The organism is Nitrosococcus halophilus Nc 4 (assembly GCF_000024725.1).
In the GTDB taxonomy this organism is placed as follows: domain Bacteria; phylum Pseudomonadota; class Gammaproteobacteria; order Nitrosococcales; family Nitrosococcaceae; genus Nitrosococcus; species Nitrosococcus halophilus.
In genome coordinates this window covers 3,347,233-3,808,605 of the sequence record NC_013960.1, presented here as the reverse complement: position 1 = coordinate 3,808,605, position 461,373 = coordinate 3,347,233, and the positions used below count along the sequence as shown (strand labels likewise).

Genomic DNA, 461,373 nt, shown 5'->3' with positions numbered 1-461,373 from the left:
ATGGAGCAGTCGGATTGCATTCTGGTGGTGGGGGCCAATGCCCAAAAAGAGCAACCTTTGTTTGGGTTGCGCTTTCGTAAAGCAGCGCTCCAGGGCGCGGCGCTGATGTTTATTAACCCCGTGGATTATCCGGTGCGGTTCCCCGTCGCGGAGAAGGCGATTGTCGGCCCCGAGGGCATGGTTCGTGCCCTCGCAGGGATCGCTAAGAGCTTGGCGGAGAATCGAGGCGAGTCCTTAGCGGCCGGGTGGGCTTCTTTATTGGCCGATATTCAGCCCACCGAAACGGAGCGGGCAATGGCCGATCAGCTGGTTAATGCCTTGCGTGGACGGATTTTCCTAGGGGGGTTGGCGGAAGGGCATCCTGACTTTTCCGTGTTGCGCGCCTTGGCGGGTTTGGTCTGTGAGCTGGGCGGGTGCCAATTAGGATTTCTCCCCTCTGGGGGCAATGGGGTAGGGGCAGCTTTGGCCGGTGCTCTTCCCCATCGGGGACCCGGTGGGGGTCGTGTGCCGGTGCGAGGGCTCCATGGGCAGGCCATGCTGGAAGGGGATCTCCGCGGTTTTCTACTGTTGGCCGTTGAGCCTGAATTGGACTGCGCCAATCCCCTGTTGGCCCAGAAGGCCCTGGGGAGTGCGGACTTTGTGGTTTCCTTAACGGCCTTCCGCAGCCCCGCCATGCTGGAGTACGCCGATGTGTTATTGCCCATCGGGACCTTTGTCGAGACCTCGGGAGCTTATGTCAATGCGGAGGGACGCTGGCAGAATTTTTCTGGAGCAGTGAGCCCACCGGGAGAGGCGCGCCCCGCTTGGAAAGTGTTGCGAGTCCTGGCTAACGTTTTGCAAATTCCAGGATTTGATTACCTTTCCTCTGAAGAGATCCATGATGAGCTGCGTGGTCAAGTGGAGAATGCCATCAAGCCCCAGGGGATAAGTCCATGGCGGCCTGAATCCCTTGACTTCGGGCGAGTAAAGGGTAATGGTGAGTTAGTGCGGATCGCGGAAGTGGCTATTTATGGCACGGACGGGTTGGTTCGGCGCAGCCAAGCATTGCAGGAAAGTCCGGATGGCCAGGCTGCTCGGCGAGCTTATATGAATAGTGCCGACGCTTCTCGACTAGGTTTGAGTGGCGCTAAGCGGGTTCGAGTTAGCCAAGGGGGTGGGCAAGTCACTGTGCCCCTGGTGATTGATGATTCCGTGGCAGAGGGATGTCTGCGCTTAGCCGCCGGTTTTGAAGAGGCCGCCGCTTTGGGGGCGCCCTTTGCGCCTATTAAGGTCTCCGGGACGGAGTAGGGGTATGATGGACACTGTGTTTTCAATTCTCATGAAAATCACGGTTATCGTGACGCCGTTGATACTAGCGGTCGCCTGGTTGACTTTTGCCGAGCGGAAAATCATTGGCTATATGCAAGTTCGGGTGGGACCGAATCGCGTTGGTCCCCGCGGTTGGCTGCAGCCTATTGCGGATACCGTTAAGCTCCTTCTTAAAGAAATTATTATTCCGGCAAGCGCCAATCGGTTTCTATTTTTGTTGGCGCCGGTACTGGCTATTGCCCCTGCCCTTGCCGTTTGGGCGGTGATCCCCTTTGATGCCCATCTGGTGCTGGCGGATATCAATGCTGGCCTGCTTTATATTCTCGCCATTGGCTCCATGAGCGTGTATGGCGTGGTCTTGGCGGGCTGGGCTTCTAATTCTAAGTATGCTTTTCTGGGAGCCATGCGTTCTGCGGCCCAAGTCGTGTCTTATGAGATCGCCATGGGCTTTGCCTTGGTGGGGGTGCTGATTGCCGGTGGCAGCCTTAATCTTGGCGAGATTGTCCAGGCCCAGGAAGGCGGTTTGTGGCACTGGTTCTGGCTACCTTTATTCCCCTTGCTCCTTGTTTATTTTATTTCCGGGGTAGCCGAGACCAACCGGGCTCCTTTCGATGTGGCCGAGGGGGAATCGGAGATCGTCGCCGGCTTCCATGTGGAATATTCCGGCATGGCTTTTGCTCTATTTTTCCTCGCTGAATACATCGAGATGATCCTGATATCGGCGCTCGCCTCTTTGATGTTTTTAGGTGGATGGCTGTCCCCCTTTCAGGGAACCCCGCTGGAAGCCGCCTTTGAATGGGTTCCCGGTATTGTTTGGTTCCTCATCAAGACGGCGATATTCTTATTCTTTTATCTTTGGATGCGGGCCACTTTCCCTCGTTACCGATACGATCAAATCATGCGCCTCGGTTGGAAGGTATTTATTCCTATTACTATCGTTTGGTTGCTGGTGGTAGGAGGTGCGCGGGTTGCTCAGTTAGGCCCCTGGTTTGCGTAAAGAGTTATCATTATGAATACCCTGCGTTCGTACTTTAAAAGTTTTCTACTTTGGGAATTGTTGCTTGGTCTTAAGTTGACGGGGCGTTATTTATTCGCAAAAAAGGTAACGGTCCAATTCCCGGAGGAACGGACGCCTCAATCGCCCCGATTTCGTGGTCTTCATGCCTTGCGTCGTTATCCCAATGGTGAAGAGCGTTGTATCGCTTGCAAACTATGTGAAGCGGTTTGCCCCGCTTTGGCCATCACGATTGATTCCGAGCAGCGGGAAGATGGGACTCGGCGTACAACCCTCTATGATATTGATCTTTTCAAGTGTATTTACTGCGGTTTTTGCGAGGAATCTTGCCCAGTTGACTCTATTGTGGAGACTCGGATTCTTGATTTTCATTTTGAGGAGCGGGGGGAGCACATCCTCCATAAAGAGCAATTATTGGCGCTCGGTGACAAGTACGAAGCCCAGATTGCCGCCGATAGGGCCGCTGATGCTCCCTACCGTTAACCTAGTGTAGAGTCCCAATACCCATGGAAAAGATTCTATTCTACAGTTTCGCCGCCATTTTGCTGTTTGCGGCGACCATGGTGATTACTGTCCGCAACCCTGTGCGAGCAGCATTGTTTTTAGTCTTGGCTTTTTTTACTAGTGCCGCTATTTGGCTTCTACTGGAAGCCGAGTTTCTAGCCATTGTCCTGGTGCTGGTTTATATCGGCGCGGTCATGGTGTTGTTCTTGTTCGTGGTCATGATGTTGGACATCAATCTTGCCCCCCTGCGGGAGGGGTTCGCCCGCTACTTGCCCGTAGGATTCCTGGTGGCAGCGCTGATTGCCCTTGAAATGATGGCGGTGCTCGGGGCAGAAAATTTTGGCCTTGAACAGTTCACTTCACCTCCCCCCCAGGGGCCTGATTACAGCAATACGAAAGAGTTAGGTAATCTGCTTTATACCGTTTACGTTTACCCCTTCGAATTGGCCTCGGTCATCCTCTTGGTGGCGATTGTTGCGGCTATTGCGCTAACCTTGCGGCGTCGCACCAGCAAGGCTCAGGACCCGGTACAGCAGATACGGGTACGGCGTCAAGATCGGGTTAGATTGGTCAAGATGGCTGCCGAGAAGACCCAAAAAACAAATTAAACCAAAAATGATTGCATTATCAGATTTTTTGATCCTAGGGGCATTATTGTTTTGCCTCTCTGTCGCGGGGATTTTTCTCAATCGGAAAAATATCATCATTATTTTGATGTCCATTGAGCTCATGCTGCTGGCGGTTAACATGAACTTTGTGGCCTTCTCTCATTTTTTAGAAGATATGGCAGGTCAAGTTTTTGTCTTTTTCATACTGACAGTCGCTGCGGCGGAGAGCGCCATTGGTTTGGCGATTCTGGTGGTCTTATTCCGGAATCGGCAAACCATTAATGTGGGTGATTTGGATAACTTGAAGGGCTAAGCGTGATGGAAGCCCAAACTCTTGGAATTGTGCTTGCGCCTTTAATCGGCAGTGTCATTGCCGGTTTATTTGGGAAAAAAATTGGGCGCCGTTGGTCCCATCGGGTCACGATTGCCGGTGTGGCGATTGCGTTCCTGTTATCCCTGATGGTGTTTAAGCAGGTGGTTGTGGATGGGGTCACCTATAATGAGGCCGTCTACACCTGGGCCGCCATTGGCGATCTGCGCTTGGAAATTGGCTTCCTGATTGATCGCCTAAGCGCCTTGATGATGGTGGTGGTGACTTTTGTCTCCTTAATGGTGCACATCTATACCATCGGCTACATGGCGGATGATCCGGGCTACCAGCGCTTTTTTAGCTATATCGCCCTGTTCACCTTTTCCATGCTCATGCTGGTCATGGCGAACAATTTCCTCCAGCTCTTTTTTGGATGGGAAGCGGTGGGGTTGGTGTCCTATCTGTTGATAGGTTTTTGGTATAAGCGGGAATCCGCCATTTACGCCAACCTTAAAGCCTTTTTGGTGAACCGGGTGGGGGATTTTGGCTTCCTGCTGGGGATTGCCTGCGTACTGATGTATACGGGCAGCTTGGCTTACACGGAAGTATTCGCAGCGGTTCCTACGCTGGCGGAAGCAACCATTTCCCTGTGGCCGGATGCCGCTTGGTCGGTGCTTACCGTGATAGGCATTTTGCTGTTCATTGGCGCCATGGGGAAGTCGGCGCAGGTCCCCTTGCATGTTTGGCTGCCCGACTCCATGGAAGGTCCTACCCCCATTTCGGCGCTTATCCATGCGGCGACCATGGTGACCGCCGGTATTTTTATGGTTGCCCGGATGTCGCCGATCTATGAAATGTCCGAGACCGCATTGAGTGTGATTCTCGTCATTGGGGCCGTTACCGCCTTCTTCATGGGGCTGATAGGCATTGTTCAGAATGACATCAAGCGGGTAATCGCCTACTCCACTTTGTCCCAGCTAGGGTATATGACGGTCGCCCTGGGGGTTTCCGCCTACGCAGCGGGGATGTTTCATCTCATGACTCACGCCTTTTTTAAGGCGTTGCTCTTCTTGGGGGCCGGTTCAGTCATTATCGCCATGCACCACGAGCAGGATATGCGCAAAATGGGGGGGCTAAAAAAATATATGCCCATTACCTATTGGACCTCCCTGTTGGGAGCGTTGGCGCTGATCGGTTTTCCGGGGTTTTCTGGATTTTTCTCCAAGGACTCCATTATTGAAGCCGTCCATGCTTCCGAACTTCCGGGGGCTGGTTTTGCTTACGTGATGGTGCTTTCCGGTGTATTCGTCACCGCCTTTTATACCTTCCGGATGCTGTTTCTCACCTTCCACGGCAAGGAACGGATGGACCACCATACCCAAGAACACTTAAAAGAATCCCCGGCCGTGGTGACCGTTCCCCTGATATTGCTGGCCATACCTTCGGTGGTGGCGGGCCTCTATATCGAGCCGATCTTGTTTGGCGGCTTTTTTGGTGAGGCGGTCGTGGTCTCACCAACCCACGATGTGCTGGCGGCGGTAGGGGCTGAGTTTCATGGGGCAATGGCTTTTGCCCTCCATGGATTTCAGGGCACTCCCTTTGCCCTAGCCATGGCTGGCGTGGTGGCGGCTTGGTATTTGTATCTCGTTCGCCCCCAGTTGCCGGAGCAATTGGGGGCGCGCTTGGGCCTGATTTATTGGGCCTTAAACAATAAATATGGTTTTGATCGCTTTAATGAAGTTGTCTTTGCAGGTGGAGCGCGTTGTACGGGCCGGGTGCTTTCCCAGTTTGGGGACCGGGTCTTGATTGACGGCTTCATCGTCAATGGAACGGCGCGAATGGTGGGGGCTATTGCCAAGCTGGTGCGTTATGTGCAGTCCGGTTACCTATTCCATTATGCCTTTGTCATGATTTTAGGACTGCTTCTTTTTATCGGCGGCTTTGTTATTTACGGGGGCTAGGGAATGTTTTCTGGATTGCCACTTCTCTCCCTGGTTATCTGGATGCCCATTCTAGGAGGCCTCCTAGTATTGGCCATGGGTAACCGAGTAGACCGTGTTCGTTGGCTGGCACTGTTGGTTTCGGGATTGAGCTTTGTGGTGAGCTGGTCGTTATACACCGGCTTTGACACCACCACGGCCGCCATGCAGTTTCAAGAGAAGGCTGCTTGGATTGAAATCTTCAAGGTGTATTACCATCTAGGGGTGGATGGTATCTCCATGCCGCTCATCATTCTCACCACTTTTTCCACGGTGTTGGTAGTGATAGCCGGTTGGCAGGTTATCCAGCACAAGCTGGGGCAATATATGGCCGCCTTCCTGATTATGGAAGGGTTGATGAACGGCGTTTTTGCGGCCCTGGATGCGGTGTTGTTTTATGTCTTTTTTGAGGGGATGTTGATTCCCCTGTTTTTGATTATCGGAATTTGGGGGGGGCCAAATCGGATCTATGCGACCCTTAAGTTCTTTCTGTATACTTTTTTAGGCTCTGTTTTTCTCCTGCTGGCGCTGCTCTATTTGCGCAGCATTACCGATGGGTTTTCCATATTGGAATTCCATCAGGCACCCCTGGGGATGCAGGCCCAAGTCGCGCTATTCTTGGCTTTTTTGCTCGCCTTCGCGGTGAAGGTGCCCATGTGGCCGGTCCATACTTGGTTACCCGATGCCCACGTGGAAGCACCCACGGGAGGATCGGTGATCTTGGCCGCGATTACTTTGAAAATAGGCGCCTACGGCTTTATGCGGTTTAGCTTGCCGATTGCCCCGGATGCCAGCCTGGCGTTGAATTGGCTCATTATTACCCTATCCCTCATTGCGGTGGTGTATATCGGTTTAGTGGCGATGGTGCAGGAAGACCTCAAGAAACTCATCGCCTACTCCAGTATCGCCCATATGGGGTTTGTGACTTTGGGACTTTTCATTGCCTTTGTCATTTTTGCCCGGGGCGTCGAAGGCGAGGGAGCCGTCATGGGTCTAGAGGGGGCGTTGGTGCAGATGATCTCCCATGGCCTTGTTTCTGCGGCGATGTTTTTGTGTGTTGGGGTTTTATATGACCGGATGCATACCCGAATGATTAAGGATTATGGCGGTGTGGTGAATACCATGCCGGTCTTTGCCTCCTTTATGGTGTTATTTTCCATGGCCAATGCCGGGTTGCCGGGGACTTCCGGTTTTGTCGGTGAGTTTTTGGTTATCTTGGGTGCTTTTCAGGCAGATTTTTGGTACGCCTTTTTGGCGTCGATGACACTGATTCTGGGCGCCGCCTATAGCCTGTGGATGGTGAAGCGGGTGGTCTTCGGCGAGGTCGCCAACGATAATGTGGCGGCTTTGAAGGACCTTAACTCACGGGAATTTCTGGTGTTGGGATCTTTGGCCGCAGCGGTGTTGTTGCTTGGCGTGTGGCCCCAGCCCCTGCTGGAAGTGATGCATGCTTCCATAGAACATCTGCTGTCCCAGATGGCGGCATCAAAATTGGTCTAAATAGTGGGCTGTGATTTTCGCTTCCCCTTGTATTTGAAAGAATTGACACGATGAATTTCGATATACCGGGTTTTCTGCCTGCGTTACCAGAGATATTTGTCCTTATCATGGGCTGCCTACTTTTGTTGGCCGTTGCTTATAGCGGCCAGCAAAGCGGCAGAGTCTCCTATGGACTGACTCAATTAACGCTCATCATCGTTGCGTTACTGACCTTTTATTACGCGGATTTTTCCTCCAAAAGCATCACCTTCAGTGGTAGCTACATCAAGGATCCCCTGAGCGATACCTTAAAGCTATTTATTTATTTAATTGTTTTCGCGGTATTTCTCTATTCCCGCAGCTACCTACGGGCGAGAGACCTGGATAAGGGCGAATACTATGTGTTGGGCCTTTTTGGGATGCTGGGAATGATGGTGCTTGCCTCGGCCCACCACTTTTTGGTCCTTTATTTAGGGTTGGAGCTGCTGTCCCTCAGTCAGTACGCCATGGTGGCTTTGCGCCGGGATAATAGTTGGGCCACCGAAGCGGCCATGAAATATTTTGTGTTGGGTGCTTTGGCATCGGGTATGTTGCTCTACGGCATGTCCATGATCTACGGCGCCACCGGCGATCTCCATGTTGCCGCCGTGGCAGAGGCCATCCGGGAAGGTGGCGGCAGCAGCCAAGTGTTGGTGTTTGGGGTTGTTTTCATCGTGGTCGGTCTAGCGTTTAAATTTGGCGCCGTACCTTTCCACATGTGGTTGCCGGATGTTTATCATGGAGCCCCTACGGCGGTGACCCTGTACATTGGCACGGCCCCCAAAATTGCGGCCTTTGCCATGTTCATGCGCCTATTGGTGGAAGCCCTGGGCGGGGTGCAAGCCCACTGGCAGGATATGCTGATCATTCTTGCCGTGCTTTCCATGGCCCTGGGTAACATTGTCGCCATTGCCCAAACCAACCTCAAACGCATGCTGGCTTATTCCACCATCTCCCATGTGGGTTTTCTCCTCCTAGGTATTTTGGCGGGGACGGGTGAGGGCTATGCTTCAGCCATGTTCTATGTCCTCGTCTATGCTTTAATGAGTCTGGGAGGATTTGGCATGATTATTCTACTCTCCCGGGCGGGTTTTGAAGCGGATCAGCTAGAGGATTTCAAAGGGTTGAACGAGCGAAGCCCCTGGTTTGCCTTCATGATGCTTATTTTGATGTTTTCCATGGCGGGTGTTCCGCCTACCGTTGGATTTTATGCTAAATGGGCGGTGATCATGGCCATTGTCAATGAGGGCTTGATTTGGCTGGCGGTGGCGGCGGTGCTATTTTCCGTGATTGGGGCTTTCTACTATCTTCGGGTCATCAAGTTCATGTACTTCGATAGTCCTACGGAAACCGCTTCCCTGGATGGCGGGGCCGGCCTGCGTTGGGGCATGAGCGCCAATGGCCTGGCCATATTGGGGTTGGGTGTTTTCCCCGGCGCTTTAATGGGGCTATGCATGGCGGTGCTAGGCTGAAAAAATGAAAGGGATAGTGATGACGGCAGCGGGCGGACCGGAGGTCTTGCAATGGCAAGAATTGCCGAAGCCCGCCATCCAGCGGCCCGATGAGGTTCTGGTTCGCCTCAAAGGGGCAGGAATTAATCCCGTGGATACCAAGCTGCGTACCCGCGGCACTTTCTACCCAGACCGCTCTCCCACCATCCTCGGCTGTGATGGGGCGGGAATTGTGGAAGCTGTGGGGGCGGAAGTGAAAAATTTCAAAGAAGGCGATGAGGTTTTTTTCTGCTTTGGGGGCATTGGCGGTCCTGAGGGAAATTATGCGGAATATGTGACGGTAAGCTACCGTTCCATCGCCAAAAAACCAAAATCCCTGTCCTTCCCCGAAGCGGCGGCTGCCCCATTGGTATTAATTACCGCCTGGGAGGCCCTCCACGATCGCGCCCGCATCCAGCCGGAGCATAGGGTGCTGGTTCATGGTGGCGCGGGAGGCGTAGGCCATGTGGCTATTCAGTTGGCCAAACGTGCCGGTGCTCGGGTTTGCACCACTGTGAGTTCCGAAGAGAAAGGGGAATTTGTCCGCGCTCTGGGAGCAGACCATGTCATCAACTATCGCGAAACGGATTTTGTTGAGGCCGTCATGGAATGGACCGAGGGCAAAGGGGTCGAGGTGGCATTTGATACAGTGGGCGCAGGAACCTTTGAAAAGAGCTGCGAGGCGGTGGCCATCTACGGGGATTTGGTCACCATTTTACAGCCGAGCGCCGATATGAATTGGGGTACGGCGCGAACCCGCAATCTTCGTTTTAGCTTGGAATTGATGCTGACTCCCATGCATCTCGGTCTCACCTCTGCCTTGGAACATCAAGCGGATATCTTGCGCTGTTGTGCCGAATTGTTTGATTCCGAGCGCCTAAGCATCCACCTTCGGCAGACCTTTCCCTTAGGGGAGGCAGCGGCTGCCCACCGTTTGCTGGAGCAAGGAGGGATGATGGGCAAATTAGCCCTTGAGGTGGGTTAACTTGCCCCTTTAGGTGGATCCCCGTTGGGCTTGGGGTCAGTGTTGACCAGACCGTCGGCGGCAGGGATGCCGACGTCGAGCTTCCAGGGACGGATTGACAGCGTGTCTGGTCACGCCTGCCCCAAGCGCCTTAGTCTCATTTAAACGGGAAATGTATAGTTTAGGGATGGGCATGGCGCTGCCGATCCTGTTCAAGCAAGGCCAGAAGTGTGCTCATATCCTCGGGCAGGGGGGCTTCCCAGCTCATTGCCTGCTTCCTTTCCGGATGAAGCAAACCCAAGCGGGCGGCATGCAGGGCTTGACGCTTGAAATGACGCAAGGCAGTGCTCAGTTCTTCTCCGCTCTCCCTAGGAATATGCAGACGCTTCCCATAGGTGGGGTCCCCCAGTAGGGGATAGCCAATATGGGCCAAATGGACTCGGATTTGATGGGTCCGGCCCGTTTCCAGGCGGCATGAAACATCCGTATGGGCCCGGAAGCGAGCCCGTACCCGATAGTGAGTGATGGCGGGTTTCCCCGTGGAGACTACCGCCATTCGTTTGCGGTCCACCGGGTGGCGATGGATAGGCGCTTCGATGATCCCTCCTCCGGTCATGACCCCGACGGCAATAGCGCGGTATTGACGAGTGACCCGGCGTGCATGTAATTGCTGGACCAGCCCATGATGGGCGGTTAGGGTCCGGGCGACCACCAGCAGGCCGCTGGTATCTTTATCCAGGCGATGGACAATCCCCGCCCGCGGGATTTCTGCAAGCTCCGGGGCATGATTTAATAGGGCATTGACGAGGGTGCCGTCGCGATTACCCGCGGCCGGATGCACCACCAGGCCGGCAGGCTTGTTGACCACGATGATCGCTTCATCCTCATAAACAATCTCCAGGGGCAGGGGCTGGGCCTGCCAAACCACCGCCGTCTCCATTTCAGCCATGAGTACCACCCATTCCCCCCCGCGAACCGTATCTCGGGGACGCGCCGGGGCATCATTCACCTTGACCTGCCCCTGTTTGATCCATTGTTGGAGACGGCTACGGGAATAGGCGGGGAAAACGCAGGCCAGGGCCTGGTCTAAGCGTTTCCCCGCCAATTCGGGGGGAAGCGTCGTGTTCAGTTCTATGGTTTCCTGCACGGGATTTTAGGGGCTCTATTTGGACTTACGGGGTTTTAGGCGGATTTTACCATTTAGGAGATATAGGGGTGATGAAAGAGGACGGGTGGCAGTTCACGAAGCCTTCTGAGTAGCCTATAGTTGAGAAAATGACTCGGAATTTATGGGGAATTTTCCTATGCCAAATCCATCAGTAAAAAACCACTTACAGGGGGAGACCAGCCCCTATTTGTTGCAACATGCGGACAACCCCGTGGACTGGTATCCCTGGAGCGAAGAGGCGCTGGCACGGGCTCACCGTGAGAATAAACCCATTGTGCTTTCCATTGGCTATTCTGCTTGCCATTGGTGCCACGTCATGGCTCATGAGTCTTTTGAAAGCCCTGAAATCGCCGCAGCGATGAATGAGCATTTTATCAATATCAAGGTTGACCGGGAGGAACGGCCGGATCTGGATCAGATTTATCAACTGGCCCAGCAAATGCTGACCGGCCGCCCCGGTGGTTGGCCCCTGACCATGTTCCTGGAACCGGAGAATCAAGTTCCCTTTTTCGGCGGCACCTATTTTCCCCCTGAAGGACGACATGGTTTGCCCGGCTTTAAGGACTTGCTGGAGCGGATAGCCGAGTTTTTTCATGCCCACCGGGAGGAAATCCAATCCCAGAATAGCCGCTTGCTGGCCGCCTTTGAGGAGCTGGATACGCGCACTTCAGCGGTAGAGCCTGAAATGCTGGGACCGGCGCCCCTGAAGGCCGCCCAGCAGCAATTGGCCCAGTCCTTCGATCCCCGTTATGGCGGTTTTAAGGGGGCCCCCAAATTTCCCAATCCAAGCAGCATCGAGCGCTGTCTGCGCGATGTCCGGGGGGAACACTTGTCGGCGGAGGCGCGGCAAAAGGCCCTCGACTTGGCTCGACTCACCCTTGAGCAAATGGCCCAGGGGGGAATCTACGATCAATTGGGAGGCGGATTCTGCCGCTATGCCGTGGATAGCCAGTGGCGAATCCCTCATTTTGAGAAAATGTTGTACGACAATGGCCAATTGCTGGCCCTCTATGCCGACGCCTATGAGCTCTGGGGTAGTGAACGCTGCCGGCGGGTCTTGGAGGAGACGGGCCACTGGGCCATCCGGGAAATGCAGTCCCCTGAGGGGGGGTATTATTCCTCCCTGGATGCGGATTCCGAGGGCCGGGAGGGAAAGTTCTATGTCTGGACCCGGGAGCAGGTGCAAGCCCTCTTGGAGGAGGATGAGTACCCGCTAGTGGCCCGTTATTTTGGCCTTGATCAACCGGCGAATTTTGAAGGCCATTGGCATTTATATGGGGCGATAACCCCCGAGGCGCTAGCCCAGGAGCTGAATTTATCGCCCCGGATTCTGGAAGAGACGCTGGCCACCGCCAAGCAAAAGTTGTTTGCCGCCCGGGAAGAGCGCATCCGCCCAGGGCGGGACGATAAAATCCTGACTTCTTGGAATGGCCTGATGATCAAGGGAATGGCCGCCGCCGGGCAGGCACTGGCGGAGCCCGCGTTCATCGCCTCCGCCGAGCGGGCCTTGGATTTCGTGCGTGGGCATCTATGGCGGGAGGGTCGCCTGCTGGTGAGTTACAAGGATGGGCGGGTCCAGCACCCAGGCTACCTAGACGATTATGCCTTTCTCCTGGATGCCCTGTTGGCATTGCTCCAAGCCCGCTGGCGCGAGGGGGATTTGGCCTTTGCGGTTGAACTTGCCGAGGCGGCATTGGCACATTTTGAGGATCCGGCCCAAGGGGGATTTTATTTCACCGCCGATGATCACGAAACCCTCATCCACCGTCCCGTGCCCTTGATGGATAACGCCACCCCGGCGGGAAATGGGGTGCTGGCCTGGAGTTTACAAAGGTTGGGGCATTTGCTGGGGGAAATGCGCTATTTGAAGGCGGCAGAGCGCACCCTAAAGGCCAGCTGGGCCAGCATTCAGCATACCCCCCATGCCCATTGCAGCTTGCTCAAGACCCTGGAGGAATGGCTCTATCCCCCCCAAATGGTCATTTTGCGGGGCCCTGAGGAAAATTTGGGATCCTGGCGGGCCATCGCCACCGGGGAGTATGCGCCCCGGCGGGTGAGCCTGGCGATTCCCAAGGGAGCCCGGGATTTATGGGGACAATTGGAGGAATATCGCCCCGAGGGGGACAGGGTGACCGCTTATGTGTGTAGCGGCCACACTTGCTCGCCACCCCTGACCCAGCAGGAGGCTTTTAAGGCTCATTTGGCGGATCAAGGCCGATAGCCGAAGTTTTCCTCGAAACGATCCCAAAATTCCGTGAGTTCGAAGCGATGGTTCTGGGTGCCATGATGCTCGATTTTAATGGCGCCCATGAGGGAGGCAATGCGGCCCGTCATCTCCCAGTCCATTTGCTGGGAAAGGCCGTAGAGCAAGCCGGCCCGGTAGGCATCCCCGCAACCGGTGGGATCGGCCAGGGTCTTGGCTTTGGCGGCGGGAATGTGGAGGCATTGCCCCTGGGTATGGATGGCGGAGCCTTCCGCCCCCCGGGTAATGATCAAGGCCTCGACCCGCTCGGCCAGTTGCTCGGTGGAAAGCCCGGTCCGCTCCTGAAACAACTGGGCTTCGTAATCATTGAGGGTAATCCAGGTGGCCTGCTCAGTGAATGTGAGCAACTCCTCCCCGGTGAACATGGGCAGCCCTTGTCCCGGATCGAAGATAAAGGGGATTCCGGCCTCCTGGAATTGTCGCCCATGCTCAATCATCCCCTCCCGGCCATCGGGAGCGACGATTCCCATCTTGACCCCTTCCGCGTCCTGAACTCGATTCTCATGGGCGAAGTTCATCGCCCCTGGGTGAAAAGCGGTGATCTGGTTATCGTCCATATCCGTGGTGATGAAAGCCTGGGCGGTGTAGGTATCCTCAATCAGGCGTACATGCCGACGGGAAATACCCTCCTGGTCCAGCCATTTTTGGTAAGGGCCAAAGTCGCCGCCTACCGTCCCCATGGGCAAAGGGTCGCCTTGGAGTAAGTTTAAATTATAGGCAATATTGCCGGCGCAACCGCCAAACTCCCGCCGTAACTCCGGCACCAGAAAGGAGACATTGAGGATATGGACCTTATCGGGGAGAATGTGGTTTTTAAATCGGTCATGGAACACCATGATGGTGTCGTAGGCAAAAGAACCGCAAATTAAAGCTGTCATTTTTTTCCCTTCGGAATTAAACATGGATGTTTAATGACCCCCCAGCGAGAGTGCGCAGCTTGCGGAGCATCGAGCGTGAGGGTCAGCATGACTTGCGTTTCGCCATGAATTGGCGCTATGATTTTCTTGCTCTCGGAGCCTAGGGTGGGGAGCACCCGAAGTGAAAGCGCGAGGAGCGGTAAAGACCCCAAGACCAAGGTCACCCCTTCGTCGAGGACCGCGAGGAACCGCGAATTCTCCAGATTGATGAAGTTTTGTAGGAGCAAAATTGAAATCAGTCATGGCGAAACTCCAACTTGATGGTTTTGCTTGGGTTGAATTGACCTGGTTGAGTCTCTGTGGGTCCAGTCTCCTCGTGCTGAGGCTGGTTGAGCCAACCAACTAGCTCGACAAGTCCATGGATGGACGCGAAGAGCTAGTTAGGCGACGACTCAACTATAGGAGAATGGAAAACCACACGAAAGCCGCCAAAGCCAGGCTGGTGAAGACGGCGGCGGAACCTAAATCCTTGGCCCGCCCCGAAAGGGTATGGTGCTCGTAGCCGACCCGGTCCACTGCTGCCTCCACCGCGGTGTTGAGCAATTCGACAATCAGCACCAATAATAAACTGCCCACCAGCAGGGCCCGTTCTATTCCGGTTTCACCGAGCCACAGGCCTAGGGGTCCTCCCACCAGCAATAGGAGCAATTCCTGGCGAAAGGCGGTTTCGCTAAGGGCTGCCCGAAAGCCTTTGAAAGAGTAGCCCGCCGCCAAAAACAAATGGCGGAGGCCTTCATCTTTCGGATGTATTTGCTTAGTCATGGGGGGGCCGGTTTCCAGACCAGATCCAGCTCCCGCGCGGCCCTGACTTCATCCAGGCGGCGTACCGGCAACTTGCGGGGGGCCTCCTTGAGCTGCTCCGGATCCTCTTGGGCCTCTTTGGCAATCTGCGCCATGGCCGCCACGAAAGCATCGAGGGTTTGCTTGCTTTCGGTCTCCGCCGGTTCGATGAGCAGGCATTCCGGGACCAAGAGGGGGAAATAAATGGTGGGGGCGTGAAACCCCAAATCCAGCAGGCGCTTGGCGAAATCCGTGGCGGTCACTCCCTGTTCCTTGGCTTGGCGTTTGAGGGTCACCACGAATTCATGGCCGGCGCGACGCTCCGGGTAAGCCAGATCGAAACCGGCTTCGGCCATGCGTTTGGCCAGGTAATTGGCGTTGAGGGCGGAGAAATCCGCGACCCGCTTCATCCCTTCCAGGCCCAGCAAGCGCACATAAATATAGGCCCGCAGCAGGACGCCCGCGTTACCCATCCAAGCGGAGAGGGGACCGATGGTTTGGGGGCAGTCTTCTTCGGTCAGCCAATGGAAGCTGCCATCCTCGCCTCGCTCCACCCGGGGAACGGGGAGGAAAGGCAACAGTTTATCGCCTACCCCAACGGGGCCGGCGCCCGGGCCGCCACTGCCATGGGGGGTGGCGAAGGTTTTATGGAGATTAAGATGGATGACATCGAACCCCATATCTCCCGGCTTGACCTTGCCGAGGATGGCGTTCAGATTGGCCCCATCATAGTAAAGCAGCCCCCCCGCCTCATGGACGCTCTCGGCAACCGCTTCAATGTTGCGGTCGAATATCCCCAGGGTAGAGGGGTTGGTGAGCATGATGCCCGCCGTTTGAGGGCCCAAGGCGCTGCGCAGGGCCTCCAGATCCACGTCTCCCTCCGGATTGGTGGGGATTTCCCGCACCCGGAAACCGCACATGGTGGCGGTGGCGGGGTTGGTCCCGTGGGCGGCATCGGGGACCAGCATCTCACGCCGTTCGTGGTCGCCCCGGGCCTGGTGGTAGGCGCGGATCATGGCGACCCCGCTAAACTCCCCTTGGGCCCCCGCCATGGGCGCCAGGCTCATGGTCTGCATCCCCGTCATCTTGGCGAGGATTGTTTGCAGCTCATAGAGGCAGGCCAGAAAGCCTTGGCTCATGGCTTCCGGCGTCGCCGGGTGCCGCTCCAGGAAACCCGGTAGGCTGGCCAGGGTGTGGCAGGCCCGGGGGTTATATTTCATGGTGCAGGAGCCGAGGGGATAAAAATGGGTGTCGATGGAAAAGTTTTTCTGGGACAAGCGGGTGTAGTGGCGCACCACATCCAATTCGGAGACCTCGGGCAATGCCGGGGGCTGCTGCCGCAGAAATTGCGCCGGTAAATCGGTGGGGACAGCCGCCTTGGGGGCTTGGGTGCGAGGATGACGACCGGGACGTGAGGATTCAAAAATCAGCATGGCCAATGAATATTCTAAAGTTACGGTTAAAAAATAGACATTCTCTTGCCGGAGCAAGAACGATAGAAGCAATTATGCCAGTCTTGGCGAGGAGACTCTAGCCGGAACCCCTGGCGGATTTGATGACCAAAAGACCCTGCGGCGGCATCCGCCGCCCTGGGGGGGGGATATTCCAGGGGCCATCATCCCCTCCCGCCTCGAATGTTTTCCGGCAGGACTCGCCGCGCCTATTTTTATTCGTGGCGACAAGCACCTAGCCGTTACGGACCCAGCTTGTTCTCTCTAGAGGCATCCAAAAGGTTAAAGTTTTACCCCATCATTGCCGTTTTAGTGTTTGATTTTTACAGCGGTGTGGATAAAAACGATATTGAATTTCGCATTCGTGGGATTGCTTGTCTATAATTTTTACACCTTACCCCTTTAGGTGGGCATTAGCTTTTAGAGTAAAAAATGTTATTTTCTTTGCTGCTCATTGTTTTTAAGTGAAAAATGTCGTTGACACGCTACCATGTCACTGCTACGTTACGTTCTAAATCAAAGCACCGCAATGTTATCGCTCATAAGAGGGATCAGTAAGGGTTGATTACCGTGATGTTCATTGTCCGCTTCGCAGGAAATACCGGGGTGGGCGGCTGTGCGCAATCACCCAATACGGCTGGTTGCCGCCGAAATTTTTCTGACGTGATATTCGCTTAATCGTTATCATTTGTAATTGTAATATGGAAAAGACAATAAACTCTTTCGCAAGGGGGATTCAGCATGAAATTATTTAATCTCAAACGCTCGGCCCTGGCTGTTACGGCAGCGGTCGGCGGTGCCCTGCTGGCGCCACAGGCCGGAGCAGTGAACATCGCCACCGACGGGATCGGGGAAGTGGCCATCGCGCCCTATTACACGGTCCGGGACGGCTGGCTGACCACCGTCAACCTGATCAACACCCAGAACGTGCCCATCATCGTCAAGGTCCGTATTCACGAAGGGCGCAACAGCCGCGACGTGTTGGACTTCAACGTGGCCTTGTCCAGTTTCGACGTATTCACCGGGGTGCTCAAGGAAGCCTCCGACGGCAGTGGTCCGGTGTTCGTGGCCACGGATCAAGAAAATGCCGACGGCCTCAAGACCTGTACCATTCCTAGCGCCGTTGGCGGCGGGGCGGAAATTCCCCTGAGCCCCCTGGCTTTCGGTCCGGCGGGAACCCGCAACGACGACGGGGGCCCCACGGGCTCCACCCCGACCCTGGCCAATCCCACCGGGTTGACGCCGGAAGCCGCCGAGCGGATGCGGGAAGGTTATGTGGAGTTCATCGTCATGGGCCATGCCGATATGGGGACGGCTCAGGATCCCAGTACATTCCCGTTGCCCCTGGATCCCATCGAGGACGTCATCGAAAGCCATGACTGCGCTACCCTTGAGACCGCCTTTAGTCGCGCCAATATCCTTGCCACGGCGCGGCAGTTCGGCGAACCCATTAATGCCCTCAAGTTCAACTTCACCCTGCTCAATCCCTCCCGGGGGGTCGAGGCCGGCAACACCGCCACCACCTGGGCCAATTTCTATAATCCGGGCGCATCCGCTGTCGATGCGATCATCGATCCTGCCGACAACGTGGGTTGTACCATCACCCGGGGCGACGAGCGTTCACAAATTGACAACTGGGTGCCAGACGCTAGCGATGCCGGTGCCAGTTGCCGGAATCTCATCACCGCCCAGGTCGCCTTCGACTTCCTGGAGCCGAGCCTGAATGACGCCTTTCCCCAGACCGCCAACTGGTGGGACGATGGCCTGAATCTGCCCATCATGGCCATGCCGCTGAACACCACTAATGCGCATCCGCCTGAGAACTTGCGTGGGGTGGATGCCCTGAGTTTGACCATCCAGCGTTCCGGGATCGTCAACGAGTGGTCCAACAATCCGGCCCTGGGGGTGACCACGGACTGGATTGTGACCCTGCCCACCAAGGGCTTCTACGTGGACGGTTCGGAAACGCTCACCCAAGGGAGTGCTAACGATGGTGTGACCAAGTTCGGCAACCAGGGTCCGGGGGTGCAGTCGGCGATCATTCCCAGCGGGGTTGTGGATACCGCTAATACCCATAACCGCCCGGAGACGATCCTGGGCGTAGGCGACGACATCCCCTACGCTCCGTTTGCCAACGCCTTTGGGCAGACCATTGAGACCGATCGCACCAGCGCGACCGCCTGTAACGAGGTGCAGACCGCGGTCTTCGACCGGGCCGAGCAGCGCACCTTCGAGGAGGATGCCGAGGAGGTGGTAGTCTCCCCCGCGCCGCCGCCGGTGGTTGAATCCCAGCAGCTCTGCTACGAGACCAACGTGATTACCTTCAACGGCCAGAGCGCGCTGGATTCCATCTATCCCCTCCTGGACACCGACGGCCTGCCCACCACCGTGAGCACCGCCACCTTGCCGGCGCCGGGCAACACCGCCGGTTGGATGCGGCTGGATCTGGTCCCCACCAACCCGCAATTGTCGGGGCAGGGTGATCAGGGGGGGCTGCCCTCCAATGTCGCTGACCATCGGGGCCTGCCGGTGACCGGCTTCATGCTCAAGCAGCGGACTTTCGGCGACGTGACCCGCAACTTCGCCAGTTCCACCGATCACGCTTACCTGCGGGACAACGACAATTTGGTGTTGCAGAACTAAACGGCGGGATGACTCTCCGCTCGCGGGCGGAGAGTCATGGCTTCTGCCATGAACCAACAGGCGCCGGCCACCCCGGCGCCTTTTTTGATCGCACTACCATGAGGGACACAGGTTAAACGGCATGCAGATTTTAGCGTGGGTCGGATATGGGCTTTTGTTTTTGATGACGGTAGGGGCTTCGGCGGTTGCCGCCGAGACGCCCGAAGCGGTGAGCGTTTCGCCGCAATTGCGCTTGACGGCGGAAGATTATCGCCGCCATTTGAGCGGTGTTGAAGCCAAGCAGTGGCAAGGCCTGACTGGGGATCGGGAACGGCTGCGGGATCTGGCCCTGGATTTCCATTCTAATTGGGTGCTTGCCGCCGAGGCCGAGGACCTGGGTTTGGCGGAGGATCCCAAGGTGGCGGCCCAGCTTCGGGCCGTGCGCCGCCAGGTGCTGGCGAGGGCGTTGATGAAGAAGGTCGCCGGGGAGGCGGCCGTGCCCTCCGATAGGGATTTGAAGGCCCTGGCCCGGGAGCGTTATAGTCTGCACAAGGATAAGCTGCGCACCGCCGAAAAGCGCCGGGTGGCCCACATTCTGCTGGCCGAGCCGGCAGACTGTCCCTGCGATGAGCGGCCACCGGCGCGGGAGCGGGCTGCGGCGCTTCGCCGGGAGTTGCTCGCCGGCGGGGATTTCGGGGCGGCGGCGCGGGAGCGCAGCCGGGACAAAGGGACGGCCCCAGACGGCGGGGAACTGCCCGGCTGGATCAAACGGGACGGCAGGTTGGTCAAACCCTTCGAGGATGCCGCCTTCGCCTTAACCAAGCCCGGCGATATCAGCAAGCCGGTGGAGACTCCCTTTGGCGTGCATCTGATCAAACTGTTGGAGGTGAAGCCGTCGCGGCAGCTCAGCTTCGAGGAAGTTAAGGGGAAGCTGATGCGGCAAGTGCGCGCCGAAGTGCGGGCCAGCGCCATGGAGCAAAAGCGCAGTCAGTCCTATCCCGATCCGAGGAAAATCAATTACGAGGTGCTGGAGCAAGTGGTCAACGAATTACAGCCAAAAGGGAAGTGAGGCCATGGGGGAGCGAGTTGGGTATCATTTTCAAGGGTGGGGCGCAAGCCGGATATTCGGCGGCTTATGCCTGCTGGCGGTGCTGTGGATCAGCGGCTGCGCCCACCCAGGTGGGGTCCGTACCGAGGAGGAAGCTTTACGCGCTCGGATCCATGCCCGCTGGGAGGCGATTCAGGCCCTGGATTTCGAGCGGGTCTATGAGTTTGCCACGCCGGCTTATCGCCGCACCCATAGCCTTGAGCATTTCCAGAATCAATACGCCGCCCAGGTTCGCCGCAAGGGCATCGAGATCCGGGATATCCGCTTTGACCCGGATGACCCTGCCCTGGCCAAGGTCGGGTTATTGCTGGAGTTTGAGAGTTCAGGCGTGCTTGGCCCCATGATCGAGGGGGTGAGCCGGGTGGAGGAAACCTGGATGAAGGTGGACGGGCAATGGTGGTATGTGGAGCCCCGCTGATCCGGATGCCGGGGAGCTCCTTCGGGGGCGTGACGGGAAAATTTTAAAAGGGAGAGGAAGGTGCAGAAAACCTTTGTGCGGATAACCGCGGGCGCCATTGTGTTGCTGCTGTGGGCCGGGTTGGGGGGATGCGCCGGTTCTTCCACGCGCGCCCAGGATCTGGCGGCGGAGGAAGCCTTGCTCCGGCAGCGGGTGCTGGCGCGCTGGGAGGTGATCTTGGCCGGCGATTACGAGGCGGCCCGAGAATTCTTCGCGCCAACCCAGCGCGGCAACTGGAGCGTGAAGCGGCTGCGGAACCATTATGAGGTGTTGGCGCCTCGAAAAGAGGTCAAGGTTCGCCAAGTCATCTTTGCCTTTGAGGATCCATCGCGGGCCACCGTGGTGGTGCAGCAGCATTTCGACACCGCCGGGACCGTCACCGGCCTCAACGCCGCCGAGCCCGTCGGCACCTGGGACGAGCTGTGGGAGAAACAGGATGGCCAGTGGTGGTTCGTCCAGACCCGGTGAACAACCGCTATCTGGGGTGAATAAATATTACGATCTGGGCAGGACCCTCGCTCAGGTGAAGGCGGGCCGGCATCGCGGCCTGGTCGGTGGGCTGTGGGAGGAGATCGGCCGCCTGCAACGGGACTTTCTCTTGCAGCAGGGCCTGAAGCCGGAAATGCGCCTTTTGGATATGGGCTGTGGTTGTTTTCGAGGCGGCGTACACCTGATCGAATATCTCCAGCCGGGCCACTATTATGGTATCGACATTTCCCAGGAATTGATGGATGCGGGCTACCAGAAAGAATTAGTGCCCCAGGGGTTGGACAATAAGCTGCCGAAGGAAAATCTGTTCTGCGACGACGGCTTCCGTGCTGCCCACTTTGGGGTGCATTTCGATATGGCGTTGGCCCAGTCCTTGTTCACCCATTTGCCGATGAATCATATCCGGCTGTGTCTGACGCGGCTGGCCGAGGCTATGAAGCCTGGCGGTACCTTCTACGCGACTGCCTTCATCTGCCCAGAAGGCAGCGACTGGGCGGATGCCTTTACCCATCCCCAGGGCAAATTTACGACTTACCCCGCCGACGATCCGTACCATTACCGGCTCGCAGATTTCAGCTACTGTATCGACGGGTTGCCATGGCGTTTCGAGTTCATCGGCGACTGGGGACATCCCCGCGGCCAGTCCATGTTGATGTTTACCCGCACGGCGTAGCGCCATGAGTCCATCGAAGGCAGTCGTGGTGTTGGGAATGCATCGCAGCGGCACCAGTTGCCTGGCCGGCTGCCTGGAAGAAGCGGGGCTGTATCTGGGGCCGGTGAATACCAAGGCGCCCCACAACGCCCGCGGCAACCGGGAAAACCGGGCCATTATGGATCTTAACGACGAAGTGCTCCGGGCCAATGGCGGCGCCTGGGATAGGCCTCCGGCGGCAGTGCGCTGGGATGAATCTCAAAGGCGGCGCCGCGATGGGATTATCGCCGCCTATCCTACCCACGATATTTGGGGCTTCAAGGAACCGCGCACCTTGTTGACCCTGGAGGGGTGGTTGGAAGCCCTGCCGATGCCCAGTTGCGTGGGCACCTTCCGCCATCCGACCGCAGTGGCCGAGTCCTTGCTCCAGCGCAACAAGTTTGCCCCGGAGAAGGCTTACGCTTTGTGGCTGGCCTATAATCGGCGACTGCTCGCCTATTGGGAACGCTTTCGTTTTCCCATTATTTGTTTCGATTGGGAGCCCCCGCAATACGCCGAGCGGCTGGCCAAGATCGCTGGGAAGCTAGGACTTGCCGACCCCCCTCGGGGATCGTCCTTCTTCACCTCCGCTTTACGGCGCCATCATGGGCGGATGGAGAGGGAACTGCCCGCTGAGGTGCGGGCCCTGTATGAGACTCTGTGGGAGATAGCTTCATGAGCGCCTCGCCGACCGGGAAAACAGTGCGGCCGCGCCTGTCCATTATCGGGGTTTTCTATAATATGGCGCGTGAGGCGCCGCGTACCCTCTATTCCCTATCGGCAGGTTATCAGCGAGGGGTCAGTGAAGGGGATTACGAGGTGATCGCCGTGGATAACGGCTCAAACCCTCCCCTGGATAGGGCGGTAAGTGAAAGTTTGGGGGGGAATTTCCGCCATATCCGCATTGACGATGGGCCGCCGTCCCCGGCAGCGGCCATTAATCGGGGCGTGGCCGCCTCTCTGTCGCCGACGGTGGGCATTCTCATCGACGGCGCGCGCATGAGTACGCCGGGAGTGGTGCAGATGGCGTTGGCGTGTCTGGATCGCTTCGATCGTCCGGTGGTGGGGACGGTGGGCTTCCACCTGGGGCCCGATATCCAGACCCGTTCACCGGCCCAGGGGTACTGCCAGGCCGAGGAAGACGCCCTGCTGGAGCGCAGCGGATGGCGCCGGAACGGCTACCGGCTGTTTGATATCAGCGCTTTGGGAGGTTCCAGCCGGGGCGCCTGGTTGGGGAGGCTTGCGGAAAGCAATCTGTTGTTCCTGCCACGGGCGATGTTCGATGAATTGGAGGGCTACGACGAGCGCTTCGATCTGCCGGGCGGGGGGCTGGTCAATCTGGATTTTTATCGCCGCGCCAGTGATCTGAAGGGCTCGACCCTCATCACCTTGCTGGGCGAGGCGACCTTCCACCAGATTCATGGCGGCACCATGGCCAATCGGCCGGCGGCGCAAATTCCCGATGAAATGGCCCGCTACCGGGAGCAGTATCGGCGGATACGGGGCGAGGATTTTCGCCAATCTTCTCGGCTGCCCTTGTTGGTGGGCTATCCCCGGCGGGAAGCCATGCCCTGGATTCGTCGGGCCAGCGCGACCCTATTGAATGATTGGGAATACGAGGCGGCCCGTTCCAAAGCCGGTGGGCAAGCCTCCCAGCCGGTATCGGCGCCCCCGTCCCCGGAGTTGAAGCCGGGCGACGAAAACTATCGCGCCTATGTGGGCCGGGTGGAGCACTATGATCTGATTTCAGCCTTGCAGTTCAGCCTCCTGGGCCTGCTGGGGTTGCGGGAATCCCATTATTTGCTGGATGTGGGTTGCGGCTCCCTCCGTGGCGGGCGGTTGTTCATTCCCTATCTCCAACCCTCGCGCTATTTTGGCATTGAGCCGAACCGCTGGTTGGTGGAGGAGGGCATCAACCAGGAGATCGGCCGGGATCTGGTGGCGCTCAAGCGACCGCAATTCGCCTACAACGACGATTTCGATCTGGGGGTTTTCCATACCGATTTCGATTTCATCCTGGCCCAGTCCATTTTCAGTCATACCGGCCCCCCTCTATTGCGCCAGTGCCTTCGTTCAGCGGGCCGCGTCCTCAAGCAGGACGGTCTGCTGGTCGCCACCTTCGTGGAGCGGGAGGAGGATTTGATAGTGGGTGACGAGTGGGTTTATCCGGGGCTCAATCATTTTAGTTGGTCGACGATCGTGGCCGCTTGTTCCGAAGCCGGTTTGTGTTGCCGCAAGTTGGATTGGCCCCATACCTTGCAGACCTGGTTCGTGGCGGCAAAGGATGTCCAGCGTATCGAGGCCATCGCCGCCTTGGGGGTGGACACGGTCCCGGACGAGGTGATCCTGACCGGCCATCGTTTTGCCATGCGCAAGGCCGGCCGTCCGCCGAATTTTTACCGCAACCAGCGGCGCGGTAAGTAAGTCTCTCGGCAAATCCTACGGAAGGAGGTTGGCATTGTTGGGATTCTTCCGAAAGCCGGTAGACCTGTCTTTTATTGTCATCACCTACAATATGGACAGGGAACTGCCCAGGACTTTGCAGTCCCTGAGCCGGCGCTATCAGCTTGGCGCCGACGGCGTCAATTACGAAGTGGTGGTGGTCGACAACGGCTCCCGTCCTCCCTTCGGGAGGGAGCGGGTGGAGGCCCACGGCGACAATTTTCGCTATCTATACTTGGAAAATGCGCCCCCCTCACCCGCCTATGGGTTAAATCAGGGGGTGAAGAACTCCCGGGGCGCTATTGTCTGCTTGATGATTGACGGGGCCAGAATTGCTTCCCCCGGCCTGGTGCGCTGGGCTTCCGGGGCTTTCCGGATATTTGACGATCCCACCGTCTCGGTGCTGGGATGGCATTTGGGGCCTCAATTGCAAAACTACTCCGTCGCCGAAGGATATAATCAGGGCAAGGAGGATGCCTTATTGGCGGGAATCGGTTTTCCCCAGGAGGGTTACCGATTGTTCGAGATTGCCGTGCTCGCCGCTTCTTGCCAAGACGGATGGTTCTTGCCCATGGGGGAAAGCAACGCCATCTTTCTGCGCAGGGAAAGCTTTTGGAATCTCGGCGGCTATGATGAGCGGTTTGATTTGGCGGGAGGGGGGCTGGTCAATCTGGATTTTTATCGCCGGGCGGTGCTGCGGGATAAGGCGGAGTTGGTGACTCTGCTCGGTGAAGGAGTCTTTCATCAGATCCATGGGGGCATTGCCACCAATTCCGGAGAAGCCCAATGGCAGCAGAACATCCAATCCTGGCGCGCCCAGTATAAAGAATTGCGGGGGGTGGATTTCGCGCCGCCTAAAAAGAGACCTATTTATCTGGGCACCCTGCCGACGGCAGTTTTGCCCTCATTGGAGGAATCCGCACGGAAAGCGGCGGCAAACCCTGCCGCGTGGGAGTAAAGTTAATCCCGGCATGCTTGCGATGAAGGCGCTAGACAGTGGGTTTTCAGTCCGGCGGAGGATGCCAGCCCTTGAAAAGACAGCGCCCAGCGTGTGCGCCGTCGTTCTCAACTGGAACCGGCCCGACCATACCCTGGAATGTTTAGACTCCCTGCTGCCCTTGATCCAGAAGCGTCAACTGGCCCTGGTGGTCTGTGACAACGCCTCTTCGGATGATTCCATCGACCGGATTAGAGCCTGGGCCGGGCGCCATTTCCACCTCCAAACCGACTCTCTAGCGCGGCTGTTGGGGGATAGCGAACCCTCCTCGGAGTGGGATTTTCTGCTGGTGCAAACCGGCGCCAACCGGGGCTATTCAGGGGGCAACAACGTGGGCATCCGCTGCGCCCTGGGGCGAGAACAGTGCGAGTTCGTTTGGATTCTCAACAATGACGTCCTGGTCCACCCCCATGCCCTGGACGCATTGTTGGCGTGCGCCCAGCAGAATTCCCATGTGGGAGTCTTTGGCAGTACAATAGTGGATTACTATCGCCGCGACCGGGTGCAAATGGCCGGGGGGTGCCGTTATCAGCCCCTGACCACCCTCATGAATCCCGTTGGGGGCGGCCGGAGCTTAAACGAGGTGCTGGCCGGGGAGGCGGATGTCCCTTTGGATTATATCGGTGGGGCCGCCCTGTTCTGCCGCGCCGAGATGTTGAGAAAGGTCGGTTTATTCGACGAGCGTTTTTTCCTTTATTACGAGGAAACGGACTTGGCCCGCAGGGCCCGCGCTAGAGGGTACGCTCTCCGTTGGTGTCAACAGAGCCTGGTTTACCATAAGGGCGGGGTAAGCACTGGCGGGAGGTCATCGGTCAACCGGAAAGAGTCATGGCGGAGCAACTATTATGAAAACCTGAGCACGCTTCTGTATACGAGAAAACACCACCCGAAGCTTCTGCCCATGGCGGCCACATTGCGTTTTTTGGGCAAATCCCTGGTTTATCTTCTGCGCCGGCGTTTACGGCTATTTTCCGCATTGATGACGGCCTATCGGGATGCGTTGACAGGTCGGCAAACCGTCGTCCCCACAACCCTCCCCGAACCCACCCTATTGGCGAGCGGGTCGGTGTTGCGGCGTCTACCTGGCAGGAAAAGGGTCGAGCCAATGGACGGGGCCTGCTATAGCGTACCGAGACCTGAAGAACGCGGTCGGTTTCGTGTGGCTAAGAGACTGTTGGAAAACCTCCATAGGTAGCGGTGGCGGGTTTCGCTTCGTTCCTTTTACGGCTCTACGCTAGAACCTACCGACAAGGACAAAGAAATAGCGACGAGGAACAATCTAGATTCGATTTTTAGCCGCCAATGCACGCGAATAAACGCTTATAAAACATTGCCTGGGATGATTTTCTGACGGGCCAACGCTTGCCTGTTTTTAAACTATTGAAATATTGGCGTTCATAGGCGTTAATTCGCGGCTAAATATTTTATTTTAGGAGCATTAACAAGCAGCGATGGGTTTCGCTACGCGCCTCCACCCCTTCTTGAGCGGGAGTTTTGTAAGGTGTGCAGATTAGCTTCAGGTTGCAGTAGGGGTAGAGCGCAACGAAAACCCTTATTTCCTTTTGGCTTATGTGTGAACTGAAATTGTAAATCGAATCGAAAAAAAGATGCTTGGAATCACCGTCCTTCAGCCACGTTATCGAGAACTCGTCTTGTTTAAGGCCTTCACTGGGCTGCGAGCCGAAGCGTCGCGCACTTACCTTAGCTTTCTCTGGTGGGTCCTCGAGCCCCTCCTTTCCATGTCGGTATATTACGTCGTTTTCGGTTTGCTCATTCAGCGCGGCACGGAAGACTTCGTGGCTTTCCTATTGGTGGGCTTGGTGGTTTGGCAGTGGTTTGCCGGTTCGATCAAACATGGCATGAACGCCATCCATGGTAATGGCCGGCTGATGACCCAGGTGGATCTGCCCAAGGAAATCTTTCCCACCATCGAAATGGTGATGGACTTGGTGAAGTTCGGGTTCGTCTTTGTCCTGTTGCTTATTTTTCTCTGGCTCTACGGATTTGATATCAGCCCCAGCTATCTGGCGCTACCCTGCGTCATATTGGTGCAGTTGCTGCTGCTCACGACCTTCACTTATCTGACGGCGGCCATTGTTCCCTTCGTGCCGGACCTTAAGTTTCTCATCGATGCCCTGCTGCAATTGGTTTTTTTTCTTTCCGGTATTTTTTACGCCGGGGCTTCCATCCCTGAGCAGTATCAAACCTATTTTTACCTCAATCCCGTGGCCAACCTCATCGAAGCCTACCGGGACATCCTCATGGACGGCGTCTGGCCGGATTGGGCCGCCCTCTTTAAAGTGGGCTTATTCGCCCTGGCGGGCGTCTACGGCGCCCAGCTTTTGATCCAGCGTTTCAGTCATCTCTACCCCAGGATCGTCGAAGCATGAGGCCATTGAAGGTGGCAGACGGGGTGGTGCTCTCGGTCAGGGGCGTCGGCGTCACCTACCGCCGCAGGACCGGGTTTCTAAGACAAAACCGATTCGAGGCCCTGCGTGATGTCTCTTTCGACCTGTATCAAGGGGAATCCCTGGGGGTAATCGGCAGCAATGGGGCAGGAAAAAGCACCCTGTTGAAGGTGCTTGGCGGCATCATCCGCCCGGATAAGGGGAAAATTATCAATCCTGGGCATTCCGTGGCCCTATTGTCATTGAGGCTGGGTTTCGATCCCAATCTCAGTGGGCGCGACAACGCCATCGTCAGCGGTTTGCTGTTGGGATTCCGGCGCAAGCAGGTGGAGGAGAAGCTGGGCGAGATTATCGCCTTCGCGGAACTGGAGTCATTTATTGATTATCCTTTGCATACTTATTCCGCCGGCATGCGGGCCCGCCTCGGATTTTCGGTGGCCTTCCACCTGGAGCCGGATATTCTGCTCATCGACGAAGTGTTGGGGGTCGGCGATGCCGATTTCCAGCGCAAGTCCCGGGCCGAGATAGAGCGCAAGATTGCATCGGACAAAACCATCGTTTTGGTCTCCCACAGCGTGGCGGCTATTCGCAAGCTATGCAACCGGGCCGTTTGGGTCGAGCAGGGGAAGACCCGGATGGAAGGAGAAGTCAACGAGGTGGTGGCTGCCTATGAGGCGTTTGTGCAGGAAAAAAACAGCCAGTAGGGTGGGGGATGTTGGGGATTGCCGAGGATTTGTACACTATTCTGAAGAACGAGATTAATAAGTACCTATGCATAAAATATGAGGTGTTTAGGGGCGGGCCGGTGGTGTTCCGCAAACCCGTTTTTCCTCCCTGAAAAAAGGCTTTGCGGGGATTTCCCTGTCCCCCGGCTCCACACCAGCGGCTCGCTCCGGGAATACTTCAAAATTTTTACTGAGATACTTAAATAGCTTTGCAAAGACGGGAAAGCCATGGATCACTTGATGGGCGATGAGGTTGTTTATTTTCTACATATACCCAAGACGGCGGGAACGAGTTTTCAATACTACTTGGCCCAGTATTTTCCTGGGGGCAAAATTTGTCCGGCCCAGGTCCAAGCAGAGCTTTTGCAGATTCCCGCCCATGAACTGCAAGAATACAGACTATTCGCCGGACATTTCTGGGGCCTTCAACAACTTCTTGATCAACGCCTTGCATTAATTACCATGCTCCGAGAGCCGTTGGCCCGGGCGATATCCAACTAGAGGTGATTCTCGTTGTTCGAGGTCGCCTAGAAGTAAAGGACGTTGCAGGAAGACTGGCTCCAGGTATTGGCCCCGGGCGACCGGTCATCCATGCACCGATTGCCGACTGGGTTGTTCCAAAGGTCATTCCCTTCGATGGTGCTGTCATCCGGCTCGCGACCGGAACTGCCGATAAGCACGATGCCGTAGTCGCTATTTTTGATCGTATTGTTCTTCACAGTCATGTCAACGGATTTATTGGAACTGCCGTCCGAGCAAATACGGATCGCGGTTTCTTCGTTGTCGGATTCGATGTAGCAATCCGGATGCGAATCATACGCAGGCTGGTTGAACTCGCCTCCCGCGTTGTCCACCGTGTTGTTCAACACATTGAAATACCGGTTTCCGAACAGCATCATCCCGGCAATTCCCTTTGTATTCTTGATAAAGTTCCCTGTGATCGCTCCGTAATCCACCTTGGCGACGTCGATCGGCGTCCCTTGGAGGTTTTGGAAGCTGTTGTCCCGAATCGCGACGTTCCATGAGGCAAGGCCACCCCAGCCAGCGGCATATATACCCGCCCCTACGCCGAACCAATTGGGATTGTCACTGTCCGGGCAATAGCCGCCGATGTAGGCGAAATTGCTGTTCTTGACCGAGTTTCCATTCCCCCCTAGCTGCACACCGACGCATACAAGGTTCCGGAAAATTACGTTGTTGACGACGTTGTTATGGTTACTTGTCCCTTTAAGAATTGTGATGCCGCCTGCTAGTCCGTCACGCATCGTGCCGTTGCTGAGGTATGCATCCCCATTGATCTTCAGATTTTCGATTTTTACATTCGAGCTGTCGACTTTCAACAGCCTGCGGAAGCAACTGCTGCTCGATGGATAGTAAGGGCAGTGCATGCTCTCGTTTGCCTTGAGGACTGTGTTGCTACCATTTCCTCGCACATACAGAAAGCCGTGGGACGTGTTCTGCATAAGTTGTGTTCCGCTGAAAACATGCGTCCCGTCCGCAATCTGAACACATGGGTTGTTGTCAACAAAAGTACTCAGCGGACCGCTCTGTGAGGGGCCCCAGTAGGTGGCCCAGGGAATCGACTCGCCGCAATCGGACCAGGAGAGGGTACTGCGCGTTGCTCCTACGTCGTGGTCGGCCATCCCAAGTCGCAGTCTGCGAAGATAAAGCTTACAATACTTAGAATTATAGATCGCCATCTCATGGGAGCCTCCTCATTCCTATATATCGTTCTGTAAATTGATATCCGGATATTATTCAGCCGCATATTGCGCTTCCGGTAATTGAAAAAAAGAGCAGATACGCTCTGTCTGGCGCTGTAACGAGTTTAAGGCCGCTTCAAGACGTTTTTTGAGATCGGTTTTGTTTTTGACCGGTTGTTTTCCCAGGTGGTTATTTTTAAGCTCATTCCACGCCGGTTCATCGGGATTGAGTTCGGGCGCTTTCTTGGGCAAGAAGAACACCCGCAGCTGGGGACGATGAGCGCGAACGAAATTACGGACCTGTGGGGACTGATGAAAGGTGGCCCGGTCCACCAGCAATATCAACGGTTTCCGGACTATGCCCCTGGACTCGGATCGAGGTGCACCGCACGGCGACGAAAATGCTCCATCACCTCATCGGGAATCTTGCGTCCGTCCTTCAGCCCTTTATCTTTCATGGCGTGCCTCCGGGGTTAGGTGTCTTAGGCTATTATTTGAGGATTATTTATAAAAAATTAGATAATTTATGTCTGTTTATCAAATAGCTAATCGATATATGAATGATATCAGTAGCGCTTGAATAGAAAAAGTCACCCAGAGCGGATTTTTTCGTGGGATATGGGGTAGGCCAGCCTGGAGTTCTTCTCTTCATAGCCTAGGCCTCCACAACCGAAGAACCTGTGAAGTTAGTAATAGTTGGGTCGCCGTGACGTAGGTTCTTAAAAAGTCGGGGCGGGTGAATGCGGGGAGGTGCCGGAGAAGGGTGTAGATTTTGCCATGGCGCGATCGAAATTGAGTGAGGGTGCGCGAAAGCGAGGGAAAAATGCCGGGTAGCTGTGAAGGGGGATCGACAGCCGGAGCGCGCGAGCGATCGTGGGGGGCGATGGCGAAGTTGCCGCCGGTGCCGGAGATTTGTGATTCACAGCGCACGCTGCTGGTCGTGTTGCTTCTGGAAGTGATCGCCGCCCAGCGCGAACTGATCCATCAGCAGCAGGATATCGAAGCACTCAAAGAGGAAGTGGCACGGTTCAAGAAGTACAAAGGCAAGCCCAAACTTCGCCCCTCGGCGTTGGAGGGGAAAAAGAGCAACCGCAAACGGAAGAAGAGGCACAAGGGTGGCGGCACTCCCAAGCCTCCACCTATGAGCGACTTTTACCCGTGATTCATATCGGTTATTCTTACTATCCGTTCCGTCCTACTCTGCCGGCATGCGGGCCCGCCTCGGATTTTCGGTGGCCTTCCACCTGGAGCCGGATATTCTGCTCATCGACGAAGTGTTGGGGGTCGGCGATGCCGATTTCCAGCGCAAATCCTGGGCCGAGATAGAGCGCAAGATTGCCTCGGATAAAACCATCGTTTTGGTCTCCCACAGCGCGGCGGCTATTCGCAAGCTATGCAACCGGGCCGTTTGGGTGGAGCAGGGGACGACCCGAATGGAAGGAGAAGTCAACGAGGTGGTGGCTGCCTATGAGGCATTTTACCGCACAAAATTATCTGGCGTGGCCTCGAAATAGGAAAGACAGAGACGAGAAAACTGGATTGCTTAGAATCTATAGGGACTAAAAATGAGAACAATTTGCCGAAGAAAAATTACACAATAATACTATGTTCAATCTTAACGAGAAAGCCAATAGGCACCATCACTGCGCAAATTGAGGGCGAGAAAATGGAATGGTTTTTTCATATTGGCCCAAATAAAACAGGAACGACAACAATTCAGTTTGCTCTGCATGAAGCGAGGACTGCGTTATTGTCTAACAACAATTGTTTGTATCCTGAAAAAGGTATACTACATGCGGCGCATCATATGCTTAATTTTTCATTAAACAAGGAGATAAATGGTCGTGCGCCCTATGCGGAGGCTCTGGGAGTAAAGGACATTCCTGCCTTCGACGAGTTGGTGGACGATATCAGACGAGAGGCGATGGAGCACGGAGCGAAAAAAATTATAGTGTCGTCTGAGACGATGTGGACATGGAATATTAAACGAATTAGGCGACTTGAAAACGTACTTAAAGGAGACAAGGCCGTAACAGTAATTGTAGCGAAGCCACATCTAGAGCGTGAGTTATCTATGTGGCAAGAAGAAGTTAAACATGGATTCGTCGGCACGCCTACTTCTTACCTGAAGAATTACGGAGACTCGGCTAGGTTAAAAGAGGCTCTGGTCTTGACGGAAAGAGCGCGTTGGTGGCGAGAAGCAGGATTCAATATCTTGCCATTATGCCTGCAACCAAGATTAGGAAAAATGCCGCTATGGGATTATTTTTTAAGCAATACTGTAGGGGCAACAATAGGTGGGTCACCAACGAAAGAATATCGTAACGTTTCCTTGAGCTATCTTACGATAACTTCTATTAGAAATGCTATGGCGCTTTTCTTAGATAAAAATATCAAGGGGGCGCAGCTTGGCAGGAATGAAAAGATGCAACCGCTCCGATTAGCATTTGATATTGTTGATAAAGTGAAAGAACAGACCAAGGGCACTGATAGATTGACTTTACCAGCATACTCAGACTTTCTTGTCGATAAGGAAGCGATGCCGCTCGCTGTTAGTTACTTCGAAAGATACGTTAATGATATTACAAGCTTGTTTAGGTTGTCTGGAAGATCTGTGGATTTCGATAGGCTAATCGAAGGGTCTCAACCATTGGGAGTTTTTCAGAATTTGATTGATGAAAATCGAGAGGAATATGAATCTCAACGCGAGTTAGCTAAATATTTTGCTCAAAAGATTGTAAATCACATTTAGAATCTATCTGACTATATTGAGTTATAACTGAATATGGTTTTTGAGCGGGAATTGATGGAAAGAGGCAGCGCACCCTGCTGAAATCGGTTTTGCGAAAGACTAATAAACATCAGAGGAGATACGTCACCCATGAGCGAAGATGGTGTGAACAGTGGCGGTATTCACCTGAAAGTTGATTTGATTGAATAAGGAGCGGCCATCAGTTGGGTTGAGGTGATATGACGATCCTTGAGGAAAGGGAAAGACGTTTGATCTTTGTGCTGGGGATGCATCGGTCTGGCACAAGCCTTCTGGCTAAGGCCGTAGAGGTTTCGGGGGCCGATTTGGGGGAGAGGTTAATGCCCCCGGCCTTCGATAACCCGAAGGGGTTCTGGGAAGATAGGGATGCGTTTGAAATCAATACCGCTTTATTAGAGAACTTGGATTTACGCTGGGATATTCCTACCACCTTTCCCTTTATCGACTTTACCAGGAGCGATCTTGCCCCCCTGCGAGCTCGGGTAGCCGCCCTGTTGGCGGAAAAAGCGTCGGCAAGCCGGATCGCTGCCGTAAAAGACCCACGGCTAAGCCTGGTCTTACCCTTTTGGCTCGCCGCGGCAAAGCAAGCAGGTATCCAAACGTGTTTTGTGGTTTCTGTTCGGAATCCAATCGATGTGGCCAATTCACTGAATGTGCGTAATGGGTTCGAACAACGAAAAGGTCTGATTTTATGGATTAACCACTATTATTTGATTTTGCGCTATTTGCAAGCGCAGTCAACCGATCCTTTGTTTATCGACTATCTGGGTTTGTTACGGGAGCCACACGGGGAGCTGACGCGGTTAATTCGATTTATCGAAAAAAATAATGATGAAAGTTTAAGTCATGGACAGATCGATTGGTTTGTGGAGCAATTCGTTGATACCAAATTATGCCATTCAGCCTCAACAATGGAAGATGTCCGCCAGGAAAACGAGAATATACCTGGCCTATTGGATTTATATGAAGGCCTTACTCAGTTCGCAGCTTCTGGATGGTCAAGGGAACGGGCTAGGAGTTTGCTGGATAAGATTGATCCGCTCGCCTTGGAGGCAAGAAATTACCGTTGCCAATTACGCTATTTCAAAAAAGAACTCAATGAAGAGGTAGAAAAAAAAGCTCAAGAACTAGAAGGGCAGAAACAGGCTGAGCTGCAATGGTTTAAGCAACAGTTGGAGCGCAAAGATCAGGAGCTCAATGAACTGACTTTGCGCATGGTGAATGAAACCACCGCTCTGATGAGGCAAAAGGATGAGGAAGTCAAAACTCTCCAGGTGGCAAAGGAAGAAGAAATCAATGCCATTCGCACAGCCAAGGAGCGGGAATTAAAAGCGCTCATTGCGGTTCAACAAGAAATAGATGGGCACTTTCAAGGTGCAATGAGGCAGATAGAGGATATAAAAACTTCCTTGAGTTATCGCTTAGGAATGGGAATCACCTGGCCAGTCAGAAAAGTTTACGATAGGTTGTTCGATCCTTTTGCCAAGCATCCGGGTAATCTGCACCTGATGTTGCAGGTTACTTTGTTGGCTATTCGTCATCCGCGCAAGAGCCTGAAATTGCTGAACCGGGAACGAATCCGCAATGCCTATGTCACTTTCGTTAAAAAGCCAACCACGGCCAAGGGTGTAGTCAATTATTACAGCCGGATGCTACAGGGTTCCCCCTTGGTGGGCTATGAAGGAGCGATCCAGGAATTTGAAGATCCCGATTATTTTCTGATAAATGATTTAGAAAATAAAAGGAAAGTCAGTATCATTATCGTTAATTACAACGGGCAGCATCATTTACAGGATCTCCTGGTCTCGCTTCAAGGGCAAAGTTACCCGGATTTCGAAATTATATTGGTCGACAATGGATCTTCCGATGGCTCCATTGATTACCTTAGAGACCATTTCCCGACAGTGAAAATCGTAGCATTGGCGGAAAATACGGGTTTTGCGGAAGGTAATAATATCGGGGCTGAAGTTTCCAGCGGGCGGTATTTATGCCTAGTCAATAATGACATGGCAGCGGATAGAGATTGGCTGAAAGGATTGGTGGCCTGCATAGAACACTCTCCGAAAATCGGGGCTGTCGGTCCCAAAATATTATTTTGGAAAAAATTCGCCCCGATAGAACTTAAAGCCTCGGCAAATGTGGATATCTGGATGGACATTTCGGCTCTAGAGGAATCGGCCCCCGTCTATAAAAAGTGGTTTTTTTCCCAAGGTTGGGAGCAAGAACAGAACTTGGGCGGTAAACGATGTATCCGCTTCAAGCAAAGAGCAAAGCTTCAGTTCCCTATCTGCGAAGGGCAAACGTCAGTGAAGCTTCGATTAAAAAGCGAAGTAGATGCTGAAACCACCCTCAAGATTTCTTCTTCCGCCCTCCATGAGGCGGCCACTTGTTTGGTAAATGGGCAGCAGTGGTCTGAAGTGGCGTTAGAGTTCAAAGGTCGAACGGAGAGCCCTGCCCTTCGCTACCTCATTAATAATGCGGCTTCCGAGGCGGATGAGTGGGGAGAAGTCAGGGACCGAGGATTCGGCGAACCCGACGAAGGGCAGTTCGACAGCAAGGAGGCGGTAACGGCCCTTTGCGGTGGCGCCATGTTAATTCGGCGTGAAGCGCTGAGAGGAAAACCTATATTTGCCGGGGACTTCTTTGCCTATTTTGAAGACACGGAGCTTTCGTTGCGCCTCAGGGAGGCGGGCTATGGTTTGGCCTATTGCCCAGAAAGCGTTATTTATCATAAGCATGCCTCGAGCAGCAAAGAAAACTCCGTATTTTTTAGATATTATGTCAATAGAAACAGAATTTTATTTCTTGCCTCCCACTACCCGGAAGATCTCTGGAAAAGCCAGTGGCAGGAAACAAAAGCGGAGCTTGATCACCTCCATTCCTATTACCAGAACCCCTCATGCACCCCGGAAGAGCAGGAATTTGCGAGGAAAATACCGCAAATTTTCACTGATTGGGAACGATTGCTGCCGATGATTGCAGAAGGCGGCTTTTTAAAACGAAAAAATAGATTTTATAAAATCGCGGTTTACAATAATTTCTGGAATACCCTCGGTGGTGGCGAGCATCATGCTTGTGTCATCGCCCAGACTCTACAAAGGCTGGGTCCAGTGGAGCTGATTTCGGAGAATGATTTTAGTATTGCCACTCTTGAGAGGCAGTTCGGTATAGAACTTAAGTTTTGCCGGAAACGGATAGTCAGTCCCGAATATTTACATTACCATCCTGAGGCCACCTCCCAATACGATATTTTTGTCAATTCCGCCTTTGGTTCCGATTTAAAATGTGCAAGCCGTTTTTCCTATTACATCGTGAGTTTTCCCTATCGGCTTGATGATAGGCCGGATGAAGCCAAAGACTTTCTAGCCACCTATAATGGCTTTCTAGCAAATTCAAATTATACCGCCCACTGGGTGAAACAGTGGTGGGGGGTTGACAGTGAGCTGTTATATCCATCAGTCGCTATTCCAAATACCGATTTGACCCTCATTCAGAAAGAAAAAAGAATTCTTAATGTCGGCCGTTTTTTTAAAGAAGGCCATAACAAGAAGCAACTAGAGATGGTCAAGGTGTTCAAATGGATGAAGGATAACAATATTTTGGATGATGAATGGCGGCTAACTTTTGTCGGTCAAGTTCATCACGACCAAATAGAATATCTGGACGCGGTGCGGCAAGAAGCAGAAGGCTATCCCGTAGATTTTCATGTTGATTTGCCATTGGACGATTTGAAATATTTCTATATGAAATCCGCCATTTACTGGCATGCAACCGGATTGAATGAGGATATCAGTAAGCGGCCGGACTTGTATGAGCATTTCGGGATAACCACCGTGGAAGCGATGTCCTATGGGTGCGTCCCCATCGTGATAAATGCCGCTGGGCAGAAAGAAATCGTGGAACACGGCCGCAATGGGTTCGTGTTTGGTAATGAAAAAGAATTAATGGAGCATACTCAATATTGTGGGAATCTGTTTCTGACGAACAAAGCCCAATACGATCATTTATCTTATTCAGCGCGCCAACGGTCTTATCGGTTCAGTCGTGAAGCAGCAGGGGAAGCGTTTTTAAAAATATTGGAAACGGATGGATGCGAAGTAGCTGTTGAGTTTATGTTGTACTAGTTATTTCATTCTTTGATTGCAAACGGGAGGTACGGGAAACTCTCGCCTATGTTCAGGAGTTAATGGATTGCCGCGGGCCAAAGGAATAATCCTCTACGACTTCTTGCAGGTGCCAGGGGGGGCTGAACGGGTGACCCTGCTGTTGGCGCGGGCATTTCCAGAGTTTGACCTTTGTGTCGGTGCCCGTAACCATGGGGTGATTCCTGATGGGGAGATGGTGGGTTTGAAATGCATAGAGCTGGGAAGTATAGCCCGGTCTCCAGCCTGGCGCGCCCTGAAAACCATGAGGCTTTTCCGTTCTCGTACGGCATTTTTATCCCGTTATGAAGTGGTGCTGTACAGTGGTGTCTATGCGCCTGTAGCGGTGCATCACCATAAAGGGCGTAATATTCTCTATTGCCATACCAGTCCCTTGCGGTTCGCCTATGATCTTAAGGATTATTATCTTGGGCAATGTCCATGGTGGCAGAAACCGGCGTTTCAGGCCTTGATTGCTTATAGCAAACTTCGATATGAAGCGGCAATTGCCCAGATGGATTTGGTGATTGCCAATTCGGAGTGCGTTGCCCGCAAGTATCGGCACTATTTGGGGCAGGAGACGATAGTCATTTATCCCCCCTGCGAGATAGAACGATTCCGATGGCAAGGACAGGGCAATTATTACCTTTCGCTTGCTCGGCTTGAACCCCATAAGCGGGTTGATATCATTATCCAGGCATTTTTGCAGATGCCGGACAAGCGCTTGGTGGTGGTATCCGAGGGGAGTGATTTACCTCGCCTTAGGCATATGGCCGAGGGGGCCCGCAATATTCATTTTGTGGGTTGGCCGGGACAGGATCAGTTATCCGCCTTGCTGGGCAATGCCATTGCGACTCTTTACATTCCGAAAGATGAAGACTTTGGCATGTCCCCCGTGGAATCCATGGCGGCAGGTAAACCCGTGATAGGTGTGGCAGAAGGGGGGTTATTGGAAACCATCATTGATGGCGAAACAGGGCTATTGATGCCTCCCAATCCGACGCCCATGGAGATTATCTCTGCCGTCCAAACCCTTACTCCGAAGCGGGCATTGGAGATGCGAGAAGCCTGTGAAAGGCAAGCACGGAGATTTAATAAGGAAATATTTTTGGAGAAAATGGGAGCGGTATTGAAATATTAAAGGGTCCATCCAGACTTATTCTCTGGCCGGCGTAAGCGAAGCGTTGCCAGTGGACTTAGAACCTTATGGACGGTATCCTGGGATGTTGGTATTATTTTCCCAAACCCCCTTCCGAGTATCTTACCGGTCCCATCAGAAGATCCCGTACATAAATCTTCTTTTTGCCGTGTGAGGGAGTGGCTGAGAATAGGAAGGAGTCAGCCTGACGGAATGGTTGCTTTACATTGGTTCCACTCTCAGCCAGAATCGCCTGCGGTGTGTTTAAGGCACCCAAAAGTAACAAAATTTATAAGGATTTACGTTTAATAATTTTGTTCATTTAAGATTGTGGAGGAAGAAAGAATGCTGAAAAAAGTTCTGCTAGCGGCAGCTGGTACTGTTATGTTTTGTTCTTCGGTTTCGGTTTGGGCTGGTGATGCCGAAGCTGGCAAGGCACTCTATGCGCAAAAAGGATGCGCGGCTTGCCACGGACCGCAAGGCCAGAGCACTAACCCGGCCATGTTTCCGGTATTGGCAGGTAAGGATGCCAATTACATCTCTGAGCAACTTCATGCTTTCAAGAGTGGTGATCGGAAGGGTCAAGGACCTGGCGCCATCATGAACCAAGTTTCAGCGGCTATGAGCGATAGCGATATCGAAAACTTGGCAGCCTTTGTGGAGAGCCTTAAGTAAGTTCGGCTTTCCTGAAGCAAGGGGAAAAACGCCAGCTTTTGCTGGCGTTTTTTTTGTCAACGAGGCCAATTGCTGCTGCTAAGAATCTATGAAAATCTCATAGGTTTGTTCGCGCCGTCTCTGCCATTGCCAGGCTTTAAAACCGTGGTCTTATATAGCTCTTGCGCGTATTTAACGTCTCGTCGTAGCCTGTCATGACGGTGCTTAAGCGCACGTAGGCACGATAACGCGAGGATTTAGTGAACTCTGTGGTTTTAATTCCGGCGTACAATGAAGCAGCGACGATTGGCAGCATCGTGGGGGCAGTAAAGAGGCATTTGGCCTGCGAAGTGGTGGTGGTTGACGATGCGAGCACTGATAAAACAGCCGGGATTGCCCGTTCTGCTGGTGCTACCGTCCTCTCCCTTAGTTGCAATTTAGGGGCTTGGGGGGCGACCCAAGCAGGTATCCGCTATGCCCTAAAAGCCGGTTACAAGCAGGTGCTAACTATGGATGCTGATGGCCAGCACCTCCCGGAGGCCTTTCCTTCCCTGTTTATAGCCCTAGACTCGGGGGAGGCGGATGTGGTGATTGGCGCCTGCACTGGGCGGGGCAGCCATGCTCGGCGGCTTGCCTGGACTTATTTTCGGAAGTTGACGGGGTTGGGGATTGAGGATTTGACCTCCGGTTTCCGTGCCTATAATGAGGCCGCCATGGCCGTGCTCGCTTCTTCCGAGGCAACATTGCTTGATTATCAGGATGTGGGGGTGTTGTTGCTATTACGCCGTGCTGGGCTACGTATCAAGGAGGTTCCGGTCTCCATGCGTGAGCGGGATTATGGTGGCTCACGGGTATTTCCTTCCTGGTTGATCGTTGGAAAATATATGCTGCAAACGAGCATCTTATGCCTAGCTAAGGTAGGGATGAACGGGAAGCGGCGGCAGGCATACAGCGATGATTGATTACCAATGGACATCCACCTTTATTGGGGTCTTGATTGCGGGTTTAATTCTCTTCCTGGTGCGCCGTGATCATTTACATGGCCCCTATGCTGTTTGGTGGTTGGTTGTCGCTACTACGGTAGTGGTGCTGGGGGTTTTTCCGGGGTTGTTCGATAAGGTGGCCCCTTTTTTTGGTGTCGCTTATCCCCCTATTTTGGCGGTGGTGTTGGGGATGGGGTTGTTGCTGCTTAAGGTCCTAACCATGGACTTGGAACGTTCCCGGCAGGAGCGCAGACTGCGTCGGCTGGTTCAGCGTCTAGCGATACTTGAGGCGGATTTGGAAAAAGCCCAGCGAACCCGACAAGCCCACGAAGAGGACGGGGGGAAGGTGCTTTCTAGTCGGCCGGAATAAGGTTTGGAGCTGTTTCCGGCGGAATTTTTGCCGGAGTGCAAGGTTAGTTCTTAGTGCCTTTTGTGTATTGGTGGTAAAGAATCCAGATTTTTGCCGGAAACGCTGACGCTTATTCCGGCCTACTGGGGTTCGCCTCTCTTAGCAGGTAGGCCGGAATAAGGCCTAGGGCCGTTTCCGGCATAGTTTTGCTGAAGTAATACCAGAATATAAAACAAAAGGATCGGAGCCAAGTGAAGCAGTATCCGGTTGATGCTGGTGTAATATTCGGCCCAAGCAGCATTGCTGGTCAGGAAAAAAGTAACGAAGACCACAATCAAGCCACTGCCGATAAAAGTGAAGTCAACAAAGAGTTGGCGATGGGTGAGGATGCGGATGGCAGAGAGGGCCAATACCCCGATGACCAGGTACCAGAGAAGATTCCAGCTCCCCATCACGAATAGATTCTGATAGAACGGTTCCCAGACCGGAGACAGCGCCAGCTCAAAGCGGCCTAGGGAAGGAATTTGAATCAGATCAGGAGTGATTTCGAGTTCTCCAATACGGATTCCTCCAGCCATATACCAAGCAACCATGCCTGCCAATCCTCCCGCGCCTGTAAATAGCATTGCCCTAAAGGAGAGGTGGACAATAAGGAGGGGAGGGAGAAACGTGAGTATCCAGATAAGTCCTTCCCGTTTAAGCAGAGGGCAGGCTAGGACAAGCAGCAGCGCCAGCCAGCCTTGCCGGGAATCGCCGGTGCGCAGCCACTGTAAAAAAGCCATCCCGGCCAGGGAATAGGTGGTTGCGAGCCACAGATCCCCATAGCCAGCAAGGGCGATATGGGTATTGAGCAGAGGGAGAGACAGTAGTAAGTAGGCGCCAAGAAGGCTAGCCAGCGGTGTTAGACGCCAGTAGCGGAGCTGTCCGTAGAAAGCCAGCCCCAGGGCGCCGGCGCAGAGTAGCCAGGGCAGGCTAATTAACGAATCATCCCATCGCTCCAGGGCCAGGCTGATCCAGAGTTGGATAAGGGAGACGGTTTTGGGATAGTGCCAGGCCGGAATGGTATAGATTTCGTTGCTGGGGTTGTGGAGCCAGGTGGCGCTGTCAACGAAAGCCACCAGTTCCTTTAGCGCAAACCAGACCTGGGCCCGAGGCGCCCAAGTGGTCCAGGCGTCCCAGGGGTAGAGGGGACGCCAAAGAATTTCTAGGCCTAAACTGGCGAAGCGGATGGCTAGAAGGGCAATAAGTAGCGCAAAAAGTCCTTTTTGCCAGGGACTCTGAGAACGGGTGATGCTGGGAGCCGTGTGTCCTCCCTCCTTCCAAGGAAGGTGGCGTCCCATCCAAAATCCCAACAGGGTCAAGCATAAGAGTAAGCCTGCGAGAGGCCAAAAAGCTTGCTTTAGCCCCACCGCATCCCAGAGGCGCATTACCAATGTGGTGAAGAGAATGCCCAATAAATAAGCGTAGCCAAGCACCAGGGGCCCCGTGCCCCTTGCTGTCTGGCGCCACCCCAGGCGTAACCAAGCGATACCAAGTAGCCAGGGGAGAAAAAGCGCGGTAAAAAGCTGGAGAGGGATCATGGGGGGCAATCACTCGATCATATGGCGTAATGAAAGGGCTATTTTAAACCGTGAAAAAAACTTGTGAGCGCTTTCATGGGTTCTTTCTGCTCAAAGAGGCGTTTTTGCCGGGTGAGAATTTGTCCGCGCAAGGTCTCGTTTGCCGCTTTGTTCCGGCCATATTGGAGGGCTTGGGTGACATAGCCTTCCCTATCAAGGGCAATCAGCTCGGGTAGCTCCAGCAAAGTCAGCATGGCCGCGCTTTGCCGCCCCCGCATATAGGCACTGGGGAGGGTCATGATGGGCAGTCCGGTGCTCAAGGCATCCAGCGCGGTGTTTCCTCCCGACCAGTGGGGCGGGTCGAGCATGAGATCGCAGCAGCGATTGATTTGCAAGTAGCGCGAACGTGTCATGACGGGTAGCAATAGCAGTTGGCGTTTTGGGTCTGCGCCCGCCTGGGCTAAGGCGGCCCGGAGACGGCTGAGCAATTTGTCGGTGACCCGACGATCCTGGCCGGCAAATAATATCAGCACTCCCTGGGTGTCTTCAGCCAACACTCGGGCCACAAGGGCATCGGTATCCGGGTGGATCTTAAAGGGTGACTGGGGTAGTAGGTAGAGGGTGCGGTTTTCTGGCAGGCCCAGCTCTCCCCGGCTTGCCGCCGGTGGCTGGGGAGGCGCAGGATAACTCGTCCCTAGTCCAGGCAGGAGGGCGAGTCGTTCCCGGTAGTGGTTCCGCCCTTCGGGGGGTTCCATGGGAGCACAGGAAAAATAGACATCCATTGTCGGCAAGCCGCTGGTGATAGGATGGCCCCAGGCGCAGCCCTGGAAGGGGGCTAACCGGAGGGCTGCCAGCACCAACACCCGGGCATCCATGCCAAGCTCCGGATAGATGAGGGCGTCTAATTGGTCTTCGGCTATTTGGGTCGCGCAGGAAGCGAGATCCCGGTTCAAATAGCAAAATTTGCTGGCTGAATTGGCAATCGTCTGGGTGTGATGATCCCGGTGGGGGCCTAATTGATAGACCCTCACCTCAAATCCCCCTTGGCGCAAGGCCCCAGGCCAGCGGCCAAAGTAATGACCCACGGTGCAGTTCCGGAAAGAACTTGAAACAAAGCCGATGCGGCGTGGTCTCAATCTTCCCGGTTCAATTTGAGGAGGGCTATCTTGGGCACGGCTAGCCCAGTGGTGCAACCAGTCACCGTAATCCCGTTGCAGGGATAGGTCGTCAAGACCTTGATAGGCTAGTAAAAAGTTGGACCAGAGCAAATCCTCCAGAAGCGGGGGAGTGGTCGGTTGCCAGTTTTTTAAGGTCTCAAGGCTTTTCGCAAAGCGGTCACGCACCCTTGCCAAATGGCGGGCATCCTCATAGACAACCGGCAGGGTGAGGGTCGCCCCCAGTTTTGCCGGCCACGAATTGGGATGGGTCGCCAGCACCTTTTGATACACGATGACGGCCTTGTGAGCTTCGCCGGCTCTTGCCAGTGTTCGTGCGAAATCCAAAGACTGCTTCTCATTGGCGCGATTTTGCTTAAGCCAGCGGCGCAGCCATTGGGCTGCTTGCCAATTTTCTCCATGGCGGCGAGCCAAGCTCATGATCCGGGAGGCCAAGGCGCTGGGGTCCATGCTGCGAGAGCGTTGTCGTTCTAGCAGCGCCCATGCGGGATCGGGCTGATGGCAAAGCAGCCATTGCTCGGCGACACCGATGGCGAGTTCATCAGGCAAGGGGAGATTTGATAGGATACGGAGCAGGCCAAGTCCTGCCGGATATTGGTGATTCGCCAGTAGTGCCCGCGCCAACAACAAGTGGGCTTCATGATCACGGAGATCTAAGAGGGCTGCTTGGCGGGCGCTGACCACCGCGGCCTGGCTCTCCCCTAGCTGGAGCTGGGTGAGCGCCAAATTACGCCAAGCGAGTGTATTATGGGAATTGAGTTCTAGGGCGCGCTGAAAATGGGTCAGGGCGGATGGCAGTGCTGCTGTCTCGAACAAGCGGGAGCCACAATTACTGTGGGCCGTGCTCAGGGTAGTCAATAGTTGCTTTTTAGGGCCGACAACCTTGAGGAGGCGTTCTAACCATTGGACCGCCCCGTTGAAGTCCCTATTTTGCAAGGCGGCGTTGCCCAGGCCGAGCAGAGCATCGGGATGGTTGGGATGCTTGGCTAGAATTTGGGTATAGAGTTGAGCGCTTTCGTGGAAGCGGTTTCTTGCTTGCAACCTACGAGCTCGTGCTAGCCGTTCCTCTATGCCCATGATCTTGAGTTATACCCCTGTGCCAAACTGGAATTTTCTATATTAATCTAATTCACCTAGATAAAGGCGGTATGCTGAGCCCCGTTACCCAAATTTGCCCGCGGATTACTCCGGTATTTCTCTGTCTTTCCCCTATTGGAATTTTAATATGGCGTCTCTAAGATTGGGCCTACCGCAATATGAATCAGGAAGTAAAGCCCCCCATTCCTGCCAGGGGTTTACGCTGGTGGAGTTGCTGATTGCCATGACCTTGGTGGGCATGATGTTGGTGATTCTATTTAGTGGCTTGCGCCTTTCAACCCGCAGTTGGGAAGCTGCCGAGCAAAAGTTAGCGGTAGTCGAGAAACAGAGAGTCATTGAGGGGTTATTTCGGCGCCAAATTCGAGAGCAAAAATTGCTTTTTTTTAATGATCCCGAACAGGGTCAGGTGATGACTTTTGCAGGCACTTCGGAGGGCATGCAATTTGTGGCGCCCCTGTTAACCCGCTTGGGCCTTGGCGGTTTGTATTGGATTACTTTTGAAGTGGTGAAAGAGGGGGGGGAGTCCCACTTGGTGATGAATTGGTGGCCTTATCGGCCCGAGGGACTGGAAGAGGAGGGCCGGGAACGGGAAGTATTACTGGAGGCCGTGGAAGAAATCGCCTTTTCTTATTTCGGTAAGGAAGCGGTTGGGGAAGCGCCAGAGTGGCATGAGCGCTGGGAGGATCCCCAGCGGCCGCCGCAATTAGTCCGCCTGCAAGTCCGCACCCAGGAAGCTGAATGGCCTGAACTGATCGCCGGTATTCAGTCCAGTCCGCAAGATGGTCGGGGAGGGGGCGCTGGTCGGCGCCTTCGAGTTGATTTTGGTCCTGCTCCCGCAATGCAATAGGGGAGTCCGTCTGTGTCCTTTGCTGAACGAGGGATTGCGCTAGTGGTGGTGTTATGGACTGTCACCTTGCTAGCGGTCATTGCCGGTAACTTTGCTTACACTTTGCGCATTGAGTCCACGCTTGCGGCTAACCTAGTCGGGCGAGCGAAGGCTCGGGCTTTGGCAGAGGCGGGTGTCGTTTATGCCGCCCTTGACCTTTTGCGCCCTCTGCAAATGCGCCGTTTTTCTCCGGATGGTATCCCTTATCGGTGGAAATTCGGAGGTGAGACGGTGAGGGTTTCGGTTCGGGATGTCGGCGGTTTGATTGACTTGAATACCGCCAGCCGGGAACTTTTAGGCGGGTTGTTGGGGGCCGCGGGTGTGGCTGAAGAGGAACGGGATCCCTTGTTGGACGCCATTGAGGATTGGCGTGACCCGGATGATGTGCCTCGCTTACAAGGGGCAGAGGATGAGGACTACCTGGCCGCGGGATTACCCTATGGTGCTAAGGACGGTCCTTTTGAGGATATTACGGAGTTGCAGCAGGTTTTAGGCGTTTCCCTGGAGCTATATCAGCGCATTGAGGAATTTTTAACCCTATATTCGGAGCAATCCGGGATTGATCCTGCCGTCGCGCCAAGGGGGGTTCTTCTGGCAATCCCTGGGATCGATTTTGAGTTGATTGAAATTTATCTTGAAGAGCGAAGAGTAAGACGGGCATTGGGGGAAGCGCCGCCGCCATTACCTCCGGTTGGAGGGGGATATCTGGCCCAGGCTGGAGGTTTGGCGTATAGTGTGCGCGCTGAGGCTAAAACAGAAGGAGGCGGGGCGGCCATGATAGAGGCCGTGATATCTCCCGGCTCTAGCACGAGCGGTTCCCTCCCTTATTCGGTGCTCGAATGGAGAGAAAGCCTGTAAGTATCCCTCGACTGATGTTAACATCGGCCTGAGATGGTTGGCGATCTTGCTGGGCATATTCAAGGCTCAAAGCCGACACCCCTGTCTATGGAAGTATGATGGCATCTGAGGCCACGGTAAGGCTTTGCCGTATAAATACTTGTGATCCCTATTCCACCTTAGTTACCGGGCAGGTTCGCCGGGCAAAAGGGAGTTTTCATGATTAGCCTTGGAAGTTGTTGGAAAACCTTGCTTGCAGCGAAGGTTAGCCCAAGCTTGAAAGAGGGTCCCACCATTAAGGCCCTAAATTTTGGTGGCTAGGGTGCTCACACGCCTTAATCCAGCCGACTCGAAAGGGGTTTTCCAACAGTTTCTTAATTTTCAATGAGTGCTAACGCGACGAAACGCCAATCCAGGCGCCAGGGAATGGGGGCTCAAGCCCTTTCTAAGAATTTATTATCGTCCCTCAATATCAGTGGTTTTTTGAGCTGGTGGCGAGAAGGGCTGCTCTGTTGCCTTCCTGGGGGAGTGCGGCAGTTATTTTGGCGCGAAACCACGAGACTAGTGTTGGAGCCACAAGGAAATGGGGTACGAGTCCATCGGGAGCGAGGCGAATCGAGGGAAGAACTTGGCTTTTTTAGTGGCGTAGAGTGGGGGGATGAATCCCTTGTAGGGAAGGATAAGGTGCTGGTATTTCGCCTACCGCCGGAGCAAACGCTCTCAAAGCCCATCACCCTTCCTCTGGCGGCTGAAGAGAATTTACGCCAGGTACTGGCCTTTGAAATGGAGCGCCATACACCCTTTGCAACCAACCAGGTCTACTACGATTTTGAGGTGATAAAACGCAGCTTAGAGACCCGCCATCTTACCGTCAGGTTGGTGGTGGTTCCCCGGCGCATCCTCGACGAATGGTTGGAACGGTTGTCCCACTGGGCACTACAGCCGACTATGGTGGATGTCGCCGGCGTCGGTACGGGACGCATTAATCTGCTACCGGAAGAAAAGCGCCCCTCTCGATCTAGGGCCCTGCCACGAATTAACATGGCGCTTAGCCTACTGTTTATGGTTTGCGCGGGAGCGGCGATCCTGTTTCCCCTGTGGCAAGAAAGGACGGTGGTGATCGACTTGATGTCAAAGGTGTCCGCTGCTCAGCAAAAAGCAGAGGCGGTCATTACGATTCGCCAACGGTTGGAGGAAGCGATTGAGGCTTCAGAATTCTTGGTTAAGGAGAAGGAGCAGTATCCTTCAGCGGTTGAGTTCTTATACGAACTAACTCGGATTCTACCGGATGGGATCTGGCTTCAACAGCTTGATTTTACCAGGGGCAAAATTGAAGTTCGGGGGGAAGCGACCGAGGCATCGGCCTTGATCTCTATTTTAGAAGCGTCTCCCTATTTTCAAAATGTTCAATTTCGCTCCCCGGTGACGACCAATGCTAGAACTGGCCGGGACCGGTTCCATATTACCGCGCAGCTTCCAAAGTTGGAGTCGTTGCCCCTATGAACCTGCAATTGTCGAAGAAGTGGCATTGCGCGACCGCGGTGGGTTTATTACTGTTTGTCCTGCTGATGGCTTATTTTGTCCTGGTCCAGCCTGTCATTGCCAAGCATAGGTTTTATCAAGAAAATATCGCTTCCATGCAGCAGCGGCTCCAGAAGTACAACCAGATTATCGCTAGTCGGACAGCATTGGAGGCTGAGCTCAATCGATTGCGTCGGGAACAGGCCGCAAACGCTTATTATTTGGAGCAACAGTCCGCCCCGTTAGCGGCTACGGAGTTGCGGAAGAGAGTTAAAACAGTGGTGGAATCCAGCGATGGCGTTCTGGTGAGTACTCAAAGTTTGCCATTGGTTGAGAACGAGCCCTTTCCCCGGGTGGGGATCAGCGTGCGAATGACCGGCGATACGGAAGTTTTACAAAAGGTTTTATATGATTTGGAATCGCGGCGGCCCTTGTTGTTCGTGGATGATCTGCAAGTACGCAGCCGTCAGATCCGGCGGCGTAGCCGGCATGATCGTCGTACCATCATCGAAGAAACCCAGTTGACGATTAGCTTTGAGCTTTACGGATATATGCGGGGGAGCGGTGCATTTAGCGGAGCCTAACCATAAGGCGCTGGCGATTTTGTTGGCGGGTTTATGCCTCGTGGTGTTGGCGGTCATTGCTTTGGAGATGCGATATCCGCCTCGCTTTGAGCAGGAGGAGAACGACGCCAATTCAAGTACTCATCCTTCAAATTTGATCCCGGAGCGAGAGCCGATAGGAGATGTCGCCCTTCTCCCTTTAGATAATTATGAAGAAACTGTGGCCCGCCCGCTCTTTCGGCCCAGTCGCCGTCCCCCCGACCCGGAAGAAAGCGAATCCGAGGCGCAACAAGCGGCTGAACAATCCCAACAGCCGCAAGTTTCCGTTAAGGACTTGTTTGTCCTCAACGGGGTCGTTGTGACTGAGAAAAAAACGGTCGCTCTTTTGCAGGACATTAAAAACAATAAGAGTTTGCGGGTCAGCAAGGGAGAAAAATTAGAAGGGTGGCAAATCGTTCGGATCTTTCCTGATAGTGTTCTGTTTAATAATAATGGTCATTCAGAAGCATTAGAATTGGTTCGAAATTTTGAGCCAATGACGCAGAAGTTATCCCAAAGGAGGCGGGCGGCGCGCCAAGCTCAACGAAGAAGGCGGCATTGACGGCACATTGGGTGGTCGCGGACTAGAAAAATAAATGGCCAATGCAAAATTGGTTCTTACTTAGGGGTATTTAGTTGCGAGAAAAGAAAAAAAATGGGCGGCGCTTACCGGTTTGGTTGGGCATTTTAGGGGTTTTCTTCCTAGGCTCTTGTGGGACCCAACCCACGGCTCCCACTAGCGGTAAGGCGCACGCACCTATGGTTTCTTCCTCTGGCAAGGATAAGCAAAAGGAGGAAAGCTTGCCATCTGGTCTTGAAACCGCCCAAGCCACTGAACTCGAAGTCGCGCCAGTTCCTGAAGAAAAAGACGCGATGGAGAGTACTGAACTCTATCCTGGCAGTGATCATTTTATCAATCGTAAGGTGGCGAGTAAGCCGCGAACCTTTGAAATGCTGGAAGGCGAAATTCTGCTGAATTTTGAGAATACCAATATCCGTGAAGTGGTGAAAACGATACTGGGCGATATTCTGGAGGAGAATTACGTCATTGATAAAGCCGTTCAGGGAACGGTGACTGCCCAGACCGGCCGCCCCCTGCCCAAGGACGCTTTAATGCCTACCCTCGAAGCCCTGTTGCGGATGAACAATGCGGCTCTGGTTCGAGCCGAAGGGCTGAATAAGGTGGTGCCCCTCAATCAGGCTGTTCAAGGAAATCTGTCTCCGCGCTTAAGAAGCGCAGGGTCCGCCTCCGGCTATGGTGTGCGTATTGTGCCCCTGCGCTATATTGGGGTCACGGAGATGCAACAAATTCTTGAGCCTTTCGTCCCTAAAGGAGCAATTCTGCGTGTCGATCCAGCTCGGAATCTGCTTATTTTGGCCGGTACGGGCCAAGAATTAGCCCAGTGGCAAGAGACCATTGATATTTTTGATGTGAATTGGCTGGAAGGGATGTCGGTGGGGTTATACAAATTGGAATACACGGATGCCGAGTTGGTAGTGACTGAATTAAATGAGGTGTTGGGACCCGAGGCGGCCACACCGCTAGCGGGAATGTTCCGTTTTGTCCCCATTGAACGCCTTAATGCGGTTTTGGCCATTACCTCCCAGTCTAAATATCTGGAAGAAGCTCAAACTTGGATAGAGCGCCTAGACCGGGGCGAAGACGAGGAGGTCGAACGTCTTTATGTCTATCCAGTTCAAAATGGCAAGGCAGAGCATTTGGCAGGACTGCTGCAAGAAGCTTTTGGACAAGGGGGGGGGCGCAGAGCCACCTCCTCGGCGCGGGTAGCACCGGGAAGAGAGGCAGTGGAGCTTGGAACATCTCGAGGAGGGAGCCTCGGCTCATCACGGACGGGAGGCTTTGGCTCGTCGCGGACGGGGGGATTTGGATCATCCCAGCTAGGAGGGTTCAGGGCGTCCCAGGTGTTGGAGTCCAGCGCACCCCAGGAGCAGGATCTCAGAGTATCCCAGGCTCAGGCTGAAGCGAAAGAGGGGGATAAAAAGTCGAAGGCGTCCAGCCCGGCAGGCATTGAGCTTAGTCGTGCTGATGATGATGCTGACGAGAAGGAAGTACGTATCATTGCCGATGTGGAAAATAATGCATTACTGATTTCCGCCACCTCCCGCGACTACGACAAGATCCTTTCCGCTCTCCGCCAGTTGGATATTCCTCCCCGTCAGGTGCTGGTGGAGGCCACCATTGCCGAGGTACAGTTGACCGACAATCTCCAGTATGGATTGCAGTGGTTTTTTCGAAACGAGGTGGGCGAGTTCACGGGTACCGGCGCCGTCAATTTCAGCACCGATGTGGGTGATAATGGTTTCCTCCAGGGCGTTGAGGGTCTATTAGGGGGGGGAGGATTTACCTACGCCCTGACGGATGATAGCATCGTCCGTGCCTTGCTGCGCACATTGGCCTCTGACAGCAAGCTCAATGTTCTTTCTTCTCCTCAGTTGTTGGCGCTTGACAATCAGACTGCGGCGATCCGGGTGGGGGATCAGGTTCCGATACTCACCGGTCAAACAGCAGGGCTAGCGGGGACCGGCAATACTTTGACTTCACAGGTTCAGTTCCGGGATACCGGGGTATTGTTGACGGTGACTCCGCGAGTGAACGCCGGCGGTCGGGTGACCTTGGAAATCAGACAGGAAGTCACCGATGTGGGCGATCCAGTAACCGTAGGGTCGGATATCCAAAATTTCACTTTCTTGCAGCGCACCTTTGAGAGCGTGGTCACGGTGCAAAGCGGTGAAACCATTGTTTTAGGGGGGCTGATTCGGGATCGGGATAGTTTCACTGACAGTGGAGTTCCATTTCTTTATAAATTGCCTTTCATCGGTCCCCTCTTTGGCTCTACTACGAGAGACAAGCAGCGCACTGAATTGATCGTTCTCATGACCCCCCGGGTAGTGCGTGACCAGCACGAAGCCCGCCTAGTCACAGAGGAATTTCGCCAGAAGCTTAGGAATGCGTCGGATGTTGCGGAGGAGATGGGAGGGATTGCCCCCCAAAAGGTAAACGAAGAAGAAATATCCCCTTCGACCAAGGGCAATCACTTGTAGTGAGAAATATAGTCGGCATGAAATATGCATAAAAATTAATAAATTGGGTGATTTTGTTGCTTTCATGCAACATATTGTCTTTTTTGTTTCATTTTGACAAAAAAGACATACAATTGAGTATTGAAGTTGCTTGCTAGCGGAGTTATTCTCTGCTAAATAAAGTTAGCTTTTAGGATAAAAAGTAACTTCTAACTCTTTGTATTTAAATCAGCGCTAAGTTAGGAAATTGAAAAACAGAAGACTTAAAATAATAGGGAGGCTTCTTATCCTTGCAGAGTCTATTATTTTTCGCTGATACGTTTCTTCCAACGTATTCAAGAATTCTTTTGGTTGTGCCAATTATCGGGCTATTGTTTGGATTAAGTGGTTGTAGTTCTCCTCCTCCCGAAGAGGAGGTGGGGCGCCGGGCCCTAGAGCGGTGGCAAGCCCTAATCCAGGGAGATTTCAATCGGGCCTATGAGTACTTGAGTCCTGGCTATCGCGCTGTGAACTCTTTTGAGCTTTACCGGGCTCGTATCGGTAAAGCGGTTCAGTGGAAAGAGGCTACTTTGAAGAATGTTTCCTGTGCCGATAAAGCATGCAAGGTGACCGTCAACATCCGCTATCGCTATGTAGGTCCAAGGGTGGAGAGTTACGAAGGGGAAAGCCCCGTTAAGGAAAAGTGGACCCAGGTAGAGGGGGAGTGGTGGTTTCTTCCAAAAGATTAAGTGAATTTATGGGGTCTTATTGATTTTATAGGGAGAGATTATTAAAGAATCAATTGCCTTAGGCGAATTATTAAGCTAACTTCTTAAGTTCCGTTTAGGTCCTGTTCGGTGGTTCGTGACACTCAAAGAAAAGGAGAATGTGATGAAAAAAACGAAATTGGCCACGGCCGTTTCGCTGGCACTCGCTGGTTCTGCCGGCGTACTGAATACTGCCCATGCAGTAAATGTGAATCCTGATGGGTTAGGGGAAGTGCTGCTCTATCCCTACTATACAGTGAGAAACGGCCAAAATACCTTGATATCATTGGTGAACACTAGGGATGAGGTCAAGGCCGTTAAAGTGCGCTTTTTGGAGGGTAAGAATACTAGGGAGGTTCTGGATTTTAACCTTTACCTTTCCCCTTTTGATGTGTGGACAGGTGCGGTGGTCCGTACCGACGCAGGTGCCAGGCTGATAACAAACGATAACTCCTGTACCGTGCCTACAATTTCGGAAGATGGAGAGGATTTCCGGAACTTCACATATGTGGGAAACCAAGCCGATGGAGAGGATACTTCCCTGAACCGGACCCGAGAGGGACATCTGGAAATTATTGAAATGGGGGTGGTTACAGACACAAATCCTGGCGATCCCACCGCTTTTAATCCAGCTACCGCAGCAACTCATGTGAGCGATGTGCCGGCAGATTGTTCTGTGCTTGAGCAGGCCTGGTCGGGTGGTGTGTGGGCAACAAATCCTAGTACTAATATCGTTTCGAGCCCTGGGGGGCTATTTGGCCATGGTCTTATCATCAATGTGGCGCAAGGTGCTGCCTACAGCTACCAGGCTACTGCATTGGATAATTTCTTTATCGTTCCTTTCCATACCGATCCGGGTACATTAATCCCCTCTCTTGAAGATGCGGATACATTGAGCGATGTATTTATATCCCAGCAGGGTACCCCCGCGGTAGTCAATTCGCTCTGGTCAAGAGGGTTAGATTCTGCTAGTTCGGTGCTGATGCACAATTCTGTCATGAACCACTTTGTGACCGATCCGGATATAAATGCGGCAACCGATTGGGTCATTACTTTCCCCACCAAGCGGTTCCATATCTCTGTTAAAGACCTGGATACTGGTTCAGCACCAGCACCTACTCCTCCATTTACTGAAAACTTCATGGAGGGAGGAGCCTGTGAGCCAGTGGGACTTGCCATTTGGAACCGGGAGGAGAGACCCCAGACAGGGGGGTTAGACTTCTCGCCGCAGCCGCCCGGAGGAAATGCATTGTGCTGGGAGACCAATGTCATTAGCTTTAACGATAAGGATGTGTTGGGTTCTGAACTGGGTTTAAATGTCGATACCTCATCGGTGGGTAATGACGGCTGGATGCGGCTCACGTTTACCGATCCAGACCATCAGTTGGTAAGCGAAGAGGGTAATGTGTTTATCGGTTTGCCCGTCATTGGCTTTGCAGTCCAAGAATATGTGAATGGCGTTAGTAATGAGGTACTCACTAACTACGGCGGATTATTTGAGCATGCCTTTAGTCGGCAAATTTCGGGAGTTCAAACTCAGTAACTTAGATTACCGCTTTCCATTTCTGTTTTAATCGATGAGCGGACGGCCTGGTGGGGGCGTCCGCTCTTTTTTTGGGCTAGTTTGATAAATTGGGATGGTGTTATCGATTTGTGCCCAAAAGCTAGCACTACTATGGCCGATAACGTGGTTTATGTGAGGCAACTTCCCGGCCTAATGCCTCAATTTGGATATTAGGTTTAAAGCTAAAAGGTGAGATATTTCTTCCTTAGAGGAAGTTTCTCCTATTATATTTAATTGGATTAGTAAAGTATTTCTCTTAGCATGGAGAGAATTAGATGAGAAGTCGATATTTTTTAGCTTTAGCGGCCTTGATAACGGCCCAAAACAGCAGTGGAGTTATGATATTTGTAGATGGTAAGCCGCTTACAGATTTCAGTAAAATTGAAATCATAGCGGACGACACTGCACCTCCTCCAGGGAATCCTCCTCCCCCCCCACCTCAGTCAGAAGACCCTATAGATCCTCCTCCCATCGGGGATGGCTGCCCTCTCCCGAATGGGTTGACGGTGATGGAGGAAGCTCTACCTACTGTTATAACCCCTTACACGATCAGGCAGAATGAAGCCGTCGCTTTGTTCTTTAACCGGCAGAGTGTTGGATTTGATATGAGACAATTACAGTTTGCGGAAAGCACCAAGGGCGCTAGCCCCCTCAAATTAGTCGTGGTCAGCAGCTGCCCAGGAAATTTTGATGTTACACCCGGCTGTTCTAAAGAGGCCTTGAATGGTCGAATCCTAGTGGACTTTACTGGGAACCGTTCGGAGGATCCGCGGTTTTGTACCTTGGATCCTGACCAGACCTATTGGCTTAATATCCGGCATTTCGATATGAGAACAGCCCAAGATACGTGCCCGGATGATACTGACTGTGCATTTTTTGTACGGCCGTAATATATAATCAGCATAAAACGCAAGTTAGGAGTACTCCTAACTTGCATTTTATTCGTCTCGGAATGGTAGCTCCGACTTTCCGACCCCCTATTTTTAAGTTACTCATTTTTCGGTCTTTTTGAATCCTGGCTTTAAACTGGCAAGAATTTTAATTTAGTATTTTCCGTAAGTTACGGAGGGGGGTCGGAAAGTCGGGTAGCTCACTGAGCATTTTGAATAAAAACTGTCCGAAGTTCCGAAGTATTGATCAGAAAAGTTTTAGGAAAATTTTATCCCCGCCCCGTTTTATTTGAAACCTGTCCCCTCTAAGGGGCAGTTTTTTTTGGTTTTAGCATGGATATGTTCGTACGATTAATGGTATCGTCTTATACCAATTTAGTTAAAGAATGCAATTTATTGAGGCTTCAAGTAATTGTTTAGACTGAATCTATAGAATGCAAAATTACATGAAATTGGTATTACTATTCCCGCCTTTTAAGAGCAGCAAGCTCGAAGGTAAAATAAGTAGCAATAAGCAACTAAATTTAATAGATTTGACGGTGACTTACCCCACTAGCACGGATTTCTGGCCTTTCTCCATGCCGGAGCCAGGAATTAATTGATACGAAGATATAAAATAACTCAATGGTGGAAGCTTATGCGCTATTTTTTACTAGGTTCAAGGTTTTTAGAGTTAACTTTGTTCCTGGGGCTACTAGCAGTAGCCGCTCCAGGAGCAGCCGCTAATTCGGGGGAGAAAGTGCTGATTCAGCAGGGGGAGATCACCGTTACCCAGGCAGATTTTGATGCGGAATTGGCCGAGATACCCGCACAGCACCATGCTGGTATCCTTGCCAGCGGCAAGCGCATCCACCAATTGCTGGACAAACTCTTCGTTTATCGGGTGCTGGCCCAAGAGACCCGAGAACTGGGTTTGGACAAAGATCCCTTGTTGCGACAACAGATAGCGCTGGCAGTGGAAGAAAAGCTAGGGAAGGCGCGTCTTAAACATCTGCGGGAGCAGGCTTTGGCGGCCAGTCCAGACTTTGAAGCTCTGGCTCGGGAACGTTATCAAGCCAATCAAGAGCAGTATCAATTGCCGGAACAGGTCAAGGTCTCCCATATCCTCATCAAAGCCGAAGAGCGTTCCGAGGAAGAAGCCAGACAGTTGGCAGAAAAAGTGCGCAAACTGGCTCTTGCAGAAGAAAAGCCCTTTGCAGAACTGGCGGTTGAGTACTCGGAAGATCCTTCCGTGGAACGAAACCAAGGGGATCTGGGATTTATTGCCAGGGGCAAAACCGTCAAACCCTTTGAAGAAGCCGCCTTTGCCCTGAAACAGCCAGGGAACATTAGCCCGGTGGTAAAAAGCCGGTTTGGATTTCATATCATCCGCCTAGAGGAGCGGCAACCTGCCCAGGTGCAGCCCTTTGATCAGGTTAAGGAAAAACTGGTTCAGGAAGCAAAAGAAACCTATCTGAATAAGGTGGTGCAAACCCATCTTAACCAGATTCGAAATGCCGAAGGCATCCAGATGAATCGGGAAGCCTTGCAGAATTTGAAGCAGGAGTCTCCTGGACAGCGGAACCCAGAGGCCAGGTCTGCGGTAAACTCTGGGGATTGATCTTTCAGTTTGCTTTCTCCCTGGGTCCCGGGGTTGTTCAAGGCTATTGAAAATTAGGGTAGGGGCGGCTTTAGCCGCGATTTGCTCCCGGACGTTTTTGGCGGCTAAAAGCCGCCCCTACACGTTGTGCATTGAACGTAGGGCGGATAAGCGCAGCGCATCCGTCGAAACCCTGGCTCTAACCAGAGATGTGGTCTAATACCCATCCCAATTAATAACATTTTTTATTGACCCCCTCATCCTAACCTTCTCCCTCCAGGGGAGAAGGAATAGAGAAGAGCGTTAATTTTTGGGATTAGTATAAGTTCTCGGTGGAGTGAATTGATGTGCTCCATGGCAGAGTCTCGTACAAAGGCTTGTTTGGCGACAAACCTCCATGCTATCTCCTGCAACCCCTCAATTCACTCCCTATTTATCTGTTTATTCAAATCAATCCTCGAAATTGTCCTGTACTTAGGGCTAAGCCCTAAAAAAGCTGATCCAGCCGCCGCGCGCCGTGAACGACACGAACCAGTTCAATGCCTTGGTCAATCTCACGGTAAAGGAGCAGGTAGTTGCTTATGGGCAGGTAACGAAGCTCAGGCGCAATATCGGGACGGGCCGCACCCAGGCGAGGATGCTCGGCAAGCAAGCGGCATTTCGCGTCAATCTCATCCAGCAGCCGCTCGGCGGCCGCCACATTCTCCTGAGCGATATACATCCAGACCTCAATGAGGTCTTCTTCCGCCTGCGCCGTACGCTTGAAAACCGGCATGCGTCCCTCGAAACAAAAGGGTTATTGCGCTTCCTGGTCTTTTTCATACCGGCAGCGCCCCTCGGCTTTGATCGCCTCGATACTCTCGAAGCGGCCAGGGCCGCTGCTCAGCCCTTCCTGCCAGAGACGGCGAATCTCTTCCATTTCCTGATGCTGCAAGAGACGCTTGCGTTTCCAATCCCGCAGCGCCTCGCGCACGACTTCGCTGCTGCTGGCGTACTCGCCGGTTTCCACCGCCTCACGAACGGCCCCCGCCATCTCCGGGGTTAGCGCAATACTGAGTTTTTCAACATTCGGCATAATGAATTCCTCCTTGCTCTAAGGTAGCAATTATTCCTACCAATGTCCAATGCAAGTGGATGGCCGAAACAAGCCGCAATCATTTGCCCGTTTCCTGGGCTTCGCAATTGAATTGACCGGCTTGTGACCGTGCTGATCAGGGCGTTGAGGTCCAGGTTACCGTCAAACCGGGTGTTGCTGGTAATCCGGTTCCTATACGTGGTGGGGAGTTTAGCAAGCCGCTCATAAAAGCCTAGGATAATCGCTGAAAACCTAGCCTTATTCACACCGTCAACACCGACGCCGCTAGAGCGGTCTTACTCGACTCTGGTGTGCGTTTAACGTCTGGCTTGAGCGTGTCCCGACGGTACTGATTTAAATTGATCGCGGCATTGAGATCGCGGTCTATGGTCAATCCGCAATCACACGCCAACGCTCTATCTGCCAGCGTGATGTCATGAATTTGGCCGCAACCTGAGCACATCTTGCTGGAGGGGAAAAACCTATCCACCAGTTCAACCCTACAGCCGCGAAGGTAGGCTTTGTATTCGATAAACCGCCGCAACATGCCGAATCCTGCATCGGCGATTGACCGGGCTAATTTACGGTTTCGAACCATGCCTTTTACGTTGAGATCTTCTAGGGCAATCCGCTCATAGCTGGCCGTCAGCTGATGGCTCAGCTCATGGAGCACGGCTCTCCTTTGGTGGACTATCCGGTGGTGGAGCTTGGCTAACCGCTGCTTGGCTATCGCTCGACGGTGGCTGCCTTTCTGCTTCCTGGATAGGTTTTTACTCAATCGCTTGAGCTTCTTAAGACTCCTCTTTAATTTGTTATTGGCTGGGAAAACTTGACCGTCCGAGGTCACGGCCAGTGATTTAACACCGAAATCAACGCCCACAGAAGGCGCTCTGTTTTGGCTATAGTCTTTGTAGTCTTCCGTGTCCACCAAGATAGAGGCGAAGTATTTTCCCGCTCGCTTGCTGATAGTCACTTGCTTAGGCGTTCCCTCAAAGCGCAACCGCTGGCGCATTGGGATAAGAGTGCTCAGCTTTTCGATTCTCAGCTTGCGGCCCCTGACCTCAAATTTAGTCCGCTCACGTAGGGCAAAACTATCATTCACGTCCTTTTTCTTGAAACTAGGAAAACCGGGCTTCTCTCCCTTCTTCACCCGACTAAAAAAGTGCTTGAAGGCATGCTCTAGGTCATCAATGGCGTTGCGCGTCACTCGGCTTGAAATTTCCTCATACCAAGGGTGTTCGGGCCGGATAACCTGGATATAGTGCTGATAGGCAGACGATTTGCTCCATTTATTTTCAGGCTTGGAGAAATGCTCCAGCAATTTATTATAGCAATGGCGCTTAGACCCGCACGCCTTATCTAAGTACGTGGCCTGGCTCACGGTGGGCCTTAACTCAATCTTGTGCGCTAGGAGCATGTTGGTAAGATAATGTCCGTCAAAAATAATCAGTTTATACGCCTATCATAAACCAAAATGAAGCGCACAAGCATTTGTAATCCTGAAGAACTCATAAATTGGCTCAAAGCCATATCGCAAGGGTGGACGCTTGCGGCAATGGTTAGGGAAGCGTTCATCTTTTTCCTTGAGCACCATGAGAAAAAATTAAATTTTGGCAGGTTTTCATAGATTACAGCTAACTGTTACCTACCCTTTTAACCGTTAATCGTGCGCTCAACACTGCGCTTGCTACCTATATAGTTTGACCTTTAATACCTGGTTTAATAAACGAAAGTGTTTATCTATCGAATAAACCTTGCAGTTATTCTTCTTGGCATTTTGAGCAATAATCAAATCAGGAATCCCTACCCCATTTGCACCACTTCTCAAACACTTTACTTGATACTCTACAATTTCCGGCCAGTTTATTTTCAAAGGAATTCGCTTTACTTCATAAAGCAATTCAATTACTTTTTCCTGTTTCTTTATCTTTAGGTAGGGGACTAACTCAGCTAAGATTATATCGTTTGTGATAAGAAGGTTTTCATCTATCAGGGAGTCCATGCTGGAAGAGCTATCACTACCCCGAAAATAATCAACCCATATTGGTGTATCTACCAAAATTTCCACTACGGGCGATCTCGGAGTTCACTGAGATCAATATCCAAGTCAATTTTCCCTTTATATTTCTTCAGTTCTGAAATTTTTGATTTTCTTATCAATTCTTCCAAAGCCAGCACAATAACCCCAGTTTTGGTGTCAATATGGGTGACCTTCATTGCTTCGTTCAGTAAATTCTCGGGTAGATCAAGGGTAGTTCGCATGCTTGCTTCCTTAAATTATGCATATAATATTAAAATAATAGCATCTCCCTGCAAGCGGCTAAGTGCAACACAAAACTCCAAAAAATGCAGCGTCGCTTTCTATTAACCCCCTCATCCTAACCTTCTGAAGGAAGGGAAAGAGCATTACCTTCTCCTGCCAGGGGAGAAGGGATGGAAAAAGCGTTAATTTTGGGATTAGTCTAATAGCGAGAAACTCGCAACGAGGAATAACCATGAGAGAAGTTGTCATTTATCCTGGAGAGGGTGGTTATTGGGTTACGGGATGCCCCAACCTCCCAGGGCGCGTCTCCCAGGGCAAGGATCGCGAAACAGCGATTCAAAACATCAAGGAAGCCATCGAAGGCTATATTCTAGCCCTTGAAGAAGATAGCTTGCCTGTTCCAGAGGAACGCTTTGAAACCCTAGTCATCGCAGTATGAGCCAGTTGCCGGTGATTTCCGGACGGCAACGGGTGAAAGCTTTGGAAAGGATCGGCTTCGTAGTCAAGCGCCAGCATGGCAGTCATATCATTCTGTGCCGGGATGATCCATTCACTCATGTGTTTTGGTTGTGAAAAATTCAGTCTAGGAACGGAAGGGGTGTCATTAGGCGTGTTAGTATGGCAACATCGTGCCCTTTTCCGGCGCTTTCTGGTGCGCGAGATTAAGGGACGCTATCTTGGTAGTTTCAGCGGCTATTTCTGGGTGTTACTTCAACCGTTGGCCCAGCTTGCCATCTATTCGCTGGTATTTACCACCATTTTTCGGGTACGTTTTCCAGAGTTGGAGCAGCACAGCTTTGTGGTGTTTGTGGCCATCGCCCTATGGCCCTGGCTGGCCTTTCATGAGGGAATCCTGCGGGCGACGGTGGCCATTACCAATAATGCCGGGCTGATTAGAAAAATTGCCTTGCCCTATGAGTTATTGGTGTATACGGCAGTAGGGGGCAGTTATGCGGTTCATGGAGTCGGCTTTTTGCTGGTGCTGGGGGTGCTTACGATTCTTGGCGCTGAGTTGTCCCTCAGTGCTTTACCCCTGGTATTGCTGCTGTTAGGTCTTCTCTTGTTGTTCACTATAGGTGTGGCCCTGATCCTGTCGGTTCTGCAAGTGTTTCTGAAAGATATTGAGCATGTGCTGGCGCCCGTGTTCATGCTTTTATTTTATGCTTCGCCGATTTTGTATCCCCTCTCGTTAGTGCCAGAGCCCTTCCGTACGTTAATTTTGGCCAATCCCCTGAGTTATTTTTTCGACCGTTTGCGGGCCTTGCTGATGTTTGGGGAGTGGAGTCCCTCGGGGGCCGATGTTCTGGCTGTGTTGGGCAGTGTGTTGGTCTTTGTGGCGGGGCTTCGATTATTCCGGCGTTGCGCTGGACGGTTTGAAGAGTTTTTATGATAGTGGGCATTGATGGGTTTCGCTGTGCTCTACCCATCCTACATTTTTTATCCTCCTGTCCCGTAGGGTGTACAGAGCGCCACGATGGGTACCGCCAAGATAGGAGGGGATAAAAATAAAATCATGACCACAGAACCTCTAGTGCGGCTTGACCAGGTTAGCAAGATTTATCCCAAGCTGACTTCCTCCCAGGATCGGCTCCGTGCGCTCTGGGGGGTGTTGAAGGGGCAGGAGGGGTATTCAGGTTACCCTGTGCTCCAAGATATTTCATTGGAGGTTTACCGGGGGGAAACCCTGGGGATCATCGGGGAGAATGGGGCTGGAAAATCCACTTTGCTCAAGCATGTGGCGGGGGTCGTCAAGCCCTCTGCTGGCAAGGTGCAGGTTTCAGGCCGGATTGGGGCTTTGTTAGAGCTGGGAGCGGGCTTTCACCCAGAGTACACCGGACGGGAGAACCTCCAGCTTTCCGGGGCCTTGATGGGTATGAGCGACGCTGAACTCCTGGATAAGCTTGGGGGGATTATCGAATTTGCGGATATCGGTTCTTATATTGATGAACCTATCAAACATTACTCCTCCGGCATGGTGGTGCGGCTTGGATTTGCATTGATTACTGCGCTGCAGCCTGATTTGCTCATTACCGATGAAGTGCTGGCCGTTGGCGATGAATCGTTTCAGAAAAAATGCATTCGCTGGATGGAAGGTTATCTAGGAAACGGCGGGACTTTGCTATTGTGCTCCCATAGCATGTTCCATGTCCAAAAGCTTTGCCAAAAGGCCTGTTGGATCAAAGAAGGACGCATGGTTTCCTATGGTGAAGCCTTTCAGGTCACCCAAGAATATCTGGCCTATCATGAACAAAAATCTCGCCAGGAAGCTCAGCCCCAGGCCCCCTTGTCTTCCGCTGCCTACCAGGTGAAAGCTTTATGGTTGGGGGACAATGAGAATAATGAACTTCCCCTGGTTTCCATGGGGCAAGATTTTAAAATCAGCGGTGAATTGTATTCGCCTGATGATAGAGTCCCGACGGTAGCCGTGGGAATTATCCGGGCCAATGGCACCGAAGTGTATGGGTTTACCTCCGATATCGATGGTTTTGCGCTGAACCGGCGAGAATCTAAGCGTTTTGTATTCGCCCTGACGTTTCCCCGTCTTTCTCTCCTGCCTGGCAGATATAAGCTGTGCGCCCATGCCATGGATCCAGAAGGAATACGGTTATTTGATGTGGTGGAAAGGGAATTCCAGGTCGTTGGCAGAAGCCGGGAACTAGGAGTGTGCCGCCTAGAGCATCAATGGCACGGGGGCTTGCCCTAGAGAAAAGCTATTATGGCGAGGGGGGCGCGGCTGTTTATTCGGCTACGGCAGGAATTTAAGGATCTGCTTGAATTGGTGCTATTTCCGGGGATAGCAATTTTTCTCCCTTGGCCCTGGTGTTTCCGCTTTTACCGCTATCTGAGTCAATATTCATGGCTTTATGGGGAGCGGACGGCGCAAGCCTTAGCCGCAGCACAAAGCATTATTCCCGTGGAGGACCCTGTTCGTTGGTGCGCCGCTTACCGCTTAATTCAGCTGGTGGATCACGGGGATCTCTACCTCTCCCTTTTTCGCTCCGATCGCTGGATGAGAAAGTACCTGGAGCTGACTGGGCCGGGTTGGCCTGGAAATACCCCCTTTCTGGCTATTACCTTCCATTGGGGGACCGGATTGTGGTCTTTGCGTCATCTGCGCAGTCAAGGGATGGCGGCAGCCTTTTTATCTGTCCGCCTAGATAGAAACACTTTTGCTCGCCGGCTAGTGGCTTATTACTATTCACGGTTACGAATTCGGGAAGTGGAAAGGGTGGGGTCAGCCCCGGTGATTTATAAAGGAGGCAGCGTGCCTCGCCTGCTTGAAGCCCTTCGCCAGGGAAAATCCGTGGTGGCGCTGATTGATGTTCCTCCTGGCGAAGGGAATAACTGTTTGCCAATACCGCTATTTCAACGCCAGGCCTGGTGGCCCAGTGGGTTGGTCCGGCTAGCGGTGAGCGAGGGTATCCCCGTGGTGGCCTTCACGGTCTCCTTGGATCATGAGACCGGGCGGCGGTATTTGAAGGTTGCCGGTCCGTTGCCTGCCCGGGATCAGCGTCAACTGATGGAAGCTTTGGCAGGCTGTTTCTCCGAGGCCATTGCACGGGACCCTCCTGCTTGGCATTTTTGGTGGTTGGTGCAAGGTTTTTTCAAACAATAAAATGCCTTGGCACTAGAAGCTGTTGAAAAACCTTGCCTTTAGCGAAGGGGGCAAGCTTGAAAGGTGATCCCACCATTAAATGGTTAAATTTTGGTGGGTATGGCGCTAACACGCCTTAACCCCTTACTTAAATAAGGGAGGTTCTAGGAATCGGCGCAGAGTATATTGAGCTCGTTCATAGAGGCGGGCGGTATAATTGCGCCTGGGTTTTACAAATACCCCAACCGTATCCCCCCAGGGCGCACTGTCGGGTTCGGGGTGAGGTTCCCAGTCTGTGCGAACCTCAATCAGTTCTAAGGCGCCGTACTTGGCTAGGGCGGCAAAGCCATCGGGGTAGAAACGCCAACAGTCCACTGGATAGCGGTGTTCGGGACCTCGGGAGGGGGCGATCAGAAAGATCGTCCCGCCGGGCTTGAGCACCCGCACCATTTCTAGCCAAGTTAGCCAAAAGAACTCGATGTGCTCGAAAGCCTGCCCGGAAATAATGAGATCCATATTGTAGGTGGAGATAGGAAAGCGATAGGGGGAGGAGAGCACAATATCCACATTGGGGCCTGGGGAGAGATCCATTCCTCTATAGTGCCAGTTCGGGTGCTTGAAGAGGGGACGGTAACTCCCATTGACGTCATAGCTGCCCAAGTCAAGAATATTGAGGGAGTCGCGGTGACTGAAATAAACCTCGACGAGGTGGGACATGTGTTGGTAAGAACTAGCGTGCATGGTGAATTAATAGTTGTGGATTGTAGTACCCATCCCAATCGATAACGTTTTTTATTATCCCCCTCATCCTCACCTTCTCCCGCCGGGGGAAATGGAGCGGAAAAGAGCGTTACCTTCTCCCGTTGGGGGAAATGGGGCGGAAAAGAGCATTACCTTCTCCTGCAAGGAGAGAAGGGAAAAAAGAACACTAATTTTTTGGGATAAGGCTAAGTACGCCTAAAAATTTCATCATTATGGACCAGTTTTTCTCAGAAAGTCATCTCTATGCCCGGGAGTTAGATCCCCAGGGAGACGATTCCCTGGCTAAAATTGCCCGCCTTATCCGTCCCCATACTCAGGTATTGGATTTAGGCACCGGCCCTGGAGTTTTGGGGAAATATTTATCCACGGCATTAAATTGCATTGTGGATGGCGTGGAGTTCAGTCCTGAACAAGCCCAGCTTGCCGAACCTTTTTATCGGGATTTGCGGATAGCCGACCTGGAGAAAGTTCAGCTAAGGACGCTTTTTCCTAACCGATTCGCCGGGAGCGAATCGGGACATCCGGAAAATATCCAGAAGGGGGGTGAGCATTACCGTTACGATTATATCGTCTGCGCCGATGTCCTTGAACATTTAAAGAATCCAGGGGCGGTGGTTTCCCAACTGCCCCCCTTATTGAGACCCAATGGCCGGATCTTGCTCTCCATTCCTAATATTGCCCATGCAGGGGTGATTGCTGAACTACTGGCGGGAGAGTTTCGCTATCGTCCCGAGGGATTGCTGGATGTGACCCATTTGCGGTTTTTTACTCGCAAATCCCTATTGGAATTTCTCAATCGCCATGATTTGGCTCCCCTTTCGGTAGAGGCGATACCCTGCGATATGAGGGCGAGTGAATTTCGAGGCTATTATTTAGAGGCCTTGCCCCCCGCTATTTATCGTTTATTGAAAGCCTACCCTGATGCTTTAACCTATCAATTTATCGTTGAGGCCATACCGGGAAAACAGGCCACCCAAAAACCAGAAGCCCCCCCTACTACCCCCGGGTTCCATTTTGCTTGCCAACTCTACTGGCGTTTTGGAAAGGCTGAATATCATCAGGAAAATAGCTGTTGTACCCTGGGTTGTATTGGCGCCGAGCGCCAGGTGATCCGTTTTTCCATTCCTCCTTTGGCTGAAGTTCCCACCGGGATGCGGCTCAATCCCGCCGATCGCCCCGGTTTCATGCGAATTTACCAAATAGACCTTTACGATAAGGAAAATCGCAGCATTTGGCGATGGAACGGTGATAGGGCCCCTTTGCCGGTGAATAAAATACACCAGATGGAATTTTCCAGTGGGTGGGCCACCGCCTTGGGGGTCAATGCTTTATTAATGGGCAAAAATCCTTATTTTGAATTGCCCCTGGAGGCCGAGACCTTAGGGGCGCTGCAAGGAGGGGGCGTTTTGGAGATCCAAGCCTCCTGGCCCCTGTCCGCTGATTTCATGGCATTGGCGCCACGCCTGGGGCAGAAAGATCGAGAAATACAAGAGCGAGATCGATTATTGGGGGAAAAGGATCGATTCCTTGCCTATCACGGGCGTCAGTTGCAAGAAAAAGATCGACTGCTTGCAATCAACGCTCAAGATCTGCAAGCGCTTCATGAACAAGTCGAGCAGCAGCAGCGGGAACTCACCGCCTATGAACAGCAGTTGGCCGAAGCTAATGCTCTGACCCGCTACTTAGAAACTCGGCTTGCTTATCAAGAAAGTTTTCGCGGCTGGGTGCGCCGACCTTTCCGGCCGTTGAAGCGTTGGTATCTAAACCGCCCAAAAATCGAAAAGGCCGATTCCCCATCCATTGATATTGTAATTCCTATTTATAATGCTTATGAGCCTCTGCGCGCCTGTCTAGAGAGCATACGCCGCTGCACCGATGACCCCTATCGACTGGTGCTCATTGATGATGCTTCCACAGATAGTCGCATTCAGACTTTGTTTGAGGAGCTTAGGACGGGGGGAGAAGAGAATATTGTGCTGCTGCAAAATGAGCACAACCAGGGATTCGTCGCCACCGCCAATCGGGGAATGTCCATCGGCAGAAATGATGTGGTGCTGTTAAATTCCGATACCTTGGTGACTCAACATTGGCTCGGAAAACTCAAGCGCTGTGCTGCTTCGGACCCGAAAATAGGCACCATTACCCCTTTCTCCAATAATGGGGAGATCTGTTCTTTTCCTGATTTTTGCCGGGAAAACCCCTTCCCAGAAAATCCAGAATTGATCAATCGGGCCATGGATCGGGCCGGGATAACCGTCTATCCGGAGCTTCCTACCGGGGTGGGGTTTTGCCTGTATATACGCCGGGCGCTCATCAATAGGGTGGGGTTATTTGATGTGGATGCTTTTGGCAAGGGCTACGGGGAGGAAAATGATTTATGCCTGCGTGCTGTAGAAGCGGGCTTTCGGAATGTGCTCTGTAGCGATGCCTATGTGGCCCATGTGGGCGGAGGCTCCTTTGGCCAAGAAAAAAAGGTCATCGCGGAAAAGCAAATGGCGGCGCTGCTGAATAAGCACCCCACCTACTTGGAACAGGTCAATGGTTTTATCAAACAGGACCCGCTCCAGCCGATTCGGCAATTGATTGAAATCCAGCTCCAGCTTCTTTCTGCCCCTGGAATGCCGGGAATCCTGCATGTTATGCATGGCCATGGGGGACCTGCGGTGTTGCGGGGCCGTGGCGGCGGGATAGGGGCTTATATCAGAAATCTGGCGACATTAGTTGCAGGTGAATTTCGACACTATGTGCTAATCGCCTTAGAGCAGGAATGGGTGGTCAAAGGGCTTCTTCCTGGAGAGGAAGAGCAAAATTATCGTTTCCAGCGCCGGGATGGTGAAACCTGGACGGATTTTTTGGAGGCGATTTGTGGGTGGTTGGAGATTAAATTGTGCCACATTCATCACCTGGCCGGTTGCCGCGATGGATTGCTGGAGGCCTTTGCGGGAACGGTGATTCCCTATGGTTTTAGTGTCCATGATTTCTTTTTGGCATGTCCCACGATTAATCTTTTGGATGGCAGTGGCCATTATTGTGATGCCACGACCGATTTGGAACTGTGTCGTCAATGTCTTGGGGCGCAGGGGGCTTTTGCCCATATCGATATAGAAGAATGGCGCTGGAGGCATCGAAATTTTTTATCCAAAGCCGCTTTTGTGTTTGCCCCGTCGGCTTGGGTCAAGCATACCCTTAACCGCTATTTTCCTAGGGTGCCTGTTACCGTGATTCCTAACGTCCCCCATCTAGATCTTCCCAAGCTAAGAGGGGGTCATCTTCAGGGTTTCTTGCTGCCGAAGGATGGCATCAAGTCGATTGGCGTGTTGGGCGCCATTGGGCCGGTGAAAGGGGCCAGAAAGCTGGAGCGGTTGGTGGAAAAAACCCGGGAGCGAAAATTGCCGTTGCGCTGGGTGGTGATCGGATACACGGATCGCCAAGGTGATCCGCCCGTGCCTTATCAGAGCGAGGACCGGGTGTTAACGCTCCATGGTCCTTATGGGCAGGAGGAGTTGCCTGCCTTGCTGGATCATTACGCCATTTCTCTGGTGGTGTTCCCCTCGGCAGGCCCTGAAACCTTTTCCTATACCCTTTCCGAGGCCTGGGCGGCTGACCGACCGGTGTTAGTGCCCCCCATAGGCACGCTCCAAGACAGAGTAGTGGAGACGGGGGCAGGTTGGATAATGGAGGATTGGCAGGATGTAGATAAAATCTTGGACCAACTCATGGAGTTGGTGTCTTCAGAAACCCGGGAATCTTTTATGGCGACCCTGGCGCGAGTCAAACAGGCCAGCGATGATATGGAGGTTCATTTGGAGTCTTCGAGGGAGCTTATTACCGAGGTTTACCGGCGTTCTTCGGCCCCCTCGCTACCGCCTAGGTTAACAGGAATAGACCCCTTGCGCGTCTATGAAGCCGCCTGCCATGACCAATGACCTTTGATGTACGTAGCAAGAATGTCGGCGGATGCGCTGCGCTTATCCGCCCTACTATGACTGTCAATAGCATTGAACAGCCCTGGAGCAGTTCGGATTCGCCGACGCTCAGGGGGAGGTAGGCTTGGAGCGAGAAAAAAATTATTGCTGTATCGCGGTCATTATCACTTACCAGCCGGATCTAGAGGGCCTGGAACGGCTGCTCTTCGCGGTTTCTCCTCAGGTCGAAGCGGTGGTGGTCGTTGATAATGCTTCAGGGGGGAATATTCCCCAATGGCTTAAGCAACGGGGCGTCGCCAACCTCCATTGCTTGGCATTGCCTGAGAATCTGGGAGTGGCCGCGGCCCAGAACAGGGGGATTGCCTGGGCCAAGGAACGGAGCGCCACCCATGTGGTATTGTTCGACCAGGATAGTTGCCCCGCCCCTGATATGATCGAGCGGCTGTATGGAGCATGGAAGCAACTGGAACAGAGGGGGCGGCGGGTTTGCGCTCTGGGTCCCGCTTATCAAGATCGGAGGCGGCCCCAATCACAACCGTTTGTTCGGGTGCGGGGACTGATGATCGGACGTTGCCATTGCCAACGGGACGATGAAATACTGGAAGTGGATCACCTCATTTCGTCCGGGAGCTTGATTCCAATGGCGGTGCTAGACAAGGTAGGGGGCATGGTGGAGGCGTTGTTTATCGACTACATCGATATCGAGTGGATATTGCGGGCTAGGCAGAGAGGATATCAGGCCTATGGGGTCTGCGGCGCGAAGATGTTTCACACTCTGGGAGAGGAGCCTATTCGCTTTCTGGGGCGTGAAGTCGTGGCTCGAAGCCCCTTGAGGCATTATTACCTGTTCCGTAATGCTATTTGGATCTATCGGCAGGACTGGATTCCTCCTCTTTGGAAGCTGGCCGATGGGTTCCGGTTGTGGCAGCGCTTTTTTTTCTACGCCCTCTTCGCTCCTCCCCGGCTGAGGCAGCTCAAAATGATGACTTTAGGACTTTGGCATGGTCTCTGGGGGCGCATGGGAAGATATGGGGCAGTGGAGTAATTTATGCAGTTTTCTCATTGCTCGAGGACATCGACATGCCCCTGGTAAGCGTGATCATTCCCGCCTACAATCACGAGAGCTACGTCTCCTCGGCGGTGGAGAGCGTGCTCGGCCAGACTCATCGGAATCTGGAACTCATTGTCATCGACGATGCCTCCCAGGATGGCACCTGGGAGATACTCCAATCTTTTCAGGATAGCCGCCTACGGCTGCGCCGACATGACACCAATCGGGGGGCTGACGCCACCCTGAACGAGGGGGTGGCCCTGGCCCAGGGGGAATATATCGCTATCCTGAATTCCGATGATGCGTATGCCCCTTGCCGGATCCAGCGGTTGTTGTCAGCAGCCGGGCAGTCGAGTGGGAACGATGTTTTCGTTTTCAGCGATGTGGACTTCATTGGCCCCTCTGGAACCCCGATTTCCCATCACCTTCGCGCCCAAAGCTATAATACGCTGCGCGGCCATTGTGAAACATTGAGTCCGACGAATTGGTTTTTCGCCGGCAATCTTGCCATGACTACCTCCAATTTCTTTTTTTCCCGCTCCCTAGCCAATCGGGTCGGCGGTTTTTTTCCTCTGCGCTATACCCACGACTGGGATTGGGTCTTACGGGCCAGCCAGTACAGAACCCCGATCTGGGTTCGGGAAAATTTGCTGGCCTATCGTGTCCATGAAGCCAATACCCTGTCCGAAGATGACCTCTGGCGTCATATCCATGAAAATTCCTATGTTCAGGCCAAGGCCCTGCTCTCACTGGGACTACGTTCAGGGAACGGCCCGGAGGCGGAAGCCCGCGTGGAAGCGATTCTCCTGGCCTTGATGCAGAATGAGAGCTTTCATCCGCTCTCTCTTTTATGTTATTTGATTTATGGCCTCGCTGGGGTGGAAGAGCGGCGCTTGCTGGAGTTTGCGGCTGGAGACGGTGCAAGCTGGCGATTGCAGCAGATGGCCGAGGCGGCTTCCTGCCCGCCAGAGGTTTTTCGATCCATTCAGCAGCTCGCTGATCAGGCCTCCATGCTGGCTGAACGTTGGCAAGCCATGCAACAGATGAGCGGTGAAATCGCCAGCCGGGATCGGTGTATTGCCAGCCAGGCGGCCATGATTGAGGAGCGCTGGCATATTATCCAGCAGATGAATGGGGAAATCGCCAACCGGGATGAGTGTATTGCCAGCCAGGCGGCCATGATTGAGGAGCGCTGGCATATTATCCAGCAGATGAATGGGGAAATCGCCAACCGGGATAATCAAATTGAAGCGATGCAAGCGGAAATAGCGAAACTAAATGGGAATTTCTTTATCCGTGCAACTCGATACCTTAAACGGATATGGCCGAAGTTTTTGGCGCTTTAACGGGTTGCTGTTAGGGAGGATGTAGATGAGCAGTGAAAGGTCTCTAAAATTTCGGCAACGCCCACACAATCGTTACTGGTGGCACCGGGCGCCAAATACGGATTATATCCCGATTCCCTACAGCTTCCTCGATGAGAGGGAATGGTTGTTGGTTCAGGATTGGTTTGAAGACACAGAGCGTCAATACCCGAGTACGGGGGAGGCCAACGTGCCGCCCCTGTCTTTGTTGATCGGGCTGATTTCCGGTAGCGCCATCAACCGGATCGTGCAATGTGGCCATTATGTGGGGTATTCGACTTTGCTGCTGGGGTTTCTGCTGCGCAAGATGAACCAAAAAAATGCCCTCTTTTCCATCGATATCGATGAAGGGGTGACGAGATACACGGCAGGTTGGGTTGCCAAGGCGGGATTGGAGGAACAAGTGCGTTTATGCGTTGCCGATTCTGCCGATAGGGAGGGACCTGCTCGGGCATCGGCGTATTTTGGTGATTTGCCGCCCCAACTGGTGTTTATTGATTCCAGCCATCAATATGAGCATACCTTGAAAGAGTTGGACCTATGGTACACTGCGCTGCCCCTGGGGGGGCTGTTGGTTTTGCACGATACCAGCCAATTTGCGGCAACGTTTGATTCCACCGGTAAAGGCGGTGTGTTCCGGGCAGTGAGCGAATGGTGTGCAGTTCGGGGGGTGACGGGATTAATGCTGAATTCCTTTGTCACTGGAGGCTCGCCGGGGGATTTCCCCTATGGGGATGGTTGCGGTTTGACCCTCATTCAGAAAAGCTCATTATAGATAGAACATGGCGAGTATTGCCTGGCTTATTCCTAGTCTCATCGAAGGTTCCGGGGGGCACCGTACCTTCCTCCAGCACGCGGATTATCTGCAACAACAGGGTCACCGTTGCCTCTTATACTTGGAAAATCCCGAGCAGTTTTCCAGCGCTCGTCTGCGTAAGGACATCAAACGGATGTTTGGGTATGACTTCCAAGAAATCCATGCCGGTTGGTCCAATATTCAGCCCGTCGAGATGGTGTTCGCCACGGTATGGTACTCGGCCCGGGTGGTTCGTGACCTGCCCTTCCCTTGCGTGAAAGCCTATTTCGTCCAGGATTTCGAAGCCCAGTTCAACCCCATGGGAGATGGCTATCTCATGGCCGAGAACTCTTACCGCTACGGCCTTTACCCGATTACCATCGGCCGCTGGTTGCCGGCCTTGTTGGACCGCCAGTTCGGCGTAGCCGCCAGCCATTTCGATTTCTGCGCCGATTTAGGGATTTATCGCCCGCTGCCAGAGCCGAAACGGGAGCTGGCGGTCTGCCTCATCTACCAGCCGGACAAACCCCGCCGCTGCGCGGAACTAGGTATCGAGACCTTGGGCATTGTCAAGCATTGTATGCCGGAGGTGAAGGTTTACCTGTATGGTTCCAAGGCCAGCGGCCGGGTTTGGTTCGAGCATAAAAACCTGGGTCTATTGAGTCTGGAGGATTGCAACCATCTCTATAACCGCTGCACCGTAGGCCTGTGCATCAGCTCCACCAACCCCTCCCGTGTTCCCTTTGAAATGATGGCCGCTGGCTTGCCGGTGGTGGAGGCGCATCGGGACAACACGTTATATGATTTTCCAGAAGAAGCGGTGTTATTGTGCGAACCCACTCCGGAATCCCTTGCCCAGGGAGTAATGGATGTTTTAGCTTCCCCCGAGCGGGCCCAAGCGATGGGCCGAGCAGGGAGCGCTTATATGGCAAGTCGGCCCCTGGAATATGGGCTGGAGCAATTCCAAGCGACGGTTAATCAATTGCTGATGGGCGCGCAATCGGCACGGTCAGCGCCTACCCCCTTGTACCGCCGGTCTGCCCTGGTGGCCGAAGCGGGGACTGGGAACTCCAGTCCCTCTGTCATTGACACCATGGTGGATCGGGGGCGTTTGGCTTTTTTGCCGCCCGCCCCTCGCAAGCTAGTGCGCTTCGTTTACTATCGGCTGCGGCGGGCGCTGGCGGCTGTAAAGATATAAAAGATATCAACAAGGAATGTAGAAAGTGACGGGGCAAAACTATGAGTTACTGACCATTGATGTTTGGGATACCTTGCTGCGTCGCCGTTGTCATCCCGATAGTGTAAAGCTGCAAGTGTGCCGTTATGTGGCGCTGAATTATACCCAATACCTACTTCCCGAGAATCGAGATAGTTGGACGTTGCTGCGATTGCGCCAGCAGGCGGAAAAGGAGTTGGGGGACGACAGCCGGCAACAGGGCATGGATGACGAGTACCGCCATTTGGATGTTTACCGGCGCTGGTTGGCATTGGCAGGACTAGAGCCTTTTCCCTTGGGCAGTGACGCCCTGGAACAGTTGCTACTGACCCTGGAGCAGGTGGAAATTTCCCAGGAAAAGTTTGTTTCCTACCCGGATCCGACTATTGCGGGGACGTTGACCCACTCTTCTGCCGCTAGGCGGTGCTTTCTTTCGGACTTTTATCTGCCGGCCACGGCTGTTCGGGCATTGCTTGCTCATCACGGTATCGTTCATCTAGCGGCGGAGGGAGTGGTGTCCTGCGAGGTGGGTCTGAACAAGCGCTCCGGTCGGCTCTACCAGTATTTGCACCAACAGTTTGGCGTTTCGCCAGACCAACATCTCCATGTGGGAGACAACCCTGATGCCGATGTTCGGGCGGCAAAGAAAACCGGTGTCGCGGCGATTCATTTCCAGCCCGAAGAGGAGCATCAAAGACGGCGGCAGCGGGAGGCCGATTTTGAGGCGCGCCTTCCCTGGCGCGCCCCCTGCGGGCATCCTTTAGATGTCCCGATTCGCTCCCGCCGAATCGGTGGCGCTCGTCCCCAGGCGCTACAGGCGGCGATCCAAGATCTGCTCACTGCTCCTCTTCCCTCAGAGTGGGAACAGGAGGTTTACAACTATGGCCGAAAGTGTTCTTTGCTGTTGGTGGGCTTTGTCGTCGGTATCATGGAACGGGCGGTGGCTGATCAGGTAGAAAAGTTATATTTCTTCACCCGGGAAGGTGAACTTTTTATGGAAATCTACCACCGCTTGACAGAATCGGATTTGCTCGGGTTTCCACCGCCGCCCGCCCAGTTGCTCCAAGTCAGCCGTATCGCCACTTTTGCCGGCTCCCTGCGAGAGTTGTCCACGGGGGAGTTGATGCGTCTGTGGAACCAATACAGCATTCAGCCTTTACACGCACTGTTGAAATCCCTGGGGATGGAGTCGGCGGCATTCGCCGAGCAGGCAGTTCGTCATGGTCTGGAGTTGCAGCAGCCCATCCGCTATCCTTGGCAGGACGAGCGGGTCAAGGCTTTCCTTGATGATCCTGAGGTCAGGGCGGAAATGGAGAGCCATTTGAATGTCAAACGGGCACAATTATCCGCTTACTTGGAATCCGCCGGTCTGTTGGATACCGCCGGCCGAGTGGGAATTGTGGACATCGGCTGGCGAGGCACGATACAGGACAATCTGGCCCATGCATTGCCCTCAGTGGAGCTGCGGGGCTATTACCTGGGCCTGAATCATTTTCTTAATATCCAGCCAGAAAATGTTCGTAAAGAGGCCTTTGGTCCCAACCTGAACGGAGATGAAGCCCATGGGCACTTGCTAGATTTCGTCGCCCCCGTGGAGATGCTGTGTAATTCTCCCTATGGCAGCGTGATAGGCTATGAGATAGGCAAGGATAGTGTTCGAGTTCACCGCCATGTGGATGAGGGGGAAAACCAGATATACGAAGCTTGTGTCCGCCATTTTCAGGCCGGGGTATTGGATTCGGTATCTTTTTGGGCCGATTTTCTGCGTACCCATGCCTATTCATCCGATGAGCTTCGACCGATGGCCCTGGACATCTGGTCGGAAATTATCCAGCGTCCCCCTCCATTCCTAGCTCAGGCTTATTTCCAACTCAATCATAACGAGACCTTTGGCACGGGGGGATTCTCCAACAAGCAGCGGATGCTGACCTCCGGAGAGGTGTTAAAGGCTTTCATTTCCAGGAAACATCGGGAAAAACTACACCAGTTCCTGATGGAAAACGGTTGGGTATCGGGATTGTTGGTTTGTCCCGATGTTGATTCGAATTTTCGCTGGGTGCTGGGTTGGTTTCTGCGGGCACTGAGTATCCGGCGCTGGATTCGGCGTCGATTCTCCCCAAGCCTCTAGTCAGCGGGGTTTCCTGGAGGGAATTCCTTTAATGCCGTTGCCAGTGTAATGGTCAAATCGTTTCCCCGGGGAACGCTCATGACCGGCACCTTGAGCAGCCCTATTTCGGCTGGAGTGGGCCGGGTTGCATCGCCCGCCTCGGGGAGGTAGATCAAGTCTGAAGCCGCCAGATATTCGGGGAGGGTAAAGGCGGTTGCCTTATTCGCTCCCGGCGAATCGGTGACGAAATGCAGGCGGCGGGGAGCCCTAGCCAGTCCCCTCGCTTTTAAGCTCGCTGGGATGGGGGGCATGTGTTCCCCTTCCAGCCACAAAAAATACAGATTCCGTTGGATGCTTGCTTGCCGGATTGCGGCTTGGATAAACTCATGCGCCGCGTCCGGCCGGTTTTGCTGAGCGATGCCCAAGACAATGCGAGCGGCGTCGGGTATGCCAAGCTGTTCTCGCAGGCGAGCACGGAGCTTAAGACGGTGATGCGCGCCTTCCCTGGCGCGCCCCCTGCGGGCATCCTTTAGATGTCCCGATTCGCTCCCGGCGAATCGGTGATGCGCGCCTTTCCTAATTTTCTCCTTGAGACCCCTGTCGGGTCCAAATTCGTTTCCAGTGAGCTTGCCTGCCCTCCCAGGGGTGGCGATAGTGTCAGGGGGTGGATGAGGGGGGAGGCTTTCCTGGTTTTTCCCCGTGGAGGTAGGGGCGGTCTGGTTTACTGAATGTCGGCGGAAGCGGCTACGGAGGGCACGGAAAGTCAGGGTGATGGCTCGGATGGGCGCGGTTACGCGCCAGGAGTTGGAGTGGCGCAGGGCTGCTAGTTCCTGTTCTAGCATATCGGCACGGGTTTGGTGATGAGTGAGGGCATGGCGTGTCCGTTCAAGTTGGCGGCGGGTTTCTTCTAATTCCCCAACCTGACGAATGATTTCTGTTTCCCGTGCCCTGTCGTTTGAGTGGTAACGGGACTGAGCGCCCTCAATACCTAGGGCCAGCCAGCTTCCAGGACCTTCAGGTCTGCTCGGGGTTGGCAGCAGGGCCTGGTAATCTTCGACCATGTCTTTTACATGGCGTACGGGGTGAGCGCCTAGATAGCGGGCGACGTGGATGAGGGGCGTGGGATCCTGGGCCAAAGAAGCAATCAGTTCAGTCAGGCTGTGAACGTCAGGTTTGTACAGGAAGCCGTTTATGCCATGGTGGATGCGTTCGGCGAAGGCGCCCAGGTTGGTGGCGAGAGGGGGGATGCCCAGCGCCCACATTTCGCTGAGGGTGTAGCTGAAAGTTTCCGGTAGGGTGGAGAGAAGGAGGGCGCAATCCGGCGCGAAATCCTGGACCAAGGGACCCAGATCGGCGAAGTTGTAGTCCGGGATGAGGGTGATGCCGTCCATGTCAGCGAAAGATTGGCCTAATATGCCGCAGCCGAGGAGGAGGAATTCGGCCTTGTCAGTGAGCTGAGGCAGGGCGTCCTGCAACAGTTGCAGGCCCTTGTGGGGTTCCAGGCGGCCGGGAACGAGGATACGCAATTTGCGGGTTTTATCTATTTGGATTTGTTTTCCCCCATCTTCTCTTGCAAGGAGCAGAGGGGGTCGAGTAGGGCAGCCCATCCTTGCGGGATCGATGCCATGGGCGATGAGGTGACAAGCTTTGCGGGCGATTTCGGGATAAAGCCGGTACAGCCTGTCCCGCGCCGTGTGAGTAGGGGCCACAAGGTGAACTTCGGGCTTGAGGAGCGCGGCGGCATAGGCCCGGCGCATGGCGAGCCAGTCTTCGGTGATGGAGTTGTGCCAGCATTCGTTCTGGGGGTTGGACTGTAGGCAAATAGTCAGTCTTTCCTCATCGCATTGTTGGCAGGGGTCATTGAAGTAACCAAACATGGCCGGGCAGTAGGGATAGAAGTCGTGCAGCACCCGCAGGGTGGGCAGGCCGGTTGTCAGGGCTTCCAGGGAGTGCCCGATCAGGGAGGAGACCACAATGGCCTCCACCGCCAAGCCGGTGAGGAGGTCTGAGAGTATGGCTCCATACTGGAGGTGGGTAATGCCGGTGGCCAGAATCGGGGGGGTGAGTTCCCAGACCGCAAGGGGTGTTTCTGGATAGGCCGGATCCACCAGTTCTAAGGCGTGGCCGAAGACGTTACGGTTGCTGCGAGAATACAGGATGAGGTGGCGCCGTTCAGGGCAGTGTCGGACAAAGTCCTCGGTCCAGCGGGCGATACCGCCCCCCCAACTGTGGAGGATGTGAAGCAGAGTTCCCTTCGGAGCATGAACCGCGGTTAGGCGCGATGCCGGGGGCGATTGGGCTTGTTCCTCCGTGGCAGGCGGGTCGGCGCTGTTTTTGACCAAGTTTTACTCCGATTTATTGTTGGTTATACTGCCCATGGGAGTATCATGGACGCATAATCAAACAATTTTCCTATCCCGAGCTATTTTAAATGACGAGTATACCCTACGGCACCATTGGCTCAGGGGGGGTAGGGAAATTCTCTGGCTGAAACCAGAACATGAACTGGCGATCTAGGATAGGGGGTGCGCTTCCAGTATACGGCATGACCCCGCATTACCGGCAAAAAAGTCTGGATGGAAAAACAATGACCGAGAAAAATAACGGAATAAATTATTCCTGGAATTTTAGCCAGGGCTCCACTGTAGCCAATGCCGCCCGCCAGGTCCAGGGGTTATGGGCGTTTGATAATTGTGTTGTTTTTCCCTTACCAAGGCGGCGGCTACTGTTAAAGAGCAAACGGACTGATAAAAGGGTAGTCATTACCGCAGAGGTATTTCAGATTCTCCAGCTTTGTCGGCAGTTTAGAACCCTTGAAGAACATGTTGCCCTAGTCAAGAAAATGAATCCGGCGTTGGCGGAGCGCCAGGCTGAAATCAGCCAGATTTTTAATAAATTTATTGAACAAGGCTTTATGATTTCAGCCAAGGATTTAGTTGCAAGCTTGCAGTATAAAGGCAGAGCTGCCCATCAAACCCCTTTGTTTGGGATCTTGGTGCGCACTTGCGACCGGCCCAAGCAGTTAGCCCGTTTAGTGAAAAGTCTGGCTGAGAATGAATTCCACCATGGGCGGCGCTACCGTTATCTGGTGGTGGATGATTCCAGAAATTCAGAAAATATTGCTGAGAACCAAGCGTTAGTAAGACAGATTAGCAAGGATCATGGCCTGGATATCCATTATCATGGGCGGGAAGCACAGCAAAAACTCATCGCTACCTTGAGCGGTGCATTTCCGGAACATCAAGGAATCATCCAATGGTTGCTAGGCGACCACGAAGAGGATACCCGTTTTTCTGGGGGCAGACTCTGGAATTACATGCTGTTGTTAACCGCTGGAAAGCGGTTTTTGACTATTGACGATGACATGATTTGCCAACCTCGCCTGGCCCCTGGTCATCAAAATAGTTTGCAAATTTCAGAAAAACAACGGGACGTTCATTTTTTTCTGGATCGGGCTGATCTATTGGAAAAAACCAGCCTATCCACTATTGATCCTATTGAACAGTCCTCCGAGGTTCTTGGCTATTCCATTGAGAAGGCGATTCATCATTTTTCCGCAGTTAAACTGCAAGAGCAGACCTTTAAGGATCTAGGCAGTGATCAGGTAGAGACTTTACATGCCGATTCTAAAATTCTTTTAACTCAATGTGGTGTTTTTGGCGATCCTGGAACCGTCTCTACGAATTGGATATATGAACTCGAGGGGGAGGCAAGGGCGCAATTGGTTGCGAGCCTAGAAACTTACGAGTCGTTACGGGCTAGTCGGCATTTATGGTTGGGGTCATCTTCGTTGCATTTCTCCCCCACTACTTCCCTGCTCAGCACCCTTACCGGATTTGATAACCAGGAGATGTTGCCCTGTACGAGTCCGTACTTCCGCAATGAGGATCATTTATTTGGGATCTTGGTAAAAGCTTTATATCCGAATTCGTTGGCACTTGAGTTTCCGTGGGGGTTACTGCATTTTCCTGAACCTGAGCGCACTTGGAGTCAAGAAGCCTTGGACAGGCCTGAAAATGTGGGTGTGCTAGGGTTTTTAGCGGATGTGGCTAATAATTCCATGGGGAATTGCTACGCCAATGATTGCTCCCAAAGGTTAACTTTTCTGGCAGAAACTTATTTGGGATTGGCGGATGCGAATGAGGGGGTTCTTGAAGCGGGAATTGAGGAAAACCTGATACATGCCAGAGTCGGAAAGATCAACCACTTGCAGGCTCAATTAGATACTTATGGAAATCAGCCCTCCTATTGGGCCAATGATGTGAAACGCCTATTGCTAGCGGGCAGTAACGCCTTAGTTAATCGTGAAGAGCGGCTCATTCCTGATGTTGCCGCTAGCAATGAGAGAACGGCCCAGGTGGCGCTGGTGAGAACCACGCTTCGCCAGTTTGGTTCGGCATTGAAAGTGTGGCCACGGTTATGGAATTTTTGTAAAGATGATATCAAGGATTAAACAACGATAGTTTTTGATTTCAGCTCGGCTCAATTGCTCAGTTTTTTCCGTCGGTTATCTTTCAACCCTCCTTTACCCACCTAGTAAGCTATTATCTATAGCTGTTCTCAAGGGTTATTTTCAAGTGACTGGAGCAATCAAGTGAGTAAGGGAGTTATCTGTAAAGTAGGCCGGTGTTGTCTACTGACAGTCTTGACGGCTGGTATCAGCTTAGCGCTTATTCCTTCATATGGGAATGGCATTAGCGGTAGTCGTTTAGAAAACAATGAAGCTTTTTCCTCCAATTCAGGAGTGCCTAGGTCCCTACACCCCCGTATCGAGTATCGCTTGCAAGAGATGTTAGAGGCAAGGAGTAGCCTTAAAGGAACATCGCAGGAGCAACCTGTACAAATCCATGTTCTCTTGGACGGGCCCCTTACTGAAAAAACGCGCTTAGCCATTGAAGAGTTAAACGGTGCGGTGGAGCTTGAGCGTGGCGAACACCTACAGGTACTGTTGCCTCTGGGGCGAGTCTCCGAGCTCGCGACTTTGCCTCAGGTGCGGTATATACGGTTACCCCACCGTGCCGAGCCTCGGCAAGAGGAGCGCTCCGGTGGTAATGAAGGTGTCCAGGTGACTTCCGCCCACAGGCTCCACCAGTTAGGGGTGACGGGGCAAGGGGTGCGGGTCGCTATTTTAGATAGGGGATTCCAGGGATATCGGGATCTCCTGGGAAAAGAGTTGCCCCAGGAGGTTACCGTAAAAAATTTTAACTTAGGTGAAGGTTTTGAAGGGACCAACCATGGCACTGGGGTGGCTGAAATCCTCTACGATATGGCTCCAGATGTTGAGTTGGTTTTAGTTGCCGCCGGTACGGAGTTGGAATACATGGCGGCACTAGATTGGCTGCGCACTCAAGAGATTGCTATCGTTTCATTCTCCCTTGGCTTTGATAATCTTGGTCCGCTAGATGGTAGTAGCCCGGTTTCTGTAGCTGCCAGCCGATTATTCGACGAAGCAGGCATTTTGTTTGTCACGGCTGCCGGGAATGAGCAGCAAAACTATTGGAGCAGCACCTTTCATGACTCGGATGGCGACGGCGCCCACGAATTTAGTGATGATGATGAGGCCCTAAATCTGGCATTGCGGGCGGGAGATTTGGTTCGTGTCATCCTTAATTGGGATGATTGGGGTGAAGACCCATCCCGTCCCCGCTCTGATCAGGATTATGATCTTTATATCTTTTGCCCAGGTACGGTTCGGTTTTCTCCTAATAATGCCTGTGCCTCATCAGTGGGCTTCCAGACAGGGTTATTAGGCCATGAGCCTCTAGAACAAGTTTTTTTCACGGCGCCAACGACGGGTACGTATTATATTTTTATCGTGCGCGCGAGCCTTGAAACCGGTGAGCGTTTACTTCGGTTATTTATCGGTGGTAGCCAGGGAAGAGCCTTCCCCATGGAGTATCAAAGTACCGACAGCACCTTAGTTTTACCCGGCGATGGCCGTGGGGTATTCACTGTCGGTGCTATGGATGTGGTGACCCAGCAACTCGAGCCAGCGTCATCCCTGGGACCCACCTGGGATGGTCGCATCAAGCCTGATATTATCGCCCCCGATGGAGTGACCACGGCAGTCCTAGGTACCTTTTTTGGGACCTCTGCTGCGACTCCCCATGCTGCGGGTGCGGCGGCACTGCTTAAATCCCAGGATCCCAGCCGTAGCGCTCAGGAGCTCAGGCTATTGCTGCAACAATCGAGCACAGACCGTGCCCTTAGGGGTAAGGACAATGAATATGGGTCTGGCACCCTGGCTCTTGAAAATTTTGTAGCCAATAGGAGACTCTCACCCTTTTCCGGAGTATGGTGGAGTCCAGCCCAGAATGGGCATGGCTTCTTTTTCGATGTTCGGAATGGCACATTAGTAGCGACTTGGTATACCTATGATAGAGCAGGCAATCCATTTTGGTTGCTCTCTGGGGGGTCCATGGAGACTTCAAGTCATTATTCGGGGACTCTATACGCTTTTCAGGGGCCGGTATTAAAGCCATCCTTGAACTCTCTTTTTGACAGCGGTGGCAGCACCGTGGTCTCAAAGGGAGTGGGTCGTCTTGATATTGATTTTATAAATTCTGGCGAAGCGGCTATTCAGATCCAACTCAACGGGGACAATCTGATCTCCTCTAATACCTTTAACCTTCAAGCTCAGCCTTTTCTAGGATATCCGGCGGCAGAGCAAACCCCTCAAGTTCCCTATACTTCCAAACATGATGGTTTATGGTGGAATGGACAGCAGAATGGACACGGATTTTTTATTAATATCCAAGATACCGTGCTAACTGCGGCCTGGTACGTCTATGATGATAGGGAGGGGGAACCGTTTTGGGTACTGACAGCAGGTCCTATGAGTTCTGCGACCACCTATTCAGGAACGGCCTATTATTTTTTGGGCCCGGCCCTCCCATCTGGTACAGATATTGCTAATAATTTTGATGCTGTAGGGTCTACAATTAACGGGGTAGCGAGTGGTAACCTCTCAATTTCTTTCACCTCGGATACCACCGCCACCGTCGCCATCCGCGATGTGCTTTCGGTCAATGAAACCCTGCAATTAGAGCGTTTTGATTTTTAAAGTCTTTTGAAAATTTGATTTGATAATCTTATGTTTAGCATAGCAGTTTAGTTATTTTTTTGTCCTAGCGGCGAGCCCTAGTCGTGCTAAACTGATATAGAGTTCATTCAGGATAACTGCGCCAGCAGGCCCGCTCATGAAAAATATCAATGGGGAGCATGGAAACAAACCAAAGGGGGCTAGGCAGCCTCCGCTTGTCTCTGTGGTGATGGTGAACTTTAATGGCGGTTGGCTGCTGACTGAGGCTGTACGCTCTGTGCTGCAAGCCGATATCCCGCTAGAGGTCATCGTTGTGGATAACGGTTCCCAAGATAGCAGCCTGGTATGTTTGCGAAGCGTCGTGGGCAGAGATCCCCGCGTTCGGGTGATTGAAAATGGCCGCAACCTAGGATTTGCACGGGCGAACAACATTGCCTTCAGGCAGGTAGTGGGAGACTATGTACTGTTGCTAAATCCCGACTGCGTTATTCGCCCAAATACGCTCTCCAGGATTCTTGAGGAAATCGCTAGCCGTCCAGAAGTGGGAATGGTCGGCTGCTTGATTCGTAACCCGGATGGAACCGAGCAGGCGGGGTGCCGCCGCAGTGTGCCTACGCCGTGGCGGAGTTTCGTCCGAGTCCTTCATTTGAATAGATTTTTCCCCTATCACCCAAAATTTCGAGGGTTTGTCCTCAGTTGCCAGGCTTTGCCTAGAGAGTCGGTATTTCTCGAAGCCATCTCGGGAGCTTTTATGTTGGTTCGGCAAGAGGGCCTAAAGCAGGTAGGTTTGCTGGATGAGAGTTATTTTCTCCATTGTGAGGATTTGGACTGGTGCATGCGCTTTCGGCAGGCGGGGTGGAAAATCCTGTTCGTCCCTAATGTGGAGGTGGTTCATTATAAAGGGACCTGTAGTCGGCAGCGGCCTATTCAAGTGCTTTGGCATAAACACAAAGGAATGGTGTATTTCTACCAGAAATTTTTCCGCCATCAATATCCCCTGCCCCTCATGGGGCTAGTGATCAGCGGGGTGTGGGGTCGCTTTTTTGTGTTGGCTGGATTGACCTTGCTACGGCGGTTTGTCCTAGAAAGTAAAGCCAGAGTCGGGTTGAGAATGCGAAATACTTTTTATTTGAGTGCGAGTCCACCAAAATTGCCTACCAGCCCTTCAGGTGCGGCATGCAGGGTTGAGCCAGAGAGTTCCGACACCTCAGAGGTGACCACGAAACGGGTTCATAGCAGTTAATAATCTTCACCTCTTGGTTTATCTAAAGCGTCTAATTTTGGGATGAAGGCACTGATTACAGGTGCGACGGGTTTTATCGGCCAACACCTAGTCGCCACATTATTACCGAGAGGAAATTCGATCCGAGTATTGGTGAGAAATGTAGAAAAGGCTAAGGCAATATGGCCTACAAGTTCGCTAGGCGTATTTCAGGGGGATCTTGCTGAATCTTTAACGCTCGGCAACTTATGTGAAGGTGTGGATACAGTCTTTCATTTGGCCAGTGGTAGCTTTGTCGAAGATGATGATAGCGGTGAGGCAGAGCGGCTCCATCGAAAAGTGTCCGTAGAGGGGACCGGAGAACTGCTAAAGTTAGCCGCACAAGCGGGTGTTAAACGGTTTATTTTTATAAGCAGTGTCAAGGCTATGGGCGAAGGGGGGCGGGAGTGTCTCGATGAGGCCAGTCCCGCGGCGCCTCAAACCGCTTATGGTCGAGCGAAGCTAGCCGCCGAACGGGTGGTGCTGGAAGCGGGCCGTACTTATGGTATGCAGGTTTGCAACCTGCGGCTTCCCATGGTGTATGGGGGTGGCCATAAGGGAAATCTCCCCCGAATGGCCATGGCAATTGATCGGGGGTGGTTTCCTCCATTGCCTAAAGTGGAGAATCGGCGTTCCATGGTCCACGTGGATGATGTGGTGCAGGCAATGTTGCTTGTCGCTGAAAACCCCCAGGCCAGCCATCAAACTTATATTGTGACCGATGGCTACACTTATTCCTCTCGCCAAATTTATATCTTGCTCTGCCAAGCATTAGGCCGACATGTCCCCTGGTGGTACTTTCCGGCAGGGCTACTTCGAGTGGGGGCTAAGGCGGGGGATCTTGCGGAACGGGTATTGCACAGAAGCGTTCCGTTGAATTCTCAAGTGGTCTACAAGCTCATTGGTTCTGCTTGGTATAGCTGCGCCAAAATACGGAGGGAGCTAGGTTACAGACCCCGGCATTCGTTGGAAACGGCCTTGCCTGAGATCCTCGCAAATCTTGATTTATTGCACTCCCCTCGGAGATCACTGGAATTGTCTCAAAATAGCACGGAGAAGCGAGAGCAAGGTTAAGTTGTCAGAGCCGCAAGATGCTTTTCGGTGCGCGCCGTTACCAAAACGATAGGGGCTCCTCTTTAGCTGCAACCCCAAACCCTTTTTTCAGGGAGGTAAAACGGGTTTGCAAAGCACTACCCCCTCGCTTCTAAACATCCCCCTATTCTATTCATAGATACTTAGAGCGGAAAGTCAATTTTTTGTCAAAGCGGTGCCATGGAGAGGGGTCACTTATTTGACGGTTAAGGGGCACTTTGCGGTAAGTTATTTAAATCATTAAGTTCTTTTCTTCTCACAAGAGCTGGCATGGGTTTTGCCCAATACAAGAATAATGATTCTTGCTTGAGGAGAGGAATAGATCCCATGACCCAGAGCGGTGAGTTGGATTTGGAGGTTAAGGGCGGCGGTACTTCCAAAAAGACCTTGATTATTCTTATCAGTACCATCGTTATGTTGGTGGTGGCCATAGCGGTGGGGGTAGTTTTGTTTCTAACCGGGGCGCTCACGCCTAAAGCCGCTACCGGGGAGGCTGCCGCCAATCCTAAAGCACCTCAACATCCTGCCATTTATCATTCCCTAGACCCTGCTTTTGTGGTCAATTTCTATCGCCAAAGCCAGCAGCAGGTGCGTTTTCTGCAAGTCAAAATGGAAGCGATGGCCCGTGATTCGGAAATCATCGAAGCCATAAAAACCCACACGCCTGCGATTCGTAACAACCTGTTGTTATTGTTGAGCCATCAGGACTACGAAACCATACATACTGTTGAAGGCAAGGGGCAACTGCGGGAAGCCGCACGGGATGAGATTAACCAGGTTTTGGAAGATCAAGCTGGGATCAAGGGGGTGGAAGCAGTTTACTTTACCAGTTTTATAATGCAATAACCCATGGCTGCTACCGACATTCTTTCTCAGGATGAGGTCGATGCCCTGCTGTCAGGCATGGCCGATGGCGAGGTCAATACCGAGACCAAAGCTGTAGCAGGTGAAGAGGCGGTACGCCCTTACGATTTTAGCAGTGAGGACCGTATTGTTCGAGCCCGCCTGCCAGCTTTGGAGATGATTAATGAGCGTTTTGTCCGTCAGCTTCGCCGCAGTCTATTTAACCTCTTTCGGCGTGCTATCGATGTGACGGTGTCGGGTATGCAGATGGTCAAGTTTTCCGAATATATCCACACCTTGTTTGTTCCTACTAGCCTGAATATGGTGCAAATGTCCCCCTTGCAGGGCACCAGCCTGTTCGTGTTTGACCCGAAGCTGGTGTTTATGATGGTGGATAATTATTTCGGTGGTTCAGGTCGAGCTTATGCTCGCCGCTCCTATGCCCGCATTGAAGGCCGGGAGTTTACGCCCACTGAAGTCCGGGTTGTCCAACTCGTCCTCGAAAAGGTGTTTGCGGATCTGGAACAGGCTTGGGAGCCCGTACTCGCGGTGCATTTTGAGTACCTACAGGCAGAACCCAACCCCCAGTTCGCCACCATTGTCAGCCCCAGTGAAGTGGTGGTGGTTTCCACCTTTTTCGTGGAATTCGATGGCGGGGGAGGTGAATTTCACATCACTTTGCCCTATGCCATGCTGGAACCCATTCGTGAGTTGCTGGAAGTGGGAAGGCAAAGTGGCTCTAGCCAGGTAGACGAACGCTGGGATCAAGCGCTGCAAGAAAAAATATTGGAGGCGGAGGTCGAACTGTCCTGCACCCTCGCGGAGACTCAACTTTCCTTGCGAGAAATATTAGCGCTTGAGCCAGGTGATATTTTGCCCATTGAACTGCCCTCTATCCTCACTGCCCAGGCAGATGGGGTGCCGGTGTTCCGTGCCCGTTATGGGGTTCATAACGATAATTACGCCTTAAAAGTAGTCGAACCTCTGCCCCATCAGGGGTTGTTTGCGGAGAAGCCTACTTTAAGCCAGAAGGTCGCCTATGGCCGATCATCCTAAAAACCAAGATCCCACCGCCGCTGATGAATGGGTGGCGTCGCTGGCGGGAGAGCAAGCGGGTGACTCGGGTTCTAGGCAAGGGCAAACAGCGGCCTCCAAGGCTCAGGCGGAGTCCTCTGCCGAACCCTACGCCCCGCCAACATTAGAAGAGTTGGCGACTGATCCCACCGCAGCTGCCAAGGATATTAACTTGGATCTTATCCTGGATATCCCGGTGACCATGGCCATGGAGATAGGGCGCACCAGGATCAGCATTCGGGATTTACTGAAATTAAACCGAGGTTCTGTGGTGGAGTTGGAACGGCTCGCCGGGGAACCCTTAGATGTGTTAGTCAATGGTTGTCTTATTGCCCATGGCGAAGTCGTGGTGGTCAATGAGAAATTTGGTATTCGTCTTACCGATGTGATCAGCACCACCGAGCGGGTAAGGAAGCTAAAATGAGTAAAGCCCCTTATACCGTTATTGTTCTGGTCTTATTGCTTTTTGTTTCTGTCGGTCAAAGAGCTTGGGCTGCAAGCATAAACGCCCAGCCGGCTGCAATTTCAGAAGAACAAGCCCAGGGAAGCGAGGAGCGAGTCCAGGGTTTTCCTGCCCAGACAGTTGCTGCCGGTGAGGTGTTGCAGATGGTTTTTGCATTGGGGTTGGTGTTGGGAGTCATTGCCCTAGTGGCTTGGTTTCTCCGCCGGCTCCCTGGTTTGCAGCGTGGCGCGCATCGCAACCTCCAAATTCTGGAAGGGATCTCCCTGGGGACCCGAGAGCGGCTCGTACTAGTGCAGGTCGGCGAGCAACAGTTGTTGCTTGGAGTTTGTCCAGGGCAGATACGCACCTTGCATGTGCTAAAGACTCCCATCCCGGTGTCGCCCCACTCTTCGAGAAGTCCCTTTGCTCGGCATTTGGAGCGAGCATTGAAACCAGGGGAATACTCATGAGGGGGGAAGGAACACTCCGGCAGGGGAAGAGAGGGCAGGCCAGTGGGGGGAAGCCACCGGGGGGCAGGTTAGCGTTGTTGGTTGCGCTGCTGTTGTTGCCTACGGCAATGGGCTTGGCAGCACCTGGTGTGCCGGCGCTGGCGGTGACCACAGAGGGGAGTGGCGAGCAGACCTATACCGTCACTTTGCAGATTTTAGGGCTGATGACAGCCCTCACCCTGCTGCCGGCGGCGGTCATGATGATGACTTCCTTTACCCGCATTATTGTGGTGCTCTCGATTCTGCGTCAAGCCTTGGGCTTAGCCCAGACTCCCTCTAGCCAAATTCTGATTGGACTTACCCTATTTTTGACTTTCTTTATCATGGGTCCGGTGCTTGATAAGGCCTATCAGGAGGGGGTAAGGCCCTACCTGCAAGAAGAAATTTCGGTGACGGAGGCTTTGGTGCGGACAAGAGAGCCGTTTCGCCATTTCATGATGGCCCAGACTCGGGAGACCGACCTGCAGCTATTTGCAGAGATCGCTGGGCAGAAAGCCTTTGAATCCCCGGCTCAAGTTCCCTTTTCCTTATTGGTGCCCGCCTTTATTACCAGTGAACTCAAGACCGCTTTTCAGATTGGCTTCTTGCTGTTTATTCCTTTTCTCATTATTGATCTAGTGGTGGCCAGTGTGCTCATGGCCATGGGAATGATGATGCTCTCTCCTATGTTGGTGTCGTTACCCTTTAAGCTCCTGCTATTCGTATTGATTGATGGCTGGTCCCTGCTCATGGGCACCTTAGCCTCAAGTTTTTATATCGCGCCATGACTCCCGATACCGTACTTTCCCTTCTCCATCGCGGTCTTGAAGTTATCACCCTGTTGTTGCTGGTCCTGTTGTTACCGTCTTTAGCAGTGGGACTATTAGTGAGCATGTTTCAAGCGGCGACTCAGATCAATGAGATGACTTTGAGCTTTATTCCCAAACTTTTGGCCATCTTGTTGACGATGGCCCTCGCCGGCCCTTGGATGCTGCGGTTGGTGCTGGATTACACCCGGCAGTTGTTTAGGGATATTCCTGCCCTTATCGGGTGAGGTGATGCATTTTACCAGCGACGAAATTAGCGCTTTGATTGGTGCTTATCTGTGGCCTTTTTGCCGCATCGGCGCATTATTGATGGCGGTTCCGCTCTTTGGGAGCGCTGTGGTTCCGGTGCGCGTGCGGTTAGTCCTCGCGTTGGCCTTAACGGTAGTGATTGCCCCTGTGATCCCCACCACTCCCGTCTCCCCCTTGAGTTTGCAAGGAGGGTTGCTGATTATCCAACAGTTCCTGATTGGGATAGCCATGGCCTTTGTCTTGCAGATGGTGTTCCAGGCCTTTGTTATCGGCGGTCAGACCGTGGCGATGCAGATGGGGCTGGGATTTGCTTCCATGATAGATCCCCAGCACGGGGTTTCAGTTTCGATGATTTCACAACTTTATCAAATCTTAATCACCCTCGTGTTTTTGGCTTTAGACGGTCATTTGGTGGTGATCCAGGTGTTGGCGGAGAGTTTTTATAGGTTGCCCCTTGGGATGAGTGGTTTGAACTCGGATAATTTCTGGCAACTGGTTGGGGGAGGCAGTTGGATGTTTGCTGGCAGTATGCTAATTGCTTTGCCGGCCATTGGGGCATTGCTGTTGGTTAACTTGACCTTCGGCGTGATGACTCGTGCCGCCCCTCAATTGAATCCTTTTTCCATCGGTTTTCCTCTCACCCTCATCCTGGGTTTTGGGATACTTTTATTCACTTTACCCAGTACCTCGAGTCATCTGGTCAACCTTGTTGATACTGCCCTGGACCTTATTCGGACCCTGCTGGGAGAAGAGGGTTAGTGGCGGAGTCTAGCGCCCAAGAGCGGACGGAACAACCGACTCCGAAACGTCAGCAGGAGGCCCGGGAAAAGGGCCAGGTTCCCCGTTCCCGGGAACTCAGTACGACGGTTTTGCTGCTAAGTTCTGCCCTGGGTTTGTTGTTGATGGGAGAGTTTTTTCTTCAAGGGCTTGCTGAGCTGATGCGGCAGGGCCTGCGCTTAGAGCGGGCCCAGATCTTCGAGCCGGCCGCAGCCATTTTGCAGTTTCAGCAAGCCCTCTGGGAAGCCCTCAAAACGATAACGCCCTTTCTGTTCCTGACGCTCATTGCGGCATTAGCAGCGCCCCTGCTGATGGGGGGATGGAGCTTTAGTTTCCAGGCGCTGGGGTTTAAGTGGGAGAAATTAGATCCCCTTAAGGGCATGAAACGGGTTTTTGGTCCCCAGGGGTGGATGGAGTTACTCAAGGCCTTAGCTAAGTTCTTGCTTTTAGGGGGAATTGCTTGTGTGCTGTTTTGGTATTTGGGCCCCGATCTCATCGCTTTGGGGCGACAAGGGCTTATCCCCGCCCTGTACCAACTCGCCCACTTGATGGGATGGAGCTTTTTGGGCCTTTCGGCCAGCCTTGTGCTCATCGCCGCTATCGATGCCCCCTTTCAACATTGGCACCATACTCGGCAGTTGAAGATGACTCATCAAGAGATTAAAGAGGAGCATAAAGAAACCGAGGGTAGCCCCGAACTCAAGGCGAGGGTTCGTCGAGTACAGCGGGAAATAGCAGGCCGCCGGATGATGGCGGCGGTTCCCCAGGCCAATGTGGTGGTGACCAATCCCACCCATTACGCAGTGGCTTTGGACTACCAGCAGGATAAGGGGGGGGCTCCGCGCGTGGTGGCTAAAGGTGCCGATCAGGTGGCCCTCAAAATTCGAGCCGTGGCAGCAGCCAATAATGTGCCTGTTCTTTCGGCGCCATCCTTAAGCCGCGCTCTTTATTACAACACTGAATTGAATCAGGAAATTCCAGCCGGGCTGTATGTGGCTGTGGCTCAGGTGTTGGCCTATGTCTTCCAATTGCGTCGCTATCAGCGACAAGGAGGTATTAAACCCGCTTCCTTGCCCGATGAATTCCCGATACCTGAGGACTTAAGGAGAGATTAAGCATCTCAGTAAAAGTTTTGAAGTATTCCTGGAGCGAGCCGGTGGTGTGGAGCCAGGGGACAGGGAACACCACCGGCTCCCTCCTAAAACACCTCATATTTTATTCATAGGTACTTAATGTGATGAATGCTGCCAGCGTGCTGGGAAATTTGCGGGAACTCAGTCGTAATGGGCTAGGTGCGCCATTAATATTGCTCCTCATGCTGTCGATGATGGTGTTGCCGTTGCCGGCGGTACTGCTCGATTTGCTTTTTACCTTCAACATTTCCCTGGCGCTGGTGGTATTGCTGGCGGGTGTTTATGCCCACCGACCACTGGATTTTGCTGCTTTTCCCACGATTTTACTGCTTGCCACCCTGATGCGGCTGGCTTTGAATGTGGCCTCTACACGAGCGGTGCTATTGGAGGGCCACACGGGGCCCGATGCTGCCGGCCAGGTCATCCAAGCCTTTGGCGAGTTTGTGATCGGAGGCAACTATGCGGTGGGCTTGGTGGTGTTTTTGATTTTGGTCATCATTAATTTTGTGGTGGTGACCAAAGGGGCGACCCGGATCTCCGAAGTGAGCGCCCGCTTTACCTTGGATGCCATGCCTGGTAAGCAAATGGCCATTGATGCGGATCTCAATGCCGGCTTGATTGAGCAGGAGGAAGCCCGGCTCCGGCGCCAGGAGATCATGGAGGAAGCTGATTTTTATGGTTCCATGGACGGGGCCAGCAAGTTTGTTCGTGGTGATGCCATTGCAGGGATTTTAATCCTGCTGATTAATGTCATTGGCGGACTTTCAGTGGGGCTTCTCCAACATGATCTTTCCTTTAGCGAGGCAGCCCGGAACTACACTCTGTTGACCATTGGCGATGGCCTGGTCGCCCAGATTCCTTCCTTAGTGCTCTCTACTGCCGCAGGCATTCTTGTCACCCGGGTTTCCCATGCCCAAGATATGGGCACTCAAATTTTGACCCAATTATTTGAGAATCCCAAGCCCTTGGCTGTTGTTGCCGCCGTCCTCGGGGGCATGGGGCTTATCCCCGGAATGCCTAACCTCGCCTTCTTAGGGTTGGCTTCTCTCTGCGGCTTTGCTGCTTGGCACCTCAGCCGGCAGCAAAAAATTGAAGCGGCACCACCGCCACCGGCTCCCCTGGAGACCCCAGAGCTTTCTTGGGAGGATATTCCTCCCGTGGATCCCATTGGTTTGGAGATAGGCTATCGCTTGATTCCCATGGTGGATAAGGCCCAGGGAGGGCAGTTGATGGGACGCATCAAAGGGGTGCGGAAAAAGCTGTCCCAGGAGTGGGGATTTCTAATCCCGGCCGTTCATATCCGCGATAACTTAAATCTAGCTCCCACGGCTTATCGAATTACCCTTTTTGGAGTCACGGTGGGGGAGGCGGAAATTTTCCCGGAACGGGAGATGGCCATCAATCCCGGTCAGGTGTTTGGTAAAGTGGAAGGAACCCCCACCCAGGATCCTGCATTTGGCTTAGAAGCCCTCTGGATCGAGCCAGCCCAGCGAGAACAAGCTCAAGTGCAAGGCTATACGGTAGTCGATGCCGGGACCGTAATCGCCACTCACTTGAGTCAAATCCTCCAAAACCATGCCCATGAGTTATTGGGACGGGAGGAAGTGCAGCAGCTCTTGGAGAATCTAACCAAAGTCGCCCCCAAACTGACGGAAGGAATGGTGCCTGAGACCTTGCCCTTGGGCGTTGTGCAGAAAGTGCTACAGCAGCTGTTAACGGAGGGGGTGCCCATCCGCGATATGCGGACCATCGTCGAAACTTTGGCAGAGCACGCGCTGCGGAGTCAAGACCCCGCCGTATTGACGGCTATGGTGCGTATTGCTCTTGGACGTTCTATTGTTCAGCAGATCAATGGGCTAAACAAGGAACTTGAAGTTATTTCTATATCACCTGACTTGGAACAATTATTGCTACGTTCTTTACAGGCTGCCAACGAAGGAGGGGGGCTCAATATGGAACCTGGACTAGCGGAAAAACTGCACCGCACCTTGAAGGAAAGCGCCCAGCGGCAGGAGGCAGTTGGAAAGCCCGCCATACTGTTGGTACAGGGGGTATTAAGGGCTTGGCTCGCACGGTTTATTCACCACACTATCCCTGAACTTAAAGTGCTGTCCTACAACGAGATACCGGAAGATAAGCAGGTCCGCATCGTCGCCAGTGTGGGTAGTTAAGGTGACTTTTTAGGAAGTAGCCGATGAAAATTAGACGGTTTACAGCGCCGGATGTGCGACAAGCTATCCGGCAGGTACGGGAGGCGATGGGGGCAGATGCCGTTATCTTGTCAAATCGTTCGGTTGACGGAGGCGTTGAAATTGTCGCCGCCACGGATTATGAGGACACCGTACTAGAGCAAGCTTCGGATTCCCGTCATCGCCAAGAGGCAGAGCCGCTGCCAGAAAGGAGGCCTGTTCCTAATGCCCCTCGGGATGAGTCTCAAGAGCCTCTCCTGCTTGAGATGCGGCAAGAGATGAAAACTTTACGCAATCTAGTAGAGACGCAATTATCGGATCTTGCCTGGGGGGAATTGGGACGGCGCCACCCCCTTAAGGCCCAATTGCTCCGCCGGTTAATAGGACTGGATCTTGTGCCTGAGCTTTGCCGGCAGCTTGCTGCCCAGGTGAGCAACAGCAATGACCCCCATCAAATTTGGCAGCAGGCAGTGCAAGTACTGACAGATCTTATCCCCATTGCCGATGATGATACCTTGACCACTGGCGGGATTGTGGCCCTCATTGGTCCTACTGGAGTGGGGAAAACTACCAGTGTGGCGAAAATCGCGGCGCGCTTTGCACTCCGCCGTGGGATCCATAGCGTGGCTCTGGTAACCACTGACAGTTTCCGTATCGGAGCGCAGGAACAGTTGCATACCTATGGCCGCATCCTGGGTGTTCCCGTGAAGGTCGCTCAGGATCGGCAAGCATTGGAGGAAATTCTGGACGGCTTGCTGGATCGACAGTTAGTGCTTATTGACACCGCGGGTATGAGTCAGCGGGATATGCACCTTACCAAACAGTTTGCCATGCTTGCCGGGGGAGGCCCAAAAATTAGGAATTACCTAGTCCTGTCAGCGGCCACTCAATCTTCGGCGCTGGATGAGGTGGTGCAGCAATTTAATCGGGTTGAACTCTCGGGCTGCATCCTGACTAAAATCGACGAAGCGGCGAGCCTAGGGGGGATTGTCTCCACAGTTATCCGCCATCAGTTGCCTCTTGCCTATATCAGTGATGGGCAGCGTGTACCGGAGGACTTCGGCGCAGCCCGTGCTCAGCATCTAGTCCATCTTCTCACCGAGTATGCCTGTGAAAGGGAAAAAGGATTGGCTGATGAGGTATTGGCTCAAGCATTTGGAAGGGCTAAAAATTATGCTCATGTCTGAGGCGCGGATTGATCAGGCCAGTGGTTTGCGGCGGATGACTCGTCCTGTCCGGGTAGTGGCGGTGACGGGCGGTAAAGGGGGAGTCGGTAAAACTAACATTTCAGTGAATTTGGCGGTGGCTTTAGCAAGTCAAGGCCAGAGAGTGATGTTGTTGGACGCTGACCTCGGATTAGCCAATATCGATGTGCTGCTAGGATTACAGCCTACTTATAACCTGGCCCATGTTATTAAAGGGGAACGTTCGCTAGGGGAGATTATTGTCCCCGGACCCGCAGGCATCAAAATTGTACCGGCAGCCTCGGGAGTGCAAGCCATGGCCCGTCTTAGCCCGGCTGAGCATGCCGGCCTTATCAACGCCTTCAGTGAAGTCAGCACAACCCTAGACGTTTTGTTAATTGATACTGCTGCCGGAATTTCTGACAGTGTGATCAGCTTTACCCGGGCAGCTCAGGAGGTACTCGTGGTGGTCTGTGATGAGCCCGCATCTATCACTGATGCTTATGCTTTGATCAAAGTATTAAGTCGGGATCATCACCTGCAACGGTTTCATCTCCTCGCCAATATGTCTCGTAGTATTCAGGAGGGCAGGGAATTGTATGACAAACTTGCCAAAGTCACCAACCAGTTTCTGGATGTGACGTTGGAGTTTTTAGGAGTGGTGCCTTACGACGATTATCTCCGTAGGGCGGTAAAGAAACAAAGCGCGGTGGTGGATAGTTACCCTAGAAGTAAATCAGCGATGGCCTTCATGCATTTAGCTCAAAAGGCGGTTCGTTGGCCGGTGCGACGGGAACCAGGCGGTCACCTTGAATTCTTTGTGGAACGCCTAGTGCAATACAGTCTGTGTTTTGCGGATGGAGCAAGTCGGGTCCATGCGGGGACCACTCATAGTAAGGGGGATTTGTTATGAATGGGGTCGCCGCTTATGCTACCCGGACCGAGGAGAAACCCAGGAGTGACGAACTGGTCATTCAATATGCGCCGTTGGTAAAGCGTATTGCCTACCATTTGTTAACTCGGCTCCCACCTAGCGTCCAGTTAGATGACCTTATTCAGGCCGGCATGATTGGTCTATTGGAAGCCGCCCGCAATTATAATGCCTCCCAGGGCGCGAGTTTTGAAACTTATGCCGGAATCCGCATTCGGGGGGCTATTTTAGATGAGATTCGCCGCAACGATTGGGCCCCTCGTTCGGTCCACCGTAAGGCTCGGCAAGTGGCTGAAGTGATGCGAGAAATTGAGAACCGCGAAGGCCGAGACGCGCGCGATCATGAAGTCGCCAAGGAACTTGGATTATCGCTCAACGATTATCATCGACTCTTACAGGATGCAGGGGGGTATCGAGTATTTAGCCTCGATGAATTCAACGAGGGTGAGGAGACAGAGCCTCTGACCACCCCGCTACAGGGACCCTTCGACGGATTACAGGATCAGAGTTTCCGAAGTGCGTTGGTCGGCGCTATTGATGGTTTGCCGGAGCGGGAGCGGTTGGTGATGTCGCTCTACTATGTCGAGGATTTAAACCTCCGGGAAATTGGCGAAGTATTAGGGGTGAGTGAGTCCCGTGTTAGCCAAATCCACAGTCAGGCTGTGTTACGCCTTCGGGCCCGCCTTAGCGAGTGGTTGGATTGAGTATATAGCTCTGGGTTTGCGCTCTCTGTAGAGGGTGAAATCATACCTCCATGCCAGCAGGTTTTCCCCTAATATTTTTTATTCTTTAGGGGAATTGTATGCTCTTTGTACCAAAGGGCCCTATAAGGGGGCAGCGGTTGCAGTCAGGAGCGGCCTTACTAGCGCCAGGGGAGCAACGGGTGTAAGCATGGATATCTTGAGTATCCTCGGCGTAATCATTGGGTTTGGGGCCATCATCGTTGGCCAGTATTTAGAAGGGGGTGAGTTAAGTGCCATTCTCAACCCTGTGGCCTTGCTTATTGTCCTGGGGGGTACCCTGGGAGCGGTAATGTTACAGACTCCCCTCAAGCTTTTTTTACGAGCCTTCCAGATTTCGGGTTGGGTTTTTCGGCCACCCTCCCAGAGGGCAGAGGAGCTTATTGTCAATATCCTTGAATGGAGTAAGATTGCTCGCAGAGAAGGTTTGTTAGGGCTAGAGACCATTGCCGAGACTGAAGTTGATCGTTTTTCCCGTCGAGGTTTGCAATTATTGGTGGATGGGAACGAACCGGAGGATATCCGCAAGATTTTGGAATTGGATATTGAGCTTGCGGAGCGGCGAGATCTCCTGGCCGCTAAGGTTTTTGAGTCTATGGGGGGGTATGCCCCGACCATTGGTATTCTTGGGGCCGTGATGGGATTAATACAGGTTATGGGCAATCTTGCCGATCCCTCCTCTTTAGGCAGTGGCATTGCGGTTGCTTTTGTGGCGACTATCTATGGGATAGGGCTCGCTAATTTATTTTTTCTCCCCTTTGCCAATAAATTGAAGGTGCTTATCCGGGGACGTTCATATATTAGCGAGATGGTGGTAGAGGGGCTCATTGGTATCGCCGAGGGGGAAAATCCCCGCAATATCGAAGTCCATTTGCAAAGTTATTTGGATTGAGTTCGTTATGGCCCGCCGGCGCTGGCAGGAAGATCAGGAAAATCATGAGCGTTGGCTGGTGTCTTATGCCGATTTTATTACCTTATTGTTTGCTTTTTTTGTCGTCATGTATGCCGTTTCTTCTGTCAACGAGGGAAAGTACCGGGTGCTCTCAGAAAGCTTGACTGCAATATTTCCTCAAGCATCTCGTCGGATAGAGCCTATTGAGGTAGGAGGGCCGGGGGTCGTCTCGGGTTCTAGCCCTATTGAAATAGAGGCATTACCTGCAATCCCCTCTTCAGCCCAGACTTTGGGAATATCGTTCCCTTCAGCCGCTACTCAGGAGCATTCGGCAATGACCAGTCTTAAAGCCATCACCGAGGAGGTTAGAATTACCTTGCAGCCTTTGATCGACGAAGATTTGGTTCGTCTCCGCCAAGGCCAGGAATGGTTGGAGGTTGAAATCAATGATAGAGTGCTTTTTACCAGCGGAAGCGCTAAGTTGGAGGCAGAAGCCGTGCCGGTGCTAAAGAAGCTAGCAAAGATCTTGCGTCGTTTTCCCAATCCTATCCAGGTTGAGGGATTTACCGATAATGTTCCGATTAGCACCGCTGTTTTTCCCTCTAACTGGGAATTGTCATCGGCACGGGCAGCGAGCGTCGTGCATCTGTTTGATCGTTTTGGGGTATCCCCGGCGCGTATGGCCGCTATCGGTTATGGGCAATACCGACCGGTGGCGGATAACAGTACACCGGAGGGAAGACGTCGGAATCGGCGGGTGGCGTTAGTGATACTGGGGCGCCCCTTGAGCCGCCGTACACTGGAAGCCCAAGGGTCCCCTGCTAGTGGGGTTCAGGCCAAGAAATAAGCAAAAGAATATTTTTCGCTATTAGTCCTGTGTTCCGGATACCGTGGGTTTTAGAGTGGGGGCGGTAGTGGAATTGGTCTGGCTACTTCTCGTGGTGACAGAGGTACTACTGATCTTAGTACTCTATTTGAATCTTATTTTGCATCGAGCTAAGCGGCAGCTAGAGGAACAAGCCCAACAGTTGCAACAGCTACAGAAGGTTTTTGGTGCGTTTTGCGCCGGTTCGGTGGAGCTAGGAAACCAAGTTGCACAGTTGGAACGGCGAGTAAAAAAACTTGACGAGCGGCAAGATCAAATTGATTTGCACACGCCTGAAAATTGTGCTTATAGCCAGGCGATAAAGATGGTGCGCAACGGCGCTGATATTGACCAATTAATAGCCAACTGCGGATTGTCTCAAGATGAGGCGAAACTGGTGTATTTGTTGCACAATACAAGTTCGACGGCAAATACCCCACTCGGCCAGGCGGGAACTAACAAGGGGGGTAACCAAAATAGATTGAACGAACGGCAAGAATAGTGGTATGTATTAGAAAAGCCTACCTTTAGTTATTATGTTTAATTTGGGTGCAAGCAAAGCATGATAAAAGTAGGGCCGAAACTTTTCCAGGCCTAAAACAATACGAGGCGGAATATCCTTGGCGTGATCGCCGCTCTGGGTTCGATCGCCGTAGGCTCGGGGAGCGGCGCTTACTGTCCGAGCAACGCAGTGGGAAGGACCGGCGTTCCCCGGAGCTACCTGAAGCCATCAAATACCGTAGAGCGCGGACGCAGCTTAGGCGCCAACTAAAAGCATATCAGGCGAGCCGTGCTCCTAAACGTCGCTTCGTGGGGGCGATTGTCTTGATGATTATGGCCCTAGCGGGGGGGGGCATTTTCCTATCCTCAATTTGGCGCATAGGAAGTTGCGATATGCCTCCTAGAGCAGGTGTGGACTGGAGTAATTGTCTGCTCTCGGGGAGGGTTTTGGTCGCGGCCAATCTAAGTAGAGCTAATCTTCTTAACTCATCCCTTAAAGGTGCCAATTTGTCCCGAGTTTCGTTAGATTCGGCTCTCTTAACCTATGCCAATTTGGCCTCTGCCAACTTAAGGCATGCGGATCTTTCCAATGCCGTGTTAAGAAGTGCTAATTTGCGCGATGCGGATCTTGCTCATGCCAAGCTAAATTATGCCGACCTTTCCTACGCTGATTTGTCAGGCGCTAATTTAGACGGAGCTTCTTTGCAAGGGGCGAAATTAGATTATGCCGTATGGCCTGATCGGCGTGAATGTGCGCCTAAATCTATTGGCTTTTGCCGATGAGATCGCAAAATTCAAATTTTCTCCACGGTATAGCGGAGCACTCGTAAGGAATTCGACCAATGTTCTGGTGGTAGGCCTATCTTCCGTTTGAGTTCCTTGAGGAATAGCCGAGGATCGGGCAATATTTCCCAAACCGCAGGAAGAAAGGTCCCCCGAAGCATCCCCTCTTCTAGTACCAAACCATCAACTCCTGGGCGTAGCTGGAAAATCAGGTCTTGCTCGTTCTCAAAGGTCATCAAAAGAGGGGGGGTGAGGATTGAGACGGTGATAGTCAGACGCTCAAACTCATCGGCTGTCAGGGAGGGGAAACGGGGGTCGCGAAAGGCACTGGCATAAGCATTTTCCGCTACATCTAACACCAAAGGGCGATAGGCATCGAGAGTACCCACACAGCCACGCAACTGATTTTCCCATGTCAAAGTCACAAAATTAGCCCCAATGCGCTGGATTAGCGGTGGATAGCTATCTAACTCAATAGGCAAAGGCTCCCCCCTTTCTAATCCATGGCGAATAGAGTCATGGGCAATTTCTCGCAGTCTTTGCCGTTCTTCTGACGAAAAAAGGGGGGGATTATTGAAAGACATAAGCTCCATAGCCAACGACTTTCTCCCGGGAACCCGCAGTATCACCGGAATTGCGGAGATCAAGGGTGGTCCCATGAAGGCCGCGTTCCCGGGCCGCCATGAGGAGCCCACCCATTGGAAGATAACCGCAGGCCTGTTCAGAATGAATCGCCTCGGGTTGTAAAGCTTCTATGGCTTTAGTGGTAGCCCTGTCGAGCTGTTGGGCAGTAGTGTAGTCGTGGTAGTGACTTAAGTCTGAACTGACGATAATTAAAGTCTCCTCGCTGCCCCAGAAGAGATCGAGCACCTCCTTGACCTCTTGGGGGGAGCTATGCCCTACGACGAGTGGAACCAGGGAAAAATCACCGAGAATTTCCTGCAAGAAGGGCAGCTGGACTTCCAAGCTATGTTCTAGGGCGTGAGGCTCGTCTAGTGCTCTGACCTGAGGAAGGGCCAAAGCCTGTTGTAAATCATCTTGGTTTACGGGAACGATACCAAGGGGGGTTGCGAAGCCGTTTGCCCGGCTGGTTGCTATTCCATAAAAAGGGACTCGATGGGAGGGGCCTAGAAGAATAACCCGATGAATCCGCCCCTGGACCTTGCGTAGACAGGCATAAGCTGATGCGGCCACTGGGCCGGAGTAGCGATAGCCTGCATGGGGGGCAATAATGGCTTTGGGTGGGTTCCCTCTTGCGTCGTTAGTCTTGAAAAAGTTTTGTATTTGGGTCTGTAGTGACACGAGATCGGCAGGATAGAATAGGCCCGCAACAGCCGGTTGCCTTAAGGTAGCCATGGCTCATCCTCAGAAATCCTCGCTAAAAATATAAAATACCATAGGATATCGGGTAACGAGCAAATAAGGAAACTTTATTGGTGAACCCTATACTAACGCATAAAAGCTGAGTATTTCCCATGAGGGCGCCTAGGGGTTGCCCAGGAGTGTTTGCGTTGGTCATTGAAACCTTTTCTGATACGGTTCCCACTCGTTATTGGCATCGCTTGGATGATGGTCGGGTCCAATGTGATTTGTGTCCCCGTTATTGCAAATTACGCGAGGGCCAGCAAGGGTTGTGTTTTGTCCGTGCCTGCCAGGAGGGACAAATCGTCTTAACCACCTATGGTCGTTCCAGTGGCTACTGTATCGATCCGATTGAGAAAAAACCTCTAAACCATTTCTTACCGGGCACACCCGTCCTGTCTTTTGGAACAGCAGGTTGTAATCTGGCATGTAAATTCTGTCAAAATTGGGACATCAGCAAGTCGCGAGAATTTGACACTCTTGCTGACCAGGCCAGCCCGGAGGCTATTGCCCGTGCGGCTGGAGAACTCGGGTGCCGTAGTGTAGCCTATACCTACAATGACCCTGTTATCTTTATGGAGTATGCTATCGATGTTGCCCAGGCTTGCCGCGAGCGAGGTATTAAATCCATCGCGGTAACGGCAGGGTATATCTGTGATGAACCACGGATGGAATTTTACCGTTATATGGATGCCGCCAATGTCGATCTTAAAGCTTTCACGGAAAAATTTTACCGCAAGATCACGGGAGGGCATCTGCAACCGGTCCTGGATACCCTGGTGTATCTAAAATATGAAACCCCACTTTGGTTTGAGCTGACCACTCTTTTAATCCCTGGTGAAAACGATTCCAATCAGGAATTGGAAGCAATGAGTCAGTGGGTAGTGGAGCATTTGGGAAGGGATGTTCCTTGGCATTTTACTGCCTTTCACCCTGACTGGAAGATGATGGATAAACCCTCTACTTCCCCGGCCACCTTGATGCGGGCCCGCCAAATTGCGGTTGAAAATGGCGTTCGCTATGCTTATGTAGGCAATGTCCATGATGTCCAGGGGGGGAGCACCTACTGCCACCATTGCGGCCACCTGTTGATTGGCCGGGATTGGTATAGCCTATCGAACTGGGGATTGACCGCCGAGGGCCGCTGCCAGCGGTGTGATACGCCTTGTGCTGGTGTTTTTGAGGCAGTCCCTGGGACTTGGGGGGCCAGGCGCATGCCAGTACGCCTTGGTCGTTTTGCCTGAGAAGCCATTGAGAAATCCTTATTAGAATTGGATTGCGGGCGGCAAGACTGCTCTTTGATTATGGATTTCCCTTTTAATGGTCCGCGTCGCTACGTTCTGGGCACCCTATACCTATAAAACTCCCGCTTAGCATTGTTTTATAAGCGTTTATTCGCGTGCATTTGCGGCTAAAAGCTGGCTCTAGTTTGTTTCCCATCTCTATTTTTTTCTTTGCTCTTGGCAGCAGGCTCTAGCATCGAGCCCTAGAGAAGAGCGTAGCGAAATCTGCCCCCTAAGGTTCATTTTTGGCGATACGCTATACAATGGGCCTTTATTGTAAGTACCTATGAATAAAATAGGGGGGATGTTTAGGAACGAGGGGGTAATGCTTTGCAAACCCGTTTTTCCTCCCTGAAAAAAGGGTTTGTGGGGACATTCCTGTCCCCTAGCTCCACACCACTCCCTCGCTCCAATATCTCAAAACTTTTGTCGAGGAACTTATTTTCTCTACGTGAAGGGAGCAATTTCGTGCAGTTATTGGCTATAGGTGTTTTTTTTCAGCTAGCAGAGCAGGGAGATAATAAGCCATGACGGTCTCTATTTGGATCGGAGTTATCGCGCTTATTATCGGATTGCTGGTATTGGATCTTGTCATCCTAAATCGCGGGGCACGCATGGTTTGTGTCAAAGAGGCTCTGGTTTGGACAATGACCTGGGTCGTATTGGCGCTTTGCTTTAATGTTTTTGTGTATTTTCTCTATGAGAATAACTGGCTAGGGTGGAGTGATGTGGCTTCCCATGACTTTAGTGGTCAGCAAGCCGCAGTGCAATTTTTGACAGGTTTCCTCATGGAGAAATCCCTGTCCATAGACAATATTTTTGTCATTGCCATGATATTCTCCTATTTAAAAGTACCTGTGGTGGAGCAGCATCGCCTGTTGTTGTGGGGGGTATTGGGGGCGATTGGTTTGCGGGTTATCATGGTCACGCTAGGCACCGTGCTGATGGCCCGTTTCCACTGGATCGTCTACCTATTTGGGGGATTGCTTATAGCCACGGCGGTGAGAATGATGATGATCCGCCAGGATAATATCAACATAGGCCACAGTCCGTTGTTGCCTTTGATCAAAAAGTTTTATCCTATTACCGATAACTATAAAGACGGGAATTTCTTTAGCACCCTAAATGGAAACCGTGCAATAACGCCTTTGTTGCTTGCGCTAATTCTGGTGGTCAGCACTAATCTAATGTTCGCATTAGACTCCATTCCTGCTATCTTTGCCGTCACCCAAGATCCCTTCTTAGTATTTACTTGTAATGTGTTCTCAGTGCTGGGCCTTCGGGCTCTTTACTTTACGATTGCCGGCTATGTGGATCGATTCCGCTACATTAAGCTGAGCTTAGTTTTTGTCTTAGTTTATTTTGCTGCCAAAATGATGTTGATCCACACTTATCCCATTCCAAATATCGTTTCCTTAGTGACTATCGGGAGTATTCTCACCCTAGGTGTTCTCGCCTCATTGTGGGTTCCCCCCCTGGATGTTGACAGGCGTGCCGCACCGCTATTTACCGATTTGGTGACTTTAGCAGTGCTCAGCTACCGGCAAGCGCGACGGATTGTGGTGCTCGTTCTTGGTACCTCGGTGCTGTTAGTGGGGGTCGCAATGATTGTACTGCCAGGCCCTGCTGTCGTGGTGATCCCGGTTGGTTTAGGTATTTTAGCCATTGAATTTGCATGGGCGAGACGGTGGTTACGAAAAATGCGGCAAACGGCTGGAGAATTTAGGCAACGCATACGAAATTAATTGATTTGAAAATCAACAAGATTAAGCAGGTATTATGAAGCCAACCCCAATCCTAACTGGTATCGGTGCTTTTTGGGCCTTAAGGCCATCTCGCGTTTTGAGTTTTTGCTTCCTGTTGGCCATGGTATCGATTCTTCCGTCTGTGGGGGCAGAAGAACTGACCCCTTTAAATTCTTCGGTGACTGTGGAGCAAATCCAGAGCAAAATAAGGGAAGTAGAAGAGGCTCAAGGGTTAGAGGAGGCAGAGAAGAAGAAGCTATTGGATTTATACCGGTTGGCCAAGGAGCGTTTGCAAGCCGCCAATTCCTATAGGAGCAGCGCTAAAACCTATAGACAGGTGATTGAGACCGGGCCGACTCAAATAGAGGAGATCAATGAGCATCTCGCTTCTCCCGGTACGGATAAGGCCATGGTGGCCCTGGAGCAGATCGCCGATGAAAGCCCACTTTCTGAGTTGGAACAGCACCTAGCGAAAGAGCAAGCTAGATTAGCAGCCCTAGAAAGTACCCTGGTTGGGCTAGACAAGCAGTTGCAAGAGCAACAGCATCGGCCTCGGCAGGCACGGGATCAATTGACAGAGGCCAAACAGCGGCAAGAGCGAGTAGAAAATGACCTTAAAGCACTGCCGCCACCGAAAGAGACCTCCCTTTTTGCCGAAGCCCGTCAGCTCGCATTAAAGGCCCAGCTAGAGGCATGCCTGAACGAAATCCACATGCTCGAGCAGGAACTACTCAGCCACAGTATCCGGTTACAGTTACTGAAGACGCAGCGTGACCTGACGGCACAGCAGGTTTCCCAAGCCCAAGCACGGGTTAATGACCTCCAAGAGCTGGTTGACCAGCGGCGCCAAGTCGAAGTGGGGGAGGCCCAGGAAGCTGCCGCCCGTGCTGAACAGGAAGCCGCAGGTAAACATCCTGCTATCCAGGCGCTAGCGGAGCAGAATGCCCAGCTCAGCAAGGAACTTGCCTCACTGGCTGCAAATTTGAGCCGTATGAGGGCTAAACATGCAGTCGCAGAAGCCCAACTAAAACAGATGCAGCAGGATTTTCAAAGTACCCAGCAAAGATTAGAAATTGCCGGATTGAATAAGGCACTGCAGCAAATTTTGCGGGATCAACGCCGTAGTCTGCCCGATCTTAGCCACTATCGGCAAGAGGCTGAACAATCCGAGGAGGAAATGGCCGAAGTCGGCCTTAATCAACTTCGAATCGATGAACAGCGCCGCCAGTTCAGTAAGCTTGATGAGGCGGCAACCCAGGTGATGGCGGAACGAGTGGAGCCGGGATTGCTCCCCTATCAGCGGGAAGAGATTAAAGCAGAGGTGCGTAACCTGCTGAGAGATAGGAAGGATTTGTTGGATAAGCTGAGCGCAACCCAAACCCAGTACTTGCGTGTAATAGGGGAATTGGATTTTGTGCAGCGCCAGCTTATAGAGACGGTCAAGCAATACTCCACATTCTTAGATGAGCATCTGCTGTGGATTCCTAGCGCCTCTCCTTTAGGCTTACAGGCGTGGCACGATTTGCTCGCAGGTGTGGGCTGGCTGCTGTCCCTAGACCATTGGCTAGATACCGTCCGGGCACTGGGAGCCATCGCGATGGATGAGCCCCTGTGGGTTATTACGGTACTATTAATCTTTATTGGGCTGCTGCAAGTTCGCTATAACTTACGCAAGATTTTAGAGGCGACTGCAGAGCGGATAACCATGCCCTACGCGGATCGTTTTGGCTTTACCCTCCGGGCCCTAATAGCTACTTTGTTGGCGGCAGCGCCTTGGCCTCTGCTCGCAGGGTTTACAGGGTGGCTTTTACAAACTTCTGAGCAAGTCCCGGACTTCTCTAAAGCGGTAGGTGTGGGACTGACAGCCATTTCCTTGCCGCTGCTGTTAATGCATGGATTTCGGCTTTTGTGCCGCCGAAAGGGCGTGGCTGAAGTTCATTTTGGTTGGCAACAGCAGGTCGTGATGCTCTGGTGGCGAAATCTCGCCTGGGCGATTCCCATTGTGCTGCCAGCTTTGTTTGTGACCGGAATGGCGGGGGCCGAGGACCAGGTCAAAGAAAGCTACGCTGAAAGCCTGGGCCGGGTAGGGTTTATGGTGAGTATGGTGGCGCTTGCGGTTTTTTCTCAGCGGGTGTTAAGGCCTAAAGGAGGGATTGTTGAATGCTATTTAGCCGAGCAACCGAAAAGTTGGTTGTCCCGTTTCCGCTATGTTTGGTATCCCGCTATTGTCGCTTTTCCCCTGTTTTTGCTTGGTTTAGCGGCAGCAGGGTATTTCTATACGGCGCTCCATCTTAAAAATGAAATTATTGCCACTTTACGGCTGGTTATTGCTGCAGTTCTGACTCACGATTTAGTCATCCGCTGGCTTGAGGTGACACAACGCAAGCTGGCACTCTTTAAGATGCGGGAGAGGCGGGAAGCCGAGCGAGAAGCAGCCAGTCGGTTTGGTGAAAGAATGCCCGCTAAACTGGATATTCATCAGGTAGATATCCAAACGATTGATGCCCAAACCCGGCAATTACTCCATACGGTGATTGGTTTATCCGTCATCATTGGCTTCTGGTTTATTTGGGCGCCCACTTTTCCCGCCTTGGGTATCCTTAACGATATTACCTTATGGCACCATACTATGGTTGTAGAAGGCCAAGAAGTGAAAAAACCTTTTACCTTAGCTAACTTGGCGCTAGCCTTGGCTTTGGCCTTGATAGCCTTTGGTGCAGCAAGAAATCTTCCCGGTGTTTTGGAGATAGTGGTGCTGCGGCGGCTTCCCCTAGAGCCGGGCAGTCGTTATGCCATTACGACTTTATCCCGCTATGCCATTGCCATTGCCGGTATTATCTTAGTCGTTGATGCTATCGGGGGGAGTTGGTCCCAGATACAGTGGCTAGTGGCTGCCCTCACCGTGGGATTAGGGTTTGGGTTGCAGGAAATTTTTGCCAATTTTGTCTCGGGTTTGATTATTTTATTTGAGCGGCCGGTCCGGGTTGGCGATGTGGTCACAGTGGGGGATATCTCCGGAACGGTTTCTCGAATTCGAATCCGGGCGACGACGGTAACGGATTTTGATCGCAAAGAATTAATTGTCCCCAATAAATCATTTATTACCGATAGGTTAGTCAACTGGACTCTATCTGATCCGATCACTCGGATCACGATCAAGGTAGGGATTGCTTATGGATCGGATACCACCCTTGCCCATCAGGTCATTTTAAGGGAAGTCAATGCAAACCCCCTGGTGTTGGATGACCCCCAACCCAGCGTTTTTTTTGTGGGGTTTGGGGAAAGTTCCCTGGATTTTGTTGTCTGGGCCTTTGTGAGGGAGTTAGGTAACCGCTTTCCCTTGATGCATGAGTTGAATACGGCTATCAATCAGGCCCTGCGCGAGCATGGGATTGAAATACCGTTTCCCCAACGGGACATCCATGTCCGGTCTATGACCCTATCGGAATTGAGCGAATTGAGTTCCCCCAAAACACAGGGGGAAAGCCAAGCGTCAAGTATGGTTCCCGAAGTTGCCGCCAAGGAGATTCCTCAAACTTCCCAGGAGCAATGGTCAGGCACTACAGGCAGGCCTTCTTCTTAGGTAAAGATAACTTCTGGTTCTTCAAAGCGGTTTATGGAGTTTGACTGGAGCTCTTGCTTTTTTCCGGAGGCGCAGGTTGAGCATTTCCACCGTGACGGAAAAGGCCATGGAAAAGTAAATATATCCCTTTGGAATATGGAGATCGAAGCCTTCCGCAATCAACGTTACACCTATTAATACCAAAAAGCTTAAGGCGAGCATTTTGACGGTAGGATGAGCATCCACAAATTCCCCAATAGATTTTGAGGCCACCATCATGATAAGAACTGCAATAACGATAGCAATGACCATCACTGGAATCTGGCTTACCATGCCGATGGCGGTGATCACCGAATCAAGGGAGAATACAATATCTAAAATTGCAATTTGAGCAAGTATTGCCCCAAAACTGGCTACTTGCAATCCTTGCGAGTGTTCTTCAGCTCCTTCAAGGCTGTTATGGATTTCAAGGGTGCTTTTCGCCAGTAAAAAGAGTCCGCCGCCAATAAGAATAATATCCCGTCCTGATATTTCTTCTCCCAGTAGGGAGAACAGAGGAGTCGTCAGACGCATGACCCAAGCCAGAGATAGCAATAAGGCAATACGCATACCCATCGCCAACGATAGACCCATTATCCTTGCTTTATGGCGTTGTTGATCAGGTAATCGAGAGACAAGAATGGAAATAAAAATGATATTGTCTATACCGAGAACAACTTCAAGCGTGGTAAGCGTTGCTAAGGCTATCCACGCTTGAGGTTCAGCAATCCATTCCATCATAGTTTTACCGTTATTTTATGTTTATGGTGAGCTTTTCTTGAAGGTTTCGTCCTGCAGCAGTCGCAATTGCAAGCAGGGAAAGTAACTGTAAGGCCAATAGCTGCCTATGAGTGTTTTCCACTTCATAGGCAATGAGAATTTCATCAGCAGGGCAAAAGTCCTTGTTTGATGCTCAAACTATTTGAGAAAAGTTGCAAAAAAATTACCTATAAACTTTTCGCTTATGAAATTTTAGGTGTTCTTGTTTTATCAATGGGGCTGCTATTGGCGGTTCTAGCTCGAATGCTTCTCCCTCCTAGTCAACATCCGAGCTAGAAACCCTTTCCTAGATAGAGTGGAGTCTTTACTCCAAGTGTTTTTTTATACGATTATATCCGTTTTCGATTTCTTCAGCGATTGACCTTAAAGAATTGAAAATATTCTTCGAGCTCTCCATGGTGTCATCCTGGATTGCATCCAGCTTAGGTTTGACTTCATGATCCCACTTTTTTTCTATTTCTTCCCACTCTTCTTGAGCCTCAAGTTTTGCTAGATGCATTTGCACACGCAACTCATCACGCTGTTGTTTTAGGCCATCTAGTAATTCATCAAGGGCATCTTTATCATCTCTCATCATATTTTCCTCTATGCTTAACTAATGGAATTCTGACATTTAAGCTCTTTCCTATCAAGAAGAGAAATCATCCCTGTTTTTACTAATTATAGTGTATAAGCGGGGACCCGGATCCAAGCGAGGCCGGTAGGCTGCCGGTTGTAATCGCTGGAGATTATACATTTTCAGGAATAACACGATGAAGCAAGCTGATCCAAGACTGATGTTGGTCCAGCGGTTTTTTGCTGGGACCGGCAAGAGCTATGATTTTATGGTCAATGGGGCGACCTTTGGAATTGATCGTCTCTGGAAACGCAAAATGGTGAAGATGATGCCGCCGAATCCTAGGCGCATCTTAGATCTTGCCTGCGGGACGGGGATTTCCACGTTAGCCATTGCTAACCGCTATCCTGACTGCCAGGTGGTTGGAGTAGAGTTGCGGGAAGAATACCTGAATATTGCACGCCGCAAGATTCAGAAATTAGGGGTAAATAACATTGAATGGGTGTTAAGTCGAGCAGAAGATTATCGTTCGAAAGAGCCTTTTGACTGCATCAGTTCTTCCTATTTGGCTAAGTATGCTGATTTGAAGGCTCTTACCCATAGCAGCAAGACCATGCTGAAAGAGGGGGGACTGCTCTTAATGCATGACTTTACTTTTCCTCCCAAACCTTACCTTGTCCGGATTTGGCGTTTTTACTTTAAGATGCTCCAGGCTATTGGCACTCCTTTTTTTCCCTCCTGGCGAGAAATCTATTATGGGCTGCCCCAGTTGATTGAGGAGAGCCCTTGGCTGTCAGAGCTCAAAGAATCGCTCCAGCAAGAGGGGTTAAGCGATATTCGAATGGAATATTTGACTCTTTATGGTTCAGCCATTGTTTCAGCCCGGAAATAGACAAGCCATTTATAAAGCCTGGTACACAGTACTGGGAAGGGGAACGGAGCGATACATCATGGTGGCGATTTTGGCCGGTGCCTTGCTTAACATCTTTGTGTACGGGTTGTCGGGAAGAGACTCAATATAAGATTCCGCTTGCTGCAAGCGTAGATTGAGCTCCCCTTCCATGCAGTTGATGAAGTCTTCTCCAATGCGCTGGCACCAGTCATGCCAGGCTTTTTGCCGATGGGGAGGGTAGTGGGGAAGGGCCAACCCGGTTCTGTGGCAGAAGTAATTGAGAGCAGGGAGCAGCGGAGAGAGTTTTTTGAGCCCCTCTTGGGGATGTTCCCACAAGGTGATAAAGTCTTGAAGGTCATCAGCAATTTGATAGGCTTCCCCCGTTCGGGTGCCGAAAGCGTAGGCCGAGGCTGAGGTTTCTTGGGGAGCACCGGTCGCAATGGCGCCTAATTGGCATGCCGCGCCGAAAAGCGCTCCCGTTTTGAGATAGATAATGCGATCGTAAATGCCTGCCTCGAGCAGATTAGCTTCCCCTCCATCCATCTGCCAGGAAAGTTCTTGGTAGGCACCGTTAGCTACCGTAGCAATGGCACGTGCTACCGTGGCACCGTCCTCGTTACCTAATTCCACCATACTCTGGATTGCGGTTGCAAATATGACATCCCCCAGCAGCACCGCCCTTCGTGGCCCTTCCACGGTCCAGGTCGCAGGACGCTTGCGGCGGATGATGTCCTCATCTACGTAATCGTCATGGATAAGCGAGGCCGCTTGAATGCACTCGATGGCTATTGCTCTTGGTAGGGCATCTTCGGTCTTTCCTCCCAGAGCATTGTTGATAAGACAGACCAAGCAGCCTCGAACACGCTTGCCGTCCCTAATAATTTGCTGGATAGTCTTTATCTGCGGCGGAGGGAGGGCAGAAAAAAGCATAGGTATTTGGCAGCGTAGCTCTTGGTCAAGCCGGCTACGGGTCTCTCTCCAGTAGTTGAGAAAATTCATCCAATCTACTCCTTTTCTTTAGGCCCACCCGCGCCAGACCGCCATACCAACGCCAAGTAAGATAACCCCTAGGCTGATACTCTTTAATATACTTTCTAGCGTCTGAGCTTGGGCCCGATCTTTATCAACTCTATCCAAGGTGCGGGCCCGTTTGAGCGCTTTATAGGGACGGGAAGCCTTGATTTCCACCAGGCTTAAAAAGCCCATGGCAGCGCCTACGAGCAGAGCCGCCAGGGATATTTGGTTGGTTTGCAGAATATAGCCTCCAAGGACGGGTAGGCTTCCCCAGGATAATGCAAACCAGCCATCGCTATGAAATCGTCCCTTGAACCACTCTAGATTGTAAGCGAGGACAAAAAAACCTTCGGGGATAGCAATGAGCCAGAGCAGGGGGGTATGGACGAGCATATAGTAAATGCCAATCCCATAGGCGGCGATGAGGGAGAAAGTGGCGAGGATACGGAGTTGGTTCACTGAAAAGACATGGCCCCAGGGTTTGATATTCTTGCTGCCTAGGGCGTCCAGGGCATGGGCGCCAATGCCTAAAGCGAGAAAATAAATGAGCAGGATAGCAACTACCCGGTCCCAGTGTATCGTCTGGGCGAGCATTGAACCAATCACCGTATAAGCGAGAACCATGCTGGTGTATGGCAGAAACAACAGCCCTATCAGGACTCGGAGCTTCAATGGACCAAAAGAGGGGACAAACCACTCATTGGTGCGGTCGTCGCTATTCGCCTGAGCCATTTTGTTCTCCTTTTATGGGGGGCTGAATGCGGCAGGCTTGCTTAAATAATAAATATAGACAGTTAATTACCGACTACCCAACCCTAAGGTTTTAAAAGACGGTTTGAGAAGCCTCCAAGCCGAGCAGGCCGATCGAGGCAAAACGGTTCACTAAAGATGATCAAAATCGAATGAGTGCTGGATATCAGCTCATTAAAGGAGTGACTGGCTACGGTCGATACCCATAAGGTATTTTAGGGCGCCTTCCGTTAGTCAATATAGACAGAACTTTAATTGAGTTAAAAGTATGTATACATCCCAGGGGAGTAACTTAGATCGCCGTGCCTTTCCGCGCCAGCCCATACAAATGGACGCCTATATCAGCAGTCCACGATTAATGCGGTGCGACGTGGAAATCCGAGATTTTTGTCTGGGTGGATTTTTTTTAGTTCCTAGGGATCCTCAGGCAACCTATATCCAGCTTCGAGAGCATACGGGTGAAACAATCACTGTTCATTTTTCTTGTGCAACTTCTGCGGGCAATAAGAATTTTTCCCTCAACGTACGTATAGTCCGGGTTTCTGAAGGGGGAATTGGGGCAGCATTTTCTGAGACTGGGCCCGCGGTACTGCAAGCCCTCCACTTTCTTACCGCCCAGGCGCGGCAAACGCCCTCCAAACCAAAACTGGGCACAAAACAAACCCGTTCCCTCAATGAGCCAAAAAACAGGGAAGGAAGCAATGCTCTTCTAGAAGCTTGTCGGAAACAAGTGGCAGATTATTTCCCTATAATTTTAAAGGATTTCTTTGAGCAGCTGGATGAAACCCTATTTCTTTGTGCCAGGGATGCGGAAAATAATTTGGAGCAGACTTTCTATCTTGAGGCGATTGAAGAAATAAAGGGCCATCGCCAGCAGGTGGAGGAAAAGTGTCAAAAAACCCTCTTAGCACAGTTGGAGGATTTAAGCGCTAATACGAGGGGCACTCTGCCCCCACAGGAAAATCAGGCGGAATCCTCCAAGCTTGCCGTCGTCGGTAAGGAGGAATTTGAAGATTGGCTAGCAATTGCTGAAGCCGTATCGAAAATGGAAGCTTACTATGCCGACCCATTGTTCGAGGTTGAGAAGCGCTTCGCTCGCCTTCTGGGGATCTCCGTTGACAAGGAGAATAACCCTGTAGGCCCAAGGGCTATTTGCCGTGCATTGCAAGATGCAATCCGAGATTTAGAGATAGGACATTATATCAAGCAGCGTATCTACAAGGTATTTAAGGAGGCTGCTGAAGATAAGTTGGGGGTGTTATATAACCGTTTAAACGAGTTGTTAAAGGCGGAAGGTATCCTGCCATCATTAGAGCGTAAATTTGCTACCCCCCAGGGCCAGAGCGCTCAAAATGGAGCAGCGTCATTTAGCGAGCAGCCAGTTGCACCTCATGGAGTTACTTCCTCCCCGCCTAGTGAACAGGAAGAGCCATCAAGGGGCCGTATTACCCCTGAGGCAATGCCTCCATCCCCGGTTCAGAAATCAGTGCCCCAGGAAGCTTTCGGCCTTGAACGCCCCCAAGAACCTGTCCCTGCCCTAGCTGCCGCGGAGGCTTATAGGGTGACTCGAGAATTGCTTGGATTATATAAACTGCGTGGTCAACGCTCGAGAGGGAGCTACACTTCTGCTGGCTCATTGAAAAGAGAAGAGGAGTTGCTTGAGGCGCTTGCAGATCTTAGCCCTGATCAGAAGGCAAATACCGGCAGCGAGGATAGGGTTGCTGATTTGCTAGCACAGCTATCACCCAAGATAACCCCCCAGGAACGTGCTGCTCATGATGAGCCTAGCAGCAGCGAGGCCCACGATCTCATTGAAATTGTGGGTAATCTGTTGGTCTCCATTCTTGAAGACAAAGCCTTGCCGGAGAACGCCAGGAGCTGGATCAGGCAGTTGGAAATTCCCTTATTGCGGCTCGCTGTCCTGGATAAAGCTTTTGTAGATAAGGAAACCCATCCTGCACGGCAGGTTCTTAACCTGCTGGCGCAGTTTGAAATTCCTCCTAGCGAGGAGCGTGATGAGGCTGATGCCCAATTTGAGGCTAGAATCGCTCATCTAGTCAATTATATTGCCCACGATTTTGAACATGACGTTGGCATCTTTTCTAAGGTCTTAAAGGAGCTTAAGCGGATTGCTGAGCAGCGTACCCAGTCCGTTTCTAGCAATATTGCTCAAGTGGTTGAAAGCTACCAGGCTCAGCAACAGTTAAAAAAAAACAGACGGATGATCGCTGAAACACCGCAGGGGCTAAAGGCAGGGGCTAGCCGCGGTAAGGTTTGGGGCCACCAGGCCCCGACCCTAAAAGACCAGGAGAAGGACTCAGAGAATTGGGTGAATCGGGCCAAACGGTTGCCCTTGAATTCTTGGGTACAGTTTACTGATCGCCAAGGTTGCCCACGACGCTTGCAGCTAGTGTGGGTGGCTGAAGATTTTACTACCTTTGTTTTTGTGGATGCTAAAGGTAAGAAAGCGGCTACTCTCAGTCTTAATGAAGTGGCAATGCAGCTCCGCCGCGGAACGGCCACCATGCTGGACGATGCTAATGTGCCTCTTTTAGATCGGGCGCAATACGCGGTACTCCAAAGATTCCATAATCATATCGCTTATGAAGCGACTCATGATCCGCTCACCGGGTTGATTAACCGCAAAGAATTTGAAAAGCGAATGAATCATGCCTTGGTTAGGGCAAAGCACGAACATCACCAGCATGTCTTACTCTACTTGGATCTAGATCAGTTTAAAATTATCAATAGCACCTGTGGTTATGAGGCAGGGGATGCATTATTGAAAGAAATTGCCCAGTTGTTGGCACAATTTGTGGCGGATCGAGGCATTCTGGCTCGTTTAGGAGACAATGAATTTGGGGTGTTGTTAACTCAATGTTCCCTAAGGGAAGGCTATAAGATTGCAGAGCAACAACGCATCGCCATTGAAAACTATCAGCTAGCTTGGAATAACAAACGTCTTTCCGTAGGTGTCAGTATTGGTTTGGTGGCGGTATCTGATCAAAACCGGGATGCTGCCATTTTGTTGCAACGGGTAGAGACCGCCTGTACGAAAGCAAAGGAGGCGGGAAGAAACCGCATTCGCGTTTGCGAGCTCGATGATGAGGAGTTTGTACGTCGCCATAGTATGGTGGAGTGGGTTGCAAGAATCGGTGAGGTATTAGAAGATAACCGCTTACAGTTATGGTGTCAGCGGATTATACCTATTGCGATTCATTCAGCAATGGAACCCCATTATGAGATCTTGCTGCGCTTCCGGGACCAAGATGGGCAATGGATTGCTGCCGGTGAATTTATTCAGACGGCAGAATTCTATCACCGGATGGCGGCTATTGATCGATGGGTGGTTCAATCCGTACTCCAGTGGATGGCTGATCACCGGGAGAGGCTAGAACAGCTTGGGGGGGTGGCTATCAATCTTTCGGGGCAATCCCTAAGTGATGAGAGGCTAGCAGAGTTTGTCAAACGCGAATTTCATAGAACAGGTGCCCCCCCACACAGAGTCTGCTTTGAGGCCACAGAAACTGCTGGTGTGGCAAGCCTCTCTAGCTCCGCCCGGTTTATTCAGGAAATGAAAACCCTCGGCTGCTATTTCTCTCTAGATGATTTTGGCAGCGGCTTGTCTTCCTATTCATACTTGAAAAACCTTCCGGTGGATTATCTCAAGATCGATGGGACTTTTGTAAAAGATATCACCACTAACCCTAATGATTACGCCGTCGTCAAATCTATTAATGAAATTGGCCATTTCATGGGTAAGAAGGTTATTGCTGAATATGTGGAAAACAAGGCTATTTTGGCAAAACTCCAAGAAATTGGGGTTGATTTCGCTCAAGGATATGGTATAGAACCTCCCCAGCTTCTCAGGGCAATGGAATAATTGGCCAGATTGTTGCCCCATTTAAACGGTAAGGGCTATAAATTTTGGACGTTTATTTTTTGTCATTTTATTGCTGCGCGCTCTTTTAGTGCCGTTAAGAAAGCGTGGATCCGGCGCGCATTGGTGCCTACATCACTGCGGCCTACCCGGGAGACGGAGCGCACATCAATTTTAGAACCCTTGTCAAGCGGCGTGATGCGAACGACGATGTCGTCGACAAAGCCAAACCAGAATGTCGAATCGGTAGCTTCGATGTGGATATTACCTTTTTCCGTCTCAGGTGATTCGACCCCGATTACTTTCCACCCCAGGCTATGGGCGACGGCTAGTGCTTCATCCAGTGCGGCTTTACTATTTAGGGGTAGGCGAAGAGGTTTAATCTCTGGATAGGCTTCTTGTTGCTGGGCAGCAATATTAGGACCTCCATAGTGAGAGGGATTAGGGGCATCGGCACGGAGGGGAAGAAGCACTGAAAAGGCAGGCGGATTCTGGGTGTCAGTGGTGATATCGTGGATGGGAGGCACCGAGCGTGCCGTGAGCAACCAGTAAAGGGGGATGGAGAGCACTGCCAAGCTGAGGGTAAGGCCTAGCAAGGCCGGCCAGAACCCCCTCCGCTGCCGTCGTGGTCGGGCACGAAAAGCGCCCCACAAGGAGAGAACAGTGCTACCAAGGGCACCGAGAGCTGCCCAACGCAGGATTGAAAAGCCAGTCGCAAAGTGCCACCAACCTAGACGATGTCCGAATCCTGATAAGGCCGCTGCAAATGCGCTTAGAATAGCAATCGTAATCCCCAAGAGTGCAATTCGGTCCAGGGGATGGGGCGAGGAATGTTGACTTTTTGCGGTATCTTTTTTTATTTTCATCATGATTGACAATGGCAGACTTTAATACCCATATGATTGGTGCGGCGGCGGTAAGCGGCATCGGGGCTACCGTGCTTATGGTAACGCAGACTTTCCCAGCACAGATACTGATGACCTATTTTGTCTTAGGTGTGGTCGGTGGGATACTTCCTGATATTGATTCTGACAGTTCCATACCCGTTCGCTGGACGTTTAATGTGCTCGGGGTCATGACCGGTTTTTTCTTGGTTTTATACTTGGGGGCCCATTACTCTCTTATAGAATTGGTGCTTTTATGGGGGGCTTCTTTTATTATTATCCGCTACGGAATATTTTCCTTGTTTACCCAGCTCACTGTTCATCGTGGTCTTATTCATTCCATTCCTGCGGCGCTGTTTTTTTCGTTAGGCACCGTGGTGCTGATGGTGCAGGCACTTGAGGTCCCGGTGCTCAACGCTTGGCTCTGTGGCGCTTTTGTATTTCTAGGTTTTCTCACTCACTTAATTTTGGATGAACTCTACAGTGTAGATCTGATGGGGATGAGTGTGAAGCGCTCTTTCGGCACTGCCCTAAACTTGGGCAGTTTCCGCGCCCCGCTTAAGACCGGGTTGCTCTATCTGCTAATAGGGGCTTTGTTTTATTTAGCCCCTCCTGTAGATGATTTTTTAGCCTTTATCTTCAATTCTCGGGTGCATCAGTTATTGGTTGAGCGGCTGTTTCCCGTAGACGGGTGGTTTAATACTGCTGCAATTGATCTGTTTTAGCTGCCATGATGAAATCATTTTTGTGAAGCCCTTTAATTTTATGGGACCACCAGGTCACAGTCACTTGTCCATATTCCGTTAAAATGGCAGGGTGATGCCCTGCCTCTTCTGCTAGGGCGCCAACTTTATTGGTAAAGTCCAGTGCTTCGGCAAAGTTGCCAAATTTAAAAATTCGTTGCAGGCGACGAATATTATTTTCTTCAATAATTTCCCATTCAGGCACTTGCGGATGGAGTTCCTGGATTTCTGTTTCTGTCACCTGTGGCGCCCCTGCACGACAGGCTTCGCATTGCATCGTGGATAAATCTTCCATTCTGGCACCTTAAATAACTGTGAACTGTTTTATTGGAGTTTCTTTATAACATGTTAGCAGTGATTTGCGTTAGTTTGTTGGCTTAGCCGTTATCCTGCCCTATAGCGTGCCACCAACTCCTTTTGGGCATTGGCGAGGGTCGGCTCATAATGACTGAACTCCATGGAGTAGGCGCCAGCCCCTCCGGTAAGGGATTTGAGGCGAGAGGCGTAATCGCTGAGTTCAGCAAGGGGAGCCTGGGCAATGATAACGACCTGGCCATCTGCATGGGGGGTGGTCTGATTGATGCGGGCACGGCGAGCGGCCAAATCCCCGGTAATATCCCCCATATTGCTATTGGGTGCAGCCACTTCCAGATTGACTAGAGGTTCCAGCACGATGGGGGCTGCTTTAATGACAGCATCCAAAAAGGCCTTTCGGCCCGCAATGATAAAGGCGATTTCTTTGGAATCGACCGGATGATATTTGCCATCTGTGACAGTGACCCGTAAATCCTGCAAAGGATAGCCTGCGATAGCGCCGGACTCCAGGGCCTGTCGGACACCCTTTTCCACCGCAGGGATAAATTGGGAGGGAATAGCCCCTCCAGTGACCTTATTCATAAACTCGAAGCCGGCCCCCCGTGCCAAAGGTTCTACTTCGAGGAATACCTCCCCAAATTGGCCGGCCCCTCCTGTTTGCTTCTTATGCCGATGATGCCCCTGTGCGGCTCGGGTAATGGTTTCCCGGTAGGGAATGCTGGGGGGATGGGTCGCCACCCGGACATGGTAGCGATCATCCATTTTTTCGAGAACCATCCGCAGATGGTATTCGCCAAGACCTCGCAGGACCGTCTCATTGGCGGCGATGTCGTGTTCAATCCGCAGGCAGGGATCCTCGGCGACAAGCTTGTGCAGCACATCGGATACCTTTTGTTGGTCACTGCGACTTTGAGGTTCCAGAGCTAGTCCTGCCAGTGGTATGGGATAATCCATGGGTTCGGCATGGACCTCATCTTCCTCATGGGAACCGTGCAAAATGGCGTCGAGGTGCAAGTCTTCCACTTTGGCCACCGCGCAAATGTCCCCTGGAATAGCCTCTGCCATCTCCAGATGCTCTTTGCCTTGTAGCCGGAATAAATGAGAGACTTTGAAGGCTTTTTCCCCCTCATCAATAAGGAGTTGGTGGCCTTTCCGGATGGTGCCGCGATGGATACGCATGGTGCCCATCTTGCCTACAAAGGGGTCGTATTCCACTTTAAATACATGGGCAAGTACGGGTTTATCCGCCTCCGGTAACGCCAGCAGGCGTTGGGTGGTCTCTCCATAGCCCTTCACAAAAATATGGGGTGTCCCTTCCCGGGGATTGGGGGCAAGATTCACAAAGATGTCAAGCAGCTCCTGGATTCCAGCGCCCGTACGGGCCGAGGTAAAGCAAACAGGAATCAGATGCCCTTCACGCAAGGCCGTCTCGAAGGGGGCATGGAGTTGCTCGGCGGTAATACTCCCTTTTTCCAAGTAATGTTCCATCATTGCCTCATCGACTTCAACCACTTGGTCCAAGAGGGCCGTATGGGCCTTGGCAACCGAAAAAAAATCGGTTTCGCCGGAGTCTCGGTTAAAGCAGTCAATAATCCTGGATGCGCCCTCGGCAGGAAGATTGATAGGCAGGCATTCAGGACCAACAAGGGTTTGAATTTCCTCCAAGCCTGTTTGCAGATGGGCAGGTGCCGTATCAATTTTGTTGAGGATAAGGATGCAGGCCATTCGATGGCTGATCACCTGCTCCATCAAGCGCCGAGTCATGGTTTCGATGCCAGACTGGGCGTTGATCACCATCGCCACTGTCTCTACGGCGGGTAGAACACTTAAGGTTCGACCGACAAGATCCGGGTCCCCGGGGGTGTCAATGAGGTTGATATGGCAGCCCTGATAATCCAGTCCAATAAGCGAAGCATTCAAAGAGTGCTGATGGCGTTGTTCTTGAGGGTCAAAGTCACTGACTGTATCGCCTTTTTCCACACTCCCCAACGTACTGCGTATCCCCGATTGGTAGAGCAGCGCTTCGACCAAGGTGGTCTTACCACAGGCGCTATGCCCGACTAGGGCAATATTGCGGATGTCTTCCGTTCTGTAGGCAGCCATAATTAAAAGTATAGCCGACAAATGACAACGGGAAGAATGCGTTGAAAAAGACGGAAATAAACCCATAGGCCGTCTGTCTAATCAATAGTTGGACGGCGATTTTGTCATTGCTTTGGGCCGCTCACGTTTCTTCTCACCTCTAGCGAGCAAACCGGTAAGACAATTGCTAATCGATAATATCTTAATTCTTCTGGGCACTGCTCTCGTGGTCGTTGGATTGATCCAGCGGGCGCGCTTATCCCCCATTGTCGGCTATTTGCTGGTGGGGGTGATTGTGGGGCCCCATGCGCTGGGGTGGGTGCAGGACCTAGAAGCTGTTCGTCGGTTGGGAGAGCTGGGGGTGATTTTTTTAATGTTCACTATTGGCCTGGAGTTCTCCCTCCCTCGCTTATTGGCAGACAAAACTACGGTGTTGGGTCTGGGGGGGATGCAACTGGGGCTGACGACCCTGGTGATAGGGGGGGCGGCTGGCTTCTTTGGCCTCCAGCCGGCGGCGGCATTTGCCGTGGGAGTAGCGCTTGCGATGTCCTCGACAGCTATCGTATGCCGGCAATTGGTTGAGCAAACGGAAATTCACACTCGGCTGGGCCATACCGCAGTGGGTATTCTGTTGTTTCAAGATCTGGCCACAATCGTCCTGTTATTGATTTTGCCGGTATTGGCGGAAGGAACCCCCTGGCTGCGTTTTTCGGACATGGTAGCAGTCTTGACCCAGGGAGCCGGGGTGTTTTTTATTCTGCTCTTTTTAGGACGTTGGGGCGTGCGGCCATTTTTTCGCCACATTGCTTCCCTCCATTCCCCGGAGTTGTTCATGTTGGCTATTCTCCTGGTGAGCCTGGGGGCAGCCTGGTTTGGACAAAAGGCGGGGCTATCGCTGATTCTGGGAGGGTTTATGGCGGGAATGGTGCTAGGGGAGACGGAATTCAGACACCAAGTTGAGGCGGATATTCGTCCCTTCCAAGACGTCCTGCTAGGCTTATTTTTTATTACCATGGGCATGCTCGTGGATCTGAAAGTTCTGGTTCAGGTTTGGCCAGCAGCGGTCTTGTTGGCTACCGGCCTGATAGTGGTAAAGGGGGGGGTGATTGCGGGGCTGGCCAAAGCCAGCCATTTGCCTGCTAGTACGGCATTACGGGTAGGGATCGTCCTTGCGCAAGGGGGGGAGTTTAGCCTCGTCATTCTGTTTCTAGCGCTGGATATGGGATTGTTGGGGGGGGCTGTTGGGCAAGTGATATTGAGCGCTGTGCTGTTGAGCATGACCGTGGCGCCGGTGTTGATTCGATTTAATACGACGTTAGCTGAATACTTTTTTGCCGGCAGCCTGCAACGAATTCGCACCGGTATTGCTCAACAAGTGGCGGAAACGGCGAAGGGTTTAGAGTCCCATATTATCCTCTGTGGTTATGGTCGTGTGGGGCAGAATATTGGGCGATTTCTGGCCGAAGAAAATTTTCCCTATATTGCCGTGGACTTGGACCCTTATCGAGTACGGGCTGCTACTGAGGCAGGTGAGCCGGTCAGCTATGGTGATGTGACTCGTGAACATATACTGCATGCTGCGGGGTTGGAGCGGGCCCAGGCTGTGGTCATCACCTTTAATGACACGCGCTCGGCGCTGAAGGCCCTAGGCCATATCCATGCTTCCCGGCCGGATATTTCTATTCTGGTGCGAACTATAGACGATACCCATTTAGAAGAACTCTTGAATGCCGGCGCCACGGAAGTGATCCCCGATGCCTTGGAAGCTAGTCTGACCCTAGCCGCTCATATTTTGTTGTTGCTTGGCGTTCCGATCAGAAGAGTACTCAGACGTAGCACCGAGGTTCGGGCCGATCGCTATAGTTTGTTACGGACTTTTTTCCATGGCCGCCGATCTCCCCGTCGGCGCGAGCGGTTGCAAGTCTTTCGGGTCCCGAAAGGGGGCTATGCCGTAGGGCGTACATTACAAGAACTTGCCCTTGGTCGCCACGGGGTTACCGTGACTGCCGTGCGTCGCCAGGGGATTAGAAGGGCTAACCCGACGCCGGAAATGCGTATTGAAGCTGAAGATGCCTTAATCCTGCATGGTTCCCCCGAGGCACTCCAGCGCGCCGATCGGCGCTTGCTGACTGGAAAACCTTGAAAGAAGGCTATTGAGGGAGACTATCCACATAGAGGGTGAGTCCCTCCCGGGAAATCACTTCCACATACGCTCCGACTTCGATGTTTTCGCCACCTAGAGAGATCGCATTCCATAACTCCCCATTGATCATGATTTTGCCTTTGGGGGTGAGGGGCTGGACCGTCTTTCCCCGCTGATAGAGCAGCCCTTCTCCTCCAAGCCAAGAGCGACTATCGTATTGGTAATAAAGCGTTCCATAATGGCGCTCATAGCGAATAATATTGCCCCCCAAGACCAGGGTTGCCGTGGTGCCGAAACTCCCCATTAAAATACTCCACCAGTGTCCGGAAAAGAGATCCAAGAGAAAGCCTGCCAATACTAAAAGAGCCAAGGCAATAAGAAGATAAAGACTCCAAGTGGCAGCAGCTAATAGCAACTCAAATAAAGATAAATAATGGACAAAAATCCGATTTCGCCCAAAGCGCCGGTCTTGGCGTGTGATGCGATGGGACAAACGCCGCCAATAGAGCCCTCCGTGGACAGCACCTCCCAAAATACCGAGGACAAGGGCATCAAGATGGGCAGGAATATCTCCCCACCGAAGCCATAATAGGCTACTGCATATTGCACCTAGGAAAATGACATTTCCTATTACACGGGCTTGCTTAACCATGATGGGAAGACCTTGAGAGATAATAATGAGTAGATTTTGTTGCTAAACTAGGTTTACCTGCCGTAATAATCCAAGAAATGGCTAGGGTTACGCAGTTAAATATTTTAAGGAACTCGCATGCCTGCAGTTAGGGATGATTTTTGCCCCCCTAGGGAGCTGATTTTCCCCCATATCACAGTCATTTTAGGTGATCCGCGCTTGCCGGATGAATCCAAAATCGGCGGCCGCTTTAGTGCCGAGGATATAGAAGCGGTTGACAGAGTTAAAGAGGCCTTGGGAGAGTTGCAGGATTACCGCTTTACTTATTTGGATAACCATTCGACGCTGATCGCCAATCTCACCGCCGATCCTCCGGACTTTGTCCTCAATTTTTGTGATACGGGCTATAAAAACCAAGCTCGTCAGGAACTCCATATCCCGGCACTGCTGGAAATGCTTGGAATCCCCTATAGCGGTGCAGGGCCCACTTGTCTGGGGATGTGCTATGACAAGTCCTTAGTGCGGTCGGTGGCGAGGACCCATGGCATTCCTGTGCCTGCCGAAACCTTTGTTCGCGGCAATGACCGCCATGGGGCAGTATCCCAAAATTTTCCTGTTTTAATCAAACCTAACCGGGCAGATGGCAGTTTGGGGATCACCAAAGACTCCCTGGTCCACGACGAACAGCAAGCCCGCGCCTATCTCAATAAGCTCGCTATGGAATTCCCGAACTGGGATTTGCTGATCCAAGAATTTTTACCCGGCGAGGAATATAGCGTTGGCGTACTGGGTAATCCAGCCTCTGGTTTTATGATATTGCCTATCCTAGCGGTGGACTATAGTAAGCTGGTGGCCAGTCGTTTACCCCCCATCCTGGCCTATGCTTCTAAAATCGATCCTCAATCACCTTACTGGACCGATATTAAATATTGTGAGGCCTCCCTGAAGGAGGATCTGCGCCAGCGTTTGGTGGATTATTGCCTGTTCTTATTCGAACGGTTGGGTTGCCGGGATTATGCCCGGTTCGACTTCCGCACCGATGCCCAGGGTGAAATTAAATTGTTAGAGGTCAATCCTAATCCTGCTTGGTGTTGGGATGGCAAGTTGAATTTGATGGCGGGATTTGCCGGATACCATTATGCCGAGCTATTGGAAAGAATCCTCCATGCTGCCCAAGTTCGATATAGATAAAGGCAGGTATCTACCAAACCAGCTAGGGAGTAATCCTTAGCTTAAACCCGATCCCGGGGGATGGTCTCCTCCCAGCGGCGAGAGAAAACCAATGTTTTCCCTTCATAGGCCTCCAGGTCCGCGTAGAGGTGAAAGCTATCTTGGTCTGAGGACAGGCAGGTTCGGGCTTTAATGCGGATTTCCCAGTCACCGCGGCGGAGTAAGGCATTTTGCTCGTTTTCCGCACGGGCTGATAGGGGATCGGTCTCGCCGATGCGAAAACGTTTTAGGATCGTATGGCCAAGGTCTAAGTCAATGGCGTGGAGGTGGGCGACTGCCGCCCCATCGAAATCACCGCCGTCACTGAAAATGGTATACAAGGTTTCATTGGTGGAAAGATCCCGCTCAATAGTGCGTTGAAATTTTGCCGGCCGCAAGGTGAGGTGCGCGGGGGCAGGCGCCTTTTCTGGTTTTTCAAAAGGGCGCAGCGATGGGTCTTGGGGGTCGGGGGGGCGCACCGGTAGGTCTAGGTGACTATTACCCGTGAATAGGGTCAGATGAACCGGCTCCGGAGAGGGCCATGCCACCGGCCAATAGCTGGTAGAGACCGCCAACCGGAGGGTATGACCTGGAGGGAAAGCATGGGCGATGTCATTGAGTTGGACTTGGACGGTATAGCGTTTGCCTGGTTTTAAAGGTTCAGGAGACTCATGGCTGTGGCGATGGGTGAGATTGAGCAGACCATAAGTCACTCGGGTTGAAGCACCATCGGGAGCGACATCATTCAGGCGTACGGCGATGAGGGCGCCGGGTTGATCTAGGGCAAGCTCCAAGGCGACTAGGGGAGCTCCCAGAATTTCCAGGCGCTGGTCCAGAGGGGCAGAATCAAAGGTCAGGGATTTACCATCATCTTCACGTTGGTCGATGGGCATTTCCCCATCCGCGCCAAAGCCGCACCAGTCGCCGGCAGTGAGGCCGGTGGTCTGAGGAGACTGGAACATCAGTTTTGTTTCGGCGGTTGCCTCCCGCTCTAGACGATTGGGGTTCAATATCAGCCGCAAGGGTGTAATCCGTGGAGAAGGCCAGTGCTGTTCCGCCACCCAACGACCGGGACGTTCTTCATAAAAGGGTTGGGGGGGCAGGCTTTCTTGCATCCATACCCGGTATAGGGGTTCCTCCATGATTCCTCGATCAATCCCTTTGAGCCAGTGATCCCACCAGCGTAGGGCTTCCTGTAAGAAGCCAATAGTGGGTCCAGGGGTGCCCTCATGGGGGAAAGTGTGGGTCCAGGGGCCGATCAATCCCTTACGGGGCACTGACAACCCTTTTAATAGCCGGGGGATGGCATTGGAATAGGCATCGGCCCAGCCGCCAATGGCATATACGGGGCAGCGGATACGGCTATAGTCCTCGCATACCGAGCCGTGTTGCCAGTACCTGTCCCGTCGTGGGTGGCGTAGCCAAACTTCGGGGAATAAAACGGCATGGTGTAGCCGTTCCATCCACATTTCGCGCCAGCGCTCCCCCACCAGTTCAGGATCCGGGGGGTAAGCATTAAAAGTCAATAGCACTGAACCCCAAGTCAGGTTTTCGTTTAGCAAGCAGCCGCCCATGTAGTGGGCGTCATCGGCATAGCGGTCATCGGTGGAACAGAGGGTGATGATCGCCTTCAGCTCCGGGGGCTGTAAAGCTGCTACCTGCAAGGAATTGAAGCCGCCCCAGGAAATGCCCATCATGCCGATGGCACCGGAACACCAAGGCTGGGAGGCAATCCAGCGGATAACCTCGATGGCATCATCTTGTTCTTGCTGGAGATACTCGTCTAGTAACAGGCCGTCTGAGTCCCCCGAGCCGCGAACATCGACCCGTACTGCGGCATAACCGTGGCCAGCAAAGTAACAGTGCATGGGTTCGTCGCGGGGGCGGGTAAAATCCCGTTTACGATAGGGGATATACTCGAAAATGGCCGGGACGGGAGATTGGGTGGCATTCTCGGGTAGCCAGATTCGGGCGGCTAGGCGGCAACCGTCGGACATGGGGATCCAACAGTTTTCGATTTCCCGCACCCGGTGGGGGAATGAGGTGACGACTTTCATCATTACTCTATACTTATCCTGTCCGCGCGGATCTCTTGGGTTGACCAGAAGGCTAAAGCCAATCGTTCCCGGGCGGCGAGGCCGGCTTCTAGGTCCCAGCAGTTCACTATGGCCAACCGAAAGCCACCGGGGGGCATGGCGTGGACTTCCGGAGGCTTATCCGGCAGGAAGGTAATCTGGAGGCTGGAAATCCCGGGTTCGGTCAAAACTTCATCCACAGTCTTATGGTTGAGGTGTGGATAGTGTAGTCCATGGGCGCCAAACAATACGACGCTGTAGCCCGTGCGGCGTTGCTCATCCCGATAGTGCCAACGGTGGTGGGCATAAAGTTCCACAAGGGCGTCCAACCAACCTGAGCCATAGAGATCGGGCCATTGATCGGCAAATCGCAGGTGCGCCTCAATGATCTTGCCACCGATGGTTTCCAGGTTGAGGGCTCCCGTGTAATCCTTTAGATGCTGGCGTAGCCACTGTCCACAATAATCTTCAATGACGGGGCGGGGCTCGGCAAGGATCGTCCAATAATCAAAGATGCCGCCCTCCAGCGCTTTACCGATGGTGTGACGCCACCATTTAGGTTCCCCGTCCACCACTATCACGTCAGTGCTCACATGCTCACCTTCCAATAGGGGCATCCACATGTGTCCTGGCGCCTGTTCCCGCTCGTATTGTTCGGCAGACTCAATGATTTTGCTACCGCTTCCCATGCCGCGGAGGTTGTAAATCGGCTTGCTAAACACCGGAAAGGTGGGCGGCAAGATGTCGTGGGGGGCATAATCTAAGCCCTGGCTTTCGCAAATCGATATCTTGTTATAAATCCAGCGGTATTGGGGATAGAGCTGCCATGCCAGCTCATCGTCGGTTGGAATGAACAAGTCTTTGGGGCAGGGAACGTTTTCGAAATACTGAGCGCGCCAGGGATCTTTTTCTACAATCGGCATATGTCAATCCTAATAGCCAGGGTAGCGATAGTTGCGTAATATTATCCTAGAAACGGTGGTTGGATGTGCCCCTGCGGGCTGCCGTTTCTAAGATTAGTTGATGTGTCGATTTTGTGGGAAGTTCAACTGTGACAGTGACTCTGCAAGATATCTGTGAGGCAGCGGATTTAATCACCGATAGCCTTGAGGTAACTCCTTGTGCCCATTCCCGTACCCTCTCTGAGATTACCGGCGCAGAGGTATTTCTAAAATTTGAAAATCTTCACTTTACAGGCGCCTTTAAGGAACGGGGAGCCTTGGTTAAATTGCTGTCATTGCCCCCCGAAGAGCGCAAAGTGGGGGTAATCGCCATGTCCGCGGGGAATCATGCCCAGGCGGTCGCCTACCACGCCCAACGGTTAGGCATCCCGGCAACCATTGTGATGCCCCGTTTTACGCCTAATGTGAAGGTGGAACACACCCGTGCCTTTGGGGCTGAAGTTATCCTCTATGGCTCCGGTTTGAGCGAAGCCAGTACCTATGCCTTGAAGCTAGCGAGGGAACAGGGTTTGACGCTGGTACATCCTTACGATGATGAAAAAATTATCGCAGGTCAGGGGACTATCGCCCTGGAAATGCTTGATTCTTATCCTGACCTGGAGGCGTTGGTCGTTCCGGTGGGAGGAGGGGGCTTAATCTCTGGTGTGGCCATTGCCGCCAAGGGGTTAAAACCCGAGATGGAAGTGGTGGGTGTGGAATCGGCACGTTTCCCCTCTATGTTTCAAGCCACCCAGGGAATGCCCGTTAAATGTGGCCACACCACGATTGCGGAAGGAATCGCGGTGAAGCAACCGGGGCAGATAACCCTCGCCGCTATCACCGAGTGGGTGGATGATATTTTGCTAGTAGATGAACAGGCCATAGAAGCGGCAGTGCTGATGTTGCTTGAAATAGAGAAGACCGTGGTTGAAGGGGCAGGTGCGGTAGGATTGGCGGCACTGGTTCATCATCGTGATCGATTTAAGGGGCGCCAGGTAGGGCTTATCCTTTCCGGTGGCAATATTGATTTGCTTGTCCTTTCCTCCATTATCCAGCGGGGTCTAGTGCGCTCTGGCCGTTTAGCCCGGATTCGGGTTTCGGTGCCCGACCAACCGGGCGCCCTTGGGGAAGTGGTTCAATTATTGGGCAGTGCAGAAGCTAATATTGTAGAGATTCGCCATCAACGGGCATTCACCAATTTATCCTTACCGTTAGCGGAAGTCGAATTTATCGTTCATACCCGAGGGATGGAGCATGTTTGCCGGATAAAAAAGGCATTGGATGAGGCAGAGTACCAGGTCTATTTGCCTGATGGTGACATGAGCAAAGACTAACCTGGAAGCCTGTTTAAAATACCGTCCATAGCCTCATTAATTTTTTTGAAGTTTTCTTCCTGGGATAACATCTCTTCCGATTTCTGGATATATTGACCCCCAGTAAGTTCATGTTCACAGTGAGCAATGATTTGCCGCACGTTTTCCGGCCTGACTTCAAGGTGAAATTGCAAAGCCAGTACTTTCTTATTATAAATGAAGGCTTGATTAGCACATGCTTCGCTTTGGGCCAATCGAGTGGCGTCAGGCGGTAAATCAAAGGTATCCCCATGCCAGTGGAACACCTTGAGTTTTTGAGGCAAGAAATTAAATAGAGACGAAGCCCTAGCTTCCTCTGTGAACTGGATAGGAAACCATCCAATCTCTTTATATTGGTTTTGAAATACTTTCGCCCCTAGCACCGCCGCAATCAATTGGGCACCTAAACAAATCCCAATCACAACTTTTTCTGCTTTGATGGCTTGTTCGATGAATTTTTTTTCTTGTAGCAGCCAAGGATATTTGTCTTCCTCGTCAATGTTCATGGGGCCACCCATGACCACTAGCCAATCAATCGATCCTATTTCAGGCAGCGGGTCGCCACGATAAAACTGAGTGGCCGAGAGTGGATGGCCATTGGTTTTTGCCCATTTTTCAATATTGGCAGGAGTCTCGAAGGGCACGTGTTGAAGATAATGGATTTTCATTGAATTATTCTCTTTTGCTTGGCTACCGCTGCTTGGTGTTCTCGATCGCCTTTTTTATCATTTTTTCTCTTGTCGATTTCTTTAAGCGCTGAAATTCGCCCATAAAGGATCAGGATCTCTCCAGGAAGAATTTTGGTTGTGCCGACAGGGGCACCTAAGTAAGTTCCATCGGGGCGCTCAATTCCAAGCACTACAATACCTTCCTCCCATAATGAGGATTCTGCAAGGGTTTTGTTAGCAATCCAATCATGAGGTCGTACCTGAAGTTCCACTAATCGGTAATCGCCTGCTAGATGGATAAGATCAGCGTAATCTTTTATTTCCAATTGGGTATAGCGTTTTAACGCCTGATTGATTAAACGCGCCAAATGGCGGTCAACCCATTGACTAGAGGCAATGGCCCAGAGGGTGACGATACCTGCCACTAACAACGTTATCTTTATTGCCAGCAGTTCCGGATTACCCTGATTAACAAAGGCCAATATTAGCGAGGAAACAGCGGTAACGATTCCGGCATTGCCAAGTAACATTAATAGCATGATGATCCGGCGTCGGACCGGATGCTTAACCACTCTCTCCGCTTCATCAGTTGTAAAACCTGAGCCGGTAAATGCAGAGCGGGCTTGGAAGCGGGCGGTTTCCTCTGATAGTCCTGTATGGGCAAGCGCTATGGTTGCAACTCTGGTAATAAGAATTGAAAGGGAGATAATGACAAGTAAAGAAATGATGGCAATCATTTTATTAAGGTGATGTTAATTTCAACCCCATAATGCCGATCACAATCAGTGCGATACACCCTAGGCGGGGCAGGGCGGCCGACTCAGAGAAGAGAATAATGCCTAAAATAGTTGTGCCTGCTACCCCAATTCCTGTCCAGATAGCGTATCCTGTGCCTATAGGAATAATTTTCAGGGCTTGGGAAAGAAAATAGAAACTGGCAACCATCGCCGCAATAGTAAAAATGCTTGGCCAGGGCCTCGTAAATCCCTCGGTATATTTTAGCCCGATGGCCCAAATAATCTCTAATAATCCAGCGACTACAAGATTAATCCACGCCATTTGGCTTCCCTGGATGGTAGGGGGTTCCTGCCACTTTTTTATATTTTAATCTCCTTGCCATCCAAAATCTGGGTTTCCAGTAGATATTGTCGAGTTTGGAGATCATTACTCCTTTTTTTGTGGATACATGTATAAATTTTTTATTTTCCACATAGATTCCTACATGCCTGCTACGTTTGCTCGTTTTAAAAAATACCAGGTCACCTGCTCTCAATTCAGCTTTCGGTATTTTTAATCCAGTTTTTGACTGTAATTGGGTATTCCTGGGCAGGTGTATGCCAAACTTTGATTTAAATGTAATATGCACAAAACCTGAACAGTCAATCCCTTTTTTGCTCAGACCACCAAAGCGGTACTTGGTGCCTCTCCAATGATTGAACTGTGCATAAAGTAGTTTCGTAACCCTATCCGGATTGGCGAGATTAACTGTGGCTTTCTGGGGAACTATTCTAGCCTGCCCATCCACTTTGCTCGGGGGGGTGCCACAGCCTCCGATATTGATCAGGGTAAATATGACGAGTAACAATCTATTTTTAGTTATATTTTTCCCCATTTTATACTCTACTCGCTGTAAAGCATTCCAATGAATTCCATCAGACTTAGCACGATTTGTCCGCGTCCTTCATGGATAAATAATCCAAACTGGGCAATGAGCGAATAAGCTATGGCAAACTGAGCCAAGGCAAACCCGGCAATTGTAAACTGGCTGATACTGATGATTCCAATGCCAAACTGTGAGAGGGTGATGAAACCACAAGCGAATTGCCCGATGGCGATAACTCCCTTGGCGGGAACCGGTACTCTGTTGGGACGGTACTTGAAAGAGATGTGAAGTAGGGGGAGTCCAAGGAGGGTGGCGCTCGATTTATATTCAAACCCCCAGCCATCCCATTGGTCTCGTGCCGGGAAGGGCGCACCACACCGGGGACAGGAGAAGGCTTGCTCTGAAATGGGATGTTGACATTCTCGACAGGGTTTCATCTTTCTGCTCTAACAAAAAAGACGCTTTAAAATGGCGCCTTATTCTTATTAAAGATAATTTCCACCTTCTAATGTTATTATTATCGGTAACTGACTGTTATCTTTAAAATGGTGACAGAGTTTTTTGACAAGCCGGCTAAAGTTGAGGCGAGATTGGAAACTCTTTGCCACATTATCAAGCCGGGCCATGTGGTTTGTTGGCCTGCACGTACTATTGTGGAAGACAGACAGCAATATGCTTGATCCGAAATTACTTAGAAATGCCCTAGCAGAGACTGCCCGCCAATTAGCGCGGCGGGGATTTGAGCTGGATGTGACCGCTTTTGCCGCGCTAGAAGCCGAGCGCAAAGAGGTGCAGGTCCGCACCCAAGAGCTTCAGGCCGAACGAAACGCCCGCTCCAAAGCCATCGGTAAAGCCAAGGCGCAAGGGGAGGATGCTGCTCCCTTGCTGGTGGAGGTGGCCGAATTGGGGGATCGGCTCAAGGCTGCTGAGGCTCGTTTGGGGGAGATCCAGAGTCAAATCGATGAGATTCTGATGGGAATTCCCAACCTGCCTGATGCCAGCACGCCGGAGGGTCGAGACGAGAGGGACAATGTGGAGGTGCGGCGTTGGGGGGAGCCGCCTGCCTTAGGTTTTGCTCCCAAAGATCATGTGGACTTGGGGGGGCCGCTGGGGATGGATTTTGAAACCGCGGCAAAACTGAGCGGCGCTCGTTTTGTAACTCTCTCAGGCCTCTTAGCCCGTTTGCACCGGGCGCTTATCCAGTTTATGCTGGATGTGCACACCAGCGAGCACGGCTATACTGAGGTTTACGTCCCCTATCTGGTGAATCGCCAATCTTTGGAGGGGACGGGGCAGTTGCCCAAGTTTGAGGAGGACCTATTTGCTATCCGTGATACCGGCTATTACCTCATTCCCACTGCTGAAGTTCCGGTAACCAATCTCGTCCGGGCGGAAATTTTGCCTGCCGAGCGCCTGCCCCTCAAGTATGTGGCCCATACCCCCTGCTTTCGTAGCGAGGCTGGATCCTATGGTAAGGATACCCGGGGGATGATCCGCCAGCATCAATTTGAGAAGGTAGAGTTGGTGCAGATTGTGCCGCCAAAAGACTCTCCCCAGGCCCATGAAAACCTAACCGGCCATGCAGAGGTCATTCTGCAGCGGCTAGGCTTACCCTATCGGGTCATGAATCTCTGCGCAGGAGATCTCGGTTTTGCCAGCAGTAAAACCTATGACTTGGAGGTATGGTTGCCAGGACAGCAGGCCTATCGGGAAATCTCCTCTTGCAGCAATTTTTTGGATTTTCAGGCGCGTCGGCTCCAGGCCCGTTGGCGCGATCCGGAAACCCAAAAACCAGCATGGCTGCATACTCTTAATGGTTCCGGGCTAGCGGTGGGTCGGGCTTTGGTCGCAGTCATGGAGAATTATCAGCAGGCCGATGGCAGCATCCGTGTACCGGAAGTATTGCACCCTTATATGGGCGGCGTTTCGGTTATCCAGCCCCCCTCAGAAGCAACCCGATGAGGGCCTAGCTCATTACTTTTATTCTTGAAGCGCCTGATGTTATCTCAATTGTAGGTATAATGGGGTTATGGAAGAGTTATCAGTAGTACAGCGCATTGCCATTTGGGTGTTGCCTATACTGTTCGCTATTACTGTCCATGAGGTGGCTCACGGCTGGATGGCGCTTCGGTTTGGTGATCACACCGCCCAGATGATGGGGCGGTTAACGCTTAATCCTATCAATCATATTGATCCTATTGGCACCTTGCTGGTTCCGGGCATTTTGCTCATGCTCGGTGGCGTGGTTTTCGGCTGGGCTAAGCCAGTGCCTGTATCCTGGGATAAACTTCGCAATCCTCAGAGAGATATGGCCATTGTGGCTTTGGCAGGACCCTTGGCCAACCTTGTCATGGCGATTTTGTGGGCGATTATCTCGCGCATTGGAATTGCCCTGGCGCTAGATTTTCCCATGATTGGTGTGCCTCTGGCCTATATGGGGATTGCCGGCATGTTCATTAATGCCATTCTAATGATGTTGAACCTCATTCCCCTGCCCCCTCTCGATGGGGGACGGGTGTTGGTTGGGGTGCTCCCTGGACCTCTCGCCTATCAGGTAAGCCGGGTTGAGCCTTACGGCTTTTTTATACTCCTTGGCCTGCTGTTTACCGGTATCTTGTGGTATGTTCTGTGGCCTTTGGTGGATGGGCTTTTAACCGGATTGGTATATTTTGTGGGGGTGCCAAAGCGGGAATTCTTTGGCGGGTTATTAACTCTGATGGGAGCCCAATAAGGGTAAGGGGGAGAGAAAGAGGATGGCTTTGAGTTCCCTGCAGTCCCAGCGCGTGCTTTCAGGGATGCGTCCAACGGGGCAGCTACACCTTGGCCACTATCATGGCGTACTAAAAAATTGGGTTCAATTGCAGCACGAATATAATTGTTTTTTTTTCGTGGCCGATTGGCATGCCTTGACCACGGAGTACGAAAACCCCCAGGTGATTACGGAGAGCGTCTGGGATATGGTTATCGATTGGTTGGCCGCAGGTATTGAGCCTTCGGCAGCGACTTTATTTATCCAGTCGAAGGTGCCGGAGCATGCAGAGCTGCATCTGCTACTCTCCATGGTGACCCCCTTGGGGTGGTTGGAACGGGTGCCGACCTACAAGGACCAACAGGAAAAGTTGAAAGAGAAGGATCTGGCGACCTATGGTTTTCTAGGCTACCCGCTGTTGCAAAGCGCTGATATCCTTATTTACAGGGCAACTAAGGTCCCAGTAGGGGAAGATCAAGTTCCCCATGTGGAGATTACTCGGGAAATTGCCCGGCGTTTTAACCATCTCTATGGCCGTGAGCCAGGTTTTGAGGAATTAGTGGAAGCGGCCATAAAAAAAATGGGCAAGAAAAACGCTCAGCTCTATCGGGAGCTGCGCCGACGTTTCCAGGAACAGGGGGATGTGGAGGCCTTGGAGAAGGCCCGAGCTTTCCTGGAAAATCAGCAAAACCTTACCCTTGGTGATCGGGAGCGTCTCTTTGGTTATCTGGAAGGGGTCGGTAAAACCATTCTGCCGGAGCCGCAAGCCTTGTTGACCCCGGCCGCTCGCATGCCAGGGCTTGATGGGCAGAAAATGTCTAAATCCTATGGCAATACTATCGCCCTGCGTGAGCCGCCGGAGCAGGTGGAGCATAAGCTGCGAACCATGCCTACGGATCCGGCCCGGGTGCGACGCTCGGATCCCGGCGATCCGGACAAGTGCCCTGTCTGGCAATTTCATCTGGTGTACTCTAATGAAGAAGTCAAAGATTGGGTCCAAAAAGGATGCAGGACAGCAGGCATTGGTTGCTTGGATTGCAAACAACCCATTGTTGAGGCCATCCAGTCGGAATTAAAGCCCATTCGGGAGCGGGCGCAAGAGTATGCCCGTCATCCTGATGAAGTCCAGCGGATTATCAATGAGGGTAATGAAGCGGCCCGCGAGGTGGCTCGAGAAACGATGGAGGAGGTGCGTCAGGCGATGGGGTTGTCCTATCGATAAATAGCCCTGAAAACCAAGTAGGCTAACTGGAAAACTACTAGGATTCGGAGTCATGGGTGAAACACCGGAGCAAACGCCGCCTTCAGTAGTCCCAGCGCTTGCTGTCGTTCAAGGGCGGCCCATTACCGAGTTGCCCCATGATCTTTATATCCCCCCTGATGCCTTGGAAGTCTTTCTGGAGTCCTTTGAAGGACCATTGGACTTGTTGCTCTATCTGATCCGGCGGCAAAATCTGGATATCTTGGACATCCCTATCGCGGCGATTACCCGCCAGTACATGGAATACATTGAGATTCTGCGCGAGCTACGTCTAGAATTAGCGGCAGAGTACTTGGTTATGTCGGCTTGGCTCGCTGAAATTAAGTCAAGGATGTTATTGCCCCGTCCCCAGGAGGCCGCTGAAGAAGAGGGGGATCCCCGGGCGGAATTGGTTCGCCGCCTCCAAGAGTATGAGCGTTATAAGAAGGCCACCGAGGATTTAGATTCGCTGCCTCGAGTGGGCCGGGATGTCTTCGCGACGGGAGCCCACCTTCCACCTGAACAGGTGGTCAAGCCTCAGCCCAAACTTGAGTTGGCCGATCTCTTGTTTGCCCTTAAGGGGGTATTGGCTCGGGCGGAAATGTTCAGCCACCACCATGTGACTCAAGAAGCCTTATCGGTACGGGAGCGTATGGGGGAAGTGCTAAGCCGGGTGAGTGGCGATAGTTTTTGCGAATTTACCGCTTTATTCCGCCCAGAAGAGGGGCGTTTGGGGGTAGTCGTCACTTTTCTAGCCATCCTGGAACTGATGAAGGAGTCCCTGCTGGAAGTCGTCCAGGCTGAGGCTTATGGTCCGCTACATGTGAGGGCAGTGGCGGCATGAGTGAGTTGTGTTCCCTAAAAAATATTATTGAAGCTGCGCTGTTGGCAGCGGATCGGCCCTTGTCGGTGGAGCAGTTGGGTAAGCTGTTTGATGAAAGGAGGCGGCCATCTCGAGACCAGGTAGGCAAGGTGCTTGAGGACCTTGCAGCAGAGTGGGAAGGCCGGGGGATTGAGTTGAAGGAGATCCATAGCGGTTATCGTTTCCAGATCCGACAGGAATTAGCCCCTTGGATTTCCCGCCTCTGGGAAGAGCGGCCCTCCCGCTATTCTCGGGCCTTCTTAGAGACTTTAGCCCTTATCGCTTACCGTCAGCCGATCACCCGCGCGGAAATCGAAGAGATTCGTGGCGTTTCCGTCAGCAGTTCTATTATGAAGACCTTGCAGGAGCGGGAGTGGGTCAGGGTCCTTGGGCACCGGGAAGTCCCTGGACGACCTGCTTTGTATGGTACCACCCGCAAGTTCCTAGACCAATTTAATCTTAGGAGCTTGAATGAATTGCCACCCCTGGCGGAAATAAAAACTCTGGGTGAACCGCAAATAGAACTCACTTTGGTCGAGGGGGGGTTAGGGAAAGAGGATACGGTCCGGGAACAAGAACTGCCACCCTCTGAAGAGATTTCCGCTGAGCCTGTACCCACTCCTGATGAAGGCCTGCGCAAGCAGTAGTTTGCTGAAAAGAAAGGTATTTATTTGGTGGCAGAGCGCCTGCAAAAAATATTGGCTCGGGGGGGACTAGGTTCTCGCCGGGAGATTGAAGCTTGGATCAAAGCGGGTCGGGTTCGGGTCAATGGTGTTCCAGCTCAGCTCGGGGATAAGGTGTCGGTTAAGGATCGGGTGACTATTGATGGCCGGCCCATATCGCCCAAGCGGTTGCAGCCCCCTTCTTCTCAAGTCATTATTTATCATAAGCCGGCCGGTGAGGTTTGTAGCCGCAAGGATCCGGAGGGGCGCCCCAATGTTTTCCAGTCTTTACCACGCCCCCAGCAGGGCCGCTGGATCAGTGTTGGGCGCTTGGATATCAATACCTCCGGTCTCTTGTTGCTCACGACCGATGGTGAACTTGCTAACCGTTTGATGCATCCTTCCACCCAAGTAGAGCGGGAATATGCGGTTCGGGTTTTAGGTACCGTGGCGGAGGACGTTATTGAGCGCCTACAGGGGGGGGTGACATTAGAAGATGGTCTGGCCCGTTTTGAGCAAATACTTGATGCTGGTGGCGAGGGCGCCAATCACTGGTATCATGTTATTCTCCGGGAAGGACGTAATCGGGAGGTTCGACGTCTTTGGGAATCCCAAGGGGTTCGAGTGAGTCGGCTAATACGCATCCGCTTCGGGCCTATCCGCTTACCCCCTGGATTGCGTTTGGGGCGCTGGCGTTTTCTTGAGCGACCAGAGCTCAAAGCTTTATTAGAGGCGGCGGGAATGGAGCCGCGTCCTACCCAGTCCCGACCGAGCAGCCAACGGAGGGGAGGACAAGGCCGAGGGCAACGCTGATTTTTCCCTCCATGGAGGGGAGAGTTATTGATACTGGGGAGCAAGGCCTCGGCGGGCACGATGTGAGGTGCGCCAAGCGATCCAAAGCTTACGCAAGGGGGTTAAAGAAATTCGTTGTTTGAGGACCGGGTAGCCCTCTTCTTCGATGGCATTCAGAAGACTCAGACCTAGCGCTATTTGGGTTAGCCCGGCGCGCTGTGCATAGTAATCACGCTGGCCAAGTTCAGCTAGGGCACTGTGAAAATACTGACGGGCCCGGCTTGCGTGCTGGGCGAGGAGAGTTGCCATCCCTTGGGAATTGTCACTTCCTCCAGAGAGGATATCTTCCACCGGGACCTTAAAACGGGTGAATTCTTCCCGAGGGAGGTAAATACGGCCTTGGGCAGCGTCTTGGCGTATATTGCGCAGGATATGGGTCAATTGTAAGGCAACTCCCAGATTTTTAGCATATTGTCGAGTTTTTGGGTCCTGGTAACCATAGATCTCGGCTGCCATTGAACTAATGATCCCGGCGACTTGCTGGCAATAGGAGATGAGGGTCTGAAAAGAGGGATAAGTCCATTGCCCTAAATCACTGCTGACGCCTTCAATTACCTCCAGGAAGGATTGTTGGGGGAGATGATAGCTTCTGATGGGAGTAGCGAGGGACTGGGTGACAGGATGCCGGGGATGACCGGTAAATAACCGAGTAATTTCCTCTTGCCACCATTGGAGTTTAGTTTGGGCAACGCCTAGATCGGAGCACTCGGCTACGATGCCAACGATCTCTTTTTGGTAAGCATAGAGTGCGGTGGCAGCCCGCCGTTGAGGTTCAGGCAGAAAGAGGAGGCTATAGTAAAGACTCGTCCCTTGCTGGGTTGCCCTATTTTGGCAATAGGTAGCCGGATCCATAATCACTTCTCCTCAGGGGAGCTCCTCTTAAATCCGCAGGCGCTCAACGGGGTGACCCTTCATCAGGTGTTCATTGATAATTTCATCAATGTCTTCACGATTGGCATAGGTATACCACGTTCCCTCAGGGTAGATCACAATGGTGGGTCCCTGGGCGCATCGGTTAAGGCAGCCCGCAGTGTTAATGCGCACTTGACGCTGCTGGGCCAACCCGAGGGCTTTTACTTTCTCTTTAGCATAGTTTCGAAGTGCTAAAGCATCATGGTTCTGGCAACAGGGGCGACCATTATCCCGCTGATTAGTGCAGAAAAATACGTGATAACGATAGTAAGGTTCACTCATGGGCAATGTTTCTGAAACCTAGCTGGGGGTACAAAAACGCCCGCAGCATGCGGGCGCGCTGCAATCATACCAAAAGAGTAGCGGGGGATTTTTAAACCGAGAACGAGGAACCACAGCCACAGGTGGTTGCCGCGTTGGGGTTACGGATCACAAACTGAGCGCCTTCCAAGCCCTCGGTATAGTCGATTTCCGCTCCTACCAAGTACTGATAGCTGGTGGGATCAATGAGTAAGGTGACCCCGCCGTTTTCTACCTGAGTATCGCCTTCGTGGCAGGTTTCATCAAAGGTAAATCCATACTGGAAGCCTGAGCACCCGCCACCACTAATAAACACCCGCAGCATTAGTTTATCGTTACCTTCCTCCTCGATAAGCTCCTTGACTTTGCTGGCGGCAGCATCGGTAAATATTAACGGACTTGGCATGGCGTTAATGGCGTTAGTTGTGCTCATGATCGCGTGATCTCCAAAATTTTAAAGATTAACCTTTTATTATCTAAAACCTACTGGAACAGTCAAGTATTGCTTTCTTTAAGACCCTGTATGGGGGAGGTAGTTTCCCTATCGGCTCCAGTCGCTAGTTTTAGGTTGGGAATCTGCTTTTCTTCCATATGGATCAAACTCCCATTGATTTTGGCGCCTACCGCCATTTCAATAAAGTGATAATAGACATCTCCATGGATCTGTGCTTGGTGCGCCAGTTCAATGCGCTCGCGAGCGTGGACATCGCCTGTGATCGAACCGTTAAGAATGATATAGGGAACTTTGACTTGACCTTCAATGGCCCCGTCCTGGCTGATCGTCAATAGGGAGTCCTCCTCCTCGGCGAGGATATCTCCTTTTACATAGCCTTCCACCCGTAGTCCTCCACTAAAGGTGATATCGCCTTCAATCCGAGTATGCTCTCCAATTAAAGTATCGAGTTGGGCGCTGCACTTAGATTTTTTCTGACGTTTAAACATCATAAGCTCTCCTGGCAAGGGATGGTCAATTTGGATTGTGGGCCTTGAAGTATAGTGGCTAGCCTCCTAATGATCTCCAGTCAAAGGTCTGCTCTACTAGCTGGGAAGGATTGTCCTTGGGGATTAGGGCAACTTTAACCTGAGTTGGTTTAAAATTTCTTGGTAGCAATAATTCCCCTTCTAGGATTTGAAAATACTTGAACTTAAACATAAGGGGGATACCCTTGGAGAGGGTATCGAGTCCCAACCGGGCCGGTTTTCCATCTAATACACCTTGGATGGCCAAATGCACTTGGCCTTGGGTCAACCGGTCCACTCTGCGGCCTTGGGTAAGGACCAAACGGTAGTGGAGCAAGCGCTCTGTTGCCGTCTTACTCAAAGTGAGATCTTGGATATGGAGGCCCTTCTCTTCAAGGGATTTCACCAGTCCTTTATAAGTGGCCAGTTGACGTTTGAGTCCCAGAATCTCGTCTTGTAAGTTCACTAAATTGGCGCTGAGATCAGCACGTGCATGCTGTTCCACTTCCAATTCCCGTTGAAGCCGGGCTAGACGTTCCCGCAGACGGATATTTTCTTGTTGTAGATGGGGAAGTTGTTCCTGGGAACTCAATGCCGGCGACTGGGGAGTACCTTGGGTTTGTTCTAGGAGGAGAGGAGGGAGGCGGGAGGAAAGCAGCCAACCCCCAATCCCACTCACGGTGATTAAGACAATGCTAAAGAGCCATCCCCGCCAAGGACGGTGTTCCTTGATGACAATACGGGGGTCCGTGCGTTTTGCCATCTATGCTTGGGAATCCTTAGAGCAGAGGGAAGCGAAGATCAAGGGATGACAGCAATGTGGGTCAACCCACAGGTTTCCTCTTGGCCAAACATGAGATTCATATTTTGGACGGCCTGGCCCGAGGCGCCCTTTACCAAATTATCGGTCACTGAGAGGACGATGACCGTGTTGCCCGCTGATGGACGGTGGACAGCGAGGCGGCACATATTGCTGCCCCGGACGCTGCGCGTTTCTGGATGACTTCCTGGCGGCAATACATCCACGAAGGGAGCCGTGGCATACCGTTGTTCATAAACGGCCTGGAGATCGGTCTCTCGTTGAAGCTGAGCGTAGAGGGTGGCATGAATTCCCCGAATCATGGGGGTGAGATGGGGGACAAAAGTTAAGCCTACAGGGGATTGACTGGCTTGATGAAGTCCTTGAATAATCTCAGGGAGGTGGCGATGCCCACTCACCCCGTAAGCCTTAAAATTTTCACTCGCTTCGCAAAGGAGGGTCCCTAGGGCCGCTTTACGGCCAGCCCCACTGGCACCCGACTTCGCATCAGCGATAAGCTGGCCGGGGTCCACTAGCTGTTGCTCTAACAGGGGCAGAAATCCCAGTTGTACCGCGGTAGGATAGCATCCTGGGCAGGCGACTAGGCGCGCCTGGGCGATTGTTTCTCGATTGATTTCCGGTAAACCATAGACCGCCTCAGCTAATAAGTCAGGCGCCGCGTGGGGACGCCCATACCAGCGCTCCCATACCACCGGATCAGAGAGACGAAAGTCAGCGGATAGATCAATCACTCGAGTATTTTGCGCTAACAGTGCCGGTACCATATCCATAGCTACTCCATGGGGGGTAGCAAAGAAGACCACATCGCACTCATCAGCTAAACGGGTAGGTTCAGGTTCGGTAAAGCAAAGTTCCAAGTGACCTCGGAGGTTTGGAAACAGTTCGCTCACTGCAGCGCCGGCCTCTGTGCGTGAGGTGATGGCGGCGATTTCAACATTTGGATGGTTCGCAAGCAAGCGTAGCAGCTCAACTCCTGTGTATCCTGTTCCACCCACGATACCCGCTCTGATCATAGTTTTTTGGCCCTTCATTGAGAAATGATTAGCTAATAATAAAAGCTGAGCAGGGGGGAGCGGAAGCCTTAATCGGAGGTGAGTTCGGCAAGTGCTTGATTGAGTTGATCTTCAATAACACGCTTATAGTTAAGAAGGTGTACGGTTTGGATAGAACCCAGGGATTCGCGATCGAGCAAGGCAGGTGAGAGATCCAAATCGGTGATATAAATAGGATACGGTTCATGATCGCTTCGTTGCCGGAGTATGTGGTGGGCCACCTCTCGGTAGAGGTCGGCACCATATTCAAAGGCGGAAAATTCCCGATTATCGCAAAAAACCGTAAAAATCTTGTCATTACCTAGCACGTCGCCTAGCACCTGAACCTGAAAATAGGTGCTGGGTTGGGGAGGAGGGGCGGGTTGCATGCGTTCGAGTATCCAAGGTCCGTGGTTACTTTGACGTAGCCGGTAATAGACTGCTTTATCCACAATTATATTGTGGTGTCCCGGTGAAAGCGTCAAATTGAGGCGTTCGACGGTGGTATCAAGAAAACGTGAGTAGTGAGCCAACAGGGTTTTTGCGTTTGTTTCTGGATAAATCTGGTGAAATAGTGATCCGCGCTCGTCTAAGATAAAAAGCTCTGTTCCTTTGGATTGAGTGCGATAGAAGCACTGTACTTGCCCTGGTAAATTAGCTTCAAACAAGCGATGTAAAAAGGCCCAGTGGGAAAGATGCCGATCCAAGACTACAGGGGTAAAAATGGGTTGAGGGCGCCCTAGGGCTTTTAGCAGCGCTTCCCTGCTAGGCCATTTTTCGGTATATAAACTGTCATTTTCAAACCACAAGATAAAATAATCTTGTCCTATCCCCAGTACATATCGCGTATGGGGAGGATAGTTTTGATAATAGCAGCTCACGATATTCTGGAAGAGGATTTCGATCCGTTCGGCAATATGCCGCCCGTGGCTTGTGGAGTAGCAGCCGGTAGTGAGCGCTGGTGGTGGTTGCCCCTCTGAAAGGGGGGCCCAGCGGAGATATTCACTGAGACAATCTAAGATGCCTTGGCTTCCCCTGTAGGGGATGACCAGAACTTCCTTCCAGCTTGACAGCAACACCATCTCAAGGGAAAGGGCGAGATTTTCCCTCGCCCCGCCATAACTCAAGGGATCGGCCTGGGTGCTGGTGAGGTGTATTCCTTGGCGGGTGCGGTGGGCCATGGGATCAATGCCCACGTTGATAAAAACCACCGCCCGTTCAATGGTGGGAGGAATAGTATAGTTATCCAAAGTTTGCCCGTGGAGACCAGGATGGGGGAATAGCTTTTGTAACTGTGCCTGCAAAGCTTGCAGCTCAACGGGTTTAGGCATGCCGTTTTTAGAGTAGGCTGCAAGGTGAGTAGCGTGGCTGATAAGGCCATTAAAATAGGCCCAGACCAGTAGTTCTGTGACATTATGGCCATGTTTTAGAGCGGTGCCGCCATGGTCTCCGGGGGTGAACCGCCCCTGGTATAAAATCCACCCTGCAGGAGAGTTGGGCTGATCTAATTGATAAAGGGACAACCATTCTTCCCTCAGATTACTGGAGATTTCTAGGTTGATGTATTCAATTTTCCCGGTTTTACGCCCAAAAGCCGCATAAAGTTTGCGTCCCAAGATATGCAAATCCCGCTGGGTTTGGGGGGTTTGCTTCGCTTGAGTACCGACATAATGGGAGAGTTGGCGGTAACTATGGGTCAATTGATCCACTAACCGTTGCCGCTCTTTCATAACTTGAGGGCTTTTCCATTCTGAACGGCTATCTAATTGGAGCAGTCGGGCCTGATCCCAGCCCCATGAAGCGCTCAACATCCGTAGGAGTTGCCGGCGCCAGGCAGGGCGGTCGGCTCGCCCTGGTCGGCTCAAGGGTTCATTGGCTTTAAAATAGAAGCAGCATCTGGCTAATTCGAGACGCTCGGTTTCTCCTCGATGCTGCAGATAAGTTTCCACTTTATGTAGCATCATGACATAGGGATCCAGCTCATCAAGGTTGGTTTTGCCTGCATAGACTGCTCGTTTATAATGCCGGCAAAGCAGGTCGATATGGGGGTACTCGGAAGCATAGCATTCCATCAGCAGTAATTTGAGCAATGACTTGTAGGGCGAGTCGATGGCTTTATTGAGTTGCCAGAGGGCAGCACTAGAAAACTCTGCTGCCGGTAGCTGTGGAATACCACCAAAATCCAGGTAATCATTTGTTCGGAGCAGATGTTTGCGCGAGAGCTCTTGTACTAAGTTCTCATAGTGAAGCTCGTATTCGGGTGGAATAAGCCACCACAAGGGCGAACGTCCGGCAACTAGCAGTCCAGTCCGATAAAATTCATCCAGTAATAAATAGCGTTGAGCAGAACCACTGCTGCTTCTCGATAGGGACTCAAAATGTCCTTCCCTGATTTCCTCTTCGTCAACCAAAAAAAAGTGCACTTCTATTCCAAGGTTTGCTGCCCAGGCTTCAATGAGAGTGGATTTATCTTGGAGGATTTTTCTGTCAGTGGGTGGCAATCCAGGGCGGCAACAAACCCAGATATCGAAATCACTTTGCTTGGATTGGGCCACGGTGCCGCTGCTTCCCATAAGGAAAAGCCCATAAATCGGATGGATGGGAGGGGTCCATTTTTTGTAGGAGAAACCCTTGCTAATGGATTGCCCGGCCCGGATGGCAGTGACTGGAGGAGAATAATTAGAAATTCCACAAGGAGTGCGGGTGCCTGAAAAACCAGGTAAGAGAGGGTGGTTGGTATGGAATAACAGCGGCAATGCATCGAGGAAAACCCGTTGCCGTGGCCGCAACGATTCGCGAACCCGGCCTAGGCGATGGCGATTGAGGGCAAAGAAGCGTTGCCGGATATCCTTATGGAGTAGGGTACAGGGTACTGTGGCAAGCATGGTACAGGGTGCTGTGGCCTTGGTAGAGGTAAGGGGAGGTAAGCGCTGGTGTCATCCACGGCCAGAGCTTATAGTCCTTGGGAAAACCCTAAAATTCCTTATCCCTCCAGGAGTTGATTTCCAGTCTAGCCTGGTGCCTATTGGGGCTAGGGCTTAGTGGCGGAAATGACGCATTCCGGTAAAAATCATTGCAATATTCTGTTCATTGGCAGCAGCGATGACTTCCTCATCGCGTCTGGAGCCGCCTGGCTGGATAACAGCACTGATACCCTCTTTAGCAGCCGCATCCAGGCCATCTCGAAAGGGAAAAAAGGCATCTGAGGCGAGAACTGCGCCTTGGACCGAGAAGCCAGCTTCCTTTGCTTTAAGTCCTGCAATTTGACTACTCATCACTCGGCTGGTTTGTCCAGCCCCAATTCCTATTGTTTGTTCGTCTTTGGCATAGACGATCCCATTGGATTTGACAAATTTTACTACCCGCCAGGCAAATATGAGATCCTTGAACTCCTGAGGGGTGGGTGATCGTTCCGTTACGGTACGAAGCGCTTCCAAAGCTACCGTGCTGATATCCTGCTCCTGGAGTAATAGACCGCCAACAACCCGCTTGTAATCCAATCCGGCCTTTGCCTGGGGCGGCCATTCACCACAGGCTAATACCCGGACATTAGGCTTAGTGGCGAGGATTGCCTGGGCTGCGGCTTCCACTGTAGGGGCAATGATCACTTCAACAAATTGACGCTCAAGGATAGTTTTTGCGGTGGCGGCATCCAGTGGTCGGTTGAAAGCAATAATGCCGCCAAACGCAGAGCTAGGATCGGCGCTATAGGCTCGTTCATAAGCTGCTTGCAGATTTTCTCCGGTGGCGACTCCACAGGGGTTGGCATGTTTTACAATGACGCAGGTGGGGGCCTCGTGAAAAGCTTTTACACACTCCAAAGCGGCGTCTGTGTCAGCGATATTATTAAAGGAGAGGGCTTTTCCTTGTAGTTGTTGGGCGGCGGCGATAGTGCCTTCTGGAGGAGCATGCTCCACATAGAAGGCTGCCTGCTGGTGAGGGTTTTCCCCGTAACGCATTTCTTGCTTTTTGGCAAACTGGATGCTGTAGCTGTGGGGAAACGCACTTTTTTCACCTTCCGGGTTAATTGTCCCCAGGTAATTGGCAATAGCGGCATCGTAGCGGGCGCAGTGTTCGAAGCTTTTTACTGCCAATTGGAAGCGGGCAGAAGGGGAAACAGCGCCGTTGTTGGCCGCTATTTCGGTGAGGACTTGCTCATAGTCGGCTGGATCGACGATGACGGTGACTGCGGCATGGTTTTTGGCCGCAGCCCGAAGCAGGGTCGGTCCACCGATATCGATATTCTCAATGGCGGTAGCTAGGTCGCAATCTGGTTTTGCCACCGTTTGTTCGAAGGGATAAAGATTGACGACCACCAGGTCGATGGGGTTGATGCCGTGCTCAGCCATGGTGGCGGTGTCAATTTCCCTTCGCCCCAGGATGCCTCCATGGATCTTGGGGTGGAGGGTTTTGATGCGTCCTCCCATCATCTCTGGGAAACCCGTATAGGTTGAGACCTCTATGACGCTAATGCCGTGCTTTTGGAGTAGTTGGGCGGTGCCGCCGCTAGATAGGATTTCGACACCCTGTGTCTGGAGTTGCTGTGCAAGCGCCACTATTCCGGTTTTGTCGGAGACGCTGATAAGGGCGCGGGCTATAGGTTTCATAGACTTCCTTAGTGAGGTTCTGACCTGGAATTTCCAAGTTAGGGAGTTAGTGATTCACTTCAAATCCTAAAAGATCGGCCCGGGATTGTATCAATTAATGGTGTTAATACCGTATTGTCTTAGTTTTTTGCGAAGGGTGCCGCGGTTCATACCCAGGAATTTAGCAGCTTTAGTTTGATTGCCACCAGTACGCTTCAACGTTGCTTCCAACAATGGAGGTTCAATCTCCCTCATCACAATTTCATAGAGGTCGGCAGGGTCGTGCCCATTGAGACGATCGAAATATTCGTCGAGCGCATGCCGGAGGCATTCTCTAATGGGTGAATCACGATGCTCCTCGCTGATGGTCAGTTTGCAGGGTTCGGTTTGTGTAGGCTCGTCGGTCATGCGGCCACCACTCTCGGCTTGTAACATCAACTATCAAAATTTCCTGTGCTTCGGCGAGCTGTTGCTCGCAAGTTCTATTCCAGATACCAGAAGGGATTACCTGAGGGGCAATCATCATACCCCTGACTGCAAATTGGATAAAGGTCTAAACTTATTTTAGTGACGGTAGCCAGCTAGCAAGGCCCAATTCTCTCTGACTACAGGAACATCGAAGGTGAACCAGTGATGGTAGGCCTGAATAAGCGGTTGGACTTGCTCCGAAGTGATGCCTGACAAAGCGAGACGAGCACCCGGGTGAACTAATTTAGCAAAGCAAGGGGCTAATTCCTGCAAAGGACCAGCCAGGATATTCGCTACCAAGAAGTCAGCTTGGGTTTCTGCAAGTTCAGACGGTGATAAAGCTTGAAGCTGAGAGGCCACTCCATTACAGGCAGCATTTTCCCGGGTAGCCATCAGGGCTTGGGGATCATAATCCACCGCAAAAGCCGCAGCAGCCCCCAGCTTAAGGGCAGCAATTGCCAGGATGCCGGAACCGCAGCCATAGTCAATGACCTGGGCTTGACTGAGGTTGGTGTTGGCTAGCCACTCCAGGCATAACGCGGTGGTGGGGTGGGTGCCCGTACCAAAGGCCAGGCCAGGATCAAGCAAGATATTTACTGCCGTGGGATCAGGGGGAGGGAGCCAACTGGGGCAAATCCAAAGCCGCGAACCAAACTGCATCGGCTTAAAGTGGGTCATCCAGGCCCGTTCCCAATCCTGGTCTGCTAGGATTTCCCAGCGGTGGCTAGGAAACGTTCCCGGGGCCCAATCCTGTCTTAACCCCTCCAGTAGAGCGTCCAGATCAGTGCCCACGGGGAAGAGGGCGCTAACGCGGGTCTGGGTCCACAAGGGGGTATCTCCTGGCGGTGGTTCGAGAAGAGGTTGGTCGGCGGCATCTAGTAGTGTCACCGCCGCCGCGCCTATCTCGCTTAATTGGTTTGATAAGTGCTCGACCTTGTCGGCATTGACCTCGAAGTAAAGCTGAATCCAAGCCATCGAATATCTGCAGGAGATTATAGCCCGAGCATTCGTTCTAAATAGTGGATGTTAGTGCCCCCTGCCCGAAAGTGGGCGTTTCTCAGGATATCTTGGTGGAGGGGAGCATTGCTCTTAATGCCTTCGATGACCAGTTCAGTGAGGGCTGTTTGCATGCGTGCGATGGCAGATTCCCGGGTTTCCCCATGGGCGATGATTTTGCCAATCAAAGAATCGTAGTGGGGCGGGACCGTATAGCCCGTGTACAGGTGGGAATCGACCCTTATTCCTGGGCCTCCGGGTGCATGGTACATGGCGACTGTCCCTGGACTGGGCATGAAATTGCGAGGATCTTCGGCGTTAACCCGGCACTCAATGGCATGGCCTCGGATTTCAATATCTTCCTGGCGATAACTCAATTTCTCCCCGGCGGCAATACGGAGTTGCTCTTTGACGATATCAATACCCGTGATCATTTCGGTCACCGGGTGTTCCACCTGGACGCGGGTATTCATCTCAATGAAATAAAACTCCCCATCTTGATAGAGGAACTCGAAGGTACCCGCTCCTCGATAACCGATCTTGCGGCAGGCTTCGGCGCAGACTTCACCCATACGTTGCCGTTGTTCATCGGTGATGCCGGGGGCAGGTGCTTCCTCAATCACTTTTTGGTGGCGACGTTGCATAGAACAGTCCCGCTCACCAAGGTGGATGGCCTGACCATTGGCATCGGCCAGAACCTGGAATTCCACATGGCGAGGATTTTCCAAATACTTTTCCATGTAAACCATGTCGTTGCTAAAAGCGGCGCCGGCTTCCGTCCGAGTAAGGGAAATCGCCGTTAACAGGTGTGCTTCAGAATGAACCACCCGCATACCCCGGCCGCCCCCACCGCCTGCAGCCTTGATCATGACTGGATAGCCGATTTCTCTGGCAATCGCTAGATTTTCCTCGTCATCTTCTCCCAGTGGTCCTTCAGAGCCAGGTACGCAAGGCACGCCCGAGGATTTCATGGCTTTAATGGCAGAAACTTTATCGCCCATTAGGCGGATGGTTTCGGCCCGTGGACCGATGAACACAAAGCCGCTTTGCTCAACTCGTTCAGCAAAATCAGCATTTTCAGCCAGAAAGCCATAACCTGGATGGATGGCAATGGCATCGGTAATTTCGGCGACACTGATTACTGCGGGGATATTTAAATAACTTTGAAATGATGCCGCGGGTCCGATACAGACGGTTTCGTCTGCAAGCAAGACATGCTTGAGCTCGCGATCCACCTCGGAGTGGATAGCTACTGTCCTGATGCCTAACTCCCGGCAAGCCCGTAAAATACGCAGGGCGATTTCGCCCCGGTTAGCGATAACAACCTTATCCAGCATGGAACTACTTTATGACGAATAAGGGCTGACCATATTCCACGGGTTGTCCATTCTCAACGAGAATGGCAGCAATGGTTCCCGCTTGATCAGCCTCGATTTGATTGAACATTTTCATGGCTTCGATGATGCAGAGCACGTCACCCATCGCAACCTGATGCCCAATCTCTACGAATGGCTTCGTCCCTGGTGTTGGGGATTGGTAAAAAGTGCCAACCATCGGTGACTTGACGAGATGGCCGGAAGGGATTTCTTCTTCCTTTTTGGAGGGGGCCTCTTTGGGGGGGGGAGGCTCAGGAGGAGTCATGGCTGGTGCCGCCGGGGTCGGGGGGAGAACCGTAGACTGGCTATGGCGACAAATACGGACTGACTCCTCTCCTTCATGGATTTCGAGCTCATCAATACCGGAGGATTCGAGCAATTCAATCAGCTTCTTGATCTTTCGTATGTCCATAAATGTCTCGTCTAAATCAGCAAAAACACCGTTAATCAGCAGAAGTACTGGGCTTTAAGGAGGTAAGAGCCGCGCGAGCGCTGCTTGTAAAGCCAATTCATAGCCCATAGGTCCCAACCCACTGATAACCCCTTCGGCAATATCAGAGAAATAGGAATGACGACGAAATGCTTCTCGCCCGTGGATATTTGATAAATGCACTTCAATAAAAGGTATCGCTACAGCGGCTAGGGCGTCCCGCAAGGCGATGCTGGTATGGGTAAACGCCGCCGGGTTAATAATAATAAAATGGATGTCCTCGTGAACGGTCGACTGGACGCGCTCGATAAGAACATGCTCCCCATTGGCCTGGAAGCAGGTTAAGCAATGGCCTGCTTGGAGCGCCTGCTGCTCCAGGCGGGCATTAATAGCTTCCAAGGTCGTGGAGCCATAGTGTTTTGGTTCCCGAGTGCCCAGTAAGTTAAGATTAGGGCCGTGGATGACCAGTAGCTTCGCCATAATCTGGATATGATTGGGTTAATGGGGTCAGCAGCACACTATTTTCCCTAGGCAGATTATTAATTTGCCGCGAATTGTGCACTTTTTGCAGGTAAATGTCTAGATATTGGCGATTTGGGACCGATAATCGAGATGCTCCCCCTATTCCCCCTGTCCCTAAAAACCCACCGATAAGCGGAACTTAGAGCTAACGGTACCTTGCTGAGGGCAATGTCCTTCGGCTATAGCAGTGGCAAGATAAAGTTTTTCGTAGTTTCTTTGTCTAAGGCTCCTGCATGGGTATAAGTAATCTGGCCCGCGCGGTTAATAAAGGCAGTATAGGGGAGGACACCTAAATCGTTACCATAATCGGTAGTGACCAAGGTGCCTTTTTCCTGGCTCACTAGGATGGGATAGTTGATACCATGTTTCTCGATAAATGCTTTGACTTTATCCGGCGTGTCGATAGCGACTCCGATGAACTGGAGGCCCTTTCCCCCTAGCGATTTTTGCAATTCAATGAATTCGGGAATTTCTTTTAGGCACGGTGGACACCAGGTCGCCCAAAAGTTTATCACCAGCACCTTGCCATCCCATTCCCGGATATCATGTTCTACCCCGTTGACATCAGGGAGTTGGAACACGGGCCGGAGCGGCCCCGTGGTGGGATAATTGTCTTGCTGTGCTTGGTATAGGGCATACCCCCCGATACTGGCTAGCACGGCAGCGGCAAGAATTAAAGGCCAGCGGATAATTTTATTCAAGATCGTGCCCCCTTTGGTGTTTGCTGTGCCAGCAAAGCATTGACTTGCTGCAAGTGTTTGAGGAATTCTTTTGGCGAGGCTTCGCCAATGAGCCGTACCCGCTTAAGCTCCGTGCCATCCGGCCCAAAAAATAGCACTGAGGGAGGACCATAAAGAGAAAATTGATTAAGCAACGCCTTATCTTTTGCGTCGTAAGCGGTTACATCAGTTTGCAATAATACGGTATTGCGGAGTGCATTCCTCACTGCGGGATCGCTGAAGGTGGTGACTTCCATCCGCTTACAATCCACACACCAATCCGCGTAGAAGTCTAACATAACCAAGCGATCTCCCGCTTCCTGGAGAGCAAGTTGCAGACCCTCGGGTCCTTTTACAGAGCGGAAATTTAGGCTCTCGGCGGTTGGAGTATCGGCGGAGCGGGCTACCGTCAATCCCCGTAGGGGTTGCCACTCGGTGCCGCTGCCGCTGGCAGCGCCTACAATGAGCAGGATCCCATAAACTAAGGAAATCAGCCCGGTTCCCTTCCACAACTTGCTCCAGCCTATGCTATCGGCTCCTAGTGTCTCCAAGGCGCCGAGATAGACGGCGGAGATAATAAATAGAGCTCCCCACAGGAGCATGATGACGGAGTGGGGGAGAATGCGTGAGAGCAGCCAGATGGCAACGGCAAGTAACAAGACTCCAAAGAGATACTTAACCGGTTGCATCCAGCCACCGGCACGAGGTAAAAGCTTGCCTGCTGAAGTGCCAAAAACTAGCAAGGGAGTGCCCATGCCCATACTCAAGGCAAAGAGGGCAGATCCTCCTAATAGGGCATCCCCGCTCTCTCCGATATAGATCAAGGCACCTGCTAAAGGGGGGGCGACACAGGGGCCGACAATAAGGGCCGAAAATAAGCCCATGAGCCCTGCCCCTAACAGAGTGCCCCCTTTCTGGTTCTGGCTGATATGAAATAGCCGATTCTGTAAGCGTGTAGGCAGCTGGAAGTGGTATAAATCAAACATGGAAAGGGCCAGCAGCACAAAGACCAAACTGGCGCCTACCAGGATACCGGGATGTTGGAAGGTGGCCTGCAGGTTTTCTCCCACCAGTCCGGCGACAATGCCCGCCACGGTATAGGTTAATGCCATGGCAAGGACATACATGAGGGACAGCATAAAGCTGCGCTGGGTGGTGATGTTTTTGCCTTGACCGACAATGATTCCTGACAAAATAGGAATCATGGGAAAAACGCAAGGGGTGAACGCTAATAATAGTCCAAAACCAAAAAAGGCGGCCAGGGTAAGCCAACTCTGGTCATTAAATAGGGCCTGGACAATGCGGTCTTGGGAAGGAAGGGAAATATCCGGGGTTTTCCCTGCTGCCGCCCCCGGGTCTGTGGCTATGGGACTCACTCCGCCGGCGGAAGGCGGAGGCAACTCCAAGCTGATTTTCTGAGTCGTCGGAGGGTAGCAAATCCCGTGAATTTCGGAACATCCTTGCAAGGATGCTTCCAAGGTCACTGTTTCGGCCGCTGTGCCTTGACGGCTTAGACTGATGGGAATTTGGACCTCGGTTTTGCCCTCATAAACTTCTGTAGAACCGAAAAATTGATCCTCTTTGGCCTTGCCAGGCGGCAGTTTCACCGCGGAGACACTCACTCCCGGCGCGTCAAGGATCTGAAAGGCGAACTTGTCCCGGTAGAGGTAGTAGCCCTCGACGATATTCACCCGTGCCATTAGGGTGTTACCATCTTCCACCGCAGCGTCATAGATAAAAGCTTGGTCAACCTTCAGCAGGGGAGGCTTCTCGGTTTCACCAAACCCTAACCGGTCTAGCAGACCGGCAGTGGCTGAAGTACCGGTGAGTAGCATTAAAGTGAAAGCAAGGAATATTCTCATGATTGCTGGGGTAACTCTTCGTCTATCCAACGCAAATAGCCATCCAGGCCGCTGCCGATAGTGACAGCGATGATTTCGGGAAGTTCATAGGGGTGCTGTTCCCTGATAATCTGCTCTACTGCTGAATAATGATCAGCGCGGGACTTAATCAATAGTAAGCATTCACTGTCGGTTTCGATTTTTCCCTGCCAACGGTACACTGAAGTCAATCCCGGGACAATATTCGCACAGGCGGCATGCCGGTTTTCCACCAGCAAAGCCGCGAGCTTCTTGGCCACCTCTTGGTCGGGGCAGGTACAGAAAATGAGTTGGTAAGGGGTATCGCCAGGATTATGCATGATCCATGTTTTTTCAAATGGGTGGGAAATTAAAGGGATCCTATTCTGCTTGGGAAGCTTCTTCGCTGCTAGAGGTCGGGTTCGCTTTGGCTGCTTCAGGTGCTGATTGAGTGGTCCCTCCAGCTGGATCCGCTGATGGCGAAGGAGGGTTTCCTGTAGCAGGTTCTCCAGGCTTAGAGGTAAGAGGGCGTCCCAGTCCTGTCGGCATGCTTTCTGGTTTGGGCCAATCGGAGAAGGGAAACGGCCGCTCCTCAGTGTTATAGGTCAAATAGAGCAACAGATGATAGATATAGGCTGAGGCTTGCCTGCCAAATGTGACGGCCCGCTCATTGCTCCCCCCGGTGAACAGGTTATAAAAAATGAGAAATATGATGGCTGCCCACACCGCAAACTCGGCAAAGGTATAGGCAACGACAAATAGCATCATGAATAGGAAGCGTTTCCAGAAGGTCGGATTTTTTAAGTTTTGAGCAATATGATGATCTTCTTGATGGGTCATAAGCAGGCTCCCGTCAGTATTGTTTTTAAGATTCTTTCAACCCCCATTATAGCAACAGTTTCTCCTTATCTATATCTATTAATGGGGAGCAAATCAGGTGATTAGACTATAAATTTAAGGGTTTTTTGAGCGCTTACGAAGGAGGTAGACGTCAAACCGGGTATTTTTGCTCTCAATAGCAAAGTCTGGTTTTAAGCCTGCCACGGTAGGGGCTAGGCGAGGACGCTTGACAACGACCCGCTGCCGCGCACATTTCAGCGCGGCTTCAAGGAGTAAGGGGGCATTTTCACCGTCGCCTACCAGGGTTCGCAGCAGACGCATTTCCTTCTTAACCAAGGCGCTTTTAGTGCGTTCAGGGTACATGGGATCGAGGTAGACCACCTCAGGAAGATCCCGGGTGCTGAGTTTGGCCATCCAATCTATGGCGTTTGCTTGAATGAATGCCATTCGGGCCACTACTGGCGCGCTTTCAGGTGCTTGGCGTGCGCGCTCCAGACCATCTTCCAACAACGCCCCGACGATGGGTGATTGTTCTAGCAGGAGCACTTGGCAACCTAATGAAGCAAGGACAAAGGCATCCCGGCCTAGGCCGGCGGTCGCATCTAGTACGGTAGGGCAAATGTTTCCCTTGAGGCCGATAGCTCGGGCCAGCGGTTGTTGACGTCCTTCTCCTCGGCGGCGACGGTAACCCATGGCCCCTTTGACAAAGTCTACAAAGAGGGGAGATCCCAGGCCAGGGTGGCGTATTTCCAATCGTTGGGCAGTTAGGACCAGGGCGATAGTAGACCGGTCAAGGGGAGAAGTAAGGAGGGGAAGACCCAGCCGGTGAGCTAATCGGCGGGCAGCATCTCTCTGCTCTGGATCCTCGGAGGCAATGCCGATAGGGAGACTTGCAATAAGCCCCCCCTCGGTATTAGAGACTGTCAGCACTCGCTGCTCTGTGGCGCCAAGATTTTGCGACCACAAGGGAACTAAACGGGGATATCAGTGGGGTAATGGCAGCCATATCAGTCGTCCAGCTTTCATATCCGGCACCACTAGATGGTTCCCATCCGGGGCTAGACCCATGTCCGCAGCAGCCTGGAATTGATCGCTAAGTAAACGGGGAGTGGCTGTAGGGGAGTCCAGCATAAATACTTTTCCGTTTTTATAATCACTCACATAGAGCCGTCCTTGGGTATCTTGGACCAGGCCATCGCCGCCCCCGAAACCGCCGTTAATGCGTTCTAAGCTCCCCGTCTTAAGCGCTATTCGGTAAAGTTCGCCGGTCACAAAATCCACCATTAATAGATGGTTTTTGCCATCCATTAAGAGGCCATTGGGGCCTTTAATTTCGACGGCTGATCCGCCGTCCGCTAGTAGAGCTACTTGACCACTTGGGGAAATCTTAAAAATGGCGCCGCCTTGGCCTTTGAGATCCCCACTGTCAGAAACATAGAGGGTTCCATCGGGCCCAAATTCCAGATCATTGAGAAAACGGGGCGGATGGGGGAAAGCAGCCGCGGTGACAAACTCCTCGCTTATTCCATCCGGGCCAATCCGGACAATACGGGTCCGATCCGTGACATAAATTTGATCGTCCCATACCGCCAACCCCTTAGGATCGTTCAAACCTTTAGCAAAAATTTGGGGTTCCCCATCGCTGCCAATAACTGTAATGACACCGTCACCATCTACATCAAATTCACCGATTTGGGAGACATAGACTCGATCATCTGGACCGGTCAAGGCGGATTCAGGATTAACTAAATCGGTGACTGTGCTGTGGATGGGGTTTTCGCCCCGATAGCGGACTCGATAGATCATGCCACCCCGGTCATCGGAAATATAAAGAGCCCCTTCAGGTCCTTGGATAACATCCACAGGCCGACCCCAAGCTCCCTGAGCAGGGTCTAGCCAGCCGGTGATAAAGTCTGTCGCCCGTACGGGTTTGCCGTCTTCAAAGTGAATCCGGATGACTTTATAGCCGGCATAGCTTTGATTGCGGTTCCAAGAGCCATGGAGAGCCACAAAGGCATCATGCCGATATTCGGCGGGAAATTGATCCCCCGTATAAAAAGTCATCCCCAAGGGGGCAGCATGGGCAGACAGGGTCAAGGCCGGAGGTTCAGTACCCTGGCAGAAATCAGACTCAGGAGCGGAAAAATTGGGATCCGGAACCCGATCGCCCCAACAGTAGGGCCACCCATAATGGGCGCCTTCCTTAACTAAATTAATCTCTTCAGGGGGGAGATCATCACGGGGGGGGCCGCCAGCGGTGGCTGCGCGATTATCCGAGCCATTATTGGTGGCATAGAGGGCGCCCGTCTCTGGGTGCCAAGCAAAGCCTTCGGCGTTTCGTAGGCCGGTCGCATAGACCCCCTCGGGGAGATCGTCAGCGCCCGCCGGGCGGCCATCAGGATAAAAGCGGAGGATACCGCCCTGCCGTGGGTCTTCTTCCACGCAGACATTGCATGAGGAGCCGGCAGTGACATAAAGCAGTCCATCTGGTCCCACTTTGAGGGTCTTCATCGGATGCCTTCCCCCACCTGGAAGGCCGCTGACGACTGTTTCCATGCGGGTTGCAGGGCAGGCTTTGTCCTCCTGCTGCAAGCGAATGATGCCATCTTGATTGGCGACCAGCAGGTCCCCTTCTAAAAAGGCCAGGCCTTGAGGCCCATTCAAGCCATCGGCAACAAGACAAAGAGTGTTTTCCTCTTGGACGCCCTCCTTGGGCAGCATGACGACTTTATTGTGAGTCAATCCCAGAGAAACGTAGAGATTGCCTTCCTCGTCAAAGGCCATAAAGCGGGGGCCGCGATAGAATTCCGCACCAGCCGGCGCTAGGCCACGGGTATAAACTTCCACCTCGAACCCTGGGGGCGCCTTGAGCCTGGCCGTAGGATCCGCCGGAATCGGGATAACCGGCGCCAGGCCCGCAACACACACAGGGCCACTGAGTAAAAAAAACAGGGTCAAGATCAAGTAGCGGATAGGCATAGAGCACTCCTGATGATGGTGATAACTATACACCTTAGTTTAGAAACGCTTTGTCAATGTTGCGCTAATTGTAGGAGGCTAATCCACTTAGCCTACCCCCTTCAGTTTCTAGATTAGCGCCATAACCCTTTTGGGGTATGTTGATTCCAAAGGATGCGGGGGGCAGACTCTACTGTTTATCCTTAACCAGGCCAAATACAGCCTCAGATCGACAAAATAAGCAAATATAGTCCTTAATTCAATATTATTTCTGTTTCCTGGAAAACTTTTCAATAACGAATAGAAAAATGAAGCTATTGAGAAATTTATACTTATACTCTTTTGTTCAAGCTTTGATGTTTATTGTTGCCACGGCAGGTTTCATTAGCCCTACTCCAGTCTATGGGGAAGATAGCCTATGGCAAGCCCTTATAGGGGGTAAGCCTACTCTCTATCTCCGTTATCGCTTCGAGCATGTGGATGATGAAAATAAAAATAAGGACGCCAATGCCAATACCTTGCGGACGGCTTTGGGGTACCGTACGGGGTTATTCTATGATTTTGGCGCTTATCTTGAACTTGAAGATGTCAGGCATTTAGGGGGGGATGACTTCTTTGATGGTGTGAACGGTAAAACCCAATTCCCCGCAGTGATTGATCCCGAAGATACCGAAGTTAATCAAGCCTATCTCAGTTATCAGGGGCTTGATAAAACTGTTTTCAGGGCAGGTCGGCAGATCATTACCTATCGCAAGGCTCCCCTGCACCGCTTTATTGGCACTGTTTTATGGCGGCAGAATTGGCAAACTTTTGATGCCTTTTCAGTGGCGAATCAGTCTTTGCCCGAGACGACCTTAAGCTACGCTTTCATCTGGAACAGCAACCGCATCTTCGGTGAAGATAACTCCCTTCGAAGTGATACCGAGATGAATACTCATCTCTTCAATGCCCAATATACGGGGCTAGCTCACGCCAAAATGGAGGCTTATGGTTATCTGATTGACAATCAAAATGAGGATGAACCGGGAGTGGATTTTGATGAACTAGATTCCACCAAAACCTTTGGTGCTCGGGTTTATGGCGCACCGCCGGTGACGGAGAATATTCGGGTTCTGTATCAAGCTGAATATGCTAACCAAAGTGATTTTGCCGATGGCCGTCGGAATCCCGGAGATGATCGGGAGCCAAACGATTCCGATTATATCCATTTGCAGCTAGGTGGCAGTTATAAAATACTGACTGCCAAGGTCGATTATGAGCGGCTAAGCGGGGATGGTACTTACGGTTTTCAGACGCAACTCGCCACCGGCCATGCTTTCCAGGGGTGGGCGGATAAGTTTTTGAAGACCCCCCGTGACGGTATTCAGGATCTTTATTTTACCGTGAGTGCTACCGCTTTTGGCGCCAAGTTTATGGCGGTCTATCATGAGTTTTGGTCAGATAATCTTGATTATGACTACGGCAGTGAGATTGATTTGTTGGCAACGTATACTTTTATGAAGCACTATACGGTAGGCCTGAAATATGCGGACTACATGGCAGATAATAACACTCAAAACACCCTCCGTAATGGGGGCAGCCTAGATAAAGATATCTCTAAATTTTGGGCCTTCGCTCAATTACAGTTCTAGCGGCGGGAAAATTTAGAAAAGGGCTCTTAAACAAGGAACCCCGCTGAAGCGGGGTTCCTTGTTTAATTATTTGATTTTAAGATATTTTATTCTTCATGCCCACCTTCATCATGATGATGTTCCATTTTATGTTCCTTTTTCATAGATATTAGTTTATCTTTTTGTTCTTTTGTCAGCACATTGTTGACTTCGCTGCGCTCTTTTAATGCATTGTCTACCATCTTGTTTAAGGCATCGATGTGGTTTTTGGAAGCGGCGCGTATGGCATTATCTTGGGTGCTCGGGTTCATCAAGCCTTTATGGGCCTCGACCATACTGTTATGCAGTTTTTTCATAAGTTCTTTGCGGATTTTTTTATGGTCTAGATGGATCCGCATGATACTGCCTAATTGATCATTAGAGAGATTCAGCTTTTCAGCTTTTGAGAGCACCATATGAGCGTATCCCGAATGTTTTTTCCCGTGATTATGATGCTCATCAGATTTTCCATGATCGTCTCCTCCTCCCAAGGAGATAACAGGGAAAGCCAAGGCGAATATGAGAACGGAAATAGCGAGTATTGATTTTTTCATCTGAGACCTCCAAAAAGGTAGGGTGGATAAGGGAACTACATTAAGGATTCTTTCTCTCTTAAAATTAAGGCAGTTAGTTCCGACCTCTAAGTAAGGGCTTTAGTTCCGGTTTCTAAGTAAGGCCTTTGGCGTCATTGAGGTTAGCATTGTCTAGGTTGGCACCGCGGAGGTTGGTCTGATAAAGGTTCGCATGGGATAAGTCGGTCCATTCTAGGTTGGCAGCGGATAGATCAGCTCCCTGAAGATCAGCCGCCTGTAATTTACAACTGTTGAGGTCCGCTCCCCGAAGCCTAGCATTGGTCAGGTTCGCTTCTTTTAGGCTGGCAAGGATGAGGGTGCATCCTTGAAGGTCAGCATTTTCTAGATTGGCCCCCTCTAGGCAGGCCAAGGTCAGGTTGGCTCGCTGGAGATTAACGCCTTTCAGATTAGCCCCCCGAAGGATAACCCCATCAAGGTGGGCTTGTTGACCTTCTTTTCCCTCTGATCGTAGCCACTGTTGATGGGCGGCAAGGATATTCTTGAATTCGTTCTCATGCAGATGGAGGGACTCTTCGTTAGATGATGTCAGCATTATCCTGGTGTTTGACAGTTTTAGGTTGGAAATCAATAGGGTCCGTAATGCTTGTCTCGGAGAGATTAAGCTCTCTTTATTTTAATAAATTTAATTTTTCTTCCAAGTAGGGGATAAGTAATGAAATATTTTTCCCCAAGGCTGTTACTTGTTTGCCTGGCCCTGGGTGATGGTAAAGATTACCAGGCAGGCGGCAAGTTTCGAGGGATAACAATGGTTTTGGAAGTGACTTCGATATAGCCCCCAGTGGCAAGATCCCCCATGATACGGCTGACCATCTCCCGGGAGGCGCCTACTCTTTGCGCAATCTCCTGATGGGTGGGACGTTCTTCGATGATCAGCTTACCGTCTTTTTCAGTGGCAAGGTCCAAAAGAGTGCGGGCGACCCGGCCATAGACATCCAGTAATGCTAAGTTCCTGACACTCTCGGTGAGAGAACGGACTCGGTGGGTTAAAGTACAAAGGAGCTTGAGCGCGAAATCAGGATGTTCTTTAAGGCAGCGGCTAAATACGGCTTTTGAGACCACCGATAGACGGGATTTTTCAAGGGTCATCACGGAGGCTGAGCGGGGTCTCTCATCAAGCAGTGCTAACTCGCCAAAGTATTCTCCTTCTTTCTGGGTCCGGAGAATGGCTTCTTTGCCATTTTCATCGCTGACATAAACCTTCACCTTACCGCTCAAGATGATATAAAGCGAGTCGCTGAGATCCCCCTCGTGAATCAAGACTGTATGCTTCGGGTAGCTCCTAGTGACTCCGCAACTGCAAAGCAACTCTAGGTCTTCTGGAGAGAATTCTAAGGGGGATAATGTATTTAAAGGCATTGAATGTCATCCTAATGGGGGTACCCCTGTCGCCATAGTTCAAATGGAAATATTCCTTAATTAGACTACTGTACAAAATTATAGGCAATTACCCTATCTCTAAGCAGGGGAGACAAACATGTCAAGGCCAGCTAAGGCTGCCGTACTAGGACTACTCACGGCGTGGGGGGGCTTCCTGGCAACGATAGCACCATCCCTAGGCCGCCTCGAACTTGATTTGGGACTCCTTTGGCTTTTCAAATTGCGGGGGCCTCGTGCGGCACCTGAAGAAGTGGTTATTGTCACTATTGACCGGGAGTCCTCGGATTGGTTTGGTTTGCCAAACGAGCCGGATAAATGGCCGCGAAAACTTCATGCCCGTCTCGTACATCGCCTTACCCAGAGTGGTGCGGCGGTAATTGCCTTTGACGTTATTTTCGATGAGCCCCGCAACCCTGACCAGGACCAACTTTTTGCAGAAGCTATCCGGGAAGCGGGCAATGTGGTCTTATTTGAGTATTTAAAAAAGAAGCGGAAACGGGTTGCAATCGGAGGCAAGCAAGCAGAGATCGAAATCGAGGAACGGCTACCCCCTGTTTCTGAACTCGCCAGTGCTGCCGCCATGACAGCACCGTTTCCACTCCCTAAAGTGCCGGTTAGGGTTAATCAAGCCTGGCTTTTTAAACTTGGCATACCCACGTTGCCGGTTACCGCTTTACAGGTCTATGCACGTCCTTATTATGAAGATTTCTTGCGTTTACTCAATGAGGTGGAAATGGCTACGGGAGAAACCCAGCGGCTGAAAAGCGAATGGGAAACTGCTCCAGGCCAATCAGACCTTACGGCGCTAGCTATACATCTGCAAAAACTATTTCAGGGGGAGGCTCAACTGCCCCAAAGCCTGTTGGCTCGTTTGCAGAGCTCTGAGTCCCTTACTCACTCTCAAGGGCACTCTGTAGTTGCCGCTTTGATTAGGGTCTTTAGCTCTCCAGAGAGCCTTTTCCTGGATTTTTATGGCCCCCCTCACAGTATCAGCACTATCCCCTATCACCGGATATTGGCGGGAGAGGGGGAGGCTTCTTTGCCTGTTTCATTTAAAGGCAAAGCTGTTTTTGTAGGTTTTAGTGAGCAATTTCAACCGGAGCAAAAAGACGGATTTTATACTGTTTACTCCCAGCCGGATGGCTTAGATATCAGTGGGGTAGAGATTGCAGCTACGGTCTTTGCCAATCTTTTGGAAAGTCGCAGCGTGACTCCCTTGCCCCTTTTTCTCCATTACCTTGTGATTGTGCTGTGGGGAGTGGCGATAGGATTTTTATTCCTGTTTCTGAATGCTTATGCTTTGATTCCTACCGCGGTGGCCCTGGCAGTAGGCTATATGAGTGTGGCCTATCACTTATTTGTAAGTGAGGGACTATGGCTGCCCCTGGTAATACCTTTACTGTGGCAATTGCCATTTGGATTGCTAGGGGCCTTGTTATGGCGGTATCTGACTATTGGGAAGGCCATTAGACCTTATCTTCCAGATTGGTTTTGGAGAAGGTGGAATCGGCATTCCGAACCACCGCCAGCGCAAATTGCTAAGGGGGTTTGCCTTGCCACAGACGTCCAGCAGTATACACCTCTTGCGGAGCGCCTTGAGCTTAATCAGTTGTACTTACTCCTTAATGAATATTTCCAAAATATCTTTGAACCCGTAAAGTTTCGGGGAGGGGAAATCTCGGATATAAGAGGCGATGCGATAATGGCCATATGGGTAGAGGCAGTTCGCAAACAGAGCCTCCGAGAGCAGGCCTGTTTAGCTGCTCTCGATATTGTTGACGCCGTTGCAGAATTCAACCACCGTACCCCCGAAGTTTCTCTGCCTACCCGGATAGGATTGCATTACGGCAAAATGGTCATTGGTGAGGTAGGTTCCAGGGATCATCTCGAATATCGGTCAGTGGGGGATGTGGCCAATGTGGCCAGTAGAATTGAGAATTTAAACAAGATCCTAGGGACCTGCGTGTTGACCTCCGGTGAAGTCATTGCAGGGCTAGAAAGCATCTTTACCCGGAAGGTCGGATGTTTCCGTGTAAGGGGAAGAAGCCAGCCCTTAGCCATTCATGAGCTGGTCTGCCGCACAGAAGAGGTAAACAAGACTCTACGAGACCACTGTGAGCAATTCGAAGCAGCCCTTCGGATATTCCAGCGCCAACGGTGGCAAGAGGCTTTGTTGGCTTTCAGAGCGTTATTAGCAAGCTATGGTAATGATGGCCCTTCCTATTTTTATCTGCGCTTAGCCGGGCATTATGCTCAAAAGCCCCCTGCTACTTCCTGGGACGGCATTATTGATTTGGGTTATGTAGAGGAACGCCGTAAGGCAACCCGATCGGGGCTGACGGTCACAGCCGAGCATAGGGAAAAAAGCTGGAAGAAGACTTCAATGTAGGCTACATAAAATTATAAAGGTATAAACAAAGAGGGGTTTTCCTAGGAGGGGGATGTTCTGATAAAGGGTAGACTAGCGCCCAAGTAGGCCGTGTATTCTCATTGAAATCGGCCACTTAGAAAATTAAAACGATAATTATTAATAGAGGGAGGCTGGTATGGGTTTGCGGCTTCCTATGCTTTTGGTAGTGCTTTCTGTGTTGCACTCCTGGGCATTAGCTGAAGAGCGTTGCGTATCCCCGGTGGCCCAGGTTGTTTCACTACAAGGGCAGGTGAAAGTGACTCCAGTGGGTGAGAGGCGTTGGCGGCCAGTGCAGTTGCGGGAGAGTTTCTGTGCGGGGGATAGGGTCCGCATCGAAGCCTATAGCCGTGCCGTGGTACAGCTTCAAGAGGATACCATCCTGCACCTGGATGCCGGCACCCTCGTGACTTTTTCCAACATTGAACCGGAACAGCCCTCCTGGTTTGAACTCTTAAAAGGTGCTATTCACCTCATCAGCCGCTTTCCCCATCGGCTGGAAGTCAAAACGCCCTTTGTGAATGCGGCGGTAGAAGGTACCGAATTTGTGATCCGGGTAGAACCGGAACAAGCGTTGCTCTGGGTCTTTGAGGGACGGGTTCTATTCCACAATCCGGCTGGCCGCCTTACTTTAACCAATGGTGAAGCGGCGGTGGCTGAGGCCGGTCAGGCGCCGAGGCGGCGTTTGGTTATTGAACCCCGAGAAGCCGTGCAATGGACCCTTTATTATCCGCCGCTTATTGACCTGCGGTCGAATATTTATCCAAGGGGCCCAGAAGCCCAAGAGATTCACGCGGCGTTGCGTGATTACCAGGCTGGAAATTTGCTTTCTGCCTTGGCCCGTTTGGAGCAGGTACCGACAGAGGTTCGAGAAGCGAGTTATTTCACCTTGCAGGCGGCCTTGCTCCTGGTAGTGGGCCGTGTGGATGAAGCCCGCCCCAAGATCCAGCGCGCGTTGCAACTCAATCCTGACTATGGAACCGCCTACGCCCTGCAGTCCATCATTGCCCTAGTGCAAAACCAAAAAGAGCAAGCTTTGCGACTTGCTCAACAAGCGGCGGATCTTGACCCCCAATCACCCATTCCCCAAATCGCCCTTTCCTATGCTCATCAAGCAGCTTTCAATATCGAAAAAGCGTTAAAACACGCAGAGCAGGCCATCGAGCTTTTTCCCGGAGAGGCTTTAGCGTGGGCCAGGGTTGCTGAACTGCAGCTTTCCCTGGGTGATTTGGATGAGGCCGCCAAGGCCGCGCAACAGGCGGTGGCACTTGAGCCCGATTTGGCCCGGACCCAAACCGTGCAGGGCTTTGCTTATTTAACGGAAATCAAAATCGATCAAGCCAAGACGGCTTTTGAACAGGCCATTGCGCTCGATCCGGCCGATCCCTTATCGCGCCTTGGGCTAGGGCTGGCCAAGATTCGCCAGGGCGATCTGAAGGAAGGTACCCAGGAAATCGAGATTGCCGCGAGCCTGGACCCCAATAATTCACTGATTAGAAGCTATCTGGGCAAAGCCTATTACGAGCAGAAGCGGGGGGGGATTAGCAGGGACGGAGTTAGCTATGGCCAAGGAGCTGGATCCCAACGATCCCACCCCCTGGTTTTATGACGCCATCCGCAAACAAACTGCCAACCGGCCGGTGGAAGCCTTGCATGACATGCAAAAAGCCATTGAGCTGAACGATAATAGAGCCGTTTATCGGTCGAAGTTGTTGCTTGATGAGGATTTGGCCGCTCGCAGTGCCACCATAGGTCGTATGTATAACGAGCTTGGATTTGAGAGCCGGGGCTTAGTTGAAGGTTGGAAATCTATTTATACTGATCCTGCGAACTATTCTGCTCATCGGCTTCTAGCAGATTCTTATTTTTTTTCACCGCGACGCGGAATTGCACGCGTGAGTGAGTTATTGCAGTCTCAGCTGCTACAACCCATTAACATTACCCCCGTGCAGCCCCAGTTGGCGGAGAGTGATTTGTTTCTCTTAGGTGGTTTGGGGCCGGCAGCGCCGTCGTTAAATGAATTTAATCCCCTGTTTCTCCGAGACCGGTTTGCCCTGCTGGCTTCGGGGATTGTGGGGGGAAATGGCACCTGGGGGGATGAAGTTGTCCAGTCCGGCCTCTTAGAAAAGCTCTCTTACAGTCTAGGGCAGTATCATTTTGAGACAGACGGGTTTCGACCCAATAACGATTTTCAACAGGATATCTATAACTTGTTTATCCAGGGCGCCTTGTCTCCTAACAGCAGTGTCCAGGCAGAGTTGCGATCCACAGAAGTCGAAGAGGGAGAAAGAAGACTCAATTTTTTCCTAGATAATTTCGATCCTAACTTTCATCAGAATCGAAAAACAGAAACCGCTCGGCTTGGGTTCCACCATGGCTTTTCCCCCCGATCGGATCTCCTTGCTTTCTTTATTTACAAGAAGGTGGAAGGAGGCTTCCAAACAACTCATCCATCGATTAATTTTTCAGGAGAATTAAAGGAAGAGGCCTATTTAATCGAAGGCCAGCATTTAGTCCGGTGGGCAGGGCTAAACCTTGTTAGCGGTGCAGGCCATTTCGACACACTCGGCCGCCAAGAAAAAATAGTGGCAGATTTTTTTATCCCCTTTCCTCGTTCCACCCTAGATGAAACAGAGGCTAATATTCAGCATACTAATGTTTACCTATACTCCTATTTTAATTACGGGGAATCTCTAACGTTGATCCTTGGGGCAAGTGGAAACTTCTTCAAAGGAACCTTGGTAGAACGGAACCAATTCAATCCTAAAATTGGCTTGATGTGGAGGCCATCTTCGGAAACGATATTGCGGGCTGCTGCCTTTAGAGTACTGGAACCTGGTCTCAGTATAGGGCAAACAATCGAGCCGATCTAGATAGCAGGCTTCACTCAGTTTTTTGGTACCACCTTCGAACAGGATATTCAGAATGTGAACCGCCAAGGCCTTGATGTGTGGCACTATGGGGTCGCGATTGATCAAAGATTTTCTTCTAGTTTTTATGCTGGCACTGAGTTTTCTAAACGAGACCTGCGGATCCAAGGTACTATGGATAGCCGAGCGGTAGTAGAGAATTGGGATGAATATTTAGGGCGTGCTTATTTCTATTGGACTCTGCATCCCCGGATTGCCACCAGCACAGAATATCATTTTAAACGTTTAGAACAGGGCAAAAACCTCTCACAATCCACGGGTTTTCAGGAGTTAGAGACTCATCGGATACCTATTAGCATCAATTTTTTCCACCCCTCCGGATTGAGTACAAGAATTAAAGCTACTTTTATTGATCACATCAAAAGGGTCAGGTCTTGTCAAGTGCGTAATAAAAGAATGAACATATGATCACAGTAAAGATCACGAAGCAAGAGTAGACCCTACCAGTTAAATATTAACTGGATTCTTCTTCGCCAAGACGCCGGTATAAAGTGCGGCGGCTGATGCCGAGCAGGGCTGCGGCGCGGCGTTTGTTCCCTCCTACTTGATCCAGGACATAATGGATATAACTCTGTTCAATTTCCCCTAGGGTAGACAGCATGCTCTCATCCGATGGGGAGAGGGACTCCGATAGATTCTTCGCCCTAGACTTGGATTTAGGCACTCTTCTCATGCGTTCAGGCAGATGGAATAATTTGATTTCTTTTTCGTGACAGAAGACGACAGCACGCTCGATAGTGTTGCGTAGTTCCCGCACATTACCCGGAAACGGATAGGCTTTGAGATGAGCAAGGGCGGAGGGATGGATACCGCGCACTTCTCGTCTCAATTGGGTGCGAAATAGATCGAGAAACCGCGCTATAAGTAGATCTAGATCTTCCCCCCGATCCCGCAGGGGAGGGACCGGCAGGACAAAGGTCTCTAGCCTATAAAACAAGTCTTCTCGAAACCGCCCCTGGTTGACCTCCTCCTCAAGGTTGCGATTAGTCGCGGCTATGATCCGAACGTCCACGCATCGTTCCTGATTAGCCCCTAAAGGTCGAACACGGCCATCTTGAAGGATACGCAGCAGCTTGGCTTGCAGTGCTAACGGCATTTCTGCAATCTCATCTAAGAGTAGCGTTCCTCCTTCTGCCTCCGCAAATAACCCCTTACGGGCATTGTTGGCGCCGGTGAAAGCCCCTGCGGCATGCCCGAAAAATTCGCTCTCTAACAGTTCGGTGGGGATGCCCGCACAGTTGACAGCGATGAAGGGGCCTCCGGCCCGCCCGCTTTCCCGGTGAATAGCCCGTGCTACTAATTCTTTGCCTACGCCGCTCTCCCCGGTAATTAATACTGGACCTGCCGCGTGGGCTAGTTGGCGAATGGTTGCAAAAAGGGTTTGCATGGGGATGCTGCGGCCGATAATGCCATGAAAGTTATCGTCGTTCAGCAGTTCTCGAAAATGTTGCACTTCTTCTTTTAAGCGTCGATTCTCCAGGATACGGATAACGCAGAGCATCAAATGGTCGAGATCCAGGGGCTTAGTAAGAAAATCGTCAGCGCCTAGTTTGAGCGCCTCGACTGCTTGGTTGATGGTTCCGAATGCCGTGATCATAATGAATCCAGGGGGAACAGGGTGGGTACGTACCCGTTCTAGTAATTCCACGCCATTGGCACCCGGCAAGTATAAGTCGCTAAGGATCAATTCAGGCAGCCAGGTTTTGAGTATCTGCCAAGCCGAATCCACCTCCCCGGCAGTGCGTACTTGCAAACCTGAATCGGTCAGTTCTTCCTCTAGCAGGCGACGCAGGGCTTCATCGTCTTCGACAATCAGTACCCGTTCCTTAGGACGAATCTCTTCTCTTGTCACTCAAATAGTCTCCTTGGAGTGGTTTGGGCAGGGGAGGGAAAAAGATATAAAACGCGGCTCCGCCAAGCAGACTGCGTCCCACCTCAATGCTGCCATGGTGTTCTTCTATGGCTCCGTGGACGACAGAAAGTCCTAAGCCGGTACCCTGACCGACGGGTTTAGTCGTGAAAAATGGTTCGAATAACCGGGAATAAATATCATCGTCAATGCCGGGACCATCGTCTTCTACGCAAAACCCTGTTAATTCTCCTTCCTGAAGCCAGGAAAGTCGCACATGACCGCCAGGGCTTGCCTGCATTCCATTGCGCAGCAGGTTGGTCAATACTTGTTCAATACGTACCGGATCGACGAGCATAAGGGGAGCAGGGTGGGGTCCAGCAAGTTCTAACTGCATTCCGGCATGGGCAAACTCGTCTCTGACCTGGGAAACGGCAGCCTGGGCTAGCCGATCCGCCATCTCCGGGTGCAGACTTAAGGGGGTGGCACGTCCAAAATCCATAAGTTGGCGGACAATATGTTCCATCCGCTTTACCGCATCCCGGATTTCCTGTAATCCCTCTGTGACCCGTAGAGGTAGATCTCGCAAGCGCAACAGCCGTTGGGCCTTGCCGTCTACTACGCTGAGTGGCGTGCCCAACTCATGGGCGGTGCCGGCCGCCAGTTGACCGATGGCTGCCATTTTCTGGGATTGCCGCAAACGGTTCTCTAGTGCTGATTGCTCGGCACGCCGACGGGAGATCTCCGCCTCTGAATGGGCAATGCTGTCGAGCATGTTATTCATACAAGCACTCAGGACGACCAGTTCCCGTGGCCCTTGCAAAGGCGCTCGATGGGTGCGGTCACCTTGCTCTATCATTGCCATGGTATTCATCAAAGCAGCAAGATACCGGCCAACAGCTCTATATTGGCCATAGATCACGACGCCGGTGAGAAGAAGGGCAAGAAGCACCAAGAGAAATAGACCCTGCCAGCGCACCTGGCCAAGATAGTCCTGAAAATCACTACCCTGGCGGGTAAGCTGTAACAGACCAATAATGAGTCCACTGGAATTGGTTAAAGGTACGAAATAGGAATAGATCTCCTCACCGTCAAATTCACCATATTGCCCGCGCCGGTTTCCCTCGGCCGCCAGCTGGGTTAATTCGTGGCTCTGCATGCTAGGCTCCTTGGCGCCTGTGGCAGCCACTTTCTTGCCTTGAGCATTATAGACATATGCTCCATAGACCCGATCGATGCGGAAAGCAGAATTTATGGCTTGCTTGACGTCCCCTTCCCGGCCTTGTTCTAGGGCATGACTGAGGGGAAGGTAAATCGCTCGGGCAATAAGTTCGACGTCCTCCTGCATTCGCTTTTCAGTTTGTTTTTCTAACTCAGATAAACTGAGATAACCGGTTATGGCGAGGATGGAAACCAGAGGCACCACCATGAAAAGCGTGAGGGCGGCACGTAGGCTATAAGCGTTTCGGAATAATTGAATAGTCATGGGGGAACCATTCTTTATTCATGGCACATGTGTCATTTTAACACACCATAAACTCCTCTTAGTTAACCCCATAACCTAGCAGGCGAGAGCCACATGAATTAGCGTTGCTTCCATGTTGTTTTAAAAATTTATTTATGAATCTACTAGTTATAAAAATAGCAAAGGTAATTCTGGGGCATTGGCAAGGAGGATGGCACTGTATTTGCCTAAAAAATATTTAGCTAGGCTATAAAGTGGCTTGGTGAGTCTTGAGGGGCTTATGCAAACTTCTTAAGTTTAACGGAGGAACCAATGCAAAACGTGCTTAAGATAAAGAACATTTTTGTGGTTGCTTTTATTGTATTGGGTTTAATGGGGGCTTCGCTAACGTCTGCCCAAAGCGGCGCTCCCTCTGGTCGTGGGATGGGTCAGGGGCCATCTGGGCAAACCCAATTTAGTGATGATCAATTGGAGGCTTTTGCTGCCGCTTCCAAGAAAGTGAATGAAATTAGTGTGAAGTATCGCCCACGCATAGAACAGACCCAGGATCGGGATCGGGCTCTAGAACTTCAGCAGGAGGCCAGCAATGCCATGGTCCAAGCAATCAAAGCGGAGGAGAACTTAGACGTGGAGACCTATAATGCTATAGTGCAAGCTGCATCTACTAATCCTAAGTTAGGCCAGAAGATACGGAAATTAATGGAACAGTCACAGCACAGTTGGTGAGGATAATAGGCGAGCCAGTCGATAGGTTTAAGTCGACTGGTAGCCGCTCTTCGCTATGTATTTATATTACATATAAGGGTAAAGTCTTAATTTAGACTTCATTTTTATTAGAAAATAAACGAGAATAATTGATATGAATGACCTAATTTTACGTATTATGCAGATAAAGAAAAGTAGGGTGTTTGTGTTCTTTGCTGCTTTATTATTTTTCCTCCCAGGTAGTCTCTTAGCCGCTGATGATGAGGAGGAGCGATGGGGGACACGACAGCCAACTTTTACAGAATTAGATAAAAATCTAGATGGCTTTATTAGTAAAGATGAAGCAGAAGCGTGGAGTGACTTAAGCGTAGACAACAAGTTCAATCAGGTTGATAAGAATAATGATGATAAACTTGATTATTCCGAGTTCCGTGTTTTTCAGAATAAAAAAATCAAAGAATCGATCCATGATTTTATCAAGCCGACAGAGTGAGGGTTAATCAAGGGCGTTAAAAAAAATTTTCCCTATTGTCGAGGAAAAGGGGTCAGTTCTCACATTCCAGTATTCGATGCTATACTGAAAATATGGCAAGACCTTTAAGAGTGGAATTTGCAGGCGCGCTGTACCATGTGACCTCAAGAGGAGACCGGCGCGAAGACATCTATCTGGGAGAGGAGGATAGAGAGGCCTGGTTGGAGGTATTGGGCACTGTCTGCCACCGCTTCAACTGGGTGGTGTGGGCCTATTGTCAGATGAACAACCATTATCATTTGGTGGTGGAAACGGTGGAGGGGAACCTCTCGAAGGGGATGCGGCAGCTCAATGGGGTGTATACACAGCGCTTTAATCGCCGCCATGACTTGGTGGGTCATCTGTATCAAGGTCGTTATAAGGCGATTTTAGTCCAAAAGGAAAACTACTTGCTGGAGCTGTCCAGATATGTGGTATTGAATCCGCTGCGAGGGGGATTAGTGGAAAAACTGGAGGATTGGCCTTGGAGCAGTTATCTGGCCATGATAGGAGAGGCGAGTGTGCCGAAATGGTTGGATGTGGAGGGGTTACTAGGTCACTTCGGCAGGCAACGGAAAAGGGCGATTGAGTCCTATCGTCGCTTTGTGATGGAAGGTAAAGGGCTGTCCAGTCCGCTGGAGCAGACCCGTCATCAATTAGTGTTGGGGGATGAAGCTTTTGTGAAGCGGTATCGGCAGGATAAAAGGCCCGAAGAACTGCGGGAGGTTTCCAAAGCCCATCGGCGCGCCTTGGCGATGTCGCTGGAGGAGTATCGAGACCGCTATGAGCATAGAGATGAGGCGATGGCCCGGGCCTATTTATCTGGTGCCTACACGATGTTGGAGATTGGTGAATATTTCGGGGTTCACTATATGACGGTGAGCCGAGCGGTGCGGCGATTTGAACAGCATAACCCAAAATAATGTTGAGATGTGAGAACTGACCCCATAATCTTCTGGGGAAGATCACTGTATGGGGCCAATCCACTGTTGGATGGCCTGGAGGGTGAAGGGCCAGTCTAAAGTTAACCCTGATTCTGGTTGCAAAAGAACAGGAATCCGAGTGCCGTAACGTTCAGTCAGCAGGGGATCATCCCCAATCTCCACTTCTTCAACGGTAATTTCAGGAATTCGCGTCAATAGTTGACGCGCCTCGTCGCATAGATGGCAGCCTGCGGTATGGTAGAGAATGAGTCGAGTCGAGCTAGTGTTCATGTAATCGGGGGATTAATTCAGCAAAGTTGCACGGCCGATGGCGGTTGTCGAGTTGATCCTTAAGAATGTTGTCCCAAGCGGTACGGCAGGCTCCGGAGGAGCCAGGCAAACAGAAAATAAAGGTCCCGTTGACCACCCCCGCCAGGGTTCGTGACTGAACGGTCGAAGTTTTGATTTCCTCATAGGAAAGAGCACGAAACAATTCACCGAAACCTTCGATGGTTTTGTCAAGCAAAGGTGCGATGGCCTCCGGTGTGCTATCGCGACCCGTGACACCGGTTCCACCCGTTGTGATGATAATCTGTATTTGGTTATCGGCGATCCAGCGGGAAACGATCTCGCGGATATAATAAATATTATCGGCAACAATCGCCTTCTCGGCAAGCTGATGCCCTGTTGTCTGGAGCCGTTCCACCAGCAGCTTACCAGAGCGGTCGGTCTCTTCTGTGCGGGTGTCAGAGACAGTAAGCACCGCGATACTAAGAGGTGTGAAATTTCTTTCCATGGACATTATGGTTATGATATTTCAAATTATCTTTAGTATAGCACTGGTGTGTTGGTGAAAACTCATTCTTGGAATGTATCCCCTCAGGAGGCCGTGGCCCTGCAACGACGGCTTGCGGCCCAGGTGATTACCGAAGATCGCTTGGATCAAATCCATTCCGTTGCCGGGGTCGACGTGGGGTTTGAAGAGCAGGGCAAAATAACTCGAGCCGCCGTGGTGGTGCTCCGGCTCGCCGATCTGAGCCTGGTGGAGCAGGCTGTTGCCCGGCAGCCTACCCGTTTTCCCTATATCCCCGGATTGTTGTCATTTCGGGAGTGTCCCGCGGTATTGGCTGCTTTAGAGAAATTAACTGTGATGCCGGACCTACTTCTCTGCGATGGTCAAGGGGTTGCCCATCCCCGTCGTTTTGGCATTGCCTGCCATCTAGGGGTGCTTACCGATTTGCCGAGCATTGGGGTTGCTAAGACCCGATTGGTGGGCCAACATGGACCGGTACCGGATGAACGCGGCGGTTGGATCCCCTTGGTGGATAAAGGTGAGACGGTAGGGGCGGTGCTGCGCACCCGCACTGGAGTTAATCCTATCTTTATTTCAGTAGGGCACCGGATTAGCCTTGTCACTGCCCTTCACTATGTGATGGTCTGTACTACCCGCTACCGGCTTCCGGAGACCACCCGTGCCGCCGATAAATTGGCCAGCGGTTCTGGAAAGTAAGAAGTTGTTGGAGAACTTTGTTGTCAGCGTAGGGTGGAGCAGGCCAGAAAGGTTAAATTAGGGTGGGTACGGTGCTAACATGCCTTAACCTACCCTAATTTAAAGGCTATTTTCTGCCCTTTTATGGGCAGACCAAAATTGATCGAATGCCTGATCCGAGAAACGTCCAATGGAAAACTCACTGATGTCAATTTGAGAATGTTGAACCTGGCCTTTGAGGATAATATCGCTGATGATTTCCCCAAAGATAGGGGCATACTTTAGCGCCTGACCTGCCCCTAGAACATGGACCAAATTTTCAATTTTGCTATCCTTTCCGAGGATAAATCTTAAGTCTGGGGTAATATCAAAAAAAGAAACATAGCCCCCTGCATAGAGGGGGGTTCTGGCTTTGATAAATCGATTTTTAACCTTGCCCAAATAAGCTTCTAACTGGTCGAAATTAAGCACATAATTTGAGGGATCATAAATAATATTGGCGCCTGCGGGATTCATCAGTCCTCTGGAAAAGGCCTGGGCTATCGCTTCGCTGCTACGAGCCCGGGGTTGATGCAGATGTAAAATACTGCCTCGCCAGCGGCGAAAATAGGCGTGATGAACAAAATCGGCAATGATGGGTAACGAAGTTGGAATGTCCCGAGTACCCACTAAAAAATTAGCCACGTAAACCGGCTCCAAACTGATGGGGATGGGAATATTCAGTGGTGCAAATAACTTTGGACTCCAAGCACCGGCTGCATTTATGACATAGTCGCAGGTGATGCTTCCATGATTGCTGTGGACTGCGCTAATTCGTCCGTTGCTATCCACATCAAAACCCGTTACTTGGGTGTGTTCCATGACTTCAATGCCATTGAGGGTGGCAGCGTTTTGCAAGGCATTGAGAATGTCTGCAGGATCTAATTGGAGGGCTTCTGGTTCATGGAAATAAATCTCGTCCTGGTTGATTTTGATGGCGTGTTGGCCAAGCTCTGCAGCTTCAGTGTGGGTAAGACTGTGAAACTCAATGCCTTCTTGCTGCAAAGAGTGTTCTAGTTGGCGCCACTGGTTATCATTTTTTTGACCGGCCTCCGGGGCTATCCAGAGAGCCCCCGGTTGCTCAAAAGGGATTTCTACTCCCCACAAGGGATTCATATTTTTCCAATGTTGGGTCGCCAGCTGAGCCATGCGGGCTGCCATGGGAGCAGCATTGGCCGATCGGATAATGGCGCTGTGGCGGGAACTTAACCCTGCCCCCAGAATCCTTTTCTCCAAGAGAGCCACTGTATTGGCAGACTTATTGAGCTTGCGGGCAATTGATACCAATTTAATCAAAGAATGCAATTTATTAAGGCTTTAAGTGCTTGTTTAGACTGCATCTATACAATGCAAAATTACATGAAATTGGTATGAAAAGGCGCAGGCGCAGCCTAGGCAACCGCCACCAATGACTAGGGTATGAAAATGGGAGGACATTGTTCACTCTTTAAGCTTATTTCCAGAATCGACCTGGGGTAAAAGCGTTAAGTTCAGTGTCGTCCTACTAGCTCTATAAGATTTATGGGTTTAGAGTGGGTGATTAGCCCAGTGTGACAATTCCCAAGTAACCATCTACAGTGACCCGGTCACCGGTGTGGATACGGGAGGTGGCCTTCCCGATGCCCGTGACGCAGGGAATACCATATTCTCGGGCAATGATAGCGCCATGGATAAGCATGCCGCCGCGGCATTCTACGATCCCCGCCGCAAGGGGTACGATGAATGTCATGTTGGGATCGATGGCCTCGCAAATGAGGATTTCTCCTGCCTCGAACTGGAATAGATCAGCGGTTTTTTTGAGGACTCGCGCCTTCCCGAAAGCAACCCCCGCGCTTGCGGGCTGGCCAATTATCTGGCGTGCCTTTAAAGGTGATGAAAATATTGTTTTTTTCTTGGAGCGGCGTTTCTTCGGAATAAAATCGGGCTCTCTCAACATCCTGACTAGATCATTGCTGGTCAGTCTTTGAGGGTCGAATGGAATCCGTTCTTTGAGGCGCCGCCTGCCCTCCTCAAGGGCTCTGATGACCTGAGCTTCTATTTTGCCAAGGAAAATATTGTCATCGTCCCGGAGTCGGTAGCTCGCTCTAGCAAGCGCTAACAGCTTACCGGCAAAGATTCTCTGCTCACCCTCATAGTGGCTAAGAAACCACTCGGTGAGTTGCGTTGTGTTATCAATTTTCTGGTTTTCTCCCTTGGATGGGTTTGGCAGCATTTTTGATAGTACCCGAAGCACCGCCTCCCGGTTGGGGAAACAGGGGCTATCTTTCCAGGAGAGCCCTGAAAACTCCCTTAGGAAATCATCCACTTTGGTTAACAGTACTTGATCAACTGGGTAGTCGTTCCCCTGTTGTAGGGCAGTAGCCAATTGGGGCTGAGAACGAATGTAATCCGCCATTTGGGTCAGCATTTGATTGCGTTTGAGGCTGAGCATATCGGTTGTCTTTAAAAGCTTATAAAATTCATCAGGATTTTCTGGTTGGATAGTGTCATTGTAAAATTGCCCAAAAAGACGGATGGCGTGGGCAAAAGGGATGAACTCCTCCCAATAAACCGATCTCCATTTTTCGTAAATTTGGTTTCTGTGACTAATGGCTTGGGCCAGATCCCCATTGGAAAGTGGTGCTAGATTTTCCTCAGCCAGTCTTGCCGCTTCTTCGTCCATGGCAGGGAGCCACTGCTGTTCAATGTTAAAACGAAGTGCTTCCAGGTTTTCGAAACTCCGGTGTAAGCTGAGATACCAGGGGCGTTTGTCTTCTGAGGCATCTTGAGCGAGCTTGGTGATGGGGCGGGATTGTAAGAGATAGAGATGATCACCTCGGAAGGTCCATTCCACATCCTGGGGTACCCCGAAAACGGCTTCCGCCTGTTGGGCGAGGGCAAAAACCTGCTGGACTCGGGCTTCGTTGAGGGGAGGCGAGCGGGTTTTTGGGGGGGGCAGGGGGGTAAGATGAACCCCGGTGGCGGAAGGCACCAGATAGTGTTTCCTGGGTACTGAAAGATGTTGGATGAGCCGTCCTGATGAACGTTCAAGCAGCCAGCGATCGGGCGCTACCGTGCCGTCAACAAGTCCTTGATTAAGCCCATGAACCGCTTCGATGACGCTTTGGGAAGAATCATTGGGGTTTTGGCTGAAGATCACCCCGGAACACTCCCCGGCCACTATTTCTTGCACCACCACGGCCATTGCGCTGCTGGCGATATCCAGCCCCAGCTCCCGCCGGTAAAGCAAGGCCCGATCGGACCACAAAGAGGCCCACACCAGACGAATATGTTCCAGGATAGAATCGGTACCCTGGAGGTTGACATAGGATTCATGGAGTCCGGCGAAAGAAGTTGCGGGAGAATCTTCTCCTGCGCCGGAAGAGCGGACCACGACCGCTTTATGGCCGAAGTACGCTTCAATGGAATTGGCCAGTGCTTGACGGAGGGGGTCCGGGAAGGGGGTCGTTAAAAAAATATGGCGGATGCGCAGTGCCGTGTCCCAGATTTCTTCCCAGCGCATCTCATTGAGGTTTTTCCGATTAAGTTCCATGGCAATCCGCTCGCGAACGCCCCCCTGATCAAGGAAAGCATGGTATAGCTGGGTGCTGATAAAAATAGCATCCGGCACTGGGAAGCCATTTTTAAAAAGGTGGGCAAGGGCGGTCGCTTTACCGCCGATATGGGGGGACAATGAGTCATGGGCGGCAGAGAGCGGAATAACGGCTTTCATTATTCCAGGTACACTTCCATTACTTCCTGAAAGCGCCTGACCAAGCTGTATTTTTTTACCCGAATTTTCACCAGGGCGCAGCTAGGGGAGGCCAAAAAATTTTTCAGGTAAGGGTGCTTATCAAGGTAGAGTTCCGTAAGCGCTTGGGCTTCCTGGGACTCGATCTCTGCCGCCTGCCCAATGGCCGTGACGGCCATGGCCGCATGAAAATCACGGGCTAAATTTTCTCGATTGTCGATGACCATAGAGACTCTGGAATCTTTGGCCAGATAGTCGTATTTGCGGGTGCTGCGGGGCGTGGCAAAAGTAAGGTGTTTTAGGTCAGGGGTAGAGACAAAGGCCACCAAGCTCCCCCAGGGCTGGCCCCGGTCCTGGGTGCCTAAAACCGCCAGTTTCTGGGAAGAAAGTAATTCCTGAATGGTGTTTAGAATTTGCGCCGTTTCTTTCAAGGTGCTGTTCTTTGCTAAGATCTTCCTGCTAATAATTTTAGTCAATATTCCGAGGCCTGGAACAATTCTGAAACAGCGATATGAATGACGCCCAGTGGCTCAAACGGCACAGTACCGCCTCCCTTAGGCGCCTCATGCCTCGCCTGGAGGCACGATTCAAAGCGCAGGTCGATCCTGACGAGTGGCAAGGTTACGTCCAGCGCCTGGAAGTTCACTTTCCGCGATTGTTCGATTGCCTGCACCGCCTCTACGGTCAGCAATATGACTTTTTCTTTCATCTAGAAAGTATTCTGGCATCGGCGACGGAGATGTGGTTGGTGCGGCCAACCGAACTCAAGGCGCTGGATGCCCTCCGGAGCGCTGATCCCTATTGGTACCAATCCCACCGCTTGGTGGGCGCCATGTGCTATGTGGATCTTTTTGCGGGCGATCTGGCGGGGGTACGTGAGCACATCCCCTATTTAACCGAGCTGGGGGTCAACTACCTCCATCTAATGCCGGTATTTAAGGTGCCCGAAGGGGATAATGATGGTGGCTATGCGGTCAGTAGTTATCGTGAAGTCAATCCCCGCTTGGGAACCATGGAAGAGTTGGCTCGGCTTGCCGACGAATTACGCTATCGAGGCATTTCCCTCTGCTTGGATTTCGTGTTCAATCATACCTCCGATGAGCACGAATGGGCTCGCCGCGCCCTGGCCCGGGACATCGAGTACCAAGAGTACTACCGCATGTTCCCGAATCGGGAACTACCCGATCTCTATGAGCGTAGTCTCAATCCCATCTTCCCCGATGAACACCCAGGAACATTTACTTACCGTCACCGTATCCGCAAGTGGATTTGGACCAGCTTCCACAATTATCAGTGGGATTTGAACTATGAGAATCCCGTGGTTTTCAATCGGATGCTGGAAGAGATGCTTTTTCTCGCCAATCAAGGGGTAGAGATTTTGCGCCTGGATGCGGTGGCCTTTGTCTGGAAGAAGTTGGGGACCAGCTGCCAAAATTTGCCCGAAGCGCACACCATTATTCAAGCTTTTAATGCTTTGGTGCGTGTTGCCGCGCCAGCCATGGTTTTTAAATCCGAAGCCATTGTGCACCCGGATGAGGTGGGAAAATATATTAGTGAAAAAGAATGTCAACTTTCTTACAATCCGCAGCTTATGGCCCTTTTATGGGATGCCTTAGCAAGCCGGGATATTCGTCTTCTACGCTATGCCTTGCAGCAGCGCTTTGCCCTTCCCTTTGGTTGTGCTTGGGTGAACTATGTGCGTTGCCACGACGATATTGGGTGGACATTTTCCGATGATGATGTCCGCGCCCTTGGTCTCGATCCCCAAGCCCATCGCCGCTTTCTCACCCAGTTTTATACTGCGCAGTTTGAAGGCAGTTTTGCCCGGGGAATGCCTTTCCAAGAAAACCTGGTCACGGGGGATGCCCGGGTATCCGGCACCTGCGCCTCTTTGGCGGGATTGGAAAAGGGTCTCCATAACAACGATGAGATGGAAATTGACTACGCCATCCGCAAGATCCTGCTCCTGCACGGGGTGATTTTGACTATCGGCGGCATACCGTTGATTTATTTGGGCGACGAAATCGGCACTTTGAATGATTATAGTTACGAAAAAGATCCGGCTAAAATTGGTGATACTCGCTGGCTGCACCGGCTGCCCTTCGATTGGGCGCGGGCCGAGCAGCGCTGGGACTCCAACACCGTTCCTGGTCGGCTTTACCAAGGTTTGCTGAGGTTGATCCAAATCCGCCAGCAAAATTTGGCCTTTACTCGGGCTGAAACGGAAATTGTCGATACCGGTAACCATCATGTGTTTGGCTATTTCCGCAACCATGATGAACACACGGTACTGATACTGGCGAATTTCAGCGACTCCACTCAGCACCTGGAGGCCCGGCGGTTGCGCATGCTAGGACTGCGTAAAACGGAAGTCGACCTTTTTGCGGGTAAAACCATCACCGCTACCCACGAGTTGAGCTTGGAACCCTACGCTTTTATGGTATTGGCTCGACCGGGTAAATAGATGGGCAAAGGTTTACTTTATCGATTTGAAAGCAGTGTGGATACGCTCGATCAGCACATGAGGCTGAAAAGGTTTTTCCAGGACATCCAGGGCACCGGCTTTGAGTGCGCGTTTGGCTTCACCATTGCTACTATGGGCAGTGATAAAAATGATGGGCAGTTCAATCTGGCGGGCCGCTAGATGTGCCTGAAGTTCTAGGCCATCCATTTCTGGCATGCAAAGGTCTAATACCAGACACCCCCTTCGAGTAGGAATATAGTCGTCAAGGAAAGCCTGGGCTGAGGCGTAACTTTCCACTTGCAAACCGTGGACCTCGCATAGAAGATGTACCGCATCCCGCACGGCCTTGTCGTCGTCGACGATGAATACAGTCGGCTGAAGGGTCACGCTAGCGATTTCCTATCTTGGTCGAGATGGTAAAGTGGAAGGTAGCCCCCCGGCTGGGGTTAGGGGTAGCCCAAATTTCCCCACCATGGGCTTCGACGATGGATTTACTCAGGGATAGGCCGAGGCCCATGCCGGTGGGTTTGGTGGTAAAAAAGGGCTGGAATAACTGCTTCATTGCTTCTGGAGACAGGCCGGGTCCCGTGTCGGACACGGTCACCTCCACCGCGCCGCAATCAACGGGGGAGGTTTGGATAGTGAGTTCCCGTTTTCCGTCCGAGGTTTCCCCCATGGCTTCGATGCTGTTACAGACCAGGTTCAAAATGACCTGCTGAAGTTGGATGTTATCGCCCCATACTGGGGGCAGGGAAGCAAATAATTCCAGCCGCAGTTGGACCCCTTGTTGGCGGGCTTCGATATTGGCCAAGCGGGCGACTTCGTGGACTAGGTCGTTAAGATTTACCGCGGTTTTCCGGTACTCGGTTTTGCGGACCAGGGCTCTTAGATGATGGACAATTTCACCGGCTCGTTCACTCTGCCGGGTGACTTCTTCGAGGATTTCCTCAAACTTCTCCATATTGACCATTCCCGAGTGCAGTAGTTGCAGGCAGGTGTGGGCATTGGTAGTAATGGCGGTGAGGGGCTGGTTGAGTTCATGGGCTAAGCCGGCGGTGAGTTCGCTGGCCAAACCTAGGCGCGCGATATGGGCAAGCTCCGCCTGCTGCAACTGGGTCTGCTCCTCAGCTCGCTGGCGTTCGATCCCTGTGGCCAGCAGGGTGGCGACGGTCTGGAGAAAGCAAAGCTCATGACTGAAGTTTCGCGGCTGAGGGGTATACACACCCAAGATGCCAAAAGGCCGCTCCCGTCCTGGGATGATTAGACTTACCCCGCTGGCGAGACCGTGCTCAAGTAGCAGTGATTCAGGGCGAAAGCGATGTTCTGTGCTCAGATTTTCCACGATAACCGGCTCTAGGGAAAGCAGGGTGTAGCCGGCTAGGGTATCGGGTTCAACATTGACGGTAGCCTGTCTTTGAATGCTTCTCTTAAAGCCCACACTGGCGCGGAGCAAAAAAGTTTTACGGTCAGGCAATAGCTCCAACACTTGACCGTAGGCTACGTCGAGAATTCGTGCTAACAGGGCCAGGGTTTCATCAAGCAGCGTATCGAGGTTGCCTCCCCTGAGTGCCCGCCGTCCCACCTCTGCCACGGCAGTTTGCTGGCGCGCCCGGGTACGGAGTTCGAACTCTACCCGTTTGCGCTCGGTAATATCATAATAGTGTTCGATGCGCCCGCCGGCGTACAGTCCGCTGCCAATCGGCTGGCTCCAATGCTCAAGCCAACGTTCCTGGCGCTCGCCATTAGGCAGCAGGTGGCACTCAAACTGCTCAATGTAGCTATTATCAGTATAGGTTGCGAGTACGGTTTTGGCGAAATCCTCTGGCTGTTCAAAACAATCCTTGAGTTGTTCCTGAATAAGCTGTCGTTTGTTCGCTCCCTGGAGCGTTTTTCTGGGTAATCCAAAATAGTCGGCGATTGCCTGGTTCACCCAGACTACCCGGAATTCGGCATCAAGGATAAAGACCCCGACTCGCGAGGTGTCCAGGATATCGTCGCTCAGGGAACGGTAGCGTGCTTCGCTTTCCTGCAAAGCCTGTTCTATCTGCTGGCGCTCGGCAATCTCCTGCTGAAGTTGGTGATTGGCCGTGGTGAGTTCAGCGGTGCGTTTCTGAACGCGGCCTTCCAACTCATCATGAGCATGCACCAGCGCCACTTCATCCCGCTGGCGCTGAAGCAAGAGCACTGCGCTAATCCAAATGGCGGTGAGGGCCAGGAAGCGGTTGGTAGCCACTTGCCATAGTTCTCCACCAGGCGGGGAAAGAAAGGCCCCCAGGAGCGTGAGTGCGGTGCAAAGGATGGCAAAGCCCCACAGGTAGTCCCTCTTGGGTAATCGTGAGGCCAATAAGATGACTGCTATGTAAGGAACGCCACCCGCTACCCCTAAGGGTATCAGGAGGTCTATCAGCAGAATGATGGCTGCCAGTAGGCTACAAAGTGACAGCAACCAGGCAGAAGAGTGATCTTGGACTTTTAACATATTTTATCTGCCCTCCCGTTTACCGACCGAACTACCCCAGATCGTTGGTTCGGTACCCAAGAGGATTATGAAGGTGAGGGTAGCAATGATGGAAGTGGGATATTTTCTTGCAACTTTATAGGGCTGTCATAAGAGCGTCAACGCCTTGCCAATGGGTGTCGGCAGCGATTTGCCGCTACGTTAGCCCGCTACTGTAGATCAGTTGATTAAAGCAGAAGGTTCGTTATCTTCAGTGAGGCTTGGTGCAATGTTTAAGGCGATGGTATTCAATTCGACTGTAATCCATGAATAGCTGGGAGCAACCTCGGCCTGTCAACCAAATTGTATTACTCGGTGCCAGCAACCTCAGCCGTTTACTTCCTCGGGTAATGGCCACAGCTCAGCTCATTTGTGGTCGGCCAAGCCGGTTCCTCGTTGCGGCTGGCCATGGCCGATCCTTTGGAGTTTATAGCCGGGTGGGGTGCCGTGGTTTGCCGGGCATCACCCAATGTGGTCTCTGGGAAGACCTCGTCCTGGAAGCCCCGGGGCCTACTTTTGCCCTACTGACCGATTTGGGGAATGACATTGCTTATGAACAATCTCCCGAGAAGCTAATGCGCTGGGTGTGCTGGTGCCTGGAACGGCTGGCAGACTACAAGGCCAGGACGGTGATTACCGGTTTACCCCTCTTTCGTCTTGAACAGTTGACTCCTTGGCAATACTATATCTTTCGGACATTGCTGTTCCCAGGCCAAAGTCTTACCTGGGAGCAGGCGTTGGAACGGGTCCGTGGAGTGAACCAGGCCTTATGGGAAGTTTGTCAGGAGCAAGGGGCGACGTTTATCGAGCAACGCCCAGAGTGGTACGGCTTTGATCCCATCCATATTCTCCGGCGGCAGAGCGCTGCTGCCTATCACCAGATTCTAAGTCCATGGAAAACATCTGGCCAAGTTTCTCCCTTAGTCCCTGGGAAGGAATTCCGTTGGAGGTGGTGGCTATGGTTCTTAATGCCCCAGTATCAGCGCCTTTTTGGCTTCGATTGTTACCGCAAGCAGCCTGCTGGTGTGCTCCCTGATGGTTCGACTATTTCCCTTTATTAACTAATTAAGGAACCTAAAAATTCTTAGAATTTTCCTGAATTAAAGCATTTGGCCGCGAATTAACGCCTATGAACCCAAATATTCCAATGACTCAGAGACAGACAAGAATTTACCCGCCAGGAAATTATTCAATGCATTGTTTTATAAGCGTTTATTCGCCTGCATTCGCGGCTAAAATCCCTTAATAGATAGAGTATAGTTAGGCTGAGAAGTTAAGGTCCTGGTAGATTGATGTTTGTATCCTATTTTTCGGGAAACGCTAAGGTAAACGGCCGTGGGTAAAAAGCGCAGGTTTGAGAACCTCAGCTCAGGGAAAATCGGGCATGAGGACAGCGTGAGCAGCGAATTGCGGTATGGATTGCATGCTGTCCGCGCGGCTTTGGAACAGCCCGCGACTCAGATCATCTCCCTATGGTTGGATCAAAGTCGCAAGGATCGAGCGATTCAGGAAATTACCGAGCTTGCTCTTGAACAAGGCTTAGATTTCTATCCCGTGAATCGGGAAGATCTGGATAGCCTAGTTCCTGGGGTTCGCCACCAAGGGGTCGTGGCCCATTGCTCAGCGCAGCCGACGTTTACAGAGGAGGGACTATTTGACCTTTTGGACAATTTAAAGGCGCCTCCTTTGTTGCTGATCCTCGATGGGGTTCAAGATCCCCATAATCTAGGGGCCTGTCTGCGTACAGCGGAGGCGGCGGGGGTCCATGGGGTGATCGCCCCTAAAGATCGGGCGGTGGGTTTGACTGCTGCGGTGCGCAAAGTCGCTAGCGGTGCAGCGGAACGGGTCCCTTTTGTGCGAGTGACTAATCTAGCCCGGCTAATGCGCAAGCTGCGTGAACGGGGGCTATGGTTGGTCGGGACGGTGGTGAAGGGGGGAGGAAGCCTTTATAACACCGATCTCAAGGGCCCTCTTGGTTTGGTGCTTGGCGCCGAGGATCGGGGTCTGCGGCGGCTAACGGCAGAGCACTGCGATTGCCTGGTTCAGATTCCCATGCAAGGCGCAGTTGGCAGCCTCAATGTCTCGGTTGCCGCGGGAGTGTGTCTCTTCGAGGCCCAGCGCCAGCGTGGCTTTGATTTAGCCTGAGTGGCGGACCCTATCTTAAATTATTGGAGATCTATTTTGTGATCCCCTGATAGCTGGCGTATAATCTTGCACCTTTTTACTAACCTCCTTGCCGTTCCCTGTGGGGCGGCTGCCGAGACCGTAAGGAGTCATATCAATGCGGCATTATGAAATTGTGTTTTTAGTTCACCCGGATCAGAGTGAGCAGCTCCCTGCTATGATAGAGCGCTATCGTCAGCTTATTGAAACCGATGGGGGACGTATCCATCGTTTGGAAGATTGGGGCCGGCGCCAGCTTGCTTACCCCATTCAAAAGGTCCATAAGGCCCACTATGTTTTGATGAATGTGGAATGTACGCCCCAGGCGATTGAAGAGCTCACAAGCGCTTTTCGGTTCAATGATGCGGTGCTACGGGATGTGGTGATGCGGCGGGAGGAAGCCGTTACGGAGCCTTCGCCGTTGGCCAAGGGAGAGGAATCCGGTAGCCGCAGTTATGACAGTTCCCGCCCCTCCAGGGATAGGGAAGAGAGGGATGAATCTGAAAATAAGTCATCTGAAAGTGAATCGGAAGACAAAGGCGAACAGGAAAAGGAATCAGATTAAAACGGGAGCTTTCTGGTCTTATCTTGTTTTAGAATATTAGCAATGATGATAGGACCCAATTGAATTGATGGTCGTTGCCAACAACGGACTGGCATATTTTTAAATTGATAAAAATGGCCCGGTTGTTGGCTGGGTTCTGTGATAAATTAACTTATTCGAAGGTGAATTATGGCACGTTATTTTCGGCGTAGAAAATTTTGCCGCTTTACAGCTGAGGGAGTCAAAGAGATTGATTACAAAGATCTTGCTACCCTTAAAGAATACATTACCGAGACTGGCAAGATTGTACCGAGCCGGATTACCGGCACCAAAGCTAAGTATCAGCGGCAGTTGTCCCGGGCAGTCAAGCGGGCCCGTTACTTAGCGTTACTTCCTTACTGCGACCGCCATTAACATTAAATAGATTTTTGGAGCAGTGGTTACGGGTTATATCCTGTATCCTGAGCTATCAATGCAGAGTGACGTTAGCTTTGGGCGGCGATGAGAGTGGGGGATAGAAAGTGGAAGTAATATTACTGGAACAAGTGCTGAATCTAGGCAGACTTGGAGACAAAGTGTCGGTGAAAGCCGGTTATGCCCGCAATTACCTAATACCTCAAGGGAAAGCGGTGACCGCAACCAAGGAAAACGAGGCCTATTTTGAATCTCGCAAGGCCGAATTGGAAAAGGCTGCCGGTGAGAAGGTTGCGGTAGCGGAAAGGCGTAAACAGGCGTTGGCGGATTTGGACAGCGTTACTATTGCAGCCAAGGCCGGTACCGAAGGCAAGTTGTTTGGTTCGGTAGGGACCGCGGATATTGCCGAGGCCTTGACCAAAGCCGGGGTAGAGGTGGTCAAGAAGGAAGTACGGCTACCTGAAGGGGCTTTGCGCCAGGTTGGCGAATACGAGGTCGGGCTTCATTTACACCCTAATGTAGAAACTTCTGTCAAGGTAATCGTGACGGGCGGGGAATAATGTTTCTCGGCGTACGGGGCTGAGACAGGCGTGCTTGTGCCGGGCATAGGCCCCGGCAATTAGCTCATCAGGAGAGGATGGATGCCGGGACTCGCCTACCAAGAGCAGAAAGACGAACTGGTCGATGGACTTAAGGTTCCTCCCCATTCCATTGAGGCCGAGCAATCGGTATTAGGCGGATTATTATTAGATAATCAGGCCTGGGATCAGATCGCTGATATTCTTAGCGTGGAGGATTTCTATCGCCAGGACCACCGCCTCTTATTCCACTCTATGGGTGAGTTGATTGAACGCTCACAACCCTGTGATGTGGTGACCCTCTCCGAATGGTTAAAGGACAAGCAAGTATTGGAGGAAGTGGGCGGCTTAGCCTATCTCACGAGTTTAGCCCGCAATACGCCGACGGCGGCCAACATCAAGGCCTATGGGGAGGTGGTCCGGGAGCGTTCGGTATTGCGCCAGCTTATCCGGGTGGGCACTGATATTGCCGGTAATGCCTATCAGCCGGGGGGGCGGAATAGTGGGGAGCTGCTCGACGAAGCCGAAAAGCGGGTATTCGAAATTGCCGAACAAGGTGCCCGCGGCCGGCAAGGTTTCGTCAACATAAAGAACCTGCTAGGTAAGGTGGTGGATCGGATCGACCACCTGTTCGAACAGGATAGTCCGATTACTGGGCTTCCCTCGGGCTTTACGGATTTTGATGCCCTAACTTCTGGTCTCCAGCCGGCGGATTTAATTATTGCCGCCGGCAGGCCCTCCATGGGTAAGACTACCTTCGCCATGAATATTGCGGAACATGTGGCCATTAAGCATCGGGTGCCCGTGGCCGTGTTTAGCATGGAAATGCCTGGCGAACAATTGGCCATGCGGATGATGTCTTCTTTAGGGTATATTGATCAGCACCGGATACGGACGGGCCGCCTAGAAGACGATGATTGGCCGCGCTTGACCTCGGCGGTTAGTTTGCTGACCGAGGCGCCGCTTTTTATCGACGATACCCCGGCCCTTTCCCCTACTGAGCTACGGGCGCGGGCACGGCGGTTGATGCGGGAACAGGATGGCCTTGGCCTGATCCTCATTGATTACTTACAGCTGATGCAGGTGCCCGGTCACCGGGAGAATCGGGCCACTGAGATCTCCGAGATTTCACGTAATCTCAAGGCCGTGGCCAAGGAACTCAATGTCCCGGTGTTAGCCATCTCTCAGCTTAACCGCAGCCTGGAACAACGGCCTAACAAACGGCCAGTGATGTCGGATTTGCGGGAATCCGGTGCCATCGAGCAAGATGCCGACCTTATCGTGTTTATCTATCGCGATGAGGTCTATAATGAGGATAGCCCTGATCGGGGAACGGCTGAGATTATCATTGGTAAGCAACGTAATGGTCCTATTGGAACCGTGCGTCTCACCTTCCGCGGCCAGTATACCCGCTTTGAAAATTATGTTCAGGACGTCTACGGCGCAGGGGGCGGGACCGCTTAGGCGGTGTAGACAAAACTGATTAGCGAGCTATATATCTCGTCTTGCAGCTTCCTTGAATTTTCCTCAGGCTATTATTGACCTTAGCGCCCTACGCCATAATCTGCAACGGGTCCGGGAGTTGGTTCCCCGCAGCCGAGTCATGGCTGTGGTGAAAGCGGATGGTTACGGTCATGGGCTAAAAAGGATAGCCCAAGTGCTGGCAGAAGCCCATGCTTTTGCGGTGGCACGGCTAGGGGAAGCCTTGGTGCTGCGCCAAGCAGGATACCGAGGCGATATTGTTTTACTAGAAGGCATTGCCGATAAAGAAGAATTACAGCTTGCCGCTGCCTACCACTTGACCCTAGTGGTTCACGAAGCCACCCAATTGGACTTGTTATGGCAAGCTCCGGTGAACGCACCGCTTTCAGTTTGGCTTAAAGTAGATACCGGCATGCATCGTCTAGGTTTTCCACCAGAACGGGTGGCTGAAGCGGTGACCAGCTTACGCCGCTGTCCAGCGGTTGCTGCCGTCGTTGGCTTGATGAGTCACCTGGCCAATGCGGATCAGGCTGAGGATTCACTCACTGCTATCCAATTGGAGACTTTTGAAAGGATAACGGTGCCGGGATTGTGGCGCAGTATGGCCAATTCAGCAGCCGTTATTGCTTGTCCTCAAGCCCATTTTGACTGGGTGCGCCCAGGGCTTATGCTCTATGGAGTCTCGCCTTTTGCCCACTGTACGGGTGCTGCCGTAGGGCTCAAACCCGTCATGACCCTCAAGACCCGCCTTATCGCTATCCATCATCTCCATCCGGGCGATAGCATTGGTTATGGCGCCACCTGGGTTTGTCCCGAGGCGATGGCTGTCGGCGTAGCGGCCATAGGCTATGGCGATGGTTATCCCCGTCATGCCGCGCCGGGAACGCCGCTGCTGGTAAATGGTCGGCCCGTACCCCTGGTGGGGCGAGTCTCTATGGATATGGTAACCCTTGATCTGCGCAGCCAGCCGGAGGCGAAAGTCGGTGATCCGGTGATTGTTTGGGGCGCTGGTTTGCCAGTAGAGGAGATCGCCTGCCATGCCGCCACTATTCCCTATGAGTTGCTGTGCCAAGTCACCGCCCGGGTGCCACGAATTAGGGAGTAAGAAGGTGGGAAAGTCCAAAACTGTTTATCAGTGCAATCAATGTGGTGCCGAGACGATTCGTTGGGCCGGCCAATGCCCCGGCTGCGGCGCCTGGAATAGTCTGGAGGAGCAACTAAGAGCCCAATTACCGAAGCGGACTGGGCGCTATGCCCATTATGCTGGTGCGCTGAGTACGGTGCAGCCCTTGGCGGAGGTTCAGGTCGAGGGTGAGGTGCGCCTGTCGACGGGCCTATCCGAGTTGGATCGGGTCTTGGGGGGAGGGTTAGTGGCTGGCTCAGTGGTGCTCATTGGCGGAGATCCCGGGATTGGCAAATCCACTTTGTTATTACAGGCTTTAGCGAAATTGGGGACTATCCAAGAGGGTCGGGTGCTGTATTTAACCGGGGAGGAATCCCTGGCCCAAATCAGCCTCAGGGCCCAGCGCTTGGGATTGGGAACCGCGCCGGTACGTTTGCTGGCGGATACTCTAGTGGAGCGGGTCCTGGCCGTTGTCCAGCAAGAGCGGCCCGAGGTAATGGTGGTCGACTCTATTCAGACTTTATATACGGAGCAGTTACAATCAGCACCGGGAACGGTGACTCAAGTGCGGGAAAGCGCCGGACAATTGCTGCGTTTTGCTAAGCAAAGCGGGACTGCAGTAATCCTAGTGGGCCATGTGACCAAGGAAGGGGCGTTGGCGGGACCTCGAGTCCTGGAGCATATGGTCGATACGGTGCTTTACTTCGAGGGCGATGGGGGAGAACGGCTTCGGGTGCTGCGGGCGGCAAAGAATCGCTTCGGCGCGGCTAACGAGCTGGGAGTTTTCGCCATGACCGAGCGGGGGCTGCGGGGCGTGACCAATCCCTCAGCCATCTTTCTCTCCCGGGGGAAGGAAGCGGTTCCCGGGAGCGCCGTCACCGTGATCCGGGAAGGCAGCCGTCCTTTGCTGGTGGAAGTCCAGGCCTTAGTGGATGACAGCCATCTTGCCAACCCCCGCCGGGTCACGGTGGGTTTGGAGCCCAATCGCTTAGCTATGTTGCTGGCCATTCTGCACCGCCATGGGGCGGTTATGCCAGGAGCCCAGGATGTGTTTGTCAATGTGGTAGGGGGAGTGCGAGTCCACGAAACGGGCGCTGATCTGGCGGTCCTGGCCGCTATTGTTTCCAGCTTGCGGGATAGGCCTCTAGGCCAGGAGTTGGTATTGTTCGGAGAAGTGGGCTTGACCGGGGAAATCCGCCCCGTGCCCGGGGGGGAAGAACGTTTGGCCGCTGCTGCCAAGCATGGTTTTAAAAAGGCCATTCTGCCCCAGGGAAATACCCCGAGACGGTCGGTTGAGAATATCACCATTGTTCCGGTAAGCCGTCTAGCTGAGGTGTTGGAGGCGCTTCGGGAGTGAGTTTTCCTCAGTCAGAGTCTTGGTTGCTGGCAAACTGTACGGTAGGCATCACCAGCTTCGGCAGGTTCATCCTTACACTCTGGCTGGTTAGATACTCGCGCCAATAGGGCCAGATATGGAAGCTCGCATTCTTCATAGCGAACTGATTTAGCGCCTCGGGACCAGGATCATCCAGCATCAAGTATTCAGCGACCATGGTGCCTTCAATGTAGGCCTTGACCTCAAGAGCCTTATCGCCGTTTTTCCTTTCACCGGATATAATCCAGCGGGTCCCCAACTCTACGAATACTCTAAACAGGTTAATGGTACGGTTGCCTTCGTCCAGCTCTAATACGCTTGAGCGGGTAACAACGTGCTTGAACTGTACCTCCAGTTTGTCCAGATCAGAGTCGTATTTTGGCTCAAACGCATCCTCCAGGGAGGCGCGGGAAGAGTGCAAATAGACATCGCGTATCTTAAGACAATCGATAGCCTTCTGTAAGGCTTTATTCATCCTTTAGCCCCAACTTGCTTTGAGACTTTCCAATTCGTCGCTGCGGACAAGACGTAGATGGGATGGACGTGTCGTTTTCTTTGTTTTTTGCACTGATGATACGGTGCGCCAGGAAGACAAGTCTTCCCCTTGATTTCCAGCGGCAAAGCCGGAGAAATAACTCAGCACGTTGACCAGATGTTGGTTAAGACTCACTCCCTCAGATTCCGCCGTCTCGGCCAGCACACGATGAAGGCTGCGAGGTAAACGCAGGGTTACCCGGCCACTGAAATCATCCGTTGGAACAGTGGCAGCGGGAAAGGTACGTCCCTTTTCCGCAAAGGCTGCGGCTGCCGTCTCAATGCTGTCCACTACCAAGTCATAGGCTTCTTGGTAGCTCTCGCCGTACTCTACTAGATCCGGTAGTTCTTTTACCCGTGCTTCAAACAACACCTCTCCGTCGAAGTTATCGCGACGGATGCTAATGTTGTAGGCATGTGGATCGATGCTCATCTGATTTCTCCTAAGTACTGAATCAATTCAGCTTTGTATTGTTTCAGCAGTTTGATAACCTTCTTGATGTAGACGGGTTTAATTTCTGGATTGCTGCCGTGTCCGCAAGTGTAGGCGCCGGAAGAAAAGATGGCGATGCCATGATGGACGAAAATCTTATGCCCCTGTTTTTTACCATCGCGCACCTCAAAGCCGAGCCTTTCCAGACATTGAGCCATCTCTCGGCAGCGTATAGACGAAGGAGATGACTCCAGGCGATCAATTATCTCCTGGAGTATTGTCTCCCCTTCCATTAGACACTATATATAGGGTCATTGTCGACCATTTTCAAGAAAACTTTCATTGATATCACCTCTATAAGTTTCTGTAGGGCCTGTATTGATAAAGGGCAAACCTGATTCTTATCCCCATGATATTTCGTTATTTTCTCCATGCCAAGCTATCAATGCCCTAAGAGACAGTAAAAATATTTACTATTTCTTATAATTCCTCCCAGACGAGCTCGATTTCGGCATAATTGGCGATAGATTTGATGATGGTATTCGGTGGTGGGGGTATTTTTGCGCGGGGCTTCCTTGAGACTGGCAGCAGCAGCTATGCTAAAGTTTGACCATCTACCAGAGCGTTGGGGCTGGATAAATAATAATTAATCTTAACTTGGAGCGATAAATAGCATGCTTTGGGTCAAGGCCTTTCATATTATTTTTGTGGTGACATGGTTTGCCGGCTTGTTTTATTTGCCACGGTTATTTGTCTACCATGCTCAATGCAAGGATAAGCCGGGGCGGGAGCGTTTTAAAATCATGGAGCGCAAGCTTTATCGTGGCATTATGCATCCAAGCGCTATTTTAGCCGTGGGGTTCGGGGTGTGGTTGCTTTATTTAATGCCCTCTTGGTTGAGCGCAGGGTGGCTCCATGTCAAACTTTCCCTAGTTCTGGTTTTGATTGTCTATCATCTCTATTGTGGCCGGTTATTGGTTGCCTTTCGGGAGGAGCGCAATCGCCACAGCCATGTTTATTATCGCTGGTTCAATGAATTCCCGGTTTTAATCTTAATTGGAGCAGTGATCCTAGTAGTGGTGAAGCCCTTTTGATGGTAACGCTTGCTTCATTCTTATAGCGTAGAAAAAAACTAAGTCGAGTGGGGGGGCATGGAAATTCGTCTCTGGGAGATCGCCCGTTTTTTGGGTTGTGTCATTGAGGGCGATGGGGAAACCCTCATCCGGGGGGTCGCACCCCTAGATCAGGCGCAAGCAGATGATTTGAGCTTTTATACTAACCGCAAATATATCTCTCGAGCCCGGTTATCAAAAGCAGCCGCTTTTGTAGTGGGTGCTGATGATCGGGAACAGTTTCCGGGGCATCCCCTGCTCATTTCAGATAATCCCTACCGTGATTTCGCTAGGGTCGTGGATAAATGGTTCAATCGGCCCTATCGCCCGGCACCCGGTGTGCATCCCACGGCTATTGTGGGGGAGGGGGTGCAAATAGCAGAGGGATGTAGTATTGGCGCCTACTGTGTGATCGAAAACGGCGCCACTATCAAAGCTCATACCGTCTTGTTTCCTTTTTGCTATGTGGGGGCTAAGGCTACGCTGGGGGAACATTGCTTGCTCTACCCCCGGGTGACCTTGCTGGAGCGGGTGAGTATTGGTCATCGGGTGATTCTTCACTCCGGGGTGATTATCGGTGGCGATGGCTTTGGGTTCGCGCCTGATCCCCAGCAAGGCTATTTCAAGGTGCCGCAAGTGGGGCGGGTAGAAATTGCCGATGATGTAGAGGTGCAATGCAATACGGCCATTGACCGGGGGGCGCTAGGTGCCACCAGAATCGGCCGGGGCACCAAAATTGATAATCTGGTTCAAATTGGCCATAACGTAGAGATCGGCGAGCATAGCATTATCGTCAGTCAGGTGGGTATTTCCGGGAGCACCAAAATCGGTAACTGGGTGACCTTGGCGGGCCAGGTGGGCCTTGTGGGTCATATTCAAGTGGGTGATGGGGCTATTGTGACCGCCCAGTCGGGGGTGGCCAAAGACGTGCCGCCTAAGGCCATCGTGACTGGCAGTCCCGCCCAACCGATGATTGAAAACCGCCGAGCATTGGCGGAGATGAACCGGCTTTCGAGTTTACGAAAGAAGGTCCATGAGCTGGAACAGCGGCTTAAGGCGCTGGAGCAAGAGAAAAACGAATAGCGCGGTCCCTAGAGACAATTTGTGGCCAAAGTTGAGGCTAACGGGCTTTTATCAGGCGATAGACACGACCCCGGTTGATGCTGGCCGCCGCCCGTTCCGAGCCACCCAGAATATACAAATGGGGACCGGTGCTGATGGCCGGCATCCCGTGCAAGGCTACAGGCAAGCTAGGGCCTTGTTGCCATTTTCCCGATAGATTTTCCAAACTCTCTGAATTGGCCAGGGTGTCCCGTCCGGTCATGATAACCTCGCCGCCAAAGACCATGATTTTTCCCTGATGAACTGCGGCTCCATGGCCGCCCCGTGCTGTATTCAAGGGAGGACCCTCATGCCAAGTATTGGTTACGGGATCATAGATTTCCACCGAGCGTAGTTCACCGGCTACCTGGTAACGTCCGGCAATAACGACGATTTTGCCTTCAAATACAACACTACGGGTGTGTTCCCGGCGCTCCTGCATCCCCTTGAGGAAGGTCCAGGAGTCTTGCTTCGGATCATAGCGGAGCAGCTTGTTGCTGGGACCTTTGCCGCCGACGACATAGATAAAATCTCCCATTGAGACCGCATCCCCAGCATAGCGGGGTTCAGGCATGGGGGTTAAGGTTTGCCATTGAGAGGTGTGGGAATCGTAAACCCAGGCGGTCGCTGTGGGGGACCAATCCCGATCGCCGCCCCCAAAAATATAGATTTTCCCTTGATGAGCGGTCACCATGAGGTGGTGGCGAGGTGCGGGCAGCGGCGCTAGTTGCTCCCAGGTATTGGTAGTGACATTATAGGCTTCAAACTGGCGCTGTCCCCCTAACCCTCCGGGCACGTAGATTTTGCTGTCGAGATAGGCTGCCGACATTTCCGAGCGATGGGTGGGCATGGGGGAGAGTTGTTGCCATTGCTCCGGTGCAGAGTATGCTAGGAATGAGAGGCTCAACAGTAGCCCGCCCAAGTGGCTTTTTTTAAGTCTCATTTGCTGCTTTCCTTTGAGCTGTTGCGATTATTCAGAAAGTTTAGCAGTCGCGGGAAAGAGGGAAAGAGATTTAAGGTACGCAACGAAGAGGGTAACTAAAAGGGGCAGAGATAATGGCAGTTAAACAACTCCGAAAAATTTATCAGCTTAAAGTGACGCTGGAAGGGAGTAAGCCGCCAATATGGAGAAGGATACTCGTTCCAAGCACAATGACTTTGCCGAAATTTCATGATGTTTTGCAAATAACTCGGTATTGCCGTTAGCCATATATTCTCCCAGAATTTGAGGGTAACATTTCAGTTTAAACTTTTACCAAAGGATTAAGCCATGGGTATCGAAGTAGGCGGCCTTTTTGGCTTACTGTTATTGGTTGCGGACGTTTGGGCGATTTTGAATATTTTTCAAAGTCGTAGTTCTACGGGGGGAAAAGCCGTATGGATTGTATTGGTGCTGGTGCTGCCATTACTGGGTTTTATCCTTTGGTTCTTGTTGGGGCCACGGTCCTCCTCTTAGCCGTTGCGCCCAGCGAGACTCAAAGGCTCTCCAGTCAAGGGCGTGCAACTTAATCGGTGGGTTGATCTGGGGCAATTAGTGGGGCTTAGGCTGCCCTAAGAACGCTTAGTGAGACGGTGGATGAGGGGCGCGTGCACCGCTTCAAGGGAGAACCGTAGGCAGGCAATGGCTACTGCTACTAGTGTAAATGTCACGAGCACAGCAAGATCGGCCACCAGGGTAAAGTCGGGTCCAAAGGGGTGGGGGGCATTCCTTTGAAGGGCGTGTTTTAGTAAATCGACTCCATAGCTAAAGGGATTGACGGTGGCGACAGCCCGTAGCACAGGGGGGAGGGGAGCCACTGGATAGAGGGCGCCACTAAGGAAAAAGACCGGAAAAATGACAAAGTTCATGATGACCGCGAAATTATCCAAGGCCTTGGCAAAGACGGCAATGAGTACCCCCAGGGCGGCGCAGGCAAGCGCCGTTAAGGCCATGGCAGCAAAGAGAGCCAAGAGCGCGGCACTGAGATTGAGATATCCCACCAATAGCAAAAGGGTAATGAGCAATGCCCCCTGCACCAGGCTAGCTAAGGTCCCGGCGATTAACTTGCCGATAATGATTTGGTAGTGGGGAAAAGGGGCGATCATCAGCATCCGCATGATCCCGAGCTCCTTGTCGTAGACCAGGGTCAGGGAAGCCATCAAGGAGCCAAAGAGCAGGGTCATGGCAATGATGCCAGGGGCCAAGAATTCCCTATAGCCGCTATCCCCTTGCTCGCCTAGCATGCTTCCTATCCCGGAGCCAATGACCAGTAACCAAATCAAGGGACGGACCATGGCCGATAGCAAACGGCCCCGTTGACGAAACAATTTGGCCATCTCGCGACCGATAAGCGCCTTCAGGGGACGCCAACCCATGGTCAGTCTCCCACTCCATCATTTAAGGTCCAAAGGAAAACATCATTCAAGTTAGGGCGTCGCCAGCGCATGGCGCTCACGGTATTGCCCAGCTCCTCTTGAAGACTGGCAAAGGAGAATTGGGGATCGGTCACTCGAAAACTTAAGGATCCAGGCTCCCATAACGCCGAACCCAGTCTACCCTTAAGGCGGTTTTCCACTGTATCCATCTCTTCAGCTTCTAACTCGAGGATATAATCTCCCAGCTTGGCTGTAAGCTGTTTTGGGATGCCGCCAGAGATCAGGCGGCCCTGTTTGAGAAAGTCAACTCGGTCGCAGGCCTCGGCTTCTTCCAGGTAATGGGTGGTGAGGAATACTGTCATGCCCTCCCGACGCAGTTGCTCGATGAAACGCCAAATGGCGCGACGGTTAGGAATATCCAGGCCCAGCGTGGGTTCATCCAAGAAAAGAATTTGAGGACGGTGCAGTACCCCCCGGGCGATATCAAGGGCCCGCCGCATACCGCCGGAGAGGGTGGTGAGCCGTTGCTGGCGCTTATTTTGGAGGTTGAATAGCATCAGCAATTCATCAATGCGCTGGTTGGCTAAGGGCGGGGGAAGGTTGTAGAGGGCGGCGGCAAAGCGAAGATTTTCTGCCACCGTCATGGTGGGATCTAAGGCCGATTCTTGGAAGACGAGACCAATGGCTTGGCGTACCGCCACGGATTGGGTCGTCACCTCAAAACCGGCCACCCTGGCCTGGCCGGTGGTCGGCCGGGCCAGGGTGGTCAGCATATGGATGGTGGTGGTCTTACCGGAGCCATTGGGGCCTAGCAGGCCGTAGAATTGGCCTTGGGGGATGTTAAGGTGAAGATCCTGGACGGCTTGCAAGGCGCCATAGTGTTTGCTCAGTCCCTGGGCTTGGATGGCAATGGCAATCCCCTTGTTGCTCTCAGGGATGGCCATTAGGTACAGAATTTTTTGGAATTCTGTGGATTACGGAATACCCAGGGGCGGGTCTCGCTGGCTTGCCGGTTGGCGGTAGCAATGGCGTCCGTCACAATCTGATGGTGAGGCGAAAGGCTACAGACAGGATCGGTATTGCGGGGATTGCCCGTCAGCAAATAGGCTTGACAACGGCATCCCCCAAAATCCTTGAAACGCTCAGGACAGCTCCGGCAAGGTTCCTTCATCCACCCTTGGCCCCGAAACAGATTAAAGTCCGGCGACTCCCGCCAAATCCATTCAATGCTATGGTCTTTCACATTAGGCAAGGTCAGCCCGGGGAGTTGGCGGGCCGCATGGCAGGGAAGGGCGGTCCCATCCGGGGCGATGGTGAGGAAAATATTCCCCCAGCCGTTCATGCAGGCCTTGGGCCGGTTTTCGTAATAATCCGGCACCACATAGTAAATCTTCATCTTTCCTTTCATGCGGGCCTGGTATTGATGGGCAAGGGTTTCGGCCCGAGCCAATTGTTTCCGATTCGGGAGCAGGGAGTCCCGGTTGTGCCAGGCCCAGCCGTAATATTGGGTCGTGGCCAATTCTACATAGTCCGCTTGAAGCTCAATGGCAAGCTCCAGAATTTGCTCCATCTGGTCAATATTGTAACGGTGGATGACAAAGCAGAGCACCATAGGATAGCCGTGCTTTTTCACGGCCCGGGCCATGGCCAGTTTATGCTGAAAGACATTGGCGCCGGCAAGCTGATTATTGAGGTCTTCGGAGGACGCTTGGAAGCTGATCTGGATATGGTCGAGTTGAGCGGCCTTAAAGGCGGCAACCCGGTCTTCATCCATGCCCACAGCGGAGGTGATCAGGTTGGTGTAGTAGCCCAGTTTACGTGCTTCAGCGATCAATACCTCTAAATCACGACGTAGCAGGGGTTCGCCACCAGAAAAACCCAGCTGAGTGGCCCCCATGGCCCGGGCCTCGCGAAACACTCGCAGCCAGTCCTCGGTGGTGAGTTCATGCCTGTGATCGGCAAAATCCAAGGGGTTGGAACAGTAAGGACATTGCAGGGGGCAAGCATAGCTGAGTTCCGCTAACAGCCACAGGGGTTGCGTCCTTTCATTTCCGGTGAGGTCATTAGCCTTGTGGGTAGAGCCAACCGTTTCCATGAGCGACCTCTAAAAATTCGTGCACATCACCTTCTAGGTCCACATCCGGGTATTGTTGCTGCAAGGCGGCAATAATTGCCCTGACGGTTTGCGTTCCATCGCAATGTTTGAGTATTTCGGCGGCGCTGGGGTTCAGTTTCACCATGCCTTCTGGATAGAGCAGGACATAGCAGTTTTGCGCCTCTTCCCATTGGAAGCGGTGGCTAGGAGCGAGGGTGGGAATGCTGTCATCGTGCATGGGCCGGGTTAGACCTCCATGTGATAGGGGGGACGGTTTTCAATATACGCCATCCACATGGCATCCAGCATAGTCCACAGCACATCCAACTTGAACTGCAAGATTCCTAAGGCCCGTTCCTGTTGGGCGCGATTTTGGAAGTAATCCAAGGTAATCTCTAGGCCATGTTGCACATCCCGCCGGGCTTCGTTAAGGCGTTTGCGAAAATAATGGTAGCCTTCCGCTTTAATCCAAGGGTAATAGCGGGGCCAATTATCTAGGCGCTGCTGATGAAGCGAAGGCGCAAACAATTCCGTCAGGGAAGAGCAAGCCGCTTCCTGCCAGGTGGCACGGCGGGCAAAGTTGACATAGGCGTCAATGGCAAAACGCACTCCCGGCAAGACATGTTGCTGGGATTCCAGTTCTTCCCGTGCCAATCCCACGGCTTCGCCTAGCTGAAACCAGGCCTCGATACCCCCCACGTCTTCTCCATAACCATCATGGTCTAGGATCCGCTGCACCCAATGTCGCCGCACTGATCGTCGGGGGCAGTTGGCCAGGATGGCAGCATCCTTGATGGGGATGCTGGTTTGGTAGTAGAAACGGTTGGCGACCCAGCCTTGGACCTGTTGTTGGTTCAACTCGCCCCTGTTCATTAGGACGTGGAAAGGATGATGGAGGTGGTAGAAACGCTCTTTCTCCCGCAGCTTTTGCTCGAATTCTTCGCGGCTCCAGGGTTTTTGTTCCGCCATATTCCTCTCCTTGCAACTAGAGGGTAATGTTCATGCCATCAAAGGCCACTTCAATCCCTGCCGCCTCTAGTTGGGCCCGCTCCGGCGATTCTTCGTCCAGGATGGGATTGGTGTTGTTGATATGAATGAGGATTTTTCGGGGGTTAGTGAGGGGAGCCATGGTGCTCATCATGCCCCCTGGCCCCGATTGAGGAAGATGGCCCATTTCGGCGGCGCGTTTCTGGCTAATTCCTGCTTGTTCCATTTCATCCTCGGCCCAGAAGGTCCCATCGACAAGCAGACAGTCGGCTTCTGCCATCAAGGAAAGGACATGGTTTTCAATCTGTCCCAAACCTGGCGCGTAAAATAAGCGTTTTTGGGTGGTCAAATCCTCCATCAGCACGCCGATGGTGTCCCCTACATGATAATTATGGCGATGGGGGGAATAGGGCGGGGCCTCGCTGCGTAGAGGGACCGGCACTAAGCGCAGCCCTTCCACTTGAAAAGCCTCGCCGGGCGCATCTTCCCGGGGCAGCCGAATCGGGTGCCAATTCACCGTGCAGTAATGATCCAGCACTTTAAATAGGGGATTACCGGTAGTGAGGTCCTGGTAGACGGGTTCAGTGCAGTACACTTCCAAGGGTTGGTGATGTTCCCGCAGCATCAGCAGTCCAGTGGTATGGTCGATTTGGCTGTCAATGAGCACAATGCTGCGGATACCCGTATCCCGGAGTCCTCGACCCGGTTGGATAGCAGGAAAATTCTGGAGTTGTTTGAGAATATCCGGAGAGGTGTTGAAAAGCACCCAATCGGTACCATTGGTGCTGGCTGCAACCGAGGACTGGGATCGCGCTTGCCCTTTGAACTCGCCCTTACGCAGGCGGCTGCAATTGTGGCAGTTGCAATTCCACTGGGGGAAGCCCCCGCCCGCACCTGAACCTAGGACATGGATTAACATCGCTTTGCTCGCCATGGGGAGTCAAAAGTCTCGCCCGGACTTGGGTCCGGGCGAGACTTGACCGGGGTTTTAATTACCGATGGCAAATGTACATGGTGACTTCGAAGCCAAAGCGCAGATCATAGTAAGCAGGTTTTGTCCACATACCCAAACTCCTTTGATTGAGTTGTTAACTGGCGTTGGTTATCTGCCACTAAAGTGCAAGATAATTGCTGAGGCAAAATTTGCGATGGCATTAAGTAAGCATTCTAAATCATATTCCGGAGGAAGTTCACTAAGTATAAATCCGGATTTTTCCTACCACCCCCTAGCGGGTAGGGGGTGAGTGGTCTAAATATTGCGCCCTCGGACCGGAAAAATCTTTGCCTTAGGAATCTTCCTCGGCATTGATCTCCATTTGCAGCTGCCGCAGACGGGCTTCGATCTTGGAACGTTCGTAGAAATCGTTACTCGCTGCTTTGCTGGCTAGCTGTAATTGTTTAATCGCCATATCAGTCTGCCCATTGTAATAGTGGTACTCCGCCAACCAACGGTGGGCCTCTGCACGGTTGCCGGCATCCCCTTCCGCTTGGGCCATTAAGTGGTAGATTTGTCCCGTGCCTACGCCTGATTGAATCTGACGCCTTAATAAATCCCGGGCGGTCTGGGGACGGTGGCCCTGCAACAAGGCATTGGCATAGTTGACGACGACGGCATAGTCGTTGGGATATAGCGCTTGGGCTTCCTTATAGACTTTAAAAGCGGTTTCAAAACGACCAGCGGCTGCTTCCACTCGAGCGAGGGCGAGCCGGTAGGCGAGATTGTCACCGTCTTTTTTAAGCAACTGTAAAATTTGCCGTCGCGCTTCGCTCGAGTCTCCAGTGGCGACTAGCGCTAGGGCATAGCCATAGCGGGTGGCCGCTTCATTCCGGTAGCGGCCATTCTCCAGGGCCTCTTTAAACTGGCGCACCGTTTGTTCATGATTATCACTAGCCAGAACTTGGAGTTTAGCCCGTACCAGATGAAACTGGAGATGATCCTTTACAGGATGGGGATTGAGGGTTTCGGCACGGCCCATGGCATCCGCAATACGGTTGCTGGTCACCGGGTGGGTGCTGAGAAATTCCGGCGGCCGGGTTCCGTAGTAACGGCTGACCTGGTGGAGGCGCTCGAAGAAAGCGGGCATGGCAAAAGGGTCGAAGCCGGCCCGTACCAGGGTTTGCATTCCTACCCGGTCGGCTTCCTTTTCATTGGAACGGGTAAAATTGATTTGGAGTTGAGCAGCACCGGCCTGGGCGGCGGCTAGCCCAGCAAGACCGGCATCAGGGCTCTGGGTGCCCAGAATGATAGCAGCCACTATCGCGGCGGTCATGGGTAGGCTCAAGCGGCGGCGTTGCTCAAAGGCACGGGCCAAGTGGCGCTGGGTGATATGGGCAATTTCATGGGCCAGTACCGCCGCTAGTTCGCTTTCTGTTTGGGAATTTTCAATCAGTCCGGAATGGATTCCAATATACCCTCCGGGGGCGGCGAAGGCATTGATAGTCGGATCCTGAATGACAAAGAAAGTGAATCCTTGCCCTGGGTTATCGCTATTCGCAACCAGCCGATACCCTAATGATTGGACATAAGTCGCTACCTCTGGATCTTCAATAATCGTTACCGAATTACGCAGGCGGCGCATAAAAGCCTGCCCAATGCTGCGTTCTTGTTCTGGTGATAGGGCGACTCCTGAATGATCACCGATTTCCGGTAGTTCAATTTCATCGGCCTTGAGGGTTGGAACCGTCAATAAAATGACGGCCCATAATACTGTGCTCAGCAATTGCACTGGTAATTTCCGCATCCCTGATAATGTCAATATTAAATCATAGACTCAGCGTAACCGGCCCGGTTCAGCTCACCCCTCCATCTCTCTTTTATCCTAGTGCTATTAGTTTATAATTTAGCCTTTTTTTAACCAAAAAAACGGGTTGCTATCCATTATTCCAGAGTCAAACCACTATGTCTGATTACGATGCCGAGCTCAATGCTATTGGTTTACCCTGTCCTTTGCCCGTGTTGCGGATTCGTAAAGCGCTAGAAACTCTGGAAGGTGGACAAACCCTTTATGTGGTGGCTACGGATCCAGGCTCTTTAAAAGATGTGGAGGCCTTTGCCCGCATTACCGAGAACGAGCTTTTGGAAGCCCGTGAGGAAGAAGGCCAGTACCATTTCGTGATCCGTAAGCGGATAAGCAGTAGATAAATGACATTAATTTGAATGTCCTTTGTTGCGCCGCCTGAAAAAAGCCCTTACTCTTAGGCACCCTACAGTTATTTAAGGTGAGGAGTCGATGAACCTGGAGCAAGCTCGCTTCAATATGGTGGAACAGCAGGTCCGGCCTTGGGAGGTGCTCGATCAGCGAGTATTGGATCGGCTTGCTGCCGTACCTCGGGAAGATTTTGTTCCACCAGTATATAGGAACCTGGCTTACGCTGATATTCAAATACCCATCGGGCAGGGGCAGGTGATGTTGCCGCCCAAAATTGAGGGTCGTTTGCTGCAGGCATTGGAGCTTAAAGAACAGGATTCGGTCCTGGAAATAGGGACAGGAACCGGCTACCTGACAGCGGTCATGGCAGGTCTGGCCGGACACGTGACTAGCGTTGATATTTTTCCTGAATTGCAGCGCCTGGCTGAGTGGCAGCTCAAGAATATTTCTTTGCAGGTGGGGGATGCATCCCGAGGTTGGGCTCAGGGTGGACCTTTTGATGCCATTGCCGTGACGGGCTCTCTCCCCAGTGAGCCCCATGCTTTTCTGGAAGCACTCAAATTGGGGGGGCGTTTGTTTGTGGTTTTGGGCCAGGCGCCGGTGATGGAAGCGGTGTTGATCACCCGTGTGGGGGAGAAGGAGTGGTCCCGTGAGGGGTTGTTTGAAACGGTCATACCGCCGCTGCTTCACAGTGAGCCCAAGCCAAAATTCATTTTTTAGCTAAAGGAAGCCCCTAGCTCAGGAAATAGATCTCTTGTTTATTGAACCGAAATTCGTGTCCTTCATCAAAAAACGTCTCTTGCTGCTCCTCCTTGGTCTGGTGATCCCCTGGTCTGTCCAAGCATCCGATTTGCTGGAGGTCTATCGTTTGGCAAGGGCGAATGATCCCCAATTGCGGGCTCAAGTGGCGGCGGTGCAGGCCGCGTTGGAAGCTAAGCCCCAGGCCAGAGCCCTATTTTTACCGGTTGTGGATATTTCCTCCAACTATGATCGGACCTTCCAGACCATTGAGTTGCTTGAGCAACAGCCTTTTCCCGGCTTTGGGGGCACCCGGTCGTTTAATAACTGGGGTTATACTCTCAGTTTGACCCAGCCACTATACCGACGGGAAAATTTTGTCCGCCTCAAGCAGGCGGATGCCACCATCGCCCAAGCCCAGGCGGATTTGGTGGCCGAGGAACAAGCCCTGTTGGTTCGGGCGGCTGAGCGCTATTTCGATGTGCTCACCGCCCAGGCTGAACTAGAGTTTGCCCGGGCGGAAAAAGAAGCCATTGATAAGCAGCTGGAGCAGACTCGGCAGCGTTTCGAGGTGGGGCTGGATACTATTGTGGACGTTAATGAAGCCCAGGCCGCCTATGATCTTGCGGTTTCCCAGGAAATCGCTGCCGAAAATGCCCTTTCCAACGCCCATGAGCGGTTGCGGGAGGTGACGGGGCAATACTTTCGGGAACTGGAAGATTTGGAAAAGGATGCTCCTTTACTCCAGCCTGATCCTATGGACATCGACCAATGGGCCGAGACTGCGCTCCAGCAAAACCCCCAAATTGATGCTTCCGAGGCGGCGGTAGACAATGCCCGCCAAGAGATTGAGCGGGAGAAATCGGGGCATTACCCCACCCTAGATGTGGTGGGCACTAACTCCACCAATGTGACCGGAGGGGGGAGCTTTGGTGGCTTCCAAACCGATCAAAATGTGATTGGGTTGCAGTTTAATCTACCTCTTTTTCAGGGGGGCGCCGTGGTATCCCGCACCCGGGAGGCCAAACACCGGCTGGAGCAGTCCCTGGAGCAGTTGGAACAGGCCCGTCGGCAGGTTTTCCGCCAGACTCGTGAGGCTTATTTGGGCGTCATCTCCGAAGTCAGTCAGGTCAAGGCTTTGCAGCAGGCCATTGTTTCCAACGAGAGTTCTCTGGAGGCGACCGAAGCCGGCTTTGAGGTGGGGACCCGCACGACGGTGGATGTCCTCAACGTGCGGCGGGATTTGTTTCGCGCCCTCCGGGATCACTCTCGGTCCCGCTATGAGTATATCCTCAATACGCTGCGTCTGAAGCAAGGGGCTGGCATTATCACCCTAGAAGACTTGGAGCAAATTAACCAGTGGCTGCATTGAGGGTGGCCCCTTATAGATAAGCGCCCTAGCGGAAGTTTTGAGGGGTGAGTTTTTCTGGCTTCTTATCCCAGCCGGTTCACGCCTCTTTCGTGCTGTTGGCTCGTAAGGTATTGATGAGTTGTAGTATTTTGCTTGATGCTCCCTGGTTTTGGGCAATTACTTGCTGTCCCGCTTCGCCTGCTTTCGCACGGAGTTGGGGATTGCCAAGATAGTGCTGAACAGTCTGGGCCAGCTCCTGAATGGTTTCAACTTGAATGGCTGCGCCGGCTGCCAGTAACCGTTGGCTGATCTCATAAAAATTGAACATATGGGGCCCGAGAATAACGGGCCGTTTTAGGGCGGCCGGTTCCAAAGGGTTGTGTCCCCCCACAGGGACTAGGCTGCCACCGAGAAAAGCGACATCAGAGGCCGCGAAGAATAAGGGGAGCTCCCCCATAGTGTCACCGATGAAAATCTCCGTAGCTGGATCGCAAGCTCGTTGTTCACTGCGAAGTTGGGTAATAAAGCCTTGCCGTTGGCATAAGTGATGGACGCGACCGAATCGTTCGGGATGCCTTGGCACCAGAACCAGTAGGGCTGATGGGTAGGATTGTTGCACCTGTTTGAAGGCAGTTAGGATTTGTTCTTCTTCCCCTTCATGGGTGCTGGCGGCAATCCAAAGGGGGCGTGACTGACCCCATTGGCGCCTTAATAGGGCTCCCTGAGATTCCAGAGGGGAGGGGAGTTTGAGTTCAAACTTGAGATTACCGGTTACCTGGACTCGCTCAGGGGGCGCTCCGAGGGCAATAAAGCGTTCGGCATCGGCTTTTCCCTGGGCCGCAATAAAGGCGAGATCAGACAACATATCCTGGGAGAACGCTCCCAAGCGGGAATAGCCTCGCGCCGAACGTTCCGAAAGGCGGGCATTGGCGAGTATTACCGGGATCCTGCGGCGTTGGCACTGGCGCAAGAGGTTGGGCCAAAGCTCTGTTTCCAGAATCACCCCCAATTGGGGTTGAACCCGCTGGAGGAAGCGGGCAGTGGCGTCGGCTAAATCATAGGGCAGGTAGCAATGGGCCACTTGTTCTCCCAGGCTCTTTCGCACTTGGGCCGAGCCGGTGGGTGTCATGGTGGTCAACAACACTGTGTGGTGGGGGTAATGGTCCAGTAGAGCCCGTACCAAGGGTAAGCTCGCTTGGACCTCTCCCACCGACACGGCATGGACCCAAATAACTGCCTTCCCAGCTAGGGGAGGGGCAAAGCCGAAGCGCTCTCTCCAGCGGTGGAGATAGGCGGGAGCGCGGTAACCTCGCCATAGGAGGCGAATTACCACTAGCGGGGTGAATAAGTAAAACAAGAGGCTATAGAGGGCCCGCAAAATTGAAAGTGAAACTGGCACTAACAGGAAACCCGCTGGTTTGGAAATAGGCTAGCCTTGATTTTCCCTCAGCCAGTCCAGGTAAGTTTTCACCCCTTCCTCAACCGGGGCGAAAGGCGCAGTATAGCCTGCTTCCCGTAGGGCGCTGATATCCGCTTGGGTAAAACTTTGATAACGCCCCCGCAAATGGTCGGGGAATGGAATGTACTCAATTTCACCACGTCCATGAAAGGCAAGTACGGCGCGAGCCACTTCGTTGAAAGTTTGGGCCTGGCCTGTGCCCACATTAAAAATCCCTGAGCAATGGGGATGTTCCAGGAACCAGAGGCTGACCGCAGCCACATCAGCAACATAGATGAAATCCCGTCGTTGTTCGCCGTGCCCGTAGCCATCGCAGCCTTCAAACAGCTTGATGCGGCCGGTATCTTTAAGCTGGCAATGGGCATGGTAAGCGACACTGGCCATGGAGCCTTTGTGGGCTTCCCGGGGACCATAAACATTGAAGTAGCGAAAGCCAACGATTTGGCTGGGAGCCGTTGGTAAGCAACGCCGGACGTATTGGTCGAAGAGAAACTTAGAGTAACCATAGACATTGCGTGGAGCCTCAAATTTCCGGCGCTCGCGAAAGGTCGGGCCATGGCCATAAACTGCCGCGCTAGAGGCATAAAGGAAGGGGATGCGGCGTTCCAGGCAATAATGTAGCAGGCGCTTGGAATAGTGGTAGTTGTTCTCCATCATATAGCGCCCATTCCATTCCGTCGTGGAACTGCAAGCGCCCTGATGCACCATTGCCTCTGGTGGGTGTGGAAAACCCTTTTCAGCCTCTATGGCGTGTAGAAATTGCTCTTTATCCCAATAGTCCCAGATCTCACAGTCGGCCAGATTGATAAATTTTTCTCCCTGGGTTAGGTCATCAACCACCAAAATATCTTCGCGCCCGCGCTGATTTAGGGCCTTGATAATATTGCTGCCAATAAAGCCAGCGCCGCCAGTGACTATAATCAAGAACGAGCCTCCTTAGCCTTTGCGAATAGCCTCAATGATCTGGCTGGTAGAACAACCTTGCTGGTAATTGAGGATGATGGCTTTTCCGCCGTTGGCAACAACCGCTTTGCTTCCTGCTACCTGCTCGGGAGTATAGTCGCCGCCCTTCACTAAGATATCGGGTAGTACCCGCTCAATTAGCCGTGCCGGGGTATCCTCTGAGAAGGGGACGACCCAGTCCACGTCATGGAGCGCCGACAAAACTGCCATGCGCTGGGCAAGATTGTTCACCGGTCGGTCTTTGCCCTTGAGGCGTTGGACCGAGGCATCGTCGTTAACGGCCACAATCAGCCGATCTCCCAGTTGGCGTGCCTCGGCTAAGTAGCCCACATGGCCTGGATGAAGAATATCAAAACAGCCATTGGTCATCACAATCCGTTCACCGCGGCTGCGAGCCAGGTGGATGAGAGGTAGCAGTTCTTCCTCAGTGAGAATTCCTCGGCGGGTGGTTATGGGATGGAGAGCCCTTTGTAGCTCATCACGGGTCACACTGGCCGTACCCAATTTCCCTACGACGATCCCCGCGGCTAGATTGGCAAGGGTGGTAGCCTCCTTAAAGGTGTTGCCCGCTGCCAGGGCGGCGCCCAGGACTGAAATCACGGTATCTCCAGCACCAGTGACATCAAAGACCTCTCGCGCCTCGGTGGGCAGATGAAGGGGGGCGTGCCCTTGCTGTAACAGGGTCATGCCCTGTTCGCCGCGGGTAATAAGCAAAGCCTCAAGGGCTAGTTGTCGCCGTAACTGCTCTCCTTTTTCAACCAGGGCTGCGTCGTCGGCGCAAGGCCCTACCACGGCTTCAAATTCGGCCAGGTTGGGGGTGATGATGCTGGCGCCGTGATAGCGAGAGAAATCAGCGCCTTTGGGATCGATAAGAATCGGCACGCCGGCTTCCCGGCCGAGGGTGATTAATCGTTGAGGCGCTTGTAGGGTCCCTTTGCCGTAATCGGAGAGGATCACCACGGGTCTGCTGTTCAGGGCAACGCCATAGGCAGGGAGTAATGCCTCGCTGTAGGCCGGAATTAACCCGTCCTCAAAATCCAAGCGGAGCAGCTGTTGGTGGTGGCTGATTACTCGCAGTTTGGTGATCGTGGCCATATTGGAAACACCTTCCAGGCGGCAGTGGACTCCCTGGCGAGTGAGCAAAGACCGCAGCGTAGTGGCAGCCTCATCCGTGCCGATCAAGCCTAGCAGTGTCGCCTGAGCCCCTAGTGCCGCTACATTGACCGCTACATTGCCTGCCCCACCAGGCCGTTCCTCTCGGCCGGTGACATGGACCACGGGCACAGGAGCCTCTGGCGAGATGCGCGAGGTAGCACCGTGCCAGTAACGATCCAACATTACATCGCCAATTATCAGTACCTGGGCGGCGGTAAAGTTAGGTAAGCCGTGGGTCATGCTATGGGGTGGTTCATAAAAATTCGCTCATAATACCATAGGGATGCAGGCTAAATCTCAAGACTTCTGATCCCTTCTTGGGAGGGGCGTTTACCGGTCTGCATGGCTCCACCGGACCCATGGTCTCAGTTTACCCTTGCCGCCCTCTGTCCCAAGCCCAATGGTGCTCTATTTAAATAGGAACCGTTCTAAGTTCCAAGTTGCGCTCTCTTGTTTGTATTCGATAGAATTAATGAGAATTATTATTATTATAAATAGGGGGTTGTCATGGTATTTCATATCAAACCAGGGGGGGCTCTGTTAGGGGGCCTGTTGCTGCTAGGGTCGCTGCCTGTCAGTGGGAATGACGCCAGCCATTGGTTCCAGCTCTCACCTTTTTTCAGAGGAAGTTCGGCGGGTCCTGCTCCCGGAGCAGGTACCGTTCGGCATTATTACATCGCGGCCCAAGAGATGGAATGGGATTTTGCGCCCACTGATCAAAATCTCCTCCATTGTTCGGATCGACAAAATCCCTGTTCTTTGCCAGAGCCGTGGGCAAATAGCCATACTTTTCCAGCAGTTCGCTACGTAGAGTACACGGATGAAACTTTTACCACCCTTAAACCTCAACCTGAGTGGCTGGGTATTTTGGGGCCTATTATCCGCGCGGAGGTGGGCGACACCGTCAAGGTTCATTTTTGCAATCAGACCGCAAACGGTACCTACAGCATGCACCCCCATGGCCTGCGGTATAGGAAAGATGACGAGGGCGCTCCCTATTTTGGGGTGAATTCGACCGACACTCTCCCAGGAGCAGGAGCCCGTATTCCTGCCGGTGAATGCTTTGATTATACCTGGATCGCCGATGAAGACAGCGGACCCGCCAGCGGTGATCCGTCTTCAAAAGTATGGTGGTACCACTCCCACGTGGATACGCCTGCCGACACCAATGCCGGTCTTCTAGGTCCTATTATTATCACCCGTTATGGCATGGCTAATCAGGATGGCAGCCCGAGGGATGTGGATCAGGAGTTCGTGACAGCTTTCTTTATTTTCGATAAGCAGGGAGGTGAAGAGGCGGGGCTTATGCATGGCATCAATGGATATGTTTTTGGAAATCTCCCCGGATTGGTTGCAAAGCAAGGTGAACGGGTGCGTTGGCATGTGCTTGGGATGGGCAATGAAGTGGATCTCCATACCCCCCACTGGCATGGCGAAACGGTATGGGTGGGGGCGCCCCATGTGGCGCGACGGACGGATGTGTTGGAATTATTGCCTGCCTCGATGATTACGGCCGATATGGAGGCCGATAATCCTGGGGAGTGGCTATACCACTGCCATGTTGCTGACCATATCGAGGCAGGGATGAGTACAACCTACCAAATTGTGCCTTGAAGGCCATTATTTCTACCGGCCCGGACCCGCTGCTGGCCGGGTCCGGGGTTTGCCCGCCTGTTGGGAGGCTAGGGGGTGGAAAGGTGGTGGCTGTTGTTGAAATAAGAATGACGAAAATCTTTTTGTTTTTTGATCGTCTTTTTATGGAATTTCTTGTTTTTTGTCTCGCTTCTTCTTGTTGTCTTTAAAGCGGACATTTTTTTGGCCTTTTTCTTAACCGGCCGCTGAAGTGCTTTATCATGGTTAGCCGATTCCGCTAGCGGAGGCTTGACTAACGGACGTTCGCGTTGCATGGAATAGGTCAATGCCGCGGCTACATCCAACGGGGAGAGATTTTCCTGTTCAACCCATTGTTGCACCAAGTGGCGGAATTCAGCCAGATCTTCCCTTTCCAAGGTTCCCATAACCTGTTGTTTAAATTGTTCAATACGCCGGTCTATGATTTTCTGGTGACTGGGTAATGGCATTTCATAAAGGGGTTGTCCCGTTACTTTTTTGATAGCGCTCAACATCCGCCGTTCGCGGGGGGCAACGAACAGGGTGGCTGTCCCGGTGCGGCCTGCGCGACCCGTACGGCCAATACGGTGGATATAAGTCCCGGTATCGTAGGGAATGTCGTAATTGACGACATGGCTGATTCGCTTCACATCCAAGCCACGGGCGGCCACATCAGTGGCGACAATGATGTCGAGAGTATTTTTTTTGAGCTGTCCGACGACCTTTTCCCGCTGCGCCTGGGCCATATCCCCATTCAGTGCTGCTGCCGCATAGCCCCGTGCCGACAGCTTTTTTGCCAGCTCTTCCGTCGCAATCTTGGTGCGAACAAAGATAATCGTGGCATCATATTCTTCCACCTCTAGCATCCGGGTAAGCGCATCTAATTTATGAAAATCGGAGACTAGGCAATAGCGCTGATTGATGGCGGGGAGGGAGGCGGTTTTTCCCTTAATTTTTATATCATGGGGGCTATGCAAGTGGCGGCTTGCGATATGACGAACGGAACTCGGCATGGTTGCGGAAAAAAGTGCCGTCTGCCGCTTCGCAGGCATTTGTCCCAGAATCCACTCCACATCTTCGATAAACCCCATTTTTAGCATTTCATCGGCTTCGTCTAAGACTACCGTCGTCAACTTATCTAGGAGCAGACTTTTGCGCCGCAGGTGATCCATAATTCTGCCTGGGGTCCCTACGATGACGTGAACGCCCCGTTTCAGTTGGCGCAACTGATTTCCCATGGATTGGCCGCCGTAAATGGGAAGGACACGAAAGTCTTCCAGATACCGGGCATAGGTTTGGAATGCCTCTGCCACTTGAATGGCGAGCTCCCGCGTTGGAACTAACACCAGCGCTTGGGGCTCTTTCCGCGTCAATGCCAGTCGGTTCAAAATAGGAATAGCAAATGCTGCGGTTTTACCCGTGCCGGTTTGGGCCTGCCCCATGAGGTCACAGCCTGCTAAAAGATGAGGGATTGCCCTTGCTTGAATCTGGGTAGGGGTTTCGTACCCTACCTGTTTGATGGCTTGCAGAATAGGGGCGCTGATAGCAAAGCCATCAAAAGATAGGGCTTCTGGAGAAGATGCCATGTAATAAAATCCTGGTAATCTAAATATTCGGTAAAAAGCAAATGGGGCACCGTCCAGGTATTGGGAATTCTGCCCAAACCCGTGGAGGTGTTTAGGAGTTAAATAACAAGTTAGCGGCGGCGCCTGCCACCGCGGCCGCGTCGTTTTTTCTCTTTACTCTGGCCCACAAAAATGGTGCGGCCTTGGAACTCAGAACCGTCCAACGCCGCTATAGCAGCGCGGGCTTCATGACCTTCCATATCGATTAGAGCGGTGCCACGTGCTTGGCCAGTGAATAAATCTTTACGTAGAGTCAAAGAGCGCACGGTACCGTAATCAGCGAACAAAGCGGTAAGGCTCTCCTCGGTTGTACTTGCGGGCAAACCACGCACAAAAAGTGTGATCATTGAGCCTCTCTGAGAAAAGTAGGGGGGAAGAAGAAGCCGGCTCCCAGAGCCGGCCTCTTCCAAAAGGGATATTATTTATTATAAAACAATAACATTGTCGGCTTGAGGACCTTTATGGCCTTGTACTTCAACAAAGCTAACCTGTTGACCTTCCTTGAGGGTTCTGTGACCTTGACCAACGATGGAACGGTAGTGCACAAATAAATCACCACCGCTTTCCCGCTGTATAAATCCATAACCCTTTGAATCATTGAACCATTTTACGGTTCCTGTCTGCTGTTCTGACATAGAAAACTCTCAAAAAAAATGATGTATCTGCCTGACACTCTCGTTGGAAATGTCAGTGGGTAGAACTGAGTATTGCAGGGCGAACGAGTTGGAGCAGATATGAATTCGGAAGGAAAAACAAAAACTACTACGCTAACACGAAAACGCGATCCTTAATACTCTAGCGCTTTGTATCATAGGAGACAAAGGGGACAATTACAAGTTCAAAATAAAGTTATTATAAGGTTACTCTTCGTCGGGGAGTCTTAACAAGACTCCTGGGTTTTTATCCTCGGCAGAGATTCCAGAGGATCCTCAAATTTATCCTTATATTACGTTACGTTTGGTTGGTTTCTTGAGAAAGAAGGACAGAAATGGTAGTTTTTTCCCAACAAATTCAGTTGCCGAATTTATTTAAAATCCCACATTTTGTGGTAACAGGGCTCCTTTTAGAGGAAGAAGAAAATTAATGCACAAAAGATAAGGTTATATAGATCAGGCCTTTGTTATGATTTAGCTTTCTATCCTCCTGTCATGGTGCGCTTTATGCATCATTTTGGATAAAAATTGGGCTGGTTTATCGAGCAGGAGAAAATTAATGGCAACCATTACTATCAGAGATTTGAATGAAAGCAGAACTTTGGATCCCCAGGAGCGGGCTGCGATACGTGGCGGTTGGCTGTGGGGTTGGATTGTTCCCTACCGCCAGGGAGGCCAAAGGGGGTTTCCTTTACAAGTCAACCAGCATTTCCGGGTTAACCAGTACTTTGCAGATCAAATTCAGATCGTGAACCAAAATCAGGTAGTTAGCATCATCGACTCTGCCGGCGCTAATGTGTCCTTGGACGAGGACAGCATTAACACCATTAACTTACCCGCAGCTTAAAGGCAATGAAAATTCAATCTTGGCCTGTTTACTTCCCCCATTAGTCTGATGTTGAGAACTCTCCCTCCTCTCTTGGGAGGGAGTAAGTATCCCAACGGAAGTTTTGAGGAATTGGCTTTCCCAGCCTCTTCGTGCGCACAGCGCACGCTACTTGCCGGCTCGTGGGACCGGTTGAGCCACGCGAAACCGACCGCTAACGCACATCGAGCTCCCGCGGAGTCCTGGTGAGAAATTCGCCCCCCTTGTCCGTCACCACGACCGTATCGGAGAAAAAGGCGTCGCCTTCTCCCGTTCGCAGCAGCCAGGACATAAGGTGAAAAACCATACCTTTTTGAATAATCATGTTAGAGCCTTCCCGTAACCCCTTGGGGATACCGGAACCTGACCAACTTGGAGGGAACCCAATACCCACAATATAGCCACAGTGATGGCGGCGGTAGTGGGACAATCCCGCTCTATCCACACGCCGCTGCCAGGCTTTATAGACGGAATCGGCGGTGACGCCCGGTTTTAAGGCTTCTGCTGCACGATATAAGGCTTCTAGACAGGTCTCATAGGCTTTTTCTGCCTTCGGTGAGATTTTCCCAATATGCACCAGGCGTCCAATGGGCGCATGATAACGCCAGTAACAGCCGGCCATTTCCAGAAACAAAAGATCTTCGTCCTGTAATATGTTTGCGTTCCATTCGTCCCAGGTCCCATGTTCGTGGGACAGTGTGCGGGTGGACCGTACCAGGGGGACAAAGGCAGGATAGGTGCCTCCCCGTAGGATCATGGTTTGATAGATGGCCCCCATCACATTACGGCTAGAGACTCCGGGACCGGCCATGGCAATCCCAGACATCATCATGGCATCGGAAATTTCGGCAGCCTTTCGGGTGCATTCCAACTCGGCCGGGGATTGGACAATCCGGCATTCGGTGACCAGATCCTCCGCGTCAGACCATTTCACATCGGCCATTTTGGTCACGAAGGCCTCCGCGATTTTGTAGGGCAGAAAGGAACTACTTTTTTCAAAAGCCACGTGGGCAGAGGTCAGTCCTAAATGACGGAGGGCTTGACAGGTGGCCTTCACCGGCGCCGAATAATCCTTAAGCTCTTCTTCATCGCTTTGAATGGAGACTCCTAAGCTCATGGACCAGGGATGCAATCCGCCTGCCTCGGGACCCTCCATGGGGGCGCTCAAGGTGAGGTCTTCGTCCCGGTGTCTGGCCTTGGGCAAAGGGGCAATGCCGTCTGAGTAGAGGTAGGACTTTACCGTGGGAACTACCATATCATCGATAATGGCTTTCTCCATCGCCCGGATGATCAGAACAGGTTCCTTGTCGAGGGGCAACAACAAAGAGGTATAGGCAAAATAGCCTTGATGATTGAGGCCCGTGAGATAGTAAATGTTTTCAGGATTGGTAATAATGACGGCATCAATCTTCCGCTCTGCCATTTTTTTCCGAACCTGATGGACTCTTTCTTCGAATTCCCTGTCCGAAAAAAATCTCATCACCTGTCCATTCCTCTTTTCTATTTCCTGTTCCGCCAAAATTCTCATTTAATTTTCCTTTGCCGCCAGAGGGGACGTGTCCTCTGGCGCTTTACTTCTGTTCTACTAGATCCCCAACTACTTGATGAAGGAAAGCGCGATAATTTTCCATCCTAGGGATGGCGATGCTTTCGTCAGGCTGATGGGCTTCCCGGATGCTGCCTGGGCCGCAGACTACAGTGGGAAGACCGGCTTGCTGATAGAGTCCTGCTTCGGTGACAAAGGGGGCAGTGCCGATTTTTCCCTCTTCCAGAAATTCCTTCAGCCAAGCGGCGATTTCCCGATTGATCCCGGATTTAAGCCCGGGAACAGCGGTCTTGATATGATTTTCCACCTCAATGTCCTGTATTTGTTTTCTCAGAGAATGGATCAAATGCTCCCATGCTTGATTGATCTGGGCCGTGTTTTGGGAGGGCAGGGTGCGGCATTCCCAATCGAATTGACAATGTTCCGGGATAATGTTGATGGCGGTACCGCCGTGGATGGTCCCCACATTGAAGGTGGCCGATGGGGGGTTAAAATCCCTATTTTCTTCGGGGGGCAGGAGCTCTTCCAGGGCGGCGATCAATTTGGAAGCGAATACAATCGCACTGGCGCCCAACTGGGGACAGCTTGAATGGGCCGGTTTCCCTTTGATATGGGTGGTGGTGATTTGAATGCCCTTATGGGCGGTGACCAACGCTAAATCCGTGGGTTCACCGATCAAAGCAAACCGAGGAGAGGGAGACAAGGTTTTTAAATAGGCTATAAGCGCTTTCGCGCCTCCGCAACCGATTTCCTCATCGTAGGTAAAACATAAATAAAGGGGCCGTTGTAGCTGGCGGCTATCGAGAGTGGCCGCCGCCTCCAAAGCCAAAGCCAGAAAACCTTTCATATCCGAGGTCCCCCGCCCATACAGGTGTCCGTTCTTTTCGGTCAGGCGGAAGGGGTCGGTGGTCCAATCCTGTTGGTCGACCGGGACCACATCGGTATGTCCGGCCAGCATCAGACCCCCGTCCCTTTCGGGTCCGATCCAGGCCATAAGATTCGCTTTATTTCCCTGCTCATTGTAGAAGCGTTGGGTTTGAAAACCCTGGCTGCTCAGGAAATCTTCGCTATAGTCGATAAGCGGCAGATTGGTTTCCCTGGAGATGGTCGGAAAACCAATCAGTTTCTCCAGAATCGGGAGATAATGGGTAGGGTTGTTTGGCATTATCGCGGGTTTTCCTCACTCACATCTTGGATTTTTCGTTCAAAATTCCGTACCTCCTCAGCCGTCGTATCAAATGAGGTCATCCATCGGACCACCGTGCTAGCAGGGTCCCAAACTGCAAAAGCATAATGTTGTTGCAAGCGGGGGACCCAAGGGGACGGGATACGGGCAAATACTCCATTGGTTTCTACGGGAGCGATGATCTCCACCTGAGCGATATTCCCGAGCCTTTCTGCTAGTAACGCCGCCATCCCGTTAGCATGTTGGGCGTTTCTCCTCCAAAGATCATCGGATAAAAGGGCTAAAAACTGAGCCGAGACAAAACGCATTTTGGAGACTAGATGCATGCCTTGCTTGCGGTAGAAAGGGGCATTTTTTGCCAACTCGGGATCAAAAAAAACAATGGCCTCAGCCGCGAGCAGACCATTTTTGGTTCCGCCAAAGGAGAGCAGATCGACTCCCACGTCCCCGGTAATTTCTTTTAGGCTTAAATTCAGCCGGGCAGCCGCGTTGCTCAACCGTGCGCCATCCATATGGAGCAGTAACCCATGCTCATGGCAAAAGTCTGCCAAGGTTTGTATTTCTTCGGAGGTATAAATGGTCCCCCATTCTGTGCACTGGGTAATGGAGAGCACTTTTGGTTGAGCGCGGTGCACAATATCCATGCCGCGCAACAGGGGGGCAACCGTTTCCACACTGAGCTTACCCTGATGGGTTTTGGCGACCAGCACTTTTGATCCCAGGAATTTTTCCGGCGCACCGCATTCATCCCGATGAAGGTGGGCACAGTCAGCACAAATAACGGCCTCGAAAGAAGCCATGACACTTTGCAACGCAATGACATTGGCGGCGGTCCCGGTCAGCACAAAAAACGTCTCCGTCTGGGTTCCAAAGTGCTGCTTGAATAGTTGCAGGGCCTGCTTTGTGAAGGGATCGTTGCCGTAGGCAATGGCATGGCCGCGACTGGCTTTTGCCATCATAGCCATGACTTCTGGGTGGACACCCGCTGCATTGTCACTAACAAAATGACACTTTGTCATTGAAGCGCTTACTTCCGTAGTACCGTGACGGTCTTGGTTTCCGTATAGGCATCCAGGGCCTGTTCACTCAGTTCCCGGCCGACCCCGGACATTTTGAAGCCTCCAAAAGGGGCGGCTGGATCGACAATATTATAACAGTTGACCCAGACGGTCCCCGCTTTCACGCCTTCGGCCACCGCATTGGCTTTGTCAATATCTTGGGTCCATACGGCAGCGGCAAGGCCAAACATGGTGTTGTTGGCTTTTGCAATCACTTCATTGATGTCTTTGAAACGCAAGACACTGACCACCGGCCCGAAAATTTCGTCGGTGGCAATGGCCATATTCTCATTGACCTCACTAAAGACGGTGGGTTGGATAAAATAACCCCGGTCGAAAGCCTGGTTGCCGCCGGTGACGCATGCCGCGCCCTGTTCTTTGCCCAGGGCGATATAGTGCATGATTTTGTCGAACTGGGCCTTGTCGATTTGGGCTCCATGTTCGGTATTGGAATCGAAGGGATCTCCCAGCCTGCGCTTTTCCGCCTTATCGGCAAACCGTTCCACGAATTCATTATAAATGTTGTCCTGCACAAAGGCGCGGCTGCCGGCGCAACAATTCTGTCCCTGATTTAGAAAAATGGCACCAAAGGAACCGGTGATGGCGTCTTCCAGGTTGGCATCATTAAAAATGATATTGGGGCTCTTCCCGCCAAGCTCAAAGGACAAGCGTTTCATGCTATTGACCGTGGCCTGTTTGATGATTTGGGCGGTTTTATATTCTCCCGTGAAGGCAATTTTTTCAACCAGGGGGTGTTGTACCAATGCAGCACCTGCCGTGGGACCGAAGCCGGGCACGATATTGAGTACCCCTGGGGGGATTCCTGCCTCCAGGGCCAGTTCCCCGGCACGAAGGGCCGTTAGCGGAGTTTGCTCTGCCGGTTTTAGAATGGTTGTGCAGCCGGCGGCTAGGGCAGGGCCTAATTTCCAGGCCGCCATCGCCAAGGGAAAATTCCAGGGAATGATGAGGCCACAAACCCCGACGGGCTCCCGGCGAGTATAAGTAAAGAAAGGACCGGAAACGGGGATGGTCTTGCCATGGATCTTGTCCGCCCAGCCGGCAAAATAACGGATGGTGGCCGCGGCACTGGGAATATCATAGCCTAAGGCCTCATTAATGGGTTTACCATTGTCCAAGACTTCAAGCTTAGCCAGTTCCTCCATATGGGTTTCGATTAGATCAGCCCACTTCAACATCCGGCGGCCCCGTTCGCGAGCGTCCATTTGCTGCCAAGGGCCGGTATCGAAGGCTTTGCGAGCGGCTTTAACCGCTAGGTCAATATCTTCCGCATCCCCTTCAGCCACCTGGGCGATCACTTCTTCGGTAACCGGGTCGATGGTGGCAAAGGTCTTACCGCTGAGGCTGTCGCGGAACTCACCGTCAATCAGCAAGCGAGTCTGGCGCACTTCTACCTGTTCTTTGTGAGTTAGGGGCAATGAGGCTGACGGGCTCATGGAGTGGACCTCCTTAAAATTCAGGTTGGTGTTGAATATAGATATAGCACTCCTAGGAGCCATAACCAATGGTCCTTTACTATCATAGGGTTCTGGGATGCACTATAGTTAGGGGTAAAAAATAGAAGACAAGAAAAATGAAAAATTATTCTATTTGGAGTCTGTTCCGCAACGCTTTTTCTGGTCACTGCAACTGGCCACAGGCCTTACCCGACGTGGCCCCCCAGGATCAATACGATGCCGTTATTGTTGGCGGAGGGGGACACGGGCTGGCGGCGGCCTATTATCTAGCCAAAAATCATGGTGTCACTAATATTGCCGTGCTGGAAAAAAGCTGGCTTGGGGGGGGGAATGTGGCCCGCAATACCACCATTGTCCGCTCTAATTATTTCCATGAAGCCCGGGGCAGATTGACCGAACAGGCCCTGAAACTTTGGGAGAACCTAAGCCGGGAGCTGAACTTCAATGTGATGTTTAGTCCACGGGGCATCATTAATCTGGCCCATAGCACCGCCCAACTTGACGACTATGCCCGCCTTGGAAATGCCATGACGGTACGGGGCGTGAACGCGGAATTGCTCACCGTCGGCCAGATTAAACAGCTTGTTCCCTGCCTCGATACCCGTCCAGAGGCCCGTTTCCCGATAACGGGGGGATTGATGCAGCGGCGGGCGGGCACTGCTCGACACGATGCTGTGGCCTGGGGATATGGGCGGGCAGCGGCATTGCGGGGAGTCGATATTGTGCAAAATTGTGAAGTCACCGGCATTGTGCGTCAGGGGGGGAAAGTGATTGGCATCGACACCACCCGGGGTAGAATCCGTACCCCCAAGGTGGGGATATGCGTGGCTGGCGCTTCAAGTCGAGTGTCGGAAATGGCTGAAATCCGGCTTCCCCTGGAAAACCACCTTTTGCAGGCCTGTGTTACCGAGCCGGTCAAACCCATTCTCAATACTATCGTGACCCATGGCCTGTTCAATTTTTATATTAGCCAGACCGATAAAGGGGAATTGGTGATGGGGGGCGATATTGACGGCTATAATCGCTACTCTACGTTTGGTGAATTGCCGCCCTTGGAAGCCGCCATTCGGGCCTGTTTATCCCTGTTTCCCTCTTTTAGCCGGTTACGCCTCATGCGCACCTGGGGAGGTGTGGTCGACATGTCCATGGATGGCAGTCCAATTCTTTCTAAAACCTCCCTCGACGGTTTCTACATTAATGCCGGTTGGTGCTACGGTGGCTTCAAGGCCACCCCTGCTGTGGGCCAGGTATTGGCCCAGATGATGGCCACAGATGAAACCCCTGAACTGGCGGCCCCCTTCGTTCTCGATCGTTTCCATAGTGGACATATCATTGCCGAGGAAGGTAAGGGACCTAAACCTTGGCTGTATCATTAAAAGAGCAGAAAATTTATGTTGCGTATTCCTTGTCCCTATTGCGGTGAACGGGACCGAACCGAGTTTACCTATGGCGGTGATGCTCGTGTCCAAAGGCCGGCGGATACGGATCACATAAGAGATAAGGCCTGGGATGATTATCTTTATTTCCGCGATAATCCGGCCGGTGAGCATCGGGAATATTGGCAGCACAGCCTCGGTTGTCGCCAATGGTTTACGCTGGTCCGCAATACGGTCACCAACGAAGTGCTAAAAGAGGCAGCGGCAAATCCTGGGAGCGGTCCATGAGACAACCGTTTCGGCTCCCCAAAGGAGGTCTGGTTGACCGCAGTCAGAGACTAACATTTAGTTTCAATGGCAAGCGCCTCGAAGGCTATGCAGGCGATACGTTGGCTTCCGCTCTTTTGGCCAATGGTATCCATCTGGTTGGCCGCAGTTTCAAATATCACCGGCCGCGGGGCATCTTTACCGCCGGGGTAGAGGAACCCAATGCCCTGGTCCAGGTAGGGAGTGGGGCCTATGCCGAGCCTAACCTCCGGGCTACGGAAGTGCTCTTATCCCATGGGCTTGAAGCCTATAGTCAGAATTGTTGGCCCTCGCTGCATTTTGATCTGGGGGCTGTTGCTCAATGGCTGGCGCCTATTCTAACGGCCGGTTTCTACTACAAAACGTTTATGGGGCCAGGCCGTCGTGCCTGGCCCTTCTACGAATATTTTATTCGCCATGCCGCCGGGTTGGGCAAAGCGCCGGAAGCCCCGGATCCAGATGACTACGACAAACGTCACCTCCATTGTGATGTTCTGGTGATTGGAACCGGGCCGGCAGGTCTGGCAGCGGCGCTCACGGCTGCTAGCACAGGCGCACGGGTAGTGGTGGCTGAGGAAAACCCGCTGCTAGGAGGCAGTCTGCTGGACAGGGAAGAATCCCGGGAATGGGTAGGGGAGATCATGGAACAGCTCGTGACACTGCCGGATGTTTTTCTCTTGCGCCAAACCACAGTGTTTGGTCATTATCGGCAAGGCCGCTTTGCTGCCTTCCAGCGTTTGGAAAACCAGAAGGTCAGACAACGCCTGTGGCAGATTCAGGCGAAACAGGCCATCCTCGCCACCGGGGCTATGGAACGTCCATTAGTTTTTCCCAACAACGATCGGCCCGGTGTCATGCTGGCTTCTGCCGCTCGCCGCTATCTCCACCGTTATGGCGTCCAACCCGGTCGAGATGCCGTCCTCTTCACCAATAATGACAGCGCTTATGCCGCTGCCCAAGATTTAATGGACGCTGGCATTGCGGTAAAGATGATTGTGGATCTGCGCCCGCAACCGCCTGCGGTGCCGGTTCCCAAGGAGATTGAAGTGTTGACAGGCGCCAAGGTATTCAATGTCAAAGGTCGGCGTCATATGACAGAGGTCGAAGTGGAAACGAATGGCCTGCGGCGGAGGTTGGATTGCGATTTGCTCTGTATTTCCGGGGGATGGAGTCCCACGCTGCATCTTTTTGCCCACAGTCCAGGGCAGACCCGCTACGAGGCTTCCCTGGGGGCTTGGGTTCCAGACTCGGCCCAAGAGGGTTTGCAAGTCGCCGGGGCGGCCAGTGGGGTCTTCGGTCTCGAAGCCTGTTGGCGGCAGGGCCTGGAAGCCGGTTTCAAGGCAGTGCAGGCCGTTGGATTTCCCTCCCCGAAAAAACCGGAGATTATCCCTCCCCAGGGAGTAACGGAAGAATGGTCGGTCACCGTGCCCGATATCTCCCCCATTATTCCCGGAAAGAAAGGGCCACGTTTTGTGGATCTGCAAAATGACGTCAAAGTGGAGGATATCGAGTTGGCCCTGGGGGAAGGGTACCGTTCCATTGAACAGGTAAAACGGTATACCACCTTAGGTATGGGCACGGACCAGGGCCGTACCGCCAATATCAATGGCGCGCGCCTGGCGGCTGAAGTCCTCTCTCGACCTCTTTCCACGGTGGGCACCACCACCTTTCGGCCCCCTTGGACACCGGTGACCCTAGGGGCGGTTGCAGGCCGGAAAAGCGAAACCCCTATAGCGCCCCTGCGGCGTTCGCCGATACACCCTTGGCATGAGAAAAACGGCGCGGTTTTCATGCCATCCGGTCTGTGGTGGCGGCCCCATTATTATCGAATCCAGGGCGTTGAATTGGTGGAAGCCGCTACCCGTGAAGCCCGAAACGTGCGCCACAATGTGGGCATTGCCGATGTCTCCACCCTAGGAAAAATCGATATTCAGGGAGCAGATGCCTCGGAATTCCTCAATCGGGTTTATATCAATCACTGGAGTAAGCTAGCGGTAGGCAAGGCCCGTTATGGCGTCATGTTGCGAGAGGATGGTTATGTGTTCGATGATGGCACCACCGCGCGGCTGGCTGAAAATCATTACCTGATGAGCACCACCACGACCAATGCCTCGGCGGTACAGTCCCATTTGGAATTTTATCAGCAAATGATTTGGCCCGATCTGGATGTGAAAATCACCTCCGTTACCGATCACTGGGCTGTGGTTGCCCTGGCCGGACCCAATAGCCGGGCGGTGCTAGAAGGTCTATTTGAGAGGCGGGATGTGGGTAACCAAGCTTTACCCTTCCTGGGTGTAATGGAGACAGAATTGCATGGGGTGCAGGCCCGGATTGCGCGCCTTAGTTTCTCCGGCGAGCGGGCCTATGAAATTGCGGTGCCTGCCGATTACGGATTGGCGTTATGGGAAGCCCTGCTGGAGGTGGGAAAACCATTGGCTATCCTGCCCTATGGCCTTGAAGCCATGGACTACTTGCGGATCGAAAAAGGCCATCTAGTGGTGGGTGCGGATATTGACGGCCGGGTGTCGCCCTATGACCTCGGCCTGGGGGGCCTGTGTAGTCAAAATAAGGATTTTATTGGCCGCCGTTCTCTCGAAAAACCCGCCTTTCATGGGAAAGAAAGATTGAAGCTGGCGGGTTTTGTGTCCACCGACGGAAAAACCATGATCACCGCCGGTGCCCAGTTGCTGGCCGAACCTTTTAAGAAGGATACACCGCAAAAAAGTCTGGGCCGAATTACGTCTCGAGCCTACAGCCCGGTGCGAGAGGTCCCTATCGCCCTGGGCCTGATTGCAGGGGGGATGGAGGCCTATGACCGGCCAGTGTATGCGGTGTCTCCGGTGACAGGTGAGCAGGCTGAGGTCATGGTGACCTCACCTCACTTTTATGATCCCAAGGGTGAGCGGATGAAAGGATAATGGCTCATTCTATTGCAGAAAAATTTACAAATCGTTGTAGCGCGTTGGCTGCGGGGCTCAATAGCCCTCCAGAGGGGCTGTCCACACCCCAGCCTACCGCTATCATCACGGTTGCAGGGGTTCATGAAGATGGGATTAAGGCTGCCGTGCCGGATGAGGCCGTTCTCTGGTTGGGACCCCATAAGTGGTGGGTGGTCTCCGAGAACCAGCCGCCCCAAGAACTGACTGAAAAGTTAACCCGCGCCCTAGAAACCGAAAATGCGGCGTTGACCGATGTGAGTCACGGTGGCTTCCGTTTTCGGATGAGGGGACCTGAGGTTCGCGATGTGTTAAGCGCCGGGGTGAGTCTTGATTTGCATCCTTCTGCTTTTAAACCGGGCCGAAGTGTGCCCTGTGCCTGGGACGATATCTATATCGTGTTGCATAGGGTAGAGGAAGAATGTTTCGATGTTTATACCCTTCGCAGCTATGCTTCCTCTTTGGGGGAGTGGTTGGTCGCTAGCTATACATGAGGGACAGATATTTTTCAGCTTCATCGCAGAGGAAGGTGAGGACGGTTTTGATTCCCGGATCGCGCCGTTTGAGTTCCTGGGCTGCCCAAACATTCGCCCCTGAGCTGGGGCCCACAAATAGACCCCGTTCCCGTCCTAGTCGTTTGGAGACCTCAATCGCCGTTTCGCTTTCCACATGGATAATTTCATCGATCTCATCCCGATGGCGCTGATAAATGGTTGGAATAAAGCCGTCGGAAATGCCTTCAATCTGGTGATCGGCCACGATACAACATTCAATAGTGCGGGATTCCGTGGGCTCCATGGCGTAAACTTTGATTCGATCATTGTGCCCTTGACGCAAGGCTTGGGACACGCCGATCAGCGTCCCGCCGGTGCCAACCCCCTGCACGATGGCATCGATCCGCATCCCTTCGGGGAGCTGGGCAATGACCTCCTGGCCTAACCATTCCCGGTTTTCCTCCACATTCCATTCATTGTCGAATTGTCGAGGACAAAAATAGCCTTTCTGGGCGCCGAGTTCCCGCGCCGTACGCAAAGCATCATTGACTTGGAAGCGCCCAACGAATTTGACTTCGGCCCCCAGTCCACGGGAAATCTTGACTCTCTCGGAAGTATATCCCGCCGGCATCACCACTATCATGTGGTAGCCTTTGATAGCGGCGACCATACTCATGGCATTTCCGGTGTTGCCGCTGGTGGCTTCGACAATGGTATCACCCGGCTTTAGCAAACCTTCCGCCTCCGCCTTCTCAATCATATACTTGGCCATCCGCGCCTTGATAGAACCGGAGGGATTCAGAAATTCACATTTGGCGAAAATGCCATCCCCCATATCCAGCAAAGGTGTCTTGCCAATGGCGTCCAAAATCGTGTGGCTAATGGTCATGAAAGGGCCTCAGTTCGGTAGACGATTTTAAGTTTTTCTTTTTTTGATTAGCTACTCTTTTTCATAGCTTATAGGGGAAAGCATGTCTAGGGCCACTCTAAGTCCTGTGTTTCAAGATTGGTGGATTCAATTTCTGTTCGGAATTTTTCTATGTTTTTCAGACTTGTTTTCCAGATCGGACGGGCCAAAGCTAATGACGATATCCCCCGTTTGCAGGGAATCCAAGTCGACAAGGGGGTAGAACATCACCTGACCGTGTTGGGTCACCACAGCGATTAATAGGGTTTCCTGCTGGTGATCCTGAAGATAATCCTGATAGGTATATGCTTCCGTGAGTTGGGTTTTGCGGAATTCCCAACCGTGATAATAGAGCCGCATAAAATCTTCATATTGGGTGCTTTCGTCAAAGGCGATTCTTCCTCTTACCGTGCGGGCGAGAGTTTTATCTTCCTGTTTGGAGGCTGATAGGGAGGGGAGTTGGAATACTTGATTTTGACCCAACTCCGGCGCAAAACGGGTGCACACCAGGGCGTTATAGGCGTCATTGGCGGTAACGGCCAGCACATGGCTGATTTCATGGAGTTCAAGGGAGCTTTCTGCGGTTTCCGACAATATTTGTCCCCGGTATATTTTCAGATTCGACATGCGCGCGGGGCGTAAATGATGCCATGAAGTATCATTGACAATCACCGGGACGCCCAGCTCTTTAAGCAAACGGGCCAGTTCAATTGACCAGGGGGTAGCGCCAACGATGAGTATCCCGCTGGGATTGCGAGAGGCAAGGCCCAGGAGACGACCCAGCCATTCGATGGTCAGACCGTGCAAGATAACAGTGGTTGCGATGAGTGCAAAGACCAAGGGCAACAACTGGTCAGCGCCGCCAAAGCCTTGGTGGGTCAGGGGAAAAGCCAACAAACCTGCCATTGAGGCAGCGACAATGCCTCGGGGTGCAATCCAGGCAATGAGCAATTTTTCCTGCCATTTCATGCCTGTTCCCAGGGTGGATAGATACACGGATAGCGGTCGTACCAAAAAGATCACCGTACCCAGCAAGGCAAGGCTGCGCCAGTCGAGGTTGGCCAGCACTTCAAGCTCAATATTGGCGGTCAATACGATAAAAACTACTGAAACCAGCACGAGGGTGATGTATTGTTTGAAACGGCGTAACTCTTCAATATTCCGTAGCCGTTGGTTGGCCACGACGACTCCGGCGACGGTCACAGCCAGCAGCCCCGCTTCTTCTTGCACTCCATTGACGGCCACATAGAGCAAGAGCACAGCGCCTAGCATCACCGGGGATTTAAGGAATTCCGGGACGTGTTCTCTGTGAAAAGCCCAGCTTAGCAAGTAGCCAAGACCGATTCCCGAGCCGGTAGCGACCAGTAAGCTAAGGCTGAGATTTCCCAGCACTGTGAGTAGGCCATGCTCAGGGGACTCTATGGTCCAATACCACACTGTCCAATACTCGAAAACTAAAATAGCAAGCAATGCGCCTAGCGGATCATTAATAATCCCTTCCCACTTGAGAAGTGCCGCCGTATGGCGCTGCAGTCTGGCATGTTTCAGCAATGGCATGAGCACAGTGGGGCCGGTTACCACGCTAATGGCGCCAAAGAGGGTGGCAATCGGCCAAGAGAGTCCGCCAATAAAGTGGGCTGCTGCTGTGCTAAGGGTCCAAGTTAAAAGCAAGCCCAAACTGACCAAGCGTTTCACATCAACGCCAGCTTCTTTATATTCATGCCACTGTAGGTTGAGGCCCCCTTCAAATAAAATGATGGCGACCGAGAGGCCAATTAAGGGAGGGAGGACTTGACCAAAGTCTTGCGCTGGATTGAGCCAGCCTAAAACCGGACCGGTTGCAAAACCGGCCATCAACAGCAGCACAATGGCCGGGATATGCATGCGCCATGCTAGCCATTGGGCGGCGATTCCGAGCATGATAATCAGTGAAAAAGTAAGAGTTAAGTTGGCTTCCATGGTGTCCTGTCTGATAATCCCACTCAGATTGCCTTCGCCGCCAGGAATCCACGTGCTGCATATTCCAGGATCTTCCCATCCCGGGTTAACAAGCAGGCTCCGAGGTCCCGTGCTGTCGCGGCGATGATTCGGTCCGCCGGATCACCGTGGAAGGCCCCTGGCAGCCGACTGCTGTCGATCAGGATATCCGGTTCCAAGGTGGCCAGGCCCAGCTCAGGCGCGGCCAGAGCCGCCGTACCCAGGTGTGGCAGTCCAGGCTCAGGGCAATTCGACCCTTGGCCTCTAGCATCGCTACCTCCCAAATCGAAATGGCCGACACCCGCAGCCGCGCTCACCGGCCGCCTGCTCGATCAGCGCCAGGTTCTCATCCGAGAACTGCCGTTCGCCCTGGACCAGCCATAACCAGACATGGGTATCGAGTTGCAGCAGCTCAGGCGTCGGCATCCCAAGCTTCGTTGATGGGGGCGATGATGTCTCCCTTGAGCTGGACCGTCCCATCCAGGAAGCCGAATATTGGCTGCGCAGGCTCCTCGCAGGGAACTAGCTTGGCGACAGGCTTACCATGCTTGGTGATCACGATCTCCTCCCGGGTTTGCTGCACCTGCTCCATCAGCTTCAGGCATTTGGCCTTGAACTCCCTAGCCTGGATTTGGATCGACATAGGACCTCCCAATGCAACCACAGTGATATGGACTAGACACAGACAATCCCACAGCCGATCTTATCCTAGTAGACTGGGCACGGGACGTCCATATCCGACCCGATCACACCTTGTGCGATACTTGGACCAGGGCTACCGGCTAAGCGGTGAAACATAAGATACGGCCAGTCGTAAGGGCAAGCGGTCAGATCCTATATCGCCAGGTTATAGGGCAGATAGTCGAATGAAGGAGCCGATGCTATGAGAGGAGTCATTCTAACCACTCTGCTAACTTTGTTATTTTTGTTTTGGCTGGCGGCGGAGCTTTACGATTTTTTAAAAACCAAAAATAAATCGACAGAGGCCAAGCGAACGGTGGCCTATATTTTTGGATACCCTTTGCTTACGGCTTATGTGGTGAGCCATGGCCTACCGCCCGCCGCAATCCTATTTCCAGTCGCCCTGGGTGGAGTAGCTTGGCTATTGGCGGGTATGCATCTAAGGAAAGTTTTAGAAGGCGAGTATCAACCCACGCCCGGAACATTTATTGGAATCCCGATAAAGTATTGGTTTTTTGGTGGCCTCGGCGCATTTCTTTTGGGTGCTTTTCTTCAATACGTTGGACTGTTTTAGGGCACGTTTTGGTTGAGATGGCGGTATCTGCCAAGAAGCAAGGTGCTGCCTTTTATGGGGTTAGTAGCTGTCACCACATTGAGTCTATCGCAGGGGGTTGGCTCAAGTTTTTGGAAAAATTTATAGGGGCGAAGTGAGCATGTTAAAAACATCGAAATTACTTTAGCTAAATGGATGGATATAAGAAATTATTTCTCTATTTTGAGAGTTGGCATGCGCCTTATAAGACGCAAATCGCAAAACGAAAAATAGAGTTGATGTGGATATTTGCCAAAACTAATAGGGGCTGACAGAATGAGTAATTCTTTGATATAAGGGTAGAAATAGGTATTGGCCAATAGCCGGTTGCGTGTAATAAAATACAGGTTGGTCAGGCTATTTCATGTTGGGCGGGTCTAGCAACGAATGGATAGTGACTTCGGTTGCGTTGACGGGGATGAATGGAAGCTGCGCGACATAAATGGGGTCAAGTCTTGTATTTTGCTATTTTTATCAAGCTCAAGGGAAAGCATTTAATTAAAACTTAACTCTTTATTTCTAGGGTTAAGAGCTGTGATGTTGAATTCGCTGCGAGCCGCCATGGTCGATAAAACAGCTCTCTGTTGATGATTGTGGCTATATGTGGATAGGCAACTAAGCTAGTTTTGCGGGCGCTTTTTTATGAACGAACTGCGGGACAAATGGAACAAAATAACCGAGAGCGATATAGTTATGTTAGAACTGACCCTGATTTTCCTAATTTTCCAAGAGCCTAAATTTATTCGTCATATGCCGAATTCGTTGCGTGAAATCCCTGATTAGTGCTCTTTTATAGTTTCTCTATTTTTCTCCAATATTATGTTTTTATTGAATAATTACATTTTGGCATCAATATTGATTATTTGTAGCTCAGAAGATGAACTCAATGATGGCTTTTCTCTACTCTCCCTTTAGTTCGTTGCAGTCGTTGCGGTACAAGGATGTACCGCTATTTTTTTCCTGTAAGTGGGTAGCCCCAATTTTTTAGGATGCGTGAAATGCTCAGAATCTTTCATCGGAAATTGTTTGTATGGTTAGCGGTGGTTGTGCTTTTACTGACCATGATGCCAGGAATATCCCTGGCGCAAGGAAATGCTGGTGCGGGTGGGTGGACAGCTCCGAATGTAGTCATGGAGTGGAACCTGGCGACGCTGAACCTAATAAAAGGAAAAAATATACCTGCTGGCCAGTTCGGCAGCCGATTGATGGCTATGGTACACATTGCCATGTTTGACGCTATTAACGGCGTTCATTCGGAGTATAGCCCGTTCCTTGTTGACGGGACACGACCCAAGTTGATATTTCTGGAAGCCGCCGCAGCTACCGCAGCCTATACTATACTGTCTACCCTGTACCCGGCTGAAAAAGACTCCTTTGAAGCACTCTACCGTGAGCAACTCTCCTGGCTGTCTGACAACCCCGGACTCAGCTGGCTAGCGGTGCGCTCTGGCGAGCGAATCGCTCAGGCAGTGCTGTAGTAAAGGGGTCAAGTCTTGTCTTTTGCTGATTGTGCCGGTTCCACCGGATGCTCACCCGCCTGATAGGAAGTTTTAAGTTCCATCGGCTAAAGCTAACCGAAAGTAGGGGATTGCCAACTAGTTAGTTGTGGTTAGCTCTGGAGCGGTAATTAGAAACTCCCCCTATCCGATGATTATTTAGCTTATTAATGTGCTACCGGCTGAAGCTCGTAGATTCGCCCATATGGTGAAGCCAAAGCTCGATCACCTGGGCGGAGCGCATGGCGTACGTCATCCAGCTTATAGGCATCATCAACCCTGAGGTAGGGAGACCAGTTGCTCTCATTCTCCATCAGCTCGACGTTTACTTCGGCTACGTACCGCCCTTCATGCACGTATTTGATTTTCTTTCGCCGTTTCATGGGTGCCCTGATTGCAGTTTAAACCCAGGCTATGATGTATAAAATAATAGCTATTTATACACATAGGAGCCCTTCTCAATCAATGATCAGTGGCGTATCTGTTTTCGGTTCGTGGACGGTGACGCCTACGATGTAGAAATCTGCGACTATCATTGACGAGGTTCAATATGGGCATTCCAAATACAGCCGGAATGAAACGCCGACCTACTCATCTGGGTGAGATTCTGAGGGAGGACTTCCTGCCCGATTATGGGCTTACCGTTTCTAGTTTGGCTGAAGCCATTGGTGTTTCACGCCAGTCCATTAATGAGCTGTTGCGTGAGCGCCGGGCGGTCAGTCCGGAGATGGCACTGCGGCTCGCGCGCTTGTTTGGTAACTCGCCCGAGTTCTGGCTGAATGCTCAGAGGGCGGTCGACCTGTGGGATGCGGCTCAAGCGCTGAAGAAGGAGATTGCACGGATCAAACCATTGGATGCCCCCTAGCAACCGCTTGAAAAGCGCCTCGTAAAGCGCTACGTGCTTTACTCGGCGGCGTTTCAAGCGGGGCTTAGGGTTAAAACCAGCAATTGAACTTTTGTAGCCAAAGCTAATCCATTGGATTACACTTTGGTATATGCAAACTATCGCCGAAATGCCAGAGTACAGCCGCTGAGCTGGACGGTTACTTTCCGAGACTGCGCGCCAAGCGATCATTGATTATCTAGCTGCCTTTAAAAGTGGTGGTGTTCGCGTTATCTACTATTTCCATAACGAGCAGATGCCTTTGTATTTACTTACTGTTTTTGGCAAAGGCGAGAAGGCGAATCTAAGCAAAACGGAGCGTAACGAATTAGCTAAGCTGGTTCGGCTCCTGGTTCAAAGGAGGAGTGCTAGCCGTGAATGAAGTATTTAAAAGTATAAAACAGGGTTTACAGGAGGCCATTGAGCACGTGGAAGGTAAGCCGGTAAAGGCAATTGTGCACAAGCCTGAATCCGTAGATGTTAAAGCTATCCGTGAAAAGGTAGGCATGACGCAAACTGAGTTTGCAGCCTCTTTTGGTATTAGTCTGGGTACGCTGAGGCATTGGGAGCGGGGTGACCGCAAGCCTCATGGACCCGCATTAGTTTTACTTAATGTAGTAGCCAGAGAACCCAAGGCAGTTCTTAGAGCATTAGCGCAGGGTAAGCCTAACATGTCGCTCAACGAATAAAGGCCCGCATTACTGCGGGCCTTTGCTTTCCTTGGCTGGGGGACTAGGATTCGAACCTAGGTTGACGGAGTCAGAGTCCGCTGTCCTACCACTAGACGATCCCCCAAGACAAACCGTTAACGCTTGGAGTATTGGGGTGCCTTGCGGGCCTTGTGGAGGCCAATTTTCTTGCGCTCTACAGCCCTGGCATCCCGGGTAATATAACCTGCCTTACGCAGTTCGGGTTTGAGGGTTTCGTCATAGTTCACCAGAGCCCGGGCAATGCCATGGCGAATGGCGCCAGCTTGACCGCTATTCCCACCCCCATGGACGAAAATCCGTGTGTCTAATTTCTCGTCTAATTCCGCAAGTTCTAGGGGCTGGCGGACAATCATCCGTGCGGTTTCCCTGCCGAAATAATCTTCAATGCTACGGTTATTGATAAGGATGTTGCCGCTACCGCTGGTCAAGTAGACACGGGCGGTGGAAGTTTTGCGGCGGCCGGTCGCGTAATATGTCTCTGCCATGGTTTAGATGCTCAAATTTTAAATCTTTAAGGGTAGGGGTTGTTGGGCAGTATGGGGATGTTCGCCGCCCCTATAGACCTTGAGTTTGCGGAACATTGCGCGGCCCAAGGGGTTTTTTGGCAACATGCCCTTAACGGCTATCTCTATGGCCTGCTCTGGGGCTTTTTCGAGAAGTTGCTCTAGGGTGAGTGATTTAATCCCACCAGGATAGCCGGTATGCCGATAATAGCGTTTCTGAACTAATTTCCTACCTGTAAAGCGAATTTTTTTCGCGTTGACCACCACAATGTAATCCCCGGTATCGACATGGGGGGTGTAAGTAGCTTTATGTTTGCCTCGCAGACGCCGGGCAATCTCGCTTGCCAAGCGCCCCAGGGTTTTGCCATCGGCATCCACTAGATACCAGTCGCGCCGTACTTCTTCGGGTTTGGCACTGAAGGTTTTCATCCGTTATCGCTCCAGCAATTGGCTGAGGGCCTAAAAAAACAGGAAATTTTATGGCCTGCTGCATAAACTGTCAATACAGCAGCCCTTTCTCAAGCTGAGTATCTTATAAAAATAGGTAAAATAATAGACCGCCTAATAGCAATCGGTATACCACGAAGGGAAGCATGCCCATACGCTGAAGAAATTTGAGGAAATAGTGAATACAGGTATAGGCGCAGAGACCTGAGATAAAGGTGCCCAGGGCCAAAGCTTCCCAATCGACAGGTTCAGTTCGATCCAAGAGATCTAAGGTCGCCAGTGCCCCGGCAAGAAGAATCACGGGGATGGCCAACAGGAAGGAAAACCTTGCGGCTCCTTCACGGGTCAGCCCTAACAGCAAGCCGGCTGTGATAGTGATGCCAGAACGGGAGGTGCCCGGAATCAGGGCCAGGACTTGAGCAAAGCCGATGAAAAGGACATCGTGCCAGCTTAAGGTATACTCGTCTCGTTGCCGTTTTCCCACGCTGTCCGCATAGGCCAGGAGGAGGCCAAAACCTACCGTGCTCCAGGCAATGACCAGGGGGGAGCGGAGGGACTCTTGGGTTGTTTCGGTGAGGGTTATGCCGATTAACCCGACTGGTACGGTGCCAAGGAGAATAGCCCAGGCCAGGCGGCTTTCCCCAATCATTTGGCCTGAAGTGAGGGAGTGCAACCAATCCCGCGTTATCTTGGTTAGCTCAATCCGGAAGTAGGTGATGACGGCGGTGAGGGTTCCCAGGTGAACGGCCACGTCAAAGGCAATCCCTTGGTCGTTCCAGCCCGCTAGCACGGGGAGGAGAATAAGATGGGCGGAACTGGAAATAGGGAGAAATTCCGTCAGTCCCTGCAGGATGGCAAGCGCCAAAATATGGATAAGTTCCACCGGATACCCCCCCTTTATTTCAATGAGTTAATTATAATGCTTGCATGAGTCGGGCGGCCACCAAGGCCACCTCTAAAGCCTCAGGGTCCAGAACTTCGGGGAGCAGAAGGTAGCTTTCCAATAACATATCCGGTCTTTGCTGGGCGGCCCGCTCCAACCGTTGTCGAGTGTGCCGCGACAGGTTGGCATGGGCCAGGAGCAGTGCCCCGTGCCAGTCATGATAGCCCCGGACTAAGAGGGCAGCTTCCTCCGTTTCCCAGTGCTCGTCAATCAATAATTCTGGGAATGCTGCGGCAGGCAGGATACGTCCCTGCCACTGGGGTTCGATCCGGAGTCCGCCCAGTCCGGTGCCTTCACCACGGGGATCACGCCAGAACCATTGGGCGGCGGGCAGAGGCCGGGCGGCGTCGTTGACCCACCATTCCAGCATTTCCCGGTGGCGCGCCCCGCGAGTGGCAGCGAGACCAGGAACTTCAAAGGCCGTGTCGCCCGGAGGAAATGCCCGCCAGGTGGGAACGGCGACTTCTTCCATATCCTGTTCCCAGTGACAGCTGTTGAGCAGTGCCAGAGGTAAGCCGGTTTCCTTGCGCAATAGCCACAATTCAAAGTGGTCACCGGAGGGAAAGGGGAGAGGGGGATGATACTCGAGGGCTTTGGCGATGGCTTCTTTGGATACTTCGGCACGACCATAGCCGTTGCCGCCGGTATCCGCCTCGGACCAAAAACGTTCGCTACCTGCCACCCGACGTGGCCGCCAGGTTTTACCCTCGCTGGAATAGACCCGCACCCTGCCGGCATCAATCACCTGAAGAACCCCCAGATAGGGATTTAAGCGGCGGACGGTGTAATACTCCAGGGGGGACATCCGGATGGCAGGCGAGAGGGACGTCAGTTAGCTTCGGATCCCCACTCCTTTGTGCAATAAGTAGAGGGCAAAGCTAGCTAGCCCTGCCAGGAATATTAGGATAATTGCAAAAGCAGTTCGAATGTCGATATCCGAGACCCCCAAAATGCCATAGCGGAAGGCGTTGACCATATAGAGAATGGGGTTAAATAGGGAAATCGTCTGGCCGAATTCCGGCATCAGATTAATGGAATAAAACACGCCTCCCAGATAGGTGAGGGGGGTAAGCACGAAATTGGGGACGATGGAGATATCGTCAAAGTTGTTGGCGAAGATAGCGTTGATAAACCCTCCCAGGGCGAACACAATGGCGGTTAGCACAACGATGCTACAGGTAATCAAGGGGTGTTCTACCTTCAGATGGGTGAAAAAGAGGGAGATGAGCAAAACAATCACTCCGACCATGAGTCCTCGCGCCGCGCCGCCCACCACATAGCCCGCCAAAATAATACTATTGGGGGTTGGCGAGACCAGTAGTTCCTCAACGTAGTGTTGGAACTTTGAACTGAAAAAGGAGGACACCACGTTGGAATAAGAATGGGTGATGACCGCCATCATAATGAGACCAGGAGCGATGTACTCCATATAGCTGAATCCTTCCATGGGGCCAATGCGAGATCCAATGAGGTTGCCGAAGATAATGAAATACAAAGCCATGGTCACCGCCGGCGGCAATAGGGTTTGGATCCAGATACGGGTAAAGCGCCGGATTTCCTTGAATACCAGGGTTTTAAAGGCAATATAGTGGCGTTGGGCGCGGCTCATGCAGCAAGGGTACCGTTGGTGGTGATAAGGTCGATAAAGAGTTCTTCTAGCCGATTGGCCTTGTTCCGCATACTCAGCACCCGAATCCCTTCCTTGGAAAGGGCCTCAAAAAGGGTATTGAGATCATCTTCCTTGCGCACTTCCGCCTCCAAAGTCGTGTCATCTACGCGGTGAAGGGGATAATTAGGGATAGTGGGCGCAAAATTCAGGGGTTCTTTGAGATAGAGGATGAAGGTTTCCCGGTTGAGTTTGGCCAATAAGGTTTTCATGGGGCCGTGCTCAATGATGGTGCCGCGGTCAATGATGGCAATGTTGCGGCAGAGTTGCTCGGCTTCTTCCAGATAATGGGTCGTTAAGATGATCGTGGTGCCCATGGCGTTGATTTCCTGGAGGAATTGCCACATGGAACGGCGCAATTCGATATCCACGCCGGCAGTGGGTTCATCCAGGATTAAGAGTTGGGGTTCATGAACGAGGGCGCGCGCAATCATCAGGCGGCGCTTCATTCCCCCAGAAAGGGTGCGGGCGCATTCGTTGCGCTTATCCCACAGTCCCAACTGCTTTAGTCGCTGTTCGGCCCGGGCGCCGGCGATTTTAGGCTCGATTCCATAATATCCCGCCTGCGTGACGAGGATATCAAAGACCTTTTCGAAGCCATTGCAGTTGAACTCTTGGGGAACGAGGCCAATGATCCGTTTGGCTTCTTCCGGTGCCCGCCCGAGGTCCATGCCAAAGACGGTGACTTTGCCGGCGCTCTTGGTCACCAGGGAGGAAATAATGCCAATGGTAGTGGATTTACCCGCCCCATTGGGGCCTAGTAGGGCAAAGAAATCTCCTTGCTCCACCTCCAGATCGATTCCCTTGAGGGCCACGGAATGGTTACCATAGATCTTTTGTAGATTTTCAATGACCAGTGCTTTCATTACTAATGAGCAGCAAATTTTCCTAGGCAAATATCCTATCATGCATGGGCCAGTAGGGTCTCGACAGGACTCCCATTGTTGCCCATACTGGGCCCCTATGGCGGTATTTTCTATTGCTCCCCCTACCAGTGAGGACGAGGTTTTGGCACGGGTCCAGGCATTGGCTGGACTGCCCCTTGGCCAGATCGCGGCCCATTTGGGTCGGCGGATGCCTGGGAATTTGCGGCGCGCCAAAGGGTGGGTAGGAGAGTTGCTGGAACTCGCCCTGGGGGCCACTTCGGGCTCCCAAGCCGCCCCGGATTTTCCCCATTTGGGCGTGGAAATGAAGACCCTTCCGCTACGGGCAGATGGCCGGCCTAAAGAATCCACCTATGTCTGTACCGTGCCGCTCACGGGCTTCGATATCTGCTGGGAGACCAGTTGGGTCCGGCGTAAGCTAAGCCGGGTGCTATGGGTGCCTGTGGAAGCTGATACTGGGGTGCCGCTGTCAGAACGTCGGGTAGGCATGGCCTTGCTGTGGAGCCCCAGCGCTGAGGAAGAAGCTATTCTGAGGGCGGATTGGGAAGAGTTGATGGAGATGGTTTGCCTAGGGCAATTGGAAAGTATTACGGCTCACCATGGCGTTTATCTCCAGATACGCCCCAAGGCCGCTAATGGACGTGCCCTCTGTGAGGGGATTGGGACCAATGGCGAGCCGGTTTTGACCCTTCCCCGCGGCTTTTATCTGCGTTCCGGTTTTACAACCACCTTGTTAGGGCGTTATTACGCTACCGGGTCTTTTTCCGAGAGGTAAAATGGGCAATGGAGCGCTTACGGTTTACAAGATTTTGGCGTTGGGTGGGATGGTTGTTGGTCGTTGGCGTGGTTTATTTAAGCCTTACTCCGTCACTTGCGGAGGTGAGGTTAGGGGTTCCGGCACAAGATAAGTTTGGACACTTTCTCACCTATGGGTTGTTGGCTTGGTGGTTTAGTCAGGCTTATCCTTTGCGACTCCATGGTTTTTTTGGTCTTTTCCTGGCGGCTTTAGGAGCGGTTTTAGAAATTTTGCAAGATGTGGTGGGCTATCGGTACTTTGAATATGGGGATATGCTCGCCAATGTTTCGGGGATCGTCGGAGGGTATCTGCTGGCCCGTACCCCTGCTGGGACTACCTTAAGGCGTCTAGAGCGCTTGTGGGAGACTCAGAAGCCGTTTTAACAGTAGCAATTTCGTGTGGCGTGCGGGGCACCGCGTGGTTGTGGCAGGAGAGGGACGTGGTGACGGCTGCTCTTAGCAATAAGGGGATGGAGTCCTCCCGGACCCCATCCTCTCGGTCCCGTTGAGAAAAGCGAAGAGATCAGGCTTTGTGGTAAATTTCCACCCCCTTTTCTCGAAATTCCTGGGCTTTTTCCGCCATCCCTTGTTCTAGGGCGGAATGGTCGTTTTCCAGGCCCTTTTGATGGGCATATTCACGCACTTCTTGAGTGATCTTCATGGAGCAGAAATGGGGACCACACATGGAGCAGAAATGGGCCACTTTGGCCGCTTCCTGGGGTAAGGTTTCATCATGGTATTCCCGGGCCTGGTCAGGGTCTAAGCCAATGTTGAATTGATCTTCCCAGCGGAACTCGAAGCGCGCTTTCGACATGGCGTTATCCCGGATTTGTGCGCTGGGGTGGCCTTTGGCCAGATCGGCCGCATGGGCCGCGATTTTGTAAGTAATAATCCCTTCCTTGACATCGTTTTTATTGGGCAATCCGAGGTGTTCTTTGGGGGTGACATAGCACAGCATGGCGGTGCCATACCAGCCAATCATAGCTGCCCCGATCCCGGAGGTGATGTGGTCGTAGCCCGGCGCAATGTCAGTAGTCAAAGGCCCGAGGGTGTAAAAAGGGGCTTCACCGCAGCAGGTTAACTGTTTTTCCATATTTTCTTTGATCAGGTGCATGGGCACATGGCCAGGGCCTTCAATCATGGTCTGGACATCGTGTTGCCAGGCAATCTGGGTTAGCTCTCCCAGGGTTTCAAGTTCCGCAAATTGGGCTGCGTCGTTGGCATCGGCAATGGAACCGGGTCGCAGGCCGTCTCCTAAGGAGAAGGACACATCATAGGCTTTCATGATTTCGCAAATTTCCTCGAAGTGGGTGTAGAGGAAACTTTCCCGGTGGTGGGCGAGGCACCATTTGGCCATGATGGAGCCGCCCCGGGAGACAATACCAGTAACTCGGTTGGCGGTTAGGGGGATATAGGCCAGGAGCACCCCAGCGTGGATGGTGAAGTAGTCTACGCCTTGTTCCGCTTGTTCAATTAAAGTATCGCGGAAGATCTCCCAGGTCAGTTCTTCGGCCTTGCCCCCTACTTTCTCCAAGGCTTGGTAGATAGGTACGGTGCCAATGGGGACGGGGGCGTTGCGAATGATCCATTCCCGGGTTTCATGGATATTTTTACCGGTAGAGAGATCCATTACCGTGTCGGCGCCCCAGCGAATGGCCCAAGTCATTTTGTCCACTTCTTCGGAGATGCTGGAAGTTACCGCTGAATTGCCAATATTGGCATTGATCTTGACTAAAAAATTACGCCCGATAATCATGGGCTCCAGTTCGGTATGGTTGATATTGGCGGGGATAATGGCGCGGCCGCGGGCAACCTCCGAGCGCACAAATTCAGGGGTGATTTGGGACGGCAGATTGGCCCCAAAGGATTGGCCTGGATGCTGCTGGAGCAGTTGCTCCCGGTATTGCTCCAAGCGCTGGTTTTCGCGAAGTGCAATAAATTCCATTTCCGGGGTGATGATCCCTTGCCGGGCATAGTGCATTTGGGTCACATTGTGCCCGGAGTTGGCCCGACGTGGTGGGCGCAAGTGGGCGAAGCGCAAGTGATCCAGTTTGGGATCAGTATTCCGTTGGCGGCCGTATGCGGAGGAAAGATCGGGCAATAGCTCGGTATTGGCCCGTTCCTCGATCCAGGCCCGTCGCAGTTCCGGTAATCCCTGGCGGATATCAATTTTCACCTCGGGGTCCGTATAGGGGCCGGAAGTGTCATAAACGGTTAAGGGGAGATTCTTTTCTAGCCCGTGACTCGTGTGGGTATCGGATAGCCTGATTTCCCGCATGGGTACGCGAATATCGGGACGGCTTCCGGTAACATAGATTTTGCGTGAGTTGGGAAAGGGTTGGATGGCTTGCTCGTCCACCTGGGCCTGGGTAGACAAAGACTTTTCCGGAATGGCGCTCATGTATAACCTCCTTAAAAGCCGCATGGGCAAAATACCGGCGGCGTGAAGGCGTAGGCGCCTGTGCTTTTCAGCTTCCCTACGCCGGTACCAACCGGATCAGGTTCAGAGGGACTCTCTCAGCCGGGCAATTGCTCGGCACCCCTAGCTGCTGTTCTGTGACAATAAAGGATTGTGCGGTTCCTTGCAACGGCTAGCCCATATTTCATCAAACTTTGATGAGAGGCTCTTTTCAAGGGAGTTGAGAAGGCGTTTGGTGGTTATTTTAGCATTGCCCATTTGGGCTTTGAGCTTTCCTGGGCTATTATTTGCACATTTTTTTAACAGATGGTGCAGTCAAATATGAAGGTTTTGGTGATTGGGGGAGGGGGTCGCGAGCATGCCCTTGCCTGGAAGCTGGCCCAGTCACCCAAGGTTGATCGGGTTTATGTGGCGCCAGGTAATGCCGGGACCGCATTGGAGCCTAAATTGGAAAATGTCGCCATTAAACCGGATAATATCCCGGCCCTGGTGGCTTTTGCTTCAGCAGAGCAAATCGGATTGACCGTGGTGGGACCAGAAGCTCCCTTAGTGTTGGGGATTGTGGATGCTTTTGAGGAGGCTGGGCTAGGCTGCTTGGGACCCCATCGCGAAGCTGCCCGCCTAGAAGGCGCTAAATCCTTCGCCAAAGATTTTCTAATGCGTTGCGGGATTCCAACGGCCCGTTACCGGACTTTTAGCGAGGTGGAATCGGCCGTCGCTTACATAAAAATGCAGGGCGCTCCCATTGTGGTAAAAGCCGATGGCTTGGCGGCGGGCAAGGGTGTGGTGGTGGCCCAGACCGAGCAGGAAGCCATTGATGCGGTTCATGGCATGTTGGCGGGCGGGGCCTTTGGCGAGGCCGGCCGCCGGGTAGTGGTAGAAGAGTTTTTAAGAGGTGAAGAAGTCAGTTTCATTGTCTTGACTGATGGTGAACACATCTTGCCTTTGGCCAGCTCTCAGGATCATAAGGCTCGTGATCGTGGAGACACGGGGCCTAATACGGGGGGAATGGGAGCTTATTCTCCGGCACCGGTGGTGACAGAGGCGGTTCACAAGCGGGTCATGCAGGAAGTGATCGTGCCCACCGTGCGAGGGATGGCCGAAGAAGGATATCCTTATCGAGGATTTTTATATGCCGGGCTGATGATTGCTGAGGATGGGTCTCCCAGGGTGCTAGAGTACAATTGCCGTTTTGGAGATCCGGAAGCCCAGCCTATCATGATGCGGTTGCGGTCGGATTTAGTGGCGTTATGCCAGGCCGCCTTGGAAGGGCGCTTACATGAGGTCGATGTGACCTGGGATTCCCGCGCAGCCTTGGGCGTAGTGATGGCGGCGAAGGGCTACCCGGGTTCCTATCCTGTTGGTGATCCTATCTATGGCTTACCCGCCCCGGAGCGTGAGGATAGCAAAGTATTTCATGGGGGTACGGCCGAAAAAGAGGGCCGCATCGTGACGGCTGGAGGCCGTGTCCTTTGCGTCTGCGGTCTCGGTGATTCGGTAACTCAGGCCCAAGCAACCGCCTATGCCCTTGTTCAGCAAATTACCTGGAAGGAAGCCTACTACCGGACCGATATTGGCTATCGCGCCGTTGCCAGGGAGGCAGGCCGGGTGAAGGATCCCGGTGATCCTCAGTAACCAGGGGCAGGGCCTTTCTGCAAGCATAAATTTCCAATTATTTCAGTTCAATCAAAAGCAATCCAATTAGCATTGAGGAGGGACACATGTCCGTAGCACATCCTATTGTCGCTGTGACTGGCTCGTCCGGAGCAGGCACATCTACGGTTAAGCATGCTTTCAGCGATATGTTTCGGCGGGAAGGCATCAAGCCTGTGGTGATCGAAGGCGATAGTTTCCATCGCTATGATCGCCAGGCCATGAAGGAAAAGGTCGCGGAATATGAGGAGCAGGGGAAGATCCTGACTCATTTTGGGCCGGAAGCCAATGAATTAGATAAGCTAGAGGCCTTGTTCCGTGAATACTCCGAACGTGGCACTGGGAAAAAGCGCCTCTATATTCACAGCGAGGAAGAGGGTGAACCCTATGGCCAGGCCCCAGGGACCTTTACGCCCTGGGAGCCTATTGATCCGGACAGCCATTTGCTCTTTTATGAGGGGCTCCATGGCGGTGCGGTGACGGATCAGGTTAATGTGGCCCAGTATGTGGATTTGTTGGTGGGAGTAGTGCCGGTAGTGAACCTGGAGTGGATCCAGAAAATTCATCGGGATTGCCTCAATCGGGGCTATTCTTCCGAGGCGGTCGTCCAGATTATTCTCAAGCGCATGCCGGATTACGTGCACTATATCTGCCCTCAATTCTCCCGTGCCCATATTAATTTTCAGCGGGTGCCTTTGGTGGATACCTCCAACCCTTTCATCGCCCGGGATATTCCAACGCCGGATGAAAGCAATGTGGTGATTCGCTTCCGGGATCCCCATATGGCGGATTTCCCCTATTATTTAAGTATGCTCAAAGATTCGTTTATGTCCCGGCCCAATACCCTGGTCGTGCCTGGCGGTAAAATGGGGCTTGCCATGGAGATTGTGCTCACGCCGATTATCCACGACATGATGGAGAAAAAACGCGCCCGGGGTTAAGAATTTGTGAGGTCATGCCCCAGTTGGCCGGTGCGATTAGCCGCCCGCATGATTCATGGGGGCGGCGTTGTCGCTTATCCGACGGAGGGGGTGTTTGGCCTGGGTTGTGATCCCCTGCAAGGGGCAGCCGTTGAGCGTATCCTTAAGCTTAAGGGGCGTTCTGTCGATAAGGGCTTAATTTTGATTGCGGCTGATTTTGCCCAATTACAATCTTATTTGTTGCCCTTAACGGCTCAAATTCGGGCCCGTCTTGAAGGGACTTGGCCGGGGCCGGTCACTTGGTTATTGCCCGCTCGGGCGGATGTTCCCCGCTGGTTGAGAGGTCGGCATGATACCCTGGCTGTTCGGGTTACCGCTCACCCCCTGGCGGCATGCCTCTGTCAAAGGGTGGGGTCTGCCATTGTCTCCACCAGCGCCAACCGCGCTGGACGTCCCCCGGCGCGCACGACCTTACAGGTTCGTAGATCCTTGGGCGCTGGCATCGACTATATTCTCCCAGGTGCAATAGGGCGGCGGGCTGGCCCCAGTGAGATCCGCGATGGGAGAACGGGACAGCGGATTCGATGAAGCGAGGTAAGTTTTTTTATAGTATTTTTCGTTTAAATGAGACCTAAGGCGCTTGGGGTAGGCGTGGCCAGACACGCTGTCAATCCGTCCTTGGAAGCTCGACGTCGGCGTCCCTGCCGCCGACGGTCTGGTTACGCTGACCCCAAGCCCAATGAAGTTCCACCTAAATGGGAACCGCTATAGCGTGCACCAGGGGACTTTTCTCCTGATTCTCAAACGGTAAGTTTTTATGCCTGCGCTGACCTAAATAATGGAGTGGTGATGAATAACCCTAGCAATGAGCCTGAGGTGGCGGTAGTCAAAGATTATCTGCTTGATCTTCAAGATCGAATTTGTTCCACCTTGGAACAGGAGGACGGGGCGGCTAGCTTTATGGAGGATAACTGGCAGCGGGCGGCCGGGGGTGGGGGGCGCTCCCGGGTGTTGTCTGAGGGGGCTGTGTTCGAGCAAGGGGGAGTCAATTTCTCCCATGTCTTTGGGGAGGGGCTCCCTGCGGCGGCGACAGCGCAACGGCCGGAATTAGCAGGACGGCGATTCCAAGCCCTAGGCGTTTCTTTGGTCATTCATCCCCATAATCCCTATGTGCCCACCTCCCACGCCAATATCCGTTTCTTTCTCGCCACCAAGGAAGGCGAAGCGCCTATCTGGTGGTTTGGGGGCGGTTTTGATCTCACCCCTTATTATCCTTTTGAGGAAGACGCGATCCACTGGCACCACACCGCTCGTGAGGCTTGTATTCCCTTTGGGGAAGAGGTTTATCCCCGCTATAAAAAATGGTGCGATGAGTATTTTTACCTTAAGCATCGCGGGGAGACCCGGGGGATTGGCGGGTTGTTTTTTGATGATTTGAATGAATGGGGGTTTCCCCGCTGCTTTGATTTCATGCAAAGCGTGGGAAATCATTACATATTGGCTTATTTACCCATTGTCCAGCGGCGCAAAACCCTCTCCTATGGTGAACGGGAGCGGGACTTCCAGCTCTATCGGCGGGGGCGTTACGTGGAATTTAATCTCCTCTATGACCGGGGAACCCTCTTTGGCCTCCAGTCAGGGGGACGGACCGAATCTATCCTGATGTCCTTGCCTCCCCTGGTGAAGTGGCGCTATAACTGGCAGCCAGCCGCGGGAACCCCCGAGGCCCGGCTCTACGAAAAATTTCTTCAGCCCCAGGACTGGTTGGGGGGAAAGGAGGAGCAATAAGCTGCCGTCCGAAGCGGTGAACAGGGACGCTTTACCCGTTAGAGATGAGGTCCCCATGAGGCTCTGGCGCTACTTCGCCGGCATCCCTGCTCCCGGGAAAGTTGTGCTGTCGCCAAGCTTCATAGAGCACCACCGCAACCGCGTTGGAAAGATTAAGACTGCGGCTAGCGGGGAGCATGGGAATTCGCAGCACCTGCTTTGGAGACAGGGTATTCAGGAGTTTCCGTGGGAGGCCGCGGGTTTCGGGGCCAAATAAGAGAGCGTCACCCGGATGGAAATGGGCTTTATCATAAGGTTGCTGTCCGCGGCTAGAGCAGGCCCATACCTGCCGAGGCTGGACCCGCCTTGAAAAATGCTCCAGGCTTGGATGAACCTTAACCCTGGCCCATTCATGGTAGTCCAAGCCGGCGCGGCGCAACCGTCTATCGTCGAGATCGAAGCCCAACGGTTGAATTAAGTGAAGATGAGCGCCCGTATTGGCACAAAGGCGTATGATATTACCCGTATTGGGTGGAATTTCAGGTTCAAATAGCACGATATGAAACATTGCGGCGTAGTAAAAAATGGTGGCGACATTAACTACTGAGTTAAGCGAGGCCGATCGGGCAAGATTGAAAGTTGATTTTTGTGGGCTGGGGTTACAAAGTCCATTGGTGTTACTTTCAGGTTGTGTCGGCTTTGGGGAAGAATACACGCGGGTGGCGGGTTTCTCTAACCGGGAGGTGGGCGCGGTGTGCCTCAAGGGGACAACGGCAGCTCCTCGCTTGGGAAATCGACCCCATCGGATTTATGAAACGCCTATGGGGATGCTTAATGCCATTGGTTTGCAAAACCCCGGTGTGGATTATGTGGTCAAGCATATTCTACCAGAGTTGGATTTCACCGAGACCCGGTATATTGCCAATGTTTCCGGTTCCACCGTTGAAGAGTATGTGGAGGTTACCCGCGGCTTTGACGATTCTCCTATCGATGCTATTGAGATCAATATTTCCTGCCCTAATGTAAAAGAAGGGGGGGTTGCTTTTGGCAATGATCCCGATATGTCGGCGCGGGTGGTGGAGGCTTGCCGCAAGGTGACCCACAAACCTCTAATCACCAAGCTTTCCCCTAACCAAACCTCGATTGAAGAAAATGCCCGCCGCTGCATTGAGGCAGGAACGGATGCCTTTGCCGTCATTAATACCCTGATGGGAATGGCTATTGATATAGAGCAGCGAACTCCCCTGCTTGGGAATATTCAAGGGGGGGTATCGGGACCCGCCATAAAGCCGATTGCCTTACTCAAAGTGCGCCAGGTCTATCAGGTATGTCGGCAGCATGGTATTCCGATTATTGGCCAAGGGGGGGTGGCCTCAAGTGAGGATGCCCTGGAATTTCTGATTGCGGGTGCGACTACCGTGGGGGTAGGCACGGCCTTGTTTTATGATCCCCTCCTTTGCTCCAAAATTAACGGGGGAATCGTGGATTATCTCAAGCGCCATGAAGTGGCTACAGTGGCGCAGTTGACCGGCAGTTTGCGCCTAGAGGGGGAAGTCTCGGGGTGCAGTATCAGTGGCTAAGAGCCGAGATTTCCAAGTAATTGGCGCAATTTCCAGCTGGAGTCGTTTTCTTGACGGCATCCCCCGTAGCGGAAGGGTGGAGTGAGGCTGGGAAGGGTAAAACGCAAGTCCACGAACCAAACACACAGATGGTCGGCCCCCCGATCGATGGCATAGAGGGCCGGCAATAAAGCAAACCGGCGGTAGCCTTGCAGGGCCTCTTGGTGCCAAACAGTGCGGGCCAGGGTTTCCTGATCAGGATTTCCGTAAAGCCGGTATTGAGCCCATCGCATGGCTGCCGGTGGCGGGTAGGCCGTATAGAGGCGAACCCAAAAAGGGGGATTGGGTGAAGCGGGAACGGCAAGTTGCTTGCGTAGCAGGTTGACTTGACTGAGGTAATACTCCTGGGGTGTTACCACCACAATTTTCCAGTTAAAAGGGGACAGGGGTTGAGGCAAGGCATGGACTTGAATCGTGGTCAGGGATTGCTGGCGCGCATATTCATCCCCTAGGGCCAATGCCTGAGTTCGAAGTATCCCCTGAAAGCCCACATAGGTCACCAGGAGGGCTAAGCCTGCCATCGCTGGCAGGCGGGAGCGACGCCAATACCAACTGCCTAATAATCCCATGACGATGATACCGGTAAACCAGGGGTCGATGACAAAAGTGGTGGGCCAAGCCGCTTTGTAATTTGAAAGGGGAGCGAGGATTTGGGTGCCATAGGCGGTGATGAGATCCCCGGCGATATGAATACTGAGCCCTAATAGGGATACCCCCAAATAGGCCCGCCAGGGTTTTTGTTTTCCTCCAAACCACCAAAACAAGGTGGCCAGTAACATTCCCCAGAAGGGGAGCATGATCACGGAATGGGTGATGCCCCGATGCCAATTAAGGTAGGTGAGCAAGTCGGTGACCCAGCGGAGAATAAAATCGCTATCGGGAAAGGCCGCGGCCAAGGTTCCCACCAGGACCCGTTCTCCTAGCGCAAGTGGGTCCTGGTGGCGCTGGGAAGGGGCCGTGGCCCGCGCCAGCAGGGTACCGCTCAAGGCATGGGTCAGGGTGTCCATTTAATTGATTAATTGACTCAATTTCACTGCATAGGGGAAAATTTTTTGGGGTTCTCTTCTTCTTAGGTTCTCAAGGACCGCTGGGGAAGGGGGTATCGGTGAAACTTTGTTCCTGCTTTTTTGACCGTAAAAACGGGGGCTTGAGCGACCCTATGATCTCGCCTGTGCGGAGGATTCTATCCAGTAACCGGCGGGTTCGCCGGTGATATTCGGTGGAATCGTTCAGCCAGCAGAGAAAGGTAATGAGATAGATGGAGGTCAAGGCGGTTTCATCTAGCGCCCGAAACATAAAGGTTTGATCCCGCTGGGCGGCCTCGCGAGCCCATTGCACGGTGCGGCTGATACGTAATAGGCTTGCGAGTTGCATGTGTAAATGCCCCGGTTCAAGCCGATTGAAAACCATTTGGCGCATCACTTGGCGATGGGGGGAAAGGGCTTCTAACCAGGCCATAAATAGGCGGTTGAGTCGCTCCCGGGGAGAAATGGCGGGAAAGTAAGGGCGGCTTGTTTCCTCCAGCATCGCCTGATCGGCTCGGTCTAGCCAGGCATCCACCAATTCTTCTTTTTCCCTGAAGTATTGGCGAATGTGATTCAAGCTTAGACCTGTCCGTTGGGCAATATGGTGCAGGCGCACATTCTCCCAGGAAGTTTCTTCAGCCAGTTCCAAGGCGGCATCAAGGATGATATCACGGGTGCTGACAGCTTCCTCCATGGCTGATCTCCTGTTATTGAGTTTAGTGAAAGTGTAGCAGTCCTCTGGGACGGTAGTCGTTTTAATCTTAATCACTTAATAGTATGCGATTAGGGTGCAATAATAATAGAGGTTAAGTTGCCCCACAGGTTCTCATTTTAGAAGGGAGTATTGAATGATGCTTACCTTTGAGCCGATCTGGCCTAAGGCAAAGAGTTCGTCACAGAAGCGGGATTATCCTTCCCGTCAAGCTTTTTGCGCCTGGTTGGAGAAGCCCTTAGGCCGGCGTTTGCTGAAAACCGAACGGGCGGAGCTGGAGAGAATTCTACCGGGTCTCTTTGGTTACCATTTGGTTCAGCTAGGTGCCGTGCGCAAAGGAACGGATTTGCTCTCTTCCAGCCGCATTTGGCATCAGGTGGTATTGGAAACGGGGACCTGGTCAGAGGCCCAGCCCCCCAGTCTATTGTCCCGAGCGGATACTTTGCCCTTTGCCAGCGCGACCGTTGATGGGATGGTCCTGCCCCATGTATTGGAGTATGAGGCTAATCCCCACCAGGTGTTGCGAGAAGTCCAACGGGTACTGGTCCCTTATGGCACCTTAGTGGTTTTAGGCTTCAATCCCTGGAGCTTATGGGGGCTTTGGCGGCTTTTTTTATGGCGGTGGGGGCAGGTGCCCTGGTGTGGGCGTTTCTATAGTCTCACCCGTCTCCGGGATTGGTTGGCGCTATTGGGTTTTGAAACGGTGGAATTGCGCTATTTTTTATTTCGCCCCCCCTTGCAGCATCCACGGCTGATGCGGCGATTGCGTTTTTTGGAGGGGGTAGGGCAGCGCTGGTGGCCATTTCTGGCGGGAGGCTATTTGGTGGTGGCCAAAAAGCAAGTGATGCGTTTGAATCCGGTGGACCCTCTCTGGCGTAAGGAAGAAGGCTTGGAAATACCTGGTCTGGCGGAACCCACGGCCCGGGAGCGTATCCGTGACTGAGGCTGTGGAGATTTTTACCGACGGAGCGTGCCGTGGAAATCCTGGCCCTGGGGGGTGGGGGGCCCTGCTGCGCTACCGGGGACGAGAAAAAACCCTGTCGGGGATGGAGACAAGGACGACTAATAATCGGATGGAGTTGATGGCAGCGATCCAAGCCCTAGAATCCCTCAAGCGACCCTGTCGAGTCCGACTGACGACGGACTCCCAATATCTGCGCCAGGGAATTACCTGCTGGATGCCCCGTTGGAAGCAGCGTGGTTGGAAAACGGCCAATCGGCAGCCAGTGAAGAACAGAGATCTATGGCAGCGCCTGGAACGGGCTGTCGCCCCCCATCAGGTCGAATGGTTTTGGGTCCGGGGACATGAGGGGCATCCAGAAAACGAGCGGGCTGATGCCTTGGCCCGGAAGGCCATTACCGAATTGGAGGAAGGTTGATGAGGCAAATTATACTCGATACTGAGACCACCGGGCTGGAGCCTAAAGAGGGACATCGAATCATTGAAATTGGGGGGGTTGAACTGATCAATCGACGCCGTACGGGGCAGACTTTTCATTGCTATCTAAACCCGGAGCGGCGGGTGGATGAAGGGGCTTTGAAAGTCCACGGCTTGAGCAATGAGTTTTTATCGGATAAGCCACGTTTTGTGGAGGTTGCCGAGGAATTTTTAGCTTTTATTAGAGAGGCGGAATTGGTCATCCATAATGCCCCTTTCGATGTGGGTTTTCTGGATCATGAGTTGAGCTTATTGGGGTCTCAGTGGGGAAAAGTAAGTCTCTACTGTCAGGTGCTGGATACGTTGGTCCTAGCGCGGCAACGTCATCCAGGCCAGAAAAACAGTCTAGATGCCCTCTGCAAGCGCTATGGGGTGGATAACTCCCGGCGGGATTTACACGGCGCTCTCTTGGATGCGGAAATCTTGGCTGGAGTGTATTTGGCCATGACTGGGGGTCAAGCCAGTTTAAGCCTGCGAGGGTATGGTGGCGAGGACAGCCAGTCTCAACCGGGAGAGGGGAAATATCGGCCCGTCGCGGCTAAGCGGCCGCCCCTTAAAGTGGTGCGGGCAAGCGAAGAAGAGCGGTCGGCCCATCAGGCCCGTCTTGCCGCTATTGATAAGGTGAGTGGCGGTGCTTGTTTGTGGCATCAAATTGAGTCGCCAGATTAGCACTCTGTAGGCATGAGTGCTAATATGAGGAGTTTCTTTAGGTAGCAGAGGGGTTGTCTAGTTTATGGCACGATCCAATAGCCTATTAGTGCTAAACGAGCGCTCCCAGCATCTGCTCAAGGCCATGGTAGAGTGTTATATCCGCGACGGGGAACCCGTGGGTTCCCGGACTCTTTCCCGTGAGTGTCAATTGGACCTTAGCCCAGCGACTATTCGCAATGTCATGGCCGATCTGGAAGAGTTGGGGTTGGTGTTTTCTCCCCATACTTCGGCGGGAAGGGTTCCTACTGTCAAAGGTTATCGTTTCTTTATTGACGCTTTGCTGAGACCTAAGAGGCTGGGTGCCAACACCATTCGCGAGCTAGCGGCCCAGTTTGAAGTGGAGGCGGAACCTCCGGCACTGCTGACCACAGCTTCCCAATTATTGTCCGAAATCAGCCGCTTTGCAGGGGTGGTGATGGTGCCACGGCGAGAATGCTGTGCGCTGCGCCAGGTGGAGTTCTTGCCACTGTCAGAAAATCGGGTGCTCGCTATCTTAGTGGTGAATGAACAAGAGGTGCAAAACCGTATTATCCATCCCAGCCGTCCATACTCAGACTCGGAATTGCAGCAGGCGGCCAATTACCTTAACGCTATCTTTAAAGGGAAAGATTTTTATGAGGTTCGGGAGCACCTCCTAGCCGAGATGAGCGAGGTGCGTGAAGATATGGACCGAATTATGGGAACAGCGGTGGAGATGGCGAGACAGGTTTTTCTTTCTGAGAAAGAGGTGGAAGATTGTGTGGTCGCAGGACAGACTAACCTGTTAGATTATATGGATCTATCGGATAAAGAACGCCTGCGTTTATTATTTAATGCCTTCAATGAGAAGCAGGATATTCTGCTTCTATTAGATCAGTGTTTGCATGCCGGGGGGATCCAGATCTTTATTGGTGAAGAATCTGGCTACCAAGTATTTGACGATTGCAGCGTGGTCACTGCCCGTTATGGCTCTGCCGAAGGCGCGCTGGGGGTGCTTGGGGTGATTGGACCTACCCGAATGGATTATGAGCGGGTGATTTCTCTAGTGGATGTGACCGCCCGATTACTAGGCGCAGCCTTGAATCCGAGGTAAACCATCCCCACCTGTTGTGGTTTTAGGTAGAAGCCCTAGGACCTGTTAACAGGCCCTAGCAACTTGGAGAATATTGGTATGGCCAACGAAGAGAAAACTACTCCGGAAACCAACATTGCAACCGAGCAGTCGGAAACTCCTGTAGAATCCGAGGTGCCAACCGAAGGTGGTGAAAAGGCCCAGGAGTCGGCACCGGAAACCACTGAGATGGAGGATATCCAACGGCTTTTGGAGGATGCCCGCTCCAAAGCGGATGAGCATTGGAACGAGTTGCTCCGGGCACGAGCCGAGTTGGAAAACCAGCGTCGACGCCATGAGCGGGAATTAGAGAAGGCCCGCAAGTATGCTTTGGAGAAGTTTGCCCAGGAGCTGTTGCCGGTTAAGGATAGCCTAGAGATGGGGTTGGCGGCGGCCCAGGCTGAAGATGCCGATGTGGCTGCTTTGCGAGAAGGGAGCGAATTGATCCTCAAAATGTTCGATGAAGTCACAACCCGATTTGGCATTGAAACCGTAGACCCTCAAGGCGAATCCTTTAATCCTGAACTACACCAGGCTATATCGACCCAGGAGAACGACGAGGTTGCGCCTAACACCGTACTGATCGTTGTTCGCAAGGGTTATGTTTTAAACGGCCGCCTGTTACGTCCGGCCATGGTGGTCGTCTCTAAACCGAGTGAGCAAATCCCGCCTGGGGTGGATACCCAGGCTTGAAATTGGCTAGTGTGCCCCCATAGTCAGGTATAGCGTAGAGCATAAGGCGCCGGTAGGAGGATAACCGCCGGTAGAGAATGAATACCGAATTTTTGGAGTAGAGGAGTCATGGGAAAGATTATTGGCATTGACTTGGGGACCACCAATTCTTGCGTGGCTATCATGGAGGGGAATAAGACCCGCGTGATCGAGAATGCTGAGGGTGATCGCACCACCCCTTCAGTGGTGGCCTTTACCAAAGAGGGCGAAACATTGGTGGGCCAATCTGCTAAACGGCAAGCGATCACCAACCCTCAAAATACCCTGTATGCAATTAAACGTCTCATCGGGCGCCGTTTTGATGAGGACGTGGTCCAGCGGGACATTAAAATGGTGTCCTATAACATTGTAAAGGCCGACAATGGGGATGCCTGGGTGGAGGCGATGGGCAAAAAAATGGCCCCGCCGGAAATCTCAGCGAACGTGCTCCGCAAAATGAAGAAAACGGCGGAGGACTATCTGGGCGAAGAAGTGACCGAGGCGGTCATCACGGTACCGGCTTATTTTAACGATTCCCAGCGTCAAGCCACCAAGGATGCGGGCCGGATAGCCGGGCTTGAAGTGAAGCGTATTATCAATGAGCCTACAGCAGCGGCCTTGGCCTACGGCCTAGACAAGAAACGGGGCGATCAAAAGATTGCGGTCTATGACCTGGGCGGTGGTACCTTTGATATTTCTATTATTGAGATCGCAGAGGTGGAGGGAGAGCACCAGTTTGAAGTGTTATCCACCAATGGCGATACTTTCCTCGGCGGCGAAGATTTCGACAAGCGAGTTATTGATTATATCGCCGATGAGTTTAAAAAAGAGCAAGGTATCGACTTACGCGGCGATCCCTTAGCGATGCAGCGCCTCAAGGATGCGGCGGAGAAGGCCAAGATTGAACTTTCCTCTAGCCAACAAACAGAAGTCAATTTACCCTATGTGACGGCGGATGCTTCAGGTCCTAAGCATCTCAATATTCGGATCACGCGGGCCAAGCTGGAAGCTTTGGTGGAAGACTTGATTGCCCGCACTATTGAGCCTTGTAAAATTGCCCTCCAGGATGCGGGACTCAGTGCTTCTGAAATCGACGAAGTGATCTTGGTGGGTGGACAAACCCGCATGCCCAAGGCCCAAGAAGCGGTCAAGGAATTTTTTGGCAAGGAGCCCCGTAAAGACGTGAATCCGGATGAAGCGGTGGCCGTGGGTGCTGCCATTCAGGCTGGAGTCCTGGCGGGTGAAGTCAAGGAAGTGCTGTTGTTGGATGTGACGCCCCTGTCTCTAGGTATCGAGACTCTGGGGGGGGTCATGACTAAGTTGATTGAGAAAAACACCACCATTCCCACCCGCAAAGCGCAGGTTTTTTCCACCGCCGAGGACAACCAAACGGCAGTCACCGTTCATGTTCTCCAGGGCGAGCGGGAGCGAGCAGCAGATAATAAGTCCCTAGGCCGCTTTGACCTGGTTGGTATTCCCCCTGCACCGCGGGGTATGCCCCAAATCGAGGTCACCTTTGACATCGATGCCAATGGCATCTTGAATGTCTCCGCTAAGGACAAGGCGACAGGCAAGGAACAGTCCATTGTCATTAAGGCCTCAAGCGGGCTATCAGAGGATGAAATCGAAGGCATGGTTAAGGATGCTGAAACCCATGCGGAGGAAGATCGCAAGTTCCGGGAGCTGATTGATGTCCGGAATCAGGGTGATAATTTGATTCATGCTACGGAAAAGTCCATGGAGGAGCTAGGCGATAAGCTTGAGGCCGATGAAAAGAGCAGGATTGAGAAAGCGATTGAAGAGCTCAAGACTGCTATGAAAGGCGATGATAAAGCGGCAATTGAAGCCCGGATCAAGGAGTTGACCGATGCCTCTGCTAAAATGGCCGAACGCATTTATGGGCAACAAGCTGAAGAGCCCAAAGAAGCCAAAGGGGAAGAAAGCAAGGCAGCCGAAGAAGGGGTTGTGGACGCTGAGTTTGAGGAAGTCAAGGAAGATAAAAAATAGCAAAAAAAGCGATGGTAACCCAACGAGGGTGGCACAGGCGTAACCTGAGGGCGCCTGTGCCTTGGTGTATCTAGCGATCAACACGGCTATGGGCCAAAGCTTTAATGCTGGCCGTGGTAGCTGAGGTTTTGAGCGCTAAAAGGCGGAGAGCTGATAGTTCGGAGAATGGCAAAGCAAGATTACTACGAAATTCTGGGGGTGGCGCGGAATGCCTCCGACCCTGAAATTAAGAAGGCCTATCGACGCCTGGCCATGAAATATCATCCGGATCGCAATCCTGGTGACAAGACTGCCGAGGACCAATTCAAAGAGGTTCAGGAGGCCTATGATGTTCTCTCCGACGCCAGGAAGCGCACGGCCTATGATCAGTTTGGGCACGCTGGGGTAGGTGCGGGTGCAGGCCCTGGAGCTGGAGGGGGATATGGTTTTGAGGGCGGCCCCAACTTTGGTGACATCTTTGGTGATGTTTTCAATGATATCTTTGGTGCTGCCGCAGGCCGCGGGGGTAGACGGCAGGCCTATCGGGGTGCTGATCTTCGCTATAATTTGGATCTCACTTTGGAAGAGGCAGTTGCAGGCACCACCGCCAAGATCCGCATTCCCACTTATGTAAAATGCAAAACCTGTGAGGGTAGCGGGGCCAAGCCAGGAACCTCGCCCATTACCTGTCCTACTTGTGATGGCCATGGTCAAGTGCGGATGCAACAGGGTTTCTTTTCCCTGCAACAGACTTGTCCACGTTGTCATGGCAGTGGCCAGATCGTGAGTTCTCCTTGCTCTGATTGCCACGGTGAAGGTCGGGTCCGGGAGCATAAAACGCTCTCGGTGAAGATTCCGCCAGGTGTAGATACTGGCGATCGGATCCGTCTGGCTGGAGAAGGAGAAGCCGGGGAAAGTGGTGGGCCGCCAGGTGATCTTTATGTTCAGATACAAATCAAAGCGCATCCGATCTTTTCTCGGGAGGGCGATGCTCTCCACTGCGAAGTGCCGGTCAGTTTTGTCACTGCCGCCTTAGGCGGAGAGTTGGATGTGCCTACCTTGAGCGGTCGGGCAAAGCTCAAGATCCCGGCAGGGACTCAGTCAGGGCAGGTTTTCCGCTTAAGAGGTAAGGGCGTCGCACCTGTTCGTGGCGGACCCACAGGTGATTTGCTGTGTCGGGTGATGGTAGAAACACCAGTGAATTTAAACGAAGAACAAAAGGAATTGCTGGAAAAATTCGAAGCTTCCATGAATCGGAACAAGAAACATAGCCCTAAGCATCATTCCTGGCTGGAAGGTGTAAAACACTTCTTTGAAGAAATGAAGTTCTGATATCCTTTGAACTCATCCTAAATATTTAAGTACGCGAACCCTATCCCCCGAGGTGGCTTGAGGTATTTTTACCCCCTCGGGTTTGTTATTTTTGTTCATAGAAGAAGTCACCAGGAATGAGGTCCATGATCCGAGTAGCTATCAGTGGTGCCGCCGGGCGCATGGGACGCACCTTGATCCAGGCTGCCTGTCAGTATGAGGGCATTACCCTTGGAGTCGCCAGTGAGCGTCCTGACAGTAGCCTGATTGGCAGTGATGCGGGAGAACTGGCAGGGGTGGGAACATTGCAAATCCCCCTAGTGGGTAATTTGAGTGAGCATGGGGAGGCTTTTGATCTGCTGATCGATTTCACGCAGCCTAAAGTATCGCTGGCCAATTTAGCCCTCTGCAAAGACCAGGGCAAGGCTATGGTAGTTGGCACCACTGGATTTACCCCAGAACAGCGTCAGGAGATTGCGAGGGCGGCTATTGAGATTCCGATCGTGCTGGCGCCCAACATGAGCGTGGGGGTTAACCTTTGTTTAAAGCTCTTAGAGATGGCCGCCCGGGTGTTAGGGGATGAGGTGGATATTGAAATTATTGAGGCCCACCACCGCCATAAGATGGATGCTCCCTCTGGAACCGCTTTACGCATGGGGGAGGTGGTGGCTGAAACCCTGGGACGGGATCTGAATCAGTGCGCCGTTTATGGGCGGCGAGGATTCAGCGGTGAACGGCCAAGGGAAAGCATAGGATTTTCTTCTCTCCGCGCAGGCGATATCGTGGGTGAACACACCGTGATGTTTGCGGCGGACGGGGAGCGGGTAGAGATTGGCCATAAGGCCTCAAGCCGCATGACCTTTGCTTTGGGAGCTATGCGCGCATCCCATTGGGTCAGCAGCAAACCTCCTGGGCTTTACGATATGCAGGATGTACTTGGTCTATCTAAAAAGGTAAGCTAAGAGTTTTTTTCGCGTTTTTGGCGCTTCTCTGCTAGAGTATTGCGCCCCGTTATATAAGAGCACTTTAGAAGGCTTGGGCCTATAGAATTCCTAAAGTCATTGTCTGGCGAAGGAGCGCAGTAGGGTAAGGCTACGCGCCAAGGCAAGATTTAAGACAAGATTAATTTAACGTAATTTAGGAGGTAAGCAATGCCTTCTCGCAGAGAATTGGCTAATGCCATCCGTGCGCTTAGCATGGACGCAGTGCAAAAGGCGAAATCCGGTCACCCTGGTGCCCCCATGGGGATGGCGGATATCGCTGAGGTTTTATGGAATGATTTTCTCAGGCATAACCCTAATAACCCCCAATGGGTGGATCGGGATCGATTCGTACTGTCTAATGGGCATGGCTCTATGCTGCTCTATTCTTTGCTTCACCTGAGCGGTTATGACGTAAGTATGGAGGACATCAAGCAGTTCCGCCAGCTTCATTCCAAGACTCCGGGCCATCCCGAATACGGGTATGCCCCAGGTGTTGAGACCACCACTGGACCGTTGGGTCAAGGCCTTAGCAATGCCGTGGGCATGGCTCTAGCTGAAAAAATATTAGCGAGTCAGTTCAACCGCGATGGTCATGAAATCGTTGATCATTACACTTATGTGTTCCTCGGAGATGGCTGCTTGATGGAAGGGATCTCCCATGAGGCCTGTTCCTTGGCGGGTACTTGGGGATTAGGGAAGCTGATTGCTTTTTATGACGACAACGGTATCTCCATTGATGGGGATGTGGACGGATGGTTTACCGACGACACGCCGAAACGTTTCGAGGCCTATGGGTGGCAGGTTGTGCGCGGTGTCGATGGGCATGACCCAGAGGCCGTACGCCAAGCCATTGAAGAGGCCCGTTCAGCTACCGATAAGCCCACCTTGATTTGTTGTAAGACTTTGATTGGTTATGGCGCCCCTAATTTAGCTGGGAGCCATGATTGTCATGGAGCGCCCCTTGGAGAGGATGAGATTGCGGCGACCCGTGACAAATTAGGTTGGTCCCATCCTCCTTTTGAGATTCCAGAGGAAATTTATGGGGGCTGGAATGTAGCTGAGAAAGGCAAGGCAGCAGAAGCGGCTTGGGATGAAAAGTTTGCCGCCTATAAAGCCGCTTACCCAGAGTTGGCGGCGGAATTTCAGCGCCGGCTCCAAAATAAACTTCCTGAGAGTTGGGAGGCTACCGTCGCCGAGGTTCTCCAGGCGGCTGATAGCAAGGCCGAGAAAATTGCGACCCGCAAGGCCTCTCAAAACGCTATTGAAGCTTATGCCCCTGTCCTGCCGGAGCTATTGGGCGGATCGGCGGATTTAACGGGCTCCAATCTCACCCATTGGTCGGGTTCAAAGGTGATCGGCAAAACGGCTGCTGATGGTAATTACCTCCACTACGGGGTGCGGGAGTTTGGGATGTCGGCCATTATGAACGGGGTTGCCCTACATGGTGGTTTCATTCCCTATGGCGGAACCTTTTTAATGTTTTCCGAATATGCCCGTAATGCGGTGCGGATGTCTGCGCTCATGGGGGTGCAAAGTATTTTTGTCTATACCCACGATTCCATCGGTTTGGGTGAGGATGGTCCGACCCACCAAGCGGTGGAGCAGGCGGCCACCTTGCGCTATATTCCACGCATGTCGGTATGGCGCCCCTGTGATGCGGTGGAAAGTCTGGTCTCCTGGAGGGCGGCTATTGAGCGCAGAGATGGACCCACCTCTTTGCTGCTTACTCGCCAGGGGGTGCCCCATCAGCAGCGAACCCCTAAACAGATGGAAGATATTCGCCGTGGCGGCTATATCCTGCGTGATACGGATGGCAAGCCAGATGTCATCATGATTGCCACTGGCTCTGAGGTTGCCTTGGCAATGGAAGCTGCTGAAACGCTGGGCGGCAAGGGCATCAAAGCGCGGGTGGTTTCTATGCCTTGTACGGATGTTTTCGATGCCCAAGACGAAACCTATCGTGAAGCGGTTCTGCCTTCTGAGGTTAGGGCTCGAGTGGCAGTGGAAGCGGGAGTCACCGACTATTGGCGGAAATATGTTGGGCTCGAAGGTAAAGTGTTGGGTATTGATACTTTTGGAGAATCGGCCCCAGCCCCAGAAGTGTACAAACACTTTGGCCTTACCGCGGAGAATCTGGCCAAGATTGCCGAAGGGTTGATTTCTTAAACGGGTAAAATTTTCTATTCAGTACGCTGCCTGGAAAAGTGGCAAGGCCGTTTCCAACAGCGCTAGTGTAATTTTTTGAAATAAACGGAGATAGAGCCATGGCGATTAAAGTTGCAATCAACGGTTACGGCCGTATTGGTCGCAATGTTTTGCGCGCTTTGTACGAGCGCAATCGTACCAGTGAGATCCAGATCGTAGCCATTAATGATCTGGGAGATGCCAATACCAATGCCTATTTAACCCAGTACGATACCGTACATGGTAAGTTTCCCGGTGAAGTCTCCGTCGATGGCGATTATCTGATCGTCAACGGCGATAAAATTCGGGTGTTGGCCGAAAGAGACCCGGCTAAATTGCCCTGGGGGGAATTGGGCGTGGACGTGGTACACGAGTGTACAGGTTTGTTCGCTACCAAGGAAAAAGCCTCGGCCCACCTTCAGGCGGGAGCTAAAAAAGTGATTATCTCCGCGCCGGGGGGTGGAGATGTGGATGCCACTATCGTCTATGGTGTCAACCATAATTCCTTAAAGGCCTCTGATACGGTGATCTCCAACGCCTCTTGTACGACCAACTGCTTGGCGCCTCTCGTTAAGGTGCTCCAAGATAATATTGGGGTCGAGCATGGGTTGATGACGACGGTCCACTCTTACACCAATGATCAGGTATTAACTGACGTTTACCATAAGGATCTCCGTCGGGCCCGCTCTGCTACCCAGTCCATGATCCCCACTAAAACGGGGGCGGCGGCAGCAGTCGGATTGGTACTGCCAGAACTGAATGGCAAATTGGATGGTTTTGCGGTGCGGGTGCCGACCATTAATGTTTCCTTGGTTGACCTGACTTTTGTGGCCTCCCGTAATACCAGCAAGGAGAGCATTGATGGAATGATGCGGGAGGCGGCTACAGGTGACTTGCAAGGGGTGCTCGCTTATAACGACAAGCCGCTTGTTTCCATGGACTTCAATCACGATCCTGCCTCTTCAGTGTACGAGGCTAGCCTGACTAAGGTGATGCAAGGCAATTTGGTCAAGGTATTGGCATGGTATGATAACGAGTGGGGCTTCTCCAATCGCATGCTGGATGCCACCGTTGCCCTGATGAATGCCAAGTGAGTTAGCCAATGGGGCGTGGGGCTGTCCCTCGGGACGGCCTCACACCGCAATCCCATTGAAATTAACATTGAGAGACGCTTAGTCTAGCCTAGTTGGGCGATTCGCCTTTAGGCCATGCCTTTACAAGGAGTGAGCTCCATGTCCATTCTAAAGATGACCGATTTGGATCTTGCCGGAAAGCGGGTCCTGATTCGGGAAGACCTTAACGTGCCCTTGAAAGGGGGTAAGGTTGCCGACGATACCCGTATCCGAGCATCCCTGCCAACGATTCAACAGGCGATGCAGGCTGGTGCTAAGGTTATGTTAATGTCACACCTAGGGCGTCCCACCGAGGGTGAATTTGATCCAGCCTTTTCTTTGGCTCCCGTGGCCGATCATTTGTCTCATTTATTGGGCCAGGAAGTCCGTTTGGTCTCAGATTGGCTAGAGGGCATAGAGCTTAGTGAAGGGCAGGTGGCTCTATGTGAGAATGTCCGGTTTAACCCGGGAGAGAAGAAAAACGATGAGGCCCTAGCCAAGAAAATGGCTGCTCTCTGTGATATTTATGTGATGGATGCCTTTGGCAGCGCCCATCGGGCGCAGGCCTCTACCCACGGGGTCGCCCAGTACGCGCCGACCGCTTGTGCGGGGCCTTTGCTGGCAGGAGAGTTGGAGGCTTTGGAGAAGGCCTTGGATAATCCTGCACGGCCCCTCGTCGCCATTGTGGGTGGCTCCAAGGTTTCTACTAAGTTAACGGTATTGGAAAGCCTGTCACAGGTGGTCGATCAGCTGATTGTGGGGGGCGGTATTGCCAATACCTTTATCGCCGCGGCAGGTTACAATGTGGGCAAATCCCTCTATGAAGCGGATCTATTGGAGACTGCCAAGCAGTTGAGAGTTGCGGCCCAGGAGCGGGGTGGGGATATCCCGCTGCCCGTCGATGTGGTATGCGGTAAGGAATTTTCTGAGAGTGCGGAAGCCACCTTGAAGCGGATCGGCGAGGTGACAGAGGATGATATGATTTTCGACGTTGGCCCTGAGACCTCGAAGCATTTTGCGCAAATATTAAAGGGGGCAGGGACTATCGTCTGGAATGGTCCTGTGGGGGTGTTCGAGTTCGATCAATTCGGTGAAGGGACTAAAGCGCTGTCACTGGCAATTGCTGAAAGCCCAGCTTTTTCTATTGCAGGCGGCGGAGATACCTTAGCGGCAGTGGCAAAATATGGTGTGAGTGATCAGGTTTCCTATATTTCTACCGGTGGGGGGGCCTTTCTGGAGTTTCTGGAAGGGAAGAAACTACCGGCAGTTGCTATCCTTGAAGAGCGTGCAAGCCAGTAATTAGAATGCTGTTTTGTCTATTCTTTGGGGTTTTGCTCGGTTGCAAAGAATAATATCGGGGAGGGCTCCGGAAAAATTATGCTAAGACGAACCAAAATCGTCGCCACTCTAGGTCCAGCGACGGATGATCCGAAGATCTTAGATCAGATCATCGAAGCGGGAGTTGATGTGGTCCGTTTGAATTTTTCCCATGGTCCCCGTGAATTAGACCGGGCCTGTGAATTACACCGAGAACGGGTGGAATTGGTACGGAGCCGGGCCCAAGCCTATGGGCGGCAAGTGGGGGTATTGGCCGATTTGCAAGGGCCGAAAATCCGCATTGCCAAGTTCAAGGTTGGTAAAGCAAATTTGGAGGATAAGGCCCGCTTTACCCTCGACGTTAGTCTGCCGGACGAGTCAGGTGATGAAAGCCAAGTTGGCGTAGATTACAAAGGCTTGGCGGATGATGTGAATCGAGGTGATACTTTACTTCTGGACGATGGCCGGATTGTGCTGTGGGTGGAGGAGGTCATAGGCCCGAGGATTGTTTGTCGGGTGGTGATCGGTGGCGTTTTGTTAAATAACAAAGGCATCAATCGCCAAGGGGGCGGTCTTTCAGCCAAAGCGCTGACGTCTAGGGACCGGGACTATATCCAATGTGCTGCTAAGCTTCAGGCCGATTATTTGGCCGTGTCTTTTCCCCGCAGTGCCGATGACCTCAATGAAGCCCGAGAGCTATTTCAGGCTGCAGGTGGCCGGGGTGGAATTGTGGCCAAAATCGAACGTGCCGAAGCCTTAGAGAATTTGGAAGAGATGATTGCTGCCTCTGAGGCGGTAATGGTTGCCCGGGGAGATCTCGGTGTTGAGATTGGGGATGCCGCCCTGCCGCCAGTGCAGAAAAATATCATCCACTTGGCACGGAAGATGAATAGGGTGGTGATCACCGCCACCCAGATGATGGAGACGATGATTAAAAGCCCGGTTCCCACTCGAGCCGAGGTTTTTGATGTGGCCAATGCGGTATTGGATGGTACCGATGCGGTGATGCTGTCTGCGGAAACGGCGTCCGGTGATTTTCCAAGCAAAGCCGTAGCGGCGATGGACCGAATCTGCCGCGAGGCTGAAAAGCAATACCAGGTTACCGTCTCCACCCATCGTATTAATACCCGTTTTAATCGGGTAGATGAGGGGATTGCCATGGCGGCCATGTATTTGGCCAATCATTTTGATATCAAGGCGATCGCAGCGCTTACCGAGTCCGGTTCTACCCCCCTATGGATGTCCCGTATCAGTTCCGCTATCCCGATTTATGCCTTGACGCGGCATGTGGAGACGCGTAGAAAGGTAACCCTATATCGTGGTGTTTGCCCCGTAAGTTTCGATGTAAATTCTTCTGATCATGCCCTCATCAACTCTGAGGCGATCAGTGAATTACAACGTCGAGGGGCGGTGCGTGATGGAGACTGGGTGATTATTACTAAGGGTGACCTTACCGGCGTGCAGGGAGGCACCAATGCGCTGAAGGTGGTCCAGGTCGGCGATATGGTCAAGCCTGCGGGATTATGACTCAAGGCCTCAACGCCCTATCGGCGCTTCAAGATCGCTATAAAATAGCCTTTATAAGGCAATCGCCACTTACAGGATTTAATAAGAACTATCATTTTAGAAGCTTAATCAGATTATATTGCTAACTGTGTGAGGACAAAAAAATGGCCTTAATTACGTTGCGTCAATTGCTTGACTATGCTGCGGAGCATAACTTTGGTATCCCAGCATTTAATGTCAACAACATGGAGCAGGTGCATGCAATCATGCAGGCGGCTGAGGCTGTCGACAGCCCGGTCATCATGCAGGCTTCGGCTGGGGCCCGCTCCTATGCCGGTGAGCCGTTTTTGCGTCACTTGATTGCGGCGGCGGTGGAGCAGTACCCCCAGATTCCGATTTGTATGCACCAGGATCACGGGGCGGAACCTGCAGTGTGCTTGCGCTCCATCCAGTCTGGTTTTACCTCGGTGATGATGGATGGTTCTTTGATGCCGGATATGAAGACTCCATCAAGCTATGAGTACAACGTCAATGTGACCCGACAAGTGGTGGATATGGCCCACGGTGGCGGGGTTTCCGTGGAAGGCGAGTTGGGTTGCTTAGGTTCCCTGGAAACCGGTATGGCGGGAGAGGAAGATGGATCCGGTGCTGAAGGTCAGCTCAGCCACGATCAATTGCTCACCGATCCCGAAGAAGCGGCTGATTTTGTCAAGAAGACTAAGGTGGATGCTTTAGCCATTGCCATTGGCACCAGCCACGGAGCTTACAAATTTACCCGCCCACCGACTGGGGACATTTTGGCCATTGAGCGAATTAAGGAGATCCATGCTCGGATTCCTGACACTCATTTGGTGATGCATGGTTCTAGCTCAGTGCCCCAGGAATGGTTAAAGATCATCCATGAGTTCGGCGGCGATATTGGTGAGACTTATGGCGTGCCTGTAGAGGAAATCCAAGAAGGAATCCGGCACGGGGTGCGGAAGGTCAATGTGGACACCGATTTGCGTCTAGCGGCGACTGGTGCTGTCCGCAAGAATTTGGCGGAGAATCCGAAAAATTTCGATCCCCGCAAATACCTTAAGGCTTCGACGGCGGCTATGAAGGATATTTGTCAGGCCCGTTTTGAGGCTTTTGGTTGTGCCGGTCACGCTTCCAAGATTAAACCCCTTTCCTTGGAAGTTATCTCCAAGCGCTATGCGAGCGGTGAATTAGACCCGCGAGTGAACTGATGATGGGTTCCCCTAGTGGGGAAACGGTAACAAAGGGCGGGTTTAATCCCGCCCTTTGTGTATCTAGCCCGGGTGTTTTGCACGAACCTAGATGGAGAGCGATAAACGAAACTCATTGGCCTGCCATTGAGGGTGCTCACACCAGGAGAGCATCCGCCACTGGAAAACTGCTATCGCCCTGAAAAATAATTCCTGCCTTGGGCTAGACTTGTTGAAAGCGCCTGACCGGTGATATCCGTAGGGGTTAATGAGCACTCAAGCTTCGGCTTCGGTAAGGCGTTTTGCCAACGCCTCGCTCAATTGCTCGATCGCCGATCCCATAATAAGTCCCGCATGGGTATGGTAAAGGCAAAGTTCACAGCGCACCGGTTCGTGAAGGCCATAGCGATCGATGGTTTCAAAAGAGCGCCAGGCAAGGACCGGTTGATCTTGATGAAAGCTATCCACGCATAACCACATATGGTTATCCAAGATGACTTCAAGCCCGCGGTGGGCGGGTAATGCAACTCGCAAGGGCCGCCCTAGCCGCCGCAGCGCGAGCCGCACACGATTGAAATCAGTCGCTTCAATCGTTTTTGGCAGCACCCGCAGGGGTGATGTCTCGCTAGATATCTTCACGGCTCTCAGTACCTATGCTGTCTTCAGGCTTCGTAAACACTATTTGTATCGAGCTTGCCTTCCTTAAACACGCGACTTGCAAGGATATCCTCGGCTTCGATCGTGATTAAATCGAGTTTAGTCAGTTTACTGCTGCGCGATGCAAAAAGCCGGTTTGCCTGACGCAAGCGTGCCCGATCCAAAGCATTGCGGATAGAGCGTGCATTGGCAAAATGGGGTAGTTTCATGCGCACTGGAATGTACTCGGCAAGCGCCTTTTCACCCTCCGGGCTTAAACGATAGTTCTGGTCCGCCAGCATGAGCTTGGCAATGGCCATGAGTTCTTCTGGCGAATAGTCGGGAAAATCAAGATGGTGGGCGATGCGCGAGCGCATACCAGGATTGCTTTGGAAAAAGCGATCCATTTTATCCTTGTAGCCGGCTAAAACCACCACCAGGTCATCACGGTTGTTTTCCATCACTTGCAGTAGAATTTCGATCGACTCTTGGCCGTAATCGCGCTCGTTTTCCGGCTTATAGAGATAATAAGCCTCATCAATGAACAGCACGCCGCCCATGGCCTTTTTAATGACTTCCTTAGTCTTGGGCGCTGTATGGCCGATGTATTGGCCGACCAGATCGTCGCGGGTCACGGTGACTAAATGGCCCTCGCGCACATAGCCGAGCCTTTTCAAGATCTCACCCATGCGCAATGCTACTGTGGTTTTGCCGGTGCCGGGATTACCGGTGAAACTCATATGTAGGGTGGGTGTCTCGGAGGTTAGTTCGAATTGCCTCCGCAATCGATCCACCAGCAGAAGTGCCGCAATTTCACGGATACGGGTCTTAATCGGTTTCAAGCCAATCAGCTCCCGGTCTAGTTTGTCCAGCACTTCTTGGATATTGGAAGCCTTGAATTCAGCCTCCAGATCTACTTGCGCCTCATCCGTGAGTTCGGCTGAGCGTTCACTGGCCTCAGTATTCTCGGAATAATTCATGACATCCGCTCCCATTGCAGCGTTATCATCGCTGGTGACGGGCCATTGTGGACCCGTCACCAGCAACTCTATTAATACCGCTCGCCTTCCGGCTTATCCGTCGCATAGCTGCGTACGGTATAGTTGATATGGCGCCCTTCCACTTCCTGCCGCACTAGCCCGAAGCCAGGCTCGTTTTCGGGGCGATTGACGATAAACGACATGCAGGGCGATTCGACCCCACGGTCACTGTTAAACGCCGTTACTCGGATGTAGTGGTTGGGGAAAGTTTTACGGCAATCGTTAACTTCCATCAGAATCCCGGCGGGATCCTTCAGGTCGAACATGGGCATGCCAAACATTTCCCAATAGGTATTGCGTGGATGGGGATCATCGGTGTACTCCACATTGACCGCCCAGTTATTTTTCAGCGCATACTTGATCTGCGCGAGGATCTGATCGTCCGTCAGATCGGGCAGGAACGAGAACTGCCCCTGGGTGATACGGTTTCCGTGATTGGTCATCATAAGCTAAATCCTCCTAGGCTCAAACGCTGGTCGTGGCCGTCGGCACGAAGTCGGCGGTATCGGTCGATTCATAATTGAAGGTGATATCTTTCCAAGTATCGAGGGCAGCCTTGAGCGGCGAACACCACTTGGCGGCATCCTCAAGGATTTGGGGACCTTCCTTCATGTAATCGCGTCCCTCATTCCGTGCCATGATCATCGCTTCAAGGGCCACACGGTTGGCGGTCGCGCCTGCTTGAATACCTTGGGGGTGACCGATGGTGCCACCACCAAACTGCAACACCACATCTTCGCCAAGATAGTGCAGTAACTGATGCATTTGGCCCGCATGAATCCCACCAGAGGCCACCGGCATCACCTTATTCAAGGATGCCCAATCTTGGTCAAAGAAGAGTCCATGCTCGAGACTTGTCGGAGTGTGCCGCTCCCGCAAAGTGTCGTAGAAACCTTTAATCATGAGGGGATCACCCTCTAGCTTGCCCACCACGGTACCGGCATGGATATGATCGACACCGGCCATCCGCATCCACTTACAGATCACACGGAAGTTCATGCCGTGATTCTTTTGCCGGGAGTAGGTTGAGTTGCCGGCGCGATGGAGGTGCAGAACCATGTCATTCTTCCGTGCCCATTTGGCCATGGATTGAATAGCGGTGTAGCCGACCACCAGGTCAATCATGATGATGACTGAACCCAGTGATTTAGCAAATTCAGCCCGCTCGTACATATCTTCCATGGTGGCTGCAGTCACATTGAGGTAATGTCCCTTGACTTCGCCGGTAGCTGCAGAGGCCTTATTGACCGCTTCCATGCAGTAGAGGAACCGATCACGCCAGTGCATAAACGGCTGGGAATTGATATTCTCATCATCTTTGACGAAGTCCAGGCCGCCTTTCAGGGCCTCGTAGACTACGCGACCGTAATTTCGTCCGGAAAGGCCGAGTTTAGGCTTGGTGGTGGCGCCGAGTAAGGGGCGGCCGAATTTATCCAAACGCTCCCGCTCCACGATGACACCGGTGGCTGGTCCCTGGAAAGTCTTTAGGTAAGCTACCGGGATGTGCATGTCTTCCAAACGTAGTGCCTTGACCGCTTTGAAACCGAACACGTTGCCGATGATTGAGGCGGTCAAGTTGGCGATGGAGCCCGGCTCGAACAGATCCAGATCATAGGCAATATAGGCGAAATATTGCGCCTCGGTTTTGGTGCCTTCGCCGGTGTTGGGTACTGGGTCTACGCGGTAGGCCTTGGCTCGGTAGAGTTCGCAGGCGGTCAGGCGATCCGTCCACACCACCGTCCAGGTGGCGGTAGAAGATTCGCCCGCTACTGCGGCGGCGGCTTCCGCAGGATCGACACCGGCCTGCGGGGTGATACGAAACATCGCGATGATGTCGGTTTCCTTGGGCTTGTAGTCAGGTTCCCAATAACCCATCTTTTTATAAGGGATAACGCCGGATTTATAACGCTCTTTCCCTTCAGCCATCGTTTCTGATTTTCCCATTATATTGCTCCTCTTTAGAGTTAGACTGTCCACCTCCGTCTTTACTCATTTAGCTTGTAAAAGTAAAGGCGGATGTTTTAGAGCTCACCAAGACAGGGAAGTCTCCTAGTGAGAACTAAGCCCTGTGAACAAAAACATAATTTGTGTTCACCCTAAAAAAGTATAACGGTTATTTTTATAATGACAGTCAATACTTTTGATTATTTTGATAAGTTAATACTTATAATGATGCGAATGTGCCTATGACTCTCTGCTAGTTTTATGGCTTTGGAGAGGCAGAGTAAAGTTGTCCAATTGGGCTTTTTGAACCGGTTCCTGGCGAGAATAGAAGAATTGATCGGCCACATGGAGGAGGGACAAATATCCTTGGAAGCCATATCCGAAATCGGTGAACGCCTCGAAAGAAACTTTGTTTTCTGGCCGGTATTGCAGCTCATCAATTTCACTGCCGGAAGAGCGATCCTCGTTGTCTAAATGGGTATAGCGGACCCGTAATCGCAGGCGTTCCCAAGGTCGGGTTTCCCCGGTCAGTTCAATGCCCCGGAAACGGTATTCCTGGTTGTTTTCGAAGCGATCCGTTAAGCGGTTTTTTTTCGATGAAGTCTTCCACATCGGTGTAGGAAAGGACGAGATCGACGGAGTTAGCAGAATTAAACTGGTAGCGGGCGCCGATTTCATAGAGGTAAGCCGTTTCAAAATTTAGATTGGGATCGCCGGAAATGCTCTCATAGAGTTGGCGGATGGAGGGAACCCGCACTTTCCGGGATACTGAGGCCCGGAATCGAGTCTGAGGGCTAAGATCATAATAGGCGCCCGTAATGAAGCTGTTGCTGTTATCGCTGGAGCCCTGTTCCCGAGCCTGCCAGTGATGTCCATAACTGAAGATTAATCCCAGCTTCGGTAAGGGCTTGAAGCTGTATTCCAAGGCTGCGGAATAGACGAAGACTTCATTATCTTGAGCAAGGGGTTGGCTGCGATTACGGGCGGTCTGGATAAATCCCGTTTCATCAAAGCTTTCGCGACGGCCATCGAAAGCAACAGACAATAAGCCTTCGGGACCAAACTCAAAACTGGGCTGGACATGGAAGCCCATGACCCGGTTAGTATTCTCTTTGTGAAAATTGTTCCGGTCAGTAATCGTATTATATTGATTATCATCGTATCGATTTTCTTCTTGATCCAGGCTATTGAAGTAAAGCCAGGATCGGGCTGCCCAAGGTACCGTAGGGTCAAAGGTGGCCGCTAGCTGAACCGAGTAGCCTTCCAAGTCATCGACCCGTTCAAATCGGGGTCTGGATGCGAAAGGATCTTTGTTATCGTCAATGACGATAGGGGGAACTCCCTGCTCGCCGTGGGTATGGTTGAAGGTCAGGCCCAGTTGCCAGTCTTGGTTCGGGCGATAGCCCAGGTTGGCAAAGAGATTAGCGCGTTCCCGGTCGCTGTTTTCCCGCAGTCCTTGGCCTTGAAGAGCGGTGGGTTCAAAGTCGTCGGAAAGCGGGAATCCCTGTTGGTTTTGATGGCTGACGCTAATAAAGAAGTCCGTATCCTGTTTGGCCCCACTGAGGCGGCCCCATACGCGGTGGTGATCGCCGTCCTCCCGCTCGGCACTAAGCACTGCCCGCAACCCTGTCACCCCCTTGCGGGTGATAATGTTAATCACGGCGCCGATGGGGCCTTCGCCGTATAATTCGGAACTAGCGCCGGTGGTGAATTTAATCTCGGCGATTTGCTCTGTGGGAATGAGGGTCGGGTCAAATTGGCCATCAAATTCGGTAGGGGGTGTGGCTATTGCCGTCCCAAAGAAAAGGGCGCAGAAACAACACCCGAGCCCAAAAAAACCAAGTCTTTGATACCAATTTCATCTAATTTTGCATTGTATAAATTCAGCTTAAACAAGCACTTGAGGTCTTAATAAATTGCATTCTTTGATTAAATTGGTATGAGTAGCAGGCGGCGCTGTTATGGGAAGTATAGGGAATGGCGGGGCTGACCAACAGTTGGTGGCGGGTGACTCCTTCTAGGATTGCCAGGCCTTTTTCCTCGAGTTGAGCCCCTAGGGTTCGGGCCCGATAACCGGTGCCGCGACTCTCCCGGTTATCGGTATCATCGATGCCAATGAAGTAGCGGGTAGACAAAGGCTCAATGGATGGCATAGGTCCTAAGTAAGACCAGGGTGAGTGGGTTTGCTCCCTAACGGGTTAAACCCATAAATAGGAGCGGTAATTTCTCCGGCAGACGCTGCACATGATCAATAATAGTATAGCCATTGTTGCCAAAAATGCGGGCGACATAGGCATCGGCGTCGGGATCAAGGGTCAAGCAATAGCTCGTTACCCCGTGGGTGTGGAGCTCTTCTACGGCTTTCTTGGTATCCTGGCGTAGATATTGGGGATCTCGGACATCGATGTCGGAGGGCTCGCCGTCAGAGACCAAGAGCAGCAATTTTTTCTGTTGAGGCTGCTGTTGCAGGTAATGTCCGGCATGGCGGAGGGCGGCCCCCATCCGGGTAGATAGGCCTCCTTGCATCCCCGCTAGGCGCGCTTTGGCGTCATCATTGAAAGGTTGATCAAAATCTTTGAAGCGGTAGTACTGGACATCATGGCGGCCATCGGAGGCAAAGCCATGAATAGCGAAAGGATCCCCCAAACCATCGATAGCCCAGCCTAAAAGGCTGGTGGCTTCCTGGGCCAGTTGTCGTACTGGACGGTCCGTTCCCGGCAGGATTTCATTGGTGGATTCGGAAAGATCCAACAACACCAGCACTGCCAGATCCCGGGTCTTGCGCAGATAGCGGATGTTGATCCGCAGATCCGGGGTGATGCCCATGCGCAGATCCACCATGGCCCGAATGGCGGCATTGATATCGATGTCATCTCCTTCTTCTTGATGCCGCTGACGGATAACCCCTTGGGGCTGGAGCGCATCAATAATGTGCTTCAGCCGGTTGGCCACCGGGCGGTATTCAAGCAGGGTGTTGGCTACAATATCGGGATTTCCTTTGGATTGGCGCCGTTCTAGTACCGTGACCCAGTCGGGCCGATGAAGTTGGACCTGATAATCCCACTCCGGGTAGTGGTAAGGTTCGCTGACCGGCTCTTTCCCTTCGAGTTGGTTAATGCTGACCCCGATGGGGTCTCCATCCCGGAAAAATTCACTTTCCAGGGTCCAGATTTCCTGGGCGTCGTCATCGGCCAGCTCGCAATCTAATTCATTGATCATTTCCATGACATTGACTTGCTTGCGGACCTGTCGCTGGCTGGCAGGAATATACTCGGCTTCATGCCAAACTTGCTCGGCAAAAGCCCAGATATAGCGGTTATCATCCCGATAGGGGATATCCAGGCTCTCTAGGACTCGTAAGCTGGGAATGGCGGCATTTTCCGCTAACCGGTTATAGAAGGTGACTCCTAGATCCCAACTGATTTGGGAGTTTTCCGGGGTCTCCAAAAAGCGTTGCCGAAACTCGGTGGCGGCAGCCATTACCCAGGGATCTGAGACCTCATAGTTTTCATCCAAGAGGGCTTGGGCCAGGCATTCAACTCGCACCAGCACCGGATCAGCGTTGGATTGGGTTTCCTCTGTGGGGTTAGCCTGGTGAAATTGCAACCAAAGCTGTTTGAGGCCGGGAAATTGGCGGATAGCCAGGTGTTCGATACGGGCATCTTCAAAGACCCCAATAAAGAACATTTGGATTGGACTGAGGGCCTCCGCTGAAATAGGCTGAGTCATATACACCAAGTGGGCAGCGGCATGGGCAGCGGCAGCCCGATAGAGTTCAACACCCGGGAGTTCCGCGTAGTCGTCATAGGCGTCAGGTAGGTGAATCACCCGTTGTTCAATATATACGGGCATGCCTTGGCGGGTTTCAAAATCCCCGGAGGTGGGACGGAGAAAGAAATCCCGCCCCCATAAAGCGCGCAAATAAAAGTTAAGCTTGCGGTGGGAGTCGACGAACAGGGTTCCCCGGCGCTCCCGTTTTAGCACCGCTAAGCTATCTGCCGAGGCCAGATTGAAGTAATCGGCGAGGGCCTTGAAGTCCTGGCCATGGGCTTGGATGCCCCACATGGCCCAGCGTCGCAGTCCACCCAAAGTCAACTTTTCAAATAGCTGGTCCAGGTGAGCGAGCATGGGGCGTAGTCCCCGAGGTGCTTTGGCGGAAAGTTGGTGGATAAGGCTGAGGTAACCCCGCAGCAACTCCGCATCTCCAAGGCGACGGCTCACCAGGGGAAGGCTGGCGAAAAGCAGTCCAATGACTTCCCCACTGGTCATGGAGGAAAGTTTCATGGCGCCAGTGACCACGTCTTGAATAATCTCTTCACCGACCTCTTTGACGACTAAAGGCATCTCCTGGAGATAGGTGATGACTAGATCCGAACTCCGTCCCAACTGCACTAGAGCTCGAGCCCCTTCCAGGTAATTATGCAGCCCAGCGGGGGACATCAATCGGGCCGCTTCGGCAAAGCTGGCCTCAAAAGTATCGTGGATGGTGGGATCCGCATCCTCCAGGTATTGGCGATAGTCTTCTATGGAGAGCTTCATGTGGGTCGCGCTTTATTTAGTGACGGATGAGACAAAAGATTGATCGAGATAGCGGTTCAAGCTGTTAAAAAAAGGTGCTGACGGCGGCGTCCAAGGTGTCGCGCATATCAGGGTCATCGGTCAAGGGCCGTACCAGGGTCATTTGGCAGGCTGCCTTAGGATCAATGCCTTTGGCGACCAACTGTCCGGCATACACCAATAAGCGGGTGGAGATCCCTTCGTCCAGCCCGTGGCCTTTTAGATTGCGACCCCGGTGGGCGATCTGAACCAGCTTACTAGCCGCCTCCTGCTCTAGCCCCGTCTCATGGGCGATAATCTCGCTTTCAATGTCAGCGCTCGGGTAGTCAAAATCAAGGGCCCCGAAGCGCTGCTTGGTAGACTGCTTGAGGTCTTTCATCAGGTTCTGGTAGCCGGGATTATAAGAAATCACCAGTTGGAAATCTGGGTGGGCGGAGATCAGCTCCCCTTTTTTGTCCAAGAGCAGGGTGCGTCGATGATCGGTTAAGGGATGAATGACCACGGTGGTGTCTTGGCGTGCCTCCACCACTTCGTCAAGGTAGCAGATAGCACCAATTCGAGCGGCGGTGGTCAGGGGGCCGTCTTGCCAGCGGGTTCCGTTAGCATCAAGCAAGAAGCGGCCTATCAAGTCGGAGGCGGTCATGTCTTCGTTACAGGCCACAGTGATTAAGGGGCGCCCGAGCTTCCAAGCCATGTATTCGATGAAGCGGGTTTTGCCGCAGCCGGTCGGGCCTTTCAACATTAAAGGCATCCGCACCGCATAGGCGGCCTCATAGAGTTCGATTTCCTTATGGACTTCACGATAATAGGGTTCTTCTGAAATGAGGAATTGCTCACGATCGCTCATGTTATTTCGCCTTAGACAGGTAGATAGGGGACAGAAAAAAGCCCCTAGCCGGCAGACCGGGCAGGGGCCTGTTTCTGCTCGGTCAGAACAGTCAGTTTTTCATGGGGCCCCGGAAGATCACCATGGCTGCGCCTTGGGACTGCTTATAGTTGTCATACCCAATCAGGCGCACATGGTGCGTGGGATGGGCCTTGTGGCAGGCTTCCGCTTCCGCCAAGATAGTGTCCACGTCCGTTTCACCGAACATGGGCAGTTTCCACATATACCAGTAATAACTGAAGGCATTCTCTGGCTCAGTATGCTCTATGGCCGGATTCCAACCCTTGCTGACAATGTATTCCACCTGTTTGCGAATCTGATCCGTGTCCATTTCCGGCAAGTAGGAGAAGGTCTCAAACCTGCGGCTCGAGGGATCGCCCAAACTGGACTGATAATCGTGCATCTCACTCATTAAAATATTTCCTCTGATATTGAGTGCTTCACTAAAAATATACCAGCCCCCCAGAATAGGATAGCCTCAGGGGGGCTGGACTCTCAGCGGCCCGCTAGATAGAGGCAATGACCGCCGAGAGCATTGATTGAAAGCTGGGAAGGGGTCGCTTATTTGTGGGCCACGTCTAGTTTGTCAACGGTGTCAAACTCGAATTTAATTTCCTTCCAAGTTTCCATGGCGACTTTGAGCTCGGGGCTGTTTTTGGCCGCTGTCGTTAGGATTTCCTTGCCTTCCTTCTCTATCGGGCGGCCTTGGTTGCGGGCCTCGACGCAGGCTTCCAGAGAGACGCGGTTAGCCGCAGCACCCGCTGCGTTGCCCCAGGGGTGACCTAAAGTGCCGCCACCAAACTGAAGTACCGAGTCATCGCCGAAGATGGCGGTCAACGCGGGCATGTGCCAGACATGGATACCGCCGGAAGCGACCGGGAAGACGCCAGGCATGGAGCCCCAATCCTGGTCGAAGAAGATACCGCGGCTGCGGTCTTCCTTGATGAATTTATCCCGCATGATATCAATCCAGCCTAGGGTTGCCGCCCGGTCACCTTCGAGTTTGCCCACGACGGTGCCGGAGTGCAGGTGGTCGCCGCCGGACAGGCGCAGAATTTTGGCCAACACCCGGAAGTGGATGCCATGCTTGGGGTGGCGATCGAGTACGGCGTGCATGGCGCGGTGGATGTGCAGCAGCATCCCGTTATCTCGGCACCAGTTGGCCAGGCCCGTGTTGGCGCAGAAGCCGCCGGTGATATAGTCGTGCATGATGATGGGGGCTTTTAATTCCTTGGCGAATTCGGCCCGCTTGTACATTTCTTCCGGGGTAGGTGCGGTGACGTTCAAATAATGGCCTTTGCGCTCGCCGGTTTCGGCCTCCGCCTTGTGAATAGCCTCCATGACAAACTCAAACCGTTGCCGCCAGCGCATGAAGGGTTGGGAGTTGACATTTTCGTCGTCCTTGGTGAAGTCCAAGCCGCCGCGCAGGCACTCGTATACGGCACGGCCATAGTTCTTGGCGGAGAGGCCCAGCTTCGGCTTGATGGTACAACCCAGTAGGGGACGGCCATATTTGTCCATTTTGTCCCGCTCGACTTGGATACCATTGGGTGGACCGCCGCAGGTCTTTACATAGGCGATGGGAAAACGGACGTCTTCCAGACGCAGGGCGCGAAGGGCCTTAAAGCCAAAGACATTACCGACCAGGGAAGTAAATACATTGACTACCGAACCTTCTTCAAACAGATCGATAGGATAGGCGATAAAGGCATAAAAGGATTCATCATCGCCGGGAACGTCCTCGATAGCGTAGGCACGTCCTTTATAGTAATCGAGATCGGTGAGCAGATCGGTCCATACTGTGGTCCATGTTCCGGTGGAACTTTCTGCGGCAACCGCTGCGGCAGCTTCTTCACGGGGTACCCCAGGCTGTGGAGTCACCTTAAAACAGGCCAGGATGTCAGTATCGGCTGGGGTATATTCTGGCATCCAGTAAGTTTCGCGGTACTCTTTAACGCCCGCGGTATAAGTTTTTTTCGCCATGATTAGCTTTTTTACTCCTCTATGTTTTTAGTAAGGACAGAACTTAACTTTAATGGGCTCCGTCAGGGTTGAGTGCTGTTCCCTGGCAGGTTATATACAAAAATTCAATATGATGGGCGAAAACAGACTTTCAATTTTACAATCCCGATAATTATAGTAAGCTTTCGATATAATTAATATTCAATAATTTTTATTATTCTCATAATAAAATGCTTATCAATATTTCTCGAGAGCATGAACATGCATGTAACTCTTCGTCAACTTTATGTGTTTGAAGCAGTGACCCGTCACCTTAGCTATACCCGGGCGGCAGAAGAACTCCATCTGAGTCAGCCGGCGGTGTCCATGCAGATCAAACAATTGGAAGATAACGTGGGTTTGGCGCTATTTGAGCAACTGGGAAAAAAAATTTTCCTTACCGAGGCAGGTCAGGAGCTTTACCATTACAGCCAGCAGATTTCCCGGCAGCTAAGTGAGGTTGAGGATGTTCTGGAGGAGCTAAAGGGAAGTCGGCGGGGTACCCTTACGATTGCTGTAGCCACTACCGCCACTTATTTTGCTCTCCATTTGCTGGGTCGGTTTCATCAGCGTTTTCCTGGGGCCAATATTAGCCTCGATGTGACTAACCGCGAAGCTTTGTTGAGGCATTTGGAAGAAAATACAGTTGATATGGTGATCATGGGAAAACCTCCAGAGAGTTTGGAGGTGGTAGCGGAGCCCTTCATGGATAATCCACTGGTTGTTATTGCCCCGCCGGCACATCCACTGGTAGGGCAGCGGGTACCCTTAACCGTATTGCAGCAAGAGACTTTTATCCTGCGTGAGCGTGGCTCGGGTACCCGGATCGCGATGGAACGTTTCTTTGCCCATCTGGGAGCCACGATTACTTCTAGCATGGAAATTAGCAGTAACGAGGCCATCAAACAGGCAGTACAGGCCGGGCTTGGTCTGGGGATCGTCTCTCAACATACGTTGGAGAAGGAGATTGCTTTACAGCGGTTGGTAATCCTAGACGTTGATTCCTTCCCTATTATGCGCCATTGGTACATTATGCACCGAAAAAGCAAGCGCTTCACCGCCCTGCACCAGGCCTTCAAGGATTTGGTCACTGAAGAGGCCCAGGGGTTGGTGCGCAACGCCTAAATAAAATCAGAAATTTTATTGGTACTCCCTCTTAGGATGGAGTGAAAAGGGTTAAAATGTCTTGTCAATTCGGGGGTTAAGCTACCCTTGCTTCGACAAAGGCAATAGTCCGTTGATTCCAATGAAGAGATTTTTCTAAAAACTTGCCGATTTAAAATAAAGCGTTAAAAGAAAAACTAAAGTGTCCGAGATCTTGAAGAGCTTAGTGCAAAATATCCGTCTTCGATGTGATCCCTTAGGGCCTCTCCTCTCTGGTGACCTTACTCTGGCGGAAAAGGCGATGGATGCTTGAGGAGGTAGCATTTTCTGCGGAAAGTATTGATGTCAGATCCTGAACAAGCCCCCACCCCCCATTTCCTCAGTCTTAAATGGAAGGCTGTTTTGGTGTTTAGTCTGGTTCTGGTCACGATTAATGCGTCTTTGGCGGGGCTTGCTTATTTAGGGTTGCAACGCCAATTTGCTTTGCAGCGTGAGCAAGTCTATTTGGATCATATTGAGAAAATTCAGGTTGGATCATATTGAGAAAATTCAGGGGCTTATTAAAAACTCTTACCAGCGCATGGAACAACTTGCCGATATCGTGCCGCTATTGCGGGGAGGCCATGGTGACGATGGCTCTTTGATTAGGCAGATTGAGTCGATATTCAATCGGCATGGGCACTTGTTGCAAATGGTCTGGGGGGTCGAGATAGCGAGTTTCTATTCTTCTGAAAATGAATTATTGGTGTCTTGGGAGCAGCGGGCCGACACGGGTCAGGTTTTGGAATGGGTGTATGCAGCCAATAAAACGGAACAACCGGTTACCGGGCTAGATTGTAAGGATAAATGCATCCAGTACGTAGCGGTTCCTTTGCTTGCCAATAATGAGCGCGCCGGTGTTTTGTTGCTTGGCCGCTCTCTTGCCGATGTGGTACTCGCCTTCCATCAAATCTCCGGCGATGATGTCGGTATCATTACGGCTAGCCGATTATATCCGAGGGGAGGGATTGAGCCGAGTCGATTGTTGCCTGAATGGAACATGCGGGTGACGGCCTTGACCCATGCAGAGCGCAATTTGCTTGTGTTACGTTCGGTTTCTGAAGACCATTCCCTTGCCGCGGTAGGGGAGCAACATGTGTGGCACCACCATTCAGGTCGGGAATATGAAGTTCGTCTGATACCCATTAATGGAACGGATGGAGAAAATCAGGCCCAGTTAGTGGTCATTAGTGATGTGACCAGTGCCCTTGCTGATATTCGGGTCGCGACTCGGCAGAGCCTGCTCGGTGGCTTGATCGGCCTCTTGGTTTCCGAGATTCTGTTGTTGCTCTTGCTGTGGAAACCCATGGCTCGTTTGCAACGGGTTGCCCTAAGTCTGCCTTATTTGGCGGAGCACGCTTTCGAGAAAGTCCGGACGCACCTTGGTCAATCGGTTCGACGCTTCTGGGGTCGAGATGAAATCGATGTCCTTAATAACACCGCCATCACCTTATCCTATCAGCTAGAAGCCTTACAGGCACAGATACGAGAGCGGACCCGCAATTTAGCTGAGCGGGGGGATGATTTAGCGCGGGAGCGGGACTTTGTCACCGGGTTGTTGAATACGGCTCAGGTCATCATTCTGACCCAGAATGCCGCTGGGCGGGTGGTGATGTTAAACCGGCAAGGGTTGGTGATTACAGGCTATAGTGCCGATGAAATTGAAGGCCGACCCTTTAACGAACTATTGGCGGGCGATAAAATTTCTCCCGAGGTGCTCCAGGAATTAGAAGAGCTACGGCTGGGTCGCCGAGAGCAGGTGCGCGTAGATGCTGGGCTTCAGTGCCGGGATGGCAGCCAGCGTACTATTTCTTGGTTCCACTCTCGCTTGCTGGTCCGTTCACCCCGTGATGCCGTGGTGCTTAGCGTGGGGCATGATGTGACTGAAAGGGAGCAGGCAGAGCAGCAACTGGCCTGGCTGGCGGATCATGATCCTTTGACAGAATTATTTAATCGGCGCCGTTTCCAAGGTGAATTCGAGCAAATTCTCATGGCTTCCAAGCGTTATAAGCACAGTGGCGGCCTGCTGTATTTTGATCTCGACCAATTCAAATATATTAACGATACCAGCGGTCATCAAGCCGGAGACGCTCTGTTGCGAATGGTGGCTGACAAGCTACGCCAAGTCGTTCGGGCGAGTGATGTCATCGCCCGTCTAGGGGGAGACGAATTTGCGGTGGTGATTCGCGAGTGTGACGCTGACGGCGCGGTCCAAGTGGCAAGAAAAGTCCGTGCCCAGTTGGGTACCTTAGAATTTCCCGCTCGAGGTCGTAATCATTCCATCTCTGCCAGTATTGGTATTGCGCTTTTCCCGCTCCATGGTACTACCGTCCATGATCTCATGGCCAACGCTGATTTAGCCATGTACCAGGCCAAGGAAGAAGGGAGAGGGGGGTGGCATTTATTCTCGAGCGATGAGCGAGTTCGTGAACGGATGCAGAATCGAGTCTATTGGAAAGAGCAGATCGAGCAAGCGCTTCGGGAAGATCGCTTTTTGCTTTATTTCCAGCCGGTATTGGATATCTGTACCAATACCATAGGCCATTATGAAGTTCTGCTACGAATGCGTGATCCTCGGGGCAGAATTATTTCTCCAGGCCAGTTTATTCCGGTGGCCGAGCAATCAGGTTTGATCCATTCTATCGATCATTTGGTGTTGCAAAAGGCCATTACCAAGCAAGCTAGATTGTGGTCCCAAGGGTATAAGTTGACGCTGTCTATTAATCTTTCAGGACGGGTAGTAGATGATCCCGAATTGGTGCCTATATTAGAAGATTTATTAAGAACGACCGGTGTTGATCCTTCTTCGTTGATGTTTGAGGTGACCGAGACGGCAGCGGTGGCCGATATGATGGCCGCGGCGAATCTGATGCATAAAATAAAAGCTCATGGCTGCCAATTTGCCTTGGACGATTTTGGGGTGGGTTTTTCCTCTTTTTTCCACCTTAAGCAGTTGCCGGTTGATTATGTCAAAATTGATGGTATGTTCGTCCGGCAATTAGTTGAAAACCATCAAGATCGGGTTTTCGTCAAGGCGCTAAGCGAGATTGCCAAAGGTCTTGGCAAGAAAGCCATTGCGGAATTTGTAGAAGATGCCGAGGCCTTGATATTACTCCGCGAATATGGAGTGGATTATGCCCAAGGTTACTATATCGGTCGGCCGGCCCCACATATTATCGAAGCTCCATGTTCCGAGGGGAAGCTAGCTTAGTCCCACCATTCTAGTAGGGGGAATAAAGTCGGTGCGCCTTGGAGTGCCTAGTCCGGAGCAAACCACTCTTCGATTTTGTTCTTGGGTAATGCGTGCCAGGGAGGCTTGCTTTTAAGGTCTGGCTCGTTCTGATAAAGCTTTTCCAATTCTCGCAGAAGAACATTCATTTCTTGTAAGGAGGGAGGGGATATTGTGGGTGCTGGATACCGCCCCGTAAAGCTAACAATGATTTCCTTTAATGGAGTTTCTTCCAGCTTTTCTTGTTGCTGCTCGGTCAATCGGGTAAGCAAGGCAGGCAGCCACTGCTCTAAGTTAAGTTCTCGGAGAGAAGCGGGTATTTCCCGAAGAACAACAACGCTAGGCCCTAGCCGATGTAACCCGAAACCGAGTGTTAATAGTTCAGAGGCATGTTGTTCTGTCCACTCTGCCTGCTGCGGAGAGACCTTGAAAGTGAGTGGAAGCAGTAAAGGTTGTCGGGTGATATGGTCTCTGGCATAGGCAGCACGCAGGCGCGCTTGGGCGAGGCGGGCGCGGGCTGCAGGAAGGTCGACGAGCACTAAACCTTGGTGGTTTTCTGCCAGCAGATAGCGTCCGAGAACCAAAGCCTGGGCTTGGCCAAGCAATGATGATTCATTGTGGTTTCCCTTGCGGGAAGGGATACGACTTCCCCTGGGGAGGGGGCTATAGTGCTCCGCGGCTTCTGCCACCGGGTAAAGCCGTCCTTTGTGGGGAGTGCCATGGGGCTTTGGTTGAAGGGCCTGCCCGGTTTGCTGAGAGCAAATGGGGACCTCCAAAGGAGATCCGTGAGGTGCATCCCCTGAAAGGGGGGCATCAGCGGTTGGCTTGGGTGCCCCTTCTGACTCAGCTTGTTCTAGTATCTCGGTTAAGGTGCGAACAACAAAACCATGGACTTGTCGGGCTTCTCGAAACCGGACCTCATTTTTGGCGGGGTGGGCATTAACATCCACTTGGCTAGGGGGCAACTCCAGATAGAGTAAATAGGCCGGGTGGCGTCCTGGAGGAAGGCGGTTGCCATAGGCTTGGCGAGTCGCGTGAGTTAACAGCCGGTCTCGAACCATGCGCTGGTTGACGTAGAAGTACTGGAGGTTAGTTTGGCTACGGCAGAATTCTGGATGCCCTAACCAGCCCCATAGGCGCAGTCCCTCTATTTCCCGCTTGAAATATAAACTGTGCTCGGTAAAAGCCTGCCCGCAGATCTTGGCGATCCGTTTTAACTGGTCCGGGGAGCGGAGGCAGGAAGGCAAGGTGAAAAGAGGGCGGCGGTTATAGCTCACCCGGAAGCTGACCTCGAAGTGGCTGAGGGCCAGCCGCTCTAGGGTAGCACGGAGGTGCATAAACTCCGTTTTTTCCCCCCGCAGAAAGCGCCGCCGGGCGGGGGTATTGTAAAATAGATCACGGACTTCAACGGTAGTGCCAACAGGATGAGCCACGGGTTGGACTGCTGTATTTTCTCGAAGACACCAGCCGTATTCCTCATTGACCACTCGGGAGTTGAGGCTGAGGTGGGAAACCGCACTAATGCTTGCCAAGGCTTCGCCGCGAAAGCCTAAGGTGGTGATGTTGAGTAATTGTTCTTGCTGGCGGATTTTACTGGTTGCATGAGAACTTAAGGCCAAGCACAGATCCTCAGGATGAATACCGCAACCGTCATCGCGGACTCGGATGAGCCCAATTCCCCCTGCCTCACTTTCGATCTCGATGCGTTGCGCCCCGGCATCCAAGGCGTTTTCCACCAGTTCCTTGAGCACTGAAGCGGGGCGTTCCACTACCTCGCCGGCGGCAATCTGATTAGCGAGGGCGGGGGGCAGAAGTTGAATACGGGGAAGGGAAGGAGCAACCATGTCTATTTAAAGGCTAATCTTCCAGATCTGGAGATTCCAAGTATTGTTTTGCCGGATACGCGACGCTTAATCCAGCCTACGGACTATTTATTAGAGATTCCTAGGCAAGGTCATTGCCCGCAATGGATAGGCTTAGCCTCCCTTTCATTTGTTAAATTCTCCCCATTTAAAACATGACCTATTAAAGTATAAGAGTAAGCAGCGAAACCTCCTCTATCGCCCCTCCTCATTTTCTTTCTGTTTGGGGTGCCTGGGTGGCCAGCCGGTGAATTATTCGGGCACGGAGAGCCGTAATCCGGAGCTTGAATGAGGTTTCGAGCTTCGAGTTAAGGAATCAGCAGGATATCCCCTACCTTGATGCGGTCCCCTTCAAGGCCATTGACTAGGCGCAATTGATTGAGATTGACGTCATAGTGCTGGGCAACCTCAGAGAGGGTATCGCCACGACTGATGATATGGCGACGTTGGGCAAGCAGAGTACCTGGCAGGGGGTTGCGGTAGAAATAGCGGCGGATACCATCCATCATGGCTTTAGCTAATCTCCGCTGGTGGTGTCGGCTGCGTAACTTACGCTCTTCCTGGGGGTTGGAAATAAAGGCGGTTTCTACCAACACCGAAGGGACATCGGGAGATTTGAGTACGGCAAAACCCGCGTGTTGCACATTGCGGTTATGGACTTGACCGACTTTCCCGAGGCCGGCGAGGATCGCCTCGGCGGTTTCAAGGCTTGCTTCGCGGCTGGAGGTTTGAGACAAATCAAGCAGCACTTGGGCTAAGAGGTCGCCTTTGTCATTCAAGCTCACGCCACCGATGAGATCCGATTCATTTTCTTTTTTGGCTAGGTAGCGCGCCGCTTCACTGCTCGCCCCTTTTCCTGAGAGGACATAGACGGAAGCGCCCCGGGCTTTAGGATGAGTAAAGGCATCGGCGTGGATAGAAATGAAAAGATCGGCTTTGTGTTGGCGGGCCTCATTGATCCGCTCTCTCAAACCGACATAGTAATCGCCGTTGCGAATCATCACTGGACGCATGCCAGGTTCTCGCTCCACCAACCGAGCCAATTCCCGAGCGATGGCCAGTACCACATCCTTTTCTTGGGTACCCTGGGGGCCGATGGCGCCTGGGTCTTCGCCCCCATGACCGGCGTCAATTGCAATCACAATGTCTCGGAGCTTCTCCGTGGTGACAGGGGTTACCTTTTTTACTAGTTTTACTGGCTTTACCGATTTTGGTTGGGGTTTTTTGATTTCGGTTCGGGTGAGATCAATGACTAGGCGATGACCGTAATTTTTATAGGGTTTAAGTAAAAAGCTTTTGGGGTGTGCGGCATGGGCTAGATCAAGCACTACTCGCAGGATTCCAGTGCTCTTATCGGCGCTACGGAGTCCGCGGAGAAGATCGCCGCCAAAGCTACGCTTAGGTAGGGAGTGGGCCAAGCGGGTATTGGCCAGGTCAATCACAATCCGGTGGGGATTTGTCAGGGTAAAGACCCGGTGTTGGGCAGGGGCGCTTAAATCGAAGACGAGCCGCGTTTTTTCCGCGGCAGGCCATACCCGGACACCATGCACCTGGGTACTAGCAAAGGCTAAGACAGGCGCTAGGCAGAGTAATAATAGACACGTTATTCTTCTCACGGTAACTGGAATATCGACTATTGTAGGACCCATCTTTATTCCCACCTGGCTAGGATGGAATTAAGTTTATTTTTCTTTGTTTTTTTATAGATAGGATTTGTTCTTGTCAAGCTTTCTAGAAACTAATTCCAGTTTTAAGGTGGTGGAGCAACTGCTTTCCCCGCTCCGTTCTAGCCTCTAAACGGGCTAACCGGCTATGGGTTCCCTGGTATTCCAGGGTCACCTGGAGATCGGGAAGCGGCAGTAAGCTTGTTCCCCGTTCCGGCCATTCCACGAGGCAAATAGCGTCCGGGCTGAAATAATCTTGAATGCCCATGAATTCCAGCTCTTGTGGATCGCTTAAGCGATAGAGATCAAAGTGATACAGTTGCCGTTGGCCCAAGGTATAGGGCTCCACTAGGGTATAAGTGGGGCTTTTGACCGCCCCTCGGTGTCCAAGGGCTTGCAGGAATCCCCGGGCTAATGTGGTTTTCCCTACGCCCAAGGTTCCAATGAGGAAAATAACCGCCCCTTCCTTCTCACAGGTACGGGCCAAGCGGGCACCCAGCGCTAGCGTGGCCTCCTGGCCAGTTAAAGTAATCTCAACCATTAGCTGATTTGGAGGTTGGCTAGACGCCGCAGATAGAACATCAAATCTCCTGCCAGCAGTCCCCGTTCGCCTCCTTCGCGGGCAGCCCGATCGCCGGCCATGGCATGGATCGTAACCCCAAGATGCGCCGCTTCGCTGAGGGTAAGGCCTTGGGCTAGAAGGCCGGCGATGGTCCCGGAGAGGACATCGCCCATGCCTCCACTGGCCATCCCGGGGTTGCCTGCCGTGCACAGTCCCAGTGGTAAATCGCCGGGGCATATCAGGGTCCCATTGCCCTTGAGGACAGCAACCCCCCCGTAGCGTTGATGGAGGTCACGGACGGCAACAAAGCGGTTCGCCTGTATTTCCTCAATGTTGCGAGCCAGCAACCGGGATGCTTCCCCTGGATGGGGGGTGATGATCCAATGGTTATGTTGGCGGGGTTGTTTAGCCAATAGGTTGAGGGCATCGGCATCGACAACCAGGGGATGGACAGTGTTCAAGGCTTCATTGAGCATCATTTGACCCCAAGCCCCTTGGCCCAGGCCGGGACCCACCACCACGACTGTGGCCCGTTCCAGCAGGGGTTTGAGATCCTCAGGGCTTTCCACTCCATAGCACATCAACTCTGGGCGGGCCATGTTGAGTAGGGAAGCGTGCTGCCCTCGGGTAGCAAGACTGACCAGCCCTGCACCCACTCGATAAGCGGCTTCTCCCGCCATGCGCGCGGCCCCTGGCATCCCTTGTTCCCCTCCGATGATCAGAACATGGCCATAGTCGCCTTTGTGCCCCGCCCGGGCACGGGGGGGTAATTTAGCAATTCTTTCCTCAAGGATAATGCGATAGGCAGAAGGGGTGACTCGCTTATAGACCTCAGGGGGGATCCGAAGGGAGTCAAAAGCAATCTCACCACAGTAATCGGGACCGAGATGGGTAAACAGGCCTTGTTTGAGGCCCACGAAGGTGGCGGTCACTTGGGCTTTGACCGCAGCCCCCAAGATGCTCCCTGTATCAGCATGGAGGCCAGAAGGAATATCGAGGGAAAGTACCGGATGTCCGGAGGCATTAATGGCATGGATAGCGTCAGCCCAGGGGCCAGCGACTTCGCGGCTGAGCCCGGTACCGAAAATGGCATCCGCCACCACATCTGCAGAGTGGAGGGCCTGGGGCCGGAAGGGGAGGATCTTTATTCCGCTATCAAGCAGAGCTTGTCGGGCAGCGCGGGCATCGGCGCTGAGTTTGTCCGCATCGCCGACTTGATAGACTGCCACATACATTTCCGCTTTGCGGGCCAGGCGGGCAAGGACGTAGCCATCGCCGCCGTTGTTGCCAATGCCACAGATAACCACTAGGCGTTGAGCCTGAGGCCAGTGCTTACGTAGTTGTTCCAAGGTAGCCGTACCGGCTCGTTCCATTAGCGTGGCACCCGAGATCCCGAATTCTTCAATAGTACATCGGTCCAATTCGCGTACTTGGGCAGCGGTGTATAAGGCAAGGGGGAGAATGGCCATTTTGGGTACCTCTATGTAAGCTGTAATCCTGAAATAATAGGCGATAGCGTTTTTGCAGCTGCTGGCTGACTGGAATTTTAAAGGCTAAAGGGCTGTTCTACACCGAGTTGCCCCGTGAATCCAGCCCATTTTTAGCAGAAATGAGTATCATAGACACCATGCATGGAAGGGAGAGCGGAACACTGGACCTCAATGCCCTGGCCGCTGATATCAAACAGTGGGGCCGTAAATTGGGTTTTCAGCACATAGGGATTGCGGATATTGCGCTAGGGGAGGCGGAAAAACATTTGCTGGATTGGCTCCAGGCCGGGCGCCACGGAGAAATGGCCTATATGGCCCGGCATGGTCTCAAGCGTACTCGGCCCGGGGAGTTGGTGCCGGGAACCGTTCGGATAATCTCGGCGCGGATGGATTATTGGCCCGAGGCGGATGATGATCCTTGGCGCATCCTGGAAGATGATTCCCTCGGTTATATTTCCCGCTATGCCCTGGGGCGAGACTATCATAAGGTCTTGCGGAAACGACTCCAGCGGTTGGCAAAGCAAATGGAGGCGGCTATCGGGCCTTTTGGTTACCGGGTCTTTAGTGACAGTGCGCCGGTGATGGAAAAGGCTTTGGCGGAAAAAGCAGGGCTAGGCTGGGTGGGTAAGCATACCAATCTACTGGCCCGTGATGCTGGGTCGTGGTTCTTTCTCGGGGAAATCTACACCGACTTACCCTTGCCACCGGATTCCGCCACTACTAGCCATTGTGGGACTTGTCAGGCTTGTATTGATATCTGTCCAACCCAGGCGATTGTGGCCCCCTACCAATTAGATGCGCGGCGTTGTATTTCCTATCTGACCATTGAGCTGCGCGGTTCTATTCCAGAGCCCTTGCGGCCTTTGATTGGCAACCGGATCTACGGCTGTGACGACTGCCAGCTCGTTTGTCCCTGGAATCGCTATGCCCAGGTGACAAGAGAGAAGGATTTTAGTCCTCGTCATGGGTTGGCCGCCCCGCAATTGCTGGATTTGTTTGCCTGGAGCGAGGAAGAGTTTCTATCCCGTACCGAAGGCTCGGCGATTCGCCGAATCGGTTATCTGGGTTGGTTGCGCAATATTGCCGTGGCACTGGGCAATGCCGCACCCCATCCTCATATCATCCGCGCCCTCCAGTCCCGCGCCGATCACTCCTCGGCCCTGGTGCGGGAGCACGTGGCCTGGGCCCTCGGGGAGCAGGCCCGCAAGAGCCGTGCCGCAGCCCCGACGGAAGAAAATTAAGTCTTAACCGGGCAAGCGAAAGAAATGGGCTCGATAGTAAGCCAATTCCTCGATGGATTCCCGGATATCGGCTAAGGCGAGATGAGCGCTTTCCTTCTTGAAACCTTTGGCAACTTCTGGTGCCCAACGTTTAGCCAGTTCCTTAATGGAACTGACATCCAGGTTACGGTAGTGAAGGTAGGCCTCTAGCTGAGGCATGTAACGGGCGAGAAAACGTCGGTCCTGACAAATGCTGTTGCCGCACAGAGGAGAGCTATTCGCATGGGTGTGTTGACCGAGAAATTCCAGGGTCCGTTGTTCCGCTGTTGCCTCGTCTATAAGGCTGTGGCGTACTCGTTCAACTAAACCGGATTTAGTATGCTGTCGAGTATTCCATTCGTCCATATTGTCGAGGATGGCGTCGTTTTGATGGATGGCGAACACCGGGCCTTCCTCGATAATATTGAGGTCACTATCCGTGACTACGGTAGCGATCTCGAGAATGACATCCTGAGTCGTATCAAGACCGCTCATTTCTAGATCTAACCAGATTAAGTTGGGGGGGGCCTGAGCCATATGATGAGTTGCCAATTGTTGTGTAATTACTTGCACCGCATTCTACCAGAAGCTAATCTCCCTCACAGGTTTTAATTTAAGATAATCGCTATGAATATGAATACTTACAGTTTCTTATTTTTAGTTTTTGTTGGTTTGATGCTGGGCTTAGAGCTATGGTTGGCACGCCGTCAGCTTCGTCACGTGCGTTTACACCGAGGTCAGGTTCCTTCGCCTTTTGAGGATCATATTTCCCTGGCTGCGCACCAGAAAGCAGCTGACTATACGGTGGCTAAGCTTCGGCTAGGCATTGTGAGCGAGGTCTTCGGCGTCCTGGTGTTGTTACTCTGGACTTTGGGGGGGGGCTTGGCCTGGCTCGATGGTTTCTGGCGAGATTGGGGTTGGGGTGAGCTTGGCACCGGCGTTGCCGTGCTCCTTAGCTTTATACTTATCGGGGCGGTGATTGAGCTGCCGTTGAGGATTTATCGGATTTTTGTTCTAGAGCAGCGTTTTGGCTTTAATCGGACCACCGGGCGTTTATTCTTACAAGATCTCTTCAAGCAAGGAGTACTGATATTCATGCTGGGTATTCCTATTGCGGCCGGCGCTCTGTGGCTCATGGGGCACGCAGGGAGCTATTGGTGGTTGTCTCTATGGTTGGCATGGTTAAGCCTTGCCGTGTTCATGATGTGGGCTTATCCTGCTTTTATTGCGCCGCTTTTTAATACTTTTACTCCCCTTGCGGATGAGAATCTTAGGCATCGGGTCGAAGATTTGCTATCCCGCTGCGGCTTTAAAAGCCAAGGCATTTTTGTGATGGACGGTTCGCGCCGCTCTGGACATGGCAATGCCTATTTCACCGGGCTTGGAAGCAATAAGCGTATTGTCTTCTTTGATACCCTGCTGGAATCCCTCGATCCTGATCAAATCGAGGCCGTGTTGGCCCATGAACTCGGTCATTTTAAGCGTCGCCATATTTTCAAAAATCTCATTGTCATGGCTATGCTTGGCTTAGGGGGGCTGGCCCTGTTAGGCTGGTTGAGCGCCCAGCCCGCGTTTTATCAAGGTTTAGGGGGGAGCCAACCCTCCAACTATATGGCTTTGGCCCTGTTTATGTTGGTGACGCCTGTGTTGACCTTTTTCCTACACCCCTTATTAGCCTATATTTCTCGCCGTTATGAGTTTGAAGCGGATGAGTTTGCCGCTAACATGGCCGACAGCCAGGCTTTGGTCCAGGCGCTAGTAAAGCTCTATAAAGAAAATGCAAGTACCTTAACCCCCGATCCTATTCACTCGGCGGTTTATGATTCCCATCCCCCCGCACCGGTGCGGCTGGCGCATCTTCAGGCCCATGGCGCGAATTAGGGTAATTTGCGCTTGGAGTCTCTGGATGCTTTGTCTAGGGACTAATTCCCTTTGGGCAGCGGATACTGAACGGGGCAAAATTCTTCACGATAAGGCATGCATCACCTGCCATGCTTCTTTGATGAAAGGGCAGCCTTCTTTGATATATACCCGTGAGGATCGTCACATTCAGTCTCTGGCTGCCCTGAGAAAGCGGGTCCAGCGTTGTAGTGTGGCGGCGGGGGTGAATTGGTCCCAGCAAGCCCTGGAGGAGGTCATCGCCTACCTTAATCAATCCTATTATCATTTCCGATGAGAAAAGGGCTAGGTGAAGAGGGCAAGGACTTCGTTCACCGGGGCCCGTTGATCGCCCTTGCAACTGATAAAGCGAGTTACCGAAAAGCCTATTAGTTTGGCATTGCGGTAAGCCTGGCGGGTAGACGGGGTGTCATGGTTGGAAATCAAAACGGGAATTCCCCGTTTGGCGAGCCGTTCCGCGTTTTGAGACAATGCCTCTTGCTCCTCGGGGCCAAAGGAATGACCGCTATAGTGAGTGAAGCGGGCGGTGCCGCTTAAGGGAACATAAGGCGGGTCGGCATAGACGACGGTGCCATGTCTAGCCCGCGCAAAGACTTTTCGGAAATCTAGGCAAGTAAATTTAGCCCGCCGTGCTTTGAGGTGGAAGGCCACCATCTCCTTACGCGGAAAATAAGGCCGTTTGTAACGACCGAAGGGGACATTAAACACACCGGAAGCGCTGTAGCGGCAGAGACCGTTGTAGCCGTGACGGTTTAGGTAGACGAAAAGCGCGGCTTTTTCAGCAGAATCATCGGTAGTATTGAAGCGGGTTCGTAACCTATAGTAAGCCTCAGGCGTATTGTGGCGGGGGGTGAAAAAGCTGCCCGCATAGTGGATAAAATCTTTGCCTTCTTGTTGTAGGATTTGGTAAAGCGCAATGAGGTCAGGATTAATATCATTCACCAGATAGCGTTCATATTCCGTGTTGAGAAAAAGCGCCGCCGATCCTGCAAAGGGTTCAATGAGACGCTTTCCTTGGGGAAGTACCTGAATGATCTGGGTTAAAAGGCGATATTTGTTCCCCGCCCACTTCAGGAAGGGGCGTTGGTACCCCCCACCCGAAGTGTTATCTGAGGACATGGGCGGCGTTACGGACAGATAGAAAAAGCCAAGTATGGGTAGAGGTTTATTTTTCTTCTAGGCCATCCAGGTATTTTTCCGCATCTAGGGCCGCCATGCAGCCGGTGCCAGCGGAGGTGACTGCTTGCCGGTAGACGGAGTCGATAACATCACCGGCAGCAAAAACACCCCGGATACTGGTTTGGGTGGCAAAGCCCTTGGCACCGCCCCGCACCAGGATATAGCCATGTTCCATCTCCAATTGCCCTGTGAATATATCGGTATTGGGTTTATGGCCGATGGCGATAAATACTCCATGCAGCGGGAGCTCCTTGGTTTGACCGGTATTGACTTCCTTGATACGAATTCCCGTGACTCCGGCATCATCCCCGAGTACTTCTTCAAGGACGTGATTCCATTCAATGGCGACATTGCTCTCGGTAGCTTTTTTCAGCAACCGGTTAGCAAGGATTTTTTCAGCCCGGAATCTATCTCGGCGATGGACTACAGTTACATGGTCAGCCATATTGGAAAGATAGAGCGCTTCCTCAACTGCCGTGTTGCCGCCGCCAATGACGGCGACGGGCTTGCCGCGGTAAAAAAAGCCGTCGCAGGTGGCACAGGCAGAAACGCCTCGCCCCATGTAGGCTTCTTCCGAAGGTAAACCCAGGTATTTTGCCGAGGCGCCAGTGGCGATGATGAGGGCGTCTGCGGTGTAGTGGCCTGAATCGCCTTTTAGCAAAAAGGGCAGCTGGGAGAGATCGACTTCCGTGATCTGGTCGAAGACAATTTCAGTCCCGAAGCGTTCCGCATGCTTGCGCATTCGTTCCATCAGCTCCGGTCCTTGGACCCCCTGGTCATCGCCGGGCCAATTGTCGACATCAGTGGTGGTCATGAGCTGGCCGCCTTGTTCCACACCGGTCACCAAGACCGGATCAAGAGCAGCACGAGCAGCGTAGACGGCCGCTGTGTAGCCTGCAGGGCCTGAACCGAGGATAAGGAGGCGGCAATGTTTATGTTTAGTTTCAGACATAGAACATGACTCCAACAGGGGCCTATGTTTTTAATTGGGCTCGTTTGTTTCGACATTCAAGCTTTAAAACCGTCTTCTCATGGGGAGTGTTCCGGTATATTTCAGCTATGAAACTTCAACCGGGCACTATCGCAGCGTGAGAAAGCGGCAGAATTCTGTTATCGATTTTAAACTCATCGAGTACAGAGATTGCTTGTGGCAAACTCCAAATGTTACGCGTAGTCATTAAATACGTAAAGGAGATAGCATGCGCATAGGTATCCCCCGAGAGATCAAAACCTTGGAAGGACGGGTCGCTTTAGTGCCTGAGGCGACCGCGGAGCTGGTGCAACAGGGACATGAAGTTTTTATCGAGTGTACCGCGGGAGAGCTGAGTGGTTATCCCGATACGGCCTACCAAGCCGTCGGGGTCACTATTGTCCCTGATGCCCCCTCTCTTTATGGGACTGCAGAGCTCATCGTTAAGGTTAAAGAGCCTGTTGGTCCGGAGCTGGAGCTGTTACGCTCGGACCATTTATTATTTTCCTTTTTGCATTTGGCGGCGGAACCGAAATTAACCCAGCGCTTAATGAAGATTGGCCTCACGGCGGTGGGTTTTGAAACCGTGGCGGTCGAGGGCGAATTACCGTTGCTCATCCCCATGAGTGATATTGCCGGTCGTCTGAGCATTCAAATTGGAGCAACTTTGTTACACAGTCCCCAAGGGGGAAAAGGTTTGCTGCTTGGCGGATTGCCGGGGGCGCCTCGAGGACGAGTGGTTATCTTGGGGGCGGGGACGGCAGGGAGCAATGCCGCTAGAGTGGCTGCCGCTTTGGGCAGCGAAGTCATTGTGTTCGAGCGTCGCCGTGATCGCTTGGCGCAAATGTATGAGCTGGGCGAGAATGTGACAGCTCTTTATCCCTACCAAGAGATGCTAAAGGAAGCTATTGCGAGCGCGGATCTGCTTATCGGAGCCGTATTGCAAGCCGGAGCTCGAACGCCGCGGCTAGTCAGCGCGGAGATGGTCCGCAGCATGCAGCCAGGTAGTGTGGTGGTGGATATCTCTGTTGATCAAGGTGGCTGTATCGAGACAACACGCCCCACCACCTATGCTGAACCCACTTATATTTGGGAGGAAGTGGTCCATTTTGCAGTGACGAATATGCCTGGCGCTGTCCCCCGCAGTGCTTCTCAAGCCTTGTCTTCAGCGCTCTTGCCCTATGTTTTGACCCTTGCTCAAGAAAGCTGGGAAAATTATCCTCCACTGGCGGCGGGAATTAATATTAAGACGGGAGAAGTGGTTCATCCAGCAGTGCAGGAGTCTCTGACGGCCAGCACTTAGTTTCAGAGGGTATCCCATTGGAACGCATAGGGGATCAGAGTAAACAATCCCATCCTCAAGTTTATGGAGTGCTATTGTCCTTGTGAGAATATAGCCGTTATATGATGAGACATTTTGTTAAGATCCCAGCTTAAGTTTTAGTAGCGCAACAACATTAAAAAAATTATGGCCCAAGCTTCGACCGTCACTAAACGTTCCAAGCGTACCCCGATTAGTCTTCATATCCGTCATCGCCTTAAAGAAGCCGCCTTCATCGTGTGCTTGGCGTTGGCAACCTATTTATTGTTGTCTTTATTGACTTATACTGCTACCGATCCCGGGTGGTCCCATACAGGCACTACTGAGGTCGTGCATAACAAAGGAGGGAGGGTTGGAGCCTGGCTTGCTGATCTTCTGCTCTATTTGTTGGGCCATCCGGCCTATCTGTTGCCCCTCGTGGCGGCTTACAGTGGCTATTTTTTGTTAGTCCGTGGCAGGAAAAATCAGGACGGGGGTTCGATTCAATTCTGGCTGCTTAAGGTGGTTGGGTTTACCGTGGCCTTAGGAGCAGCTTGCGGCCTTGCTGCGCTACATTTTCCTGTGCCTCCGGGAACTCTACCGGTAGCCGAGGGAGGCATTCTAGGTGAGATGGTCGGGCGTGGCCTATTGGGTATGTTTGGTCCCCTGGGGACGACTCTGTTGCTATTAGCTTTGTTTCTTACCGGTGTGACCTTACTTACGGGGCTTTCTTGGTTATGGCTGATGGATTTTATTGGTCGTTATACCCTAGACCTATCTCGGAGTATAGGAGGTTGGGGCCAGCCACTTCGTGGGCGGTTTGCCAACCCCTCTCTTCCGATACCCAAAATGAAGGTGATGCCCGGTGGCTTAAAGGGGGGCAAGCCCAAATCTGAGAAGCAACGAGGTAAAGTGCGTATTGAACCGGTTATTGGCGAACTGGAACCCACCCTACCTGGAGAGCCAATTCTACCTCAGGAGGCTAGTCCACCTCAGGAGACCATTCCGCCTCAGGAGACTATTCCGCCTCAGGAGACTATTCCACCTCAGGAGGCTATTCCACCTCAGGAGGCTATTCCACCTCAGGAGGCTATTCCACCTCAGGAGGCTATTCCACCTCAGGAGGCTATTCCACCTCAGGAGGCTATTCCACCTCAGGAGGCTATTCCACCTCAGGAGGCTATTCCACCTCAGGAGGCTATTCCACCTCAGGAGGCTATTCCACCTCAGGAGGCTATTCCACCTCAGGAGACCATTCCGCCTCAGGAGACATCCCTACCGAGGGTAGTGGCTCCACCCATGGAGGTAGGGCCACGAAGGGGGACGAATCTACAGCAACCACAGAAATGTCAGCCGCCTTTATTTCAACCTTCAGAAGAAGGGAGGCTTCCGCCCCTCTCTCTTTTGGATAAACCTTCTTCCTCCCAGGGAAGCTATTCAGGGGAAATCCTGGAAAACTTGTCCCGCCAAGTGGAGGAAAAGCTCAAAGACTTTGGGGTTGAGGTGCAAGTAGTGGCGGTCAATCCGGGGCCTGTCATTACCCGTTTTGAGTTGCAACCGGCCCCTGGGGTTAAAGTCAGCCGAATCTCTGGATTGGCGAAGGATTTGGCACGGGCTTTGTCCGTGCTGAGCGTTCGGGTGGTCGAAGTCATTCCCGGTAAGCCGGTGGTGGGCCTGGAGATTCCTAATGAAACCCGGGAAATTGTGCATCTTTCAGAAGTGGTGCATAGTGCCGTCTACCTTGAGAGCCGAGCCTTTCTGACCTTGGCCTTGGGCAAGGATATCAGCGGTGATCCAGTGGTCGCCGATCTTGCCAAGATGCCCCACTTGCTAGTAGCGGGAGCCACCGGGTCAGGTAAGTCGGTCGCCATTAACGCCATGATTTTGAGCCTGTTGTATAAGACCACTCCCCAGATGGTACGCCTGATCCTCATTGACCCTAAAATGCTGGAGTTGTCGGTTTATGAGGGTATCCCTCACCTGCTGGCTCCCGTCGTCATCGATATGAATGAGGCAGGGCACGCCTTGCGCTGGTGTGTGGCGGAGATGGAGCGACGCTACCGGCTGATGGCTGCATTGGGGGTTCGCAATTTGGCCGGGTTTAACCGTAAAGTGCGGGATGCCATTAAGGCAGGCCAACCGCTGAAAGATCCCCTCCATTCACCACTTCCAGAGGAAGAGCCATTACTGCTGGAACCCTTACCCTTAATCGTGGTCGTGATAGATGAGCTTGCGGACATGATGATGGTGGTGGGTAAGAAAGTGGAGGAACTCATTGCCCGCTTGGCACAAAAAGCCCGAGCTTCTGGTATTCATTTAATCCTTGCTACTCAACGGCCTTCAGTGGATGTAATCACGGGACTTATTAAGGCCAATATTCCGGCCCGGATGGCCTTTCAGGTTTCATCACGGGTGGATTCCAGGACCATCTTGGACCAAATGGGCGCCGAGCAACTTCTGGGGCAGGGGGATATGCTCTACCTCCCCCCTGGAACGGCTATGCCTGAACGGATACATGGCGCGTTCGTGGACGATCACGAAGTCCATAATGTGGTAGAGTTTCTTAAGCAGCAGGGCGCTCCCCAATATTTGGAAGAAATTACCCAGGGGATGGATGAATTTGGAGACGGCGCTAATCTAGCCGCCGGTGGTGCTGAGGCGGAGAATGATCCCCTTTATGACCAGGCGGTGCGGGTGGTTACTGAGACTCAGCGGGCCTCTGTATCGGGGGTTCAGCGGCGATTGCGAATTGGTTATAACCGCGCGGCGCGGCTGGTCGAGGCCATGGAGCAAAGCGGTGTCGTAGGCCCCATGCAGTCTAATGGGAGCCGAGAAGTCTTGGCTCCCCCTCCACCGGAGAGTTGAGAACGAGTGTTTATTAAAAACTCCTGTCGAAGGCGACAATGGCTCCGAAGGGTGCTCTGGGGGATTGTCTTAGGCAGCATGGCCTTTGCCCTCAAGGCTGAGGAACCGGGGGCGCGTTTGGAAACATTCTTGGAAAGGGTCCATAGCTTACGCGCTGAGTTTCATCAGATTTTACTAGACGAGTATAACGAGCCCCTAGAGGAGAGCAGGGGAATCTTTTTCCTTCAGCGCCCTGGTAAATTCCGTTGGGATTATCATGAGCCATTCACTCAAGCAATCGTGGCAGATGGTGAGCGTATCTGGTTCTATGATCCCGACTTAGAACAAGTGACGGTCAAAAACCAGAAATTGGCCCTAGGAGATACCCCGGCTTTGCTGCTTTCTGGTGAGCGCTTACCGGAAGAGACTTTCCAAATCAATAACCTGGCCTCCCATAATCATTTGGCTTGGGTGGAATTGCTACCCCGTAATAAAGAGGCCGCCTTCGAACGGTTATTGCTGGGATTTGATAATAATACTTTACGTCAGATGGAACTGCACGATAGTTTTGGCCAAATCACCCGTCTTTCCTTTTCTGAGGTTGAGGTCAACCTATCCCTTGACTCCTCACTGTTTGTATTTACGCCGCCAGAAGGGGTGGATGTCATGGGAGGAGACTCCCCCTAGGGTGATGTCTCTGCATGGTGAAAAGAGCCCATTTTCTGTGGACGTTGCCGGCTGCCCTTTAGCCGATCGGATGCGGCCCCAGAAATTGGATGACTTTGTTGGCCAAAGTCATCTCCTGGACAAGGGGGCGCCTCTGCGCCAGGCGATTGAAACAGGCCGTCCCCACTCCATGGTGCTGTGGGGGCCTCCGGGTACTGGCAAAACCACCTTGGCTCGCCTTATCGCCCACTACTGCCAGGCCCAATTTATCAGTCTTTCTGCGGTGCTGGCCGGGGTGAAAGAAGTGCGAGCTGCGGTGGATAAGGCCCAGCGAGTCCGGTCCGAGGAAGGGTATGGGACCGTCCTTTTTGTGGATGAAGTGCACCGTTTCAATAAAAGCCAACAGGATGCTTTTCTACCCTATGTGGAAAATGGCACCTTTATTTTCATTGGTGCGACCACAGAAAATCCCTCCTTTGAATTGAATAATGCGCTTTTATCCCGGTGCCGGGTTTATGTCCTTAAATGCCTTCGGGTGGGAGATATCTGCACCCTGATCAATCGTGCCCTGGCGGATCCAGAGCAGGGGCTGGGGAGGCGTTCGCTGACAATGGCTGAAACCCTATGCCAGCGGCTTGCCGAGGCGGCGGATGGGGATGCCCGCCGGGCTCTCAACTTGCTTGAAATTGCTAGCGATCTGGCAGAGAAAAAGACGATCCCGGAGGAACTGCTGAACCAAGTGTTAAGAGGGGGAGTTCGGCGCTTTGATAAGGGGGGTGAGGCCTTTTATGAGCAAATTTCGGCGCTCCATAAAGCCGTACGGGGTTCCGCGCCGGATGCCGCTTTATATTGGCTTTGCCGTATGCTGGATGGGGGTTGTGATCCTTCCTACCTAGCTCGGCGCTTGGTGCGAATCGCGAGCGAGGATATCGGCAATGCTGATCCCAGAGCTTTACGCCTTGCCCTTGATGCTTGGGAGGCCTATGAACGCCTCGGTAGCCCCGAGGGTGAATTGGCCCTTGCCCAGGCGGTGATATTTCTTTCCTGTGCTCCCAAGAGCAATGCCACCTATAAGGCCCTGAACGCCGCTACCCGGGACGCTAAGGCTTATGGCTCCCTCGGCGTGCCTTTGCATTTGCGGAATGCGCCCACTAAGCTTTTGAAAGAGCTTGGTTATGGCAACCGGTATCGTTATCCCCATGATGAACCTGAAGCCTATGCAGCGGGCGAGCATTATTTTCCCGAGGAGATGGGGCAGCCTTGCTACTATGAGCCAGTTTCTCAGGGGTTGGAGATCAAGATCGCCGAAAAGCTTGCGCGCTTGAGGGAGTTGGACCGAATAGGGCGCAAACCTCGCTGAGTTTATGGTTCTTTCTCTTGTATTTGATGCTAAAGGGGCAGCCTGATATATTGCAAAGAGTTGCTTCATCACCCCAAAGACCGTGGTGTGAGTAGTGGAGGTACCCGTTTGAAGGCACTGTTTTTAAAAAAAATTGTCTAATCATGTATAACATGGGGGGGTGACTGCCCGCCTGTAATTAAGCAATGGGTTTCCATAGGGCGGCACTATTGATTGAAATAAGATCAAACTTTTGGGCTTAACATGGCTAGGCCCTTGTCTTCATGTAAGACATATAAGCTATATGTCCGATAGAACATAGTGAGGGATTTTTACAGGCCGCGCCGTACCAGTTCCTGGTGATCATAGGATGGTGTCAAGGCTGCGGCGAGAGAACAAGGTTTTGCGAGAAGTAACGAGTAGCCTTGAGGTTATTATGATGATAAACCGCGCTGGAACTGAAAAAAGTTTAGGCGATCCTGCTGACCATAGGCTTAGGCAATAAGCTGATAGGTGGAAGGGTGAAGAATATTGCTGTACCTGCAAAAAGTGCATGCACTTCACTCAAGTTATTGGTATGTACCGCAGGATGAGCTTTTGGCAGGCAAGTTATGCGAGTAGGTGTTTATGCGGAGCTTTTCCGCAGAAGGGATGAGTAATGGCAGTTTGGTTAAGCGTGCTGAGTATTGGCTGTCATTTTCACCTCAATTGGAGGAGGTTAGCTAGGCGGGCAAGTGGTGCCGGTACCTTTTATCGGCAGGCAGGGCCGCCCGACTTTTCTCTACCCTATTCTCGAGGTTTTCCAGGCTTAAAGTCATAGACCTCATACGAAAACTGGCGTCTTAAGCGCCACTCTCGTTTCTCTCGCAGGCATCTGCGGATGATTGCTGCTTATTGAGTCTGAAGTGCTCAGGTTCTTGAATAGGCAGGGAGTTTAGCCGCGGGTGTGAATATGCGTGGAAATTAAGGAACGAGATTCATGAAAAGAATGCTTATTAATGCAACTCATGCGGAAGAGTTGCGAGTGGCGATGGTCGATGGCCAGCACTTGCAAGATTTAGATATTGAAAATCCGGCTCGGGAACAGAAAAAAGCCAATGTTTATAAGGGCAAAATTACTCGGATTGAACCGAGTTTAGAGGCCGTATTCGTAGATTATGGTGCTGATCGCCAGGGGTTTTTACCTCTCAAGGAGGTGGCGCGCGGCTATTTTCAGCCCCATCAAGGAGAACCTGGGGAGCGACTTAAAGTCCAAGAAGTGCTCAAGGAAGGGCAAGAGTTACTCGTCCAGGTGGAAAAGGAGGAGCGGGGTAATAAAGGGGCCGCGCTTTCTACGTTTGTGAGTCTGGCGGGGCGGTATCTTGTATTGATGCCCAACAACCCTAGGGCTGGGGGAGTTTCTCGTCGGATCGAAGGGGAAGAGCGAAGCGCGCTTTTAGAAGCAATGCGTGCTCTTGAGGTGCCTGAGGGCATGGGGCTTATTGCTCGGACTGCGGCTCTAGGTAAGAGCACGGAAGAATTGCAGTGGGACCTTAATTATTTGCTCCATCTTTGGCAGGCTATCCAGGTCGCCGCTCAAGAGCGGCCAGCGCCTTTCCTCATTTATCAGGAAAGCGATGTCATTATTCGCGCATTACGGGATTACTTGCGCTTAGATGTTGGCGAAATCCTGATCGATACCCCGGATGTCTATCAGCGGGCTTATGATTTCATGCGGCAAGTGATGCCCCATGAGTTGCAGAAGCTTAAGCTCTACCAAGATAAGGTTTCCCTGTTCACCCGCTTTCAAATTGAGAGCCAAATCGAAACTGCATTCCAGCATGAGGTTGCGCTACCTTCCGGTGGTGCAATCGTCATCGATTACACCGAGGCCCTGACCACCATCGATATCAACTCAGCGCGGGCGAATAAGGGGGAGGATATTGAGGAGACGGCGCTTTCAACCAACTTAGAATCGGCGGAGGAGATAGCACGCCAGTTAAAATTACGTGATTTGGGGGGATTGATTGTTATCGACTTTATCGATATGGCCCCCTTACGTAACCAGCGGGCGGTTGAGAATCGGCTGCGGGAGTGCTTGCGTGAAGATCGGGCGCGGGTACAAGTGGGTCGTATTTCCAGATTTGGGCTTCTAGAGATGTCGCGGCAACGGTTGCGACCGTCTCTAGGGGAAGCCCATCAGGTGGTCTGCCCCCGTTGTAGTGGCCGGGGTCATGTGAGAGGGGTAGAATCCCTGGGTCTATCGGTTTTGCGCCTTGTCGAGGAAGGGGCAGCTAAAGAAAAGACCGCTCGCATGGTGGTTCAACTTCCTATTTCAGTGGCTTCCTTTTTGCTCAACGAGAAGCGAACCAACCTTGCCACCATTGAAAAGCGATATGAGGTGCATTTATTTTTAGTGCCTAATCCCCATCTGGAAACCCCTGCTTTCAAAATTGAGCGAGTTAAGGACAAGGGGAAAGAAGAGGGGCGGACGGATAAACGGCTTGAAATGCAAAGCTACCAGATGGCGAATGAACCGGAGTCTAAGAATCTGGTGTTTGCCGCACCTAGCGTTGCTCCGGATCAGCCCTTGGTTAAAGGGGTTTCTCCCTCGCTTCCCCCGCCTGGACCGAAACCAGCGGCACCGGCTGCTCAACCTCACTTTTTAAGGCATTTCTGGAAGGTGCTGATAGGGGGCGAGCAAGAGCCAGAAGCACCGGAGGTATCGAATCAGGAGACTGCAGCAACTCCTGGAGAGCCGAGTAGACAGGAGCGTGTGGCTTCTCGCCGTGGGAGATCCCATGGTAGGGGGCGACGCAGTTCGGGTCGGAGGCAAAATCGCAGGGAAAATACCCAGAGCAAGGAAGTTTCTCCAGAGGTGGGGAGTGTTCAACCGGCACCCGAAGTCAAGGAAACCCAGGAGAGGCAGAAATCTGGGGAAAGCACCTCCTCAAGGAGCTCCACCCGGGGGCGCCGGGGGGGTCGCCGTTCTCGCTCCAGTGCAGCCAATAGGCACCGTCACAGCAGCAGCGGGAGTAGAGGTGATGGGGCAGCAGGGAAGCAACCTAAAGAAACGGGAAATGCTGAAAAAAACCCTGCGCTTTCTTCAGAGTTAAAAGAGGCTTCCTCCAAATCGCCTCCAGAGACAGCCGTTTCCAAGGAGAAAAAAGCCTCCTCGGAGGAGGGGCAAGGGGGAGGTTCCCGGGAATCGATATCTCCTGGGCCGGCAAAGGTGGTGGCGGCGAATGAGCGGGCGGTCGTTGCCGAAGAGGCGCCAAAATTGCCTGCACCCATCTCCGTGGTGGAAGAACAGACACAAATGTTGCCTCCCGCAGTGAGGAAAGAGTCTTCCGGTTAGGGGCTTAAGTGTCGCTGGCGGATTTCTTTGAGGAGGCCATGAGCGGCCTCCTCAATAAGGTCTAAGACCTCTTCAAACTCAGCAGGAGGGCCATAATAGGGATCGGGGACGTCTTGTTTTCCCAAATGGGGCGCTAACTCAAGAAGTAGCCGGATCTTTCCGAGCTGACTGGCCGGGGCTAGTTTTTGTAACAACGCCAAGTTTGAGCGGTCCATGGCGACAAGGTAATCAAAGTGAATAAAGTCCGTGTATTGGATCTGCCGGGCGCGGTAGTGGTCGATACAAATACCCCGCTGTCGACAGCATGCTCGGGCCCGCGGATCCGGACGCTCGCCAGCAAAATGGCCATGGGTGCCAGCAGCATCAACGAAAATGGCATGGTCAAGGTGATGATGTGTTACTAACCGCTGGAAAAGGCCTTTGGCCATGGGAGAGCGGCAGAAGTTAGCCATACAAATAAACAGGATCCCAACCTTGCCCTCAGTGGGGTTAAAGGGAGTTTGTTTGTTTTGGAGCCATTTTTTTAGAATCATGATCTCATGCCACTGTAAACGCTAATATGTTCCCCGACTCTATCGCCATCCCATCTCTGCGACGTCTTATTGGACACCAGGTCCAGCATCAAGGAATTCCTTGCCAAGTGATTGAGGTTTTAGAGGAGGGTCCAGTACTGGTGCTTCAGGAGGCCGTCTGCCATAGGGTAATCCAGCCTGATCAGTTCGGCAAGGCGCGCCGCCGTGTGCCCCAGATCTTAGAAGTTAGGGTTCGAGATCCTTCTGGACAGTTGACTCCTGGGTTTCTAGCCCTGGGGGTTTTGCAATTTTTGTCCCCTTAAATGTAATCGTTTGGTGGTCTTCTATCTTTAGGCGGGATGGTCTTTCTGGGCTAGCAATTGCCTAGCTTGTTCCAGATCAGCCTGGGTATCCACCCCTGGAGGGGGAATCACATCGGCAACAGCCACATGGATTCGGCCCCCATGGTATAAGACCCGCAATTGCTCTAGGCGCTCGGCTTGTTCCAGAGGGCAGGGAGGGAGTTGAGGATAGGATCGCAAGAAGCCTGCCCGATAGGTGTAAAGGCCGAGATGGCGATAATAGGGCCAGGAAGTCGGCCAGATTCTGTTCTCAGCGGCAAAATCTTCTCTAGCCCAGGGAATGGGCGCTCGGCTGAAATAAAGAGCATAGCCTTGCGCATCCCGAACCACCTTGACAATGTTGGGATTAAATAACTCCTCGCGGTTGGCGATATTCACGCTTAAGGTGGCCACATCTGCCTCGGGGTGAAGTTCTAGATCTTTTGCCGCCTGGGCGATTAGGGAGGGGGGTAAAAGGGGTTCATCACCCTGGACATTGACAATAAGGGTCTGGTTCGAGTAATCCTGTTGAGCCACCACCTCGGCTAATCGCTCAGTCCCAGAGCTATGCTCGGTTGAAGTCATACAGACCTGGATACCCCAGCCTTTGACGATGGCCTCTATGCGCCTATCGTCGGTAGCCACCAAAATTTCCTCCGCGCCACTTTCTTGGGCTTTTTCTACGACATGGAGCAGCATGGGTTTACCGGCCAGATCGAGCAGGGGTTTACCAGGCAGGCGGCTAGAGCCATAGCGGGCGGGGATAATGACTTTATAGGGCATTTTTAAAGAATCGCTCCCCGTTCCTCGATGGCGTATCGGGCGAGGTGATCCACGAGAAAGGTATAGGCTTCATCGACGGAGTCGGTCTGATAGAGCAGATTGAGATCCTGGGGATCAATATTCCCGTAATGGACTAGGGCCTCGAAGTTGATAGTCTCGTTCCAGTACTCTTTTCCAAAGAGGACAATGGGAAGGTGTTTCCGGATTTTGCCCGTTTGCACCAGAGTGAGGAGTTCAAACAATTCGTCAAGAGTCCCGAAGCCGCCCGGAAAGACAATAACGGCTTTTGCCAGATAAGCAAACCAAAACTTGCGCATGAAAAAATAATGGAAGTGGAACGAGAGTTCGCGGGTGATATAGGGATTATCAAATTCCTCGATAGGGATGGAGATGGTCAACCCTACGTTGATCCCCTTTGCTTCGGAGGCCCCCCGATTGGCTGCTTCCATAATCCCTGGACCGCCGCCGGTGCAAACCACGAAGCGCCGCTCTTCATCACTTAATCCCTTGGACCATTCTGTTAGGCGGCGCGCTAGTTCCCTAGCGGCCTCATAATATTTCGACATTTCAAGCTGCCGCCTGGCTTTGTCGATATCCCCTTGACCTTCCTCGGCTGCCTTGAGCTCCTTTTCAGCCTGGGCGCGGGAGACGGTACGGGCTGAGCCCATAAACACCACCGTATCGTCCACCTTGTAGCGCGCAAAGCGACGCTGAGGCTCCAAGTACTCGGAGAGTATCCGCAGTGATCGTGCCTCGCGGCTAGAGAGAAATTCCTCATTCCGATAGCTTTCTGGCAAATGGCGGTGTCTTTGGGGCATGATAAATTGACCTATCCTTGATATTTTTCAGCTTGTTTTCAGCTTCATTCTTTATTCTGACCCCATCCTGAAACATAGCTGATGAGGAGCAGAGAATGGAACAGAGCAAAGAGCGTAAAACCAATAGTTCATTGCTCAATTTTGTATTGATCGTTTTCTACGTGGTGTTAGCCCTCAATCTAATTGGCTTGGGTTCGTCTTAAGCCACTTAGTGGGGCTGGTGAAGCCTTAAGTGTTTTGTTTACCTCCGGTATCTCATATCTTCCGCCTACTTTTCGGCGCACAAGGGTACTCCTTAGGGGGGTACCCTTGTGGTTGTTTAGAGTGGTAATCCCTTACGAAGAAATTACCAGACACTTTCCCGTGGAAATCGGCGGATGGCGGCCCGCCAATTGGACGATCTTTTGGCCAACTTTTTCAGGGGGTAGGCCGATTTTTTGTCCTGATACGGCCTCCTGCATATCAGTGGCTACTCTCCCTGGGCAGATCCCGAAAACCCGAATCCCTTGGGGACCGACTTCCTGGGCCAGGCTCTCGGTAAATCCCACTACCCCGAATTTGGAAGCGCAGTAGCTGACCAACCCCGCAAAGCCGGATAGTCCCGCCCCCGAGGACACATTGATAATGGTACCGCGTTTTTGCCTAACCATGAGAGGCAATACAGCATGGGTGGCATACAATACCCCCTTAAGGTTCACCTCGACGGTCTTATCGATACTTTCAATGGTCTCTTCGACAAAATCGCCGCTCCAGGCAACACCCGCGTTGTTAACCAGGATATCGATCCGACCAAATTGCGCCTGGGCCTGGTTGACGAATTGCTGAAGTTGATGGAAATCTCGCACATCGGCGGGTATCGCCATTATTTCTCCCTGCTGGCGCAGTTGTTGTTCGGCCTTAGAGAGCCGCTCGGGACTGAGAGAACAGATGGCCACCCGGGCACCCTTTTCCAGAAAGGCTTGGGCGGTGACCAAGCCGATCCCTCTTGAGCCGCCGGTGATCAATACACCTTGATCGGTAAAATCATCCTGGTTTTTTTTAAACCACATTTTTCACCTGGGGGTCGCTTTTAGGATCTGACGGTAAGTAAATTGATGGAGATCAAATCTTGTCGGCAAAAAGAAATCCAGGGTAGCCACGCAGGTCAACCCGAAAGGCAGATAACCCGCATAGCCTAATAAGGGCATCTCAAACAAAGAGAATCCATGCACCTGGGGGATAGTGTACACCCAGCGGGAGAAGCTGTATTCATTCCACATCTCCCAAAAGAACCCGCAGATCAGCCCGGCTAGGGCAGGTAACCAGAGGGGGCGCCAATCCCCCTGCGTCAAGGGGGAAAAGAAGGTGTGGCCACCGGTCAGGGACTGAAGGGCGACGATTAACAGTATCGGTGCCACCCAGACCGCCGGGAACAGATACGTCGGCCAAAGGCCAATGCCCAATAATCCTCCTCCGCCCACCAGCAAGATTATCCAGGGGAGTAAGCGGGGAAAGGGAACCGGCACTGGATGGTAATTCCCGAGTCCGGCGCTGAGGCGAGGAAAAGACGCCAGCAAATCCCGGGTACTGAGGACCGCCGGCAGAACCGTCGAAAACGGTAAGGAAGCGGTTAGAAAATCCCTTATCCCAGCAGTCGGTGCGCTGCTTTCTCCCAGGTAGTACCAGTTTTGAGCGAACAGATTGAGGTATTCAAAGAACCACCAAAAGAGGGCGCTTAAGGGAAATAGAAGCAATAGCTGTTTAGGGCGGTCCACCACCAGACAATGTCCAGTGCGCTGGAAGGTGAGTCCATTGACCACCCAGATATAACCCACCCAGAGCAGGGTGAAGGTATAGGGTTGTAGGGGCGCGAACCAGGAAAAACGGTTCCAAGCTAGAACCCAGGTAATGGCCACGATTCCCACGCCCCACCACCCCCAGCGGGGAAAATCGGCGGGATAAGCCGTCCCCTCTGGGGAAGGAGGTTCAGCGCTGAACACCCGGATGACGAGGGGAACGACCGCCCCGACCACCACCAGGGTGGTGACCATAAATAGGGCCCAGGAAAAGGACTTGGAGTCCCAGGCTTTAGGAGTGGGAGGAAATTCCAGGTAAGGTGCCAAGGATTGGCCATCCAGCCAGGCGCCTAATAGGGGCAGTCCCAAGATCATCAATGGCGCCAGGAATCGTGCCAACCATACGTGAAGCACCGTCTAGGACCTCTCTCTCCTACCTGGTAGGGCTAGTTTGCAGGACATGACAAAACCTTTCACTTTCCCAGTGTGTTTCTCTTCTGATTAAAGTAGCATCCTAGCGCAGATAACTCATGTCAATCCTCTCTGATCGTAGACATGAAGCTGTGTACCCTAAACTTGCTAGCAATAAATTTTCTTTATCAGACCCACCTTCCTCCAACACCTCATAAGTAATTGATTTTATGAAAGTTTAATCAAGTAATGCAATCGATTAAGGCTTCAAGTGGTTGTTTAGACTGAATCTATACAATCTGGGAATAGACAGGAGGGGGTACAGTTGTAGATCCCATGGCCTAGATATCCAACCCTGCACCATTTTTGCGGAGCCACTCTTTCCGCTCGCGGTACTCCGGCATTACCTTGTCCACTTCGTTCCAGAAGGCATCGGTGTGGTCGCGGTGGTGGTGGACCACGATATAGTCGATGATGGTTTGGGGCGCCATCATGCACTTCCAGTGAAAGGCGAGCTTGCCGGTGGGGGAGCAGGAAGCCCAGCGATGGCCGAGCTCACGGACATCAATATCAGTCGGCTCGACGCCCACTTTGGGAGCAAAATAGGCTACCCGCTGACCGATCCGATCCAGCCCGCGGGCAATATAGTAGTCTCTGAAAGCCGCCTTTGCAGTGGCCACGTCGCCGCTCTCCACCAGGTCTCGCCGAAGCATGAAGCGGCCCTGCTGGAACTGTAGCGGCGCGTCTTGATTATTCGCTAAGCGCAAGCGATAGGCACGACCAAGATATAGGAAACCTTCCCCGTTCTTGTACTCGCGAAGGACCCGAGTTGCATTCAAGTCACGCCACTCCGCAAGGCTTTGGTAGATCCAGTATTGTCTGGACTGGACGACTTTCTCCACCTGTTGGTCATTGACCCACTCCGGTGCCCGGACAAGGACGCTGCCGTCACGCTCGATGATGATGTCCACCGTCGAGCGGCGGCTGCGGACCACGGCGTAATCAATGTTGGGTTCTTGTCCCTTCACTTGATCAGTTCCTCGTGCCGTTTCTCGGTGAGTTTCACGATCTCGACGGCGATGCGCTCATGCTTGGCGTTGAGTGCGGGAATATTCGCCAGCAGGATCTCGGTGTCGATATTGCCTCGAAGCTTTTTGACTTCAATGGGCTTCTTCCAGAAATCGAGCACGCCAATGGTCTCCTGTAGCAACTCTACGATGTGAGCCATCAGCTTCTTCAGCCCGGCACGGTCCCCGGAGGGAACTTCACCATCCGCATAGGCTAGCTGCAACACATAATCATAGAAGGTGGTGGCCTCTTTGGTCAGCCCCTCAATGGCTTGAGTTCTGCCTTCAATGGCTTCCTGACGCAATTTCTCATACTCCTCGGCGAGCAGCTCCCAGCTATTCCGGTGCTGTTCAATGAGTTGCTCGAGTTTTTCACTGAGTTTGGTGTAGAAGGCCGGGTCTTCGTCGAAGTGAATGGTGCAATGTTTGCGGATGGCGTGCTCCATTTCACTGGCCTTGGCCTCGGGGTCGCCCTGGGCATGCTTTTGTAGCTGGACCAGGAAATCGTCGGCCAGGAGTTTGATCGGCGGGATCTTGGGGTTGATGCCCAAGCTGATGAGATGGGCGTTAATCAGGGCCTTCACCTTCTCGCCCACATCGGCAATGTCGAGGGACTCGTCTTTATAGCGCTCCTTCACTATTCGCAGCAGGTAGCCAAAACGCTTGGCGGGTCCACGATAGGGGTATCCCGCAGGGTTAGGCAGGATAAGGTTGAGGCTCTGGAGGAATTTTTTCAGGTAGACCTCGAAGTCGGCCCGCCGCTTAATGTCTTTTAAGGCCCTGACCGCCCCGTGGATTACCGCCACTTCGGCCTCTGGCGATTTCAAGTCATCCTTGATGAAGGCCTCGATATCGGTCACGCCCGCCGCACGGAAATGTTGCAGAAGCCGCTGGTAACGTTCCTCGAGGATGGGCATCTCACTAAGGAGGTTCTTGAGGCCCCCCTGAATGTCCTGGGCGTCTTCTTTGGCGTAGAGGGAAAGGGCGAAGGTGAGATGATTGGCAAGGCCGATGTAGTCCACGATAAAGCCGCGGTGCTTGTGCTGGGCTACCCGGTTGACGCGGGCGATAGCCTGGAGCAAGTTGTGCTCGCGCAGCTTTTTGTCGATATACATGACCTGTTCGATGGGGGCATCAAAGCCGGTGAGCAGCATGTCGCAGACAATGAGGAAGGCAATGCCCGTCAGTTCTTTATCGGGATCGTCAAAGTCGAAGGGTTTGCAGAAATTTTCCACCGCACTCCAGCGCTTGGCTTCCTTGCGGGCCTCGGTTATGGCAGCCGGTTCGTTGGTGGGATCTGGTGAGATAACCACCACAGCCTTCAGAAAAGCGATACGCCGGATCAACTCCTGGTCCGGGGTGGCCTGCCGCTGTTCTCGCTCGATGCGGTCACGCAGCGCCTCCCGGATAGCCTGCTGGTAAAAGCGATACGCCGGATCAACTCCTGGTCCGGGGTGGCCTGCCGCTGTTCTCGCTCGATGCGGTCACGCAGCGCCTCCCGGATAGCCTGCTGGTAACGGAGGGTGGCCAGCTTGGAGTGGCACACGACCTGAGCTTTGAAACCATCGGGCAGGATATTGTCGATATAGTGGTCAACCAGGTCCTTGGCAATAGCTTCGATGCGGCTCGAAGCTTCGAGAATATCGCCGGTGGCGCCGTACTTTTTCTTGATGGTGAGGATTTCTTCTTCGCTGCGATCCTTGAAAAGGTCCTCGAACTGGGTGTCGAAGTCGTGCTTGTCCTTGAGGGCGGTATCGGCTGTACGTCCTTCGTAGAGGATCTGGAGCGTAGCGCCGTCCTGGACGGCGTCCATGAGCTTGTAAGTGTCGATGTATTCGCCAAAGCGCTTCACCGTGCGCTTGTTACCGTGCTGCTCGGTAATGAGGGGGGTCCCGGTGAAGGCGATGCGGGTAGCGTTGGGAAAGGCTTCGAAGAGGTTGTCGCCCAGATCGGAGCCCTGGGTCCGATGGGCCTCGTCGATCATCATCAGGATTCGCTCGGAGGGGTTCACCATCCCGAAGGTTTTGCTTGAGGGCACCGATCCATAGGTCCCGAGGGCTTCGGCTACCTTTAGGGGTAGCGCTTCGGTGCGCTCGGCGAATTTGTGCACCATGACCATGTTGAGGTCCGAGGCCTCTGTACTCAGGTGTTCTCGAAGTTGGTCGGTGCTCTCAATGACGTTGATCTTGCCGCCAATGAGCTTGGCGGTGCCTGCAAGCTGCTTTTCCAGGTCAATCCGATCATTGATCAGCAAGATCTTGAAGTCCTGAAGATCTGGCGCTGTGCGCAGCATCCGCGCCACAAAGACCATGGTCAACGACTTGCCGGAGCCCTGGGTATGCCACACCACCCCTGAGCGGGCTTCAGGGGTTTTGCCGGTGCGAAGACGCTCTACAATTTTTCGGGCGGTGCGGTATTGCTGGTAGCGGCAGACCACCTTAATGCGCCGGCCTGCATCGGTGTCCATGAAGACCGTACAGGTGCGCAGGACGTCCAACAGGGTGGCTGGGGCTAGAAGCCCTTGGATGAGCTTTTCTTGCTCTCGCTCTACCCCGAGCGGCGGTATGTAGCTTTGGTTGGTTTTGGGCCAAATATCCTTCCAGGCGTAGAAATGTTCGTGGCTGGAGGTGAGGGTGCCGAACTCGGCCTTCTCGCCGCAGGTGCGCACCAGGAGTAGATTGCTGTAAAAAAGCCTGGGCTCTCCCTCACGGAGTCCCGCCTTGGCGGTTTCGGGGCGGCCATTGCGGTAGCGCAGGAGTTGCTCAAAGGCGGCGTGCAACGGGTTAGCGGTATTGGGATCGCCGATTTTCGCCTCGACGATGACAAGCGGCAGGCCGTTTACGAATAGGACGATGTCCGGAATGATAAAGCTCTTAACGCACCCCGGCGTATCCACCCGAAACTGGTTGATGGCATGAAACTGATTGCGCTCGGGATGGGCAAAGTCGATGAGCTTGACTACCGGGTCCGACTCTCCCGTGATCTCGTTGCGATCCACCTGGACCTTGAGGAATAGGCTCTGCACCATTTCGTTGGCTTCCAGTAAGGTACGGTTGGGCTGGCGCAGGATTTGATCACGCAGGTCATCGAGCTGCCGGTCGGTGAGCCAGGGCTTGCCCTCCGGCGTGAGATTGAGGGCTCGAACCGCGTCCCGGAACACCTTCGGGAGCAGCCATTCGCGAAAGCTCAGGCGCAGGCTTTTGGCCGGGTCTGAAGGGATGGTTCCCTGGCCTTGATTGATGACCTGCCACCCCAGCGCGTCGAGCTGGACGAGGAAGGGCTTTTCAACATGCAGGTATTCGGTCATCCTCCCATAGCCGTTCAGTAGGCGGCTAGGCGTTCGAGTGCCAAGCTGATTAAACGATCATCAAATATGCGTTGTTTCCTAAGTGCGGCACTTCGGCTAGCGGGCCAATGGGCAATGCCTCGTTTAACATCCTCTACTTCGGGTTTGCAGTGCTCGCGGACTAACAACCAATCGACGGTAGCCAGTAGCTCCATACCGAGTGGCGACTCGAAGCCATCAATCAGTTTTGTCGTTGCCTCCAGCGCCGGCAGATAGGCCTTGGCTTTACTTTTCAGGTAGGTTGCCACATATTCTTTTTGGGTATCATTGAAAGCGATCGTATCCTCGGGTTTGGCATCGGCCAATCGCTTGTCGCAGCGCAGATAACTACCATCCAGGGCATCCAACAAGTGGCGCAGCCGGTCAGCATAGGGGCCATAACGATTGGCTTTAAAATCAAGCTGGAGTGGATTATCTAATCCGCTTTCTTCCAGACGACGTTCCAGGAACCATGCTAATTTTTGGATTTCGAGCAGGCTGCATTCAATGCCCAGCACCCAATAGCGCCGGACGAGTTCGGCTATCAGGGCACGCGCAGGGGTCAATGTTTGTACACCCTTGCGTTTGGCAACATTCTGATATTTCTGAGTGGGTTCATAGACCAGAATATGAATACCATTCAGATCTACCAAGCACTTTTCAATGAGTGGTCTTACCTCGCGCCAATCCAAGCCGCCATTGCCGCAACCCAGGGGGGGGATGGCAATAGAGTCAATCCCGTATTTGATAATGGTGCGACGCAGATCCTCTAGGCCTTCCTCAATCCATGCCAGCTTTGTTTTATTGCGCCAGTGTTTTTTGGTGGGGAAATTGATGATCCACTGCGGTCCCATCAGGTTGCCGGTTTCAGTCGTGAACATCTGCCCGATTTTGACTTCACCGGCTTTGCAAGCCGCGGCATAGGCATCAAAGTTATCCTTGAAGGCTTCTTTGAACATCAAAGCAATACCTTTACCCATTATGCCGACCGTATTGACGGTGTTGACCAGGGCTTCCACATCGGCTTTCAGCAGATTACCTTTGGTATACTCGATCATCAGAAGTACCAGCTTGGTTTCACGAGCGTTCTCATCGTTATCTTGCGAACTCGAAGAACAGACTGCACCTCATCGGCTACAGCCTTAGTGTAGCAAACGATGCCCAATAAGGCCTGTACTGGGAGGGATTGGTGGACCAGTGCTTCGGCCTGGTAGCGCTCGATTTTTTCCGGATCCTCAACGTCACGGCTAAAATCCCGGCTACGCAGCAGTTTAAAGTCAACAAGATTCAAGTCATTAATATTATTATAAAAATTTGCTGCTCGTAGGTACGCGTGGCGATCAGTAAACACAAATTTCCTCTGCTCTTTAGCAACTTGATGCAATGAGCTGACTAATACCACGATTTCATCATTGCGCCTCTTTTTGACACCGCCATAGCCCGTTTTGATGTTGTACATCATGGGTGAATAGGGCGTGAAGTAAAATGGAACATAATCACCAAGCACACCGCCCGGCGGAATTGGGACCTCTCGGTGATGGCGTCTGTCAATCAGTTCTGGATTGCCGATGGGTACAAAGTTATGGTCGAAGACTGTCCCGTTGGGACAGTGCAGACCATGATCTAGAATCCAGAGGATATTGTCGCGATGCGTGATGCGGAAGATCAGCCCCTTCACTGGATTGAGATTGTAGGTGATTGGGGTACTCATGCACGATGCCCATCCTTAGCAATAGAGGATGTCACTAATGAAAAAGGGTTTTTCCACGTGGAGGTACTCGGCTACCTTTAGCTTTCCTCCAGGGTCAGGCTTCCTTGCAGTATCAGGGTGTCACCGGCCAGCACCCGTCCCAGGAAAGAGCTGCCATTGCTCAGCCGGCGCTGAAACTCCTTTCTGGTATACAGGGTGGGATTGATGGGACGGCCGAGGGTTTGCTCCGCCTCGGCCAGCAGGCCGTAAACGGCCTCCAGGGTCAGACTATTGGAGACCAGCAGCAGGTCGATGTCGCTGGAGGCCGTGGCGGTGCCTTTCGCCATTGAGCCGTACACCAGCGCCAGCTCGATCTCCGCTGATGCCGGCGCCAGCGCCTGTCCCAGGGGCTCGGCCAGGCCCACGGTTTTGCGCACCAGGCTACACAGCTCGAGAAACACGGGTGAATCGGGGTTGGCTTGATAGTGCTTTTGGTTGCCGATGCGGGAGACCGTCACTAGGCCACTGTCGGTCAGTTTCTTTAATTCCCGCTGTACCGCACCGGTTCCGGCACTGACCCGGTCGATGATTTCGGTGGCGAAGAAACTGCGCTCCGGCTGGCCGAAGATTAGCCCCAACACCCTCTTTTGGGTGGAGGAAAACAACGCGTCGGCCAGTGCAAGGGGGCGCGTGTCGGTAGCTTGGTTTTTTATACCCATAATGGGAATATTAGTACCCAAAATGGGTATGAACAACTTCGGATGACGATGCCTACCGGTCTTAAGCTGTGTGCCCGCACGTTGGTAGGTAAACTGCCACTCCAGTACCAAGCGTGGGTCGGGGAATGGCTTCTCGACCTGGAGGTACTTAGACATTCGCGGCGATTTTTTTGGATTCGGCAGCATCTGCCGCGGAAACAGGCACACGGCCGGTGAGAAGGTCGTGCATGAGGCCCGCACGCAGCTGCCTCAGTTTGCCTACATCGTCTTCCAGACTGAATACCTTTTCATCGGCAGCGAGCAGTGTTGCAGCGATGTGTTCTTGTTCTGAGACCTCAAGGGGGATATTGATTCGGTAGTGCCGGAAGAACCGAAGGCCGATGGTTGGGATCGTGCTTCCGGTCGCGATGTTTTCGAACTCCCACTTGCGGTACTGTAACCAGTAATAGAGGTAATAGTTGTTAAGACGAGGACCACAACGCCAGCACATGAAATGCTGACTAACCGCCATTTCGCACGTAGTTACAGCGCTTTTACCAACACCGGCATCACGAGAGAGGACCACGATTCCTGCCGGATGAACAACCGCCGAGGAGTTCTCAATGCCAGCCTGTGTGATCTTGTGATCCGTGTCCACAATGTGAACTCGGTCTAATCGCCACGAGTCAGCCAATGAAATCCACTTGATTTCGCCGTTCCAGTATTCCGGATGATTTTTGCTCGGCGTGTGACCGCTCCCCCGGAGGGCAATGTTGTCCAATAGCTCAGTGTCCCACTCCCTCGGAATCCAACCAAGCGGCGACTTTTTGTAGAGCCGTGGGGCTTCCTCGCGAGGGGGCCGGAGCTGGCCATCCGGGGTGACGCCTCGGGTGAAGAGGTCGTGCATCAGGCCGGCCTTGATCTGCTGCATCTTGGCGATGAGCGCTTCGGTGTGCTCGATGGCCTCATCCACCGTGGAGAGGATTTCGGCGATGCGTTGTTGTTCATCAAGCCTCTCTGGGAACCGGATCAGAAGGCCACCTAGCTTCTGTTTGTTCAGGGTGACGCCTTTTACAGCAGTGTCGGTGATTGCACTCCGGGCAGTATCGGGTAATGCATAATAGAGAAACCTCCCATCGAGCCGGCCATCTGTTGGGATAATGGTTGCGATAGCCTCATTTATATAGAGGTCTCTCCCAGCAATTCCGACTCGGCCGATGGTGAGCTTAAAGCTCATCATGAGCGTTCCCTTCGGCACCCTCTTGGCGTTCGAGTTGAGGATGCCGGCGTTCGTGATTCGCTCCTTCGTGTCGAAGACAATTCTGGGGCCAAGGTCCGCGATCGATACCCATGGATGCCCCTCGTCCTCCTCTCGTGCCCAGTACTCTGCTACTTCACGAGCAGGGGTCCCACCGATCTCAATGGATGCCAGACGGCCGAGTTGCTCTTCAGCCCAATCACACATACCCCAACTCCCCCAAAAACCCTTTGAGCTTTGCTATCGCCGCATCTCGCCGCTGCTCGATATCCTCGGCCGTGACCGCATACTTGGCGTGCAGGTTCTCCAGCGCCACCAGGCACGCCCGTTGATTTGCACGGAGGTAGGACTCGTAGGTCTGCACCAGGAGCCGGTGGAGGCGGTCAATAATGACCCTCCGCGCTTCATCCGGGTCGATCTTCTCCCGCGCGGCGGCCACCAGCTCGTCCTGCTTTTTCTCAATGGCCCGCAAATCCGCCTTGAGCTGCTTGGATTCATCTTCGAGGGCCTTGTGCCGCGCTAGTCGAGTTTCACAGGCCTGGGCCCGCTCCAGCGCTTCACGACCATCCTGCATGTGTTTCCGGATCGCCTCGATCCGCTCCGAGGTGAAGTTGGCCTCGGCGGCCAAGTCGAGGATAACCTGGCCCGCGTTGAAATTGGCCTCCTTGGCCGACATTCCCCGCGTAACGTCGCCTTTCTTGACCCCATTTGGGAGCACCCCCGCCACCTTCATTTCGGTGAAGAGATCGGTAGCGAGGGCCTTCAGCTCCTTGAGGGCCTCCTTCCAGGTGGCGTTCAGCGCCTTCAGTTCTTCCTTGAGGGCTTTATAACCTGGTCGCTGGGCAACACCCCGGTGTCGTCCTCGTCTTCGTAGTCCTCCTCGTCGGCCGCAGTGAAGAGGGCCGTCAGCTCCGCGAGGCGGGTGCGCTTGGCTTCCATGGCGGCCAGCACTTCGGGGAATTGGCTTTGCAGAATCTCGTCGTCGGGGATTAGCTCCGGGCCCCAACCACTGAAGGCGATGGACTTGAATTCCGGCTTAAAATATTCGAAGTAGCATGCCAAACCGCCACGCACCTGATGGTCTGACAACAAATGTTGATCAGCTAGCGCCTTTTCGATGGACCCGAGCAGCAAGCGTCGCAGCCCGTAGACATTGCCCTTCTTGCCGTTGTCCGGGGCCAGCGCCTCGATATGGGGCAGATGCTTCCGCCACCAGCGCTCCAGCATGCTAATGAAGCGCTCGTGGGCAGCAGCCACGCTCTTATCATTATTGACGATGCCGGCCAGCGCGCGGCGATCAGTCACCTCTGGGGTGAAGTCCAGGTAAGCTTCAGTGTCCGGCCGTGGCTGAAAACAGCGCTGGCGAAGGTCCGGGTAGTTGATCCAGAAGTGTTCGAGGGTATCGATCTCGCCCTTGGGTACGCCGCCGTGTAGATGGGCCCGCACATCGTGAAGCTCGGGGGGGGGGCATTGTCCACATAGCGGCGGATATTGCAGTTGAAGTCCTCGCCCTCGATCTCTTCGATGGGCACGCATCGGGCATAGCCAGGAATCTCGTCCCGTTTACCGCTTGCGAGCGTGCGGTAGGCATGGACGATGCGGGAGATATCCTCGGCTCGCAGGAAATTTTGGGCCTTGCCTTCCCGGTAGTCCCGGTCGGCGTTGATGAACACCACCTGCTTGCGGTTTTGTGCATCCTGCTTGTTCATCACCAGGACACAGGCGGGAATGCCGGTGCCGTAGAACAACCCCGCTGGCAGGCCGATGATGGCTTCCAGCCAGCCCCGCTCGATAAAATGACGCCGGGCCTCGCGCTCCTCGCCGCCACGGAACAGCACGCCGTGGGGCATGACCGTGGCCATCTTGCCGTTGCCCTTGAGTACCGCCAGCATGTGCTGGACGAACATCAAGTCGGCTTTCTTGCCCTTCTCGGGCAGCCAGACGGCGAAGCGGCCTGGGGGCTCCATGTCCTTTTTGATGTAGTTCTGACTAAACGGCGGGTTGGCAAGGACCCGGTCGAAGCGCCGCAGCTCCCCGTTGTCGTCCTTGTGCTGGGGTCGGCGGAGGGTGTCTTCCTGCCGGATATCCGCATGGGGGATGCCGTGCAGAAGCATATTCATCTTGCAAATAGACCAGGTGGTCCCGATGCTTTCCTGGCCTGCCAAGGTCATATCACGGGGATCGCCACCACACTCACGAATGTAGTCCCGAGTCTGAATCAGCATACCGCCTGACCCACAAGTGGGATCGTAAATGCTCATGCCAGGTTGAGGATCGACGATCTCAACCAGCGCTCGAACGACATCGGCTGGGGTGTAGAACTCACCAGCCTTCTTGCCCGCGGAGTCGGCGAAATACTTGATAAGGTACTCATAGGCCGCGCCGAGCAGATCGGGGAACTCGAAGTTCTCGTCCCGGAGCGGGATTTTCTCGAAGTTCTGGATGAAGTTAGACAGAGTATCGTCGTCGAGGGTGCGCTGGCCAATTTTGCGGTTGAAGTTGATATGCTTGAGAACATCCTGCAACGCGTCCGGGTTGGCGTCTTCAAGCGCCTCCAAGGCTTTGTTGAGATAGGTGCCCACGTTGGTTTTCTGGTGGGAGACCCCCAGAGGCTTGCCTTCCTTATCTTTGGGCCGCTCACCATTTTTATCCTTGGGGTCCCATCGCGCCTCAGGTGGCACCCAAAAGGTGTATTTGTCCGGATTGTCGAGCTGAGTCTCGATCACTTCATCCGCCATGCCCCTGGCCTTCAGGTCCTTGGCGAGTTGCTCCCGTTCCTGGTCGAAGAGATCTGAAAGTCGCTTCAAGAAGAGCATGCCGAAGATGTATTCTTTGTACTCCGAGGCATCCATATTGCCGCGCAGGTCGTCGCAGGCACGGAACAGCAAATTCGATAGCTGGCTCAGAGTCAGCTTCTTGGTCATGCATCAAACTCCTTGCATTTTGCAACCCCGTGGGTGCTGGCGGGAAGCCCATTAAACGAGTCCTAGAGGACAAGACTCATTACAGTTCATCCTTTTTGTTTTCGTGTTTCCTGAAGGTAGCATCGCTACTTTCTTGGTGACTTGAAGGAGTTGAGCCAGGGGGAACTGGAATAAAAGCTCAAGGATATCCGCCGGTAAAGAGAAAAGCTGGCGAAGTGCTGAGGGTGGGTACCGGGAGCAGACAACCATCAATTCGCAGGTGGGAAACTGCACACTGCTGTAAGACCAAAAATAAGACCTGAGCAGGATGAAAGTGATTTATTGATTATTAATCAATAACTTATTATCAAACAATGGCGGAGAGGGCGGGATTCGAACCCGCGTGGGCTGCAATAGCCCCAACCGATTTCGAGTCGGTGCCGTTGTGACCGCTTCGGTACCTCTCCTTCACTTATATAGAATACCTGCTATAGGCAGCGAACACCAAGTGATGCGCAGGGAGGGCCAGAAGCGCACTTCTGGCTCTGGTGAGCTAAGAAGCCCTTAGGATCTTTAGAGTGGGGGCTTCTCTTTTCATTTCATTAGCGTTTATTCGCGTGCATTTGCGGCTAAAAAGCCAAATCTAGAGGGTCCTCCCCTATCTATTTTCCTTGCCCCTGTCGGTCGGTTTGGGAGTGAGCGCAGTGAAAGCCACCTATTTAGCAGCCGCAGCCTGGCTTGAAGGACCCCCTTGGGCGATGAGGTAGTCGACGACTTTAAGCATGTCCTCAAAGCTGCCCGCCATGTTGGCGTCGGTGCGGTATTTACCATTGACGATCATGGCAGGAACGCCGGTAATTCCAGAGGTCCGGGTAATAACGACGGCTTGCTGAACCTTGCCCTGGACGGCGAAAGACTCGAAGGTCTGCAAAAAGTCTTCCTTTGGCACTCCTAGGGTCGCGAAAAAGTTTGCCACCTCTTGTTTGGTTTTGAGCGGGCGTTTTTCCAGATGAATAGCATCAAACAAGGGGCGGTGAACTTTGTCCAGCACCCCCAATGCTTCGGCGGTATAGAAGGCTTGGGCGTGAAGTAGCCATGAGTCCCGAAATATCGCAGGGACCCGGATAAAGGCCACCTGCTCCGGTTGCGCTTCTGCCCACTGTTCCAGGAGAGGTTCGAAACGGTAACAGTGGGGACAGCCATACCAAAACATCTCAACCACCTCGGCTTTCCCCGGTTGAAGGGGATGGAGGGGAGGGGTCACCGCTTTATAGTGCACCCCCTCGGTGAAAGATGATTCCGCCGCGGCTACCGCTGGAGAGATAAGCAGCAGGGAGAGCGACAGGAGCAACCAATGGGTCAATCGCGACATACTTTAAGAGTCCCTCACAGTGAAGAAGCCTAATGCTACTCTGCTACGTGCAGACCCGACACGTAGTGGGAAACCGCAGTGATTTCCTCATCGGTCATTTTCTTTACCGCCCCCCGCATAATCTCGTTCGGGTCGTTGGCACGTTCCCCGCTGCGGTAGCTCTTGAGTTGGGTCTCTATGTATTGGGCATGTTGCCCTGAAAGGCGTGGCCAGCTTGCCGCCGGGTTACCCTGAGCCCCCGGCCCGTGGCAGGCCATGCAAGCAGGAACGCCGCTTTCTTTGTTGCCTTGCTGGTACATTTTCTCTCCCAGCTCAACATATTGCTCAGGGGTAGCGCCTTCGGCGGTGGTTTGGCTAGAGTAATAGGCAGCCAAATTGGCCACATCTTCATCGCTAAGGCTGGCTGCCATCGATGACATAATCGCATTCACTCGAGCCCCAGACCGATAATCCTGCAATTGTTTTTTGAGATAAGTCGCATGCTGGCCGGCAAGTTTGGGCCACTCGGGGCTGGGGCTGTTGCCGTCAAGGCCATGGCAGCTTTGGCAGGGCATGGCTGTGGCTGCGCCAGCTTCCGGATCGCCAGTCACCATGACAGCGCCAGAGGAGGAGGCAAATAGGATACAGGCAGCGGCAACTGCGAAACGTTTTAACATCATTAACAGATCCTCAGTTCTTGGTAATATTTGCAAAGATGACCACGCCAAAGCATCTTCAAAATTGGTGTGCATGCTACACTGCCTGGAAATATTTTTCTAGCCTGCCGCAGTGACCTAAAGGCAATATCCATGCCTTTTGAGAGCGGTGCTTTTTTTTGAACCGGAGAATGGCGATAAATTCTCTTTACCATAAGGCCCATTATCAGGGAAGTGCTTACACTCTATCCCAGTTGCCTCCAGATAGGGGGATGGAGGTGGCTTTTGCGGGACGCTCCAACGTCGGAAAGTCAAGCGCTATCAATGCCATTACCAATATCAAGGGATTGGCGAGAACCAGCAAGACTCCGGGGCGCACCCAAATGATCAATTTTTTCCAGCTAGATGCTCGCCGCTGCCTGGTGGATCTCCCCGGTTATGGCTATGCCAAGGTGCCTGAGGCGGTAAAACGCCAATGGCGGCAGACTCTAAGCAATTATCTAGAGTGGCGCCAATCCCTGTGTGGCATCGTGTTGGTTATGGATATTCGGCGCCTTTTCCAACCCTTTGATCTCCAGATGCTGGAATGGTGCCGCGCGCGGGGTTTGCCGGTCTGCATATTGTTGACGAAGAGCGATAAATTAAAGCGAGGGGCGGCCAAACAGGCCTTGGAGAAAGTCACCGCGCATCTACAGGAGGCTTTTCCCTCGGCGCGGGCGCAGCTATTTTCTGCCCACAATCGGATGGGGGTTGAGGCTATCCAGGCTCAGCTCGACAGGTGGTTTGAATTGGATGAGTCACCGCCATAAAAAAGCCCCGGTTCAAGGGGAAAACCGGGGCAATCGTTGGTCCGGCTTAGGGGGCTCCGGACCAAAGGATCATCCCGCCCAGGGAGGAGGGCGGGAGAGTGCGACCTTTTTATGGTGCACTCACTAAGATAAAGACCAACCGCCGAATAGAAAGTTCAACAAAATTTCCAGACAACGATTTTTTTATTAATGGGCTTCGTCCCAGTTGGCGCCGCTACCCATCTCTACTATGAGCGGCACCTTAATTTGGGCGGCTCCGGCCATGTTTTCCCGGATGGCTGCGGTGGTGGTGTCCAATTCAGCTTCGGCAACCTCAAATACCAATTCATCGTGAACCTGCATGATCATGCGGGCATTGCTTCCCTGTTTTTGCAGCCACTGATCCGCACGGAGCATGGCTCGCTTGATGATATCTGCCGCCGTGCCTTGCATGGGGGCATTAATCGCCATGCGTTCGGCCTGGTTGCGTCGTTGCGCTTGCCGGGAGTGGATTTCAGGGAGATAAAGACGCCGGCCGAATAGGGTTTCCACATATCCCTTTTGGCGGGCTTGCTGGCATATGGCATCCATGTAGGCCTTAACGCCGGGGTAACGGTGAAAATAGCGTTCTATGTAGTGTTGCGCGGCGCTGCGGCTGATTCCTAGCTGCTGGGCAAGACCGTGGGCTGACATCCCATAGATCAGGCCAAAATTGATGGCCTTGGCGCTGCGCCGCTGCTCTGGGGTCACTCCTTCTAAGGGAGTGCGGAAAATTTCGGCGGCAGTCCGTTGGTGGATGTCCTCTCCCGCTTCGAAGGCGGCAAGCAGGCCTTCATCGTCGGAAAGATGGGCCATAATGCGCAGTTCAATCTGGGAGTAGTCGGCGGCCAGGAGGCAATAGCCTGGCGGGGCGATAAAGGCCTGGCGAATCCGTCGGCCTTCAGCGCTGCGAATGGGGATATTCTGTAAGTTGGGATCCGAGGAGGAAAGCCGTCCGGTGGCGGTGACGGCTTGATGGTAGGAGGTATGGACGCGCCCTGTACGGGGGTTGACTTGCAAAGGCAAGCGATCCGTATAGGTAGACTTGAGCTTGCTTAAGGCGCGATATTCGAGGAGCAATTGGGGGAGGGGATAATCCAGGGCCAATTCCTGTAATACCGTCTCTGCCGTGGAGGGTTGTCCGGTGGGGGTTTTGCGGGTAATCGGCAGTTTCAGCTTATCGTAGAGGATGGCCTGAATTTGCTTGGGCGAGGCGAGATTAAAAGGCTCCCCGGCAAGTTCAAAGGCTTCTTGCTCAATTTTTTCCAGGCGGGCCGTGAGTTCCGCGCTATGGGCTTTAAGCTGGGTCGCGTCTATCTGGACCCCATTGCGCTCCATGCGTGAAATCACCGGAATGAGGGGGATTTCCAGCTCTTGGTAAAGACGGCAGAGGGCCTCCTCCTGTTGGAGGCGGGGCCAGAAGTAGTGGTGAAGTTGGAGGCAGATGTCGGCATCTTCCGCCGCGTAGCGGGTGGCCTTGTCAATGGGAACCTGATTGAAGGGCAGTTGCTTGGCTCCTTTGCCAGCCACTTCTTCATAGGAAATGGTGCTCCGTTGGAGGTACTTGAGGGCTAAAGAATCCATATTGTGACGGCTGGCGGTACTGTGAAGGACATAGGACTCCAGCATGGAGTCGTGGCGAATGCCCTCTAGCTCAATCCCATAATTAGCCAGCACATTGCGATCGAACTTGAGGTTTTGTCCCACTTTCCCCCGGTTCGAATCTTGTAACAGGGGCTGGAGCCGTGCTAAAACCCCTTCACGGGCTAGCTGGAGGGGCGCGGCATCATAGTCATGAGCGAGTGGAACATAAGCGGCCTCCTTTGGCTTGATAGCAAAAGAGAGACCGACAATTTCAGCTTCTATGTAGTCCAAGCTGTTGGTTTCCAAATCAAAGGCGAATAGTTCGGCGGTTTCCAAGCGTTTTACCCAGCGCTCGAAGCTTTCCTCGGAAAGTACTGTCTCATAGGAGGGAGAGGAGTCCGTTGAGGTGTTAGGGGACGAGGCGCGATCTTTCTCTTTTTCCAAGAGTTCCCGCAGCCAAGTCTTGAATTCCAGGGTGCCATATAGTTCCCGTAGCGTGGGGATATCGGGTGGCTGGCATTGCAAGTCTTTAGGGCCTAGCTCAAGGGGGAGATCCCGGCGAACGGTGGCCAATTGCCTTGCTAGGGGAAGTTGGGCCAGATGGAGGCGTAGATTTTCCCCCACCTTGCCTTTGATTTCCTGGGCGTGGGCCATGATTTGGTCTAGATCGTGGTACTGGTCAAGCAGTTTGGCGGCCGTTTTGGGGCCTATTCCGGGGATGCCGGGGATATTGTCTATCGGATCGCCCACCAGCGCCAGGTAGTCGACGATTTGTTCTGGGGAAACGTTGAACTTGGCTTTTACGCCGGCGGGATCCAATTTGGACTGGTTCGTGCTGTTCACCAGGCTCACGTGGTGGTTGACGAGTTGAGCCAAGTCTTTATCGCCACTAGAAATCAGGGTCTCTAGATGCTGCCCGCTGGCTTGTTGCGCTAAGGTGCCGATGACATCGTCGGCTTCAACTCCCTCCACACAGAGCAAAGGTAAACCGAGGGCCCGGATGAGATCGTGGAGGGGGGGGATCTGGCAGGCAAGTTCCTCGGGCATGGGGGGGCGATGGGCCTTGTACTGTTCAAACAGCTCATCGCGAAATGTTTTGCCCTTGGCATCGAAGATGACCGCGACGTAGTGGGGTTGGTGCTCATCGAGCAGCTTGCGCAGCATATTTATGACTCCGTAGACTGCCCCTGTAGGTTGGCCTTTAGAAGTGGTTAAGGGAGGCAGCGCGTGGAAAGCGCGAAAGAGATAGGAGGAGCCGTCGATTAGAATAAGAACTGAATTTTTTACCATGTTTACTTTTAAATAAGGTTGATCAAAATAGCAAGGATTAATACCCTGAGATCAGGACACTTTAATGGACAAACACAATAAACGTTCTTTTGCCGAGCGAACGGCTGTCAATGACTCTTTGCTTACCCGGGAGTCCTGGAAAGTATTCCAAATCATGGCTGAATTCGTGGAAGGGTTTGAACGTTTAGCCACTATCAGGCCCTCAGTCAGTATTTTTGGTTCAGCACGTACGGTCCCTGGAGATCCCTATTATCAGCTGACTGAGGAGATTGCTTGGGCCCTATCCGATGCGGGCTTTAGCGTCATCAGTGGCGGTGGTCCTGGCCTTATGGAGGCTGCCAATAAGGGAGCTTTCATGGGAGCATCCCCCAGTGTCGGACTCAATATTAGCCTGCCCCATGAGCAGGTGGCTAACGAATATCAGGATATTGCAGTCAATTTTCGCCATTTTTTCTCCCGTAAGGTGATGTTCGTGAAATATGCCTCGGCCTACGTGGTGTTACCGGGAGGGTTTGGAACCCTGGATGAATTGGCGGAGATTCTAACTTTGGTGCAGACCGGTAAGTCGCGGCGGATCCCTATCCTGCTGGTGAGTTCATCCTTTTGGGCGGGATTGATCGACTGGTTTAAAAAACACCTGGTAGAGGAGGGGATGATCGATTCCCATGACCTGGATTTATTTAAGGTGTTAGACGAGCCCCAGGAGGTCGTGGATGCTATCTTTAGCTATTATGAGAGTCGCGGCTTTGAGCCCTCGGCGGAAGAGCGTGAACGATTGCTCGACCTGTAAGCAACATTTTAGAGATCAGCCTATGCCTATTTCTTATAATAAGATTTTGGTTTATATAAATTTCTTATGGCTTCTACTCGTCTCTACGCCGGTTTTGACGGAGGAGCCGGAAGACCTTGTGCCTCTCCCTGATCTGCCCTCCTTGCCTGAGCAGTCCGAAGTCATTGAGCCTGAAATTAGAATTATTCAAAGGGGGGAGGACCTGGTGGAAGAATATCGCCTCAATGGAAAGCTCTATCAGATCAAGGTGACCCCTAGCATTGGTCCCTCCTATTACCTTGTGGATGCGGATGGTGACGGGGACTTTGATAAACGCTTTGAAGGGCCCGTCGATTCCGGCATGCTCATCCCCAGTTGGGTGCTGTTTCGTTGGTAAAATAGCGGGCAATCTGGTTAATCGAGGCACTGAGCTGAGAAGCCGTTTTAAAGATAGCAATTTTGTGCTGAGACTCGGCGAGGTGCGTTTGAGAAGCGCAGTGTATGGGGTTCATAGATGAGCATCACAAAACGTGCCTCAACACCGTATCGGCGCTAAAGGGCATTTTCAAAACGGCTTGTTAGTCCTCTAGGTAGGTGTATCCGCTCAACCCTGCTTCTAATTCCTGAAGATACAGGCAGCGTTGGCTGTCATCGAGGGCTGCTTGGTCAAGTTTTGTATGTAAATGTTCCTTTATTTCTGTGGCATCGAAGCGCACTTGATGGAGAACCGATTCTACCGTGTCTCCTTTCAGGGGATGCAACAAACGGAAGCCTGTCTGCCCATCTGCTTCTACGTGGACCGAGTCGGTGGCGCCGAATAAGTTATGAATATCACCGAGGATTTCCTGGTACGCACCCACCAGAAAAAAACCTAATAGATAGGGTTCGCCTGGAGTGAAGGGGTGCAGAGGCAGGCTGGTTTCAATCCCTTCCCCATCCACATAAAGATCAATGCGGCCATCGGAGTCGCAGGTCAGGTCTTCGATCCAGACTCGCTCGGTGGGCGGTTGCGCTAAGCGGTGCAGGGGCACGATAGGAAAAATCTGATTAATAGCCCAGGCATCAGGCATGGAGCGAAACAGGGAAAAGTTGCAAAAAACCTTTGCCGTGAGCTTTCCTTCTAGCTCATCCAAGATTTCCCGGTGGGCCCGGACTTGGGGATTGAGGAAAGAGCGAATCCGGCGGCAGAGGGCAAAATAGAGTTGTTCGGCCTGGGCCCGTTGTTCCAAGCTCAGGATTCCATAATTAAACATTTCTAAAGCATCAGCGATGCCTTGACTGGCATCATGGTAGGCTTCAATGGCCGAGCGCCGGGTGAGTCCTTGATAGCTCTGCCATAATCCTTGGATGACGGGGGGATCATCGGCGATGGGGGCCGGTGGTTCTCCTTTGCCAGGGGCTGGTTGCGTGTCGATGATATTGCTGATCAAGACCGCATGGTGGGCTGTCATGGCCCGCCCTGCTTCGGTAATGATCTCCGGGTGGGGGAGTTGGTGAGCATCGCAAATTTCCCACAGCCCGTGGACGATTTTATGGGCATATTCCGAGAGGGTGTAGTTAGTGGAGCAGAATCCCCGGGTATGGGTTCCATCGTAGTCCACGCCTAGCCCCCCGCCCACGTCCACACTGCGCAGGGGGACACCGAGCTCGCGCAAGGTGGCATAATAGCGTCCCGCTTCCCGGATGCCCCGTTGGATATCTGCAATATTGGGAAGCTGCGAGCCCATATGAAAATGCAGCAGGGTCAGGCAATCAATCATCTCCATTTGGCGGAGCCGCTGGAGCATGGTGAGCACCTGCGCGGAGGAAAGGCCAAATTTACCCTTCTCGCCTCCCGTGTTTTGCCATTTTCCCTTTCCTATAGAGGCGAGGCGGACTCGCACCCCTAGGAGGGGCTTTACCTTTAAAGCCCGTGCTTCACGAATAATGTGTTCCAGCTCCGAGGGTTTTTCGACCACCAAATAAATTCGTAGACCTAATTGCCGCCCCATCAAGGCCAGGCGGATATATTCCCGGTCTTTATAGCCGTTGCAAATGACCGGGGCCCCAGGCCGAGATAAGGCCATGACAGCCAGTAATTCAGGTTTGCTTCCTGCTTCTAATCCCATGTGTTCCGGGTCTGCTGCTAGGATTTCCTTGACCACCTGCCGTTGTTGGTTCACCTTGATGGGATAGACGGCGTTAAAGGAGCCTTGGTAATGGGTAGCGGCCATTGCCTCGGTAAAGGCGGTTTGTAGGCTCTTGGCACGATGGTGCAGGATTCCGGAAAAGCGCACTAGGACCGGTAAGGACAGCCCTGCCTCTAGGAGCGCCTGACCGACCTCATAGAGGTCGATTGTGGTCGGGCTGTTTGGGCCTTGGGGGCGAACCATGAGGTGGCCCTGGGCGTTGATATCGAAATAACCTTCGCTCCATTGGGCGATATTGTAGAGCTCTTGGGCGTGGTGGATACTCCAATTTGTTGACATAATGGCGTTTTTATTCCAGGGGATATCGAGGTTCTAGGGGGGTTGCTTGTTAGTCTGCTTCCCTGGGGCTCACCCTTCAGTGTGTTCTGTGGGTGCTCCCTTCGTTCCCAACGAAGGGGTGCTTGTCAGGGTAATATGGGGCGGCTATTATCGCCTGATTTTATCTTTTATCAAATATCAAATCGCTAACCTGGATTTTTACCACTAAGACACAAAGGACACAAAGGTGAAGGAATCTCACTCGGTTGGGAGAAACATATGGAGATGCTCGTCGCTCATGAAGTCAACTATTTTAATCTATTTAAGATTTTGATTTTTTTGCGCTCTTCGTGTCTTTGTGGTGATCTCATGAATTATTCAGGCTAATTATAGCGTCGGTTGGAGAAGCAATATGCAGCTGGATCCGAAAACATGGTTTACCGAGGTTTGCCAGGAGGGCGGTCTAGCCTTTTCCCTTGCCATCAAGGAGAAACTTCATGAAGAGACGACTCCCTATCAGCATATTGAGATTTATCAGACCGAGGCTTTCGGCAGGCTCATGGTCATCGACGGCTTCATTATGCTCTCGGAGCGGGATAATTTTTTCTATCATGAGATGATGGCCCATTCAGCCCTGTTTACCCACCCTCATCCCCGGAGAGTACTGATTATCGGGGGAGGTGATTGTGGAACTTTGCGAGAAGTGCTCAAGCATGACAGGGTTAAGGAAGTCCGGCAGGTGGAGATTGATGAGCGGGTGACCCGCTTGGCGGAAAAATATTTTCCAGAGCTGTGTGAAAGTAACGATGACCCGCGGGCTCACTTCCACTTCGGTGATGGGCTTCGCTTTGTGGCCGAAGCGCCGGCAAATAGTGTGGATGTCATTATCATTGATAGCACCGATCCGATTGGCCCTGCAGAGGGGCTTTTTCAAGCTCCCTTTTATTCTGATTGTCGGCGACTATTGGGGGACAAGGGCGTTCTCGTTCACCAAAGTGAATCTCCCCTGATTCATTTGGACCTCCTCAATAAGATGCGGGCCGAGATGAAAAAGGGAGGGTTTCCCCAGGTGCGGACCTTGACTTACCCCCAGTGCGTTTATCCTTCGGGTTGGTGGAGTGCCACTTTGGCGGGGGACTCCTTATCCTCGTTTCGAGAGCAGGAGGCAGCGGCTAAAACCTTCTCGACCCGCTATTACAATGTGGATATTCACCGGGCTTCCTTGGCGGTTCCAGAATTTTTGCGCTAAGTTGAGGGCTCTTAACGGTGAGTAGGAATAGCCCCCAGAGTTCAGCGCCGCCTGTGATTGCCTGGTATCTGACGGATGGTAAACCCGGACATGAGAACCAAAGTATCGGGTTGTTGGAAGCGCTGGCTCGCCAAGTGCCTGTGCAGGCCCACCGAATACGGGTATCTTCTGGGCTACGTGCCCTTGGGTGGTGGGGGTTGGGGGTTTTCCTCAGTGCCAAGGAGCTCCCCGCTCCCCATATGATCGTCGGTGCAGGTCATGGAACCCATATTCCGCTGCTGGCTGCGCGCCGCGCCCGTGGAGGGCGGGCGGTAGTCTTGATGCGGCCTAGTCTGCCACTCTCTTGGTATGATCTATGTTTGGTCCCGGAGCATGATGGGATAGCTGCCGCCGCCAATATTGTGCTCACCCGGGGGGTGCTCAATCCGGTTGTTTCGGGAGGAGTCCATGACCCAGCTCGGGGATTGATCCTCTTGGGAGGACCGTCGCGACATTATAATTGGGACCCCCAAAACATTTTATGGCAAGTACAAAGTCTGGTGAAACAGGAGCAGGAATGTCAGTGGGTGCTGAGCACCTCACGGCGGACGCCGTCACCTATGCTGGCTGCCCTTCAAGGTCTGAAATTTCCGAATTTGAAGGTGTTTGCCTGCCAAATAACCTCTCCTGGCTGGGTCGCGGAGCAGTTGGCCCTTGCCGGGCGGGTATGGGTGTCGGAAGACAGTGTTTCCATGGTTTATGAAGCCCTTACCTCCGGGGCGGCAGTAGGGGTCCTCAATGTCCCTTGTAAAGCTTGGGGTCGGGTGGTGCGGGGGTTGGATGGTCTCGCGGAGAAAAGAGTGGTCACCACCTTTACTGCCTGGTGCCAGGGGCAGAAGCTTATTCCACCTCGGCAGCAATTTAATGAAGCCGACCGTTGTGCTCGCATTCTGGTGGAACGATGGTTCAGCGGCCACTGACCGTGCTACAGGTTCTGCCGGCCTTAGAGTCGGGGGGAGTGGAACAGGGAACCCTAGAGGTGGCGGCGGAATTAGCCCGGCGGGGGCATCGTTCTATGGTCATCTCGGCAGGCGGGCGTCTTGTCGAAGCCCTTAGGGAAGGGGGGAGCGAGCACTACACTTGGCCTATCGGCGCTAAATCCCCCTGGACTTTAGGCTTAGTCCCCCGGCTGCGGCGTTTCCTCTCCCAGCAGCAAGTGGATATCCTCCACGCCCACTCCCGAGTACCCGCTTGGGTAGCCTGGTTGGCTTGGCGGAGCATGGCAGGGCCACAGCAGCCCCGTTTTGTCACCACTGTGCATGGTCTTTATTCGGTGAATCGTTACAGCCGCATCATGACTTGGGGGGAAAAGGTCATTGCCGTGTCCGAGAGCGCGCGCCATTATGTACTCGAAAATTATCCTGAGGTGGCATTAGATCGGGTGGAAGTGATCCCCTGGGGTGTCGATCCTGAAATTTATCCCTATGGATATCAGCCGGATAGGGAATGGTTAGCCCGCTGGGAGGCCGCTTATCCTCAGCTTCGAGGAAAGAAAATTCTCACCTTGCCAGGTCGTTTGACCCGGCTTAAGGGGCACCAAGATTTTATCGAACTCCTGGGGCAACTGCGGCAGGGGAAGTACCCGGTGCATGGCTTAATTGTCGGTGGCGAGGACCCTCGCCGGCGACGCTATGCGGAGGAAATCAGGCAGCAGATTATCCATAAGGGGTTGCAGGAAATGGTGACTCTAACCGGGCACCGCAGTGATTTACGGGAAATCTATGCCCTCTCCGATGTGGTGATGTCACTGTCTAGAAAACCAGAATCCTTTGGCCGCACGGTGCTTGAAGCCCTGAGTTTGGGCGTGCCCGTAGTGGGTTATGATCACGGGGGCGTGGGGGAAATTCTCGGGGATCTATTCCCGGAAGGGCGGGTTTCTTTGGCAAATTCAAAGGGCTTATATGAGCGTGTCACCCAGTTTATCAAGGCGCCGCCAGTAGTACCGAAACAGCAGCTCTACACTTTGCAGTCCATGCTAGAGCAAACCTTGCAGTGTTATGGCACCCTCTGGGGGACTGTGCCCTGAGCTTTTGCGTTGGGGTGGGATTATAATGGGTGCGCGTTCCCTCTCCTCTAAGGGCATTTTAATTATTCAGCCTCTGCCGGGCATTGGGGATATGATTTGGCACCTGCCAATTCTTCATGCCATTGCTGCGGCCTCGCCGGAGGGGGCGGTCACGGTGTTGACCAAACCCCGCAGCCAGGCGGATCGTTTGCTGAAGGCGGACCCTTCCATCCAGCAGGTGCTCTGGTTGGAGCGTAATCCAGGCCGACACGACGGCTTGCTGGGTATAGGACGGTTAGCGAAGCTTTTACGGCAGCAGTATTTTCGTCAAGTCTGGATATTGCATGGGAGTCCACGCTATGCCCTCGCCTGCTGGTTAGCGGGTATCCCCGAGCGGATTGGCTATGGGCGAGGACTGCAACGGTGCTTTCTCAATCATCCGGTGAAGTTACCGCCTGACCAAACCCGTGGTCACCCCATAGCGCTAGCGAATCGCTTGTTAGAGCGAAGCCATATTCCTCCTGTAGAAGAGGAACCGCAATTAGTCATTGATCCTATCGCTCGACAAACTGTGGTTGACCGCTATCAAGGGTTTCCCCAGCCCTGGATTGCTTTCGGCATTGGCAGCAGTGAGCCCTACAAACAGTGGGGCGAAGCCAATTTCATCCAATTGCTGGAGCATCTAGGTCAGTCTTTGGGGTCTGTCTTCGTGGTAGGTGGGGTAGGGGAGCAGGCCATGGGGCAGCGGATTAGCGCCCAGGTGAGACGGTGGGGAGTCTCGACGGGAGAGGCGCTCGCTTTGCCCTTGGAGGAGACGGCGGCCCTGCTGGCAATGTGCACCGTTTATGTGGGCAATGATACCGGGGTATTGAATATGGCGGCCGCAGCAGGAGCGCCTGCTTGGGGGTTGTTTGGGGCTTCACCGCCGCTACATCATTCCCGGCATATCCGTTGCCTCGTCCCTCCATCGGGCGGTACCGGTATGGAGGCCATTACCCCCGCCTATGTGGCGGCTGAATTGCGTAATAGCGGAGTATTGGATGGTGGTTCTGCATAGGCGGTTACAAAGCGCCTTTTTTTCTTGGGGGTGGTTGTTGCCCACGGTGTTGCCTATCGCTCAGGTGCTAGGCCGGGCGGTGTTTAGTATTTTGATTGTGTCTTATTTTTTGTGGGGAAGCATCAGTCTGTATGGCCGGAAAAAAAACGTAGAACGTCCCCTCTTAGGGTTGTTTGTTGCCCTGCTGCTGGCCTTTCTCATGAGTGTTCCGGGAGCAGAGGATGTGGCAAGAGCGTGGCACAAATGGCTTAAATTTCTGGTCTATTCCATGAGTTTTGTGTTCACGCTGGTGGCCCTGCAACAAGGACAAGACAATTTCGAGCGTCTTTGTCGGACCCTTGCAGGGATGGGGATAGGGTTAATAGGGGTCCTTTACTTGCATTTGGCCTATGTATTGTGGACCAGCGCTGAATTTACCCCTGCCCAGCAACTCAAGGAAGACAATCTGCCCTTTCTGTTGCCCTTTCTCCTTTATGGGCTGCAGTGGGTAGAGGGCAGGAAATACCGCCTTTTCCTAGGAGGCGCTTTATTGCTGAGTGTATTATTTTATGTCGTGCTTTCCGAGGGCAGGGCGGCCTTACTGGCGTTGATGGTCGCCTTGGTGCTCTACGGAGTGCTGGTGGTGGGATGGCGTCTGAGAACCTTGTTATTGCCGGGAACGGTGGCGGCCATAGCCTTAATCGGGATGGTGACCGTCGTCCATGTGGAAGCCCCTGCGAAGGAGAAGGAAACTTGGACTGACATTGTGGACCGGATCAGTAGCGGGCGGACGGCTCTCTGGCGCCAGGCTTTTGTGTACCCGCCTGAATCGGTGGTGACCGGGGTCGGAATGGGCAATGCCCGTTATGCAGAAGAAGCTTTAACCATCAGCGAGGGCCAGCAGGTCCGCCATTTCCATAATTTATTTGTGGATGCCTGGTATGAAACCGGGTTGCTTGGTCTTGTCGCCATGACGGGATGGCTGGTGTTTATCTTGACCAGGGCATGGCGCGATTGGCGAAAATCAACCGCCGAGGATCGGCGACAGATCGGCCTTCTGCTCTCTGCCAGTGCGGCCATTCTGACTGCCGCCCAGCTAGGGCCATCCTATGCCTCCAGCTTAGTCAGTGTCTATTTGATGGTGCTCCTTGCTGGGTTGACGGTTTTCCATGGGAAAATACAGCAAACGTTTCTTGAGCCAGCAAGCCAATAACTGCTGGTAACTTTCAGCTTTTTCACTTTGCGACCTCCCTAGGGGGTCGCCTAACCTAACATCCACGTGAGGCTTCCATGCAGCGTGTCCTGATTATCAAATTAGGGGCTTTAGGAGATATCATCATTGCAACCCCCCATATTAAGCAAATCGTCCGAAGTTATCCTGAGGCCGAGATTTGGCTGCTCACTGCGCCGGAGTTTGCGTCCCTGTTCGAAGAGCATCCCAATTTGGGGGTAAAGCCCTTTCCGAGGAAAGGGCTCCAGTCCCTATTTGCCCCCCTACAATGGATACGAAGTCAGAGTTTTGAGGTGGTCTTTGATTTGCAAGGGAGCGATCGCAGCAAAATGATGACCGCCCTCTCCGGGGCCACTCGACGCTACGGCTTAGGACCGGGTTTTCCCTACACCCATTGTCCTCCCAATAAGGGAATCGTCAACGGCGAGGTCCATAGCTTTAGTCGTCTCAACAGGTTATTGGAAACGGCGGGTTTGGCAGCGGTGCAGGCCGGCGCTTATCTTGAGGCCAGTGAAGAACAACGTCTAAAAGTGAGGGATTGGTTAGGGAAGCAAGGTCTATTGGATCGGGAGATCGTATTGATCCATGCGGGTTCCAGCACCCGTTGGGAGAGCAAGCGATGGGTTACCGCCCATTTTGTTACCCTGGCAACGGTGCTGGAGCAGCAGGGGATCACGGTCGTTTGGGTGGGGGGATCGGAGGATGTTCAATTAAATCAGGTTCTTTCTCAAACCGCCGGGATTGATGCCAGCGGGGCCTTCTCCCTTTTGGAACTCACCGAGTTGGCCCGTCACGCCCGTTTTGCCGTGACCACAGACTCGGCCCCTATGCATGCTATTGCCGCTGCCGATATCCCCGTTTATGCTTTGTTTGGACCCACCGATTGGCGGCGCAGCCATGCCCTTGGCCAAAAACAGCGAGTGCTTACGCATTCGGTGGCTTGCAGTCCCTGCTATCTTCCTGAATGTCCCCCACAGAATGCTCACCGTTGTTTGGCGCAGTTGCAGCCAGGGGAAGTGCTGGCACGTTTGCAGCAGGATGGAATGCTAGGCTAAAGCCGGATTACGGCAGATAAGCCTAGATGATTCTGCAGTCAGCTTTCCAGCAAATGGCGATAGAGCTTCAGGTAGGCTGAAACGATGGTTTCCTGGGAATAATGACGCTGGAGGGTAGCAAGGCCGTTTTTTCCTAACTGGGTCTGCAAGGTCTCGTCAGCGAGGAGGACGGCAATCGCTTGGGTCAGGGTTTTGGGATCGGCGTTGGGAGTGAGCCATCCATTTTCGGTTGGCGTGATGAGCTCCTTGGCTCCCTGGGTCTCGGTAGCAATAACCGGTTTACCATGGGCCCAAGCTTCCAAGATTACATTCCCTAACGGCTCATGCCGTGAAGGGCAGATGAAGATATTAGCCAGCTGATAGAAAAGGCTGGGATCCTGTTGCCAGCCACACCAATGTATTCGTCCCTCCAGACCCAGCCTAGTAGCTTCCGCCTGGAGTTCCTTCCTGAGGGGACCATCGCCAGCAATGAGTAAGTGCACTGGCCGTTCTGAAATGTGTATTGGCAGGCGGGCGAAGGCGGCTAGGAGATCTTCGAAACCTTTAACAGGATGAAGCCGGCCGACAGCAAGGAGCACCCAGGCATCCTCTGGAATGGCGAGCTGCGCTTTGAGCTGGTGAAATCGCTCTGGCTTTGCTGGGAGGGGGGAGTCGACAAAGTTACCAATATAGAATATCCGCGCCGCAGGTAGCCCCTGTTGCACTAAGTACTCACAGATCCCACGGGTGTTGCCAACCCAAGCGTGGGCATGGCGATAGCCTTTGAGGTTGTAATAGTCCCCCAGGCGAGCAATATGGACTGGCCCGTGTTTGCCTGGAATGCGAGTCAAGCGTGTGGCTCGGCCCATATAGGTTTGCACGATGTCAGGCCGATAATGCCGGATCAGTTGCCTAATTTGCCAGCGGGCCCAAGGGTCCCAGATATTTCTCATGGGGATCGGTTTTTGGGGGACTGGGGGACTGAGGGCCTCTCTTAGTGTGCTTTGAGGTGGCAAGGTCGCCAGGATGTTTCCTGTAGTTTCATGCAAGGCGTTGACTAGGCGACAGTAGAAGCGCTCTGCGCCACCTGATTGCCGGCTTCCGATAAGATGGAGGGAACGAATCATTGCGCCCTATCCAGCAGTTGACGGAGGCGGTGAGCCACAGTAGCCGCTGAGAGTTGGTCGAGCTGGCGATTGGGCGCCAACACATAGGCGCTATGATTTCCCCAGGGATGATAACGCTCCGGCTGACCGGGGCCAAATAGGGTTAAGGTGGGGGTGCCCACCGCCGCCGCCAGGTGCCCCAGGCCAGAGTCATTGCCCACAAAGACACTGACCTGTTGGAGTATCGCAGCCACTTGTAATAAATCAGTGCATCCACACAGATCCACACAGGGTAAGGGCAGGCTTGCGCCAACCGCCTGGCTTCGTTCCCGATCCTGAGGACCACCGACGAGGACCACCCCATCGAAGTCATGCTTGACCTCATTGACCAGGGCGGTAAATGCAGGAGCAGGCCAGATTTTAGGAGCCCAATTGGCCCCCGGTCCCAAAGCAAGCCAACGGCGTCCCGGCAAAGGAGAGAGTTGCGTTTTAGCAAATTGCATCTGCTCTGCCTGTAACCAAATCCGGCAAGGAGGGATGGGGGCAAGGGGGGGGTGCAGGGGGGCCACCACGGCCATATGGTGCTCCACGGCATGGGGACCGACAGGTCTGACCCCTCGTTTAGTCAGCCGTTTTCGGGCCCTTAAGAGGTAGGCGAGGCCATCGGTGCGAAGGTCGACCACCAAATCGTAAGACGTGCGGCGTAACTGATGAATCAGACCCATCAGTTTTCGCCAGCCAGCCTTCTTGTGTTTGTGTAAAATGCGGCCCCGATAAGGGCAATGGGTAAAGAGCAGGCTCGAGCGCTGGTCCGCCATCAAGTCAATAGAGGCTTTGGGAAAGCATTGGTGCAAGGTCTCTAGGGCCGGGGTGGTGAGCACCGCATCACCAATGTTGCTTAGAGTAATGAACAATACTTTACGCATGTTTTGGAAGGGGCCGGGGAAAAGCTCGGATTATACTGGACTAACCAGAGTTTGCCAGCCAAATGAGCGTTGCCATACGCCCCGTTTCCCCATCCCGTCGATAAGAATAGAAACGATCGGGGTCGGCAACGGTGCAGTATTGACCACCATAAATCCATCGGACCCCTTGCTTTGCAAGCGCTAGGCGCGCCAGTTGGTAAATGTCTGCTAGCCAGCGCCCTTGGCGGTAAGCAGTGAAGGCCGAGGCATGGCGACTGTCTTGGTCTAAAAAAACCTCTCTTACTTCGGGGCCGACCTCGAAAGCTTGGGAACCAATGGCCGGGCCCAGCCAAGCCAGCAAATGCTTTCCGGGAACTTTCAAGGCGCTGACCGTGGCCTCAATGATGCCCGAGGCCAAACCCCGCCAGCCACAGTGAACAGCTGCTACCCTTGTTCCTTCTTGGTCGCAGAGCAGCAAGGGTAGGCAGTCGGCGGTGAGTATGGCGCACACCGGACCGGGTCCATAAGCAATGCTAGCATCGCCCCGTTGTCCAGGACCCTTACTGGCAGAGACGATTTCACTGCCATGGACTTGTGTTAACCAACATGGTTCGCTGGGCAAAGAGAGGAACTGCTGAAGGCGAATTCGGTTCTCTTCTATAGCCTCCGGTCTATCTCCCACGTGGTCGGCAAGGTTGAGGGAATGATAGGGGGGGGAACTGACTCCGCCCCTGCGGGTGGTGGTATAGGCCCGGATATTGTTCGGAGCAGGCCATTGGGGAGTGATGACCGGGAGGGTGTCGTGTTTTTCGTCCATATCCTTTGGAAGCCGTTAAGAAATTACTGGATTGTAGCGGTCCTGTGGCTCTTCATCCCAGAATCGGTGCCGACCCTCAGATAAGCGCTGCAAGGATTATTAAATCATGACCTATCACAGAGGTGACGGACTTTGACATTTTCAGAGGAAAACACTTATGTTATTACACAAGTTATAACAAAGGGAGGGATGCAACATGATCGAAATGAAGATCCGCAAGATCGGCAATTCCCTCGGTGCCGTATTCCCGCGCGAAGCGCTTGATCGCTTGAAACTACGGGAAGGAGAGCGCGTGTTCCTCACTGAAACTCCAGATGGCTACCGCATCACGCCTTATGATCCTGAGTTCGAGCGCCAGATGCAACTCGCTGAGGAAGGTATGGCGGCCTATCGCAATACCCTTCGCGCGCTTGCCAAGTAACGGAGGAGGCATGGCGAGAGAGGTGGCCTGGATAGCGCTTGCCGTCATTGAAGCGCTGCACGACCGCTTACTGGCCGAGCACGGCGGCGCCGCCGGACTTCGCGACGGGGCACTTCTGAAATCTGCCATGGCCCGGCCACAGCATTTAGCGACTTACGACGATCCGGATCTGTGCGCGCTGGCCGCTGCCTATGCGGCTGGAATCGTCCGGAACCATCCTTTTGTAGATGGCAATAAACGCACGGCCTTCATGGCGGCCTATGTCTTTCTGGCGCGCAACGGCCTCCGTCTCACGGCCCCGGAGGACAAAGCCACGTACATGATGAGGGCGCTTGCCGCGGGCGATATTGATGAAGCCACCTTCGCCGTTTGGCTGCGTGACAATACGCTAGGGGTAGGCCCATAAGCATGGAAAGCAGGCGGTTGAATACTCTGCAATTAATGATGCACAAAGTGGGACCGAAGCGGCAAATCACCCTCCCCAAAGATCTGTGCGCCAAATCCGGTATCCAACCCGGTGATAGGGTGGAAATTTTCGAGTATGAAGGCCGAATTACCGTGATTAAAAAGGAGCGAGGTGCGAGCTTGGGGCTGTTAAAACATCTGAAAGGCGATACCTCGGTGACCAATGAGGGATCCCTAGCGTGGATTTCGCCGATGCTTTGCTCGTTCATAAATCGCGCGCTATTGCTGATCAGACTGGGCTGGCACTGACCGCGTTCTATACGTTCGACCGGTCGGCGTTAGCGTTGAGTCATACGGACGAACCCTGAAGTGGCTAGGCTTGGGTCATCGGCAGTAAGCAGGGGGATATAGATGTATCTTGCACATAGTCCAACGGACCAACCCAGCGGGGTTGAAAGCTGTTGAATGTGTGCACTTATACATCGCAAAGCGATGTGGGGGCAAGCTTTTGGCGCTGTTCTCCTTCCGAGGCCCCTCCAGATGGGGGTTTCCGGTGGCCTGAAGTGGGAAAAGGAGACGCTGGCGGGGGGCTATAGGCCCATTTTGCGGAAGGTTTTTAGCGCGCTGTGGGGAGAGGTGGGCGGTGGATGTTTGGGGGTGGTTTCTCTTGGCCAGGGTAAAATGTCGCACAAACTGTGCGACACATTCCGTGGAACATTTCATCATCCACGAGCCTCCCGAGGTGTTTTTCTCTTCCACCGATTGAAGGGGCAGGGAGCCGAGGGTGGATTCCCTGAGGCATTTGCTAAATTAACCGAAACGCTTTAATAACGAGGCCATGATCCAGGCGCTTGTTCAAACCCCCGATTACCGAGATTTTATTGCCACCCTCAAACAGAAGGTGCAGACCGCTCAGCTCAAAGCGGCGCGGGCGGTAAATGCCGAGCTGATTAGCCTGTACTGGGGCTGGGCCGACTGATTACCGAAAAACAGCAGGCGAGCGGCTGGGGGGATGCCGTCATTGACCAGATCGCCCACGACCTGACCCAGGAGTTGGGCGGCGTAAAGGGGTTTTCCCGGCGCAATCTCTACCGGATCAAGCAATGGTACAGCTTCTATGCGGATCAGGACGATTTTGTGCCACAGCTTGTGGCACAAATTCCATGGGGGCATAATGCATTGATAGTAGAGAAGATTAAAGCGCCCGAGCAGGCCCTTTGGTATGTCAGCAAGACCCTGGAGAACAACTGGTCGCGCCATGTTTTAAGCCTTCAAATTGAAAACCGGCTCTATGAGCGCCAGGCGGCTCAGCCCAAGATCGATAATTTTGCCGAGCGTCTGCCTGCGCCGAATTCCGATCTGGCCAAAGAAACGCTGAAAGACCCGTATGTGTTCGACTTTCTCGACCTGGGGGAAGAGGCTCACGAGCGGGAAGTAGAGCAGGCCTTGGTGGATCACATCACCCGGTTCATGCTGGAGCTGGGCAAGGGGTTTGCCTTTGTGGGCAAGCAATATCACCTGGAGGTGGGCGGGGATGATTTTTACATTGATCTGCTATTCTATCACCTCAAGCTGCACTGTTATGTGGCCATTGAGCTAAAGAATGGGCCGTTTCGACCCGAATACGCAGGAAAGCTGAATTTTTATCTCACTGCCCTCGATGAGCAGGTGAAGATGGCCGAGGATACCCCCTCCATTGGGTTGATCCTCTGCAAGGATCGCAACAACGTGGTGGCGGAGTATTCCCTGCGGGATGTGGGCAAGCCCATTGGGATTTCCCGCTATGAACTGGCCGGGACATTGCCCGAAGAGCTGAAAGCCAATCTGCCGACGGTGGAGGAGGTGGAGGCGGAGTTTGGCAGAAACAGGGCTGGTGAGGATGACCGTCAGTGATGAACTATGTAAAAAGCGTTATCTTAGGAGCAGAATTTCCGAATTTCGCCGCAAATTACACGATGTAAAAAATAAAAAGCATTCATGAGAATCCACTTCGAGCCCAATCTAAAGCACCAGAGTGAAGCCGTTTCGGCGATTGTTCGTGTATTTGAGGGTGCACCCTATACACGGCCAGAAGAGCGCTTTTGGAGCGGTGAAGTTTCCAGCAATATCCTGAAGTTACCCGCCGAATATTGGCAGGCTAATGTTGCTGCCATTGCCGCTGAGAATGGCATAGAGGATTATGCACCGACCAGCGAGCGGGATTTTACCATTGAGATGGAGACCGGCACGGGGAAAACCTACGTCTATCTCCGCACCATCTTTGAATTGCACCGGCGCTATGGCTTGCACAAGTTCATTATCGTCGTACCGAGCGTAGCGATCCGCGAGGGCACACTGGCCCAGCTATGCCTCACCAAAGGGCATTTCCGGGAAATCTACGCAACCGAAGCCGAAGTCACTGAGTATGATAGCAAGAATCTGACTCAGGTGCGGAGTTTCTGCGTCTCCAATCATCTTTCCATCATGGTCATGAATAAGCAGGCCTTCGACAGCGATGCCAAGATCATCAATGACGAGAACCGAGACGGCGGTAATTTAATGGAGATGCTGCGCCAGGTGCAGCCGATCATCATTATGGATGAGCCGCAGGAGGGCATGGACACCCCCAATATGCAGGCCCGGATCGCCGCCTTCAATCCGCTGTTTAAGCTGCGCTATTCTGCCACCCACCGCGAACTAAAGAACATTATTTACCGCCTCACTCCCTTCGATGCGTACAATCGTGGACTGGTGAAAAAGATTGCCGTGCTCTCGATTCACGAGACGAATACGCAAAGCAATGTAGCCATAGAGTTCAGAAAGCTTAACCTGAGCGCGGCCGATCCAACTGCCCGGCTACAGCTTAATGTCCGCCTGAAGGGCGGCGATCTCAAAGCCAAGCTTATCACTGTGAAGCGTGGCGACGACCTGGAGAAAAAGACCGGCAACCCTGTCTACCATGGCTGGATTGTTGAGGATATTGGCACCACCGATCTCTACGGTGGTGAAGGCTATGTGAAGTTCACCAACGGTGAGCAGATCGGTGAAGGCGCAAAGCATGGCAGCGATCAGGAAGCTATCTTTCGCGAGCAAATTCGCCGCGCCATCCACAATCATTTTGAGCGCAAGAAGCAGCTTGTACCAATAGGCATCAAGCCTCTTGCCCTGTTCTTTATTGACCGTGTGGCCAACTATATGGATGAGGACGGGCTGATTCGCCGCCTGTTCCTGGAAGAATATCAGGCGTTCTACCGTAAGGCCCATAAAGAAGACCCGCCCAATGCTCATGAAGTGCATGGTGGTTATTTCGCTAAGACTAGCAGCGGCGATTACACCGATAACGCCAAGTCCATGGCGACCAATGCTGAAATTTACGAAAAAATTCTAAAGGCTAAGGAAGCCTTGCTTTCCTTTGATGAGCCCCTTGAGTTCATTTTCTCGCACTCGGCCTTGGGGGTAGGGTGGGACAACCCGAATGTCTTCACTATCTGCACCTTGAATGAGACTGAAAGCATCATCAAGAAGCGGCAGGAGATAGGGCGGGGCCTTCGCCTGTGCGTCGATCAACAGGGCAGGCGCTATCGTGATCCGGAATCGGTGAAAGAAAACGAGGAAGTGAACCTGCTCACTGTTGTAGCCAATCAGAGCTATTATGCTTTCGTCAGTAGCTATCAAGAGGAGCTGCATGAAGAGCTTGGTATTCATGCCAAAGCGCCGCCGGTGCGCGACAATAATCGCAAACTTGTAAAACTTCATCTCAATTCTGAGCGTTTTACCTCAGACGACTTTAAGAATCTTTGGAAGCGGATCGCCCGTAAAACCCGGTGCCGGGTGCATTTCCGGGAAGACGAGTTGATCGAGAAAAGTATTGCCGCCCTGGCGGATATTGCCGTGGATGAGAACCGGTTGGAAGTGTCATTGACCTACTGGAGCCGAATGACTGAAGCAGACGGGATCGAGGGGCAAGGGAAAGGCTCAACCCGTGCTGCTCTTAGTCCGCACCTTTCCAGGGTTGATGTGGTGGACGAATTCGCCCGGAATACGGCTCTATCTGACGTGACAGCCGCCTCCATTCTAGATGGGATGGCAGAGGTGCAGAAACGCCAGCTTGCCAAGAACCCCATGCAGTTTCTTGCCGAGGCCACTAAAAAAGTGCGCCGGGTGCTGGAACGGGAAATGGTGCGGTTGGTGAAATACGAGCCGATTGAGGAATCTCACCCTCTCGACCTGTTCGAGACCGTGATCGAGACCAAACGGGAAACTACAGCCACGCCGAAGCATGGCCTCTATGATCGTATCATCCATGATTCCGACGTGGAGAAGCACTTCGCCGGTGAACTCGACAACCACCATGCAGTGCGTGTCCTTATTAAACTACCAGCCAGTTATAAAATCCCGACACCAATCGGGAACTATAACCCCGATTTTGCACTGGTGATTGAAAAAAAGGACTTGGATAATCCTGCCGCTGAGCAGCGCTTTTATTTTACTGTAGAGACCAAAGGTACTACCGAATGGGAGAAGCTAAAATCTGATGAAAAGCTAAAGATTGAATGTGCGGTGAAGCACTTCGAGGCCATTGGCCTTGCGGCCTATCTGGCCCCGGTGGATAGCTTGAAGAGCTTCGATACCCGCGCCCGTGAGCGCATCGGCCAGACTTTTTTTGATATGTAAGCAAAGAGCCAGATTATGACCAAGACTGCCTTAAGGGAAGTAAAAGAGCCGAAGCCGATAGCCATCACCAGCCCCGATCAGCAGAAAGCACGCCTTAATGAATTGAAGCGCCTGTTTCCTGACCTGTTCGATGGCGAGGGCAATCTGGATGAGAAGGCCCTGCGTGCCTTGGTATCGCCTGACGGATTGGCTTTGAACGAGCGCTTCCGCTTTGAATGGGCAGGCAAGCAGCAGTCAAAGCGGTATGCTTTCACCCCGAGCCGGGCCACTTTGGTGGCTGATCCGACCCGTAGCGTAGATTTCGAGAGCACGGAAAACCTTATCATCGAAGGCGATAATCTGGAAGTGCTGAAGCTACTTCAAGCGACCTACTTTGAGCGGGTGAAATGCATCTATATCGATCCTCCCTATAACACCGGGAATGACTTTATCTATCCAGATGACTACCGAGAAACCAAGACGGCCTATTGGAAGAGAAGCGGTGCTATCAAGGATGGAGTGAGGCTCACTGCCGTTACCGAAGCTAGTGGGCGACGCCATTCTAACTGGTTGAATATGATGCAATCCAGGCTTTTATTGGCCCGTCAGTTGTTGCGAGATGATGGGATAATCTTCATTAGTATTGATGACAATGAAGTTGCCCACTTAAAATTGCTTGCATCAGATATATTTGGTGCTGAAAATTTTATCGGTCAAGTCACGGTATTATGCAATCCAAAGGGGCGGTCGCAGGACAAATATCTTGCGAACTGTCATGAGTTTCTTCTGATTTACTCAAAATCCCCGTTAGAGAATGGAGCTGTATCCGTTCCTAAGTCCACTGATGAGGTGAAAAAAAATTTTCCTCTTCGGGATGAAGGTGGAGTTTATCGTGAATTGGAGCTGCGCAATACTCACCGTGAGTTCGGGCGGCATAACCGTCCTAATCTTTATTATCCATTTTATGTATCGAGCACTGGAAAAGTATCACTTGATCCAAAAGATGGGGATGAAGAAATTTACCCGAATTGGGATGATGGCTTCGAAGGATGTTGGACATGGGGAAAAGATAGAGCACGGCAGGATCTTGATAAAATTGTTGCCCGGAAAGTTTCCGGTAGATGGAAGATATTCCGCAAAGCATATGCGGCAGAACCTGGAAATGCTCCTGTAAAAAAACTGAAGTCCATATGGAGTGACAAGAAATATCATACTGAAAAAGGACAAACTGAATTTAATCGCCTCTTTGAAAAAAAGGAGAAAATATTTCAATCCCCAAAATCTGTTGACCTGATTGCAGATGCGATTCGTATGGCAACAGACGAAGAATCCATTGTTATGGACTTTTTTGCGGGATCAGGAACTACGGCTCATGCTGTTTTCCAAGTTAATGCAGAAGATGGGAAAAAGAGAAAATTTATTCTTGTCCAAGTTCCTGAAATTACAGCTAAAGACAGCCTTGCTAGCAAGGAAGGGTTGTCTACGATTTCTTCTTTATGTATTGAGCGAGTGAGACTAGCCGGACAGAAAACCCGTGAAGAGCATCCAGATGCTGAGATCGATACGGGTTTCCGTGTTTATCGTCTCACTGACAGCTACTTCCCGCAAAATTTCTATACTCCTGACCCGAATAAGACTGAGGCCGAGAACGTAGCTGCACTAGAAGAGCATCTAGAGGCCAGCCGCCAGCACTTGCTGTTCGGTAACGAGGACTTCGATGAAGTAGTTACCGAAATTGCCCTCAAAAATGGTTACGGCCTGTTTTATGAGCTGGAGAAACTAGCTGCTTTCACCAGCAATGCTGTTTATCGCCTGAGAGGCAATGATAAGGCTGCCCTGCTATGCCTCGATGCTACCCTCAATGAGGAAACCATAGAGGCCCTTGCTCAGCACAGCGATGAACAACTGATTGTCTCAAGTCGTGCCCTCGACACCACTAAAAAGTGGGCTCTTCAAGCCGCATTCAAAGATAACCTGCATACGGCATGAGAGAAAGTATGGCTGCTAGCGATTACGAGGAGGTAGATGCACCTGCATTTTCTTTCTTTAAGGGTGCCGATGATGTTGCCGCATCAAAGAATGGAAAAATGTTTAACTGGGAACAGGCGGCGGCGACAGTACGTGAAAGTCTCAGCGACGCACTGTGTGCAAGAAACGTCTCTTTTCTGCTCGGCTCGGGATGTTCGTCATTGCTTGATGATGAAAGTCAGCTCGGCATTCCAACGATGAAGCCGATGGCAGAAGAATTTATCAATAGAATAGGTGATGAAGATAATGAATTCTTCGTAACCGAAAACGAGCGAGATACCCTGCTAGACAACCTTGGCCTCGATATAACTGAGAATAATTATACTTCGAATCTGGAGCATCTTATGGAGGTGCTCTACAGTTTTAAGTTCGCTCTTAAGTGCAGCAAAAATAATAACTTAACAGAGCTTTGTGAAACCGTTGAAGCTGTAATCTCAAAAATTACCCGCTATGTCCTAAGAAGCTGTACTAAAGGGGCTTTCACCAGGGGCGATGAAACCGTCTGTAATTTGTATCAGGCCTTTTACCGTAAGCTTGTTTACCGCGACCGCGCTTTACCGAGGCCTTGGGTTTTCACAACAAATTATGATCTGTTTAATGAAACGGCGATGGATAGGCTTGGAATCCCATATTGCAATGGGTTTTCTGGGACAGTCGAGCGCCGGTTTAATCCCGCAACTTTCCGCTGTTCCCTCGCAGAACAGCTTGATGTTTCTAGCCGGAAATGGACAGCGGTGGACAGCTTTGTTTATCTATGCAAGCTGCATGGTTCGGTAAATTGGATAGAGGAAGCCAAAGGGTTATTTCCCATCCGGGAAATACAGAAAGCAGACGAAGGTGCAGGACGTGTTATGATCTATCCCACACCTGCCAAGCAGAATGCCAGTTTTGGCTCTCCTTATTCCGATCTCTTCCGGGAATTCCAATCGCGGATTGTGCGTGACCAAAGCGTGCTGTTTGTGCTCGGCTATAGTTTTTCTGATGAACATATAAATAATATAATTTTTCAGGCACTTACCATACCAACCTTTCGTATGGTTGCTTTCGTGCCTACCGATTTAGAAGGGGTTGTTACCCAACTCAAGGATCTGGGCGACCCTCGCATCTGGTTGATTGGCGGTGACGGGCCATCAAGTGGCCGCTATGCTCACTTTTTCGATACGTTTATTGAAGAATTCATGCCGGAGCCACCAGGCGACAGGGTAGATACCGCTGTTGATAAGGTGCTCCAGACATTGATGATGCGCCGCCTAGAAACTGATGGCAAGGGCGAAGGTAATGGCCTCTGATGATCGGCGTAGAGTTATTGGCAAAGTTATATCAGTCTCTTCCGAGCGGCTAGTTGTCGAGCTTCTGAGTGGAAACGACAATTTCATGGTAGTTGGATTTGATGATATCCACTATGTCGCCCGGATCGGTTCGTTCGTAATGATTCCAGTTCAGTCCGAGTACGTCGTTGCCGAAGTCATTGGACTCCGTGAGAAGGAATCAGCGGCGAATCGTACAACTCCAGGAGATAACAGTGAACTTGATAAGGTCTCATCAGCTAAATTCCTTGATCTTGTCCCTGTCGGAATGCTCCAGCAAAAACGTGATGGCGACTTCCGGTTTGGAGTATCTACTTTTCCGTCTCTCTATGCCGATGCACTTTACACCGTTGATAACGAACTCGACCGTATCTTTGAAGTAGCAGGCTGGAGCGAGCCCGTCCCAAGCAATAGTGATGATACGGCGACCCGTTATAAAGCACTACCTATTGGTACGTCCACCGTCTTTCAAGACTATGATCTGAAAGTACGTATTGATGAATTTTTTGGCGGCCATGCCGCTGTACTCGGTAATACTGGAAGCGGTAAGTCGTGTACCGTTGCAACTGTGCTTCAGTCGCTATTCGAAAAAGAAAATGAATATACAGCCCATGGTGCGACATTCATTTTGCTGGATGTTAATGGGGAATATCGCAAAGCTTTCGCCAACCTTCCCGAAAAGATCAAAAGGATTTACCTCCGTGTTGCTGAGAATCCCTCTGACGCGCCGCCCACGCCTTTAGATGAGGCCGAAGACACTGCGGTATTCCGATTGCCTCATTGGTTTATGTCGGTTGAAGAATGGGAATTGTTGCTGCGTGCCAGTGAACGAACACAGCAGCCGGTTCTACGCACTGCACTAGGGTTGGCTTCCTTGTTTGCCAGTAATAAAGACGGGGAACTTGAAAGAATAAGAAACCATATTCTCGCATCTTGTATCCGCACTATTTGGCAAGGAGACATCGGAAGCGCGGCTAAGAGAGATCGGATAATTGCACTACTTTCCTCCTTCTCAACAAGCGAGATTAACCTCAATATTTTGGAAGAAAAGATAGAGGTTAGTTTCGGTGGAGGGAAGGAGACAGATGAGCTAATGAAATTCCTAGAAGTTTTCATTATCGAAGACGTATCGCTTCCAAGCTATGCTCATGACCAATTTGACTTCGATCATCTTGGAGCAGCACTTGACCTTGCTATTCTTTACGAGGAATCCCATGGGAATCGGCAGATCAGGGACTATTGTGCTCAGATGCTCACGCGGTTCAAGTGGGTAAAGGAACGTGAAGAGTTTGCGTTCTTAAGAGTTTCTGCTGATGACCTACAGGAACACGAAACACGACTTGATGTTTTTGTTGAAAGATTCCTTGGCTTAGAAAGGCGCGATGGCCGTTTTTTTAAATCAGCTCAGATTATCATTCTTGATATGAATGAGGCCGCTGATGAAGCGGTCGAAGTTGCATCGGCGGTTATGGCACGGCTTATATTTGATAGACTCCGCCGGACGGAGCCGCGCAATCGCCTCCCAGTGAATCTTATCTTAGAAGAAGCGCATCGTTATATAGCGGAATACCCATCAGGCTATGCTAGAGGTGCAAGCTGGATTTTTGAGCGTATAGCAAAGGAAGGAAGAAAATACGGCATGTTCCTTATGGTTGCCTCGCAGCGCCCGAGCGAGTTATCGAGGACGGTATTATCTCAGTGCTCCAACTTCATCATTCATCGCATCCAGAATCCAGATGATCTTGCACATATCCGCCATATGACCCCGCTTGTTTCTGACATGGTGATAAAGCGCCTGCCGTCCTTGCCAAAGCAACACGCATTAATTTTTGGAAATGCGGTTAACCTTCCTGCGACCTTCAAGGTGCGTGATGTTAGTCCAGCACCGAAGAGTGATGACGCGGCTATCCGGGAACTTTGGTTTAGAGCGGAAGATACGCCCGTAGAGATCGATCTTCCTGCCCTAATAACTGAGGATATACCAGAAAATAATGCCGTTGTTTCAAAAAATTAGCGATAGCTTCTCTGTTGCTCGATGGCTTGGTATCCCCGCCTCGTTTTCTGCTTCATGAGCTTTTCACCTGCTGCCAAGGCTTCCTGCTCACTGTCATACCAGACTTCCCGAACGGTGCCGGGGCTGCCAATCCGTCCCCATTCCCGGATCAAGGCCCAGGGGCCGAAGAGGGTCTGAGTGATGATAATGCGGTAGAAGCGAAACTGCCGCTTCTCCAAGTCACGCTTCTCCAGGTAGGCCGCCCTCATTCAGTCCGCTCCGTCGGGGTGATTCGTGCCAGCAGTGTACTGCCCTCCAGGAGCAGACCAGAAGCCTATGCGAATCTGCCCAAGTAGATATTTTGGCCGAAACGATGAAGCAAATAGTGATACAGGGAATCAGACCTTTTCCCAAGGAAGGGATCGATAAAAGGCCTCGACCATGGCATAAACCTCATCGAATGGTGGAAGATCGCCTTCGATTTCCGGGGCCATCTTGGAATATTCAAGCGCTGTGCGATTTCGAATTTCGGGGTTGGACATAGAATCTGAATGTACCGATAAATCACGAATGCGTGATTTCTCAATCAGCCTTTTGAGAATACGGGCTTTGGTATCCGAGTCGTCGCGCAGGGGATGATCGCTCAGGACATAGTGCAGATCATAAATATCCTGACGCCGTGCCCGCTTGCGGACTTCCTGTTGCAAGAGAGCGCGGAACTTCTCCGCCACCATCTCCACCAGGCTATAGGTATGAATAATATTCCCGCCTTCCAGCTCGAAGATGTCAATTTCTTCAACTGGCTCGTTTAGGCTATAATCGAGGCTAATGACAGTAATTGCCCGGCTTGCTAACAGACGCTTATAAGCGTTGTGCTGGTCTTTATAGGCATAACCAATGCTGATCTGAAGCGTCGGCGTGGTAGCCTCATCGTGAGAGGGCTTCATCTTGCAACGCTGAATGCGGCAATCGAGTCCGTATCCCAAATTTTCAACGGCATCAATCAAACTCGCTTCAAGTTTTCTTTGGAAATCATCAAGGTCAAAATCAGGCCGCTTCGTTGCTGTCGAAAAGTCGATATCCGAGGTATAACGCGGGCTTCTGTAGCTGAGAGCAAGCAGGACGCCGCCCTTCATAATCATGGCGGTTTGTAGGCTGGGTGTACCTGCAATCGCGGTGAGGATAGTATGAACGGCTTGGCGAAAGGGGCGATGCTCTGAATTCTGGTTGACCCACTCTTTGATATCGAATTTTTGCAATCAGGCCTCCTCAGGTTCATCGATGTTAATGGATAAGCACCAGGTTTCGGAAAAGCGCGGGCTGTAGTCAGCTTGTGCTAAAAGCTTTCGTGAACCGCCTCGTTTGGCATAGGCCCGCCATGTCGCGATGGTAGGATGTTCGAGCTTAAGACGCTCTTCAAGAATATATCCAACGCGCACCTTGTCAATGGGACTACCATGGCGGTCAACCTTATCTACGATCAAACGCAGATAGCGGGGCGCATGCTCAGCAAATACGTCCAGCACATGATAGATGCCACCACATAGATCAGGCTCCCGGATCATATCAAGAAACGTACGCCCGATGGTCGAGACTCGCAAAGTCTTTCCCTGAATTGACAGATAAGCGCCGGGATCGTAATGAACGGTCGTGAATAGGCTGACGGTCTTGCGATTGATTTTTGGTAAACGCAAACGCCGCAACCGGGGAAGATTAGCGTCAAGATATGAAGAATAAAATTCTCCTCCTATATCCTTTCGCATTTTCTCCACTGCCAGCTGTGACCAACGAACGGGTGGAGGGGCGGTTATAAAGAGAGTCTTTGGAAAACGGTCGGTGAGTCCGTGATATTCCATAGCACTCAGATGCGAAACATAGGCGAAGGGATCGACGCAACAGGCAATTTCCTCGGCCGAGGAAATATCTTTGCCAAGAAGAATGAAAACCTCTTTATTAGGCACTGCTGTGGTGTTCCGAAGCACACCTGAATGTTCCAAACTGCCGACAAACCGGCGATAGTCGCTCCGCTCTGGGTAGGACTTGCTCAAACGGGCAATCGGTTCACCGCGGTAGGTTTTGGTTTTGTATAGGCGAAACACCAGAAGCCCGAGATGATAGCTAGTCACAACGGGCTGATGGAGATCACCCAGTTCCAGAGTCAGAGCGGTGCGAATATCCATGAGGTAGAAGCAATACCATATATACGTCCTTAGGACGTATATATGGTATTGCACCAACTGTCAATACTTCTAACAGCTTAAAATGATTCTCTTGACAGTTATTTAATTCCCAGTTATTATGTGTCCTTAGGACACATAATAACTGGGATATAAATAATTTCTAATAGAATCAGTAACTACCCGTTCGGCTTTTGGATCAATTGCATTGACGGCCAGACCGAGACGAATTGCATCAACCACTTGTTCGGCATCTAGGCCTCACCAGGCGACAGACAGAACGCCCCGGCAGTTCCCTCAAAATATCCTTACAACAGAACCGCCAGCTCTGTCATAGTGCCTTGTTCCAGCAAGGTTGCCCTCCAGGCACAGACCCAAACTTCTCCATAGTAGCTAGCGGCATCACAGGCATAAAATCCCTGGTAAAGAAAACGAGGGTTTATTTTACTTTCTGCCCCTCCCCGCTTTTTTCTTATTTTTCGCCGCGGGAAGAGGCAAGTTACTGAGTAAAATAATCTAAGTCATATTGCAAGCGTGTTTATCGGGTTTCTTTACCATATGAGATACCAGTCATGAAAATCGGCTATGCGCGGGTATCCACCCTGGATCAGAATCCGAACCTGCAACTGGAAACCGCCCATCGCCAGGGGCGCTATCAGGAGGTGATGCGCCGCAGCGTTAGTCACCACCGGCTGTTAATCATTGATGAGATTGGCTACCTGCCTCTGTCTCGCGAGCAAGCTCACCACTTCTTCCAGGTGGTGGCGAAGCGCCATGAAAAAGGCTCGATCATCCTCACCTCTAACCTGTCCTTCGGACAGTGGGATCAAGCCTTCGCAGGAGATACCATGCTGACCGCTGCGCTTCTCGACCGCCTGTTGCATCACTCCCATGTGGTGCCAATCCAGGGAGAAAGCTGTCGACTGAGGGAGAAACGTCAGGCCAGTGTGTTTCCGGCTTCCAAAACCAGAGACGGTTAATAAAACGGGGTGGGTCATTTTTCAATCGGTGTTGACAGTGGGGCTGCAAAGCCTGTATGAGGCTATCGATACCACCACGCCCACCGGCAGGCTCACTTTCCACCTGTTCGGAGCCTTGGCCGAGTTCGAGCGTAATCTCATTCAGAAGCGTACCCAGTCGGGTTTGGTGGCGGCGCGGGGCCGCTTGGGCGGGCGGCGCAAATCCCTGAGCCCCGACAAGCGGGCGGTGGCGGTCTCTCTGTATGAGGAGAAGAAACTGCCAGTCGCTAAAATTTGCGAGGTGATGGGGATTTCAAAGCCCACCCTCTACAGCTATGTCCGGGAAGCTCAAGAGACGGGCAAGTGATTTGCGAATCATGCGGGTTTATCCGTTTACGCTTACCGGGCGGGCTCTTCCAGAATGGCGGGGATGTCCCGCGCCCCGTGCAGGACGCGCACCACCTCGATGCCGTCGGAAGTCTCCAGGTAGAAAACCAGGTAATGGCCTACCGGAAAGCTGAGCAGGCCGGGGGCCAGCTCCTCGCAGCTTAGCCCTATCCGGGGAAAATCGGCCAGCTTGGTGAATAACCCGGTCAATACGGTGCAGCATCGCATCGGCGGCCCCCGGATTGTCCCTGGCGATATAACGCCAGATGGCTTTCAGGTCTTTTCGGGCCTGGGGCCGTCTGACGATCCTAGGCATCCTGATCCGTCAGCTTTCCTTGTTGCCCGGCCAGCTCCCGGCGTGCCTCGGTAATGATCTCTTCCATGTCCATCGGCTCAGCCGGGCCGCTGTCCAGCCCTTTTTGAATCTCCTTGCGCAACTCTTCCAGCCGCCACTGGCGCAGTTTTTCCTGCTCTTCCAGCAGGCGCAGACCTTCGCGGATGACCTCGCTGGCCGAATAGTAGCGGCCGCTTTGCACCCGGTCTTTGACGAAGGCTTCCAGTTCGGGGGTGAGCGATACGTTCATGGCCGTGACCTCCTTTGCTTCCACTATGGAAGAATAACAGCAAATGTCAATTACTGTTATTATGTCATAGACCGATGAGCGGAAAAAATTTACCCCGGACGCATGCTTTTGCGGAAGACACTACCCGGAACAACAGGGATTGCCGCTGGCACGCGCTTGCTGGATGGGCGGGCAAGGGATATCCCCATACGTACAGAACACGCAGCAATCTCCTGGCTTGGGCCGCAGCACTGCCCCGCAGTTCTTGCAGTCGTAGAAAAACTGGCAGGCGTCGGTCGGCATGGTTTCGGTTTCCCGATGGCCGCAATGTGGACAGGTCAGAGTCGAGCGGAGTTCAATCATTGGCTTTTCCTCTGGCTGGAATTACAGAGCCGATGAGATCGATACGTATGTCCGTCTTCTCGTCACCAAAAGCACTATGCCCTCAAGGAATTTGTGCCACAAGCTGTGGCACAAATTCATCCTGATCCACATATTTTCGCGAATGGGTATTACTAATAAATCCGCTGCCCATTGACTACAATCGGGCTGCTTGCCCATGAAACAATATCCTGAAGGGTACCGAGAAAATCAAGGCTGCTACTCCCATAATGCTGAGCGGCACTGAGCCGGGAACCCCAATAATTTCCCATCGCTTGGCCATAGGCGAGTGCTTGAGGGGAGAATTGCATGCTACCCATCAGGGGAGCATAAAAATTACCCTGCCAGTTATAACCACCCAAAGAGCCACCCGCTATTCTTTTCAGTGCCTGCTTGTCTAGTTCATACTCCCGTTCAAGGTCATGAATCACAATAGTAGCCATTTTTCGTTCTCCTCAACCAGCTACACGTTACCTGTTTCAGCATTTATCTTTGAGGGGGCGAGCTTTGTTCCCACTCTCACCACGCTTTAGGCATCTAATGTGCCAATTTTTCACTTTGGGGTTAATAAACAATGTTAAGCTATTAATTATTAAAAGTAATATAAATATGACATTGCTTTTTGGTCTTATTTCTAGAGTCAGGTTAATAACGACTTATTAACCCAGGAGTATTCGATAACTTCAAACATTTGATTGCGAAGGGCTCCGCCCTTGCGCCTTGCACCCCCCAGTTTTTCCGGCGGGCAAATAGCTCCAGCTTTCTTCTGCCGCCTGCTTGCCGAGCATCCCCGCTTAGGCGCGGCCCGCCCCGATATTGCGCCTGAGCTTCGTTACCTGCCGGTAGGTAGTTACCAGCTCCTGTACTGTGAGATCGCCCACGGCATTGAACTGGTTCGCGTCATTCACGGGGCGCGGCGGCTGGATCAGCTTTTCTAGGGTTCAGTCTATAAGTATCCCAGTGAAAGTTTTGAAGTATTCCTGGAGCGAGCCGGTGGTGTGGAGCCAGGGGACAGGGAAGTCCCCACAAACCCTTTTTTCAGGGAGGAAAAACGGGTTTGCGGAACACCACCGGCTCGCTCCTAAAACACCTCATATTTTATTCATAGGTACTTAGTTGAGCCGGCCGCTTTAAAGTCATTTGTCAGAACATCCTGTATGTTCCGACGTAGCTAGGTCATTGTCCAAACCTTCTTAAATCTCTTCGCGACGCTCCTCGGCACAAACTTTATTCTCCCCATGGAAAAAGACTGTCTTGCATAAATAATATATTTCTATTATTCTGGACATATGGATACAAATACCGCCATTAAAGCATTGGCTGCATTAGCACAGGAAACGCGGCTCAAGGCATTTAAGATGCTCGTAGAAGCCGGGCCGAAAGGGTTGCCTGCCGGATTAATGAGTGAGCGGCTTGAGGTGCCGCATAATACGCTGTCCTTCCATCTTTCGCATCTGAGCAATGCCGGAGTTATCCAATCACGCAAAGAAGGCCGCAGTGTGATTTACTCGGCTAATTTTCAGTTCACCCGCGATCTTATCCGCTTCATGGTGGAGAACTGCTGCCAGGCGGATTCGGTTTCCTGCCGTGTGGATGCCCAGGGCGCAAAAGAAATCATCGAATTTTTTACAGAAAAGGAGTGTTGTGGATGAAACGGCTACATATCCATGTCTCGGTTGACGATCTGTCCCAATCCATACGTTTCTATTCGGCTTTGTTTGGGTGTGAACCTGCAAAGCAAAAGCGTGACTACGCCAAATGGATGCTGGACGATCCCAAGGTTAACTTTGCTATTTCTGCCCGTGGCGCAAAAGCAGGTATCGACCACCTGGGCATTCAGGTAGAGGAAGGGGGCGAACTGGAAGAAGTGCGTGAGCGTCTTAAAAAGGCTGATCTGCACACCTTTGCCGAAGGCGAAACCACTTGCTGCTATGCCAAATCAGACAAAACCTGGGTGAAAGACCCTAGCGGTATTGCTTGGGAAGCGTACCAAACCATGGCGGAAGCCGCGTTTTTCAATGAGGCAGGACTCAACGCCACTGCCTGTTGCGCCCCTGAAATGGCGAGCATCGAAACCCCTGTTAACAGCGGGTGCTGTTAATGGTTACCCCCGTCTCCGTGCTGTTTCTTTGCACAGGGAATTCCTGCCGTAGCATTATGGCCGAAGCCTTGTTTTCCCATTACGGCGGCCAACGCTTTCGATCCTATAGCGCCGGGAGCTTTCCCACAGGGGAAGTGCATCCTGTGAGTCTGGCGACGCTGCAAGCAAAGGGGATAGGGGTGGCAGGTTATCGTAGCAAGCCATGGGATGAATTTACCCATCAGCCGATGGATATCGTCATCACCGTCTGCGATGCGGCGGCGGGTGAATCGTGCCCGGCTTTTCCGGGTGAGCCCTTAAAAGCCCATTGGGGGGTGTCCGATCCCGCCAAATTCCAAGGCTCGGAAGAGGAAACCCAGGCAGAATTTACTCGCATTTGCAATCAGCTGGAAACCCGCGTGCAGGCCCTGGTTGATTTGCCTGTTGAGGAGATGGACCGGGAAGCATTGCGGCAAGCGCTTCAAGAAATAGGCCGATTATGAAGGATGACGAGAAGCGGCTATGAAAAGAAACGGCAGCGCCTGCATGAAGCCACTGCCCAGCTCCAGTGTTCTGAGCCCTTACCAAGGAATTTCTTGACCATCATAAGCGTAAAATTTTCCACTCTGGGCGGGGGTAAGTTGCTCAATCACTTGGCGCATGCCCGCCACGCTTTCTTGCGTCGTAATCAATGCATGAGGACCCCCCATATCGGTTTTTACCCAGCCTGGATGCAACGACGCTGCAATGATGCCCTGGGGTGCCAAATCAACGGAAAGGCTTTTTACCACCATGTTCAGGGCGGCTTTGCTGGATCGGTAAAGATAGCAGCCACCACGGGTATTATCGGCGATGCTGCCCATCTTGCTGGTGATACAAACAATCTTTTTTTGCTGGCTGGATGCAATTTGATTGACGAAGGCTTCTGCCATTTTCAAGGGGGCCATGCTGTTTACGCAAAAGGCGTGCATCCATGCCTGGTAATCAGTGCTGCCGAAACCGCGTTGGTCAGTATCGGGGTAGATAGCTGCGTTATTCACTAACAAGTCGATTTTTTCATCGGCAAGATCAGCGGCTAGGCTGTCAATTTGATCAAAGTTAGCCACATCCAGGGCGTGCAGATTTAACAAGCCCTCATGCTGGGATGCTAGCTGTTCTAGTGCTTCCGCTTTATCGGGGTGGCGGCAGCAAGCGAGTACGCGCCAACCCGCTTTGGCGTATTGTTTGGCGAATTCTAGCCCAATCCCTCGGTTAGCGCCGGTAATCAGTAAACTTGGCATATAGAGTGCCTCCCAGATCAAAATTTAACGTACAACCCTCAAATGGAGTTTAGTGTAACGTACCTTCTTTCCGAAGAATATCTCAAGGGGAATCGTGGATGGCATCATCCAGATTGTTCCCCACGCCGGCGAAAGGAAGAGGTATCGGGTTCAAGGGGATGCCAAACCAATCCCATTTTCCCCAAGATTTTTGCTGAGATACTTATAGGACAATCCTAGGGCAACATTCCCTTTGACTCCATAAGTACTTGCCCGCTATAGCGAAATCAATTGTAGATTAATAGGCAACAATATTGTTGCTCTATAAGTACTTATCTCCCGGGGGCTGTATTGCTAGCATCTATCCGTAACAGCGGCTATACCTATGCTGTAATGGAGGAAAAATGCTTAATAAAGAAAATTTTATACTTACTGATCTCGATGCTCACCGGATTCGAAAGCTCCCGCTAGAGACCATGCTTGCGCATAAGATTGACTATGCTATTGTCGTTCCAGTGGGACATATTTCAAGCAATATTGTTACCATGCACTCCCGTGTTATCTACCTTGATGGGAAAACAGGAATACGTCGGGAAGTGGAGCTGGTATACCCCAAAGAGGCCAATAGCGACACGGGGAAAATTTCGGTCTTGGCCCCTATTGGATCCGCTCTCCTCGGCCTCTCGGTCGGCCAGGCAACCGATTGGGTATTCCCTTCGGGCGAGGTGCGTTCTCTCCGTGTGGAACGGATTTTATTCCAACCCCCCTATAGCCACCTAGCCAAAGCAAGCTAATGCCGAGGAAAAGAATAGCTGCTTCATAAAAAGAAATTGGAGGAGGTGATTAAAATTGCATGACCATACTTCTACCGCGGAAGCTGAGGCCCTCTTCAAAATCGCTTTAGCGCAAAGGGGCCAGAGGCGAGGATCAGCCTAGCAGCGGGAAAGGCAGGCGGATCCATTCCATAAATCGCATTTGATCAATCGAATCGGGGTTGTGATGATGTTTGCAAACAGTAGAGTTGTAGTCCAATGGGGTTGAATGAATGGGGTCACACCTTCTGGTTCATGGAAGAGTTGTTTGTGGCGCCGTTGCAGTGGGGCTTTGTCTTCTTTGCTTGGTTTATTCTGGCGATTTTTGGAGTTTTCTTGCAAATCCAAAACCGTATGCGCGAACTAATTGGCCAGCAACTGCAGCAAAGTAAGGCGTATAGCTGCAGCTAGCCTTATTTCAAATTTAGCTGTTTAGTTAGGATCTGAAGCCTAAATTCTAAATAAGACGGTCGCTATCCGCCGATAGCCGGGGGTAGCGACCGGCTTTCTCAAGTCATCCCTTTCCGCTATTTTTTTCAAGCATGGCAAGTAAAGATTGGTTCAACCCGGTTTTCTCAACGGGTTACTGATGAGTAAGCTTACAGTAGGTTTGTCAAATTTTAGTCAGGTTTTCTACCCTTTTACCACACCGCGGGGGATTTCTTCTTCGACAGCGACAACGGCTTGATCATAGGCGGCAATATCATCCAGTATTTTTGCAGCCCCTATTCTGCCCGCAAACATTCAAGGGGGTCCAGATGGGCTGCCCGGCGGGCGGGAAATACGCCGGCGGCTAGGCCGATTCCGGCAGCAAGAAGTTCCGCTAGCCCCACATAGTTCCAGGCGGTATGGGTCGGCAGCGCCGGTAGCAAGAATGCAAGCAGCTGAATCATTCCGATTCCAAACAAGAGCCCGGCGAGTCCCCCCACAATAGCCAGTACCAAGGCCTCACCCAAGAATAAAGCCAGGATCTGCCGACGTTCAGCGCCCAAGGCCCGTAGCAGCCCGATTTCATGGGTGCGTTCGCTGACGGCAATGGTCATGATCGTGACAATACCGATTCCGCCGACTAGCAGTGAGATTCCTCCCAGGGCCCCGACCGCCCAAGTGAGCATGTCCAATACCGAACCCAAAATATCCAGCATCTGTTGTTGGGTAGTGATGGTAAAATCCTCCAAGCCATGGCGAGCCAGGAGAAGATTGTGGATACTTTTCACTATCTGCTCTTCAACGGCGTCTTCGGCATAGCGGACATCCACTTCCATCAGGCTTTCCCGATTGAACAGCTCCAGCGCCTTGGCCGCCGGTAGATAAACGGCGTCATCGATATCAAAGCCGAGCACTTGCCCCTTGGACTCCATGACTCCTAGCACCCGGTATCGGTCTCCGCCCACCCGGATCCGTTGTCCTAGGGGATTGGTATCCCCGAACAATTCCTGCCGTAGGCGGCTGCCTAGGACGGCAAAGGCGCGGGCTGCTTGGGCTTCATCTGAGGGCAGGAAGCGTCCCAAAGCCACCTCAAACTGTAGCGCTTCAGGAAATTCGGCGCCTACCCCATAGATGTTGGTACGGCGGGATTTCCCCCTCGCTTCTACTTCCGCGTTGCCTTGCACTATGGGGGTGACACTCAGTACCTGCGGCAGCCGACGCAGGGCTTCGGCATCCGCCAGGGTGAGTGGCCGTACTGTATGGGCGATCCCTGGAATCCCGGTGGTGGTGGTGCGGCCGGGATTAATGGCAATAATATGGGTTCCAAATTGAGTAAACTCTGCTACCACGAACTGATGGATACCTTCGCCTATGGAAGTGAGCAACACCACGGTGGCAATGCCGACGGCAATTCCCATGAGGGTGAGCACACTTCGCAGGGGGCGGGTAATTAGGGCGCGAGTAGTCAGGCTCAGAAAGTCTAACGGTCTCATGGTGTTAGTGCTGGCTTAATGCCTGGACCGGGTCCAATTGGGCCGCCCGGCGGGCGGGCAACAGGGCAAATAGTATGCTGGTGACGAGGGCGATTCCCAGGGCACTGGCGATGGCCCAAAGGGGGGCCTGTACGGGAAATTCTGGCACGAGCTGTCGAAAGAGCCAACTTGTACCTTGACCCACAGCCAGGCCTAGGCAAGCGCCGAATAAGGAGAGTAGGCCCGCTTCCGTCAGAAACAAGGTCAACACGGTGTGTGATGAGGCTCCCAGGGCTTTAAGTAGGCCAATTTCCGTCGTCCGTTGGGTGACGGCCACCAGCATCACATTCATGATGAGAATACCGGCGACGATGAGGCTGATGGCCGCGATCCCGGCCACCACGAGGGTCAGGGCCTGGAGAATCCGATCGAAAGTCGCCAGTACGGCATCCTGGGTAATGACGGTGATATCGTCTTCCCCCTCATGGCGGCTGCGGATGATGTCCAGAATATCCTGTTTGGTACGGGCGAGCATCTCCCTGGAGGAGGCGGAGACCAGAATCCGAAACAGGGAAGGGGCATCGAATACCCGCTGGGCGCTGGCCACGGGGATGATCACCACTTCGTCTAAGTCTACCCCAATAGAGCGTCCTTGCTCGGCAAGCACGCCGATAACGCGAAAACGGTATTCGCTGAGGCGGACCCATTCCCCTAGGGCCGGGCTGGGGCCGAACAGCTCATGGCGGAGTTTTGCCCCCAGCACACAGACCGGCGGCGATCGCCGTGGATCCGTCTCAGGGAGGAATTGTCCTTGAGCCAAGGTGAGATGTCGTACCGGTAGCAAATCAGCAGTAGACCCTAGCACCAGGGCATCCCGATCCCGCTGTTTCCAAGCCACCGGCGCATTGCCCAGGACCAAGGGCGCCACTTTGTCGACAGCCGGACTGCGATGGAGCGCCAGGGCGTCATCCAGGGTCAGATCCCGGGGGGTTTCGCCTAACAGTGGGGGCGGTCCTCCTTTGGTCTCAGAACGCCCGGGCAGGACGATGAGTAGATGGGTGCCCAAACTAGTAAAACGCCCTTCCACATAGTTCCGTGCGCCCTCTCCCAGGGCCGTGAGTACCACCACGCTCGCCACTCCAATGGCCATGGCCAGGAGCATGAGGCCGGTGCGCAGACGATGGCCCCGGAGAGCAGCCGCCGCAAACCACAGTACATCCCGGAAGCTCATGAAGATTCTTCTAGGCCTATGCGGCCGTCCACCATGTGAATATGGCGTCGGCTACGTTTGCCAATCTCTGGGTCATGGGTCACCACGATAAGGCCCATACCCCTGGCATTGAGGGCCTCCAGGATATCGAGTACTTCATAACCAGAAGTTCGATCCAGGTTGCCAGTGGGTTCATCCGCCAGGATCACGGCTGGTTCCATCACCGTCGCTCGGGCGATAGCGACCCGTTGGCGTTGCCCGCCAGAAAGCTCGCTGGGGCGATGTTGGGCCCGCTTTCCTAGCCCTAGTTCATCAAGAAGATGTTGGACTCGCTCTCGCCGCTCCCTAGGCGGTATCCCGGCGAGAATCAGGGGAAGTTCCACATTCTCGGCGGCAGTTAAGCGCGGGACCAAGTGGAAAAATTGAAAGACAAAACCCATTTTCTCCCGCCGGAGCCGGGATAGGGTATTGTCGTTGAGGGTGGTGACATCCTCCCCCTCTAGCAAATAGCGTCCACTGCTGGGCCTATCCAACAAACCGATAATATGGAGCAGGGTGGATTTTCCCGATCCAGAAGGCCCCATTACGGAAACATAATCGCCTCCATCAATGGATAACGAAACCTCATCTAGGGCCTTGATCTCCTGTCCCCCTACCTCAAAGCGTCGGCTCAGGTGCTCAAGGACAATCATGGGAGAGAATTTTTTTCTTCCGGACGGACTAGGGCGCCAGGTTCGATGCCTTCTCGATCAATGGATAGGACAATGGAATCCCCCGCCTTGAGGCCGGATTGGATTTCCGTAAATTCCCAGTTGGCAAGGCCAGGCTCGATTTGCCGCTCTTCCAAGCGGCCGGTCTCCGGTTGATAAAGCAAAACCCGATGTCCTACCCGCAGGGCGTGGGTGGGGACCCGGAGTACATCCTCGTGGCGCTCTAAAATCACCTCCACATCAGCGCTATAGCCGGGAAGTAGCCGTTCGGTATCCTGGGGGCGGCTAAATTCTGCTTCCACATCCACCGTGCGGGCCTGTTTCTCTATATCCAGTACATAGGGGGCCACTCGCCGCACCACCCCTGGAAAGACTCGGTCTCGGAAGGCATCCAGGGTAATGCGGGTGGGCATTCCGGGGCGGATAGTGGGGGCATCGACTTCGTCAATGGGGGCACTGACATAGAGACAGGAGCGGTCGATAAGATCAATGGCGGGGAGGGTCGGCACGCCCGTAGGGGAAGGAGTCACAAAGGCGCCCAGTTCTGCATTGACTTCGGCAACGATGCCATCAAAAGGGGCATATAAGAGGGTTCGGGCTAAGACGGCGCGGTTGACGGCCATTTGAGCCTCGCTGACTTCAGCCCGAGCTTGGGCGGCGTGGCAGGCTGCGCGACGGGCTTGGGCATCGCCTACGGCCCGATCGACCAGCTCCTCGGAAATCAGGGAGCGCTTTTGCAGTTGCAACAGTCGTTGAGCTTCTTTTTCCGCCACCCGGGCTCGGACACAGGCTTCTTCGGCTTGGGCGGTACTGGCTTTGGCCTGTTTTTCAGCAAGCTGGACTTCAGCCTCCAAGTCATTATTCCATAATTCTAGCAAGAGTTGCCCTGCCTTGACCTGATCACCCTCTTTGACCGTAAGCTGATCCACCTGACCTCCTGCCGGGGGAGAGAGCCCGGCCCGCCGGCAAGCCTTGATGGTCCCCGCACGGGTATTGACCACCGTCGCCTCCACTAATCCCCGCTCAACAGTAGACAAGGCAACGGGGATTGGCTCTGGCCGGTTGAGATACCAGACCAGGAAACTGATCCCGGTGAGAACCAAAAGTAAACCTATCAGACGTCGACTCAATGTTATGTGTAATTAATTAAGTTCCTGAAGTGCTTAGCTTAAGGGGGACTACAGGTGGGAGCAAAGATCCACGACTCCAATATTGAGCGACTTCTTCGTCATTCCACTGCCCATTCACGCTCTCCCTCGGTAAGCTGTTAAAATTTTCGGCTGCACTAGAGACAGAGATAAACGAGCAATATGAATAATCAACAATGGACCCAGCGGGATCTGGGGGTGGTTTGGCATCCCTGCACCCAAATGAAAGACCATGAGCAGTTGCCTCTTATCCCCATTCGCCGGGGGGAGGGGATATGGTTGGAGGATTTCGAAGGACGGCGTTACCTGGATGCTATCAGCTCTTGGTGGGTGAACCTCTTTGGCCATGCCAATCCTCGGATCAACGCGGCGATTGGAAAGCAGTTGAATGAAATTGAGCATGTGCTTTTGGCCGGGTTTTCCCACGAGGCGGTGATTCGCCTCTCCGAGCAATTGGTGGAGATTACTCCGCCGGGATTGAGTCGTTGTTTTTACGCTGATAATGGTTCCTCGGCGATAGAAGTGGCGCTTAAGATGAGTTTCCATTACTGGCGTAATGTTGGAAAGCCCCGCAAAACCCGCTTTATTTCTCTTACCAATAGTTACCATGGCGAAACCCTTGGCGCCTTGGCGGTAGGGGATGTGGCCTTGTATAAAGAGACCTATTGCCCCCTTTTGATGGATGTGATTACGGTGCCCTCCCCGGATTGTTTTTCCCGGGAGAAAGGGGAGAGCGAAGCCGATTATTGTCGGCGCCAGTTTGTTCATATGGAAAGGGCGCTAGAGCGCTATGCTGAGGAGACCTGCGCCGTTATTGTGGAGCCGCTGGTTCAATGTGCCGGCAATATGCGGATGTACGATCCGGTTTATTTGTCTCTACTAAGAGAAGCCTGCGATCGATTTGGTGTCCATTTGATTGCCGATGAGATTGCGGTGGGTTTTGGTCGCACGGGGACATTCTTTGCCTGCGAGCAGGCGGAGATTACGCCGGATTTTCTTTGTTTGTCCAAGGGCTTGACGGGGGGCTACCTTCCTTTGGCGGTAGTGCTCACTACTGAACCGGTATATCAGGCCTTTTATGATGACTATTCTACCTTGCGGGCTTTTCTCCATTCCCATAGTTTTACCGCCAATCCTGTGGGTTGTAGTGCCGCCTTGGCGACTCTCGATATCTTCAAAGAAGACCGGGTCCTGGAAAATAACCGGCTATTGGCGAAAAAGATGCAGGAAGTCACAGACCACTTTGTTGATCATCCCCATGTTGCGGAGGTGCGACAGCATGGCATGATTCTGGCCATAGAAATGGTGAAGGATAAGGCTTCCCGCGAGCCCTATCCTTGGCAGGAGCGGCGCGGATTGCGGGTCTATCAACATGGCTTGCAGAAAGGGATGTTGCTTCGGCCATTGGGTAACGTGGTCTACTTTATGCCGCCCTATGTGATTACTCCTGAGCAGATCACCGACCTGGCCGAGGTTGCATGGGAAGGAATCGGGCTTGCGACCCGGGATTAAGCCAGGAACTTACCCTAAAGCCCATAATGCTCCTAAGATAAAACACTTAGCCGCGAATTAACGTCCATGAACGCAAATATTTTAATGGCTTAGAGACGGGCAAGCGTTCATCCACTAGGCAATCGGCATTGTTTTATGGGCGTTTATTCGCGTGCATTTGCGGCTGAAAGCCGAATCTAGATTAGGTTATGCGTGTTCCCCGTATCTATTCTTCCCTGCCCCTATCAATCGGCTCTAGCGTAGTCCTAGATGAGCGGGCTTTGCAGCATGTGGTCCGGGTATTGCGTCTGAGGGCCGGTGCCGAATTATGGTTGTTTGATGGCCGGGGGACTGAGTACCGGGCGGTGCTGGAGACGGTGGAAAAGCGGTCGGCCGAGGCCCGGATTCTGGAGCGGATGGAACGTAATGTTGAATCGCCCCTGGACATTATCCTAGGTCAGGGCATTTCCCGGGGTGAGCGGATGGATTATGCCCTTCAAAAAGCGGTGGAACTTGGCGTGAGCGGTATTGTTCCCTTATTCACTGAACGCAGCGCCGTCCATCTCTCCGGGGAGCGCCTGGAAAAACGGCTGCGCCATTGGCGAGGGGTGGTGATCAGTGCTTGTGAACAATGTGGCCGCAACTACACTCCGGGGGTGGATACGCCCCGGTCGTTGGCGGCTTTTCTTGGCGATTGCCATGCGGGGCTTGCAGTGCTATTGGATCCCCGGAGTCATCGGCCTTTGAAGACGTTACCATCGCCTTTGGGTAAGCGGTTAATTTTGCTGATTGGCCCGGAAGGTGGATTGAGTGAAGTAGAAGTCAAGGAGGCACAACAGGCCGGTTTTATTGACGTTTCTCTTGGACCCCGGGTATTGCGAACTGAGACCGCTACTGTAGCGGCGCTGACCGCCCTGCAACTGCTCTGGGGAGATTTGTAGCGGAGTAGGTGTTGTTCCTCCTTATCCTGTCACACACCTTTGCAACGTTTCTTCTAAGTAGCCTAGGTTGGGAATCACCACTGGACACTGGTTGATTTCTGCACAACAGTACAGCAAGGGACTATTGGGGGGCTTGGGAGAAGCTGAAAGGTTATCGGCACGAGCCAGGATCAACTGGGGGATGCCTTGAATAATAAGGGCATAAAATTTCCGCTTGGAAAGACTGGTGACAGTATTGAAGACAACGATACGAGTTTGTTTTGAAAGTGACGGCGTGGGTTTTCTTTGGAGCGCCTCAAAACTGATTAATAGGAGAAGTTGTTCCCGCCAGCGTAAGGTACCGTACAGCCATTGAGGCGCGCCTTGCAGGGGATCAGGCGCTCTATAGGGGATGACCTCGGCAATCGCGGTCCTCGGTAAAAGCAGGGTTTGATCCTGCAAGGGTATCAGGATACTGGGGACTAGATTGCCGGATTGTGGCTTACTGCTGGCCTGGTCGTCATGTGGGCATGACTTTACCGTTGTATTGGAGATGGACAGTTGGCTTTTAGTCATTTGTAGTGAAAAGATAAACGGTTGAATTTAATTGATTGCTCCCTGCTGACTTGCGCCATCCTTGGCCTTTCCCAGTAGCTTGACAAGATTTCTAGCGAGTTCTTCCGGAGGGGCGCTGAAACTGACGGCCCCCGTAGCGCGGGCATAATCAGGCATACTGCTGATTTCGCAGCTGGCAGCATCTTGGGCCCAGACCGTACCCCCATTTGCAAAAAGGTAACGGCAGCCTTGGGCGCCATCATCACCCATACCACTAAAAATAATGGCACCGGCCATAGGACCAAAACGTTTGGATACCTTGCACATGAGCAAATCAATCGAGGGGCTGTATCGGTAATCCCGAACAGTAGGTAATAATGTCAGGCAGCAGTTATCGTCAAAGCTGAGGTCATGTTTTTCTGGAGCAATCAAAATCTGTTGATGTTGAAGCAAGTGTCCCGATTTCGGTACTTCTACGGAAAAGCGGGTATATTTGGATAATTGTTTTGTAAACAGTTCTAGAAAATTGCTGCCAATATGCTGGGCGACTATAAATGCGATAGGTAAAGTGCCGGGAATAGCGCTGAGAAAGCGGCGCAGAGCTTGGGGTCCGCCAGTGGATGCGCCCAGTACCCAAACCCTTTGCGGGGCTTTTTCTTCTTCTACTGAAAAGCCAACTGAGTTAATCGGTGTCGCTGTTTCTCCTGTTGCGGTTATCCTCGGTGGGGTGGAGGTTGCAAGTTTGGTTAGTTTTTCGCTGACCCGTTGTCCCCATTTAGCTAGTGTGGTGCGCTTTTTTTTATCCTGAAAAATCCCCTCATTAAACAACATGGGAAGTGAAGCCTGTTCTAAGAGTTTTTCAAGCACTTGGGCTTGTTCTTCATAAGCTTCGTCTAACTCGACAAAAAGTACATTGGCGTGATAGCTTTCGGCGGTGGTCAGAAAAGGGAGCTCTAGGGGGCCATCGGCGACTACAATAAGACCCTGTTGTTCTAGAATGCGGCGGGTCCGGAGCCTCATCTCCTTGCTGTTACAGGCAATGGCGACCCGGACGAGCGCTTTCTTAGACGGTAACATCGGCTTCAGCTGGGCTCAAAAGAAGCTGAATATGTTGCAGTAATTCATCTTCTTGATAGGGTTTGACCAGATAGCTGTTGACGCCAATCTGTTCGGCCCGATCTCGGTGTTTTTTCCCACTCCGGGAAGTAATCATGATGATGGGGATATCCTGCAATCGCGTATCCTTGCGGATGAAAGTGGCAAGCTCAAACCCATCCATCCGCGGCATTTCTATATCCAGCAGAAAAATATCGGGGATATGCTCCTGCAGATGTTCTACCGCGTCCACCCCATCCCTGGCTGTTAATACTGCCATACCATGACGCTCCAAAAGTTTCTGAGTGGCTTTGCGAATGGTAATAGAATCATCGACCACCATGACCACATTCTTTTGCGATGCCTGAGCGTCGGTTTCCTGCCCTATGGTCACGATGGTTTCTGGTTTTTGGATGGCTTTGCGGATGAGGGCTGGCAGATCCAGGATAAGTACCACCCTTCCATCTCCGAGGATGGTGGCCCCCGTTATCTCTTTAATGGTGTTGAGTTGGGGGCCCACTGATTTGATGACGATTTCACGGCTCCCTATCAGGGTGTCCACTAATACGGCGGCCTGAAGTTCACCGGAGCGCACCAGTAACACAGGATAATGGGTGCTCGAGGCAGGGAGCTCAGGATGTTCCTGGCCCAAGGCGGCGCCAAGATGAATAAATTGATAATTGACGCCTCCATGGCAGTATAGGCCTTGCTCGTTTGAAAGTAAGGAGGCAACGGTTTTTTGATCAAGGCGGATAACGCTGTGTACGCTAATGATGGGCAAAGCGAAAAGTTCATTGCCGGTTTCTACCAGCAGGGCCTGGACAATGGTCAGGGTTAGGGGAAGGCGGGCGGTGAAGGTCGTTCCGCTACCCTTTTGAGAAGCGATATTTAAGGTTCCATTGAGCGCTCGGATTTCGCTGTTGACGACATCCATGCCGACTCCACGCCCTGCAATTTGGGAAACTTTATCCGCGGTGCTAAAGCCTGATTCCAAAATGAGTTGGATCAATTCGTCATCGGGAGGCATGGATTCTTCTCGTACCAGCCCTTGAGCGAGTGCTTTGGTACGTACTTTTTCCAGATCAATGCCTTGGCCATCATCACGCACTTGGATGACGATTTCTGAACCTTCCCGGGTCAGGGAGAGGTGAATAGTGCCTATTGCCTCCTTACCGACTTCGATGCGGGCGGATGGGGCTTCAATACCATGGGCAATGCTGTTTCGCAGCATATGCTCGAGGGGAGCAATAATGCGGTTTAGTACCGTCCGGTCCAATTCAAGGCCGCCATCGGCTATTTGGAGCTGGACTTTCTTGTTGAGTTCTTGCGCTGTTTGGCGAACGATGCGTTGCAAGCGCGGTGTTACCCCAGTGAATGGTAACATCCGCGTATTCATTAACCCTTGCTGAAGGTCGGTTCCAATGCGCGATTGTTGGAGTAAGAGGGTATCGGCTTCCCGCGCCGATTCATCCAGCGTTTCTTTTATATTGGTGAGATCGCTAATACTTTCTATGAGACCCCGGGATAACTGATGTAATTGGGAGTAGCGATCCATTTCCAAGGGATCGAAATCTTCTAGGTGGTGACTCTCTTTTTCTTCATGGCGATAAAGGATTTGGGCCTCGGTTTCGATCTCCAATCTGCGGAGTTGCCCCCCTAGGCGGGCGATAGTTTGTTCCATCTCGCCGAGATTCAAACGCATGGTTCCAATCTGCTGCTCAACCCGGGTACAGAAGATATTGACTTCAGCAGCATTATTGACCAAATGATCCAGTAAATCGGCCCGTACCCGTACTTGTTCTACCGAAGTGTTTCGATTTTCTGAAAGGGGCGGGGCAGTTTTGTGTAGCTCCTGCTCGGAGGGGGGAACGAGGGGAGTTGCCGATAACTCCTGAACATTTGTGGAGGGAACGTCCCCTATTGGAGAATCCTCCTGGTAGGAAAGCAGGGATTTTGAACTGTAACGGCTCATTTCGGCTAATAAGTCTGCTACGGAGGGGAGGGGAGTCGCCTGCTGGGCAAGGTCGCGTAGAGTGCATAATCGATCAAGGCCCCGTTGCAGAAGCTCAAATAGTGCTGGTTCCGCATTGTGTTTTCCCTCTACGAGGGAACTCACTACCGTTTCCATCTGATGAGCTAAATCCGCCAGGGGGGTAATGCCTGCCAGGCGCGCGCCCCCTTTTAGGGTATGTAATTCTCGTTGGAAGCCTTCAACGGAAGTCCGTTCAGAGGGGGCTTCTTGCCAGTTCGAAAGACTCGTCTGACTGGTTTGTAGTAACTCATCGGCTTCTTCCAAGAAGGCCGCAACCAGCTCGTTATCAGGATCGACGGTAACAACAGTTGCTTCCGCCGCCGGGGTAGAGGGAGGCGCGTAATCCTGCGAGGGTTCAGCAGGTACCGTTGAAGTTTTTTCTGCCTGGAGTGAGGAGTCAAGCACCTTGCGGATACGAGAAGATAAATCATTGGCGGCCAGTAAGGCCACCCCATGATGAATGGCATCGCACATTTCTGCGAGACGATCATGCCCTTCCTGCAGGAGATCGAAGAGTTCCTTACCACCTGTTAGGCCTTCATCAATGACAGTGATAATAAGGGATTCCAGATCATGGCTGAGATCGCCTAACGCAGTAAGATTGGCTAAACGTGCGCCGCCTTTGAGGGTATGAAGTTCCCGTTGGAGTTGCTGTACCGGGCCCCTTTCATGGGGAGCAGCACGCCAGTCAGCCAGTGCGGTCTCAGCGGCTTGTAAAATGTCCTCTGCTTCATCGAGAAAGGCCGCTAATAACTCTGGATCTGAAACGGGCTTGGAGGCTGAAGAATGCTGGGTTGAGGTTGCCGCTTCCTGTTTTGCCCGTTGGGGCTGGGACTCTTCCTGAGTCGATTTTGAATCATCAGCAGGGACTTTTGCCTCAGCAGATGGGGTATCGGTTTCAGGAGGGGGGGAATATACGACTTCTGTTTCACTGGGGCCTTTATCCAGTGTAGCGTTGGCTGCACCGTCAGCTAGGGTATGCGCTCTTTGCGTTAATATCAAAATATCCTTAGGTGGTGTTCCTCCCCCGTGGGTGAACAGGGTAAGAAGTTGTGGTAAGGCTCGCTGGGCTGCTTCAATGGTCTCAAATACTGCAGGATTTGCTGCCAGGGTTCCATCTATAATGCGATTAAACATGTTTTCAATGGCCCAAGCTAATTCGCCTAGATCCGTTGCGCCGGCTAGGCGACCGCTGCCCTTGAGGGTATGGAAGGAACGGCGTACGGTCTTAAGGGCTTCTTGTTGATTAAGATCCTGCTTCCATTGAGAAAAATTTTCAGCAATGGAGGCCATTTCTTCTTGGGCCTCTTCGATGAAATAGGTGGCAATTTCCCCATCGACTCCTTCTGGGTAAACAGGTGCCTCAGGGGCTTCCCAATGGGTTGGCTCAGAAGATATCAAGTCGATGTTGGTTGTAGTGTTAGCAGATAGTTCAGTGTTCTCTGCCGTGGCCTCCTTTGACTCTGAGGCTGCTGGAGTGCTTGCTGTTTCAGCGGTTTCTTGCTGATCAGGGGGAAGATGCTCCAGTGATTCTAGTAGGCGAGCTAGGCGGTCGGCTGCAGTGTCTAAGAGTGAACCGCTGGCTAGGGCACCTTCTGTTAACATTTCCAGATAGAGTTCTATTGCCGCGATGGCTTCCGCCAACTCCTCCAAGCTAGGGGGGGCGGTTTTATAGGTCTTCCCAATTAGAGCTCCGTTGATAAAGCGAGTGCAGTCGGCTATTAAAGCAGCAATACGACTTAAGCCTAACACCGATAAGGCCCCGGCAGTCCGTTGTAATTGATGGGGAATGGGGTTCAGGGCGCTTGAGTCGGCTGGATTTTTGCTATAGTTGGTTAGGGCTTGTCCTACTACGGCAAGTTCGCTGAGACATTCCTTGGTTGCCGTGTTTTGTGCCGTTTGGATATCTCCTCCGGCAGCGGAGTCTGAAGGTGATTCTTTAGTATCAGAATGGGTGTCGTTAGCAGGGGAGGTTGTGGGAGAATTTCGGGATTGGGCGATTTCTCTTTTTAGGGATGCCTCGATCTGTAGTAGGGTGTTAGCCAATTCCAGGTGTTGGGTACCATCAAGACCCGCTCCCTGTTGCCTCTTTTCCTCTAGCTGGCTGATTGCTTCACGAAGAATAGCGATAGGCGACACAAAGCCGAGAATAGCGAGGGTGTCAGCCATTTTCTGAAACAGATTACATAAAGTTTCTAATCCTTGCTGTGGTTGTTCGCTAGTGCGCTCAAAAATATCCAAAAGATCTTTGGCCTGGGCAAGATCTTCTTGGAAAGCATTAAGCACCGTATCAACGATTTCAGTTCCTAGATCGGTTAGCAAGACCCGATCAGAAGGTAAACAATTTTCTAGTTGATAGGTTTCTTTAATAGCAATAACTTCCTTCCCGGAAGAGGGAGCATTGGCAATTTGAAATAATAATGACTTAAGTAGATCCTCAGTGACACTCGCCGCCAATGCAGGCTCGCCTTCCTGAGCCAAAGTTTTGATTTGTTTGTTTAGGGTTCCCAATAAGAGCTTTATTTCTTGTGTTGCTTGGAGTCCGCCCTCTTGTAATGCTTCAATTACACCTTGGGATAACCACCATAGACGAAAGACGGTAATATCATGGGAATATTGTCGTAATTCAGTGATTATTTTAGCCAGCCGAAAAAGACCATCGCCCATAGGGTTTCGGAACCAAGAGAGAAGAGCGGATTCATATTGTGGACGTATTTTGGCTGCAACTAAAGGGAGTTCACGGCTATCTGATTTCAGATGAGCGGTTAAGGTCTCCGGGAGTGGGGTATTCAGGTCTGGTTCAAAAAACTCGGTTTTTTTTAGCGGGGTCTTACTATGGGCGAGGCGGAGTTCATTGACCATAGGCAAGACGCTCAAAGGATGATCTTTTTTTCCTGCTTCTAGTCGATTGAGATAATCCTGTAGCAAGAGCGTGCCTTGCATTAGCGCTTCTAGCGCTTGGCCATTGAGATCTGTTTTTTGATCAAGAATGCTCAGGGCTAGCGCTTTTGTTTCTACAGCAAGCAAATTTGCCCCTGATAGTTCCACCATCTGCAGGACACCTTCTACCTGATATAGATGATTCAGGCAGAAGCGTAGCTGAGTAATATCATCCGTGCTTTCAGAAAAAGCTTCTAAGGCCAAACTAGCCTCGCGTAGAGACTCGTCAAGTTCATTCTTGACCCAACTAAGAGCGTTTTGATTAAACTCATGATTTATGCTCATAAGCTGTACTCCTGGAGCCTATAGATCAGCTTTACGCCGATAGGCAAGCGTATCCTCGTGATTTATCCGCTCTAGCGCTGGGTGTGAACAATTAAATGCATCACTAATGCTTAGAATTAACAAGCCGCCAGGTGCTAGGTGGGTGACTAAGGCATCTAAAATTAAAGGGTGTTTGTCGGGACCAAAGTAGATAAGCAAATTCTGACATACAATAATATCCATTTGTCCCAAAGGAGCATTTCTTGCCTGCAGCACATTTAGCTTAGAGAAACATACCCGGTTGCGCAACGCCAGTTTGATTTGATAATTGTCATCGTTTAAAGGAATAAAATACTCGTCACGTAGGTGATATGGGATGTTGGTTAATTTATTCCTATGATATATACCACGCTTAGCTGTAGTCAGTGCAGAGTGACTAATATCGGTAGCTGTGATCCCAAAAAATGCATTGCTGGTAATTTTTTGTAGGCTTTTATTAATGACCATGGCGAGGGAATAAGCCTCTTCACCAGTAGCACAGGCGACACTCCAAGCATGGATGCTGGGTGGTGTTTTCCCATGAAGTGGTTGTTGATTTGAGTGCAGGAATTTTTCAATCAGAGATAGGGATTCCGGATGCCGAAAGAAGCGGGTTTCTTGGACTGTTAAATTATCAATCAGCACTCTCCATTCTAGATTATCTCTACCTAAGGTTTTTAAATAATCGTGGTAATGGTAAAAGTTTTCGAATCCAAGAGCATTCATCCGCATACGGAGACGGGTTTCTAGAAGGGAGCGTGGAATTGTATCCGTGCAAATACCAAATTCTTCCAGAATTTCCGTCCACTTTAGATAATTTTCAGCGCTGATTTTTGTTTGTGGATTAAGGTTCATTTTTTGTTTTTATCAATGGCTATTTTGGAAGTTTAAAACCCGCCACTGATTCACGCATCTCATTAGCATATTCAGACAGGCGACCAATAGCGGCGGCAGTTTCGTTGGTTCCCTTGGAAGTTTGGTCAGTAATTTCTTGAATAACATTCATGGTATCGGAAATTCCTGCTGCTGCTGCGGCCTGTTGTTTTGCTGCGCCAGAGATATTTTGGATAAGCTCTGCCAAGTGATGGGACACACTCTCGATTTGACCCAGTGCGCCCCCTGCATCTTGAGATAACTTCGCGCCAGAAACCACCCCAGAAGTGCTTTCTTCCATTGAGATAATGGCTTCATGGGTATCACTTTGAATAGTTTTCACAAGAGCATCAATCTGTTTAGTCGCACTACTAGAACGTTCTGCTAGTCGCTGAACTTCATCGGCTACGACGGCGAAGCCTCGGCCGGCTTCTCCAGCCATAGCGGCTTGGATGGCTGCGTTAAGGGATAGAATATTGGTTTGTTCAGCAATATCGTTGATGAGTTCGACAATTTCTCCAATTTGTTGAGAACTTTCACCAAGCCGTTTAATCCGTTTAGAGGTTTCCTGAATCTGCTCACGAATATTGTCCATCCCTTCGATGGCATTCTTTACTGTGTCAGCGCCCTTACTTGCAATCTCCACTGATTGCTTGGCCACTTCCGTTGATTTAGAGGCATTATCTGAAACTTGTTCGATAGAAACGGCCATCTCATTAATTGCAGCACCTACTGTGGTGATTTGTTGGGCTTGGTGCTCGCTCGAGTCAGCCAAATGCATGACTGTGGCTTGTGTTTCTTGCGCCGATGTTGATACTTGTACGGCAGTATCGTTAATGTCTTGAACGAGGGTGCGTAAGGCATCAATGGTGTAATTAATAGAGTCGGCGATAGCTCCTGTAATATCTTCAGTCACTGTCGCGCTGACAGTCAGATCACCATCCGCTAAATCACCCATTTCATCTAGTAATTTTAAAATTGCATCTTGGTTATGGGCGTTTTTTATCTCTAAATCATCAACTTTTTGACGCAATATGTTTGCAGGACGGGTAAATAAAATTAATAAAATAATCAGTGCCGCCAAGCCGCTAACGTAGCCAGCCACCAGGATAATTTGTAACTGATGGCGTCCCTCCTGGTAAGATTTGACCAAATTCGTTGTTATCTGCAAGAGGTTATCACTTTGTTCAAGTAAAGAGGAGATAACTGCTCTACTTGGAGTATTCAGGACTTCGACAAGATTCTTTCTTAGTTGCTCCCAAATGGGTTGGATCTCTTTTTGTGAATTTTTTATGGTGTTTCCTATGAAAGGTATACGCAATTCACTACTATAGATTTGTTTTAGTTTTCTATCAAAGTCAGAAATAGCTTCGCTCACTCTTTCTTGCTTTATTTTATTGTTTGCTGCCATTAGCAAGGTAAGCGTAGGGAATCGTTGAGTTAATACTTGTAGCTCGGTACTTAATTCTATATTTCTATTAAGCTTGTTTATTTGCCATGTGGTATAACTGATAACACCAATTGTGGTAAGGGCTAATACTGATGCAGTAACGAGCAGCAATAAATACCTTCTTGCAGTTAGCATGGCAAAGAAATTTTGATTAGGAGTATTCATTTACTTTATCTCCAGGGTAGTGAGGCCAGCCTAATTCTGCTAGCAGTATTTACTATTTTATTGAATGCTCAGGGGTATTTATTCTAGATAGTTGCTTGGAAAAAGCCTTCTTGTTCCATCAATAGGTGGAAATTAAATTCCAGCCAGATTTCATTGTTTTGTGCAAACCCTCTTTGAATATAGTGATGGAGCGGATCATTCGGTGTAAGATGTTGTCCAACCCATTCTTCATCTAAAAAATATTTGAGTCCGAAAACTTCCTCTACTAGCAGCCCTGTCAGTAGTTTTTGCTTGGTGACAACCAAGATACGGCTTTGATGAGTCTGTCTTGATGGAGTGCCGTAGATATAGGCGTGCAGATCCATCAGAGGCAATATATAGCCGCGAACATTAGCAACTCCTAGTACCCAAGGTTTAGCGCCAGGAACTCTCGTTATTAAGGGGCAGGGGAGAACTTCACATACTTGGGTAAGTAGAGCAGCCAGCTTTTGGTTACCAAGTAAAAAACCAAGGTTTGTCCATACTTGGCGGACAGCGGTTTTCTGCGGCAAGCTAACAGCATGTTGGCGGTTATGAACCTCGAGATCGCGGAGTATGGAAAAAGGATCAATTGAGAGCCGATTGGTGTCCATGCATTGGCCGCGTTAGATTTTTATCAATGCTTTGATTTTATTAAATAATTCTGTTTTATTGACAGGCTTTGCTAAGTAGTCTTTAGCACCTTGTCGTAGACCCCAAACCCGATCTGTTTCCTGATTTTTTGCCGATATAATGATGACGGGTATCTCAGCCGTTTCTGGATCGCGGGTTATCTTTCTTGTGGCTTGGAAGCCGTTAACCTGTGGCATGACGACATCCATCAAGATCAAATCAGGTTTTAATGCCTTAGCCTTGGTTATGCCTTCTAAACCATCATTAGCAAATGAAACAGTAAAACCCTTTGCTTCTAGCATTATTTTGAATGCATAGGTTTCTGTCGCAGAATCATCAACCACCAAGATATGTGCCATTGGGTGCTCCTGCATTTAGGAAATCTTAGTTACTACTCATTTTTTGGTTCTAGCTAATATCGGTAGCTAAGGGGAAAAGTATATCGTTAATGATTGCAGTGGCTTGAAATGGCACCTAAGAGCTCTTCACGAGTAAAGGGTTTTGTTAAATACTGATCGCAGCCAACGATTCGTCCACGGGCTCGGTCAAACAAACCATCTTTGCTGGAGAGCATAATCACTGGAGTTTTCTTGAATGCAGTGTTGTGTTTTATCAAGGTACAGGTTTGATACCCATCTAATCTCGGCATCATAATGTCTATGAATATGATATCTGGATGGTATTGGTTGATTTTAGGAAGAGCTTCGAAGCCGTCTTCTGCGGTGACTACCTCGCAGCCAACTTTTTTAAGTAAGGTTTCCGCTGTTTTTCGAATAGTCTTACTATCATCGATAATCATGACTTTAAGACCATTAAATTCGAGCTTTTCCATGTCGCTCACAGCGGATATCTCCTGTGCTTAGCCGTAGGCTTTATTATCAATAAGTAATTGATTATAAAATAATTTCTTCTTATATCCATAAGATTGTTTATCTGTAAAGCGAAATGTTTATCTGTAAAGCGAAATGTTAGGCGTATCGCTTGGGCCTTAGGTGATGTTGCCCCTGTTTTTATAGCATTTCTCGTTTAAATGAGACCTAAGGCGCTTGGGACAGGCGTGACCAGACAGGCTGTCAATCCGTCCCTGTCGCCGACGGTCTGGTCATGTTGACCCCAAGCCCGATGAAGTTCCATCTAAATGGAAACCGCTATATATAAAGCTTACTAGAAACACTAATCGACAGTTAGCCCTTATCCTTTAGTGCTGAGTGCTGATTTCCCTGTTTGTAAATGAATGGAGTAGAGATGTGTGAGCCAGTTCAGGTTTGGGCGTTTAAGTTTTGTTAATTATTTCCGTTAACTAAATATGTGACAAATTTGGTTTTGCGTACACATCACCTCTCATATGATAGCTATAAATAGAAGTCTAATTACTGAGGCAGGTAGGAATATCCCCTTGGATATGTCTATTAGCGGGTTCCTAGCAGAGAACGACACTGCGTTCTTGCCTTCTGAAAAACTCATTTTTCTTAGCCAAAATAAGCAGTTAATAGAAATGATGGCCTATGAGGTAACATGGCGGCCTAACGACTTACAGGCCCATGTACGGCGCATATTGCTAAGCATCTCTTGTAGGGATGGGGCACAGTCTTATGGGGCCTTGTTGGATCTCTATATTGCCTTGGGTGAGAAGGGTCGCCAGCTGCGGCAGCGTATGTTGCTTCTAGCCAGCCATATGCTGACAGCGGAACAAAATAAGATGCTGCGGGAAAAGCTAGAACAAGGGGTAAGTCGTATTGATAGTATGCCGGAATCGGTGGAATCAATATTAACTGAAGCAGTGATAGGGAGTACAGATTTAGTACATCGAAAAAATGTCCTCAGTAATAATAAAGATGATCTCCTTGCGGAAGCAAAAGAGTATTTAGTCTATGGGCAAGTGCAGGAAGCCCAAGACTTATTGGAGCAATTGTGCCTACGTGACCCTATGGATACTGAAGTGACAGGGGAATTACTAGCTATTTATAAGCATGGTCGCGATCAACAGGCACTGAGCAGAATGACTAAGTGTCTTGAGGAGCGAGGTTTCCTATTGCCACCCCAGTGGGAAGTGTTGGCAGAGCAGTTAGAACAAGACGCTTAAGGAATAATTTTAACGTACATATGGCAAACTCAAGCACTCCCCCTTTGCGTATAGCTACTTTCGGCATGGGCCAACATGCAAGGAAGTTGCTAGAAATGGCGTTTGCAGGGCCTGGCAAGGGAAGCTATATCCTTGTAGATGAAGTGACTGCTGAAGCAGGCATTCTTGATCTGGATGGCCCTGGCTGGGAGAAGCTATGGAAAGATTATAAGTCTCGATTTCCTAGGCGCCCAACGCTTATTATATCCATACGTACTCATGCTTTTGCGGATGCTTGGGTTATTCCTAAACCAGTCAAGTTGGATGCTTTATTAGCGACCCTAGAGAAACTTAGAGCAAGTTGTCGGCATAGGGGAGAAGCGTCAATGTCCCCCCCACAGCAACCGGCAAACCCGCCACCTGGGGTCGGCGGCTCAAAGTCTTTGCAAGAGAGCCCTTCCGTCATGCCGGGCAACGCGGTGCCTCAGCGTTTTACTTTAGACGCTGCTGAGGCGATGGAAAAACGCACAGCCCATGAATATTGTGGTGATGCCCCTGATCGTGATGTTACTGATCCGCTCCAGTTGGAAAAAGTCTATTATGATCCTGGCCGTTATCTCCAAGGGCATCTCCACAGGGCCCTGGCTAAGACCCAAGCCACAAGTGGAGTTTGTATTAAAAGTGGTTGGGGCGAGATCACGCTCTTACCTGGGTCGAGCCAGGCCATGCTTAAGCTAAGTGATAAGCAGCTCCGACCATTATGTGTTGTGCCCCTGGTTGAGGCTGATGTTGAGATCAACATCCTTAACCCACAAGAGGTGGAGAGGCAACGCGCCCAGCTTCCTAGTTTGACTTCCTGGCAGCTTCTGCAACCTTTACTATGGAAGGTGGCTTTGTGGACTTCGCGGGGACGAATTCCTAGAGGGGTGCCTCTAGATTGTCCTGTATACCTCAAACATTGGCCGAATGTCACCCGGTTATTGCTGACACCCCATGCAATGCGTATTGCCGCACTCTGGACGACGCAACCTCACTCCTTATTAGACACTGTGGCTATCCTGCAAATACCCCAGCGCTATGTCTTTGCTTTCTTTAGTGCCGTGTATAGTTTGGGGCTAGTAGAGCTAAAGCAGACTCCAACGCCAATCAGGGAGAGAATGCCATCGAATCTCAAATCTCGACAGAAAAGTATTCTGGGGAGAATTTTGAGTCGATTGCGCAGGGTTAGCCAGTCTCTGTGATGATTCCAGAATTAAACTCTAAAAATTATAAAAAATATAATGGCAAATCATAAGCTTATTTTTGCTGGTCCGGTAGGTGCTGGTAAAACAACCGCGATCAGTGTGCTGAGCGATATCCCTCTGGTCAGTACCGACGAGGTGGCGAGCGATATGACGCAGCAGAAAAAGCCCAAGACCACTGTAGCAATGGACTACGGATTGATGAATTTATCGGCAACGGAGCGGATACACCTCTATGGTACCCCGGGCCAGGAGCGGTTCGACTTTATGTGGGATATTTTGACTGAGGGGGGCATTGGTCTGGTGTTGCTGATCGATAACAGCCGCGCTAACCCTTTCCAAGATATGCATTTTTTCCTTGATGCTTTTCGGGAGTTTATTGTTCGTACGGGCGTGGTGATCGGGATATCACGGATGGACGTGGATCCCCAACCAAAAATCACTGACTATTATCAGGAACTGGAGGGTTTTGCTAAAAAACCCCCTGTTTTTGAAGTGGATGCCCGTAACCGCAGGGATATATCTTTGCTGGTACAGGCATTGCTTTATTCTCTGGACCCAGAGTTAGCCGGTGCAAATGGTTAACTATCAAATTGTTCCCAATCAATATGTGTTACCCACGCCAGGGGGCGCCTATTATGCCGTCTCAAGCCCCATGGTAGAGCCTGCGCGGGAGCTATTATTTCGATTATTTCAAGAAGATCACACGCCCCGATTGACTGCCGAGCAGGTACAAGCCTGGGGGGAAGAGGAGAAAGTGACTTTAGAGCTAATTTTCCGGATGCAGTCCTTGGCTTGGTTGCAGGGAATACCCCTTTCCCGTGAAGCCCCAGCGGGATCTTTAGAAGACGCCTTGCCTAGTTTGCTGGCCAAATTATCGGGCACAGGGAAGGCCCTGCTTTCTGATGATCAGGGGTTTTATCTTGCGGCTCATGGTTATACCCATGAGAGTGCTGAAGAGCTATCGGCCCTAAGTGCTGATCTAAGTGCCTTACATCAGCGGCATAGGGGATTGCTGCAAGGTAACTTAAAGCTACGTTCAGGGGGCTGGGGGTTAGTGGGCGCTGCAGGTACGAGTCAGATAGGATTTTGGCCCCTCTACATGAAAAAACAGCGCTTTATGCTAGTTGTCAGCGGCCGCCCCCATTTTAACCAGACGGCATTTACCGAGCTTGTTTGGCTATTGGCGCGACGTTATTCCCAGTAGGTGCGTCACCCACTACTCAGATTAATTTTCAGTAATTCATTGATTTGCTAAGGATTAGCCTTACTCTTAAAAGCTTTTATTACTTGACTGACAAAAAAGCCAGGTAATCAGCCAATTTCCGGCTAGCCGTCAGCAGATAGGGGTCATAGGTAGAGGGGTTATACTCTGCCATGAACCGCTTGCACTTGTCGTTCTAAAGCTCCAATAATTTTTTTACCCCCTCCGATAAAGCTATCTCTATTGTTTAGCACCAACAGCAGCAAGTCTAGATCCGGGAAGTAACGATAACCCATAGCTTCCTCCCATGGGCTTCTCCTTCCCGCATTAAAGCTCGATATTTCCATGCCTGGGTAAATTTTAAATATTTAATGGTGAAACCAAGATATTTGCTGTCTATATTTCTTTGTATTAAGGCGTCTAGGGGTAGTTTGTGAAAGGTGTTTCTATTATGGCTTACTGTCAACCTTCGCTAGTTAGATGGTAGTTACAAGCTCTATATAGTTCTGAATTAAAAATGATGATTTTTATTGATTGTCCTTCTAAATTTACTAATATACGAGATGAAACATTTTGGGTAAGCATATTTCTTTACATATGTGGGATGTGATTTTTCTAATTCGATTAATAGGTTACCCATAATAAATTAGGTAAACACAAAGAGGAGTCTATCTTTATGTTTGTTTATTAAATTGTGAAGGCACCTTATTAGTTATTTCGATAAAGGAATTAATTCTGCCTTTGCAAAGCAAAGCTATTTTTCTTGCGCGTGGGGATTAGCAAGGTTTCTATATCCCAGCACAGATGGTAGTAAGTTGAAGCTTACAGACATCTTTAAAGATAGGTTTAATGCTTTGTGCTTGTAGTACAAGGTATGGCGGTAGCGTAGGTTTTAGATATAAATAATTTAGAGTATGCAATAGCTATATCTATTTGATTTGAAAAATATTTGGTAGTGATGCAAATTGAGTGATTATGGGCTATATCCATGTAATGGATAGATTTTTAAAGGAGATAGCGATGGACTGTCCCCGATGCGGTAGTACTCATATTGTTAAAAATGGTAGTAATGGGGTAGGGACATCAAAATTTTTATGCAAAGCCTGCGGTCGGCAATTCGTGGAAGACCCCAAGAATTGCTCCATTGCTCAAGAGACGAAAGAGCTGATTGATAAATTGCTCCTAGAAAGAATTCCGCTGGCAGGTATTGCCCGAGTAACGGGCGTCTCAGAACGCTGGTTGCAGTATTATGTGAACGATAAATATGCGCGCACACCACGGCAAGTGGAGATAAAAAAAGTCCAGAGGCCGTTTAACTATTGAGTGCGATGAGCTTTGGTCATTTGTCGTCAAAAAGGGCAATAAACAATGGGTATGGTTAGCGTTCGATAGGGATACCCAAGAAATTGTGGGGGTGTATATCGGCGATCGGAGTCAAAAAGGGGCACAAGGATTATGGCAGTCCTTACCCGCCGTCTATCGGCAGCGGGCCGTAAGTTACACCGATTTTTGGGAAGCGTATGAGGCTATATTTCCAGGGCCACGCCATCGGACCGTGGGGAAAGCAACGGGGCAAACAAGCCGCATTGAACGCTTTAATTGTACGCTCAGACAGCGTGTTTCTCGTTTAGTCAGAAAAGCGCTGTCTTTCTCTAAGAAATTAGAAAACCATGTCGGCGCTATTTGGTATTTTGTCCACCATTATAATGCGACCCTTTGCCCAACAACCAAATCCTGACCATCACTCATATTGCAGGACTACCAAATATTTTAATGCTTCTTATGATTGGGTCTATCAGTGGAGCAAAATAAGACACCGTGCATTAGATATTCTGAAAACGGCTCGAATAGGTATTTCTACTTATATGCGTATAGTGCGGGGGCTTACCTTATATAACTATAATTAACTGTAATTGAAGTTGGCTTATGTATCTGAATTCTCATGATATGTTTACTTGCTCATGTGCCGTATGGTGGCTCCTAGGCCGCTAGCTAAAAGTAGTCTTTGAAGGATTATGGTATAGGTTAAATAAACAACACTGATTTATATAGAGAAAAATAAAAATTATGGGGATGCAGACAATCGCTAAGTTACTATTGACCTTACTAAGAAAAGTACAAGTTCCTAATTTAGTTATCCTAATGATTTTCTTAAGCCTCTCGAGTAGCCTGTTTGCCGCTAGGCCCGGTCACAGTATGAGCGAGAAATACCTCATTGGTCCAGAAGATGTTCTCCATATCTCAGTCTGGAAAGAAGAAGAACTCGATCGTGAAGTCGTAGTACGACCTGATGGAAAAATTTCATTTCCCCTAATAGGTAATATACAAGTTGCGGGGCGGACTACGGAGGAAGTCCAACGGGAAATTACTGAACGTCTCAAGAAGTACATCCCCGAGCCGGTAGCCACTGTTTCGGTAAAGATGGTATCGGGCTACAAGATTTATGTGCTAGGTAAGGTAAATAATCCGGGTGAATTTACCATTGGCCGGTATATAGATGTTCTGCAGGCATTGACATTGGCTGGCGGGTTAAATCCTTATGCTTCTAAAAATGGAATAAAAATATTACGGCGTGAAAATGGCCGGCAAAAAGCATTGCCTTTTAAGTATGGAGAGGTGGAAGACGGCGAAGACTTAGATCAGAACATTATATTAAGAAGTGGCGATGTGGTTGTTGTGCCATAAAGGTGGTCTATATATAAAAACAAAAGGTATTCATGAGACTGTTTTGGCAGGTGGACACTAATGTGGTTCTGCTATGGTTATTAATCCTATTTTTTCCTGAAGTGGTATATGGGATTGAGTGGACATATTTCGGCTGGAGGTTGGATCCGATCTTTTCACTAAATGAGGAGTTTAACGATAATCCTAGGTTATCATTTGAACAAAAAGATGCTGGTTTCATTACTACTGTCAGTCCAGGGCTGCTCATTGGTCGGCGCGAGGAGCGATGGGAAGTTAACCTTGGCGCTAAATTAAATTATGAGATTTATAATGGCGTTGATGTTCCTGATAGAGACTCAGAACGGATAAGATTGCGCTCACATCTTCATTTTACTGAAAGATCTTTTTTTCAATTAAATGGTAGCTATGTGCGCGATACTCTCTTGAGAAGAGTATTTATAGAAATAGATGAAGATTTCCTTGAGCCGATTGAGGATATTGATATTGGACTTGTAGATGTTAGCACAAGGCGTAATCGAGTCCAGATAAATCCTTCGTGGCGGTATGCATTGACGGAACGAACTTCAGTGCAATTAGGATATGGCTTTACAGATCTATCATACGCAGAAAGTGAAGAGATTAACCTTATTAATACTCAGCAGCATCTTCTATCAGGTAAAGGATTTTATGAGCTTACACCAATAAGCACGCTGAGCTTGAATGTAAATGCCACGCGAAGAACATCAGAAGATGAGAGTGAAACTGATAACCTAGAAGCCTTAGTGGGTTGGAACCATTTGTTCTCGGAGACTTTTCAGAGTGAAGCGAGAGCTGGCTATCGTATCACCTCAGCTAGTAGTAATGATGAGGAGGAAATTTCAAGCGGATTTGTGGGTAAACTCGTTATACGATATTCTACAGAGTTAGGCCTTTTGAGGGGGAGCATTAGTCGAACAGTTACCCCTAGCGGAAATGGTCGGTCAAACCAAACTGACCGAATTCGTATTCAATATACACAAACAATCATGCCCCGACTCAGCTTTGTTCTGAGAGCTGATGCTTTCCGCACGGAATCCGTTGAAGATGACTTTTCTCAGGGTGAAAGACGCTATTTTGACGTGGAGCCACGGTTGCTTTGGAATTGGACGCGGTGGTGGGCTGTGGAGGTCGGATATCATTATCGCAGAAGAGAAAATGAAAGCCCTTCAGAATTTGCTAATAGTAATGCCGTATTTGTTGCTATCACCTATACGCCGTTGATAGAAAGATAAAAGACTCACTTTAATAGAACATCCTAGAGTCTGGTTACTTGAGCCGATAGGCTGCTGACCACATCGCGTAGGCTGGCGCGACTGGACAGCTGATCGAGCGCCACGAAGACGAACCGCAACCAGTATGTCATCTTGTGCAACTTCCTGCCGTCGTGATGATAATTGCGATGCTCTTAAATCCATGTCTTAGAACCAGCTACTAGAAGTATTGCGTTATCACTCCTTTGTAAAAACCAAGCATGAATCAAAGCGCTTTCAAATTAAATGATCTTATTGTGATCTTGCGCCGGCGCAAGATGCAATTTTTGATACCAGGTGCTGTTGTCTTTTTTATTAGCATAGGGATCGCTTTTGGCTTACCGCCGCTTTATCAATCAAAAGCAAGAATACTTGTTGAACAACAGGAAATTCCGGAGGAACTTTTATCGTCTACGGTTCAAACTTATGCAGCGGAGCGCATTGCTACTCTCAAGCAGCACATCATGTCTTTTGAGCAGTTAAAGGCATTAGCACGGGAAGCCAATTTATTAAGTAAAAATAGTAGCTACAATGAAGAAGTAGAGGTAGTAAAGAGGATTAAAAATAATACCCGGGTTGAGCCTGTATATGCAGAGGTAACCGATCCAAGAACGGGAAGGTCCCGTACAGTTACTATTGCTTTTGATATTTTTGTTAGTAGCGGCTCTCCTAAGAGCGCGCAAATAATTGGTAAGGAATTAGTTGAACTCTATTTGAACCTCAACAAAAAGTTTCGTATTCAACAAGCAAACTCATCTGCTAAATTCTTCGAAGAGGAAGCCCAAAGATTAAGTAGTTTGATTTCAAAGTTAGAAGCTGAATATGCAAGATTTAAGGAAAAAAATGTAGCCCGATTACCAGAAATGATGGGTTTGAACATGAGCCTACTTGAACGGGTAGAGGACCAGTACGAGGAGATAGAAAAAACAATTCGAGAATTGAAAGAACAGAGGACTGCATTAGCTGCGCAGTTGTCACAAACACAGCCACATAGTGGAGAGAGCCCTGTGGCTCATTTAAAGACATTACAAATGGAGTTATTTAATGCATCGTCAAAGTATAGCCCAAATCACCCTGATATAGCTCGGCTAGAACGAGAAATAGCAATACTAAAAGATGAAATTGGTAATGAGAAAGGAGAAAGTAAACTTATAGAAAAATTAGTATTTACCCGAGACGAGCTGGCAAAAGCACGTACTAGATATTCTGAGCAGCACCCAGATGTTATTAGGTTAAAAAATGAAGTAGCTACACTTGAAGATGCTTTAAGAGAAATACCAGAAGGGGCAGAACAAACAAGCCAAATAAAACCAGATAATCCTGCATATATTTCCATCAAGGCTCAACTTGATGCAGTGGATATCCAGCTAGCATCTGAAAAAAGTAAACGTGTAAGAGTTCAAAAGAAACTAAATGAACTAGAGCGTCGTATTCAACAAATGCCGCAAGTTGAGCAAAAAGCACTGGAGTTGAAGAGGAATTATGAGAATGCAGTAAAAAAATATCAAGAAATTAAGGATAAGCAACTGAATGCACAAATAGCTACCCAAATGGAAGAAGAAGGTAAAGGAGAGCACTTTGTTTTGATTGCACCACCTCAACTTGCAGAAGAGCCTTCTAGCCCCAATCGTCCGGCAATTCTTTTTTTGGGAATAGTGCTTTCGTTCTCTAGCGGAGTTGGACTTGTTGCCCTTACTGAGTATCTAGATCAAAAAGTGCGCGGTATTAGAGGAGTAAAAACAATTTTTACCTCACCTCCTTTAGGAATCATTCCCTATACCGAAAATAGCCAAGATCGCCGCCGTCAGAGGAGGGTTAGAATTTATTATTTGCTTATAGCTTTACTTGGAATAGGTCTGATGTTCACTTTTATCTATTTTGTGCGCCATATGTAGGTAAAAAATATTAGGACAATTAAGAGGAAAATCATTATGTCTCTTGATTATATTACCAAGGCTGTTCAACAAGCCCAACAAGAAAGGAATATAGATGCGCATAAAGCAAAAGTAACTGCTATTAAGCGGATAGAAGTTAACTACGATCAGATCCGAACAGAAACTGTTTCAGAGCAGCATCTTCATGAGCGTCGAATTATTTCCGGACTGTGTGATACCGAGCAAGTTAATAGCTATAAGATGTTGCGTACCGCAGTTTTGCAGCGCCTGCAAAAAAATGGTTGGAACACTTTTGGTGTGACTAGTTCTATAGCTGGAGAAGGGAAAACGCGTACAGCGATTAATCTAAGTATTAGCTTGGCGATGGAGGGTAATCACACAGTATTGCTTGTCGATGCTGATCTACAACGGCCGGCTATTCATAAATACTTTGGTTATGCACTAGAGAAGGGGTTGAACGATTACTTGGTAGGTGATACCCCAATCAAAGATACCCTTATCCATGTGGCAATTGGAAACTTAGTCACTTTACCAGTGAGAAAGCCACTCCAAAATTCCTCAGGGTATTTACGTTCGCCAAAGATGGCAACTTTAGTAGAAGAAGCTAAAACTCGCTATTCTTCGAGGATTGTTGTGTTTGACTTACCACCGTTACTTTCCACTGATGACGTTATAGCTTTTTCTCCTCTTTTAGATTCAATTTTGCTGGTTATTGAGGATGGGGCTGTAACTCATGAAGAGCTTGCCCGCTCAGCTGAATTGCTAAAAGATACAAATCTACTTGGAACCGTGCTTAATAAATCTAAGGAGAAAATAATGGGATATGGACCCAGTTATTATTAAGTGACGTTGATGGCATATCTTAATTATTCTGAGCTAAGCACGCAGCCCCGTACTGCATAATATATTTTAGACTTCTTTATACTTACTTGCATCAATTGTCTGCCTGTATCCTTTTAAGCTTAAAGATTTAAACTAGGACGATTAATTACAGTGCTTGTTTGGAGAATACCACAAAGAAATAAGCGCACTTTAGAATGCAGAATATTAGATGAGATGCTAGTGTACTGCCTTAGGAGTGAAAGGTGCTTTCTACTTAATCCAACAGCTACGGAAATATGGAATGCTTGTAATGGTCAGCGGAGTATTGCCGAAATTATAAGGTGTTTGGGGCAACCGGAAGAGGACGTCATGCAGATGATCATAAGCTTATGGGATCAAGGCCTTCTAGAAGTAGAGCAAGTTTTCTAGTAATCACTATTTTATTAGTAAAATACTACTCATTTTACTATACCTAAATTAAGGGTGCTAGATATCCATTCGCAATATCTCTGTCCTGAACTACAAGCTGTCCTTTGGTGCGTAAAAATAAAATTTCAGGAAGCTCTCTCATACCGGCTCCCTGACATTTTTTTATCAAGCCTAAATTGGGATAAGCTATTGTATTATGCTCAAGTTCATGCCTTAACACCATTGGTGCATGAAGTTATAGCTAGTCAATATCAGTCTGTAGTTCCGATCAATATCTTGAAGGCTCTAGCAGAACGGCGCAGGGTAATTGCTTACCATAATCTTCAATGTACTCACGATTTGCTTCTTCTGCATAAAGAATTCAGAAAGCAAAATATACGGGTTATTTCCTATAAAGGGCCACTATTGGCTATGAGTGTCTACGGTAACCTTTCCCTTCGCGAATTTGGAGATCTTGATCTTCTTATAGATAAACGCGATATTAAAAAAACAGTGGACATTATTGCTGCTAAAGATTACCGAATTACGAGTCGATATGGTTGGGAAATTACGTTTTCTAAAGAGGATAAAAAAGAATTAGATCTACATTATAGCTTATCACCTTGGACTTTTCCCGTTTCACTTTTTTTTGATTATCTATGGGAGCATGCTCACCGAGTGCGAATAGCCGATGAAGAGATTGTTACTTTTTGTCCTGAGCATAACCTCATGGTTTTATGTGTTCAAGTTTCCAAAGATGCTTGGGAAGATCGCTTGACGTTAAACAAGCTATGCGATATTGCGGCCTTACTTAGTATTTCCCATCAGCAATTTAACTGGTCCTATATTTTACATGAAGCTGCTTTATGTAGGCTCAGTCGGATACTTTATTTTGGGCTTGCTCTTACAAAAGCCTTTCTAAATATAAAACTCCCAGCTCTTATTTTCAAAGAGTTGCGCGAGCAGAGCTGGATAGAAAAAAGTGTATTACAAACAGTATATCGTGTTGCAGCTATAAAAAATGGAAAAAAAAATGGTTTTTTCTATAGAATGCAGCTGCATTTTTTTCTACAAGAAAGTTTTCTTGGGAAAGCTTCTCAAGCAGGTATGTTGTTAACAAGGCTGAAATGGGAACGTAAAAAAATTTATGAAAAAACCCCCTATTCAAAAAACTAATCATGCAACTTATATAACTCAACATAAGCGAGTACTTCTCGTTTCACCCCAACCATTCTATGAAGAAAGGGGAACGCCGATAGCTGTACGTCATATTTTAGTTGCGCTCGGCCAGTTAGGCTATAAAGTAGATTTAATTACATATCCAATCGGAGAAAAAATTGAACTTCCTTCCGTTAAAATTTTAAGAATTCCAAATCCATTTGGATTTAAATCTATACCAATTGGTTTCTCATTTAAAAAAATATTTCTTGATGTAATGCTTACTGTTTTGTTCTATAAACAGTTTCGCAATAATCATTACTTGTGCATTCACGTACTGGAAGAAATGGCTTTTCCAGTTGCTCTACTTGCAAGGCGAAAAAAAGTATTTGTTGTTTACGATATGGCATCTTCATTGCCTGAGCAATTGTCCCATTCTTTTTTTTTAGCAATAAGATTTGTCAAAAAATACTTAGATATTTAGAAAAACAGCTTTTTTCTTATGTAGATTACATAGCATGTAGTGCTGGATTATCTACTTATATAAAAAAATCATGTCCTAGCGCACGAACCACAGAATGGTTTTTTCCAATATCCTTACAAACACCGGCTCTAGAATATATAAAAGAAATGCGGCGCAAGTTGCAGCTATCCGATGCCAACCGCGTGGTTATGTATATTGGATCATTTGCAAAGTATCAAGGTGTCAATAACCTTATTGAAGCCGCTCAGCGGATTACATCAAAATTTCCTCAGCTTGTTTTCTTCCTGATTGGCATAACTGAAGAAGAACAGTGGTCTTTTCGACAGTGCACCAGAAAAGATCTAAGTCCACAGATCCGAATTATGCCCAGATTGCCAAGGGAAGAGGTAAATTGTTTATTAGCACTTGCTGATGTATTGGTTTCTCCTAGGCTTTATGGAAGCAATACCCCCTTAAAAATTATGGAATACATGGCATCGGGTAGGCCAATTGTTGCTAGTGATATTGCTGCTCACCGTACAATTTTGGATGATACAAGAGCTGTATTAGTTGATCCCACTATAGAAGGGTTCACGTCTGGCATTACACGTGTATTACTGGACGATAATCTCGCAATTCGGATAGGAAGAGCCGCACGTGTTTATGCGGCTGATGCGTTTAACTGGTGTCGTTTTATTAGGCATGTAGATAAAATTTACCAAGAGCTTCGTTTGACTAGTTAATGCTTTTCTATAAATAACTACCATTTTTATTCCATCCTATTTTGGCTACGTTTTCTTTTTATTATATAAGATACAGCATCGAGGATACATCATGTGGAATACATTGGAAGATGTTAGGATAAAGAACTTTGATTGGATAGTACTCCTAGCCCTAACATTTTTTGCGTTGGTTACTAGAAGCTATGGCTTATCAGAGTGGCCTCTTGTTCATGATGAGTATTCTACGGTGCACGCGGCAAATGAGCGGTATACTTCATTAATCAATCCAGCCTATTATACCTTGGTGGTAGGTAGCTTTAATCTATTCGGTGTTAGCGAATGGTCGGCCCGCTTACCTGCTATGTTGCTTGGCGTATTGAGTGTTCCTATTTTCTATCTAACCTGGCGGAATGTACTGGGCCGTAATGTGGCCCTGCTCGGGGCATTATTCATCATTTTTAGCAGTTGGCATTTGTGGTACTCACAATTTAGCCGTTTCTATACAGGCGCTTTTTTATTTGGCTCTCTCTCTTATTATTTTTACTATCAGGCGATACGATCGGATAGTCTGCGATATCTAGTATGGGCAATACTGGCTAATATAGCCGCTATTTCATTTCATCTGACCTCGGTTATGGTGCCTGCCTCATGTGCGCTCTTCTCTCTTCTTATTATGTTTTCTAGAAAGGGGATAAAGGCCGGCTATTCAAGACGAATTGCGGCCACTCATATCGCAATTTGTTCGCTAGCCGGCTTAATTTCGTTGTCATTTCTATGGCAGATTGCCGTAAGCCGTATGGAACGTGCAGGTGGTGCAACCTGGGGTGATGGAGCGGGAGAAATGATCCTGCAGATTACGAGGCATATACAGTTACCTATTGCTGTTAGTGCGTTCTTTGGTATGTTTTTTCTATTACGAAAGGACATGTTTAAAGGACTGTTTTTTATGATGGGCATTGGTATACCTATCATCTTTGTGCTTGTCTGTGCAAATTTCTTGAACTCTCGATCTGTTTATATGTTTTATTCTTTTCCTTTACTGTTAATACTTGCTGCCTACTTGTGTGAGCAAGCAAGGCAAGCTCTATCAAATTACGGAGTAGCATCTTATGCATTTGCCATTATGCTAATTATTCTTTTACTCCCTGAAACGATTTCTCACTATACAGGTAGGAAAAGCTTAGATGTCCGGGAGGCAGTCGAATTTGTGGAGAAAACCTATCGCCCTAATGATATAGTCTTGGCTTTTCCCTGGGAATTTACACATTATGCGGAAGGCAAATTCTATATGGTACCTAGGCCCGGCAGTCCACGCGTTAGCAAAGTGGCATGGAAAGAAGAGCTCCAACTGTATACAGAGAAGGCAGAGCGCATGTGGATTATTCTGGAAACCTTTCGTGCTCCCTATACTAAAGAACTGGAATCCTGGCTAATGCATAATGCCTTATTAGTGTGGCGTAAATATGAACAAAGAATTGACTATGCAGTTAGAGGATATGAAATATATCTGGTGAACTCCTCGAAAAAGATCTCTTCTATACCCTGAGAGCTAAAAATTAAGCTACTAGCATGCTTCTTGAATATACGAATCGAGACCAAATAAGGGTTATTTTCTTATAAAAGCTTTTCTTGTTGGAGAGCTACTTATGGATCTTTCTGTTATAGTGCCCCTCTATAACGAAGAGGATAGCGTAATACCTCTATATAAAGCACTTGTTAACACTCTAAACCCTCTTAATTTAAATTATGAAATATTATTCATTGACGATGGTAGTCGTGATAAAACTTACTCTTTAGCAAAAGAACTCGCAAAAAATAATCAGCTTTTGAGAGTAATTAAATTCCGCCGAAATTATGGTCAGACACCTGCCATGGTTGCGGGGATTGAGCATGCCAAGGGTACAATATTGATTACTATGGATGGTGATTTACAAAATGATCCTGCAGATATCCCCAACTTTATAGGCAAGATCAAGGAAGGGTATGACATTGTTGTAGGTTGGCGCTACAAAAGGCAAGATAAATTGTTAACAAGAAAAATACCTTCTAAGGTTGCGAATTGGCTTATAGGAAAGATTACAGGAGTTCGGATTAAAGATAACGGTTGTTCACTTAAGGCTTATCGGGGGGATATAATAAAAAATATTCCTCTTTATTCAGAAATGCATCGGTTTATACCAGCCATAGCCTCTTTAGCTGGAGTTAGTGTTGCTGAAATTAAAGTAAATCACCATGCACGACAATATGGGATTTCTAAATATGGACTGTCACGAATATATAAAGTATTAATTGACTTAATTACCATAAAAACAATAATTTCTTTTTTTCCACGCCCATTAGTTCCATTTTCCTTAATAGCTGCAGTTGCAGCATTGGTTAGCTTTTTTTCTTTTATTTCAGGAATATTTCATACCTTACAATTTGGTCAAGAGAGCATTGTCTTCTGGGGCTTGACTATTTTGTATGGTGGTCTTGCTATTGTGCTTTTGTTTTGGGGTGTTCTTGCGGAGTTGGTATATAGAACAGGTAACCTAAAAATAGAAATATTTGCTAATTTAAATGCCGACAACGAAATGTCACGAAATAGTGAAATGGAGAAAAGATAGTGAGTAGTCGTATTGAGTTATCGGTAATAATTCCTGTGACAGACAGATATGATAATATTGAAGAAATCTATTACGACTACAAACAAAATATAAAGGCTACTAATATGGCCTTTGAGATTGTTTATATAGTAGATAGCCATTTTGATGAAGTATTAGAAAATCTGAAAAAGTTAAATAAAAAAGGCGAGAGAATTAAAATAATTAAGCTTGCTAAATCCTTTAGCGAAACTACTGCTTTAAATATCGGATTTGATAATTCCTCGGGAGATATAATCCTGACTTTACCTGCATACCAACAAGTTCAGGCTAGTGAGATACCTTATTTAATAAAAGCGCTGGATAGCCATGACATGGTAGTAGGAAGAAGGTGGCCGCGGAAAGATTCTGGGTTTAATCGCATTCGCTCTAAGTTGTTTAACCTACTTTTAAAGGGCGTGTCTGATTTGCAGATTCATGATGCGGGATGTAATGTCAGGGCTTTTAAGAGAGATGTAATTAATGAAGTTCATGTATATGGGGATTTGCATCGTTTTTTTCCTATTATAGCCGATAGATATGGTTTTAAGGTAGTAGAGTTAAATGTAGCACAGTCAGATAGGGATATTTCCCGGCGTATTTATAGCACTAGCGCGTATTTGCGTACTTTGCTAGATATCCTTACCATTTTCTTCTTAATTAAATTTACAAAAAAACCTCTACGATTTTTTGGTCTTTTAGGGCTTGGGATATTTTTTATAGGATTAATTGCTACCCTTTATATTGTTGGAGAGCGCCTTTTTTTAGGAGTGAGTCTTGCCAACCGTCCAGCATTACTTCTTTCTTCTCTACTAATTGTTTTTAGTATACAGGTAATGGCAATTGGGCTTATTGGAGAAATAATAATTTTTACCCATGCTAAAGAACTCAAGGAATATACGGTCTATGAAATTATTAATTAAATAAAACGCCTCTCGCGGATTTTCAGCACAGGATAATGTTATCGGGGCGTGATCGACACAGAGATTGAGCAGTCGGGTGGGAAATTGGGGTTCCCAAAACCGGCGGTTAAAGCGGTAGCAAAATTTATTTTGTAAATAAGCTTTGGAGACCCTATGGGCAGCTCCGAGGATAAATCGCTTGAGGTTGGCGATAGCCACATGGACCCAGGGCAGCCAATGGCTGACCTGCTCGGGCGGGGTGACCCGTGGGCAGTGAATTTGGCAGTCCTGCAAGCTGCCTAGGGCCGGCAAGGAATTGGTAAAGACAGTGTGCTGCGGCATCAGTCGACGTTGGGCAAATCAGCCACGTGGGGGTGGTCTACCTGGTTCACTGCCTCCATGGCCAGAAAGCCCGCTCGCTCGCCCCGGTCTTCATAAGCCACGAAAATGGGGGGGGTCCTTCGGCCCCCCGGCCCCGCTTTCCTGAACATTGGCCCCGACCAGGGCCTCATCAAGTTTCCAACCACTCACCCAACTGATAGAGGCTATCGCGATGCCCCATGGCGGTACGCAACTTGCGTAGCATTCGGTAGGCCGTGGGCCAGGAGATAGTGAATCACTTGGACAAACGCAAGAGCGAAATCCCCCCTTTGTCCGAGGCCACCCAGTTAATGGTCCAGAACCCTTTCCTCAAGGGAACCTTCGTGGAATGAAAAATCGTTCCGGCGCTCACCGAGACTTGGTGGCGGCAGCTGGCACATTGATACAAAGGGCGGGTCGTTATCAGGTGCGCCTTATCATGGCCGCACCGCAAACGGCAGGCGAATAAACCCGTTCGGCCATCGCCGTTCGGACAAAAAATTGTATGCATGCTGTGATTGTATCAAATTATATTTAAATAATTTTTAGAGAATTGAAATAGAGATGCTACCAAATTTCTTTGTTGTCGGAGCACAAAAATCAGGCACTACATCCCTACATCATTATCTTCGTGCACACCCAGAAATTTACTTGCCATTTCAAAAAGAGAGTAAATTTTTTGTGCATGAAAGATTTTATAATAGGGGAATTCATTACTATGAAGCAGAATACTTCTCTGGTTGGGATCATGAGCTAGCTGTAGGAGAAGTCGATCCAGAGTATATGTATATTGAACAAGCTCTGGAGCGCATAATAAAACATTTTAACCCTAGTAGTTTAAAGCTTATTTTTATATTTAGAAATCCTGTTGAGCGTGCATTTTCTCACTACTTAATGACTTATAGGCGTGGGCTGGAGCCGCTCACGTTTGAAGAGGCTATATCAGCAGAGCCAAGTCGTATTTCTCAAGGAATCATGTCTAACATACATTATAGCTATACAAATCGCGGATTCTATTTGCGACAAGTTGAAAAATTTCTTATGTATGTTGATAGATCAAAAATGCTATTTTTGTTAACTGAAGATCTCAGAGAGAATACTTTAGACTGTTTAAAAATAATTTTTAATTTTTTGGAAGTTTCTCAGGATTTTTTACCTCAAAATATAAATAAACAATTTCATAAAGCGACAGCACCACGTAGTATGACTTTGTTGCGTCGCATAAAAGGGAATGGTCCTGAAAAAAAAATTATACGGTTATTGATTCCTAAAAAAAAATTACGCCATAAACTACGTAAAAAGCTACTTGGATTTAATCAAAAAAATCAGCATAAAATGAGTTTGAGTGATTATATGTATCAGCATCTTTCTGAGCTATTTTTAGAAGAGAACAACCGACTTTCAAGGTTTATAAACCGTGATTTAAGCCACTGGAACTATATAATAAAAGATGGAAAAGAAAACGGATGAACGCCGAGAATAGTTTCAAAAGAGTAGTACGAGGAGGTGTGCTGTTTTCAATAGGTACTCTCCTTGCTAAATTATTACACCTTGCTACTGGTATTATTATTATCCGTTTTTTATCACCAGAAGAATATGGATTAGTATCCCTTGGGTTTACATCAGTAGCACTTTTGGCACTCTTTTCTATTCTTGGGCTTGGCACGGGTATACCTCAATTTATTGCCAGGCATCATGGAAAAAAGAATAACGAGTTGGTAGGTGCAGTGGCAGGTACATCTCTTTTTATTTCTCTTTGGATAAGTCTTTCATGTGCAACCTTTTTATATTTTTGTGCACCATATTTAGCAGATTACTTTCAAAAGCCGGGATTAAAGCAAGTATTAGAAATATTTTCTTTAATGATTCCAGCCACCGTTTTAGTAGAGGTTTTTACAGCTATATTTCGCGGAATAGAAAATCCAAAAGCAAAAGTTTTATTTACAGATATCGGCGCTAATTTAATCCGAATGCTACTTCTGGTGCCAATAATTTTTTTAAGCTTAGAATTTAAATGGATTTTATGGGCCTATGTTGGATCCATATGGGTTGTTTTAAGCCTATATCTTCTATATATGAGTTATAATTTTATCAGCCGATTTCGTCTTGTAGTTAGTGGAGTACTTTCCCTACAACTCTTATCTTTTTCTATGCCACTGTTAGGTACTAGCCTCATGTCAAACTTGATGGGATGGGGAGGGACATTAACTCTGGGGTATTTGGCTTCTGCAGAAGAAGTGGCATTTTTTAATGCGCCATTGCGTTTAGTCAGTATAATTCCCATTCCTCTAGCGGCATTGGTTTTCTTATACCTTCCGATAGCTACCAAGATAGTTGAAGGAAAGTCTCTTGGAGATCGTAATACCCTAGAATTATTGTATATAGCTACAACTAAATGGGCTTTTATTGTTACCCTGCCATTATTGTTATATTTCTTGACTGATGCAGAATTCATTGTAGGATACCTTTTTGGTGAGAAATACCATGATACAGCAAATGTATTAAGGGTATTAACAATTGGGTTTGCTATCCATAGCTTGCTTGGCCCTAATGGTATGACACTAATTAGTTACGGAAATACCCGTATCGTATTTATTGCAACTATTTTAGGTGCGATATCTATAATGACCCTTTGCTTAGTATTAGTTCCATACTATGGGGCTTTAGGAGCTGCATTGGGAACTGCTGCTGCTCGTTTAGTTACAAATATATTTGTTTCTTTTTACTTATATAAATTATTTGGTATTCATCCTTTTAGGGCAGAGTATGTAAAACCTGTGATTTTCACAATTTTTGCTAGCATATTGTGTGTTATGATTTTAAAATTGTCTTATGTAATAATGAATGAACTTTTACATTTATTATTGTTTTTCTTGATAGGGCTTTTAGCATTGTTATCTCCAATAGTAACCAGAAGTATGAGTTCAAATGATTTGGAAATTCTTCGATCAGTTGAAAATCGTTTGTGGGGAAAAACTCATATCGTAAACCGCATAAGTGTTTGGTCATGTCAAAAAGATACATCAATCTTGAAAGCATCTCTTAAATCTGGAAGTGATTAACTAATGCTAGTATTGAATACTAATAGTTTGCAATTTGATTATCATTAACTTCATTTACTATTTTTTAAAATGGTATTTGTTTACCGTCCTATTATGCCTAGAAGTTTTATGTTATTGGCGGTTTTAATAGGCACTCGCTACGCAAACATCTGGAAGCAGTTAAGCAGGAGTAGGAGTTAGGCGCATTACGCCATGATGACAAGAGGCTTATTTAAAAGAATTAATTTTTCAATCAGGAGAATAGAGGTCAGCGTGGATCGTTAGAGAAAGATGAACGGGCGGGAAAACATCATGCGTCCTTCAGCCGTGGGTAGGCTAAAGCAAATTCAAAGTGGCCTATAGGCTCAATTGAAATTTTTTAATTAATCTACTATTTTTAATTTCAAATTTAGGGCTTTATAGATAGTGTTATCATGTATGATATTAGACCAGATTGCAAAACAGAAAATTTGGATGGCGGCGAGGAATGAAACACTATTTTTGCCATGGCGAGTGGCAATACCATGGCATTGCTTGATGTGCAGAAAATCGTTTTCAATGAAGTATCCCCACCGATAGGGATCTGAGTTATACACTCGTTGTATCTTACGGGTTTTTCGCAGAAGAATGACCAGCGCCATGGCTTGTCTTTAGTCTGTTCGACAAGGAGGCGCTATCCTATCTGCGATCTGCCAGCAAATGCTCTGCGGTTATCCCCATTATAGCAATTCCCGTTTTTATTAGGCACAATATTAGAGTTATCTATTTTTTCAACCAGATTAGATGGGTTTAAATGTTATGCCTGCGCCTTACTCATTGGACCTACGCCAAAAAGTCATTGAAGCCTATGCGAACAAAGAGGGTTCGATTCGTCAGTTGGCGACACGATTTAAACTGTCGAAGAACACGGTCAGTGGTTTTCTGAAGCGCCTTCGGGAGACGGGGACGGTCCATCCCAAGCGCGGGGAAGGAGTGGGACATCCGGCAAAGATTGATGAGCCGAGGGCCCAGTATTTGACCGAGGTGTTGCAGTGCGAACCCGATTTAACGCTCCAGGAATTGTGTCAGCGATTTGAAGTGCGCTTTGGCGAAACGATAAGCACCTCGGCCATGGACCGAGGGCTGAAAAAGCACCGGATCACGCGAAAAAAAAACGTTCTACGATCCCCAAAAACACACCCCCCGGGTCCAACAACGCTGGCTTGAGTATTGGATCAAAGTAAGCCTGTGTTCCCCCGAAGACTTCATTGTGCTCGATGAAACCGGGGCGGTATTGAATCTGACCCCCACCTATGGACGGGCGCCTCAAGGGCAAAGAGCCTACGGGGAAAAATTGACCACCCAAGGCGAACGCATCAGCACCATCGGCGCCCTATCCCTGACGGGTGCGCTTCCCGCGATGTGCTTTGAGGGCACGCTCAATGGCCCGGTTTTCCTCTATTATGTCGAACATTTCCTCTGGTCTCACCTCCAGGAAGGGAAAGTAGTCATTTTAGACAATGCCGCTGCGCACCGATATGAAGAGGCGATCGAGAAGATCGAGCAGACCGGCGCCAAAGTGGTCTTTTTACCGCCCTATCACCCTGAACTCAATCCCATTGAGTACGCCTGGTCTAAGCTAAAACAGGTCCTAAAGAAAAAAGCGGCCCGGACAAAAGAGCAGCTTTATGAGGCCCTCAGCGAAGCGCTCACGCTGATTTCACCCCAAAACTGTCAAGCCTACTTTAAGCATTGTGGACTCTGTCCCTAACTTAAATGAGAACAGCTATATTAAGCTGAGTGCGGTACCTTGTGTAACAACAATTCGGATCGGCATACCTATACATCCACGGCTAGATGTAGTTTCGTGTTGAATCCTCTTTTGAGCAACTCATGTCCTTGACTTTTCCTCCTTTTGTGCCTATCGCATGGAGATGCAGCTTGATGTCGCTAGCATCGATCATCAGCTACTCAAAGCCCGGATCATTGACTAGCTGTTCCAGTAACACTCCCATGTTGCTCGCATCGTGCAGCGCCAGAACCGGCAGTGCGTGTTCTTCCAGTCATATAGATGGTGGGCAAATTGTGTTATGGAGTACCGGTGCGCGAGATCTAGAATTACTGTATTGACAAATAATCTCTTATCCTTTGCCACTCTATTTTCATCTTAATATTACAAATTATTTTGTGACGGCACTAACTTAGTTAAAAACAATGAGATATGCTTATTTATTATTAATTATTGCAATGGCAAATGATCTCTTTGATTTAGTGCCTTGGACACATATTCCCGGCGTATTCAATGTATCAGATGTAGGTATTGCTCTGATCGGTTTAGGTATTTTATTTTATATTTTTAAGGTAAAAGATTTTAGTCGCTTATCTAATTTTTTTACCTGGTATATTTTTCTTTATTTGGTCCTTTTGTTAGTACAAGTCTCAGTTGCGTCTTTCAATTATTCTCAATCAATTTTTGATGGTCTTATTGCTGCCAGAGATCAATTTTATTATTTATTATTTCCTTTATCTTTATTTGCTCTTAATGATGTTAGAAAGATTAAAAAATTTCTAAATATTTTATCTATAGTATCAGTAATATTAATCTTTATTTCTATAGTTAATTATTTTGGCCCAACTTTATTTTATCATCGTTGGGCTGATGGACATGGTGTTCGTTCTGGAATTGTTCGGGCCTATATCCCTGCTATGGTAATTTTGCCTTTTGGTGCTATTTGGGAATTTATAAAATATCTCGATGAAAAAAAAATATTTACGCATTCGCTATTAATGTTTTTGATAATATTTAGTGGTATTTTATTTCGTCAAAGTCGTATTTTTATTTTAGGGGTTACTGTAACACTTGTTTTAATTCTTATAGCTAGAAGACATTTTAAAGTTTTGGTTGGTTTTGGTTTGTTTTCTCTAATTTTAATTATATTACTTGAATTTACAACTGATCAGAATTTATTGCTTAATGTATTTTATACGGCTTATATAGATATAGCTCAAGAAGAAGGTACCTGGGAAGGGCGTTTACAACAGATTAGAGCATCATTTGATATAGTATTAGAAAACTTTTGGACAGGTAGTGGGGGTCTTGTAATACGCGGAAGTCATATACCAGGGTGGGCATCGCTAGGTTCTCTGCTAGATGTTGCTTTAAATACAGATTTAGGTTATTGGACTTGGGTTAAATTTTTTGGATTTCCTGGCATAGTATTAATAACTATATTAATTATAGGGTTTTATTTATATGCTTGGAAGATTAAAAACTTAGGAGGAGATCCTCAAATTATAAATTTTGCCTGGTATTATTTTACCTATGTTTTACTTATCATGGTTACTATTGGTACTCTTACAATTACACGGGGAATCGTATTGTTGTGTATAATTTGGGCATCTTTGGTTAATGCTACACAAGGTGAAGTACAGGTCCAGAGCACAAAATATGATTCTAAGGAACTACCGGTTGCTAGCAATAAGGAGGATAGGTAGATGCTGCCAGCCTTTATTATTATTGGCACTATGAAAGGAGGAACGAGCAGTTTATATCATTACCTCGATAAACACCCAGATATAGGGATGTCTTCTATTAAAGAAACTGACTTTTTTAGGACAAATGAAGATTATGCAAAAGGAATTGAATGGTATAAGAATTTATTTGATAAAAAAGCCAAAATACTTGGTGAAGCCTCTCCTAATTATACAAAACGACATCTCTTTCCAGGAGTTCCAGAGCGGATGTATGCTGTTCTGCCTAGGGTTAAATTAATATATCTTCTGCGTGATCCGATTGAAAGAATAGTATCACATTATATTCATAGTTATTCTCACCGGAGGGAACGTAGTTCATTTATAGAGGCTATAACTAAACCTAATAATAATTATATATTAACTAGCAAGTACTTTTATCAACTTCAGGTTTTTATTGAGCGTTTTTCAAGTGAAAATATTCTTCTGATTGAATCAGAAGAATTAAGGAAAAATACGGATAAAGTCATCAACATTATTTTAGAGTTTATTGGTGCTGATTTATGTTTTCATAGCCATTTTTTTGAAAAACATTTTCATCAATCTAGTGAAAAATTGCGAAGACCTTCGATTGTTTTGTATGCAAGCAGGTATATTAAGAATGCCAAAGCAAGAAAAGTGTTAACCTTTCTTTTACCCCTGTTGCCTAAAAAAAAAGGATTAATTGAACCACCCGTTATTTCTACAGAAAATAGAAATATACTTATAGAGCACTTGAGTCCAGATATTGAAAAATTAAGGGCATATTCCGGCCTTAGCTTTTCAAGCTGGTCACTATAAATTTATAACTTAATTAGGCGTTTTAGTAACTCCGATAAATTGAATTGCTATTAATGTTTATTGCTCTTAGTTAAAATTATTTAAGCCAAAAAGAAAGATCTTTGTTTAATAAATTAGAAAGTTTTTCTATATCTTTTTTATAAAAATCTGTCAAAAATTCTTTTTCATATTGGTTTAACTTTGGCAATTTTTTATTTGAATATAATGCTTTCTGAAGATTGTTTTTTATATTATGAGAAAGATTTTTCTTTAAAAAATTTATTATACCCATTTGGGTTAAGATATAATTAATATATTTAAATCTTGGCAAACTTGCTTTGTTGTGTTCTTTTGATAAATTAATATCGATTATATTAGTTGTTATTTTTAAAAAATAACAAAGTTGATTAAGTGTTTCTCTTGAATTTGTTTTATAATCATCATAAATGATTATCTTTATTTGTTTATTAGAGAATGTATCAATAAATCTTTTTACTTGTTGGTGATATAATCCTAGTTCAAGGTATAATCGGCTTACTCCCCATCCCTTTGTTTTTTTATAGTAGTCATATTCTAATTCTCTAATAAAATCTTCATTAAGTGTTTTTCCAAGCCTTCGATTCATTAGATAATGGGAAAATGCCCGATCAATAGGGTTTCTAAGAATAATAATTATCTTTGGGTTAGGAATTTTTTCTTTTATTGCCTTTGCTGCAGAAGGGCAGAAAAGATAAGAGTTGCTTGATTCCCCTATTGCTTTTTCATTTGATACATTTTTAAATAACCTAATGTAATCATCCCATTTTTCTATATTAGCTATATGAATGTTTTCTCTTTCCTGCTTAGATAAGTACTTTTCCAGATCAAAGTTTATATCAAGTTTATATTCTTTGTTGAAAAACTCTTTTTTTATGTCGGCTTGAGAAAAGAAGTTAGTTTCCTTTATTGGGGACATATAAACTTCAGGGTGTTTAGAAAGATATTGATGTAGAGATGTTGTTCCTCCCTTAGCCGCCCCAACAATAAAGAAATTTGGTAAATGAGTATGAGAAGTTTTTTTATTAGCTACGTAATATTTGTCTATTTTAACCATAGTATTTTCCTATGAATATTGAATAAAAGTTTGCTTTATATTTCTATTAGGTAAATATTATAAATTAAAATATAATTTAAAAATGAGAATATTCAATCTATGGATTACGAAGGACTAAGTTCCTGCTAGCTGAAAAAGAATAGACTAGCTACCGTATCCTCATGCCTAACCAATTAGGTAAAGTATTAATATATCTAATTATGGATTGGAGTATTAGAAGTTATAAATAGGTACCAGACTATGTTCCTTATTAAAGAATTCAAATCTAAGATTATGCAAATTTCTAGGGAACAGAAACTATCCCATTTTTATTCCCTTTTTAAAGAAGGGATGACTGTACTTGATGTAGGTGTTTCATCAGAGACAGCAAAGGGATTGCCAGCACGAAATTATTTCTTAAAAAATTTCAGATTTGATTCAAAATACTATACTGGATTGGGAATTCAGGATCTAAGTTATATGAATTCTCTCTTTCCAGAAAAGAAGTTTATTCAATATGAGGGTGGCAAATTTCCATTTGGAAATAATGAGTTTGATTGGATATTTTGTAATGCAGTTATTGAACATGTTGGAGATGATAAGGCACAACTATATTTTTTAAACGAAATGTTGCGAGTAGCAAGAAATGTATTTTTTACTACACCAAATAAGTATTTTCCTATTGAATCTCATACAGATGTACTATTTATACATTGGAACAATAGAGTATTTTATAAATGGTGTGAAAAACATAGAAGTGGGATTAAAAAAGAAAATCTCTACCTGTTTTCCTATAGTAGGCTAGAAAAATTAGTCCGTCGCTCTAAGGCTATTGGTTATGAAATAAGAAAGAATCGTACTTTAGGAATACCTATGACTTTTACAGTAATCTGCGCTGTCCAATAAAGCGTACATATTCGTAAAGATAATTAGTAAATACTCTTCTCACTTCTCCATGAACACAAAAAGTTTAAAATCCTAGTTAATTTGAAGTAACCATTTGATGAATAAACCTCTTATATCTGTAATTATTCCGTCATATAATTCTAGTGAAACACTAGAATTATGCATAGAAGCTGTAACTAAGCAAAAGACACGGCACCCATATGAAATAATTGTTGTGGATTGCTCTGATACGGATAAAGAGGAATATCTATGTCGCCAGTATGCCTCCGTTTTCTTTATTAAAAAGCAGCATAAGTTTACCCCTGGCATTGGTCGGAATATTGGTGCAGCACATGCCCAAGGGGTGATTCTTGTCTTTGTTGATGCAGATGTATTATTGAAGGATGACGCTCTAGAGAAGATTAGCCATTACTATAATATGGGATATCAGGTGTTCAGCGGAGCTCTGGAACTTTCAGGTTGCTCCAATGGGCAGTGGATGCCTTTATTAGAGCATGCTTATTTTAATCATGAATCTCAGAAGCACCGTTGTATAGGGAGGCGTAAAAATCTTAGTTCAGCATTAATGGTAGTAGACCGAGCTGTTTTTTGCCAGAACAAAGGGTTTCGAGATATTCCCCGGATGCAGGATACAGAAATGACCGAGCGCCTGAATCACGAAGGTATTAAGCTATATTTTATTCCCTATATAGTTGCATACCAAATTCAAAATACGACCTTAAAGAAATTGTTTTTTAAAATTTGGATTACCGGGAATAATCTTTATTTTATACGATATGCTCCTCATTTAAATTATTTCAAGAAGGCTACATTGTTTTTTATGCTCCCAGGCCTTGCTTTTTTTAAAATTACACGAATTATCTTACGAAATCTATATTTTATGGGCTTTCCAAATAAAGCACGTGTTTTTTTCTTAATACCTGTGCTGTATTTGTGTGGAAGTATATGGATGGGAGGATTTTATTCTGCCCTGTTCAGAAATAAGGGAGTTAGTCAAAATCGTTAAGAAAGTATAGTCTGCTTTAATTCGTTAAATATATGCAACCAAAAGATTGTTTTTTGAAAACAAAAATTCTAGGTGTCTCTTATGACAATATTGATGGAAATGCAGCTGTTCAGAGATTCCTTGCTCTTATGGAATCTTCTGGAAAAAGTAATATTTTTTTCTTAAATGCCGATTGCCTGTGGAAGTCACGGAAAGATAAGGAATATCGTGATATTCTCAATCAAGCTAGCTTACTTTTACCGGACGGTGTTGGTCTCAGGTTAGCGACCCGGATTTTTGGCAGCCGAATGCGGGATAATTGCAATGGCACAGATCTGAGTCCTGTCCTTATGAAGATAGCAGCTAAGAAAGGCTATAAGATTTATTTTTTAGGGGGGCGGAATGGCATCGCAGATCAAGCGGCAGAGAATATGCGTCGCCGTATTCCGGGGATTAAAATTACAGGTTCATACTCTGGATATTTTGATTCAGATAAAGATGTAATAGAAAGGATAAATACTTCTGGAGCAGAAATTCTCTTTGTTGCTATGGGGGTTCCTCTTCAAGAAAAATGGATTAGCCATAACCGAGAATGGTTAGAGCCCCGTGTGTGTTTGGGTGTAGGGGCGTTGTTAGATTATCTTTCTGGCCAGATTCCTCGCGCACCCCTATGGATGCGACAACTGTGGATCGAATGGATATGGAGAATTTTGGTTGATCCTAAACGTATGGTTAAACGTTATTTAATTGATGGATTCGGATTTATCGTATTTGTTATATGGCGGCGTATAATGGGAAAAGTATAACTCATGTTATTTTTATTCTTTACAAAAACAGTCAGAAAGAAACTAAGGTAGAGTAAGGACGCAAGGATATTATGATATCCATATCAATCATAATTGTAAATTATAATACACGGAATCTGCTTCAGGAATGTCTTAAATCAGTAATCCGTAATACCAAAGATCTTGACTGCGAAATTATTGTTATTGATAACCAATCTGCTGATGGCAGTATAGATATGATTCGTTCCAAATTTCCAAACATTTATCTTATTGCTAATACTGCTAACCAAGGTTTTGCTAAAGCTAACAACCAGGCTTTAGCTGTCGCGAAAGGGGAATATATATTCTTTCTAAATCCTGATACTATCGTGCTAAATGGTGCTTTGGCACAACTATTTGCATTCTGCCAATCTGATAGCCGTATTGCAGTAGTAGGTCCGCGACTCTATAAAAATTACGCCCGTGAGCATCATCCATCCATTAGAACATTTTCGCAACCGATTTTGGTTATTCTGTCATGTTTACCATTTTCCCGCTGGATCCTCTATTTCTATCATTATTATATTATTCAGAGAGAGCAGATTCAAGATGTAGATTGGCTAGCAGGTGCCGCATTCATGATGCCTCGACGTATTCTAGATAAGATTGGCTATTTTGATGAACGGTATTTTGTTTATTCTGAAGAAGAGGATCTATGTCTCCGCGCTCATAAGGCTGGTTATCGAGTGGTGTATTACCCCCCTGCTGAAGTCGTTCATTTAAAAGGCAAGTCAAGCGAGCAAGAGCCGATTCAAGCTAGCCGGTATTTCTGGGAAAGCAAATTATCCTTTTTTTACAAATATTATCCTTCCTGGAAAGTAAAATCATTTCGCTGGGCTCTTATTAAATTAATTCAGTTTAAAAAATTGTATTTATCTTATCCTCAACGGCAGAAACATGATCAGGTGATCCAGATTATGCGTGATTATAAAAAATAAAGTAATGAAGGGGAGTCATGCTAGGTTCAAAGGTTATTTTTATAGGTAACAACTCAGCAGCGTGAGAATTATTCTTCTGCCAAATATGGAAATACAAGGGGTATGGTTAGATGGTAAAAAGGGAATGGTTTATTTATATTGCATTATTCTAAATTCTGCATTTGCTTAATCTATACCCGACAGTAGATCTATTTGAGTTCTAAGCCGTCGAGCTATAAATATCCTTTTTATACCAATTTCATGTGATTTTGCATTGTATGGATTCAGTCTAAACAACCACTTGAAGCCTTAATAGATTGCATTCTTTGGTTAAATTGGTATTAGTTAATTAGCAAGCTGTGTGTTGGAGGGTTAGATATGGAGCATATTGCTGTTTGTATCGCGACGTTCAAACGTCCTCAGCTCTTGGAGAATCTCCTGAATGCGATAGCAAATCAGGTGACTGGAAAAAGATTCCTAATATCAGTAATTGTAGTGGACAATGATGCCAAGGCTTCTGCACAAGAAATTGCCAAAAAGTATACTAACTATTACTTTGTTGTACCCGAACAGAATATTGCATTAGCCCGGAACCGGGCTGCTACTGAAGCGATAGCGTTGGGTGGTGATTTCATTGCAATTATTGATGATGACCAGGTACCAATACCTGATTGGCTATTCAACCTTTATAAAGCTATACAGGGCATGGATATTGTCCATGGGCCAGTCTGTCGGAATGTTCCGGAAACACCTTTCTTTAGAGTTTTTTTCAGCCGCCGCCAGTATGATCGGCATAAAGGTTCAGGCAACTGTCTGATCCGAACTAGAGTTTTTCAGGAATTGCAATTTGACCCGTCCTTTGGAATATCTGGTGGAGAAGATTCTGATTTTTTCTATCGTGCTCGGGAAGCTAAATTCAACTTTGTATGGGCGCCAGATGCTATGGTAACAGAAATAGTTCCTCCACACCGAATGACTATTCGATGGGTATTAGCCAGGTCCTTTCGGGGAGGTAATTCCTTTATTCGGCTTCATAGAAAGAACAGTAATTGGAAAAAACAATTAATTTTATTTTGGATGCTATTAATCAAACTATTCATCGATTTAATATACATTCCGATAATGCCTGTAATGGCGGTTGTCTCGCCGCTTTGGTTTTGGCGGCAGGTACGGAAATCGTTTGCCCACCTGGGTCAATTAACTGCTTTCCTTAATTATGTTCATCTAGAATATAGATAGAGTAAACAAGAACAAAAGAACAAAACTCTGGAATCTAATAAGGCCCCCTCGCACGTCCGGAAATCGTGGTCTACCCGAAAAGCGTGGGGTTGATATTGGTATTGAGGATAAAGCCAGAGTAAAGCCTATAACCTGTTACAGGTGCACCTAAAGCCTGTTCGTATAACCGCAACGTAGTGGTGATAATATTCTGTCCCTGGTCGTTTTCCAGGGTACGCTATGCCCTCACCGAGTAACCCTAGGTTCGGCACAGGATATCGCCTTTGTAACGATATAAGTATCTTACCATCCAGGGACTAAGAAACTGTGATGTGCCTTTGAGTGAGTATTAATTATTTTAATATAAAGATGAAAGCTCCTGGTTTCACGCTAATAACGGGGAACTTGACGAAGCAGGAGTGGGTAAAAGGCATATGAGCCCCATCGGCAGTTACTAGCACGAGGGGTTACGATACTGTTTCTCAGGACGTTTTGTCTACCATCTTAGTATAATTATGCCTATATAATACGCAAGTAGAGAACGCACGGTGTTGCTGCTGGAGGTTACCTACAGGGATAATGTTGCGATCCCCTTTCCTTTCGAAGTTAGTCTGCTCCATAAGATTTTGAATCTTGCAACGCGAATAGTTAGCTATTACTAATAATCTGTAAGTTTTTTAAACTCTTGGTTCTCTGAATAAGGTAGCTGTAGCCCCTTTTGGAGTACTGCGACTCATCTTCCCCCTGCTGCCTAATAAAACCAACAAGCTAACGTATTTGTGCCCATGTAATTGTTCTAGCAGAATTAAATGCTTATTCAGCGCTGGAGTAAGAGGGGTATGAAAGACTAGTGTTTATGTTTTCCTGAGAAAAATATATGGCATACAACTATTCTTACTGCTATACAGGTAAAAGTTTCATACTATATAGAATTAGGAGTTGGGCAGCTGGAAGAAGAGTTTCAACGGTTCAGTGGATTGCAAAACCAGTCTATTATGTAAGTCTATGAATAATCAGGAATCTGCAAATTTACCTAAGGGGATAAATTAATGTCATTGCCTCATCCTCAGACTGATAACTTGCAAGGCCCCGTCGATTCAGCAAGCGACATGGAGCTTACAGCTCAAATGGAGCCTTTTGACTCTTTTTGGGAAGGGCCTGAGGAGCCCGAGGAGGTGGAAAAGGGCTATGGAAAATTCTATCAATTCTATCGCCATAATTATCTCAAGCATTTACCTGCTGACCATAATGCCCGCATCTTGGTGATTAGTTGTGGGCCGGGTTACTTTGTTAATACATTGAACAAGCAGGGCTACAAGAACGCAATAGGCATCGATTCCTTTGAGAGTAAGGTAAAGTATGGTCAACAGCATAGCCTCGACTGCCGAGCAGAGCGGGCTTTTCCCTTTTTAGCCTCTCACAAGAACACCTTCAATGTTATCTTCTGCGAACAGGAGTTAAACCATCTCACTAAGAAGGAGATACTTATATTTCTACGTCTGGTTTGGGAGAGCCTAATTTCAGGAGGTACATTAATTGTTCATGGGCTGAATGGAGCTAATCCGATCACAGGGTCTGAAGCTCTTGCACAGAACTTTGACCATTACAATACTTTTACCGAATATACCTTACGACAGGTATTGCAACATTCGGGGTTTGAACATATCCATGTGTTTCCGCTTCACCTGTATGTATTTTACAAAAATCCCTTTAACTATGTGGCATGGGGAGCGTCAACCTTGCTCAGCTTATTTTTCAGAGTATGCTTTATCCTCTACGGAAAGTCTAACAAGCTTTTTACAAAGAAAATTGCGGCCACCTGTCAAAAGCTAAAATAATATACTTATGTAAATTGTTATGAAGTCAATAGTATCCTATTTTAATTCCAAGTCGTACTAGGGATTAAATAATGAAAAGAAATCTTTCGGAATTGACAGGAAAAGAATACGATTTAGTTATCATTGGTGGCGGTATTTTCGGTGCCTGTGCTGCATGGGATGCGGTACTGCGTGGATTTTCCGTAGCCTTAGTCGAGAGAGGAGATTTCTCTAGCGGAACTTCAGCAAATTCTTTCAAAATAGTTCATGGCGGCATTCGTTATATACAGCATGGGGACATCATGCGAATTCGCGAGTCTTGCCGTGAGCGCAGCGCCCTACTGCGGGTGGCACCCCATTTAGTACAACCGTTACCAACGGTGATCCCTACCTATGGCCATGGCAAAAACGGAAAATTTTTGTTGGCAGCTGGACTGCTGGGCTATGACCTACTCACTTCTGATCGGAATCTGCATATCAAAGATCCTGATAGACGCATTCCCAGGGGACGCTTATTGTCGCGTGGCGAAGTAGTTGAATTATTCCCAGGGTTGGAACGGAATGGTTTGACTGGCGCAGCCATGTTTTCCGATGGGCAGATGTATAATCCAACCCGTTTAGTGTTGTCATTTTTACTTTCTTCCGCTGCTGCTGGGGCGGAGATAGCAAATTATGTAGAAGCTATTAATTTTATTCGTTCTAAGGGGCGGGTTACAGGTATTGAAGCACAAGATAAGCTTACTGGCGAGCAATTCCAGATTCGAGGTAAAGTGGTGCTCAACGCCACTGGCCCATGGGCGGAGCACCTGCTCAATAAACAACTAGGATTCAAGCTAGAGCGCAAAGGGACTTACTCGAGAGATGCTTGTTTTGTTATACCGCGTCAACTTGATAGCCGGCATGCCTTAGCCGTACTGGGACGTACACGTGATCCGGATGCTCTCCTAAGCAGAAACGCGCGCCACTTGTTTATTGTGCCTTGGCGGGATTATTCCCTCATTGGTGTCTGGCATGTGGTTTACGATGGCAATCCGGATGGGTTTGCCGTTACGGAGCAAGAGTTAAAAGCCTTTGTAGAGGAGATCAACGCAGCTTATCCAGCTTTGGATTTAAGTGTGGAAGAAATCTCCATGTGGAATGCCGGCCTATTGCCTTTTGGGGAAAACCAAGACAACGCGACCAATTTAAGCTATGGGAAGCGTTCCTTGATCGTTGATCATGCCAGGCAGCATCAGGTTGAAGGGCTGGTGACCCTCCTAGGGGTTCGCTATACCATGGCTCGAGGGGAGGCGGCGAAGGCGATTGATCTTGTAGCAAGAAAATTAAACCGCCGTGTGCCCAGGCCAGCCACTGCTAAAATCCCTATCTACGGTGGACGGATCGAACACTTTGAAGCATTCGTCCAACAGGTTACTCAGCGAAGTGAAGCGCCCCTGCCTATTAAAGCGCTGCGTGCCTTATTACATAACCATGGTTCGGAATATGATCGCATCCTGCGTTATGGTGAGGAGAATTCTGCTTGGGTTGAAACCATCGCTGATTCAACCGTAATTAAAGCCGAAGTTCTCCAGGCTGTGCGCGAAGAAATGGCTTTGAAGCTTTCAGATATTATCTTCCGCCGAACTGATCTCGCTACTGGAGAATATCCCGGTAATGAAGCACTACAAACCTGCGCACAGTTGATGGCTGCAGAGTTGGGTTGGACAGCTAAGCATCAGCATCAGGAGATTGAGGAAGTTAAGCGAATCTTTCCAATTTTTGGGCAAGTAGTCAGGGAAGATTCGTCTGCCCAAGTAGGCGTCGCTATATAAGATAAATAGTTTGGTGTAGATCTTTGGATTGTTCTAGGGGAAGTAGGATGAAAGTATTGATTACGGGAGGTACTGGCTTCATTGGCACGCGATTAGCGCTTAAATGCTTGGAGAAAGGAGATAAAGTCAGGCTCTTAGGTCAAGTGAACAACGCAGCCGAAGAGGGCAACCGTGATCTCGTAGAGCGTCAGGGAGGAGAAATTGTCATTGGATCGGTGACGGATAAAGACGTTATCGATAAAGCAATCGAGGGAGTAGAAATCGTTTATCATCTCGCTGCTGCACAACATGAAGCCAATGTGCCGGACCAGCATTTCTGGGAGGTAAATGTAGCAGGTACGAGAAATCTTCTTGAGGCTAGTAGGAAAGACAACGTCAAGCGTTTTGTTCATGGGAGCACAATTGGTGTCTATGGCGCTGCGATGGAGGGGGAGATTGATGAAGACACCCCTCTGCAACCGGATAATATCTATGGGATTACCAAGCGGGAAGGAGAAAAGTTGGTGTTATCTTATAAAGATAGACTGCCTGTAGTTATTATTCGGATTTCTGAGACATATGGACCAGGCGATCGCCGTTTATTAAAGCTGCTCAAAGCCATCGACAAAAAAATGTTCTTTATGATTGGAAAGGGAGATAATAGGCATCAACTCATATTTGTAGACGATTTAATAGAAGGGCTTTGGCTTGCTGCAAAAAATGATGAAGCTTTAGGTCAGGTTTTTGTGTTGGCGGGAAAAGAAATTTTAACCACCAATCAAATGGTAGCAACTATTGCTAAAGTGCTCGGCGTTACCCAGAGAAAGTTGCGAGCCCCCTTATGGCCATTTTTAATCACGGCAGTAGTAATGGAGAATCTTTTACGGCCGCTTCACATTCAGCCACCATTACATCGGCGTAGAATGGATTTTTTTAAAAAGAGTTTTTGCTTCTCTCAAGATAAGTCTAGCAGCATTTTAAAGTTTGAGCCTAAAACTAGTTTTGAAGACGGAATTGTAGCGACGGCTCAGTGGTATAAGGAGCATAACTATTTGTAAATTTTTATCTGTCAGTAGAGCAATAGAAGACTTCTAAAAAAAACGGCTATGCGAATTTTATTCTGCAATTATGAATATCCCCCACTAGGTGGCGGCGGTGGTGTAGTTAATGCGCACCTTGCAGAAGAGCTTGCCAAACGCCATGATGTAGTTGTGCTGACATCCCGGGGCCCAGCACTATCCAAAGATTATGTTGAGAAGGGGGTACGGGTTATAAGGGTACCCGTTTTAATGCGTCGCCAGAAAGCCGCTGCTAGCATGATTTCTATGCTATCTTATCTTCCAATGGGTGTATTACAAGGGCGGAAACTGCTTAAACAAGAGCATTTCGATATCATTAACACACATTTTGTTATTCCTACGGGGCCTGTTGGACATGCTTTGTCACGCTTCGGGCGGATCCCCAACGTTTTATCAGTACATGGCGGTGATCTCTACGATCCAAGTAAATGGACATCACCGCACCGTCATGTATTGTTACGAATTTCCATACAGAGGCTGCTGCGACAAGCCAACCGGGTCGTAGGACAATCGCTAAATACGGTAAATAACGTAGCGACTTATTACACATCAGAAGTTAAGCCTACGCGTATACCCCTTGGTATTCCTCGCCCACTACTAGGTCAGGCAAACCGTCATGAGTACGGTTTCAAGAACGAAGATATTCTGCTAGTCACAGTGGGTAGGTTGGTGGTCAGAAAGGCTGTAGATCAGCTTATCGAGTTGGTTGGAAATCTTCACGATAATCGAGTGCACCTAGTCATTCTAGGATCTGGCCCACTGAATGATGAACTCAGAAATTTAGCAGCTCAGCAAGCAGTGGTAGATCGAGTCCATTTTTATGGGCATGTGGATGAACAGGAAAAATTCCGGATTCTTCGTATGGCAGACATTTTTGTGTCAACGAGCCAGCATGAAGGGTTTGGGCTCGTTTTTTTGGAAGCGATGGCATGCGGTCTTCCGGTAGTTTGTTATGACCACGGCGGGCAGACGGATTTTCTTGTAAGTGGTAAGACTGGATATCTAGTGCGGCTCAATGATCATGCGGCTTTAATAGCTTCTATCCGTTGTCTGGTAGATAACCCGGCGAATCGGCAGACTATGGGTAAGAGCAATCAAAGTTTGGTCGAGAGCTATTATATTGACCACTGTGCTTCCTGTTATGAAGAGCTCTTCAAAGAGGTAATTACAGAAAAGGAGTCCGTCATTGGCTTCACCCATCGGTCATAGCCTTGCTGGTATTGTTTGTGCGTTAGCGGGTACTCCCCGAAGTGGCGGTTTTTGGCGTTGGGTTTGCTTTGGGATTTTTGCGGGCATTGCAGCTGATCTCGATTTTCTTCCGGGTCTACTTGTCGGTGATGTCAATAAATACCATCATGGCTTCAGTCATTCGATAATATCTGCGTTGATTTTTGGTTTGCTGGCATCCTATTTGTCGCGCTGGTTACAAGCATCTGCCTTTCGCACAGGCTTAGTGGGGGCGCTAGGTTATGGTTCTCATCTATTACTCGATTATCTTACCTATGACGGACGAGCTCCTTATGGAATACCCTTGTTCTGGCCACTTAATGACCATTACTGGAGTTCACCCTATCCAATCTTTGTGGGGATTAAACATGGAGAGCCCGGAGATTCGCTCACAGAGTTTGTGATGCAGGGGTTGTCATGGCATAACCTTTATGCAATCGGAGTCGAGCTGGCTCTGGTTCCTGTTATGTTGATTGTTTGGTATCAGGTATCGAAGAAATAAGACTGGTACTAAAGTCCAATCTCTGCGGTAGCCTGAGCATAAGAAAACTTGAAAGTAGGCAAATAACTTTTGTCCCTGGAAGTACGCCCGTGCCTAAAAGCGAGCAATCATAATATTAACATTACTCATTGATATTTAGATAGCTATCGTGAAGGAAATTGATAAGAACCAAGTTATCCGGGAGAGGCTTTTGCAAGCGCGCTCATCACCCGCAAAAGCATATATGGATCTGACTGTAGGGGATGTCGGGCTAAGGCGCTTTTTGGTGTATGAGTTTCTGACAACTATTTTGGGCTCAATGCCAGGTGGTTTTGGCTTTTTAGTTCGAAAAAAATTTTATCCACGATTATTCAAGAACGTTGGTAATGGGCTTATCCTGGGTCGTAATGTAACTATCCGGCACCCACACAAAATCACGCTCGGCAACAATGTCACTGTCGATGATAACTCTGTGCTAGAGGGGCGGGGTGAGGGCGTTGTGCTTGAGGATAGCGTTGTCATTAATCGTAACTCCATGCTTTTGGCAAAAACTGGGCCTATTTATTTGGGTTCTCGAACAACAATTGGCTGTAACTGTGTGCTTGCGTCCCTAGGTGGCATTGAGCTAGGCGAATCCGTTTTAGTGGCGGGTGGTTGCTATATGAGTGGTGGTGACTACCATATGGGCGATACCTCCCGTGTCATTATGGACCAAGGGGCTTATTCAAAGGGCCCAATTAGGATTGGTGACAATGTATGGATTGGCACGGGAGCCATCCTTCTCGATGGTGTGACTGTAGGGACGGGGGCTGTGATCGGCGCAGGGGCGGTGGTGACCCGAGACATCCCGGAAAATGTGATTGCGGTCGGCGTCCCTGCCAGGGTTATCCGGAGCAGGGCTAAGAAGGATTAGAGAACATTTCTATTAATATTTAGCATGGTACGTAAAGTGGAGAAAGAGCGTAGTTTCTCTCAGTCTAAGAAGGTTGATACGGCGGCTAGAGTCATTAAAAATTCCGCTGCGCTGTTTACTGCTTCGCTCTTTGCAAAAGGAGGTGGTTTGATTGTTGCCGTGCTTGTTGCACGTTACTTAGATCCATCATCCCTTGGTATCTATGGTATCGTTTTAGCCCTAGCGTTGCTATTTGAAATCATAACACCTTTTGGGCAGCAAGATGTTGTTGTTCGAGCAATAGCTAGAGATCAATCGCTAATGTTTACTTACTGGGTGAATGCCAGCGTAACAACTATTCTATTTGCTCTTGGATTTGGCGTTATCCTTGCATCATTTGCGCATCTCATGAGCTATGACGAAAGAATAATAATGGCCGTTTATGTTGCTGCTATTGGTTTGCCAGTTGCTGGACTTTACCTTATTGCCCAGGCTGTGCTCCAGGGCCTAGAGCGTATGGAGCATTTGGTTATTGCTGCCTTTATTGGGCGCGTTCTAGGGTTATTTATTTTGTGGATTTTACTTGTTATGGGGGTGGGGATTTGGTCAGCCTTTGTCGGTCGCATTATATTTCAACTAACCTCGTTCTTAATTTTAAGTTGGGTTATCCTCCAACAATCAAAGCAGGTCGGCTCCACTCCAGATTGGCGCCCAAAAGTTAATTTTTGTCAAGCTATTTTGTCTACGGCCGTACCGTTTGCATTGCAAAGGTTCCTAACAGAGTCGTTAGCTCGAATTAATATTATCATTTTACCGATGATAGTAGCTTTAGATATGGTAGGAATATTTAATGGGGCAGATCGAGTGAGTCAGACTAGCGCATCAATTATTCCTGTAGTCATGATGTCGATTCTTCCCGTTTTTTCTAGATCTTTTAAAAATTTCAAGAGCAAGTCTGGAGCGCTAATTTCCCAAACATTAAAATTTCTTTTTATCGTGATATTGCCCTTTGTCTTTATTGTTACAGCAATCGCCGACAAGATAATTCTATTATTGTATGGTCCTGGATACGAAGCTTCAGTGCAGGTACTACAGGTTATTATTTGGTCGCAGGTCTTCTTTGCGGCCGATATGGTTATGAAGCAGAGCATGATTGCTAATGATAATGAGCGTGCAATGGTGTGGCGATCAGCCCTAGGAACTATAATGAGCATAGCTCTGACTGTCGTCTTAGGTAAGATGTATGGACTTTTTGGGATTTCAATCGCTATAGTCGTAGCTAGTGTGTTTGTTCTTATACTTGATGCTTCGTTTGTCTTAAAGTACATCACTAAGATTGACTTAGCACAAGCAGCATACAAACCATTTCTTTGCGCGCTACTTTCAGGAGCAGTTTCTTTTTCTTTGACAAAATATAATCTGTTTATTCTCTTGTTAATCACAGCGACAGCATACATTATTGCGCTATTGTTATTTAAGGCCTTCTCGGCTGCAGAAATGTTGATAATGCGCCAATTATTTTATCGGGCATGGGGAAGAATTATAAAAATTAAGGGTTAAATTAGTGAATGGGTGTAATGAAGAAATATTAGTGAGTGGTAGTCCTAAATCATGAGTGATTATCATACGCTAGCTTCAGCTCTACAAACTTCGACCACAACCCTTGGCACAGAAACTTCGGCCTGTCCGTCTCATTGCTCCCGTTTTTGGGGTCCGCGTGGCCATGGCAGTAAGGGCAGTTCATCACAGCTCCTTAGGGAATAAAGACACAACCGTAGCAGATGATCACTCACGCTTCAACACTATCTAGTGAGTTTCTTCATTATTTGCTTCTTCACTGGATTTTATTTATAGACAGTCTTGATATTTATTTAGTCCATTTTCTTTTTTTGTTTTGGATTTCACGCTTATGAAAGGGATCATAATCACGTCGCAGCGGTCAGGATCGAATTTTCTTCGCCACTGTTTGAATTCTCATCCTCAAGTGAGATGTGATGGCGAATTACTAATAGGAGGTTTTATTGAACCGCCGCGGTTCCTAGCCGATCGACGGTTATCTACAAAGATCTATTTGTATATAGCAGCCGGTGCTTGGAGACCCGTAAGAATATTAGAAAACTTTTGCGCACGAAATGATGCACCGGTGCTCGTGTTTAAGTCAATGTATAATCAATTAAATAATAAAGTGTGCAACTTTCTAACGCACCATACGGATATTCGAGTGATACATTTACGTCGTGAGAATCTACTTAAACAATATGTATCTAAAATGTTGCTCGGTGCTAAGCGGGAGCGCCGGTGGCAACCTCATACCACAAAAAAAGTACCGGGTGTATCTATCCATATATCACCAACAGCAGCAATTAAAGAAATGCAGCGAGTTCGTAATCAGTTTCTAGAGTTCGAGCAATTGCTTTCGCATCATCATAGAATAGAATTAGTGTATGAGACTATGATTAATGGGCAGTCGCTCTCCAATGAAGCGGCAGAAAAAATTTGCGAATTGTTTCAATTAAATCCTGCACCAATGCATTGTGATTTTGTCAAGATCAATCCAAATGAACTTGAGTTAATGGTAAAAAACTATGATGAGCTTGCTAGCGCACTGCGTGGAACTGAGTTTGAACAATTTCTAGACTAAGTAGAGAAGAGTGGAGGGGGGATGTTCTCCCTCTATATGAGTTGGGAAAAAGAGCCTACTGCTTTTTGTGCTTGTGAGGTATGGTGGCGCGGATGGAAAGGTTAGGAGGTATCCATTACTTGACTTTTCTACGATTTGTAACTGGATAGCATAAAGGGAGAGCAAAATTGAGTGATAAAGAAGGAAGGTAAATGTGATGGCAGATAAGTCGTATACTGATCAGAAAAACCAGGAATTTTTTGATAACTGGGCGACTAAATATGATGGCTTCAAAATATCACCTTGGTTTCAATATACACAGAAACTAGCTATTGAGCAATTTACTCTTGGTGCCACTTCAAGGGTCCTTGATATAGGCTGTGGAACGGGCTTTGCCGTAACCTATCTAGCCTCAGTACTAGGAGTGGAGAAAGCCTGTGGAATTGATATATCGGATAAAATGGTAGCAAAAGCACAGGAGAAAGTGTTAGGCGAGATAAAGCAGAAGGTTGAATTTCGGCAGGCGGCGGCAGACTGCATTCCTTATCCTAGTGGGTCGTTTGGCCACGTATTGTGTACAAATTCATTTCACCATTATCCACATCCAATAGAAGCATTGCAAGAGATGCGCAGAGTCCTAACGCCAGGCGGCGAGTTGGTGATATTTGAAAATGCACCGGATCTTTCCCTGTATACGTGGGCTTGGGATCGCCTACTCAGGATTATTGAAAAAGGTCATGTTCGATACTATACGTCACATGCACTAGGAAAGTTGTTCAAACAGGCGGGGTTTGAGAATCCGCAACTCAGGGTGCTGAGAAATGAGTTCATGAAGTATGGAAAGCTGTTTGCTTCTATTCAGGTTTGGTACGCAAGGAAAGAAAGCTAGGTTTTTAATCCTATTAAAAATTGTCCTTTAACTTGTTAATTTAAGTCTCCACGATGCTAGTAACGATTAATAGAATTGGCGTAGTTAGAGACAATATTTGTTCTTCTTTAGGAGACTTTTATAATGGTAGTTCGAAACCTGGTACGAAACCTGGACGCTCTAGAGGGTTCGGAACCTTTCGATGTATGTATTATCGGTTCGGGCCCTGCCGGTACTACGCTTGGAACCCTACTGGCAGAACATGGAATCCGCACAGTTATTCTTGAATCTGGTAACAGCTTGCTTAATTGGCTTGCTGATCCGCGTCTTAAAAAGCTTGCAGAATACGAATACACGGGGGATACTAATTATCCACTGACCCGAACAACAGGACGTCTAGTAGGGGGCAATTCAAATTTTTGGACGGGCCGCTGCGAGCGGTTTCAGCCATCTGATTTTGAAACAAATCCCTATACTCCCAAGGGTAATCCTTGGCCAATTAAGTATAAGGATTTAGATTCCTATTATCTGCAAGCTGAGAAAATGCTTCGTGTGCGTGGCGGTAAGCTCTCGAAATATATGCCACCACGTAGCGAGGAGCTGCCGCTTCCTCCAAGTCCTAATATTACTGCTTTGAAAAAGCTTATGATCAAAGCAGGCGTGGTAGTCGATGATTCGCCAACAGCGACACCCGCAAGAGGTATTCGCTTCTTTCGATTTAATAAAGAAATTCTACCGCGATTTCTAGGGTCTCGGTGCGGGATACTTGTATCGGGTGTGACGGTGACACGCCTAATCCACGATAATGAATCCCGTATTATGGGGGCGGAAGCAAAAACGCTCGATGGGATTACGAAAATGATTAGAGCACACACCTATGTTGTTGCCTGTGGTGGAATACAGACACCCCGTTTGCTTCTTTTATCGCGTTCTGAACGCTTCCCTAAAGGAATTGGAAATCAATATGATCGTGTCGGTCGAGGCTTTAACGAGCATGCTGCACCAAATATCTATGGGAAAATTCGTCATAACCGGAACACCCTAGATTTACGCCACAAAGTGGGCCGAACGCACCAGTTTTATGAAAAATTTTGGGTCGACGGACTGGGAGGGGTATTCCCTGTATTCATACAGTCCTGGGTATTTCCCCATCATCTCCTCAGATACAGGCTGCAGGATATTCCCAGACATGCGGTAAAGATTATGAAGCGCGCCATGCAGCCGACCCTCTATATGGGTGCAACGATCGAAATGCAGCCAGTGGATGAAAATCGAGTGAGCTTGTCGAATACAAGGGAAGATATCTTTGGCAATCCCCTACCGCACTTAATATTTAATTATACTGATAAAGATTTGCATTTGTTAGAACGAACCCGACAGCTCTTATATTCATTATTTGAAAAAATGAATGCAACTGATTTAGAAGAAATTGAAGTAACCTGGTCCCGCCATCATATCGGAACTTGTCGTATGGGTGATAATCCCAAGACTAGCGTTGTTGATCGCAATCTTAAGGTGCATGATTGTCCAAATTTATATTTGTGTGGATCTGAAACTTTTGTTACTGGATCGCCAGCCCCTCCCGTGCTCACCATTACCGCCCTTGCGCATCGTCTAGGTGATCATCTAATTAGTAGTTCACTTCAAAAAATTTAATCGGTATTTGGCTAATTAATAAATAAGGATTAATTAGATGGCATGATAGATAAGACTTTTGACCGCCTGAAACTTCTAGGCAAACTACCAAATTTTGTGGTCGTTGGTGCACCAAAATCTGGTACCACTTCGCTTTACCACTATCTATCCCAGCACTCCGATATTTATTTGCCAGTGAAGAAAGAATTGCATTATTTTTCATCTCACCGGCTTATACAATTAACTCAGGGGCCATCCGACCGGTATGTGGTAGAAAGCATTTGTAAGACGCTGGATGCCTATGCAGCTTATTATGAGGCTGTCGGTTCTCCGAACGCAATTGGAGATATTTCCCCCTTTTACCTCTATCATGAAGGCTGTGCCGAACGCATTTACAAGGAACTAGGGGCGAAAACACGAATTATTATTCTTCTACGGCATCCGATAGAAAAGGCTTATTCACAATATATGCACTTGGTAGCTGAAGGGAGGGAGACTCTTTCTTTTGACGCAGCGATTGAGCAGGAAGCCCAACGTAAGTCGAAGAAGTGGTTGGATATATGGCTCTATACACAAAGCACTTTTTATGCTCCGCAGGTGGAGCGTTTTTTGAGCGTATTTCCAAGGGAGCAAATATTCATTTGCCTTCTGGAAGATATGCAACGTGATCCAAAACAATTTTTGCAGGAGGTATGTGAGTTTTTAGATATCTTACACTTGGAAAGCAGTAACTTGAGTACAGTTTACAACCGTTCTAGTGCTCCGCGGTCGAAATGGGTGGCGCGTTACTTTGTTGCTCCTGGTCCGTTATATGCGTTAGCAAATAAAATGCGCAGGACACGGCTGCGGAGATTAGGCGGCCTTATCTTTGCTATGCGTAGGCGGCTGAAAGCGTGGAATGCCTGCCAGAAAGAGCCGCTTTCCCCGGAAATGCGTGAACGGTTGGAACAACTTTTCCGGCCAGATATCGATGCCCTTGAGTCCCTATTAGGGTGTAAGCTGTAGCAGAAATGAATACGCTTATTATTATTGTTATGCTAACAGGTAAAAAGAGACATATCTTACCTCTAAAATTGGGAAAATTTTCCTAATTTTTTGAACCAACCATGAGAATTAGGCCCTGGCGCATGTAAGGCGATTTTATCGAAAATACTAAAACTTGTTGTGCCGAGATCATGAATTCGAAAGTCTGGCAAAGCAGCATCATTCCGGTTGTTCTTTCTGCATTCCTTTCCAGTGGTAACTGTTTGTAGCGATAGCACAACTGGAGAAAAGCAATTACTCGAACTCTAAAAAGATGAAGTAGTCTTTGTGATATCGTGGAAAATATCTCTATGCAGGACTATTGCTTCTATACTTCAATTTATCCCGAATCAATGAAGGCAAGCTCTTTGTTTAGTACGGAGTAAAGCTCTGCTAGTAGCAGTATCGTAATTTAAGGAGTATGCCTAAATGAGAAGTATTAAAAAAATCACGAAAGTACGATTCCCATTAATTAGTCAGTATGTATTTTTGGTACTGTCTGTTATACCTGACAGATTATTTATTACTATGAGGTATGCTATCACACTAAAACAGATACCGAATCTTAAAAATCCAATGAAATTTAATGAGAAGTTACAATGGATTAAGTTGAATTGGCATGATCCAGTGGCCGTCATGTGTGCTGATAAAGTCGGTGTTCGGGAATTTGTTCGTTTGCGAGGCTGTGGTGAAATATTGAATGAGTTGTATGGAATTTACGATAAAGCAGAAGATATAGATTTTTCAGTAATGCCTGACTCTTTTGTGTTGAAGGCAACTCATGGTTCAGGATGGAATATTGTATGCCAAGATAAATCAAAGATCGACGTAGAAGAAACGGTTAAAAAAATCAAGCTATGGTTAAATAGTAGCTATTACAATCATGCTCGTGAATGGGTGTACAGGGACATTAAACCACGAATAGTGTGTGAAAAATACCTAAGTGATGGTGAAAATGAATATTTGAGAGATTTCAAATTCTACTGTTTCCATGGAAGACCTTTATATTGCCAAGTAATTGGAGACAGGCATAAAGGTAAGGTTGTTGACTTTTATGACAGGGATTGGAGTTTAATGCCATTCACGGGTTCGCATTTGCCTGGCAAATCATCCCCTCATTTTAGTTGCCCTTTATCCAAGCCCGAAAAATATGAGTATATGCTCGATATCGCTGAAAAACTTTCTCGAGATTTTGCATTTGTCAGGGTGGATTTGTATTCTTTGCAAGACAAGGTATATTTTGGAGAATTAACCTTCTTCCCATTTGGTGGCCTAGGTGAATTTGAACCTTATGAGTGGAATTATAAGCTTGGGGACCTGATTGATTTAAATGTCTTTCACAAATTTTAAGCCAAGGACAATGTTATGGGGGCGTAGTCGGCGCAGAGGTTAAGTAAATGGTTTGGAAGTTGGGCCTCGCAAGGCCGCCGTTTGCGGATGTGCCTATAAGCTCCTTCAACCCGCCGAAAAACGGTGGATGCGGATCAAGGAGTTCCGGCTGTTGGGGTTGTTTGTCAACAATATCCAATTTTTAATGGATTCGAATTCCCGTTCCCGATGCGTTCTAGCTATTACCGCTCGGCGTCGCCTCAGTAACCCCTCACTGTCTCAGCCCACTTCAAACACCACAGCGTGTATTGCCCGTTGGCTCATTTCTTGAAACTCTGAGCACACCTGCTGGACGTAAATCCCTTGCAGCGTTTTATTCGAACTATGCAACAATACCGCATAAGTAGACTTCGGGCTATTGAATGCTTAAAAGTGCTCTAAAGCTAAAGCCATAATGGTCGAATAAGAAAAGAGCAGCATTGCAATGGTGTGCCTTTTAGGACCATTTTCTAAAAGTGCGACCTATAAATAATGTTAATATAACAATAGGAGACTTTAGAGCCATGATAAGACTAAGATTTAAAAGCCTTTTGTTTAAATTTTTATTATCCCCTGTTGTTCTATTTGTCTACTCGGCATCGGCACCGGCAGCAACAGTAGAGTACTCCAATGATTTTGAATCGGGGTTTGGAGATATTTCATTTAAATATGAATGCCGAGATGAACAATATAACAGGGTAACCAATGTAAGCCGGGAAGGCAGTTATTCGTTGCGCACTTTTCAAAGAGGCGACCAAGGTTGTGTCCAACCTAATGGAGTGGAAAGAAAACGAACAAAATTCGTCTTAGGGGATGTGCGTTATTCGCGGGATACAACGTATTGGATTGGGTTCAGCGTTTACGTGCCCAAAGATTACCCAATACATAGAAATGACGGTATTTTTGTATATGGCTCAACTTCTGGAAGCCAGCCAGGTGAGCCCGCGATGTATTTAAGAGATGGCAAGTGGCAGATTGACAACAGATGGTATGATGGGAGCAGTGTAAAGCACAGCCGGATTTTTGAGGGGAAAGCCGATACTGGCCGATGGACGGACTTTGTGCTGGAGCTAAGGCGTTCGCCGATAAAGGGCAATGGTGTTCTAAGAGCTTGGATGGATGGAAAGTTAGTTGGCGAGACAACTGGGGTGATAGTGGGTACAGACTACTCAACTCCTCCGGTTGCTAAATTAGGAATTTATTTCGGAGGAAACAGGAGCGACGATTACACTCTTAATTTCGACTCTATAAAAATAGCCCAAGGCTCTGGTGCCTATGCATTTGTTGTGCCAGGGAATTCAGATAAGATATTAATGCCGCCGACTAATTTAGTGGTAACGAATGTGGTTCCTTAAAATAATATAATGAACTCTAAATATAGAGATTACTTTCTCGAGCCGCTATAGTCGGCTCGATTCTTTATCTGGCGAAAAAAGTCAGCGTAGGCGAATACGGCACAGAGAGCAATGGTCAGGAGGTCGAGAAGTCGGTGCCTGTCTTGCCCACGTAGCAAGGATTCTTGCAGCGGGGGTGTATAAATAACTATGTAACTGGTGATCTGCAATAACAAGAAGAAGAAAACTGATGACCAATACTGATTTCACCATTCACTCTTTAAGTTCCACTGTATACTGACTCGCTTTCTTCTTGTTAATTCTTTGGTACATACTCTCTTCTTTACCTTTAAGATTACTTGAAGTTGCTTGTCGGGGATAGTCTAGCCATTTCATCACAACGGGCATAGCGGGTGGACACCTGTGGATATTGCGCTCTCATTATCTGATTGGCTTGAAGCAAACCCGCCTGATGTGGTGCTGTTACACATTGGAACTAACGAGTTGGATACTTTGGGTATAATATCCTTCTTAATATTATTGATTCATTTAATACGGATATCACAGTCGTTTTGGCTCGCATTCTTAATCGAGCGACTTACCATCCGGAGACTACAGAATTTGGTAGTCCTGCATTATGAGTGATAATCAGGATCGGGTTGTTGGGCAAAGGGTCGCATTATAATGGTGGACAAAATACCAAATAGCGCCGACATGGTTTTCTAATTTCTTGGAGAAAGAGAGTGCTTTTCTGACTAAACGCGAAACACGCTGTCTGAGCGTACAATTAAAGCGTTCAATGTGGCTTGTTTGTCCCGTTTCTTTGCCCACGCTGCGATGGCGTGGCCCTGGGAAGATAGCCTCATAGGCTTCCCAAAAATCGGTGTAACTTACGGCCCGCTGCCGATAAACGGCGGGTAAGGACTGCCATAATCCTTGTGCCCCTGTTTGACTCCGATCGCCGATATAAACCCCCACAACTTCTTGGGTGTCCCTATCGAACGCTAACCACACCCATTGTTTATTGCCCTTTCTGGCGACAAACGACCAAAGCTCATCGCACTCAAGGGTTAAACGAGCTCTGGACTTTTTTTTATCTCCACTCGCCGCGGTGTATGCGCATATTTATCGTTCACATAATATTGCAACCAGCGCTCTGAAACGCCCGTGACTCGGACAATCCCTGCCAGCGGAATTCTCTCTAAGAGCAATTTATCAATCAGCTCTTTCGTCTCTTGAGTAATGGAGCAATTCTTGGGGTCCTCCACGAATTGCCGACCGCAGACTTTGCATAAAAATTTGGGTGTCCCGACCCCATTACTCCCATTTTTGACAATATGAGTACCACGGCATCGGGGACAGTTCATGGCTATCTCCTTGAGAAATCTATACATACATAATATAAATATAGCGCATAATCACTCAATATGCAGCACTACCCAGAATTTAATAGCAATATAGAAGCAATAGCTCAGGCTAGAGTGAGCAATGGTGATCAAATGCTTATTGCAAATCATGAAAATGCGCTTGTATATCCAGAGGATATGGTGGATGAACTTCATCCAAGTAGTTCTGGCTCTGCCAAGATGGCCACGGTATGGTTTGAGGCGCTGCAATCGCTTGCACCGGCCTATGTGCCAGTAATGCCTAAAGTGACGTCTGAACCGATGACGGATGCCTCAGTGGGTATTCCTTATACCGATGAAGTTGAAGCCATTGGATGGCTCCTACCCCATTATACCTTAGTAGAGGGCCCACCTGATATGAGTCTCCATCCTGATACCGGCCGTATAGCATGGACCCCAAGTGTAGTGGGTGCATTCGATGTCACGATACAAGTAGAAAACTCAGAGGGCTCTGATATACAGGACTTTACAATTAATGTTAATTAATTAAAGCATGATCCTGCTGTACTATAATAGTACTTACTGTCCATGTGCTTAGAAATAAATTAGCATAAGTGTAGAGCATGAAAATTAGGAAACTCGCAATAATGGCTGTATTGGTTTGTCTTCTGCTGATAGTTTTTCCTTTTTTGGTTCCAGATCGGACAGATCGGGCTGCGCCGTACCCGCCCAGCGCAAAAATTTTAGACATGGTTTTTGATATGTCTACAGTGCAGACGGCTGCACCTGGCAGTGATAATTGGCCTATTACGTGGGCTGATGATAATCATCAGTACACTAGTTGGGGGGACGGCGGCGGTTTCGGAGGGACTAACCGGGAAGGCAGGGTCAGCATGGGGTTTGCCCGTATTGAAGGAACAAAAGACCATTATCAGGGATTTAATGTGTGGGGTGGCAAGGGTTCTAAGAACTCAGCTAAATTTGGCGGGAAGTCTTATGGTTTGATATCGATTGACGGCGTTATGTATATGTGGAGATGCGGTCCGGGTTCGAATGCGGGTGTTTTTAAAAGCCAACAACTATTCAAGTCCATGAATCATGCCGCGAGTTGGGATGGCCTGGGGTGGGAGTTGACTCCAAGAGATTTTCCGAATACTGAAGGCTTTTTTTGTCCCACGTTTTTACAGTTCGGGAAGGATTATCAAGGAGCAAGGGATAATTACATTTACATGTATGCTACCGAGAATAAGGGGGGGGCTGATTGGGATGTGCAGATTCCTGGGGAAATTACCTTAATAAGAGTTCCAAAATCTAAAATTGAAGATTGGATGAGTTATGAATTTTTTGCGGGGTTTGATAACAATGGAAATCCACAGTGGACGTCTAATGTTGCCAAGAGAAAACCTGTGTTTGAAGATGTTAAAAACGGTGTTTTAAGACCAAGCGTGGCCTATATACAAGGAATCGATAGGTATATTTTAATTGCGCAGCAAGTCTCCAGGCACAGGAAAAATAATGGACATATCGGAATTTATGATGCCCCAGAACCATGGGGACCCTGGACTACAGTGCTCTTTGGAAATCCATGGGATATCGGTTCAAATGGAAACTTGCAGAGTGGCCATAAAACCGTATTTTGGGGATTTTCCACAAAATGGAGTAAAGGAAACCGTTTTGTAATGGTGTATACTGGGCCTGGAAGCGATAACTGGGGAACAATTGAAGGCTCTTTCGTAACTAGCGATTAAATACTTACATTTCCTTTCTATTTAGGAGCGCCGATCAAGTACATTCTTGATCGGCGTTAGCACATAAGTTATAAGTGGTCTGCTATAAAGCTATGGTAGTAAGTCGATAATTTTTAATCCAGACGGAGAGGGAAGGGTAGTGGAAGACTCCAATGAATTTGAGGAATTCTCCGGATAAACTAGGTCGAAGCCATCAGAGCCTTGGGCTATTTTTATAGAGTCGAAATTAAGAGTGTAATCGTCGCTCCTGTTTCCTCCGAAATAAATTCCTAATTTAGCAACCGGAGGAGTTGAGTAGTCTGTACCCACTATCACCCCAGTTGTCTCGCCAACTAACTTTCCATCCATCCAAGCTCTTAGAACACCATTGCCCTTTATCGGCGAACGCCTTAGCTCCAGCACAAAGTCCGTCCATCGGCCAGTATCGGCTTTCCCCTCAAAAATCCGGCTGTGCTTTACACTGCTCCCATCATACCATCTGTTGTCAATCTGCCACTTGCCATCTCTTAAATACATCGCGGGCTCACCTGGCTGGCTTCCAGAAGTTGAGCCATATACAAAAATACCGTCATTTCTATGTATTGGGTAATCTTTGGGCACGTAAACGCTGAACCCAATCCAATACGTTGTATCCCGCGAATAACGCACATCCCCTAAGACGAATTTTGTTCGTTTTCTTTCCACTCCATTAGGTTGGACACAACCTTGGTCGCCTCTTTGAAAAGTGCGCAACGAATAACTGCCTTCCCGGCTTACATTGGTTACCCTGTTATATTGTTCATCTCGGCATTCATATTTAAATGAAATATCTCCAAACCCCGATTCAAAATCATTGGAGTACTCTACTGTTGCTGCCGGTGCCGATGCCGAGTAGACAAATAGAACAACAGGGGATAATAAAAATTTAAACAAAAGGCTTTTAAATCTTAGTCTTATCATGGCTCTAAAAAATTCTAGTGTCATTATATTATCTTTAATTAGATAAGGATTACTTAATCTCTTATTTCGACTGTTTTATCTTCATGAGATGATATAAGCGCCTATTTTTTTAGCTATCATTGGCTAGCAAGACCAAAGATGATATATCCGACAACTTCAGTAGTATGGTAAGTTTCATCATCCATTGACTGTTCTTCGTCTACTTTCACTGTGACAGAATTAGAAGTTAAGTTCTCCCACCTTAGGTTAGCTGTATCCATTCCATCACTTGTTTGGAGATCTAGAATAACGATTGGATTATTAGCATATGAATTAAGGAATGAAACTAGGCGGAAATTATGGTCCATGTTGTCCTCAGTTCTACCTATTTCAAAGGGGATGGAGCCAGCCATTCCAATAGAGGGTTCTGCGGCAATATAATCTACGGATTCATAATCATGGCCGTCGCTATTTGCTTCTTGTTCTTGCAGCAATAGCTTAAACATTTCTTTGCTAATGTCTTTTTTCCTGGCGGTAACTCCATCTGGTTCATTATCGCTGGTGATGGATGTAAGCACGACAGGAGAAACATTGAACGGCTGCTGAAAGTTTACGGTGTCAAATGAAGAGGTGGTATTTGTCCGGGCACTGCCGGCTTCGATCTTTGTCCCATCCGGTAATATATAGTGTCCTTTCTCCATAGCGATAAAGTGGACTTTCTCTTGTGTATGCCAGCCATCACGATAGTCCCATTCCTGGACACGGATATCAAACCCATCACTAGTGATGTTGCGGATTCTAACAATACTTGGATCACGTCCTGAATAACTAATAGACGGCGCAATTACGACCGGATCAATAAAGCTCTCTTTGAAACTTACCCGCTCCCAATTATGATCCACTATAACTTCGCCAACCTCTATTGGGGGTACGCTATCTTCATTAATATTTGTCTCTGATGAAGTTGTGCTAGAGGGAAGCGTAGCGGTTACTTCATTAGAAAAGTCGCTGTATTTTGACTTATCCTGATTGTAAGTCTTTGCGGCGATATAATAAGTATTTCCTGATTCTAATCCTGTGAGGGTGTATGAGGTTTGGTTCCCAACATCTATACTATGGTTGTAATTACCGCTAGATGAGCCATAGTAAAGCTTATAACCTGCAACGCTCGGTTCGCTAATGTCATCCCATGTAAGTACAGCCTGTGCTGCGTTGACATTAAGGCTGTAGACAAGAAGGGTTATACTTGTAATTGTGGTTTTTAGAGCTATATTTGTAGAAGAGGGTTTCTTTTTTATAAGACGTAATAGTTTTAACCATGTAGGCATAGTTTATTATCTCCCTAGAAATAAATGCCATCCAAAAAAATACCGTCGACAGCTTGGATTGGAAAAAACAAGCTGCGCGAATCGGTAGTTGTAAGTTTTGATTTTAAATTGACACGAACTAGAAATAGTTTTGTTCTAATTTTGGCTCAGGGGAACGCATATTTTATGCCAAAAAATGAATTTACAATTAAAATAAATGGCTTACATTTTTTTGCATGGCAGGTTACTTATAAGATGGTATGGTTTCTGTCGTTTTTTAGAGACGTGCTTGATTAATTTATTTATGATTTCTCTTTGCCATTATAAGCTTAAGATTTTTAATAAATTGGTTTTGTAAAAGATGATAAAATTTAGAAATCCAATAGCTTATGGTAGGTAGAATTAAATTAAGTAACTTTTTCCCTATACGGTAATAAAGGGTTTTAAATAAGTTGTCGCTAACTAGTGACAAAATGTGGATGACTTGCTTCTAGAAGAGTGCCGGTCAGTGGTGAGTTAAGAAAAAGCAGGTGCGAGTCGCTGGGGTATCAGGAAATTGATCGTGATGCGCTTAATTTTTATGATGTGGTAAGGTGAGTAGCTATCATTTGTCTGATGTCTGAGTGTAGAAAAGATGACACTTGGGATGATATTAACGGCCAACTTTGTTAAAGTAAGTATGCTTGGAAGGACTTGCAAAAAAACCTGGAGTTTTTGCACAGAGGTGGATTTATGGTCTGGGGGTTGTTAAACATCCCTGTTTAGCAATCCAATCCTTAATAATTCTCGTAAACGATCTAATCTACTTTATATAAGGATTACTTAATCTCTTATTTCGACTGTTTTATCTTCATGAGATGATATAAGCGCCTATTTTTTTAGCTATCATTGGCTAGCAAGACCAAAGATGATATATCCGACAACTTCAGTAGTATGGTAAGTTTCATCATCCATTGACTGTTCTTCGTCTACTTTCACTGTGACAGAATTAGAAGTTAAGTTCTCCCACCTTAGGTTAGCTGTATCCATTCCATCACTTGTTTGGAGATCTAGAATAACGATTGGATTATTAGCATATGAATTAAGGAATGAAACTAGGCGGAAATTATGGTCCATGTTGTCCTCAGTTCTACCTATTTCAAAGGGGATGGAGCCAGCCATTCCAATAGAGGGTTCTGCGGCAATATAATCTACGGATTCATAATCATGGCCGTCGCTATTTGCTTCTTGTTCTTGCAGCAATAGCTTAAACATTTCTTTGCTAATGTCTTTTTTCCTGGCGGTAACTCCATCTGGTTCATTATCGCTGGTGATGGATGTAAGCACGACAGGAGAAACATTGAACGGCTGCTGAAAGTTTACGGTGTCAAATGAAGAGGTGGTATTTGTCCGGGCACTGCCGGCTTCGATCTTTGTCCCATCCGGTAATATATAGTGTCCTTTCTCCATAGCGATAAAGTGGACTTTCTCTTGTGTATGCCAGCCATCACGATAGTCCCATTCCTGGACACGGATATCAAACCCATCACTAGTGATGTTGCGGATTCTAACAATACTTGGATCACGTCCTGAATAACTAATAGACGGCGCAATTACGACCGGATCAATAAAGCTCTCTTTGAAACTTACCCGCTCCCAATTATGATCCACTATAACTTCGCCAACCTCTATTGGGGGTAAAATTAAATCGGTATCATCAATATTTTCAGGGATTGCTACTACTAATTCTTCAGAAAAATCGCTTTCTTGGGAATTATCGCAGTTACAATAAGAGGTGGCTGAGATGTAGTATTTTTCCCCAGCTAAAAACCCATCTAAGGCATGGCTTGTCTTATTACCTACATCAACACTGTTTGTGTATTGTCCACTAACCTTTCCATAATGAAGTTTATAACCGGAGACATCAGGACTAGTGCTGGGATCCCAGGCAATAGTAATAGTGGCGGCATTAACAATTGAGGGGGTGGTTAATATAATTATTACACAAAGGAGGATTTTAATTTTGTGAATGAAATGAAACGTAGCATATTCTTCTGAAATATACATTGTAGAGCATCTCCTCTAAATCTGAATGCCGTTTACACAGCATCTAGAAGATGCACGTGCTACGGTAGCCTTGCTACCTTATCCTTAAAGGACTTAGGCCAGAGGCTTTGCGTCCCATCCTTTCGGATAGTTTGCCTTTTTCGGTTTTTAGAAATTTGCTATTTAAGAAAAATTATTATCCGTCTTACTTTGAATGTTTTTCTTGACTATCATATCGGTAAAGTTTTATCTTTTTTTGGTAGGAATGCATAAAAATTAGAACTAGTCCACATTATAAAGGCATAACAGAATGGCTCAGTTGATAGCACTTTGATAAGCTATAGCTGAGATACAGAATGGTGCCTGTCAGAGCGTACTGTCTAGATAGGCATTGGTGATATGAAATGAAAGTATCCAAGGTGTGCGAGTGCAGTAGATCGGGTATCTTTTTCAATAGCATCTGACTGACGCCGTATTTGAAGCGACCCGTAGTGTTGATGAGTTTCTGCCCCACTATATCTAAAAGGGATTTTAACGGATGACTATCAGAAAGTATTGGCCGCTCTGCTGGGCGAGCAGGCCAAAAGATCCTCGGCTAATACTTTCAAATCGCCTGAAGATCCATTGTGGAGCCAGCATAATCTGAGCCAGATTAGGCATGTGTACTGGTGGCACCAAATAAAAAATGAATTGGTGTTGAGGCGGTACAGGTTGTCGTTCAGGTCAGAAAATAAAAGCAACTCTTTATCCAGAAAAAACTCATGTATACAACATAAGATTTATGTTGATTCTTTGGTTTCATATCGCGTTTTCGGGTACTAAAAATATAAAAGCTATTTAAGGGTACCACCCAGGCTCATCTCGTTCATCATAAATATAGCATTTGCACTGCTTTTTTCAGTGCGGGTTTAGCAGTATGCTTAAGTAGGGTATGAGCAAGTCATAGGTAAGGTTATTAGATCAAGAAGTGGCGTGCCTACAACGAACTACTAGTGCGGAGTGGTTTGCTGACAGCGTAGATTGGATGAGGCGTTGCTTGAGGAGTGATGTGCCGGCTGGCGCAGGGCAACGTCGACGTATTCGGCGATCTCAATCCAGTAGTGTGTTCTGCTCATCTGTGAGGTGTTTCAGGTACCGCTGCAGACGCCGGGCCGTATGACCCTGAGTCGGCGGGGTAGCGATTTGACAGTGTACATCGCTCGCTAGGCATGCCATTATTGGTTATCAATGCCACGGGGCTGAAGGTCTATGGCGAGTGGTAAGTACCTCAGTAAAAATTTTGTGGTGTTTAATTTACCCAAGCCTCTAATATATCGAGGTAATTACTATCAGAATATATGCATAGGTACCTGTTGGCATGGGGTCGGCAAACGCGGGGTATGGTAAAAGATTGATTACGTGACTGGTTCTTCCTTTATTCAAAGCCCAAGCCTAGTTTGACAGAAGAGGGCTAATAAGCTTTTTCATTATTAAACAATACCAAAAATGTTTTTAGCAAGATTTGAAAATCTAAAGTAAGCGACCAATTTCGCATGTACTCAATGTCTGATTCTACTCGAGCCTCCATTTCTTCTAATATCTTTGTCTCCCCTCTAAAACCACGAACTTGTGCTAGTCCAGTAATACCAGGCTTCACCTTATGTCTGATCATGTATCCTTTGATCTTTTTACGGTATTGTTCGTTATGAACAACGGCATGAGGTCTTGGGCCGATAACACTCATTGATCCTTGTAGCACGTTGATAAATTGTGGCAGTTCATCCAAAGAGGTATGTCTGAGGAAGAATCCAAGAGGAGTGGTTCTTGGATCACTTCGAGTAGCCTGAGTAACCGTTTCTCCATCCTCGCAAACCGTCATAGAACGAAATTTATAAACTAAAATCTCTTGGCCATCGAGACCATATCGGTGTTGTTTAAATAAAATAGGGCCGGGCGAGCTTAACTTCACACCTATTGCAATTAATAGCATTAGTGGAGATAGTAAAAATAGTATAAAGGTAGCCATGACAATATCGCTTAGGCGTTTAACCAATGCCTTCATCCCATAGAATGGGGTTTCGCATAGTGCTACCACCGGGACACCATCGATATCGTCTAGGCGTGCTTGTATTAGGTCAAAAAGTAGCACATTAGGCAGATAATAAATGGAGGCTGTGGTATCCCGGAGAGCATCAACAAGATCAATAATACGTTGCTGCTGGGTCAATGGTAAAGCTATAAATATAGTGTCGATCTTTCTCTGCCTTGTTAGTGTTGGTAATTCTGATAACCTTCCTAATAAATGCCCCTCCGTTAGAGCCCCCGTGCGATCCTTTGCTCGGTCATCGAGAAACCCATCTACCTCTATTCCCAAACGCTTATTATATTTTATCGTTTCTACAAGCTGCCTGCTTAAGTCATTAATACCTATGATAATTGCATGGCGTGTCTTGTATTTTAGATTAAATATCCGATAGCAAAGAAAACGAACAGCTTCATGTGCCAATAGAGTAAGCATAGGTGAAGCTATAAACCAAGTTAATAATATCTTGCGGGAATAGACTTCTGACAGCTTGATGGCATAGCCTAGAAATAAAAGTTCAAAAACAACGATAATCCATGCTAGCGTAAATCTCCGAAGAAGAGATTGGAAGGACAGCCTAGTCCTGGCTTGATAGATACCGACAGCTTCAAACATACCGAGAGCAAGCATAAACGTTACTATGGATAAGCCTGAATAATAAGGTTTTTCCATGTGAGTGCCATAAATTAGTCCAATGGGATAGATGGAGGCACTTGCAACAAATGCGTTTATTAATCGTTGTAAAAAAACAACTCCTGCATGCTCTCCATAATAAGTGCGTGATACAGTAATTTTATTCTGGTAGTTAGGAAAAGGTGAGATTGGGTGATTTATCATAGTAATTGACTACTATAATCACGGCAGGATAACTTTCTTAACTAGCCTGCTTCGGAAGGTCATTGCGGTTGCCTGCAGTGAGGTCGAGAAGCTCTACCAATACTTAGGCTGGGGTTCATCTTCCACACCTTTTATATGAAAAACAATAATTTTGAATGTAAAGCAAAAATGGTTGCTTGGAAGGAGCCTAATTTGTTTTGCTCTCAAGTTTTCCTTGGCCATATTTGCTGATACTTTTCATCTCTTTAATCTTTTTCTCCAGCTGAGCCGTCTCCTTCAAATTGCGGTAGTAACTATTATTAATTTACGTGTTTATTAAAGAGAGGATTTCCCTAATTAAAAATCAATTATCATATTATTAAAGGTAGGAGGTGACGTGGCCTTGTCAAGCTGTTAATTAAGCATTAATTTGCTATAAGCTGAAGGTTGTTTTTATCGCTCTATTTGGGAATACATGATGGAATTGGTGGGGAGGTTGTTTAGAGAAAATGTTCTGTGAGATAGAGGATTGATTCCTAAGCTTTTGAGCATCAGTTGAAGAAGCAATTTTAAATTTTTACTCTGCACCGGTTATGGTTTGTCATTCCTCGTGGTGCCCTTTTTAGCTTTTTCTTTTAAAAGCTAAAACCTCGGATCGGGCGTGAGTATGTTTGTTGGCTGATGGGGTAACTGGAATTACAGCTACTATTACCGAAGAAAAATCGCTGCAAGAGTCACCAGGTGAGCGGGGTTGAGAGTTGGCCTACAGGTTGGTGGTGACTAATTGATGGCGGTTCAGCTCTTATATCTATGCCATAGAAGAGGGCCAGGGAATTAAAGTTTGCGCTAAGGGGTTAATTTTAGGTATCTTTATAAGATTATTTTATAAGCGATAGATAATAGAGCGTGGGCAGGCCGTGATTGATCGAGACGGCTTTAGGGCGAATGTGGGGCTTATCCTTTGCAATGAGGATGACAGGGTATTATGGGCGCGGCGAGCAAGGGAGAAGGCATGGCAGTTTCCCCAGGGAGGGATCAAGGAGAATGAGACTACTGAGGAGGCAGTCTACCGGGAACTAGCAGAGGAAGTGGGGTTAAGTCCGGAGCATGTCAGCATTATGGGCTGCACCCGAGGTTGGTTGCGGTATCGTTTGCCTAATCGTTATATCCGTTATGGCAATAAGCCCCTGTGTATCGGCCAAAAGCAGATTTGGTATTTACTTCGTTTTATGGGAGAGGAGCAAGATTTTCGGCTGGATGTGACGGATAGGCCGGAGTTTGACTATTGGCGTTGGGTCAACTATTGGTATCCGCTGCGCGAGATTGTGTATTTCAAGCGCAAAGTGTATCAGCGGGCGTTGAATGAGCTGGCGCCTTTGATATTTCCAGGCTATCGGCCGCCATCTGCGGCCCGCTCCAGCTATGGGAAGCGGCGCCGTCATCAGCGGGCGAGGCCTTGCCATTAGGAGCGAAGTGCTCCTAAACATAGCTCTATAGCATGTGCAGAGGCTTATCAACATGCGCCGCAAGATTCCTCTCTTTACAATTACAACCACTTTCTTGAGGAGCGCAAGTCTGCTTGGGAAGAAGGTCAGGAATCGGTGAACTATCTTTCTAAAGCCGGGAAGGGAACGCCTAAGCGGGCCAAATACCGAAAAGTTGTAGCCCAGATTCACGAACGCATCAAAAACTGGCGAGAGGGTTTCGCGCATCAGCAAAGCCGAAAGATCATCAATCAGTATGGCGTGATCTGCATCGAGAATCTTTCCGTCAACCGGATGGTGCATCACCACTGCCTTGCCAAGAGCATCATGAACGCGGCCTGGTCGCAGTTCGCTCAATACCTGTCCTACAAAGCGGAAGAAGGTGGTAAGACATTGGCTAAAGCGAACCCGGTTATACGCCACACAGGATTGCCATTGGTGCGGACACCGGCAAGCGCTCAAGCTTGCCAACCGCCTCTACCGTTGTTTCTGCTGTGGTTTGGAAATGTGTCGCGATCAAAATGGTGCTCTCAATATTTTGGGACTGGGGCTATAGTCCCTGGGGCTTGGTAGTCACTATCTCCGGTATATGATGGGTGTTAAGATTATCGTAGACCAATTTGACCTTACCTGCCTGGGGATAATCTTCGTCTAGCAATTATTGGATCTCATCAGCCCACTCCAAGCGCATACGCTGCTCTCGACTACACCCTGCAGAGGGCCATAACGCGCCCGTCCCCTGGGGCTCATAGTGATAATCCTCCTTGGCTATCTGCCCCGGGGCTAGTAGTATAGACTTATACGCCTCCGAGGGCGGTTATTTAGCCACCTCATCCATACTATGGAGGACGTATGGAGATCTAAAATCCCTCCTCACTTAATAATCAACAGCTTATGCTCTTGTATTCGCGGCTCCATGCCTATTATGGTTGAGCGCCTCGCTAAGATACCCCTAAGAATAACAGTGCCTATGATCCCCAACAGATGCTAGGGCTACGTTTAGGGGCACTTCGCTCCTAGTAGCAAGGCCTCGCCCGCTGATGACGGCGCCGCTTCCCATAGCTAGAGCGGGCCGCAGATGGCGGCCGATAGCCTGGAAATATCAAAGGCGCCAGCTCATTCAACGCCCGTTGATACACTTTGCGCTTGAAATACACAATTTCACGCAGCGGATACCAATAGTTGACCCAGCACCAATAGTCAAACTCCGGCCTATCCGTCACATCCAGCCGGACATCTTGCTCCTCTCCCATAAAACGAAGTAAATACCAAATCTGCTTTTGGCCGATACACAGGGGCTTGTTGCCATAACGGATATAACGATTAGGCAGACGATACCGCAGCCAACCTCGGGTGCAGCCCATAATGCTGACATGCTCCGGGCCTAACCCCACTTCCTCTGCCAACTCCCGGTAGACAGCCTCCTCAGCGGTCTCATTCTCCTTGATCCCTCCCTGGGGAAACTGCCATGCCTCCTCCCTTGCTCGCCGCGCCCATAATACCCTGTCATCCTCATTGCAAAGGATGAGCCCCACATTCGCCCTAAAGCCGTCTCGATCAATCACGGCCTGCCCACGCTCTATTATCTATCGCTTATAAAATAACCTTACAAAGATACCTAAAATTAACCCCTTAGCGCAAACTTTAATTCCCTGACCCTCTTCTATGGTATCCTTGGAGGTTTTAAGGGGCAGAGAAATCAAACATATGGGGCTAGCTATATTTGATTTGGATAATACCCTGCTCGCCGGGGACTCTGATTACTTATGGGGGCAATTCCTGGTGGAGCAGGGGGCCGTCAATAGTGAAGACTATGAACGGACGAATCAAGCTTTTTATCGGCAATACCAAGAGGGTACGTTAAATATTTATGAGTTCTTGGCATTTCAACTAGCGCTCCTGGAGCAGCATTCCCTTCGCCAACTAGAGAACTGGCGTTCACAATATCTGGAAGAAAAAATCCGCCCCATTATTTTGCCTCAGGCTCAGGAACTGCTTGCTTCGCACCGATCCCAGGGGCATAGGTTGCTTATCATCACGGCGACCAACCGTTTCATTACTGGGCCTATCGCCGAAATACTTGGGGTCGATGACCTCATCGCGACTGAACCTGAAATTCGGGGCGGCCGTTACACCGGACAAGTTAGCGGCGTTCCCTCCTACCGGGAGGGCAAGGTGACTCGATTAAAGGCATGGCTCAAAGAGCAGGCCTTAACCCTAGGAACAAGCTGGTTTTATAGCGATTCCCATAATGATATACCGCTCCTAGAGCAAGTCACTCATCCAATCGCTGTAGATCCTGATGAGATGCTAAATGCCCATGCCCGTACCAACGGCTGGACCGTGATCAGTCTTCGAGAAAAAACCAGCTAAGAGTTTAATTTTCGTTACCTGTGGAGATTTGGCGCAGCCCCGAAGGGGACAAATCAGGCTGAACTTCTTCATCAGAGAGGCTGCCTACTGTTTCCTCCAATGCGGCGACGGTTTCCTCTAACCGGGTAAGGCGCTCTTCAAAATCATGGTCTTTCTCCGCTGCTACTTTTTCTCCCGCCTTAGAGCGAATACCTTCCAAGTCCATTTCTTTAGTAACGACACTGACTTCCTGCTCATCAATGGTGTGCCTTTCCTCAACATAAGAATATAATAGTAGACGGTCGCAAAGAGAATTGATCCGCCGGGGTAAGCCTCCGGTATGGTTGTAGATCGCATCATAGGCCTCGTCCGTGATCAACGGATCATCCTCCCACCCAACCAGATTGAGGCGATGCTCAATGTATCCTTGTGTTTCATCCTTGTCTAGCGGAGTGAGGTGGTAAGCAGCAATAATCCGCTGCCGCAGTTGTTCCATATCTTCCAGAGCTAAGATCTGTCGAAATTCCTCTTGTCCTAGAAGGAAACACTGCAGTAATGCCCTCTCTCCCACTTGGAAATTAGAAAGCATACGCAGCTCTTCAATAGAGTCAGGGGGCAAGTTTTGGGCTTCATCCACCAGCAATAGGACTCGTTTACCCTCCCGTGCCCGCGTTATTAGGAAGGATTCAATGGCTTTTAGCAAGGTCGCTTTGGCTACGCCTTCATGGGTAAGTCCATAGGAAGCGGCTATAATACGCAGCATGTCATTAGCCTCTAACTGCGTGGTGACGACTTGGGCCGCTATGGTGTTATTGTCGGCAAGCTCAGAGACCAAGGTCCGAGCCAGCATTGTTTTACCGGCGCCAATAGGACCCGTAATGACAATAAAGCCTTCTCCTTGCATGAGGCCATAACGCAAATAGGACAAAGCCCGCTTGTGAACCGTGCTGCCATAAAAAAAGCAAGGATCAGCACTAAGTTGAAACGGTTTTCCTGTCAATTTGTAAAATTTTTGATACATTGGGGTTATCTTTAAATGTTAAATTTGATCTCTATGACTATTTAACGTTTACCTTCTATATCGGCACCAATACTTCTAAATACAATAGCAAATAAACTGATCTTTATTGATAAATGTCAGCCAATATTTTTGTAAAAAAAGCCAGGCATTGTAAAAACAACATCAGTATCATCGCCTAGGTATCGTGCGAGGTGTAAGTTTATTCATTTTCGATACCTGTTTATTGAGAATATGCCGATCCGTTTATAGGGAAAACTTCAGGGAGAAAAAACCAATGAAAGTCACTGTTTTTGGTTCGGGCTATGTGGGCCTTGTGACCGGCACTTGCCTGGCAGAGGTCGGCAATGAGGTACTCTGCGTTGATATTGACGAGCAAAAGATTGCCATGCTCAAGCGAGGGAAAGTGCCTATTTATGAGCCGGGACTTGATGCCTTAGTGCAGAAGAATATAGAAGGTAAACGGCTCAACTTCACCACCGATGTCACCCAAGGGGTAGCCCATGGCCTATTTCAGTTCATCGCAGTAGGTACGCCCCCTGATGAAGACGGTTCTGCGGATCTTCAATATGTATTGGCGGTAGCCCGTAACATTGGCGAGCATATGAAGGACTATCGTATTGTAGTCAATAAGTCCACCGTGCCTGTGGGAACCGCTGATAAAGTTAGAGAGACTATCCGTAAAACCTTGGAAAAACAAGGCGCAAGCCTGGAGTTCGATGTTGTCTCTAATCCTGAGTTTCTCAAAGAGGGGGCGGCTGTTGAAGATTTTATGAAACCCGACCGGGTTATCATTGGTACGGATAACCCTCGCACCACTGAACTGCTACGGGTATTATATGCGCCTTTCAATCGAAATCATGACCGCCTAGTGGCAATGGATATCCGCTCAGCAGAACTCACCAAGTATGCGGCGAATGCCATGCTGGCGACTAAAATCAGTTTCATGAATGAAATGGCCAATCTAGCTGAAAAGCTTGGGGCTAATATCGAACAAGTACGCTTGGGCATAGGCGCCGATCCACGAATTGGTTATCATTTTATCTATCCCGGCTGCGGTTATGGGGGCTCCTGTTTTCCTAAGGATGTTAAGGCCCTAGAGCGAATTGCCCGGGAAGTAGATTATAATGCTGAGCTACTTAATGCAGTAGAGACGGTAAATAACCGACAGAAACAAAGCCTTTTCCACAAAATCCGGCATCATTTTGAGGGCCAGCTATCGGAGCGCACCATCGCGCTCTGGGGACTGGCTTTCAAGCCCAATACCGACGATATGCGTGAGGCACCTAGCCGTACTTTAATGGAGGCGCTCTGGGAAGCTGGAGCCCGAATCCAGGCCTATGACCCGGTGGCTAGGGACGAAGCGCGGCGTATTTATGGCAACCGGCAGGAATTGGTACTATGTGAGACACCCGAGGCAGCCTTGCAAGGCGCTGATGCGCTAGCCGTGGTCACCGAATGGAATGTATTTCGCAGTTTGGATTTTGAAATGGTTAAAACCTCACTCAAAGCGCCAGTCGTATTCGATGGCCGCAATCTTTATGATCCCGCTCTCATGGCTAGCCAGGGCATTATCCATTACTCAATTGGTCGACCGGTGATGACGGCTAAATCCCGGGCTGAGATCTCGGCAGCCCATCCCATCTTATCGGATGTCTCTAACATATGATCTTGATCTCACATTAATCGGGGCTTACACATGCAGTGGGAACCAGTGATTGGGTTGGAAATCCATGCCCAACTAGCAACAAAATCTAAGATCTTTTCAGGGGCGGCAACTGCCTATGGTGCGCCACCTAACACCCAGGCCTGCGCCATTGACCTGGGGTTACCTGGAGTATTGCCGGTGCTGAATGAAACGGCTGTACGCATGGCGGTCAAGTTTGGGCTGGCTATCGGAGCCAAAATTACCGAGCGCTCCATCTTCGCCCGTAAAAACTATTTTTATCCAGACCTACCCAAAGGCTATCAAATTAGCCAGTATGAACTCCCGGTTGTCGCCAATGGCCACACGATCATTGAGCTGGAAGAGGGGGTTGAAAAACATATCACGATTATTCGAGCTCACTTGGAAGAAGATGCGGGGAAATCTTTGCATGAGGACTTCCATGGAATGACCGGTATTGACCTCAACCGGGCCGGTACTCCCTTGCTAGAAATCGTTTCTGGGCCGGATTTGCGCTCGACCAAGGAAGCCGTAGCTTACATGAAAAAGATCCACACTTTAGTACGCTATCTTGGGATTTGCGATGGCAACATGCAGGAGGGATCTTTCCGTTGTGATGCTAATGTCTCTATCCGCCCCCAGGGGCAGGAAGCTTTCGGTACCCGTACGGAACTTAAGAATATTAATTCCTTCCGCTTTGTGGAACGGGCACTCCAATATGAAATCGAACGTCAAATCGAAGTGCTGGAGTCAGGCGGCCGTGTGATCCAGGAAACCCGTCTCTTTGATCCAAACAAAAACGAAACCCGCCCCATGCGCACCAAAGAGGAAGCCACCGACTATCGTTACTTCCCCGATCCAGACTTATTGCCGTTGGTGCTAGACGATAGTTTTATCGAAGAGGTTCAAAAAACACTCCCGGAGCTTCCGGATGACAAGCGTAAACGGTTCATGGCAGAGTATAACCTCTCCGCCTATGACGCCAGTGTGCTGACTACCAGCCGGGAGCTAGCCGATTACTACGAAGCGGTGGTCAAAACCGCTGGTGGAGAGGCAAAGTTGTGTGCTAACTGGGTCATGGGCGATTTGGCAGGGGCCCTTAACAAGGAAGGGAAAAACATTGAAAATAGCCCTGTTACTCCAGAGCAACTCGGCCAATTGATTAAACGTGTGGTTGATAAAACCATCTCTGGCAAGATTGCCAAGACCGTGTTTGAAACAATGTATACCCAGGGAGGCAATGCCGACGAGATAATCGAGCGTCAAGGCTTGAAGCAGGTAACGGATACAGCAAGCATTGAAAAGCTCATTGATGAAGTGTTAGCAACTCATCCCCAGCAGCTGGAACAGTACCAGGCGGGCAAGAATAAACTCTTTGGTTTCTTTGTCGGGCAAGTGATGAAGGCTTCAAAGGGTAAGGCCAATCCTGAGCAGGTCAATGAACTATTGAAAAAGAAGCTGAGTGGTGAGTAACGCCCCTAGAAAGCTCTTTTGCAACAGAAAAAGATTTTCCAGGATGCCTTTAGCAAGACCCGGCGTAAACCCTTGCCCAATCGGGCGGGGATATAAGCGGACTGGTTCTGAATCTATAAATGACCTATAACCAAACCAAAACAAGATGGAATGGCGGTCCGTCTCTGCCAGTGGAGGCCTGCTCCCAATAGGGTAGGGAGTCGTCACAGGCTTTTTACAAAAACTTTGCTGTTGCGCTGATAATTGTAAAGCGCTCGCTTGTTTTCCGGTAAAGCCTCTAAGCTGCTAGGCTCAAATCCCCGCTCCCGAAACCAGTGGGCGGTTTGAGTGGTCAGGACGCAGAGGCGGCTAAGACCCTGTTGCTTGGCCGCTTTTTCTATGCCGGTAAGCAGGGCCGTGGCCCGCCCGGACTGTCGATAGTCGGGATGAACCACAAGGCAAGCGAGCTCGCCGATTTTTTCTTCTGGAAAAGGATATAATGCCGCGCAGCCAATAATGGTCCCGTCCCGTTCCATGACCGTAAAGTGGTGGATTTCCATTTCTAGCCGCTCCCGGGACCGCCGCACCAGGAGGCCCCTTTCCTCCAAAGGGGCAATCAGTTCCAGAATGCCGCCAACATCTTCAATCATTGCCCGCCGGGTATCCTCGAAGGCAATGGCTGTCACCAAGGTGCCGATACCATCGCGGCTAAATAGCTCCATCAATAGGGCGCCATCCAGATGTTGGTCGATAATATGGACCCGAGGAACTCTAGAGCGGCAAGCATGAATAGCGCTTTGAAGATGGCAGACGAGTTCATCGGGCAACTCCGATGTTGACCTTAGCAGCTGTTCCGCCTCCTGGGGATTCAGCTCCCGGGGCAAGGGAGAGGGCGCTGCTGCGGGTAGGCCTGTGCCAATGAAAATGAGTTTATCCGCTCCAAGGGCGATAGCCGAGACAGTGGCCACTTCTTCTGCACTGAGGTTGAAGACCTCGCCGGTGAGAGAGTAACCCAGGGGTGAGAGCAGGACGATGGCGCCGCTGTTGAGGCGCTGTCGTATTGCCTCGATATCCACTTTGCGGACCTCCCCAGTATGACAATAATCAACCCCCTCCCTCACTCCCAGGGGCCGGGCCGTAATGAAGTTACCCGCGGCAACCCGGACTTGGGCCCCTGCCATGGGGGAGTTGGGCAAGCCCATGGAAAGCAGGGCTTCAATTTCAACCCGGACCGCACCTATGGCTTGTTTAACGCAGAATAGGGCGGCGTCGTCCGTTACCCGGAGGCCATTGACATAGCGTAGGTTTAGCCCCCGTTGAGCGAGAGTAGCCTCAATCTGGGGGCGGGCGCCGTGCACTAATACCAACTGGATACCGAGGCTGCCTAACAGCGCAATGTCATGAATAAGGTGAGGAAAAGTAGGCCCTTGTATGGCTTCTCCCGTGAAGGCGATGACAAATGTTCGGCCACGATGGGCATGAATATAAGGGGCGGCATTCCTGAACCAATGGGCTTCGGGTAAGGGGTGATCGGTACTCAATGGGTTTTGTCAATATCAATGTAACATAAAGGGTAAGCCAGGCCTCGTTTCAGTAACTAGCATAATTCCCATGGTGAGTTATACCAATTTAATCAAAGAATGCAATTTATTAAGGCTTCAAGTGCTTGTTTAGACTGCATCTATACAATGCAAAATTACATGAAATTGGTATTAGGATATAAGAAATTTGGGGAGCATGCTGAGTATTATGCAAGACTTTGAGAAGGGAAGGCAAAGCGCCCTCCCATCTCATAAGACGTTATCCTAGGGAAGAAACGCTAAAACTGAAGAATTAAGTCTGCTCCGATGAGGAACTGATCATAGACAGCGGTTTTAAGAAATAGGGAAGAGCAGAATCTACTCTTCCCGTTATAAAGCGTAGCTATGTGGCTATTCGATGACGAATTCTGGATAGGCCTCTAAACCGCATTCACTACGGTCGAGGCCGTCCATTTCTTCTTCTTGGCTGACCCGAATGCCCAGGGTGATCTTAATGACAGCCCAGACAATCAGACTGCTGATAAAGACCCAGGCAAAGATCGTCCCCATGCCAATAAGCTGCTTTAGAAAACTGGCATCCGTATTGGAAAAGGGCACGGCTAGCAGCCCCCAGATACCGGCGGTACCATGGGCTGAGATAGCGCCCACCGGGTCATCGATTTTCAGCCGGTCGAGGCCCGCGATGGAAAGTACCACCAACAAGCCACCGATGGCTCCCACATTCATGGCCCACAAAGGAGTGGGGGCCAACGGTTCAGCGGTGATGGCCACCAGGCCGGCGATAGCTCCATTAAGCGCCATGGTCAGGTCCGCTTTGCCAAACAGGAGACGGGCTGTAATTAACGCCGTGACGACTCCACCGGCAGCGGCTAAATTGGTATTGACAAATACCCTGGCGACTGCATTGGCTTCCACAACATTGGAGACTTTAAGTTCTGAACCGCCATTGAAGCCGAACCAACCAAACCAGAGTACAAAGGTTCCTAGGGTGGCCAACGGCAGGTTAGCGCCGGGGATGGCATAAATTTCACCGTGGGGGCCGTATTTCCCAAGTCGGGCCCCAAGGAGCAGGACGGCCGCCAGGGCTGCCGACGCCCCACAGAGGTGAACTACCCCTGAGCCGGCGAAGTCTTGAAAGCCTAGTTGCTCTAGGAATCCTCCACCCCATTTCCAATATCCTTGGAGAGGGTAGATGAAGGCGGTCATTATGGCTGCAAAGAGCAGGAAGGACCACAGTTTCATCCGTTCCGCAACGGCGCCGGAGACGATGGACATGGCCGTGGCGCAAAAGACAACCTGGAAGAAAAAGTCTGACAACTTTGAGTAATAAGGTGCTTGTTCACCGCCGGCTGAAACGGCTTCCATGGAATGGTCCTCACCGAGTAGGAACGAGAGACCCGGCCAGAAGGTATTGACCCCTTCCTCGGGATACATCAGGTTATACCCGACAATCATAAACATGATGCAGGCAATGGAATAGAGCGCGATATTCTTGGTTAGGATTTCCGCCGTATTTTTGGTTCGTACCAGCCCTGCCTCGAGCATGGCAAAACCTGCGGCCATCCACATCACCAGAGCGCCAGAGATGAGAAAATAAAAGGTGTCTAAAGCGTAGGCAAGTTGTGTCACCTCTCCCGCAACCGCCGTCATTTGGGTAGCTAGCTGTTCCACTTGAAAGGTCCTCCCATGGGAAACCGTCCTGTGGATGAAAAGGCGCTAGAATTGAATAATTAGATCTCCCGCGACCACGAACTGATCGTCATCGCTATTGTTGTCAAAGGCATCGAAGCCATCGGAGTCGACCCAATCATAACGCACCTCTGGTCGGAAAGTGACCCATTTCAACGGTTTCCAGTTGAGTCCGGCAGTCACGGCGAAATAACTCGCGGAGCCGGAGAGATCGTTGACAAAGACACGGTTACCATCATCATCACGGAACCACTCGAAACGCAAACCGGTGCTTAGGGTTTCGTTGATGTCAAAAAACAGATATTGATTGATACCAAACCATTCTGCTGCTTTGCTGTTATTAATGGCATTTTGCTCTATGCCTAGATCATGTTGAAAAGTATAGTGGAGCCGATCGGTGATGTCGTGGTTGAAGACCACGCTATACATGGTGCGGTTATTATCAGGATCATCTGGGGTTCCCTCCACTTCGGAGACATTGCCCGTGATGATGGCCACGGCCAAAGAGGTCCGTTCATCATCGCTGCTCCAGTTAACCCCCCCTAAGAAATTCAGATTTTCAGGATCTTTAGAGAAATTATCCCAGCCCAGGACGCCACCCCCGTTGAGGCTGATATTATTAGTCAGGGGGTAACTGGCCAGAAAACCGGTATGGGTGAAGGGTTCCCCATATTGCATCGTGTAGGCATGGGAGTAAAAGAAATTACCGGGCGCTGTGACCACTTCATTACCGATGATAGTATAAAAATGACCCAGCTTTACCGTGACGCCATTGCCATAGGGGGCGAAGGCTTCCACATACAGTTGGGGGATAGCAAACTTGTAGAAGCGGAAAGTATCATCACCGATGATGTTATCGTCTAGCCCCGCTGCCTGGGTAAAGCGGGCATCGGTCCCAAAGAGGAAGTCGGCTCGCCCGCCAAAATCCCAGCGATCTCCCTCGGTATTCACGCTGCGTTCGAAGAACAAATAGGCTTCATTGCCTAGGGGTTCGTTATCCCGGTCATTAAAGGTGACGGGCCCATTGAAACGGTCCCGGGGATCGTCGGGATTGAAGGTATAGCCACCCTCTAGCCAGCCGCCAATGGTGAGCCCGAGGGACTCCATGAATTGGGTTTCATTGACATCGGTGCCGGTTAAGGCTTCGAAGAGGCCATCGCTCTTCATGAAACCTTCCGCCTGTGCACTGCCCGCAGTGGAGAGGAGCAGCAGTCCTCTCAACCATGGATTGAGTCGGGTCTTCTTTCTTATTACTGTAGTGTTCATGATGATTCCCCTTTATTTGTTATGGTTTGCAGTGCTTCAAATCAGAACATCATTGGGGTGCGGGCATACTGCCCCTACCAGGTAAGGGTTTCCACACGCCCATAAGCGAGTGTACACCCTGTTGAAGCGTATGCCGAACCATTTTTGGAGACTTTCTGCTGGATCTAAACCAAAAGGGGTGGGATATGGGATATACTTACCCAATAGTGCGTAAAGCATCGCCCAATCGGGCGGTGATATAAGCGCAAGCCGCGAAGCAGCATTTACAGAATGCGCTGATTTTTGTAAAATACAAATATCATGAAGAGGGCGTACCAGGAACGATTCTATCCCACAGCTGAACAAGCCGAACTGCTGGCTCGTTCGTTCGGCTGTGCGCGTTTTGTTTGGAACAACACGCTCAAGCACCGTACCGATGCGTTCTATCAGAACGGCGAAGTCATTCCCCATTCGGCGTTGGAAAAAAGGCTTGTCCAACTCAAGCAGGACTTTTCTTGGCTGAATGAGGTTTCCAGCGTCACTAGCGACGGATTCAAATCCGGCAATCCCAAGTACATCAAGCAGTACGAAGCGAAGCTGGCCTATCTGCAGCGTAAGCTGGCGAAGAAGCGCAAAGGTTCCCGTAACCGCAACAAACTGCGGCTGAAGGTGGCCCGTGTGCACACCAAAATAGCTGACTGCCGTAGGGACGCCACCCACAAGGCGACCCGCACACTGATCAACGAAAACCAAGTCGTGTGCGTTGAATCTCTGGCGGTGAAGAACATGATCAAACACCCCCGGCTTGCCAAGCCCATAGCCGATGCCAATTGGGGAGAGTTTGTCCGTCAACTGAAGTACAAGGCGCAGGGGGTAGGGCGAACCGTAGTCGAGATCGACCGCGGGTTTCCCAACTCCAAGCGTTGCCCCACCCCAGGGTGCGGACATATCAACGAAACGCTGCCGCTGGAGGTGCGTGAATGGCGCTGTCCCTCGTGCGGGAGTGTCCATGACCGCGACATCGCAGCGGCGATCAATATCAAAACCGCCGGGCTGGCGGGGTTAGCCTCTGGAGCGACTGGAACGGGGGCGACAGCAGGCGTTGTCGCCTAGGGAAGGCGTGTTGAACGAGGAAAGTTCTTGGAGTGATCCAAGAACCCTCGCCTGATAGGGCGGGGAGAAGTCAGTTTGAGTATTGCACCAGGCCGGAGGGATAAGTCAATGATTGAACCAAAGCTTTTGGATGAGCTGGCCCGCAAGCTAGCAGGTGCCGTTCCCCCAAGTCTCCAGGATTTTCAGAAGGATCTAGAAAAGAATTTTCGCGCCGTGTTGACTAGCACGTTTGCTAAACTTGACTTGGTTACCCGAGAAGAGTTTGATATTCAGCGAGCGGTATTGGAGCGCACACGGATGAAGCTAGAGGCCTTAGCGGAGCAGGTTGCTTTGCTGGAAGCGCAAGCGGGTCTCAAGAAAGAACCACAAGAACAGCAGGAAGCATTAGGGGAGAAATCACCGGGAAGCGATGACACCGGGACCTAGCTTGCTGACCATCCCCAGATTTTCCTCATCCGTATCTTGCAATAGATGTCGCTGGCGATTGCCTACAGCCGTGCTCAGGCAGGAGTTGATGCTCCCTTAGTGACCGTGGAGGTCCATCTTTCTAATGGGCTCCCTGCTTTCTCTATCGTGGGCTTGCCGGAAACTGCGGTTAAGGAGAGTAGAGATCGGGTACGGGGCGCGTTGCTCAATTGCCACTTTGAGTTTCCGGCTCGCCGTATCACGGTAAATCTGGCGCCTGCGGATTTGCCCAAGGAAGGGGGGCGCTTTGATTTGGCTATCGCCTTAGGCATTTTGGCCGCTTCGGGGCAGATCTCACCGTCGGTATTAAAAACCTATGAATTTGTCAGCGAGCTTGCTTTAAGTGGCGAGGTCCGGGGCATCCGGGGAGTGTTGGCCGTCGCATTGCAAGCTGCCAAAGCGGGGCGCACCCTGGTTGTTGCAGAGGAAAATGCCCCCGAAGCGGCCCTAGTATCTACGATTGAGGTGTTAGTGGCTTCCCACCTTTTAGAGGTCTGTCAGCATCTCCGGGGAGAATCCTTACTGGCTCCCTTTACCGGAAATTCCCTCGAGGCGGTTCCTGTAGAGGAGATGGATATTGCTGATGTTCGGGGTCAGTATCATGTCAAACGGGCGCTAGAGGTGGCAGCGGCTGGGGCTCATAATCTCTTAATGATCGGGCCCCCGGGAACGGGCAAGACGATGCTGGCCAGTCGCCTGCCGGGTCTTTTGCCTGGGATGACCGAAGTCGAAGCGCTGGACAGTGCCACTGTGCAATCCATCAGCAGCCAAGGCTTTGATTTTAGCCGCTGGCGTCAGCGTCCTTTCCGAGCGCCCCATCATACCGCCTCCGCGGTGGCTTTAGTGGGGGGAGGCGGCCAGCCCCGGCCCGGGGAAATTTCCCTGGCCCATCATGGGGTATTATTTCTCGATGAGCTGCCAGAGTTTGAGCGTCGTGTATTGGAGGTTCTCAGAGAGCCTTTGGAGTCGGGCCGTATTGTGATTTCCCGAGCTGCCCAGCAGGTGGAGTTTCCCGCTTGTGTGCAGTTAGTTGCGGCCATGAATCCCTGTCCCTGCGGCTATTTGGGAGATCCCAAGGGCCGTTGCCGGTGCACCATGGAACAAGTGCAGCGTTATCGGGCGCGGATTTCCGGGCCTTTGCTAGACCGCATCGATATACAAATCGAGGTGCCGCCTGTGCCCCTGAAGCAGTTACGGAGTGAACCTGAAGGCACCATGGAAACTAGCCGCCAGATTCAAGTTCGGGTGGAAGCGGCGCGACAGCGTCAGTTAGCCCGCTCGGGACAGCCTAACAGTGGGTTAAGCAATCGGGAGGTAGAACGCACTTGCCGCCTCGGTGATAAGGATTATCGTTTACTGGACCAGGCTTTGGAGCAGCTGGGGCTTTCCGCCCGGGCCTACCACCGGATACTGAAGTTAGCCCGGACGATTGCCGATTTGGAAGGGAGCGAGGCTATCTGCACCCCCCATCTTTCTGAGGCGATTGGTTATCGGCGATTAGACCGCCCCCATGGCAACCCTTAACCCCCAACAGCGCCTGGCAGTACGCCATATTGACGGCCCCCTGTTGGTGTTGGCAGGCGCCGGCAGCGGTAAAACCCGGGTGATTACCCATAAAATTGCCTATCTCATCGAGCAGTGTCACTTGCCGGCCCGCTCCATTGCTGCCGTGACCTTTACCAATAAGGCGGCCCGGGAAATGAAGACCCGCATCGGTCAGCTACTGCCCAAGGGTAGGGGGCGGGGCTTGGTGGTTTCCACTTTCCATACCCTCGGGCTCAATATTTTGCGCCGTGAGCGGGAAGCCCTCGGCCTCAAAGCGGGTTTTTCTTTATTGGATGCTCAAGATAGCCACGCTCTGATCCGTGATCTTTGTCACCATGAGTTCAACGGTGGCGGCGAGGAGAGCAGTCTGCAGTGGCAGATTTCCGCCTGGAAAAGTGCTTTGGTGTCCCCTGAAGAAGCCTTGAGCCGCGCGGGCAATGACCAGGAGCTTAAAGCTGCCCAGCTCTATGCCGCCTATAATCGGCGTCTGCGGGCTTATAATGGGGTCGACTTCGATGATCTTATCGGGTTGCCCGTGGCTCTCTTTGCCCTGCACCCAGATATTCTCAACCGTTGGCAAAACCGTTTCCGCTACCTGCTGGTGGACGAGTATCAGGATACCAACGAGGCCCAATACCAGTTGGTTAAACATTTGGCCGGGGTGCGGGGTGCTGTTACCGTGGTGGGGGATGATGACCAATCGGTTTATGCTTGGCGGGGGGCTCGGCCGGAGAACCTACGTCAGCTCAGAGAAGATTTTCCCCAGTTGACGGTCATCAAGCTAGAGCAAAACTACCGCTCCAATGGGCGCATCTTGCGGGTGGCCAACCGACTTATCAGCCACAATCCCCATATATTTGAAAAACGGCTTTGGAGCGCCTTAGGTGAAGGCGACCCCATACAGGTGCTGAGCTGCCGGGACGAACACCATGAAGCGGAAAGGATCGTTGCCGAACTGATGTACCATCGCTTCAAGCACCGCACTGCTTGTCGTGATTATGCCATCCTTTACCGGGGCAACCACCAATCCAGGCCCTTTGAGCGAGCTTTGCGGGCCCACGGGATTCCCTATGTTTTGAGCGGGGGGACTTCGTTTTTTGAACGGGGCGAAGTCAAGGACATCATGGCTTACCTGCGTCTGCTGGCCAATGAAGATGACGATAATGCTTTTCTACGAGTGGCCAACACTCCGCGCCGGGGTATCGGTGCGGCGACCTTGGAAAAACTGGCGGGATATGCGGCCCGTCGAGGGCAAAGCCTCTTAGCCTCAGGTTTCGAGTTGGGTTTGGGCGAGTACCTCTCTGGTGAAGCCTTGATGCGGCTACGTCGATTTTGTGAATGGGTGGTGGGTTTGGCCGATCGGGGGCGGCGTGGTGATCCCATCGCGGTGATTAAAGACCTCATTGATGAAATTGACTATCGTGCCTGGCTTGACGAAATCTGTAACGATCGGCGCACTGCCGAGCGGCGCATGGCTAATGTGGAGGAGTTGGTGGGTTGGTTGGAACGCCTCTACCAGCGAGGCGATGAACGCCGGAACCTGGGCGATCTGGTGGCGGAAATCAGTTTGCAGGATATTTTGGAGCGAACGCAAGAGAAAAAAGACCGAGATGCGGTTAATCTATTAACTCTCCACGCCGCCAAGGGGCTGGAGTTTCCCCATGTTTTCATAGTGGGCATGGAGGAGGAATTGTTGCCCCACCGGACTAGCCTGGAACAGGGCGCCTTAGAGGAGGAGCGGCGTTTGGCCTATGTGGGGATCACTCGGGCCCAAAGGAGCCTTTATTTTACCATGGCAGCAAAGCGCCAACAGTATGGGGAAGCTATCAGGTGTGAGCCTAGCCGATTTTTGTCAGAGCTGCCTGAGGCAGACCTTCAATGGGAGCGGGAAGGGGCTCCCCGCGACCCCGCGGAGCGGATGGAAAGAGGCCAAGTCCATCTTGCCAATTTGCGGGAGATGCTCCGTCAGTAGTTATCACCCGTGATGGAACTCCTCTTCACTATTAACGCCCAAGAAGAAGTAATAGATAATATTAAAGGCTAACCTGGAATTTTTATCACTTAAGTTTCTGATTTTTTCGTGCCTTTGTGGTGATTTCATGAATTATCCGGGTTAAGCTATGGATTAAACTGATCTTTGCTATTGGAGATATTTATGCCCCCTTATCGCTCCCGAACGACAACCCACGGCCGCAATATGGCTGGCGCCCGGGCTTTGTGGCGGGCTACCGGCATGAAAGAGAACGATTTTGGTAAGCCTATTATCGCGATTGCCAACTCTTTCACTCAGTTCGTGCCCGGCCATGTTCACCTCAAGGATCTCGGCCAGTTGGTGGCCCGAGAGATAGAGAAGGCAGGTGGGGTGGCCAAGGAGTTCCACACCATTGCCGTGGATGATGGAATTGCCATGGGCCACAGTGGGATGCTCTATTCCTTGCCTTCCCGGGAAATCATTGCCGATTCTGTCGAGTACATGGTCAATGCCCATTGTGCCGATGCGTTGGTCTGCATCTCCAATTGCGACAAGATTACTCCTGGCATGTTGATGGCCGCCTTACGTTTGAACATTCCGGTGGTCTTTGTCTCGGGGGGGCCTATGGAAGCGGGGAAGGCAAAAATCCATGGCAAGAACTTAAGCCTGGATCTGGTGGATGCCATGGTGGCGGCAGCCGACCCCAGTGAAAGCGAGGCTGATGTGATGGCCTATGAACGCTCGGCCTGCCCTACTTGTGGTTCCTGCTCCGGGATGTTTACTGCCAATTCCATGAATTGTCTGACCGAGGCCCTGGGATTGGCGTTGCCGGGTAACGGTTCCTTATTAGCGACCCACGCCGATCGGAAAGAGTTGTTCTTAGAAGCGGGTCGTTTGATTGTGGCACTGGCGAAACGCTATTACGAGCAGGACGATGAAACCGCTTTACCTCGCTCAATTGCCACCTTGGAGGCTTTTGAGAATGCCATGAGCTTGGATATTGCCATGGGCGGATCTACCAACACCGTACTTCATTTACTGGCGGCTGCCCAGGAAGGAGCGGTGGATTTCACCATGGTTGATATTGATCGCCTGTCCCGCAAAGTGCCCAATTTATGTAAGGTGGCTCCAGCAACTCAGGAATACCATATGGAAGATGTTCACCGAGCGGGGGGAGTCATTGGTATCCTGGGAGAACTCGATCGGGCCGGGTTGCTCCAACGCCAGGTCGCCACTGTTCATAGCCCGACCTTGGGGGCAGCCCTTGACCAATGGGACGTCGTCCGTTCTGGCTATGAGGCCGCTCAGAATCGCTACCTTGCGGCCCCAGGCGGCATTCCTACTCAGATGGCTTTTAGCCAGGAGAGGCGCTGGGAGAGTCTTGATTTGGATCGGGCGCAAGGGTGTATTCGTGATATCGCCCATGCTTACAGCAAAGATGGGGGGTTGGCGGTTCTTTATGGCAATCTTGCTGAGGAAGGTTGTATCGTCAAGACCGCGGGGGTAGACCCAGCGATGCTGATGTTTTCCGGTCCGGTCCGGCTATTCGAGAGCCAGGAGGCTTCGGTGGAGGCTATTCTGGGTGACAACATCCAGCCGGGGGAGGTGGTCCTCATTCGCTACGAGGGTCCTAAGGGTGGCCCAGGCATGCAGGAGATGCTTTATCCTACTAGCTACCTGAAATCTAAAGGATTAGGCAAAGTCTGTGCACTCATCACGGACGGCCGCTTCTCGGGGGGGACTTCGGGGCTTTCCATTGGTCACGTTTCTCCTGAAGCGGCTGAAGGAGGTACTATCGGTCTGGTCGAGGAGGGCGATAGGATTGAGATCGACATTCCCCATCGACGTATTCATCTAGCGGTAAGCGAAGAGGAACTGGCGCGACGCCGAACGGTCATGGAGGCTAAGGCCCAACAGGCTTGGCAACCGGTCGACCGGAATCGTCCTGTTTCCCTGGCGCTCCAGGCCTATGCAGCACTCGCCACCTCGGCGGCAAAAGGGGCGGTACGTGACTTGGAACAGCTTAAACCTAATAAGGGCACCCTTTCAAAATGAATCGCCCCAAGTAGCGCGCGCTGTGCGCACGAAGAGGCTGTGGAGGGGCACAGCCTCCCAACAATACCAGGGTCAGCCTGGGACAATAATAGGGGCCTCGATGAAGCAGGAAACGCGCAGGGAGCAACCGGGCAAGAGCCCGGCCGGCGAAAGCACATAAGCCGATAATTGCGACCCGTAAGCAGCGAACTCCGAAAGACGCTCACTCAGGCAAGTTCCCTCCTAGAGGGAGGGGAGCAGCTATAAAAATGAATCACTCCAGGTAGAACGCCTTTTCCAGCGAATCTTGGGAATGACGAGCCCAATAAGCATACCAATCAGAATAACGCCTGCCCCAATCAAGAACCACTCGCGGGAAGTGCGATCTCTAAGGGCGACATTCTCCTGTTGCAATCCTTGAACAACACGCTCTAAGTTCATTAATTGATCCTTAAGGCGCTTATTCTCGCTGTCGATGGCCAGCGCGCTGGCTGCAGTCTGGCGAATATACTCCAATTCCTTACCCAGACGTTGATTATCTTCTAGGAGGGTTTGAGCTTTCTCCTGAGTGGTCTTTCTTTGTTGGGAAATTTTTTGGATTTCTTCCTTGAGTTGGGCGGTTTTTAACTCTAGGTTAGCGATCCGCTGCTTGGCTACATTCAGCTGTTCCTTGGCACTAGGGGTGCTCATCAAGTAGCGGCTCAAGACCCATCCTTCGACACCCTCTTCGGTCTGTATTCGAGAATAACCCTGGGGACTCGTCTCTAGCACTTTAACGGTAACGCCACTCTCCAGTGTTTGCAAAACCCGATGCTCAATCCCCTGCCCGCTACGTAACGTAACCTCGATGTGGTCGGTAATATAGCGGATCGTTTGGGCAGAAGCCGGGGTAAGCGCCAAGAGAGTGGTCACAAATAGCACAACTCTCAAGAGGCTTGCCCCTATCCTATTGGCGTACTTGGGAAATGAGATAGGCCACGGCAGCGGCGATGTCTTCATCGCTGAGATTGAAATTACCGCCCTTGGGCGGCATGGCCTTATAACCCTGAATGGCATGTTGGACCAGAACTTCTTCACCCTGGACGAGGCGGGGTCTCCAGTCCTCTGCATTGCCAATCACTGGAGCTCCCGGTACTTTGCCGGTATGGCAAGCGGCGCAGCTATTTTCGACTACCCTTTTGCCATGGATGAGTTGGGTGTCTTTTCCGCCGGCTGGGGGCGGCACTTCATCAGTGTCGGTGATTGGGGAACTATCCTCTTTATCGGGATCTGGCGTTTCCGAGGCCTCTTCCCTAGAACTCGCAGGAGCATCGGTTGCCTCGCTAGCTTCTTCTGGCATTCGGATGATGTTTACTTTTCCTACGGGTTCAATGCGCGTAGCTATGGCCTCCGGAGACATGGCCTCTTCGGTTTCCGTATTTTGTTCGGTGCATCCAGCCACTAGCATGGAAAAGGTCACTATCCCTATGCTAGCAATAGAAAGTAAGCGTTGGGAAAAAAAAGGATTTATGCTATGAATCAGTTTGCTCATGATTGTCCTGGCTAATCTTCGCTTGTTTGTGGGCGTGATTTGAATTGTATTAGTATACTTTAACAACTTAGCAAGATTTTTTAGTATAGGCATGGACGCCCATGCAAGAAGCAGGTATGCTTTTATAGCCTAAGCGCCCGTAGCTCAGCTGGATAGAGCGTTGGCCTCCGGAGCCAAAGGTCAGAGGTTCGAATCCTCTCGGGCGCGCCAAAGTTAATTGGGCGTAGGGGTTCTAACTGTCCCTGGTGCGTAGTTCCAGCGTGGCCTCCCTGCCTTGCGCTTGCGGCTCTTACCCCGCCGCTCGCCCTCTCAAGCCATCAAATACCGTTAATCGCCGTGAGACTTGCCCATTTCCCAGTGAATTAAATTTTCCTCTATGGGGTACAAAAAGAGAAGCTATCGCCGAGCCCCTATTTGACTTTAAGTGCGATAACCAAGAAGTAAATACGGTAAACCATATAGGGGGTACGATAAAAGTGGGCACTATTCGCCTCTTTAACCATTATATTAAACGCGCCTTTCTGGTTCTCGCTTTTTGGGAAGCGGCTATTTTGCTTTCCAGTATTTGGTTGGCTGCTTTTATTCGTTTTACGGGAGATCACCAGCTCGTTCAGGAAAACCTAGGACTTTTCTGGCCTAAGGCGGTGGTTTATGCGGCCGTAGTCGCAATGGCTCTCATTGCTGCTGGCCTTTATCGTCGTCGTCAGCGCTACGGGTTGTTGGGTATCTTCAATCGCTTGGTAGTGACAATGTTAGTGGCGGGGCCGGTGATGGCCGTCATTTTCTACCTGGTGCCCGAACTCTATTTGGGTCGAGGTATTCTCGTCCTCAGCATTATTATTTCTTTTTTGGCGCTGCTCCTTTCCAGAAGTTTTTTTCTTTACCTCATGGGATTGCAGGGTCTGCAACGGCGGTTGCTCATACTCGGTGCTGGAAAACGGGCCACCTCGGTAAGTACTCTCCGGCGCCGATCTGACCGGCTTGGTATTGATATTGTGGGCTATGTTCCCTTGCCCGATGAGGCCATTCAGATTCCCGAAGAGCGATTAGTGGAGGTGGACTCTTCTCTTCAAGAGTATGTGGCAGGTGAGGGTATTGATGAAATTGTGGTTGCCGCCGATGAGCGGCGAGGGCGGCTTCCTTCCGATGAGTTACTGAACTGCCGTATGGCAGGGGTAGAAATAACTGATGTACTTGATTTTTTTGAACAAACCACGGGTAAGCTTAAAATTGATGTCATGTATCCTAGTTGGCTCCTATTTTCCGTGGGTTTTCGTCGCCATTTCTTACGTCAGGTGGGTAAGCGGATCTTTGATGTCACCGTCAGTTTAGTATTGCTTGTTTTTTGCTCTCCCTTGATGTTGTTTGCCGTGGTTGCTATTTGGAGCGAAAGTGGTCGTCCGATACTTTATCGCCAGCGTCGAGTGGGAGCAAAAGGCAAACCTTTTTATATCTTTAAATTCCGGACCATGCGTCAGGATGCCGAAGCGGATGGAAAGGCCCGTTGGGCGGCAAGCGGTGATCCCCGTATTACCCGGGTTGGACGATGGTTGCGGCGTACTCGGATCGATGAGCTGCCACAAATTTTTAATATTCTTCAGGGCGATATGAGCTTTGTGGGGCCACGCCCTGAACGGCCGGAATTCGTGGAAACCTTAGCCGAGAAGCTTCCTTATTATGGTGAGCGCCACCGAGTCAAACCAGGGCTAACAGGTTGGGCACAGATTTGCTATCCCTACGGCAGCACCGAAAAAGATGCTTTTGAAAAGCTTCAGTATGACCTTTACTATGTTAAAAACTATAGTCTTTTTTTAGATCTGATGATCCTGCTGCAAACGGTGGAAGTGGTGGTGCTCGGGAAAGGAGCCCGTTGACCCTGTTGCTGATAAGCATGCTATGAATGATTTGGGGTTGGTTGGCTATGGCGTCGGTGCGGCCGCTTTTACAGCACTCCTCATTGTATTCGCTATCGGTTACCGCAGCCGTCCCATGGGAGGGTTGCTGCTATTTGCGGCAGCGGTCAATGCAGGTTGGCTGGCTGTCTCTGCCTATGCTTCATATGTTGATGATTTCCCGGCACTTTGGGTTCAGTTATTGGAGACCTTTCGGAATGGAGTCTGGTATGCTTTTCTTCTCCAGATATTAGGTTTCAATCTTAAGGCTCAAGGTCTGATTCGCAGACTGGGCCTGCTAATTTTTACCGTGGTGCTTTTGCAGGGAGGGCTGCTACTCGGATTTTCCTGGTTGGAAACAGTACTTGGCGCCAAACCAAGCCGGGAGATTATGCTGGCAGGACAAGTCCTGCTGGCGGTGATCGGCTTGATGTTGGTGGAACAGTTGCTGCGTTCCGTTCCTCAGGAAAAACGGTGGGCAATGAAGTACCTCTGCCTCGGCCTTGCCGGGCTGTTCGTTTATGATTTTTTCCTCTACGCCGATGCCTTGCTGTTGCAAATGATCAATCCCGGAGTTTGGTCTGCCCGGGGTTTGGTTAATGCCATGGTGGTTCCCTTCATTGCGGTTTCAGCAGCACGGAATCCCCAATGGTCGCCAAATGTCTATGTCTCTCGGCGGATGGTGTTTCATACCGCCACTTTTTTGGGGACAGGGCTGTATTTGTTGGCTATGGCAGGGGCGGGTTATTACCTGCGCTATTTTGGCGGTTCATGGGGAATTATGGCCCAGGCGGTCTTTCTGTTTGCGGCTGGCTTACTGCTCCTATCGCTGCTTTCCTCTGGCCAGCTAAAGGCTAAATTGCGGGTTTTTATCAGCAAGCATTTTTTTAATTATAAATATGACTACCGTGAAGAATGGCTGCATTTTATTAGTATGCTTTCGGAGGATTCCTCCATCCCTTTAAGAGAGCGGGTGGCCCGGGCTATGGCCCAGTTGGTGGAAAGTCCCGCGGGCGTACTGTGGCAACTAAAGGAAAAGCATTATGTGCCGACTTTTGCATGGAATCTCCTTTTTCCGGAGGGACTTGCAGAGCCGAAGCAGTCACCCTTTCTTCGCTTCCTGCAGGAACAAGAGTGGATTGTGGAAGAGGGAGTGGAAGGGGCGGCGGCTCATCCCATGGCGGTGCCAGAATGGTTTGGTCAGCTCAAAAACCCATGGCTTATTGTTCCTTTAGTCCACCGGGAATCATTGGTGGGTTTTCTCGTTCTAGCCCGCTCCCGGGTTGGGGTTACTTTGGACTGGGAAGATCGGGATTTGCTGCGTACCACCGGCCGGCAGGCGGCAAGCTACTTGGCCTATCAAGAGGCGGCCGAACAGCTGGTCCAGGCCCAGCAATTTGCGGCTTTCCATCGATTTTCCGCCTATGTGGTCCATGATCTGAAAAATCTCATCGCCCAGCTGTCCTTGTTAGTACGTAATGCGGTGCATCATAAGCATAACCCGGAATTTATCGATGATGCCGTACAAACTATTGATCATGCGGTCAAGCGTATGCAGCGGTTGATGGGGCAGCTCCGCAGCGCCGGGGAGAGTGAGCAGCGGGAGTGTTTTGATGTGGTGACATTGGCCCACGAATTAGCAAAGCGTTACGCTGCTCAGCAACCATTGCCAGAGGTGGAGAGAAAGGATCAAGGTTCCGTTAGGATATGGGCTAATCGAGAGCGGTTTGGTACTGTTTTAGGTCATTTGATCCAAAACGCCCAGGAAGCCACCCCTCCTGAGGGGCGTGTTGTTTTACGGGTAAGCAAAGAAAAGGGACTAGCCCGGATCGAGGTCGAGGACACTGGGCAGGGCATGGACCCTGCCTTTGTCCGGGAACGGTTATTTCGCCCTTTTGATAGTACCAAAGGGCTTACGGGAATGGGGATTGGGGCTTTTGAAGTGCGGGAGTACATTCAGGCGATAGGTGGAGACATTGAAGTCCAAAGCATGCCAGGGAAAGGCACTTGCTTCGTGCTGCGGATACCCCAGGGTGAAGCAGGGGGGGCTCAGATAGAGGAGGCGAAGGAGGCAGTTTCATGAGCGGCAAGAAAAAGAATCTGTTGATCGTGGAAGATGATCTTGGCTTGCAAAGCCAATTACGGTGGTCCTTTTGCGACTATGAAATCGGGACTGCCGAAGATCGCCAGGGAGCGATTGCTTTGGTGCGCCGTCATGAGCCCCCGGTAGTGACTTTGGATCTTGGCCTGCCCCCTGATCCCGGTGGAGTCAGCGAAGGCATGGCCCTTTTACGGGAGGTTTTGGCCTTAGCGCCCCACACCAAGGTTATCGTGATTACTGGGAATGATAGCCGGGAACATGCAGTACAGGCAGTGGGAGAAGGGGCCTACGATTTTTATTCCAAGCCTATCGACCCTGACATTCTCAAGCTAACCATTGATCGGGCTTATCGGCTCTATGAGCTAGAAATGGAAAACCGGCGCCTACGGCAGGCCACCCCTTCCCCTTTGGAAGGGGTGATTGCGGTCAGCCCGGAGATGAGAAAGGTGTGCCGGGCCGTTGAAAAAATTGCCCCTACGGACGTGACGACCCTTATCTTGGGTGAAAGTGGTACAGGAAAAGAGATCATTGCCCGGGCCTTACACCAGCTGAGCCGGCGCGACAATCAATCCTTCGTAGCTATTAACTGTGCCGCTATCCCAGAAAATCTTCTAGAGAGTGAACTTTTCGGCTATGAAAAAGGGGCCTTTACCGGGGCCGTGCGACAGACCCGGGGCAAAATCGAATATGCCAATAGGGGGACTTTGTTTCTAGATGAAATTGGGGATTTACCCCTCGGTCTCCAAGCCAAGCTATTACGTTTTCTGCAGGAACGGATAATCGAACGGGTGGGCGGCCGTGAAGAAATCCCCGTAGATGTACGGGTGGTCTGTGCGACCAACCAGGATCTGAAGGAGCTAATTCTCCAAGGCCGCTTCCGGGAAGATCTGTATTATCGAATCGCCGAAGTCACTATGACTCTGCCGCCTCTGCGGGAGCGCCCGGGTGATGCGGTGGTCATTGGGCGGGCGTTACTCGACCGTTTTGCCCAAGCCCACGGTAAAGCCGTTCGGGGTTTCTCTAATGACGCCATTAGAGCTATTGAGGCCTATGCGTGGCCGGGCAATGTCAGAGAACTGGAAAACTGCATAAAACGGGCGGTGGTCATGGCAGAGGAAAACCGTATCACTGTAGAAGATTTGGATCTCCCCGCTTCTTCGGAAAAGGAGGTTCTATCTCTAAACCTACGCCAAATACGGGAGCATACTGAGCGCGAGGCACTAACCCGCGCCGTTACGCTGGTAAATGGCAATCTATCCCGTGCCGCCGAACTGCTGGGGGTGACCCGCCCTACCTTATATGCCTTGCTCGACAAATATGAAATGCGAAATTGAGGATTTTTGAATTCCTTAAGTCTGTCCGATCCCTGAAGTCATGTTATGCTTTGAAGCGTATTATTTTATTGGCGTGCATTCGCGGCTAAAAGCCGAATCTAGATTGACATGACCCTGGCCCAGGAAGACATCGAATTTATTAAAGACCACCTGCGCGAGTGGCTGGGTGAACTGGAACTTACCCCGCCCTCAGCGCCGCTAGGCAAGGAACTGCTGGAGCAGATGGTGCGGTAATACCTCTTCACTTGGCCACTAGCCAGTTTTCCACTTTGAGATCAGGCACTCTAGAAAACTCTCCCATGTTACCGGTTACCAATACCAGTTCCAAGCAAAGGGCCTGCGCTGCAATTAGGTAATCATTGGCTCCAATCGGCGTGCCGACTTTTTCTAGCATTGCCCGCAAATCGCCATAGGACCTGTCTACCTCATTATCCAAGGGCAGTACATCGATTGCCGAGAGCAACGCATTAATCTTCTGAGAGAGGAGGGGTGAAGCTTTTTTCGCGGCACCATAGCGGAGTTCGCAAGCGACGATAATGCTGGTACAAATGGTATTTTCTCCCACTGTGGCAATCCGACTTGCGACCGTGCCAGAGGGTTTTTTGATGAGGCTGGACAGAATGTTGGTATCGAGTAGATAGCGATATTCGGCCATCATTAAAGATCAACAGGATCAGGATGCAAGTCTTTGATTTCCGGGAAGTCCTCTTCCAGCGGCTCCCATGTGGCGAGCAACGCCAGTAATGAGCGACGCTGGACCGGTTCGACGATTAGTCGATCACCTTCTTTACGGATAATGGCCTCATTTCCGGGCAGCTCGAATTCGCGGGGAATTCGTAGCGCCTGATTGCGGCCGTTTCTGAATAAACGGACATGGCGTTCTGCTTGCATGACAGCCTCTAGTTTGTGAAAATGGCATATGTTCAAGCATATGCTATTTCTAAAGATAGAGCAAATGGTTGATGGTTGCCAGAGATAAAGTGGGCATGTCCGATCCCTAAACTCATGTTATGCTTTTAAGTGCATTATTTTATGAGCGTTTATTGGCGTGCATTTGCGGCTAAAAGCCGAATCTAGGTTGAAATTGCCATGACCCTGGCCCAGGAAGACATCGAATTTATTAAAGACCACCTGCGCGAGTGGCTGGATGAATTGGAGCTTACCCCGCCCTCAGCGCCGCTGGGTAAGGAATTGCTGGAGCGGATGGTGCGGGTGGAGGAGGAACTCAAACACCAGCGAGAGCTTATTCAAACTGTGCTGGAGCAGATGGATAAGCGTTTTAAAGCCCAACAAGAGCAAATAGACAAGCGTTTCGAGCAGGTCGATAAGCGCTTTGAACAAGTCGATAAGCGTTTCGAGCAGGTCGACAGACGCCTGGAGGCACTGACCCGACGTATGGACCGTTTTATGATTTGGTCCTTTGGGCTTACGGTGACAGCAGTGGGGGTGGTGATCACGGTCCTGAAAATGTGGCCGCCGGCAGCATCTTAGCTTTTTTCGCTAGCCTGGGTTTTTACCACAAAGACACCAAGGTGAAGGGATCTCAATCAACTCAGAGAGATTGATGGAGCTGCTTGTTGCTTTTTTAATATCTTCAACTCCTTGATTTATTTGTGCCTTTGTGGTGAACTCACAAGAAACACGATATCTATGCCAATCCGAGAAATGCAAGGCAGGCTCTGGTGTTGAACATGTGCTGGGCATGCTGGCGGCGGGGGACGGCTCTGAGACCCTGTTAAAGAGGTATCCCTGGTTGGAACGAGAAGACATAGGGGGATGCCTGGCTTATGTCCACCCTGCGCAGTGCATTCTTGGGCCTTAATCATTCCGCCGCTTGAGGTCGTGGTAAAAGTTCTCATGGGGACCAAAGGTCAACAGTTTCAATTTATCCTTTTCGAGGATGCGGTAGGCCAGGAGACACAGCTGATTTGATAGATGGAATTTGTAGACTCTTATCCCGGCTAGATCACCGACTTTGACCTCCCCAACTTCCGGATTAGTGCTGACAGATCGGACCGCCTTGTCCAACTCAGCTTTCTGGGCCCGATGCAGCTTTTTTGCCGCCTGTGCGAAGGAGGGCGTGACAAGTAGGTGCATCAATTGAACTCATATTCGCCGACGGCCTCTTCCTTATCAGCGATCAGGATATTGTGAATCATATTAAATGGCAGATCTGGGTTCTCCTCGGCGATCTTCCCGATTTTTGCCCAATACTCGATTTGTTTGGGTACCGAGCGATGTTGAATTTTCGCGTAACGTTTGGCCTGATCGACCAAGGTTTCTGACAATTTCACGTTGATAGACATAGCCGCCTCCAGAGCAAAAGTTCATTTTGAACTGATAATTGTAGTCCATTAGGTTCCCAAAAGGAACCATGAGACTGGGTTGGCGGGTTGATTGAAGTGGCTAGAGAAAAGTGGGCATGTCTGATCCCTGAAATCATGTCAATGTTATGTGTTATGCTTTGAAGTGTATTGTTTTATGAGCGTTTATTGGCGTGCATTTGCGGCTAAAAGCCGAATCTAGGTTGAAATTGCCATGACCCTGGCCCAGGAAGACATCGAATTTATTAAAGACCACCTGCGCGAGTGGCTAGATGAACTCGAACTTACCCCGCCCTCAGCGCCGCTGGGCAAGGAACTGCTGGAGCGGATGGTGCGGGGTGGAGGAGGAACTTAAGCACCAGCGAGAGCTTATTCAAACTGTGCTGGAGCAGATGGATAAGCGTTTTGAACAGGTCGATAAACGCTTCGAGACCCTTCAGATGCACATGGATAAGCGCTTTGAAGCTCAACAAGAACAAATAGATAAACGCTTCTAGCAGGTCGATAAGCGCTTCGAGCAGGTCGACAGACGCCTGGAGGTACTGACTCGACGTATTGACCGTTTTATGATTTGGTCCTTTGGGCTTACGGTGACAGCGGTAGGGGTGGTGATCACGGTCCTAAAAATGTGGCCGCCGGCAGCATCTTAGTCCATATGTTCTTCTGTATGATCTTTGCTCGGTGCGCCACAGGAATTTCCCGTATTTCAGACTAGGAAGGGTGTCAATGCGTAACCTCGGTACCACCTTGATTACTGATAGCTCGTTGTCTAAAAACACATATGGGCGCCTCTAAAAATTCAAAAATTCGGAGGCTTTTTTATTGTAAGTGATTGATTTAATCATCATAAAAATTTTAAAAAAAGCAATTTTTAGAGGAACCCATTTACAAATTCCTGTGCTAACGCCAGAAGAGTTACTGGTGCTGTCTCTTTACGCTGAGCATTTTCTTTAAATTTTCTTGTGTTCTTTGTGCCTTTGTGGTGAGCTCATTAAAAATCCCAAAAACCATAATATCTTTTCAATGGATAGTTGCGCCATGCTTAATAAACCTTATCTCAAGCGGTAGCAATTTGAGATTGGGGCACAATAGTGAACTTTCTTGTCACTTTCGTAGATTCCTCAATGTAATTGCGTTTAGACTCCGGCCAAATCGTCCCATGATTGGTTAGAATATTCCAAGCATCAGGTTGGTTCTTATAGACCCTTCTTAAGAGCGTTTCAAGATTATCGATACAAGGTAGTCGGATACCGCGATGTTCGATTGCCGAACCAATCGGTGTCAAACGAATTGCAAAGCGTCTTAAAATTCTAAATAGAGCTGGCGAAGCCAAAGAATACCAGTGTGTAATTCCATGCTTATCGCTCAAATGCATTGCGGCGGCAACTAACTCTAGGGTGAGATGGGAGTACAATAGGCGATCCAGGCGAGAGTTGTTGGACTTTTCTTCTTCGGAGTGTCCAGCTTTTGTTGCGGATGCCATCTTCATAACTCGCTGTCTAATATTCTTAGATATTGCAAATCGAGAGATTTCTGCAGGTGAATGATGTGATGAAATTTGCATCTCTCTAGGAATATTAGTAAGCAATGTGCTGCAGCAGGGCTCCATGGGAAATCCATGTCTATGGCCAGAAGAATTCGGCCGAACTAATCGGACAGTGCCTACCGCTTCTCCCGTATCGCGATGACGGATAAGGGCATGGATAGAATATTGATCGTAGTGATCCATTTCCATTTTGTTTGGAAAACAGGAGGCATTTTCGAACGGATTTTCAAGGCAATAAACCTGATAGCGTAGATTAAAGGCCTGTTCAATAAGCTTTGTAGTGTCTGCTTCTAAAACTTCGAAGTATTTTTGAAAGAGTTCGTGGACACGAAGCGACTCGGATACATCATCAAATTTTGATTGATTTGCACTTGGGCAGTAATTAAGAAGTGACATTGGTTTCCTTCCCCTTGTTTATGTATAGCATGGAAACACCGGATCTAGCTGCTTATAGTTTGCAGGTGTGTAGAGATTGTTGATGTAGATTGCAGCTCTACTACTCTACAAATACCAGATATAAGCAAATATAATGCCATTCTTAATTAAAGCCAATTAAATTATAAAATTAGGAAACAAAATATAACTAATCTAAAGTTATATAGTCATGAAATATGTCCCTAAATACAGACATTACTTTTTTCATATAAATATTAGGTTTATGTATTATTTATGTATTAAAAGTAATTTCATTGTCTGCATATAGAGACGAATTTAATGGCAAAAACTGTCTTAAGGACAGTTTTTGCCATTGTGAGTAATTAATTCCCAAACATCAGGACGTTCTTTGCGTGCCATTTCCAAAAACTGATCAAGGTGTACATAACAAGGCTGACGCTTGCCGTGGTACTCTATGGCTGGTCCATACGGCATTAGATATAAACTGTATCTTGATAAAAGACGTAGGAAAGAGCGCTCTACCACGCAAAACCAATGTTGTATCCCATTTTCTGCACTCATCTTTACTGCCCCGGCGACTAACCCTAGCGTAATATGCGGTATAATCCGACGCTCATCTATGTAAGTTTCACGGTAATCGGAAGCGGCGCTCGGTGAAATAAATTCTCCAAAACGTTTCCTAAATTCTTTAGAAATCGCAAAGCGAGAAACTTCGGCAACTTTTGCCCGAGGAAACCGCTTATGATTAAGGAATAAGGGGATAGAGCTTATCTCATGGATAGGAAAACATTTTTCGACGTCTGTTCGGGGGAGGATTAGGCGAACGGTACCCGCAAAGCTACCTGTCCGCTGATGTCTGAGAAGGCTGTGGACTGAATATTTATCGAACTCATCATTCTCCAATCTATCCGGAAACTGCCAGGGATTTTCAAATCTAGTTTCTAAGCAGTAAACTTGATACCGTAAGTGGTATACGCTTTCAAGAAGTTTAGGTGTGTTTGCCGGGGTGACTTCAAAATAGTTCGAGAATACATCGACTAGCCTGCTCTCGGTTCTCGTGCTAACTGCGCAAGAAGATTGCATAATAAATCCTCCAACTCCCTTTCACTAGGAGGTTTCATTCAAATGGGCAATTTTCGGCGGTAATGAAAGAACTCAAAAACCCTTTATGGGTAGGGTAAGTTGAATGCAAAGAAACTCACCGCTGTTCACTTGTAATTTAGGCATCCCAATGGGGCATTACAGAGAAATGCAGCACGTTTTTGAAATCCAAAAGTGGGCAAAAAATAAGAATGAGCAAAAAGTCATGCTTTTGCTGCTTATAGCGTTTCCCTTATAGGAGAGGTACGCTTAGATTGAGAATATAAGGTCCTGCTAAGTCGATATTCGTAATCTCATTTGTTTGGGAAATGCTATAGGTTAAAAATTGGTCGTGTTTTAAATGGGGAGAATTGAGCAAATGAAGGGGAGGCTAAGCCTATCCGTTGCGGGCAATGACCTTGCCGGAAACGGCCTCAAGGCCTTATTGATGCGCGCCCTCTCCCTGGCGCGCCCCCTTCGGGCCTTCTGCGGAGGTCCCGCTTCGCTCCCGGCGAATCGGTCCGGCCTACGAGGAGGCGCTAATAAACAGCCTGTAGGCCGGATTAAGCGTCGCGTATCCGGCAAAACAATACTACCAAGACACAAAGGGCACGAAAGTAAAGGAATCTGATGCAGTTGAGAGAGACTAATGGAGAGGCTCGCTGCTAATGAAACCGATTGTTTTAATCTATTTAAGTTTTTGATTCCTTTCTGTTCTTTGTGTCTTTGGGGTGATCTCATGAATTATCTGGGCTAGACAGATCATCATAAATTACCATACTGGCAGATAACAAATATGGAAGAAGATAAAATTTTGGCTGAAGTAGGGGAGGAAGAGCAGAGAAAAAGCTCCTCATTTGTATTCGAAGAAGCCTTTAGCCGAAACATCGGTTGGCTAAGCGAATGGGAACAGCAGATACTCCGTACTAAGAAAGTTGCCATTGCTGGGATGGGAGGGGTGGGCGGTACTCACCTATTAACCCTTGTGCGTTTAGGCGTCGGTGCTTTCCATGTCGCTGATTTTGATATATTTGAGCTTCCTAATTTCAATCGCCAAGTGGGAGCCACAGTAAGCACGATAAGCCAGCCCAAGGCTGAGGTAGTGGCTCAGATGGCGCGAGATATCAATCCAGAGTTAGATCTGACCCTATTTCCCGCAGGCATTAATCAGGACAATATCGACGCCTTCCTCAAGGATGCGGATCTTTTCGTTGATGGTTTTGATTTCTTTGTTCTGGATATGAGGGCTCAGGTTTTTGCTCGCTGTGCAGAGCTTGGCATACCAGCAATCACGGCGGCGCCCATTGGGATGGGGACAGCTTATTTAGTGTTTATGCCGGGGCATATGACCTTTGAGGAGTACTTTCGTTTGGAAGGCCTACCCATCGAACAACAGTATGTAAACTTCCTGGTGGGGCTAGCACCCAAAGCATTCCATCGTTCTTATCTAGTGGATCCTTCACGACTTGACTTGGCTGCCCGACGCGGTCCCTCGACGGCTATGGGCTGCCAACTGTGTGCAGGAGTCACCGGAGCAGAAGCACTGAAGATCCTTCTTGGGCGAGGACCTATTCGGCCAGCTCCGCGCTATCATCAGTATGACGCCTATCGGGGTAAGTGGCATCTGGGATGGCTTCCCGCTGGCAACCGCAACCCGATCCAGGTCTTCAAGCGTAAAATGGGCTATCGAATGCTCACCCAGCTCTCTCATGGGGTGCCAACTGCAGCGTCGCCTAAAGGCAACTCTGAGATTGAACGCATTTTGGATATGGCTCGTTGGGCACCGAGCGGTGACAATACCCAACCCTGGCGCTTTGAAATTAAGGATCCGCATCATGTTGTTATCCATGGCTTTGATACCCGGGATCACTGTGTCTATGATCTGGAAGGTCGCGCCAGCCAGCTCTCCATTGGCGCGCTATTGGAAAGCATGGCCATTGCGGCGACCCGATTTGGCCTGCGCGCGGATATTCAACGAGATTCTGGGGCTGCCGAAACTCATCCCAAGTTCGAGGTGCGTTTTGTTCCTGACACTAGCACTCGTCCGGATCCCCTATGGCCCTATATTCCTGTCCGTGCCACCCAGCGTCGGGCTCTGTCCATGCGTTCCCTCACCCCTCGGGAGAAGAATGCCCTGGAGGACGCGGTGAAACCTTCGTTCTCCATTCATTGGTTTGAGAGCTTAGGAAACCGGCTGAAGGTAGCCCAGTTGCTGTTTATGAATGGAAAGCTGCGGCTAACAACGCCCGAAGCTTATGAGGTCCATCGGGACGTGATCGAATGGAATACTCGCTTCAGCGAGGATCGCATCCCAGACCAGGCTGTAGGCCTTGATCCCTTGGGGGTACAGCTCATGCGTTGGGCAATGAAAAGCTGGAGCCGTGTAAAGTTTTTAAACACTTATCTGGGGGGGACGCTATTGCCACGGGCACAGCTTGATTTTATTCCCAGTATCGCTTGTGCCGCCCATTTTTTGATTATAATTGAAAAATCGCCCCAATCCATTGATGGCTATATTGCCGCTGGAAGAGCCTGGCAGCGCTTCTGGCTTACAGCCACTCAGCTTAATTTACGGCTTCAGCCGGAGATGACACCGCTCATTTTTAGAGCTTATATTCGAGATGGAGTAGAGTTTTCAAAAAACGAGTCTAGCCTCCGTCTTGCTGAACGGCTTTCCTCTCGATTGGAACAATTAATTTCACCTAAAATCAGCCAGCGGGCTTTGGTGATGGGAAGGATAGGGGCGGGGCCTGCCCCAAAAGCTCGGTCGGTGCGGTTGCCTGTTGAGCGGTTAATGGTAAGTTGAGGGTCTATTTTGTTGGTCTGATTTCCCAGAAAATACACCAGCTTTCTGGGGTTAAGATCAGAGATTCTCAGGCACCAGCAACCGCTTTACCTTTGTCCTTATTGGCCATAAACGTTCGATATAACAGAGGAATCACAAAAAGGGTTAATAAGGTAGAGATTCCTAAGCCCCAAACGATGGCCGAGGCCATGGGGCCCCACAGCAATGATTGGCCACCTAGACCGGTGGCGAGGGCAAACAGACCAGCGATGGTGCTAAGGCTAGTAATCAATATGGGGATGAGACGCCGCCGGGCGGCGTAAATTGCAGCATGCAATATGCTCATACCCCGGTTTAAGCGGTCATTGGCCGCTACGATCAGCACGATCGCGGCATTTATGGCAATACCGGTCAGAGCTACAGCGCCATAAAGAGTGTAGAGGCTCAGCGGATTGTTCGTTACTATTAATCCAAACAACACACCAGTAAAGGCCATAGGCACGGCGGCGAGGATCATCAGGGGTTGCCAGTAGCTATGAAACTGGGTCCCCAGGATGATGTAAATCAACCCGATACCTAACAGGAACAGCAGGGTGAGAGCCTGTATACTTTCCTGAATGTCTTCAAATGCTCCGGAGAAATCCAGGTCGATGCCGGGAAAACGGGCGCGAAAATTTTCCCATTCTTGTTGAATATGGCGATTAACGGTCACTATATCCGTCACTTCCTGGTTAATGTCGGCTTCCAAGGTGATGGCGCGTCGAAAATTATAGTGCCGAATTGCCTCCTGCCCTAGACCTTTATCCACTTTGACCAGCTGGCCTAAGGCAATTTCACCACCATCAGGTAAGGCAATTGGTTGCCTGAGCACGGTATCGATATCGGGCACTGACGCTCGCTTGGCGCGTACGCGTACTTCCAGTTTTTCCCCTTGTTTGTGGGTACTGGCAACAATCTCCCCATCGAACAGCAGCCGGATAATATGAGTAACAGAAGCAGGGTCTAAACCGGAACGCTTAATAGCATCCCCATCCAGACGCAAGTTAAGTTGTAGCTTGCCAGGAACGTTGTCACTGGTGATGTCTTCTACTCCGGGGAGGTTTTGTAAAATCGATTCCAAAGCAGCTACCGCTTGATGAAGTCTCTCTAAATCATCGCCGCGCACCTTAATGCTGATTGGCCTAGAAACTGGTGGCCCCTCGGAGACGCGGAGAAAAGAAACCCGCACTGGCCCCGGTGTATTAACAAGATCTTTTCTCATGGCCCCAATCGTTTCGTCGACGCTGCGTAGTTGTCCCTCTTGGGGATTCAAACTGACGACGACTTGGCCATACTGGTCGCCCGACAGGACTTCTGTGCCTGTGAACATCATGCCCGAATAGCCTACGGTTTGGCGTAATTCCTCTGGCTTGATATGTCTTTTCACCTTTGTATCTAATACTTCGATTAAACGAAGGGTCTCATCCAAGGGAGTATTGGGCGCCATTTCCACGTTCACATAAAATAATCGAATCGGATCGGCCGCAAAGAAATCAGCCCGTACCCAGTTGCTTGCCAATACACCGAAAGCGGCAATAAATAACAGAATAGCCAGCAGGGAACGCTTAGGCCGCCTTAGGAGGTGGATCAGGGCCTGGGTATACTTAACCCGCAAATAGTGAGTGAAACGCACCCGGTAATGTTGTAGGGGAGAAGGGTTGTGAGCACCGATTTTCGAGCCCATAATGTGTACTGGTAATATCCAGAAGGCCTCGAGCAGACTAACGGCCAGGGCCACAGTCACTACCAGTGGAATGACGAACATAAATTTGCCCAGGAGCCCCGGGGTTAGCATAAGAGGGAGGAAAGCGGCGATGGTAGTCAATACCGAGGTTACCACGGGAGCGGTGACTTCCGAAAGCCCCTGGACTACTGCCGCCATATGGGCTACCCCCCGCTGCAAACGGTAATAGATGGCCTCGACTACCACCACCGCATCATCCACCAGCATGCCGAGAGCAATGACTACCCCCAGAAATACAGAAATATTAAGGCTTTCTCCCAGAACATAAAGCACCAAAAAGGTGCCCGCCAGGGTAAAGGGAATGCCGATCCCGATGAAAAACGAGATGCGTGAACCAAGAAACACCCAGGTGGTTAGCATCACTAGCACTAAGCCCAACGCCGCATTGTTCTCCATGATCCGCAATGCGGCCTCCGTGCGGGGCGTCTGATCATCCACCAAGACTAGTTTGACACCGCTCTCGCGGCTGATCTCATTATGGGAAGCAATATAAGCTTTAAGGTTTTTAATGAACTCCAGAGACCCAGTGCTGCTCTTCTTGCCTATGACTAGCAAGACACCCGGTTTGCCGTGATGGCGGACTAATTCCTCCGGTTCCTCCCGCCCCCGGCTCACATTGGCGACGCTATCAATGGAGATCTGGCCATGAGCGGTCTTGAGAGGAAAACGGCCTAAATCATGGGGGTTACTGTGGGTGCCGACTACACGCACCAGCCATTGCTGGTTTGCTTGGCGGACGTTTCCTGCAGCAATGTCTTGAAAATAGGCAGCGACTGTATCCGCTAGGTCGGCAGGGGTCACCCCCACGGCCCGTAGTTGCTCTGGCGAAAACTCCACCTGCAGTTCCGGCTCCCGCAGGCCTATTGTGCCTACGTTTTCTATGCCAGGGATGCGCTCTAAGTCTTCGCGGATGATCCGGGCGTTGCGCCGCAGCACCTCATCATTAGCAGCTCCACTGACCAAGATCATGGCGGCAGGAAACATATTGGCCGTAGTTAGCTCAAGGAATTCAGGCTCTTCAGCGGCTTCTGGCAGTTCCTGATCCGCCTTATTCTGCACTTCCCGGCGCAGGTCATTGAGGCGTTTGTCATAGGTGCGGTTATTGATGTCTTGAAACCGCACCAGGATGAGCGACAAGCCTTCCCGGCTGGTGCTGGAGGAAAACCGGATGTCCTGGATTTGGCGGAGCCCATCTTCCAGCGGCTCAGTAATCAGCTTTTCCACGTCTTCCGCGGAGGCCCCAGGGAATGCTGTACTGATGTGGACCCAGTTGAAATTAACTGGTGGATTCTGCTCTTTAGGCAGGTGGATATAGGCGAGGGTGCCTGCAATCAGTATTAGCATAAAGGTCAGATTAGCCAATACATGATTATGGAAGAAACGGGCAAGCATCTTTGTCGAGATATTCCTTGCTAAGCTAGGCTGGAGTCTGTTTTAATCGGAAAAGTTTTGGACTCGAACAGTATCGCCATCTTGGACGATAAAGCGGCCATCAATGATGATAGGCGTATCCTCTGGCAGGTTGATCTTAGCGGGTTGACCTTCCTGGGCACCAGGCAAAGTTACAAATTTTGCCCGTCCGTTAGCTAATACGAAAACCCCTATCGCGCCGCCGCGACGAACTAACAGATCGGCGGGCAGGTGAGGCGCTTGAGGGTGCCAAACAAGATTCCCCGTCGTACCAATAAGAGCCGGCGTCTCGAGGAAGCGTAGCCGTACTTCTTGACTTCGCTGACGGAGGTCTAGAGCAGGTATTATCCGGTGGAGCTTAACCGGGTAGCGGTTATTTCCATTTACGAATTCCAGGGTACCCGCATTGCGTAGAGAGAGGGGATCGCGGGGTTGTAGTTTAGCGGAGACCAAGATTCGTTCCGCATCTAGAATGCGGATAAGTGGAGTACCCGGCATCGCTAACTCACCTACTTGACTCAGTTGTTCTGCGACGATGGCCTTGAATGGCGCACGGATCACCGTTTTTTCAAGATCTCGCCGGAGTTGCTCTACGGTAATGCGCTGAACTGCCATTTCAGCTTTACTAACTTTCAGCTCCGTTTGACGCTGATTGAGCATTTCTTCCGTGATTAGCTTTTGGTTGGCCAAGGATTGCGCGCGGGTGAGTTGGCGTTGGGCTAAAGCCTGTCTTGCCTCAAGTGATGTCAGTGTAGCCTCAGCCCGTTTGAGCGCGAGTTCCAGATCCGTTTTTTCAAGTTGTACTAAGGGGGTTCCCGTCTCCACCACTTGGCCCACCTCGACAGGCAGGCTGACGATGACTGCGGTCACCTCAGCGCTGAGGCGACTGTCGTTTAGAGTAATGACTTCTGCAGGTGCGGTGACCTGAGGGAATTCGGTCAATTGTGCTAAGGGTTTTGCTGTGACCGGTTCCCCGGCAGCTCCTAGCAATTCTGGTATGCTGCTTAATAAGACTAATAGGAGCAGTAGGCGCCTACTACGCATCCGAGATAACCTCGTTTTTATGGGTCACTATGGATGATGGTATGCTGATACACTATCATTTTTTTGAGGAGGTAACTGATTTCATCTAGTTCGGTTAATTGATCGCAACCATCGCTAGTGTTAGGTGTAACGAGTTATCGTCCATAGCGGTAAATTAAAAGTGCTCATTGTTCGAAAAACCCGCCAATTGGTACAGAAGGCGCTACATAAAATTCTTATTCGGCCCAAGGAAGGAGCCCTTAACCTTGTGCTCTGTAAGTTGAGGAGCAGAGGGCAAAAAAACGCCTAGCTAGGCTTTGCGCTTTGATGCAGCGGCTAATTCCTGCTTTAGTTCCGACAAAACTTTGCTAAGATGCTGGTCTATATCCACCGTGCGCCGGACTTTGCCGATAGCGATCGACACACTGGTGTAGTGCCCTAATCCAAAGTGCGTAGCAATGGCTGCGAGTGATTGTTGTCCTTAACTTTGACACAGCCACATATCGCCAGGCTTCGGGCGGTCGTTAAAGGACCCGCCGGCTGGTCTCCCACTGCCAACAAGGATGGATCGAGCCCAAATCGCCTGGCTACAGCGTGCACAATCGCTTCCATCGCTACGGCTTCCTTAAGTGTCCTCGCCTCGGCAAGTTCAGGGTTGTTGGGTGTCCACCTGATCCATCGCCGCTTGAGTGAAAGCTTCACTGCCAAGGATGGTTGCCCAATGCTTACGGGCATAAAATACTGTCACCTCATCGTCGGCCATTGCGGCTTTCACCAACTGACGGTAAGCTTGCCGCTAACCGCTCCTAGTATCTCACTCGTCACTAGCCAAGGCGGCCCTTGCCGTTGCCCTATATAGGTCGGATAACTGGAGCCCTGGTAGCGGTCAAGCCGTTAAATCAGTTTTGCCTCCAAAGGATAACGGTGAATGTAGCGCGATACTTGCACTAAATAACTGTCCGCATCGACCAAAATCGCTTTGTAACGACCCCGAAAAATGCACCGTCACACCCCATTTGCCGATTATAGCGCTGGGTGTAGATCCCATTCAGGTGATGCATTCCTCGTCCTAGGTTGCCCAGCGGGGTGTATAGCAACAGGTGATACCAATTTTATCTAATTTTTCATTGTATAAATTCAGCTTAAACAAGCATTTGAGGCCTTAATAAATTGCATTCTTTGATTAAATTGGTATGAGAATGATTATCTATCAGGCAGTAAGCATGCACTTCGATAGCAAACCGCTTCGCGCAACTCGCCTAACAAGTCTAGAAACTACCTCTGATGCTCATTGCAGGTAAAGATCTGCTGATGCTCCGTACCGCGATTCATAACATGGTACCATGCACCAGGATATTCAATCTTAAGAGGCCTAGCCATGTTGCCAAAATACAATAACGCTGAATGAATGGCAATACGTAGATTTGACCCCTTCGATGCTTAATCTTTAGACTAATGCGAAGCTAAAGCTACCAGCTCTCATGCCGTATCCATCCAAACGTAAGCGCATTCTCTTTATCGGTGAAGCCGTAACCTTGGCCCATGTAGTTCGACCCGTAGTTCTTGCCCAGTCCCTGGATCCACAACGGTACTCCGTTACCCTAGCTTGCGATACCCGCTATCACCGCTTATTCGCAGAAATGCCCTTTGAACTGCGTTCAATCCGAACGATTCCTAGCGCACAATTCCTAGCTGCTCTGGCCAAAGGTAATCCGGTTTATGACAGAGATACCCTGCGAAGCTATGTACGAGAAGATCTGGAGATCATTAAGGAAGTAAAACCGGATTTGGTCGTTGGCGATTTCCGTATCTCTCTCGCGATTAGTACGCGGCTTGCTGGGATGCCCTATTTCACCATCACTAACGCCTACTGGAGTCCCTATTCTAAGCTGCCTTTTCCCCTGCCGGAACATCCTATGACCAAGGTGCTAGGAATTTCCTTATCCCAAGCTCTATTTAAACTGGTCCGTCCCCTAGTCTTTGCCTATCACACCTTGCCCCTGAATCAGGTCCGTCGTGAGTATGGGTTACCCAATCTCGGCTATGATTTGCGGGAGATCTATACTCATGCCGATCAGACTCTATATGCAGATATTGAGGGGTTGGTGCCAACTCAGCAATTGCCTTCTCATCACCATTGGCTAGGGCCAATCCTCTGGTCGCCTGCTGTAAAATTTCCTGACTGGTGGTCGAGATTGCCTGAAGATCGCCCAATTGTTTACGTTACTTTTGGTAGTTCCGGTGAAGGCGATGTACTACCTGTAGTTCTCCAGGCCTTAAGAGACTTGCCGGTGACTGTCATCGCTGCCACGGCAGGCCGCCTGGTGCCAACAAACCCGCCTGCCAATGCCTGGGTTACAGACTTCCTGCCCGGCACAGAGGCGGCAACACGCGCTGGCCTGGTGATCTGTAATGGCGGTGGCCCTACCACTCAACAGGCCTTGGCAGCGGGGGTGCCGGTAATCGGCATTGTCAGCAACATGGACCAGCATCTGAATATGCTCTGTCTGGAACAGGTTGGTGCAGGTATCCACCTTCGGGCTGGCAAACTCAATGGACAGAGCCTGAGAACCACGTCGGAACTCCTGTTGAATGATAAGACTTACCACGAACGGGCAAAACGGATAATGGAGATCATACAAAATCATTATACTAGGCATGTGTTTGCAGAACTCGTGGCAGCGCAATTTTGAAACTGTATAGGTTCAGTCTAAACAACCATTTGATGGCTTAATAGGTTGCATTGTTTGGTTAAATTGGTATTAATTTAAGGAGAGAGTCGGTATGCGAAAAATGAAGCTAAGCCGGATTCTGGTTTTCTTCACCTTAATGCTAATCGTGGTTGTGTTCGCTACTGGCTTAACAGCTTTTAGTCTTGGATTGTTGCCTCTTGGCGATTTCCGGGGAGTGGCCATGTTCGTTGGCTGGGTGTTCTTCTTCTATGTGTTTTCCATATTAATATTTCGCCTTTTCCAAGTCTTTTGTCCTCTTCCCCTTGGGGAAGTTATTGAAGA

General features: G+C 50.8%; 423 protein-coding genes, 3 tRNA genes, 5 pseudogenes and 2 riboswitches (2 of these 433 cut by a window edge). Of the genes and pseudogenes, 246 read left to right on the top strand and 185 right to left on the bottom strand.

Annotated elements, in window-relative coordinates:
* The 9 genes in view from nuoG to NHAL_RS17880 are tightly spaced (at most 50 nt apart) and all read left to right on the top strand, a layout consistent with a single transcriptional unit that may run on beyond the window.
* A protein-coding gene (gene nuoG / locus NHAL_RS17920; RefSeq protein ID WP_238985390.1) for an NADH-quinone oxidoreductase subunit NuoG crosses the window boundary here: on the top strand, positions 1-1,287 show its 3' portion. 1,113 nt of this gene lie to the left of the window's left edge; the window shows 1,287 of its 2,400 coding nt (coding positions 1,114-2,400); its start codon lies beyond the left edge, outside the window; the stop codon is at positions 1,285-1,287.
* A gap of 4 nt (positions 1,288-1,291) precedes the next feature.
* A complete protein-coding gene (gene nuoH, locus NHAL_RS17915; RefSeq protein ID WP_013034562.1) occupies positions 1,292-2,305 on the top strand; it encodes an NADH-quinone oxidoreductase subunit NuoH in 1,014 nt (337 codons plus the stop codon).
* Between the two features lie 12 nt (positions 2,306-2,317).
* Positions 2,318-2,806, top strand: a complete 489-nt coding sequence (nuoI, locus tag NHAL_RS17910; protein WP_013034561.1) for an NADH-quinone oxidoreductase subunit NuoI — start codon at positions 2,318-2,320, stop codon at positions 2,804-2,806.
* A 23-nt stretch (positions 2,807-2,829) separates the two neighbouring features.
* Positions 2,830-3,435, top strand: coding sequence for an NADH-quinone oxidoreductase subunit J (locus tag NHAL_RS17905; protein WP_013034560.1), 606 nt, complete (start codon positions 2,830-2,832; stop codon positions 3,433-3,435).
* 7 nt (positions 3,436-3,442) lie between these two features.
* A complete protein-coding gene (nuoK, locus tag NHAL_RS17900; protein WP_013034559.1) occupies positions 3,443-3,748 on the top strand; it encodes an NADH-quinone oxidoreductase subunit NuoK in 306 nt (101 codons plus the stop codon).
* A gap of 5 nt (positions 3,749-3,753) precedes the next feature.
* Positions 3,754-5,706, top strand: coding sequence for an NADH-quinone oxidoreductase subunit L (gene nuoL, locus NHAL_RS17895; protein WP_013034558.1), 1,953 nt, complete (start codon positions 3,754-3,756; stop codon positions 5,704-5,706).
* A gap of 3 nt (positions 5,707-5,709) precedes the next feature.
* Positions 5,710-7,224: an NADH-quinone oxidoreductase subunit M gene (locus NHAL_RS17890; protein ID WP_013034557.1), complete on the top strand. Its 1,515-nt coding sequence runs from the start codon at positions 5,710-5,712 to the stop codon at positions 7,222-7,224.
* 50 nt (positions 7,225-7,274) lie between these two features.
* Complete coding sequence (gene nuoN / locus NHAL_RS17885) at positions 7,275-8,714, top strand: NADH-quinone oxidoreductase subunit NuoN (RefSeq protein WP_013034556.1); 1,440 nt, start codon at positions 7,275-7,277, stop codon at positions 8,712-8,714.
* Between the two features lie 4 nt (positions 8,715-8,718).
* Positions 8,719-9,717, top strand: coding sequence for a zinc-dependent alcohol dehydrogenase family protein (locus NHAL_RS17880; RefSeq protein ID WP_013034555.1), 999 nt, complete (start codon positions 8,719-8,721; stop codon positions 9,715-9,717).
* Between the two features lie 160 nt (positions 9,718-9,877).
* Here the strand turns inward: NHAL_RS17880 and rluD are convergent, their stop codons facing one another.
* On the bottom strand, positions 9,878-10,843 hold the full coding sequence (rluD, locus tag NHAL_RS17875; protein ID WP_013034554.1) for a 23S rRNA pseudouridine(1911/1915/1917) synthase RluD: 966 nt from the start codon (positions 10,841-10,843) through the stop codon (positions 9,878-9,880).
* A 157-nt stretch (positions 10,844-11,000) separates the two neighbouring features.
* Here rluD and NHAL_RS17870 point away from each other — a divergent pair, with 157 nt between their 5' ends.
* A complete protein-coding gene (locus NHAL_RS17870; protein WP_013034553.1) occupies positions 11,001-13,085 on the top strand; it encodes a thioredoxin domain-containing protein in 2,085 nt (694 codons plus the stop codon).
* On the opposite strand, the gene NHAL_RS17865 is transcribed toward NHAL_RS17870, so the two are convergent.
* From NHAL_RS17865 to gcvPB, 3 genes are all read right to left on the bottom strand, one after another.
* Positions 13,073-14,005 carry a carbohydrate kinase family protein gene (locus tag NHAL_RS17865; protein WP_013034552.1) on the bottom strand — a complete coding sequence of 311 codons (933 nt, stop codon included), beginning with the start codon at positions 14,003-14,005 and terminating at the stop codon, positions 13,073-13,075. The two genes, NHAL_RS17870 and NHAL_RS17865, sit on opposite strands and share 13 nt — an antisense overlap.
* A gap of 435 nt (positions 14,006-14,440) precedes the next feature.
* Entirely contained in the window at positions 14,441-14,806 is a 366-nt protein-coding gene (locus NHAL_RS17855) for a diacylglycerol kinase (protein ID WP_013034551.1), read from the bottom strand.
* On the bottom strand, positions 14,803-16,257 hold the full coding sequence (gene gcvPB, locus NHAL_RS17850) for an aminomethyl-transferring glycine dehydrogenase subunit GcvPB (protein WP_013034550.1): 1,455 nt from the start codon (positions 16,255-16,257) through the stop codon (positions 14,803-14,805). The genes NHAL_RS17855 and gcvPB overlap by 4 nt, the downstream gene beginning before the upstream one ends.
* Before the next feature lie 759 nt (positions 16,258-17,016).
* On the opposite strand from gcvPB, the gene NHAL_RS17845 reads away from it, so the two are divergent.
* The 12 genes from NHAL_RS17845 (at position 17,017) to NHAL_RS17780 (ending at position 28,715) form a co-directional block, all read left to right on the top strand.
* Positions 17,017-18,918 carry a hypothetical protein gene (locus NHAL_RS17845; RefSeq protein ID WP_013034548.1) on the top strand — a complete coding sequence of 634 codons (1,902 nt, stop codon included), beginning with the start codon at positions 17,017-17,019 and terminating at the stop codon, positions 18,916-18,918.
* A 121-nt stretch (positions 18,919-19,039) separates the two neighbouring features.
* Positions 19,040-19,966: a peptidylprolyl isomerase gene (locus tag NHAL_RS19975; protein WP_013034547.1), complete on the top strand. Its 927-nt coding sequence runs from the start codon at positions 19,040-19,042 to the stop codon at positions 19,964-19,966.
* A gap of 4 nt (positions 19,967-19,970) precedes the next feature.
* Positions 19,971-20,423, top strand: coding sequence for a hypothetical protein (locus tag NHAL_RS17825; RefSeq protein ID WP_013034546.1), 453 nt, complete (start codon positions 19,971-19,973; stop codon positions 20,421-20,423).
* Positions 20,424-20,483: 60 nt separating this feature from the next.
* Entirely contained in the window at positions 20,484-20,930 is a 447-nt protein-coding gene (locus tag NHAL_RS21320; RefSeq protein ID WP_013034545.1) for a hypothetical protein, read from the top strand.
* Positions 20,899-21,624, top strand: coding sequence for a class I SAM-dependent methyltransferase (locus tag NHAL_RS19970; protein WP_013034544.1), 726 nt, complete (start codon positions 20,899-20,901; stop codon positions 21,622-21,624). Before NHAL_RS21320 ends, NHAL_RS19970 begins: the two co-directional genes overlap by 32 nt.
* 4 nt (positions 21,625-21,628) lie before the next feature.
* Positions 21,629-22,321, top strand: coding sequence for a sulfotransferase family protein (locus tag NHAL_RS17810; RefSeq protein WP_013034543.1), 693 nt, complete (start codon positions 21,629-21,631; stop codon positions 22,319-22,321).
* Entirely contained in the window at positions 22,318-24,066 is a 1,749-nt protein-coding gene (locus tag NHAL_RS19965; protein WP_013034542.1) for a methyltransferase, read from the top strand. Before NHAL_RS17810 ends, NHAL_RS19965 begins: the two co-directional genes overlap by 4 nt.
* Positions 24,067-24,103: 37 nt before the next feature.
* Complete coding sequence (locus NHAL_RS17800; protein ID WP_157862598.1) at positions 24,104-25,042, top strand: glycosyltransferase family 2 protein; 939 nt, start codon at positions 24,104-24,106, stop codon at positions 25,040-25,042.
* Between the two features lie 13 nt (positions 25,043-25,055).
* Positions 25,056-26,276, top strand: coding sequence for a glycosyltransferase family 2 protein (locus NHAL_RS17795; RefSeq protein WP_013034540.1), 1,221 nt, complete (start codon positions 25,056-25,058; stop codon positions 26,274-26,276).
* Between the two features lie 412 nt (positions 26,277-26,688).
* Positions 26,689-27,471, top strand: a complete 783-nt coding sequence (locus NHAL_RS17790) for an ABC transporter permease (RefSeq protein ID WP_013034539.1) — start codon at positions 26,689-26,691, stop codon at positions 27,469-27,471.
* Positions 27,468-28,193 (top strand): ABC transporter ATP-binding protein, encoded by a 726-nt coding sequence (locus NHAL_RS17785; protein WP_013034538.1) that lies wholly within the window; start codon positions 27,468-27,470, stop codon positions 28,191-28,193. Before NHAL_RS17790 ends, NHAL_RS17785 begins: the two co-directional genes overlap by 4 nt.
* 249 nt (positions 28,194-28,442) lie before the next feature.
* Positions 28,443-28,715 carry a sulfotransferase family 2 domain-containing protein gene (locus NHAL_RS17780; protein WP_041355175.1) on the top strand — a complete coding sequence of 91 codons (273 nt, stop codon included), beginning with the start codon at positions 28,443-28,445 and terminating at the stop codon, positions 28,713-28,715.
* A 26-nt stretch (positions 28,716-28,741) separates the two neighbouring features.
* On the opposite strand, the gene NHAL_RS17775 is transcribed toward NHAL_RS17780, so the two are convergent.
* On the bottom strand, positions 28,742-29,857 hold the full coding sequence (locus NHAL_RS17775; RefSeq protein WP_157862597.1) for a right-handed parallel beta-helix repeat-containing protein: 1,116 nt from the start codon (positions 29,855-29,857) through the stop codon (positions 28,742-28,744).
* A gap of 111 nt (positions 29,858-29,968) precedes the next feature.
* Positions 29,969-30,256 carry a transposase gene (locus NHAL_RS17770; protein WP_041355173.1) on the bottom strand — a complete coding sequence of 96 codons (288 nt, stop codon included), beginning with the start codon at positions 30,254-30,256 and terminating at the stop codon, positions 29,969-29,971.
* A gap of 544 nt (positions 30,257-30,800) precedes the next feature.
* On the opposite strand from NHAL_RS17770, the gene NHAL_RS17765 reads away from it, so the two are divergent.
* The 8 genes from NHAL_RS17765 (at position 30,801) to NHAL_RS17730 (ending at position 39,974) form a co-directional block, all read left to right on the top strand.
* Positions 30,801-31,079 carry a hypothetical protein gene (locus tag NHAL_RS17765; protein WP_157862595.1) on the top strand — a complete coding sequence of 93 codons (279 nt, stop codon included), beginning with the start codon at positions 30,801-30,803 and terminating at the stop codon, positions 31,077-31,079.
* Positions 31,080-31,125: 46 nt separating this feature from the next.
* Positions 31,126-31,431 (top strand): ABC transporter ATP-binding protein, encoded by a 306-nt coding sequence (locus NHAL_RS17760; RefSeq protein ID WP_203434337.1) that lies wholly within the window; start codon positions 31,126-31,128, stop codon positions 31,429-31,431.
* Between the two features lie 62 nt (positions 31,432-31,493).
* A complete protein-coding gene (locus NHAL_RS17755; protein ID WP_041355171.1) occupies positions 31,494-32,669 on the top strand; it encodes a hypothetical protein in 1,176 nt (391 codons plus the stop codon).
* 218 nt (positions 32,670-32,887) lie between these two features.
* Complete coding sequence (locus NHAL_RS17750) at positions 32,888-36,811, top strand: glycosyltransferase (RefSeq protein ID WP_013034532.1); 3,924 nt, start codon at positions 32,888-32,890, stop codon at positions 36,809-36,811.
* 67 nt (positions 36,812-36,878) lie between these two features.
* Complete coding sequence (locus NHAL_RS17745) at positions 36,879-37,970, top strand: glycosyltransferase (protein ID WP_013034531.1); 1,092 nt, start codon at positions 36,879-36,881, stop codon at positions 37,968-37,970.
* A 342-nt stretch (positions 37,971-38,312) separates the two neighbouring features.
* A complete protein-coding gene (locus NHAL_RS17740; protein ID WP_013034530.1) occupies positions 38,313-38,642 on the top strand; it encodes a c-type cytochrome in 330 nt (109 codons plus the stop codon).
* Positions 38,643-38,881: 239 nt separating this feature from the next.
* Positions 38,882-39,583, top strand: a complete 702-nt coding sequence (locus NHAL_RS17735; protein ID WP_013034529.1) for a glycosyltransferase family 2 protein — start codon at positions 38,882-38,884, stop codon at positions 39,581-39,583.
* A complete protein-coding gene (locus NHAL_RS17730) occupies positions 39,576-39,974 on the top strand; it encodes a DUF2304 domain-containing protein (RefSeq protein ID WP_013034528.1) in 399 nt (132 codons plus the stop codon). The genes NHAL_RS17735 and NHAL_RS17730 overlap by 8 nt, the downstream gene beginning before the upstream one ends.
* Positions 39,975-40,093: 119 nt before the next feature.
* Here NHAL_RS17730 and NHAL_RS17725 read toward each other — a convergent pair whose 3' ends face one another.
* Both NHAL_RS17725 and NHAL_RS17720 read right to left on the bottom strand, forming a co-directional pair.
* Positions 40,094-41,533 carry a hypothetical protein gene (locus tag NHAL_RS17725; protein ID WP_013034527.1) on the bottom strand — a complete coding sequence of 480 codons (1,440 nt, stop codon included), beginning with the start codon at positions 41,531-41,533 and terminating at the stop codon, positions 40,094-40,096.
* 38 nt (positions 41,534-41,571) lie between these two features.
* A complete protein-coding gene (locus tag NHAL_RS17720) occupies positions 41,572-43,764 on the bottom strand; it encodes an O-linked N-acetylglucosamine transferase family protein (RefSeq protein ID WP_013034526.1) in 2,193 nt (730 codons plus the stop codon).
* 148 nt (positions 43,765-43,912) lie between these two features.
* Here NHAL_RS17720 and NHAL_RS17715 point away from each other — a divergent pair, with 148 nt between their 5' ends.
* The 10 genes from NHAL_RS17715 (at position 43,913) to NHAL_RS17670 (ending at position 55,473) form a co-directional block, all read left to right on the top strand.
* Positions 43,913-44,632 carry a prepilin-type N-terminal cleavage/methylation domain-containing protein gene (locus tag NHAL_RS17715; protein WP_013034525.1) on the top strand — a complete coding sequence of 240 codons (720 nt, stop codon included), beginning with the start codon at positions 43,913-43,915 and terminating at the stop codon, positions 44,630-44,632.
* 12 nt (positions 44,633-44,644) lie between these two features.
* Entirely contained in the window at positions 44,645-45,529 is an 885-nt protein-coding gene (locus tag NHAL_RS17710; RefSeq protein WP_013034524.1) for a type II secretion system minor pseudopilin, read from the top strand.
* A gap of 363 nt (positions 45,530-45,892) precedes the next feature.
* Positions 45,893-47,011, top strand: coding sequence for a PilN domain-containing protein (locus tag NHAL_RS17705; protein WP_041355168.1), 1,119 nt, complete (start codon positions 45,893-45,895; stop codon positions 47,009-47,011).
* Positions 47,008-47,613: a type II secretion system protein GspM gene (gene gspM / locus NHAL_RS17700; RefSeq protein WP_013034522.1), complete on the top strand. Its 606-nt coding sequence runs from the start codon at positions 47,008-47,010 to the stop codon at positions 47,611-47,613. Before NHAL_RS17705 ends, gspM begins: the two co-directional genes overlap by 4 nt.
* Complete coding sequence (locus tag NHAL_RS17695; protein ID WP_013034521.1) at positions 47,594-48,193, top strand: pilus assembly protein PilZ; 600 nt, start codon at positions 47,594-47,596, stop codon at positions 48,191-48,193. The genes gspM and NHAL_RS17695 overlap by 20 nt, the downstream gene beginning before the upstream one ends.
* Positions 48,194-48,432: 239 nt before the next feature.
* Entirely contained in the window at positions 48,433-50,694 is a 2,262-nt protein-coding gene (gene gspD, locus NHAL_RS17690; RefSeq protein WP_238985389.1) for a type II secretion system secretin GspD, read from the top strand.
* Between the two features lie 332 nt (positions 50,695-51,026).
* Positions 51,027-51,401, top strand: a complete 375-nt coding sequence (locus tag NHAL_RS17685) for a hypothetical protein (protein ID WP_162010834.1) — start codon at positions 51,027-51,029, stop codon at positions 51,399-51,401.
* 142 nt (positions 51,402-51,543) lie between these two features.
* On the top strand, positions 51,544-52,962 hold the full coding sequence (locus tag NHAL_RS17680) for a hypothetical protein (RefSeq protein WP_013034518.1): 1,419 nt from the start codon (positions 51,544-51,546) through the stop codon (positions 52,960-52,962).
* 296 nt (positions 52,963-53,258) lie between these two features.
* Positions 53,259-53,873: a hypothetical protein gene (locus tag NHAL_RS17675; RefSeq protein WP_013034517.1), complete on the top strand. Its 615-nt coding sequence runs from the start codon at positions 53,259-53,261 to the stop codon at positions 53,871-53,873.
* Positions 53,874-54,510: 637 nt separating this feature from the next.
* Positions 54,511-55,473, top strand: a complete 963-nt coding sequence (locus NHAL_RS17670; RefSeq protein ID WP_013034516.1) for a peptidylprolyl isomerase — start codon at positions 54,511-54,513, stop codon at positions 55,471-55,473.
* A 466-nt stretch (positions 55,474-55,939) separates the two neighbouring features.
* On the opposite strand, the gene NHAL_RS17665 is transcribed toward NHAL_RS17670, so the two are convergent.
* The 5 genes from NHAL_RS17665 to NHAL_RS17645 all read right to left on the bottom strand — a co-directional run bounded on the left by NHAL_RS17665 (position 55,940) and on the right by NHAL_RS17645 (position 58,789).
* A complete protein-coding gene (locus tag NHAL_RS17665) occupies positions 55,940-56,227 on the bottom strand; it encodes a type II toxin-antitoxin system RelE/ParE family toxin (protein ID WP_013034515.1) in 288 nt (95 codons plus the stop codon).
* A 21-nt stretch (positions 56,228-56,248) separates the two neighbouring features.
* Complete coding sequence (locus NHAL_RS17660; protein WP_013034514.1) at positions 56,249-56,527, bottom strand: type II toxin-antitoxin system ParD family antitoxin; 279 nt, start codon at positions 56,525-56,527, stop codon at positions 56,249-56,251.
* Positions 56,528-56,789: 262 nt separating this feature from the next.
* Positions 56,790-57,944 (bottom strand): RNA-guided endonuclease InsQ/TnpB family protein, encoded by a 1,155-nt coding sequence (locus NHAL_RS17655; protein ID WP_013034513.1) that lies wholly within the window; start codon positions 57,942-57,944, stop codon positions 56,790-56,792.
* A gap of 270 nt (positions 57,945-58,214) precedes the next feature.
* Positions 58,215-58,595, bottom strand: a complete 381-nt coding sequence (locus tag NHAL_RS17650) for a PIN domain-containing protein (protein WP_049780684.1) — start codon at positions 58,593-58,595, stop codon at positions 58,215-58,217.
* Positions 58,595-58,789 carry a type II toxin-antitoxin system VapB family antitoxin gene (locus NHAL_RS17645; protein ID WP_013034510.1) on the bottom strand — a complete coding sequence of 65 codons (195 nt, stop codon included), beginning with the start codon at positions 58,787-58,789 and terminating at the stop codon, positions 58,595-58,597. Before NHAL_RS17645 ends, NHAL_RS17650 begins: the two co-directional genes overlap by 1 nt.
* Before the next feature lie 233 nt (positions 58,790-59,022).
* Here NHAL_RS17645 and NHAL_RS17640 point away from each other — a divergent pair, with 233 nt between their 5' ends.
* From NHAL_RS17640 to NHAL_RS17625, 5 genes are all read left to right on the top strand, one after another.
* Positions 59,023-59,229 (top strand): type II toxin-antitoxin system HicB family antitoxin, encoded by a 207-nt coding sequence (locus tag NHAL_RS17640; protein WP_013034509.1) that lies wholly within the window; start codon positions 59,023-59,025, stop codon positions 59,227-59,229.
* Positions 59,226-59,363, top strand: coding sequence for a type II toxin-antitoxin system HicA family toxin (locus NHAL_RS20730; protein WP_013034508.1), 138 nt, complete (start codon positions 59,226-59,228; stop codon positions 59,361-59,363). Before NHAL_RS17640 ends, NHAL_RS20730 begins: the two co-directional genes overlap by 4 nt.
* A 25-nt stretch (positions 59,364-59,388) precedes the next feature.
* Entirely contained in the window at positions 59,389-60,180 is a 792-nt protein-coding gene (locus NHAL_RS17635; RefSeq protein ID WP_238985388.1) for an ABC transporter permease, read from the top strand.
* 123 nt (positions 60,181-60,303) lie between these two features.
* A complete protein-coding gene (locus NHAL_RS17630; RefSeq protein ID WP_041355962.1) occupies positions 60,304-61,494 on the top strand; it encodes an ABC transporter ATP-binding protein in 1,191 nt (396 codons plus the stop codon).
* Positions 61,495-61,506: 12 nt separating this feature from the next.
* Positions 61,507-62,406 carry an LpxL/LpxP family acyltransferase gene (locus NHAL_RS17625; protein ID WP_013034505.1) on the top strand — a complete coding sequence of 300 codons (900 nt, stop codon included), beginning with the start codon at positions 61,507-61,509 and terminating at the stop codon, positions 62,404-62,406.
* A 123-nt stretch (positions 62,407-62,529) separates the two neighbouring features.
* Here NHAL_RS17625 and NHAL_RS17620 read toward each other — a convergent pair whose 3' ends face one another.
* Complete coding sequence (locus tag NHAL_RS17620; RefSeq protein ID WP_203434335.1) at positions 62,530-63,102, bottom strand: methyltransferase domain-containing protein; 573 nt, start codon at positions 63,100-63,102, stop codon at positions 62,530-62,532.
* 257 nt (positions 63,103-63,359) lie between these two features.
* On the opposite strand from NHAL_RS17620, the gene NHAL_RS17615 reads away from it, so the two are divergent.
* From NHAL_RS17615 to NHAL_RS17590, 6 genes are all read left to right on the top strand, one after another.
* Entirely contained in the window at positions 63,360-67,073 is a 3,714-nt protein-coding gene (locus tag NHAL_RS17615) for a methyltransferase domain-containing protein (protein WP_013034503.1), read from the top strand.
* 124 nt (positions 67,074-67,197) lie between these two features.
* Positions 67,198-68,118 (top strand): glycosyltransferase family 2 protein, encoded by a 921-nt coding sequence (locus tag NHAL_RS17610; RefSeq protein WP_013034502.1) that lies wholly within the window; start codon positions 67,198-67,200, stop codon positions 68,116-68,118.
* A 35-nt stretch (positions 68,119-68,153) separates the two neighbouring features.
* Positions 68,154-69,470, top strand: a complete 1,317-nt coding sequence (locus NHAL_RS17605; protein ID WP_013034501.1) for a glycosyltransferase family 2 protein — start codon at positions 68,154-68,156, stop codon at positions 69,468-69,470.
* Between the two features lie 25 nt (positions 69,471-69,495).
* Entirely contained in the window at positions 69,496-70,263 is a 768-nt protein-coding gene (locus NHAL_RS17600) for a class I SAM-dependent methyltransferase (RefSeq protein ID WP_013034500.1), read from the top strand.
* Between the two features lie 7 nt (positions 70,264-70,270).
* A complete protein-coding gene (locus tag NHAL_RS17595) occupies positions 70,271-71,482 on the top strand; it encodes a rhamnosyltransferase WsaF family glycosyltransferase (RefSeq protein WP_013034499.1) in 1,212 nt (403 codons plus the stop codon).
* Positions 71,483-71,507: 25 nt separating this feature from the next.
* Positions 71,508-73,628, top strand: coding sequence for an HAD family hydrolase (locus tag NHAL_RS17590; protein WP_013034498.1), 2,121 nt, complete (start codon positions 71,508-71,510; stop codon positions 73,626-73,628).
* Here the strand turns inward: NHAL_RS17590 and NHAL_RS17585 are convergent.
* Positions 73,625-75,949, bottom strand: a complete 2,325-nt coding sequence (locus NHAL_RS17585) for a glycosyltransferase family 4 protein (protein ID WP_013034497.1) — start codon at positions 75,947-75,949, stop codon at positions 73,625-73,627. The two genes, NHAL_RS17590 and NHAL_RS17585, sit on opposite strands and share 4 nt — an antisense overlap.
* 245 nt (positions 75,950-76,194) lie before the next feature.
* On the opposite strand from NHAL_RS17585, the gene NHAL_RS17580 reads away from it, so the two are divergent.
* The 20 genes from NHAL_RS17580 to NHAL_RS17485 all read left to right on the top strand — a co-directional run bounded on the left by NHAL_RS17580 (position 76,195) and on the right by NHAL_RS17485 (position 96,920).
* On the top strand, positions 76,195-78,060 hold the full coding sequence (locus NHAL_RS17580; RefSeq protein WP_013034496.1) for a hypothetical protein: 1,866 nt from the start codon (positions 76,195-76,197) through the stop codon (positions 78,058-78,060).
* A gap of 141 nt (positions 78,061-78,201) precedes the next feature.
* Positions 78,202-80,670, top strand: a complete 2,469-nt coding sequence (locus NHAL_RS17575; protein WP_013034495.1) for a S8 family serine peptidase — start codon at positions 78,202-78,204, stop codon at positions 80,668-80,670.
* A 136-nt stretch (positions 80,671-80,806) separates the two neighbouring features.
* On the top strand, positions 80,807-81,892 hold the full coding sequence (locus NHAL_RS17570; RefSeq protein WP_013034494.1) for a glycosyltransferase family 2 protein: 1,086 nt from the start codon (positions 80,807-80,809) through the stop codon (positions 81,890-81,892).
* A 42-nt stretch (positions 81,893-81,934) separates the two neighbouring features.
* Positions 81,935-82,984 (top strand): UDP-glucose 4-epimerase family protein, encoded by a 1,050-nt coding sequence (locus NHAL_RS17565; RefSeq protein ID WP_013034493.1) that lies wholly within the window; start codon positions 81,935-81,937, stop codon positions 82,982-82,984.
* Between the two features lie 345 nt (positions 82,985-83,329).
* Entirely contained in the window at positions 83,330-83,848 is a 519-nt protein-coding gene (locus NHAL_RS17560) for a flagellar basal body-associated FliL family protein (protein ID WP_013034492.1), read from the top strand.
* A gap of 3 nt (positions 83,849-83,851) precedes the next feature.
* Positions 83,852-84,901, top strand: a complete 1,050-nt coding sequence (gene fliM, locus NHAL_RS17555; RefSeq protein WP_013034491.1) for a flagellar motor switch protein FliM — start codon at positions 83,852-83,854, stop codon at positions 84,899-84,901.
* Complete coding sequence (fliN, locus tag NHAL_RS17550; protein ID WP_013034490.1) at positions 84,885-85,343, top strand: flagellar motor switch protein FliN; 459 nt, start codon at positions 84,885-84,887, stop codon at positions 85,341-85,343. The genes fliM and fliN overlap by 17 nt, the downstream gene beginning before the upstream one ends.
* On the top strand, positions 85,340-85,831 hold the full coding sequence (gene fliO / locus NHAL_RS17545; protein WP_013034489.1) for a flagellar biosynthetic protein FliO: 492 nt from the start codon (positions 85,340-85,342) through the stop codon (positions 85,829-85,831). Before fliN ends, fliO begins: the two co-directional genes overlap by 4 nt.
* On the top strand, positions 85,828-86,637 hold the full coding sequence (gene fliP / locus NHAL_RS17540; protein ID WP_013034488.1) for a flagellar type III secretion system pore protein FliP: 810 nt from the start codon (positions 85,828-85,830) through the stop codon (positions 86,635-86,637). The genes fliO and fliP overlap by 4 nt, the downstream gene beginning before the upstream one ends.
* Positions 86,634-86,903: a flagellar biosynthesis protein FliQ gene (fliQ, locus tag NHAL_RS17535; RefSeq protein WP_013034487.1), complete on the top strand. Its 270-nt coding sequence runs from the start codon at positions 86,634-86,636 to the stop codon at positions 86,901-86,903. The genes fliP and fliQ overlap by 4 nt, the downstream gene beginning before the upstream one ends.
* 4 nt (positions 86,904-86,907) lie before the next feature.
* Positions 86,908-87,684 (top strand): flagellar biosynthetic protein FliR, encoded by a 777-nt coding sequence (gene fliR, locus NHAL_RS17530; protein ID WP_013034486.1) that lies wholly within the window; start codon positions 86,908-86,910, stop codon positions 87,682-87,684.
* On the top strand, positions 87,684-88,817 hold the full coding sequence (gene flhB / locus NHAL_RS17525) for a flagellar biosynthesis protein FlhB (protein WP_013034485.1): 1,134 nt from the start codon (positions 87,684-87,686) through the stop codon (positions 88,815-88,817). The genes fliR and flhB overlap by 1 nt, the downstream gene beginning before the upstream one ends.
* Positions 88,818-88,939: 122 nt before the next feature.
* Positions 88,940-91,006, top strand: a complete 2,067-nt coding sequence (gene flhA, locus NHAL_RS17520) for a flagellar biosynthesis protein FlhA (protein ID WP_013034484.1) — start codon at positions 88,940-88,942, stop codon at positions 91,004-91,006.
* Positions 91,007-91,029: 23 nt separating this feature from the next.
* On the top strand, positions 91,030-92,211 hold the full coding sequence (gene flhF / locus NHAL_RS17515) for a flagellar biosynthesis GTPase FlhF (protein ID WP_013034483.1): 1,182 nt from the start codon (positions 91,030-91,032) through the stop codon (positions 92,209-92,211).
* Entirely contained in the window at positions 92,198-93,121 is a 924-nt protein-coding gene (locus tag NHAL_RS17510) for a MinD/ParA family protein (RefSeq protein ID WP_203434415.1), read from the top strand. Before flhF ends, NHAL_RS17510 begins: the two co-directional genes overlap by 14 nt.
* Complete coding sequence (locus tag NHAL_RS17505) at positions 93,118-93,843, top strand: RNA polymerase sigma factor FliA (RefSeq protein ID WP_013034481.1); 726 nt, start codon at positions 93,118-93,120, stop codon at positions 93,841-93,843. The genes NHAL_RS17510 and NHAL_RS17505 overlap by 4 nt, the downstream gene beginning before the upstream one ends.
* 187 nt (positions 93,844-94,030) lie before the next feature.
* Entirely contained in the window at positions 94,031-94,771 is a 741-nt protein-coding gene (locus NHAL_RS17500) for a flagellar motor protein (protein WP_013034480.1), read from the top strand.
* Between the two features lie 7 nt (positions 94,772-94,778).
* A complete protein-coding gene (motD, locus tag NHAL_RS17495) occupies positions 94,779-95,618 on the top strand; it encodes a flagellar motor protein MotD (protein ID WP_013034479.1) in 840 nt (279 codons plus the stop codon).
* A gap of 67 nt (positions 95,619-95,685) precedes the next feature.
* Positions 95,686-96,138: a DUF2802 domain-containing protein gene (locus NHAL_RS17490; RefSeq protein WP_083761451.1), complete on the top strand. Its 453-nt coding sequence runs from the start codon at positions 95,686-95,688 to the stop codon at positions 96,136-96,138.
* A 47-nt stretch (positions 96,139-96,185) separates the two neighbouring features.
* The gene (locus NHAL_RS17485) at positions 96,186-96,920 is read left to right on the top strand and encodes a pentapeptide repeat-containing protein (RefSeq protein WP_013034477.1); all 735 of its coding nucleotides are present in this window, start codon (positions 96,186-96,188) and stop codon (positions 96,918-96,920) included.
* Positions 96,921-96,931: 11 nt separating this feature from the next.
* On the opposite strand, the gene amrA is transcribed toward NHAL_RS17485, so the two are convergent.
* Together amrA and amrB are read right to left on the bottom strand one after the other, a co-directional pair.
* Positions 96,932-97,504, bottom strand: a complete 573-nt coding sequence (gene amrA, locus NHAL_RS17480; protein ID WP_013034476.1) for an AmmeMemoRadiSam system protein A — start codon at positions 97,502-97,504, stop codon at positions 96,932-96,934.
* Positions 97,491-98,276 carry an AmmeMemoRadiSam system protein B gene (gene amrB / locus NHAL_RS17475; protein ID WP_013034475.1) on the bottom strand — a complete coding sequence of 262 codons (786 nt, stop codon included), beginning with the start codon at positions 98,274-98,276 and terminating at the stop codon, positions 97,491-97,493. Before amrB ends, amrA begins: the two co-directional genes overlap by 14 nt.
* A gap of 119 nt (positions 98,277-98,395) precedes the next feature.
* On the opposite strand from amrB, the gene amrS reads away from it, so the two are divergent.
* The 3 genes from amrS (at position 98,396) to NHAL_RS17460 (ending at position 104,893) form a co-directional block, all read left to right on the top strand.
* Complete coding sequence (gene amrS / locus NHAL_RS17470) at positions 98,396-99,526, top strand: AmmeMemoRadiSam system radical SAM enzyme (RefSeq protein WP_013034474.1); 1,131 nt, start codon at positions 98,396-98,398, stop codon at positions 99,524-99,526.
* Positions 99,527-100,092: 566 nt separating this feature from the next.
* Positions 100,093-101,310, top strand: coding sequence for a TerC/Alx family metal homeostasis membrane protein (locus tag NHAL_RS17465; protein WP_013034473.1), 1,218 nt, complete (start codon positions 100,093-100,095; stop codon positions 101,308-101,310).
* Between the two features lie 34 nt (positions 101,311-101,344).
* Positions 101,345-104,893 carry a mechanosensitive ion channel domain-containing protein gene (locus NHAL_RS17460; protein WP_013034472.1) on the top strand — a complete coding sequence of 1,183 codons (3,549 nt, stop codon included), beginning with the start codon at positions 101,345-101,347 and terminating at the stop codon, positions 104,891-104,893.
* A 21-nt stretch (positions 104,894-104,914) separates the two neighbouring features.
* Here NHAL_RS17460 and NHAL_RS17455 read toward each other — a convergent pair whose 3' ends face one another.
* Complete coding sequence (locus NHAL_RS17455; RefSeq protein ID WP_041355949.1) at positions 104,915-105,649, bottom strand: TerC family protein; 735 nt, start codon at positions 105,647-105,649, stop codon at positions 104,915-104,917.
* Between the two features lie 346 nt (positions 105,650-105,995).
* Positions 105,996-106,268 carry a hypothetical protein gene (locus tag NHAL_RS17450; protein ID WP_013034470.1) on the bottom strand — a complete coding sequence of 91 codons (273 nt, stop codon included), beginning with the start codon at positions 106,266-106,268 and terminating at the stop codon, positions 105,996-105,998.
* Positions 106,269-106,443: 175 nt separating this feature from the next.
* Between NHAL_RS17450 and NHAL_RS17445 the strand changes: the two genes are divergently transcribed.
* A complete protein-coding gene (locus tag NHAL_RS17445; protein WP_013034469.1) occupies positions 106,444-107,139 on the top strand; it encodes a class I SAM-dependent methyltransferase in 696 nt (231 codons plus the stop codon).
* Positions 107,140-107,148: 9 nt separating this feature from the next.
* Here the strand turns inward: NHAL_RS17445 and NHAL_RS17440 are convergent, their stop codons facing one another.
* Together NHAL_RS17440 and NHAL_RS17435 are read right to left on the bottom strand one after the other, a co-directional pair.
* Positions 107,149-108,138 carry a polyprenyl synthetase family protein gene (locus tag NHAL_RS17440; protein ID WP_013034468.1) on the bottom strand — a complete coding sequence of 330 codons (990 nt, stop codon included), beginning with the start codon at positions 108,136-108,138 and terminating at the stop codon, positions 107,149-107,151.
* 18 nt (positions 108,139-108,156) lie between these two features.
* Entirely contained in the window at positions 108,157-108,885 is a 729-nt protein-coding gene (locus NHAL_RS17435) for a UbiA prenyltransferase family protein (protein WP_013034467.1), read from the bottom strand.
* A 286-nt stretch (positions 108,886-109,171) separates the two neighbouring features.
* Between NHAL_RS17435 and NHAL_RS17430 the strand changes: the two genes are divergently transcribed.
* Positions 109,172-112,786, top strand: a complete 3,615-nt coding sequence (locus NHAL_RS17430) for a DUF1631 family protein (RefSeq protein ID WP_013034466.1) — start codon at positions 109,172-109,174, stop codon at positions 112,784-112,786.
* Between the two features lie 62 nt (positions 112,787-112,848).
* Here the strand turns inward: NHAL_RS17430 and NHAL_RS17425 are convergent, their stop codons facing one another.
* Positions 112,849-113,652 carry a DUF1499 domain-containing protein gene (locus NHAL_RS17425; protein ID WP_013034465.1) on the bottom strand — a complete coding sequence of 268 codons (804 nt, stop codon included), beginning with the start codon at positions 113,650-113,652 and terminating at the stop codon, positions 112,849-112,851.
* 8 nt (positions 113,653-113,660) lie between these two features.
* On the opposite strand from NHAL_RS17425, the gene NHAL_RS17420 reads away from it, so the two are divergent.
* Positions 113,661-114,392, top strand: a complete 732-nt coding sequence (locus tag NHAL_RS17420) for a metal-dependent hydrolase (RefSeq protein WP_013034464.1) — start codon at positions 113,661-113,663, stop codon at positions 114,390-114,392.
* Here the strand turns inward: NHAL_RS17420 and NHAL_RS17415 are convergent.
* The gene (locus NHAL_RS17415) at positions 114,364-114,705 is read right to left on the bottom strand and encodes a 4a-hydroxytetrahydrobiopterin dehydratase (protein WP_013034463.1); all 342 of its coding nucleotides are present in this window, start codon (positions 114,703-114,705) and stop codon (positions 114,364-114,366) included. The genes NHAL_RS17420 and NHAL_RS17415 overlap by 29 nt on opposite strands.
* Before the next feature lie 89 nt (positions 114,706-114,794).
* Entirely contained in the window at positions 114,795-116,828 is a 2,034-nt protein-coding gene (gene fusA / locus NHAL_RS17410; RefSeq protein ID WP_013034462.1) for an elongation factor G, read from the bottom strand.
* 163 nt (positions 116,829-116,991) lie between these two features.
* On the opposite strand from fusA, the gene NHAL_RS17405 reads away from it, so the two are divergent.
* Complete coding sequence (locus tag NHAL_RS17405) at positions 116,992-118,950, top strand: monovalent cation:proton antiporter family protein (protein WP_041355946.1); 1,959 nt, start codon at positions 116,992-116,994, stop codon at positions 118,948-118,950.
* A gap of 7 nt (positions 118,951-118,957) precedes the next feature.
* Here NHAL_RS17405 and NHAL_RS17400 read toward each other — a convergent pair whose 3' ends face one another.
* The gene (locus tag NHAL_RS17400) at positions 118,958-119,602 is read right to left on the bottom strand and encodes an NfeD family protein (RefSeq protein WP_013034460.1); all 645 of its coding nucleotides are present in this window, start codon (positions 119,600-119,602) and stop codon (positions 118,958-118,960) included.
* A 117-nt stretch (positions 119,603-119,719) separates the two neighbouring features.
* On the opposite strand from NHAL_RS17400, the gene NHAL_RS17395 reads away from it, so the two are divergent.
* Positions 119,720-120,772 carry a D-alanine--D-alanine ligase family protein gene (locus NHAL_RS17395; protein ID WP_013034459.1) on the top strand — a complete coding sequence of 351 codons (1,053 nt, stop codon included), beginning with the start codon at positions 119,720-119,722 and terminating at the stop codon, positions 120,770-120,772.
* A 41-nt stretch (positions 120,773-120,813) separates the two neighbouring features.
* On the opposite strand, the gene NHAL_RS17390 is transcribed toward NHAL_RS17395, so the two are convergent.
* Entirely contained in the window at positions 120,814-122,847 is a 2,034-nt protein-coding gene (locus NHAL_RS17390) for a CocE/NonD family hydrolase (protein ID WP_013034458.1), read from the bottom strand.
* A gap of 2 nt (positions 122,848-122,849) precedes the next feature.
* Positions 122,850-123,788, bottom strand: a complete 939-nt coding sequence (locus NHAL_RS17385) for an ATP-grasp domain-containing protein (protein ID WP_013034457.1) — start codon at positions 123,786-123,788, stop codon at positions 122,850-122,852.
* A 113-nt stretch (positions 123,789-123,901) separates the two neighbouring features.
* Here NHAL_RS17385 and NHAL_RS17380 point away from each other — a divergent pair, with 113 nt between their 5' ends.
* On the top strand, positions 123,902-125,140 hold the full coding sequence (locus tag NHAL_RS17380) for a threonine ammonia-lyase (protein ID WP_238985386.1): 1,239 nt from the start codon (positions 123,902-123,904) through the stop codon (positions 125,138-125,140).
* On the opposite strand, the gene NHAL_RS17375 is transcribed toward NHAL_RS17380, so the two are convergent.
* The 5 genes from NHAL_RS17375 to NHAL_RS17355 are packed head-to-tail and all read right to left on the bottom strand — an operon-like array spanning position 125,137 to position 127,866.
* Entirely contained in the window at positions 125,137-125,826 is a 690-nt protein-coding gene (locus tag NHAL_RS17375) for a type 1 glutamine amidotransferase (RefSeq protein ID WP_013034455.1), read from the bottom strand. The two genes, NHAL_RS17380 and NHAL_RS17375, sit on opposite strands and share 4 nt — an antisense overlap.
* A complete protein-coding gene (locus tag NHAL_RS17370; protein ID WP_013034454.1) occupies positions 125,823-126,563 on the bottom strand; it encodes a TrkA C-terminal domain-containing protein in 741 nt (246 codons plus the stop codon). Before NHAL_RS17370 ends, NHAL_RS17375 begins: the two co-directional genes overlap by 4 nt.
* A 4-nt stretch (positions 126,564-126,567) precedes the next feature.
* On the bottom strand, positions 126,568-126,885 hold the full coding sequence (gene sugE, locus NHAL_RS17365) for a quaternary ammonium compound efflux SMR transporter SugE (RefSeq protein WP_013034453.1): 318 nt from the start codon (positions 126,883-126,885) through the stop codon (positions 126,568-126,570).
* Complete coding sequence (locus tag NHAL_RS17360) at positions 126,872-127,438, bottom strand: NlpC/P60 family protein (RefSeq protein ID WP_013034452.1); 567 nt, start codon at positions 127,436-127,438, stop codon at positions 126,872-126,874. Before NHAL_RS17360 ends, sugE begins: the two co-directional genes overlap by 14 nt.
* A gap of 8 nt (positions 127,439-127,446) precedes the next feature.
* On the bottom strand, positions 127,447-127,866 hold the full coding sequence (locus NHAL_RS17355; protein WP_013034451.1) for a hypothetical protein: 420 nt from the start codon (positions 127,864-127,866) through the stop codon (positions 127,447-127,449).
* Between the two features lie 235 nt (positions 127,867-128,101).
* Between NHAL_RS17355 and serS the strand changes: the two genes are divergently transcribed.
* The 6 genes from serS (at position 128,102) to rluB (ending at position 133,755) form a co-directional block, all read left to right on the top strand.
* The gene (gene serS, locus NHAL_RS17350; protein WP_013034449.1) at positions 128,102-129,391 is read left to right on the top strand and encodes a serine--tRNA ligase; all 1,290 of its coding nucleotides are present in this window, start codon (positions 128,102-128,104) and stop codon (positions 129,389-129,391) included.
* Between the two features lie 67 nt (positions 129,392-129,458).
* Positions 129,459-130,160 (top strand): site-2 protease family protein, encoded by a 702-nt coding sequence (locus NHAL_RS17345; RefSeq protein ID WP_013034448.1) that lies wholly within the window; start codon positions 129,459-129,461, stop codon positions 130,158-130,160.
* 22 nt (positions 130,161-130,182) lie between these two features.
* The gene (locus NHAL_RS17340; protein ID WP_013034447.1) at positions 130,183-131,400 is read left to right on the top strand and encodes a tryptophan--tRNA ligase; all 1,218 of its coding nucleotides are present in this window, start codon (positions 130,183-130,185) and stop codon (positions 131,398-131,400) included.
* A 52-nt stretch (positions 131,401-131,452) separates the two neighbouring features.
* Positions 131,453-132,262 carry a segregation and condensation protein A gene (locus tag NHAL_RS17335; protein WP_013034446.1) on the top strand — a complete coding sequence of 270 codons (810 nt, stop codon included), beginning with the start codon at positions 131,453-131,455 and terminating at the stop codon, positions 132,260-132,262.
* On the top strand, positions 132,259-132,927 hold the full coding sequence (scpB, locus tag NHAL_RS17330) for an SMC-Scp complex subunit ScpB (RefSeq protein ID WP_013034445.1): 669 nt from the start codon (positions 132,259-132,261) through the stop codon (positions 132,925-132,927). The genes NHAL_RS17335 and scpB overlap by 4 nt, the downstream gene beginning before the upstream one ends.
* Before the next feature lie 27 nt (positions 132,928-132,954).
* Complete coding sequence (gene rluB / locus NHAL_RS17325) at positions 132,955-133,755, top strand: 23S rRNA pseudouridine(2605) synthase RluB (RefSeq protein WP_013034444.1); 801 nt, start codon at positions 132,955-132,957, stop codon at positions 133,753-133,755.
* 24 nt (positions 133,756-133,779) lie between these two features.
* On the opposite strand, the gene hpnD is transcribed toward rluB, so the two are convergent.
* The 19 genes from hpnD to NHAL_RS17230 form a co-directional block, all read right to left on the bottom strand.
* Positions 133,780-134,646 (bottom strand): presqualene diphosphate synthase HpnD, encoded by an 867-nt coding sequence (hpnD, locus tag NHAL_RS17320; protein ID WP_013034443.1) that lies wholly within the window; start codon positions 134,644-134,646, stop codon positions 133,780-133,782.
* Between the two features lie 27 nt (positions 134,647-134,673).
* Positions 134,674-134,988 (bottom strand): (2Fe-2S) ferredoxin domain-containing protein, encoded by a 315-nt coding sequence (locus NHAL_RS17315; RefSeq protein ID WP_013034442.1) that lies wholly within the window; start codon positions 134,986-134,988, stop codon positions 134,674-134,676.
* Between the two features lie 91 nt (positions 134,989-135,079).
* Positions 135,080-135,439, bottom strand: coding sequence for an iron-sulfur cluster insertion protein ErpA (gene erpA, locus NHAL_RS17310; RefSeq protein ID WP_013034441.1), 360 nt, complete (start codon positions 135,437-135,439; stop codon positions 135,080-135,082).
* Between the two features lie 62 nt (positions 135,440-135,501).
* Entirely contained in the window at positions 135,502-135,951 is a 450-nt protein-coding gene (locus NHAL_RS17305) for a bactofilin family protein (RefSeq protein ID WP_013034440.1), read from the bottom strand.
* Positions 135,952-136,006: 55 nt separating this feature from the next.
* Positions 136,007-136,729 (bottom strand): DUF6776 family protein, encoded by a 723-nt coding sequence (locus NHAL_RS17300; RefSeq protein WP_013034439.1) that lies wholly within the window; start codon positions 136,727-136,729, stop codon positions 136,007-136,009.
* A gap of 38 nt (positions 136,730-136,767) precedes the next feature.
* Positions 136,768-137,799: an N-acetyl-gamma-glutamyl-phosphate reductase gene (argC, locus tag NHAL_RS17295; RefSeq protein ID WP_013034438.1), complete on the bottom strand. Its 1,032-nt coding sequence runs from the start codon at positions 137,797-137,799 to the stop codon at positions 136,768-136,770.
* A 68-nt stretch (positions 137,800-137,867) separates the two neighbouring features.
* Positions 137,868-140,702, bottom strand: coding sequence for a class I adenylate cyclase (locus NHAL_RS17290; protein ID WP_013034437.1), 2,835 nt, complete (start codon positions 140,700-140,702; stop codon positions 137,868-137,870).
* 153 nt (positions 140,703-140,855) lie between these two features.
* Positions 140,856-142,424, bottom strand: coding sequence for a bifunctional phosphoribosylaminoimidazolecarboxamide formyltransferase/IMP cyclohydrolase (gene purH, locus NHAL_RS17285; RefSeq protein ID WP_013034436.1), 1,569 nt, complete (start codon positions 142,422-142,424; stop codon positions 140,856-140,858).
* 90 nt (positions 142,425-142,514) lie between these two features.
* Positions 142,515-142,838 (bottom strand): DNA-binding transcriptional regulator Fis, encoded by a 324-nt coding sequence (gene fis, locus NHAL_RS17280; protein ID WP_013034435.1) that lies wholly within the window; start codon positions 142,836-142,838, stop codon positions 142,515-142,517.
* A gap of 129 nt (positions 142,839-142,967) precedes the next feature.
* Positions 142,968-143,846, bottom strand: coding sequence for a 50S ribosomal protein L11 methyltransferase (gene prmA / locus NHAL_RS17275; RefSeq protein WP_013034434.1), 879 nt, complete (start codon positions 143,844-143,846; stop codon positions 142,968-142,970).
* A 17-nt stretch (positions 143,847-143,863) separates the two neighbouring features.
* On the bottom strand, positions 143,864-145,204 hold the full coding sequence (gene accC, locus NHAL_RS17270; RefSeq protein WP_013034433.1) for an acetyl-CoA carboxylase biotin carboxylase subunit: 1,341 nt from the start codon (positions 145,202-145,204) through the stop codon (positions 143,864-143,866).
* A gap of 4 nt (positions 145,205-145,208) precedes the next feature.
* Entirely contained in the window at positions 145,209-145,655 is a 447-nt protein-coding gene (gene accB, locus NHAL_RS17265) for an acetyl-CoA carboxylase biotin carboxyl carrier protein (RefSeq protein WP_013034432.1), read from the bottom strand.
* A gap of 54 nt (positions 145,656-145,709) precedes the next feature.
* Entirely contained in the window at positions 145,710-146,153 is a 444-nt protein-coding gene (gene aroQ / locus NHAL_RS17260; protein WP_013034431.1) for a type II 3-dehydroquinate dehydratase, read from the bottom strand.
* 221 nt (positions 146,154-146,374) lie between these two features.
* Positions 146,375-146,896: a TlpA family protein disulfide reductase gene (locus tag NHAL_RS17255; protein WP_013034430.1), complete on the bottom strand. Its 522-nt coding sequence runs from the start codon at positions 146,894-146,896 to the stop codon at positions 146,375-146,377.
* The gene (dsbD, locus tag NHAL_RS17250; protein ID WP_013034429.1) at positions 146,893-148,776 is read right to left on the bottom strand and encodes a protein-disulfide reductase DsbD; all 1,884 of its coding nucleotides are present in this window, start codon (positions 148,774-148,776) and stop codon (positions 146,893-146,895) included. Before dsbD ends, NHAL_RS17255 begins: the two co-directional genes overlap by 4 nt.
* On the bottom strand, positions 148,773-149,114 hold the full coding sequence (gene cutA, locus NHAL_RS17245; protein ID WP_013034428.1) for a divalent-cation tolerance protein CutA: 342 nt from the start codon (positions 149,112-149,114) through the stop codon (positions 148,773-148,775). Before cutA ends, dsbD begins: the two co-directional genes overlap by 4 nt.
* Before the next feature lie 40 nt (positions 149,115-149,154).
* The gene (locus NHAL_RS17240) at positions 149,155-149,613 is read right to left on the bottom strand and encodes a DUF4389 domain-containing protein (protein WP_013034427.1); all 459 of its coding nucleotides are present in this window, start codon (positions 149,611-149,613) and stop codon (positions 149,155-149,157) included.
* Between the two features lie 114 nt (positions 149,614-149,727).
* Positions 149,728-150,495 carry a class I SAM-dependent methyltransferase gene (locus tag NHAL_RS17235; RefSeq protein ID WP_041355940.1) on the bottom strand — a complete coding sequence of 256 codons (768 nt, stop codon included), beginning with the start codon at positions 150,493-150,495 and terminating at the stop codon, positions 149,728-149,730.
* Positions 150,496-150,597: 102 nt separating this feature from the next.
* Positions 150,598-152,592 carry a PQQ-dependent sugar dehydrogenase gene (locus NHAL_RS17230; RefSeq protein ID WP_013034425.1) on the bottom strand — a complete coding sequence of 665 codons (1,995 nt, stop codon included), beginning with the start codon at positions 152,590-152,592 and terminating at the stop codon, positions 150,598-150,600.
* Between the two features lie 287 nt (positions 152,593-152,879).
* Between NHAL_RS17230 and NHAL_RS17225 the strand changes: the two genes are divergently transcribed.
* Entirely contained in the window at positions 152,880-154,202 is a 1,323-nt protein-coding gene (locus NHAL_RS17225) for an alginate export family protein (protein ID WP_013034424.1), read from the top strand.
* 86 nt (positions 154,203-154,288) lie between these two features.
* Here NHAL_RS17225 and NHAL_RS17220 read toward each other — a convergent pair whose 3' ends face one another.
* The 3 genes from NHAL_RS17220 to NHAL_RS17210 form a co-directional block, all read right to left on the bottom strand.
* A complete protein-coding gene (locus NHAL_RS17220; protein WP_013034423.1) occupies positions 154,289-154,774 on the bottom strand; it encodes a Spy/CpxP family protein refolding chaperone in 486 nt (161 codons plus the stop codon).
* Between the two features lie 112 nt (positions 154,775-154,886).
* The gene (locus NHAL_RS17215) at positions 154,887-155,345 is read right to left on the bottom strand and encodes a pentapeptide repeat-containing protein (RefSeq protein ID WP_013034422.1); all 459 of its coding nucleotides are present in this window, start codon (positions 155,343-155,345) and stop codon (positions 154,887-154,889) included.
* Positions 155,346-155,524: 179 nt separating this feature from the next.
* A complete protein-coding gene (locus NHAL_RS17210; protein WP_013034421.1) occupies positions 155,525-156,169 on the bottom strand; it encodes a Crp/Fnr family transcriptional regulator in 645 nt (214 codons plus the stop codon).
* A gap of 118 nt (positions 156,170-156,287) precedes the next feature.
* Between NHAL_RS17210 and NHAL_RS17205 the strand changes: the two genes are divergently transcribed.
* The 4 genes from NHAL_RS17205 to NHAL_RS22115 all read left to right on the top strand — a co-directional run bounded on the left by NHAL_RS17205 (position 156,288) and on the right by NHAL_RS22115 (position 161,935).
* Positions 156,288-158,579 carry a CHASE2 domain-containing protein gene (locus NHAL_RS17205; RefSeq protein WP_013034420.1) on the top strand — a complete coding sequence of 764 codons (2,292 nt, stop codon included), beginning with the start codon at positions 156,288-156,290 and terminating at the stop codon, positions 158,577-158,579.
* A gap of 157 nt (positions 158,580-158,736) precedes the next feature.
* Positions 158,737-160,206, top strand: coding sequence for a tetratricopeptide repeat protein (locus tag NHAL_RS22125; RefSeq protein ID WP_049780682.1), 1,470 nt, complete (start codon positions 158,737-158,739; stop codon positions 160,204-160,206).
* On the top strand, positions 160,160-161,470 hold the full coding sequence (locus tag NHAL_RS22120) for a TonB-dependent receptor (RefSeq protein ID WP_049780681.1): 1,311 nt from the start codon (positions 160,160-160,162) through the stop codon (positions 161,468-161,470). The genes NHAL_RS22125 and NHAL_RS22120 overlap by 47 nt, the downstream gene beginning before the upstream one ends.
* A 54-nt stretch (positions 161,471-161,524) precedes the next feature.
* Positions 161,525-161,935 (top strand): hypothetical protein, encoded by a 411-nt coding sequence (locus NHAL_RS22115; RefSeq protein ID WP_013034419.1) that lies wholly within the window; start codon positions 161,525-161,527, stop codon positions 161,933-161,935.
* Positions 161,936-161,981: 46 nt separating this feature from the next.
* Here NHAL_RS22115 and NHAL_RS17195 read toward each other — a convergent pair whose 3' ends face one another.
* Both NHAL_RS17195 and NHAL_RS17190 read right to left on the bottom strand, forming a co-directional pair.
* Entirely contained in the window at positions 161,982-163,379 is a 1,398-nt protein-coding gene (locus NHAL_RS17195) for a sigma-54-dependent transcriptional regulator (RefSeq protein ID WP_013034418.1), read from the bottom strand.
* On the bottom strand, positions 163,354-164,862 hold the full coding sequence (locus tag NHAL_RS17190) for a sensor histidine kinase (RefSeq protein ID WP_013034417.1): 1,509 nt from the start codon (positions 164,860-164,862) through the stop codon (positions 163,354-163,356). Before NHAL_RS17190 ends, NHAL_RS17195 begins: the two co-directional genes overlap by 26 nt.
* A 291-nt stretch (positions 164,863-165,153) precedes the next feature.
* On the opposite strand from NHAL_RS17190, the gene NHAL_RS17185 reads away from it, so the two are divergent.
* The 3 genes from NHAL_RS17185 (at position 165,154) to NHAL_RS17175 (ending at position 166,980) form a co-directional block, all read left to right on the top strand.
* Positions 165,154-165,567 (top strand): DUF4168 domain-containing protein, encoded by a 414-nt coding sequence (locus NHAL_RS17185; protein ID WP_013034416.1) that lies wholly within the window; start codon positions 165,154-165,156, stop codon positions 165,565-165,567.
* A 133-nt stretch (positions 165,568-165,700) separates the two neighbouring features.
* Positions 165,701-166,039, top strand: a complete 339-nt coding sequence (locus NHAL_RS17180; protein WP_013034415.1) for an EF-hand domain-containing protein — start codon at positions 165,701-165,703, stop codon at positions 166,037-166,039.
* Positions 166,040-166,131: 92 nt separating this feature from the next.
* Entirely contained in the window at positions 166,132-166,980 is an 849-nt protein-coding gene (locus NHAL_RS17175) for a transposase (RefSeq protein ID WP_013034414.1), read from the top strand.
* Positions 166,981-167,022: 42 nt separating this feature from the next.
* Here the strand turns inward: NHAL_RS17175 and NHAL_RS17170 are convergent, their stop codons facing one another.
* Both NHAL_RS17170 and moaB read right to left on the bottom strand, forming a co-directional pair.
* On the bottom strand, positions 167,023-167,271 hold the full coding sequence (locus NHAL_RS17170; protein WP_013034413.1) for a glutaredoxin family protein: 249 nt from the start codon (positions 167,269-167,271) through the stop codon (positions 167,023-167,025).
* Positions 167,261-167,776, bottom strand: coding sequence for a molybdenum cofactor biosynthesis protein B (gene moaB, locus NHAL_RS17165; protein ID WP_013034412.1), 516 nt, complete (start codon positions 167,774-167,776; stop codon positions 167,261-167,263). The genes NHAL_RS17170 and moaB overlap by 11 nt, the downstream gene beginning before the upstream one ends.
* Before the next feature lie 48 nt (positions 167,777-167,824).
* On the opposite strand from moaB, the gene nfi reads away from it, so the two are divergent.
* Complete coding sequence (gene nfi / locus NHAL_RS17160; RefSeq protein ID WP_013034411.1) at positions 167,825-168,490, top strand: deoxyribonuclease V; 666 nt, start codon at positions 167,825-167,827, stop codon at positions 168,488-168,490.
* Positions 168,491-168,589: 99 nt separating this feature from the next.
* On the opposite strand, the gene NHAL_RS17155 is transcribed toward nfi, so the two are convergent.
* The 3 genes from NHAL_RS17155 to NHAL_RS17145 form a co-directional block, all read right to left on the bottom strand.
* Complete coding sequence (locus NHAL_RS17155) at positions 168,590-169,804, bottom strand: NAD(P)/FAD-dependent oxidoreductase (protein WP_203434334.1); 1,215 nt, start codon at positions 169,802-169,804, stop codon at positions 168,590-168,592.
* A 244-nt stretch (positions 169,805-170,048) separates the two neighbouring features.
* Positions 170,049-172,220 carry a PEP/pyruvate-binding domain-containing protein gene (locus tag NHAL_RS17150; protein ID WP_013034409.1) on the bottom strand — a complete coding sequence of 724 codons (2,172 nt, stop codon included), beginning with the start codon at positions 172,218-172,220 and terminating at the stop codon, positions 170,049-170,051.
* Positions 172,220-172,669, bottom strand: coding sequence for a pyridoxamine 5'-phosphate oxidase family protein (locus NHAL_RS17145; protein WP_041355151.1), 450 nt, complete (start codon positions 172,667-172,669; stop codon positions 172,220-172,222). Before NHAL_RS17145 ends, NHAL_RS17150 begins: the two co-directional genes overlap by 1 nt.
* An 80-nt stretch (positions 172,670-172,749) precedes the next feature.
* Here NHAL_RS17145 and NHAL_RS17140 point away from each other — a divergent pair, with 80 nt between their 5' ends.
* Positions 172,750-174,702: an amylosucrase gene (locus tag NHAL_RS17140; protein WP_013034407.1), complete on the top strand. Its 1,953-nt coding sequence runs from the start codon at positions 172,750-172,752 to the stop codon at positions 174,700-174,702.
* A gap of 12 nt (positions 174,703-174,714) precedes the next feature.
* Here NHAL_RS17140 and NHAL_RS17135 read toward each other — a convergent pair whose 3' ends face one another.
* Together NHAL_RS17135 and NHAL_RS19945 are read right to left on the bottom strand one after the other, a co-directional pair.
* Positions 174,715-175,089: a response regulator transcription factor gene (locus NHAL_RS17135; protein WP_013034406.1), complete on the bottom strand. Its 375-nt coding sequence runs from the start codon at positions 175,087-175,089 to the stop codon at positions 174,715-174,717.
* A gap of 1 nt (position 175,090) precedes the next feature.
* On the bottom strand, positions 175,091-177,181 hold the full coding sequence (locus tag NHAL_RS19945) for a PAS domain-containing sensor histidine kinase (protein ID WP_013034405.1): 2,091 nt from the start codon (positions 177,179-177,181) through the stop codon (positions 175,091-175,093).
* Between the two features lie 284 nt (positions 177,182-177,465).
* Here NHAL_RS19945 and NHAL_RS17125 point away from each other — a divergent pair, with 284 nt between their 5' ends.
* The 8 genes from NHAL_RS17125 to radA all read left to right on the top strand — a co-directional run bounded on the left by NHAL_RS17125 (position 177,466) and on the right by radA (position 184,860).
* Positions 177,466-178,260 carry a hypothetical protein gene (locus NHAL_RS17125; protein ID WP_013034404.1) on the top strand — a complete coding sequence of 265 codons (795 nt, stop codon included), beginning with the start codon at positions 177,466-177,468 and terminating at the stop codon, positions 178,258-178,260.
* A 274-nt stretch (positions 178,261-178,534) separates the two neighbouring features.
* Complete coding sequence (gene rlmB / locus NHAL_RS17120; RefSeq protein ID WP_157862592.1) at positions 178,535-179,344, top strand: 23S rRNA (guanosine(2251)-2'-O)-methyltransferase RlmB; 810 nt, start codon at positions 178,535-178,537, stop codon at positions 179,342-179,344.
* 136 nt (positions 179,345-179,480) lie between these two features.
* Positions 179,481-179,927, top strand: a complete 447-nt coding sequence (gene rpsF / locus NHAL_RS17115) for a 30S ribosomal protein S6 (protein ID WP_013034402.1) — start codon at positions 179,481-179,483, stop codon at positions 179,925-179,927.
* 168 nt (positions 179,928-180,095) lie between these two features.
* Complete coding sequence (gene rpsR, locus NHAL_RS17110) at positions 180,096-180,320, top strand: 30S ribosomal protein S18 (protein ID WP_013034401.1); 225 nt, start codon at positions 180,096-180,098, stop codon at positions 180,318-180,320.
* A 107-nt stretch (positions 180,321-180,427) separates the two neighbouring features.
* Complete coding sequence (rplI, locus tag NHAL_RS17105) at positions 180,428-180,880, top strand: 50S ribosomal protein L9 (protein WP_013034400.1); 453 nt, start codon at positions 180,428-180,430, stop codon at positions 180,878-180,880.
* A gap of 81 nt (positions 180,881-180,961) precedes the next feature.
* Positions 180,962-182,362 carry a replicative DNA helicase gene (gene dnaB, locus NHAL_RS17100; RefSeq protein WP_013034399.1) on the top strand — a complete coding sequence of 467 codons (1,401 nt, stop codon included), beginning with the start codon at positions 180,962-180,964 and terminating at the stop codon, positions 182,360-182,362.
* Positions 182,363-182,414: 52 nt separating this feature from the next.
* Positions 182,415-183,485: an alanine racemase gene (gene alr, locus NHAL_RS17095; protein ID WP_013034398.1), complete on the top strand. Its 1,071-nt coding sequence runs from the start codon at positions 182,415-182,417 to the stop codon at positions 183,483-183,485.
* Positions 183,486-183,489: 4 nt separating this feature from the next.
* The gene (gene radA, locus NHAL_RS17090; RefSeq protein WP_013034397.1) at positions 183,490-184,860 is read left to right on the top strand and encodes a DNA repair protein RadA; all 1,371 of its coding nucleotides are present in this window, start codon (positions 183,490-183,492) and stop codon (positions 184,858-184,860) included.
* 7 nt (positions 184,861-184,867) lie between these two features.
* Here the strand turns inward: radA and NHAL_RS17085 are convergent, their stop codons facing one another.
* From NHAL_RS17085 to NHAL_RS17075, 3 genes are read right to left on the bottom strand one after another with little or no spacing between them, the layout of a single operon-like run.
* Positions 184,868-185,353, bottom strand: a complete 486-nt coding sequence (locus NHAL_RS17085; protein WP_013034396.1) for a hypothetical protein — start codon at positions 185,351-185,353, stop codon at positions 184,868-184,870.
* A 3-nt stretch (positions 185,354-185,356) separates the two neighbouring features.
* Entirely contained in the window at positions 185,357-185,845 is a 489-nt protein-coding gene (locus NHAL_RS17080; RefSeq protein WP_013034395.1) for a type II toxin-antitoxin system HicB family antitoxin, read from the bottom strand.
* Positions 185,842-186,063 carry a type II toxin-antitoxin system HicA family toxin gene (locus NHAL_RS17075; RefSeq protein ID WP_238985385.1) on the bottom strand — a complete coding sequence of 74 codons (222 nt, stop codon included), beginning with the start codon at positions 186,061-186,063 and terminating at the stop codon, positions 185,842-185,844. The genes NHAL_RS17080 and NHAL_RS17075 overlap by 4 nt, the downstream gene beginning before the upstream one ends.
* 456 nt (positions 186,064-186,519) lie before the next feature.
* Between NHAL_RS17075 and hemJ the strand changes: the two genes are divergently transcribed.
* Positions 186,520-186,939 (top strand): protoporphyrinogen oxidase HemJ, encoded by a 420-nt coding sequence (hemJ, locus tag NHAL_RS17070; RefSeq protein ID WP_013034393.1) that lies wholly within the window; start codon positions 186,520-186,522, stop codon positions 186,937-186,939.
* Positions 186,940-186,996: 57 nt separating this feature from the next.
* On the top strand, positions 186,997-188,040 hold the full coding sequence (gene lpxD / locus NHAL_RS17065; protein ID WP_013034392.1) for a UDP-3-O-(3-hydroxymyristoyl)glucosamine N-acyltransferase: 1,044 nt from the start codon (positions 186,997-186,999) through the stop codon (positions 188,038-188,040).
* Between the two features lie 37 nt (positions 188,041-188,077).
* On the opposite strand, the gene NHAL_RS17060 is transcribed toward lpxD, so the two are convergent.
* Entirely contained in the window at positions 188,078-189,001 is a 924-nt protein-coding gene (locus NHAL_RS17060) for a Kelch repeat-containing protein (RefSeq protein ID WP_013034391.1), read from the bottom strand.
* A 113-nt stretch (positions 189,002-189,114) separates the two neighbouring features.
* Between NHAL_RS17060 and NHAL_RS22300 the strand changes: the two genes are divergently transcribed.
* Together NHAL_RS22300 and NHAL_RS17055 are read left to right on the top strand one after the other, a co-directional pair.
* The gene (locus tag NHAL_RS22300) at positions 189,115-189,264 is read left to right on the top strand and encodes an IS1096 element passenger TnpR family protein (RefSeq protein WP_013034390.1); all 150 of its coding nucleotides are present in this window, start codon (positions 189,115-189,117) and stop codon (positions 189,262-189,264) included.
* A gap of 64 nt (positions 189,265-189,328) precedes the next feature.
* Entirely contained in the window at positions 189,329-189,514 is a 186-nt protein-coding gene (locus NHAL_RS17055) for a PLDc N-terminal domain-containing protein (protein ID WP_013034389.1), read from the top strand.
* A 95-nt stretch (positions 189,515-189,609) separates the two neighbouring features.
* Here the strand turns inward: NHAL_RS17055 and NHAL_RS17050 are convergent, their stop codons facing one another.
* The 8 genes from NHAL_RS17050 to NHAL_RS17020 all read right to left on the bottom strand — a co-directional run bounded on the left by NHAL_RS17050 (position 189,610) and on the right by NHAL_RS17020 (position 196,236).
* Positions 189,610-190,413, bottom strand: coding sequence for an ABC transporter permease (locus NHAL_RS17050; RefSeq protein WP_013034388.1), 804 nt, complete (start codon positions 190,411-190,413; stop codon positions 189,610-189,612).
* A 2-nt stretch (positions 190,414-190,415) separates the two neighbouring features.
* Positions 190,416-191,357: an ABC transporter ATP-binding protein gene (locus NHAL_RS17045; RefSeq protein ID WP_013034387.1), complete on the bottom strand. Its 942-nt coding sequence runs from the start codon at positions 191,355-191,357 to the stop codon at positions 190,416-190,418.
* Positions 191,357-192,508, bottom strand: coding sequence for a pyrroloquinoline quinone biosynthesis protein PqqE (gene pqqE, locus NHAL_RS17040; RefSeq protein ID WP_013034386.1), 1,152 nt, complete (start codon positions 192,506-192,508; stop codon positions 191,357-191,359). Before pqqE ends, NHAL_RS17045 begins: the two co-directional genes overlap by 1 nt.
* The gene (gene pqqD, locus NHAL_RS17035; RefSeq protein WP_013034385.1) at positions 192,477-192,746 is read right to left on the bottom strand and encodes a pyrroloquinoline quinone biosynthesis peptide chaperone PqqD; all 270 of its coding nucleotides are present in this window, start codon (positions 192,744-192,746) and stop codon (positions 192,477-192,479) included. The genes pqqE and pqqD overlap by 32 nt, the downstream gene beginning before the upstream one ends.
* An 8-nt stretch (positions 192,747-192,754) precedes the next feature.
* On the bottom strand, positions 192,755-193,477 hold the full coding sequence (gene pqqC, locus NHAL_RS17030) for a pyrroloquinoline-quinone synthase PqqC (protein WP_013034384.1): 723 nt from the start codon (positions 193,475-193,477) through the stop codon (positions 192,755-192,757).
* A gap of 16 nt (positions 193,478-193,493) precedes the next feature.
* On the bottom strand, positions 193,494-194,414 hold the full coding sequence (gene pqqB, locus NHAL_RS17025) for a pyrroloquinoline quinone biosynthesis protein PqqB (protein ID WP_013034383.1): 921 nt from the start codon (positions 194,412-194,414) through the stop codon (positions 193,494-193,496).
* 73 nt (positions 194,415-194,487) lie between these two features.
* Positions 194,488-194,559: a pyrroloquinoline quinone precursor peptide PqqA gene (gene pqqA / locus NHAL_RS22295; protein ID WP_013034382.1), complete on the bottom strand. Its 72-nt coding sequence runs from the start codon at positions 194,557-194,559 to the stop codon at positions 194,488-194,490.
* 222 nt (positions 194,560-194,781) lie between these two features.
* Positions 194,782-196,236, bottom strand: coding sequence for a beta-barrel assembly-enhancing protease (locus NHAL_RS17020; protein WP_013034381.1), 1,455 nt, complete (start codon positions 196,234-196,236; stop codon positions 194,782-194,784).
* Between the two features lie 158 nt (positions 196,237-196,394).
* Here NHAL_RS17020 and NHAL_RS17015 point away from each other — a divergent pair, with 158 nt between their 5' ends.
* The 3 genes from NHAL_RS17015 to NHAL_RS17005 all read left to right on the top strand — a co-directional run bounded on the left by NHAL_RS17015 (position 196,395) and on the right by NHAL_RS17005 (position 198,754).
* Positions 196,395-196,637 (top strand): sulfurtransferase TusA family protein, encoded by a 243-nt coding sequence (locus tag NHAL_RS17015; protein ID WP_013034380.1) that lies wholly within the window; start codon positions 196,395-196,397, stop codon positions 196,635-196,637.
* A gap of 88 nt (positions 196,638-196,725) precedes the next feature.
* Positions 196,726-197,364, top strand: coding sequence for a protein-L-isoaspartate O-methyltransferase family protein (locus tag NHAL_RS17010; protein ID WP_013034379.1), 639 nt, complete (start codon positions 196,726-196,728; stop codon positions 197,362-197,364).
* Positions 197,365-197,398: 34 nt separating this feature from the next.
* Positions 197,399-198,754 carry a TolC family outer membrane protein gene (locus NHAL_RS17005; protein ID WP_013034378.1) on the top strand — a complete coding sequence of 452 codons (1,356 nt, stop codon included), beginning with the start codon at positions 197,399-197,401 and terminating at the stop codon, positions 198,752-198,754.
* Positions 198,755-198,830: 76 nt separating this feature from the next.
* Here NHAL_RS17005 and waaA read toward each other — a convergent pair whose 3' ends face one another.
* From waaA to hldE, 3 genes are read right to left on the bottom strand one after another with little or no spacing between them, the layout of a single operon-like run.
* Positions 198,831-200,132 carry a lipid IV(A) 3-deoxy-D-manno-octulosonic acid transferase gene (waaA, locus tag NHAL_RS17000; RefSeq protein ID WP_013034377.1) on the bottom strand — a complete coding sequence of 434 codons (1,302 nt, stop codon included), beginning with the start codon at positions 200,130-200,132 and terminating at the stop codon, positions 198,831-198,833.
* A 30-nt stretch (positions 200,133-200,162) separates the two neighbouring features.
* The gene (gene rfaD, locus NHAL_RS16995) at positions 200,163-201,116 is read right to left on the bottom strand and encodes an ADP-glyceromanno-heptose 6-epimerase (RefSeq protein ID WP_013034376.1); all 954 of its coding nucleotides are present in this window, start codon (positions 201,114-201,116) and stop codon (positions 200,163-200,165) included.
* A 12-nt stretch (positions 201,117-201,128) separates the two neighbouring features.
* Complete coding sequence (hldE, locus tag NHAL_RS16990) at positions 201,129-202,550, bottom strand: bifunctional D-glycero-beta-D-manno-heptose-7-phosphate kinase/D-glycero-beta-D-manno-heptose 1-phosphate adenylyltransferase HldE (RefSeq protein WP_013034375.1); 1,422 nt, start codon at positions 202,548-202,550, stop codon at positions 201,129-201,131.
* A gap of 267 nt (positions 202,551-202,817) precedes the next feature.
* Here hldE and NHAL_RS16985 point away from each other — a divergent pair, with 267 nt between their 5' ends.
* Positions 202,818-203,924, top strand: coding sequence for a multicopper oxidase domain-containing protein (locus NHAL_RS16985; protein WP_013034374.1), 1,107 nt, complete (start codon positions 202,818-202,820; stop codon positions 203,922-203,924).
* A gap of 68 nt (positions 203,925-203,992) precedes the next feature.
* Here the strand turns inward: NHAL_RS16985 and NHAL_RS16980 are convergent, their stop codons facing one another.
* The 3 genes from NHAL_RS16980 to NHAL_RS16970 form a co-directional block, all read right to left on the bottom strand.
* A complete protein-coding gene (locus NHAL_RS16980) occupies positions 203,993-205,507 on the bottom strand; it encodes a DEAD/DEAH box helicase (RefSeq protein WP_013034373.1) in 1,515 nt (504 codons plus the stop codon).
* A 110-nt stretch (positions 205,508-205,617) separates the two neighbouring features.
* Positions 205,618-205,893, bottom strand: coding sequence for an RNA recognition motif domain-containing protein (locus NHAL_RS16975; protein ID WP_013034372.1), 276 nt, complete (start codon positions 205,891-205,893; stop codon positions 205,618-205,620).
* A 78-nt stretch (positions 205,894-205,971) separates the two neighbouring features.
* Positions 205,972-206,181, bottom strand: a complete 210-nt coding sequence (locus NHAL_RS16970; RefSeq protein ID WP_013034371.1) for a cold-shock protein — start codon at positions 206,179-206,181, stop codon at positions 205,972-205,974.
* Positions 206,182-206,758: 577 nt separating this feature from the next.
* Between NHAL_RS16970 and NHAL_RS16965 the strand changes: the two genes are divergently transcribed.
* Positions 206,759-207,046: a hypothetical protein gene (locus NHAL_RS16965; protein ID WP_013034369.1), complete on the top strand. Its 288-nt coding sequence runs from the start codon at positions 206,759-206,761 to the stop codon at positions 207,044-207,046.
* 193 nt (positions 207,047-207,239) lie between these two features.
* Here NHAL_RS16965 and NHAL_RS16960 read toward each other — a convergent pair whose 3' ends face one another.
* Genes NHAL_RS16960 through NHAL_RS16945 form a run of 4 tightly spaced genes read right to left on the bottom strand, consistent with a single transcriptional unit; the run spans position 207,240 to position 212,308 of the window.
* On the bottom strand, positions 207,240-208,592 hold the full coding sequence (locus NHAL_RS16960; RefSeq protein WP_013034368.1) for a M24 family metallopeptidase: 1,353 nt from the start codon (positions 208,590-208,592) through the stop codon (positions 207,240-207,242).
* A 43-nt stretch (positions 208,593-208,635) separates the two neighbouring features.
* Positions 208,636-209,775: an acetylornithine deacetylase gene (gene argE / locus NHAL_RS16955; protein WP_013034367.1), complete on the bottom strand. Its 1,140-nt coding sequence runs from the start codon at positions 209,773-209,775 to the stop codon at positions 208,636-208,638.
* Complete coding sequence (locus tag NHAL_RS16950) at positions 209,775-210,815, bottom strand: threonine aldolase family protein (protein WP_013034366.1); 1,041 nt, start codon at positions 210,813-210,815, stop codon at positions 209,775-209,777. Before NHAL_RS16950 ends, argE begins: the two co-directional genes overlap by 1 nt.
* 8 nt (positions 210,816-210,823) lie before the next feature.
* Positions 210,824-212,308 carry an aldehyde dehydrogenase family protein gene (locus tag NHAL_RS16945; protein ID WP_013034365.1) on the bottom strand — a complete coding sequence of 495 codons (1,485 nt, stop codon included), beginning with the start codon at positions 212,306-212,308 and terminating at the stop codon, positions 210,824-210,826.
* A gap of 137 nt (positions 212,309-212,445) precedes the next feature.
* On the opposite strand from NHAL_RS16945, the gene NHAL_RS16940 reads away from it, so the two are divergent.
* From NHAL_RS16940 to NHAL_RS19940, 4 genes are read left to right on the top strand one after another with little or no spacing between them, the layout of a single operon-like run.
* The gene (locus NHAL_RS16940; protein WP_013034364.1) at positions 212,446-213,705 is read left to right on the top strand and encodes a sarcosine oxidase subunit beta family protein; all 1,260 of its coding nucleotides are present in this window, start codon (positions 212,446-212,448) and stop codon (positions 213,703-213,705) included.
* A 15-nt stretch (positions 213,706-213,720) separates the two neighbouring features.
* Positions 213,721-213,993 carry a sarcosine oxidase subunit delta gene (locus tag NHAL_RS16935; RefSeq protein ID WP_013034363.1) on the top strand — a complete coding sequence of 91 codons (273 nt, stop codon included), beginning with the start codon at positions 213,721-213,723 and terminating at the stop codon, positions 213,991-213,993.
* Positions 213,990-216,929 carry a sarcosine oxidase subunit alpha family protein gene (locus NHAL_RS16930; RefSeq protein WP_013034362.1) on the top strand — a complete coding sequence of 980 codons (2,940 nt, stop codon included), beginning with the start codon at positions 213,990-213,992 and terminating at the stop codon, positions 216,927-216,929. Before NHAL_RS16935 ends, NHAL_RS16930 begins: the two co-directional genes overlap by 4 nt.
* Entirely contained in the window at positions 216,929-217,441 is a 513-nt protein-coding gene (locus tag NHAL_RS19940) for a sarcosine oxidase subunit gamma (RefSeq protein WP_013034361.1), read from the top strand. The genes NHAL_RS16930 and NHAL_RS19940 overlap by 1 nt, the downstream gene beginning before the upstream one ends.
* On the opposite strand, the gene NHAL_RS16920 is transcribed toward NHAL_RS19940, so the two are convergent.
* The 4 genes from NHAL_RS16920 to NHAL_RS16905 form a co-directional block, all read right to left on the bottom strand.
* Positions 217,428-218,330, bottom strand: a complete 903-nt coding sequence (locus NHAL_RS16920; protein WP_013034360.1) for a PLP-dependent cysteine synthase family protein — start codon at positions 218,328-218,330, stop codon at positions 217,428-217,430. The genes NHAL_RS19940 and NHAL_RS16920 overlap by 14 nt on opposite strands.
* A 126-nt stretch (positions 218,331-218,456) precedes the next feature.
* Positions 218,457-220,307 (bottom strand): cation:proton antiporter, encoded by a 1,851-nt coding sequence (locus tag NHAL_RS16915; protein ID WP_013034359.1) that lies wholly within the window; start codon positions 220,305-220,307, stop codon positions 218,457-218,459.
* A 23-nt stretch (positions 220,308-220,330) separates the two neighbouring features.
* Positions 220,331-220,642 (bottom strand): PIN domain-containing protein, encoded by a 312-nt coding sequence (locus tag NHAL_RS16910; RefSeq protein ID WP_203434333.1) that lies wholly within the window; start codon positions 220,640-220,642, stop codon positions 220,331-220,333.
* A gap of 95 nt (positions 220,643-220,737) precedes the next feature.
* On the bottom strand, positions 220,738-220,968 hold the full coding sequence (locus tag NHAL_RS16905; RefSeq protein ID WP_013034358.1) for a type II toxin-antitoxin system Phd/YefM family antitoxin: 231 nt from the start codon (positions 220,966-220,968) through the stop codon (positions 220,738-220,740).
* Positions 220,969-221,208: 240 nt separating this feature from the next.
* Between NHAL_RS16905 and NHAL_RS16900 the strand changes: the two genes are divergently transcribed.
* From NHAL_RS16900 to NHAL_RS16880, 4 genes are all read left to right on the top strand, one after another.
* Complete coding sequence (locus NHAL_RS16900; protein ID WP_013034357.1) at positions 221,209-221,580, top strand: hypothetical protein; 372 nt, start codon at positions 221,209-221,211, stop codon at positions 221,578-221,580.
* 1,016 nt (positions 221,581-222,596) lie between these two features.
* Positions 222,597-223,076 (top strand): hypothetical protein, encoded by a 480-nt coding sequence (locus NHAL_RS16895; protein WP_013034355.1) that lies wholly within the window; start codon positions 222,597-222,599, stop codon positions 223,074-223,076.
* A gap of 568 nt (positions 223,077-223,644) precedes the next feature.
* A complete protein-coding gene (locus NHAL_RS16885) occupies positions 223,645-223,959 on the top strand; it encodes a HigA family addiction module antitoxin (protein ID WP_013034353.1) in 315 nt (104 codons plus the stop codon).
* Positions 223,960-224,351: 392 nt separating this feature from the next.
* A complete protein-coding gene (locus NHAL_RS16880) occupies positions 224,352-224,666 on the top strand; it encodes a helix-turn-helix domain-containing protein (protein ID WP_013034352.1) in 315 nt (104 codons plus the stop codon).
* Positions 224,667-224,698: 32 nt separating this feature from the next.
* Here the strand turns inward: NHAL_RS16880 and NHAL_RS16875 are convergent.
* The 7 genes from NHAL_RS16875 to NHAL_RS16845 form a co-directional block, all read right to left on the bottom strand.
* A tRNA-Gln gene (locus tag NHAL_RS16875) sits at positions 224,699-224,772 on the bottom strand.
* A 10-nt stretch (positions 224,773-224,782) separates the two neighbouring features.
* Positions 224,783-225,172 carry a 30S ribosomal protein S9 gene (rpsI, locus tag NHAL_RS16870; RefSeq protein ID WP_013034351.1) on the bottom strand — a complete coding sequence of 130 codons (390 nt, stop codon included), beginning with the start codon at positions 225,170-225,172 and terminating at the stop codon, positions 224,783-224,785.
* An 18-nt stretch (positions 225,173-225,190) separates the two neighbouring features.
* Positions 225,191-225,619 (bottom strand): 50S ribosomal protein L13, encoded by a 429-nt coding sequence (rplM, locus tag NHAL_RS16865; protein WP_013034350.1) that lies wholly within the window; start codon positions 225,617-225,619, stop codon positions 225,191-225,193.
* Between the two features lie 103 nt (positions 225,620-225,722).
* A complete protein-coding gene (locus tag NHAL_RS16860) occupies positions 225,723-226,520 on the bottom strand; it encodes an undecaprenyl-diphosphate phosphatase (protein WP_013034349.1) in 798 nt (265 codons plus the stop codon).
* Between the two features lie 31 nt (positions 226,521-226,551).
* Positions 226,552-227,385, bottom strand: a complete 834-nt coding sequence (locus NHAL_RS16855; RefSeq protein WP_013034348.1) for a hypothetical protein — start codon at positions 227,383-227,385, stop codon at positions 226,552-226,554.
* A gap of 27 nt (positions 227,386-227,412) precedes the next feature.
* Positions 227,413-228,189, bottom strand: coding sequence for an ABC transporter permease (locus NHAL_RS16850; RefSeq protein WP_013034347.1), 777 nt, complete (start codon positions 228,187-228,189; stop codon positions 227,413-227,415).
* On the bottom strand, positions 228,186-229,112 hold the full coding sequence (locus NHAL_RS16845; protein WP_013034346.1) for an ABC transporter ATP-binding protein: 927 nt from the start codon (positions 229,110-229,112) through the stop codon (positions 228,186-228,188). The genes NHAL_RS16850 and NHAL_RS16845 overlap by 4 nt, the downstream gene beginning before the upstream one ends.
* A gap of 97 nt (positions 229,113-229,209) precedes the next feature.
* Here NHAL_RS16845 and mutH point away from each other — a divergent pair, with 97 nt between their 5' ends.
* Both mutH and NHAL_RS16835 read left to right on the top strand, forming a co-directional pair.
* Positions 229,210-229,905, top strand: coding sequence for a DNA mismatch repair endonuclease MutH (gene mutH / locus NHAL_RS16840; protein WP_013034345.1), 696 nt, complete (start codon positions 229,210-229,212; stop codon positions 229,903-229,905).
* Positions 229,906-229,913: 8 nt separating this feature from the next.
* The gene (locus NHAL_RS16835; RefSeq protein WP_013034344.1) at positions 229,914-230,309 is read left to right on the top strand and encodes a VanZ family protein; all 396 of its coding nucleotides are present in this window, start codon (positions 229,914-229,916) and stop codon (positions 230,307-230,309) included.
* Positions 230,310-230,448: 139 nt separating this feature from the next.
* On the opposite strand, the gene thiC is transcribed toward NHAL_RS16835, so the two are convergent.
* A complete protein-coding gene (gene thiC, locus NHAL_RS16830; protein ID WP_013034343.1) occupies positions 230,449-232,326 on the bottom strand; it encodes a phosphomethylpyrimidine synthase ThiC in 1,878 nt (625 codons plus the stop codon).
* A gap of 56 nt (positions 232,327-232,382) precedes the next feature.
* Positions 232,383-232,479: riboswitch (TPP riboswitch) on the bottom strand.
* A 186-nt stretch (positions 232,480-232,665) separates the two neighbouring features.
* On the opposite strand from thiC, the gene purD reads away from it, so the two are divergent.
* The 4 genes from purD to hemF all read left to right on the top strand — a co-directional run bounded on the left by purD (position 232,666) and on the right by hemF (position 236,705).
* Complete coding sequence (purD, locus tag NHAL_RS16825; RefSeq protein ID WP_041355147.1) at positions 232,666-233,979, top strand: phosphoribosylamine--glycine ligase; 1,314 nt, start codon at positions 232,666-232,668, stop codon at positions 233,977-233,979.
* An 86-nt stretch (positions 233,980-234,065) separates the two neighbouring features.
* The gene (locus NHAL_RS16820; RefSeq protein WP_013034341.1) at positions 234,066-234,938 is read left to right on the top strand and encodes a phosphoribulokinase; all 873 of its coding nucleotides are present in this window, start codon (positions 234,066-234,068) and stop codon (positions 234,936-234,938) included.
* Between the two features lie 48 nt (positions 234,939-234,986).
* The gene (tsaC, locus tag NHAL_RS16815) at positions 234,987-235,505 is read left to right on the top strand and encodes an L-threonylcarbamoyladenylate synthase type 1 TsaC (protein WP_049780733.1); all 519 of its coding nucleotides are present in this window, start codon (positions 234,987-234,989) and stop codon (positions 235,503-235,505) included.
* A 261-nt stretch (positions 235,506-235,766) separates the two neighbouring features.
* Complete coding sequence (hemF, locus tag NHAL_RS16810) at positions 235,767-236,705, top strand: oxygen-dependent coproporphyrinogen oxidase (RefSeq protein ID WP_013034339.1); 939 nt, start codon at positions 235,767-235,769, stop codon at positions 236,703-236,705.
* A 31-nt stretch (positions 236,706-236,736) separates the two neighbouring features.
* On the opposite strand, the gene trmL is transcribed toward hemF, so the two are convergent.
* Positions 236,737-237,252: a tRNA (uridine(34)/cytosine(34)/5-carboxymethylaminomethyluridine(34)-2'-O)-methyltransferase TrmL gene (gene trmL / locus NHAL_RS16805; RefSeq protein ID WP_013034338.1), complete on the bottom strand. Its 516-nt coding sequence runs from the start codon at positions 237,250-237,252 to the stop codon at positions 236,737-236,739.
* Between the two features lie 16 nt (positions 237,253-237,268).
* On the opposite strand from trmL, the gene NHAL_RS16800 reads away from it, so the two are divergent.
* Positions 237,269-238,264, top strand: coding sequence for a dihydroorotate dehydrogenase (locus NHAL_RS16800; protein ID WP_013034337.1), 996 nt, complete (start codon positions 237,269-237,271; stop codon positions 238,262-238,264).
* Here NHAL_RS16800 and NHAL_RS16795 read toward each other — a convergent pair.
* Together NHAL_RS16795 and NHAL_RS16790 are read right to left on the bottom strand one after the other, a co-directional pair.
* Positions 238,261-239,310, bottom strand: a complete 1,050-nt coding sequence (locus tag NHAL_RS16795; protein ID WP_013034336.1) for a metal-dependent hydrolase — start codon at positions 239,308-239,310, stop codon at positions 238,261-238,263. The two genes, NHAL_RS16800 and NHAL_RS16795, sit on opposite strands and share 4 nt — an antisense overlap.
* Before the next feature lie 70 nt (positions 239,311-239,380).
* Positions 239,381-240,022: a TetR family transcriptional regulator gene (locus NHAL_RS16790; RefSeq protein ID WP_013034335.1), complete on the bottom strand. Its 642-nt coding sequence runs from the start codon at positions 240,020-240,022 to the stop codon at positions 239,381-239,383.
* A 154-nt stretch (positions 240,023-240,176) separates the two neighbouring features.
* Here NHAL_RS16790 and NHAL_RS16785 point away from each other — a divergent pair, with 154 nt between their 5' ends.
* The 13 genes from NHAL_RS16785 to fba all read left to right on the top strand — a co-directional run bounded on the left by NHAL_RS16785 (position 240,177) and on the right by fba (position 255,618).
* The gene (locus NHAL_RS16785) at positions 240,177-240,983 is read left to right on the top strand and encodes a class I SAM-dependent methyltransferase (protein ID WP_013034334.1); all 807 of its coding nucleotides are present in this window, start codon (positions 240,177-240,179) and stop codon (positions 240,981-240,983) included.
* Positions 240,976-241,419: a ribonuclease HI gene (gene rnhA / locus NHAL_RS16780; protein WP_013034333.1), complete on the top strand. Its 444-nt coding sequence runs from the start codon at positions 240,976-240,978 to the stop codon at positions 241,417-241,419. Before NHAL_RS16785 ends, rnhA begins: the two co-directional genes overlap by 8 nt.
* Positions 241,419-242,147, top strand: coding sequence for a DNA polymerase III subunit epsilon (gene dnaQ, locus NHAL_RS16775; protein WP_013034332.1), 729 nt, complete (start codon positions 241,419-241,421; stop codon positions 242,145-242,147). Before rnhA ends, dnaQ begins: the two co-directional genes overlap by 1 nt.
* A 64-nt stretch (positions 242,148-242,211) precedes the next feature.
* A complete protein-coding gene (gene hrcA, locus NHAL_RS16770; RefSeq protein ID WP_013034331.1) occupies positions 242,212-243,261 on the top strand; it encodes a heat-inducible transcriptional repressor HrcA in 1,050 nt (349 codons plus the stop codon).
* 78 nt (positions 243,262-243,339) lie between these two features.
* Positions 243,340-243,972, top strand: a complete 633-nt coding sequence (gene grpE, locus NHAL_RS16765; RefSeq protein WP_013034330.1) for a nucleotide exchange factor GrpE — start codon at positions 243,340-243,342, stop codon at positions 243,970-243,972.
* 108 nt (positions 243,973-244,080) lie between these two features.
* A complete protein-coding gene (gene dnaK, locus NHAL_RS16760) occupies positions 244,081-245,997 on the top strand; it encodes a molecular chaperone DnaK (protein ID WP_013034329.1) in 1,917 nt (638 codons plus the stop codon).
* Between the two features lie 165 nt (positions 245,998-246,162).
* On the top strand, positions 246,163-247,308 hold the full coding sequence (dnaJ, locus tag NHAL_RS16755; protein WP_013034328.1) for a molecular chaperone DnaJ: 1,146 nt from the start codon (positions 246,163-246,165) through the stop codon (positions 247,306-247,308).
* A 125-nt stretch (positions 247,309-247,433) separates the two neighbouring features.
* A complete protein-coding gene (gene dapB / locus NHAL_RS16750) occupies positions 247,434-248,249 on the top strand; it encodes a 4-hydroxy-tetrahydrodipicolinate reductase (RefSeq protein ID WP_013034327.1) in 816 nt (271 codons plus the stop codon).
* A 189-nt stretch (positions 248,250-248,438) separates the two neighbouring features.
* Positions 248,439-250,436 (top strand): transketolase, encoded by a 1,998-nt coding sequence (gene tkt / locus NHAL_RS16745; protein WP_013034326.1) that lies wholly within the window; start codon positions 248,439-248,441, stop codon positions 250,434-250,436.
* A 98-nt stretch (positions 250,437-250,534) separates the two neighbouring features.
* Entirely contained in the window at positions 250,535-251,548 is a 1,014-nt protein-coding gene (gene gap / locus NHAL_RS16740) for a type I glyceraldehyde-3-phosphate dehydrogenase (protein ID WP_013034325.1), read from the top strand.
* A 138-nt stretch (positions 251,549-251,686) separates the two neighbouring features.
* The gene (locus NHAL_RS16735) at positions 251,687-252,865 is read left to right on the top strand and encodes a phosphoglycerate kinase (protein WP_013034324.1); all 1,179 of its coding nucleotides are present in this window, start codon (positions 251,687-251,689) and stop codon (positions 252,863-252,865) included.
* A 78-nt stretch (positions 252,866-252,943) separates the two neighbouring features.
* On the top strand, positions 252,944-254,410 hold the full coding sequence (gene pyk, locus NHAL_RS16730) for a pyruvate kinase (RefSeq protein WP_013034323.1): 1,467 nt from the start codon (positions 252,944-252,946) through the stop codon (positions 254,408-254,410).
* 143 nt (positions 254,411-254,553) lie between these two features.
* Positions 254,554-255,618, top strand: a complete 1,065-nt coding sequence (gene fba / locus NHAL_RS16725) for a class II fructose-bisphosphate aldolase (RefSeq protein WP_013034322.1) — start codon at positions 254,554-254,556, stop codon at positions 255,616-255,618.
* 255 nt (positions 255,619-255,873) lie between these two features.
* On the opposite strand, the gene NHAL_RS16720 is transcribed toward fba, so the two are convergent.
* From NHAL_RS16720 to NHAL_RS16670, 11 genes are all read right to left on the bottom strand, one after another.
* The gene (locus NHAL_RS16720; protein ID WP_013034321.1) at positions 255,874-256,236 is read right to left on the bottom strand and encodes a hypothetical protein; all 363 of its coding nucleotides are present in this window, start codon (positions 256,234-256,236) and stop codon (positions 255,874-255,876) included.
* A gap of 23 nt (positions 256,237-256,259) precedes the next feature.
* On the bottom strand, positions 256,260-257,273 hold the full coding sequence (gene cbbX, locus NHAL_RS16715; protein WP_238985384.1) for a CbbX protein: 1,014 nt from the start codon (positions 257,271-257,273) through the stop codon (positions 256,260-256,262).
* Positions 257,274-257,284: 11 nt separating this feature from the next.
* Positions 257,285-257,719, bottom strand: coding sequence for a ribulose bisphosphate carboxylase small subunit (locus NHAL_RS16710; RefSeq protein WP_013034319.1), 435 nt, complete (start codon positions 257,717-257,719; stop codon positions 257,285-257,287).
* Between the two features lie 19 nt (positions 257,720-257,738).
* Entirely contained in the window at positions 257,739-259,217 is a 1,479-nt protein-coding gene (locus NHAL_RS16705; RefSeq protein WP_013034318.1) for a ribulose-bisphosphate carboxylase large subunit, read from the bottom strand.
* Between the two features lie 240 nt (positions 259,218-259,457).
* Positions 259,458-259,829 (bottom strand): hypothetical protein, encoded by a 372-nt coding sequence (locus NHAL_RS21310; protein WP_157862591.1) that lies wholly within the window; start codon positions 259,827-259,829, stop codon positions 259,458-259,460.
* Entirely contained in the window at positions 259,750-260,877 is a 1,128-nt protein-coding gene (locus NHAL_RS16695; RefSeq protein ID WP_041355141.1) for a TonB-dependent receptor plug domain-containing protein, read from the bottom strand. The genes NHAL_RS21310 and NHAL_RS16695 overlap by 80 nt, the downstream gene beginning before the upstream one ends.
* Positions 260,878-261,100: 223 nt before the next feature.
* The gene (locus NHAL_RS16690; protein WP_041355139.1) at positions 261,101-261,370 is read right to left on the bottom strand and encodes a hypothetical protein; all 270 of its coding nucleotides are present in this window, start codon (positions 261,368-261,370) and stop codon (positions 261,101-261,103) included.
* A 37-nt stretch (positions 261,371-261,407) separates the two neighbouring features.
* Entirely contained in the window at positions 261,408-263,756 is a 2,349-nt protein-coding gene (locus NHAL_RS16685; protein ID WP_013034316.1) for a nitric oxide reductase activation protein NorD, read from the bottom strand.
* A 64-nt stretch (positions 263,757-263,820) separates the two neighbouring features.
* The gene (locus NHAL_RS16680) at positions 263,821-264,621 is read right to left on the bottom strand and encodes a CbbQ/NirQ/NorQ/GpvN family protein (RefSeq protein WP_013034315.1); all 801 of its coding nucleotides are present in this window, start codon (positions 264,619-264,621) and stop codon (positions 263,821-263,823) included.
* Positions 264,622-264,712: 91 nt separating this feature from the next.
* Complete coding sequence (locus NHAL_RS16675) at positions 264,713-265,072, bottom strand: ribulose bisphosphate carboxylase small subunit (RefSeq protein ID WP_013034314.1); 360 nt, start codon at positions 265,070-265,072, stop codon at positions 264,713-264,715.
* 149 nt (positions 265,073-265,221) lie between these two features.
* Positions 265,222-266,643 (bottom strand): form I ribulose bisphosphate carboxylase large subunit, encoded by a 1,422-nt coding sequence (locus tag NHAL_RS16670; RefSeq protein WP_013034313.1) that lies wholly within the window; start codon positions 266,641-266,643, stop codon positions 265,222-265,224.
* A gap of 240 nt (positions 266,644-266,883) precedes the next feature.
* Here NHAL_RS16670 and NHAL_RS16665 point away from each other — a divergent pair, with 240 nt between their 5' ends.
* From NHAL_RS16665 to NHAL_RS16660, 3 genes are all read left to right on the top strand, one after another.
* Positions 266,884-267,786, top strand: a complete 903-nt coding sequence (locus tag NHAL_RS16665; RefSeq protein WP_013034312.1) for a LysR family transcriptional regulator — start codon at positions 266,884-266,886, stop codon at positions 267,784-267,786.
* 321 nt (positions 267,787-268,107) lie between these two features.
* On the top strand, positions 268,108-268,308 hold the full coding sequence (locus NHAL_RS22105; protein ID WP_013034311.1) for a hypothetical protein: 201 nt from the start codon (positions 268,108-268,110) through the stop codon (positions 268,306-268,308).
* Positions 268,295-271,015, top strand: a complete 2,721-nt coding sequence (locus tag NHAL_RS16660; RefSeq protein ID WP_013034310.1) for a bifunctional diguanylate cyclase/phosphodiesterase — start codon at positions 268,295-268,297, stop codon at positions 271,013-271,015. Before NHAL_RS22105 ends, NHAL_RS16660 begins: the two co-directional genes overlap by 14 nt.
* A 47-nt stretch (positions 271,016-271,062) precedes the next feature.
* Here NHAL_RS16660 and mutL read toward each other — a convergent pair whose 3' ends face one another.
* The 4 genes from mutL to NHAL_RS16640 form a co-directional block, all read right to left on the bottom strand.
* Positions 271,063-272,877 (bottom strand): DNA mismatch repair endonuclease MutL, encoded by a 1,815-nt coding sequence (mutL, locus tag NHAL_RS16655; protein ID WP_013034309.1) that lies wholly within the window; start codon positions 272,875-272,877, stop codon positions 271,063-271,065.
* Between the two features lie 326 nt (positions 272,878-273,203).
* On the bottom strand, positions 273,204-274,544 hold the full coding sequence (locus NHAL_RS16650) for an N-acetylmuramoyl-L-alanine amidase (RefSeq protein ID WP_013034308.1): 1,341 nt from the start codon (positions 274,542-274,544) through the stop codon (positions 273,204-273,206).
* Between the two features lie 82 nt (positions 274,545-274,626).
* Entirely contained in the window at positions 274,627-275,100 is a 474-nt protein-coding gene (tsaE, locus tag NHAL_RS16645) for a tRNA (adenosine(37)-N6)-threonylcarbamoyltransferase complex ATPase subunit type 1 TsaE (RefSeq protein WP_013034307.1), read from the bottom strand.
* Positions 275,100-276,590: a bifunctional ADP-dependent NAD(P)H-hydrate dehydratase/NAD(P)H-hydrate epimerase gene (locus NHAL_RS16640; protein WP_013034306.1), complete on the bottom strand. Its 1,491-nt coding sequence runs from the start codon at positions 276,588-276,590 to the stop codon at positions 275,100-275,102. The genes tsaE and NHAL_RS16640 overlap by 1 nt, the downstream gene beginning before the upstream one ends.
* Positions 276,591-276,730: 140 nt before the next feature.
* Here NHAL_RS16640 and queG point away from each other — a divergent pair, with 140 nt between their 5' ends.
* Entirely contained in the window at positions 276,731-277,852 is a 1,122-nt protein-coding gene (gene queG, locus NHAL_RS16635) for a tRNA epoxyqueuosine(34) reductase QueG (protein WP_013034305.1), read from the top strand.
* Between the two features lie 3 nt (positions 277,853-277,855).
* Here queG and orn read toward each other — a convergent pair whose 3' ends face one another.
* Complete coding sequence (gene orn / locus NHAL_RS16630) at positions 277,856-278,407, bottom strand: oligoribonuclease (RefSeq protein ID WP_013034304.1); 552 nt, start codon at positions 278,405-278,407, stop codon at positions 277,856-277,858.
* 90 nt (positions 278,408-278,497) lie between these two features.
* Between orn and NHAL_RS16625 the strand changes: the two genes are divergently transcribed.
* Positions 278,498-279,751, top strand: coding sequence for a M48 family metallopeptidase (locus NHAL_RS16625; RefSeq protein ID WP_013034303.1), 1,254 nt, complete (start codon positions 278,498-278,500; stop codon positions 279,749-279,751).
* A gap of 25 nt (positions 279,752-279,776) precedes the next feature.
* Positions 279,777-280,046 carry a hypothetical protein gene (locus NHAL_RS16620; protein ID WP_013034302.1) on the top strand — a complete coding sequence of 90 codons (270 nt, stop codon included), beginning with the start codon at positions 279,777-279,779 and terminating at the stop codon, positions 280,044-280,046.
* Between the two features lie 8 nt (positions 280,047-280,054).
* Here the strand turns inward: NHAL_RS16620 and NHAL_RS16615 are convergent, their stop codons facing one another.
* Both NHAL_RS16615 and trxB read right to left on the bottom strand, forming a co-directional pair.
* Positions 280,055-280,888, bottom strand: a complete 834-nt coding sequence (locus NHAL_RS16615; RefSeq protein ID WP_013034301.1) for a Dam family site-specific DNA-(adenine-N6)-methyltransferase — start codon at positions 280,886-280,888, stop codon at positions 280,055-280,057.
* A gap of 46 nt (positions 280,889-280,934) precedes the next feature.
* Positions 280,935-281,900 carry a thioredoxin-disulfide reductase gene (gene trxB, locus NHAL_RS16610; protein WP_013034300.1) on the bottom strand — a complete coding sequence of 322 codons (966 nt, stop codon included), beginning with the start codon at positions 281,898-281,900 and terminating at the stop codon, positions 280,935-280,937.
* 247 nt (positions 281,901-282,147) lie between these two features.
* On the opposite strand from trxB, the gene ald reads away from it, so the two are divergent.
* From ald to NHAL_RS16585, 5 genes are all read left to right on the top strand, one after another.
* Positions 282,148-283,221: an alanine dehydrogenase gene (gene ald, locus NHAL_RS16605; protein ID WP_013034299.1), complete on the top strand. Its 1,074-nt coding sequence runs from the start codon at positions 282,148-282,150 to the stop codon at positions 283,219-283,221.
* Between the two features lie 165 nt (positions 283,222-283,386).
* On the top strand, positions 283,387-286,083 hold the full coding sequence (locus tag NHAL_RS20700; protein WP_013034298.1) for a DNA translocase FtsK: 2,697 nt from the start codon (positions 283,387-283,389) through the stop codon (positions 286,081-286,083).
* Positions 286,084-286,161: 78 nt separating this feature from the next.
* Positions 286,162-286,749 (top strand): outer membrane lipoprotein periplasmic chaperone LolA, encoded by a 588-nt coding sequence (lolA, locus tag NHAL_RS16595; RefSeq protein ID WP_013034297.1) that lies wholly within the window; start codon positions 286,162-286,164, stop codon positions 286,747-286,749.
* A 4-nt stretch (positions 286,750-286,753) separates the two neighbouring features.
* Complete coding sequence (locus NHAL_RS16590; RefSeq protein ID WP_041355134.1) at positions 286,754-288,088, top strand: replication-associated recombination protein A; 1,335 nt, start codon at positions 286,754-286,756, stop codon at positions 288,086-288,088.
* A 958-nt stretch (positions 288,089-289,046) separates the two neighbouring features.
* Positions 289,047-291,404, top strand: a complete 2,358-nt coding sequence (locus NHAL_RS16585; protein WP_013034295.1) for an Rne/Rng family ribonuclease — start codon at positions 289,047-289,049, stop codon at positions 291,402-291,404.
* Here NHAL_RS16585 and NHAL_RS16580 read toward each other — a convergent pair.
* Positions 291,401-291,937, bottom strand: a complete 537-nt coding sequence (locus NHAL_RS16580; RefSeq protein WP_013034294.1) for a low molecular weight protein-tyrosine-phosphatase — start codon at positions 291,935-291,937, stop codon at positions 291,401-291,403. The two genes, NHAL_RS16585 and NHAL_RS16580, sit on opposite strands and share 4 nt — an antisense overlap.
* Positions 291,938-292,044: 107 nt before the next feature.
* Here NHAL_RS16580 and NHAL_RS16575 point away from each other — a divergent pair, with 107 nt between their 5' ends.
* Complete coding sequence (locus tag NHAL_RS16575; protein ID WP_238985383.1) at positions 292,045-292,239, top strand: hypothetical protein; 195 nt, start codon at positions 292,045-292,047, stop codon at positions 292,237-292,239.
* A 27-nt stretch (positions 292,240-292,266) separates the two neighbouring features.
* Here NHAL_RS16575 and kdsB read toward each other — a convergent pair whose 3' ends face one another.
* The 17 genes from kdsB to NHAL_RS16500 all read right to left on the bottom strand — a co-directional run bounded on the left by kdsB (position 292,267) and on the right by NHAL_RS16500 (position 309,016).
* On the bottom strand, positions 292,267-293,040 hold the full coding sequence (gene kdsB, locus NHAL_RS16570) for a 3-deoxy-manno-octulosonate cytidylyltransferase (protein WP_013034292.1): 774 nt from the start codon (positions 293,038-293,040) through the stop codon (positions 292,267-292,269).
* Between the two features lie 2 nt (positions 293,041-293,042).
* Entirely contained in the window at positions 293,043-293,858 is an 816-nt protein-coding gene (locus NHAL_RS16565; protein ID WP_013034291.1) for an LOG family protein, read from the bottom strand.
* 335 nt (positions 293,859-294,193) lie between these two features.
* Positions 294,194-294,907, bottom strand: coding sequence for an SDR family oxidoreductase (locus tag NHAL_RS16560; RefSeq protein WP_013034289.1), 714 nt, complete (start codon positions 294,905-294,907; stop codon positions 294,194-294,196).
* A 3-nt stretch (positions 294,908-294,910) separates the two neighbouring features.
* A complete protein-coding gene (locus tag NHAL_RS16555; RefSeq protein WP_013034288.1) occupies positions 294,911-296,047 on the bottom strand; it encodes a hypothetical protein in 1,137 nt (378 codons plus the stop codon).
* 338 nt (positions 296,048-296,385) lie between these two features.
* The gene (locus NHAL_RS16550) at positions 296,386-297,015 is read right to left on the bottom strand and encodes a M48 family metallopeptidase (protein WP_238985524.1); all 630 of its coding nucleotides are present in this window, start codon (positions 297,013-297,015) and stop codon (positions 296,386-296,388) included.
* A 53-nt stretch (positions 297,016-297,068) separates the two neighbouring features.
* Entirely contained in the window at positions 297,069-298,457 is a 1,389-nt protein-coding gene (locus NHAL_RS22100; protein WP_238985382.1) for a type I restriction enzyme subunit R domain-containing protein, read from the bottom strand.
* Complete coding sequence (locus tag NHAL_RS22095) at positions 298,454-300,418, bottom strand: type I restriction endonuclease subunit R (RefSeq protein ID WP_238985381.1); 1,965 nt, start codon at positions 300,416-300,418, stop codon at positions 298,454-298,456. The genes NHAL_RS22100 and NHAL_RS22095 overlap by 4 nt, the downstream gene beginning before the upstream one ends.
* Before the next feature lie 14 nt (positions 300,419-300,432).
* Entirely contained in the window at positions 300,433-301,494 is a 1,062-nt protein-coding gene (gene darG, locus NHAL_RS16540; RefSeq protein WP_013034286.1) for a type II toxin-antitoxin system antitoxin DNA ADP-ribosyl glycohydrolase DarG, read from the bottom strand.
* Positions 301,494-302,147, bottom strand: a complete 654-nt coding sequence (gene darT / locus NHAL_RS16535) for a type II toxin-antitoxin system toxin DNA ADP-ribosyl transferase DarT (protein ID WP_013034285.1) — start codon at positions 302,145-302,147, stop codon at positions 301,494-301,496. The genes darG and darT overlap by 1 nt, the downstream gene beginning before the upstream one ends.
* 77 nt (positions 302,148-302,224) lie before the next feature.
* Complete coding sequence (locus NHAL_RS16530; protein ID WP_013034284.1) at positions 302,225-303,001, bottom strand: nucleotidyltransferase domain-containing protein; 777 nt, start codon at positions 302,999-303,001, stop codon at positions 302,225-302,227.
* The gene (locus NHAL_RS19935) at positions 302,994-304,289 is read right to left on the bottom strand and encodes a restriction endonuclease subunit S (RefSeq protein WP_013034283.1); all 1,296 of its coding nucleotides are present in this window, start codon (positions 304,287-304,289) and stop codon (positions 302,994-302,996) included. The genes NHAL_RS16530 and NHAL_RS19935 overlap by 8 nt, the downstream gene beginning before the upstream one ends.
* The gene (locus NHAL_RS22090; protein ID WP_238985380.1) at positions 304,282-304,656 is read right to left on the bottom strand and encodes a hypothetical protein; all 375 of its coding nucleotides are present in this window, start codon (positions 304,654-304,656) and stop codon (positions 304,282-304,284) included. The genes NHAL_RS19935 and NHAL_RS22090 overlap by 8 nt, the downstream gene beginning before the upstream one ends.
* Before the next feature lie 230 nt (positions 304,657-304,886).
* Positions 304,887-305,387, bottom strand: coding sequence for a hypothetical protein (locus NHAL_RS22085; RefSeq protein WP_238985379.1), 501 nt, complete (start codon positions 305,385-305,387; stop codon positions 304,887-304,889).
* Positions 305,384-307,006, bottom strand: coding sequence for a type I restriction-modification system subunit M (locus tag NHAL_RS22080; protein ID WP_238985378.1), 1,623 nt, complete (start codon positions 307,004-307,006; stop codon positions 305,384-305,386). The genes NHAL_RS22085 and NHAL_RS22080 overlap by 4 nt, the downstream gene beginning before the upstream one ends.
* A 354-nt stretch (positions 307,007-307,360) precedes the next feature.
* Positions 307,361-307,452: transfer RNA gene (locus NHAL_RS16510), tRNA-Ser, on the bottom strand.
* Positions 307,453-307,700: 248 nt separating this feature from the next.
* Complete coding sequence (locus tag NHAL_RS16505; RefSeq protein WP_013034282.1) at positions 307,701-308,357, bottom strand: thiol:disulfide interchange protein DsbA/DsbL; 657 nt, start codon at positions 308,355-308,357, stop codon at positions 307,701-307,703.
* 35 nt (positions 308,358-308,392) lie between these two features.
* The gene (locus NHAL_RS16500; protein WP_013034281.1) at positions 308,393-309,016 is read right to left on the bottom strand and encodes a c-type cytochrome; all 624 of its coding nucleotides are present in this window, start codon (positions 309,014-309,016) and stop codon (positions 308,393-308,395) included.
* Positions 309,017-309,189: 173 nt separating this feature from the next.
* Between NHAL_RS16500 and yihA the strand changes: the two genes are divergently transcribed.
* Positions 309,190-309,801 carry a ribosome biogenesis GTP-binding protein YihA/YsxC gene (gene yihA, locus NHAL_RS16495; protein ID WP_041355897.1) on the top strand — a complete coding sequence of 204 codons (612 nt, stop codon included), beginning with the start codon at positions 309,190-309,192 and terminating at the stop codon, positions 309,799-309,801.
* A gap of 186 nt (positions 309,802-309,987) precedes the next feature.
* On the opposite strand, the gene polA is transcribed toward yihA, so the two are convergent.
* Complete coding sequence (polA, locus tag NHAL_RS16490; RefSeq protein ID WP_013034278.1) at positions 309,988-312,693, bottom strand: DNA polymerase I; 2,706 nt, start codon at positions 312,691-312,693, stop codon at positions 309,988-309,990.
* 64 nt (positions 312,694-312,757) lie between these two features.
* On the opposite strand from polA, the gene NHAL_RS16485 reads away from it, so the two are divergent.
* Positions 312,758-313,483, top strand: coding sequence for an LOG family protein (locus NHAL_RS16485; protein WP_013034277.1), 726 nt, complete (start codon positions 312,758-312,760; stop codon positions 313,481-313,483).
* Between the two features lie 22 nt (positions 313,484-313,505).
* Positions 313,506-313,859, top strand: a complete 354-nt coding sequence (locus NHAL_RS16480) for a DUF2782 domain-containing protein (protein WP_013034276.1) — start codon at positions 313,506-313,508, stop codon at positions 313,857-313,859.
* A gap of 181 nt (positions 313,860-314,040) precedes the next feature.
* Here NHAL_RS16480 and speA read toward each other — a convergent pair whose 3' ends face one another.
* Entirely contained in the window at positions 314,041-315,930 is a 1,890-nt protein-coding gene (speA, locus tag NHAL_RS16475; protein WP_013034275.1) for a biosynthetic arginine decarboxylase, read from the bottom strand.
* A gap of 391 nt (positions 315,931-316,321) precedes the next feature.
* Between speA and speE the strand changes: the two genes are divergently transcribed.
* From speE to NHAL_RS16445, 6 genes are all read left to right on the top strand, one after another.
* Positions 316,322-317,158: a polyamine aminopropyltransferase gene (gene speE / locus NHAL_RS16470; protein ID WP_013034273.1), complete on the top strand. Its 837-nt coding sequence runs from the start codon at positions 316,322-316,324 to the stop codon at positions 317,156-317,158.
* Between the two features lie 17 nt (positions 317,159-317,175).
* Entirely contained in the window at positions 317,176-318,117 is a 942-nt protein-coding gene (locus NHAL_RS16465; RefSeq protein WP_013034272.1) for a mitochondrial fission ELM1 family protein, read from the top strand.
* The gene (locus NHAL_RS16460; protein WP_013034271.1) at positions 318,099-319,223 is read left to right on the top strand and encodes a glycosyltransferase family 4 protein; all 1,125 of its coding nucleotides are present in this window, start codon (positions 318,099-318,101) and stop codon (positions 319,221-319,223) included. Before NHAL_RS16465 ends, NHAL_RS16460 begins: the two co-directional genes overlap by 19 nt.
* 25 nt (positions 319,224-319,248) lie before the next feature.
* On the top strand, positions 319,249-320,259 hold the full coding sequence (locus NHAL_RS16455) for a glycosyltransferase family 9 protein (RefSeq protein ID WP_013034270.1): 1,011 nt from the start codon (positions 319,249-319,251) through the stop codon (positions 320,257-320,259).
* Positions 320,243-321,451 (top strand): O-antigen ligase family protein, encoded by a 1,209-nt coding sequence (locus NHAL_RS16450; protein WP_013034269.1) that lies wholly within the window; start codon positions 320,243-320,245, stop codon positions 321,449-321,451. Before NHAL_RS16455 ends, NHAL_RS16450 begins: the two co-directional genes overlap by 17 nt.
* 77 nt (positions 321,452-321,528) lie before the next feature.
* Positions 321,529-322,524 (top strand): glycosyltransferase family 9 protein, encoded by a 996-nt coding sequence (locus NHAL_RS16445; protein WP_013034268.1) that lies wholly within the window; start codon positions 321,529-321,531, stop codon positions 322,522-322,524.
* Between the two features lie 38 nt (positions 322,525-322,562).
* On the opposite strand, the gene NHAL_RS16440 is transcribed toward NHAL_RS16445, so the two are convergent.
* Genes NHAL_RS16440 through pgeF form a run of 3 tightly spaced genes read right to left on the bottom strand, consistent with a single transcriptional unit; the run spans position 322,563 to position 325,331 of the window.
* Positions 322,563-323,630, bottom strand: a complete 1,068-nt coding sequence (locus NHAL_RS16440; RefSeq protein WP_013034267.1) for a glycosyltransferase — start codon at positions 323,628-323,630, stop codon at positions 322,563-322,565.
* Entirely contained in the window at positions 323,627-324,535 is a 909-nt protein-coding gene (locus NHAL_RS16435) for a glycosyltransferase family 9 protein (protein ID WP_013034266.1), read from the bottom strand. Before NHAL_RS16435 ends, NHAL_RS16440 begins: the two co-directional genes overlap by 4 nt.
* A gap of 40 nt (positions 324,536-324,575) precedes the next feature.
* On the bottom strand, positions 324,576-325,331 hold the full coding sequence (gene pgeF, locus NHAL_RS16430) for a peptidoglycan editing factor PgeF (RefSeq protein ID WP_013034265.1): 756 nt from the start codon (positions 325,329-325,331) through the stop codon (positions 324,576-324,578).
* 196 nt (positions 325,332-325,527) lie between these two features.
* Between pgeF and NHAL_RS16425 the strand changes: the two genes are divergently transcribed.
* From NHAL_RS16425 to NHAL_RS16385, 9 genes are all read left to right on the top strand, one after another.
* A complete protein-coding gene (locus tag NHAL_RS16425) occupies positions 325,528-325,752 on the top strand; it encodes an AbrB/MazE/SpoVT family DNA-binding domain-containing protein (protein ID WP_013034264.1) in 225 nt (74 codons plus the stop codon).
* A gap of 10 nt (positions 325,753-325,762) precedes the next feature.
* Positions 325,763-326,158 (top strand): type II toxin-antitoxin system death-on-curing family toxin, encoded by a 396-nt coding sequence (locus NHAL_RS16420; protein WP_013034263.1) that lies wholly within the window; start codon positions 325,763-325,765, stop codon positions 326,156-326,158.
* Positions 326,159-326,160: 2 nt separating this feature from the next.
* Positions 326,161-326,466 carry an AbrB/MazE/SpoVT family DNA-binding domain-containing protein gene (locus NHAL_RS16415; protein WP_013034262.1) on the top strand — a complete coding sequence of 102 codons (306 nt, stop codon included), beginning with the start codon at positions 326,161-326,163 and terminating at the stop codon, positions 326,464-326,466.
* A gap of 529 nt (positions 326,467-326,995) precedes the next feature.
* Positions 326,996-327,136: a hypothetical protein gene (locus NHAL_RS22075; RefSeq protein WP_238985377.1), complete on the top strand. Its 141-nt coding sequence runs from the start codon at positions 326,996-326,998 to the stop codon at positions 327,134-327,136.
* Positions 327,118-328,050: a PDDEXK nuclease domain-containing protein gene (locus tag NHAL_RS16405; RefSeq protein ID WP_338040075.1), complete on the top strand. Its 933-nt coding sequence runs from the start codon at positions 327,118-327,120 to the stop codon at positions 328,048-328,050. Before NHAL_RS22075 ends, NHAL_RS16405 begins: the two co-directional genes overlap by 19 nt.
* 84 nt (positions 328,051-328,134) lie before the next feature.
* Entirely contained in the window at positions 328,135-330,810 is a 2,676-nt protein-coding gene (locus NHAL_RS16400) for a restriction endonuclease (RefSeq protein ID WP_013034260.1), read from the top strand.
* A gap of 15 nt (positions 330,811-330,825) precedes the next feature.
* The gene (locus tag NHAL_RS16395; protein WP_013034259.1) at positions 330,826-332,778 is read left to right on the top strand and encodes a site-specific DNA-methyltransferase; all 1,953 of its coding nucleotides are present in this window, start codon (positions 330,826-330,828) and stop codon (positions 332,776-332,778) included.
* 8 nt (positions 332,779-332,786) lie between these two features.
* Positions 332,787-334,106: an SIR2 family protein gene (locus NHAL_RS16390; RefSeq protein ID WP_013034258.1), complete on the top strand. Its 1,320-nt coding sequence runs from the start codon at positions 332,787-332,789 to the stop codon at positions 334,104-334,106.
* Positions 334,096-336,138 carry an ATP-binding protein gene (locus tag NHAL_RS16385; protein ID WP_013034257.1) on the top strand — a complete coding sequence of 681 codons (2,043 nt, stop codon included), beginning with the start codon at positions 334,096-334,098 and terminating at the stop codon, positions 336,136-336,138. Before NHAL_RS16390 ends, NHAL_RS16385 begins: the two co-directional genes overlap by 11 nt.
* On the opposite strand, the gene NHAL_RS16380 is transcribed toward NHAL_RS16385, so the two are convergent.
* The 3 genes from NHAL_RS16380 to NHAL_RS16370 form a co-directional block, all read right to left on the bottom strand.
* The gene (locus NHAL_RS16380; RefSeq protein WP_013034256.1) at positions 336,135-336,386 is read right to left on the bottom strand and encodes a WGR domain-containing protein; all 252 of its coding nucleotides are present in this window, start codon (positions 336,384-336,386) and stop codon (positions 336,135-336,137) included. The genes NHAL_RS16385 and NHAL_RS16380 overlap by 4 nt on opposite strands.
* Positions 336,387-336,515: 129 nt before the next feature.
* Positions 336,516-337,376: a nucleotidyl transferase AbiEii/AbiGii toxin family protein gene (locus NHAL_RS16375; protein WP_013034255.1), complete on the bottom strand. Its 861-nt coding sequence runs from the start codon at positions 337,374-337,376 to the stop codon at positions 336,516-336,518.
* Positions 337,377-338,297, bottom strand: coding sequence for a type IV toxin-antitoxin system AbiEi family antitoxin domain-containing protein (locus NHAL_RS16370; RefSeq protein WP_013034254.1), 921 nt, complete (start codon positions 338,295-338,297; stop codon positions 337,377-337,379). It abuts the gene before it with no gap.
* A gap of 617 nt (positions 338,298-338,914) precedes the next feature.
* Between NHAL_RS16370 and NHAL_RS16365 the strand changes: the two are divergent.
* Both NHAL_RS16365 and NHAL_RS16360 read left to right on the top strand, forming a co-directional pair.
* A pseudogene (locus NHAL_RS16365) lies at positions 338,915-339,274 on the top strand (ATP-binding protein); the annotation flags it as partial.
* Positions 339,240-339,620 carry a recombinase family protein gene (locus NHAL_RS16360; RefSeq protein WP_238985376.1) on the top strand — a complete coding sequence of 127 codons (381 nt, stop codon included), beginning with the start codon at positions 339,240-339,242 and terminating at the stop codon, positions 339,618-339,620. The pseudogene NHAL_RS16365 and the gene NHAL_RS16360, both read left to right, overlap by 35 nt.
* Before the next feature lie 32 nt (positions 339,621-339,652).
* Here the strand turns inward: NHAL_RS16360 and NHAL_RS16355 are convergent, their stop codons facing one another.
* The 5 genes and pseudogenes from NHAL_RS16355 to NHAL_RS16340 form a co-directional block, all read right to left on the bottom strand.
* The gene (locus NHAL_RS16355) at positions 339,653-339,868 is read right to left on the bottom strand and encodes a type II toxin-antitoxin system RelE/ParE family toxin (protein ID WP_013034253.1); all 216 of its coding nucleotides are present in this window, start codon (positions 339,866-339,868) and stop codon (positions 339,653-339,655) included.
* Between the two features lie 19 nt (positions 339,869-339,887).
* Positions 339,888-339,956 (bottom strand): annotated as a pseudogene (locus NHAL_RS22560) (hypothetical protein); the annotation flags it as partial.
* Positions 339,949-340,224, bottom strand: coding sequence for a type II toxin-antitoxin system ParD family antitoxin (locus NHAL_RS16350; protein ID WP_013034252.1), 276 nt, complete (start codon positions 340,222-340,224; stop codon positions 339,949-339,951). The gene NHAL_RS16350 and the pseudogene NHAL_RS22560, both read right to left, overlap by 8 nt.
* Positions 340,225-340,344: 120 nt before the next feature.
* Positions 340,345-340,566: a GDCCVxC domain-containing (seleno)protein gene (locus tag NHAL_RS22070; RefSeq protein ID WP_013034251.1), complete on the bottom strand. Its 222-nt coding sequence runs from the start codon at positions 340,564-340,566 to the stop codon at positions 340,345-340,347.
* A 152-nt stretch (positions 340,567-340,718) separates the two neighbouring features.
* Positions 340,719-341,027, bottom strand: a complete 309-nt coding sequence (locus NHAL_RS16340) for a hypothetical protein (RefSeq protein WP_013034250.1) — start codon at positions 341,025-341,027, stop codon at positions 340,719-340,721.
* A 270-nt stretch (positions 341,028-341,297) separates the two neighbouring features.
* Between NHAL_RS16340 and NHAL_RS16335 the strand changes: the two genes are divergently transcribed.
* The 4 genes from NHAL_RS16335 to NHAL_RS16320 all read left to right on the top strand — a co-directional run bounded on the left by NHAL_RS16335 (position 341,298) and on the right by NHAL_RS16320 (position 343,167).
* Entirely contained in the window at positions 341,298-341,522 is a 225-nt protein-coding gene (locus NHAL_RS16335) for a type II toxin-antitoxin system RelE/ParE family toxin (RefSeq protein WP_238985375.1), read from the top strand.
* A gap of 351 nt (positions 341,523-341,873) precedes the next feature.
* Positions 341,874-342,236 (top strand): ArsR/SmtB family transcription factor, encoded by a 363-nt coding sequence (locus NHAL_RS16330; protein ID WP_013034248.1) that lies wholly within the window; start codon positions 341,874-341,876, stop codon positions 342,234-342,236.
* Complete coding sequence (locus NHAL_RS16325; protein WP_013034247.1) at positions 342,233-342,685, top strand: ArsI/CadI family heavy metal resistance metalloenzyme; 453 nt, start codon at positions 342,233-342,235, stop codon at positions 342,683-342,685. Before NHAL_RS16330 ends, NHAL_RS16325 begins: the two co-directional genes overlap by 4 nt.
* Complete coding sequence (locus tag NHAL_RS16320; RefSeq protein WP_013034246.1) at positions 342,685-343,167, top strand: arsenate reductase ArsC; 483 nt, start codon at positions 342,685-342,687, stop codon at positions 343,165-343,167. The genes NHAL_RS16325 and NHAL_RS16320 overlap by 1 nt, the downstream gene beginning before the upstream one ends.
* Before the next feature lie 78 nt (positions 343,168-343,245).
* Here the strand turns inward: NHAL_RS16320 and NHAL_RS16315 are convergent, their stop codons facing one another.
* Complete coding sequence (locus NHAL_RS16315; RefSeq protein ID WP_013034245.1) at positions 343,246-343,944, bottom strand: SDR family oxidoreductase; 699 nt, start codon at positions 343,942-343,944, stop codon at positions 343,246-343,248.
* Positions 343,945-344,327: 383 nt separating this feature from the next.
* Between NHAL_RS16315 and NHAL_RS16310 the strand changes: the two genes are divergently transcribed.
* Complete coding sequence (locus NHAL_RS16310) at positions 344,328-344,717, top strand: GreA/GreB family elongation factor (RefSeq protein WP_013034244.1); 390 nt, start codon at positions 344,328-344,330, stop codon at positions 344,715-344,717.
* 237 nt (positions 344,718-344,954) lie between these two features.
* On the top strand, positions 344,955-345,146 hold the full coding sequence (locus NHAL_RS16305) for a methane monooxygenase/ammonia monooxygenase subunit C (protein ID WP_041355119.1): 192 nt from the start codon (positions 344,955-344,957) through the stop codon (positions 345,144-345,146).
* Between the two features lie 314 nt (positions 345,147-345,460).
* Here the strand turns inward: NHAL_RS16305 and NHAL_RS16300 are convergent, their stop codons facing one another.
* The 4 genes from NHAL_RS16300 to NHAL_RS16285 are packed head-to-tail and all read right to left on the bottom strand — an operon-like array spanning position 345,461 to position 349,686.
* On the bottom strand, positions 345,461-346,657 hold the full coding sequence (locus NHAL_RS16300; RefSeq protein WP_013034243.1) for an ABC transporter permease: 1,197 nt from the start codon (positions 346,655-346,657) through the stop codon (positions 345,461-345,463).
* Positions 346,658-346,661: 4 nt separating this feature from the next.
* A complete protein-coding gene (locus tag NHAL_RS16295; RefSeq protein WP_013034242.1) occupies positions 346,662-347,867 on the bottom strand; it encodes an ABC transporter permease in 1,206 nt (401 codons plus the stop codon).
* Complete coding sequence (locus NHAL_RS16290) at positions 347,864-348,538, bottom strand: ABC transporter ATP-binding protein (RefSeq protein WP_013034241.1); 675 nt, start codon at positions 348,536-348,538, stop codon at positions 347,864-347,866. The genes NHAL_RS16295 and NHAL_RS16290 overlap by 4 nt, the downstream gene beginning before the upstream one ends.
* On the bottom strand, positions 348,535-349,686 hold the full coding sequence (locus NHAL_RS16285; RefSeq protein WP_013034240.1) for an efflux RND transporter periplasmic adaptor subunit: 1,152 nt from the start codon (positions 349,684-349,686) through the stop codon (positions 348,535-348,537). Before NHAL_RS16285 ends, NHAL_RS16290 begins: the two co-directional genes overlap by 4 nt.
* 180 nt (positions 349,687-349,866) lie before the next feature.
* Between NHAL_RS16285 and NHAL_RS16280 the strand changes: the two genes are divergently transcribed.
* Together NHAL_RS16280 and NHAL_RS16275 are read left to right on the top strand one after the other, a co-directional pair.
* A complete protein-coding gene (locus NHAL_RS16280; RefSeq protein WP_013034239.1) occupies positions 349,867-351,216 on the top strand; it encodes an adenosylmethionine--8-amino-7-oxononanoate transaminase in 1,350 nt (449 codons plus the stop codon).
* Between the two features lie 188 nt (positions 351,217-351,404).
* On the top strand, positions 351,405-352,136 hold the full coding sequence (locus NHAL_RS16275) for a 16S rRNA (uracil(1498)-N(3))-methyltransferase (protein ID WP_013034238.1): 732 nt from the start codon (positions 351,405-351,407) through the stop codon (positions 352,134-352,136).
* 21 nt (positions 352,137-352,157) lie between these two features.
* Here the strand turns inward: NHAL_RS16275 and NHAL_RS16270 are convergent, their stop codons facing one another.
* The 8 genes from NHAL_RS16270 to pilG all read right to left on the bottom strand — a co-directional run bounded on the left by NHAL_RS16270 (position 352,158) and on the right by pilG (position 363,011).
* The gene (locus tag NHAL_RS16270; RefSeq protein WP_013034237.1) at positions 352,158-352,691 is read right to left on the bottom strand and encodes a chemotaxis protein CheW; all 534 of its coding nucleotides are present in this window, start codon (positions 352,689-352,691) and stop codon (positions 352,158-352,160) included.
* A gap of 27 nt (positions 352,692-352,718) precedes the next feature.
* Positions 352,719-353,747 (bottom strand): chemotaxis protein CheB, encoded by a 1,029-nt coding sequence (locus tag NHAL_RS16265; RefSeq protein WP_013034236.1) that lies wholly within the window; start codon positions 353,745-353,747, stop codon positions 352,719-352,721.
* A complete protein-coding gene (locus tag NHAL_RS16260; RefSeq protein ID WP_013034235.1) occupies positions 353,734-359,022 on the bottom strand; it encodes an Hpt domain-containing protein in 5,289 nt (1,762 codons plus the stop codon). The genes NHAL_RS16265 and NHAL_RS16260 overlap by 14 nt, the downstream gene beginning before the upstream one ends.
* Before the next feature lie 18 nt (positions 359,023-359,040).
* Positions 359,041-359,895, bottom strand: coding sequence for a CheR family methyltransferase (locus NHAL_RS16255; RefSeq protein WP_013034234.1), 855 nt, complete (start codon positions 359,893-359,895; stop codon positions 359,041-359,043).
* Positions 359,896-359,914: 19 nt separating this feature from the next.
* Complete coding sequence (locus tag NHAL_RS16250; protein WP_013034233.1) at positions 359,915-361,528, bottom strand: methyl-accepting chemotaxis protein; 1,614 nt, start codon at positions 361,526-361,528, stop codon at positions 359,915-359,917.
* Between the two features lie 83 nt (positions 361,529-361,611).
* Positions 361,612-362,160 carry a chemotaxis protein CheW gene (locus NHAL_RS16245; protein ID WP_013034232.1) on the bottom strand — a complete coding sequence of 183 codons (549 nt, stop codon included), beginning with the start codon at positions 362,158-362,160 and terminating at the stop codon, positions 361,612-361,614.
* 12 nt (positions 362,161-362,172) lie between these two features.
* Complete coding sequence (locus NHAL_RS16240) at positions 362,173-362,538, bottom strand: response regulator transcription factor (RefSeq protein ID WP_013034231.1); 366 nt, start codon at positions 362,536-362,538, stop codon at positions 362,173-362,175.
* A gap of 86 nt (positions 362,539-362,624) precedes the next feature.
* The gene (gene pilG / locus NHAL_RS16235; RefSeq protein ID WP_041355116.1) at positions 362,625-363,011 is read right to left on the bottom strand and encodes a twitching motility response regulator PilG; all 387 of its coding nucleotides are present in this window, start codon (positions 363,009-363,011) and stop codon (positions 362,625-362,627) included.
* Positions 363,012-363,575: 564 nt separating this feature from the next.
* Here pilG and NHAL_RS16230 point away from each other — a divergent pair.
* The 7 genes from NHAL_RS16230 to NHAL_RS16195 all read left to right on the top strand — a co-directional run bounded on the left by NHAL_RS16230 (position 363,576) and on the right by NHAL_RS16195 (position 370,621).
* Complete coding sequence (locus NHAL_RS16230) at positions 363,576-364,262, top strand: type IV pilus assembly protein FimV (protein WP_157862588.1); 687 nt, start codon at positions 363,576-363,578, stop codon at positions 364,260-364,262.
* 95 nt (positions 364,263-364,357) lie between these two features.
* Positions 364,358-365,482: a hypothetical protein gene (locus NHAL_RS16225; protein WP_238985374.1), complete on the top strand. Its 1,125-nt coding sequence runs from the start codon at positions 364,358-364,360 to the stop codon at positions 365,480-365,482.
* Positions 365,483-365,521: 39 nt separating this feature from the next.
* A complete protein-coding gene (locus tag NHAL_RS16220; RefSeq protein WP_013034227.1) occupies positions 365,522-366,067 on the top strand; it encodes a GTP-binding protein in 546 nt (181 codons plus the stop codon).
* Positions 366,060-366,689, top strand: coding sequence for a hypothetical protein (locus NHAL_RS16215; protein ID WP_013034226.1), 630 nt, complete (start codon positions 366,060-366,062; stop codon positions 366,687-366,689). The genes NHAL_RS16220 and NHAL_RS16215 overlap by 8 nt, the downstream gene beginning before the upstream one ends.
* Before the next feature lie 1,017 nt (positions 366,690-367,706).
* Positions 367,707-368,424 (top strand): IS1 family transposase gene (locus tag NHAL_RS20690; RefSeq protein ID WP_013034225.1). Its coding sequence is split into 2 segments (ribosomal slippage): positions 367,707-367,981 and positions 367,980-368,424, totalling 720 coding nucleotides; the frame shifts between segments, so codons are not numbered across the junction.
* 458 nt (positions 368,425-368,882) lie between these two features.
* The gene (locus NHAL_RS16200) at positions 368,883-369,371 is read left to right on the top strand and encodes a polysaccharide biosynthesis/export family protein (RefSeq protein WP_157862587.1); all 489 of its coding nucleotides are present in this window, start codon (positions 368,883-368,885) and stop codon (positions 369,369-369,371) included.
* Between the two features lie 32 nt (positions 369,372-369,403).
* Positions 369,404-370,621, top strand: coding sequence for a porin family protein (locus tag NHAL_RS16195; RefSeq protein WP_013034223.1), 1,218 nt, complete (start codon positions 369,404-369,406; stop codon positions 370,619-370,621).
* Positions 370,622-370,644: 23 nt separating this feature from the next.
* Here the strand turns inward: NHAL_RS16195 and NHAL_RS22555 are convergent.
* Positions 370,645-370,770 (bottom strand): annotated as a pseudogene (locus NHAL_RS22555) (DUF4372 domain-containing protein); the annotation flags it as partial.
* A 90-nt stretch (positions 370,771-370,860) separates the two neighbouring features.
* Here NHAL_RS22555 and NHAL_RS16190 point away from each other — a divergent pair.
* The 16 genes and pseudogenes from NHAL_RS16190 to NHAL_RS16115 all read left to right on the top strand — a co-directional run bounded on the left by NHAL_RS16190 (position 370,861) and on the right by NHAL_RS16115 (position 387,321).
* Positions 370,861-372,534 (top strand): GumC family protein, encoded by a 1,674-nt coding sequence (locus tag NHAL_RS16190; protein WP_013034222.1) that lies wholly within the window; start codon positions 370,861-370,863, stop codon positions 372,532-372,534.
* Positions 372,535-372,570: 36 nt separating this feature from the next.
* Positions 372,571-373,377, top strand: a complete 807-nt coding sequence (locus tag NHAL_RS16185) for a CpsD/CapB family tyrosine-protein kinase (protein WP_013034221.1) — start codon at positions 372,571-372,573, stop codon at positions 373,375-373,377.
* A gap of 213 nt (positions 373,378-373,590) precedes the next feature.
* Positions 373,591-373,785, top strand: coding sequence for a PqqD family protein (locus NHAL_RS22550; RefSeq protein WP_041355108.1), 195 nt, complete (start codon positions 373,591-373,593; stop codon positions 373,783-373,785).
* 54 nt (positions 373,786-373,839) lie between these two features.
* Positions 373,840-374,940 (top strand): nucleotidyltransferase domain-containing protein, encoded by a 1,101-nt coding sequence (locus NHAL_RS16175; RefSeq protein WP_013034220.1) that lies wholly within the window; start codon positions 373,840-373,842, stop codon positions 374,938-374,940.
* Positions 374,912-375,406: a glycosyltransferase family protein gene (locus NHAL_RS16170; protein WP_041355103.1), complete on the top strand. Its 495-nt coding sequence runs from the start codon at positions 374,912-374,914 to the stop codon at positions 375,404-375,406. The genes NHAL_RS16175 and NHAL_RS16170 overlap by 29 nt, the downstream gene beginning before the upstream one ends.
* 146 nt (positions 375,407-375,552) lie before the next feature.
* Positions 375,553-376,128 carry a glycosyltransferase family 4 protein gene (locus NHAL_RS16165; RefSeq protein WP_041355101.1) on the top strand — a complete coding sequence of 192 codons (576 nt, stop codon included), beginning with the start codon at positions 375,553-375,555 and terminating at the stop codon, positions 376,126-376,128.
* A 91-nt stretch (positions 376,129-376,219) separates the two neighbouring features.
* Entirely contained in the window at positions 376,220-377,653 is a 1,434-nt protein-coding gene (locus NHAL_RS16160; RefSeq protein ID WP_013034219.1) for a glycosyltransferase family 39 protein, read from the top strand.
* A gap of 100 nt (positions 377,654-377,753) precedes the next feature.
* Positions 377,754-378,713: a glycosyltransferase family 2 protein gene (locus NHAL_RS16155; protein WP_013034218.1), complete on the top strand. Its 960-nt coding sequence runs from the start codon at positions 377,754-377,756 to the stop codon at positions 378,711-378,713.
* Positions 378,713-379,651: a glycosyltransferase gene (locus NHAL_RS16150; protein WP_013034217.1), complete on the top strand. Its 939-nt coding sequence runs from the start codon at positions 378,713-378,715 to the stop codon at positions 379,649-379,651. The genes NHAL_RS16155 and NHAL_RS16150 overlap by 1 nt, the downstream gene beginning before the upstream one ends.
* 153 nt (positions 379,652-379,804) lie before the next feature.
* The gene (locus tag NHAL_RS22290) at positions 379,805-379,933 is read left to right on the top strand and encodes a hypothetical protein (protein WP_275260991.1); all 129 of its coding nucleotides are present in this window, start codon (positions 379,805-379,807) and stop codon (positions 379,931-379,933) included.
* Positions 379,934-380,554: 621 nt separating this feature from the next.
* Positions 380,555-381,460 carry a sulfotransferase family protein gene (locus NHAL_RS16145; protein WP_013034216.1) on the top strand — a complete coding sequence of 302 codons (906 nt, stop codon included), beginning with the start codon at positions 380,555-380,557 and terminating at the stop codon, positions 381,458-381,460.
* Positions 381,457-383,052, top strand: a complete 1,596-nt coding sequence (locus NHAL_RS16140) for an oligosaccharide flippase family protein (RefSeq protein ID WP_013034215.1) — start codon at positions 381,457-381,459, stop codon at positions 383,050-383,052. The genes NHAL_RS16145 and NHAL_RS16140 overlap by 4 nt, the downstream gene beginning before the upstream one ends.
* 777 nt (positions 383,053-383,829) lie before the next feature.
* A complete protein-coding gene (locus tag NHAL_RS16130) occupies positions 383,830-384,237 on the top strand; it encodes a helix-turn-helix domain-containing protein (RefSeq protein WP_238985373.1) in 408 nt (135 codons plus the stop codon).
* Between the two features lies 1 nt (position 384,238).
* Positions 384,239-384,781: pseudogene (locus NHAL_RS16125) on the top strand (IS630 family transposase); the annotation flags it as partial.
* Between the two features lie 443 nt (positions 384,782-385,224).
* Positions 385,225-386,505 carry an O-antigen ligase family protein gene (locus tag NHAL_RS16120; protein ID WP_013034212.1) on the top strand — a complete coding sequence of 427 codons (1,281 nt, stop codon included), beginning with the start codon at positions 385,225-385,227 and terminating at the stop codon, positions 386,503-386,505.
* Positions 386,506-387,321, top strand: coding sequence for a sulfotransferase domain-containing protein (locus NHAL_RS16115; protein WP_013034211.1), 816 nt, complete (start codon positions 386,506-386,508; stop codon positions 387,319-387,321).
* A 76-nt stretch (positions 387,322-387,397) separates the two neighbouring features.
* On the opposite strand, the gene NHAL_RS16110 is transcribed toward NHAL_RS16115, so the two are convergent.
* Positions 387,398-388,393: a sulfotransferase family protein gene (locus NHAL_RS16110; protein WP_013034210.1), complete on the bottom strand. Its 996-nt coding sequence runs from the start codon at positions 388,391-388,393 to the stop codon at positions 387,398-387,400.
* Positions 388,394-388,633: 240 nt separating this feature from the next.
* On the opposite strand from NHAL_RS16110, the gene NHAL_RS16105 reads away from it, so the two are divergent.
* From NHAL_RS16105 to NHAL_RS16020, 18 genes are all read left to right on the top strand, one after another.
* Positions 388,634-389,278, top strand: coding sequence for a class I SAM-dependent methyltransferase (locus NHAL_RS16105; RefSeq protein WP_013034209.1), 645 nt, complete (start codon positions 388,634-388,636; stop codon positions 389,276-389,278).
* Positions 389,279-389,375: 97 nt separating this feature from the next.
* Positions 389,376-390,284, top strand: coding sequence for a glycosyltransferase family 2 protein (locus tag NHAL_RS16100; RefSeq protein WP_013034208.1), 909 nt, complete (start codon positions 389,376-389,378; stop codon positions 390,282-390,284).
* Between the two features lie 53 nt (positions 390,285-390,337).
* A complete protein-coding gene (locus NHAL_RS16095) occupies positions 390,338-391,069 on the top strand; it encodes a WecB/TagA/CpsF family glycosyltransferase (protein ID WP_162010832.1) in 732 nt (243 codons plus the stop codon).
* Between the two features lie 71 nt (positions 391,070-391,140).
* On the top strand, positions 391,141-392,025 hold the full coding sequence (locus tag NHAL_RS16090; RefSeq protein WP_013034206.1) for a glycosyltransferase family 2 protein: 885 nt from the start codon (positions 391,141-391,143) through the stop codon (positions 392,023-392,025).
* A 357-nt stretch (positions 392,026-392,382) separates the two neighbouring features.
* On the top strand, positions 392,383-393,243 hold the full coding sequence (locus NHAL_RS16085; protein WP_013034205.1) for a glycosyltransferase family 2 protein: 861 nt from the start codon (positions 392,383-392,385) through the stop codon (positions 393,241-393,243).
* A gap of 1,028 nt (positions 393,244-394,271) precedes the next feature.
* Positions 394,272-395,060, top strand: coding sequence for a class I SAM-dependent methyltransferase (locus tag NHAL_RS16080; protein WP_013034204.1), 789 nt, complete (start codon positions 394,272-394,274; stop codon positions 395,058-395,060).
* Between the two features lie 71 nt (positions 395,061-395,131).
* Positions 395,132-396,850: a glycerol-3-phosphate dehydrogenase/oxidase gene (locus NHAL_RS16075; RefSeq protein ID WP_013034203.1), complete on the top strand. Its 1,719-nt coding sequence runs from the start codon at positions 395,132-395,134 to the stop codon at positions 396,848-396,850.
* A gap of 47 nt (positions 396,851-396,897) precedes the next feature.
* Positions 396,898-397,887 (top strand): NAD-dependent epimerase/dehydratase family protein, encoded by a 990-nt coding sequence (locus NHAL_RS16070; protein WP_013034202.1) that lies wholly within the window; start codon positions 396,898-396,900, stop codon positions 397,885-397,887.
* 48 nt (positions 397,888-397,935) lie between these two features.
* Positions 397,936-399,117, top strand: a complete 1,182-nt coding sequence (locus NHAL_RS20680) for a glycosyltransferase family 4 protein (protein WP_013034201.1) — start codon at positions 397,936-397,938, stop codon at positions 399,115-399,117.
* The gene (locus NHAL_RS19925; RefSeq protein ID WP_013034200.1) at positions 399,095-399,637 is read left to right on the top strand and encodes a metal-dependent hydrolase; all 543 of its coding nucleotides are present in this window, start codon (positions 399,095-399,097) and stop codon (positions 399,635-399,637) included. Before NHAL_RS20680 ends, NHAL_RS19925 begins: the two co-directional genes overlap by 23 nt.
* 148 nt (positions 399,638-399,785) lie before the next feature.
* The gene (locus tag NHAL_RS22285) at positions 399,786-400,529 is read left to right on the top strand and encodes an acyltransferase (RefSeq protein WP_275260990.1); all 744 of its coding nucleotides are present in this window, start codon (positions 399,786-399,788) and stop codon (positions 400,527-400,529) included.
* 36 nt (positions 400,530-400,565) lie between these two features.
* Positions 400,566-402,068: a flippase gene (locus NHAL_RS16050; protein ID WP_203434331.1), complete on the top strand. Its 1,503-nt coding sequence runs from the start codon at positions 400,566-400,568 to the stop codon at positions 402,066-402,068.
* Between the two features lie 661 nt (positions 402,069-402,729).
* Positions 402,730-403,149 (top strand): hypothetical protein, encoded by a 420-nt coding sequence (locus tag NHAL_RS21285; protein ID WP_162010831.1) that lies wholly within the window; start codon positions 402,730-402,732, stop codon positions 403,147-403,149.
* 196 nt (positions 403,150-403,345) lie between these two features.
* Positions 403,346-404,017: a class I SAM-dependent methyltransferase gene (locus tag NHAL_RS16040; RefSeq protein WP_013034196.1), complete on the top strand. Its 672-nt coding sequence runs from the start codon at positions 403,346-403,348 to the stop codon at positions 404,015-404,017.
* A gap of 123 nt (positions 404,018-404,140) precedes the next feature.
* Positions 404,141-405,652 carry a GMC oxidoreductase gene (locus tag NHAL_RS16035; protein WP_013034195.1) on the top strand — a complete coding sequence of 504 codons (1,512 nt, stop codon included), beginning with the start codon at positions 404,141-404,143 and terminating at the stop codon, positions 405,650-405,652.
* Positions 405,653-405,694: 42 nt separating this feature from the next.
* On the top strand, positions 405,695-406,636 hold the full coding sequence (locus tag NHAL_RS16030) for a sulfotransferase family protein (RefSeq protein WP_013034194.1): 942 nt from the start codon (positions 405,695-405,697) through the stop codon (positions 406,634-406,636).
* 447 nt (positions 406,637-407,083) lie between these two features.
* Positions 407,084-408,004, top strand: a complete 921-nt coding sequence (locus NHAL_RS16025; RefSeq protein WP_013034193.1) for an ATP-grasp fold amidoligase family protein — start codon at positions 407,084-407,086, stop codon at positions 408,002-408,004.
* Positions 408,005-408,546: 542 nt separating this feature from the next.
* Complete coding sequence (locus NHAL_RS16020; protein ID WP_013034192.1) at positions 408,547-409,377, top strand: polysaccharide lyase family 20 protein; 831 nt, start codon at positions 408,547-408,549, stop codon at positions 409,375-409,377.
* A 627-nt stretch (positions 409,378-410,004) separates the two neighbouring features.
* Here the strand turns inward: NHAL_RS16020 and NHAL_RS20675 are convergent.
* Positions 410,005-410,723, bottom strand: a protein-coding gene (locus tag NHAL_RS20675; RefSeq protein WP_420804782.1) for an IS1 family transposase whose coding sequence is annotated in 2 segments (ribosomal slippage) — positions 410,005-410,453 and positions 410,453-410,723 — 720 coding nt in all. Because the reading frame shifts where the segments join, the coding sequence is not laid out codon by codon here.
* 60 nt (positions 410,724-410,783) lie between these two features.
* Between NHAL_RS20675 and NHAL_RS16005 the strand changes: the two genes are divergently transcribed.
* Both NHAL_RS16005 and NHAL_RS16000 read left to right on the top strand, forming a co-directional pair.
* On the top strand, positions 410,784-411,248 hold the full coding sequence (locus NHAL_RS16005; RefSeq protein ID WP_013034189.1) for a putative Ig domain-containing protein: 465 nt from the start codon (positions 410,784-410,786) through the stop codon (positions 411,246-411,248).
* A 77-nt stretch (positions 411,249-411,325) separates the two neighbouring features.
* Positions 411,326-412,450: a DUF4185 domain-containing protein gene (locus tag NHAL_RS16000; RefSeq protein WP_083761415.1), complete on the top strand. Its 1,125-nt coding sequence runs from the start codon at positions 411,326-411,328 to the stop codon at positions 412,448-412,450.
* A gap of 90 nt (positions 412,451-412,540) precedes the next feature.
* On the opposite strand, the gene NHAL_RS15995 is transcribed toward NHAL_RS16000, so the two are convergent.
* The 4 genes from NHAL_RS15995 to NHAL_RS15975 form a co-directional block, all read right to left on the bottom strand.
* Complete coding sequence (locus NHAL_RS15995; protein WP_013034187.1) at positions 412,541-413,413, bottom strand: polysaccharide lyase family 20 protein; 873 nt, start codon at positions 413,411-413,413, stop codon at positions 412,541-412,543.
* Between the two features lie 92 nt (positions 413,414-413,505).
* Positions 413,506-414,696, bottom strand: a complete 1,191-nt coding sequence (locus tag NHAL_RS15990) for a fibronectin type III domain-containing protein (RefSeq protein ID WP_013034186.1) — start codon at positions 414,694-414,696, stop codon at positions 413,506-413,508.
* A gap of 864 nt (positions 414,697-415,560) precedes the next feature.
* Positions 415,561-416,721 (bottom strand): fibronectin type III domain-containing protein, encoded by a 1,161-nt coding sequence (locus tag NHAL_RS15980; protein ID WP_013034185.1) that lies wholly within the window; start codon positions 416,719-416,721, stop codon positions 415,561-415,563.
* A 60-nt stretch (positions 416,722-416,781) separates the two neighbouring features.
* A riboswitch (cyclic di-GMP riboswitch) is annotated at positions 416,782-416,867 on the bottom strand.
* 1,283 nt (positions 416,868-418,150) lie between these two features.
* Positions 418,151-419,599 (bottom strand): undecaprenyl-phosphate glucose phosphotransferase, encoded by a 1,449-nt coding sequence (locus tag NHAL_RS15975; protein WP_013034184.1) that lies wholly within the window; start codon positions 419,597-419,599, stop codon positions 418,151-418,153.
* 896 nt (positions 419,600-420,495) lie between these two features.
* Between NHAL_RS15975 and NHAL_RS15970 the strand changes: the two genes are divergently transcribed.
* Complete coding sequence (locus NHAL_RS15970; RefSeq protein WP_013034183.1) at positions 420,496-421,044, top strand: RNA pyrophosphohydrolase; 549 nt, start codon at positions 420,496-420,498, stop codon at positions 421,042-421,044.
* A gap of 135 nt (positions 421,045-421,179) precedes the next feature.
* The gene (locus NHAL_RS22595) at positions 421,180-421,635 is read left to right on the top strand and encodes an IS200/IS605 family element transposase accessory protein TnpB (RefSeq protein ID WP_049780674.1); all 456 of its coding nucleotides are present in this window, start codon (positions 421,180-421,182) and stop codon (positions 421,633-421,635) included.
* Positions 421,636-422,078: 443 nt separating this feature from the next.
* Here the strand turns inward: NHAL_RS22595 and NHAL_RS15960 are convergent, their stop codons facing one another.
* Positions 422,079-422,627: an RNA pyrophosphohydrolase gene (locus tag NHAL_RS15960; protein WP_013034182.1), complete on the bottom strand. Its 549-nt coding sequence runs from the start codon at positions 422,625-422,627 to the stop codon at positions 422,079-422,081.
* Between the two features lie 142 nt (positions 422,628-422,769).
* On the opposite strand from NHAL_RS15960, the gene NHAL_RS15955 reads away from it, so the two are divergent.
* Positions 422,770-423,435 (top strand): histidinol-phosphatase, encoded by a 666-nt coding sequence (locus NHAL_RS15955; protein ID WP_013034181.1) that lies wholly within the window; start codon positions 422,770-422,772, stop codon positions 423,433-423,435.
* Between the two features lie 4 nt (positions 423,436-423,439).
* Here NHAL_RS15955 and NHAL_RS15950 read toward each other — a convergent pair whose 3' ends face one another.
* Complete coding sequence (locus tag NHAL_RS15950; RefSeq protein WP_013034180.1) at positions 423,440-424,435, bottom strand: XrtA/PEP-CTERM system-associated ATPase; 996 nt, start codon at positions 424,433-424,435, stop codon at positions 423,440-423,442.
* A gap of 274 nt (positions 424,436-424,709) precedes the next feature.
* On the opposite strand from NHAL_RS15950, the gene NHAL_RS15945 reads away from it, so the two are divergent.
* Together NHAL_RS15945 and gatB are read left to right on the top strand one after the other, a co-directional pair.
* Entirely contained in the window at positions 424,710-426,101 is a 1,392-nt protein-coding gene (locus NHAL_RS15945) for a UDP-glucose dehydrogenase family protein (RefSeq protein WP_013034179.1), read from the top strand.
* A gap of 30 nt (positions 426,102-426,131) precedes the next feature.
* Positions 426,132-427,571, top strand: coding sequence for an Asp-tRNA(Asn)/Glu-tRNA(Gln) amidotransferase subunit GatB (gatB, locus tag NHAL_RS15940; RefSeq protein WP_013034178.1), 1,440 nt, complete (start codon positions 426,132-426,134; stop codon positions 427,569-427,571).
* Positions 427,572-427,774: 203 nt separating this feature from the next.
* Here the strand turns inward: gatB and argA are convergent, their stop codons facing one another.
* The 3 genes from argA to NHAL_RS15925 all read right to left on the bottom strand — a co-directional run bounded on the left by argA (position 427,775) and on the right by NHAL_RS15925 (position 432,046).
* Positions 427,775-429,091, bottom strand: coding sequence for an amino-acid N-acetyltransferase (gene argA, locus NHAL_RS15935; RefSeq protein WP_013034177.1), 1,317 nt, complete (start codon positions 429,089-429,091; stop codon positions 427,775-427,777).
* A 390-nt stretch (positions 429,092-429,481) separates the two neighbouring features.
* A complete protein-coding gene (locus tag NHAL_RS15930) occupies positions 429,482-430,741 on the bottom strand; it encodes an ammonium transporter (protein ID WP_041355870.1) in 1,260 nt (419 codons plus the stop codon).
* A 66-nt stretch (positions 430,742-430,807) separates the two neighbouring features.
* The gene (locus tag NHAL_RS15925) at positions 430,808-432,046 is read right to left on the bottom strand and encodes a porin (protein ID WP_013034175.1); all 1,239 of its coding nucleotides are present in this window, start codon (positions 432,044-432,046) and stop codon (positions 430,808-430,810) included.
* A gap of 297 nt (positions 432,047-432,343) precedes the next feature.
* Here NHAL_RS15925 and NHAL_RS15920 point away from each other — a divergent pair, with 297 nt between their 5' ends.
* From NHAL_RS15920 to ilvD, 5 genes are all read left to right on the top strand, one after another.
* Positions 432,344-433,138, top strand: a complete 795-nt coding sequence (locus NHAL_RS15920) for an RNA-guided endonuclease InsQ/TnpB family protein (protein WP_041355083.1) — start codon at positions 432,344-432,346, stop codon at positions 433,136-433,138.
* A gap of 108 nt (positions 433,139-433,246) precedes the next feature.
* A complete protein-coding gene (ubiK, locus tag NHAL_RS15915) occupies positions 433,247-433,564 on the top strand; it encodes a ubiquinone biosynthesis accessory factor UbiK (RefSeq protein ID WP_013034173.1) in 318 nt (105 codons plus the stop codon).
* Positions 433,565-433,609: 45 nt separating this feature from the next.
* Positions 433,610-435,127 (top strand): YifB family Mg chelatase-like AAA ATPase, encoded by a 1,518-nt coding sequence (locus NHAL_RS15910; protein ID WP_013034172.1) that lies wholly within the window; start codon positions 433,610-433,612, stop codon positions 435,125-435,127.
* Positions 435,114-437,120, top strand: coding sequence for a DNA helicase Rep (rep, locus tag NHAL_RS15905; protein WP_013034171.1), 2,007 nt, complete (start codon positions 435,114-435,116; stop codon positions 437,118-437,120). The genes NHAL_RS15910 and rep overlap by 14 nt, the downstream gene beginning before the upstream one ends.
* 183 nt (positions 437,121-437,303) lie before the next feature.
* Positions 437,304-439,175 carry a dihydroxy-acid dehydratase gene (gene ilvD / locus NHAL_RS15900; protein WP_013034170.1) on the top strand — a complete coding sequence of 624 codons (1,872 nt, stop codon included), beginning with the start codon at positions 437,304-437,306 and terminating at the stop codon, positions 439,173-439,175.
* A 240-nt stretch (positions 439,176-439,415) separates the two neighbouring features.
* Here ilvD and NHAL_RS15895 read toward each other — a convergent pair whose 3' ends face one another.
* Complete coding sequence (locus NHAL_RS15895) at positions 439,416-440,075, bottom strand: TIGR04211 family SH3 domain-containing protein (protein ID WP_238985522.1); 660 nt, start codon at positions 440,073-440,075, stop codon at positions 439,416-439,418.
* 25 nt (positions 440,076-440,100) lie between these two features.
* Positions 440,101-440,685, bottom strand: a complete 585-nt coding sequence (locus NHAL_RS15890) for a c-type cytochrome (protein ID WP_013034168.1) — start codon at positions 440,683-440,685, stop codon at positions 440,101-440,103.
* Between the two features lie 133 nt (positions 440,686-440,818).
* On the opposite strand from NHAL_RS15890, the gene NHAL_RS15885 reads away from it, so the two are divergent.
* From NHAL_RS15885 to NHAL_RS22280, 5 genes are all read left to right on the top strand, one after another.
* A tRNA-Arg gene (locus tag NHAL_RS15885) sits at positions 440,819-440,895 on the top strand.
* Positions 440,896-441,161: 266 nt separating this feature from the next.
* The gene (locus NHAL_RS15880; protein ID WP_013034167.1) at positions 441,162-442,559 is read left to right on the top strand and encodes a TIGR03013 family XrtA/PEP-CTERM system glycosyltransferase; all 1,398 of its coding nucleotides are present in this window, start codon (positions 441,162-441,164) and stop codon (positions 442,557-442,559) included.
* 22 nt (positions 442,560-442,581) lie between these two features.
* Complete coding sequence (gene prsK, locus NHAL_RS15875; RefSeq protein ID WP_013034166.1) at positions 442,582-444,660, top strand: XrtA/PEP-CTERM system histidine kinase PrsK; 2,079 nt, start codon at positions 442,582-442,584, stop codon at positions 444,658-444,660.
* Positions 444,657-446,012, top strand: coding sequence for a PEP-CTERM-box response regulator transcription factor (prsR, locus tag NHAL_RS15870; protein ID WP_013034165.1), 1,356 nt, complete (start codon positions 444,657-444,659; stop codon positions 446,010-446,012). The genes prsK and prsR overlap by 4 nt, the downstream gene beginning before the upstream one ends.
* A 108-nt stretch (positions 446,013-446,120) precedes the next feature.
* The gene (locus NHAL_RS22280; protein ID WP_013034164.1) at positions 446,121-446,246 is read left to right on the top strand and encodes a hypothetical protein; all 126 of its coding nucleotides are present in this window, start codon (positions 446,121-446,123) and stop codon (positions 446,244-446,246) included.
* A gap of 7 nt (positions 446,247-446,253) precedes the next feature.
* On the opposite strand, the gene NHAL_RS15865 is transcribed toward NHAL_RS22280, so the two are convergent.
* Positions 446,254-446,670, bottom strand: a complete 417-nt coding sequence (locus NHAL_RS15865; RefSeq protein ID WP_013034163.1) for a type II toxin-antitoxin system VapC family toxin — start codon at positions 446,668-446,670, stop codon at positions 446,254-446,256.
* Positions 446,670-446,903 (bottom strand): antitoxin, encoded by a 234-nt coding sequence (locus NHAL_RS15860; protein ID WP_013034162.1) that lies wholly within the window; start codon positions 446,901-446,903, stop codon positions 446,670-446,672. The genes NHAL_RS15865 and NHAL_RS15860 overlap by 1 nt, the downstream gene beginning before the upstream one ends.
* A 198-nt stretch (positions 446,904-447,101) precedes the next feature.
* Between NHAL_RS15860 and NHAL_RS15855 the strand changes: the two genes are divergently transcribed.
* Both NHAL_RS15855 and NHAL_RS22355 read left to right on the top strand, forming a co-directional pair.
* Positions 447,102-447,503: a hypothetical protein gene (locus NHAL_RS15855; RefSeq protein ID WP_013034161.1), complete on the top strand. Its 402-nt coding sequence runs from the start codon at positions 447,102-447,104 to the stop codon at positions 447,501-447,503.
* 130 nt (positions 447,504-447,633) lie between these two features.
* Entirely contained in the window at positions 447,634-447,834 is a 201-nt protein-coding gene (locus tag NHAL_RS22355) for a DUF433 domain-containing protein (protein ID WP_338040047.1), read from the top strand.
* On the opposite strand, the gene NHAL_RS15850 is transcribed toward NHAL_RS22355, so the two are convergent.
* Together NHAL_RS15850 and NHAL_RS15845 are read right to left on the bottom strand one after the other, a co-directional pair.
* The gene (locus tag NHAL_RS15850) at positions 447,831-448,109 is read right to left on the bottom strand and encodes a type II toxin-antitoxin system RelE/ParE family toxin (protein WP_013034160.1); all 279 of its coding nucleotides are present in this window, start codon (positions 448,107-448,109) and stop codon (positions 447,831-447,833) included. The two genes, NHAL_RS22355 and NHAL_RS15850, sit on opposite strands and share 4 nt — an antisense overlap.
* Entirely contained in the window at positions 448,109-448,318 is a 210-nt protein-coding gene (locus NHAL_RS15845; protein ID WP_013034159.1) for a TA system antitoxin ParD family protein, read from the bottom strand. Before NHAL_RS15845 ends, NHAL_RS15850 begins: the two co-directional genes overlap by 1 nt.
* Positions 448,319-448,550: 232 nt before the next feature.
* Here NHAL_RS15845 and NHAL_RS22350 point away from each other — a divergent pair, with 232 nt between their 5' ends.
* Both NHAL_RS22350 and NHAL_RS22345 read left to right on the top strand, forming a co-directional pair.
* Positions 448,551-448,691, top strand: coding sequence for a hypothetical protein (locus NHAL_RS22350; RefSeq protein WP_013034158.1), 141 nt, complete (start codon positions 448,551-448,553; stop codon positions 448,689-448,691).
* Entirely contained in the window at positions 448,675-448,833 is a 159-nt protein-coding gene (locus NHAL_RS22345) for a hypothetical protein (protein ID WP_013034157.1), read from the top strand. Before NHAL_RS22350 ends, NHAL_RS22345 begins: the two co-directional genes overlap by 17 nt.
* A gap of 560 nt (positions 448,834-449,393) precedes the next feature.
* On the opposite strand, the gene NHAL_RS15835 is transcribed toward NHAL_RS22345, so the two are convergent.
* Positions 449,394-450,278 carry a PEP-CTERM/exosortase system-associated acyltransferase gene (locus NHAL_RS15835; RefSeq protein WP_013034156.1) on the bottom strand — a complete coding sequence of 295 codons (885 nt, stop codon included), beginning with the start codon at positions 450,276-450,278 and terminating at the stop codon, positions 449,394-449,396.
* Positions 450,279-450,611: 333 nt separating this feature from the next.
* Positions 450,612-451,361 (bottom strand): PEP-CTERM/exosortase system-associated acyltransferase, encoded by a 750-nt coding sequence (locus NHAL_RS15830; protein WP_013034155.1) that lies wholly within the window; start codon positions 451,359-451,361, stop codon positions 450,612-450,614.
* A gap of 793 nt (positions 451,362-452,154) precedes the next feature.
* On the opposite strand from NHAL_RS15830, the pseudogene NHAL_RS22540 reads away from it, so the two are divergent.
* A pseudogene (locus NHAL_RS22540) lies at positions 452,155-453,063 on the top strand (ThiF family adenylyltransferase); the annotation flags it as partial.
* A gap of 1,168 nt (positions 453,064-454,231) precedes the next feature.
* Here NHAL_RS22540 and NHAL_RS15815 read toward each other — a convergent pair.
* From NHAL_RS15815 to NHAL_RS21270, 3 genes are all read right to left on the bottom strand, one after another.
* Positions 454,232-457,318, bottom strand: coding sequence for an efflux RND transporter permease subunit (locus NHAL_RS15815; RefSeq protein WP_013034152.1), 3,087 nt, complete (start codon positions 457,316-457,318; stop codon positions 454,232-454,234).
* A gap of 42 nt (positions 457,319-457,360) precedes the next feature.
* Positions 457,361-458,380 carry an efflux RND transporter periplasmic adaptor subunit gene (locus NHAL_RS15810; RefSeq protein ID WP_013034151.1) on the bottom strand — a complete coding sequence of 340 codons (1,020 nt, stop codon included), beginning with the start codon at positions 458,378-458,380 and terminating at the stop codon, positions 457,361-457,363.
* Between the two features lie 417 nt (positions 458,381-458,797).
* Positions 458,798-458,971 (bottom strand): hypothetical protein, encoded by a 174-nt coding sequence (locus NHAL_RS21270; protein ID WP_013034150.1) that lies wholly within the window; start codon positions 458,969-458,971, stop codon positions 458,798-458,800.
* 869 nt (positions 458,972-459,840) lie between these two features.
* Here NHAL_RS21270 and NHAL_RS15805 point away from each other — a divergent pair.
* Both NHAL_RS15805 and NHAL_RS15800 read left to right on the top strand, forming a co-directional pair.
* Positions 459,841-461,052: a glycosyltransferase gene (locus NHAL_RS15805; protein ID WP_013034148.1), complete on the top strand. Its 1,212-nt coding sequence runs from the start codon at positions 459,841-459,843 to the stop codon at positions 461,050-461,052.
* Between the two features lie 91 nt (positions 461,053-461,143).
* Positions 461,144-461,373 carry the 5' portion of a glycan acetyltransferase gene (locus NHAL_RS15800; protein ID WP_013034147.1) on the top strand. Its footprint extends 454 nt past the window's final position, so the window shows 230 of its 684 coding nt (coding positions 1-230); its start codon is at positions 461,144-461,146; the stop codon falls past the right edge of the window.

What these genes read in the sequence shown, in the direction of transcription:
- nuoH (WP_013034562.1), top strand. Translation starts at nt 1,292, where the DNA reads ATGATGGACACTGTGTTTTCAATTCTCATGAAAATCACGGTTATCGTG.
- nuoI (WP_013034561.1), top strand. Translation starts at nt 2,318, where the DNA reads ATGAATACCCTGCGTTCGTACTTTAAAAGTTTTCTACTTTGGGAATTG.
- NHAL_RS17905 (WP_013034560.1), top strand. Translation starts at nt 2,830, where the DNA reads ATGGAAAAGATTCTATTCTACAGTTTCGCCGCCATTTTGCTGTTTGCG.
- nuoK (WP_013034559.1), top strand. Translation starts at nt 3,443, where the DNA reads ATGATTGCATTATCAGATTTTTTGATCCTAGGGGCATTATTGTTTTGC.
- nuoL (WP_013034558.1), top strand. Translation starts at nt 3,754, where the DNA reads ATGGAAGCCCAAACTCTTGGAATTGTGCTTGCGCCTTTAATCGGCAGT.
- NHAL_RS17890 (WP_013034557.1), top strand. Translation starts at nt 5,710, where the DNA reads ATGTTTTCTGGATTGCCACTTCTCTCCCTGGTTATCTGGATGCCCATT.
- nuoN (WP_013034556.1), top strand. Translation starts at nt 7,275, where the DNA reads ATGAATTTCGATATACCGGGTTTTCTGCCTGCGTTACCAGAGATATTT.
- NHAL_RS17880 (WP_013034555.1), top strand. Translation starts at nt 8,719, where the DNA reads ATGAAAGGGATAGTGATGACGGCAGCGGGCGGACCGGAGGTCTTGCAA.
- NHAL_RS17870 (WP_013034553.1), top strand. Translation starts at nt 11,001, where the DNA reads ATGCCAAATCCATCAGTAAAAAACCACTTACAGGGGGAGACCAGCCCC.
- NHAL_RS17865 (WP_013034552.1), bottom strand. Translation starts at nt 14,005, where the DNA reads ATGACAGCTTTAATTTGCGGTTCTTTTGCCTACGACACCATCATGGTG.
- NHAL_RS17855 (WP_013034551.1), bottom strand. Translation starts at nt 14,806, where the DNA reads ATGACTAAGCAAATACATCCGAAAGATGAAGGCCTCCGCCATTTGTTT.
- gcvPB (WP_013034550.1), bottom strand. Translation starts at nt 16,257, where the DNA reads ATGCTGATTTTTGAATCCTCACGTCCCGGTCGTCATCCTCGCACCCAA.
- NHAL_RS17845 (WP_013034548.1), top strand. Translation starts at nt 17,017, where the DNA reads ATGAAATTATTTAATCTCAAACGCTCGGCCCTGGCTGTTACGGCAGCG.
- NHAL_RS19975 (WP_013034547.1), top strand. Translation starts at nt 19,040, where the DNA reads ATGCAGATTTTAGCGTGGGTCGGATATGGGCTTTTGTTTTTGATGACG.
- NHAL_RS17825 (WP_013034546.1), top strand. Translation starts at nt 19,971, where the DNA reads ATGGGGGAGCGAGTTGGGTATCATTTTCAAGGGTGGGGCGCAAGCCGG.
- NHAL_RS19970 (WP_013034544.1), top strand. Translation starts at nt 20,899, where the DNA reads ATGGCCAGTGGTGGTTCGTCCAGACCCGGTGAACAACCGCTATCTGGG.
- NHAL_RS17810 (WP_013034543.1), top strand. Translation starts at nt 21,629, where the DNA reads ATGAGTCCATCGAAGGCAGTCGTGGTGTTGGGAATGCATCGCAGCGGC.
- NHAL_RS19965 (WP_013034542.1), top strand. Translation starts at nt 22,318, where the DNA reads ATGAGCGCCTCGCCGACCGGGAAAACAGTGCGGCCGCGCCTGTCCATT.
- NHAL_RS17795 (WP_013034540.1), top strand. Translation starts at nt 25,056, where the DNA reads ATGCTTGCGATGAAGGCGCTAGACAGTGGGTTTTCAGTCCGGCGGAGG.
- NHAL_RS17790 (WP_013034539.1), top strand. Translation starts at nt 26,689, where the DNA reads ATGCTTGGAATCACCGTCCTTCAGCCACGTTATCGAGAACTCGTCTTG.
- NHAL_RS17785 (WP_013034538.1), top strand. Translation starts at nt 27,468, where the DNA reads ATGAGGCCATTGAAGGTGGCAGACGGGGTGGTGCTCTCGGTCAGGGGC.
- NHAL_RS17780 (WP_041355175.1), top strand. Translation starts at nt 28,443, where the DNA reads ATGGATCACTTGATGGGCGATGAGGTTGTTTATTTTCTACATATACCC.
- NHAL_RS17775 (WP_157862597.1), bottom strand. Translation starts at nt 29,857, where the DNA reads ATGGCCGACCACGACGTAGGAGCAACGCGCAGTACCCTCTCCTGGTCC.
- NHAL_RS17765 (WP_157862595.1), top strand. Translation starts at nt 30,801, where the DNA reads ATGGCGAAGTTGCCGCCGGTGCCGGAGATTTGTGATTCACAGCGCACG.
- NHAL_RS17760 (WP_203434337.1), top strand. Translation starts at nt 31,126, where the DNA reads ATGCGGGCCCGCCTCGGATTTTCGGTGGCCTTCCACCTGGAGCCGGAT.
- NHAL_RS17750 (WP_013034532.1), top strand. Translation starts at nt 32,888, where the DNA reads ATGACGATCCTTGAGGAAAGGGAAAGACGTTTGATCTTTGTGCTGGGG.
- NHAL_RS17740 (WP_013034530.1), top strand. Translation starts at nt 38,313, where the DNA reads ATGCTGAAAAAAGTTCTGCTAGCGGCAGCTGGTACTGTTATGTTTTGT.
- NHAL_RS17730 (WP_013034528.1), top strand. Translation starts at nt 39,576, where the DNA reads ATGATTGATTACCAATGGACATCCACCTTTATTGGGGTCTTGATTGCG.
- NHAL_RS17725 (WP_013034527.1), bottom strand. Translation starts at nt 41,533, where the DNA reads ATGATCCCTCTCCAGCTTTTTACCGCGCTTTTTCTCCCCTGGCTACTT.
- NHAL_RS17720 (WP_013034526.1), bottom strand. Translation starts at nt 43,764, where the DNA reads ATGGGCATAGAGGAACGGCTAGCACGAGCTCGTAGGTTGCAAGCAAGA.
- NHAL_RS17715 (WP_013034525.1), top strand. Translation starts at nt 43,913, where the DNA reads ATGGCGTCTCTAAGATTGGGCCTACCGCAATATGAATCAGGAAGTAAA.
- NHAL_RS17705 (WP_041355168.1), top strand. Translation starts at nt 45,893, where the DNA reads ATGAGTGCTAACGCGACGAAACGCCAATCCAGGCGCCAGGGAATGGGG.
- gspM (WP_013034522.1), top strand. Translation starts at nt 47,008, where the DNA reads ATGAACCTGCAATTGTCGAAGAAGTGGCATTGCGCGACCGCGGTGGGT.
- NHAL_RS17680 (WP_013034518.1), top strand. Translation starts at nt 51,544, where the DNA reads ATGAAAAAAACGAAATTGGCCACGGCCGTTTCGCTGGCACTCGCTGGT.
- NHAL_RS17675 (WP_013034517.1), top strand. Translation starts at nt 53,259, where the DNA reads ATGAGAAGTCGATATTTTTTAGCTTTAGCGGCCTTGATAACGGCCCAA.
- NHAL_RS17670 (WP_013034516.1), top strand. Translation starts at nt 54,511, where the DNA reads ATGCGCTATTTTTTACTAGGTTCAAGGTTTTTAGAGTTAACTTTGTTC.
- NHAL_RS17665 (WP_013034515.1), bottom strand. Translation starts at nt 56,227, where the DNA reads ATGCCGGTTTTCAAGCGTACGGCGCAGGCGGAAGAAGACCTCATTGAG.
- NHAL_RS17660 (WP_013034514.1), bottom strand. Translation starts at nt 56,527, where the DNA reads ATGCCGAATGTTGAAAAACTCAGTATTGCGCTAACCCCGGAGATGGCG.
- NHAL_RS17655 (WP_013034513.1), bottom strand. Translation starts at nt 57,944, where the DNA reads ATGCTCCTAGCGCACAAGATTGAGTTAAGGCCCACCGTGAGCCAGGCC.
- NHAL_RS17645 (WP_013034510.1), bottom strand. Translation starts at nt 58,789, where the DNA reads ATGCGAACTACCCTTGATCTACCCGAGAATTTACTGAACGAAGCAATG.
- NHAL_RS17640 (WP_013034509.1), top strand. Translation starts at nt 59,023, where the DNA reads ATGAGAGAAGTTGTCATTTATCCTGGAGAGGGTGGTTATTGGGTTACG.
- NHAL_RS20730 (WP_013034508.1), top strand. Translation starts at nt 59,226, where the DNA reads ATGAGCCAGTTGCCGGTGATTTCCGGACGGCAACGGGTGAAAGCTTTG.
- NHAL_RS17630 (WP_041355962.1), top strand. Translation starts at nt 60,304, where the DNA reads ATGACCACAGAACCTCTAGTGCGGCTTGACCAGGTTAGCAAGATTTAT.
- NHAL_RS17625 (WP_013034505.1), top strand. Translation starts at nt 61,507, where the DNA reads ATGGCGAGGGGGGCGCGGCTGTTTATTCGGCTACGGCAGGAATTTAAG.
- NHAL_RS17620 (WP_203434335.1), bottom strand. Translation starts at nt 63,102, where the DNA reads ATGTCCCACCTCGTCGAGGTTTATTTCAGTCACCGCGACTCCCTCAAT.
- NHAL_RS17615 (WP_013034503.1), top strand. Translation starts at nt 63,360, where the DNA reads ATGGACCAGTTTTTCTCAGAAAGTCATCTCTATGCCCGGGAGTTAGAT.
- NHAL_RS17605 (WP_013034501.1), top strand. Translation starts at nt 68,154, where the DNA reads ATGCCCCTGGTAAGCGTGATCATTCCCGCCTACAATCACGAGAGCTAC.
- NHAL_RS17600 (WP_013034500.1), top strand. Translation starts at nt 69,496, where the DNA reads ATGAGCAGTGAAAGGTCTCTAAAATTTCGGCAACGCCCACACAATCGT.
- NHAL_RS17595 (WP_013034499.1), top strand. Translation starts at nt 70,271, where the DNA reads ATGGCGAGTATTGCCTGGCTTATTCCTAGTCTCATCGAAGGTTCCGGG.
- NHAL_RS17580 (WP_013034496.1), top strand. Translation starts at nt 76,195, where the DNA reads ATGACCGAGAAAAATAACGGAATAAATTATTCCTGGAATTTTAGCCAG.
- NHAL_RS17570 (WP_013034494.1), top strand. Translation starts at nt 80,807, where the DNA reads ATGAAAAATATCAATGGGGAGCATGGAAACAAACCAAAGGGGGCTAGG.
- NHAL_RS17565 (WP_013034493.1), top strand. Translation starts at nt 81,935, where the DNA reads ATGAAGGCACTGATTACAGGTGCGACGGGTTTTATCGGCCAACACCTA.
- NHAL_RS17560 (WP_013034492.1), top strand. Translation starts at nt 83,330, where the DNA reads ATGACCCAGAGCGGTGAGTTGGATTTGGAGGTTAAGGGCGGCGGTACT.
- fliM (WP_013034491.1), top strand. Translation starts at nt 83,852, where the DNA reads ATGGCTGCTACCGACATTCTTTCTCAGGATGAGGTCGATGCCCTGCTG.
- fliN (WP_013034490.1), top strand. Translation starts at nt 84,885, where the DNA reads ATGGCCGATCATCCTAAAAACCAAGATCCCACCGCCGCTGATGAATGG.
- fliO (WP_013034489.1), top strand. Translation starts at nt 85,340, where the DNA reads ATGAGTAAAGCCCCTTATACCGTTATTGTTCTGGTCTTATTGCTTTTT.
- fliP (WP_013034488.1), top strand. Translation starts at nt 85,828, where the DNA reads ATGAGGGGGGAAGGAACACTCCGGCAGGGGAAGAGAGGGCAGGCCAGT.
- fliQ (WP_013034487.1), top strand. Translation starts at nt 86,634, where the DNA reads ATGACTCCCGATACCGTACTTTCCCTTCTCCATCGCGGTCTTGAAGTT.
- fliR (WP_013034486.1), top strand. Translation starts at nt 86,908, where the DNA reads ATGCATTTTACCAGCGACGAAATTAGCGCTTTGATTGGTGCTTATCTG.
- flhA (WP_013034484.1), top strand. Translation starts at nt 88,940, where the DNA reads ATGAATGCTGCCAGCGTGCTGGGAAATTTGCGGGAACTCAGTCGTAAT.
- flhF (WP_013034483.1), top strand. Translation starts at nt 91,030, where the DNA reads ATGAAAATTAGACGGTTTACAGCGCCGGATGTGCGACAAGCTATCCGG.
- NHAL_RS17510 (WP_203434415.1), top strand. Translation starts at nt 92,198, where the DNA reads ATGCTCATGTCTGAGGCGCGGATTGATCAGGCCAGTGGTTTGCGGCGG.
- NHAL_RS17505 (WP_013034481.1), top strand. Translation starts at nt 93,118, where the DNA reads ATGAATGGGGTCGCCGCTTATGCTACCCGGACCGAGGAGAAACCCAGG.
- NHAL_RS17500 (WP_013034480.1), top strand. Translation starts at nt 94,031, where the DNA reads ATGGATATCTTGAGTATCCTCGGCGTAATCATTGGGTTTGGGGCCATC.
- motD (WP_013034479.1), top strand. Translation starts at nt 94,779, where the DNA reads ATGGCCCGCCGGCGCTGGCAGGAAGATCAGGAAAATCATGAGCGTTGG.
- amrA (WP_013034476.1), bottom strand. Translation starts at nt 97,504, where the DNA reads ATGTCTTTCAATAATCCCCCCCTTTTTTCGTCAGAAGAACGGCAAAGA.
- amrB (WP_013034475.1), bottom strand. Translation starts at nt 98,276, where the DNA reads ATGGCTACCTTAAGGCAACCGGCTGTTGCGGGCCTATTCTATCCTGCC.
- amrS (WP_013034474.1), top strand. Translation starts at nt 98,396, where the DNA reads ATGAGGGCGCCTAGGGGTTGCCCAGGAGTGTTTGCGTTGGTCATTGAA.
- NHAL_RS17465 (WP_013034473.1), top strand. Translation starts at nt 100,093, where the DNA reads ATGACGGTCTCTATTTGGATCGGAGTTATCGCGCTTATTATCGGATTG.
- NHAL_RS17460 (WP_013034472.1), top strand. Translation starts at nt 101,345, where the DNA reads ATGAAGCCAACCCCAATCCTAACTGGTATCGGTGCTTTTTGGGCCTTA.
- NHAL_RS17455 (WP_041355949.1), bottom strand. Translation starts at nt 105,649, where the DNA reads ATGGAATGGATTGCTGAACCTCAAGCGTGGATAGCCTTAGCAACGCTT.
- NHAL_RS17450 (WP_013034470.1), bottom strand. Translation starts at nt 106,268, where the DNA reads ATGATGAGAGATGATAAAGATGCCCTTGATGAATTACTAGATGGCCTA.
- NHAL_RS17445 (WP_013034469.1), top strand. Translation starts at nt 106,444, where the DNA reads ATGAAGCAAGCTGATCCAAGACTGATGTTGGTCCAGCGGTTTTTTGCT.
- NHAL_RS17440 (WP_013034468.1), bottom strand. Translation starts at nt 108,138, where the DNA reads ATGAATTTTCTCAACTACTGGAGAGAGACCCGTAGCCGGCTTGACCAA.
- NHAL_RS17435 (WP_013034467.1), bottom strand. Translation starts at nt 108,885, where the DNA reads ATGGCTCAGGCGAATAGCGACGACCGCACCAATGAGTGGTTTGTCCCC.
- NHAL_RS17430 (WP_013034466.1), top strand. Translation starts at nt 109,172, where the DNA reads ATGTATACATCCCAGGGGAGTAACTTAGATCGCCGTGCCTTTCCGCGC.
- NHAL_RS17425 (WP_013034465.1), bottom strand. Translation starts at nt 113,652, where the DNA reads ATGATGAAAATAAAAAAAGATACCGCAAAAAGTCAACATTCCTCGCCC.
- NHAL_RS17420 (WP_013034464.1), top strand. Translation starts at nt 113,661, where the DNA reads ATGGCAGACTTTAATACCCATATGATTGGTGCGGCGGCGGTAAGCGGC.
- NHAL_RS17415 (WP_013034463.1), bottom strand. Translation starts at nt 114,705, where the DNA reads ATGGAAGATTTATCCACGATGCAATGCGAAGCCTGTCGTGCAGGGGCG.
- fusA (WP_013034462.1), bottom strand. Translation starts at nt 116,828, where the DNA reads ATGGCTGCCTACAGAACGGAAGACATCCGCAATATTGCCCTAGTCGGG.
- NHAL_RS17400 (WP_013034460.1), bottom strand. Translation starts at nt 119,602, where the DNA reads ATGGTTAAGCAAGCCCGTGTAATAGGAAATGTCATTTTCCTAGGTGCA.
- NHAL_RS17395 (WP_013034459.1), top strand. Translation starts at nt 119,720, where the DNA reads ATGCCTGCAGTTAGGGATGATTTTTGCCCCCCTAGGGAGCTGATTTTC.
- NHAL_RS17390 (WP_013034458.1), bottom strand. Translation starts at nt 122,847, where the DNA reads ATGAAAGTCGTCACCTCATTCCCCCACCGGGTGCGGGAAATCGAAAAC.
- NHAL_RS17385 (WP_013034457.1), bottom strand. Translation starts at nt 123,788, where the DNA reads ATGCCGATTGTAGAAAAAGATCCCTGGCGCGCTCAGTATTTCGAAAAC.
- NHAL_RS17375 (WP_013034455.1), bottom strand. Translation starts at nt 125,826, where the DNA reads ATGAAAATCCATTATCTTCAACACGTGCCCTTCGAGACTCCTGCCAAT.
- NHAL_RS17370 (WP_013034454.1), bottom strand. Translation starts at nt 126,563, where the DNA reads ATGATTGCCATCATTTCTTTACTTGTCATTATCTCCCTTTCAATTCTT.
- sugE (WP_013034453.1), bottom strand. Translation starts at nt 126,885, where the DNA reads ATGGCGTGGATTAATCTTGTAGTCGCTGGATTATTAGAGATTATTTGG.
- NHAL_RS17360 (WP_013034452.1), bottom strand. Translation starts at nt 127,438, where the DNA reads ATGGGGAAAAATATAACTAAAAATAGATTGTTACTCGTCATATTTACC.
- NHAL_RS17355 (WP_013034451.1), bottom strand. Translation starts at nt 127,866, where the DNA reads ATGAAACCCTGTCGAGAATGTCAACATCCCATTTCAGAGCAAGCCTTC.
- serS (WP_013034449.1), top strand. Translation starts at nt 128,102, where the DNA reads ATGCTTGATCCGAAATTACTTAGAAATGCCCTAGCAGAGACTGCCCGC.
- NHAL_RS17345 (WP_013034448.1), top strand. Translation starts at nt 129,459, where the DNA reads ATGGAAGAGTTATCAGTAGTACAGCGCATTGCCATTTGGGTGTTGCCT.
- NHAL_RS17340 (WP_013034447.1), top strand. Translation starts at nt 130,183, where the DNA reads ATGGCTTTGAGTTCCCTGCAGTCCCAGCGCGTGCTTTCAGGGATGCGT.
- NHAL_RS17335 (WP_013034446.1), top strand. Translation starts at nt 131,453, where the DNA reads ATGGGTGAAACACCGGAGCAAACGCCGCCTTCAGTAGTCCCAGCGCTT.
- scpB (WP_013034445.1), top strand. Translation starts at nt 132,259, where the DNA reads ATGAGTGAGTTGTGTTCCCTAAAAAATATTATTGAAGCTGCGCTGTTG.
- hpnD (WP_013034443.1), bottom strand. Translation starts at nt 134,646, where the DNA reads ATGGATCCGGCTACCTATTGCCAAAATAGGGCAACCCAGCAAGGGACG.
- NHAL_RS17315 (WP_013034442.1), bottom strand. Translation starts at nt 134,988, where the DNA reads ATGAGTGAACCTTACTATCGTTATCACGTATTTTTCTGCACTAATCAG.
- erpA (WP_013034441.1), bottom strand. Translation starts at nt 135,439, where the DNA reads ATGAGCACAACTAACGCCATTAACGCCATGCCAAGTCCGTTAATATTT.
- NHAL_RS17305 (WP_013034440.1), bottom strand. Translation starts at nt 135,951, where the DNA reads ATGATGTTTAAACGTCAGAAAAAATCTAAGTGCAGCGCCCAACTCGAT.
- NHAL_RS17300 (WP_013034439.1), bottom strand. Translation starts at nt 136,729, where the DNA reads ATGGCAAAACGCACGGACCCCCGTATTGTCATCAAGGAACACCGTCCT.
- argC (WP_013034438.1), bottom strand. Translation starts at nt 137,799, where the DNA reads ATGATCAGAGCGGGTATCGTGGGTGGAACAGGATACACAGGAGTTGAG.
- NHAL_RS17290 (WP_013034437.1), bottom strand. Translation starts at nt 140,702, where the DNA reads ATGCTTGCCACAGTACCCTGTACCCTACTCCATAAGGATATCCGGCAA.
- purH (WP_013034436.1), bottom strand. Translation starts at nt 142,424, where the DNA reads ATGAAACCTATAGCCCGCGCCCTTATCAGCGTCTCCGACAAAACCGGA.
- fis (WP_013034435.1), bottom strand. Translation starts at nt 142,838, where the DNA reads ATGTTACAAGCCGAGAGTGGTGGCCGCATGACCGACGAGCCTACACAA.
- prmA (WP_013034434.1), bottom strand. Translation starts at nt 143,846, where the DNA reads ATGGCTTGGATTCAGCTTTACTTCGAGGTCAATGCCGACAAGGTCGAG.
- accC (WP_013034433.1), bottom strand. Translation starts at nt 145,204, where the DNA reads ATGCTGGATAAGGTTGTTATCGCTAACCGGGGCGAAATCGCCCTGCGT.
- accB (WP_013034432.1), bottom strand. Translation starts at nt 145,655, where the DNA reads ATGGACATACGAAAGATCAAGAAGCTGATTGAATTGCTCGAATCCTCC.
- aroQ (WP_013034431.1), bottom strand. Translation starts at nt 146,153, where the DNA reads ATGGCGAAGCTACTGGTCATCCACGGCCCTAATCTTAACTTACTGGGC.
- dsbD (WP_013034429.1), bottom strand. Translation starts at nt 148,776, where the DNA reads ATGAGAATATTCCTTGCTTTCACTTTAATGCTACTCACCGGTACTTCA.
- cutA (WP_013034428.1), bottom strand. Translation starts at nt 149,114, where the DNA reads ATGCATAATCCTGGCGATACCCCTTACCAACTCATTTTCTGTACCTGC.
- NHAL_RS17240 (WP_013034427.1), bottom strand. Translation starts at nt 149,613, where the DNA reads ATGACCCATCAAGAAGATCATCATATTGCTCAAAACTTAAAAAATCCG.
- NHAL_RS17230 (WP_013034425.1), bottom strand. Translation starts at nt 152,592, where the DNA reads ATGCCTATCCGCTACTTGATCTTGACCCTGTTTTTTTTACTCAGTGGC.
- NHAL_RS17225 (WP_013034424.1), top strand. Translation starts at nt 152,880, where the DNA reads ATGAAGCTATTGAGAAATTTATACTTATACTCTTTTGTTCAAGCTTTG.
- NHAL_RS17220 (WP_013034423.1), bottom strand. Translation starts at nt 154,774, where the DNA reads ATGAAAAAATCAATACTCGCTATTTCCGTTCTCATATTCGCCTTGGCT.
- NHAL_RS17215 (WP_013034422.1), bottom strand. Translation starts at nt 155,345, where the DNA reads ATGCTGACATCATCTAACGAAGAGTCCCTCCATCTGCATGAGAACGAA.
- NHAL_RS17210 (WP_013034421.1), bottom strand. Translation starts at nt 156,169, where the DNA reads ATGCCTTTAAATACATTATCCCCCTTAGAATTCTCTCCAGAAGACCTA.
- NHAL_RS17205 (WP_013034420.1), top strand. Translation starts at nt 156,288, where the DNA reads ATGTCAAGGCCAGCTAAGGCTGCCGTACTAGGACTACTCACGGCGTGG.
- NHAL_RS22125 (WP_049780682.1), top strand. Translation starts at nt 158,737, where the DNA reads ATGGGTTTGCGGCTTCCTATGCTTTTGGTAGTGCTTTCTGTGTTGCAC.
- NHAL_RS22120 (WP_049780681.1), top strand. Translation starts at nt 160,160, where the DNA reads ATGGCCAAGGAGCTGGATCCCAACGATCCCACCCCCTGGTTTTATGAC.
- NHAL_RS17190 (WP_013034417.1), bottom strand. Translation starts at nt 164,862, where the DNA reads ATGACTATTCAATTATTCCGAAACGCTTATAGCCTACGTGCCGCCCTC.
- NHAL_RS17185 (WP_013034416.1), top strand. Translation starts at nt 165,154, where the DNA reads ATGCAAAACGTGCTTAAGATAAAGAACATTTTTGTGGTTGCTTTTATT.
- NHAL_RS17180 (WP_013034415.1), top strand. Translation starts at nt 165,701, where the DNA reads ATGAATGACCTAATTTTACGTATTATGCAGATAAAGAAAAGTAGGGTG.
- NHAL_RS17175 (WP_013034414.1), top strand. Translation starts at nt 166,132, where the DNA reads ATGGCAAGACCTTTAAGAGTGGAATTTGCAGGCGCGCTGTACCATGTG.
- NHAL_RS17170 (WP_013034413.1), bottom strand. Translation starts at nt 167,271, where the DNA reads ATGAACACTAGCTCGACTCGACTCATTCTCTACCATACCGCAGGCTGC.
- moaB (WP_013034412.1), bottom strand. Translation starts at nt 167,776, where the DNA reads ATGGAAAGAAATTTCACACCTCTTAGTATCGCGGTGCTTACTGTCTCT.
- NHAL_RS17150 (WP_013034409.1), bottom strand. Translation starts at nt 172,220, where the DNA reads ATGAAAGCCGTTATTCCGCTCTCTGCCGCCCATGACTCATTGTCCCCC.
- NHAL_RS17140 (WP_013034407.1), top strand. Translation starts at nt 172,750, where the DNA reads ATGAATGACGCCCAGTGGCTCAAACGGCACAGTACCGCCTCCCTTAGG.
- NHAL_RS19945 (WP_013034405.1), bottom strand. Translation starts at nt 177,181, where the DNA reads ATGTTAAAAGTCCAAGATCACTCTTCTGCCTGGTTGCTGTCACTTTGT.
- NHAL_RS17125 (WP_013034404.1), top strand. Translation starts at nt 177,466, where the DNA reads ATGAATAGCTGGGAGCAACCTCGGCCTGTCAACCAAATTGTATTACTC.
- rpsF (WP_013034402.1), top strand. Translation starts at nt 179,481, where the DNA reads ATGCGGCATTATGAAATTGTGTTTTTAGTTCACCCGGATCAGAGTGAG.
- rpsR (WP_013034401.1), top strand. Translation starts at nt 180,096, where the DNA reads ATGGCACGTTATTTTCGGCGTAGAAAATTTTGCCGCTTTACAGCTGAG.
- dnaB (WP_013034399.1), top strand. Translation starts at nt 180,962, where the DNA reads ATGCCGGGACTCGCCTACCAAGAGCAGAAAGACGAACTGGTCGATGGA.
- NHAL_RS17085 (WP_013034396.1), bottom strand. Translation starts at nt 185,353, where the DNA reads ATGAATAAAGCCTTACAGAAGGCTATCGATTGTCTTAAGATACGCGAT.
- NHAL_RS17080 (WP_013034395.1), bottom strand. Translation starts at nt 185,845, where the DNA reads ATGAGCATCGATCCACATGCCTACAACATTAGCATCCGTCGCGATAAC.
- NHAL_RS17075 (WP_238985385.1), bottom strand. Translation starts at nt 186,063, where the DNA reads ATGGCTCAATGTCTGGAAAGGCTCGGCTTTGAGGTGCGCGATGGTAAA.
- hemJ (WP_013034393.1), top strand. Translation starts at nt 186,520, where the DNA reads ATGCTTTGGGTCAAGGCCTTTCATATTATTTTTGTGGTGACATGGTTT.
- lpxD (WP_013034392.1), top strand. Translation starts at nt 186,997, where the DNA reads ATGGAAATTCGTCTCTGGGAGATCGCCCGTTTTTTGGGTTGTGTCATT.
- NHAL_RS17060 (WP_013034391.1), bottom strand. Translation starts at nt 189,001, where the DNA reads ATGAGACTTAAAAAAAGCCACTTGGGCGGGCTACTGTTGAGCCTCTCA.
- NHAL_RS22300 (WP_013034390.1), top strand. Translation starts at nt 189,115, where the DNA reads ATGGCAGTTAAACAACTCCGAAAAATTTATCAGCTTAAAGTGACGCTG.
- NHAL_RS17055 (WP_013034389.1), top strand. Translation starts at nt 189,329, where the DNA reads ATGGGTATCGAAGTAGGCGGCCTTTTTGGCTTACTGTTATTGGTTGCG.
- NHAL_RS17050 (WP_013034388.1), bottom strand. Translation starts at nt 190,413, where the DNA reads ATGGGTTGGCGTCCCCTGAAGGCGCTTATCGGTCGCGAGATGGCCAAA.
- NHAL_RS17045 (WP_013034387.1), bottom strand. Translation starts at nt 191,357, where the DNA reads ATGGCCATCCCTGAGAGCAACAAGGGGATTGCCATTGCCATCCAAGCC.
- pqqE (WP_013034386.1), bottom strand. Translation starts at nt 192,508, where the DNA reads ATGGAAACGGTTGGCTCTACCCACAAGGCTAATGACCTCACCGGAAAT.
- pqqD (WP_013034385.1), bottom strand. Translation starts at nt 192,746, where the DNA reads ATGCACGATGACAGCATTCCCACCCTCGCTCCTAGCCACCGCTTCCAA.
- pqqC (WP_013034384.1), bottom strand. Translation starts at nt 193,477, where the DNA reads ATGGCGGAACAAAAACCCTGGAGCCGCGAAGAATTCGAGCAAAAGCTG.
- pqqB (WP_013034383.1), bottom strand. Translation starts at nt 194,414, where the DNA reads ATGTTAATCCATGTCCTAGGTTCAGGTGCGGGCGGGGGCTTCCCCCAG.
- NHAL_RS17020 (WP_013034381.1), bottom strand. Translation starts at nt 196,236, where the DNA reads ATGCGGAAATTACCAGTGCAATTGCTGAGCACAGTATTATGGGCCGTC.
- NHAL_RS17015 (WP_013034380.1), top strand. Translation starts at nt 196,395, where the DNA reads ATGTCTGATTACGATGCCGAGCTCAATGCTATTGGTTTACCCTGTCCT.
- NHAL_RS17010 (WP_013034379.1), top strand. Translation starts at nt 196,726, where the DNA reads ATGAACCTGGAGCAAGCTCGCTTCAATATGGTGGAACAGCAGGTCCGG.
- hldE (WP_013034375.1), bottom strand. Translation starts at nt 202,550, where the DNA reads ATGACCCACGGCTTACCTAACTTTACCGCCGCCCAGGTACTGATAATT.
- NHAL_RS16985 (WP_013034374.1), top strand. Translation starts at nt 202,818, where the DNA reads ATGGTATTTCATATCAAACCAGGGGGGGCTCTGTTAGGGGGCCTGTTG.
- NHAL_RS16980 (WP_013034373.1), bottom strand. Translation starts at nt 205,507, where the DNA reads ATGGCATCTTCTCCAGAAGCCCTATCTTTTGATGGCTTTGCTATCAGC.
- NHAL_RS16975 (WP_013034372.1), bottom strand. Translation starts at nt 205,893, where the DNA reads ATGATCACACTTTTTGTGCGTGGTTTGCCCGCAAGTACAACCGAGGAG.
- NHAL_RS16970 (WP_013034371.1), bottom strand. Translation starts at nt 206,181, where the DNA reads ATGTCAGAACAGCAGACAGGAACCGTAAAATGGTTCAATGATTCAAAG.
- NHAL_RS16965 (WP_013034369.1), top strand. Translation starts at nt 206,759, where the DNA reads ATGGCAACCATTACTATCAGAGATTTGAATGAAAGCAGAACTTTGGAT.
- NHAL_RS16960 (WP_013034368.1), bottom strand. Translation starts at nt 208,592, where the DNA reads ATGAGAATTTTGGCGGAACAGGAAATAGAAAAGAGGAATGGACAGGTG.
- argE (WP_013034367.1), bottom strand. Translation starts at nt 209,775, where the DNA reads ATGCCAAACAACCCTACCCATTATCTCCCGATTCTGGAGAAACTGATT.
- NHAL_RS16950 (WP_013034366.1), bottom strand. Translation starts at nt 210,815, where the DNA reads ATGACAAAGTGTCATTTTGTTAGTGACAATGCAGCGGGTGTCCACCCA.
- NHAL_RS16945 (WP_013034365.1), bottom strand. Translation starts at nt 212,308, where the DNA reads ATGAGCCCGTCAGCCTCATTGCCCCTAACTCACAAAGAACAGGTAGAA.
- NHAL_RS16940 (WP_013034364.1), top strand. Translation starts at nt 212,446, where the DNA reads ATGAAAAATTATTCTATTTGGAGTCTGTTCCGCAACGCTTTTTCTGGT.
- NHAL_RS16935 (WP_013034363.1), top strand. Translation starts at nt 213,721, where the DNA reads ATGTTGCGTATTCCTTGTCCCTATTGCGGTGAACGGGACCGAACCGAG.
- NHAL_RS16930 (WP_013034362.1), top strand. Translation starts at nt 213,990, where the DNA reads ATGAGACAACCGTTTCGGCTCCCCAAAGGAGGTCTGGTTGACCGCAGT.
- NHAL_RS19940 (WP_013034361.1), top strand. Translation starts at nt 216,929, where the DNA reads ATGGCTCATTCTATTGCAGAAAAATTTACAAATCGTTGTAGCGCGTTG.
- NHAL_RS16920 (WP_013034360.1), bottom strand. Translation starts at nt 218,330, where the DNA reads ATGACCATTAGCCACACGATTTTGGACGCCATTGGCAAGACACCTTTG.
- NHAL_RS16915 (WP_013034359.1), bottom strand. Translation starts at nt 220,307, where the DNA reads ATGGAAGCCAACTTAACTCTTACTTTTTCACTGATTATCATGCTCGGA.
- NHAL_RS16905 (WP_013034358.1), bottom strand. Translation starts at nt 220,968, where the DNA reads ATGTCGATCCAAATCCAGGCTAGGGAGTTCAAGGCCAAATGCCTGAAG.
- NHAL_RS16900 (WP_013034357.1), top strand. Translation starts at nt 221,209, where the DNA reads ATGAGAGGAGTCATTCTAACCACTCTGCTAACTTTGTTATTTTTGTTT.
- NHAL_RS16895 (WP_013034355.1), top strand. Translation starts at nt 222,597, where the DNA reads ATGCTCAGAATCTTTCATCGGAAATTGTTTGTATGGTTAGCGGTGGTT.
- NHAL_RS16885 (WP_013034353.1), top strand. Translation starts at nt 223,645, where the DNA reads ATGGGCATTCCAAATACAGCCGGAATGAAACGCCGACCTACTCATCTG.
- rpsI (WP_013034351.1), bottom strand. Translation starts at nt 225,172, where the DNA reads ATGGCAGAGACATATTACGCGACCGGCCGCCGCAAAACTTCCACCGCC.
- rplM (WP_013034350.1), bottom strand. Translation starts at nt 225,619, where the DNA reads ATGAAAACCTTCAGTGCCAAACCCGAAGAAGTACGGCGCGACTGGTAT.
- NHAL_RS16855 (WP_013034348.1), bottom strand. Translation starts at nt 227,385, where the DNA reads ATGTCCCCCCTGGAGTATTACACCGTCCGCCGCTTAAATCCCTATCTG.
- NHAL_RS16850 (WP_013034347.1), bottom strand. Translation starts at nt 228,189, where the DNA reads ATGAGCCGCGCCCAACGCCACTATATTGCCTTTAAAACCCTGGTATTC.
- NHAL_RS16845 (WP_013034346.1), bottom strand. Translation starts at nt 229,112, where the DNA reads ATGAAAGCACTGGTCATTGAAAATCTACAAAAGATCTATGGTAACCAT.
- mutH (WP_013034345.1), top strand. Translation starts at nt 229,210, where the DNA reads ATGGCGGTATTTTCTATTGCTCCCCCTACCAGTGAGGACGAGGTTTTG.
- NHAL_RS16835 (WP_013034344.1), top strand. Translation starts at nt 229,914, where the DNA reads ATGGAGCGCTTACGGTTTACAAGATTTTGGCGTTGGGTGGGATGGTTG.
- thiC (WP_013034343.1), bottom strand. Translation starts at nt 232,326, where the DNA reads ATGAGCGCCATTCCGGAAAAGTCTTTGTCTACCCAGGCCCAGGTGGAC.
- purD (WP_041355147.1), top strand. Translation starts at nt 232,666, where the DNA reads ATGAAGGTTTTGGTGATTGGGGGAGGGGGTCGCGAGCATGCCCTTGCC.
- NHAL_RS16820 (WP_013034341.1), top strand. Translation starts at nt 234,066, where the DNA reads ATGTCCGTAGCACATCCTATTGTCGCTGTGACTGGCTCGTCCGGAGCA.
- tsaC (WP_049780733.1), top strand. Translation starts at nt 234,987, where the DNA reads ATGATTCATGGGGGCGGCGTTGTCGCTTATCCGACGGAGGGGGTGTTT.
- hemF (WP_013034339.1), top strand. Translation starts at nt 235,767, where the DNA reads ATGAATAACCCTAGCAATGAGCCTGAGGTGGCGGTAGTCAAAGATTAT.
- trmL (WP_013034338.1), bottom strand. Translation starts at nt 237,252, where the DNA reads ATGTTTCATATCGTGCTATTTGAACCTGAAATTCCACCCAATACGGGT.
- NHAL_RS16800 (WP_013034337.1), top strand. Translation starts at nt 237,269, where the DNA reads ATGGTGGCGACATTAACTACTGAGTTAAGCGAGGCCGATCGGGCAAGA.
- NHAL_RS16795 (WP_013034336.1), bottom strand. Translation starts at nt 239,310, where the DNA reads ATGGACACCCTGACCCATGCCTTGAGCGGTACCCTGCTGGCGCGGGCC.
- NHAL_RS16790 (WP_013034335.1), bottom strand. Translation starts at nt 240,022, where the DNA reads ATGGAGGAAGCTGTCAGCACCCGTGATATCATCCTTGATGCCGCCTTG.
- NHAL_RS16785 (WP_013034334.1), top strand. Translation starts at nt 240,177, where the DNA reads ATGATGCTTACCTTTGAGCCGATCTGGCCTAAGGCAAAGAGTTCGTCA.
- dnaQ (WP_013034332.1), top strand. Translation starts at nt 241,419, where the DNA reads ATGAGGCAAATTATACTCGATACTGAGACCACCGGGCTGGAGCCTAAA.
- hrcA (WP_013034331.1), top strand. Translation starts at nt 242,212, where the DNA reads ATGGCACGATCCAATAGCCTATTAGTGCTAAACGAGCGCTCCCAGCAT.
- grpE (WP_013034330.1), top strand. Translation starts at nt 243,340, where the DNA reads ATGGCCAACGAAGAGAAAACTACTCCGGAAACCAACATTGCAACCGAG.
- dnaK (WP_013034329.1), top strand. Translation starts at nt 244,081, where the DNA reads ATGGGAAAGATTATTGGCATTGACTTGGGGACCACCAATTCTTGCGTG.
- dnaJ (WP_013034328.1), top strand. Translation starts at nt 246,163, where the DNA reads ATGGCAAAGCAAGATTACTACGAAATTCTGGGGGTGGCGCGGAATGCC.
- dapB (WP_013034327.1), top strand. Translation starts at nt 247,434, where the DNA reads ATGATCCGAGTAGCTATCAGTGGTGCCGCCGGGCGCATGGGACGCACC.
- tkt (WP_013034326.1), top strand. Translation starts at nt 248,439, where the DNA reads ATGCCTTCTCGCAGAGAATTGGCTAATGCCATCCGTGCGCTTAGCATG.
- gap (WP_013034325.1), top strand. Translation starts at nt 250,535, where the DNA reads ATGGCGATTAAAGTTGCAATCAACGGTTACGGCCGTATTGGTCGCAAT.
- NHAL_RS16735 (WP_013034324.1), top strand. Translation starts at nt 251,687, where the DNA reads ATGTCCATTCTAAAGATGACCGATTTGGATCTTGCCGGAAAGCGGGTC.
- pyk (WP_013034323.1), top strand. Translation starts at nt 252,944, where the DNA reads ATGCTAAGACGAACCAAAATCGTCGCCACTCTAGGTCCAGCGACGGAT.
- fba (WP_013034322.1), top strand. Translation starts at nt 254,554, where the DNA reads ATGGCCTTAATTACGTTGCGTCAATTGCTTGACTATGCTGCGGAGCAT.
- NHAL_RS16710 (WP_013034319.1), bottom strand. Translation starts at nt 257,719, where the DNA reads ATGATGACCAATCACGGAAACCGTATCACCCAGGGGCAGTTCTCGTTC.
- NHAL_RS16705 (WP_013034318.1), bottom strand. Translation starts at nt 259,217, where the DNA reads ATGGGAAAATCAGAAACGATGGCTGAAGGGAAAGAGCGTTATAAATCC.
- NHAL_RS21310 (WP_157862591.1), bottom strand. Translation starts at nt 259,829, where the DNA reads ATGTGGAAGACTTCATCGAAAAAAAACCGCTTAACGGATCGCTTCGAA.
- NHAL_RS16690 (WP_041355139.1), bottom strand. Translation starts at nt 261,370, where the DNA reads ATGCCATCCATTGAGCCTTTGTCTACCCGCTACTTCATTGGCATCGAT.
- NHAL_RS16685 (WP_013034316.1), bottom strand. Translation starts at nt 263,756, where the DNA reads ATGAAGCTCTCCATAGAAGACTATCGCCAATACCTGGAGGATGCGGAT.
- NHAL_RS16680 (WP_013034315.1), bottom strand. Translation starts at nt 264,621, where the DNA reads ATGAGCGATCGTGAGCAATTCCTCATTTCAGAAGAACCCTATTATCGT.
- NHAL_RS16675 (WP_013034314.1), bottom strand. Translation starts at nt 265,072, where the DNA reads ATGAGTGAGATGCACGATTATCAGTCCAGTTTGGGCGATCCCTCGAGC.
- NHAL_RS16670 (WP_013034313.1), bottom strand. Translation starts at nt 266,643, where the DNA reads ATGGCGAAAAAAACTTATACCGCGGGCGTTAAAGAGTACCGCGAAACT.
- NHAL_RS16665 (WP_013034312.1), top strand. Translation starts at nt 266,884, where the DNA reads ATGCATGTAACTCTTCGTCAACTTTATGTGTTTGAAGCAGTGACCCGT.
- NHAL_RS22105 (WP_013034311.1), top strand. Translation starts at nt 268,108, where the DNA reads ATGTCAGATCCTGAACAAGCCCCCACCCCCCATTTCCTCAGTCTTAAA.
- mutL (WP_013034309.1), bottom strand. Translation starts at nt 272,877, where the DNA reads ATGGTTGCTCCTTCCCTTCCCCGTATTCAACTTCTGCCCCCCGCCCTC.
- NHAL_RS16650 (WP_013034308.1), bottom strand. Translation starts at nt 274,544, where the DNA reads ATGGGTCCTACAATAGTCGATATTCCAGTTACCGTGAGAAGAATAACG.
- tsaE (WP_013034307.1), bottom strand. Translation starts at nt 275,100, where the DNA reads ATGGTTGAGATTACTTTAACTGGCCAGGAGGCCACGCTAGCGCTGGGT.
- NHAL_RS16640 (WP_013034306.1), bottom strand. Translation starts at nt 276,590, where the DNA reads ATGGCCATTCTCCCCCTTGCCTTATACACCGCTGCCCAAGTACGCGAA.
- queG (WP_013034305.1), top strand. Translation starts at nt 276,731, where the DNA reads ATGAGTATCATAGACACCATGCATGGAAGGGAGAGCGGAACACTGGAC.
- orn (WP_013034304.1), bottom strand. Translation starts at nt 278,407, where the DNA reads ATGGCTCAGGCCCCCCCCAACTTAATCTGGTTAGATCTAGAAATGAGC.
- NHAL_RS16625 (WP_013034303.1), top strand. Translation starts at nt 278,498, where the DNA reads ATGAATATGAATACTTACAGTTTCTTATTTTTAGTTTTTGTTGGTTTG.
- NHAL_RS16620 (WP_013034302.1), top strand. Translation starts at nt 279,777, where the DNA reads ATGCTTTGTCTAGGGACTAATTCCCTTTGGGCAGCGGATACTGAACGG.
- NHAL_RS16615 (WP_013034301.1), bottom strand. Translation starts at nt 280,888, where the DNA reads ATGTCCTCAGATAACACTTCGGGTGGGGGGTACCAACGCCCCTTCCTG.
- trxB (WP_013034300.1), bottom strand. Translation starts at nt 281,900, where the DNA reads ATGTCTGAAACTAAACATAAACATTGCCGCCTCCTTATCCTCGGTTCA.
- ald (WP_013034299.1), top strand. Translation starts at nt 282,148, where the DNA reads ATGCGCATAGGTATCCCCCGAGAGATCAAAACCTTGGAAGGACGGGTC.
- NHAL_RS20700 (WP_013034298.1), top strand. Translation starts at nt 283,387, where the DNA reads ATGGCCCAAGCTTCGACCGTCACTAAACGTTCCAAGCGTACCCCGATT.
- lolA (WP_013034297.1), top strand. Translation starts at nt 286,162, where the DNA reads ATGGCCTTTGCCCTCAAGGCTGAGGAACCGGGGGCGCGTTTGGAAACA.
- NHAL_RS16590 (WP_041355134.1), top strand. Translation starts at nt 286,754, where the DNA reads ATGTCTCTGCATGGTGAAAAGAGCCCATTTTCTGTGGACGTTGCCGGC.
- NHAL_RS16585 (WP_013034295.1), top strand. Translation starts at nt 289,047, where the DNA reads ATGAAAAGAATGCTTATTAATGCAACTCATGCGGAAGAGTTGCGAGTG.
- NHAL_RS16580 (WP_013034294.1), bottom strand. Translation starts at nt 291,937, where the DNA reads ATGATTCTAAAAAAATGGCTCCAAAACAAACAAACTCCCTTTAACCCC.
- kdsB (WP_013034292.1), bottom strand. Translation starts at nt 293,040, where the DNA reads ATGCCCTATAAAGTCATTATCCCCGCCCGCTATGGCTCTAGCCGCCTG.
- NHAL_RS16565 (WP_013034291.1), bottom strand. Translation starts at nt 293,858, where the DNA reads ATGCCCCAAAGACACCGCCATTTGCCAGAAAGCTATCGGAATGAGGAA.
- NHAL_RS16560 (WP_013034289.1), bottom strand. Translation starts at nt 294,907, where the DNA reads ATGTGGTTTAAAAAAAACCAGGATGATTTTACCGATCAAGGTGTATTG.
- NHAL_RS22095 (WP_238985381.1), bottom strand. Translation starts at nt 300,418, where the DNA reads ATGACCGAATACCTGCATGTTGAAAAGCCCTTCCTCGTCCAGCTCGAC.
- darG (WP_013034286.1), bottom strand. Translation starts at nt 301,494, where the DNA reads ATGATCGAGTATACCAAAGGTAATCTGCTGAAAGCCGATGTGGAAGCC.
- darT (WP_013034285.1), bottom strand. Translation starts at nt 302,147, where the DNA reads ATGAGTACCCCAATCACCTACAATCTCAATCCAGTGAAGGGGCTGATC.
- NHAL_RS16530 (WP_013034284.1), bottom strand. Translation starts at nt 303,001, where the DNA reads ATGTCTAAGTACCTCCAGGTCGAGAAGCCATTCCCCGACCCACGCTTG.
- NHAL_RS19935 (WP_013034283.1), bottom strand. Translation starts at nt 304,289, where the DNA reads ATGTGTGATTGGGCTGAAGAGCAACTCGGCCGTCTGGCATCCATTGAG.
- NHAL_RS22090 (WP_238985380.1), bottom strand. Translation starts at nt 304,656, where the DNA reads ATGCAGGATGGTCGTGAAGCGCTGGAGCGGGCCCAGGCCTGTGAAACT.
- NHAL_RS22080 (WP_238985378.1), bottom strand. Translation starts at nt 307,006, where the DNA reads ATGACCAAGAAGCTGACTCTGAGCCAGCTATCGAATTTGCTGTTCCGT.
- NHAL_RS16505 (WP_013034282.1), bottom strand. Translation starts at nt 308,357, where the DNA reads ATGTCGCGATTGACCCATTGGTTGCTCCTGTCGCTCTCCCTGCTGCTT.
- NHAL_RS16500 (WP_013034281.1), bottom strand. Translation starts at nt 309,016, where the DNA reads ATGATGTTAAAACGTTTCGCAGTTGCCGCTGCCTGTATCCTATTTGCC.
- polA (WP_013034278.1), bottom strand. Translation starts at nt 312,693, where the DNA reads ATGGTAAAAAATTCAGTTCTTATTCTAATCGACGGCTCCTCCTATCTC.
- NHAL_RS16485 (WP_013034277.1), top strand. Translation starts at nt 312,758, where the DNA reads ATGGACAAACACAATAAACGTTCTTTTGCCGAGCGAACGGCTGTCAAT.
- NHAL_RS16480 (WP_013034276.1), top strand. Translation starts at nt 313,506, where the DNA reads ATGCCTATTTCTTATAATAAGATTTTGGTTTATATAAATTTCTTATGG.
- speA (WP_013034275.1), bottom strand. Translation starts at nt 315,930, where the DNA reads ATGTCAACAAATTGGAGTATCCACCACGCCCAAGAGCTCTACAATATC.
- speE (WP_013034273.1), top strand. Translation starts at nt 316,322, where the DNA reads ATGCAGCTGGATCCGAAAACATGGTTTACCGAGGTTTGCCAGGAGGGC.
- NHAL_RS16460 (WP_013034271.1), top strand. Translation starts at nt 318,099, where the DNA reads ATGGTTCAGCGGCCACTGACCGTGCTACAGGTTCTGCCGGCCTTAGAG.
- NHAL_RS16455 (WP_013034270.1), top strand. Translation starts at nt 319,249, where the DNA reads ATGGGTGCGCGTTCCCTCTCCTCTAAGGGCATTTTAATTATTCAGCCT.
- NHAL_RS16450 (WP_013034269.1), top strand. Translation starts at nt 320,243, where the DNA reads ATGGTGGTTCTGCATAGGCGGTTACAAAGCGCCTTTTTTTCTTGGGGG.
- NHAL_RS16445 (WP_013034268.1), top strand. Translation starts at nt 321,529, where the DNA reads ATGCAGCGTGTCCTGATTATCAAATTAGGGGCTTTAGGAGATATCATC.
- NHAL_RS16440 (WP_013034267.1), bottom strand. Translation starts at nt 323,630, where the DNA reads ATGATTCGTTCCCTCCATCTTATCGGAAGCCGGCAATCAGGTGGCGCA.
- NHAL_RS16435 (WP_013034266.1), bottom strand. Translation starts at nt 324,535, where the DNA reads ATGCGTAAAGTATTGTTCATTACTCTAAGCAACATTGGTGATGCGGTG.
- pgeF (WP_013034265.1), bottom strand. Translation starts at nt 325,331, where the DNA reads ATGGACGAAAAACACGACACCCTCCCGGTCATCACTCCCCAATGGCCT.
- NHAL_RS16425 (WP_013034264.1), top strand. Translation starts at nt 325,528, where the DNA reads ATGATCGAAATGAAGATCCGCAAGATCGGCAATTCCCTCGGTGCCGTA.
- NHAL_RS16420 (WP_013034263.1), top strand. Translation starts at nt 325,763, where the DNA reads ATGGCGAGAGAGGTGGCCTGGATAGCGCTTGCCGTCATTGAAGCGCTG.
- NHAL_RS16415 (WP_013034262.1), top strand. Translation starts at nt 326,161, where the DNA reads ATGGAAAGCAGGCGGTTGAATACTCTGCAATTAATGATGCACAAAGTG.
- NHAL_RS22075 (WP_238985377.1), top strand. Translation starts at nt 326,996, where the DNA reads ATGATCCAGGCGCTTGTTCAAACCCCCGATTACCGAGATTTTATTGCC.
- NHAL_RS16400 (WP_013034260.1), top strand. Translation starts at nt 328,135, where the DNA reads ATGAGAATCCACTTCGAGCCCAATCTAAAGCACCAGAGTGAAGCCGTT.
- NHAL_RS16395 (WP_013034259.1), top strand. Translation starts at nt 330,826, where the DNA reads ATGACCAAGACTGCCTTAAGGGAAGTAAAAGAGCCGAAGCCGATAGCC.
- NHAL_RS16390 (WP_013034258.1), top strand. Translation starts at nt 332,787, where the DNA reads ATGGCTGCTAGCGATTACGAGGAGGTAGATGCACCTGCATTTTCTTTC.
- NHAL_RS16385 (WP_013034257.1), top strand. Translation starts at nt 334,096, where the DNA reads ATGGCCTCTGATGATCGGCGTAGAGTTATTGGCAAAGTTATATCAGTC.
- NHAL_RS16380 (WP_013034256.1), bottom strand. Translation starts at nt 336,386, where the DNA reads ATGAGGGCGGCCTACCTGGAGAAGCGTGACTTGGAGAAGCGGCAGTTT.
- NHAL_RS16370 (WP_013034254.1), bottom strand. Translation starts at nt 338,297, where the DNA reads ATGGATATTCGCACCGCTCTGACTCTGGAACTGGGTGATCTCCATCAG.
- NHAL_RS16355 (WP_013034253.1), bottom strand. Translation starts at nt 339,868, where the DNA reads ATGCGATGCTGCACCGTATTGACCGGGTTATTCACCAAGCTGGCCGAT.
- NHAL_RS16350 (WP_013034252.1), bottom strand. Translation starts at nt 340,224, where the DNA reads ATGAACGTATCGCTCACCCCCGAACTGGAAGCCTTCGTCAAAGACCGG.
- NHAL_RS22070 (WP_013034251.1), bottom strand. Translation starts at nt 340,566, where the DNA reads ATGATTGAACTCCGCTCGACTCTGACCTGTCCACATTGCGGCCATCGG.
- NHAL_RS16340 (WP_013034250.1), bottom strand. Translation starts at nt 341,027, where the DNA reads ATGGCTACTATTGTGATTCATGACCTTGAACGGGAGTATGAACTAGAC.
- NHAL_RS16330 (WP_013034248.1), top strand. Translation starts at nt 341,874, where the DNA reads ATGGATACAAATACCGCCATTAAAGCATTGGCTGCATTAGCACAGGAA.
- NHAL_RS16325 (WP_013034247.1), top strand. Translation starts at nt 342,233, where the DNA reads ATGAAACGGCTACATATCCATGTCTCGGTTGACGATCTGTCCCAATCC.
- NHAL_RS16320 (WP_013034246.1), top strand. Translation starts at nt 342,685, where the DNA reads ATGGTTACCCCCGTCTCCGTGCTGTTTCTTTGCACAGGGAATTCCTGC.
- NHAL_RS16315 (WP_013034245.1), bottom strand. Translation starts at nt 343,944, where the DNA reads ATGCCAAGTTTACTGATTACCGGCGCTAACCGAGGGATTGGGCTAGAA.
- NHAL_RS16310 (WP_013034244.1), top strand. Translation starts at nt 344,328, where the DNA reads ATGCTTAATAAAGAAAATTTTATACTTACTGATCTCGATGCTCACCGG.
- NHAL_RS16305 (WP_041355119.1), top strand. Translation starts at nt 344,955, where the DNA reads ATGGGGTTGAATGAATGGGGTCACACCTTCTGGTTCATGGAAGAGTTG.
- NHAL_RS16300 (WP_013034243.1), bottom strand. Translation starts at nt 346,657, where the DNA reads ATGAGACCGTTAGACTTTCTGAGCCTGACTACTCGCGCCCTAATTACC.
- NHAL_RS16295 (WP_013034242.1), bottom strand. Translation starts at nt 347,867, where the DNA reads ATGAGCTTCCGGGATGTACTGTGGTTTGCGGCGGCTGCTCTCCGGGGC.
- NHAL_RS16290 (WP_013034241.1), bottom strand. Translation starts at nt 348,538, where the DNA reads ATGATTGTCCTTGAGCACCTGAGCCGACGCTTTGAGGTAGGGGGACAG.
- NHAL_RS16280 (WP_013034239.1), top strand. Translation starts at nt 349,867, where the DNA reads ATGAATAATCAACAATGGACCCAGCGGGATCTGGGGGTGGTTTGGCAT.
- NHAL_RS16275 (WP_013034238.1), top strand. Translation starts at nt 351,405, where the DNA reads ATGCGTGTTCCCCGTATCTATTCTTCCCTGCCCCTATCAATCGGCTCT.
- NHAL_RS16270 (WP_013034237.1), bottom strand. Translation starts at nt 352,691, where the DNA reads ATGACTAAAAGCCAACTGTCCATCTCCAATACAACGGTAAAGTCATGC.
- NHAL_RS16265 (WP_013034236.1), bottom strand. Translation starts at nt 353,747, where the DNA reads ATGTTACCGTCTAAGAAAGCGCTCGTCCGGGTCGCCATTGCCTGTAAC.
- NHAL_RS16260 (WP_013034235.1), bottom strand. Translation starts at nt 359,022, where the DNA reads ATGAGCATAAATCATGAGTTTAATCAAAACGCTCTTAGTTGGGTCAAG.
- NHAL_RS16255 (WP_013034234.1), bottom strand. Translation starts at nt 359,895, where the DNA reads ATGAACCTTAATCCACAAACAAAAATCAGCGCTGAAAATTATCTAAAG.
- NHAL_RS16250 (WP_013034233.1), bottom strand. Translation starts at nt 361,528, where the DNA reads ATGAATACTCCTAATCAAAATTTCTTTGCCATGCTAACTGCAAGAAGG.
- NHAL_RS16245 (WP_013034232.1), bottom strand. Translation starts at nt 362,160, where the DNA reads ATGGACACCAATCGGCTCTCAATTGATCCTTTTTCCATACTCCGCGAT.
- NHAL_RS16240 (WP_013034231.1), bottom strand. Translation starts at nt 362,538, where the DNA reads ATGGCACATATCTTGGTGGTTGATGATTCTGCGACAGAAACCTATGCA.
- pilG (WP_041355116.1), bottom strand. Translation starts at nt 363,011, where the DNA reads ATGGAAAAGCTCGAATTTAATGGTCTTAAAGTCATGATTATCGATGAT.
- NHAL_RS16225 (WP_238985374.1), top strand. Translation starts at nt 364,358, where the DNA reads ATGGCGTTTGCAGGGCCTGGCAAGGGAAGCTATATCCTTGTAGATGAA.
- NHAL_RS16220 (WP_013034227.1), top strand. Translation starts at nt 365,522, where the DNA reads ATGGCAAATCATAAGCTTATTTTTGCTGGTCCGGTAGGTGCTGGTAAA.
- NHAL_RS16215 (WP_013034226.1), top strand. Translation starts at nt 366,060, where the DNA reads ATGGTTAACTATCAAATTGTTCCCAATCAATATGTGTTACCCACGCCA.
- NHAL_RS16200 (WP_157862587.1), top strand. Translation starts at nt 368,883, where the DNA reads ATGAGCGAGAAATACCTCATTGGTCCAGAAGATGTTCTCCATATCTCA.
- NHAL_RS16195 (WP_013034223.1), top strand. Translation starts at nt 369,404, where the DNA reads ATGAGACTGTTTTGGCAGGTGGACACTAATGTGGTTCTGCTATGGTTA.
- NHAL_RS16190 (WP_013034222.1), top strand. Translation starts at nt 370,861, where the DNA reads ATGAATCAAAGCGCTTTCAAATTAAATGATCTTATTGTGATCTTGCGC.
- NHAL_RS16185 (WP_013034221.1), top strand. Translation starts at nt 372,571, where the DNA reads ATGTCTCTTGATTATATTACCAAGGCTGTTCAACAAGCCCAACAAGAA.
- NHAL_RS22550 (WP_041355108.1), top strand. Translation starts at nt 373,591, where the DNA reads ATGCTAGTGTACTGCCTTAGGAGTGAAAGGTGCTTTCTACTTAATCCA.
- NHAL_RS16170 (WP_041355103.1), top strand. Translation starts at nt 374,912, where the DNA reads ATGAAAAAACCCCCTATTCAAAAAACTAATCATGCAACTTATATAACT.
- NHAL_RS16165 (WP_041355101.1), top strand. Translation starts at nt 375,553, where the DNA reads ATGCGGCGCAAGTTGCAGCTATCCGATGCCAACCGCGTGGTTATGTAT.
- NHAL_RS16160 (WP_013034219.1), top strand. Translation starts at nt 376,220, where the DNA reads ATGTGGAATACATTGGAAGATGTTAGGATAAAGAACTTTGATTGGATA.
- NHAL_RS16155 (WP_013034218.1), top strand. Translation starts at nt 377,754, where the DNA reads ATGGATCTTTCTGTTATAGTGCCCCTCTATAACGAAGAGGATAGCGTA.
- NHAL_RS22290 (WP_275260991.1), top strand. Translation starts at nt 379,805, where the DNA reads ATGGGCAGCTCCGAGGATAAATCGCTTGAGGTTGGCGATAGCCACATG.
- NHAL_RS16145 (WP_013034216.1), top strand. Translation starts at nt 380,555, where the DNA reads ATGCTACCAAATTTCTTTGTTGTCGGAGCACAAAAATCAGGCACTACA.
- NHAL_RS16140 (WP_013034215.1), top strand. Translation starts at nt 381,457, where the DNA reads ATGAACGCCGAGAATAGTTTCAAAAGAGTAGTACGAGGAGGTGTGCTG.
- NHAL_RS16130 (WP_238985373.1), top strand. Translation starts at nt 383,830, where the DNA reads ATGCCTGCGCCTTACTCATTGGACCTACGCCAAAAAGTCATTGAAGCC.
- NHAL_RS16120 (WP_013034212.1), top strand. Translation starts at nt 385,225, where the DNA reads ATGAGATATGCTTATTTATTATTAATTATTGCAATGGCAAATGATCTC.
- NHAL_RS16115 (WP_013034211.1), top strand. Translation starts at nt 386,506, where the DNA reads ATGCTGCCAGCCTTTATTATTATTGGCACTATGAAAGGAGGAACGAGC.
- NHAL_RS16110 (WP_013034210.1), bottom strand. Translation starts at nt 388,393, where the DNA reads ATGGTTAAAATAGACAAATATTACGTAGCTAATAAAAAAACTTCTCAT.
- NHAL_RS16105 (WP_013034209.1), top strand. Translation starts at nt 388,634, where the DNA reads ATGTTCCTTATTAAAGAATTCAAATCTAAGATTATGCAAATTTCTAGG.
- NHAL_RS16100 (WP_013034208.1), top strand. Translation starts at nt 389,376, where the DNA reads ATGAATAAACCTCTTATATCTGTAATTATTCCGTCATATAATTCTAGT.
- NHAL_RS16090 (WP_013034206.1), top strand. Translation starts at nt 391,141, where the DNA reads ATGATATCCATATCAATCATAATTGTAAATTATAATACACGGAATCTG.
- NHAL_RS16085 (WP_013034205.1), top strand. Translation starts at nt 392,383, where the DNA reads ATGGAGCATATTGCTGTTTGTATCGCGACGTTCAAACGTCCTCAGCTC.
- NHAL_RS16080 (WP_013034204.1), top strand. Translation starts at nt 394,272, where the DNA reads ATGTCATTGCCTCATCCTCAGACTGATAACTTGCAAGGCCCCGTCGAT.
- NHAL_RS16075 (WP_013034203.1), top strand. Translation starts at nt 395,132, where the DNA reads ATGAAAAGAAATCTTTCGGAATTGACAGGAAAAGAATACGATTTAGTT.
- NHAL_RS16070 (WP_013034202.1), top strand. Translation starts at nt 396,898, where the DNA reads ATGAAAGTATTGATTACGGGAGGTACTGGCTTCATTGGCACGCGATTA.
- NHAL_RS20680 (WP_013034201.1), top strand. Translation starts at nt 397,936, where the DNA reads ATGCGAATTTTATTCTGCAATTATGAATATCCCCCACTAGGTGGCGGC.
- NHAL_RS16040 (WP_013034196.1), top strand. Translation starts at nt 403,346, where the DNA reads ATGGCAGATAAGTCGTATACTGATCAGAAAAACCAGGAATTTTTTGAT.
- NHAL_RS16035 (WP_013034195.1), top strand. Translation starts at nt 404,141, where the DNA reads ATGGTAGTTCGAAACCTGGTACGAAACCTGGACGCTCTAGAGGGTTCG.
- NHAL_RS16030 (WP_013034194.1), top strand. Translation starts at nt 405,695, where the DNA reads ATGATAGATAAGACTTTTGACCGCCTGAAACTTCTAGGCAAACTACCA.
- NHAL_RS16025 (WP_013034193.1), top strand. Translation starts at nt 407,084, where the DNA reads ATGAGAAGTATTAAAAAAATCACGAAAGTACGATTCCCATTAATTAGT.
- NHAL_RS16020 (WP_013034192.1), top strand. Translation starts at nt 408,547, where the DNA reads ATGATAAGACTAAGATTTAAAAGCCTTTTGTTTAAATTTTTATTATCC.
- NHAL_RS16005 (WP_013034189.1), top strand. Translation starts at nt 410,784, where the DNA reads ATGCAGCACTACCCAGAATTTAATAGCAATATAGAAGCAATAGCTCAG.
- NHAL_RS16000 (WP_083761415.1), top strand. Translation starts at nt 411,326, where the DNA reads ATGAAAATTAGGAAACTCGCAATAATGGCTGTATTGGTTTGTCTTCTG.
- NHAL_RS15995 (WP_013034187.1), bottom strand. Translation starts at nt 413,413, where the DNA reads ATGACACTAGAATTTTTTAGAGCCATGATAAGACTAAGATTTAAAAGC.
- NHAL_RS15990 (WP_013034186.1), bottom strand. Translation starts at nt 414,696, where the DNA reads ATGCCTACATGGTTAAAACTATTACGTCTTATAAAAAAGAAACCCTCT.
- NHAL_RS15980 (WP_013034185.1), bottom strand. Translation starts at nt 416,721, where the DNA reads ATGTATATTTCAGAAGAATATGCTACGTTTCATTTCATTCACAAAATT.
- NHAL_RS15975 (WP_013034184.1), bottom strand. Translation starts at nt 419,599, where the DNA reads ATGATAAATCACCCAATCTCACCTTTTCCTAACTACCAGAATAAAATT.
- NHAL_RS15955 (WP_013034181.1), top strand. Translation starts at nt 422,770, where the DNA reads ATGGGGCTAGCTATATTTGATTTGGATAATACCCTGCTCGCCGGGGAC.
- NHAL_RS15950 (WP_013034180.1), bottom strand. Translation starts at nt 424,435, where the DNA reads ATGTATCAAAAATTTTACAAATTGACAGGAAAACCGTTTCAACTTAGT.
- NHAL_RS15945 (WP_013034179.1), top strand. Translation starts at nt 424,710, where the DNA reads ATGAAAGTCACTGTTTTTGGTTCGGGCTATGTGGGCCTTGTGACCGGC.
- gatB (WP_013034178.1), top strand. Translation starts at nt 426,132, where the DNA reads ATGCAGTGGGAACCAGTGATTGGGTTGGAAATCCATGCCCAACTAGCA.
- NHAL_RS15930 (WP_041355870.1), bottom strand. Translation starts at nt 430,741, where the DNA reads ATGACGGCGGTTGCGGGAGAGGTGACACAACTTGCCTACGCTTTAGAC.
- NHAL_RS15925 (WP_013034175.1), bottom strand. Translation starts at nt 432,046, where the DNA reads ATGAACACTACAGTAATAAGAAAGAAGACCCGACTCAATCCATGGTTG.
- ubiK (WP_013034173.1), top strand. Translation starts at nt 433,247, where the DNA reads ATGATTGAACCAAAGCTTTTGGATGAGCTGGCCCGCAAGCTAGCAGGT.
- NHAL_RS15910 (WP_013034172.1), top strand. Translation starts at nt 433,610, where the DNA reads ATGTCGCTGGCGATTGCCTACAGCCGTGCTCAGGCAGGAGTTGATGCT.
- rep (WP_013034171.1), top strand. Translation starts at nt 435,114, where the DNA reads ATGGCAACCCTTAACCCCCAACAGCGCCTGGCAGTACGCCATATTGAC.
- ilvD (WP_013034170.1), top strand. Translation starts at nt 437,304, where the DNA reads ATGCCCCCTTATCGCTCCCGAACGACAACCCACGGCCGCAATATGGCT.
- NHAL_RS15890 (WP_013034168.1), bottom strand. Translation starts at nt 440,685, where the DNA reads ATGAGCAAACTGATTCATAGCATAAATCCTTTTTTTTCCCAACGCTTA.
- prsK (WP_013034166.1), top strand. Translation starts at nt 442,582, where the DNA reads ATGAATGATTTGGGGTTGGTTGGCTATGGCGTCGGTGCGGCCGCTTTT.
- prsR (WP_013034165.1), top strand. Translation starts at nt 444,657, where the DNA reads ATGAGCGGCAAGAAAAAGAATCTGTTGATCGTGGAAGATGATCTTGGC.
- NHAL_RS22280 (WP_013034164.1), top strand. Translation starts at nt 446,121, where the DNA reads ATGACCCTGGCCCAGGAAGACATCGAATTTATTAAAGACCACCTGCGC.
- NHAL_RS15865 (WP_013034163.1), bottom strand. Translation starts at nt 446,670, where the DNA reads ATGATGGCCGAATATCGCTATCTACTCGATACCAACATTCTGTCCAGC.
- NHAL_RS15860 (WP_013034162.1), bottom strand. Translation starts at nt 446,903, where the DNA reads ATGCAAGCAGAACGCCATGTCCGTTTATTCAGAAACGGCCGCAATCAG.
- NHAL_RS15855 (WP_013034161.1), top strand. Translation starts at nt 447,102, where the DNA reads ATGACCCTGGCCCAGGAAGACATCGAATTTATTAAAGACCACCTGCGC.
- NHAL_RS15850 (WP_013034160.1), bottom strand. Translation starts at nt 448,109, where the DNA reads ATGCACCTACTTGTCACGCCCTCCTTCGCACAGGCGGCAAAAAAGCTG.
- NHAL_RS15845 (WP_013034159.1), bottom strand. Translation starts at nt 448,318, where the DNA reads ATGTCTATCAACGTGAAATTGTCAGAAACCTTGGTCGATCAGGCCAAA.
- NHAL_RS22350 (WP_013034158.1), top strand. Translation starts at nt 448,551, where the DNA reads ATGACCCTGGCCCAGGAAGACATCGAATTTATTAAAGACCACCTGCGC.
- NHAL_RS15835 (WP_013034156.1), bottom strand. Translation starts at nt 450,278, where the DNA reads ATGTCACTTCTTAATTACTGCCCAAGTGCAAATCAATCAAAATTTGAT.
- NHAL_RS15830 (WP_013034155.1), bottom strand. Translation starts at nt 451,361, where the DNA reads ATGCAATCTTCTTGCGCAGTTAGCACGAGAACCGAGAGCAGGCTAGTC.
- NHAL_RS15815 (WP_013034152.1), bottom strand. Translation starts at nt 457,318, where the DNA reads ATGCTTGCCCGTTTCTTCCATAATCATGTATTGGCTAATCTGACCTTT.
- NHAL_RS15810 (WP_013034151.1), bottom strand. Translation starts at nt 458,380, where the DNA reads ATGCGTAGTAGGCGCCTACTGCTCCTATTAGTCTTATTAAGCAGCATA.
- NHAL_RS21270 (WP_013034150.1), bottom strand. Translation starts at nt 458,971, where the DNA reads ATGGAAGCGATTGTGCACGCTGTAGCCAGGCGATTTGGGCTCGATCCA.
- NHAL_RS15805 (WP_013034148.1), top strand. Translation starts at nt 459,841, where the DNA reads ATGCCGTATCCATCCAAACGTAAGCGCATTCTCTTTATCGGTGAAGCC.